The following is a 375,435-nucleotide window of genomic DNA, read 5'->3' on the forward strand; positions in this document are numbered from 1 at the left end:
GTCGTTGGTCTTGCCCAAAAACTGCGAGACGAAGGCCGATGCCGGCTTTTCGTAGGTCTCCTGCGGCGTGCCGATCTGCTCGATCTTGCCCTGGCTCATCACCACGATGCGGTCGGACAGCGACATCGCCTCGTTCTGGTCATGGGTGACCAGGATGGTGGTGGTGCCGATGGTGCGCTGGATCTGGCGCAGCTCGATCTGCATCTCCTCGCGCAGTTTTGCGTCGAGGTTGGACAGCGGCTCGTCGAGCAGCAGCACGCTCGGCTTGATCACCAGCGCGCGTGCCAGCGCCACGCGCTGCTGCTGGCCGCCGGACATGCGGCGGGGATGGCGGTCCTCGTAACCGGCGAGGCCCACCATCGCGAGCGCGGCACGGACGCGCTCGGCCCGATCATTGCGCGGCACATTGCGCATCTCGAGGCCGAAGGCGACGTTCTCCGCCGCGGTCATGTGCGGAAACAGCGCATAACTCTGGAACACGATGCCGAGGCCACGCTTGGCCGGGTGGATCGCGGTGAGGTCCTTGTCCTCCAGGCGGATCGCGCCGCGCGTGGGATCGAGGAAGCCCGCGATCATCTGCAAGGTCGTGGTCTTGCCGCAACCGGAGGGACCAAGGAAGGAGATGAATTCCCCCTTGCCGACCGCGAGACTGAAGTCATCGACCACTGTCTGCGCACCGAATTGCTTGGCGACCCGATCGAGCTCGAGATAGGCCATACGCTGTCTCCGCCGCGGACGATCAGATCAGCGCTCGACCTCGCGATTCCAGCGCTTGGTCCACTCCTCGCGCTTGTCGTTGATGGCGGTCCAATCCGGATTATAGAGCTTGGCTGCACGCTCGCCGATCGGCGCCATCTTGCCGAGTTCCGGCGGCACCTTCAGCGACTTCAGCACCGGGCCGTAGCCGTAATCCTTCAGCATCACGAGCTGGATCTTTGGATCGAGCAGCATTTTCACGAAGCTGGATGCGAGCGGCGAGGCGTTGGGCTTGTTGATCGGACACGCAGTGGTCAGCAGCGTTGCCGCACCTTCCTTCGGATAGACGAAGTCGACGGGGAAGCCGGTATTGGCAAAGCTCTGCACGCGGCCGGTGCCCCACACCGCGATCACGGCCTGGCCGGACTGGAACAGCTCGGTCATCTTGCCCGGCGACGGCTCATAGGCGAGCACGTTCGGATTGATCTCGTCCTTGAAGATCTTGAAGCCGGAATCGACGTTGGACTCGCCGCCGCCGTTCATCTTTGACAGCATCACGAGCGCTTCGAGACCATAGGTGTTGTTGATCGGCGGGATCACGAGCTGCTTGGCGTATTTCGTGTCCTTCAGATCGTTCCACGAGGTCGGCGGCGCCCAGCCTTTGTCCGCGAATACTTTGGTGTTGTACATCAGACCAGTCGCGACGATGCCGATCGCGACCGCGCGGTCATCCTTGAAGCGTGCGGTGTCGTAGAGATCGGCGGTCGGCAGGCCGTCGAGCTTGCCGCAGAAGCCGAGCTGGATCGCCTGATACATCGGGCCGTCGTCAACGATGGCGACGTCGATCTGCTGGTTGCTCTTCTGCGCCTGGAGTTTTGCCAGCGTGTCGGTCGAGTTGCCGGCGACGTACTCGACCTTGACGTTGTTCTCCTTCTCGAAGGTCGGGATCACCTCGTCGCGGATGGTCTTCTCGAACGAGCCGCCATAGCCGGCGACATAGAGCGTTTTCTGCTGGGCCGAGACGGCCGTTGGGATGGCAATGAGCGCTGCGATGCTGACCGCGGTCAGAAGGCTAGAAGTCTTCATGAGGACCGATCTCCAATACCGGAATGAGGTGACGTGCCGACAAACCCTGCGAGAAGCGACTTGCCGCATTTCCTTCCGCGCCGATCCCCTTTGAAGCAGGGCTCCGGCCCCTGCTCGACGGGTTCTGGCGCGATCTGGGACGTTTTGAGCCCCAATCTGCCGAAAAAGCGGTCTGTCTCCAGCTCTGATGAAAAAGATCGCAAACCCCAGCTTCCATCGTCCAATGAATAATGGCACCATCTACATGCCTAAATGTTATGAATTGGATTTGCGATGGCGCGGATCAACTCGCGGCAGGTGGAGGCCTTCCGGGCGATGATGCTGACCGGCAGCGTCACCGAAGCTGCGGCGCTGATGACAGTCACGCAGCCGGCGGTCAGCCGGTTGCTGCGCGACCTCCAGGCGCTGTTGAAGATGGAGCTGTTCGAGCGGCGCGGTACGGGCCTGGTGCCGACCGCCGCTGCGATGGCGCTCTACACCGAAGTGGAGCGCTCCTTCGTCGGCCTCGAGCGTATCGCCGCCGCAGCGGAGGAAATCCGGGGACGCCGCACCGGCTCGCTGCGGATCGCGGCACTGCCGGCGCTGTCAAACGGATACTTGCCGCGGCTCACGGGTCACTTTCTGAAAGAGCGGCCGAACCTCAACCTCGCCTTCTTCGGCGTGATCTCGCCGATCGTGGTCGACTGGGTGCTGAACAATCAGTGCGACGTCGGTTTTGCCGAGGTGCCGATCGCGCATTCCGGCCTGCCAAGCCAGAAGCTGCCGGCGCCTGCGCGCGTCGCGGTACTACCGACCGGTCATCGCCTCGCGGAAAAGCCAGTGCTGGAGCCGCAGGACTTCGAGGGCGAGACCTTCATCTCGCTCTCGGCGGGATCGTCGAGCCGGCACCTCATCGACCAGATCTTTCATCGCCACGATGTCCGCCGCGTGCTGCGGGTGGAGACCGCGCTGTCCGAGATCATGTGCGGCTTGGTGTCATCAGGGCTGGGCGTTGCGATCTGCGATCCCTTCACCGCACAGGAATTCTCCACCCGCGGCGTCGTCGTGCGCCGCTTCCTGCCGCGCATCGACTTCGAGTTCTCCGCGGTGTTTCCGGCGCAGCGCAGCCCCTCGCCGGTCGCGCTCGATCTGGTCGAGACCATGCGGAAATCGCTGGCGGAGTTTGAGAGCTAGCCGTTGAACGCAGCCTGCGCCTCCGGCAGGTCCCAGATCTTGCCGATCGCAGCAGTACCTGCCGCAACCATGGCAGCCTCATCCGCGCCGAGATAGCGGCCCTCATCGATCAGCATACGGCCATCGACCATGACCTGATCGATATTGGCGCGGTTGGCGAGCGCGATCAGCGCGCGGCGCGGGTCGAACAACGGCTGAAGATGCGGATGGGTAAGGTCGACCACGGTGAGGTCGGCGGTGGTGCCCGGCTCGATGCGGCCGAGATCCGGACGGTTGATCACGTCGGCGGCCACCGCCGTGTTCGCCTCGATCAGCTCGGGCGAATTGGCGACGTCGGCGCGGGCCGAGGTGATCTTGGAGATCAGCGAGGCCGCATTGAGCTCGCCGAGCAGGTCCATGTTGTAGCCGTCGGTGCCGACCACGGTGCGGACGCCGTGCTCGGCGAAGCGGCTGAACGCTGCGGTGATGCCGGCGCGCGCGAACACGCGCGGGCAGTTCAGCACGGTCATGCCGCGCGCGGCCATCAGCTTGAGATCATCGTCGCTGCTGAACATGCAATGCGCCGCCATCAGATCGGGCGCAAGCAGGCCGAGCCAGTCGAGATATTCCGCCGGCGTGCGGCCGCCGTAACGCTTGCCGATGGTCGCGACCTCGGCGCGGCTCTGCGCCATGTGCGTCGTGATGGGCACGCCGAGCTCGCGCGCCCGGGTGGCGCAGGCCTTGAGCAAATCGGGGCCGCAGGTGTCGGTGGCGTGCGGGCTCATCGCGAGGTTGATGCGACCGTCGCCGCGATTGTTCCAGCGCTGATAGAGTGCGTCCCACGTTGCCATGTCGGCGGCGCCGTCGTCGCCGGAATAGCGAACCACGCCATCCGGGCCGGCTTTGGCGTCGGAGGTCGAGAACAGATAGGGCGCGCCGTAGAAGCGGATGCCCATCTCCTCCGCCGCGTCGAACATCTCGGGGATCGAGTTGCGGAACGGTTCCATCACCGTGGTGGCGCCGCCCTTGAGCAGCTGAAGGATGCCGAGCCGCGCCACCGCGAGGCGCTCTTCCGCCGACAGGATCTCCGCGCCGCGCTTGGTCAGCGGCAGCAGCACCGTATAGACGATGCTCTGGTTGTTTTTGCGGCCATTGCCATCCTCGCTGTGGCTGCGCGCCACGGCTTCAGAGAAGCAGTGATTATGCAGGTTCAACAGGCCCGGCAGCACGAAGCGGCCAGGACGATCGTAGACCTGATCTGCGCGCGGCCTGTCGCGCGTGACGGCCGCGATCTTCTTGCCTTCGACCAGAACCCAATGGTCGCGCAGCACGTCCTGCGCGCCCTCCTTGCGTGACAGCACATAGCTGCCGAAAATTGCTGTGGTGCTCATGCGGGGCGTACGTTCCAGAACACGGCGGTGCCGTCGAGAATGCCGGTGATATCTTTGCGATAGGCAGTCGGCTGCTTGTACAGGCCGATTGGAATATAGGGGATTTCCTCGAACGCGACGGCCTGGATCTCGCGGCAGATGCGCTGCTGTTCGGCAAGCTCGGAGGCCGCCAGCCACTGGCTGCGCAATGGCCCCATCTTCTCGCTCGCATACCAGCCGGCCACCTTGCCTTCGCCGCGAATGTTGGTATTGCCGGCCGGATTGAGCCAATCGATGCCCTGCCAGTTGCCGACCGCCGCGCTCCAGCCGCCCTGCCCGATCGGATCCTTCTTGAGCTGGCGCTGCAACACCACGGCGAAATCGAGGCCCGCATATTCGACGTTCATGCCGGCCTTGCGCAAGCTATCCACCGCGATCTCGCCGAGCGGCTTCTGCGCCAGCGAGTTGGTGGGGACGAGCAGCACGATCCTCTCGCCATTGTAGCCGGCGGCCTTCAGCTCAGCTTTGACCTTCTCGTAGTCGCGCGGACCGCGGAACACGTCGAGGCCGACTTCGTTCGCCATGGGCGTGCCCGGCGCGAAGAAGCCGATCGGCGAGACCTGAAACGCCGGATTGGTGCCGGCCACCGCCGTCATGAAGGCGGATTGGTCGATCGCGCCTAACAGCGCGCGGCGGATGGCAGGATTGTCGAAGGGCGGCTGAAGATGATTGAGCCGCAGCATGCAGGCGTAACCTCTGGGATCGAGGATGCGCGTCTCGATATCGCCGGCGGCCTTGATGATCGGCAGCAGATCGTGCGGCGTGGTCTCCTGCCAGTCCTGCTCGCCGGTCTGGAGCGCGGCAACACCGGTGCCGGCATCGGGCGTGGTGGTCCAGACCACGCGGTCGTAATGCACGATCTTCGGGCCCGCGGTCCAATCCGGCTTGCCGTCGGTGCGCGGCTGATAGCGCTCAAACTTTGCGTAGGCGTTGCGCGCGCCCTGCACGCGCTCATCAGTGAGATAACGGAACGGGCCGCTGCCGATCACCTCGGTCAGCGGCTTGAACGGATCCTGGCTCGCCAGCCGTTCCGGCATCATGAAGCAGGCGTTGATCGCGGCCTTACCCAGCGCTTGCGGCAGCAACGGAAACGGACGCTTGAGACGGAAGCGGATGGTGCGGTCGTCGGCGGCTGACAATTCGTTGGTCGCCTCCATCAGCTCGCCGCCAAAACCGTCGCGCGCCGCCCAGCGGCGGATGCTGGCGACGCAATCGCGTGCGAGCACGCGCTCACCATCGTGCCAGAACAGGCCGTCGCGAAGCGTCAGGTCCCACTGCAGCTGGTCGCCCGAGATGACGTGGCCCGACAGCATCTGCGGCGAGACCTGGAGCGAGGCGCTCATGCCATAGAGCGTGTCGTAGACCATGAAGCCATGGTTTCGCGACACCTGCGCGGTCGAATAGATGGGATCGACGAAGGCGAGGTCGATGACGGGGATGAAGCGCAGGGTCGACTGCGATTCAGCGCGGACGATGCCCGGCAATGAGAGCGCCGGCATCGCTGCGGCGGCCTTGAGGAGCGAACGACGGGAGATCAGCATTCCTAGAGGCTCCTAAACGTACCTTACGTATTCAACAAGACCGCACCGATCGCGACGGCCACCGCCTGTTGCGCCGGCTCAACCACGGGCGCACCGATCGCATCGGCAATCGCCCCTCGGTGCGAGGCCATTCCCGCACAGCCCATCACCACGACATCGGCGCGATATTGCGTGACCAGCGCGCGGCCAGCCTCGATCAACCGGCCGCGGATGTCCGCGCCTGCCGTCTCGGCCGCGCTGGCGCCGACCGACCAGCTGCCGGCATAACGGCCGTCGACGCCCATCACCCGCGCCATGCGCTGCTGACGGCGGATGCTCGACGGCGACAGAGCGATGATGCCGAAACGTTCGCCGAGCATCAGCGCGCGAAAGATGCCGCATTCGGCGATACCCATGACGGGGCGTCCGCCAGCGGCCTCGCGCACCGCGTGCAGGCCGGGATCGCTGAAGCAGGCGAGCACGAAGGCATCCGCGTTGTCGCGCGATACACGGTTCACCAGCGGCATCACCACGCTGTCGGCATCGCGCTGCGAGCTGATGCTTGGCGGCCCCTCGGCAAGACCGACCACCTCGATCTCGGGCCCGCCCGCGATGCGCAGCGGCGCCACCGCGTCGTCAATCGCCGCCGTCACCGACGCCGAGGAGTTGGGGTTGATGACGAGGATGCGGCGACGGGTCATGGCGAGGCTCATTGGCAAGGCTCACTGCAAGGCTCACTGGCAAGGCTCACTGGCAAGGCTCACTGGCACTTCTCAACGCTTGGCGGCCTCGTGGCGCAGGAAGTTTTCCGCGATCTTCTCACCGGTGGTGATCCAGACGTCAGGGCATGATTTTGCGTAGGTGAGGAACTCGCGCAGCAGCCGCAGCCGCATCGGACGACCGCTGCATTGCGGATGCAGCACGGTCGTCACCATCGCGCCCCAGTCGCGCACTTCATCCAGCTCGTCCTTCCAGATCGAGAGCACATGCTCCTTGGGAAAGATCGAGCGCGGGCTGAAGCGGGCGGAGAGACCATGCATCCAGTCGTCATAGCTCGCCGTCACCGGCAGCTCGATCGTGCCGGGCTTGCCGTCGGCGAGGCGATGCCGATAGGGCCTGACGTCGTCGCGGAACGAGGAAGTGTAGACGATGCCATGGCGGACCAGCGCCACGCGCAGCTCCTCGGTGAACTCGCCATAGGGTGCGCGGTATCCGGTCGGCTTGACGCCGAGCCGGCGCTTCAACGCCTCGAAACCGCGCTCCAGCTCCTCCTCGATCCAGGGATCGCCGGGATCGGGCAAGAGATGGTGATAGCCGTGATGGCCGATCTCGTGGCCGGCCTTGAGGATCGATTCCGCCATGGCTGGATGCGCATCGACCGACCAGCCCGTGACGAAGAAGGTCGCCTTGAGATCGAGCTGATCGAGCAGTTCCAGAAGCTTGGGCGTGCCGACGCGCGCTTCATAGCCGCCATAGCTCATGGTGATGAGCCGCTGCGCGTGCAGCGCGTCCTTGCTGGTCCACGCGGTCTCGGCATCGACGTCGAACGACAGGAACATCGCCGATGTGTACGGCTTCGGCCACGGATAGTCCGGCGCGGGATCCGCGGTGTTGGCTGGGGTGAGCGGAATGCTCTGGAGTGCCTTACTGTCCAGCATTGATGGTCGCCTTCTCTATTCCGTTGTCGTTCAGTTTCCATTTCGCCAACAGCGTACGATAGGTGCCGTCGGCGATCAGCGCATCGATGGCCTCGACGATCGCTTGCTGCAACGCCTTTTCCTTGACCGGCAGCGCAATGCCCGTGAATTGCGTCGCGAAGGGATCGCCGACCGGCGCATAGGTGCCCGGCTCGAGGTCCATCACATAAGGCAGAGTCTCGTTGCCCTGCACGGCGGCGTCGATTCGGCCCTGTTTGAGCTGCGTGCGCGCATCGGCCGAGCCGTCGGTGCCGACGAACTGGATCGGATTGCCCGCGCAGTTCTGCTGGCTCCATTTGTCGATCTCGGCCGGAAACATGGTGCGGCGGCTGGCGCCGACCTTCTTGCCGCACAAGGCGGCCATATTCTTGAACTCCGCCGCACGGGACTGCTGCACGAAGAACTTTGGACCGCTGCGCAGATAGTCGACGAAGGAGGCAATCTCGTGCCGGCTCGCATAATCGGTGAAGCCGGACAGGATGGCATCCACCCGCCCCGTCGAGATCGACGGCATGAACTCGGCAAAGCTGGTCTCGGTCCATTCGATCTTGACCCCGAGCTTGCGGCCGATCGCCTCGCCGAGATCGACGTCGAATCCGGACAGAGCATTGGTGGCGGGATCGCGGAACTCCATCGGCGGATAGTTCGGCACCAGCGCGACCTTTAGGCTGCCGCGTTTGGCGATATCAGGTGGCAGCTCGATCGCCACCACCGATGCGCTCATGGCGCCCAGGAACGCCGCCGTAAGCAAAAGTCTTTTCATCATCACATCCCCAACTTCAGATTACAGCCGAAAGAAATGCCCTGGTACGCTCTTCGCGCGGCGTGCCCAAGACGTCCGAGGCGCGGCCCTGCTCGACGATCGCGCCCTGGTCCATGTAGACGACGCGGTCGGCGACCTCGCGCGCAAAGCCGAGCTCGTGCGTCACCACCATCATGGTCATGCCGCTCTTGGCCAGCTCTTTCATCACGGCAAGCACCTCGCCGACCAGCTCCGGATCGAGCGCGCTGGTCGGCTCGTCGAACAGCATCAGCATCGGTTTCATCGCAAGCGCCCGGGCGATCGCCACGCGCTGCTGCTGGCCGCCGGAGAGCTGCGCGGGATAGGAGTTGGCTTTGGCTGCAAGCCCGACGCGACGAAGTAGCTCGAGCGCTTCAGTGCGCACTTCGTCAGCCTTGCGGCCCTGCACCTGGAGCGGGCCTTCGGTGATGTTTTCCAGCGCGGTCTTGTGCGGGAACAGGTTGAAGCGCTGGAACACCATACCGGTCTTCAGCCGCTGCCGTCCGATCTCACGCTCGCTGAGGCGGTAGAGCTTACCACCCTGCTCGCGCACACCCAGGAGCTCGCCGTCGAGCCAGATGCCGCCGGCGTCGATCGCGGTGAGTTGGTTGATGCAACGAAGCAGTGTAGTCTTGCCTGAGCCCGAGGCACCGATCAGGCACATCACCTCGCCGGGCCAGACGTCGAGCGAGACGCTTTTGAGAGCCTGGAACTCTCCAAAGCTCTTAGCTACGGAGCGGATCGCGACGAGGGGCTTTGTCATCGCGCGAGCCGCATTGTGCCGCGTGCAAAACGGCGTTCGAGCAGCATCTGGAGCGGGGTGAGGATCGAGACGACGAGCAGATACCAGAGGCCCGCGACGATCAGGAGCTCGATCACGCGGGAATTGGCGTAATAGATGTTCTCGGCGTTGTGCAGCACCTCGGGATATTGGATGACGCTCGCGAGCGAGGTCGCCTTGACCATGCCGATGAACTCGTTGCCGAGCGGCGGGATCACCACGCGCATCGCCTGCGGCAGGATGATCCGGCGCAGCGCGCGCAGCCGCCCCATGCCGATCGCCTGCGCCGCCTCATATTGCCCGATGTCGACCGACAGCATGCCGGCGCGCATCACTTCGGACGTATAGGCGCCCTGGTTGATACCGAGCCCGAGCAGCGCGGCGAGGAATGGCGTCATGACGTCGACGGCGCGCGCGCTCCACAGGCCGGGAATGCCGATGGTCGGAAACACCAGCGCCAGGTTGAACCACAGCAGCAATTGCAGGATCAGCGGCGTGCCGCGAAATAACCAGGTGTAGCCGGCCGCGACCGTCTTCAGCACCGGATTGGGCGATAGCCGCATGATCGCCACGATGATGCCGAGGACAATGCCGAGCGCCATCGCCAGCACCGCCATCACCATGGTGTTGACAATGCCTTCGAGGATCACTTTTGCGGTGATGAAACGGCTGACATAGGACCATTCGATCTGGCCATTGGCGAAAGCACGCGCAATTGCCGCCAGCACCAGGACGATCAGGGCGGCGCTGAACCAGCGAAACCAGTGCGGCTCGCGCGCGATCCGCATTCCCGACAGGTCGGGGAAGCCTTCCGCGAGTGCCGGCGCCGGCTTCATTGCGGCGCCGCGTTCAGCATGGGCTGGGCGACCGCATTGGCGCCCAGGCCCCATTTGTCGAGCACCGCCTTGTAGGAGCCATCAGCGATCATCGCCGCGAGCTTCTCCGTCACGGCCTCGCGGAGCGCCGCATCGTCCTTGCGGAACATGATGCCTTGATAACCTCTGGCAAAGGCCTCGCCGACGACGCGGTATTTTCCAGGTTCTTGCGTCTGCGCATAAGGCAGCGTCTCGCTGCCCTGCACCGCGGCGTCGATGCGGCCCTGCCTGAGCTGGTTGCGCACGTCGATCGAGTTCTCGCCAGGCACGTACTGGATCGCCGGCTTGCCGGCGGCTTCGCAATTCTGCTTGCTCCATTTCTCGATCTCGACCGGGAAGCTGGTGCTGCGGGTGGTGCCGACCTTCTTGCCGCAGAGATCGGCCGCAGCCTTCGCGTCGCTGTCGGCCATCACGAAGAACTGCGGTCCTGTGGTCAGATAGTCGACGAAATCGGCGGTCTCGCGCCGCGAGGCGCGGTCGGAGATGCCCGAGATGATGAAATCGGCCCGCTTGGTCTGGAGCGAGGGGATCAGCTCGGCGAACGGCGTCTCGCTCCAGACAATCTTGAGGCCGCCGAGCCGCTTGGCAAGCTCGTTCGCAAGATCAATGTCGAGCCCAACCAGCTCGTTACTGGCAGGGTCGCGATATTCCATCGGCGCATAGGTCGAGTTGACCGTGAGCTTGAGCGCGCCCGCCTGCTTGATCTCAGCCGGAAGCTCGGCTGCCTGTACTGAGGTCACCGCAGCCAGCGCCGTGAAGGCGAGGAAATGCGAGAGGCGTGTCATATCAGCTCCTTCAACCTTTTCCTTTGCCGGGCTTTTTTCGTTGCTGATCCAAGCCAGCGCTGTGCCATTTTGCTCAGTCCGCGTCGAGCACGGCCGGCTCGATGACGCCGGCGCGCTCGGTGATCACCCTGTACTGCTCAGGCCGCCGGTGGGCGGCGAAATTGAACATCTTGTCCTTGCCCTGGCGGCAGAGGTCGAGATCGATGTCGGCGACGATCACCTCGTCGGTCAACGTCGCCGCCTGCGCGACGATGCGGCCGTTGGGATCGACGATGCAGGAGCCGCCGATCAGGCCGGAGCCGTCCTCCTCGCCCGCCTTGGCCACCGAGATCGCCCAGGTCGCGTTCATATAGGCGTTTGCTTGCGTCACCAGCGTCGAATGGAAAGTGCGCAAGGAGGCATCTTCAGTGCTGCCGCCATTGGGATCATAGGCCGCCGAATTGTAGCCGATGCAGACCAGCTCGACGCCCTGCAGGCCAAGCACGCGCCAGGATTCCGGCCACCGGCGGTCGTTGCAGATCATCATGCCCATGATCGCGTGCGCCCAGGCAGATCCCGCGCGGAACGCTGGAAAGCCGAGATCGCCATATTCGAAATAGCGCTTCTCGAGCTGCTGGTAGCGCGCACCCTCGCGAGGCTCGACCGACCCCGGCAGATGCACCTTGCGGTAACGGCCGAGGATCTCGCCGTCGCGATCGACCAGGATGGCGCAATTGTAACGGCGGCCTTCGGGCGTCAACTCGGCATAGCCGACATAGAAGCCGACGCGCAGCGCACGCGCGCGCTCGAACAGTTTTGCCACGGCCGGGTTCGGCATGCCGCGCTCGAAATATTGGTCAAGCGCGTCGCCTTCCAAAAACCAGCGCGGAAAGAAGGTGGTGAAGGCGAGTTCGGGAAACACCACGAGGCTGGCGCCGCGGCCCGCCGCTTCCTCCAGCATGGCCAGCATCCGCGACAGCGTCTGCTCACGCGCATCGGCTTTCTGCGTCGGCCCCATCTGGGCGGCGGCGGCGCGAAGGACACGAACCAAGTTTGCCTCCAATCTGTGCGCAATGCTGCCTCAATGGGCTAGTGAACCCTTTGATCCAGCGTGCAAATCCGAGGTATTAGGCGTAAGCCGGGCTGCAAAAGCAATTCATCGTGCTATGATCTTTTGGCCCAGAGTATAACAGCCAGTGATATGAACCTGCGCCAGCTCGAGATCCTGCATGCCGTTATCCGCCATCGCACCACGGTGGCGGCGGCCGACGAACTGGCGCTGTCGCAGCCGGCGGTCAGCAACGCGCTGAAGACGATGGAGGCGCAGGCGGGCTTTGCGCTGTTCGAGCGCATCAACAACCGGCTGTTTCCAACAGCGGAGGCGATGGCGCTCTACAAGGAGAGCGAGGCGATCTTCGCGCTTCACGCCAAGCTCGAAAATCGCGTGCGCGATCTGCGCGAGAACCGCGCCGGGCATCTCGCCATCGTGGCAACGCCGCCGCTCGCGTACAGCATCATTCCCACAGCGCTGTCCGTCTTCCTGCGCCGCCGCCCGGAGACGCGCGTGTTCTTCGACGTCCGGCGTTATGAGGGCATCATCGAAGGCGTGCTCAGCCATGTCGCCGAGCTCGGCTTCGCGCTCGGGCTGACGCATCACCCGGGTATCGCGCATGAGGTGGTGCACACCGGCGAAATGGTTTGCGTGGTGCCCCCGCAGCATCCGCTCGCAAGCAAGGCCGTGATTTCGGCGTGTGACTTGTCCGGCCTGCCCTTCATCGGGCTCGAGCGCGGCACGCGGCTCGGCGAAGCCGTGCGCGACAGTTTTGCTCGCGCCGGCGCGCCGTTCCAGCCGACGGTCGAGGTGCGCTATTGCAACACCGCCTGCGTGCTCGCAGCCGCCGGCGTCGGTGCCGCCGTGGTCGACCCCTTCTCACCACGTCAGAATGGCGGGCACGGCCTCGTCGTACGGCCGTTCACACCGACAACCCGCGCGGTCGCTTACATGCTCTGGTCGGAAGCCGAACCGCTGTCGCGCCTGGCAAAGGCCTTTCTCGGCGAAATCCGCAAGGAGAGCGCGCTGCTGGCGCGCACAGCGCCACACCAGCAAGATGAGGCAGGAAGCGACTGAGCTTACCTTTGACCTGAGGGGTATATGGCACGCATCACCATCATCGAGACCGGGCAGGTCCCGCCGAAATATCGCGAGCAGCATGGCTCCTTTCCGGACATGTTCGAGCGCATGGTCCGCGCCGAGGATCCGACCGCCGAAGTCGACGTCGTCAGCATTCCGAATGGCGATGCGCTGCCCGATCCGAGCAAGCTCGAGGCCGTGCTGATCACGGGGGCAGCCGCCGGTGTCTATGACGGGCTCGACTGGATCGCGCCGCTGGAAGATTTCGTCCGCAGTGCCTACGCCAACAAGACGCCGATGGTCGGCGTCTGCTTCGGCCATCAGCTGATCGCGCAGGCGCTCGGCGGCACCGTGCGCAAGTCCGAAAAGGGCTGGGGCATCGGCCGGCACGTCTATCAGGTGCTGCCGGAGAACGGCGTCATTGGCGGCGAAGCGGTCGCCATCGCCTGCTCGCATCAGGACCAGGTGATCGAAGCGCCCGACGATGCGCTGACCATCCTTTCGTCGGAATTCACCCCGCATGCCGGCTTGCTTTACGCCAACGGCGCGACGCTGACGGTGCAGCCCCATCCTGAGTTCGAGGTCGAGTTCGCGCAAGTCTGCTGCGACCTGCGCGACGGCAAGGCGCCGGATGAGGTCGTGGCGACCGCGAGGCAGTCACTGGCGGAGCCGTTGGACAACGCGAAGCTCGGTGGAGCGATTACGCGCTTTTTGGCGCGCAAATCCATCTCCTCACCCTGAAGGCCTGCCAAAGGCGGGCGTCTCGAAGGGTCGAGGCCCCCGCTGTACCGGCCGGGCCTGCATGGTTCGAGACGGCGCTTCGCATGAGGATTGAGAGTTACTCAGAACGGATCCGTCCCCAGTCCCGGCACATCCGCCGGCCGCGGTCCCGGCGCGGGCCAGTGAAACCGCCGATCCATCTCCGCAATCATGATGTCGTTGATCGAGGCCTCGCGCCGCCGCATCAGACCGTGCTCGTCGAACTCCCACTGCTCGTTGCCGTAGGAGCGATACCACTGTCCACCGGCGTCGTGCCATTCATACTGGAAGCGCACCGCGATGCGGTTGCCATCGAAGGCCCAGAGATCCTTGATCAGGCGGTAGTCCTGCTCCTTCTCCCATTTACGGGTGAGGAAGGCGACGATGGCTTCTCGACCTTGAAATACTTCGGAGCGATTGCGCCAGCGGCTGTCCTCGGTATAGGCGAGCGAGACACGTACCGGGTCACGTGAATTCCAGGCGTCCTCGGCCATGCGGGCCTTTTGCGCGGCGGTCTCACGGGTGAAGGGCGGAAGCGGCGGGCGCGACATGAGGGCCTCATCAGTTTGCAAGGCCGCAATCTATCGCCACACGCGGCGGAGTCGAGAGGTGATCCCCTATCGACCGATCACGAAATCAGATCGGCCTTCATCAGCGTACGGATCGATTTCGGGATCGGCTGGGCGCGGCCGCCGCTGATGAAGGCGACGCGCACCTCGGCCTTGACCAGCACGTCCTCACCACGCCGCACCTCCTGCGCCAGCATGATGGACGCCCCCTTCACCGCGACCGGCCAGGTCACGACGTCAAGCACGTCGTCCATCCGCGCCGGCTTGAGGAAGTCCAGATGCATCGAGCGCACCACGAAGGCGAAGCCAGCACCTTCCGTCTCGACCTGATCGAACAGCGCCTGCTGCTCGGCGCCCATCAGACGCAGGTGATTGGTGCGCCCGCGCTCCATGTAGCGCAGATAGTTGGCGTGGTAGACGATGCCGGAGAAATCCGTGTCCTCGTAATAGACGCGGACCTGCATGTGATGGCGGCCGTCGCGGATCTCGCCGTCGAGATGAGCTGTCACGTCGCGAGCCTCTTCGCTTGTCGCTACAGGTCCGTTTTTGCGCAAAAACGGCCGGCAGCGCAAGCACGGCTAAGACACCGTTGCCACCGGCGGCCGCCCCAGCGTCACCTCGACAATCTCCGGCGGCACGCCGACGCGGACCGGGATGATGCTGCAACCGAGGCCGCCGGAGATGACGACGTCGCATTTCAGCCGGAGATGGCCATAGACGAGCGGAACGCCATGCTGCTGCCGAAGCGCCGGCGACCAGCCGAGCAAGCGGACCTGTCCGCCATGGGTGTGACCGGACAGTTGCAGCGCAACGCGCGCGGGCACGCGCGTCGCGATATAGGGCTCATGCGCGAGAAGAATGATCGGCGCGTCGTCGGTGATCTTTGCGAGCGTCGCATCGAGATCGTCGGCCCCAAAACTGCTCGCGTGACCATAGCGCGGCCCGGCAACATAAGCGAGCTGATCACCGAGGCCCGCAAGCCAGAATGAGCGGCCGTCCTTGCTCAGACGCACAACGTCGTTCTCGTAGACGGGAATGCCAGCCGTCTCCAGCGCACGATGGGCGACCGTCGGCCCGTGCCCGGCCAGTTGCACGACCTTGTCGTCCCAATAGTCATGATTGCCCATGACAGCATGAACACCAAGCGGCGCCTTCAGGCCAGCCAGCACCCTCGCCCACTCTCCGGCCGGGATAACGCGGGTGACGTGGTGATGGCCGGCGACATAGTCGCCGAGCAGGGCGATCAGATCGGGCTTGAGCGCGTTGGTCTGGTCGACGATGGCCTCGATCCGCTCCAGCGACATCCAGGGATCGCAGGCATGGATGTCGGCGATTGCGGCGATCTTCAGTGGCAAGTCCGCAGGCCATTGTCGCGGCATCGGATGATAGCGCGTGATGCGGGGCCGCAGCTCCGGCTCGACGCCGACGCCATAGGCGGCCGTCGAGATGCCAAGCGCCGAAAGGCCGCCGACAGAACGGATGAGATGACGCCGAGAGATCATGGAAGCCTGCTTGTGATGCGCTTCCGTAATGCAGCCCGATTGGAGCGGAATTGGGGTGCGCTTGTGCAGATCATCTGCACAGATGATTACCGGAAGTTCATGATAGCCAGAGCACAGCGCGTTACCGCAGATCACTCGTCGCTGTCATCGGTGCCGAACAAGCCGAACTGCGCCGTCGCATCGCGCGAAGGCTCGGCGATGCCGAGATGGCGGAAGGCGTGCGAGGTGAGCAGGCGACCGCGCGGGGTGCGCTGCAGATAGCCGCACTGGATCAGATAGGGTTCGATGATGTCTTCGATCGCATCGCGTGGCTCGGACAGCGCCGCGGCCATCGTCTCCACGCCGACCGGACCGCCACCGTAGTTCGTCGCGATGGTCGTGAGGTAGCGGCGATCCATGGCGTCGAGGCCGGCGGCATCGACCTCGAGCGCGCTCAATGCATGGTCGGCGATCTTGCGGTCGATCTTGTCGGCATCGGCGGCTGAGGCGAAATCACGCACGCGACGCAACAGGCGGCCTGCGATACGCGGCGTGCCGCGGGCGCGGCGCGCAATCTCGTTGGCGCCGTCAGCGCTCATGCCGACATTGAGCACGCGCGCACCGCGGGTGACGATGCTCTCCAGCTCCTCGATCGTATAGAAGTTGAGCCGGACCGGAATGCCGAAGCGATCGCGCAAGGGATTGGTGAGCAGGCCCGCACGCGTGGTGGCGCCGACGAGGGTGAACTTCGACAGCTCGATCTTCACCGAGCGCGCCGCCGGCCCCTCTCCGATGATGAGGTCGAGCTGAAAATCCTCCATCGCGGGATAGAGCACCTCCTCCACCGCCGGATTGAGACGATGAATCTCGTCGATGAACAGCACGTCGCGCTCTTCGAGATTGGTCAGCAGCGCGGCGAGATCGCCGGCCTTGGCAATCACGGGGCCCGACGTCGCACGAAAGCCGACGCCGAGTTCCTTCGCCACGATCTGCGCCAGCGTGGTCTTGCCGAGGCCGGGCGGGCCGACGAACAGCACGTGATCCAGCGCTTCGCCGCGCTTGCGCGCCGCCTCGATGAAGATCGAGAGATTCTTGCGCGCCTGCTGCTGGCCGACGAAGTCGGACAGCGATTGCGGACGCAGCGCGGTGTCGCCGACATCGTCGCTGCGGCGCTCGGGCGAGACCATGCGGTTGGCTTTGGGATCGCTCACTCAGCGAACTCCTCGTAGGGTGGGCAAAGGCGCCCTTCGCGCCGTGCCACCATGTCTCCGATCAATCCGAAGGTGGTGGGCACGCTCCGCTTTGCCCACCCTACGAGATTGAGCCTTGCAGCCCTCACTTCGAGAGCTCCTTCAGTCCAAGGCGAATGAGCTGTGCCGTTTCGGCGTTCTCACCTGCGCTGCGCGAGGCCGAGGCGATCGCCGCAGCCGCCTGCGGCTGGCCATAACCGAGATTGACCAACGCGGAGATCGCATCGGCAACGGGGCGCGGTGCACGCTGGTCGTCCATGGCCCCGGCAAGATGCACGACGGCGGGATCGACACTGGCGAAAGCCGGCGCCTTGTCCCTCAGCTCGGTGACGATGCGCTCGGCGACCTTCGGCCCGACGCCCGGCGTACGCGCCACCGCGGCCTTGTCGCGCAGAGCAATTGCGTTGGCGAGATCGGCCGGCACCAGCGTGCCGAGCACCGCGAGCGCGACCTTGGCGCCGACGCCCTGCACGGTCTGCAGCAGCCGAAACCATTCGCGCTCCTGGTCGGTGCGGAAGCCGAACAGCTTGATCTGGTCCTCGCGAACGTAGGTCTCGATCGACAAGACGGCCGCTTCGCCCGGTGACGGCAAATGCTGCAAGGTGCGAGACGAGCAATGCACCTGATAACCGACGCCGCCGACGTCGAGGATCACAAAATCCTCGCCATAGGAATCGATCAGGCCCTTGAGCTTACCGATCATAGTCCCGCCACCTTCAGCCGCAGCGCCGTGCTCTGGCGGTGATGGGCGTGGGTGATGGCGATGGCAAGCGCATCGGCGGCATCGGCTGACGGCGGCTCAGCCTTGGGCAACAGAATTTTCAGCATCATCGCGATTTGCTGCTTGTCGGCATGGCCGGCGCCGACCACCGTCTTCTTCACCTGGTTCGGCGCGTATTCGGCGACGGAGATGCCGAACATTGCGGGCGCCAGCATGGCGACGCCCCGGGCCTGGCCGAGTTTCAGCGTCGCGACGCCGTCCTTGTTCACAAAGGTCTGCTCGACGGCCGCTTCCATCGGCTGATGGCTGGAGAGAATGGCCGCGAGCCCCTCGTGGATCGCCAGTAGCCGGTTCGACAGCGGCAGATCGTCGGGCGGTTCCACCGAACCGCAGGCGACATAGATCAGGCGGTTGCCCTCAGCCTCGATCACGCCCCAGCCGGTGCGGCGCAGGCCGGGGTCGATGCCGATGATGCGAACGGGTTGGCGAATCGGGAGCGCGGTCATGGGCCAGTGATAGCGGTTGGCCCATGATAGCGAAACAGAAACAGAACAGAAGTCCCCGGAGAAAGGGACCCTCAGCCGCCCATCTTCGCCATCAGGGTGTCCGATACCTCGAAATTGGCGTAGACGTTCTGGACGTCGTCATGCTCGTTGAGCAGGTCCATCAGCTTGAGCAGCTTCTCGCCGGTCTCGTCGTCGACCGCGACCGTGTTCTGCGGCTTCCAGATCAGCGCGGCTTTGCGCGGCTCGCCGAACCTGGCTTCCAGTGCCTTGGCGACGTCGCGATAGCTTTCCGTTGAAGCGTAGATTTCGTGGCCGCCCTCGCCCGAGACCACGTCGTCGGCGCCGGCCTCGATCGCGGCATCCAGCACTGCGTCGTCATCGGCAACGCTGCGGTCATATTCGATGATGCCGGTGCGGTCGAACATGAAGGAGACCGAACCGGTTTCGCCGAGATTGCCGCCGGATTTGGTGAAGAAGGAGCGGATGTCGGAGGCGGCGCGGTTGCGGTTGTCGGTCAGGGCCTCGACGATGACGGCGACGCCGCCCGGGCCGTAGCCCTCGTAGCGGATCTCGTCATAATTTTCGCCATCGCTGCCGAGCGCTTTCTTGATGGCGCGCTCGATATTGTCCTTCGGCATGTTCTCCTGCCGCGCGGCGATCACGGCGGCGCGCAGGCGGGGGTTCATGGCGGGGTCGGGCGTGCCGAGCTTGGCTGCGACGGTGATTTCCCGCGCCAGCTTGCCGAACAGCTTCGACTTCTGGGCATCCTGCCGCCCCTTGCGGTGCATGATGTTCTTGAATTGGGAATGTCCGGCCATGCGTGATCTTCTCTAGGGAATCGTGCGTCAAAGGTAAGCCTGGGGATGCGCGGCCTTATAGGCCGCCAACCCACCGGAATGAAAGAGCCTCTCATACTTTAAGGTAAGATCGTAGAGGCCAGTGCCCAGAACTCAGGCACCGTTAACCCTGATTTCATCCCGGCCTGCAAAAATAGCGTCCGCCCATCTTCCGACAAGAGTAGTCCCAATGGCGTTCGCATTTTTCCGGAAGCGCCTGCCCGACATGGTGACGCCAGCAGCAAGCCCGCAGACCGCGGTGCCGGTCGCCCAGCCCGCGCCCGCTCCGGCCACGGAAGCCGATTCGGCCCGCGAGATCCTGGAACTGCTGGAACTCGAGCTCGGCGCCATGATTCGCCAGCTCGAGCGCGCCGCCAATTCGGTGGCGGGCGGCGCCGATGCGACCGCGGCGACGCTCGCCGATATCCGTAGGCGTACCGACGCGCTGACCGGGCGGACCAATGCCGCGCAGTCCAACGCCTCGAGCTTTGCGGATGCCGCCGACAAGTTCACCCAATCCGCGCGAGGCATCGGCACGCAGGTCCGCGAGGCCGGCAAGCTCGCCGATCAGGCCAGCGCCGCGGCGCAGGAAGCGCGCGAAAATGTCGACCGCCTGCGCGAATCCTCTGCGGCGATCGGCAACGTCGTCAACCTGATCGCCCAGATCGCGCGGCAGACCACACTGCTCGCCCTCAACTCGACCATCGAAGCCGCGCGCGCCGGCGCTGCCGGCAAGGGCTTTGCCGTCGTCGCGACCGAGGTGAAGGCGCTCGCGGTGCAGACCCAGAGCGCGACGGAGGAGATCTCCAAGAAGATCGACGCGCTGCAGCGCGACGCCGCCGGCTCCGTCGACGCGGTGCACCGGATCTCGCAGGCGATCGAGGCGATCCGCCCGGTGTTCGACACCGTCAACGGCGCGGTGGCCGAGCAGAATGCCACCACCAGCGAGGTGTCAGGCAACGCCAGCAGCGCCTCGCAATTCATCATCGCCGTCGGCGAGAGCGCGGCCGAGATCGACGCCGCGACCAAGGCGGCCGAGGCTCACGGCGAGAACGTCGCCAGCACCGGCAAGGCCGTGACGACCTTCGCGCAGAAGCTGAAATCGCGCTGCGCGGTGCTGCTCAAGCAGAGCGAGCACGACGACCGCCGCAAGACCGAGCGCCTGCCCTGCCATCTCAAATTCGACAGCGCGCGCGGCGTGCTGCCGGTCTATGAGATCGCGATGGACGGCGTCTTGATCGGCGGCACGGAAGCATCCAGGCTCGCAGCCCAGGCGATCATCGACGGCAGCCTCGAAGATATCGGCGCCTGCCGCCTGCGGGTGATCGAGCAATCCAAGGCCGGCGCCCGCACGCAGTTCGTCAGTCCCAATGCCGAACTGCGCGAAAAGATCGAAGACAAGCTCTGGTCGATCCACGAGGAGAACACCGAGTTCGTCACCCGCGCGATGGAGGCCGGCAACGCGCTGACAAAAATCTTCGAGCAGGCCGTCGCGCGCGGCGAGGTCAAGATGGACGACCTCTTCGACACCGACTATGCGGAGATCGCGGGCACCAATCCGCAGCAATACCGCACGAAATATCTCGACTGGGCCGACCGCGCGCTGCCGCCGTTCCAGGAGGCCTTCCTCGCCAAGGAGCCGCGCATGGCGTTCTGCGCCATGGTCGACCGCAACGGCTTCCTGCCTGTTCACAACAAGATCTATTCACATCCGCAGCGGCCGGGCGATGTCGCCTGGAACACGGCCAATTGCCGCAACCGCCGCATCTTCAACGATGCAGCGGGGCTCGCGGCTGCGCACAACCAGCGCTCCTATCTGATCCAGAGCTATGCGCGCGACATGGGCAACGGCAACACGGTGATGATGCGCGAGATCGACGTCCCGATCCGCGTGCAGGGCCGGCACTGGGGTGGCTTTCGCACGGCTTACAAGCTGTAGCGAGCAAAATATCGAAAACAACCCCATGCACAGTAGCCGGGGCGTGAGGAATCAACGGCTTGGCGCCGCATCCCGCGCCGGCGCCTGATGCCCGTTGACTCGTCGGGCAAAACACGTGGGGCGTGGGCACAGCAACATTCCGTGCGTCTCTCGCAGCCTCACAACTTTCCCAATCGCACGAATTTCGTCATCGCATGATTTTGCGTGTTCGCACGATTGTCTTGCTCCGATCGACGGCGTCAGGACGAAAATGCGTCAAAACATGACGATTATCATATCAATTAGCCCAAAAGCTTTGCAGCAATCGCCGCACAAATTCGTGAACGTCATGGCGTGACGCTTCGCCGGCGCAGATATGCATTGCTGCGAATTTGAAAGCTTCATCGTTGCGCATCGGTATGATTATGGTCGCGCGAAATTTCGCCGAGCAGGTCGCCGCAAGCGATCCGGTGCGAGCAAGGGGATGCATATGGCAACAGTTCTCACCATCAACGGCGAAACGAAATCGTTCGATGCACCACCTGACATGCCGCTGCTGTGGGTGCTGCGCGACATCCTGGGGATGACCGGCACCAAGTTCGGCTGCGGCATCGCGCAATGCGGCGCCTGCACGGTGCATGTCGACGGCAAGGCGGTGCGCTCCTGCGTGCTTCCGGTCAGCGCGGTCGGAAGCCGCGCCATCACCACTATCGAGCATGTCGGCACGACGCCCTCAGGTGCGAAGGTGCAGAAGGCCTGGCTGGAGGCCGAAGTGGTCCAGTGCGGCTACTGCCAGTCCGGCCAGATCATGGCGGCCGCCGCGCTGCTGGCGACAACGCCCAATCCTGACGATGCCGACATCGATGCCGCGATGGCCGGCAACATCTGCCGCTGCGGCACCTATGTGCGCATCCGCGAGGCGATCAAGCTCGCCGCCACCGGCAAGCAGGCGTGAGGTCCACCATGAATGCACACGACACTGTCTCCCGCCGTTCGCTCCTGACCGGCGGCCTCGCAGGCGGCTTCCTGCTCGCCTTCCATTTGCCGCTGCGTGCCGCCCCGAACGAGCCGGTGCAGACGGACGCGACCGACGGAAAGTTCGCGCCGAACGCCTTCATCCGCATCGACGAGACCGGCCGCACCGTGCTGATGATGCCCCAGGTCGAGATGGGTCAGGGCACGTATACCTCGATCTCGGCGGTGATCGCCGAAGAGCTCGACGCCGATTGGAGCAAGGTCGAGGTGCAGCACGCTCCGCCCAACGACAAGCTTTACGGCAACCCGACCTTCGGCCTGCAGGTTACCGGCAATTCCAATTCGATCCGCGCCTGGTGGCTGCCGCTGCGCAAGGCCGGCGCGACCGCGCGCGCGATGCTGGTGCAGGCAGCAAGCAGCCAATGGGGCGTCGACGCTGCAAGCTGCACGGCTTCGAAGGGCGAGGTCGCCCATGCCGCGAGCGGCCGCAAGCTTGGCTATGGCGAGCTGGCGCTTGCCGCGCAGAGCCAGACACCGCCCAAGGACATCGCGGTTAAGGACCCCAAGGATTTCGTTCTGATCGGCCAGCCGCTGAAGCGGCTCGACACGCCGGACAAGGTCAACGGCAAGGCGCTCTACGGCATCGACGCGATCCTGCCCGGCATGAAGATCGCCGCGATCGCCAATTGCCCTGTGTTCGGCGGCAAGCTCGGCAAGGTCGACGACAGCGCGGCGATCAAAGTCGCCGGCGTGCGCAAGGTCGTCGTGCTCGACGACGCGGTTGCCGTGATCGGCGACCACATGTGGGCAGCGCAGAAAGGCCTCGAAGCCCTCAAGATCGAGTGGAACGAGGGGCCTAATGCCAAGATCTCCAGCAAGGACGTCTGGGACGATTTGCGCAAGGCCAGCGAGAAGGACGGCGCGGTCGCCAAGTCGACCGGTGATATCGCCAAGGCGCTCGTCACTGGCGACAAGTTCGAGGCGGCGTACGAACTGCCGTTCCTGGCGCACGCCTCGATGGAGCCGATCAACGCCACCGTCCATGTCAGGCCAGATGCCTGCGAGATCTGGACCGGCACGCAGATCATGACGCGGGTGCAGTCGGAGGCGGCGAAGGCCGCCGGACTTCCCGTCGACAAGGTGATCGTCAATCAGCACCTGCTCGGCGGCGGCTTTGGCCGCAAGCTCGAGCCTGATATGGTGGTTGCGGCGGTGAAAATCGCAAAGCAGGTCGACTATCCCGTCAAGGTGATCTGGACGCGCGAGGAAGACATCCAGCACGATGTCTACCGTCCGGTTTATCGCGACCAGATCACGGCCTCGCTGGTCGACGGCAAGGTCGCGGCCTGGAAGTACAAGGTCGCGGGATCTGCGATCCTGGCGCGGTGGCTGCCGCCTGCGTTCCAGAAGGGTATCGACATCGACGCGATCGATGCCGCGGTCGATGCGCCCTACGACTTCGCCAACTTCCATGTCGAATTTGTCCACGCCGAGCCGCCGGCGGTGCCGACCGGCTTCTGGCGCGGCGTCGGTCCGAACAACAATGTGTTCGCGATCGAATCCGCCATGGACGAGTTGGCGCGCAAGGCCGGTAAGGACCCGGTCGAATTCCGCCGGGCCATGCTGACGAAGAATCCGCGCATGCTTGCGGTGCTCAATCAGGTGGCCGAAAAGTCCGGCTGGAGCCAGCCATTGCCGGCGCGCGTCGGCCGCGGCGTCTGCGTGCAGCCGTCCTTCGCGAGCTTCATCGCGACCGTGGTGGAGGCCGAGATCGACGACATCGGCGAGATCGTGCTCCGCCGTGTCACCTCGGTCGTGGACACCGGCATTGCGGTCAACCCTGATACGGTGAAGGCGCAGATCGAGGGCGGCCTGATCTTCGGTCTCACCGCCGCACTCTATGGCGAGATCACCATCGACAAGGGTCGCGTGCAGCAGTCGAACTTCCACGACTACCGCATGATGCGCATCAACGAGACCCCGAAGGTCGAGGTCATCGTGGTCAAAAGCGGCGAAGCGCCCGGCGGCATCGGCGAGGCCGGCGTCAACGCCGGACCACCGGCGCTACGCAACGCGATTTACGCGGCAACCGGTGTGGCGCTGCGGCGCCTGCCGATTGATCGGAAACTGCTGGCTGCGGGGAGGAAGGCATGAACAGGACAATGCGTATCCTCGCAAGCCTCGTCGTGATCGCCATCGTTGCGGTGGGGATCGGCGTCTTCATCATCCGAGGACCGGGGCCGCTCGATTTTGCCGGCGGCGCCAAGGTGGCGCTGGCGGATGACCGCGCCGGCAAGCCGACCGGTGCGCCCGCCAAGTTGGAGAAAGCGAGCCTGGTCGAGCGCGGCGAATATCTGGCGAAGGCAGCCGACTGCATGGTCTGCCACACCAAGCCCGGCGAGACGGACTATGCCGGCGGGCTGGCGTTCAAGCTGCCCTTCGGCACGCTCTATTCCACCAACATCACGCCGGACAAGGACACCGGCATCGGCAATTACAGCGACCAGGATTTTCTCAACGCGGTCCAGCGCGGCAAGCGCCATGACGGCGCACGGCTTTATCCGGCAATGCCCTACACGTCCTACACCTACATGAGCGACGAGGACGTGCTGGCGGTGAAGGCCTATCTGTTCAGCCTGCCGGCGGTGCACGCCAAGGCGCCCGACAACACGCTGTCGTTCCCGTTCAACCAGCGCTGGGCGATGATCTTCTGGTCGGCCGTGTTCAATCCCGACACGCGCTTTGCGCCTGATACCTCGAAGAGCCCGGAGTGGAACAGAGGCGCGTATCTCGTCGAAGCGCTGGCGCATTGCGGCGAGTGCCACACCCCGCGCAATCTCGGCTTCGCGCTCGACAACCGCAAGAAGTTTGCAGGCGCGATCACCGCCGGCTGGCACGCCTTCAATATCTCCTCGGACAAGGCGACGGGTCTCGGCAACTGGAGCGATCAGGACCTGATCTCGTATCTGTCGCTCGGCCACGCGCCGGGCCACGGCTCGGCCTCGGGTCCGATGGGCGAAGCCGTCGACCACAGCTTCCGCCAGTTCGCGCCGGAGGACATCCGTTCCATTGTTGTTTACTTGCGCAGCGTGCCGCCGGTTGCCTCGCCCGACCTGCCGGCCACGACGGCTCCGGTCGCGCCCGCCTCGCACAAGGACGGCGTGACAGCGGATGCCCGCGGCAAGAAAGTCTTCGCCAGCGCCTGCGCCAGCTGTCACGGCTGGAGCGGCGAGAGCCCGGTCTCGCCGATGGCAACGCTGACCGGCACCTGGGCCGTCAACGATCCCGCCGCCACCAACGTCGCGCAGATCGTGATCTCCGGCACCATCAGGCACACGCCTGAAGGCGCGCTGTCGATGCCGGCGTTCGGCAAGGCGTATAGCGACGACGAGATCGCGGCGGTGGTGAATTACGTCACGGCGCGTTTCGGGACGAAGGGCTCGAAGCTGACGGCGAAGGATGTGGCGGAGTTGAGGGAGCAGACGGCGGAGTAGCGCGATGATGGGATTGATGCGCGATCGCGCGTCGATCTCCGCTGTCGTCCCGGCCTAGTGCGCAATTGCGCACTAGGCCGGGACGACACCGCGTGTGTGGGCGCGACCGTTCAGCTCAACCAGTATCGTAGGGTGGGCAAAGCGAAGCGTGCCCACGCGCTTTGCGAACATGGAGAGAGATCGTGGCCACGGCGCAAGTGCGCCTTTGCCCACCCTACGATTTCGGAGAGTGTAGCTTCGTTCTTCAGCTCAACCAGAATTTCGGTGTTGCCGGCTCCAGCCTTCCACCGACGCGCACCGGTGCGATGCGTAGCGCGAGCCCCGTCGCGTCATCCGTCTCCACGGCCACACCGCTGAGCGTCGCCACGCCCGCAGCCGGCTCGAACCGGCCCGACGGAATCCCCGACGTGAATCGGCGCAGCGGCTCTTCCTTCTGCATGCCGATGATCGAATCGTAGTCGCCGGTCATGCCGGCATCGGTCATGTAGGCGGTGCCGCCCGAGAGGATCTGATGGTCGGCGGTCGGCACATGCGTGTGGGTGCCGACGACGAGGCTGGCGCGGCCGTCGCAGAAGAAGCCGATGCCCTGCTTCTCGCTGGAGGCCTCGCAATGGAAGTCGACGACGATGGCATCCGCGGCGACGCCGAGCGGACAGGCGCCCAGCTCGCGCTCGAGCGCGGCAAAGGGATCGTCGAACGGGGTCATGAAGACGCGGCCCAAAGCGTTGACGACGAGGGCATGCTTGCCGTTCTTGGTCTCGACCAAAGCGGCGCCGCGGCCGGGCGTGCCGCGCGGATAGTTCGCGGGCCGCACCAGGCGCTCGGCGCGCTCGATGAAGACAAGCGCTTCGCGCTGGTCCCAGGAGTGATTGCCCAGGGTCACCGCGTCGGCACCGGCGTCGAGAAACTCCTGATAGATCGCTTCCGTGATGCCGAAGCCGCCGGCCGAATTCTCGCCGTTGACCACGACGAAATCGAGCGACCAGTCCTTGACCATGCCGGGCAGATATTCGGCGACGGCGCTACGCCCGCTGCGGCCGACGACATCACCCACGAAGAGAATGCGCAACTTCAGAACTCCGGAAATCGAACACGTCGCTTTCCGTTAGCACATAATCCAGCGCCACGTCGTGCGATAGTGCCGGAACCGCCTTGATCTCCTGCGCAGCGAAAGCGAGCCCGATGCCGACGATGTGCTTCGCTTTCCGCAAATGCGCGAAGGTGAAATCGTAATGCCCCGCGCCATAGCCGATGCGATGGCCGAGGCGGTCGAACGCTGCGAGCGGCGTCAGCATGATATCGGGAATGACCTCGGCGGCCGCGGGCGACGGCTCGGGAATGCCGAGCGGGCCGAGCATCAGGCGGTCGCTCGGATGGAAGATGCGGAAGATCAGCGACTGGCCGCGCGCGGTGACGCAAGGCAGCGCCAGCCTGGCGCCGTCCTCAGCGAGCTTCTTCATCAGCGGCAGCGGATCGATCTCGCTGCGGATCGGCGAATAGCCGGAGACGATGCTGCCCGGCAGCAGCTCGAACGGCAGCCCACGCCTGGCGAGCTTTGCAGCGGCGGCGATGCGCTTCTTCTCGCTGAGCGCATCGCGCGCCGCGAGGGCTTTGGCGCGAAGTTCGGATTTGGTGGTCATACGTGCTTGCTCCGCTGTCATCACCCGCCCTGTGCGCAATTGCGCACTGGAGCGGGTGATCCAGTATTCCAGAGACGTCAGTGCTTGAACCTCGACGCCGCGGCGTACTGGATGCCCCGCCTGCGCGGGGCATGACACCGAGCTTCAATTGAACCGCAAGCGTGTCGGGGACGCAATTCGACAGGCACGAACCAGAAGGAAAAAGTGCGAAGCCGCGGACGCCGTTGAAGCACTCGATCCCGGAGTTCCCTACGAAAGTAGGTGGGCACCATATGTCCGGGCCCACGGGCCCGGCCAGGGACAGTTCCCTAAAGGATCGATAAGGCCCCGGGGATATATGGCTCCTGACGCACGTCGCAGCCTCGCTGGAGCAATGTAACAACGATACTGACGAATCGCCAGCCCGCTCGAGAACGCCGAGCTGCATGCCAGGCCGAAAAGTGCGCTCCCCGACAGTCATTCCGGGGCGCGCGAAGCGCGAACTATGGTGCGCAATTGCGCACCTGAGAATCCATCGGGCCGCAGGCGCTGCGGAAGAATGGATTCCGGGCTCGCGCCAAGAGGCGCGCCCCGGAATGACGGCGGAGTGCCGCCACTACCCGATCGCAATCCCGTTGCCGACGGTGCGGTTCAGCACCTGGGTCGATTTCTCGATGCGCTCGGCGGCGGCGTTCAGGGCGTTGACCACGGCGGTCTGGGTCATGCGGGCGCGCTCGACGGCGGCGTTGCGGAAATCCCGGAGCTCGACCAGCTCCTGCTCCATGGTGCGGATGCGGTTGCCAGCGTCGATCAGCTCGTCGCAGACGGTCAGGGCTGCCATCACGGTGAGGCGCGCATCGCCGATCTCGCCGAACTTTCCGCGCAACGACTGGATCCGCGTCTCCAGGCTCTCGGCAAGCTTGAGCAGCCGCACCTCCTGGCCCTCCTCGCAGGCCATGCGGTATTGCCTTGCGTTGATGGTGACGTTGATGTGGCTCATCCGTCCTCTCCGGTATCGAGCACCGAGCGTATCGTGACGATCGCGGAATCCAGCCGGTCGGAGATCTCGCGATTGACGCGCTCGAGCTTGCGCGCCTTCACCAGCGCGCCGTCGAGCTCGTCGGCAAGGCGTGAGCGGTCGGCGCCCAGCGCCTGGATCCGCGTCGCAAGCTCGTTCTCGTCGCGATCGGCATCACGCCTTCGCTCGACCGCGCTTTCGAGCGCGTCGAGCGCCGCCGTGAGTCTGCGGGTCGCGATCTCGATCTCGACGGCGGACGACTCCGTCATGGCAGAGCTTTTGGATACGCGATCGTTCATGCAGTCAGCGGCGGAACCCTGTGGGCTTTGCCCGTGGCCTTCATCTCGGGGCTTGCCGTCCGGCAAAAGACTCGGTTCGGCAAGCGGTTAGAAGCAGAAATTTACGTGGCAAGCTAGCCAAGCGCAACGCCGCCGCGAAACTATGCACCGATAAGCAGCTTTTCGCGCCGTGGCGCGTTCGATTGCCTTGGACTCCCGGAACCGAGGTGCTATCCCAGCCCCGACCTTCAGTGGCCGAAAGGCTCCTTTCCGCGCGGGCGAATCGCCGCCAAGCGCTTCATTTCAGACGGATTTCAGACATGACGCAGGTCGACCACAACCGCATGGCCAACGCGATCCGCGGCCTCTCGATGGACGCTGTCGAGAAAGCGAAATCGGGCCATCCCGGCCTGCCGATGGGCGCTGCCGACATCGCCACGGTGCTGTTCACGCAATTCCTGAAATTCGATGCCGCAGCGCCGGCCTGGCCGGATCGCGACCGCTTCGTGCTCTCGGCCGGCCACGGCTCGATGCTGCTCTACTCGCTGCTGTACTTGACCGGCAATTCCGAAATGACGCTGGACCAGATCAAGCAGTTTCGCCAGGTCGATTCGCTGACGCCGGGGCACCCGGAGAACTTCCGCACCAAGGGCATCGAGACCACCACCGGCCCGCTCGGCCAGGGCATCTCGACCGCGGTCGGCATGGCGCTGGCCGAGAAGATGCTCGCCGCCGAGTTCGGCAAGAAGATCGTCGACCACCATACCTATGTGCTCGCCTCCGACGGTGACCTGATGGAGGGCGTGTCGCAGGAAGCGATCGCGATGGCCGGCCACTGGAAGCTCGGCAAGCTGATCGTGCTCTACGACGACAACGGCATCTCGATCGACGGCCCGACCTCGATCTCCGATTCGGTCGACCAGGTGAAGCGCTTCAAGTCGGCGGGCTGGGCCGCCGAGAAGATCGACGGCCACGACCAGGCTGCGATCGCGGCTGCGATCACCCGCGCGCAAAAATCCAACAAGCCGACGCTGATCGCCTGCCGCACCACCATCGGCTTCGGCGCGCCGCACAAGGCCGGCACCGCCAAGGCGCATGGCGAAGCCCTCGGCGCCGACGAGCTGAAGGCCGCCAAGGAAAATCTCGGCATCTCGCTCGAGCCGTTCTCGGTGCCCGATGACGTGCTGAAAGCCTGGCGCGCAGCCGGAAGCCGCGGCGCGGCGGCGCGTCAGGAGTGGGAGGCTCGGCTCGGTGAGCTCGGCAGCCGCAAGCGCGCCGAGTTCGAACGCCGCCTGCGCCATGAGCGCCCGGCTTCGCTCGCCAAAGCCATGCGCGCCTACAAGAAGGAACTGCTGGAAAAGCCGCTTGTCGCGGCCACCCGCAAATCGTCCGAAGCGGTCATCGAAGTGATCGCCGGCGCGATGCCGATGGAATTCCTCGCAGGCTCCGCCGACCTCACCGGCTCCAACAACAACAAGGCGAAGTCGGCGACCGCGTTCTCGGCCAAGACGCCGAAGGGCCGCTTCATCCATTACGGCATCCGCGAGCACGGCATGGCGGCTGCGATGAACGGCATCTTCCTGCATGGCGGCTTCGCGCCGAACGGTGCAACCTTCCTGGTGTTCACCGACTATGCGCGGCCTGCCATGCGTCTCGCCGCATTGATGGGCGCCGGCGTCGTCTACGTGATGACGCACGATTCCATCGGCCTCGGCGAGGACGGCCCGACCCATCAGCCGGTCGAGCATCTCTCGGCGCTCAGAGCCATTCCCAACATGCGCGTGTTCCGTCCCTGCGATGCCATGGAAGTCGCCGAGTGCTGGGAGCTTGCGCTGAACCGCGTGGACGGCCCGACCGTGCTGGCGTTGACCCGCCAGAACCTGCCGCAGCTCCGCACCACCGCGCCGAACGACAACCCTTGCGCGGCGGGCGCCTACGAACTGGTTCCGGCACAGGGCGAAGCCAAGGTGTCTCTGTTCGCGTCCGGCTCCGAGGTCGAGATCGCGGTGGCCGCCCAGAAGCAGCTCGCCGAGCGCGGCATCGCGTCACGGGTGGTTTCGGTGCCCTCGCTCGAGCTGTTGTTAGCGCAACCAGAAGCCAAGCGCGCGGCGATCATCGGCAACGCGCCGGTGAAGGTCGCGATCGAGGCTGCGGTGCGCTGGGGCTGGGATGCCGTGATCGGCCAGGATGGCGAATTCGTGGGCATGCATTCCTTCGGCGAAAGCGGTCCGGCGAAGGAGCTTTTCAAGCATTTCGGCATTACCGCCGAGGCGACGGTTAACGCTGTGCTGAAGCGCGTTTCCTGAGAGTTGAGCTTGCCAAAAAAAAGGACTACGTAAGGTCCCATATGATCAAGCACCGCCCGGCCGAACCGGGCGTCCGCCTCTAAAAAACCCTCGCAGGCGCGCAAAGCGCGCGCTGTGCGGGATGATGGGGTCATTGAACAGCCGTCACTGAACGGTCATAAGGAGACGAAACATGGCAGTCCGCGTTGGAATTAACGGTTTTGGTCGCATCGGCCGCAACGTCCTGCGGGCTATCGCCGAGTCCGGCCGCAAGGACATCGAGGTCGTCGGCATCAACGATCTCGGCCCGGTCGAGACCAATGCCCATCTCCTCCGCTATGACAGCGTCCATGGCCGCTTCCCCGGCACCGTGACCGTCGAGGGTGACTCGATCAACCTCGGAGGCGGCAAGATCAAGGTCACCGCCGAACGCGATCCCTCAAAACTGCCCTGGAAGGATCTCGGCGTCGACATTGCGCTGGAATGCACCGGCATCTTCACCTCGAAGGACAAGGCCTCCGCGCATCTGACCGCCGGCGCCAAGCGCGTGCTGGTCTCCGCGCCCGCCGACGGCGCCGACGCCACCATCGTCTTCGGCGTCAACCACGAGACGCTGACGAGGGATCACCTGGTCGTCTCCAACGGTTCCTGCACCACCAACTGCCTCGCGCCGATCGCCAAGGTGCTGAACGACCTCGTCGGCATCGAGACCGGCTTCATGACCACGATCCACGCCTATACCGGCGACCAGCCGACGCTGGACACGCTGCACAAGGATCTCTATCGCGGCCGCGCGGCGGCGATGTCGATGATCCCGACCTCGACCGGCGCCGCCAAGGCCATCGGCCTGGTGCTGCCCGAGTTGAAGGGCAAGCTCGACGGCGTCGCGATCCGCGTGCCGACCCCGAACGTCTCGGTCGTCGACCTCAAGATCGTCGCCAAGCGCGCAACCGACGCTAAGGAAATCAACGCGGCGATGAAGCGCGCCAGCGAGCAGCAGCTCAAGGGCGTGCTCGGCTACACCAATGCGCCGAACGTCTCGATCGACTTCAACCACGACCCGCACTCCTCGACCTTCCATGAGGACCAGACCAAGGTGCAGAACGGCACGCTGGTGCGCGTGATGTCCTGGTACGACAACGAGTGGGGCTTCTCGAACCGCATGGCCGACACCGCCGTTGCGATGAGCAAGGTGATCTGAGGATCTGGCGCCTTCCAGTTGCTCCGTCATTCCGGGATGGTCCGAAGGACCAGACCCGGAATCTCGAGGTTCCGGGTTCGCCCTTCGGGCGCCCCGGAACGACTCCCTAGAGGCCCGGGACAAGAGAGCCCAGAGATGACCAACAAATTCCGCACCCTCGACGACGTCGACGTGAAGGGCAAGCGCGTGCTGCTGCGCGTCGATCTCAACGTGCCCATGGACAATGGCCGCGTCACCGACGCGACCCGGCTCGAGCGCGTCGCGCCGACCATCAACGAAATCGCGGACAAGGGCGGCAAGGTGATCCTGCTCGCGCATTTCGGCCGGCCGAAGGGACGCGACCCCAAGGAGTCGCTGAGGCCCGTCGCGGAAGCGCTGGCGAACGTCTTGAAGAGGCCCGTCGCCTTCGCTGACGACTGCATCGGCGAGCCTGCGGCCAAGGCCGTTGCAGCGTTGAAGGATGGCGACATCCTGTGTCTGGAAAACACCCGCTTCCACAAAGAGGAAGAAAAGAACGATCCGGCCTTCGTCGCGGAGCTGGCAAAGCTCGGCGACATCTGGGTCAACGACGCGTTCTCGGCGGCGCACCGCGCTCATGCCTCGACCGAAGGTCTCGGCCACAAGCTGCCGGCCTATGCCGGCCGCACCATGCAGGCCGAGCTCGACGCGCTGGAGAAGGCGCTGGGCTCGCCGACCAAGCCTGTTATCGCCATCATCGGCGGCGCCAAAGTCTCGACCAAGATCGACCTCCTGGAAAACCTCGTGACCAAGGTCGATGCGCTCGTCATCGGCGGCGGCATGGCCAACACCTTCCTGCATGCCCAGGGCGTCGCGATCGGCAAGTCGCTGGCCGAGAAGGAGCTTGCGCCCACGGCGCTGCGGATCATGGAGAAGGCGGAAGCCGCCAATTGCGCCATCATCCTGCCGGTCGACGCCACCGTCGCCTACCATTTCGCGGCGAATGCGCCCTCGCATGCCTACGGCCTCGATGCGATTCCGGCCGACGGCATGATCCTCGACGTCGGCCCGCAATCGATCGTGCGCGTCCAGGCCGCGATCGACGATGCCGCCACGCTGGTGTGGAACGGGCCGCTCGGGGCGTTCGAGATACAGCCGTTCGACCGCGCCACGGTCGCGGCCGCCAAGCACGCGGCCGAGCGCACCAAGGCCAAGAAGCTGATCTCGATCGCGGGCGGCGGCGACACCGTCGCGGCCCTCAACCAGGCCCATGTGGCAGGTCAATTCACCTATGTCTCGACCGCCGGCGGCGCATTTCTTGAATGGATGGAAGGCAAGCCGCTGCCCGGCGTCGAAGTGCTTCGCACCAAGTAACTTGGCAGCAAGTCATCAATAGGCCTTTCAAGTCAGCTTGCAGGCCCAAACGGGAGAAATAGACAGATGGCTCGGATCACGTTGCGTCAATTGCTCGACCATGCGGCTGAGAACGATTACGGCGTACCGGCCTTCAACATCAACAATATGGAGCAGGCGCTGGCGATCATGGACGCGGCCAACCAGGTCGACGCGCCCGTCATCATTCAGGCCTCGCGCGGCGCGCGCTCCTACGCCAACGACGTCATGCTCAAGCACATGATGGACGCGGTGACCGAGATCTATCCGCACATTCCGGTGTGCGTGCATCTCGATCACGGCAACGAGCCCGCGACCTGCATGACCGCGATCCAGGCCGGCTTCACCTCTGTCATGATGGACGGCTCGCTCAAGGCCGACGGCAAGACCCCCGGCGACTGGGCCTACAATGTCGGCGTCACCAAGACCGTGACCGACATGGCCCATCTCGGCGGCATCTCGGTCGAGGGCGAGCTCGGCGTGCTCGGCTCGCTCGAAACCGGCATGGGCGACAAGGAGGACGGCCACGGCGCCGAAGGCAAGCTGTCGCATGATCAGTTGCTGACCAATCCGGACGAGGCCGTGAAATTCGTGCAGGAGACCAGGGTCGACGCGCTCGCGATCGCGATGGGGACTTCTCACGGCGCCTACAAATTCACCCGCAAGCCTGACGGCGACATCCTCGCCATGAACGTGATCGAGGAGATCCACCGCAAGCTGCCGAACACCCATCTGGTCATGCACGGCTCGTCGTCGGTGCCGCAGGACCTGCAGGACATCATCAACGCCTATGGCGGCAAGATGAAGCCGACCTGGGGCGTGCCTGTTGCCGAGATCCAGCGCGGCATCAAGAACGGCGTGCGCAAGATCAACATCGACACCGACAACCGCATGGCCATGACCGGCCAGATCCGGAAGGTGCTGAAGGACAATCCGGAAGAGTTCGATCCGCGCAAATATTTGAAGCCGGCGATGGAAGCCATGACCAAGCTGTGCAAGCAGCGGCTGCAGGAGTTCAACACCGCAGGCCAGGCCTCGAAGATCAAGAAGGTGCTGACCACCGCCGAGATGGCCAAGCGCTACGCCAAGGGCGAGCTGGATCCCCGCGTCGCGTAAGCCCACTTTCCCGTCATTCCGGGACACGCCAACGGGTCCGCGCGAACGCGCGGCCCGATGACATACTCCGCGTGGGCCCGGAATCCATCGGGCTACCGTCGACGCAAATCGATGGATTCCGGGCTCGCGCCAACAGGCGCGCCCCGGAATGACCGGTCTCCCGCCCCTCCCCTGCGACCAACGTTGTCTCGGCAATTGCCCGAGAACGGTCTATTTTCACGGGCAAGGGCAGAATCGTTTTGGGAGGACCTCTCGATGAATCTGACTGAGCTCAACAGGATCGCGACCGCCATGGTCGCACCGGGCAAGGGCATCCTTGCCGCCGACGAATCCTCCGGCACCATCAAAAAGCGGTTCGACGCGATCGGCGTGGAATCGACGGAAACGAACCGCCGCGACTATCGCGAAATGCTGTTCCGCGCCAAGGAGGCCATGAGCCAGTACATCTCCGGGGTGATTCTCTATGACGAGACGATCTGGCAGGATGCCAAGGACGGCACGCCGCTGATCAAGCTGATCGAACAGAGCGGCGCCATCCCCGGCATCAAGGTCGACGAGGGCACGCAAGCCTTACCGATGTGCCCGGGCGAGCTCGTCACCGTCGGGCTCGACAAGCTGGCCGAGCGGCTGAAGAGATATTACGAGCGCGGGGCGCGCTTCGCCAAATGGCGCGCGGTGATCGATATCGGCAGCGGCACTGACGGCCGGGGCATTCCCTCGATGACCGCGATCAGCGTCAATGCGCATGCACTGGCGCGCTACGCCGCGCTGTGCCAGACCGCGCAGATCGTGCCGATCGTCGAGCCGGAGGTGCTGATGGACGGCGACCACGACATCGACCGCTGCTATGAGGTCACGAGCCGCGTGCTCAACAAGACGTTCCAGGAATTGCGGGTGCAGCGCGTCGCGCTGGAAGGCATGGTGCTGAAGCCGAACATGGCGATATCAGGAAAGAAGTGCCCGAAGCAGGCTTCCGTCGAGGAAGTCGCGGAGAAGACGATCCGGCTGCTCAGGGCCTGCGTGCCCGCGGCGGTCCCCGGCATCGCCTTCCTCTCCGGCGGCCAGTCGGACGAGGAGGCGACCGCGCATCTCAACGCCATGCACAAGCTCGGCCCGTTACCTTGGGGCCTGACCTTCTCCTACGGCCGCGCGCTGCAGGCCGCGCCGCAGAAGGCCTGGTCGGGAAGGCCCGAGAATGTTACGGCCGGACAGAACGCATTCAGTCATCGTGCCCGCATGAACGGCCTCGCCTCCAGGGGCGAATGGCAAAGCAGCCTGGAAAAGAAGGCAGCCTAGACCTTGTCGAACAAATCGCCTTCGCCGCGCCCGGCGCCGCGTCTCTATCTCGCGACGCCTGTGGTCGATGATCCCGCTGCGCTCCTTGCCGAGTTGCCCGATCTGCTCGCAGCCGTCGATGTCGCAGCCGTGCTGGTGCGGCTGAAGGAGACCGACCAGCGCACCATGATCTCGCGGATCAAGGCGCTGGCGCCGGTCGTGCAGAACGCCGGCGCGGCCCTGCTCATCAACGGCCACCCCGAGATCGTCGCGCGCGGCGGCGCCGATGGCGCGCATCTTTCAGATATCGCCGCGCTGGAAGAGGCGATGCCATCGCTCAAGCCCGATCGCATCGCCGGCGTCGGCGGGCTCGAGACGCGCCACGAATCCATGAATGCGGGCGAGATGGGCGCCGATTACGTGCTGTTCGGCGAGCCCGACAAGAAGGGCCAGCGGCCCTCGGCCCAGGCGATCGCCGAGCGGCTGGACTGGTGGGCCGAGCTGTTCGAGCCCCCCTGCGTCGGCTTCGCCGCCTCGATCGAAGAGGCTTACGACTTCGCCGCCAGCGGCGCCGATTTCGTGCTGGTCGGCGATTTCATCTGGGCCGATCCACGTGGGCCCAAGGCCGCGCTGATCGAGGCCGACGCCGCAATCAAGCAGGCCTTCGCGGCGGCTGCCGTGGGCCAGGGCTAGCAGGCGACATGACGCTCCCGCGCATCACCCTTGTAGCCACGCTGCTGCTGGCAACGCCCGCGCTCGCGCAGCTTCAGATCACGCCGCCGGCGACAATCCCGAGCCCCGCGCCCGACAAGCAAAAGGCCAAAGAGCCTGCGAAGGAAAAGCCAAGGGCCACCCCGCACACGATCACCAAGAAGAAGGAGCCGGCGCCGAAGCCGTCGGCCTCGCCGAGCCCGACGCTGCCGGCGACCGTGATCCCTGCGCCGCCAACCGACAATTCCAACGTCGATCTGGTGTTCGGCGCCTATCAGCGCGGCCAGTACAAGACCGCCTTCGACCTCGCCAGCGCGCGCGCCCAGACCGGCGATGCCAAGGCCATGACCATGCTGGGCGAGCTCTATTCCAACGCCATGGGCATCCGGCGCGACTACGCCAAGGCGGTCGAGTGGTACAAGCGCGCCGCCGATGCCGGCGATCGCGAGGCGATGTTCGCGCTGGCCATGCTGCGCATGGCCGGCCGCGGCGGCCCGGTCGACAAGGGCGAGGCGGTCAAGCTGATGGCCTCCGCCGCCAAGCTCGGCGAGCCCAAGGCGGCCTATAATCTCGCGCTGCTTTATCTCGACGGCCAGACCCTGCCGCAGGACGTCAAGCGCTCCGCCGAACTGCTGCGCCAGGCGGCCGATGCCGGCCTGCCCGAGGCGCAATACGCGCTCGCCACCTTCTACAAGGAAGGCACGGGGGTGCCGAAGGACCCCGAACGCGCGGTGCGGCTGCTCCAGGCGGCCTCGCTCGCCGACAATGTCGATGCCGAGGTCGAATACGCCATCGCCATGTTCAACGGCACCGGCACGCCGAAGAACCAGCCCGCGGCCGTGGCGCTGCTGCGCAAGGCCGCCCGCCAGGGCAGCGCGATCGCGCAGAACCGCCTGGCCTGGGTTCTGATCAACGGCATGGGCGCGCCCGTGGACAAGGTCGAGGGGTTCAAATGGCACCTGGTGGCCAAAACATCAGGCAAGGGCGATCCGGAGCTCGACAAGCAGCTGGCCGACCTGCCGGCCGACGACCGTGCCAAGGCGGAGGCCGCCGCCAAGAAATGGCTCGGGAACAAATGACCCGACACAAGTGATCTGCCAGGGACCCGAATGACTTGACCTTTGCCCCCTCGCGGGGCACCCAATCCCCTCAAATGGCGCCTTCCGCGCCCCTCCCCCGTCAAAGACTGATCTCATGCTGTATTCCGCCACTATCAACGTCATGGTCAAAGCCGCGCGCCGCGCCGGCCGCAGCCTCAAGCGCGATCTCGGCGAGATCGAGCATCTGCAGGTCTCGCTGAAGGGGCCGGCCAATTTCGTCTCGCTCGCCGACAAGCGCGCAGAGGAGATCCTCTACCAGGACCTCGCCAAGGCGCGGCCCGGCTACGGCTTCATCGGCGAAGAGGGCGGAATGCGCGAGGGCACCGACAAGAGCCACACCTGGGTCGTCGATCCCTTGGACGGCACCACCAACTTCCTGCACGGCATCCCGCAATTCGCGATCTCGATCGGCCTCGTGCGCGAGGGCACGATCATCGCCGGCGTGATCTACAACCCCGCCAATGACGAGCTCTATATCGCCGAGCGCGGCAAGGGCGCCTTCCTCAACGACCAGCGCCTGCGGGTGGCCGGCCGCCGCCAGCTCAGCGAATGCGTGGTGGCCTGCGGCCTGCCCCATATCGGCCGCGGCGACCACGAGGAATTCCGCCGCGAGATGACCGCGATCCAGGACCGCGTCGCCGGCCTGCGCCGCTTCGGCGCCGCCTCCCTCGACCTCGCCTTCGTCGCCGCCGGCCGCCTCGACGGCTATTGGGAACGCAATCTGCAATCCTGGGACATCGCCGCCGGTATGCTGATGGTGCGCGAAGCGGGTGGCACGGTCAGCGACATCAACACCCCGGGCGATGCGCTGGTCACGGGCGATGTCGTGTGCGGGAACGAGTACGTGCACGGGGAGCTGGTGAAGATTTTGAAGCGGCTCGGGCAGTAGGCACGTCGAGGCGATCCGCCGTGACCGCCCAGCGCGCCGCGTCAGGCGGCGCGCAGGCTGGGACGCGACAGATCCGGGCAAAGCACGAGCTTACCCTCAAGACCACCAGCCTCGAGGCGACGGTGAGCATCGACGACCTCCTCAAAAGAGATTCGCCCGGCGATGCGCGGCCGGATGGCGCCCGTTGCCAGAAGCCCGAACAGTTGCTCCAGGTCATCCTTGAACCAGTTGGGATGTCGCGCCCGCATGGCATTGACCGAGTAAAAGCGCGCTCGCTTGCCGCCGGGCAACAATCTCCACAGATAAAGGCGCGCGATCTCCAACAAGATAGGAATCATTCGACGCTGTGCCTGCACGCTCGCCGAGAAACCGATGGCACAGAGCAGGCCACCTGGCTTGAGCGCCGCGTATGAGCGGCGATAGCCGTCTTCGCCAACGCCGTCGATGATGACATCGAACCCGCCCGGCACGACCCGCGTGAAGTCCTGATGCTGGTAGTCGATCGGCGTCGCCCCCAGCTCTCGGACGAGCGCCATGTGCTCGCCGCGTACAGTGCCCCACAGCTCGAGGCCGGCCAATCTTCCGAGCACGAGCAGCGCCTGGCCGACTGCGCCGGCGGCCCCGTGCACGAGCACACGTTGACCTCGCTGGACCCTGGCCGCGCGGTGCAGAAGCTGATGCGCAGTCGTCCAGCTTAAGATCAGCGCGGCCGCTTCAGCCGCGTCCACGCCCGCCGGCACGCGGGCCACGTCCCTCGCCCGAAGCGTGCGATACTCGGCGTTTGACCCGACCACTGTCATGTCGGCCACGCGGTCGCCAATCTGAAAGTCATGCACGCCTTCGCCGAGTTGATCGATTGCCCCCACCACGTCGTAGCCCATCACGAAGGGCGGCCGGAGGCGCATCGTTTGCGGATAGAGGTGACGCCTGATCAACACCTCGGTGTAGTTGAGGCTCGAGGCGAGTACGCGAACACGCACCTCGCCCGGGCCGGCGATCGGCAGGTGAGCGTCGACGACCTCCAGTCTCTCGGGATCACCGAAGCGGCTGACCTGAACAACGCGATTGCGCTGCTCCATCATGGGCGATCTCCATGCAATGCCGCCATTCAGCGAGGGCGGGCAGACTGCCGCCAAGCCGGAGAAATAGAATTGATCCAGATCAATCTTGAGGCTGCACTCTTTGGAATTCTCCTCCAGCCAAAAATCCGTTTGGCGGCACCTTTTTTCATTGGAGGAGAAAATGCCTGCAGTTGCTATGCAGTTCGTTTCGCATCCAAGACCCGGTAGTGATCTTGCGACCATCTTACAGCTGGCAAAAGACGGCGCGGCACTTTGGAGGAAACACGGAGCCGATGTCAGCTATTGGTCAGTGATCGGCGGCGAGGTCGGGAACTACGCCTTCGTCGCTCGTTTCGACAGTGTCGAATCCTATGGCCGCGCCCTGGCCTCACTAGGTGCCGATCCAGCGTTCGCAGAATTTCAAGCCAAGCGGCTGAAGGCTGGACAGTCGGATTGGGTACGTTCGAACATTTCCATCCAGGTCGATCTTTGACGGAACGCCTTCCGTCCCGAATGCGAGACCGCCTTCGGGCGGTCTCTTGCTGCGCGATCAAAGCGGATATCGTGAACGATTGTGACTGCGTACCTAATTGTCGTCTTCCTCGTCCCGATACTCACCGCCGAGGGTCAGGCCCTCGATCATCGTGGCGCCTTTCGACTTGATCACGCGGCGAAGCGGGACTGAGCTCTCGCTTCGCAAGGCGTCCATCAACTGCTCCGAGTGGGTGACGATCCAGATGTCGGCACGGCCAGAGGCCTTGACGATCAGACGGGCCAATGGCGCCAGCAGCGACGGATGCAGGCTGGTCTCGGGTTCGTTCAGCGCGATGAACGGTGGAAGCCGATAGCCCATGAACACCGCGAGCAGGCAGATGTATTTCAGCGTCCCGTCGGATAGTTCATGCGCCCTGAACGGCCGCGGCATATCCTCCAATTGCAGATCGAATTCACATAGGCCGCCTTCTTCCCATGCGCGGAGCTCGGCGCCCGGGAAGGCATCCTGGATTGCGTCCTGCAGGTCGGCGGCATCTCCCCTGATGGAATAGAGCGTCGCCAGGGCCGCAGCCAGATCGCTGCCATCGGCACTGAGCGAGGGCGTCGTGATCGCGAGGCACGGCTTTCGGATCGGTGACGCCGGATCGGTGCGAAAGTCGTGATAGAAGCGCCAGCCCAGCATCGCATTCCTGATCAGATCGATTTCAAGGCATTCCTTGCCGTCGAAAAAGCCCGCAAGCGCGGGCTCGGACGGCAGCACCGCATCCTTGTGGCTGGTCCATGCGCCGCTGTCGCCGCGGATGGTGACGAGCGAATTCTTCCGCTCCATCAGTCGAACCGTTCGTTTGCCCTCCGTCGCCTCGATGCTTTCTTCCTTGATCATCGGCTCGCCGGCAAACGCCGCCGCGACCGGACTGGGGTATCCGATTTCGATGGAATATTTCAGGCGATCGAATCTGGCCGACAATCGCAGTCGCCCATCTTCGCCGCGTTTGCGGATGCCTGACCAGCAGACCGAATTCAGTCCGCCCTCCTCGGCGATCGTGCGCGTGATCCGCCCGGTCGCCGCGTCGCGCAACAGCGACAGGGACTTGTAGAGATTGGACTTGCCGACGCCGTTCTCGCCCACGAACACGGACAGGGGGTGGATTGGGAGGGAGAGCCGCCTGATGGAGCGATAGTTCGAAATCGCAATGTCGGTCGGACGCATCAGGTGCTCTCAACAGGCGGGTAGCATTCGCGACGCGAATTGCACGTGCTTTCAATCCAGAGATGCAGTCTGGATCGACCATCGCGCGAAGGCAAGCTCCGCTCGTCATTCCGAGGCGCGCCTCTTGGCGCGAGCCCGGAATCCATTGATCCGCATGAACGGTGGCACGATGGATTCCGGGCTCGTGCTGCGCACGCCCCGGAATGACAGTGTGCCCTATGGCTTCACCGGAGCAGGTGGCCCGTAAGCGTCACCTTCCCTCGCCGCCACCTTCTCCCTGTCCCCCGCCAGCACGCGCTGCACGGAGACGAAGAACACAGGCACCATCAGCAGCGCCAGGATCACGACTGCGATCATGCCGCCCATCACGACGCTGCCGAGCGCCTGCTGGCTGGCGCCGCCGGCGCCGTGGGCGATCGCCATCGGCAGCACGCCGCAGATGAAGGCAAGGCCCGTCATCAGGATCGGACGGAAGCGCAGGCGGCAGGCCTCGATCGTCGCTTCGACCAGTGGCTTGCCTTCTTTGCGCAGATCCTTGGCGAACTCGATGATCAGGATCGCGTCCTTGGCGGCAAGGCCAATGATGGTGATCAGGCCGACGGTGAAATAGACGTCGTTCGGCAGTCCGCGCAGCACCGCCGCGGCCACGGCGCCGACGATGCCGAGCGGCACGGTGAGCAGCACCGCGAGCGGGATGGTCCAGCTTTCATAGAGCGCGGCCAGACACAGGAACACCACGAAGACCGACAGCGCCAGCAGGAACGGCGCCTGCGAGCCCGACAGTTTTTCCTGCAGCGACTGGCCGGTCCATTCATAGCCGAAGCCACGCGGCAGCCTGCCGGCAAGCCGCTCCATCTCGGCGATGGCATCGCCCGAGGTGAAGCCGGATTTGGCTTCGCCCGAGATGCGCACCGCGGGATAGTAGTTGAAGCCGGCGATCTGGGTCGGTCCGCGCGACCATTCGACTGTCGCGAAGGAGGAGAACGGCACCAGCTGTCCGCCGCTGTTCTTGACGTTGTAATTGAGGATGTCCTCGGTCTTCATGCGGTCGCGGGCGTCGGCCTGCACCACGACGCGCTGCATGCGGCCGCGGTTTGGGAAGTCGTTGATGTAGTTCGAGCCGAGATTGGTCGAGATGGTGTTGTTGATGTCCTCGAAGGTGACCCCGAAGGCGCCGGCCTTCTCGCGGTCGATGACGAGATTGACCACGCCGGCCTCGGGCAGGCCTTCAATATAGACCTTCTGCAGCACGGGGCTGGCATTGGCCTCCGCGATCAACTGGTCGGCGGCGCGCATCAGGGCCGGATAGCCCTTCTGGCCGCGGTCCTGCAGGCGGAACGAGAAGCCGGAGGAGTTGCCGAGATTGTCGATCGGCGGTGGCTGCAGCGCCGAGATCTTTGCGTCGCGGATCGATGCTCCGAGATCGCGGTTGATGTCGTTGACGACAGCCGCCGCGGAATCCTTCGGCCCGCGCTCCGACCAATCCTTCAAGGTGATGAAGGCCTGCGCGGTGTTCATACCCTGGCCGGAGAAGCTGAAACCGGTGAGGAAGGTGACGTTGTCGACACCGGGCCGCTGCGCCAGATATTTTTCCACCTTCTCGATCACGGCCTCGGTGCGGCCATAGGACGAATCCGACGGCGTCTGCACGTCGGTGGTGACAAAGCCCTGGTCGTCGATGGGCAGGAAGCCGCCGGGCAGGCTGACGAAGGCCCAGGACAGGCCGGCCAGCAATGCAGCATAGACCAGCATCAGGCGGCCGGTGCGCTCGAGCGAGAAGCCGACCGTGCGGGAATAACCCTCCTTGCTGCCTTCGAGCATGCGATTGAACCAGCCGAACACGCCCTTTTTCGCGTGGCCGTGGCCGGCCGCAACGGGCTTGAGCAAGGTCGCGCACAGTGCCGGCGTCAGCGACAGCGCCAGGAAGGCCGAGAAGCCGATGGCTGCGACCATCGTCACCGAGAACTGGCGATAGATGATGCCAACCGAGCCGGGGAAGAACGCCATCGGCACGAACACCGCCATCAGCACCAGGGTGATGCCGATGATAGCGCCCGTGATCTGCGACATCGCCTTGCGTGTGGCCTCCTTCGGCGACAGGCCCTCCTCGGCCATGATACGCTCGACGTTCTCGACCACGACGATGGCATCGTCGACGAGGATGCCGACCGCGAGCACCATGCCGAACATGCTGAGCATGTTGATGGAATAGCCGGCGAGCAGCAGCGTGGTGCAAGCCCCCAACAGCGCCACCGGCACAACGATGGTCGGGATGATGGTATAGCGGATGTTCTGCAGAAATAAGAACATCACCACGAAGACCAGCACCACGGCCTCGAGCAGCGTCGTAAGCACCTTCTTGATCGAGGCCTCGACGACGGGCGTGATGTTGTAGGGGATTTCATAAGAGATGTTGGCCGGGAAGAAACGCGACAGCTCCTTCATCTTCGCTTCGACCGCACTCGCGGTCGCCAGCGCATTGCCGGTCGGCGACATCAACACGGAGAGACCGGCGGTCGGCTTGCCGTTGAGGCGGGTGTTGAACTGGTAGCTGAGGCCGCCGACCTCGATGCGCGCGACGTCGCGCAACCGCACGGTCGAGCCATCCGCATTGGCGCGCAGGATGATGGCGCCGAACTCGTCCGGCGAGGACAGCTGCCCCTTGACCAGCACCAGCGCTGAGGTGCGCTGGGTTGCGGTCGACGGCTCGGCGCCGATGCTGCCAGATGCGACCTGCGCGTTCTGCGCCGATATGGCCTTGTTGACGTCGTCGGCGGTCAGGCCATAGCCGACGAGCTTGGCGGGATCGACCCAGACGCGAAGACTGCGCTCGGTCGAATAGAGCGTGGCGCGGCCGACGCCAGGGATACGCCTGACTTCGCCGAGCACGTTGCGGATCATGAAGTCGCCGAGCCCGACTTCATCCAGGCTGCCGTCGGTCGAGTTCAGCGTGATGATCTGCAGCACCGCGCTGGAGGCTTCCTCGATCAGGATGCCCTGCTGGATCACTGCGCGCGGCAGGCGCGCCTCGACCCGCTTGATGCGGTTCTGCACCTCGACCGAGGCCGCGCTGGTATCGGTGCCCGGCTGGAAGTTGGCTGTGATCTCGACCTGGCCGAGCGAGTCGCTGGTGGACTCGAAATTGAGGATGCCGGAGGCGCCGTTGAGCTCCTCCTCGATCAGGCGCGTGACGCTGTTGTAGAGGTTTTCCGGCGACGCGCCCGGGTAGCTGGTCGAGATCGAAATCGAGGGCGGCGCGATAACAGGATATTGCGCGATCGGCAACAGCGGGATCGCGATCGCGCCGATCAGACAGATGAACAGCGCAACCACCCAGGCGAAGATCGGCCTGTCGATGAAGAAGCTCGGCATGGCGGGTTACCGGGCGAGCTTTTGCGCGTGCCTGACGTCGGCAGTCGAATCCGCTTCCGACCAGGATTGCGGCTTGACCTTGTCGCCGGCCGCGAATTTCTGGAAGCCTTCGACCACGACCTTGTCGCCGGCCTTGAGGCCCTCGGTGACGAACCAGACGCCGTCCTGCACCGAGCCGGTACGAACAGGCTGCACCGCGATGCGATTGTCGTCCTTGACGACGAATACCTCGCTGCCGCCGCCGCCATTGCGCTGGACCGCCTGCTGCGGCACCGCGATCGCATCGGAGTCCAGGCCCTGGTCGATGCGAACGCGGATATACATGCCCGGCAGCAGCTCGCGCTTGGGATTGGGGAATTCGCCGCGCAAGGTCACCTGCCCGGTATGGGCGTCGACCTTGGCGTCGGAGAACAGCAGCTTGCCGTCGAGCCCATAGAGGGAGATGTCGTCGAGCACGAGGCGCACCTTGGCCGCATCGGATTCGATGCGATCGAGGTCGCCGTTCTCGAAGGCGCGACGCAGCTGATTGAGCTCGGTCACCGACTGGGTGAAGTCGGCATAGACAGGATCGAGCTGCTGCACGGTGGCAAGATTGGTCTCGTTCTGCACGACGAGCGCCCCTTCGCTGACGAGGGCGGCGCCGACGACGCCGTCGATCGGTGCGCGCACGGTCGCATAATCGAGATTGAGTTTTGCCCGCGCGAGATCGGCCTTGCGGCCCTCGACTTCGGCCTGGGCCTGACGCTCGGCGGCGATGGTCTTTTCGTTCTCGGCTTCGGGCGCGGCGCGCTGGCTGGTCAGCGTCGCGATGCGGCGCGCCTGCTGCTGCGCCTGCATCAACGCGGCTTCGGCCTTGGCAAGCGCGGCCTCATTGGCCATGACCTCGACCTCGAACGGACGCGGATCGATGCGATATAGCGGATCGCCCGCCTTCACCTCGCTGCCCTGGCGGAACAGCCGCTCGACCACGATGCCCGACACGCGAGGACGCACTTCCGCGACGCGCGTCGGCGAAATCCGCCCCGGCAGCTCGCGCACCACGGCGCGCGGTTGTGGTTTTACCATGACAATGCTGACGTCGGGTTCGGTGGCTTGCGCAGCCGAAACGGCGGAGGAGGATTCATCGCAAGCAGCAAGCAGCGGCGCAAGGGCCGCGAGCATGATTGCAACGCATGCCGATCGCGCTCGAAGTCCTGACATGAAATGGGGTGCCCCAAGATTGTTGAAACTGGTCAAGCCTCGCGCAACGTCCGTTCTGGACAATTCTGCGCGGCTGACGCCGTCAAAATAGAATGCGCGTGCTGCGACGCAACGCATGACGCGGGCGGCTCAATGTCACATCCGCTATCGCGCTGAGTTCAGGTCGATTTCTGGGACTCACCGGATTGTGAGTCAGGTTTCGCCGCGTCGGCGCTGCGACAGAACATCGCAACTCGTCAGCGGTCCCTAGAGCTTTCGAGCCGTCATCCCCGCGCAATGGCTACGCCATTGTCGCTGGAGGTGCGAGCAATGCGGCGCAAAGCGTCGCATGGGGAGCCTCGAAGGATGAACGGCCGAGATGCAGCCGGGCCGTCGCCCTTCGAGGGCCGCTAACGGAGCGGCCGCCTCCAGCGACAACCGCTTCGCGGTTGCGCGGGGGCGACGGTGTTAAATTGGTGGGCATGTCGTCGAACCAGGCGGACAGCCGCGCAAATCAGCGAGGACGCGTGCCCGCAAAGCTGCGTAGATCTAGCTGTCCGCCGCCTTCATCCGGTAGTGGCTGACGCCCCACTCCGTGCCGTCGGCGTAGCCGAACAGGCCTGCGGTGGCGAGGAAGAACCAGCGCCAGCGCCGCATCCACAGATAGGTCTCGTCGCCATAGACGTTGCGCAAGACGGCTTCGACCGCGTCGCGATGCGCGTCGAAATTGGCGAGCCAGTCCATCGCCGTGCGCTGATAATGGGTGCCGCTCCAGCGCCATTCCTTCTCGACCTCAAAGATGTCGGCATATTGCCTGACGAGCTGATGGCTCGGCATCACGCCGCCGGTGAAGAAATGCTGCGCGATCCAGTCCTCGCGATTGGCGCGGTCGAATACATAGGAGCCGGCGCGATGGGTGAAGATGTGCATGAAGAAGCGCCCGTCGGGGGCGAGCCATGAGCGCACGCGCGTCATCAGCTTGCGCCAATTCATCATGTGCTCGAACATCTCGACCGAGACGATGCGGTCGAACTGCCCCTCCGGCGCGAACACGTTCATGTCTGCCGTGACCACGCGCAGGTTCGAAAGGCCGCGGCTCTGCGCGACGTCCTCGATATAGGCGCGCTGTCCTTGCGAGTTCGACACCGCGGTCACCTTGGCATGCGGAAACTGCCGCGCAATCCACAGCGACAGCGCGCCCCAGCCGCAGCCGAGCTCGAGGATGGTCTGGCCATCGGCGAGGCCGGCATGCGCGACGGTCTGGCGCAACGCCTCTTCCTCCGCCTCCTGAAGCGTGGTCGCATCCGTCTTGTAGAAGCAGGAGGAGTATTTGCGGTTCGGGCCCAGCAGCTGCGCGAAGAAACTTTGCGGCACTTCGTAATGCTGGATGTTGGCGGCGTCCGTATGCTCGGCGATCGGCCGCAGCATCATCTTTCCGGCGAAGGCGGCATCATCGGCGGCCGTGTGCGCGGCGAGGCGCGTTGCGGTGCGCGAACACAGGCGCTGGATGGCGGCGCGGACCACGAGATCCGGCAGCGGCACGCGTTCGGCAGTCCCGATGATTGTGGACACGACGCTCATGCGACCATTCCCTCTCGCGGTGGCAACGGAAAGAACATGCTGGTTTGGGATTGATAGGCGCGGTAGCGCTCGCCGCGCGATCGCAGCATCTGCGCTTCCAGAGGCGGGATGCCGGTGACGTGGACCAGGATCCAGTACATGAAGACAGGCGCGAGCAGGCTGGCCCAGCCCCAGGGGTAGCCGGCCGCAAGGCCGATCACGGGATAGGCGAGCCAGCCGAACCATTCGAAGAAATAGTTGGGGTGACGCGACCAGCGCCACAGCCCTGTCGCGCAGACCCTGCCCTTGTTGGCAGGGTCGTGCCGGAAGCGGCGCAGCTGCGCATCCGCCAGCGCCTCACCGGCGATGGCGATCAGCAGGATCGCAGCTCCCAGGACGTCCTGACCGCGCAGGGCTGGCGCGGGGACATGCGCGGCAACGAAAATCGAAAATACCAGGGGCACCGAGCCCAGCGCCTGGTTTTGCAGGAAGATGAACATCCGCCGGGGGGCGTTGAGGCCCCACTCCGCGGCAAAGGCGGCGTAGCGGGGATCGTCGGTGATCCCTAAGGTGCGGATCGCGATATGGGTGCCGAGCCGGAGCGACCAGATTGCGACGAGGCCGGCGACCAGCCATTGCCTGATATTGGACCCGTCGCCAGCGAGCGGCCACAGCGCGCTGACGGCGCCGACCAGCCCGACCGCAAAGGTCCAGATCGTGTCGACCCAGCCGGAATTGCCGCTGCGCTGCTGCACAACCCAGGCGAATGCCATCAGGACCGCGAGCGAGAGCGCGATGGAAGCGAATCCCCCAAGAAAAATCGCCATGCAAAAAATCCGACCTAAGCCTGTGGAATGCCGAAGTTTTGCAAAATACGTGGATAACAAAGCCCGGTTTCAGCGTTGGGTTCCGCGCGCCTTCCCGAAATCCGCACATCCGGCGCTTTTTTTGCACCCGGCCTGTGCCATAGTGCGGAGGCAAGCAAGCTTCGTAATGGATGATCCCGGCCATGCCGTCAGGCGCCTCGCCCCGCTCCGCCATCGACATCGAATACACAAAACTATCCTCGCCCAGCGTCTTCCTGGTGCGGATGCTGGTCTTCCTGGTGCTGTGCTCGCTGGTGGGCGTGGTGCTCTACAAGCAGATCATCCTGGCCTTCTTCGCCAATCCCGGGCTGAACGCGCTGATCGGGGCCGTGCTGTTCATCGGCATCGTGCTGGCCTTCCGCCAGGTGATCCGGCTCTATCCTGAAGTGTCCTGGGTCAATAATTTCCGCATCGCCGACCCCGGCCTGGCGCCGGCCCGGCACCCGAAACTGCTGGCGCCGATGGCGGCGATCCTCGGCGGCGAGCGCTCCGGGCGGATGTCGATCACGCAGACCACGATGCGGCATCTGCTCGATTCGATCGCAACGCGCCTCGATGAAGCCCGGGACATCTCCCGCTACATGACGGGCCTCTTGGTCTTCCTCGGCCTGCTCGGCACCTTCTGGGGCCTGATCGAGACGGTCGGCTCGGTCGGCAAGGTGATCGATGGGCTCAAGGTCGGCAGCGATGCCGGGGCGCTGTTCGACACGCTGAAGGAGGGCCTCGCCGCCCCGCTCGGCGGCATGGGCATCTCCTTTTCCTCATCGCTGTTCGGCCTCGCCGGCTCGCTGATCCTCGGCTTCCTCGATCTGCAATCGAGCCAGGCGCAGAACCGCTTCTACACCGACCTCGAAGACTGGCTCGCCACCACCGTGCGGGAATACGGCAACGGAGAGGTCGCCGCCGTCGCGAGCACTGGCGGCGGGGTGGCGAGCGGCGAGCTCCAGGCCGCCGTCGAACGCTTACGCTCCGTGCTCGAGGAAGGCAGCGCCAGTCGCGGCACCACCGCGGCGATGGCGAGCCTCGCCGAAGCGATCCAGGCGCTGGTCTCGCATATGCGGACCGAGCAGCAGATGATCCGCGAATGGGCCGACGGCCAGGGCGAGCAGAACCGCGAGATCCGCCGCCTGCTGGAGCGCATCGCGCGCCAGCCCGAGAAGAGTTAAGCAATCAGGATTTGAGAGGCGAGCATGGCTCTAGCCCGCGGCCGCCGCAGCGAAGGCGCCTTCAACTACTGGCCCGGATTCGTCGACGCGCTGTCGACGCTGGTGCTGTCGATCGTGTTCCTGCTGTCGGTGTTCCTGGTCGTGCAGTTCTTCCTTTCGCAGGAGGTCACCGGCAAGGACAAGGCGCTGGAGCAGCTCAACGCCAGGATCGCCCAGCTCACCGAGCTGCTCTCGCTGGAGAAGCTCGGCAAGCTCTCGCTCGATGATCAGGTCTCGCAGCTCAGGGCCGGCCTCGCCTCGGCCGAGAGCGAGCGCGACCGCATGAAGGGCCTCTATGAAGGCCTTGCCAATGCCGGCAACGATGCGCAAGGCAAGACCACCGAGCTCGGCAAGGCGCTCGAGTCGGAAAAGGCCGTCTCGGCGCGGGCGCTGGCGCAGATCGAGGTGCTGAACCAGCAGATCAGCGCGCTGCGCCGGCAATTGGCCGCCCTCGAAGAGGCGCTCGATGCATCCGAGAAGCGCGACAAGGAATCGCAGAACCGCATCGCCGATCTCGGCTCGCGCCTCAACGTCGCGCTGGCGCAGCGCGTGCAGGAATTGTCGCGCTACCGCTCCGAGTTCTTCGGGCGCCTGCGCGCCATTCTCGGCAACCGTCCCGATATCCGCGTGGTCGGCGACCGCTTCGTGTTCCAGTCCGAAGTGTTCTTCGACACCGGACAGGCGACGCTGCTGCCCGAGGGCAAGGCCGAGCTCGACACCGTGGCGAACGCGCTGATCGAGCTCGACAAGAAGATTCCGGCCGAGATCGCCTGGGTGCTGCGCGTCGACGGCCACACCGACGTGCGGCCGGTGAACGGTCCGAACTTCAAGTCGAACTGGGATCTGTCCGCGGCGCGTGCGATCTCGGTGGTGCAATATCTGATTTCGCTCGGCGTGCCGGCCCAGCGCCTGGTCGCCGCCGGCTTCGGCGAGTTCCAGCCCCTCGACACCGCCAACACCGAAGAGGCCTACAAGCGCAACCGCCGCATCGAGCTGAAGCTGACGGAGCGGTAGTGAGCGCGCTCCACCTTCGCCCCTACGCGGACGCCGACGAAGCGGCGGCGATCGACCTCTGGCATCGCACCTGGCAGCAGGCCTATCCGCAGATCGACTTCGCCGCACGGCTGGCGTGGTGGCGCGAACGCTGGCGCAAGGATCTGGTGCCGAAGGCCCGGATCATCGTCTCGGAACAAGATGGCACGCTGACCGGTTTCGTCACCATCGACGGCGATGGTTATCTCGACCAGCTCGTGGTCGACCCCGACCATTGGGGCTCGGATGCGGCAAGGCGGCTGGTGGACGAAGCAAAACGCCTGTCACCATCAGGCGTCACGCTGCTGGTGAACAAGGACAATGCCCGCGCCATCCGCTTCTACGAGCGCAACGGCTTCGCCCATGCCGGCGAGGACGTGAACCCGACATCGGGACGGCCGGTGCTGAAGATGGCGTGGCGGCCGTGACTGATGTCACGCTAAGGCGCAGCGTGGCTTGCTAGTGTCGCAATCAGCAACTGATGGAGAGGATCAATGCGGCTGAGCGATCTGGCCAAAGGGTCTTCGGTCTTTCTCGGCGTCATGGTCGCGGGCTATGTGTCGACTGTGTATGTCGACCAGCGCTTGGCTCCGCCGCCCAAGGCAGCAACCGAGACGACAGGTTCGCCAGCGCCAACGAACAGCGCTGCTCCGACCGACAACCCGACCCCGGCCAACGGCGGATCGGCCTGTATCGGCGAGGGCGGCAGCTGGAAGAACTGGCCGTGGCCGAACGTGCCGATGGGCTCGCCGAAGTGCGAGTGAGAATCGGGCGGTGCGAAGCTGCTTCAACACGCTCCACTGTCATTCCCCGCGAAGGCGGGGAATCCAGTACGCCGCGGCTTGTCGGCTGATCACTGCTGTCACGGACTACTGGATCACCCGCCCCAGTGCGCAAGTGCGCACAAGGCGGGTGATGACACTGTGGGTGACGAAAGAGCCCCGTCTCACGCGCCCTCGAACTGCAACCTCGCCAGCCGCGCATAGAGCCCGTTCGCGGCGACGAGCTCGGCATGCGTGCCCTGCTCGACGATCTTGCCCTGGTCCATCACCAGGATGCGGTCGCAGGACAGCACCGTGGCGAGGCGGTGCGCGATGACGAGCGTGGTGCGATGGGCCATCAGCTCTTCGAGCGCGGTCTGCACCAGCGTCTCGCTTTCGGCGTCGAGCGCGGAGGTGGCTTCATCGAGCAGCAACAGCGGCGCGTCGCGCAGGATGGCGCGGGCGATGGCGATGCGCTGGCGCTGACCGCCGGACAACGTCACGCCGCGTTCGCCGAGCGGGGTATCAAAACCTTCAGGCAGGCGGCGGATGAACTCGGAGGCATGCGCGAGATCGGCTGCACGCTCGACCTCGGCGTCATCAGCATCGGGCCGGCCGAAGCGGATGTTCTCGCGGGCGCTGGCGGCAAACACATTGGACTCCTGCGGCACCAAAGCGATGCGGGAGCGGAAGTCGCGCGGATCGGCTGATTTCACCGGCACGCCATCGAGCGAGATCGAACCGCCCTTGGGATCGTAGAAGCGCAGCAGCAGATGGAAGATCGTGCTCTTGCCGGCACCGGACGGGCCGACGATCGCAACCTTCTCGCCGGGCCGCACGGTAAATGAAACAGCATCGAGCACGTTGACGTCGGGCCGCGCCGGATAGGCGAAGCTGACACGATCGAAGCCGACCTCGCCGCGCCCCGGCACGGGCAGTGCGCGCGGCGATGCGGGCGCGGCGATCTCGGGCTTCACGTGCAGGATCTCGAACAGACGTTCGGCCGCGCCTGATGCCGCCGATACCTCGCCCCAGACCTCGCTGAGCTGGCCGAGCCCCGCGGCCGCGAAGGCCGCATAGAGCACGAACTGGCCGAGCCGGCCCGGGGTGATCGCGCCCGTCAGCACGTCATGCGAGCCGATCCAGAGGATGCCGACCACGCTTGCGAACACGATGAAGATGACGATGGCGGTGAGAACCGCACGGGCCTGCGTGGAGGTGCGCGCGGCCTCATAGGCCTGCTCCACCTCGCCGCCAAAACGTTTCGCCGCTAACCCCTCGCTCGTATAGGCCTGCACGGTGCGGATCGCGCCGACCAGCTCGCCGGCATAGGCGGAGGCTTCGGCCAGCGTATCCTGCGCGTTGCGTGACAGCCGCCGCACCCAGCGCCCGAACGCGACCAGCGGCAGCACGATCAAGGGGATCGCCAGCAGCACGAAGCCCGAGAGCCGCGGGCTGGTGATCACCATCATCGCGGCAGCGCCGAGGAACATCATGAGATTGCGCAGCGCGATCGACACGGAGGCGCCAACCGCGGATTTGATCTGCGTGGTGTCGGCGGTGAGCCGCGACACCAATTCGCCGCTGCGCGCGGAATCGAAGAAAGAGGGCGACAGCGAAAGCAGATGCGCAAACACGTCGCGCCGGAGATCGGCGACGATGCGCTCGCCGATCGTCATCACGAGGTAATAGCGCGATGCACTCGCCAGCGCGAGCACGGCGACGACGGCGATCATCACCGAGAAGTAGCTGTTGATCATCGCGATGCCTTCGGGCGTCAGCCCGAAATCGATCATCCGGCGCACCGCGACCGGCACCAGCAGCGTGGTCAGCGCCGCAATCGTCAACGCAACGAAGGCCAGCGCCGCCCGGCCGCGATAGCGGGCGACGTAGGGCGCAAGCGCCAGCAGCGGCCGCAGCTTGGCCCGGCCCTTGGCCGGCTGTTCGATCAGCTCGGCTTCGATCGACGGGGCCTCGGTATGCCCGGTTTCAAGCCGTTCAACTGCGCTCATTAGAATCCGACCAAAAGAGAGACGTAGGCTCCACATAGGCCCCGGCACGGGGCGAGGCAAATCCGGGATGTACCGTAAGGGACGGCCCGGTTCTCAAGTCCCCACAATGGCTTGTTTTAAGGGGGCTAGCTTGTCTTTAAGGGGTCTGTGGGGTATAGACCCCGCCAAATCCGTCATTCGATAGTCACTCAAGCCGGGCGCGGGCGCCCTAGGAATTGCCATGAAAGCCGAAATTCATCCGGATTATCATACGATTAAGGTCGTCATGACCGACGGAACCGAGTACCTGACCCGCTCCACCTGGGGCAAGGAAGGCGACACGCTGAACCTCGACATCGACCCGAAGTCGCATCCGGCCTGGACCGGTGGCTCTACTCAGATCATGGACCGCGGCGGCCGCGTCTCGCGCTTCCAGAAGAAGTTTTCGGGCTTCCTCAAAAAGGATTGATCCCGGCCGAAGAGGCTGGAGACGAAAGCGCCCCCGGAAAGCCGGGGGCGTTTTTGTTTGCGGGGGCAGTCGTCAGTCAAAACCGAGATTTCGTAGGGTGGGCAAAGCGAAGCGTGCCCACGAAACGGTTATCGTGATCCTCAATCAGAGACCGTGGGCACGGCGCTTTGCGCCTTTGCCCACCCTACAAGAGTGGGGCTTGCCTCTGAGACCTTACCGCTCGAACGCGGCCTTCAATGCGTTGAGGTGCGGCACCAGCGGGTTGCCGATCGCGATGTGGTCGGCCGGCGGGGTGTGAATCGAGGTGTCGAGCCGGCGCACGCGGGCCTGCAGGCTCATCGAGCGGTGGATCAGATCCTGCAGCTGCGTCGGCAGTTTCTCGATGGTGTCGGCGGGGCCGGGATCAGCGGCTGTGAGCTTGACCTTGGTCTTCTCGCGGTTGGCCTGGACCAGCGTCATCTCGCCTTCCTTCACGGCGCGATGCAGCAGCAGCCATGAGGCGAGTTGCATCAGGCGCGTGGTGAGACGCATGCTCTCGGTCGCGTAAGTGAGGCTGACGGCACGGTCGAGCGCCTTGGCCTCGGTACGGCCGGCACCGTCGAGATAGGCGGCCGTCTCTTCGACGAGATCCATGCCCTCGCGGAACAGGGCGCCGAACGCCGCAGAATTGGTGAACCGCTCGCTGAGTTGAACGAGAGCGCCGTCGGCCTGCAAACGTTCCATGGTTAACGCCCCTTACGCAACTGTTTACCTGTCCGGCTTTGGCGCCGGCTTATGATGAACAAATCATTGCGCGGGGGGATCGCGGAGTCCAGCGGCAAGCACGGATATGGTTTCCGCGCGTCATTCCGAGGAATTCAACCGGGAATGGAGGCAAAAAAAGAGCCGCCGGAGACCGGCGGCTTTGAAAGTTGATAACAGGGAGGCGTCAAACAGAGTGGACAGGAGCCACTCGGTGTCCAAACGAGGACGGTTCCAGTCATAAACTCGAAAGCTTAATTGGGAGTAAACGAACGAATTTTTTGAGGGTTCGTTAGGCATGTCGGTCAGTGGCCGAGTGGGATGTAGTCGCGCTCTCTCCGCCGTCATGCCCGGGCTTGTCCCGGCCATCCACGTTCTTCGTCGCTGTTGGAAAGAAAGACGTGGATGGCCGGGACAAGCCCGGCCATGACGCGTCGAAGCAGGCGCTCCCGACTACGTCTTGAAAAAACTGTTCGCCGCATCGCGCGAGGCGCGCTTCTTGGTGGCGGCTTCCTCCAGCCTTGCGATCTCGGTCTTGAGCAGGGCGACGCGCTCGGTCAGTTCCTCCACTGACAAGAGTGAGAGATCCTGTCCGATCTCGTGGGTGACCTTCTTGCGCGGGCGGTCGTCGTCTTCCATCGGCATCGTCGTTCCTCCTCTCGTCCGCGGGCCGGACCACACCGCTTGATACCGGCTTGGGCGGTTGCCAGCCAAGACCGCGCTGGCTAATCAAAGGCCTCGTTTCCCTCGCACCTTTGCTCAAGGACACATCATGGACAAGCTGCCCGCGCAAATGACCGTGGTCGCCATTTCCAAGCCAGGCGGACCGGAGGTGCTGGTGCCGGAACAACGTCCCGTTCCGCAGCCCGGTCCTGACGAGATCCTGGTCAAGGTACAGGCCGCCGGCGTCAACCGGCCCGACGTGGCGCAGCGCTCCGGCGCCTATCCGCCGCCGCCCGGCGCCAGCGACCTGCCCGGCCTCGAAATCGCAGGTGAAGTGGTCGCGGTCGGCAGCAACGCCAGGCGGCACAAGATCGGCGATATCGTGATGTCGCTCGTCGCCGGCGGCGGCTATGCGCAGTACTGCATCGCACAGGACGCCCAGGCCATGAGCGTGCCGCCGGCGCTCTCGATCCAGGAAGCCGGCGCGCTGCCGGAAACCCTGATGACGGTCTGGCACAACGTGTTCGAGCGCGGCGGCCTGAAGGCCGGCGAGACGCTGCTGATCCATGGCGGCTCCTCCGGCATCGGCACCATGGCGATCCAGCTCGCGAAGGCGTTCGGTGCAAAGGTGTTCGTCACCGTCGGCTCGCAGGACAAGATCGATGCCTGCCTCAAGCTCGGGGCGGATCGTGCGATCAATTACAAGACCGAAGATTTCGTCGCTGTCGTCAAGGAAGAGACCGACAAGGTCGGCGTCAACCTGATCCTCGACATGGTCGCCGGCGACTATGTCGACCGCAACTACGACGCCGCTGCCGTCGACGGCCGCATCGTCCAGATCGCGACCCTCAACGGCCCGAAGGTCAGCGTCAACATCGCCAAGGTGATGGTGAAGCGGCTGACCCATACCGGCTCGACCTTGCGTCCCCGTAGTAATGCGGACAAGGCGGCGATGGTGGCTGCCATTGAGGCGAAAGTGATGCCGCTGCTGCGCGAAGGACGGGTCAAACCACTGATGGACAGCGCCTTCCCGCTGGAAAAGGCCGCCGACGCCCACCGGCGCATGGAGACCTCAGCACATATTGGCAAAATTGTGTTGGAGGTCTAGGCCGCAGGCCCAGCAAGCCGGGCGGAAACCCTTTGATTTTCCTCGCTTTCGTGGCATCTATCGCGAATGCCGAACCACTTCCGTCCGGCCTGAAATCGTCCTTACGTACCAGCCTTGCGTGCCGTTCTTGCACTCAGAGTTTGCGTCCAACGCGGAGAACTGACCTTGCGTCTGATCAGGTGCCTCGCGCCCATCGCGCTGGGCTTCATGATTCTTGTCGCCGCGTATCCCGCGCGCGCGCTTGACGCCGTCAGCGTCCGCAGCGACGCGCCCGCGATCGATCTCACCGGCGTGCTCGAGCATCAGCGCAGCGACGCCGATCGCATCCAGGTCTCCACTGCGCCCGGCACCGACGGCATCGTCCGCCGCATCGAGGTGCGCGCGCGCGAGGGCGGCCAGAACTGGGTGGTGTTCGCGCTCGCCAACAACACCGACGACCAGCTCGACCGCCTGATCGTCGCCCCGCACTACCGCATTGTCTCATCGGGATTGCTCTGGCCAGACCTCGGCCTGTCGCGCATCGCAACCATCACGCCGTCGATCGGCGACCGGCCGGAACGGCAGGAAAGTGCGACGGCCGACGTATTCCGCATCACGCTCGATCCCGGCGCCGTCGTCACCTTCGTCGCGGAACTACGCACCGACAAGCTGCCGCAGCTCTATCTTTGGGAGCCGGAAGCCTACAAGGACAAGGTCAACTCCTTCACGCTGTACCAGGGCATCGTGATCGGCATCTCCGGCCTGCTGGCGCTGGTACTGACCATCCTCTTCGTGGTGAAGGGCAGCATCATGTTCCCGGCCGCGGCGGCGCTGGCCTGGGCGGTGCTGGTCTATATCGGCGTCGATTTCGGCTTCTGGGGCAAGGTGCTCGACATGTCGAACAACGCCGAGCGCATCTGGCGCGCGGCGGGTGAAGCGATCCTGGCGGCGACGCTGCTGGTGTTCCTGTTCGCCTACCTCAATCTCAGTCGATGGCATGTGCGCTATTCGCACATCACGGTGGGCTGGCTCGCCTTCCTCGGCTCGCTGGTCGCGCTGGCGCTGTTCGATCCGGCCGTCGCCTCCGGCATCGCGCGCATCTCGCTGGTGTTGATCGCCTTCGCCGGCTTCGCGCTGATCGTCTATCTCTCCACCCACGGCTTCGATCGCGCCGTGCTGCTGATCCCGACCTGGTTCCTGCTGGTGGTCTGGGTGGTCGCAGCCGGCATGACGGTGGCGGGCTCCGTCACCAATGACATCGTCGGCCCTGCCCTGCTCGGCGGCCTCGTGCTGATCGTGATGCTGATCGGCTTCACCGTCATGCAGCACGCCTTCGCCGGCGGCGGCGCCAGCACCGGCGTCGTCTCCGACATCGAACGGCGAGCGCTGGCGCTGGCCGGCTCCGGCGACCTGATCTGGGACTGGGACGTTTCCGCCGACAAAGTTTTTACCAGCCCCGAGACGGAAGCCCTGCTCGGACTGAAGCGCGGCACGCTGGAAGGCCCAGCGGCCTCCTGGCTCGAGGTGCTGCATCCGCTCGACCAGGACCGCTTCCGCGCCGCGCTCGACAGCGTGCTCGACCAGCGCCGCGGCCGTCTGGTGCAGGATTTCCGCCTGCGTACCCCCGACGGTCACTTCATGTGGTTCGCGCTGAAGGCGCGCCCGGTGGTCGGCTCGGACGGTGAGGTCTCGCGTGTGGTCGGCACGCTCACCGACGTCACCGAGCTGCGCAACGCCGAGGAACGCCTGCTGCACGATTCCGTGCATGACAACCTCACCGGCCTGCCGAACCGCAAGCTGTTCATGGACCGCTTGGGTGCCGTTGCGCATTTCGCCAAGTCGATGCCGACGCTGCGCCCGACGCTGATGGTGATCGACCTCGACCGCTTCAAGCAGGTCAACGATTCCGTCGGCATCGCGGTCGGCGATTCCATCCTGCTGACGCTGGCCCGCCGCCTCACCCGCATCCTGAAGCCGCAGGACACGCTGGCGCGGCTCGCCGGCGACCAGTTCGGCCTGATCCTTTTGTCGGAGCAGGACCCGGCCCGGATCACCAATTTCGCCGAGACCATCCGCAAGACCATCCGCGCGCCGATCGCCTTCAACGACCGCGAGATCTTCCTGACCGCCTCGATCGGCATGGCGCTGTCCGATCCGCAGACCCAGCTGACGGACGAGATCATCAAGGACGCCGAGCTTGCGATGTATCATTCCAAGCGCATCGGCGGCGACCGTATCGACGTCTACAAGCCCGCGATGCGCGCGCGGAAGACGGACCGCCTGACGCTGGAAAGCGAGCTGCGCCGCGCCATCGAGCGGCAGGAGCTCACGATCCTGTATCAGCCGATCGTGCGGCTGGAGGACCGTTCGGTCGCGGGTTTCGAGGCCTTGGCGCGCTGGGATCATCCCAAGCTCGGCCGCATGGCGCCGTCGGAATTCATCACCATCGCGGAAGAGACCGGCCTGATCGTCGATCTCGGCATGTTCGTGCTCGACCAGACCGCCAAGCAGCTCTCGGTCTGGCAGCGCGCGATGCGGTCGCGCGAGCCGATCTTCGCATCCGTCAACGTCTCCTCGCGGCAGCTGCTGCGCCACGATCTGATCCACGATATCCGCACCGTGCTGTCGCGCTCCTCGGTCGCACGCGGCACGCTGAAGCTGGAACTGACGGAATCGCTGGTGATGGAGAATCCGGAGCACGCAGCGCAAATGCTGACGCGCATCCGCGAGCTCGGCACCGGCCTGTCGCTCGACGATTTCGGCACCGGCCATTCCTCGCTCGCCTATCTGCAGCGTTTCCCGTTCGACACCATCAAGATCGACCAGTCCTTCGTCCGCACCACCAATCGTGGCACGCGGCCGGTGATCCTGAAGTCGATCATCGCGCTCGCGCATGATCTCGGCATGGACGTGGTGGCGGAAGGCGCCGAGACCGATTCGGACGCGGTCGAGCTGTATCAATTGGGCTGCGAATACGCGCAGGGCTTTGCCTTCGGCGAGCCGATGGACGCGGATGCCGCGATGCGCCTGCTGACGGAAGTGCGGCTGGAAGCGGCGAGCTGATCTTTTCGCGCGAGGTGCCGTAGGGTGGGCAAAGGCGCACTTGCGCCGTGCCCACCATCCAGAAGACGTGGCACGCTTCGCTTTGCCCACCCTACGATACTTAGGATACGCGGCCTCTCGCTTCCGGGGCGTGAACCCATTCCGAGAACATTGACCTGGATCAATGCAGCCTACGGTCCGGGTGCACCGAATGCCGCGCCACTTGGAGGAAGATCCAATGCGCGCATTGGCTTTGACGATTTTGACCACAGGCATGGTCTTAACATCAGGGCATTCCCGGGCTCAGACATATGATCCGGCTTTTCCCGTTTGTCTGTACGTCGTCTCCTTCGGCGCTACCCCCTACTATCGATGCAGCTACCATACGATGGACGAATGCAGGGCATCGGCCAACGGTCAGATGTGCGTCCTCAACCCGTACTACGCTGGTGCGACGGCGACGATGAAAGGAAGATCGGCCGCACACGCTAAGACCAGATCGTATGTGCCACCCAAGTCACCGATCCGCTCCCGGTCCGCACCGTACAATCAATCCAATGAACCGTATTACGGAGCTTCCCAGGGTTACGCGCCTGGCGAAAAGCAACAATTTCTCGAAAGCGTGAGACGAAGCCTGTAGAGCAGAAGTGCGCGGTGCCGTGGGGTGGGCAAAGGCGCACTTGCGCCGTGCCCACCGTCCAGAGGACGTGGGCACGCTTGCGCTTTTGCCACCCTACGAGACCGTTGGATGTGGAGAGACAGTCAGCCCCTCACCTCCGCCCGTCCTTCTTCCGCTTCGTGAACCGCACGCTGGCGCCATCCGGCATCCGTGTCGCGACAAATCCCGCGGCGAGGCAGGCTTCGCGTTGCGGCATCTTGATATCGGGGCTGCGCAGGCTGTCCCACCATGACGCACGGTTGGCCGCGCGCGGCAGGGCTGCGCCGATGATCTCCTCGATCTGCTCAAAGCTCAGCACGAGTTCCGTCTGCTTCTGCCGCAGAAGATAATCACGTAGCGCGTCGTAGTCGTTCACATCAGTCCTCTCGTCCGAAGCCGGGATCCAGTCGATCAGGCCTGCCGAAAATCGTCAGCCGGATAAACCAATCCTTAACTCATCGCGGCAGTGCCGTCGCGGCTTAAACACTACGCAAGATTTCAGGCGCATCCACTAGGATCGGGAGCAAAGGATGCTGTCTGGATGGCGCGAAGCCGCGGCCCGCCGGCCCTGGCGTATGTCGGCAAAGCTGTTGATCATCACGTCGGTCGTGACGGTGATCGGCTTTTCCGCCATTTGCGTCAACGTCATGCTGGACATGCGCCGCGGCGAAGAGGCGCTGGCCCGCCAGACGCTGGAAAACCTGGCCACCTCGATCGACGCCGACATCAGCCGCAATATCGATATCTACGACCTGTCCCTGAAGGCGGTCGTCAACAACATGCTGCTGCCGGAAATAGCCACGGTCTCGAGGCCGATCCGGCAGCTCATCCTGTTCGATCATGCGACCACGGCACGGCATTTCGGCGCCATCCAGGTGCTCGATGTCGACGGCAGACTGAGCATCGATGCCTCGACGCTGGATCCGCAACCAGAGAACCGCGCCGACGAAGAGTATTTCAGGGTTCATCGCGACAACCCGGGCGTCGGACTGTTCATCAGCCGTCCGATGCTGTTCCGCGGCGCCTTCTCGATCGTGCTGAGCCGGCGCATCAGCGATAGCGACGGCGGCTTCATGGGGGTCGTCGCCGGCTCGATCCGCTACACCTATTTCCACGAACTGTTCGAGCGGCTGAGCCTCGACTCCGACGACACCATCACCGTGCTCAAGCGCGACCGCACCATCATGATGCGGCGGCCGTTCGATCTCGACATCATCGGCAAGAATCTGGGAGCGCAACGGGACTGGAAACCTGAAAATCTCAAGGCCGGCGGATCCTACGCCGGAAAAGGGCCGGTGGATGTGACGCCGCGCCTCTACGCGCGCAGCAGCGGCTCCGGTCCGTTGTTTGTCGTGGCAGGCAAGCCGCTGAGCACCGTGTTCTCATTGTGGCAGCGGGAAGCGCTGCGCATCGGCGCCGTGGTGCTGATGCTTTCGCTGTTCGTGCTGGGCTCGGCCATCGTGCTCGCCCGCGAGATCGGCCGGCGCGCGGATGCCGAAAGCAAGCTCGAGGAGATGGCGACGACCGACGCGCTCACGGGCCTGCGCAACCGCCGCAAGTTCGACCAGGTCATCGACATGGAATGGCGGCGCGCCATGCGCCAGAAGACGCAAGTAGCGCTGCTGATGATCGATGCCGACCATTTCAAGGCCTACAACGACACGTTCGGTCACCAGGCCGGCGACCAGGTGCTGGTCGGCATCGCCATCTGCATTTCGGACTCGGTGCGTCGCGCCAGCGACTGCGCCGCGCGCTATGGCGGCGAGGAGTTCGCCGTGCTGCTGCCGAACACGTCGGCCGCCGACGCGTTCAGGATCGCCGAGACCATTCGCGCCAAGGTGCTGGGCTGGTCCGATGGCGGCGCGGGATCGACCGTCTCCTGCGGCGTCGCCAGCCTCGCGCCCACGGCCGGCCTGGACTGGGCCGTGCTGGTTGCGGCCGCCGACAAGGCGCTCTATGCCGCGAAAGCCGGCGGGCGGAATCAGTCGGTGGTGGCGAGCTTGCCGCAGCTGTCGCTGGTGGCGTGAAGACTGCTGTCATTCCGGGGCGATGTGAAGCATCGAACCCGGAATCTCGAGATCCCGGGTCTGGTCCTTCGGACCATGCCGGGATGACATCGAAGGCATTTCGCCTTCGATGTCACTGCCCCAGATACTTCTTCATCTCCGCGATCAGCCCCTCGCGCAGCTCGGGGCGCTTGAGCGCATAGGCGATGTTGGCGCGGAGGAAGCCGGGCTTGGAGCCGCAATCATGGCGCTCGCCCTCGAACTCGACGCCGTAGAACTTCTGCGATTTGGAAAGGCCGATCATCGCGTCGGTGAGCTGGATCTCGCCGCCGGCGCCGCGCTCCTGGGTCTCCAGAATCTTGAAGATCTCGGGCTGGAGGATGTAGCGGCCGGTGATGGAAAGGTTTGAGGGCGCGGTGCCTTTGGCCGGCTTCTCGACCATGCCGTCGACCTCGAACATCTTGCCGCTGCGTTTTCCGACGCCGCAGATGCCGTATTGATGGGTGAGATGGTCGGGCACCGCCTCGACCGCGATCAGGTTGGACTTCTCGCCGAGCGTCGCAGCCGTCTCGATCATCTGCTTCAGGCAACCCGGCGTGTTGAGCACGAGCTCGTCGGGCAGCACCACCGCGAACGGCTCGTTGCCGACGATGTCGCGCGCGCACCAGACCGCGTGGCCGAGACCGAGCGGCGCCTGCTGGCGGGTGAAGCTGACGGCGCCGGCTTCCGGCTGGTTCTGCGCCAGGATTTCCTGCTCGGTCTTCTTGCCGCGTGCGGCAAGCGTAGAGTCGAGCTCGAACATCCTGTCGAAATGATCCTCGATGACGTTCTTGTTGCGGCCGGTGACGAAGACGAAGTGCTCGATGCCGGCTTCCCGCGCCTCGTCATAGACGTACTGGATCAGGGGCTTGTCGACGATGGTGAGCATTTCTTTCGGCATCGCCTTGGTGGCGGGCAGGACGCGGGTGCCGAGGCCGGCGACGGGAAATACGGCTTTGCGGATTTTCATGTGATTGATCGAATACCTTGGAGCGCGCGTGAAAGAAGCAATGGCATCTTGCTAGCCGTTTTGCAGCCGGTAACAAAGGCGGATGTTGGGCTCCGTCTCCGAGAATTTGCGAAAAAGGTGACCAGCAAAAATTCACCTTTGTTAAGATATTGGCAACCGTAACGAGGCCTCCTGATGGCGGATTTTCGGCCGACGAGTGGGATATGAGACGATTGGTGACAGCGGTAACATCAACATTGGCCGGCGCAACAATGCTTGCGGCCGGCTTGCTGTTCCCCGCGCAGGCCCAAGCACAACAGGGGCAAAACGGCCTGTCCAACCTGTTCGGCGGTATTTTCTCCGGCTCGAACCCGCAGCCGTCGCAAGCCCCGCCCGGCCCTGGCGGTGCCCAACCATGGTCTGGCGAGGACGGCGCCTCCGGCCATCCGCTGATGACGGCGGCTGCGATCCGCGAGGCGGCCGGCAATTTCGACAATTGCGTTGCGGGGATGTGGCCGGATGCCGCACGACGCGGCATCACGCAGGAGAATTTTCAGCGCTTCACCGCCGGGCTTACGCCCGACCTGCGCATCATGGACCTGATGGATTCGCAGCCGGAATTCTCGAAGTCGATCTGGGACTATCTCGACATCCTCGTGAATGACAACCGCCTCGCCAAAGGCAGGGAGATCCTCGTCCAATACAAGGCGCAGTTCGACGCGACCGAAAAGGCCTATGGCGTCGATCGCTATATCATCGCCGCGATCTGGGGCATCGAGTCCAACTATTCGACGCAGATGGGCGACCGCAGCGTGCTGCAATCGACCGCGACGCTCGCCTGCATCGGCCGCCGCCAGGCCTATTTCAAGGACGAGTTCCTCTCGGCACTGGAAATCCTCAACCGCGGCGATCTCAGGCCGGAGCAGATGCGCGGCTCCTGGGCCGGCGCGTTCGGCCCGACCCAGTTCATGCCGACCGCGTTCAAGCGCTTTGCCGTGGACGGCGACGGCGACGGACGGCGCGACGTCGTCGACAACCCGACCGACCTGATCGCCTCGACCGCCAACAATCTGAAGAAGGACGGCTGGCAGAGCGGCCAGAGCTGGGGCTTTGAGGTCGTGGTGCCCCAAGGCTTCAACTACATGCTGGCCGACCGCGCCAAGATGATGACGCTGGCGCAATGGGAGAAGCTCGGGCTGAAACGGGCGACGGGCCAGCCCTTCCCGCATCCGGCGGAGAAAGCCTATCTGCTCGCGCCCGCAGGCGCGCAAGGGCCGGGCTTCCTGATGCTGCAGAACTTCCGGGTCATCATGAAATACAATCCCGCCGAGGCCTATGCGCTGGCGATCGGCCATTTCGCCGACCGCCTGCGCGGCGGGCAGCCCTTCGTGCAGCCCTGGCCACGACAGGAACGGGAGCTCTCGCGGACCGAGCGGCTGGAACTGCAGCAGTTGCTGGCCCAGCGCGGCTTCTACAAGGGCACCCCGGACGGTCAGTTCGGCGGCCAGACCCGGGATGCGCTGCGCAATTTCCAGGTCTCGATCGGGCTCCCTGCCGACGGATTTGCCACCTCCGACGTGCTGGACCGGCTGCGCGGGCGGTAAAAACGGCCCGAAAGTAACCCTGAGCGGCGATTTCGTCGATCGGCGGTGCATTCCCTAAGAATCTGCAAGAGAATTTGCCCGTTTGGCGCCCGATTCCGTTATTATAACGACCTGTCTCCAGACCCCGTTGCGCGCGCCCGAGATCGCATGTCGAAGCCAAAATCCTTTTTCAAGGCGCTGACCGAGACCGGCCCGCTGATCGCGCTGGGGACGGCGCTTGCGATCCTGGTCTCGGTCGCGGGACCGGCCTCGGCGCAGTTCTTCAGCTTCCCCGGCTTCGGCGGCCCGCCGCAGCGCCAGGCGCCGCCGCCGCAGCGTGGCGGCGGCTGGTTCGGCGGCGACTTCTTCGCGCCCTTCCAGCAACAGCAGCCGCAGGCTCCGCGCCAGGATTTTTCGCGCGCACCGGCGCCCGCCAAGCGCGACACCATTGCCGACAAGAACGTGCTGGTGATCGGCGATGCCATGGCCGACTGGCTCGCCTACGGCCTGGAAGACGCCTATACCGAGCAGCCCGACATGGGCGTGATCCGCAAGCACAAGACCACGTCCGGCCTGATCAAATACCAGCCGAAGGGCGAGCCCTCGGACTGGGCCGCGGCCGCAAAGGGCATTCTGGAGACCGAGAAGCCTGACGTCATCGTCGTCATGCTCGGCCTCAACGACCGCATTTCGATCCGCGAGCCCGTCACCGAGAAGCCGGCGGACAAGGACAAAGACAAAGACAAGAAGAACGACAAGGGCGCGCGCGCCAAGCCGCAAGGCAAGCAGGGGGATGCGAAGCCCGGCGACGCCAAGCCCGACTCCGCCTCGAAGCCGGACGACAAGCCTGTCGACACCGACCTGCCGCAGGACGACGCCGATAACGCTGATGCGCCGGCGAGCGCGCCCGAGAAGACCGCACGCAATCCAAATGGCGTCTATGAATTCCGTGACGACCATTGGGTCGAACTCTACAGCAAGAAGATCGAGGAGCTCGCGAACGTCCTGAAGGCCAAGGGCGTGCCGGTGCTCTGGGTCGGCTTGCCTGCGATCCGCGGCCCCAAGGGCACCGCAGACATGCTGTTCCTGGATTCGCTCTATCGCGAAGGCGCGGCCAAGGCCGGCATCACCTATGTCGACGTCTGGGACGGCTTCGTCGACGAGGCCGGCCGCTTCCTGCAGAAGGGCCCTGACTTCGAAGGTCAAATCCGTCAGCTGCGCAGCGGCGACGGCGTCTATTTCACCAAGCCCGGCGCGCGCAAGCTCGCGCACTATGTCGAGCGCGAGATCACGCGTCTCCTGGCGGGCCGCTCCGGTCCCATCGCCCTGCCGAGCGAACCGGCGACGCCCGACACCAATGCCGAGCCCGGTAAGCCGCCGCCGCGGCCGCTCGCCGGCCCGATCGTGCCGCTGGTTGCGGCCTCGATCGCGACCGATCAATTGCTGGGTGGACCAGGCACGCGTCCAGCCGCTGTCGATGCGCTCGCCGCCAAAACGCTGGTGAAGGGCGAGCCGCTGGCCGCGCCCGCGGGCCGCGCGGATGATTATTCCTGGCCGCGCCGCGAGGTCGGCCGCGAGCAGGCCAAGGGCGATACGCCGGTTGCGGCGACGACGCCCGACGGAGGTGCTGCGGCTCCCGGAGCGCCCGGCACGCCTGGTGCAGCTTCTGCGGTCGCGCCTCCCAAGCCGCCCGCACCGAAGAAGCCGCCGCAGCAACCGGCACAGGCAACCCCGTCACTGCGTGATTTCTTCGGCTTTGGCTCGCCGCAGCCCGCGCCGCGCCAGCTGGCGCCGCCGCCGCGCAACCCGAATCCGAATCCTGCGATCCCGCGTCCGCCCGGCAATGTCGGGCGTGCGGCGGAAGTTCGGTAGGCGCAGGTCATTCCGGGGCGTGCGAAGCACGAGCTATGGTGCGCAATTGCGCACCTGAGAATCCATCGTGCCACCGTCAATGTCGATGAATCGATTCCGGGCTCGCGCCAAGAGGCGCGCCCCGGAATGACGGACAGGCTCAGCCGTAATAGCGCCAGCGCGGCGGCGGGCGACGTGCCGGGCGCGACATCAGAAGCGCGAGCGCAAAGCCGATGCCGCCGGCAACCAGCAGCGCGCCGAGCGGATTGTCCTGCACCTTCTTCGACAGCGCCTGCGATCCGTCGCGAAGCGTCTCGCCACTGTTCTCATAGGCGTCCTTGGCATAGCTCGTGGCGGTGTCCGCAGCGTCGCGCACGGCGTCCTTGGCCTGGCCGTAGAGATTCTGCACGGTGCCGGCGGCTTCGCGCGCCTTGCCCGACGCCTGTGTCTGCGCATCGCCTGCGAGATCGCCGACGGCGCCTTCCGCGCGTCCAGCGAATTCCTTGGCCGATCCGACGATCCTGTCCTTGTCCATGATGCTCCTCCTCGGGGGTCTGCCCAAGTAACCGATCAGGAGCAGCGCAGTTCCACGGCTGCGTGGAGTTTGGACTAGAGAATAAGCCCGCCATCGACCACGAGCGTCTGTCCAATGATGTACGACGACAGCGGCGAGGCCAGGAACAGCGCGGCACCCGCCATGTCGGCCGGCGTGCCCAATCGCCGCAGCGGAATCCGTGCCAATGCGCCTTCGAGCCGCTTCGGATTGTCCGTCGTCACCTTCGTCATTTTGGTGTCGACGAGGCCGGGCGCGATGCCGTTGACGCGGATGCCGTCCTCGGCCCACGCCTCGCCCAAGGTCCGCGTCAAGCCGACCGCGCCGGTCTTCGAGGCGTTGTAGGCAGGATTGCCCATGGTGGAATGATAGGCCGCGGTCGAGGACACCATGATCAGTGCGCCCTTGGAATCCCGCAACATGGAATGAAATCGCATCGCGCACGCCATCAGGCTCATCAGGTTGACCTCGACCACCTTGCGGAAGCCCGCCATCTCGAACTCGCCACGGCGATAGATCACCGCGCCCTGCGCGAGCACGAGAATGTCGAGCCTATCGAACGATGGCTTGAACGCTTCGATGGCGCCGGCATTGCTGACGTCGAGCTGCGCGTAGGCAAGACCGGTGAGATCGGAGCCCTCCTCCGCCTGATATTCCGTTGCACGCGCGCGTGTGCCGCATACCGCTACGCCAGCACCCCTCGCGCGAAAGGCTTGGGCAATGCCATTGCCGATGCCGCTGGAACCACCGACCACCAGCACCTGCCTGCCTGAGAAATCGAGTTCGTTCGCCATCGCGGCCTCCCCTTTTGTCTTGCTTGTTTGACCTGTCTGCGGATCGATGCCAGCCTTGTCCATCTCATAACAAGAAACAAGAGACCGCGAGGAAACAGCATGTCCGAGTTCAAAGAGCTCAGCCGCTCCGTGAAGGGTCTGACCGTTCTCGTCACCGGCGCGGCCAGCGGCATGGGCCGCGCCACTGCGCGCGTGTTCGCCGGCGAGGGCGCCAACGTCGCGGTCACCGATTATGACGAGCAAGGCGCCCGCGCCGTCGCGAAAGATATTACGGCGAGCGGCGGAACGGCGAAGGCGTGGAAGCTCGACGTCGCTGACGGCGGCGAGATCAAGCGCGTGGTTGGCGATGTCGCCGCGCATTTCGGCGGGCTCGACATCGTCATCAACAATGCCGGCATCTCTGTGCGCGTCGCGATCGACGACGAGGCTTACGACGACGCCTGGGCAAAGGGCATCGCGGTGATGTTGACGGCCCATCCGCGCATCATCCGCGCGGCGCTGCCGCATTTGCGCAAATCGAAGTCGGCGCGCATCGTCAATATTGCTTCGACCGAAGCGCTGGGCGCCACAGCATTGCACAGCCCCTATTCGGCGGCGAAGGGCGGCGTCGCGAGCCTGACGCGATCGCTCGCAGTCGAGCTCGGCCGCGAGGGCATCACCGTCAATTGCATCTGCCCGGGCCCGATCCGCACCGCCATCACCGATCGCATCTCCGAGGAGCACAAGTCCATCTACGCCAAACGTCGCACCGCACTCGGCCGCTATGGCGATGCCGAGGAGGTCGCGCATATGACGTTGAGCCTGTGCCTGCCAGCGGCATCGTTCCTGACCGGTGCCGTGATCCCCGTCGACGGCGGCCTGATGGCGCGGAACGCGTGACGGTATGGCGTAGCCCGGATGAAGCGAAGCGTAATCCGGGGTTCTCATCTGGCGGAAAGCCCCCCGGATTGCGCTCCGCTCCATCCGGGCTACAAGGGAGCCATGCGTGCCGCGCGTTGACAACTGCGAGTGCCAGAGTAGCTTTTCACCGACAGAGCGGGACCAACCGCTCGCAGCCGCGGGAGAAACACCATGACGATCGCCATCCGGCAGCTTCAGAAGCATTTTGTCGGCGAGGTTTCGGGCCTCGATCTGCGAAAAGCTCTCACACCGGATGAGGCCCGCGAGATCGAGTCTGCCATGGACAAGTACGCGGTGCTCGTGTTCCACGACCAGGACATCAATGACGAGCAGCAGATGGCCTTCGCGCTGAATTTCGGCCCGCGCGAGGACGCCCGCGGCGGTACGGTGACCAAGGAGAAGGACTACCGCCTGCAGTCCGGCCTCAACGACGTCTCCAATCTCGGCAAGGACGGCAAGCCGCTGGCCAAGGACAGCCGCACGCATCTGTTCAATCTCGGCAATTGCCTGTGGCACTCCGACAGCTCGTTCCGCCCGATCCCGGCAAAGTTCTCGCTGCTGTCGGCCCGCGTGGTGAACCCGAAGGGCGGCAACACCGAATTCGCCGACATGCGCGCGGCCTATGATGCGCTGGATGACGAGACCAAGGCGGAGATCGAGGACCTCGTCTGCGAGCACTCGTTGATGTATTCGCGCGGATCGCTCGGCTTCACCGAGTATACCGACGAGGAAAAGGAGATGTTCAAGCCGGTGCTGCAGCGGCTGGTAAGGACCCATCCCGTGCATCGCCGCAAATCGCTGTATCTCTCATCGCATGCCGGCAAGATCGTCGGCATGAGTGTGCCGGAAGGACGGCTGTTGCTGCGCGACCTGAATGAGCACGCCACGCAGGCAGAGTTCGTCTACGTCCACAAATGGAAGCTGCATGACCTCGTGATGTGGGACAACCGCCAGACCATGCACCGCGTCCGCCGCTACGACCAGTCGCAGCCCCGCGACATGCGCCGCGCAACGGTGGCGGGGACCGAGCCGACGGTGCAACAGCAGGCGGCGGAGTAGGCGCAGCACAGTAACAGGTGTCATCGCCCGGCTTGACCGGGCGATCCAGTACCCCGAGACAGTTAATGCAGCCGACAAGCTGCGGTGTACTGGATGCCCAGGTCAAGCCGGGGCATGACGGCAGAGGGTGGGGCGAGCAGCGAGCCCGACGGCTGCGAGAGTAGGGCCGGTTACGCGTGCCCGGCCTCGTTCGACAGCATGCCGGGATCGATGCCGATCTTGCGCAGGGCGCGGCCGTATTTTTCGTCGACGTCGTCGCCGAAGATCAGGTCCGCATCCGCATCGCAGTGCAACCAGCCGTTGCTCTGGATCTCGGTCTCGAGCTGGCCCGGCCCCCAGCCGGCATAGCCGAGTGCGAGGATGGCGTGCTTGGGGCCGGAACCATTGGCGATCGCGCGCAGGATGTCGACCGTCGCGGTGAGGCAGACGCCGTCGTCGATCCGCAGCGTCGCGTTCTCGATATAGAAATCGCTGGAATGCAGCACGAAGCCGCGGCCGGTGTCGACCGGGCCGCCACGCAGCACCTTCATGCTTTCGGCATTTTCGGGCAGCTTGATGTGCTCGCCCTTCTTGACGATGCCGAGCTGCTCGAGCAGCTCCGGAAAGTCGATGCTGCCCGCGGGATGATTGACGATGATGCCCATCGCGCCCTCGGCAGAATGGGCGCAGAGATAGATCACCGAGCGCTCGAAGCGGGAGTCGCCCATCACTGGCATCGCGATCAGGAGCCGGCCGTCGAGGTAAACGGCGGAATTGGGGAGCCTGGAGCCTGTGCTGCGGGTGCTTTCGCCCGTCCTCTTGCCTGTGGGAGCCATCAGTGAAGCACTCCGGTTTGAATTCCTATCCTGATGTCGGGCCGGCCTGCTGTCAAATCAAGGCTTGCAGAGATATGATTCGGGCGCATCCATCACAAGCAATTCAATGGTTTGACCAGGGGCGACCCTGTAAAGACGTGCCATGCTGACCAGAGTTCCCCTGCAAGCGGCGATTGGCGTCGCAGCAACCTTGCTTGCGTCGTCACTGGCGATGGCTGGCCATGCCGACGATGCGTCGCCGTGGCAGCGAGACGGACATTCCGCGGTGCGCCTGCTCGCGGGATCGCGCAGCGGCACGGTGTTGCTCGGCGGTATCGCCATCCAGCTCGAGCCCGGCTGGAAGACCTACTGGCGCATGCCGGGCGATTCCGGCGTTCCACCGCGGTTCGACTTCTCCAAGTCGGACAATGTCGAAGCCGTGACCGTGATGTGGCCGGCGCCGCAAAAGTTTGACGACGGCGCGGGCGGCCATTCGATCGGCTATCACGATCAGATCGTGCTGCCCTTGCGCATCGTCGCCAAGGCGGCCGACAAGCCTGTGACGCTGCGCGCCGAGATCAACTACGCGGTCTGCGAAAAGCTCTGCATTCCCGTCGATGCCAATGTCGAGCTCGGCTTCAACAACGTCGCATCGACTGAAGACGGCAATTTGCGCGCAGCGCTCGACGCCGTGCCGAAGCCCGCCAATATCGGAGACCCCAATCCGCTGACCATCCGCGACGTCAAGCGCGACGGGCCCAAGAACGTGGTGGTCGATGTCGTCGCCCCCGAGGGCAGCAAGGTCAATCTGTTCGTGGAAGGGCCGACGCCGGAGTGGTCGCTGCCGATTCCCGATGTGGTCGAGCCCGGCCCGCCGGGCGTGAAGCGATTTTCCTTCGAGCTCGAAGGATTGCCGCCGGGCGTCAAGCCTGATGGCGCGGCGCTGAAATTCACGCTGGTGGGGCCGGACAAATCCTACGAGTTCAATACGAACTTGGAGTAGTTGTCGTCCCGGCGAAGGCCGGGACCCATACTCCGAGAAAGAAGTTGCTAGCCTAGCCGGCAACCACAAATCTTCGTCAAACCAAATCCTGTGGTTATGGGTCCCGGCCTTCGCCGGGACGACGGCAGCGGTGGACCAACTGCGTAACGCCCACCCAACCGAATCTTAACGAATGGTTGCTAAGTCCGGACCCTGCCGCAGCATGCGGACGTCTGGGGATCTCGACTTGGCCGTGATGGATGCAGAACCCGCAACGACCAGACCGGCCGGCCTGATCACGCGGCTGCGGGGAAAACTGACGGGCGGCTCGAGCGAAGCATCGCTGACGCGGCGGCTGGCCGGCACCATCTTCATCATCCGCGTCATCAGCGCGGGCCTCGCCTATCTTTCGCAGGTGCTGCTGGCGCGCTGGATGGGGACATCCGACTACGGCATCTACGTCTATGTCTGGACCTGGGTGCTGCTGCTCGGCAGCATGATGGATTTCGGCATCTCCGCCTCCGCGCAAAAGATCATTCCGGAATATCGCGCCAGCGGCGATCATGCACTGCTGCGGGGTTTTCTGTCCGGCAGCCGCTGGCTGGTCTTCGCTGTCTCGACACTGGTGTCGCTCGCGGTTGCCGGCATCGTCAAGCTTCTCTCGCCCTGGATCGATCCGGCCGAGGAGCTGCCGCTCTATATCGGCTGCATGACGTTGCCCGCCTTCGTCGTCGCCAACACCCAGGACGGCATCGCGCGCTCGCATGACTGGATGCAGCTCGGCCTGATGCCGCAATTCATCATCCGCCAGGCGCTGATCATCGGCATCACCGCCGGTGCCTTCCTGCTCGGCTATCATCTCGGCGCGGTCGCGGCGATGGTGGCGAGCCTGGGTGCCGTGTGGATCGCGATGGCCGGCCAGATGGTGGTGCTGAACCGCAGGCTCGCCGATCACATCGCGCCGGGCGCCAAGGCCTACGACATCAGCGGCTGGCTCGCGATCTCGCTGCCGATCCTTTTGGTCGAAGGTTTTTATTTGCTGCTCTCCTACACCGACGTGCTGGTGCTGCAGCAGTTCCGTCCCTCCGACGAGGTCGGCGTCTACTTTGCTGTGGTGAAGACGCTGGCACTGGTGTCGTTCATTCACTACGCGATGTCGGCAACGACGGCGCATCGCTTCGCCGAATACAACGCCAGCGGCGACAGAGCGCGCCTGTCAGCCTATGTCGCGCACGCCATCGCCTGGACATTCTGGCCGTCGCTGGCGGCAACCATCGCGCTGCTCGCGCTCGGCAAGCCGCTGCTCTGGCTGTTCGGACCGCAATTCGTTGTCGGCTACGACATCATGTTCGTCGCCGCTGTTGGCCTCGTGGTGCGCGCCGCGATCGGACCGGTGGAGCGGCTGCTCAACATGCTGGGCCAGCAGAAGATCTGCGCGCTGGCCTATGCGCTGGCGTTCGTCATGAACCTCGTGCTCTGCATCGCGTTGGTGCCGCGCTTCGGCGGCCATGGCGCCGCCGCCGCGACCTCGATCTCGCTCACCTTCGAGACCGTGCTGCTGTTCTGGATGGTGCGGCAGCGGCTGGGGCTGCACGTGTTGGCATTTGGTAAATAGGTCCGACGGAACCAGCCCCGGCGCACTCGTGGGGAACGACGACCTCGCAATACGTCCGGGAACAGAGAGAAACTTCTGCCTACCCCCAGCACGGAGCACAATTTTTCTTATTCGTCTGAGATAGTTGCGTCTCTGGGAAAGTTTATTCTACGTCATATTGCCCGACTGACGAGATAGACCTAGATTCCGCCAGCCATGATTGATCCGCCCTACCTCGCCCCGGGATTTAGTCTCGGCATGAGCTGCGTCGGCAGCGGCTCGCTGAGGACGACACGCGGCCCGCTGGGATGAAAGCCAAAGATGCCTCCGATTGACACCGCTTTGATCGTTCTTGCAGGGATCGCCCTGTTTGCGGCCTTCGTGAACGGTGCGCTTGGTTATGGATTTTCGTCCCTAACCGTGCCGGTCGCGCTCGTTTTCTATGCCAACCGCGTGCTCAATCCGGCTTTGGTCCTGATCGAAGTCTTCGTGAACGTGTACGTTCTCTTTATCAATCGAGCCGGCGTTCCAGCTGTCTGGAAGCGCGTGTTTCCCATCCTCATCGGCATGCTGCCTGGCATCGCGGTCGGAGCCTATGCTCTGTCCATGGTTCAGCCCGTCTGGATCAAACTCGCCACCTACTCGCTTATCCTGCCTCTTATTCTACTGCAGGCAGCCGGCTGGCGGAGGCCCATTCAATTACGCTGGCTGGTTGGCCTGCCCTTTGGAGCGACCCTGGGAATCCTGTACTCGTTAACGACCATTTCAGGCCCCCCTTTGGCGATGTTGTTCAACAATCAGGGTCTGGTCAAAGACGAGTTTCGAGCCGGCCTGGCGCTGGTTCGGGTAACCGAGTCCTGCCTGACTGCGCTCGCTTACTACTATCTCGGCCTCTTCATCGCAGAAAGCACCGCCATTTTGCCGGTGCTAGCCGTCTGTGCCACCGTTGGTATTCCGCTTGGCGCCTTTTTCATCCACCGGATGGATCCCGAGACATTTCGCCGGATATGCATGAGCTTTGATGCCTGGGTTGTGGGATTCGGTCTCTCGCGCGTGTTGATCGAGCTCAACCTGGCGGCAAGCCCATGGGCATACAGCGTGTTGGCGGGTACGATCCTGATAGACGTCTATTTGTTGTACGTCTTTTTCAGCTCCCCCAAAGCGGCCTCGCGCGGCTCAAGAATTCCTGCGGGTTTGGCAGCCCGTTCTTCAACCGCGCTGAGGCACTGAAGCGCTGTCGCTGGATACGACTGGCCCGCGCGGACCAGTTTGCATCGATGTCCAATTTCAGTCTGTAGGGTGGGCAAAGCGAAAGCGTGCCCACCACCTTTTTCAATCGGAGACAGATGGTGGGCACGGCACAAGGGCGCCTCTGCCCACCCTACGGCATCTCGGCCGTTATTCCGCCGTCCAGCCGCCGTCGATCGACAGATTCGTGCCGGTAATCTGCGCGGCATCGTCGCTGCACAGGAACAGCGCGAGCGCTGCGACCTGCTCTGACGTCACGAACTCCTTGGTCGGCTGCGCGTCGAGCAGCACGTCGTTGATGACCTGCTCGCGCGTGAGGTTGCGCGCCTTCATCGTATCCGGGATCTGCTTTTCCACCAGCGGCGTCCAGACATAACCGGGGCTGATGCAGTTGCAGGTGATCTTGTGGGTTGCGACCTCCAGCGCCACGGTCTTGGTCAGGCCGGCGATGCCGTGCTTGGCCGAGACGTAAGCCGACTTGAAGGGCGAGGCGACCAGCGAGTGCGCCGAGGCGGTATTGATGATGCGGCCCCAGCCCTTCTTCTTCATGCCGGGAACGGCGGCGCGGATGGCATGGAAGGCCGAGGACAGGTTGATCGCGATGATCTGGTCCCATTTCTCCGGCGGGAATTCCTCGATCGGCGAGACGAACTGGATGCCGGCATTGTTGACGAGAATGTCGACCGAGCCGAACGACTTTTCGCCGAGCGCGATCATCCCGGCGATCTCGGCCGGCTTGCTCATGTCGGCCGGCGAATAGACCGCCTTCACGCCGAAATCGGATTCGATCTTGGCGCGTTCCTTCTCGATGTCCTCGGGCGAACCGAAACCGTTGATGACGACATTGGCGCCGGCAGCCGCGAATGCGCGCGCATAAGCAAGGCCAATGCCGCTGGTCGAACCTGTTACGACGGCGTTCTTGCCTGAGAGAGTACCCATATTATTCGCTCCTTTTTGCCGGGGGCGCGGTGACGTCCCCCGTGAGATCGTAAGTCACCATGGTCTCGCCGGACTGCGGCTTCTCCAGCCAGTCCTTGTGGCGCATCGACAGATGCACGTCGCGCACGCCGCTTTCCCAGTGCTCGACCATGGCGACATGCGAGAAGTCGTAGTCCTTGGACGAGGATTCGTAGTTCTTGCTGCGATAGATCAGGTGCACCACCGTGACAGTGCTCTCACGAGAGACCTTCGCGAGGAACTCGACGGACGGGTCGTTCTTGAGATAATCGGGCAATTTGGCAATCAGCTCGCGCGCCGCCCTGCGGGCGTTGTGCAACTGCTTGTTCTTGTCGGTGTTCATTCGCGTGCGGCTGGAGAAGCGGATGTCCTTCTCGCGCTCGGTCGCCTCGAGCAGCGAATTCGGCAGATCGCCGCGGGCGCTGAACAGATCGACCTGGAAGATGAGCATGTCGCGATCAACCTCGGCATCGAGCACGAAGTCGAGCGGCGTGTTGGAGGCGATGCCGCCGTCCCAATAATGCTCGCCGTCGATCACGACCGACGGAAATCCCGGCGGCAGCGCGCCCGAGGCCATGATGTGCTCGGGGCCGATGAGCTTGCCGAGCTTCTTGAACTCGTAATTGTCGAAATATTTGAAGTTGCCGGAGGTGACGCCGACGGCGCCGACCGACAGCCGCGTCTTCAGATCGTTGATGCGATCGAAGTCGACGAGACGCTCCAGCGTCTTCTTCAGCGGCGCGGTGTCGTAATAGCTCTCGGCCTGGGGACTGCCCGGCGGCCAGAGCGGCGCGGGCGGGACGCGCGGCGTGAAGAAGCCGGGCACGCCGAAGGTCGCGATCAGCGCGGCACTGGTGGAATTGAACAGCTCGCGGCTGTGGTCGCTCTTGCCGATCGGCTTCCACGGCACCGGCGCGGAGACCATCTCCCAGAATTCCTTGAGCCGCTTGACGCGGGTGTGGCCCTCATTGCCGGCGATGATGGCGGCATTGACCGCGCCAATCGAGATGCCGGCGACCCATTCGGGCTCGAAGTCGAAATGGCACAGCGCCTGATAGGCGCCGGCTTGATAGGAGCCGAGCGCGCCGCCGCCCTGGAGGACCAGGACGCGCTGCGCCTTCGCGGGGACTGTTGCGACTTCCGGGCTATGATCGGTCATAGGGGGATATTAGCAAATAATCGCAAAACGCGAGCCACCGTGGCGACAGTCTAGCGCGACGTCAATGCACCCGGGATCAAGTCTGGCTTATCGGGGATCGGTCGACGCCAGGATCATGGTCCAGAACACCTTGTACTTGGTGCCCGGAGCATAGCTCGCCGCGATGCCTAATTTTGTGACACCGCTCTTGAGCATGTTGGCGCGATGCGGAGGCGAGTCGCGCCAGCCGGAAAACGCTTCCGCCAACGTATGATAGCCGGCCGAGATGTTCTCGACCGCAACGGTGGCCGGATAGCCGCCGGCATTGAGCCGCTTACCCAGGGGCGCGCGGACGTCATGGTCCATCTTGTTGGCGGCGGCCATGGAGGCCGACTGGGATTCGGCGAGCCGCATCAGTTCGGGGTCGATCTCGACGCTGCCGAGGCCGTTGTTCTGGCGATATTGCGAGATCATGATCGCCGCGGCCGGCGCGTCGAGCTTGGCGCCCGGGACCGACATGTCGGTATACATCGACGGCTGCTGGATCGGCGCTTCATTGCCGGCGCAGCCGGCGAGAAGCAAAATGAGAAGGATCGCGGCCGCAGCGCGCATGTTCAGGGGCCCCCAAATGAGGGGGCGTTGTTGCATACCAACAATGGCTGAAAGGTGAATTTTGAGGAAAATTCGACCCTATCGGGCATCCGCAAAGATGCGGTAGCGGCGGGGCTCGAGGCCAACGGTGTCGCCGGCGCGCAGTCCCCGGTCGCGGGGGGCGTCGATCTCGATGGTCTCACCGCCTGAGAGCGTGACCTCGGCCCGCTGCACCGGGCCGAAATTGCGGACGTGCTGGACCGCGCCTTCGAAGGCGCCCGAGCCGGCCGGGCCGACCACCATGTCATGTCGCCGCACGAACAGCCTTGACGCGCCAGGCGCCAGCCCCTCCGCGGCGAGCTGCAGCGGGCTGTCGCCCAGCCTGACCACGCCCCCATCGACTTGAACCGGCAACTCGATGGACTCGCCGATGAAGCTGTGCACGAAGGCGGTCGCCGGCGTCTCGTAGACATCGTCGGGCGAGCCGACCTGCTCGATCCTGCCCTTGTCCATGACGACGACACGGTTGGCGACTTCGAGTGCCTCCTCCTGGTCGTGGGTGACGAAGATCGAGGTCACATGGATCTCATTGTGGAGCGAGCGCAGCCATTTGCGCAGCTCTTTGCGCACCTTCGCATCGAGCGCACCAAAGGGCTCGTCGAGCAAGAGAATGCGCGGCTCGATCGCGAGCGCGCGGGCGAGCGCGATGCGCTGGCGCTGGCCGCCGGAGAGCTGGCTCGGATAGCGGTCGGCGAGCCAGTCGAGCTGCACGAGATCGAGCAACTCTTTCACGCGCCTGCGGATGGTCGCCTCGTCTTTCCGGACCGCCCGCGGCTGGACGCGCAGGCCAAAGGCGACGTTCTCGAACACGCTCATGTGGCGGAACAGCGCGTAGTGCTGGAACACGAAGCCGACATGGCGCTCGCGCGCGCCCTGTGCCAGCGCGTCCTCGCCGTTGAAGGAGACCTCGCCGGCATCAGGCCAGTCCAGGCCGGCGATGATCCGCAGCAATGTGGTCTTGCCGGAGCCGGATGGGCCGAGCAGGGCGAGCAGCTCGCCGTCATTGACCTTGAGGTCGACGCCGTCGAGCGCAGCAAAGCTGCCGAACTTCTTGACGAGATTTTTGACTTCAATGGTCATGGACGTCGTGTCCTTCGTCGAGGTGACGTTCGAGGATGGTCTTTGCGACCAGCGTGACCAGCGCCAGCATCGCCAGCAGCGAGGCGATCGCAAACGCAGCGACGAACTGGTACTCGTTGTAGAGGATCTCGACCAGCAGCGGCATGGTGTTGGTCTCGCCGCGAATATGGCCGGAGACGACCGAGACGGCGCCGAACTCGCCCATCGCGCGGGCATTGCAGAGCAGAACGCCGTAGAGCACGCCCCATTTGATGTTGGGCAGCGTGACGCGGAAGAAGGTCTGCAGGCCCGAGGCACCCAGCGAGATCGCGGCTTCCTCTTCCTGCGTGCCCTGCTCCTGCATCAAGGGGATCAGCGCGCGCGCCACGAAGGGAAAGGTCACGAAGGTGGTGGCGAGCGCGATGCCGGGCACCGCGAACAGGATCTGGATGTCGTGATCCCTGAGCCAGCCGCCGAAATAGCCCTGCGCGCCGAACAGCAGCACGAAGACGAGGCCGGAAATGACGGGGCTCACCGAGAACGGCAGGTCGATCAACGTGATCAGGAACGTCTTGCCGGGAAATTCGAACTTTGCCACCGCCCAGGCGGCGACCAGGCCGAAGACGAGATTGAGGCTGACCGAGATTGCGGCGACCACCAGCGTCAGCTTGATCGCCGCCAGCGCCTCCGGCTCGGCAAGCGCCGCGAGATAGGCGAGAATTCCTTTCGCGAAGGCCTGCGCGAACACCACGACCAGCGGCAGCACGACGAAGACGGACAGGAACGCGATCGCCAGCGTAATGATGACGAGGCGCACCGCCTTGGGCTCGGTGCGGAGATTGTTGCGCGCGGCGGCCGCATTGGCGCGCGACTTCGCGTCGGGCGAGGACAGCGAAACGTTATCGGCGATCTGCATCGTCATCGCATTTCGCCCTAGTGCACCGGAATCCGGTCCTGCGCCCAGCGCTGCAACCGGTTCACCGCGAAGATGATGACGAAGGAGACGACGAGCATGACCACCGCGATGGCGGTCGCATCGGCGTAGCGGAATTCGGAGAGACGGATCACGATCAAGAGCGGTGCGATCTCGGAGACATTGGGCAGATTGCCGGCGATGAAGATCACCGAGCCGTATTCGCCGACCGCGCGGGCAAAGGCGAGCGCGAGGCCTGTGAGCAGCGCCGGCGCGAGCGAGGGCAGGATCACGCGGATGATGGTCTGCCAGCGGCTGGCGCCAAGGCTGCCCGCGGCTTCCTCGATCTCGGGATCGAGATCCTGCAGCACCGGCTGGACCGTGCGCACCACGAAGGGAATGCCGATGAAGATCATGGCGACGAAGATGCCGAGCGGCGTGAATGCCACCTTGATGCCGAGCGCAGCAAGCGGCGCGCCGAGCCAGCCCTTCTCGGCAAACAGCGAGGTCAGCGCAACGCCGGCAACGGCCGTCGGCAGTGCAAACGGCACGTCAACGATGGCATCGAAGAGTCGCCGGCCGGGAAACCGATAACGCACCAGCGCCCAGACGATGATGCTGCCCATGACGAGATTGACGCAGGCCGCAGCAAACGCAAGCCCGAAGGAGACGCGCAGTGCGTTCAACGTGCGGCGGCTGGAGAGGATGGCCCAGAACTGATCGAAACTGAGCTCGGTGGACCTCAGAAACAGCCCGGCGAGCGGAATCAGGATGATGACGGACAGCCAGGAAAGCGTCAGTCCCATCGTGAGACCGAAGCCCGGCAAAGTCCGGCGTCGTAAAGCGATTGCGCTCACAAGGCCCCCTGTCAAAACCCCTCCGACGGCGCCCGATCAGTTCTTGTAGATCTGATCGAAGACGCCGCCATCGGCAAAATGGTCTTTCTGCGCCTTGGTCCAACCACCAAAAACGTCGCCGATGGTGAATAGTTCGACCTTGGCGAAGGAATTTTCGTATTTCTTGGCAATTTCGGCATCGCGCGGCCGGTAGAAATTGCGCGCGGCGATCTCCTGACCTTCCTTTGTATACCAGAACTGGAGATAGGCCTCGGCAACGCTGCGGGTGCCCTTCTTGTCGACGACCTTGTCGACCACCGCGACCGGCGGCTCCGCCAGGATGGATTGGCGCGGCGCGACGATCTCGAACTTCTCCGGGCCAAATTCCTTCAAGGCGAGGTAGGCTTCGTTCTCCCATGCGAGCAGTACGTCGCCGACACCACGCTCGACGAAAGTCACGGTCGAACCACGTGCGCCGGTGTCGAGCACCGGCACCTGCTGGTAGAGCTTGGCGATGAAATCCTTGGCCTTGTCGGCCGAGCCGAACTTCTTCTCGGCATAGCCCCACGCCGCGAGATAATTCCATCGCGCGCCGCCCGACGTCTTCGGGTTCGGCGTGATCACGGCGACGCCCGGCTTGATCAGGTCGTCCCAGTCCTTGATGGCTTTCGGATTGCCCTTGCGCACCAGGAACACGATGGTCGAGGTGTAGGGTGATGAATTCTGCGGCAGGCGCTTCTGCCAGTCGGCGGCAGTCAATCCCCTGGCCGCAATCGCGTCGATGTCGTAGGCGAGCGCGAGCGTCACCACGTCTGCCGGCAGGCCATCGATGACGCTCCGCGAGGACGCGCCCGAGCCATTATGCGACTGCTTGATCTCGACGCTCTTGCCGGTCTCCTTCTGATAGGCGGTCGCGAACGCCTTGTTGAAGTCGACATAAAGCTCGCGCGTCGGATCGTACGACACGTTCAGCAGATTAATGTCGGCGGCGAGAGCCGAGCTTGCCAAGAATCCCGTAACGAGCAGTCCTGCTGCGAGCGGAACGATACGGCGCATCATGTCCATCTCCATTCACATCGACGACAGCGGCGGCGTCGATGGCAGGCATAACTCGGGGCGAAACGCGCTTAAGTCAACGAAACCGGATTTTCTTATTTTTAGAAAGGCAGCGTGCCTGTGCTACGAAGTCTTCATCGTATGGATGCCGCATTCTGTCTTGGCGCGGCCACGCCAGCGACCGGCGCGCTCGTCCTCGCCTTCGGCCGTTCTGCTCGTGCAAGGCATACACCCAACCGAGCGAAAACCCGACGCCGCAAGCGGGTGACGCGGCAATTTGGCGCGGACGAAGATCGCTTCCAGTTCCTCGCGCGAGACATTGGCGAACGGGTTGAACTTCAAGCGCGCACCATCGTCCTCGACGACAGGAATATCGGCGCGCGCATTGCCCTGAAATCGCTTGCGGCCGTTGAGCCAGGCCGAGAACGGCTTGAGCGCACGCGCGAGCGGCTCGACTTTGCGGATACGACAGCAGGCATCGGGATCGGAGAACCAGAGATCGCGGTCCGGATCTTCGCGCGTCAGCGTCTCCTCGGCAGGCCTGATCGAGCGGACGTCTTTCAGGCCAAGCGTTTCGATCAGCGTGTCGCGATAGGCCAGCGTCTCCTCGAACAGCCAGCCGGTGTCGAGAAAGATCACGGGGATCGCCGGATCGACCTCCGCCATCACCTTCAGCAGCGTCGCCGATTCCGTGCCGAAGGACGACACCAGCGCGAGCTTGTCGCGCCCGACCGCCTTCAGCGCAGCCGCGATGACCTCCGCGGGCGAGGCATCGCGCAACGCACGATCGAGCTCCTCCGCCGAAGGCAGCGTGGACACGGACGAGACCTGAGGCGCGATGGCGTTCACGTGCCGACACCCTCGGAGTGACGCAGCTGCATGCGCCGGTGCAACGCCGTGATACGGCCGTCGCCGGTCGGCTGGTAGAACACCGAGTAGCGCTTTGCGGTCTGCATGAAGGCTTCGGCGTCGGCCTGCTTCTTGACCTCGAAGGAATCGAAGCCGGCGCGCAGCATGAACACGAACTGGTCGCGCAGGATCTGGCCGGTCGCGCGCAGCTCGCCACGATAATTGTAGCGCTCGCGCAGCAGCCGGGCCTGGCTGTAGGCGCGGCCGTCACGGAAGGTCGGGAACACCAGCGCAACGGCGGCGACCTTGCCGAGATACGGCACGAGCTCGTCAATATCGCGGTTGTTCGGCCAGATCACACCGACCTTGCCGGCGCGCTTGAGCAACGCATCCGCCTCCGCAATGAAGCGCTCGGCCGGCACCAGGATGTCGCCGCCCTCGGGCAGCGGCGTGTCGACGGCCAGCTTGACGAAACTGTCGTCGACGATTTTTCCGCCATTAACGAGTGGCATAGACGCGCTCCTTGAAGGGTTCGACGCCGAGGCGCTTCACGGTGTCCATGAACAGTTCTTCGGGCCGCTCGCGCAGCGCGAGATAGGCCTCCACGACGTCCTCGATGACATCGGCGACTTCGTCGAACTTGACGCCCGGACCGATCAAGGTGCCGAGCGCAGCGTTCTCGTCGGCGCGGCCTCCGATGGTGATCTGGTAGACCTCCTCGCCGTTCTTCTCGACGCCGAGAATGCCGATATGGCCGACATGATGGTGGCCGCAGGCATTGATGCAGCCGGAGATGTTGATGTGCAGACGGCCGATCAGGTTGGCGAGCTCGTGGTTGGCGAACCGCCGCGTCAGCTCCTGCGCGATCGGGATCGAGCGCGCATTGGCCAGCGAGCAATAGTCCAGGCCCGGACAGGCGATGATGTCGGTGATCAGATTGACGTTGGGCGTGGCGAGGCCAAGCTTGTCGAGTGCCTTCCACAGTGCCGGCAGATCGCGCTTGGCGACGTGCGGCAGCGCCAAATTCTGCTCGTGGCCGACGCGGATCTCGCCGAACGAATATTTGTCGGCGAGATCGGCCAGCGCATCCATCTGCTCCGCGGTAGCATCGCCCGGGGGCTTGCCGATCGGCTTCAGCGAGATGGTCACGATGGAATAGCCCTGCACCTTGTGCGGGGCCACCGAATTCTTGCGCCATGCCTCGAAGTCGGCGTCGGCCGCGGCCTGACGCAGTTCGTCCGGCATGTGCGGCAGCTTCTCGTAATTCGGGTAGGAGAAGCGGGAGCGGATGTCCTCGATCACCTCGTCGTCGATCTGGAGCGAGGAATTGCGGATGTGCTGCCACTCCTCCTCGACCTCGCGCGAGAATTTCTCGATGCCGAGCTCGTGCACCAGGATCTTGATGCGCGCCTTGTAGATGTTGTCGCGGCGGCCGTACTGATTGTAGACGCGCAGGATAGCCTCGATATAGCTGAGGATATCGCGGCCATGCACGAAATGCTTGATGGTCTTGCCGATGAACGGCGTGCGGCCGAGACCGCCGCCGACCAGAACCTCGAAGCCGGTCTCGCCCTTCTCGTTCTTGATCAGCTTCAGACCGATGTCGTGGATCTTGATCGCGGCGCGGTCATGATCCGACGCGGTGATCGCGATCTTGAACTTGCGCGGCAGGAACGAGAATTCCGGATGCAGCGTGGTGTGCTGGCGGATCAGCTCCGACCAGATGCGGGGATCCTCGATCTCGCCGGGTGCGACACCGGCCCACTGGTCCGAGGTGACGTTGCGCATGTTGTTGCCGGAGGTCTGCATCGCATGGATGCCGACCTTGGCGAGATCTTCCAGCGCGTCCGGCAGCTCGGCGAGCTTGATCCAGTTGAACTGGATGTTCTGCCGCGTGGTGAAATGGCCGTAGCCGCGGTCATATTTGCGCGCAACATGGGCGAGCGCGCGCAGCTGGTTCGTCGCCAGCGTCCCGTAGGGAATCGCCACGCGGAACATGTAGGCGTGCAGTTGCAGATAGACGCCGTTCTGGAGGCGCAGGATCTTGAACTCGTCCTCGGTGAGTTCGCCCGAGAGGCGGCGCTTCACCTGGTCGCGGAACTCCGAGACGCGCTCGTTGACGAGCGTGCGGTCGATTTCGTCGTAAGCGTACATCAGCTAATGCCTTAAGCCTGGGCCGACTGACCGATGGTCACGCCGGTGCGGCGGATCTGTTCGCGCAGATTGCCGGGTTCGATCTTGCCGTCTGCGCCGACCTGCACCGGGGCGATATAGGCTCCCACGGCCCCGACGTCATCAGCCACGGATTCAGCAAGCAACGTTTTCGCCTCGTCGGAGTTGCGCACGATCGCGGCTTCCGAGAGGTCTGCGGACCAGCTCTTGGCGGCAGTGCGGTAGACCACGATGCCGTCCCAGGTCCGGTTGGCGGTCACAACCGAGGGGCCGGCGATTTTGATCTTCTTCTGTTCAAGCGGGGAGGTCATTCGGCTGCATCCAATAGGTCAGAGATGATTTGCTTTGGGGTTTGACGACGAAGCGACCCGGCATGCCGGACCACGTCGCCGATGATGAGGATGGCGGGACCGCCATGGGTCTGCCGCACCAGCTCAGGCAGGTCGCGCAGCATGCCGATCGCGCCTTGCGCGTCCGGGCGCGTGACACGGGCGAACACGCCAACCGGCGTCTCCGGCGAGCGGCCGGCGGCGAACAGGCCGGCGCGCACGGCAGGTGCCGCGGTCATGCCCATGTAAACAACGACGGTCATTTTGGCGTCGGTCAGCGTCGACCAGTCGACGGTCTCTGCATCGCGCGCCTTGTGCGCCGTGAGGAAGGTGATGCGAGTGGCTTCATGACGGTAAGTGAGCGGCACCTCGAAATCGGCAGCGCCGCCGAGGCCGGCGGTAATGCCGGGGATGATCGAATAGGCAACACCCGCCGCGCGCAGCGCCTCCACCTCTTCGCCGCCGCGGCCGAATACGAAGGGATCACCGCCCTTCAGTCGCACCACGCGCTGGCCGGCTTGCGCGGCCTCGATCATGCGCTTGTTGATGGCGTCCTGGCCGATGCCGGGCTTGCCGACGCGACGGCCGACCGCAACGCGCGTGGTATCACGACGAATGCGATCGAGAATCTCCCCCGAGACCAGCTCGTCGTGGAAGACGATGTCGGCATCCTGCAATGCGCGCAGCGCCTTGATGGTGAGAAGGTCGGGATCGCCGGGGCCGGCGCCGACCAGCGCAACCGAGCCTTCCGGCTTGTCGTCACGCGCAAAATCGGACGGATCAGAAATAGCCTTCACCGCCGCGCCGGCCTCGCTCTTGCGGCCAGCCAGCACGGCTGCGCCGATCGGACCATCGATCACGCGCTCCCAGAAGCGGCGGCGCAGCGGAAACTCGGCGATGCGCTCGTTGATGGATTTGCGGAAGCCGCCGATGAACTCGGCGAGCTCGCCGATCCGCGCCGGCAGCAGCGCCTCGATCTTCTCGCGCACGCGCCGCGCCACCACCGGCGAGGTGCCGCCGGTGCCGATTGCGACCACGACATCGCCGCGATCGACGATGGCCGGGAAGATGAAGCTGGAATGTTCGAGGTCGTCCATGACGTTGACGGGCAGACCAAGCGATTTTGCCCGCGCCGACATCGCCACGCCAATATCGCCTGCGCCGGCGGCGACGATCGCAATGACACCGGCAAGATCAGATGCGAGCGGATCGCCGGTCGCGATCTCGATACGCGCGGTGTCGTCGGCGTGCAGACCCAGATCGTGATTGCCGTCGATCGCGTACACACGGATGCGCGCGCCGGCAGCGGCGAGCACGCGCAGTTTTGCGCGCAAAAGCTCACCCGCGCCGATGAGGACCACCGGGCCGGCCTTGAGATCGAGGAACACCGGCAAGAACCGCATGCGATACTCGCTTCCCCCACATCCGGGGTTGACTGGAATTATTTTCTATATATGTGTCATTTCGAGCGTGCAAAGAGAAATTTTTTTCTTCTCTTCCGCACCGCAACTATAGAAAATTCGCCTCCAAACGCAAAGTGGCAGAGATGCATCTTCTCAAGACCGATTCCGGCACAGATGGGCTGAGCTTCGCAGCTTCCGTTTCCGAGCAAATTCCGGTCGAGCAGACCGCCCCGAGCATGGACCATCTCGACCAGCTCGAAGCCCAGAGCATCTACATTTTCCGCGAGGCGTTTGCGCGTCTGAAAAAGATCGCCCTGCTGTGGTCGCTCGGCAAGGATTCCAACGTGATGATCTGGCTGGCGCGGAAGGCGTTCTTCGGCCGCGTGCCGTTCCCGGCGCTCCACGTCGACACCGGCAAGAAGTTTCCGGAGATGTATCGATTCCGCGATCACTACGGAAAGGAATGGGAACTCGATCTGCGCGTCGAGCCTTGCCCGCCCATCGATGCCGTCGACCCAACGCTGCCGCCCGCCGCCCGTTCCGCCGCGCGCAAGACCGAAGGTCTCAAGATGGCGCTGGCCAAATACGGCTTTGACGGCCTGATCGCCGGCATTCGCCGCGACGAGGAAGCCACCCGCGCCAAGGAGCGCGTGTTCTCGCCGCGCGGCCTCGAAGGCAATTGGGACGTCCGCGACCAGCCGCCGGAGTTCTGGGACCATTTCAACGCCTCGCCGCCGCAGGGCGCGCATTTGCGCATCCATCCGATCCTGCATTGGACCGAGGCCGACATCTGGGCCTACACCAAGCGCGAGAACATCCCGATCATCCCGCTCTATCTGGCCAAGGACGGCAAGCGCTATCGCTCGCTGGGCGATCAGGACATCACCAATCCGGTCGCATCGTCAGCGTCGAACATCGACGAGATCCTGGCCGAGCTCGAACAGACCAAGGTGCCGGAGCGTGCCGGCCGCGCGCTCGACCACGAGACCGAGGACGCTTTCGAGCGCCTGCGCGTCGCCGGCTATCTCTGACTTCAAGGACGCATCGCGGTCATGAACATGCTCGTCACCCCCACCTCGCCCGCCACGCCGAACGGGACCACGCGTCCGCAAGTGCGCATCGTCATCGTCGGCCATGTCGACCATGGCAAGTCGACGCTGGTCGGCCGCCTCCTGCATGAGACGGGCAGCCTGCCTGACGGCAAGCTTGAAATGCTCAAAGCCGTCAGCGCGCGGCGCGGCATGCCGTTCGAATGGTCGTTCCTGCTCGACGCGCTCCAGACCGAGCGCGACCAGGGCATCACCATCGACACCACGCAGATCCGCTTCCGCACCAATTCGCGCGACATCGTGCTGATCGACGCGCCCGGCCATGCCGAATTCCTGCGCAACATGATCACCGGCGCCTCGCAGGCCGACGGCGCGGTGCTGATCATCGATGCGCTCGAAGGCGTGCGCGACCAGACCCGCCGTCACGGCTATCTCCTGCACCTGCTCGGCGTGAAGCAGGTCGCAGTAGTCGTCAACAAGATGGACCGCGTCGACTTCTCCGCTGATCGCTTCAAGGAGATCAGCGACGAGATTTCCGCGCATCTCAACGGCCTCGGCGTGACGCCGACGGCGGTGATCCCGATCTCCGCGCGCGACGGCGACGGCGTTGCGGAGCGCACCGGCCGCATCGGCTGGTACAAGGGTCCGACCGTGGTCGAGGCGCTGGATCGGCTGGAGCCGGCGCGGCCGCTGGAAGCGTTGGCGCTGCGGCTGCCGGTGCAGGCGATCTACAAGTTCGACGATCGCCGCATCGTGGCAGGCCGCATCGAATCCGGCAGCCTCATCGCAGGCGACGAAATCGTGATCATGCCGGCCGGCAAGATCGCCAGGATCAAGTCGGTCGAGAGCTGGCCGGTGACGCCGGTCGGCAGCCGCCAGGGGGCGGGCCGCTCGGTCGGCATCACGCTCGACCGCGAATTGTTCGTCGAGCGCGGCGATATCATCGCGCATGCGAGCGCCGCCCCGCGCGAGACGCGGCGGCTTCGCGCGCGCATCTTCTGGCTGCACGACAAGCCGCTCGCCAAGGGCGATCAGCTCTTGGTGCGCTGCGGGCCGAAGGAAAGCCGCGCCACGGTCGTCGCCATCGAGAAGGCGGTCGATCCGGGCGAGCTCTCGAGCAGCGAGAACAAGGCGATCGGCCGCAACCATGTCGGCGAGATCGACATTTCTCTTTCGAATCCGATTGCAACCGATCCCTACACCGAGAATCCGCGCACCGGCCGTCTCGTGATCGAAGTCGCGGGGCGCATCGCCGGCGGTGGCCTGGTGCTGTCGGTCGATGCCGGCCAGCGCGCCGTGCCCGTCGATATCGTGCCGGTGGAATCGGCGCTGCGTCCCGACGAGCGCTCCGCGCGCTATCGCCACAACGGCGCCGTGGTCTGGCTTACGGGTCTGCCGGCCTCCGGCAAGTCGACGCTGGCAAAAGCACTGGAGCGGCGTTTGTTCACCAATGGCGGCTCGCCCATCCTGCTCGACGGCGACACGCTGCGCGCCGGGCTCAACGGCGATCTCGGCTTCTCCGCCGCTGATCGCAGTGAGAACATCCGCCGGCTTGCCGAGGTCGCGACGCATCTGGCGCGCAATGGCCATATCGCGATCGTCGCCGCCGTCTCCCCGTCGCGCGAGGACCGTGCCACCGCCCGCCGCATCGCCGACATCGCGTTCCGCGAAATCCACGTCGCGACACCGGCGCAAGTGTGCGAAGAGCGTGACCCCAAGGGCCACTACAAAAAGGCCCGCGCAGGTGCGCTGGCCTCCTTTACAGGCATCGGCAACGACTATGAGACGCCGCAAGCCGCTGAACTCGTGATCGACACGTCGAAGCGGACGGTTGCGGATGCCACGGATGAGATCGAGCAGATGCTGAAATCGTCAGGCGTGCTGTTCGACGAAGTCGTGGACCTCGCTGCGAATATTTGAGGCGGCCGATTGTCGCGCCACATCATCGGTGTCGTCCCGGCGAAAGCCGGGACCCATACCGCGTGACCTTTCGGTGGGGATGAGGTGCGAGTCCCGGACTCCTAATCTTCGCCAAATTTCTCCCTGTGGTTATGGGTCCCGGCCTTCGCCGGGACGACACCGGGGAGAGATCGCGCCCATCACTTTGGCATTTGCCCCCTAGGTGCCGCCCTCACGCGCCCACACTCCGTCTTGACATTTTGACAGACGCTCAGGGGTCTTCTCACCGCCCCGATTTTGAGGCTAATAGGTCTCGAAAGCTGCCCCCTGTGGGCGCATTTTGCTGCTGCCGGGTCAAAAGCAGCCAAAAACAGCCATTTCCAACAAGAAAGCCCATCATGAAACGCGTCGACGCCCACGGATTGAAGATCGCCCCCGTCCTTTTCGATTTCATCGCCAAGGAAGCCGCCCCGAAAACGGGGATCGCGCCGGATGCGTTCTGGGCCGGGGTGGCCGCGCTCATCAAGGAATTGGGGCCGAAGAACCGCTCGCTGCTGGCCTTTCGTGATCAGCTCCAGGCCAAGATCGACGACTGGCACCGCGCCCACAAAGGCAAGGCGTTCGACCTCGACGCCTACACCGCTTTCCTCAAGGAGATCGGCTATCTCGTCCCCGAGCCGGCGACGCAGAAGGTCGAGACCGCCAATGTCGACGAGGAGATCGGCAAGATCTGCGGCCCGCAGCTGGTGGTGCCGCTCACCAATGCGCGCTACGCGCTGAACGCGGCGAATGCGCGCTGGGGCTCGCTCTATGACGCCTTCTACGGCACCGACGCGATCCCGCACGATCCGTCCGAAACCGGCAAGGGTTACAACAAGGCGCGCGGCGACAAGGTGATCGCCAAGGCCAAGGCGTTCCTCGATACCGCCGTACCGCTCGCAACCGGCAGCCACACCGACGTCACCGCCTATAGCGTCGTCGCCGGCCAGCTCGCGGTGAAGCTCAAGAGCGGCAACGCCACCGCGTTGAAGAACGCCGCGCAATTCGCCGGCTTCCAGGGCGATGCAGCGGCGCCTTCCGCCGTCCTGCTCGTCAACAACGGCCTGCATGTCGAGGTGACGATCGACCGTGGCAGCGCGATCGGCAAGGACGATCCGGCCGGTGTTGCCGACATGATCATGGAGGCCGCAGTCTCCACCATTCTCGACATGGAAGACTCCGTCGCCGCGGTCGATGCCGAAGACAAGGTGCTGGTCTACCGCAACACGCTCGGCCTGATGAATGGCACACTGTCCGCCGATTTCGAGAAGGGCGGCAAGACGCTGACGCGTTCGCTCAACGCCGATCGCAGCTACAAGACACCTGATGGCAAGGGCGAGGTGAAGCTGCATGGCCGCAGCCTGCTCCTGATGCGCAATTGCGGTCACCACATGTTCACCGACGCGGTGCTGGACGAGAACGGCGAAGAAGTGCCGGAAGGCCTGCTCGATGCCGCCGTCTCCGGGCTTCTTGCCATTCATGACTTGAAAGGCAACTCCAAGGTCAAGAACAGCCGCACGGGCTCGGCCTATATCGTCAAGCCGAAGATGCACGGCCCGGACGAGGTCGCGTTCACTTGCGAGATATTCGACCGCGTCGAGAAGATGTTGTCGCTGCCCGAGAACACGCTCAAGGTCGGCATCATGGACGAGGAGCGGCGCACCACCGTCAACCTCAAGGCCTGCATCCAGCGCGCCTCCAAGCGTATCATGTTCATCAACACCGGCTTCCTCGACCGCACCGGCGACGAGATTCACACCTCGATGGAAGCGGGTCCGATGATCCGCAAGAACGAGATGAAGGCGCAGGCCTGGATCAAGGCCTATGAGGATTGGAACGTCGACATGGGCCTGACCTGTGGCCTGCCCGGCCATGCCCAGATCGGCAAGGGCATGTGGGCCGCGCCCGACAAGATGGCAGACATGCTGGCGCAGAAGCTTGGCCATCCGCAGGCCGGCGCCACCACGGCGTGGGTGCCCTCGCCGACCGCCGCGACCCTGCACGCGCTGCACTACCACCAGGTCAATGTCATCGCGCGCCAGCAGGAGCTGACCAAGGGCGGCCCGCGCGCAAAGCTCTCGGACATTCTCACCATTCCGGTCTCGAAGTCGAACTGGGCGCCCGATGACGTCAAGCAGGAGATCGACAACAACTGCCAGGGCATTCTGGGCTACGTCGTACGCTGGATCGACCAGGGCGTCGGCTGCTCCAAGGTGCCCGACATTCACGATGTCGGCCTGATGGAAGACCGCGCCACCTTGCGCATCTCCAGCCAGCATCTCGCCAACTGGTTGCACCAGGGCGTCATCACCGAGGCGCAGGTGATGGAATCGCTGAAGCGCATGGCCGTCGTCGTCGACAAGCAGAACGCGGGCGATCCGATCTACAAACCGATGGCGCCCGCCTTCGACGGCGTCGCCTTCAAGGCCGCCTGCGACCTCATCTTCAAGGGGCGCGAGCAGCCGAACGGCTATACGGAGTACATCCTCACCGCCCGCCGCCGCGAGGCCAAGGCGGCCGGTTAAATCGCCGCACCGCGCGGCCGGGAACGGCCGCGCGCCGATCGAGTTGTACGGCCATCAACCCATGGGAGATGGTCATGGACTGGAATCGCATCGAAGGAAACTGGAAGCAGTTCAAGGGTTCCGCCAAGGAGAAATGGGGAAAGCTCACTGACGACGACCTCAACGTGATAGAGGGACGTCGCGAACAGCTCGAGGGCCGACTCCAGCAGCGCTATGGCATCGCCAAGGACCAGGTCCGGCAAGATGTCGACGACTGGCTCAAGTCATTGCACTAAGCGGCGATCACACGCGAAGGAAGCCCCGGCTGCTGCCGGGGCTTTTCTTTTTAAAGGGTCGCAGCCGGCTAGAACACCGCGAGATATTTCAGCAGCGACACGATGCCGATGATGATGACGATGACACGCGCGATCTGTTTGGCGCGCCCGTCCATCGGCAGCATGTTGATGAGATAAAGCACGAGGATGACGACGAGGAATGTAACGAGGACGCCGACCAGCATTGCAAGCCCCCTTCAGGCCAGTTGTTAACGAGATCTAACGTCGAGGCTTCGCATCGGGTTCCATGCCGGAAACCCATGCATTCGACAGTGCTTTTCGGCTGAAAGGGGCGCGCCATACAGCAAAAATGACCTGCGAGCGGCCGTAATCCTGCGGTCGCGACCAAGTCTTTACGCTTTTATGGCCAAATGCCCGGAGACTGCCGCCGAGCGACGCGCAAATGCCCGCTCTGCGCCCCCGATTGAAGCCAGGGGCGCGGTGGAGTTCTTCACTGCCGGGGGGACGGGCGCCATGCTGAACCGCTTGACGGTATCTGCACTGCTGAGAAGCGTGATCCTGACCACGTCATGTTGCGTGGTCGTCGGGGCCTCGCTGATCGCCTGGGATTCCTGGCAGCGCCTCCAGATTGCCAACCGCATCGCCATCATCGCTGACGCATCCGCCGACATGTTCAAGGCGATGGACCGGATGCGGGCCGATCGCTCCACGTCGAACCGGGTGCTCCACAACGATCAATCGCTGGATCCGGCGATCGAAAAATATCTGCGTGACCTGCACGACGTGGAGATGCCGGCAATGGCCCGTGCACGCGGTCTGCTCGGCAGCATCGACTTTACCGAGAAGCCGGCGCTGCTCTCCGAGTTCGACCGGCTGTTCGGCGCGCTCGGAGCTATGCAAAAGGAATTTTGGCAGGAGATCGCGAAGCCCAAGGCGTCGCGCCGCGTCGCTCTCGGCAAGGAATACATGGATACGGAAACCGCACTGGTCGTATTGCTCGACAAGGTGTCCGGAATTCTCGCCGCCTCCATCAACCACCAGGACGCGGCCGTCGATCAGTTTCTGATCATCAAGCAGGCGGCCTGGCTGCTGCGAAACACGGCGGGCGACGCTTCGATTCTCGTTTCCAACGGTCTCGGCGCCGGAAAGGTCACTCCGGAGGCACGACTGTCCTACGTCAAGCTGGTCGGGGGTGTCGAGGCCGCCTGGAAGGGGCTCGAGGTCTCAATCGGCGGCATGCAATTGCCGCCGGCGCTCTCGGACGCGATCGCCAAGAACAAGAGCGCTTATTTCGATCCGCAATATGTGGAGCTGCGCGATCGCCTGATGAATGCGCTGGCAGCGGGCGAAAAGCCCGAGATGGTGGCCAATGAATGGAGCCCGCTCAGCGTCGCGCGGCTGGGTGCCGCAGTCGGCGTGGCCGAGGCTGCGCTGGACGGGGCCAGCGAGCACATTTCCGCTCAGCGCGCCTCCGCGCTGCAGGCACTGGCCCTGCAGCTGGTGCTGGTGCTCCTTGCGATCTGCCTCGCCGTCGGTCCGATGCTGGCTGTGAGCCGCCGTGTCATCAAGCCGCTGCATGACATGCGCGACGCCATGTTGAAGGTCGCGGGCGGCGATCTTTCGGTCGAGACGGGATACGAAGACAGGATGGATGAGATCGGCGCGCTGGCCGGTGCACTGGAGACATTCAAGCAGCAGGCCACCGACAAGCTGGAGATCGAAGCCAAGGAACGCGAGCGCAACGCTGCGGCAGCGACCCGTCAGCGTGCCATGGAGAGCCACATCGGCGAATTCGAAGGGCTCGTACGCAAGGCACTCGATGAGCTCAGTGAAGCCTCCGGCCAGATGCGAAAAACCTCATCCGATCTCTCCGCAGTGTCGCGGCAGACCAATGATCGCGTTCGTTTCGCCGAGAAGGCTTCGGGAGATGCCTCGCTGAGCGTCGACAGTGTCGCTGCCGCGTCGGAGGAGCTGAGCTGCTCCATCAACGACATCAGCCAACAGGCAGCGCATGCCGCAGGCATCGCCAGCCGAGCCGTGTCTCAGGCGCAGCAGACCGACGCCACGGTGCAGGGACTTGCCCGATCAGCGAGCCGCATCGGCGAGGTCGTCGGCCTGATCAACACCATCGCGGCGCAGACCAACCTGCTGGCGCTCAACGCCACCATCGAGGCCGCTCGCGCCGGCGAAGCCGGCCGCGGCTTTGCGGTCGTCGCCTCCGAGGTGAAATCGCTGGCGAGCCAGACCGCGAAGGCGACGGACGAGATCTCCGAGCAGATCGCCGACATCCAGAAGGTTGCGGGGGATGCCGTCAACGCGATCCAGGCGATCGGCGGCATCATCGGCGAGGTCAACGAGGTCGCCACCGCGATCGCGGCCGCCGTGCAGGAGCAGGGCGCGGCGACGCAGGAGATCACGCGCAGCACCCAATATGCCGCGCAGGGCACCAAGAACGTCTCCGACAACATCTCCGGCGTGAAGGCCGACGCCGACAGCGCGGCCGGTGCGGCTGACAACGTCAAGCAGGCCTCCGAATTGCTGGAGACCCAGAGCCGCCAGCTCGGCGATCAGGTCAGCGATTTCCTGGGCAAGATCCGGGCGGCGTAGGCTGTTCTACTCCTTCGCCACCACCGGCAGCTGGCGGAATTTTGCCCGTACGGACTCCGGCAGGGGCGAGAAATTCATCGCGACGCCGCGGCGGTCGTCGGCGTTGCGGTTGGCGATGACGAGGCCGTCGTTGCCCGCGACGATGTCGCCCTTGCGCAGGGTTGGGTCGTCCTCGATCTTGACCTGGGCAAGCCCGACAGGGTCCTTACCGTTGCAGGTACAGCCCGCGACGACCTCGTTGCGGTAGCGGAAAGCATTGGGCAGATCGGAATAGGATTTGCCCCTGTCTGTGGTGGCCTCGTCGATGCTGCTACCATAGACCAAGGACGTCTCTGAAGCCGGGCAAAAGCTCTTGCATGATTGCGTCTTGCTCTCCGCATCATTGCCTTGCGCCGGGAAATAGCGGCCATCGCAGCCACGCACGCAATAGGCCGTGCCGCCGCCATAGGACGCGCGCTGGCGCGGCGCGTCATAGCGCGGCATGTCGGCATTCGGGAACGGCACGCGAATCTCCGGCGGCGGCCGCATGCGGAAGCCCCCGAACAGCGCCGAGAAGAAGTCCTCCGCATGCGCCGCGGGCGCAAGCGCAAGGCCAAGCGAAGCGACCGTGACGAACGCCGCGGCGCCCCCAGCGAGCTTGCTGATCGAACGTCTCATCATGTAACCTCACCCAACTCGTCAATCCACCGACGGCGCCGAGACGTTCAGCGCCTGGCGCCCGGAGGGTAGTGTCGTCACCGCCGGCCGCTTGCGGACGGGATCACCGCCGCGCGCCATCAACGGCGCATTCTTCGGCAGCACAACGACCTTGGTGCCGACGTTGACGCGGTTGAACAGGTCGGTGACATCCGCGTTGGTGAGGCGGATGCAGCCGGACGAGACGAACTTGCCGATCGTGGTTGGATCGTTGGTGCCGTGGATGCGATATTCGCTGGAGCCGAGATACATCGCGCGCGCACCGAGCGGATTGCCCGGACCGCCGGCGACGAAGCGCGGCAGATAGGGCTGGCGCGCGATCATCTCCGCCGGCGGATGCCAATCCGGCCATTCGGCCTTGCGGCTGATGCTCTGCACGCCCGACCAGGTGAATCCCTCGCGGCCGACGCCGACGCCGTAGCGGATGGCGCGCCCGTTGCCGAGCACGTAATAGAGATAAGTGTCGGCGGTATCGATGACGATGGTGCCGACGGGCTCATTGCGGTCGAAGCTCACGATTTGCCGGCGCAGCCGGTCGGGCAGCACTGCTTCTTCGTCGGTGGCCTCGGGCGCCTCGCTGGCATAGCCCTGCGAATGCGTCTGGCCCTGGGGATAGGCCTGCGGCTGCATTGGCGCATAGCCTGAGGTCTGCGCCTGAGCCGCGAACGGCACGGTCAGCAAGGCTGTCGCGAAGGCACAAGCGGTAACGACGCGCGGCGCGAAGCTGCGGCGGACGACGGAGAACTTTGTCATGTGCTGCCCCGTTGGATGTGTGCATCTGGGTGATGCTGCTGGCCGATAAACGCGGGAGCGCCGACTCAAGTTCCGCCGCCCTTTGCGGCAGATGCGTCACAGTCAAGCGAGCTCAACTTCACGAAGCCGCGACGGAACCTCGGCACATGGCGCGCGTTCTCCTGTGAGCAATGGGCGCGCGGAGGCTTCCGTGCGGGGAGAGATATTGTGCGCGTCCTTCCCAGTGAACGTCTGATCTCCGGCAACGACGAGGGTTCTCCGCTTCCTGACAGCCATATCGAGCTGCCGCCGGTGATCCGCCGTACCGAGTTCGTCGCCTTTGCGCTCGCCGGCTTGCTTTTGATCGCCGTCGTCGCCGTGCTCTATATCGCCAAGGCGTTCTTCCTGCCTGTCGTGATGGCCATGGTCGCCGGCACCATGCTGTCGCCGGCCGCCACTTTCCTGGAAAGGCGGCGCGTGCCGCGCGCCATCGGCGCCGTCCTCATCGTCACTGCGGTCACCGCGGTGGTCGCGTTCGTGGTCGCACTGATCGCCGCACCCGCCATGGAATGGAGCTCGCGCTTGCCGGAGCTGGGAGCGCAGCTGAAAGACAAGCTGCATGTCTTCGACCGGCCGCTGGCGCTCTGGAGTGAGCTGCAGGCCATGGTCGGCGGCTCGGAGGGACTGCCAAGCTTCCAGATTCCCAAATTCGAATGGGTGCAGCCGACGCTGGAATTCCTGTCGCCGACTTTCGCCGAATTCCTGCTGTTCTTCGCCACCCTGATCCTGTTCATCGCGAGCTGGGGAGATTTGCGGCGCGCCTTGATCATGACATTCGGTGAGCGCGACGCGCGGCTGCGCACCTTGCGAATCCTCAACGAGATCGAGGTCCATCTCGGCAACTACCTGCTGACCGTGACCGTCATCAATATCGGCGTCGGGATCGCCACAGGCGTCGTGTGCGCGGTCACCAGAATGCCAAATCCGGCCGGGCTTGGTGCGCTTGCGGCTGCGCTCAACTTCATTCCCATCATTGGTCCGGTTGCAATGTTCGCCATATTGGCCATCGTCGGTGTCCTGGCGTTCCCGACCATCGGCGGCGGCCTGGCTGCGGCGATCGCCTTCGGCGGTATCACCTTCCTGGAAGGGCACTTCGTCACGCCGACCATCATCGGCCGCAGGCTGGCACTGAATGCGCTGGCGGTCTTCGTCGCCCTCGCCTTCTGGACCTGGCTGTGGGGACCGATGGGCGCCTTCCTGTCATCTCCGCTGCTGATTGTCGGGTTGATCCTGAAGGAGCATCTGTTGCCGGAGGACGCCCCCCAGCTCCCGCCGGAGTGACGGCCGCCGCAAACGGAACTTCCCCGAAGACGACGCGTTTTCCGGCTATCTCCGCCGACAGCTTTGGAGCCCTTTGATGTCAATGACCAATGGCGAAGCCGGGACGAGAGACTGGATCGACAAAGCCACCGCAGAACGCCTCGAGAAGGATGTAGCAGCCGTGAAAAGCGATATCGCCGCCCTCACCGATCAGATCACCGACGCCCTCAACACCTTCGCCAACGCCACGGGCAAGCAGGCCCGGCGCGGCTACAAGCAGGCGCGCGACAACATGGATTCGACGCTCGACGATGTCTCGGAGCGCGGCAGCGCGATGATGGACGCGGCGCAGGATGCCTATGGCTCGATCGAGGAGACGCTGGAAGAGGCGATTACGCAGCGGCCGCTCGCGACCGTCGGTGTCGCGCTCGGCATCGGCTTCCTGATCGGCTTTGCCTGGCGCCGCTGAGGCGCGATGAATAACGAGGTCACGACGGCCGTCGCTGCCGTGACCGGCAGGTCGTGAATTGGCTGGTGAGGATCCGAGGAGCAAGGCTGTGTTTCAGCGTATCATCGACGGCATCAGCGCATCGACGGGCACGACCGTACGATTGACCTCGCTTGCGGCAGGTGCGGCGCTCGCGCTGTTCATCACCACATGCTTCCTCTGCGCCGCGGCCTTCATCTCGGTCCTCGACAAATACGGCCCGGTTCAGGCCTGCCTTGCCGGCGCCGGCATCTTCTTCCTGCTGACGCTCGCTGCCGCCGGAAGCTATTGGGGCTACAAACGGGAAATCCAGACACGCGCCCGTATCGCGGCCGAGCGCGCCGCGAAGGCCGCTCCGAGCATGCTCGCCGATCCCATGCTGATCGCCACAGGCCTGCAGATCGTCCGCGCCATCGGGGTCAAGCGGCTGCTACCGATCCTGGCGATCGGGGGCGTTGCGCTTGGCATCATGGCAAGCCGCATTGGCGTCCCCGACGAGGCACCGGCCGAGCCCGCCGAATAGGACCGAGTCACGCTAAGAAAGTTGCGCCGCCAACCGAGCAGGAAGGGTCGCGGCGACTAGACGCGCCGCCTCTGCGCAATATTTCGCCAGTCGCGGAAAATCCTTGTGGCCTCACGTAATCGCTACTCGGATAGGCAGACGGTTGCCGTTAAAAGCATCGCCCTGATTCCAATTGAAATAATTAGCAATGAAGCCGTCCGTCAAGGCGAACCTCGCCGCATTCCAACACGACGCCAGGCTCTATTTGACGCTCGGCATTGCCAACTGGTCGGTGTTCGTCGACCACATTCCGAACAATGTCGTCAATCTGCTGACGCTGCGCAACTTCGGCTTCAGCGGCGCCGCCGACCTGTTCGTGTTCGTGGTCGGCTATGGCGTTGCCATCATCCACGGCAGGATGGCGCTGGAGCGCGGCTATGTCGTCGCCGCAACACGCATCTTTCGTCGCGTCTGGCGGCTCTATGCCGCCTATGTGGTGCTGTTCGTGATCTACATCGACGCCATCGCTTACGTCGCCTCGCAATCGATGGCGCCGGAGATCATCAGCGAGTACAACATCTCGGGGATTCTCGAGCACCCGTTGCGCATCCTGGTCCAGGGATTGGTGCTCCAGGAAGAGCCGCTCAATCTCGACCTTCTGCAGCTGATGATTCCGCTGATGGCATTCTTTCCGCTTGCCTTGTGGGGCCTGCTGCGACGTCCGAACGTGACGCTGGCGGCTTCTGTCGCGCTCTATCTGGCTGCACGCCGGTTTGGCTGGGCGTTTCACGCCTATCCTGACCTGGAATGGACATTCAACCCGCTGTGCTGGCAGATGCTGATGGTGCTGGGCGGCTGGTTCGCCGTCACCGGCGCGTCAGGACACAAGCTTCACAGGCTCTCGTGGCTTCGCGTGCTCGCCGGCGCCTATCTCGTGCTCGCGATGGCCATCACCTTGATGCGCCATTCGCCGACGCTCTCTACTTATTTGCCTGACATCGTGCTCAACGCCATCTCGCCGACCGACAAGGAAAATCTGGCGCCCTATCGCGTGCTCCATTTCCTCGCGCTCGCCTTCCTTGCGACCTATCTCATCCCGTCTGACCATCCGGGGCTGCAATGGAAGTCGCTCCAGATGGTAATCAAATGCGGCGAGGAATGGCTTGCCGTATTCTGCATCGGCGTCTTCCTGTCTTTCGCCGGCCATCTCATCCTGATCACGGGCGCCAATCTGGTCGTGATGCAGATCGGGGTGAGCCTGGCCGGTTTCGCCGTGATGACGGTGGTGGCCTATTATATTTCCTGGTCGAAGCGCCAGGACGAGCCGGCGGCCTTGCGGCAACGGGCCTGATTATCGTGCGATTTTGCTAGGCCAGGAACCTCCGCTGCGCTATGCGGAATGAGGTGGCCCTGTGGCAAGGGCGGCCTCTGCGCAAGGAGAGACCGGCTTGGTCATGGCGAAACACACGAGCGATGCGGCCGAGGGTGCACCCCGGCGCGGCCGGCCGCGATCCATCGAGACCACCAACGCCATCCTCGAAAGCGCCTATGCGCTGATGGCTGCGACCGGCCTTGCCGCGACCACGATCGACGCAGTGGCACGCCACTCCAACGTCTCAAAGATGACCATCTACAAATGGTGGCCGTCGCGGGAGGCGCTGCTGATCGACGCCTTTCTCCATCACGCCGCCCAAATGCTGCCGCTGCCGCCGGCGAGCGCGGGCACGCCCGCCGTGCGCGCCCGCCGCCATGCCGTGGCCTATGCCGAAGCCCTGCAGGGCGAATTCGGCAAGGTGCAGCTTGCCGTGATCTCCGAATGCATCTCCAAGACCGGCTCGGCCGAGCTGTTCTATGCCCGCTATCTGCAATTCCGCCGCGACGCGCTGGTGGAGATGATCGCGGCCGGCCAGCGCGACGGCAGCATTCTGGCGCAAGCGCCGGCGGAAGATCTCTACGACGCCATCTATGGCAGCCTGTTCTACCGCTACGTCTTCGGCATCGCGCCGATCACGCCGGCCTATGCGCGGTCCCTGGTCGACCTGGTCTTGCGGCCGAAGGGCTAAAGCCGGCGCACAAGATACGGCCCAATCTCACAACTTCCCAGAGGAGCATCGTTCCCATCATGGTCAAGCGCATCCTGCCCTACGAAGGACTGCTCCACGAAGTGGTCGAGCATGCAGGCGTTCTCTACATCGGCGGCATCGTCCCCGAGGACACGAGCCAGGACATGTCGGGTCAGGCCAATGATGTGCTCGGCCAGTTGTCGCGTCTGCTCGAGACTCTCGGATCCGACATGGCCAACGTCCTGCAGGTGACGATCTTCATGACTGATCTCAGCGAGAAGGCTGCATTCAACGCGGCCTGGAAAGCGCATTTTGCGGGAGCTCATTTGCCGGCGCGTGCCGCCGTCGGCGTGGCCGATCTCGGCCCCGACGTCAAGCTCGAGATGACCGCCATCGCGGCTCGCGTGAGCGCGGCCTGAAGCGCGGGCGACAAGCCTGCCTCGCGCCTACTTCGCCGGGCGCACCGGTGCGGAAATCTTGTCCGTGCGGTCGCGCTCGCTCATGTCGACGACCGTCTCCATCGGCGCCGTCAGCTCGTAGACATAAGAGACGTCGGTGAAGTAGCGCTTGGCGTTGCCGCCGAGCGCTTCGGGCGCGACGCGGTCGAGCAGGATCAGGCCGAAATCCGAATCCGGGCGACGCGTCGCCTCGCTGGTGTTGAACTCCTCCCAGCGGAAATGAAACACAGTCTCGGGCTCCTCACCCGTCACCGTCCAGTTCGCGGTGATGTGTGGATGCTTGCCGACCAGCGACAGGCCTTCATCCGAATGCGAGGCGAGCTCGAAGAACAGCAGCGACAGGCTTTGCGCGGCGCGCGCGCTGACGGCGATATCAGGGCCGCTGACGGCGATGCGGTCAGCGTGCGGAATCGCGCGCGCCTCGAACAGGCCCTTCAGCTTGACGCCCTGCCATTGGCTCTCGCTGAGCAGCGAGACCACGTTGGACATGGCGTGGATGCGGCCGATCAAGAGCTCGCGCGCAACGTCGATGTCGGAGCCATGGCGCAGCGTGCGCGTCACGATCGACTGGATCACCGCGAGGATGTTCTTCACGCGATGATTCAGCTCGTCGATAACGGCCGTCAGCCGCCGCTCGAAACCGATCCGCACCTGGATCTCGCGGCTAAGCCTTAAGTTGTTATAGGCGACGTAACCGAACAGGCCGCACACCATCGCGGTGATGGCAAAGCCGATCGCCGCCACGATGATCGCGGTCTGCTCGGCGCGCCGCGCCGAATTGGTCTTGGCGTAATAGCCGAGCTGCCAGTCGCGGCCGCCGAAACTGATGGTGCGCGTCGCCGACGGTGCCGGCCCGTCCGGTGACGTCATGCGGGTCGAGACGACGCCCTGGTCGCTGGCAACGAGCTCGCTGCCCTCCTTGCGCGGATCCTTCAGCGCGACCGAGAACAACGACAGGTCGTCATTGGTCAGCATCAGCGAGGCCAGCTCGTAGGAAAACGTGATGAAGCCGGCCGGCTCGGTCGCGCCTTCGGGAATGACGGGGGCCGCCACGATGACGCCGATCGGTCCGTTCTCACGCAATAACGGTATCGGATCGGAGGCAACCGATCGTTTCTCGACCCTGGCCCGGGTCAGCATCGCACTGCGAACCGGGTCGTCATCATAGCTGCGGCCTGGCAGCGTCTTGGTCTCGTCGCTGCGCGGCTCGAGGTCCATCAGCACATCTATCGGCTGCGTTACGCTTGCCGGATCGATTGGCTTGTCGTTGAAATCACGGATCTGCGGCTTCGGGAAGCCGGCGGCGGCAAGGGCGGCCTGCGCCGCGGCGAGCTCGCTCGGGCGAAGCCGGGCAACCCAGCCGGCCACCACGAAGTCGGTCTTGAAGGCGTAGATCGCCGAGCGCAGCGGCTCCAGCATGTTGGGCTTCAGCACCGATGGCGCCCGGAACAGGCCTGAGGCGACACGCGCCAGCAGCTCACGCTCGGTTGAGCGGTCCTGGACCAAGCTCGCATGAACGTCGATCGCGCGCGCCAGCGCGATCCGGTCCAGCGCCAGCTCCTGATCGTGGACACGATAAGCCGCAAGCCCCGAGAGCAAGGCTCCGAGCAGAGCGATGAAGCCGATGATGAAACCCAGCCGGACCACGCGACTACTCAGGCGAAGGAAGAAGGTCGGCAACAAACACGGAGCATATGAACGCCGCTCGAACGGCCCTGTGCCGAAACAGGGTGGACCCCAGTGGCAAGGATAATGACGGAGGAGGCATCTGTACGCAACTTGGGTCGCCCAAAAAGCTTAATCCGCCCGGCCGATCGTCCGACCATCTGCGGCTTTGCCCCGGGCACCGGAGGTAGATAATCGCCGTGTCCGAAATTTGTTCCGTTGGCTGCGTTTTGCCTTAGGCGTTAACGGCGGGAAAGGCCTGCGCCGCGTCGCCGCGGCCCGTTAGCCCGTCCGCTTCAATCCGCTCGTTTCAGACCACCTTTGGTCTCGATGAAGCTGACGATGCGATCGAGCCCGTCGCTCTTTTTGAGATTGGTCATGACAAAGGGGCGCTCGCCGCGCATGCGTTTGGCATCCGTGTTCATCTTCTCCAGGGACGCACCGACATGAGGCGCGAGGTCGATCTTGTTGATGACCAGGAGGTCGGAACGGGTGATACCCGGGCCACCCTTGGAGGGGATCTTGTCGCCGGCGGCAACGTCGATCACGTAGATGGTGAGGTCGGCAAGCTCCGGGGAAAAGGTGGCAGCGAGATTGTCGCCACCGGATTCGATCAGCACGAGATCGAGCCCGGGAAATTTCGCGCGCATGTCGGCGACCGCCGCAAGGTTCATCGAGGCGTCCTCACGGATCGCAGTGTGCGGACAGCCGCCGGTCTCGACGCCGGCGATCCGATCCGGCGTCAGCGAACCCGAGCGCACAAGGAATTCCGCATCCCATTTGGTGTAGATGTCATTTGTGATCGCTGCGATGTCGTAACGCTCGCGCATGGTCTTGCAGAGCAGGTCCATCAGCGCGGTCTTGCCCGATCCGACCGGGCCGCCGACGCCGACGCGCAAAGGGCCGTGAGAAGTTGCCATTTAGTTGCTCTCTATTAAATGTCGTCCCGGCGGAGGCCGGGACGACGCTGTGGCAAGATCGTGCCTCATGACCGAAACAGCCGCGTATATTGCGTCTCGTGGCGCAGGCTGGCGAGATCGGCGCGAAAGGTTGCACTGCCGAGATCGTCCAGTGTCGCGCTCAGCGCCCGGCTCGCGGTCGCAGCGACGGCAGTTTCCAGCCTCACCAGCACGCGCTGGCTGTCGGTCTGGCCGAGCGGAATCAGCCGGCTCGCCGCGGAAATCCAGTTCGAGACCAGCGCATGCAGGAAGGCGTGCAGCGTCGCTGCCAGGGGCACGCCGTGCAGCGCGGCGACAACGCCGACCGCAACGGGATAGACCAGTGGCGTGCGGCATGCCGCGACCATGGCATCCAGGCCGTCCGCATCCCACGCCGTGCGCGAGATGTCGATGAAGGCGCGGCCTTGCGAGGTGGTTTCGAGCTGCCGCTCGCGCGACGGCACGAAGGCGGCGGCGAGCTCGGCGACGTCGCTCAGAGCAGCATCTTCGCCCGCCTCGGCGGCACGGTAAGCATGAACGAGAAACGTCGCGTCACAAGCGCCGGAGCCGTCACTAAGCATGGCATCGAGCCAATTGGCGAGCGACGAGACGTCTGTGATATCGCCGGCCTCAACTGCCCATTCGATGCCGCTGGAATAGGAGAAGCCGCCGACGGGAAACGCCGGCGACAGCCACGTCATCAGCCGGTACAGCGCCGCCGCCTCGCGTTCGGCGAGGTCGCCGGGACCGTCAGGCTCATTTGTGGTCATGAGCATGCTTGTGGCCGTGATGATGGTCGGGATGGTCGCAATGTTCGTCATGATGATGGTCGTGATCATGCCCATGGTCGTGCGCGGCATGACCATGATGATGATCATGGCCGTGATGATGATCATGGTGACCGTGATCATGACGTGCATGATCGTGATGGCCGTGATCATCGTGGCCATGCGCATGGCCGGCATCGGCGTAGGCCCCGCCCTCAGGATCGAACGGCGCCTCGATCTCGACCACCCTCGCGCCAAGCCCCTTCACCATGGCTTCGATGACGTGATCGCGGCGAATGCGCAAGGCTTTGGTCACGAGCTGCGTCGGCAGATGGCGGTTGCCGAGATGCCAGGCGACGCGGATGAGGTGGTGCGGATCGCGGCCGCGGATCTCGAGCAGCGGCTCGGGCGCTGCCACCACTTCGACGAGCCTTCCGTCCTCCAGCACCAGCGCATCGCCGCCGCGCAACGCAACGGCGTTCTCCAGGTCGAGCAGGAATTCGAGGCCCCGCGTCCCCGTCATCGCCATGCGGCGGCGGTGCCGATCGTCGAAATCGAGCACGACCGTATCCGCCGGCGCTTCCGCGAAGCGGTGCTGTCCCTTAACCTGCGTCGCCCGGATCATTCGCTGTTACCTCGTCTCGACCTTCTCGGGCGTGATATATTCGATCTTCGGCGGCGCCGTGAAGCACTTTACCGCGACCCGGCCGAACGTCTTCATGTGCTCGGCGGCACGATGTGGCCCCAGCGCCTCCATGTTCTCCCACTGCTCGACGAACACCATCTTGGTGGGATCGGTCACGCTCTCGTGCAGATCGTAGGCGATATTGCCGGGCTCCTTCCGCGTCTCCTTGATGCAGGCGGTGGCGGCTGCGATGAACTCGGCGCGGGTTTCGGGCTTGATGGTCAAGGTGGCGACGACGTAGATCACGAGAAATCCTCCCGGCTTTTCTTCTCTGGTTAGATACCGGGCGAGACATTAGACCAGCCGGGATCGAACGCAAAACTGCAAAAAGCCGTCCCCGGATGTGCCGGGGACATGCGTTGAGGCGCTATTTCAGTACATGAAATATCGTTGTGCCATCGGCAGCACCTCGGCGGGCGGACAGGTCAGCAACTCGCCGTCGGCGCGCACCTCGTAGGTCTCCGGATCGACCTCGATAGTGGGCGTGGCGTCGTTGTGGATCATGCTCTTCTTGGAGATCTTGCTGCGGGTGTTCTGGACCGCATAGAGCTTCTTCTCGATGCCGAGCTTGCGGGCGAGCCCGCCGGTGACGGCGGCTTTCGAAGTGAAGACCACCGAGGACGCCGTACGGGCCTTGCCGAAGGCGCCGAACATCGGCTGATAGTGCACAGGCTGCGGCGTCGGGATCGAGGCGTTGGGATCACCCATCGGAGCTGCAACGATGGTGCCGCCCTTGACGATGCAATCAGGCTTGACGCCGAAGAAGGCCGGCGACCACAGCACGAGATCGGCGAGCTTGCCCTTCTCCACCGAGCCGATCAGCTTCGAGACGCCATGCGCGATCGCGGGGTTGATGGTGTATTTGGCGATGTAGCGCTTGACCCGGAAATTGTCGTTGTCCTTGCCCTTGTCCTGCGGCAGCGACCCGCGCTGCTTCTTCATCTTGTCGGCGGTCTGCCAGGTGCGGATGATGACCTCACCGAGACGACCCATCGCCTGGGAGTCCGAGGACATCATGGAGAGCGCGCCGAGGTCGTGCAGAATGTCTTCGGCCGCGATGGTCTCCTTGCGGATGCGGCTTTCGGCGAACGCGAGATCCTCCGCAATCGAGGGATCGAGGTGGTGACACACCATCAGCATGTCCAGATGCTCGTCGATGGTGTTGCGGGTGAAGGGCCGCGTCGGGTTGGTCGAGGACGGCAGCACGTTCTTGAGCCCTGCGACCTTGATGATGTCAGGCGCGTGGCCGCCGCCGGCACCTTCGGTGTGGAAGGCGTGAATGGTGCGGCCCTTGAAAGCCTTGATGGTATCCTCGACGAAGCCTGACTCGTTCAGCGTGTCGGAATGCAGCATGACCTGGATGTCGTAATCGTCGGCGACCGACAAGCAGTTGTCGATCGCGGCCGGCGTCGTGCCCCAATCCTCGTGCAGTTTCAGTGCGCAGGCGCCGGCCTTGACCATCTCGACCAGAGCAGCGGGCCGCGAGGCGTTGCCCTTGCCTGATATGCCGAGATTGACCGGAAAGGCGTCGAACGACTGGATCATCCGCGCGATATGCCAGGGGCCGGGTGTGCAGGTCGTGGCGAAGGTGCCGTGCGACGGGCCGGTACCACCGCCCAGCATCGAGGTGACGCCACTCATCAGCGCGTGCTCGATCTGCTGCGGGCAGATGAAATGGATGTGGCTGTCGAAGCCGCCTGCGGTGAGGATCTTTCCTTCGCCCGCAATCACGTCCGTGCCCGGGCCGATGATGATCGTGACGCCCGGCTGGATGTCGGGATTGCCGGCCTTGCCGATCGCCGAGATCATCCCGTCCTTGATGGCGACGTCGGCCTTCACGATGCCCCAGTGATCGACGATCAGCGCATTGGTGATGACAGTATCGGCCGCGCCCTGCTTGTTCGTCACCTGCGATTGGCCCATGCCGTCACGGATCACCTTGCCGCCGCCGAACTTCACCTCCTCGCCATAGGTCGTGAAATCCTTCTCGACCTCGATGATGAGATCGGTGTCGGCCAACCGCACCTTGTCACCGGTGGTCGGGCCGAACATGTCGGCGTAGACGGAACGCTTCATCTTGACGGACATCACAAGCCCCGTTTGCGTTTGAATTCTTGGTCAGTGCTCACAGCGAAGCCCTCGCCTTTCGCACCATGTCGTCGAATGTCGTGTCGAGCCAGACGCTACCGCAACGGCAACCGGCGACGACCTGCTCGGCCCAGCCGGTGTAATCGGCGAGGTCATCGCGTTCGTCGGAGCTGGGATCGGAATGAATACGCGCCCCGATATTGCTGATCTTGTCGGCGATCTTGATCAGCTTTGCGCCGGGAGATTTGTGCGGAGCGTCCTCGATCTGCTTCCGCCGCCGCTCGGCCTTCGACAGGTTCATGTCGTCGGTGCACTCGGCGACGAGCCCGGCGACACGCTCGGAGAATTTTTGCGCCAGCTCCTCGCGCGTGGTCTCGGTGTCCTCGATCGTATCGTGCAGCCAACCGGCCGCAACCAGTTCGGCATCGGCGCCATCAGTCGCCGTTGCCAGCAGGTTCGCGACCTCCGCGAGATGATTGATGTAGGGCTCGTTCCCCCGCCCCTTGCGCGACATGCCGTTGTGCCGGCGCGCGGCCAGTTCAGCAGCTTCGGAGACGAGGCGGACCGGGGGAATCACGACAACACTCCTGGTCAGTGCAGCGCCGGCAGCAAGCCGCGGGTCTTGAATAACTCGTCGAGCTTCACCCGTGCGAGCCGATAGCCGGCCTTGCGGCGTCGCTCGATACCCCCTGCGGAAAAATCGCGAAAGGCGCTGGAGTCCTCGACCTGCTCCGACAGGCCGGCCGCCTTGACCAGATCGGAATCGGCGAGATCGATGTTGGTGATCGCACCCAGCGTCTTGAAGCGCTGCGCCTGCGTCACCCGCCTGTCGAGGTCCGGCGTTCGCGCCGCTTCAGGAACGGCTGCGGAAAGGGCCTCGATGGTCTGAAGGAGCTCGTTGATGACAGCGGCATTTGCGCCGTCCTGGCGAAGCCGATTGCCATAGCGCAGCTCGCTTAGACGATCGTTCACCTCGATCACGTTCTTCGGCGCAGCCCGCTTGCCTCGGAAGAGGTTCATCACCACGAGAATGCGATCGACATCTGCCGACCCCGAAAACGCCTCGATCGCATCGCCGAGCGGCGTATTGTCGACGATACCGCCATCCCAGAACGTCTTGCCGGCGATCGGGGTCGCCGGAAATCCAGGTGGAAGGCTGCCACTGGCCAGGATGTGTCGCGGGCCGATCTGCTTCTGTGGATCATTGCGGAAGCGCATCAGCTCGCCGGAGACCATATCGACCGCGGTCACGACGAAGGCGGTCGGGCTGGCATTCAGCGCCGCAAAATCCACGTGCTTCCTCAGCGTCTCGAGCATGGGCGAGGTATCGTAGAAATTCGTCCAGCTGAGGACATCCCAGTAATCGTAGCGCGGCTTGTAGAAGCCGTGCACGCCGAACAGGGCGAAATCGTGCTCCGCGATGCCCCACCAATAGTTGCGCGGCTCCAGTGCAAGCCCGGACCAAAGGTCCTGCAAACGCCGCCTGGCGTCAGCCCGGTCGGCGGCGCCTACGACACAGGCGGCGTTGATCGCGCCGATGGACACACCGGTGACGGCTGCCAGCGTGATCGTCCGGCCCGCACGATCGATGTCGTCCATCAATTCCAGCAGCGCCTCGATCGCACCGAACTCATAGGCGCCGAGCGCGCCGCCGCCCTGGAGCACGAGTCCGATCTCGACCTTGTCCTTGGCGAGCGTATCCATGGCGGACCTTCCTGTCGTTTCCCTGCCTGTAGTTTCCCTGGCTATAGTTTTCCCATCACGTCGCCGCGAAAACCGTAGATCGTCTTCTTGCCCGCCAGCGCCACGAGCTGGACCTCGCGGGTCTGGCCGGGCTCGAAGCGGACGGCGGTGCCGGCGGCGATGTCGAGGCGCATGCCGCGGGACTTCTTGCGGTCGAATTTCAGCGCCGGGTTGGTCTCGAAGAAATGATAGTGCGAGCCGACCTGGATCGGGCGGTCGCCGGTATTGGCGACCGTCAATGTCACGGTCTTGCGGCCGGCATTGAGCTCAATCTCGCCGTCCTGGATGAAGAGTTCGCCGGGGATCATGTCGCTCTCCTATCGGATCGGTTCGTGCACGGTGACGAGCTTGGTGCCGTCGGGGAACGTCGCCTCGACCTGAATGTCGTGGATCATCTCGGGGATACCAGGCATCACCTGGTCGCGGGTGAGCACCTGCGCGCCCGACTGCATCAGCTCGGCGACGGTGCGGCCGTCGCGCGCGCCCTCGAGGATGAAATCGGAGATGATCGCGATCGCCTCGGGATGGTTGAGCTTGACGCCGCGATCCAGCCTGCGGCGCGCCACGATGGCGGCCATCGAGATCAGAAGCTTGTCCTTTTCGCGGGGAGACAGGTTCATGCGAAATCTCTTCGGTTCAACACTTCAATTCAGCCGGCCGTCAATTCAGCCAGAGTCGCGGCAGGGCCGCACCGGTGCGCGCCAGCACGGCCATCATGTCGGTACGCAAACGCGCCGCATCTTGGGCACAGAACCGCGCCATTGCAAAGCCATTCCAGGCTGAAATCCCGACCTCGCCGGCGAAAGAGTCCGACACTTCGCGGAGGCGTTCGACCAATGCCTCGTCGCCCGGCACGATCAGCGCCGTGCCGATCGCGGCAGCGCCCTTCGCGAACGCCGGTCGCGCGAGCTTCGCACCGATATCACCGTCGAGCCTGACGGTCTCGGCGAAGACCAGCCTGGCGCCACGGGAGAGCCGCCAGCGGTCGACAAATTCGCCCTGCTCCATGCGCTCGCCCATGGCGGTGCGGCCGAATACGACAATTTCACAAAGCAGCAGCGAGGCGGCCTCGTCGAGCTCGATGTCGAAACGGCGGTGGACCCGCGCGCGGTCGAACAGGATCGTCTCCTGAGGCAACCAGCCGAGATGCGCACCGGCGCCAACCTTCAGCGAAATGTTGAGCTGCGCTGCCGCCCCCGGCGCGCGGTAGACCTTTTCCGCAGCCGCCGTCGTCAGCGTCAAACGCGAACTATCTGCGGCCGAGATCTCGATGTCGAACTGGTCACCGCCGGCGACGCCGCCGGCCGTATTGACGAACACGCCGGACAGGCCATCATCCTCCGGCGAGGGAAAGCGCACCCGGAGCGAGCCGGATTCATGCAAGGCGCCCCGCCGCGTCACGCCGTCACGGGCATGCACGTCGAAGCGCACGGCACCGCGGGCGCGATTGGCTTCGAACACCGAAGATGTCGCCAAAGATGTGACCAAGGCGTCGCTGCGCATCCGTCTCCCCCAGCCGGCCGCGGCAGGATTTCTCTAGCCTACAATGCCCCGGCCTACAGCGCCATCTGGCGGCTGATCTCGCTTGGGTCGAGATTGGAGCGGTCGCAGGTGAATTTCACCGCACCACGATCCATCACCGCAAAGCTGTCGCCGAGTTCGCAGGCAAAGTCGAGATATTGTTCGACCAGCACGATGGCGATGTTGCCGAGGTTGCGCAAGTAAGAGATCGCCCTGCCGATGTCCTTGATGATCGAGGGCTGGATGCCCTCGGTCGGCTCGTCGAGCAGCAGCAATTTTGGCCGCATCACCAGCGCGCGGCCGATCGCGAGCTGCTGCTGCTGGCCGCCGGAGAGGTCGCCGCCGCGCCGGCCGAGCATGGATTGCAGCACCGGAAACAGCGAGAACACATCGTCGGGAATGTTCTTGTCCTGGCGCTTGAGCGGGCCGAAGCCGGTCTTGAGGTTCTCCTCGACCGTCAGCAGCGGAAAGATCTCGCGGCCCTGGGGCACGAAGCCGATGCCCTTGCGCGCCCGCTCATAGGGCTTGAGGCCGCTAATGTCGCCGCCGTCGAACAGGATCGCGCCCGAGGAGATCGGATATTGCCCGACCATGGCGCGCAGCAGCGAGGTCTTGCCGACGCCGTTGCGTCCGAGCACGCAGGTCACCTTGCCAGGCTCGGCGGCGATCGAGACGCCGCGCAGCGCTTGCGCCGCGCCGTAGAACAGGTTGATGTCCTTGACCTCAAGCATCGCTCAGCGTCCCAGATAGACTTCGATGACCCGGTCGTTGGACGAGACCTGGTCGATGGTTCCTTCGGCGAGCACGGTGCCTTCGTGCAGACAGGTGACCTTGACCCCGAGCTCGCGCACGAATGTCATGTCGTGCTCGACCACCATGACGGTGTGGGTCTTGTTGATCTCCTTCAGCAGCTCGGCAGTGAGGTGGGTCTCGACGTCGGTCATGCCGGCGACGGGCTCGTCGACGAGGAGCAGTTTCGGATCCTGCGCGAGCAGCATGCCGATCTCGAGCCACTGCTTCTGTCCGTGGCTGAGGCTGCCGGCGAGGCGGTTGCGGGCGTCGGTGAGGCGGATCGTCTCCAGCACCTTGTCGATGCGCTCCGACTCGGCCCTGCTGCCGCGCCAGAACAGCGTGCCCTTGACGCTGTGATCGACGTTGAGCGCCAGCAGCAGATTGTCCTGCACGGTCTGGCTCTCGAACACCGTCGGCTTCTGGAATTTGCGGCCGATGCCGAGCTCGGCGATGCGGGTCTCGTCGAGCCGCGTCAAATCGGTGACGCCGTCGAACAGCACGGTGCCCTCGTCCGGCTTGGTCTTGCCGGTGATGATGTCCATCATCGTGGTCTTGCCGGCGCCGTTCGGGCCGATGATGGCGCGCATCTCGCCGGGCGCAAGCGTCAGCGACAGATTGTTGATGGCGTGGAAACCATCGAACGAGACGTGCACACCGTCGAGATAGAGCATCGCGGAGGTCGCGCGGGTATCCATGACGTTCATGACCGCTACTCCGCCATGTTCGGTTCGGTGATGCCGTCTTCGGCCGCGGCGCTCGCGGTCATCGCGGCCGGACGCCTCTCTCTCGTCGACTCGCGCCAGGCGCTGAAGGTGCCGACGATGCCCTTGGGCAGCAGCAACGTCACCAGGATGAACAACGCACCCAGCATGAACAGCCAGTACGGCGCCAGCACACCCGAGGTGAAGAAGGTCTTGGCGTAGTTGACGACGATGGCGCCGAGCGCGGCGCCGACCAGCGTGCCGCGGCCGCCGACCGCGACCCAGATCACCGCCTCGATCGAATTGCCCGGCGCGAATTCGGATGGGTTGATGATGCCGACCTGCGGCACATAGAGCGCGCCGGCAACGCCGGCCATGCAGGCCGACAGCGTGAACACGAACAGCTTGTAGGATTCGACGCGGTAGCCGAGGAAGCGGCTGCGCGATTCGGCGTCGCGGATCGCGATCAGCACCTTGCCGAGCTTGGAGGACACGACCGAGCGGCAGATCAGGAAGCTGAAGATCAGCGCCAGACAGCTCAGCGCGAACAGCGCGGCACGGGTGCCCTCGGCCTGGACGTTGAAGCCCAGGATGTCCTTGAAGTCGGTCAGGCCGTTATTGCCGCCGAAGCCGAAATCATTGCGGAAGAAGGCGAGCAGCAGCGCATAGGTCATCGCCTGCGTGATGATCGACAGATAGACGCCGGTGACGCGGGAGCGGAAGGCGAGCCAGCCGAAGCAAAAGGCGAGCAGGCCCGGCACGACCAGCACCATCAACGCCGCGAACCAGAACATGTCGAAGCCGTACCAGTACCAGGGCAGCTTCTGCCAGTTCAGGAACACCATGAAGTCGGGCAGGATGGGATTGCCGTAGACGCCGCGGGTGCCGATCTGCCGCATCAGATACATGCCCATCGCGTAGCCGCCAAGCGCGAAGAAGGCGCCGTGGCCGAGCGAGAGGATGCCGCAATAGCCCCAGATCAGGTCGATGGAGAGCGCCAGGATGGCGTAGCAGACATATTTGCCCCAGAGCGCGACCAGATAGGTCGGCACCTGCAGGAACGAGCCCGTCGGCAGCAGCAGGTTGGAGAGCGGGATGAGGATGCCGCAGGCGGCGACGACCATCAGGAAGATCGCCGCGCCGCGGTCCAGCGATCGCGTCAGCATGTGAGGGGTCATGCTTCCACCGCACGGCCCTTGAGCGCGAACAGGCCGCGCGGCCGCTTTTGAATGAACAGGATGATCAGGACCAGAATCGCGATCTTGCCGAGCACGGCGCCGGCGACCGGCTCCAGGAACTTGTTGGCGATGCCGAGCGTGAAGGCGCCGACCAGCGTGCCCCAGAGGTTGCCGACGCCGCCGAACACCACGACCATGAAACTGTCGATGATGTAGCTCTGGCCGAGATTGGGGCTGACATTGTCGATCTGCGACAGCGCCACGCCGGCGATGCCGGCAATGCCCGACCCGAGCCCGAAGGTCAGCGCGTCGACGCGCGAGGTGGCAATGCCCATCGAGGCCGCCATGCGCCGGTTTTGCGTCACGGCGCGCATCTCGAGGCCCAGCGCCGTGTAGCGCAGCATGGCGAGCAGGATCACGAACACCGCCAGCGTGAAGCAGAGGATCCAGAGCCGGTTATAGGTGATGGTGATCTGGCCGAGCTCGAACGCACCGCTCATCCAGGAGGGGTTGCCGACCTCGCGGTTGGTCGGGCCGAACATGGTGCGCACCGCCTGCTGCAACACCAGCGACAGGCCCCAGGTCGCGAGCAGCGTCTCCAGCGGCCGGCCATAGAGAAAGCGGATGATGCTGCGCTCGATCAGCACGCCGATGGCGCCGGCAACGAGGAAGGCGAGCGGCACCGCGATCAGCAGCGAATAGTCGAACAGAGTGGGATAACGGGTGCGGATCACCTCCTGCACCACGAAGGTGGTGTAGGCCCCTAACATCACCATCTCGCCATGGGCCATGTTGATGACGCCCATCACGCCGAAGGTGATGGCAAGCCCGATCGCGGCGAGCAGCAACACCGAGCCGAGCGAAAGGCCGTACCAGGCATTCTGCACCGTGGACCAGACCGCCAGCGTATTCTGGATCGAGCCGATCGCGCTCGTCGCGGCCTTCGCGACGGAGGCCGGCTGGTCGGTGCCGATGTCGGAGAGCAGCGCCAGCGCGTCCTGATCGCCGCGCGCCTTGATGGTGGCGACGGCCTCGAGCTTCTGGACTTCGGTGGCGTCGGACTTGAACAGCAGGATCGCCGCACGTGCCTCGCCGAGCGCGGTCTTGGCCGATTTATTGCTCTCCTTGGCGAGCGCGCTTTCGACCGCCTCGAGCGCGGTCTCTTCATGCGACTTGAAGACGGATTGAGCGGCCTGGAGCCGCGCGCCGAGATCGGGCGACTGCAGCGTCAGGCTGCCGAGCGCAGCATCGACGCTGCGACGCAGGCGGTTGTTGAGACGGACGGCGCTGGCGCTGTCAGGCACACTGGCGACGGGCTCACCGGTCGCGGCGTCGATCGACTTGCCGTCGGTGCCGGTGACGTAAACTTTCTTGGTGTCAGGATCGGCCATGAGGCGGCCGTCCTGCAGTGCGCTGATGATCGGAAAGGCGAGCTTGTTGCCGCTGCTTGCGACCGCGCCGATTGCTTCGTCCGTATCGGAATAATCGTCGTTGGCGAATTTGGCGACTGCATCCTCGAACGGACCGGCAAAGGCCGGCAATGCGAACGCGATCAGGAACAGCGACAGGACAAGGCTGCAGAAACGAGCGGACAATTTGGTTGGCACTGTGGATCACCCCGGCAGAAGTGGGGAGAAGACGGCGGAATAGCCGTCTTCTCCCGTCGTGCAGTCGAATGTCAGGTCCGGATCAGGAGCCGGAGCCGAGGCACTTGTTGGTCTTGGTGTTGAAGTTGCCGCACTTCTTGCCGACCCAGTCGCCGATCAGGTCCTTGGAGCCCTCGAGCTCCTTCGACCAGGCGTCGCCCGCCACCAGACCCGGGGTCTTCCAGACCACGTCGAACTGGCCGTTGCCCTTGATCTCGCCGATGAACACCGGCTTGGTGATGTGGTGGTTCGGCAGCATCTTCGAGGTGCCACCGGTCAGGTTCGGCGCCTCGATGCCGGGAAGCGCATCGATCACCTTGTCCGGATCGGTCGACTTCACCTTCTCGACGGCCTTGATCCACATGTTGAAGCCGATCACGTGGGCTTCCATCGGATCGTTGGTCGTGCGCTTCGGGTTCTTGGTGTAGGCCTGCCAGTCCTTGATGAACTTCTCGTTCGCCGGGGTCTTGATCGACTGGAAATAGTTCCAGGCGGCGAGATGGCCGACCAGCGGCTTGGTGTCGATGCCGGCGAGCTCTTCCTCACCCACCGAGAACGCGACCACCGGGATGTCCTTCGCCTTGATGCCCTGGTTGCCGAGCTCCTTGTAGAAGGGGACGTTGGCGTCGCCGTTGATGGTGGAGACCACCGCCGTCTTCTTGCCGGCCGAGCCGAACTTCTTGATGTCGGCCACGATCGTCTGCCAGTCGGAGTGACCGAACGGCGTGTAGTTGATCATGATGTCTTCCTGGGCGACACCCTTCGACTTCAAATAGGCTTCCAGGATCTTGTTGGTGGTGCGCGGATAGACGTAGTCGGTGCCCGCGAGCACCCAGCGCTTCACCTTCTCGTCCTTCATCAGGTAGTCGACGGCAGGGATCGCCTGCTGGTTCGGCGCAGCACCGGTGTAGAACACGTTGCGCTCGGACTCCTCACCCTCGTACTGCACGGGGTAGAACAGGATGTTGTTGAGCTCCTTGAACACCGGCAGCACCGACTTGCGCGACACCGAGGTCCAGCAGCCGAATACGACCGAGACCTTGTCCTTGGTGATCAGCTCGCGCGCCTTTTCGGCGAACAGCGGCCAGTTCGAGGCGGGGTCGACGACGACGGCCTCGAGCTTCTTGCCGAGCACGCCGCCCTTTTTGTTCTGCTCGTCGATCAGGAAGAGAATGGTGTCCTTCAGCGTGGTTTCGCTGATGGCCATGGTGCCGGAGAGGGAGTGCAGGACGCCGACCTTGATGGTGTCGTCCGCGGCCTTCGCGCCGGAAATGGACGCCAAACCGAGCAACAGTCCGGTGGTCGCGGCGAGCACGCCGCGGCGGCTAAATGACGCCGCTATATCGTGAATGGATTTGGTAGGCATGGATGTATCATCTCCCTGACGCAGACGTGAAAACGCTGCGAAACGGCCCCACGGCCGCTTGCGATTAACGGAATCGCAAGAACCATGCCATGGGCTTGGCACCCACCAAGTGATTGGTCAATCTAGACAATTCCGCCGCAATCAAACTTTAGCCGCAGTCTGGCGGCTCAAAATTTAGGCAGACAAATTGTATGCGCATGCGGCAGCCAGGTCATTTTTTGAGCAAAATAGGCCCGCTGGCTAAAATTCCGGCATAACTATTTTTGCACTGCAATCGATACCGGTCGACGTCCCGCCTTGAAAGCGCCCCGTCAATGTTCCATATGAGGATGGAGATCGCGAATCGAGCGATCGTTGCGAGCCGCGTGTTCTTAAGCCCCCACGGGCCTCTGGCTTGCCCCATATCTCCCAAGCCATCCGACACCCCAAACACGCAGGTGTCTTCTCGACACCCTTATGCACGCGCCCCGCTGATTGCGTCGGGCGCCGGCATTTGACATGGAAAGAACCCATCTTTTGACTTCGTTTCAGGACTTCGGCCTCGCCGAACCCATCGCACGTGCTCTCGCCGAAGAGAATTACGTCACCCCGACCCCCATCCAGGCTCAAACCATTCCGCTGGCGCTGACCGGCCGCGACGTCGTCGGCATCGCCCAAACCGGCACCGGCAAGACCGCGTCCTTCGCGCTGCCGATCCTGCATCGCCTGCTCGAGAACCGGATCAAGCCACAGCCCAAGACGGCCCGCGTGCTGGTGCTCTCGCCGACCCGCGAACTGTCCGGCCAGATCCTCGACAGCTTTAACGCTTATGGCCGCCACATTCGCCTGTCCTCGACGCTCGCCATCGGCGGCGTGCCGATGGGTCGCCAGGTCCGCGCCCTGATGCAGGGCGTCGACGTGCTGGTTGCCACCCCCGGCCGCCTGCTCGACCTCGTGCAGAGCAACGGGCTGAAGCTTGGCAGCGTCGAGTTCCTCGTGCTCGACGAGGCTGATCGCATGCTCGACATGGGCTTCATCAACGACATCCGCAAAATCGTCGCGAAACTCCCGATCAAGCGACAGACGCTGTTCTTCTCCGCCACCATGCCGAAGGACATTGCCGAGCTCGCCGATTCCATGCTGCGTGATCCGGCGCGCGTCGCGGTGACCCCGGTCTCCTCGACCGCCGAGCGCATCAACCAGCGCATCATCCAGGTGGATTTCTCGGCCAAGGCCGCCTTCCTGACCAAGCTGCTGAAGGACGAGCCGATCAACCGGGCGCTGGTTTTCACCCGCACCAAGCACGGCGCCGACAAGGTGGTGAAGACGCTGGAGCGGGCCGGCATCCCCGCCAGCGCGATCCACGGTAACAAATCGCAGAACCATCGCGAGCGCACGCTCGCGCAGTTCCGCTCCGGCGAAATCCGCACCCTGGTCGCCACCGATATCGCCGCCCGTGGCATCGACGTCGACGGCATCAGCCACGTCATCAACTACGACCTGCCGAACGTGCCGGAGACCTATGTGCACCGGATCGGCCGGACCGCGCGCGCCGGCGCCGAGGGCACCGCGATCTCGCTGGTCGCCGGCGGCGAGGAACTCAGCTATCTCCGCGACATCGAGCGGCTGATCAAGGTGGCGCTGCCGCGCGAGGACCTCCGCACGGATGCCGGCCGCCGCGATGCCGGCGCTCCCCCGCCCCAGCAACAACGGCAGGGCCGGCCGGGCGGCCGCCCGGGCCAGCGCCCGCAAAGCGCACGGCATGGCGACGGACGGCGTAGCGACGACAGGCATGCCGACGGACGCCATCACAGCTCCGGCAAGCCGAGCGACGGGCGGCCCGGTGAGGGCCGTCATGGCGAGGCGCGGCATGTGGACGGAAGGTCCGGAAACGGCTCGAAGGGCTCTCGCCGCCGCCGCTCCGGTGGTAAGATGCATTCACCAAACGAACGCCCGGAACAGCGTTCCGCGCATAGCGCAGGAGCGCCTGATGGGATACAAGGCGTGGCCTTTTTGCGCCGTGAGAGTCGGCCGAACGGCCACCCGAACCGCAAACCCCATTCGCACTAGCCGTCCACGACCTGGAGAAATTCATGGCTAAGGAAGAGCTGATCCAGTTCGAAGGACTGGTCACCGAAATCCTCCCCGACGCGCGGTACCGCGTCCAGCTCGACGCCGGGCACGAGATCGTCGCCTACACCGCCGGCAAGATGAAGAAGAACCGCATCAAGACGCTGGCGGGAGACCGCGTGACGGTGGAAATGTCGCCCTACGACCTCGAAAAGGGTCGGCTGATTTTCCGTCACAAGGACGAACGGCCCGCGACCGCCGGTGGACCGCCGCGCGGTGGCCCCCAACGCGGCGGCCAGTTCCGCCGCCGCTGATCGGCCCTCGCCCCGCCTGGGCGCGGAATTAAAATGCTGACCTGTATGCTGATCCGCCGCGGGCATCACGGCGGATCAAAAAATCGTGCGCGTCAGGATTGTTTTGAGGCCTTAATTCCAATAAAATGAATTAATCGATTTTCGGCCGGACGACATTAGCATCCACCGGTACAGCCGGTTCAGACACGCTGACGACCCTTCCAAAAATTCGATCTAACCTGCCTGCGCGAGCGGGCTCTACCATTGTGTATCTGAGAAGGGACTACCCCCGTGAGCATGGGAACCGTGAAGTGGTTTAACGCGACCAAGGGCTATGGCTTCATCCAGCCCGACGACGGCGGCAAGGACGTGTTCGTTCACATCAGCGCCGTCGAGCGCGCCGGCCTCGGCTCGCTGCGCGAAGGCCAGAAGGTCTCCTACGAGATCGTCGCCGATCGCCGGTCCGGCAAGTCGGCTGCCGACAATCTCCGCGACGCTGGCTGAGATCGAAAGCGCACGCCTTTGCGGGGCGCGCACCTGGATCGGCCTGAACGCACCCAACGACAGAAAAGGCCGTGCGGAATGCACGGCCTTTTTTCATGTCCGAAGAGCAGATGGGCTCAATATGTCGTGCAGCTGGTGCCCGGGCTGTAATAGACGCAGGTCGACAGGCGCGGGCGGGTGTAGGCGACGTCGCTCAGCGTGATCAAATTCTTGAGCACGTAGCCGACTGACGGCGTGTAGATGTAGCTGACCTCGCTGAAGATCAGGTAGGTGTTGGCGACAGCGAGCGTCGTGGGAATCGAGACAGTGGATCTCTGCGCCCGCGGGGCCGTCCCCTTGCTCCACTGCACATGCGCCGTCTGCGTCGAATCCACGTAAAGTTCGGTGATCGTCGCCGACACGGGCGTCGCGTCATAAGGCGTCATGATTGCGGTCGAGGCCGCGAAGAAATTGGTCATGTCGGTATCGGCGACAGTGGTCGACTGCGAAGTGAGGTCCGCCAGCGTCCGCGCCATCAGCGTCACTTTGCGATCGATCGCGATGGCTGACGAGAATTCGACGGTGCCGAACATCATCACCAGCATCAGCGGAACGATCACCGCGAATTCGGTCGCGGCAAGACCTCTGCCGTCGGCAAGGAATTCGGACGCCGAAAAACCGGCCGCCCGCCATAATCTTGCAATCGCCTGCATCGCCGTACCCGATCCGTTGTCCTAAAGCGCGATGAGATTGGGTTGAATCGTCATCGCGCTTTAGCTCTTGGTTTGAGCATGATCTCCGCGCAAACGCGTTCCGCTGATGTCGCGAGGGAAAACCGCTTCACACTTCTCCGGATCATGCTTTAGTAGGGCTCGTTCTTGAACGCGGCAGTTGCCACCAGCAGCCGCTTGTTCGTGCTGCCGCAGCCGATGTTGTAGCCGAGCCCGGTCACGAACAGCGGCCACTGATAGAACAGCCGGACCACCACGATGTCGCCGGCATTGCCGGCGTTGTAGTTCATGTTGGTGTCGAAATTGCACGCCCCATCGAGATGCGTCGGCAGCGTTACCGCCGAGAAGGACGAGTAGCTCGTGACGTCGACATACAGGCTGTTGCAGTTGAACAGCGCCGGAATCTGGCTACAGACGTAAGTCTTGAACGTCGCCTGCGTGCAAGGCGAAGCGACGCCGCTCACCGCGCAGGCCGCCACCGACCCCGACTGCGCCTGACCGGTCAGCACCACGCGGGCGGAATTCTGCGTGATGGTCTCGAGCACCTGGCCTGAGAAGAACACCAGCGCCGTCTCGATGATGGCAAACAGCAGCGCGAAGAAGATCGGCGCAACCAGCGCGAACTCGACCGCCGCCGATCCACCGCGATTCCCGCGAAACCGTCGCAGCGCGGACCGGAACGTCAGTCTCGAAGCTACAGGCGATGGCATCGCGTTGAATTCCCCGGCGGCAGCGATCATGTGCCTCGATCAATATCGGAAACTGATTGTCCAAATGTTTCCGACACTCGATTCGGGCCGGGCGGGGTTGTTAGCAATGGGTTAACCACGCCGGCAGTGCGAAGGCCGGAGAACAGAAACTACGTCGCCCGCGACCGCGTGCGGGACCGGATGGTCCCGCCTGGCCTGCCGGCCGATCGTGCCGGTTCGTCTTGTCAGTCGGTCTTTGTCAGTTCGTCTTTATCAGTTGGTCTTGGCAGCCGCGGCCGCAGAGGCGTTGCCGCTGGCATTGCTGCTCAGCGAGCCGGCCTGGCTCATCGTGGTGTTGAAGTATTGGTCGCTGTCGCCGAGCGTGACGCGGCGCTGGCAGAGCGGCATGCAGCTGTAGGATTCCCGCTCGATCCCGCGATAGACGGTGACGAGCCGATCGCTTGGGCCTTCGACCTGGATCTGCCGATCGACCAGGATCTCACCGCCGCGATCGAGCGCGATGAAGTTGGTGGCGCCGTAACCCTTGCCGGTCACGACAATCATCCCGCCGGGCTGGAGCGTCACGTCGGCGATCAGGGGATTGCCGACCACGATGGTGGCGACCTTGCCGGGCAAGCGCACCAGCTTGGCCTGGTCGACATTGACGGCAATGGTATCAACGGTAGGCTCGGCAAGGCCGATCGCCGGCGATGCCAGCATCGCAGCCGCAGCCAGGAGACAGACGCGCGCATGGCGGCGCAGAAACTCTTTACGCATACTCTTACCCCGGGACGTCACAGACCGGCAGAATCGATCGGAAGCGGAGCCGGCGCCCGACCCGGTTAACCTGCCTGTAATTCGTGAACGTTCCGCAAATTCGCCGACTATTGTTCTAACGGACTTGCGTTTTATCGCCCGGCCTGGTGGCGGAACGGATAGGCGAGCTGGCCGGCAATCTCCTTCGGCATGGTCGCTTCGTCCTTGCCATAGTCCTGCGGCAGCTCGCCCTTCGGCATGCGGAAGGTGCCGAACAGCACATCCCAGATCGGGAAAGTGCCGGCAAAATTGGTGTCACCGCCCTCTTCGAGCGCCGTGTGGTGCCAGCGGTGGAACACCGGCGTCGCCAGCACATACCGGAACGGCCCGAAGGTCCAGTTCAGATTGGCGTGCACGAACGCCGAATGGAAGGTCGTGAACGGGCCAACCCAGATCATCACGTTCGGCGATATGCCGGCCATCAGCAGCACGACGTCGACGCCGATCGTTCCGAGCACCAGATTCACCGGATGAAAGCGCGCCGCTGAAATCCAGCTGATCTCCTCTGAGGAGTGATGGATCGCATGGTATTTCCAGAACCCGCCGCCGTGAAACAGCCGGTGCAGCCAGTACAGCATGAAGTCGGACGCTACCAGGAACAGCACGCCCTGCAGCCAGAGCGGCAATTGCGACAGCGGGCCGTGGCCATTGTCGTAGAAGGCGATCAGCTCGTCCGCGTCGTGGATGTTGAAGACGATGCCGGCGGTGACGATCAGCAGTCCGATCCGCATGGTGCGGGCAAACACCGGAACGAAGAACCAGTAGCAGATGTCGGTCACGATCTCGCGCTTGCGCCACCACGCCGGACCTGGATTGCAAGCCCAGAAATGCTCGAGCACCGTGAAGACCACCGCGAGCATGAAGGTAACGGGGATCACCTTCGCGATGGTCTCGCCGAGCATCAGGGCGACTTGCATGGGCAGGCTCGACATCATCGCGTCTCTTCCAGGCTGCTGATCCACTCACGCCTACGCCGCGAAATTTAAGGTTGGGTGAAGTTGACGCAGAGTTCAGAACCGGAACGAATCACGACGGGCGCCTTAAGGCGAAATTCACTCTGGCCAAAAGCACCGCGCACGCGGCGGGTTTGAGCGATTGAATTAACCCCGCCGAAAGAGCTCGGCTCACATGGTCGGCGCGTCAAGACAGCGCCGAACGAGGCGACCTCACCCAGACGGAGTTTAGTTCATGAAGAACCTGATTGCGCGTTTCGTGAAGGATGAATCCGGCGCCACCGCCATCGAATACGGTCTGATCGCCGCCGGCATCGCGCTGGCCATCATCACTGTCGTTAACAACCTCGGCAGCACGCTGAACACCAAGTTCGGCTCGATCAGCACCTCGCTGAAGTAAGCCGAGCGACGAAAACGGCAAAAGCCCCGGACCTCCGGGGCCTTTGTTTTCATGACACGGCGAGTTCCAGTGGCGTTGCGTAAGCACAGAACCGATGTCGCAATGGCGGCGACCGAGGCGGACACGGCGCGCGGCGACGCATCGGCCTATTGGGTTTGCCTTGCGCTGCTGCTCGCAATGATCACGCTGGCGATGCGCATCGCCAGCATGTGGTGAGACCGCCGGCGACGTCGTTCCTAAGCTGCGGCGGCCGTTGTCGGTTTGTTTAACACTGCCTTCTAGCATGCGCCGGCGCCCCGTTTCCGCGACAGACCCAGGCCTCCAGACGCAGCCCATGACACTCGACCTCGCGCGCCTTCTGCTGTTCCCGGCCCTGATGGCGTTCGCGGCCGCCAGCGATCTTTTCACGATGACGATCTCCAACCGCGTGTCGCTGACGCTGGTCGCGGGTTTCTTCGTGCTCGCCTTGGCCGGTGGTATGGCACCTTACGAGATGCTGAGCCATGTCGGTGCCGGCGCGCTACTGCTCGTCGTGGCCTTCACCTGCTTTGCGATGGGCTGGATGGGCGGGGGCGATGCCAAGGTTGCCGCGTCCGTGGCGCTCTGGTTCGGCTTCGCCCAATTGATGGACTTCCTGCTCTACGCCTCGCTGTTCGGCGGAGCGCTGACGCTGCTGCTGCTGCAGTTCCGACAATGGCCGCTCCCTTACGGACTTGCCGGCCAGGCCTGGCTCGCACGGCTTCACGACAAGCAGACCGGCATTCCCTACGGCATCGCACTCGCGCTTGGCGCACTGTTGGTCTACCCCGAAACCGAATGGGTGAAGGCGATCGACCTCGCTCACCTCGCACTGCGCTGAACGCCGCGATAACCCGGCGTTAAGGCGATTTAGATACGCCTCATTAACCATGCTTTGACGAATAGCTGGTCAACTGCCGATTACGGCGGCGGCAGCGTCGCGGCGTTTTGTGGAAAGTGAAGCGTATGAATAGGGCACGCATAGTCGTCCTGACGGTCGCCATCTGCGCCGGCGGCATCGCTGCGTACCTGGCGAGCGGCTCGGACTCTGGGCCGCCTCCAGCGGCTCCGGTCGCGCAGCTTCCCACCACCGACGTCCTGGTCGCCAAGAACGACATCGGCCTCGGACAGACCCTGAAGCCGGACGACGTGCAGTGGCAGACCTGGCCGACGGCGACCGCCAGCGCCACTTTCATTCGCCGCAACGAGCGCCCGGACGGCGCGACCCAGGTTACGGGCTCGATCGCCCGTGCCCCTTTCATCCAGGGTGAACCGATCCGCGACCAGAAGCTGGTCAAGGCCGATGGTTCCGGCTTCATGGCCGCGATCCTGCCGAGCGGCAAGCGGGCCATCTCGACCGAAATCACGCCGGAGACGGGTGCCGGCGGCTTTATCCTGCCCAACGATCGCGTTGACGTTCTGCTCACGCGCCGCCTCAAGAATCCGGACCCGAGCGGACAGGATATCGTCACATCCGAGATCCTCCTGACCAATGTCCGCGTGCTGGCCATCGACCAGGCGCCGAAGGAGAAAGAGGGCCAGAACGCTGTGGTCGGCAAGACCGTCACCCTGGAGCTCGATTCCGCGCAGACCAAAGTGCTGTCTTCAGCCCGCCAGGCCGGAACGCTGTCGTTGGCGCTGCGCAGCATTGCCGACGTCAAGACGACCGAGATCACGCTCGATGAATCCGCGCAGCAGCGCGACGGCGTTTCGATCATTCGCTACGGCATTCAAAGTCAGGGTGCGAGAGCACGATGAGGACAGTCGATATGAGATGCAGGGCAGATCTGGCGACGATGCGGACCTCCGTGGTCCGCGCCCTGTCGTTCTCGGCCGCCCTCGCGCTGACGCTTAACCCCGCGCTGACGCCGGTGATTGCGGCCGACTATCGTCCGGCGGCGCCGGTCGCGGCCGATGGTCAGATGAACGCGCGCTTCCTTTCGCTCGGCGTCGGCAAGTCGATCGTGATCGACCTGCCACGCGACATCAAGGACGTGCTCGTCGCCGATCCCAAGATTGCCAATGCGGTGGTCCGCTCGTCCCAGCGCGCCTACATCATCGGCGCCTCGGTCGGCCAGACCAACATCGTGTTCTTCGATTCCGCCGGCCAGCAGATCGCCGCCTATGACATCGCAGTCAAGCGCGACCTCAATGGCGTGCGCGCGGCGCTGAAGCAGATCTTGCCCAATTCCGACATCCAGATCGACGGCCTCGGGGAGGGCGTCGTCCTGAGCGGCACCGCGGCCAACCCGGTCGAAGCGCAGCAGGCCAACGATCTCGCCGCACGTCTCGCTGGCGGCACCGAGAAGGTGCTGAACTCGATCGTGGTCCGCGGCCGCGACCAGGTCATGCTGAAGGTGACCGTCGCGGAAGTCGCGCGAAACATCGTCAAGCAGCTCGGCATCGATCTCACCGCGAACCTCAACTACGGCACCTCGGTGGTGAGCTTCACCAACTCGAACCCGTTCACCGCGCTTGGCCACAATCTCGTGGACGGCAACAGCCTGAGCGCGAAGTTCGGCGGAGGCCCCTCTGTGCAGGCCACCCTGCGCGCCATGGAAACCGCAGGCGTGATCCGCACGCTGGCCGAGCCGAATCTGACCGCGATCTCCGGTGAATCGGCGACGTTTATCGCCGGCGGCGAATTCCCGGTGCCGGCGGGCTATGCTTGCGATCCTACCACGCATGTCTGTACCACCCAGATCAGCTTCAAGAAGTTCGGCATCTCGCTCAATTTCACCCCCGTGGTGCTGACCGAGGGCAAGATCAGCCTGCGGGTGATGACCGAGGTGTCTGAACTCTCCAACGACAACGCGATCACGCTGTCGCAGGCCGTCACCACGAGCTCGGTGAACTCGGTGACCGTCCCCTCGATCAGGACCCGCCGCGCCGAGACCTCGCTCGAGATTCCCTCCGGCGGCGCAATGGCAATGGCCGGTCTGATTCAGCAGCAGACCAAGCAGGCGGTCAGCGGATTGCCGGGCCTGATGCAGCTGCCTATTCTCGGCACGCTGTTCCGCAGCCGCGACTTCGTCAACAGCGCGACCGAACTGGTCGTGATCGTGACGCCCTACATCGTGCGCGCAACGTCGCCAAAGGACCTCTCGCGTCCGGACGACGGCTTCTCGGCGCCGGCTGATCCGCAGGCCGAACTGATCGGCAACATCAACCGCCTTTATGGCGTTCCGGGGCGGACCGAATCGGCCAAGAACTACCGCGGCACTTACGGCTTCATCACCGACTGAGGCGGAACGGGGACTTAAGTCATGATTACAGCACGACCCCAGATCCGCCACCGCGCCGCCGGCCTCGGCGGCGTGCTCGTGGGTATCGCGCTCGCACTCGGCGGCTGCCAGCACGACGAGGTGGCGACGGCTTCCATTCCCGACGACTACAAGCAACGTCACCCGATCGCGATCGAGGAGCAGAACCGCTCGATCGTGGTGTTCGTCGGTCACGCCCGCGGCGGCTTGACCGCAGCCCAGCGCGCCGACGTGATGGGACTGGCGTCGACCTGGACGCATGAGGGTACCGGCGCGATTCACATCGACGTGCCCACGGGAACGCCCAATGCACGTCCGGTTGCGGAATCCATGCGAGAGATTCAGGCGATGCTGGCGGCCGGGGGCGTCCCCCCGCGCGGCATCGTCGCCCGCCCCTACCGGCCGGAAGACAAGCGCTTCCTGCCGCCGATCCGACTGACCTATTCGAAGATCGCAGCGGTCGCGGGCCCATGCGGCCTGTGGCCGGAGGACATCGGCCCCTCGATGAAGAACAAGGGCTGGTTCGAGAACAAGGACTATTACAATTTCGGCTGCGCCTATCAGCGCAACATGGCGGCCATGGTCGACAATCCGTCGGACCTCGAGCAGCCGCGGCCTGAAACTCCTGTTTACACCATACGACGCACCGCCGCCTTCGAGAAATACCGCAAGGGGTTGCCGACAGCGACCACCTATCCCGAGGCCGAAAAGGCCAAACTCAGCGACACCGGCAAATGATCAACTACGCGCGCCAGACTCAGGAAGAGCAGCCGGAGATCCCGCCGCCGGTCGAAGAGCATATTGCGCCCGCGCCGCGCGTCTCCGTCCAGGCCTTCTGCGACACCGTGGAGACCGCTGCAGCCGTGCAATCGGCCGGCGAGGATCGCCGCCTCGGCAAGGCCCATCTGAAGATCCAGATGGGCGGCATGATGGCTGCAATCGAAGCTTACCGCTCGGCGCCCACGCCGAACGTGATCGTGCTCGAGAGCGACGCCCGCACCGATCTGTTGGCCGGGCTGGACCAGCTCGCCACCGTCTGCGACGCCGGTACCCGCGTCGTCGTGATCGGCCGTATTAACGACGTCATGCTCTATCGCGAGCTGGTGCGCCGCGGCGTCAGTGACTACGTGCTCGCGCCGGTCGGTGCGATCGACGTCGTGCGCTCGATCTGCAATCTGTTCTCGGCACCGGAAGCCAAGGCGGTCGGCCGCATCATCGCCGTGGTCGGCGCCAAAGGCGGCGTCGGCGCCTCCACCATTTCCCACAACGTCGCCTGGGCCATCGCACGGGACCTTGCGATGGACGCCGTGGTCGCCGATCTCGACCTCGCTTTCGGCACGGCCGGGCTCGACTATAACCAGGATCCGCCCCAGGGCATCGCGGACGCCGTGTTCTCGCCCGATCGCGTCGATACCGCCTTCATCGATCGCCTGCTGTCGAAATGCACGGACCATCTCAGCCTGCTGGCGGCGCCGGCGACGCTCGACCGGGTCTATGATTTCGGCACCGACGCTTTCGACGCCGTGTTCGACACGCTGCGCTCGACCATGCCCTGCATCGTGCTGGACATCCCGCATCAATGGTCGGGTTGGACCAAGCGCGCCCTCATCGGCGCCGATGACATCCTGATCGTGGCGGCGCCGGATCTCGCCAATCTGCGCAATACCAAGAACCTGTTCGATCTCCTGAAGGCCGCCCGTCCCAACGACCGCCCGCCGCTGTACTGCCTCAACCAGGTCGGCGTCCCCAAGCGGCCGGAGATCGCCGCGACCGAATTCGCCAAGGCGATCGAGAGCCAGCCGGTGGTCTCGATTCCGTTCGAGCCGCAGATCTTCGGCGCGGCGGCCAACAACGGCCAGATGATCGCGGAGATCTCCGCGAACCATAAGTCTATCGAGATGTTCCTCCAGATCGCCCAGCGCCTGACCGGCCGGAGCGAGACGAAGAAACAAAAGTCGTCCTTGCTTTCACCGCTGATTGACAAGTTGCGGGGAAAATAAGCCGCCGCATGGAGTTGTTAAGTGTTCGGTAAGCGTAGCGGAACAGACACCGACTTTCGGGCTCCAAAGCCCGGCGCTGTGTCGCCAGAGCCTGTCTCGGCTCCGGCGCCGACGGTGTCGCGCGCGCCGCCCCCGCCGGTGGTCGCGTCCCCGCCGCTCGCGCCGTCCCGGCCCCCGCCGGTCATGGAAACCCGCCGCTCGGACAATTATTACGAGGTCAAGGCGACCATCTTCGGCGCGCTGATCGAGGCCATCGACCTCGCCCAGCTCGCCAAGCTCGATTCCGAATCGGCGCGCGAGGAAATCCGCGACATCGTCAACGAGATCATCGCGATCAAGAACATCGTGATGTCGATCGCCGAGCAGGAAGAGCTGCTCGACGACATCTGCAACGACGTGCTCGGCTACGGCCCGCTCGAGCCGCTGCTCGCCCGCGATGACATCGCCGATATCATGGTGAACGGCGCCGGCACGGTCTTCATCGAAGTCAGCGGCAAGATCCAGCGGACCGGTATCCGCTTTCGCGACAACCAGCAGCTCCTCAACATCTGCCAGCGCATCGTCAGCCAGGTCGGCCGGCGTGTCGACGAATCCTCGCCGATCTGCGACGCGCGTCTCGCCGACGGCTCGCGCGTCAACGCCATCGTCCCGCCGCTCGCGATCGACGGCCCCGCGCTCACCATTCGTAAGTTCAAGAAGGACAAGCTGACGCTGGATCAGCTGGTCAGATTCGGCGCGATCTCGCCTGAGGGCGCCGAGATTCTCCAGATCATCGGGCGCGTCCGCTGCAACGTGCTCATCTCGGGCGGTACCGGCTCGGGCAAGACCACCCTGCTCAACTGTCTCACCAACTACATCGAGCACGACGAGCGCGTCATCACCTGCGAGGACGCCGCCGAGCTTCAGCTCCAGCAGCCCCACGTGGTGCGGCTCGAAACCCGCCCGCCCAACATCGAGGGCGAAGGCCAGGTCACCATGCGCGAGCTGGTGCGAAACTGCCTGCGTATGCGCCCCGAACGCATCATCGTCGGCGAAGTCCGCGGCCCGGAGGCCTTCGACCTCCTCCAGGCCATGAACACCGGCCACGACGGCTCGATGGGGACGCTGCACGCCAACAATCCCCGTGAAGCGCTGTCACGCTGCGAATCCATGATCACGATGGGCGGCTTTTCGCTGCCCTCGCGAACGATCCGCGAGATGATCTGCGCCTCGATCGACGTCATCGTCCAGGCTGCGCGTCTGCGCGACGGCTCGCGCCGCATCACCCATATCACCGAGGTGATGGGCATGGAAGGCGACACCATCATCACCCAGGACATCTTCCTCTACGACCTGATCGGCGAGGATGCCAACGGCAAGATCATCGGCCAGCATCGCTCGACCGGCATTGGCCGCCCGAAATTCTGGGAACGCGCCCGCTATTACGGCGAAGAGAAACGCCTTGCCGCCGCGCTCGACGCCGCGGAAAAGAAACCGAACACGTGAGCAGGCCGGCGCAGCCATGAACACTCAGGTCCTCGCCCTCGCCTTCCTCGCCACCGCCGCTGTCGGCGGCATCGCCTGGGTCTTCGTCTATCCGATGCTGTCGGGCGAGCGGAAGGCCGAGAGCCGCCGTGCCTCGATCGCACGCGCCGAGGCGCCGACCGCCCGCCAGGCCGAGAAGACCCAGCGCTCGCGCCGCGAGCAGGTCGAGAGCTCGCTCAAGGATCTCGAGGCCAGGCGCACGCAGGAGAAGAGCGTCCCGCTCAACATCCGCCTGTCGCAGGCGGGGCTCGACTGGACCACGCAGAAATTCTGGATCGTGTCCGCGGTCGTGGCGGGCGTGTTTTTCGTCGGCACATTGTTTGGTGGCGGCGGCCTGCTCGGCGCGGCAGGTCTTGCCTTTGCCGGCGGCTTCGGCCTGCCGCGCTGGGCCCTGGGCTTCCTGAAGAAGCGTCGCGAGAACAAGTTCCTGGCAGCGCTGCCCGACGCCGTCGACGTCATCGTCCGCGGCATCAAGGCCGGCCTGCCGCTGTTCGAATCGATCAAGGTCGTCGCGGCCGACGCGCCGGAGCCGCTGCGCAGCGAATTCCTGGCCATCATCGAGACGCAGGCGATCGGCATGCCGCTCGGCGAGGCCTGCTCGCGCCTCTATGAGCGCATGCCGCTGCCCGAGGCCAACTTCTTCGGCATCGTGGTGTCGATCCAGCAGAAATCGGGCGGCAACCTCTCCGAGGCGCTGGGCAACCTCTCCAAGGTGCTGCGCGACCGCAAGAAGATGAAGGAGAAGATCCAGGCGATGTCGATGGAAGCCAAGGCCTCGGCCGGCATCATCGGCTCGCTGCCGCCGATCGTGATGTTCCTCGTCTATCTCACGACCCCCGGCTACATCTCCCTGCTGTGGACCCATCCCACCGGCCAGCTGATGCTGGTCGGCTGCGTCGTCTGGATGTCGATCGGCATCATGGTGATGAAGAAGATGATCAACTTCGATTTCTGATTGATGGTGCCGCATGGTCGAGTTCCTCGTTACGAAACTGCATGACGCCCACTTCATGACCATGCTGCTGGCAGCCATCGCTGCCAGCGCCACCGTGTACACGCTGGTGATGCCGATGTTCGCCGGCGAGGGCCTCTCCAAGCGCATGAAGGCGGTGGCGAGCGAACGCGAGCGCATCCGGCAGCGCGAGCGCGAGCGCCTCAACAAGAGCGAAAAGGTCTCGCTCCGCCAGACCCCCAAGCAGCTCGTCTCGAAGGTGGTCGAGGACTTCAATCTCACCAAATGGCTGGCGCAGGAGGCTGCGCGGGACAAGCTGATCATGGCCGGCTATCGCGGCCATGCGCCTTACATCACGTTCCTGTTCGCCCGCCTGGTCGCCCCGATCGTGCTGTTCATCGGCTCGGTCGTCTACGTCTTCCTGATCGCCCATATGGACCGTCCGATGCCGATCAAGATCGGCATCTGCGTCGGCGCGGCCTATCTCGGTCTGCAGGCGCCGATGCTGTTCCTGAAGAACGCGATCTCCAAGCGCCAGCTCTCGATCAAGCGCGCCTTTCCCGATGCGCTCGACCTGCTGCTTATCTGCATCGAATCCGGCATGTCGGTGGAAATGGCGTTCCGCAAGGTCGCAACGGAGATCGTCGGCCAGTCGATCGCGCTGTCGGAGGAATTCACCCTGACCACCGCCGAGCTGTCCTATTTGCAGGACCGCAAGGTCGCTTACGAAAACCTGGCGAAGCGCACCGGGCTCGAAGGCGTCAAGTCGGTCTGTCTGGCGCTTCAGCAGGCGGAACGCTACGGCACCCCGCTCGGGCAATCCCTGCGCGTCATGGCGCAGGAAAACCGCGACATGCGCATGAACGAGGCCGAGAAGAAGGCCGCCGCGCTGCCGCCGAAGCTGACGGTGCCGATGATCCTGTTCTTCCTGCCGGTGCTGTTCGTCGTCATTCTCGGACCGACCGGCATCAAGATCTCCGAGCTGCACTGACGCGCGATCCAAAGCCGCGAAAACAACCCCATGCACAGTAGCCGGCCGGCGCCGGCTCGGCGTGATGTGGATCGCGGCAAACGTCCGAATGATCGGATGAAATTCACGCCATCGCGCCAAAGGCGGCGGATCAGTCGGGCTGGCTGAGGGAAGCGACCGGGGTGCGCTTCGGCGCGCCGCGCGGACCGTCGTTGCGGCTCAGCATCTCCTTCAGATAGGCGACATTGGCCGCCGCTTGGTCGGGCGCCAGGTCCGCCTTCACGATGGTCTCGGCTTCCGCGAAGCGGCCCTGGAGGCCGACCACCAGGCCGAGATTCTGCCGCACCCGCGGGCCCGCGCGCGGCGACGCATAGGCCTGCCGCAGCGCCTCTTCCGCCTTGGGCAGGTCCCTCGTCAGCATGTAGGACAGGCCGAGATTGGAGAGCACGCCGGGATCATCAGGCGCGATCTTCAGCGCGCTGGCATAATAGCCGCGCGCCTCGTTGTGGCGGCCCATCTGGTCGAGGCAGGTGCCCTGCACCGACAGCAGGCGCCAGTCCGGATTGTCGGGCGAATGCGCCTTCGACAGCACGTCGAAGGCCTGCTGGAAATTGCCGGTGTCGGAGAGCGCGCGACCGTATTGGGCCAGCAGCGCCTTGTTGCCGGGATTGGCGATGGTCGCCTGTTCGAGCACGGCCGCGGCCTGGGCGCGCTGGCCGTTGGCGCGCAGGGCCTGGCCATAGGCCAGCGCCGTATCGGCATCCTTGGGATTGGCCCGATAGCGCTCGCCATAGACCTCGACGGCGCGCGCCGGATCGGCCGGCGCAGCCGCCTCCGCCTTCGGCCCGATCGAGCCGGTGACGTCCGAGAGCTTGGACATTGCCGTGCAGCCGCCGAGGCTCGCGGCCACCAGCGCGATCAGCGAGGCGGACGCAAGAAGCCGGCCAGGACGGAACCGTTGACTCATGACGCTTTGACTCTCGAGCGGATTGATCGAGCCGAACGCGCCAGCAATAGACGGTTAACCCTAATGGCCGGTTAACGCGGGCCCATGCTGCCCTGCAGCGGCGCAGATCTGTCGAGGAACGAGCTCGGCCAGGGCGTGGGACGTCGCGAGGTGCCCTGCGGCAGCGCACGCATCAACGACAGTTCTCGACGAAGACACGCGCGCCGCCCGCGGATCGTTTCGAGGGGCTCGATCAATATTCGATGGCGAGACGCTTGCGGATTTCATCAATGCGTCTGTCGAGCGCGTCGAACCGCGCGTGGATCGAACGATCATGGAGATAGAAGACATAACCGCCGGCGAGGAATGCGAAGACCCAATGGTGATGCTCGACATAGCCAAAGATGGCCTCGATGGCCTGGCCAATGAACGTGATCCCGCTCCACACGAATTCCATTGCAATTCCTCCCGGCACGCATTGTCGCCGGTCACGGGCGTTCTCTGCACCCCTGATGACCTGCTTGGCGACCACTGCCGGAACCTAGCATGGGTCTTGCTCTGCGAGTAGCGCCTCGCCGACCGGTGAGCGCAATGCCGATTGCGGCCACCGCAAAACTCTGCGAAATCTGCTTCCCACCCGAACGACCTCCGAGCCCGCCAATGCCTTCCATCTTCGCGACGTCCTCGACCGCCACCCCGATCATGTTCGTCACCAAGTCGAGCTGGGACGCCGTGCGCGAGACGCTGCCGCCGGCGCAGCGCCAGTTCGCCGCTGCGAGCGCCTTCGCCGCCAAGCCGGGCAAATATCTCGCGCTGCCCGCGCCTGACGGCGCGATCGCGCAGGTGCTGTTCGGCCTTGAGGACGACGGCGCCAAGTCGCGCGATCTGTTCCGGCCCGGCGCCCTGCCCGGCCTGCTGCCGGCCGGCACCTATCGCTTTGCCAATGCACCGCACGATGCACGATTGGCGGCGCTGGCCTTCGCGCTGGGGTGTTATCGCTTCGCTCGCTACCGCAGCGACGAGAGACCCGACGTCCGCCTGGTGCCGCCCGATGGCGTCGACGCCGCCGAGATCGATCGTATGGCTGATGCCGCGATGCTGGCGCGCGACCTCATCAATACGCCGTCCAACGACATGGGGCCGGAGCAACTGGCCGCCGCCGCGCAAGCCCTCGCGACCGAATACGGCGCGAGCTACGCCTGCACCATCGGCGAGGAACTGGAGAGCAACTTTCCGCTGATCCATGCGGTCGGCATGGCCTCCAGCCGCGCACCACGGCTGATCGATATCGGCTGGGGCGACCCTGATCATCCCAAGGTGACGCTGGTCGGCAAGGGCGTCTGCTTCGACACCGGCGGGCTCGATTTGAAGCCGTCGAGCGGCATGTTGATCATGAAGAAGGACATGGGCGGCGCCGCCAACGTGCTGGCGCTGGCGCGCATGGTGATGGACGCCAAACTGAAGGTGCGCCTGCGCGTGCTGATCCCGGCCGTGGAGAATGCGGTTTCCGGCAATGCCTTCCGCCCGCTCGACATCTTCACCTCGCGCAAGGGCATCACGGTCGAGATCGGCAACACCGACGCGGAAGGACGGCTGGTGCTGGCCGACGCGCTGGCGCTGGCCGACGAGGAAAAGCCCGAGCTGCTGATTGATCTGGGCACGCTGACGGGCGCTGCGCGCGTTGCGCTGGGGCCGGATTTACCGCCCTTTTACACCAATGATGAGACGCTGGCCGCCGACGTCGCGCGCTGCGCGGCGCAGGAGAACGATCCCTTGTGGCGCATGCCGCTGTGGCCACCTTACGATGCCTGGCTGGACTCCAAGACCGCTACCATCACCAACGCGCCGTCAGGCGGCTTTGCCGGCTCGATCACCTGCGCGCTGTTTTTGCAGCGCTTCGTCGAGCATGCCGGAAGCTGGTTGCATGTGGATATTTTCGGCTGGACGCCGTCGGCCAAGCCGGCGCGGCCCGAAGGCGGTGAATGCCAGGCCGCCCGCGCCATCTACAAGATGCTGAGCGAGCGCTATGCATGATATCAGGCTGACACCGGCGCGCGGCGACCTCGCCGCGAAATATCTCGAGGGCAAGGTGCAGGCCGATCGCTTCGTCACGGGCGAGGAGTTCGAGGTCATCGCGCCGATCGCGCCGGTTCGCGAGCAACCGTCCTCGAACGCGATGCTGATGACGGAAGCGCTGCGCGGCGAGCGCGTCACGGTCTACGATCGCAACGGCGAGGGCTGGGCCTGGGGCCAGCTCGGCAGCGATGGCTATGTCGGCTGGCTGCCGGATGCGGCACTGGCGAAGCCGGCGGCGGCGCCGACGCACAAGGTGACCGCGCTGCGCACGCTCGCCTTCCCCGGCCCCTCGATCAAATTGCCGCCGGCAGATTCGCTGGTGCAGGGGTCGCAGCTCACGGTCACGCGCGAGGACGGCCCTTTCGCCGTTACACGCGAGGGCACGTTCGTGCCGAAGACCCATCTTTCGCCGCTCGACCATCGCGAGGGCGATTTCGTCGCGGTCGCCGAACGCTTCGTCGGCACGCCCTATCTCTGGGGCGGCAAAAGCAGTTTTGGTATCGATTGCTCGGGGCTGGTGCAAGTGTCACTGACGGCCGCAGGCATCGGCTGCCCGCGCGACAGCGACATGCAGCAGACGGGCCTCGGCCGCGCGCTGGAGCCGCATGAGCAGAGCAGCTTGCTGCGCGGCGATCTGATCTTCTGGAAAGGCCACGTCGCCATCGTGCGCGACGGCAGCACCATGCTTCACGCCAACGCGCATCACATGGCGACGGTGATCGAGCCAATCGCACCGGCGATTGAGCGGATCAAGGCGGCCGGCAGCGAGGTCGTGGCGATCAAGCGGCTGTAACGTCACCTCGTAGGGTGGGTTAGGCAAGCAGATGCGCGGAAGCGCATCTGCTTGGCGTAACCCACCTCTTCAGCTTCGGCAGATAAAGGAGTGGCGGGTTACGGCTTCGCCTAACCCACCCTACACACTAAATTCACTGATCAGGAAGTGCCCAGCGAGTTGATGTCGGTAACCACATCGGCGCCAGGCACAAACCTGACCAGGCCGGATTTGATCGCATATCCGCCCACCATGACTTTCGGACGAGCGCCGGCCGGTAAATCTCCGACAAGGGCGGAGATGGCCGCCACACCGTCGAGTTGTTGGGGCAAAGCCATCGAAATCAGCAATGCTTTGGGCGCAGCTTTGAGAATGTGCTGCGGCAGGTCTTGCAAATCGAGATGGTTGACGACGGCTGGTGTGCAGATGCCGCGACTTTCCAACCAAAGGGCAAGAATGCGGATCGCCAGCGTATGAGTATTGCCCGGCGCGTTCATGAGAAAATACCGTGGCACGCCTGCTCGACGTCGTGTCCGACCCCGCTGCATGCTGGCTTCGATCAACTCGATCACGCGCTCGCTAAAGACCGTGAACTCGTGTTCGTCCGCAACGGTGACGGTGCCGGAACGCCACTGTTCGCCGATCTTGTAGAGCAGCGGGGTCAGAATTCCGAGGAGGATATCAACGGGCCTAAAGTTGGCGGCCATCGCTTCTTTAACAAGCTGCCGAGCCGAAGGAATATCATTCCGTCGCCCTGCATCGTAGAGTGAATCGTAAACACGGCGGAGAAACTCGGAGTGCCTGACGACTTCGCTTGCGAATATATCGGGGTGGTCGGACTCGCACCTTCGGCAGAGGCCGTAAGTGACGGAACAATCCTCATATGGCGAGGTTTCGCCTTGAAATTGCTGACAGTATGAGCACCACTTCAGCATTGGCGTGAGCACCTCATCTGAACATGCGAACCGACACGTGCTGGTGAAACTCACATGCGCCGCGACGCGTCAGGGATCGACGATTGCGGCGGACTCGCGCCGGCCCCCATCATGCGTTGAGCAATGATGGCGTAAACCTTGCGCCAGGCTTGTTCCAGCTCATCGGTCCAATGCGACCCAAGACCACGCGCAAGGCACCATAGCAGTGCTTCGCCGACGACCGGATAGTGCTCAGGTTTTACGCCATAGCGCAGATGATTGCGGCCAAGCAAGTCGGCGCCTGACAACAGCCCGGTCGCCTGATCGAGACTGCCAACCAGCACCGCCAGCTTCGAGATAAAATCTTGCTTCAGGATGCTGATGTCCTCCGGAAACATTGGCCGGAATTCCGGGGCAAGCTCAAATATGCGATCGTAGAACGCGGTCGTCATGTCGGTGGCGTTCGCGAACACCATGTCGAACGAGGACTTGACGCTGACGATCTCCTCTGCGGTCAACATCGTGATTCCAACTATAACCAATCTACGGACTGCGCATATGCCGAAATTCGACGGAGTGCGGACTCATAAATCCCTGGACTCGGAATCCTAGGACTCGGGTCGCCCGACACCGGCCAGCATACTTGCCACCATTAGTGTCGGCAAATGCTAGCAGATCGCATTCAGCACCGTCTTGATTTCGGCACCGAACAACTTCATTTCGGGATAAGAACTGCAACGAATGTGCCAGACCGGAAGATACCCCAACGAAGCCGCCAGCTCCCTGGTCACCATCGAGGCTCATGCGATGGCTCGCTCACTGCGGTAGAAACGCTGCGATTGATCCGGTCGGCTCGGCACCGGCTGCCGGCCGAGAGGATCGAGCGAAAATGAAACGAGAGGTCACGGATATGTCTGCTTCGGCCCGACCATCCTGGGCGATGAGTATCAATCCGGCGCCGCCATTTGCCACATTCAGAACAATCGGCTCGCCGCTCCATGTCTTGATCGGCTCCATTCCGATGATGAGAAATTCGCCGATAGGCTGGTCGAAATATTGGAGACGCAGTTGCGGGCCGACTTCGGCCACAGCGAGTTCAAGACCGAGTTGCTGGGCGCGTGCGTAGACGCTGGCCAAGGTCACGGTGTCGGACGTAAACCCGAGCTGCGCGGGCGACAGATCGACAAGCTCTACATGTGTCTTCCGGGAGCTAACGATGAACGTCGGCCGGGCAAGGATTTCAGCGGCCTGACCACCGACATGGCAGCCCTTGCTATCGAGCTCGTTGCGCAACGCAAGAGAGTCAGCGAAGGTACCTATTGTGATCGTCTTCCATGTCGCAACGTCGCGCCCGGCCTTGATAGGCTGTTGGGACGCTGGGGCCGAGCGCGTCTTGAGCTTCAGCTGGTTCTGCAATACATCGCGGGCCGCGCATTGAGCGGACGCGGCGCTCGCAAAGGCAATGACGCAGACCGCCGAGAATATGGAAGCCAAAACGTAGGAACAAACTCGCCTTGAATGGTCAATACGTGCCGCGCGCCGGGCTCGGCTTCCGAACGTGAACATGGGAGATGGCTTTTCTAAAAGGTTGGACAGAAAAAGCCCGCCTCCGAGTCAATGGGAAGAACGGAGGGAAATGACGTCCAATGAACATTTCCGCAGCCGACTTGGGAATAAGTCCGGAGGCGGGGCCTGTGGCCAAAGTATTCCAATTTGCAAATGGCGGGCGGCAGTCCGTAAGCCTGATAACCCGTCCGCCCCATCAGTCCTGACGGGAATGATGGCGCTCGAGGATAGCACCCGGAGCCAATCGGCTCAACGCCAAATTCGGCTGTGAGCCACAAGCTGGCGAAATCGGCGCACCGACGACTGCTTGGCTCCGGCCGTCAGGCGATGGGTTTCGCAACAGCTCAACCCATCCTACCTGCCATGTGCTGCATGATCCGGAAAAGTGCGAAGCGGTTTTCCCTCGCGACATCAACGGAACGCGTTGGCGCGGAGATCATGCTCAAACAATGACCTAAAGCGCGATAACGATTCATCCTAATCTCATCGCGCTTTAGACAACCAAATCATGCGTGAAATGGTGCTCAATGCCTCTTGCGTGATCAAGGGCGCCTGGCTCGGCGTGTGAAGCGCCAGTCGGGCCTGCATGATGCATCTGCGCCAGAGCGTCAATTTCCGCATCGTGCGGAGCATATCCAATCGTATCGGGTCCGTGGCCAGACTTAAGATGGTCGGACGCTTTGGCCTCTGCCATATCGTTCTTGAAGTGAAAGGAATCCCCTCGCTGGGGCGCAGCTGTCGCTTGCGCCGGACCGGAGGCATCGGTCGCATCGCCGTTGCTGCCAGTGTCCTGGCCCGGCGCTGCGTGCGGATTTTTGCAAGCATTCGCGTGCGGCTCGTGGACATCGTGCTGCGACTGGGCGGACTTGAGATGACTTCCGGGTCCATCGTCCGCGACGTGCTTCCCGGCAGCTGCCGAACCATGCTCCGAAGCGTGCAAATCGCGATGCGATGGCCCGGGACCGGATGTGTGCCCGGCCTGGTCGTGTTTGCCATGCTGCTTTTCGGCTGCGGCGCCGTCCTCCGACGCCTGCACATCGGCTTGCGATTTTCCATGATTTACATTGTGCCCTCGCGACTCCTGCTCGGCATGCGGCTTGCCGGCTGCGGCGCCTTGGTCCGAAACATGCAAATCGCGCTGCGCTGGTTCACGATCGGGCCCCTCTCCTGCGATCGCCCGCATGGTGTCGTGTTCGGCACGCATCGATGGGTTCGCGGCAGCCGCCTGCGCGAGGCCGCTCTGTTCGATCAGAGCATCGACGGCACCGGCTCCGATGTGAGGGGTCGCGTTGCCGTCAGCGCCATCCTCGCGCCAGGTTGCGTCGACGGTCTGAATTTCGTCATGTCTGCTGCTGCCATCGCTCTGGGCAGCAGCGAAGACGAATGTGTCACGATGTGTTTCAGGATCGAGCCAGGCCAGGGTGTCGAAGCCGCTGAGCGCCGGATCGACGGTCCCGGGACCATTGAGGGCGGCCATTTCGCTGCTGCCGCTTGCGGCAGCCGACGCATGGAGATCGTTCGGGCCATCGCCAACCTTGAACGCCTGCGCGGGACTATGAAGGAACTCGTAGATCAAGACTCCGACCGCCGTCATCAAGAATGCGCCAGCGCTGCTCAAGCCCGGCCTTGAAGATGTGAGTGTCGGCAACGTGATCGCGCCGGCGACACTATCGGAACGGGATTCGATCGGCCTGCCGGCCGTCGTCGGCGTGCCAGCTACGGAATGATCAATGCGGCCGACCTTGCCCACGGCTTTGACCGCTTTGCCCGGCGTAGTAGCCGTTTTTTGCGTGGCGATTTTAATGGTCACGACGGCGCTTGTGCCGTCTGCGGCCGTGACCGTGACGCTGTCGGTATCCGCATGATCAATTGCGGCCGCGCTCGCGTCCCTGACATCGTCGAGCGCCGCCCAGATCAGCGCTGCGAGCGCGCCGATTCCGCCGAAAAGGCGCGACAGGGCGAAGGTCGCAAGCTCGCTCCGGCTTTTGATGTCGAGCTGGGCCGATATGCGATCGAGGCGTGCCTTGATGGCGCCTGGGGCGACCTTGAGGCGGCGCGCAATCTCCTTGTTCGGCATGCCGGAGGCGACCAGGCGCATGATCTTGCGGTCCTGGTCCGTCAGCGCGGCGAGCCCATTCTCACCCAACGCGCCCTTGCGTGGCTTGCTGGCAGCCGCCCGCCCCGGGGTCGGCGCCACCAGCCTCAGGGATTGAATCAAGGTTTCGGGCTCCTCGCGCATCGGAATCGCACTGCAGGCCCCCGCTTCGATGGCAGCGGCGAGATCGCCGCGCGCAACCGACGCGGTGTAGAAGACCAGGCGCGTGGCAAGGTTTTCGGCATTGGCGACGGCGAGCATTTCAGCAGCCGTCACGTCGGAAAATCCGTCCTCGACAAGCACGACATCCGGCGTCAGCCTCCGAAGTGCGTCCAGGCAATCGGCTCCATTGATGCACGAGGCGACGATTTCGAAGTCACGCTCCGCCGCAAATAGCGAGGCAAACCCCTGCAGAACGATCGGACGGCGATCAGCTATGACGAGTCGGATAGGGAGCATCTGCGGCATCTCGTCCGGCGTTCCTAACTCGCCCGGCAACGCGACCTAGGTGCAACGACGGCACTTCAAAGAGCAGCGCGGCAACGCACGACGCTCCCGTTGGTTCCGACAGCGAGAGGTGAGGAGACTAGGTCGCGACCGAGCCGTTCCCCGCCGTCTCCAGCCGGAATGCCGCCGCGAACAGGGCGCGCGTGTAGTCCGTCTTCGGGTTCTTGAACAGCTCGGCGGCCTGGCCTTCCTCGACCACCTTGCCGCCGCGCATCACGATGAGGTGGCTGGCGAGCGAGGCGACGACGCGTAGATCGTGCGAGATGAACATGTAGGTGAGATCGCGCTTGCGCTGAAGCTCACGCAAGAGATCGACCATCTGGGCCTGGAACAACATGTCGAGCGCGCTGGTCGGCTCGTCCAGCACGACGAAGTCAGGCTCCAGCACCACCGCGCGCGCGATCGAGATGCGCTGGCGCTGGCCGCCGGAGAATTCGTGCGGGTAGCGATAGCGGGTATCGGGCTTCAGCCCGACATCCTCGAGCGCCTTGACGACGCGCGCCTCGCGCTCCTCACGCGACAGTTTTGGCTGATGCACCAAGAGGCCTTCGGCGATGATGTCGGCGACCGACATGCGCGGTGAGAGCGAGCCGAACGGATCCTGGAACACGATCTGCATGTCGCGCCTGAAGGGACGCATCTCCTTGAAGCGCAGGCCCTGGATGTCTTTGCCCAGGAAGACGATGCGCCCGTTCGAGGAGATCAGCCGCAGCAGCGCTAAGCCCAGCGTGGTCTTGCCCGAACCGGACTCGCCGACGACGCCGAGCGTCTCGCCCTTGCGCACGGCGACGCTGACGCCGTCGACCGCCTTGATGTACCCCACCGTCTGGCGCATCAGGCCGCGCTTGATCGGAAACCACACCTTGAGATCGTCGGTCGACATCACCACCGGCGCGTTCGGCTGCGGCGGCGCCGGATCCGGCTTCGGCTCGGCCGCGAGCAGATCGCGCGTATAGGGATGCTTCGGGGCCTTGAAGACCTGCTCGACCGGCCCCTGCTCCACGATCACGCCGCCCTTCATGACGCAGACGGTTTCGGCGATGCGACGGACGATGCCGAGGTCGTGGGTGATGAAGAGCAGGCTCATGCCGAGCCGCGAGCGAATTTCGGCGAGCAGCGCCAGGATCTGCGCCTGCACGGTGACGTCAAGCGCCGTGGTCGGCTCGTCCGCGATCAAGAGGTCCGGCTCGTTGGCGAGCGCCATCGCGATCATCACGCGCTGGCGCTGGCCACCGGAGAGCTGGTGCGGATAGCTCTTCAGCCGCGTCTCCGGCTCGGGAATGCCGACCTGCGTCAGCAATTCCAGCGTCCGCCTCCGCGCCTCTGCATTACTGGTCGGATTGTGCAGCTGGATGATCTCGCCGATCTGCGCCTCGATGGTGTGCAGCGGGTTGAGCGAGGTCATCGGCTCCTGGAAGATGATGGAGATGTCGCTGCCGCGAATCTGGCGCATCTGCTGCTCGCTCCGGTCGATCAGCTCCTGGCCCTTGAAGCGGATGCTGCCCGAGGGATGCGAGGCACTGGGATAGGGCAGCAGCTTCAGGATCGACAGCGCGCTGACCGACTTGCCGGAGCCGGACTCGCCGACCAGCGCGACGCATTCGCCGCGCTTGATCTGGAACGAGACCTTGTCGACTGCAAGCGTCGTGTTGCCGCCCTGGTGGAAGGCCACCGAGAGGTCGCGGACGGCAAGCAGGGGCTGGTTGATCGCGTCCATCACGCCCTCACTTGAACGTCTTGCGCGGATCGAAGGCGTCGCGCACGGCTTCGCCGATGAAGATCAGGAGCGACAGCATGATCGCGACCGAGAAGAAGCCGGTAAAACCGAGCCACGGCGCCTGCACGTTGGATTTGCCTTGCGACAGCAACTCGCCGAGCGAGGGCGAGCCGGGCGGCAGGCCGAAGCCGAGGAAGTCCAGCGCCGTCAACGTCATCACCGAAGAGGAAACGATGAAGGGCAGGAAGGTCATGGTCGCGACCATCGCGTTCGGCAAGAGATGCCGGAACATGATCACGGCGTTCGACACGCCGAGCGCACGCGCCGCCTGGATGTATTCGAAATTGCGTCCGCGCAGGAACTCGGCGCGCACGAGGCCGACCAGCGACACCCATGAGAACAGCAGGAGAATGCCGAGCAGCACGAAGAAGCCGGGCACCAGCACCGACGACAGGATCAAGAGCAGATAGAGCGAGGGAATCGCGGTCCAGATCTCGATGAAACGCTGGAAGGTCAGGTCGATCCAGCCGCCGAAATAGCCCTGGATACCGCCGGCGGCGACGCCGACGATCGAGGAGACGATGGTGAGGCAGAGGCCGAACAGGACCGAGATGCGGAAGCCATAGATCAGCCGCGCCACCACGTCGCGGCCCTGATCGTCGGTGCCGAGCCAGTTGTATTCGAGATCACGGCAGCTCTTCAGGCCCTTCTTCTCGACCACCGACTTGCATTGGGCTTCCGTCAGCATCCAGGTCGGCGGCGACGGCGCCGGGGTCGGCAGATCGAGATTGTGGGTGTCGTAGGAATAACGGATCAAGGGCCAGACGATGCTGCCGCCCTTGTCCTTGATCAGCTTCTGCAAGTACGGATCGCGGTAGTCCGCCGCGGTCTCGAAGTCGCCGCCGAACGTCGTCTCCGAATAGGTGACGAAAGCCGGCCAGTAGAGGTGGCCGTCATATTTGATCAGGAACGGGCGGTCGTTGGCGATCAGCTCGGCGAACAGCGACACCACGAACAGAACCATGAAGATCCAGAACGACCAGTAGCCGCGCCGGTTCGCCTTGAAGTTCTCCCAGCGCCGCCTGTTGAGCGGCGACGGCACGAACGGCTTGCGCGTGATCGGCACGGCTGCGCCGAGCGGCGTCTTGGCCGACGTCTCGATCGGGGTCGGGGGGGTCGGGGCGGTCAGGGCCATCAGACCTCCCTCGCCTCAAAGTCGATCCGCGGATCGATCCACATATAGGTCAGATCGGAGATCAAATTGACCACGAGGCCGACCAGCGAAAAGATGTAGAGGGTGCCGAACACGACGGGATAATCGCGGTTGAGCACGCTCTCGAAACTGAGCAGCCCGAGCCCGTCCAGCGAGAAGATCGTCTCGATCAGCAGCGAGCCGGAGAAGAAGGCGTGGATGAAGGCGCCCGGGAAGCCCGCGATCACGATCAGCATCGCGTTGCGGAAAATGTGGCCGTAGAGCACCTGGTTCTCGCTGCAGCCCTTGGCCCGCGCGGTCATGACATATTGCTTGCGGATCTCGTCCAGGAACGAGTTCTTGGTGAGCAGCGTCATGGTCGCGAATGCGCTGAGCCCCATCGAGATCAGCGGCAAGGTGAGGTGCCAGAAATAGTCGATGATCTTCCAGTACCAGGGAAATTGCGACCAGCCATCCGAGGTGAGCCCCCGCAGCGGGAACAGGTTGAAGAAGGAGCCGCCGGCGAACAGGATGATCAGGAGGATCGCGAACAGGAAGCCCGGGATCGCGAAGCCGATGATGATCACCGCGGACGTCCAGGTGTCGAAGCGGGAGCCGTCCTTGACCGCCTTGCGGATGCCGAGCGGGATCGAGATCAGATAGGTGATCAGCGTCAGCCAGATGCCGAGCGAGATCGAGACCGGCAGCTTCTCCTTGATCAGCTGGATCACGCTGACATCGCGGAAATAGCTCTTGCCGAAATCGAAGCGGGCGAAGTTCCAGACCATCAGCGCGAAACGCTCCGGCGCCGGCTTGTCGAAGCCGAACTGCACTTCGAGCTTCTTGATGAAGTCAGGATCGAGCCCCTGCGCGCCGCGATATTTGGAGTTGATGGCATCGGCACCGGCACCAAGCTGCCCCGGCGCGCGCTGGGCAAAATCGCCGCCGCCCGAGATACGCGAGGTGCCGCCGGTGTCGGCGCCCGACAGCTGCGCGATCACGCGCTCGACCGGCCCGCCCGGCGCGAACTGCACGACGACAAAGGACACGAAGAGGATTCCGAGCAAGGTCGGAATCATCAGGAGAACGCGGCGGGCGATATAGGCGCTCATGATTATTTCGCCTGCTCGAGCTTGGCGGCCTTGGCGGGGTCGTACCACCACAGGGTCCGCTCCCCTACGCCACTCGTATAGTCGTTGAGCGCGTAACGCGGCAGGTTCGCGGGATGGCTGAACTCGTCCCAATACGCCAGCCGGTGGCTGGTATTGTACCATTGCGGCACCCAGTAGCGGCCAGCACGGAAGACACGATCGATCGCGCGGCAGGCAACCGTCAGATCTTGGCGCGTCTCGGCGGCCATCGCCTTCTCGACCAGCGCGTCGAGCGCGGGGCTGGATGCGCCGGCCAGATTGTAGGACCCCTTCGTCGCTGCTGCTTGCGAGGTGAAGTAGGTGCGCAGGCTGTCGCCGGGCGTGGCCGACATGGTGATGCGGTTGATGGCCACGTCGAAATCGAAGGATTCGACGCGGGCGCGATACTGGACGGCATCGATGAGACGCAAATTCGCATCGATGCCAAGCATGTTCAGGTTCTTCAGGAACGAGGCGTGATGCGGCTGGAACGAGGCCTCGTCGGTCAGGAACTCGATGCTGAAGACCTCGCCGTTCGGCAACAGCCGCCTGCCGTCCTTGACCGGAAGCTGCGCCTCCTGGAGCAATTGCTGCGCCTTGCGCAGCAGCGCGCGATCCTGGCCCGAACCGTCAGACATTGGCGGCACGAACGGCTCGCCGAACACTTCATCGGGCACCTGGCCGCGGAAGGGCTCGAGCAGCTTCAGCTCCTCCGGCGACGGCATCCCTTCGGCGACGAGATCGGAATTCTGGAACGGCGAGCGGGCGCGCGCATAGGCGCCGTACATGATGGTCTTGTTGGTCCACTCGAAATCGAACGCATAGTTCAGCGCTTCGCGCACTTTGGGATTCTTGAACTTGTCCCGCCGCGTGTTGAGGAACCAGCCCTGACCGCCCGAAGGTGTCTGATCGGGCACCTCCTCGCGCTTGACGCGGCCGTCCTTGATCGCCGGGAAGTCGTAGCGCGTCGCCCAGATGCGCGAGGTGAACTCCTCGCGGTAGAGATAGTTCTTGCCGGTGAAGCCCTCGAAGGCGACGTCGCGGTCGCGGTAGAACTCGTAGCGGATCACATCGAAATTGTTGCTGCCGCGGCAGACCGGCAACTCGGCGGCCCACCAATCCCTCACGCGCTCGAATTCGATGAAGCGATTGATCTCGAACTTGCCGACCTTGTAAGGGCCCGAGCCAAGCGGCGTGTCGGTCGTGGTCTCGTCGAACGTCCGGCTCGCGTAATAGGCCTTGGAGAAGATCGGAAGGCTCGCCACGTAAAGCGGCACGTCGCGCGCGCGCTTCTCGGCGAAGGTCACGATGACGGTGGCATCGTCGATGGCCTCGGCGCCCTTGACGTCGCGCATCTGGATCTGGATCAGCGGATGACCCTTGTCCTTCAGGACATTGATCGAGAAGGCAACGTCGTGTGCGGTCAGCTTCGTACCGTCGTGAAACTTCGCCCCAGGCCGCATCGTGTAGCGATAGGCGAGCTTGTCGGGAGAGATCTGCACCGACTTCGCGGCATAGCCGTACATGGCATCGGGCTCGTCACCGGCATGCGCCATCAGCGTGGCGAAGGTCAGATCCATGCCTTGTGCGCCCTCGCCCTTCAGCACAAAGGCGTTGAGCGAGTTGAAGGTGAAGAAGGACTGGTTGTAGCCCTTTGTCGACGGAATCAGCGAGAACACGCCGCCCTTCGGTGCGTCGACGTTGACGTAATCGAAATGGTGGAAATCGGCGGGATATTTGAGATCGCCGAAGGCCGAGATGCCGTGGGCCTCGGTGGGCCCCTCGGACGCCGCTGCGTTACGGAGTGCGGCGGCGCTGAGCGCGCCGCCGACACCGAGGACCAGCACATGCCGGCGTGAAAGCTGCACCATGCGGGACATGTCCTTCACGACTTCTTTGCGATCCGTGCCGCCTTGTCTGCGTCGTACCACCAGATAAACGGGAAGCCGGACTGCCCATATTTGGGCAATTCCGCCGGCCGACCGAAGCGATCCCAGCGCGCAGTGCGCACCTTCGGATAGTTCCATTGCGGCACGACGTAGTGATTCCACAGCAGCACACGGTCGAGCGCCTTGGTCGCCGCAACGAGATCATCGCGATCGGTCGCATAGATCAAGCGCTCGATCAACTTGTCGATGGCCGGATTCTTGATGCCGGCAAGATTGCGCGAACCGGCGATATCGGCGGTCTTGGACGACCAGAACTCGCGCTGCTCGTTGCCCGGCGATTGCGACTCGCCCCAGGAGTTGGTGACGACGTCGAAATCCCACTCGCGCGTCCTGTTCTCGTATTGGGTCGGATCGACCGTCCGCACGCTGACGGCGATGCCGAGCCGTTCCAGCGACGGCTTGTAGAACAGCGTGACTCGCTCGAAGCTCGGATCCGAGTTCAGCAGCTCAAGGGAAAACTGGGTGCCGGTCTTGACGTCGATCAGCTTGCGGTCGCGCACCTCGTAGCCGGCCTCCTTGAACAGGCGCAGCGCCTCGCGCAGATTATCGCGGACGGCTTCCGGGCTGCCGCCGACCGGATTGGTGTAGGGAGTCGTGAAAACCTCGGGCGGGACTTGGGCGCGCACCGTCTCGAGGATTTCGAGCTCTTTTCCCTGCGGCAGTCCGGTCGCCATCAACTCGTCGATGCCGTCGAAATAGCTGCTGATGCGCTTGTACTGACCGTAGAAGATCTGCTTGTTCATCTCCTCGAAGTCGAACGCATAGTTGAGCGCACGGCGCACGCGCGGATCGCTGAACTTGGCGCGGCGCAGGTTCGGCACGAAGGCCTGCATCACGCCCGAGCTGCGATTGGGAAATTCCTCGAGGATCACCCGTTTTTCGGTCACAGCCGGGAAATCGTAGGCGGTCGCCCAGTTCTTGGCGCTGTTCTCGGTGCGCCAATCGACCTGATCGGCCTTGAAGGCCTCGATCGCGACGGTGGCGTCGCGGAAATATTCGTAGCGTAGCTCGTCGAAATTGTTGCGCCCCACATTGGCGGCGAAATCGCCTCCCCAATAGTCCTTGACGCGTTCCAGCGCGATCGACCGTCCTGCAACGAACTCCTTGACCTTGTAGGGGCCGGAGCCCAGCGGCACTTCGAGCGTGGTCGCCGAGACATCGCGCTTCTTGCCCTGCGCGTCCGTTCCTTCCCACCAATGCTTCGGCAGGACCGTGAGCTGCCCGACGATCTGCGGCAGCTCGCGGTTGCCTGGTGCATCGAAAACGAATTTCACCTCGCGCTCGCCGACCTTCTCGGCCCGGACCACATGGCTGTAATAGGCCGAGTACATTGGGTGATGCTTCTTGAAGGCATCGAGCGAGAAGATCACGTCCTCGACAGTAACAGGCTTGCCATCATGCCATTTGGCCTCGGGCCGGAGACGATAGGTGACAAAGGAGAAATCGTCTGGGTGGCTGGCGGCTTCGGCCAGCGCGCCGTATTCGGTCGAGACCTCGTCGAGAGCGGGCGTCATGAGGGATTCGTAGATGAATGCGACGGCACCGGAGACCTGCCCCTTCACGCCGGACACGACGATATTGAAATTATCGAAGGTGCCGATGGCGATCTGGCGGGCGACGCCGCCCTTGGGTGCGTCCGGATTGACGTAGTCGAAGCGCTTGAAGTCGGCCGGATACTTGACCTTGCCAAAAAGCGAGAGCGCATGGCGCCAGGGAAGCTCGCCCGCGGATTGTGCCTCTGCCGTGCCGACGACGGGAACACCCGCTGCAGAGCCGAGGGCGGGAAGCGCAGCGACGGCCGCGCCGGTGAGCAAGAGATCGCGTCGGGTAATGGCCAAATCAACATCCCTGTCTTGAAGGAGGCTACTCCTTTAAGTTCCCAATATAGGCGAGGTTTCGACGGAACACGTTGCTTTTTCCTCATCTTGGAAGGCCGGACGGCATGTCGGATGCGGCCAAACGCCCCGATAACAACGCCGCGAGGCCCGGATACGGAAACGGCCAGGCTTTTGAAGCCTGGCCGCTTGTCCAAGATGACGTGCCGATAGGCCTTATTTCGCCGCGGTCGGGAGCGGCTTCGGGCTGTCGGAGAGGCTGTTGAGGTAGGCGATGACGTCGGCGCGCTCCGAGTCCTTCGGGATACCGGCAAAACCCATCGCGGTGCCGGGAACGGCGGCCTTGGGATTGGCAATGAACTTGTTGAGCGCGTCAAAGTCCCAGGTGCCGCCCTTGCTCTTCATCGCGGCCGAGAAGTTGAAGCCGCCGCGGCCTTCGCCGACGTGATCGCCCACAATGCCATAGAGGTTCGGTCCGACGCGGTTCGGGCCGCCCTTTTCGAAGGTGTGGCAAGCGCCGCACTTCTTGGCGGCGGAGGCGCCCTTTTCGACGGATGCGGTCTGGAGCAGCTTTTCGATCGGTTCGGACGCGGTCGGGGCAGCGCCTGCTCCGCCCTTGTCACCGGCCTCTTCCTTCACGGCGATCTCGAAGCCCGGCTTTTCCGGCATCTTGGGCGAGAACAGCGCCTGGGCGGTGAAGCTCGTCACCAGCAGAATGAGACAGGTGCCGAGTACCGCACCGAGAATCTTGTTGAGTTCGAAAGAGTCCATTTCCGGCCAGGCCCCACACCGCAATAAGGAATAAGCGGCCGGGCGGCCGCCAGGACGAGCCTCGGGAGAATCAGACGTTCCTTATTGTTTCCCCGAGTTTTGCCATTCAGATATCGGTTTGCCCGTGCTCTGGCAACCCGTATAAGCGAGCCGGCTCATCGCCCATCCCCATCCGATTTCTTGAGGCGGAAAACGCCTCGTTCCCAGGCCCTTAAACCGATGATCGATCCTCGCATCCTGGTGCTGATCCCGGCCCGCATGGCCGCCACCCGCCTGCCCGGCAAGCCGCTCGCCGATATCGCGGGCCTGCCGATGATCGTGCATGTGATGCGGCGCGCCGAAGCCGCCGGTATCGGCCGGGTGGCGGTGGCAACCGACACGGACGAGATCGCGTCCGTCGTGAGAGCCCATGGCGGCGAGGCCGTGATGACCAGCCCCGCGCACCCCTCCGGCTCCGACCGCATCCATGAGGCCATGCAGAAGCTCGACCCGGACGCGAAGGCCGAGATCGTGATCAATCTCCAGGGCGACTTCCCGACCATCACACCGCAGACCATCCGCGAGGTGCTGCCGCCCTTCGACGATCCCGGGGTCGACATCGTGACGCTGGCCTCACAGATCCACACCGAGGAGGAAGACCGAGCCCCGAGCGTCGTGAAGGCGATCGGCTCGCCGATCGGGCCGCGGCGGATGCGGGCGCTCTATTTTACCCGCGCGACCGCTCCCTACGGCGACGGACCGCGTTACCACCATATCGGTCTCTATGCATACCGCCGCGCGGCGCTGGAGCGCTACGTCACGCTGCCGCGCTCTCCCCTGGAGGTTCAGGAAAACCTGGAGCAACTCCGGGCGGTGGAAGCCGGCATGCGCATCGACATCATCATCGTCGACAGCGTGCCGCGCGGCGTCGACACGCCGCCGGATCTCGAAACCGCCCGCGGCATCCTTTCCAAATCCTGAGCCGCTGCTACAAGGCCGTCATGAGCAAGATGAAGATCGCATTCCAGGGCGAACCTGGCGCCAATTCCCATATCGCCATCGTCGAGGCCTATCCCGACGCGGAACCGATGCCCTGCGCCACCTTCGAGGATGCACTGTCGGCGATCTCCTCGGGCGAGGCCGATCTCGGCATGATCCCGATCGAGAATTCGGTGGCCGGCCGCGTCGCCGACATCCATCATCTGCTGCCGGCCTCCGGCCTCTTCATCATCGGCGAATGGTTCCTGCCGGTCCGCCATCAGCTGATGGCGATCAAGGGCACCAAGCTCGAGGACATCAAGAGCGTCGAGAGCCATGTGCATGCGCTCGGCCAATGCCGCCGCATCATCCGCAAGCTCGGGATCAAGCCAATCGTGCACGCCGACACCGCCGGCAGCGCCCGTGACATCTCCGAGCGCAAGGACAAGACCGTCGCCGCGATCGCCTCGCGCCTCGCAGCAAAAATCTACGGCCTCGACATCCTCGCCGAGGACATCGAGGACGAAGCCCACAACACCACGCGCTTCGTGGTGCTGGCGCGGGAGCCGAAATGGGCCGCGCCAGGGTCGGGCCCGCTGGTCACCACTTTTGTTTTTCGGGTGCGCAACTTGCCCGCCGCGCTCTACAAGGCGCTCGGCGGCTTTGCCACCAACGGCGTCAACATGACCAAGCTTGAGAGCTACATGGTCGACGGCAATTTCTTCGCCACGCAGTTTTACGCTGACGTCGACGGCCACCCCGAAGACAAGGGCCTGGCGTTTGCAATCGAGGAGCTGAAATTCTTCTCGCGCGAATTCCGCATCGTCGGCGTGTATCCGGGCCACCCCTTCCGCGCGACGTTCAGCGAGAAGCAGGACTGATTGCTGTGTCGTTCCGGGGCACGCGCAGCGTGAACTATGGTGCGCACTTGCGCACCTGAGAACCTCGAGATTCCGGGTTCGATGCTTCGCATCGCCCCGGAATGACAGCAGTTGTTATGCCGCCCGCTTCGGCCCCAACGCCTCGGCCAGCAGCGTATATGACTTCTTGCGCGCTTCGTGATCGTACACGGCGGTGATCACCATCAGCTCGTCGGGTTTGCTCGCATCCAGCAGCGGCTGCAGCTTCCTCTGCACGGTGGCCGGATTGCCAACGAACAGGCGCGAGCGGTTGCGCGCGATCGAGATGCGCTCGGAATCCGTATAGGGATAGGCCAGCGCCTCCTCGACACTCGGCAGCGGCAGATATTGACCGCGATCGCGGCGCAGGCGATTGAGATCGAAGGACGTGGCGAGCCTTTCGGCCTCCTCATCGGTGTCCGCCGTGATGACGGCAACCGCGAGGATCGCATGCGGGGTCGCGCGCCAGGCCGAGGGCTGGAAGCGATTGCGATAATGCACCATCGCGTCGATCGCATCATGGGACGCAAAGTGATGCGCAAAAGCGAAGCCCATGCCGACTTGTGCTGCCAGCTCCGAGGAATAATCGCTGGAGCCGAGCAGCCAGATCGGCGGCAGCTTGGTGTCGTCGGGCATCGCGACGACGTTGTGATAGGGATGGCCTGCCGGAAATTCGCGGGTCTCCCACAGGATCAACTCGTGCAGCCGCTCCAGGAAATCGTCGCCCTCACGGCGGTCGAGCCGGCTGCGCAGCGCATAGGCCGTGGCGCCATCGGTGCCGGGGGCGCGGCCGAGGCCGAGGTCGATGCGGCCGGGAAACAGCGCCTCCAGCATCTTGAAGCGCTCGGCTACGACCAGCGGGGCGTGGTTGGGCAGCATCACGCCGCCAGAGCCGACACGGATGTGCTTGGTCACCGCCGCGATCTGCCCGATCATCACGTCGGGCGCGGGGCTGGCGACCGAAGCGAGGTTGTGATGCTCGGCGAGCCAGTAGCGGACATAGCCAAGGCGATCGACATGGCGCGCCAGGTCGATGCTGTTGCGCAGCGCGACGGCCGGCTTTGTGCCCGTGGTGACGACGGAGAGGTCGAGGACTGAAAGCGGGATCATGGCGCCGTAACGTAATAGAGGACCGCGCGGCGACAATGGGCAGCGGGCGCAGATCTGGCGTGTGTCGTCCGCGAGCCCGGGCGTATGGCGAAGCCAGGAGTTGGGACAGCTCAACCGCCTGCAACATAGAATTCACCCTGCCCACCCTCAAAACGAGAGGTCCGTCAGGCCTAGAGAATGGATTATCTAATTGTTATATTTGTAAAATATTCCATTTTAGCATGCTTCCCACTCGAAGCCTATAAACTGCAGTATTGATAGCAATACTGCACGAAGTGGGCGACTTCCCATCACCGATGGGCTGTCGAGTAATCCGCCTTTGTCCTATCTTAGACCCTCCCAAGATAGACCCCGGCCGCCAGACCTTGGCGAGCCCCTGAAGTGAGTGGTGCCATGACCGAGACGACGACGCCTGCCCATACCGAAGGGCAAGACGGGCACCTGAAGCGGCCGGCGATCTCCTTCGAGTTCTTTCCGCCCAAGACGGAAGATATGGAGCGGAATCTCTGGGAGACCATCAACCGGCTGGCGCCGCTGGACCCGAAATTCGTGTCAGTGACGTATGGCGCCGGCGGCTCGACCCGCGAGCGCACCCATTCGACCATTTCCCGCATCCTCAAGGAGACCGCGCTGCTGCCGGCCGCGCATCTGACCTGCGTCGGCGCCTCGCGCGGCGAGATCGACGAGATCGTCGACCGCTACCATGAGGTCGGCGTCCGCCACATCGTAGCCTTGCGCGGCGATCCCGCCGGCGGCATCGGCACGCCCTATGCGAGCCATCCCGACGGCTATCAGAGCTCGGCCGACCTCGTTGCGGGCATCAAGAAGCGGCACGCCGATATCGAGGTGTCGGTCTCGGCCTATCCCGAGAAGCATCCTGAGTCGCGCGATTTCGACGCGGACATCGATACGCTGAAGGCAAAAGTCGACGCCGGTGCGACGCGGGCAATCACGCAAGTCTTCTTCGATAACGACTTTTACTTCCGCTACCTCGATCGCGTCCGTGCGCGCGGGATCAACATTCCGGTCGTGCCGGGCATCATGCCCATGCACAATTTCAAGCAGGCGCGCAATTTCGTCACTCGGAACGGCACCACCGTTCCCGAGTGGCTTGCCGCGAAGTTCGAGGGGCTCGACAACGATGCCGAGACCCGCAAGCTGGTGGCCGCAACCGTCGCCGCCGGCCAGGTGCAGAAACTGGCAAAACACGGCGTCGACACCTTCCATTTCTACACCATGAACCGCGCCGATCTCGTGTTCGCGATCAGCCATTTGCTCGGCATTCGCGCCAAGAGCGCGCAGAAGGCGGCTTAAGACACCATGACCGTATCCCCCTCACCCAAGCGAACCGCTCTGATCAATGCCGCGCGCGAGCGCATCCTCGTGCTCGACGGCGCCATGGGCACGATGATCCAGAACCTGCAGTTCGACGAGGCCGCCTTCCGCGGCGAGCGCTTCAAGAACTTCCATCGCGACTTGCGCGGCAACAATGACCTGCTGATCCTGACCCAGCCGCAGGCGATCGAAGACATCCACGCGGCCTATTTGCGCGCCGGCGCCGACATCGTCGCGACCAACACGTTCTCGACCACCTCGATCGCGCAGGCCGATTACGATCTCACCGACATCGTCTACGAGATGGCGCGCGAAGGTGCCCGCCTCGCTGGCAATGCCGCCCGCCGGGTTGCCGCCGAGGACGGCAAGCCGCGCTTCGTCGCCGGTGCCATCGGCCCGACCAACCGCACCGCCTCGATCTCGCCTGACGTGGCCAATCCAGGCTATCGCGCCGTCACCTTCGATGACTTGCGCAAATCCTATGGCGAGCAGATCCGCGGCCTGATCGACGGCGGGGTCGATCTGCTGCTGGTCGAGACCATCTTCGATACGCTGAACGCCAAGGCGGCGCTCTACGCCATCGCCGAGATCGCCGAGGAGCTCGGCATCGACATGCCGGTGATGGTGTCGGGCACCATCACCGACAAGTCCGGCCGCCTGCTCTCCGGCCAGATGCCGGAAGCGTTCTGGAATTCGGTGCGGCACGCCAGGCCCGTCACCATCGGTTTCAACTGCGCGCTTGGCGCCGAAGATCTGCGCGCGCATATCGCCGATATCGGCCGGGTCGCTGACACGCTCGTTTGCGCCTATCCGAATGCCGGCCTGCCCAACGAATTCGGCCAGTATGACGAGACGCCGGAATACATGGCGCGCCTGGTCGGCGAATTCGCGCGCGATGGTCTTGTCAACATCGTCGGCGGCTGCTGCGGCACCACGCCGGAGCATATCGCGGCGATTGCTGCCGCCGTCGCCCCGCACAAGCCGCGCATCGTGCCGGAGATCGCGCCAAGGCTGCGCCTCTCCGGCCTCGAGCCGTTCGTGCTGACCGATGCGATTCCGTTCGTGAACGTCGGCGAGCGCACCAACGTCACCGGCTCCGCCCGCTTCCGCAAGCTCATCACATCAGGCGACTACACCGCGGCGCTGCAGGTCGCGCGCGACCAGGTCGAAAACGGTGCGCAGATCATCGACGTCAACATGGACGAAGGGCTTCTGGATTCGGAAGCCGCGATGGTCACCTTCCTCAACCTCGTCGCCGCCGAGCCCGACATCGCCCGCGTGCCTGTCATGGTCGACTCGTCGAAATTCTCGGTGATCGAGGCCGGCCTGAAATGCGTGCAGGGCAAGCCGGTCGTGAATTCGATCTCGATGAAGGAAGGCGAGGAGAAATTCATTCACGAGGCCAAGATCGCGCGGCGCCATGGCGCGGCCGTCGTGGTGATGGCATTCGACGAAGTCGGTCAGGCCGACACCTTCGCGCGCAAGACCGAGATCTGCAAGCGCGCCTACGACATCCTCGTCAATCGCGTCGGCTTTCCGCCCGAGGACATCATCTTCGATCCGAATATCTTTGCGATCGCGACCGGGATCGAGGAGCACAACAATTACGGCGTCGACTTCATCGAGGCGACGCGATGGATCCGGCAGAACCTGCCGGGCGCGCATATCTCGGGCGGCGTGTCGAACCTGTCGTTCTCGTTCCGCGGCAACGAGCCGGTGCGGGAGGCCATGCATTCGGTGTTCCTGTATCACGCCATCAAGGCCGGCATGGACATGGGCATCGTCAATGCCGGACAGATGATCGTCTATGACGATATCGATCCCGAGCTGCGCCAGACCTGCGAGGACGTCGTCCTCAACCGCGATCCCGGCGCCTCCGAGCGCCTGCTGGCGCTCGCGGAAAAATTCCGCGGCAAGAAGACGGAAGCCAAGGAAGCTGATCTCGCCTGGCGCGAATGGCCGGTGGAGAAGCGGCTGTCGCATTCGCTGGTGCATGGCATCACCGAGTTCATCGAGCAGGACACCGAGGAAGCCCGCAAGAATTCCTCGCGACCGCTCGACGTGATCGAGGGCCCGCTGATGGCCGGCATGAACGTGGTCGGCGACCTCTTCGGCGACGGCAAGATGTTCCTGCCGCAGGTGGTGAAGTCCGCCCGCGTCATGAAGCAGGCCGTTGCGTATCTGATGCCGTTCATGGAGGAAGAGAAGGCGCGCAACCTCGCCAGCGGCATCGGTGGCGCGGCGAGTTCGTCGGCCGGCAAGATCGTGCTGGCGACCGTGAAGGGCGACGTCCACGACATCGGCAAGAACATCGTCGGCATCGTGCTCCAGTGCAACAACTATGAAGTCATCGACCTCGGCGTGATGGTGCCGGCGGCGAAGATCGTCGAGACCGTGAAGGCGGAGAAGGCCGACATCGTCGGTCTCTCCGGCCTGATCACGCCCTCGCTCGACGAGATGGCGTTCTTCGCCGGCGAGCTGCAGCGCGAAGGCCTCAAGCTGCCGCTGCTGATCGGCGGCGCCACGACGAGCCGCGTGCATACGGCCGTGAAGATCGACCCGAGCTATCGCGCCGGACCCGTGGTGCATGTCAACGACGCCAGCCGCGCCGTCGGCGTCGCCTCCTCGCTGCTCTCGCCGGAGAAGCGTGAGGCTTATGCGGCCGAAGTGCGCGCCGAATACGCCAAGATCTCCGAGGCGCATCTGCGGGCGCAGGCCGACAAGAAGCGGCTGAAGCTCACTGATGCGCGCGCCAACCGCGTGCCGGTCGATTTTGCCAAGAGCAAGCCGGTGAGGCCGACCTTCCTCGGCACCAAGAGCTTCGACGACTACGACCTCGCCGAGCTCGTCCCCTATATCGACTGGACGCCGTTCTTCCAGACCTGGGAGCTCGCCGGCCGCTTCCCCGCCATCCTCAAGGACGACAAGGTCGGCGAGGTCGCGCGCTCGCTCTATGACGATGCGCGCAAGATGCTCGACACCATCGTCAAGGAAAAATGGTTCCGCGCGCGTGCCACGATCGGCTTCTGGCCGGCAAATGCGCAAGGCGACGACATCGTGCTCTATGCCGATGATAACAGGACCAAGAGCATCGCGACGCTGCACACGCTGCGCCAGCAGCTCGAGAAGCGCGAGGGCCGGTTCAACGCGGCGCTGTCCGACTTCGTCGCGCCCGCGGGCGTGCCCGACTATGTCGGCGGCTTCGTCGTCACCGCCGGGATCGGCGAGGACGCGGTCGCCGACCGCTTCAAAATGGCCAATGACGACTACTCCTCGATCCTGTGCAAGGCGCTGGCCGATCGGCTCGCCGAAGCGTTCGCGGAAGCCATGCATGCCCGGGTGCGCCGCGAGTTCTGGGCCTATGCGCCTGACGAGGCGCTCTCCAACGAGGATCTGATCCTGGAAAAATATCAGGGCATCCGCCCCGCGCCCGGCTATCCCGCCCAGCCCGATCACACCGAGAAGGCGACGCTGTTCGAGCTGCTCGATGCCGAAGCCACCGCCGGGGTGAAGCTGACCGAGAGCTTTGCGATGTGGCCGGGCAGCAGCGTATCGGGGCTCTATTTCGCCAGCCCCGAGAGCTATTATTTCGGCGTCGGCAAGATCGAGCGCGACCAAGTCGAGGACTACGCCGCGCGCAAGGGCATGAGCGTCGCGGAGGCCGAGCGCTGGCTCGCGCCGGTGCTGAACTACATCCCGTCGCAGCCGGCGAGCGATAAGGCCTTTGCCGCAACGCCCGCCAACGACGAGATGTCGAAGGATCTCGCCTCGCATCCGCCGGGCTGCACCTGCGCGGTGCATCTGGTCTGGCAGAAGAAGCGCGCGGGGGCGGGGTAGGCGCCAGGATCGCAAAACGCGAAACAACCCCATGCACAGTAGGGATGGGGTTGATCGGGTTATACGATTTCGTTTTTACGGAAAATCGCTTGCTCCGTCGGGCAAAACAGCTGTATGAGGGCAGGATCGGGTATGGCGCGTGATGCCCACCGCCGTCATTCCGGGGCGCGCCCCTTGGCGCGAGCCCGGAATCCATTTGTCCTCATCACCCGCCGCACAATGGATTCCGGGTTCGCGCTACGCGCGCCCCGGAATGACAGCGTGACCCTTACCCCTTCGGCGGCGCCAGCGGCTGCACGATCTCCTTGAACGGGGCCAGCGCTTCGCAGCGATCGGCATGGGCTGCGAGGGCCGGATAGCGCGCTGCGTCGAACAGGTCGGGATGCGCCTCGCGGGTGAAGCGGACGACGCAGGCGACCGCAATATCGGCATGACCGATGCGCGCCTCCAGCCAGTACGGCGTCGTCACCTTGGCGCGCTCGGCTTCCAACACCCCAAGCACGTCGCCGATCTGCGCCCGGCAACGCTCGACCCATAGCGCCAGCTGCTCCTTCCGCAGCACGCGCTCATAGAGCAGGCTGACCGCCTTGTCGCCGAGGCCGGTCGCCAGCGCGCAGATGCGCAAATGCTTGCGCCGCTCGACGCCGCTCCGCGGCAGCATCGCCTTGTCAGGCCCGACGAGCTCGTCGAGATAATCCAGGATGATCGTGCTTTCGATCAGCGCCTCGCCATCGTCGAGCACCAGCGTCGGCACCCGGCGCAAGGGATTGTACGGCGCGATTTTGTCGGCATCGCCGAAGGTCGACCACGGCTTGTGCTCGAAGCCAAGCCCGTAGAGCCGCAGCGCAATCGCGACGCGGCGGACGAAGGGGGAATCATATTGGCCGATCAGGAACATGGTTCTCGCTCTTCTCTGTCGTTGGACAAGGCAGGGCCGATCAGTCTCCACGACAAGATCGCAGCAGCGCAAGGAAAATCCTCGACATGCAGCATTGCATCTGACGCAACGGCGCCGGGACAATTTCTCCCGAATGCGCTATCAAGGACGGCATCATGACAGCACCATCAGACATCAATCGCGAGCGGATCGCTGCGACCGAGGCCGTCATCCGTCCGCATATCCGCCGCACGCCGCTGGTCCAGGCCGATCTCGCCGAATTCGGCCTTCCGGCCGCGCCCGTCACCTTCAAGCTCGAAATGCTGCAGCATTCCGGATCGTTCAAGGCGCGCGGCGCCTTTGCCAATCTGCTGCTACGGCAGGTGCCGCAAGCCGGTGTCGTCGCCGCCTCCGGCGGCAATCACGGCGCGGCCGTCGCCTATGCGGCGCAACAGCTGGGGATTCCCGCAACGATTTTCGTTCCTGACATCACCTCGCCCGCCAAGGCCGAACGGATCAGATTCTATGGCGCCGAGCTCGTGATCGCAGGCAACCGCTATGCCGATGCGCTCGCGGCCAGCGAGGCGCATGTCGCGCGGACCGGCGCGCTTGCCGTTCACGCCTACGACCAGGCTGAAACGTTGCTCGGCCAGGGCAGCGTTGGCCTCGAGCTGGAGCAGGACGCCCCCGAGATCGACACGCTGCTGGTGGCCGTCGGCGGTGGCGGCCTGATCGGCGGCATCGCGGCGTGGAGCGCGGGCAGGACGCGCATCATTGCCGTTGAGCCCGAGCTGTCGCCGACCTTGCATGACGCGTTCGCAGCAGGCGCCCCGGTCGACGCGCCGGCCAGCGGCCTCGCCGCCGACAGCCTGGCGCCGCGGCGCGTCGGCGAATTGATGTTCCCGATCGCGCGCGCTCATGTCGAGGGCGTCGTCCTCGTCAGTGACGATGCAATCCGGCAGGCGCAGGCCGCGCTGTGGTCGACCTTGCGTCTCGTCACCGAACCCGGCGGCGCGGCCGCGTTCGCCGCGCTGCTCTCCGGCCGCTATCGTCCGGAGCCGGGCGAGCGCATCGCGGTGCTGGTTTGCGGGGCGAATACGACGGCGGTGAATTTCGAGGGCTAGCGATGGGCGACGACGCTGACCTTCGTCATTGCGAGCGCAGCGAAGCAATCCAGACTGTCTCCACGGAAAGGCTCTGGATTGCTTCGCCGCGCTCGCAATGACGGTGGAGGCAGCGCGTAGCCCGGATGCAACGAAGTGCAATCCGGGATCTCACAACCCGATCGAGAGTCCCGGATTTCGCTTCGCTCCATCCGGGCTACGAAGCCACGCTGTGTGACATCGACTGTGAGCGATACCCAACGGCAACAGCCGGGCGTTTTGGCAGTCCCCTCGCCTGAACTCTGCCTTGCCGAACAAGATGTCGCATGGTTCAGTCCGGGGAACCCCGGGGGGAGGTCGATGAATCGGCAGTTGGCGACAGCTTTTGGCGTTGCGCTCACGGCGATATCGCTGACCGGCGGCACATTCGCCGCCGACCTGCCGCTCAAGGCGCCGGCGAAGCCCGTCGCTTTCAACCCGTTCTGGGCGGAGGTCGACTATCTCGCCTGGAGCGTGACCGGAGACAAGCTGCCGGCGCTGGTGACGACGACGCCGGTCGGCACGCCGCTGGGCATCGCCGGCGCGCTCGGGCAGCCGACCACGACCGTGCTGTTCGGCAATTCCAGCGTCAACACCGACTGGCGTTCGGGCGGACGCGTCACCGCCGGCTATTGGTTCGAACCGCAGAGGAGAAGCGGCGTCGAGGCATCGTTCTTCGGGCTGGAAAATATCGGGACTGGCTTTGCCGCCGACACCGGCACCAATCCGATCCTGACGCGGCCTTTCAGCAACGCGCTGACGGGACTTCCCGACACGCTGATCGCAAGCTTTCCGGGCGTCGCCACCGGCAGCGTCAACGCCAACGAGACATCGCGCCTGCTCGGCGCCGGCGCGCTTTATCGCCAGGAGTTCGCCCTGTGGAGCGGACAGCGCGTCAGCGCGCTGGTCGGCTATCGGTACTTGCGCGCCTCCGACACGCTGTGGATCACCGACACCGCGAGCAGCCTTGTCTTCGGCACATTCACGCCGACGGACTATTTCAAGGCGGCGAGCAATTTCCACGGCCTCGATCTCGGCCTTGCCGGTGACTGGCGCAACGGTCCGTGGTCGCTGGAGTGGCGCGGCAAGGTCGCGCTCGGCGCGGTCATCGACACCGCCGACGTGTCGGGCTCGGCGGTTTCGACCATCGCCGGCGTCACCACGACGGCGCCGGGCGGCTTCCTCGCACTCGCCAGCAACAGCGGCCATTTTTCACAGACCAGATTCGCCGCGGTGCCGGAGCTCTCGCTCAAGGCGGGCTATGAGATCGCGCCCGCCTGGCGCCTGACCGTCGGCTACGACGTGCTGTACTGGGCCGGCGTGCAGCGCGCCGGCGGGCTGATCGACACCACCGTCAATCCAAGCCTGATACCGCCAGGCCCGCCCGCGGGCCCGACCCGGCCACTGCCGGTGATGAACACGACGAACCTGCTCGCGCAGGGATTTAGCTTCGGCGTGCGGTATAATTATTGAGGGCGCGGTAGCTGCGCTCGCAATGACGGTGTGGATACAGTTGCGATCTATTCGATAACAGGCACGTGCTTCGCCGCATCGCGCGGCACCGTGCCATCGATCCGCGGATCGTCCGCCACCTCGATCTGGCGCCGAAACGGAATGAATCCGGAGCGCTGATAGAACGCGACGGCCGAGGGATGATCGAAGGTGCAAGTGTGCACCCAGACGCGCTGCACGTCGCCGGACCAGGCCCGCTCCAGCGCGCGGTTCATCAGGAAGCGGGCGGCGCCGGTGCCGATCAAATTTGCCGTGACACCAAAATAGACCAGCTCGCATTGTCCGGGCTGACGGAAATCCAGCTCCAGCAGGCCTTCGTCGCGACCGTCGGCGACGAGAGCATAGACCTCGATGCTTGCGGCGTGGATGACCGCGGCGAGCTCGGTGTCGCTCATCAACGCTCGCGAGCACCACAGCCAGTCCTCGCCGACGCGGCGGTAAAGATCGCGGTACCAGGCAAGCGCTGGCGCATCGACCTTGCGCAGGGTCCACGCGCCGGGCGGATCATCACGGCGGGAGGGCGGCGTGGTCATCTCGAGATGGGTGACAACGGCGGCGATCTTGCCGGCGGGGACGTCGGAATAGCCGTCGGGGAGGATCATAGGGGATTCCTGTGGGCCGAGCGCTAGCCAAGCATTCTATGTCGTCCCGGCGAAGGCCGGGACCCATACGCCGCAGCAGATGTTGTAAGCGCAACTCGTCGTTCCAACCGCGCAAAACAATCTGTATTCGTGGCTATGGGTCCTGCCTTTCGCCAGGACGACGGCGGAGTTTGTGGATGCGCGCCCGCCAAGAATCCGCCTACCCTTCCCCCTCGTCGCTTGCCAGCACGCCCTTCACTGCGCGCGCCCAGCCGGCGAGCTTTCGTTCGCGCGTAGCATCGCTCATGTTCGGCTTGAAGCGGTGCTCGAGGCGCCAATTGTCGGCGAACTTGGTCGGCTCGGGATAGACGCCGGCATTGAGACCGGCGAGATAGGCGGCGCCGAGCGCGGTGGTTTCCTGGATGACAGGGCGATCGACCGGCGCATCGAGCAGATCGGCAAGGCGCTGCATGGTCCAGTCGGACGCGGTCATGCCGCCGTCGACGCGGAGCACCACGCTCGCCACTTCCGAGCTCGGCCAGTCCGCGCGCATCGCGGCCCAGAGGTCGAAGGTCTGGTAGCAGACGCTCTCGAGCGCGGCGTGCGCCAGCTCGGCAGGTCCGGTGTTGCGGGTGAGGCCGAACAGGGCGCCGCGGACGCGCGGATTCCAGTAGGGCGCGCCCATGCCGACGAAGGCCGGCACCAGATAGACGCTCTGCATGGAGTCGGACTGATCGGCGAGCGGTCCGGTCTCGGCCGCGTGCTTGATGATGCCGAGGCCGTCGCGCAGCCATTGCACTGCGCTGCCGGCGACGAAGATCGAGCCTTCCAGCGCGTAAGTGCGTTTTCCCTCGAGCTGATAGGCGATGGTGGTGAGCAGCTTGTTCTTGGAGGCGACGGGCGTCGCGCCGGTGTTGAGCAGCGCAAAGCAGCCGGTGCCGTAGGTCGACTTCATCATGCCCGGACGGAAGCAGGCCTGGCCGATGGTGGCGGCCTGCTGGTCGCCGGCGATGCCGGAGATCGCAATCGCGCCGCCGAACAGATCCGGCGTGCTCTCGCCGAAGCGCGCGGAGGAATCCTTCACTTCCGGCAGCATCGAGCGCGGCACGCCGATGATCTCCAGGAGCTCGTCATCCCACTGGCCGGTGTGGATGTTGAACAGCAGCGTGCGCGAGGCGTTGGTGGCGTCGGTGGCGTGCACCTTGCCGCCGGTGAGGCGCCAGAGCAAATAGCAATCGACGGTGCCGAACATCAGCTCGCCGCGCGCGGCCCGCGCGCGGGCGCCGGGGACATGGTCGAGGATCCAGGCGACCTTGGTGCCGGAGAAATAAGGGTCGATGATCAGACCTGTTTTCTGCGAGATCAGCGGCTCGCGGCCTTCGTGCTTGAGCCTGGCGCAGATATCGGCGGTGCGGCGGTCCTGCCAGACGATGGCGCGGTGCACGGCCTGGCCCGTGGCGCGGTCCCACACCACGGTGGTCTCGCGCTGGTTGGTGATGCCGATCGCGGCGATGTCCTTTGCCGTGATGCCGGCCTGCTCGATCGCCTCACGGCAGACCATCACGGTCGAGGTCCAGATGTCCTCGGGCTCGTGCTCGACCCAGCCGGAGGCCGGAAAATGCTGCGGAAACTCGGCTTGCGCCTTCGCCGCAATGGAAATATCGCCGCGAAACACGATCGCGCGCGAGGAGGTGGTGCCCTGGTCGATGGCGAGGACGAAAGACATGGAAGCTTACCTTGGCGTTTTATTTGGCGTTTTCCCTGAGGGGATATTGTGTCGCGCCAAAGAAACGGGATTGCCGCCAAGAGGTCAAGCTGGGATGAGCGGCTGCAGCTGGACAAAAGCTACACCGCCGCCGCGGCAATACCGCCGTCGATAACGATGGTCTGGCCGGTCAAACGGGGATCTTTTTCATTGTTATTGGCTCCCCGCGTCCACTTGCTCGGTGTCATCGCCCGACTTGATCGGGCGATCCAGTATTCCAGAGACGGCGCGGCTGGAACCGAGGGGCCGCGGCGTACTGGATCCCCCGCCTTCGCGGGGGATGACAGTGGTCGTGCGACTCAGATCAACCCGCCCGCATCCGCGACGCGGCGCTGGTGGTAGTCGGTGTCGCCGAAGGTGTTCTCGATCATGGTGAGGCGCTTGAAGTAGTGGCCGATCTTCGCTTCCATGGTCATGCCGATGCCGCCGTGGAGCTGGATCGACTGCTGGCCGACGAATTTCAGCGACTTGCCGATCTGCGCCTTGGCGGCGGCGATGGCGTTGGAGCGCTCCCTGGCGTTCTCGAAATCGTTCGCCATGGTCGCGAACATCGACATCGAGCGCGCCTGTTCAGTGGCGACGAACATGTCGGAGGCGCGGTGCTGCAGCGACTGGAACGAGCCGATCGCGACGCCGAATTGCTTGCGCGTCTTGATGTACTCGACGGTGGTCTTGAGCGACTCATCCATCAGCCCGACCGCTTCGGCGCAGAGCGCGACACGGGCTTCGTCCACCACGCGCTCGATCAGGGCGAGCGAGTCGTCGGGGTTGCCGATCGCCGCATCCGCGCCGACCTCGACACCGGTGAAGGTGATGTCGGCGGCGTGCAGACCGTCCTGGGTCGGGTAGGACTTCTTGGTGATGCCCTTGGCGCTGGCAGGCACCAGGAACACGCCAATGCCGGTCGTGTCACGACGATCGCCCCTGGTGCGCGCGGTGACGACAAGCGTATCGGCGTTCTCGCCGTTGAGCACGACGAACTTCTCGCCGTCGATCACCCAGCCGTCGCCCTTCTTCTTCGCTGACGTGGCGACGTCGAACAGATCGTAGCGCGAATTCTTCTCGAGCTGGGCAAAGGCCAGCGTCTTGCTGCCGTCGACGATCCCGGGCACATGCGCCGCCTTCTGCGCCTCGGTGCCGGCATGACGCAGGAAGCCGCCGCCGATCACGACAGTCGCCAGATACGGCTCCAGCACCAGCGCCTTGCCGAGCGCTTCCATCACGATCATGGTCTCGACGCCGCCACCGCCAAAGCCGCCATCGGCCTCGCTGAAAGGCAGGCCCAGCAGGCCCTGCTCGGCGAGCTTGAGCCAGACGGCTTTGCTCCAGCCACCCTTCTCCTTCATGTATTTCTTGCGGCTCTCGAAATCGTAGGAATCGGTCAGCAGGCCGTCGATGCTGTCCTTCAGGAGCCGCTGCTCCTCGGTCAGGTCAAAATCCATTTCTTTGGTTCCTCGTACCCGGATCATCAGACTTCGTCATTCCGGGATGGCCCGAAGGGCCAGACCCGGAATCCATTTCGCCTCAGCGTATGCGGCCCGATGGATTCCGGGTTCGCGACTTCGTCGCGCCCCGGAATGACGGTGGAAACATTGTGCTCCCCGCCGCGGCGGAGAGGAAGCAGATCAAAGCCCCAGCACCGCCTTGGCGATGATGTTGCGCTGGATCTCGTTGGAGCCGCCGTAGATCGAGACCTTGCGGTTGTTGAAGTAGCTCGGCGCGATCTGGGCGGTCCAGTCCATGGCCTCGTTGGAGCCGTCGTCGCCGTGCACGTCGTAGGGAGCCGCGAACGGGCCGATCACTTCCATCAACAGTTCGGTGGTGGTCTGCTGGATCTCGGAGCCCTTGATCTTCAGCACCGAGGAGGCCGGATTGGGCTTGCCCTTGCCGTGCTTGCCTTCATCGGCGACGACGCGCAGCTGCGTCAGCTCGAGCGCCTTCAGCTCGATCTCGCAGGCGGCGAGCTTCTCGCGGAAAGCCGAATCCTGGATGATCGGCTTGCCGCCCGATTCGACCTTGCCGGCGAGATCGCGGATGCGGCGCAGCCGCTCCTTGGAAACGCCGACGCGCGCGATGCCGGTGCGCTCGTTGCCGAGCAGGAATTTTGCGTAATCCCAGCCCTTGTTCTCCTCGCCGATCAGGTTCTCGTAGGGCACCTCGACGTCGTCGAAGAACACCTCGTTGACCTCATGGCCGCCATCGATGGTCTGGATCGGGCGCACGGTGACGCCCTTCGACTTCATCGAGAACACGATGAAGGAGATGCCCATCTGCTTCTTGGCGGACGCATCCGTGCGGCAGAGGCAGAAGATCATGTCGGCATGCTGGGCCAGCGTGGTCCAGGTCTTCTGGCCGTTGATGATCCATTTGTCGCCACGGCGCTCGGCTTTTGTCTTGAGCGAAGCGAGATCGGAGCCGGAGCCCGGCTCCGAGAAGCCCTGGCACCACCAATCGTCGACATTGGCGATGCGCGGCAGGTACTTCTTCTTCTGCTCTTCATTGCCGAAGGTGTAGATGACGGGGCCGACCATGCTGACGCCGAACGCGAGCGGCTGCGGCGCCGGATAGGACTGCAGCTCCTCATTGAAGATGTAGTGCTGCACGGAGGTCCACCCCGTGCCGCCATATTGCTTCGGCCAGTGGCTGACGCCCCAGCCCTTCTTGTTGAGGATGCGCCACCACGTCACCATCTCGTCCTTGGTGAGATGGCGGCCTTCCACCAGCTTGCGCCGCGTATCCGGCGGCACGTTGTCGCGGAAGAATGCCCGCACTTCCTCGCGAAATGCCTGCTCTTCCTTCGTGAATGCGAGATCCATCGGATCCTCCTGTGAGCGAAACCAAGCTTTTATTCTTCGTCATCCTGGCGAAAGCCGGGTGTCGGGGTGGATTGTGCTGATTTCTGCTGCTGGCGCAATTCGTGGCGCGACAGTTTTCCGACCGGCGTGCGCGGCAGATCGTCGACGAACTCGACCGCAGCGGGCATCTCGTGCTTGCCGACCTTGCCGGCGAGCTGCGCGCGCAGCTCGTCGAGCGAGAACGGCTTTGCGTCCGGCCTGAGCTTGATGAAGGCCTTGGCGGCTTCGCCCCTGTATTCATCGGGAATGCCGAGCACGATCACCTCGTGCACGCCCGGGACGGTGTAGATCGCCTGCTCGATCATCTGCGGATAGACGTTGAAGCCGCCCGAGATGATCATGTCCTTCTTGCGGTCGACCAGGAAGAAATAGCCGTCGGTGTCGACATAACCGATGTCGCCGGTGAGGAAGCGGCCGTCGATGAACGCCTCCGCGGACCCCGCCGGCTTGTTCCAATAACCCTTGGTGACGTTCGGGCCCTTGATGCGGATCTCGCCGACTTCGCCCGGCGGCAGCACTTTTGTCGGATCGTCCAGCGAGACGACGTCGAGCTCGATGCCGGGCAGCATCAGGCCGATCGAGCCGGGCTTGTCGGGACCTGCAGGCGGATGGCCGGTGCCGGGCGAGCAGGTCTCCGTCATGCCCCAGCCGCTCCTCAGCTTCTTGCCGACCTTGCGCTCGAAGAAGCTTGCGACCTCGACCGGCAGCGGCGCGCCGCCGGAGCCGATGGCGGCGAGCGACGAAAAGTCGCGCTTGTCCAGATTGGGGAGCCCGGCGATCGCGATCCACATGGTCGGCACGCCAGGGAAATAGGTGGCGCGCTTGACCTCGATGTCGCGCATCACGGCTTCGACGTCGAAGCGCTGGTGCAGCGAGATCAGATTGCCGCGCCTGATCGAGGACAGCAGCACGACGGTCAGCGCAAAGATGTGGAACAGCGGCAGCACGCAGATCACGCGCTCGATCGTCTCGCCGCGGGCCGCGCGGGCCGGCCTGCCCCAGACGTCGTAGATCGACACCGCCGAGGTGAGATTGCCGTGCGTGAGCATGGCGCCTTTCGGCAGGCCGGTGGTACCGCCGGTATACTGCAACAGCGCAACGTCATCGGCCGCAACCGCCGGCCACTGTGCCGGCGCGGTGGCGCCTTCGACGAAGGCCTTGAAGGTGACGATGCGGGGATCATCGGGAATCGCCGCCTGCGGCGTGCCGATCTTGCCCCAATGATCGTCCTCGCAGACGACGAGGCGGTCGATCAGCCCCTTCTGCAGAAATTTCAGTGCCGTCGGCAGCAGGGCCTGGAGGTTCGAGGTGACGAGCAGGCGCGAGCCGGAATCGGAAATCTTGTGCGTGAGCGCGATCTCGCCGTCCAGCGGCGACAGATGCGCAACGCGGGCGCCTGCCTTCAGCGCGCCGAAGAAATTGACGGGATGATCCGGCGTGTTGCCGAGGAACAGCGCGACCGACGTGCCCTTGCCGCAACCGGCGCGGAGGAACGCAGCCGCTGCGCGCTCCGCCATGGCTGCGAGCTCGGTATAGGTGATCGGACGGTCGCGAAATTCCAGCGCGGTGCGTGGGCCGTAATTTGCAGCGGCCGTCGCGAGCAGGTCAGGCAACGTGCCCTGGACGATGGTGTCGTCCCAATGCACGCCCTCGGGGTAAAACTGTTCGCCGGGATGGGTCATGGATACCTTAAACCACACTAGCCGTCATTCCGGGGCGATGCGAAGCATCGAACCCGGAATCCATCAGGCCGCACGTTCGGAGGAGAAATGGATTCCGGGCCTGGCCCTGCGGGCCATCTACGTTGCGCAATTGCGCAACGGAGAATGACGTGAGGAGAGACTGCGTCCATCAAGCCGCCTTCGACTCGGCCGCCAGCGACGCGAAGGTCTTGCCCTCCGCGGCGAGCTTCTTCAGCAGCGGGGAGGGTTCGAGGCTCGGGTCGTTGGTCTCCTTGGCGTAGTAGGAGAGACGATCGGCGATGTGCTTGAGGCCGACGCTGTCGGCCCAGTACATCGGGCCGCCGCGGTAGATCGGCCAGCCATAGCCATAGAGCCAGACCACGTCGATGTCGGAGGGACGCGCCGCGATGCCCTCTTCGAGGATCTTCGCGCCCTCGTTGATCATCGGGTACATCATGCGCTCGAGGATCTCGTCGTCGCTGACCACGCGCTTCTTGCGGCCGAGACGCAGCAGCGTCTCGTCGATCAGCTTCTCGACCTCAGGATCGGGCAGCGGCGCGCGCGAGCCGGCTTCATATTTGTAGTAGCCTTTGCCGGTCTTCTGGCCGAAGCGGCCGGCTTCGCAGAGCGCGTCCGCGATCTCCGACTTGATGCCGCGATCCTTCCGCGAGCGCCAGCCGATGTCGAGGCCGGCGAGGTCGCCCATCGCGAACGGGCCCATCGGCATGCCGAACTTGGTCACGACGGCGTCGACCTGCTGCGGCAAGGCGCCTTCGAACAACAGCTTCTCGGACTGCTTGCCGCGCTGGGCCAGCATGCGGTTGCCGACGAAGCCGTCGCAGACGCCGACCACGACCGGCACTTTTGCAATCTTGCGCGCGATCGAGACGGCCGTCACCAGCGCATCCGGCGCGGTCTTGTCGGCACGCACGATCTCGCACAGCTTCATGACGTTCGCGGGCGAGAAGAAGTGCATGCCGAGCACGTCCTGCGGACGCTTGGTCGCCTTGGCGATCTCGTCGATGTTCAGGTACGAGGTGTTGGAGGCGAGCACGGCGCCGGGCTTGGCGTACTGGTCGAGCTTGCCGAACACCTCCTTCTTCACCGCCATGGTCTCGAACACGGCTTCGATGACGAGGTCGGCATCGCCGACATTCTCGATCCCGACAACGCCGTTGATCAGCGCCATGCGCTTGGCCGGTGCATCCGCCGGAATGCCGCCGCGCGCGGCGGTCGCTTCCCAGTTCTTCTGCATGATGCCCATGCCGCGCTTGAGCTGCTCCTCGCCGGTCTCGATCAGCGTGACGGGAACGCCGGCATTGGCAAAGGACATCGCGATGCCGCCGCCCATGGTGCCGGCGCCCAAAATCGCAACACGGTTAACGGGACGCGACTTGGTGCCTTCGGGAACGCCTGCAATCTTGTTGGCCTCGCGCTCGGCGAAGAAGGCGTAACGCTGCGCCTTGGACTGGTCGCTGGCGACGAGCTTGAGGAAGCCCTCGCGCTCCTTCTTCAGGCCTTCGTCGAACGGCAGGTCGATGGCATAGCCGACGGCGTCGGCTGCCGCGAACGGCGCTTCCAGGCCACGCGACTTCTTGGTCATCGCCGCGACGGCGTTGGTGAAGATCGAGCGGTCGGCCTTCGCGGCCGCGATCTTGGAATCGTCGTCGCGCAGGCGGCGCAGCGGGCGCTTCTCGGCCAGCAGTTTGCGCACGAAGGCTTCGCCGCCGGAGGCCGGGCCCTCGATGATCTCCTCGATCAGGCCGGCCTTGAGCGCTTCGGCCGCGCCAATGGGGTCGCCGCCGACGATCATCTTGACCGCGAGTTCCGGCCCGACCGCGCGCGGCAGCCGCTGGGTGCCGCCTGCGCCGGGCAGCAGGCCGAGCTTGACCTCGGGCAGGCCGAGCTTGGCTTCCTTGACCGCGACGCGGAAATGACAGGCGAGCGCGACTTCGAGGCCGCCGCCGAGCGCGGTGCCGTGGATCGCGGCAACGACGGGCTTTGGCGAATTCTCGATCGTGGACAGCACGTCATTGAGGGCCGGCGGCTTCGGCGGCTTGCCGAATTCGGTGATGTCGGCGCCGGCGATGAAGGTGCGCCCGGCGCAGGTCAGCACGATGCCCTTGATGGCGGGATCGGCGACCGCGGCCTTGATGCAGTCCAGGATACCGCCGCGGACTGCGGCACTCAGCGCATTGACCGGAGGGCTGTTGACCGTGACGATCCCGACCTCGTCATGACGCTCAAGCTTGACCACTTCGCTCACGGTTTCCCTCCTTGGTGGGATTTACTTTTGTTCGATTTCGCGGTGCGGAATTTAATTCCGCATCTTGACGGCAGGGTTATTTTGAAGCACGGACGTTGTCAACGACTCCGCGCAAGAGCAGATCAGGGATGAAGCGTACAGGAAAGAAGACCGCGACCGATCGGAATTTCGTCGTCGCGCTTTCCCGCGGGCTTGATGTCTTGCGCGCATTCCAACCCAGCGACGGACTTCTCGGCAATCAGGAGATTGCCGCCCGCACCAATCTGCCGAAGCCGACCGTTTCGCGGCTGACCTACACGTTGACGAAGCTCGGCTATCTGACGCCGGTTCCCCGCTTCGAGAAATATCAGCTCGCACCCGCCGCAATGGCGCTGGGTTACGCGGCGCTCGCCAATCTCGGTGTTCGGCATTTGTCCGAGCCGTTCCGCGAGGAAGTGATGCGCGCGACGGGTGGCGCGGTCGCGATCGGCGGCCGCGACCGTCACAGCATGATCTATTTCGGACAGAGCCGGGGCAGCGAGACTGTCGGCGTTCAACTTGACGTCGGCTCGCGCGTCCCGATTGCAACCACTGCGATGGGCCGCGCCTATTTCTGGGCGCTGGGCGAGGACGAGCGCGCCGAGCTGTCGCGCGTGCTGCGCGAGCATTACGGCAGCCGCTGGCCGAAGATGCGCGACGGGCTGGAGCGTTCCGGCGAGATGGTCGCCAAGCATGGCTTCGCGATCTCGGTCGGCGACTGGCACGACGACATCGGCGCCGCCGGTGTTGCGCTCAAGCTCAACGACGGAACCGGGCCCTACGCATTCAATTGCGGCGCACCGGCATTCCGCTTCACGGAAGAACGATTGATCAACGACATTGGACCGCGTCTGCTTGCGATGGTAAGGAACATCGAAGCGGCACTTGGCGGTCTGATGTCGCTATCCAAAAAAGACGACAGCAAAAAGCTGAAATCAGGAGGAAAAGTTGCGCGTGTGGCCGAGGGGATCAGATAGCCTTTGTCATGTCAGGGAGCGGTTTGCATCGCCCCTTCGCCCACTGCTCAGCGTGGGCGAGACGAGATGACGCAGGCACAGCTCGCGCAGGGGACATCGCCTCTGCTCGCCGTTCGCGACGTCAGCGTCGTGTTCGGCGGCATCGTCGCGCTCAACGGTGTGTCCTTTGACATGCACAAGGGCCAGATCCTCGGACTGATCGGCCCCAACGGAGCCGGCAAGACCACGCTGTTCAACTGCCTGTCCCGCCTCTACCAGCCGTCGTCAGGCGACATCCTGATGGAAGGCGCGAGCATTTTGAAACGCCCGCCGCACCGGATCGCCGAGATCGGCATCGGCCGCACTTTCCAGAACGTGGCGCTGTTTCCGAACCTGTCGGTGATGGACAATGTCCGCGTCGGCACCCATGCCCGCACCTCCTCCGACATCATCAGCGACTCGCTGCGCCTCGCCTGGATCCGCCGCGGCGAGAGCAGCGTGAACAGGAAGGTGCACGAGATCCTCAGCTATCTCGACCTCGAGGAGGTCGCTCACACCACCGTCTCCGGCCTGCCCTTCGGCACGCAGAAGCGCGTCGAACTGGCGCGGGCGCTGGCGGCAGACCCGAAGATCCTGCTGCTCGACGAGCCCGCCGGCGGCCTCAACCACGAAGAGGTCTACATCCTCGGCGACCTCATCCGCAAAATCCGCGACGAGCGCCACATGACGGTGCTGCTGGTCGAGCATCACATGGGCCTCGTGATGTCGATCGCCGACCACGTCGTCGCGCTGAATTTCGGCAAGAAGCTCGCGGAAGGCACGCCTGCGCAGGTGCAGGCGGACCCCGACGTCATCAAGGCCTATCTCGGGAGCAAGGACCAATGACTGTTCTGCTCAACGTCAAGGACCTGCGCGCCTATTACGGCCAGGTCCAGGCGCTCCATGGCCTCACCTTTTCGCTCAACGAGGGCTCGCTGACGACGCTGCTCGGGGCCAACGGCGCCGGCAAGACCACGACGCTGCGCGCGATCTGCAACATGGTGCGCTCCACCGGCGGCATCGAGTTCGACGGCAAGCCGCTGAACAACCGCTCGACCGAAAGCATCGTGCGCCACGGCATCGCCCACGTGCCGCAGGGCCGCGGCACCTTCACCACCATGACGGTGGAGGAGAATCTCCAGTTAGGGGCCATCACCCGCAAGGACAATGCCGGCATCGTCTCCGACATCGAGCGCATGTACGCGCATTTCCCGGTCTTGAAGCAGCGCCATACCCAGCAGGCCGGCACGCTCTCCGGCGGCGAGCAGCAGATGCTCGCGGTCGCGCGCGCGCTGATGCTGCGGCCGCGGCTGATGCTGCTGGACGAGCCGTCCTTCGGACTTGCGCCGCTCGTCGTGCGCGACCTGTTCGGCATCCTCGGCAAGATCAACCGCGAGGACAAGGTGTCGATCCTGGTGGTCGAGCAGAACGCCCAGCTCGCGCTCGAGCTCGCCGACCAGGCCTACGTGATCGAGACCGGCCGCATCGTGATGTCCGGCAACGCCAAGGACATCGCCAACAACGAAGAAATCCGCAAATCCTATCTGGGCTACTGAGGAGCCGGCACCATGGAACTGTTTACCAACCAGGTCCTGGCCGGGATTGCCACGGGCGCCATCTACGCCTGTATGGCGCTCGCGGTGGTCATGATCTACCAGGCCATCGACCATCTCAACTTCGCGCAGGGCGAGATGGCGATGTTCTCGACCTTCATCTCCTGGCAGCTGATGCAGTGGGGATTGTCGTACTGGGTCGCCTTCCTGATCACGCTGGTGCTCTCCTTCGTCGCCGGCATCGCGATCGAGCGCATCCTGTTCAAGCCGCTGGCGAAGGCGCCGGTTCTGACCAACGTCGCCGGCTTCATCGCGCTGTTCGCGATCATCAACTCGTCGGCCGGCCTGATCTGGGACTTCACCATCAAGCAATATCCGACCCCGTTCGGCTCCGCGCCGTTCCTCGGCAGCCAGCTGATCTCGACCCACCAGGCCGGCATGATCGGCGTCACCGTGCTGCTGCTGCTCGGCCTGTATTTCTTCTTCCAGTACACCCGGATCGGCCTTGCCATGCGCGCGGCCGCCTCGGTGCCTGAATCGGCGCGCCTCGTCGGCATCAACACGAGCTGGATGATCGCGCTCGGCTGGGGCATGGCGACCGCGATCGGCTCGATCGCCGGCATGCTGATCGCGCCGGTCGTGTTCCTCGAGCCCAACATGATGGGCGGCGTGCTGATCTACGGCTTCGCCGCGGCCGTGCTCGGCGGCCTGACCTCACCGTTCGGCGCCGTGGTCGGCGGCTTCCTGGTCGGCATCTTCGAGAACCTCGCCGGCACCTACATCCCCGGCGTCGGCAACGAGCTGAAACTCCCGATCGCGCTCGCGCTGATCATCTCCGTCCTGGTCGTCAAACCCGCTGGTCTGTTCGGCCGGCACATCGTCAAGCGAGTTTGATTATGAGCGCTGTCGAAGACGTCGTCACGGAAGCCGCTGCTGTCGAGGCCGTGCCGAAGCGGGCCATGACGCTGGGCACCGGCACCTCGGTGGTGGTGCTGCTGCTGCTCCTCGTCGTGCCGGTGTTCGCGAAGAATTTCGTGATCTTCCAGCTGACCCAGCTGCTCTATCTGGGCCTCGCCGTGCTGGCGCTCAACATCCTGACCGGCGGCAGCGGCCAGTTCTCGCTCGGCCAGAGCGCGTTCTACGGCATCGGCGCCTACATCACCGCCGTGATGATGGAGCAGTTCGACATCCCCTACTTCCTCTGCCTGCCGGTCGCGGGCGTGCTTTGCTTCGGCGTCGGCTTCCTGTTCGGCCAGCCGGCGCTGCGGCTTTCCGGCGTCTATCTCGCGCTCGCGACCTTCGCGCTGGCCACCGCGATGCCGCAGCTGCTCAAGCTGAACTTCCTCGAGAAGTGGACCGGCGGCGTGCAGGGCCTCGTCGTCACCAAGCCGGATGCGCCGTTCGGGCTGAAGATGTCGCAGGACATGTGGCTGTATTACTTCACGCTGGTCGTCGTGCTCGCGATCTACATCTTCTCGGTCAACCTGCTCCGCTCGCGCTCGGGCCGCGCCTTCATGGCGATCCGCGACAACGAGATCGCGGCCTCCGCCATGGGCGTCAATGTCGCGCTCTACAAGACGCTCGCCTTCGGCGTCTCCGCCGGCATCACCGGCGTTGCCGGCGGCCTCAGCGCCATCGCGGTGCAGTTCGTAGCGCCCGACAGCTTCACCATCACGCTCGCGATCCAGCTGTTCCTCGGCATGGTGGTCGGCGGCGTCGGCTGGCTGCCGGGCTCGATCATCGGTGCCGCCTTCATCATCTTCGTGCCGAACATCGCGGAAGGCATCTCCAAGGGCCTCTCCGGCGCCGTGTTCGGCGTGCTGCTGTTCCTCGTCATCTATCTCGTGCCGCATGGCGCAAGGCAGGTCGCGATCCTGGGCCAGCAATTCGCAAGCAGGCTCAGAAAGAACTGACCCCGCAATCAAGACCGTCGTTTCAACCAAGGAGACCGAATTGCCTTTCGCAAGAACACTTCGAACCGCCGCACTCGTAACGGCGGTCGCCACGCTCGCCTCCACCGCCGCCTTCGCGCAGAAGAAATATGACACCGGCGCGACCGATACCGAGATCAAGATCGGCAACATCATGCCGTATAGCGGCCCGGCATCGGCCTACGGCATCATCGGCAAGACCGAAGAAGCCTATTTCAAGATGATCAACGACAAGGGCGGCATCAACGGCCGCAAGATCAACTTCGTCACTTATGACGACGGCTATTCGCCGCCGAAGGCCGTGGAGCAGGTTCGCAAGCTGGTCGAGAGCGACGAGGTGCTCGCCGTGTTCAACCCGCTCGGCACGCCCTCGAACAGCGCGATCCAGAAATATCTCAACGCCAAGAAGATCCCGCAGCTGTTCGTCGCCACCGGCGCCACCAAGTGGAACGACCCGAAGAACTTCCCCTGGACCATGGGCTGGCAGCCCTCCTACCAGAGCGAAGCCCATATTTATGCCCAATGGCTGCTGAAGGAGAAGCCCGACGCCAAGGTCGCGATCCTCTATCAGAACGACGATTTCGGCAAAGACTACCTCAAGGGCACCAAGGACGGTTTCGGCCCCAAGGCTTCGAACATCATCCTGGAAGAGAGCTATGAGGTCTCCGAGCCGTCGATCGACGGCCACATCGTCAAGATCAAGGCCGCCAATCCCGACGTCCTCATGATCTACACGACGCCGAAGTTCGGCGCCCAGACCATCAAGAAGACCGCCGAGCTCGGCTGGAAGCCGCTGCAGATCATCACCAACGTGTCGGCCTCGGTCGGCAGCGTGATGAAGCCGGCGGGTTTCGAGGCCTCGCAAGGCGTGCTGTCGGCGGCCTATGCCAAGGACGGCGCCGATCCGCGCTGGAACGACGATCCCGGCATGAAGAAGTGGTCCGAGTTCCTCGACAAGTACATGCCCGGCGCCGACAAGACCGATGCCAGCATCGTCTACGGCTACGGCGCCGCTCAGACGCTGGCCAAGGCGCTGGAACAGTGCGGTGACGATCTCACCCGGGCCAATTTGATGAAGCAGGCGGCCAGCCTCAAGGACTTTGCGCCTGATACGCTGCTGCCCGGCGTCAAGATCAACACCGGCCCCAACGACTTCGCACCGATCAGCCAGTTGCAGATGCAGCGGTTCAAGGGCGAGAAATGGGAACAGTTCGGCGAGATCCTGAACGGCGACGTCGCTCCGGAGTGACGCGCTGACGCTTTAGGCCAAGGCTGAAAAGCCCCCGCGAACGATCGCGGGGGCTTTTTGTTGACGTCAGATATCAATCTTGTTCAATGCGGCGCCGATCCAGGTGAGGTAGGAGTGCGATGATCGTCGTTCGATTTCAGGTTGCGGTGCTTTTCGCCGCATTCGCGTTGTGCACTGCGGCAAGCAATCCCGTGCAGGCGCAGAAATCCTACGACAGCGGCGCCTCCGATACCGAGATCAAGATCGGCAACATCATGCCCTATAGCGGCCCGGCCTCGGCCTATGCCGTGATCGGCAAGACCGAAGAGGCCTATTTCAGCAAGGTCAATGCCGAGGGCGGCATCAACGGCCGCAAGATCAAATTCATCTCGTATGACGACGCCTATTCGCCGCCGAAGACGGTGGAGCAGGCGCGCAAGCTGGTCGAAAGCGACAACGTGCTGCTGATCTTCGGCTCGCTCGGCACCTCCACCAACGGCGCCATCCGCAAATACATGAACGAGAAGAAGGTGCCGCAATTGTTCGTGGCGAGCGGCGCGTCCAAGTGGAACGATCCGAAGCAATATCCCTGGACCATGGGCTGGCAGCCGAGCTACGCGGGCGAGGCGAAGATCTACGCCAAATACATCATGAAGGAAAAGCCGGACGCGAAGATCGGCGTGCTCTATCAGAACGACGATTTCGGCAAGGATTATCTGAACGGACTGAAGGAAGGGCTCGGCGCCAAAGGCTCGATGATCGTGCTGGAGGAGCCCTACGACACCTCCGAGCCCGCGGTCGACGAGCACGTCGTGAGGCTGAAGACAGCAGGCGCCGATGCCCTCGTCAGCATCACCACGCCGAAATTCGCAGCGCAGGCGATCAAGAAGGCGGCCGAGATCAACTGGCACCCGATCCACATCATCTCCAACGTCTCGGCCTCCGTCGGCGGCGTGATCGAGCCCGCGGGCTTCGAGATCTCGCAAGGCATCCTGTCGGCGACCTACATCAAGGACGGCTCCGACCCGCAATGGAACGCCGACGACGGCATGAAGAAGTTCTACAACTTCCTCGCGGCATACGACCCGAAGGCCAACAAGCTCGATGCCGGCATCGTGTTCGGCTACGCCGCGGCGCAGACCATGGTGAGGGTGCTGCAGATGTGCGGCGACAATCTCACCCGCGACAACGTCATGACGCAGGCAGCTTCCCTGAAGGACTTCGCGCCCGACACGCTGCTGCCCGGCATCAAGATCAACACCGCACCCGACGATTTCGCGCCGATCAAGCAGCTTCGGATGATGCGGTTCAAGGGCAAGGCCTGGGAATTGTTCGGCGACGTCATCTCGAGCGAGCTGGGCCATTAGCGCGCGGCTCGCGCACGGCGCAATCTTCAGTCATTGACGACGATCAGGCGCAACTGAAGGTTTAAGCGCAAGAGCCTGAACACTGCAGTCCTGCGGAGCGGAATATTCCGCGCCGCATCGATCAAATCGCGCCCGCGGCAGTTTCGGCCCGGCGTTCTTCTTGCTGGCGCCGCAGGAAGGGTATTCAATATGACTCGGAGCGTCGCAACATCTGCGCTCCCAATCAAGAACAAACGACACATCGAAACGACCAAGGGAGATCAAGATGCCTGCAATGCATGTGCGTTTGGGGGCCCTTGCGGCTGCCCTCGCGCTCTCTGCGTCCCTGTCGACCGGGGCGTCAGCACAGAAGAAATACGACACCGGCGCATCCGACACCGAAATCAAGATCGGCAACATCATGGCTTATAGCGGTCCCGCATCCGCCTACGGCGTGATCGGCAAGACCGAAGAGGCCTATTTCCGCAAGATCAACGCGGAAGGCGGCATCAACGGCCGCAAGATCAATTTCATCTCCTATGACGACGCCTACTCGCCGCCGAAGACGGTGGAGCAGGCGCGCAAGCTGGTCGAGAGCGACGAGGTGCTGTTCATCTTCAACTCGCTCGGCACGCCGCCGAACTCGGCGATCCAGAAATACATGAACAGCAAGAAGGTGCCGCAGCTGTTCGTCGCCACCGGCGCCACGAAGTGGAACGATCCGCAGAACTTCCCGTGGACGATGGGCTGGCAGCCGAACTACCAGAGCGAGACGCAGATCTACGCGAAATACATCCTGAAGGAGATGCCGAACGCCAAGATCGCCGTGCTGTTCCAGAACGACGATTACGGCAAGGACTATCTGAAGGGGCTGAAGGATGGCCTCGGCGCCAAGGCAGCTTCGATGATCGTCCAGGAGGAGAGCTACGAAGTTTCGGAGCCCACGATCGACTCGCACATCGTCAAGCTGAAATCGACGGGCGCCGACGTCTTCGTCAACATCACGACGCCGAAATTCGCGGCACAGGCGATCAAGAAGAACGCGGAGATCGGCTGGAAGCCGGTGCATTTCCTCAATAACGTCTCGATTTCAATCGGCAGCGTCATGAAGCCGGCAGGAGTCGAGAACGGACAGGGCGTCATTTCGTCGGCGTATCTGAAGGATCCGACGGACCCGCAATGGAAGGACGATGCCGGAATGAAGGCCTGGAACGAGTTCCTCGACAAGTACTACCCCGATGCAAACCGGACAGATAACTCCGTCGTCTATGGCTATACCGTCGCGCAGACACTGGCCCACGTACTGAAGCAGTGTGGGGACGACCTGACCCGAGAGAATGTCATGAAACAGGCGGCGAGCATCAAGGATCTTGAACTCGGAATGATGCTGCCGGGGATCAAGGTCAACACGTCCCCGACCGATTTCGCGCCGCTCTCGCAGCTCCAATTGATGCGCTTCAAGGGCGAGACCTGGGAACGATTTGGCGACGTCATCAGCGGCGACGTCGGCGGCTGACGGCATCGTAGGCGCCAACAGCGACTAAAGAAGCAGCCCCTGCGGCCTCCGCGCAGGGGCTTTTCCTTGAAGCTTCCGGCCAAATCGGGTTGAATTGCACCGCGCCGCCAACAACCATGGCGACAAGAAAAGGAGCGCGCGCACACCAAGAAATTGAAAAAAGGGAGATTGGAATGCCCGCTGTCACCGGCAAGCTTGCGGCCGCGTCACTGGCACTCGCGCTCATTGCGGCCTCGACCTCCATCGCATCGGCCCAGAAGAAATACGATACCGGCGCGACCGACACCGAGATCAAGGTCGGCAACATCATGCCCTACAGCGGACCGGCCTCCGCCTACGGCATCATCGGGCGGACAGAAGCCGCCTATTTCAAGAAGATCAACGAGGAAGGCGGCATCAACGGCCGCAAGATCAACTTCGTCTCCTACGACGACGCCTATTCGCCGCCGAAGGCCGTCGAGCAGGCCCGCAAGCTGGTCGAGAGCGACGAGGTGCTGTTCATCTTCAACTCGCTCGGCACGCCGTCGAACTCGGCGATCCAGAAATACATGAACTCGAAGAAGGTGCCGCAGCTGTTCGTCGCCACCGGCGCCACCAAGTGGAACGATCCGCAGAACTTCCCATGGACCATGGGCTGGCAGCCCAACTATCAGAGCGAAACGCAGATCTATGCGAAGTGGCTGCTCAAGAACAAGCCGGACGCCAAGATCGCCGTGCTGTTCCAGAACGACGACTACGGCAAGGACTATCTCAAGGGGCTGAAGGACGGCCTGGGTGCCAAGGCGGCGAACATGATCGTCGCCGAGGAGAGCTATGAGACCTCAGAGCCGACCATCGACAACCACATCGTGAAGCTGAAGTCGACCGGTGCCGACGTGTTCATGAACATCACGACGCCGAAATTCGCCGCACAGGCCATCAAGAAGAACGCCGAGATCGGCTGGAAGCCGCTGCACTTTCTCAACAACGTCTCGGCCTCCGTCGGCAGCGTGATGAAGCCCGCCGGCTTTGAGAACGGCCAGGACATCATCTCCGCGGACTATCTGAAGGACGTGGCGGACCCGCAGTGGAAGAATGACCCGGGCATGATGGACTTCCTCGCTTTCATGGATAAATACTTCCCTGAAGGCGACAAGCTCGACCACGGCACCATCGTCGGCTACGGCGTGGCGCAGACCCTGGTCCAGGTCCTGAAGCAGTGCGGAGACGATCTCACCCGCGCGAACGTCATGAAGCAGGCCGCGAGCCTGAAGGACTTCCGCACCGAGGTGCTGCTGCCGGGCATCCAGATCAACACCTCCCCGACCGACTTTGCCCCGATCAGCCAGCTGCAGCTGGAGCGGTTCAAGGGCGAGAAGTGGGACCTGTTCGGCGACGTGATCAGCGCCGACGTCGGCGGCTAGACGCCACAAGCGCGACAATAGCAAGGCCCCTGCGAGGCCATCGCAGGGGCCTTTTGTTATGTGCCGTTTGTGATTACGCGATTGCACAATCGAATGATGGTAAAGGCTGCTTACCCTTTCGCGGCCGATGCGCTAGGCAGGGGCATGGCGACGTCCTCGCCACAGCTTTAGTCTGCTCAAGAGTTAGCCGAAAGCCATCGTCATGACCGACCGACGTCCCCTGCTCCGCGCGCTCTATGATGCCGCGGTGGCCGCCGCCCATCCGAACACGATCCTGGCGCCTCACTTGCGTCCCGCACCGAAGGGGCGCGTGATCTGCCTCGCCGCCGGCAAAGGCGCCGCCGCGATGGCTGCGGCCGCGGAGCGGCACTATCTCGACACGCTGGGGCTCGCGCCGGAACGCCTCGTCGGCATCGCCACCACGCGCCACGGCTACGGCGTGCCAACGCGCCGGATCCGCGTGGTCGAGGCCGGCCATCCCGTGCCCGACGAGGCCGGCCTGAAAGGCGCCGCCGACACGCTCGCGCTGGCGAGCGAAGCCGGCCCCGACGATCTGCTGCTGGTGCTGCTCACCGGCGGCGGATCGGCGAACTGGATCGCGCCGGTGGACGGGATCAGCTTTGCGCAGAAGCAGGCGGTCAACAAGGCGCTGCTGCGCTCGGGCGCGCCGATCGGCGAGATGAATGTCGTGCGCAAGCATCTGTCGCGCATCAAGGGCGGACGTCTCGCACGCGCCGGCCAGAACGCCGCGGCAATCGTGACTCTCGCGATCTCCGACGTGCCGCATGACGACCCTTCCGCGATCGCCTCCGGTCCGACCGTGCCTGACACGACCACGCTGGCCGACGCGCGTGCGATCGTCGCGAAGTACAAGCTCGCCATCGACGATGCCGTCGCGCGCGCGCTCGACAATCCCGCCAACGAAAGCGCCAAGCCCGGTGATGCGGCCTTCGCACGCGCCTCGTTCGAGCTGATCGCACGTCCCAGGCAATCGCTGGACGCCGCGGTGAAACTTGCGAAGGAGGCCGGCTACGAGACCATCGATCTCGGCGCCGATCTCGAAGGCGAGGCCCGCGAGGTCGCGGCCGATCACGCCCGGCTTGCGCTCCAGGCCCGCGCGCAAGGCAAGCGTGTCGCCATCCTCTCCGGCGGCGAGCTCACGGTGACCGTGCGCGGCCAGGGGCGCGGCGGCCCCAACCAGGAGTACGCGCTGGCGCTGGCCTCGCTGTTGAAGGACACGCCTGACATCGCGGCGCTTGCCGGCGACACCGACGGCGCCGACGGCGGCGCCGGCCATCCCACCGATCCCGCCGGCGCGCTGATCGATGCGGCGACGTTCGCCAAGATGAAGGCGCAAGGGCTTCAGCCGCAGGCCTATCTGGACAACAACGACGCCACGACCTTCTTCGAAGCGACGGGCGACCTGCTGCAGCCGGGACCGACGTTGACCAATGTGAACGACATCAGGGTGATCCTGGTCGACTGACACCGCGACGGCCGAAACCATCTGATCCCGCGGATCGCCATGGTTAAGGATCTCTGACTCCGCGCCGTACTGCGCCACGCCGGTCACCGCAATCGCTGTCCTTAACCTCGCGTTCGCCGCAGTTTGAGGAACCTGCTGCTTATTTGGGCAAATCGTTGGGCTCGTTCACCACCGCCTGCTCTAATGCGCGCTCGGGGGCAACGCGCATGACTGAGAGTGACAGGCAGCTGGAAGGCATCGATCCGCTCGTGCTCGGCGAGCTGCTGGCGTGCGCCACCAGCAATCTGTGGCTTGGAATCATCCTCTTCAGCAGCGACCGCAAGGTGATTTTCTGCAATCCGCGCTACCGCGAGATGTACGCCCTGTCACCCGAACAGGTTCGTCCGGGCACGCCGATCAAGGACCTGATCGAGCATCGGCTCAAGCTGGGCCTCAACATTCGCGGCGAAGCCGGCGCCTATGTCCGCGCCCGCACCGAAGGTTCGATCGCCAGCGAGCGGACCGTCCAGCAATTCGACGACGGCCGGATCATCGCCTACACCATCCACCCCCTGCCCGGCGGCGGCGGCATGGCGACCCACGAGGACATCACCGAGCGCGAGGAGCTCAGCGCGCGGCTGCAGGAACGCAATTTCCAGTTCGACATCGCCATCAACAACATGTCGCACGGGCTCTGCTTCTTCGACGCCGACCATCGGCTGCGGGTCTGCAATGCACGCTATATCGACATGTACGGCCTGCCGCCCGATCGCGTCGGCCCCGGCACACCGCTGGCGGAGATCCTCGACATGCGTTTCGAGGCCGGCAGCGTGCCGGCGATGACGCGCGTGGAATATGCCAGCTGGCGGACCGATGTCGCCACGTCGGCCGAGCCCACCGACAGCATCGTCGAGCTGCGGAACGGACGCACCTTCAAGATCAGGCACCGTCCGATGCCGGATCTCGGCTGGGTCGCAACCCACGAAGACATCACCGAGCAAAGGAAGGCGGAGCTGCAGATCGCGCATATGGCGCATCATGACGCGCTGACGGACCTCGCCAACCGTGCGCTGCTCGGCCAGCGGCTCAGGCAGACGATCGAACAGGGCGGCCTGTTCGCGGTGCATCACATCGATCTCGACAAGTTCAAGGCGGTCAACGACACGCTCGGTCATCAGGCCGGCGACATCCTGCTCCAGGAGGTCAGCCGCCGCCTGCGGCGGCTCGCACGGGACAGCGACACGATCGCGCGCATGGGCGGCGATGAATTCGTGATCCTGCAGACGCCGATTTCAGGCCAAGGCGACGCAGAGGTGCTGGCGCGCGAGGTGGTCGGCGCGTTGAGCGCACCGTTCGAGCTCGACGAACATCAGGCCATTGCTGGCGCGAGCGTCGGCATCGCCGTTGCGCCGCGCGACGGCACGACGCCCGAGCAACTCCTGCACAATGCCGACGTCGCGCTGTACCGGGCTAAAAGCAACGGTCGCGGCATCCACCGCTTCTTCGAGCCGGCCATGGACGAAGAGGCGCAGAACCGTCGTGCGCTGGAGCTCGATCTGCGCAAGGGCCTTGCGGCCGGCGAGTTCGAGCTGCACTACCAGCCGATCGTGAAAGCCAGCGGCCACGAGATCAGCGGGTTCGAAGCCCTGATCCGCTGGCACCATCCGCGGCGCGGACTGGTCGCACCCGGCGACTTCATCCCGCTCGCGGAGGAGATCGGCTTGATCATGCCGATCGGGGAGTGGGTGATCCGGCAGGCCTGCGCCACCGCGAGCCGGTGGCCGAACCATCTGCACGTCGCCGTCAACATCTCGGCCGTGCAATTCCGCCAGCCGGGCCTGACCGAGGTGATCGTCAGCGCGCTGGCGGCCACCGGGCTTGATCCGGGACGACTCGAGATCGAGATCACGGAAAGCGTGCTGATCCAGGACCGCGATGGCGCGCTCGCGACGCTGCGCCAGCTCCGCGCGCTGGGTGTCAGGATCGCCATGGACGATTTCGGCACCGGCTATTCGTCGCTGACCTATTTGCAATGCTTCCCGTTCGACAAGATCAAGATCGACAGGTCCTTCGTCCGCGGCGTCGGCAACGATGCGGGGTCGCTCAGCATCGTGCGCGCGGTGGCGGCACTGGCGCAGGGCATGGGCATGACCACCACGGCAGAGGGCGTGGAGACCGACGAACAGCGCGAGCGGATTTCGGCGGAGGGCTGCAACGAGATGCAGGGCTATCTGTTCAGCCCGCCTTTGCCCGCCGCGGAGATCGAGCGCCGTTTCCTCGCCGCTGACAGGCCCGCCCTGCCGGACCGGATCGCCGCGGCGTAGTGGGCGCTCGCCCCGCCGTGGGGCTTACCGCTTGGCGCTGACGTGCTCGAGCAGCGCGAGCAGGCCCTTCAACAGGTCCGTCGGCGACGGCGGGCAGCCCTTGATGTGCAGATCCACCGGAACGGTCTCGGATACGCCGCCGACGCAGGCGTAGCTGCCTCTGAAAATGCCGCCGTCGATCGCGCAGCCGCCGACCGCGACGACCCACTTCGGATCGGGCGTCGCGTTGTAGGTCCGCTCCAGTGCCTGTCGCATGTTCTTGGTCACGGGACCCGTGACCAGCAGCACGTCGGCATGGCGTGGCGAGGCGACGAAGCGCAGGCCGAAACGCTCGACGTCGTAGAAGGCGTTGGACAGCGCGTGGATCTCCAATTCGCAGCCGTTGCAGGACCCGGCATCGACCTCGCGAATGGCAAGAGAACGCCCAAGCCTGGCCTGGGCGGCGCGATCGACTTTCGCGGCGAGCTCGGCCAACGCCGAAGCGTCCGGCGCCGGCGCGGGCTCCGTCAGCGAACCATGGGTGAGGCTTTCGAGCAGGGTCTTGCGCATGGCTTAGAGGTCCGCGCCCGAGTAGGAACAGTTGAACGACTTGTTGCAGAGCGGGAAGTCGGCGATGATGTTGCCCTCGATCGCGGTTTCCAGCAGCGGCCACTGGAACCAGGACGCATCGCGCAGATGGCAGCGTTCGACGCGTAACTCGCCATCGAGCCGCAGCCACGCCAGGACGTCGCCGCGGAATGCTTCCGTCAGCGCCAGACCTTCGCATCCGCCGCGCCCCGCCGGCGGTGCGGTCCTGATCTCGCCCGGCTCCATCAAGTCCAGGATCTGCGCGATCAATTCGACGCTCTGCTCGACCTCGCGGATTCGGATCCAGACCCGCGCGTTGACGTCGCCCGTATCCAGCACCGGCACCTCGAACGACAGATGATCGTAGGGCGCGTAGGCAAGTGTGCGGCGTGCATCGAAATCGCGGCCCGAGGCCCGGCCGACATAGCCCCCGGCGCCGAACTGCCGCACATAGTCCGCCTTCACGATGCCCGTGGTGACGGTGCGGTCCTGCAAGGACGCGGTGTTGTCGTAAAGCTCGATCAGGCGCGGGAAGACCTTGTTGATTTCCGCAAGCAGCATTCGCAGCGCCGGGAGACCGTCCGGCGCGATATCGCGCGCCACGCCACCGGGCACGACGACGTCCATCATCAGGCGATGGCCGAACGCAATATCCGCAGCGCGCAGGGTCCGCTCCCGCAGGATACCGGTCTGCGCATGCATCAGCGCGAACGACGCATCGTTGCAGATCGCGCCAATGTCGCCGAAATGATTGGCGAGACGCTCCAGTTCCGCCATCAGCGCCCGCAAATAATTCGCCCGCCGCGGCACCTGGATATCGAGCGCCGCTTCCGCTGCGCGTGCAAAAGCGAAGGCGTAGGCTACCGCGCTGTCGCCGGAGGTACGGTTGGCGAGCTTTGCAGCGGCCTCGAGGTCAGCGCCCTGCATCAAGGACTCGATGCCCTTGTGGGTGTAGCCGAGCCACTGCTCCAGCCGCACCACGTGCTCGCCATTGGCGGTGAAGCGGAAATGGCCGGGCTCGATGATCCCGGCATGGACGGGGCCGACCGCGACCTGGTGCAGCGCCTCGCCCTCGGCCGGAAGGAACTGGTATGGCTGCGCGTCGCGCGATGCGTTGCGGCCGGAGAGCGGATAAGACCGGCCCCAGGCATCGTGATCGAGCCATGGCCGCAAATCCGGTCGCAGATCGTCAGCGGCGTCTGGAACAAGCCCGAACAGATCATGGATGGTCCGTTCCAGCCGAAGCGCAGGCGGATGACGGCTGGCGACGCTTGGAAACGTGCCGGCCGGACACGCGTAGGTGACGACCACGATCTCGGCCGAGCTGCCATCGAGCATTGCCATATGCACTGCGGTCGGCTCGCCCCAGAAGCCGAGCAGTGTGAGGCCTCCCTCGACCAGCCGATCGATCGCCGCCTGCCAGCCCGCCTCCGTCACGACCGCACGTGGCCAGGGCCGGTGCGACGGCACCGCATGAACATGGGGGATGCTGTCGAGGATGCCCATCGCTACCCCAGGAGCTTTGCGACGTTCTGGAAGCCGGCGACCAGCCCCGGCGGCAGATAGATGCCGGCCATCAGCACCAGCGCAAGATGCGTGAACATTGGTACATAGGACGCCTCCGCCGGCGCGGTAGGTCCCTTGGGTTCGCCGAACATCACGGCGCCGATGCGCAGCAACAGGCCGCCGAGCGCGATGATGATGCCGAGCACCAGGATGACCGTCAGCCAGGGCGCGTGCGAGAAGGCCGAGCTGACCACCAGGAACTCGCTCATGAAGATCCCGAGCGGCGGCAACCCGACGATGGCGACGACGCCGAGCATCAAGCCCCAGCCGAGCACGGGATTGGTCACCGTAAGTCCGCCGATGTCGGCGATCTTCTGCGTGCCCTTGACCTGCGCGATATGGCCGACGGCGAAGAAGATCGCCGACTTGGTCAGCGAATGCATGGTCATGTGGAGCAGGCCGGCAAAATTCGCCAGCGGCCCGCCCATGCCGAAGGCGAAGACGATGATGCCCATATGCTCGATCGAGGAGTAGGCGAACATGCGCTTGATGTCACGGCGGCGGTAGAGCATCAGCGACGCGAAGATCACCGAGATCAGGCCCATCGTCACCATCAGCGGCCCCGGCGCGATGGCGGCGAGATTGACCGCGAGCATCATCTTGAAGCGCAGCAGGGCGTAGAGCGCGACGTTAAGCAGGAGGCCGGAGAGCACCGCCGAGATCGGCGTCGGGCCTTCCGCATGGGCGTCGGGCAGCCAGGCGTGCAGCGGCGCGAGGCCGACCTTGGTGCCGTAGCCGAGCAGCAGGAAGACGAAGGCGACGTTGAGCAGCGCCGGATCGAACTGTGCGGCGTGCTTCACCAGCACTGACCACACCATGCCGTCGAGCCCCTCGCCGACCACCGGGCGCGCCGCCATATAGACCAGGATGGTCCCGAACAGCGCCAGCGCGATGCCGACGCTGCCGAGGATGAAATATTTCCAGGCCGCTTCCAGCGCCTCGTGGGTGCGGTAGATGCCGACCATCAGCACGGTCGTCAGCGTCGCCACTTCAACCGCGACCCACATCAGGCCGATATTGTTGGCGATGAGCGCGAGGTTCATCGCGAACATCAGCGTCTGATACATCGCGTGATAGAAGCGCAGGAACGCCGGCGTCAGGCGCCCGGTCTCGATCTCGTGCTGGATATAGCTCGCGCTGAATACCGACGTGGTGAAGCTGACGAAGGTGGTCAACACGATGAAGACCTTGTTGAGATCGTCCACCAGCAGATACTGCCCCGACACCGGCTCGACCACGAACAGCGAAAGCGAAGTCAGGAAGGTCGCGAGTGCCGCCACCACGTTCAGCTTCGCCGTTTGCCGATAGCCCGGCAAGATCGCCAGCAGCGCCGCCGAGACGGCCGGGATCACGAGGATGGCGCTGAGGACGTCAATGCTCATCGCCGCTCCCCGCGAAAACGATCGAGTGCCTGCACGTCCACGCTGTCAAAGCGCTCGCGGATGCGGAACAGGAAGATACCGATCACGATGAAGGCGATCAGCACCGAGAAGGCGACGCTGATCTCGACCACCAGCGGCATGCCCTTTGCGCCGGTCGCCGCCAGCACCAGCCCGTTCTCCAGCGACATGAAGCCGACGACCTGGCTGACGGCGTTGCGCCGCGTCACCATGACCAGGAGCCCCAGCAGCACCACCGACAGCGCGAAGGCAAGGTCCTCGCGCGCGAGCGCGTCGGCGCCCGGCGTCACCCGCAGCATCACCACCATCGACAGCGCGACGAGGCCGATGCCGGCCATCATGGTGAGCCCGATCCCGATCACGTTCTCGATCTCGCGGTGGATGCCGAGCCGCTTGATGATCCGGTGCAGCGCCACCGGAATGATGATGGCCTTGAACACCAGCGCGATCAGCGCCGTGAGATAAAGATGCGGCGCTTGCTGCACATAGGCCTGCCACGCCACCGACAGCGCCAGCACGCCGGCATGCAGCGCGTAGACGTTGAGCAACGCATAGAGCCGGTCCTGGTAGAGCATCATGAAGCTCGCCAGCACGAGGGAGCCGGCGAGCAGGTGGGCGATGTCGAATTGCAGGCTGCTCATCTGTCAGAGGCTCCCCGACACGAAGCGCAACAGGGTGGCGAGCAATGCCAGCATCAGCGCCGCGCCCAGAAACTCGGGAATCCGGAACACGCGCATCTTGGCGATTGCGGTTTCGAACAATGCGAGCAGGAAACCAAGGACCGTCAGCTTGCCGAGATAGAGCAGCGCACCGAAGACGAACCTGCCAACGCTCGCGTCCGCAGTCGCCATTCCCCATGGCAGGAACACGCAGGCGATCAGCGATACGTAGAGAAGGAGCTTGAGCTGCGACGACAGATCGACCAGCGCGAGATGTCGCCCCGAATATTCCAGCACCATGGCCTCGTGCACCATGGTGAGCTCGAGATGAGTGGCGGGGTTGTCGACGGGGATCCGGGCATTTTCCGCCAGCGCCACGATGGTCAATGCCACGAATGCCATGCCCAGCGACACGCGCAGGCCGACAGCGTCCGAGCCCATGAACTCGGCCACGTTGGCGAGCTGAGTGGAGCCGGCGATCATCGCAACCGAAAACACCGTGATCAGCATCGCGGGCTCGGCGAGGGAGGCGATCATGACCTCGCGGCTGGAGCCGATGCCGCCGAAGGCGGTGCCGACATCCATGCCGGCGAGCGCCTGGAAGAAACGGGCGCTGCCGAGCAGCGCGATGATGGCGATGAGGTCGGCGGTCCAGGAGAACAGCAGCCCGTTGCCGAAGGTCGGCACCAGCGAGGCCGCGACCCAGGTTTCCGCGAACATCAGATAGGGAATGACGCGGAACAGCCAGGATGCATTGTCCGCGAGCACGACGTCCTTGCGCATCAGGCGAATGAGATCGCGATAGGGCTGCAGCAGTGGCGGCCCGCGCCGGCGCAGCAGCCGCGCCTTCACCTTGCGCACGAACCCGGTCAGCAGCGGCGCCAGTCCCAGCACCAGCAACATCTGGGCGCCCTGGGAGAGGATGTCGCGCAGCGCATTCATAGCGCCACCACCAACAGCAGCACGATCAGCGCCACGAAGACCAGCGTCAGGTAGCGGCGGATGGTGAGAAACTGCAGGATATTGATGCGGTCCGTCGCGAAGCCGACGACCTTCGCGATCGGCGCATACAGCGCTTCCCAGATCAGATCGCGCAGTTCGACCTGGAGCCGCGCGGGGCGCGGCGAGGACGGCGGCGGCATCTCGCCGATCTCGCGCGCGGCGAAGATGACGCTGCCGAACACGCGGCGGATCGGCTGCGAGAAGCTGGAGGCCGAGTACTGGATCGCCGGGTTCGGATCGGGATAGCCGCAATCCCAGGCCGGTGCGCGGCGCAAGCGGTCGGAGGCGAGACGGTGAATGGCCGTCGCCGCCGCCGTGCCGCAGAGTGCCGCGAACACGAACACCAGAAGGCCGTTATAGGAGCTGCGGCTTTCCGCGATCGGCACGATGGTGAGCCACTGCAATCCGACCTGATGCGGCATGACGTTGCCGACCATGGCCTTGCTCACCGGCGCCAGCGCATCGATGAGCAGCCCGGGCAGGATGCCGGCAATGAGGCAGAGGGCGGCGAGCAGGAGCATCGCGGTCAGCGAGAAGCGGTCGGTCTCATGCGCCGACGCCGCGACATCCGAACGCGGCCGGCCGAGAAAGCTGATGCCATAAAGCTTGACGAAGCAGGCCGCGGCAAAGGCGGCCGCGAGCGCCAGCAGACCGCCGACCGCCGGAATCGCCAGCTTGAGGCCCCAGGAGGGCAGTTGCGGCGAGAGCAAAATCGCCTGGAAGGTCAACCATTCCGAAACGAAGCCGTTGAACGGCGGCAGCGCCGAGATGGCGACGCAGCCGATCAGCACCGCGAACGCCGTCTTCGGCATGCGATGGATCAGCCCGCCGAGCTTCTCCATGTCGCGCTCGCCGGTTGCTCCCAGCACCGCGCCGGCGCCGAAGAACAACAGGCTCTTGAACAGTGCATGGTTGAAGACGTGCAGCATCGCCGCCGTGAAGGCGAGCGCCGCCACCCAGTCGAGCCCTTGCGCCTTGAAAGCCAGTGCCAGCCCGAGGCCGGTGAAGATGATGCCGATATTCTCGATCGTCGAATAGGCGAGCACGCGCTTGATATCGCGCTGCATCAACGCATAGAGCACGCCCAGCGTCGCCGTCGGACCGCCGACCAGCAGCACCACCATGCTCCACCACCACACCGGTTCGGGCAGAAGGTCGAACACGATGCGCACGAAGCCGTAGACGGCGACCTTGGTCATGACGCCGCTCATGAGGCCGGAGACATGGCTGGGTGCAGCGGGATGGGCGAGCGGGAGCCAGGCGTGCAGCGGCACCAGGCCGGCCTTGGAGCCGGCGCCAAGCAGCACGAGGATCACCACCATGCCGGTCAACGCAGCGGAAGGATGCGAAGCCCGGATCGCATCGAAATCGTAGCCGGCGCCGCTCGCGAGCAGGCCGAAGGCGAGCAGCAACGCCAGCGTGCCGAAACTCGCCATCAGAAGATAGACGTAGCCGGCGCGGACATTCTCGGCTTCCCGATGATGCGACACCACCAGCGCCCAGGAGGTCAGCGACATGAATTCCCAGGCGACCAGGAAACTGAAGGCATCGTTCGCCAGCACGACGACGTTCATCGCTGCGAGATAGGCAGGATAGAACGGCAGCACGCGGCCGGGGGAATCCTCGTGCTTGGAGTAACCGAGTGCGAACAGGCTCGCAGCGGCGCCGCCCAGATTGACGACGACGAGGAAGAAGGCAGACAACGCGTCGAGCCGGACATGGGCACCGAGCCAGGGCAGTCCGATCGGCAGCGTCGCGCTCAACACCGGATGGCCGGGATCGAGCAAATGGAGGAGCGCGGTGGCGCAGAGCGTCGCCGTGATGACGAGGCAGGCGCCATAGAGCACGACCGAGCCGCGCGGACGCATCGACAGCCCGATTGCAGCCGGCGTCAGCGCCAGCAGAACCGCCACTGACCATAGCGCCACCGCGATCATGGCCGCTCCCGGATCATGATCTGCGCGCGCGTCGTCATCGCTATTGGCTGCCCGCGCTCGGAGGTGGGGATTTCAGCCGCACGCCGCGCCCTCCGGCGCTCGACGCCGCACCATCGGCGATCAGCTCGATGCCCGCCACCGACAGGGCCTCGACCAGCTTCATCAGGGAATCGACATTGCCGCGGATCACCCCTTCGGAGGCCTCCATGCGCTGGATCGTCGGCAGCGACAGCGAGCTGCGCTGCGCAAGTTCGCGCTGGTCGATCCCGAGCAAGGCTCGGGCGGCTCGAAGCTGCGCGGCGGTGATCACGGGCAGGATCTCCGTGGCAATGAGGGTGATTGATTTGCCAAGCTTAAGGTATACAAAGTGATGCTTCAAGCATCATTTTGTATTTGCAGCGCATCAATCCAACGACGTCCTCGGAGCTCACGCCCTGCGGGCGCCTGTTGCACACTGATCGATGCTGCGACCTTCGCGACTATGAAGGCGATCTGCTGCAGCCCGACCCGACGCTGACGAGCGTGGATGATAATCAGGGTAATTTTGGTGGATTGGGGTCGCACCTCTCCCGTCATTCCGGGGCACGCGCAAGCGTGAACCCGGAATCTCGAGATTCCGGGTTCGATGCTTCGCATCGCCCCGGAATGACGAAATCGCTCAAAACTCGTTCGCGATCTTCGAGAGCATCCCGAGCAGGGCTTCGCGGTTGGCTTGCCCGAGCAGCTCGTTCAGCCGCGACTCGTGCTTGGTGGCGACGAGCTTCTTGGCGCGGGTCAGCACGGCCTTGCCCTTGTCGGTCAAGACCAGGATGTGCGAGCGGCGGTCGTTGGTGGAGCGGATCCGGGCGCAGAGGTCGCGGCTCTCGAGATTGTCGAGCAGCGCGACGAAGTTCGGCCGGAGGATGCCGAGGGTGGAGGCAATCTCGGTCTGGTTACGGCCCGGATTCTTCTCGACCAGCAGCAGCACCGAGAACTGCGCCGGCGTCAGCTGGAGCGAGGCCATGCAGCGAAGGAAGTTCTCGAATACCTTGAGCTGCGCCCGCTTCAGCACGTAGCCGAGCTGCTCGGAGAGCTCGCCGAGCTGGAGGGCTTCGGCAAGACCTTGGCTTTGCCCTTCCGGCGCCTCCTTGCGGCCCTTGGTCGCCTCCGACGCCTTTTCGGCGGACTTTTCAGCGGTTTTGGAAACGGTCATCGCCTCGTGCTCGTAATCCCGTTAAATTCGGGACGGGTCGTCCCCCACCCTTGAAGTTATATTCGATAATTGTTATGGATCATATCAAATATCGTCAGCGTATTTCAATGGCTGTGTGAGGACCATCCACCGCAATTGCGGAGATCGGTCCTCGATCTTGAGGGGGAGCGTCCGGTCTTGAACACCACTATCATGCTGTTCCTGCTGCAGGACGGCATCACCAATGGCGCGATCTATGCGCTGCTCGGCCTGGCGCTGGTGCTGGTGTTCGCCGTCACCCGCGTCATTCTCATTCCCCAGGGCGAGTTCGTCACCTATGGCGCGCTGACCTATGCCTCGCTGGCCTCGGGCCAGATGCCGGGCACTGCCAAGCTGGCGCTGGCGATGGGCATCACCGCCTGCGCCTTCGACCTGTTCGTGGCCCGCAAGACGCTGCATGGCCGGCTGATCCTGCGCAGTGTCCTCGCCAATGTGGTGCTGCCGGCCATCGTGCTGGCACTGACGATCAGCCTGGCGGCGCAGAGGCCGCCGGTCGCGGTCTGCATCGCGCTGTCGCTGGTGATCGTCGCGATGATCGGCCTCTATCTCTACCGCATCGCCTTCCAGCCGCTGGCACACACCTCGGTGCTGGTGCTGCTGATCGCATCCGTGGGCGTCCACCTCGCGCTCCAGGGATTGGGCCTGCTGTTCTTCGGCGCCGAGGGCCAGCGCGGACCGGCGGTGCTGTCAGGCGCCTTCACCGCGGGCGCGCTGCGCTTCACCGGCCAGAGCCTCACGGTCTACGGCATCACCATCGCCTTCATCGTCGGTCTCTGGCTGTTCTTCGGGCTCACGCTCTACGGCAAGGCGCTGCGCGCCACCGCCGTCAACCGCCTGGGCGCGCGGCTCGCCGGCATCCGCACCACGCTGTCGGGGCAGATCGCTTTCCTGCTGGCCTCCGTCATCGGTGCGCTCTCGGGCATCATGATCGTGCCGATCACGACGCTCTATTATGACAGCGGCTTCCTGATCGGCCTGAAGGGCTTTGTCGCCGCGATCATCGGCGGCCTCGTCAGCTATCCGCTGACGGCGGTCGCGGCCCTGTTCGTCGGCATCGTCGAGGCGTTCTCGTCCTTCTATGCCTCCAACTACAAGGAGGTGATCGTGTTCATGCTCCTGATCCCGGTGCTGCTGCTGCGCTCGCTCGCCGCGCCCGCGGTCGAGGAAGAGAAGGACTGAGGCCAAGATGCAGAGCCGGCTTCCCATCCTCGTTTTCGCCATTGTCATGGCGGCGATTCCGTTCATCCCGGGCATGCCACCGTTCTGGATCGTGCTGCTCGACAATATCGGCCTTGCCGCGCTGGTCGCGATGGGCCTCGTGCTGCTCACCGGCGTCGGCGGCCTGACCTCTTTTGGTCAAGCAGCATTTGTCGGCTTCGGCGCCTACACCACGGCACTACTGACGACGGCGTACGGCCTCTCGCCCTGGCTCACCTTGCCGCTGTCGCTGCTGGTCAGCGGCCTGCTGGCGGTGCTGCTCGGCCTCGTCACGGTCCGCCTCTCCGGCCATTATCTGCCGCTCGGCACGCTGGCCTGGGGCCTCGGCCTGTTCTACCTGTTCAGCAAGCTGGAATTCCTCGGGCGCAACGACGGCATCTCGGCGATCCCGCCGCTGTCGATCGGCTCATTCAAGATGCTCTCGCCGGGCTCGATCTATTTTGCGATCTGGGTCGCGGTGATCCTCTCGGCGCTGCTGACGATGAACCTCCTGGACTCGCGCACCGGCCGCGCCATCCGCGCGCTTCGTCGCGGCCATGTCGCAGCCGAAGCTTTCGGCGTGCACACGCCGCGGGCCAAGCTCCTGGTCTTCATCCACGCCGCCGTGCTCGCGGGCCTGTCCGGCTGGCTCTACGCGCATCTGCAGCGCGCGGTGAACCCGACGCCGTTCGGGGCGCAGGCCGGCATCGAATATCTCTTCATCGCGGTGGTCGGCGGCGCCGGCTATGTCTGGGGCGGCGTGCTGGGCGCGGCGATCGTCGTGATCCTGAAAGAGGTGCTGCAGAGCTATCTGCCGCTGATCCTGCCCGGCTCCGGCCAGGTCGAGACCATCGTGTTCGGCATCATGCTGGTGGCGCTGCTCCAGCTTGCCCCCGGCGGCGTCTGGCCCTGGCTGATGTCGTTCCTGCCCGAACGCGCCGGCGGCAAGAGGCCCGATACCTCGCTGAAGCTGGAGCAGCGCAGCCGCGCGTCAGGCGAAGCGGGCGTCCTGCTCCAGGTCGAAAAAGCGCGAAAACAGTTCGGCGGCGTGGTCGCGGTCAACAACGTTTCCTTCGACGTCCAGGCCCGCGAGATCGTCGCGCTGATCGGACCCAACGGCGCGGGCAAGAGCACCACATTCAACCTGATCACCGGCGTGCTGTCGGCGACATCGGGCTCGATCTCGGTGCTCGGCAGGAAGGTCGATCGCGCGCCGCCGCAGGAGATCGTCAAGCTCGGCATCAGCAGGACGTTTCAGCACGTCAAGCTGGTGCCCGATATGACCGTGCTGGAGAACGTTGCCATCGGCGCGCATCTGCGCGGCCATTCGGGCCCGCTCGCCTCGATGCTGCGGCTCGACCGCGCCGATGAAGCAAAGCTGCTGGCGGAAGCCGCCCGCCAGATCGAGCGGGTTGGGCTTGCCGAGCAGATGCACCAGCTCGCAGGCTCGCTGTCGCTGGGACAGCAGCGTATCGTCGAGATCGCCCGTGCGCTGTGCGTCGACCCGATGCTGCTGCTGCTCGACGAGCCGGCCGCGGGCCTTCGCCACATGGAGAAGCAGCAGCTCGCCAAGCTGCTGCGCGAGTTGCGCGACGGCGGCATGTCCGTCCTCTTGGTCGAGCACGACATGGGTTTTGTGATGAACCTGGCCGACCGCATCGTGGTGCTCGACTTCGGCACCAAGATCGCCGAAGGCACGCCCGCCACGATCAAGACCAATCCCGAAGTGATCAAGGCCTATCTCGGAGTGGCGGCATGAGCGCGCTGTTGTCAGTCACCGACGCGCATGTCGCCTACGGCAAGGTCGAAGCCGTGCGCTCGGTCTCGCTTCAAGTCGGCACGAACGAGATCGTCACCATCGTCGGCGCCAACGGCGCCGGCAAGACCACGCTGCTGTCGGCGATCATGGGCATCCTGCCGCTGAAGGGCCGCGTCGCGTTTGCAGGGCAGGACCTCGCCCGGCTCGACATCGAGGATCGCGTCGCGATGGGCCTCGGCCTCGTGCCTGAACATCGCGAATTGTTCGTCACCATGAATGTCGAGGACAATCTCGAGCTTGGCGCCTTCCGCATCGAGAAGAGCCGGGCCAAGGCCTCGATCGAGCGGATCTACACGCTGTTTCCACGCCTGAAGGAGCGCCGCAAGCAGCTCGCCGGCACCTTGTCCGGCGGCGAGCAGCAGATGCTGGCGATGGGGCGCGCGCTGATGGGCGAGCCGAAACTGCTGATGCTGGATGAGCCGAGCCTTGGCCTTGCGCCGATCATCGTCGCCGACATTTTCCGCATCGTCACCGAGCTCAGGGCCAGCGGCGTCTCCGTGCTGCTGGTCGAGCAGAACGCGCAGGCCGCGCTCAAGATCGCCGACCATGCCTATGTGATGGAGCTCGGCGAGTTCGTGCTGAGCGGCAAAGCCAGCGACATTGCGGCAAACGAGCGGGTGGCGGCGAGCTATCTCGGCTTCCAGCACGAAGGCGCGAGCGTGCTGTAGTTACGCGCGCGATGCCGTCCGTACGAATCCCCAGGCGGCGATCGCGGCCATCAGCAGCGAGATCAGCACGTTGTAGCCGGCGAGCGAGAGGCCGAGGAAACGCCACTGCACCTCGTCGCAGCGCACCACCTTGACGGTGTCGAGCCGAGACAACAGATCGCCGGCACTGCCGAGATTGACGACCGGGCCGGAGCAATCGGTCGGGCCCTTCCAGAACCCCCATTCGACGCCGGAATGGTAGGTGCCGAGGCCGGCATTGGCGAGCGTTGCCAGCACGAGAATCGCGAGCCCCGCCAGCAGCAGCGGCCGCGGCGCCCCGCTCCGTGCCGCAAGCGCCGTGAGCGCCCCGAGCGGGATCGCGAGATAATAGGCATAGCGCTGCTCGAGGCAGAGCGGACAGGGCAGGATTTCCAGAACCAGCTGGAAGAACCAGGCCCCCGCGATCGTCGCGGCCGCGATCAGGGTGACGGCCAGCGAGGCGGTCAGCGCGGGGCCGCCGACTGCGGGGCGAAACGCTGATATTGCTTCACTCTGGGTCGTCACGGCGGCCTCTCCAGCTGGGGGCTTGGCTTAGAGCTTGACGCGTTTTCTTGACGCGAACCGGCATCCACTTCGCGCGAAAACGCACTTAGGCTCTAACCCCGGCCCATCCCCCTGTCGAGAACGGCTGACATCACTTTGGCGCGGGTTGACCCCGCCCTTCCCATGGCTATAGTCCGCCGGCTTCGCGACGCCCTCCTCCGGAGGGGCCGACCGAGGGCCCCTGTGGCGGAACTGGTAGACGCGCTCGACTCAAAATCGAGTTCCGCAAGGAGTGCTGGTTCGATTCCGGCCAGGGGCACCAAGTAAAAAGTAGTGATAACAATAGCTTATATCGCCGCCGACTTGACTTTGCTTTAGTTCACCGGCGTCGTGGCCATACTGCTCGGATCGATCAGAATCTTGGCGTGCTTCTCCGGGTCGCGAAGCGCCGCGAAGGCGTTGTCGACTCCAGCGAGGCCAACCCGTCCGGTCACGATCGGAGAGCAGTCGATCCTTCCTTCGGCAATCATGTGGAGCGCGTCGCGGAATTCCAACGGCGAATAAGCGAACACAAAACGAAGCTCGATCTCCTTGTTGCTTGCCATCGCAGGTTCGATCTTGTCGGTCTGCATGCAAACGCCGGCAACCACGACTCGGGAGAAAAATGGGGCACCGTCAAGGATGCTCGCGAGCACGCCGGGCGCACCCACACACTCGAAAATCACAGGTCGCTTGGGCGCAAGACCCGCCTTCTCGGCGATACGCCACGCATGGTGCCACGGTAGCGGGAGCTTGCCGAGCTTTTGCCGCGTTCCGACTGAGACATCAAGGAGCTCGGGAATCGTGCCAATAAATTCATGATCTTTCCAGTTGCGGTACGGCGACTCCTTGGCCGGGTCGACGATGACATTTGCCCCGCAGCGCCGTGCGAGTTCCCGACGCCCAGCCGAGTAGTCGCTCGCGATGATGGTTTGTACATCCAGCGCCTTCAGGACACAGATCACGGCGAGACCGACCGGCCCGCAACCGATGACAACAGCAACATCTCGCTTGGTCACCTCACCGCGTCTCACCGCGTGCCAGGCAACAGCGATCGGCTCGGTGAGTGCCGCGAGGTCATCCGGCAATCCATTCGGAATCGGCATCATCATCAATTCATCAACCAGCACCCTTTCAGCAAAGGCGCCGGGTGCGCCGCGAGAAAGCCCGATCCCATCGATTTCTGCCCCACGGCGAATAACCGGCACAACGGAAACGCGCGTTCCTGGTCTAATGGGCTTCTTCGACCCCGGACCATAATCGAGCACCTCACCGCAGAATTCGTGCCCGAATACCAGCTCCTCCTCGGCGCGCGGGAAGCCTGTGTAGCCAAGCTGAGCGTACAGCTTGCCGAGATGGTCGCAGTGATCGCGAATGTGCAAATCGGAGCCGCAGATCCCACACCGGGAGACCTTGAGCACGCATTGCCCCTCGGACGGGACGATTTCAGGCCGATCAACGACCCTCAGTTCGGCATTGGAGCAGACGACGGCTTTCATCTTGATTCCTCGATTGGGGAGCGGCGGTGAGCCGTGACTCCGCCGCCGAATTCAGATCTTGGTGGTCGACGATCGGGAGGTGTTCGACTAGTTGGTGCGGCTCGAGATGACACCCGCCCCGAACATTGCTCCGAGCAGCAGGCCTCCTTGCACGATGTACTGCCAGTACGTCTCAACCCCGAGGACCGAAAGCCCGTTGCTGATCACACCGATGATCAAGACGCCGACCAGGGTTCCCAGGACGTGAAATTGCCCGGGCCTCAGCGTCGAGGCCCCGATGAACGAAGCAGCAAAAGCATTGAGCAGATAGGCGTCGCCCACACCAGTCGGCCGTCCTGCGGCGAGATTTGCGGCAGCAATCATGCCTCCAATGCCCGCACATACACCGGAGATGCCGAGGGCGAGAAGTGCGTAGCGCTTTGTGGCGATCCCTGAGAGCTTTGCGGCTTCCGCACTTCCTCCGATCGCATAGAGATTGCGGCCGATCTGCGTGTGCTCCAGCAGCACCCAGAGGAACGCAACGATGACCACCATGATCAGGACCGGGTTCGGAACGCCGAAGGTGCTTTGCTGGCCCAACGCCAGGAAACTGTCCGGGATGCCTCCAACGATCGTCCTGGTCTGAGAATATCCAAGAATGACGCCGGTCAGGATAGATCCCATCGCCAATGTCGCAATAAACGCCGATACGCCGAGATAACTTACGATTGCACCGTTGACGATCCCAACCAGCCCGCAGAGACCAATCACGATCATGATCGTCAGCCAGACATAGGGTTGGTCCGCCTGCATCACGAGCAGCGAGCAGATCATATAGTTGCCGAGCGTCGCCACGGCCGAGATCGACAAATCGTACAATCCCATGATGAGGCAAACCGTGAGCCCAACGGAAACAATCAGCAGGATTGAGGCCTGACTTAGGATGCTCAAGAGGTTGAATTCGGTCGCGAAGACGTCAGGGCGGGCGAAACTGAACACGGCAAACAGCACGACGAGCGCGATAATCGTTCCATACCGAGAAGCCTCTGCCTTCCAGTCACGGACTCGCTTCGTCCTTCGGGAAGTTTCGGCCCTATCAAGCTGCTCTATTCCAAGCTGCGTTGCTTCATCACTCATCCGATTCTTCCTTCCCGATCGGTGATGCTCTGTCGATGAATGGGGCCGGCGCCGTCGTCGCCCAACGCCAAATGCAGGATATTGGTCTCGGAGATCGATGATCCCGCGAGTTCTCCGGCTATCCGCCCTCTGTAGAAGACCAGGACCCGATCGCAAACACGCGCGAACTCATCGAATTCCGTCGAGGTGAAGAGAACCGTGGCGCCCGTATCGGCCATTTTTCGCAGCAGCTTGTAGATTTCGGCCTTCGCGCCGATATCGACTGCCGCCGTGGGAGAATTGAGCAAATACAGCTTGGCATCGGTTGCGATCCAGCGTGCGATGATACACTTCTGCTGGTTGCCTCCGCTCAATGAGCGGATCGATGCATCGAGCCCCGGCATCTTCACTTGCAGACGCGATGCGAGGTTTGCCGCGAGGTGTCGCTCGCGACGCCTGCTGATCAGCCGCGAGAGCGGATCCGTAACAAGGCGATCGAGCGACGCCAACGAAATGTTGGCCTGTACGTTGAAATTCGGGATCAATGCCTCATTGTGCCGATCCTTTGGCACGAAGGCCAGGCCGGAGCGCACGGCCTCGCGCGGCGAGGATAGAGGCATGCGCGCGCCATCCACCATCACAGCGTCGGCCGAACCTTTCGTCCTCCCATACAGCACGTCCAAGGTTTCTTCGGCGCCGCTATCGGGCAGCCCTGCCAATCCAAGAATCTCACCGGACGCCGCGGTGAAGCTGCACTCCGCGATATTGTGGGTTTTCAGATTGCGCACGTCGAGCCGCGCCGCTGCATGAGCACGGCGGCGCCCTGGAACAACGTGCGGAGGAACAACCTCTTCATTCTTGCCGAGAATAGCTGCGATCACCGCCGGTTTGCTCAGCTCGCTTCGTTGGACGCACGACCAGGCAACCCTGCCGTCACGCAATACGGTTGCCGCATCGGCGACCTCGAATACTTCGCTCATGCGGTGGCTGACGAAAATGAATGAATGCCCCTCATTGGCCAGTCTGCGCATCTGGACGAACAGAACTTCGACCTCCGTCGGAGTGAGTGCCGCTGTCGGCTCGTCGAGGATGACGACCTGCGCGTTGGTCGATAATGCTTTCGCTATGGAAACCATGGCGGCTTCGTCGGCTCTGAGGTTGCAAACCGGCGCCGACGCGTCGATATGAACTCCGACCCGCGCCAGCAGCGCTTCGGCACTTCGGCGGACGGATTTCCAGTCGACCAGCACCCTCCCCCTTCGCGGTAGCGCTTGGCCGAGGAACAGATTTTCCTGAACTGACAATGACGGAATGAGGTTTCCTTGCTGGTGCACGACCTCAATCCCGGCCAACCTCGCGTGCTGGGGAGAGATAATGTTGGCTGGCTTCCCACCAAGCAAGATATCGCCAGCTGTCGCTGGATATACGCCCGTGAGAATCTTGATGAGCGTGGACTTGCCAGCGCCGTTTTGACCAACGAGCGCGTGAATTTCTCCCGCGCGCAGGGACAGCGAGACACCATCGAGGGCCCGTTGGCCGTCGAAATCCTTGGTGATCCGGTGGGCCCGCAGCACTTCAGCGGGCTCGCTATGTTCTCTCCAAGTTGAGACGTGCATATTCACGGCCGCTCCCTGGGTGTCATTTGCTCCTCCGGATCTCGGTGGTAAACGGAGTGCATGACTTGTAGTCAGGCTCGCCCCCGGCTGGAGGAACATTCTCTTTCGTGACGAGGCAGGAGCGCATCATCAATGACCGGTAAGACGGCGGGCTTCCGTCGACGGTGTCGGCAATCGCCTGCATCGAGGACTCAACAGTCTCCTTGGTGCCGACCCCAACGAGCATGCCGAGGGAGGAGCCCTTGCGGAGGAGATCTAATCCGTCCGGTGTCGCATCATAGCTATAGACCTTGACCTGGTCCTTCATGCCGGTCTGCTCGATGGCGCGAAGGGCGCCAGGTACCAGCTCCATCCATCCCATGACGACCGCCTTCACGTCCTTGTTTGCCCGCAGGGCGGCAAGAAGCTTGTTGTAGGAGTCCTCCAGATAGCCCTGGCCCTGAAGCTCGAGCTCGGTAATCGCGATGTTCTTGTCATCCGCCATCGTCGCCCTCAGGCCGCGTTCGCGCTCTCGCAGGATGGGGAGTACATTCCAGTTGACGAGCACCACACGTCCCTTGAGGTCGATTGCACTTCTCACCTCGTTGCCGATCAGCGCTCCTTGAACGACCCCGCTGGGGCCAATGTCAGCCGTTATGCCTGGCACGTCGCCCGAGGCTATCGAAATGAAGGGGATGTGCGCGGTGTTGGCCGCCTTGATGACGGCGCCGAGCTGGTTGTTGTCCGACACCACATTCAGGATGGCATCGAATCCACGATTGACGAAGTTCAGGCCTGCATTGCTGGTGGCGATCGGATCGCCTTTTCCGTCAATCAGCTCGCACGTCCATCCCCGGACCTTGCAATCATCCAAGGCGATGTTCGCCAGAACATGCGGAACGGCCGAGACGTGGTTATACGAGATCAGGCCGACCTTGAGGTTGTCCTTCGAAGATTTGGCTTGCGCCGCCGTCACGACAATGCAGGCCATCACGGCGATGGAAAGAGAAAGGCCGAGCACGGAATATCGAGCGCGCATGGGTCAGTTTCCTCTGGCGTGTTATTTTCAGGTTCCTGCCGGTACTGTCCCGGGAATTGGCTTCGATGAATATTGCGCCAAACGACAAGTTCTTGTTTCTTGGCGCCACTCGTCCTGGGCGCGGAGCGCCTCCTGGGCGAGGCGGTCCGTCGTTGTCGATCGCGATAGCGGTCGCGCGCCGCTATTCAGCAGCCGCGGCTGCTCTGTGCGGGACAAAGGCATCTCGTCCTGCGCTCATGGAAACTCCAGCGAAGCGGCGGAGCGCTTCCGCCATCTGCACTCGGCCACTGACCCCCGTAACCACCACGTCGACCATGGTGAACGAGCCGTGGAAATGGCCTCGCGCCTGAATTTGCTCGACCGGAACGAAAGCGGCAGCGAGCGCTTCCGCATAAGCGATGCCTTCGTCCCGCAGCGGATCGAACTCGCAGGTCACGACACAGGCTGGCGGCAGACCTGCGAGCTCGCCGCGCAGCGGCGAAGCGCGAGGATCTTTACGATCCGCAGGCGAGCAATAGATGTCCCAGAACCAGTGCATCAGTGAACGGGTCAGGAAGTAGCCTGTCGCATTGTCGACGTAGGATGGGCGGTCGAAGATGCAATCGACTGCAGGACACAGCAGCAGCTGGCCGGCGATCTGCGGGCCGCCACGATCGCGCGCCAGCTGGCAGGTAACAGCCGCGATGTTGCCGCCGGCACTCCAACCGGCGACGAGAACCGCCCCGGCATTGCCACCGAGTTCGGTGGCGTGCTCGGCGATCCAACGGGTCGCCGCATATCCGTCCTCCACCGCCACCGGGAAGCGATGCTCAGGTGCATGCCGGTAGCCGACGCTGATGAAGATCATGTCGGAACGGCGGCACATGTCGCGGCAGAACGGATCGTCCGATTTCTCGTCGCCCAGCACCCAACCGCCACCATGGAAATAGACGACGATCGAATGAGGTCCCGGGCTTGCCGGCCGGTAGAGCCGGTATCGCAGCGGGCCGTCGGTACCAGGCAATGTGCCGTCGATCACCTCACCGACCGGCCGTCCCGGGGGACGGCCCTTGTTAAATTCGGTCAGAAAGCCGCGCGCGCCCTCGGCACCCATCGACTCGAGCGGCGGCAGGTTCATATCCGCCAAGGCGTTCAACACCAGCCGCACATCCGGCTGCAGACGCACGATTTCGCCGTCGTTGCACTGCACCGCGCCATTGGAGCCTGTGAGCCTGAAGCCCAGCATGCCGCGGTTGACGACCTCGTCGCAGATCCCGCGATAGGCACCTACGCCGCCGGCATACATCATGATGCCCTGCGGCTTACCGGGAACGTTGGCGCCCGTGTACCAGGTGTTGGCGAGCCGATGCAGGGTGAGCATCGAGCAGTCGGCTACGTGGCGGCCCCAAGCCTGCTGCGCGGTTTCGGTCGCCTCGATGGTGCTGAAGCCGGCTTCGCGTGCGGCTACCATCCGATCGATCACCCAGTCGACGTGCTGCTCGATCGACACGACCACATTCGAGAGTGCCGCCGGACTGCAGGGGCCGGTGATCATGAAGAAATTGGGAAATCCTGCCACCGCCAATCCGAGATAGGTCTGCGGACCGCGGGCCCAGACCTCTGAGAGGGATTTGCCGCCGCGACCCGCAATCGGGTGCACCGACAGGAGGGCGCCCGTGATGGCGTCGAAGCCGGTGGCAAACACGATGACGTCGAGGTCGAACGTGCGCTTATCGGTAACAAGTCCGGAAGCGGTGATCGACGTGAGCGGCTCCTGCCGCAGGTCGACCAGGGTGACGTTGGGCCTGTTAAAGGTGGCGTAGTAGTTGGTCTCGAGACACGGGCGCTTGGCGCCGAAAGGATGGTCGTGGGGCATAAGCGCCGCGGCCGTCTCGGGATCGTTCACAATGCCGGCGATCTTCTCCCGGATGAGCTCGCACACCAGCTCATTGCCATCGACGTCCCCGACTTGATCCGACCAGAGCTGCGTCCCCCAATAGATCAGGTCGCCGAGTTCCCACGCCTTCTCGAATCGTGCGCGGCGCTCGGCATCCGTCAGCTGCCAGCTGACCAACGTTTGCTGTGGGTAAGGCACGCCGGCAAGCGACCAGCGCGCCTGTTCCCGGTAACCGGCACGATCGCCTTCCAGCATGGCGAGACGTTCAGCCGGCACGGGACCGTTGCGGGCTGGTAGTGCGAAGTTCGGCGTGCGCTGAAAAACAGTCAGATGTGCAGCCTGTTCGGCGATCTTCGGAATCACCTGGATACCCGACGATCCGGTGCCGATCACCCCCACGCGCTTGCCGGCGAACCTGACTTCGTGATGCGGCCAGCGGCCGGTGAAACAGATCTCTCCCTTGAAGTCCTCAACGCCATCGATTTCAGGTGGCTTTGGCGTGGAGAGGTTTCCAGCAGCCATGATGTAGTACCGGCAGGACACCGTGGAGCCCTTGTCGGTGGTCAGCAGCCAGCGTTCCTCGCTCTCGTCCCACTTCGCTGCCACGACCTTGCTGGCAAAGCGAATGTCGCGCCGCAAATCGTAGCGATCGGCTACAAATCCAAGATAGCGGAGGATTTCGGGCTGGGTGGCATATTTTTCCGACCACTTCCACGCCTTCTCAAGCTCCGGATCGAACGTGTAGCTGTAATCGATGCTCTGGATATCGCAGCGCGCGCCCGGATATCGATTCCAGTACCAGGTCCCGCCGACATCCTCGGCTTCCTCGAGAACTGCGCTGGAGAAGCCGGCGTTGCGCAGCCGGTACAGGAGATAGAGACCGGAAAACCCCGCGCCGACCACAACGACGTCAAAGATTTCCGTCGATAAGGGTGCTTTTTTCGAGGTTGATTTCAACTCAGGCATTTCAACCTTCCTCCCAACGGCCTGCGCGCGTGACTTCACGAGCCGGCGCGTTCAAGACCATGATTGCCTGACAGTGATGAAGGCCGGTTCAGAGGACGCCATATGTCAGGGCGATCCGTGTTCTCGAGCGCTCCACAGTCGGTCGACGAGTTCAGTCCACTCGACGGCCCGGCCAGCCATGCAAGGGATTATTGGTCAGCCCCAGGACTCTGTCCTTGTTGCCAGACGCCATATTCTTGACCGTTGGCGACAAACGACACCGCTTCGGATTCTCACATTGCAACGATCATCCCGAAGGCATTCGAGCTGGCGATTCCTGCGTTGCCGGACGACAGCCCACACCGTATCATAATACCTGCGCGAAAGCGGCGACCACGCTGGTAAACCAAGCCACAGGAAGGTTAGACTCTACCAGCCACCATAAAAAACTGATCGTGCCAGACGACGGAGGAAACGCTGTGGCTTTTGAACATCCCCCGCTGCGCGCAGCGGCTATCCGAGGATTCAATCAGGTCAGCCGGATTGGGTCGAGCCGGGCCGCCCGCTGGCTGAGGTCCATCAACATAGATACGAGCGAAAGTCGGTGGGAAGAAAATCTCGTTTCGTATCGATCGGCTATAGAGCTTGTCGAGGGAGTGTCATCGCTCGAGGGCATTCCTGATCTCGGCCTCTCGATCGCCGAAGCGCAGGATATCAGTGTTCTAGGCGCCCTTGGCGTGGCGATGCAGAACGGACGTACCTTGCGGGAAAGCATCCAGCTCTGCGAGAAATATATTCACTATCATAGTCCAGCCTGTGAGGTACGCCTGGAAACCGCATCAGATGGCGGCGGCTTCGTTTCGTTTGATATTGCGATGACGAAAATGCCGCGCGCAAACCAAACTTATGAGCTCAGCCTGGGACTCGGATACGGATTTGCAAAATCGATGTCGGGCTGCAGCGGGAACGTGTGCAAAGAGGTGTGGTTCAAGCATCTGCCGACCGCAAGCCTTGCGGCCTATCGTCAAGTATTCGGGGTAACGCCAAAGTTCGGGATGCCGCGAGTCGGATTCGTGTTCTCCGCACGCGACCTCGATAGGCCAAATCAGGCGAGAAGCGATCTCTTGAGCGACATTTCGCTGCACTTCCTGCAAACCCAGCAAGGTTCTCGGGCGGCCAGCACCACATTCGAGGTACGGCGAATTATTTCTCGCATGATCGGCACCGAAACGGTCAACCAAGCGGAAGTCGCAGCTGAACTTTGCATAACGGTGAGAACTCTACAGCGGCGTCTGCGGGCCGAAAACACCTGCTTCGATGCCATAGTGGACGATATTCGCCGCGGCCTGACGTCGGATTACTTACGTCAAACCACCCTCTCTCTGTCGCAAGTCGCCGAACGCCTTCAGTTCAACGACACGTCAGCGTTTACCAGGGCATGTCACCGTTGGTTTGGATCCTCTCCAAAATCTGTTCGCCAGGTATTTTTGGCCGAAGACACGCAGCGACGACGGGAAGTCCATGGGTCCCTGGTCGGCGCGCTCGCTGACAACCTTAACCCGGTCGTTTCCTGACGTTGCAGTCCGTCCGTAGAGGAGCGTGGGCTAGCGCATCAAACCGTGTCGGTTGGTAGCGCAGCCTCAAAATTATTGCCGCACTGCGGGGGGACTTACCGTTTGACGGAGGATCGGCGAAAATGAGACTAACTGGGAAGCGCCACCTCGGGCGGGACTTGCTTTTCCGCCAGTCTTTCGTGTGCAGTCTCTCGTCTTCGAGAATATCAAACAATGACTTGGGAGAGAAACCATGAAGCCTGCTATCCTAATCGTGGCCATGTCAGCTATCGGCAGCGCGATCCTCGCCGGATCGGCCCTGGCCGATACCAGTGGCAAGAAGATCGCGTTCTCCAACAACTACGCCGGCAATTCCTGGCGCCAGGCGATGCTCAAGAGCTACGACATCGTCACGAAGAAGGCAGTCGCGGACAAGGTCGTCGCCGCGGCGGACGTGTTCACCACCGCCGACAAGGAAGTGCCGACCCAGGCCGCGCAGATCCAGAACCTGATCCTGCAGGGCTATGACGCGATCGTCATCAACGCGTCTTCGCCGGACGCCCTCAACGGCGCCATCAAGCAGGCCTGCGACGCCGGCATCGTCGTCGTGTCCTTCGATGGTATCGTCAGCGAGCCCTGCGCTTATCGTGTCGTTGTGGATTTCAAGGACATGGGCAAGCAGGAAGTGGCGCAGATGGCCAAATTCCAGCCCAAGGGCGGAAACCTCCTGGAAATCCGTGGCCTCGCCGGCACCTCCATCGACGAAGCCATCCACAACGGCATCCTGGAGGGGGTCAAGGATCATCCGGAGTTCAAGATCGTCGGATCGGTGACTGGCGATTGGGACCAGACCACGGCGCAAAAGGCGGTAGCTACCGTGCTGCCTTCACTGCCCGAGGTCGTCGGCGTGGTCGACCAGGGCGGCGACGGCTACGGAGCCGCGCAAGCTTTCGCGGCGGCTGGCAAGCCGCGGCCGACCATCATCATGGGCAACCGGCAGGACGAACTGGAATGGTGGAAGGAGCAGAAGGCCAAGGACGGTTACACGACATGGTCCGCCTCGATCGCACCGGGCGTATCGACATTGGCATTCTGGGTCGCCCAGCAGGTGCTCGATGGCAAGAAGGTTCCACACGATCTTCTGGTGCCCTATCTCGCCTTCACTCAGGCCGACTTCGAAGCCGAACTGCCGAAAATCCCGAAGGGCAGTGTCGCGAGTCACGAATACACCCAACAGGATGCCATCGACGCGATCAAAGCCAACATGAAGTGATGGGGCCATGGCTGACGGCCGCTCGGCGCAGGCAGTGAATGACCATCGGAGCATCTGATATCGTCAGACTGGACGGCGTCGAAAAGCGTTTCGGCGCCGTCCGTGCGCTGGACGGCGTCGATCTGACAGTCCAGAGTGGCGAGTGCCTCAGCCTGGTCGGACACAATGGCGCCGGCAAATCCACGCTGATGCATATACTGGCGGGGACCGTCGCGGCGGATCGCGGGCGCGTGGTCATTGGCGGCGCCGAGCAGAAGGCCTACGCACCGGCGCGGGCCAAGCATCTCGGCATCCGCTGCGTGTTTCAGGAGCTGTCGCTCTGCCCCAACCTGACGGTGGCCGAGAACACACGGGTGTTTCATCCGGTGCTCACCGGCCTGAACTGGCGTCGCAAGGCCGGCGCGCTGATCACAAGCAAGCTCGACGAGATCTTCCCGGGTCACGGCGTCGGCGCCTCCGACCTGATTCAGGATCTTCCAATTGCGCGCCGCCAGATGGTCGAGGTGGCGCGGGCCTTCACTGCGACCGATGAGCCGGTGCGTCTGGTCATTCTGGACGAGCCGACCTCCTCGCTCGATAGTCACACTGCCGGGCAGCTGCTCGCCTTCATGCGGCGGGCCGTCGCCAATGGCATCAGCTGCATTTTCATCTCGCACCTGCTCGGCGAGGTCCTGCAAAACAGCGACCGTATCGTGGTGATGCGTGACGGGCGGACCATCGCTGCCGATCGCGCCGAGGCCTTCGACCGCAACCGGCTGGTCACCACCATGGGCGGCACGGAAGCGCCGACGACCGAGGCGAACGCCGGCGACCGTTTGGCGCGAGGGAAAACGCCCCTGCATGTTCGCGCGCGCCCGCGACAGCAGGGCGGATCCACAGATCTGGTCGCCCACGAGGGAGAGATCATCGGCCTCGCCGGGCTTGCCGGCCACGGGCAGACCGATCTGCTGCTGGCGATTTTCGCGGCTGCGACGAGCCCGCGCCCGGACGTCGCGGTCAAGGCGACGGTTGCCTTGGTGGCCGGCGATCGCCAAGCCGACGGCATTTTCCCGTTATGGTCGATCGCGGAAAATATCGGCATATGCTCATTGCGCAAGCTGCGCCAGGGAGTTTTGATTTCGCGCCGGCGGGAGGACACGCTGGCCAATTTCTGGCGCGACAGGATCAAGATCCGCACGCCCGACATCCACAACAACATTCTGTCACTGTCAGGCGGCAACCAGCAGAAGGCGCTGTTTGCGCGCGCGCTTGGGTCGGAGGCGCGCATTGTATTGATGGACGACCCGATGCGCGGCGTCGATGTCGGCACCAAGCTCGAAGTTTATGATCTCATCCGCGAGGAGGCGCGCGGCGGGCGGACCTTCATCTGGTACACGACGGAGACCGACGAATTGAAGAAGTGCGACCATGTCTACGTGTTCCGCAACGGCGCTATCGTCGCCGACCTCGCCCGCGGTGAGCTGACCGAGGAAAAGGTGATCCAGTCCTCCTTCATCGGGACCGACCCGAGATGACGGCCAAGTCGAGTGTCGCGGCGCGGCCAGCATTCATGCCGTTCGGCAAGACGGATTCACCGCGGCTGCTGCGCGCGTTGCTGCCGGCCCTGTCGCTGGCGCTGGTGCTGTTTGCCATCGCCTGGCTGAACCAGCGCGCGATCAGCTATTTCGGCTTCACTCTCATGCTAAATCTGGCGATCCCGATCGCGCTGGCGACGGTCGCGCAGATGTTCATCATTACCGGCAACGACCTCGACCTCTCAATCGGCGCTTTCGTGGGTTTCGTCGGCTGCGTCACGGCGACCTGGCTGCGCGACACCCCTATCTTGGGAATCCTCACGCTGCTCGGCTGCGTCGGCGTATATGCGGCGCTCGGTGCGCTGATTCATTGGCGCAACCTGCCTTCGATCGTGGTGACTCTCGGCATGAACTTCGTCTGGCAGGGCCTCGCCGTGCTTCTGCTGCCTAAACCCGGCGGTCGGGCGCCGGACTGGCTATTGGCGTCGATGAGTGTCAAGCCGCCCTTGGTTCCGTTTCCGGTGCTGGCCGCGCTGATCATCGCTGCGGTCAGCTATTTCGGCCTGATGCGAACATCCTATGGAGCTATCCTGCGCGGCTCTGGTGGCAACGCCTCCGCGATCGGTCGCGCCGGCTGGTCACTGCTGAAGGCCAAGATCGTGCTATACGCGTGCGCCGGCCTGTTCGGCGTGCTGTCGGGGCTCTCATTGATCGGCATCACGACGTCCGGCGACGCCAACATCGGCAACGGCTACACCCTGCTCTCGATCGCGGGCGTCATCCTGGGCGGCGGCGAATTCGTCGGCGGACGTGTCTCCCCGATCGGTGCCGTGATCGGCGCGCTGACGCTGGCGCTGGCGGCTTCCCCGCTTCTCACCTTCATGCATCTTCCGCCGGACTGGCAGGTCGCCGCCAACGGGGCCATTCTGATCGTGGTGCTCGCCGCGCGCGCGTTGATCAGCCGCAGGGAGGTCGAACAATGATGGCGGCGCGGCGTTGGCTGTTCACCAGTCCCTGGATGTGGTCCTATCTCGGCGCGGCCCTGGTGTGGATCGCGGCGATTATCTTCACTCGCGGTTATGGCGCCGGCGGCATGCTCATCGCCGCGCTGTCGCTTGCGGTGTTCACCGTGGTGGTCGGCATCGGGCAGATGTTCGTCATCACGCTCGGCCCCGGCAACGTCGATCTGTCGTTGCCTGCCAATATCGGACTTTCCAGCGCGGTGGCGATGACCGTGATGGCCGGCGATGACCGTCTGGTCGCCATCGGCCTCGCCGCCGCACTCGGCTGCGGGCTCGCCATTGGCGTCGTCAACTATCTCCTGATCCGCGCTCTAAGCATCCCGCCAATCATCGCGACGCTTTCGGCGAGCTTCATTATCCAATCGATAGACATCAGCTACGGGCGCGGTCTGCAAATCAAGCCACCGCCGGGCTTTGCCGATTTCACCAACATCCAGATCCTCGGCATTCCCCTGCTCGCCATTCTCACGGCGGTCTTCACCGTCGCCGCCGGCATTGCTTTGCAGCGCACCGTTTATGGACGATCGGTGCTGGCGATCGGCCAGAACATTCGGGCGGCAAGGCTTGCGGGAATCCGGGTCGGATGGGTGCGCTTTGCCACCTACGCGCTGTCGGGCACGCTCGGCGGTCTCGACGGGGCATTGCTGGCCGGTTATTTCCGCGGCGCCAACGTCGATATCGGCAATGAATATCTGCTCGCCTCTGTCGCGGTGGTCGTGATCGGAGGCACCTCGGTTGCCGGCGGCAAAGCCAATGTCGCGGGGCTTTGGGGCGCGGCGCTCTTCCTCGTCCTGCTCCTGACCATGTTGAACACTTTTGGAGTCAGCGCCGGCGTCCGGCTCCTGGTGACCGGCTTCGTCATCGTCGCTGTCATCTCGGCCGCCGGTGGAGAGAAAAAGCGGGACTAGGGTCAGGCACGATCGGAAAGGTCCCGACCTCGACCTGCGAAGCTGCGTTGGCCCCTTGATTCACGACCGATTGTTACGAGCCAGGCAGCAAACGACCTTCACTCGGCGGCGGCTGCGCGACGATGCGCTTGACTTGAAGCATCCCTCATTTGCTTCGTCGGTCGGAGGCTCCGCGGCCGACCAATGAGATATCCCTGCATCTCGTCGCAGCCTTCCTGGACCAGGAGATCCATCTGAGCGTTCGTCTCGATTCCTTCCGCGAGAACCGGAACTCCGAGCCCATGGGCAAGACCGATCACAGCCCGCACGATCGCGAGCGAACGCTCGCTCTGGCCGAGCGAGGCGACGAAGGACCTGTCGATCTTGATCCGGTCCAGCGGAAACGCTTCGAGATAGGACAGCGAAGAATATCCTGTGCCGAAATCGTCCAGGGCTATCAGGACACCGAGTGCCTTGAGCGCCTCCATCGTTCGCTTGGCTCGAGGAACATCTTCGATCAGGACGCCTTCGGTGATTTCCAGCTCCAGGCGAGCCGCCGAAAGGCCGCTCTGCCGCAGCGCCTGGCGGACCTGCCGATCGAGGTTTTCGCGGCGGAACTGGGCGGCCGAGACGTTGACCGCGACCCGTAGCGGCTGATCCCAGGAAGCCGCTTCCAGGCAAGCCTCCGTCAGGACCCAGTCGTCAATTTGCGCGATCGCGCCGCTCTGTTCGGCGATCGGAATGAAGTCTCCAGGCGGAATGACGCCGCGCACCGGATGCCGCCAGCGAACCAGCGCCTCGTAGCCCATCAGCGCGCCGTTGCGGTCCTGCTGCGGCTGATACTGCAGGTACAGCTCTCCCCGCTCGACGGCGCCTCGCAGATCGTGCTCCAGCGCGCGGCGGTTGCGCAGCTGCTGGTCCATGGCGCTGGTGAACAGCCGAATGGCACCCCTGCCCTCGTGCTTGGCCCGATAAAGCGCTGCATCCGCGTTTGCCAACAGCGCGACGGCATTGTCCGCATCTCTCGGATACAGGGCGACGCCGACACAAAGGTCGATTTTCAGGGCACGGTCCTCGACCTCGATCGGTTGCTCGAACTGTTCCCGCATGCGCGTGGCGAGCAGCTCGGCGGTCGCAGGTAGCGGCAACTGATCGGCAATCCCGATGAATTCGTCACCGCCGACGCGCGCCACGTAGGCCCCTTGCGCGGCCTCCTGCAGCCGTCTCGAAGCTTCGCGCAGGACGGCGTCGCCGACGGCATGACCGAAACGGTCGTTGATCTCCTTGAAATGATCGAGGTCGATGCAAAGCACGGCGAAGGCGCCGTCGGTGATCTCCGCGCGCTCGATAGCGGTGCCGAGCTGCTCATCCAGGGCAGCCCTGTTGGGGAGCTCGGTGAGGGCATCATGACATGCGAGATAGCTCACCCGCTGCTGCGCTCGATTTCGTTCGGTCACGTCGAAGGCCACGCTGACACGAGCCGGCTGCCCGTCATACAGCAGCGGCCTGGAATCGATCACGACCTGAATCGCTTCTCCGTCGGCCGTCTTGTGCAGCTCGCAATCCCGCTTGCCATGCTCTTGATCATGAGATTGCAAGTCATGCTCGTACATCACCAGCAGGTCCTGGCGGGAATAGCCGTAGTGCCGGCACATCGCGCCGTTCACAGCCAGCAGGCGCCCCGTGGTCGCCTCAGCCACCCACATCGGAAGAGGATTTTCCTCGAAAAGGAGGCGGAAGGAGGCCTCCCGGCGCTTCAGGTCAGTGATGTCGATCCGCACTCCAATGCTGCCTCCGTCACTGGTTCGCCTTTCCTCGACCCGGACCCAGCGGTCACCGACCAGATGCTGCTCATGCGAGTAGTGCGGCAATGCGTGGCGGGCCAGGCGGTCGGCAAGCCACTGCTCTTCCCGCCCCACGGCCTCCGGGTACTGTCCCGCCGCCAGGCCGGTGCGAAGAATGGCCTCGAAAGGAGACCCGACGGCAAGTGCTTCGCGGCTCGCGGCGTAGAGGTCGGCATATCGACGATTCCAGAGAACCAGACGATCGTCCTTATCGAAAACAGCAAGCCCTTCGGGGACCACATCGAGGGCTTCGGTCAGGTGGGTGTGAGCCGCGCGGGCAGCTGCTTCGGCCTGCTCGGCCGCGGCCTTGGCTTCCGTAAGAGCCCTCTCGGTGCGATGACGCTCGGTGATGTCCTCGTGGGTCGCGACCCAGCCCTTTCCCTCCATCGGGCGATGCCGGATCCGCACCATCCGGCCGTTGCTCAATTCGACGGTCGTATCCGAACTCTCGGCGATGATCGGAGCGCTGTTGCGCCAGACGAGATAGTCCTCTTTCGTCATCTTCGGCGCGCTGCCGACCGAATAGCGGAGATCGACGATGTCGTTCAGCTTCATGCCGGGCCGGACCAGCTTCGGATCCAGATCGTAGACCTCGAGATACTGCCTGTTGCAGACGATCAGGCGCTGATCATCGTCAAAGAAGCAGAGGCCTTGGGACATGTTGTTGAGCGCCCTGTCGAAGCGCTCCGCGAACGCGGTTGCCGTCTGCTCTGCGGCCCGCGCGCGATCTCCCTCCGCAGACAGTCGTCCGTGGGTTTCGACCAGCTTAACGAAGGAGCGGAAATTGGTGTTGATCATCCTGGCGAGCAAGGTGAGCAGCGCCAGCAGATTGATCCCGACCGAGACCAGGACAGCATCGCCGGAGAGCAGCAGAAGCGTCGCGATCGGTGCGCCGGCAATCAACATCACCAGACGAGACGCCGGCGGGAAACTGCCAAGACAGTAGGCGATCCCGACGCAACCCATGAAGAGGAGCAGAGCAACCGACGCGCGCAGGCCGGGCTCGACCGTCATGAACAGCGCCAGGATCCAGGTCACAAAGCCAGCGCTGAGCACCACCGCGGCGAGGCGAACTCTTGCGAGTTCTCGGTACGATTCGGCGGCGGTCAGGTCGGCGTTCCTCAACCGGAACCACTGGGCCACCCGAACCAGGCAGGCTGCCAGGAGAACGGCCGGCAAGGCAAATCGCAGCCAGATGGACACGGTGTTCGGAAGGACCAGGCCCACACTGACACTGTTGACCAAGAGCACGGCATAAAGCACCGGCACCTGCTCGCGGAGCACGCGGAACTGCTCGACAAGCACGGAACTGCCGAGAGGATGTGTCGTGTCGCCTATAGCGAAAGAAGCACGTAAGCGCGCGAAGAAGCCCATCAAAGATCGTCCTGCCCGGCCCGAGGCTAGGGGAGAGAGACGAAGGACCCGTAAATGCAGGTGGTGTTTCAGGCCTTAACGGATCGCCGCTTGCGCATCAAAGGACAGCTCAAGACTAACATATGTTAATGGCAGGGAGCTCCGCAGCACACTGGTACGTCTTCCCTGCCGACAAAATCACGAATCTCGCACGCCGAGCCTATTCAAATCGAAGCTCCGCCATCGTTTGTCATTGTCGCGACGCGCACGAAACCCAGCCAGTGTGCCGTGGGTCCAGCCGGGCTTGATGCCGGAGAGCCCGCGCGTCGCGCCGGATGCGCTTTCTCGGTGGTGGGGGGAGTGAGGCTTCCGCTACGTCGTCGTCGAATGCGCCTGCCGCTCCGTCCGACCGAAATTCGACAAGGGCGAGCGTCGCCTTTCATCCTTGGCAGCGATCCATACCTGCACGTCCTTTGGCTTGGCCAGATACGGCGCTGACGTCACCAGGACATCGCTGCCGGCCTCTGCATAGGCTGCAGCATTGGCTGCATTGACGCCGCCGGCAGCAGCGATGATGGGGCGTTCGCGTGTATAGGCCATCGACGCCATGCGTTTGACCAACGCAGCGACCTCGGCTGGCGAAAACCTCTCCGCCTGGATCACGTCGAAACCGGCGACCGCGGCGGCAAGGGCCGCATCGGCCGTCTTCACCTCGATCACGAGTTTCTTTTCTGGCGCGGCCCGGCGTAATCGTTCGACCGCCTGAAACAGCGGCAGCTCGCCGAGAAACGCGCGGTGCTCGGGAAACACCAGCACGGTCTCGGACAGGCCGAGCCGATGCATCACGGCGCCGCCGGCCTTCACCGCCGCGACGGCAAAGCGCTTGGTACCCGGCACGTTCTTGCGGGTGCAGGCGACCGGAATCTGCGGCGCCACCGCCCTCGCCGCGTTGACGATGGCGCGGGTCTCGCTGGCGACACCCGACCAGATTTCGATCAGGGTCTGCGCGACCTTCCAGCTCCGCAGCAGGCCGGCGGCCGGCCCGCGTGCCTCGAGGATCGGCGCGCCCTGCTCCAGCGTCGCGCCGGATGAAGCGAACAGCTCAACCTCGCAGCCGGCGAGCGCGATGATCGCGGCGGCATCCTCGACGAGCGCCAGGACCATCGATGCGCGCGCGACAAACCGCATGACGCCATCGATCGCACCGATGCCAAGCGCCTCGGTGGTGAGGTCGCCGTAAGGCACATCATCTTCCAGCAGACGCTCGAGCTCGGCACGCGATGCAACGGTTGCCATGGCCCGCTTCCTTTCATTGGTGTCGGCTTGCCGACGACTTTGTCGCAAACCCGACACGGATCGTCGGCGCTTCCGCCGCAAGGGACAGGAAGTTGCGCTTTTGACGATCAATTCTGCAAGGCGCGCACCAAGCACCGCCTGCCCTATCCGGCACGCCGATTGCTGAGCCCGTAACGGCCGGCGCCTCGCGGCAATCGGGCTCGCGCGGGGGCGGCCACCGTCCGCTGGAGTTCATCATGAGACTGTTTCGCAAGATCGCCGTCGCCACAGGCTTGCTACTCGCATGCGCCGAGGCGCAGGCTGCACAGACCAACGTCGCCGTGGCCGCCAACTTTGTCGATGCCGCGAAGGAGATCGCCGCCATCTTCAAGCAGAAGACCGGACACGAGTCGCGCTCAACTTGTCAGCATTGCTGCAAAAAGATTCCGTCGCACTTGCCCGCTTTCTCAGCCGTTTCGCGGATTTTACCATCGCAATGCGCGGCAGGCACAAAAACGAGATTTCCGCCTTGATCCAGCGCAAATCGAACAAGCTTCTTTTTGCGACCGATCCGAATGGCGCTCACACGTGCTGCCCGCCGTTGATCGGTACTTCCGCACCTGTGACATAGCTCGCCGCATCCGAGCATAGGAAGAAGATCACTTTCGCGACCTCATCCGGCGTACCGACACGATGCAGCGGTATGATTGGCGCCAGCCTGGCTTCGGTCTCCGGCGACAGGATGTCCGTCTTGATCTCTCCGGGGGCGATCGCGTTGACGCGAATACCGAACGGCGCATAGTCGTGCGCCATTTCGCGGGTGAGGCAGGCGAGCGCTGCCTTCGAGGTCGCATAGGCGGTGCCGGCGAACGGATGCACCCGGGAGCCCACGATCGAGGTGACGTTGACGATCGCGCCGCTGGCGCACTTCAGCTCGTCGACCAGGCCCTGCGCGAACAGCACCGGCGCAAGCAGGTTGACGTGGAACACGCTCATCCAGGTTTCGACCGGCGTCGTCAGCGAATTCAATCGCGTACCATCGGCGGCCTTGGGCGAGATGCCGGCATTGTTGATCAATGCATGTAACGGGGCACCGTTGAGCCGCTCCTTGATCTCGGCCACCGCGCGCGGCAGCGCGCGATGGTCGCTCAACTCGACCTGCACATGGTTGTCCGCCCCCGAATCCCATGGACACAGAGCACCGTCGAAGGGCTGGCGGGAACAGGTGACGATCCGCCAGCCGGCCTCGGAGAACAGCTTTCCCGTCGCGTGGCCGATGCCCCGGGACGCACCGGTCAGCACCAGCGTCTTCCGCTCGCCAGCTTGCGCGCGCGACTTGTCACCGTGGAACGGGCACAGCGCGACGTCGGATGCCGGCGGGCCAGCCGGCGCAGCATTGCGATCCAGCAGATCAAGCGTCACGGAAGCTCCTCACAGCGCCCGACGGGACGCAAGTACAATAACGACGCGGGGAAGTTTGCAGGAATTGGGCCACCGGCGGCCACCCAATCGCTGAGGTTTTCGCTGATTTGTGTCGGCTTCGCGACACGCTGCAGGATTTGCAACATGCGCGCGTGCGCTTTCGGACCAAGCGGCGCGGTCGCTGCGTTCTTCTCCTTTGTCAATGTTGGCCGGCAGTTGAGGGGCGGTTTTCAAGCGTTCTAAATGGCCCGGCTCTTGCTCCTTCCGTTGCAAGCTCGATGTGCCTCGCTGCACCTTCCCTGCAAACGCGGTTTCAGATGCTCCAGCCGAATGACTACCAGCTCTTCGCCGTTATCCTCGGCACCAACGAGATCGCATCTGCAGTCGCCATCCGACTCGTGCGCGCCGGATATTGCGTTGTGCTGTCCCACGATCCCGACCCGCCGGTGATCCGACGCAAGATGGCGTTTCATGATGCCCTCTTCATCGATACCATGCAGGTCGAGGACGTCGTCGCCGAGCGCGTCGACGGCGGCGTACAGGTCTATCAGGCGCTACGCCGGCCGGCGCAGGTCATGGTCACCTGGCTCGGGCTGCTCGATCTGCTGCCGGTTCGTCACATCGACCTGCTGATCGACGCGCGCCTGCAGAAGCGCCGGATCACGCCCGACCTCAGGCGGCTCGCCCGCCTGACGATCGGGCTCGGCCCCGGCTTCTCGACCAACTTCAATTGCGACGTCGCGGTGGAGACGAGGCCCGGCAAGATCGGGCTCGTGACCGACACGCGCTGGACCGATGCGGCCGATGGCGTAGCAAGTTCGCTGGGCGACGTCGGCGCGGAACGCTTCGTCTATTCGCAATTCGCGGGACGCTGGCACACGCCGATCGAGATCGGCACCCGCGTCTACCGCGGTCTCGTGCTCGGCCATCTCTCCGGTGCTCCGCTGCTCGCGCCGCGCGACGGTATCTTGCGCGGCATCGCCCGCGACGGCAGCGATGTGCCGGCCGGCGTCAAGTTGCTCGAGATCGATCCGCGCGGCCGCGATGCCCAGTGGACCGGAACGGACGACCGCGGACGCGCCATCGCCAACGCCACCATCGCCGCCGTCAGGCTCCACGCCACACGACGCGTCACGCAGCGGAATCCGGCATGATCGTCTGTTCCTGCAACATCATCAGCGATCACGACATCAGGGACGCGGTCGTCGCGACGGACGACGCACTGTTTTCGCCCGCTCAGGTCTACGACTGCCTGGGATGCACCGTCAGGTGCGGACGATGCTCGCAATCGGTAAGACGTATCATCGATGAGTTGCCGCCTCGCGACATGCGATGCACGAAACACCCGAACTCTCTACCGGCGTCGTCCTCACCCGGCGCGATCTTCACCTAACCGACGAACTTCGCTTGCTGCCAGGTCGAGCAGTTCGTTCAATTTGGACAATTCGGGCGCTCCGAGTGCCCTTTCGACGTCTTTGCGCGCCTTACGCCAAAGAGGAAAAGCCTTTTGCAGGACCGCCTGTCCCTTCTTTGTGATGCTCACGACGCGGACCCGGCTGTCCGCTGCATCAGGTGCGTCCGCAACCAATCCTTCCCCTTTGAGCGGCTTTAGATTTCGATTGAGCGTCGTCGGATCAACGCCTGCTTGCTCCGCGAGACTGCCGATCGACAAGCCGCCACGATCCGAGGCCGCGGCTCCAAAAAGATAGGCGAGCAATCCAAATTGATTTGCCGTCAGGCCAGCCTCGGCCAGGACATGATCATAGAGTTGCGTGATGTGGCGGGACGCGCGCCTGATCCGAAGGCAAGGACAAGCCATGACTTCGCGCAGGTCCTTCAGAGCGTCCATTCTGCTCCTGCTCTGGCAAGGTTCGGCCGGCGGCCACTTCTATCACTGTATATACATACAATGTAAACGGATCAAGGACGCGAGCTCGTCGCGCCTCTGAGATCACGCAGCGAAAACCACCCGGACCGTCATCGCAGCTTAGAGATGGAGCAGTGAGTTGGCGACCTCGGCCGGTTTGTCGATTTGCGGCCAGTGTCCCGCCATCAATGGAGCAATCTCCGCATTCGAGAAAAGCCCCTTCAAGTGTTGCGCGACGCCTATGTTAAGATACCGATCTCCGGCGCCCCAAATTAGCCGGACAGGAAACTCAACACCCGCCAACTCGCCCTTGCGTCGTTCATTTTCCGCGACCGAGCGACGGAGATCACCAGTCAGCGCAAGGAAGGCGGGCCCCGCTCCGGGCGTCGCCGCAAACTGTTCGCGCATGATCGACAGCAGCTTTGGACCTGCAAGCCCGCGCAATTCTTCCGGCGCATCGCGCGTGAATTGCCTGCCCTGGAATCCAGCAAGCCACAGCAGCTGCGCCGGCTCATCGATGAGCGCCCGACCTATTTCTCGATGCTCCGGATCAGCGAACAGCCGGATCATCTCAGGAAAGCGCAGCGTCGGCGCGGAGTCATAGTAGACATTCATCAAGGCGATACCGGCAACCTTCTCCCGGTTATCGAGAGCCCAGTTGATCGCTGTGGGGCCGGACGCATCGTGGGCGACGAGCACCACCTTGGACAGACCTAGACCTTCGACGACGGCATCCAGATCACCCACCATGCTGTAGGCCGAATGCAGGTACTCACTCGGCTTGTCGGATTTGCCATAGCCTAAGAAATCGAATGTGACCACGCGGCGGCCGGCTGCCGCAAGTTTGGGAGCCACCTCATCATAGATCTGCGAATTGTCAGGGAAACCGTGCATGAGCACAAACGCAGGCGACTCGCCGGCATGGTCGCGGACGTACAGCTCGTGCCCGCTGCGCGAGACGCGGCGCTCGGTGTATTCCATTCCCAGAATCGACGATGCGCCCATCACGACTCCCTTTTTCATATTACCTGTATATACAGTTAAACTCTTCGATCTTGATGTCAAGCGGCCGGGCGCGGTGGTTCAATGAACCGGGGTCAGGCCTCCAGCACCACCGGCAGTCGGAACGCGGTGAAGAGCTTCTGGGCGAGCGGCTGCATGAACATCGTCATCGCCACGATCCCGCTCTTGTCCAGCGCTAGGAGCTGGATGGAGTGGGCGTTCCAGCGCCCTTCAGCGCCGAGCGAATAGAGGGCGAACGCCGGCTGCAGATTTGCGCCGACCGGCACGAGCCTGAAGCCGCGATAGGCGGGCCAGACGGCTCCGAAAAAATCCGCGATCGAGCCGCGGCCCCGATACCACTCCCGCCAGGGAGGCATCGAATAGACGGCGTCTTCCCTCAGGAGCGAAACGAACCGCTCCAAATCGGCGCTTTCCCAAGCCCGCACGTAGCGCTCGAGCAGGCTCCGCTGTTGTTCATCGGCGATCGGCGTCCGTCGGGCCTCCCGGTCGAGCGTGGCCAGCTTGGCCCGCGCCCGCTGCAGGGCGCTGTTCACCGAGGCCACCGAGGCGTCGAGCACCGCGGCGGCCTCGATTGCCGACCAGCCCAGGACGTCGGCCAGCAGAAGTGCAGCGCGCTGGCGCGGCGGCAATTGCTGGATCGCTGTGATGAAAGCGAGCCTGACCGACGCGCGCAGTTCGTAGCGGACATCGGGCCCCGCGGCGGGGTCCGGCAGGCTCTCCAGCTCGGCGTCGGGATAGGGCTCGATCCACAGCGTCTCGGCATCAGGCCGTCCCTGCGGCCTCCGGGTCGACGGACCATCCAGTTGGTCGGGCATCGTCCGGCCACGCTTCGAACGGCTCGCCATGTTGAGAGCCACGTTCGTCGCGATCCGGTAGAGCCAGTTCTTGATCGAAGCGCGCGCCTCGAAATCGTCGAAGCCCCGCCAGGCCCGCAGCATGGTCTCCTGGACCGCGTCCTCGGCCTCATGAAGGGATCCCAGCATGCGATAGCAATGCAGCTTGAGCGCGCGGCGATGCGCTTCGGCCACGCGGGCGAGGTCCGCTCGGCTCGGCGGCGCAGCGTTTGGAGAATTGACCGGCGTGTTGTCTCTCATGACGATACCATTGAATTGGTAGCGGGCGTAGCCGTTCAGGGCGGCTTGCCCGAGCTCCGTCTCCGGCATGACACGGGAGGGGGCGAGTGCGACGAAACGGATGCCGAGCTCGCGGCGATCGGATTCGGCCTGGCAATATTTGGCAATGAACATCTGCATGCGCTTGGCGCCGGCGTAGCCACCCGAGATCGGCGATCCGCCGAGGCCGGCCCCGCTGGAGATGATCACCACGACCGCGCCGGGCGCAAGCGGCGACGTGAGTGCCTCACGGCAGAACAGGAAGGCCATCTTGGTGTCGACGTCCCAATTCACGCCGAATTCGGCCCAGCTGAGTTCGTGTATCGGGCGGACCGGCGGGATGGCCCCGCCGCAGATCACCAGCAGATCGGGCACCGTCTTGGCGAAGACCTGCTGCGGCGCGGCGTCCGAAGCAGCGTCCAGCGCCAGCATGTCGACCCCGGGCGTTTCCCTTGCGAGCTCGCACAGACCGCGCGCTTGCCTCGCGACCGCCAGGACCTGCGCACCTTCGCCCGCAGCCCGCCGCACGATCTCGCGGCCAACGCCGCGGCTGGCGCCGAGCACGACCACCTGCTTGCCTTGCAACAATCCGCTTTCCGACGACATGGCTGAAATCTCCCAAGCGTGCCAAACCTCAGTGCAGATAGGCGTCGATGTGGATCTTGCCGGTGGCCAGGTTCGCGTAGCCTGCGCCCCAGGCCGGTCGTGCGTTGACCCAGGCATAGGCGGGGGCGGCCGTGGTGAGATCGATCTTCACAGCCAGGTCGACGATCGGCTCACGCTCGCGCGGCGTTCCGACGCCATCGGCGGAAAACGCAATGCGGCTGCCATCCTCGGTCTCGATCGTCGCGCGGAGATCGAGCTCCCTGCGGCCGTCCGCACGGACACGTAGATAGTCGATGCCGCGGATCGTGCCCGTCACGCGACCTTTGATCAATCCTGTGAGCGTGACGTCGAATTGAGCGCCGTGCAGCGGCACACTCTCTTGTCCGGCTAACACGGCCTGCATGTTCGCGCCGTATTCAATCACACTCATGATGTCGAGGTCGTATTCGAAGATCTTTTCGGAGCTCATGGCTTTTCTCTTTCTTCGGGTTCGCCCTTCAGTCGACGATCAACCCGCCGGTCAGGTTTGCGACTGTTCCGGTCATGCCGCTGCCGCGGTCGGAGGCCAGGAAGGCCGCCATTTCTGCCACCTCGGAAACCTTGCTCGAGCGCTTGCGATGCGTGAGGCTTTCGATGAAGCCCAGGAACTGCTCGCGGGGGATGCCCATCGCGTTGGCATGCAGCCCGAACACGACGCCAATCGTCTCCGTCTCCGGCATGCCGGTCGAGCGCAGGCATATCGCGCGGATACCTCTCGCGCCGAACTCGGCGGACAGGTTGCGGTTAAAGGCTTCCATCGCGGCCCAGGCAGGACCCATTCCTCCGACCAGCGCCGCGCCGAGCTTCGCCGGTTCAGGGGTGTGCATCAGCAGCACACCGGAGCCTTGCTCGGCCATCCGCCGTGCCGCCGCCCGCGCCGTCAGGAAGTGCGATCGCATGTAGGCGGTGATCGGCGCGGTGAAGCTGTCGACCGACAGCCGGGCAATCGGGATCCCCTGCGTTCCCGGCTGCGGAATCGGCGTGATGGCGTTGAAAGACACATCTAGCCGCCCGGTGGCCTTAAGGACTGCGGCCACGTGGCTTTCCACGGCCTCTTCGTCCAGAGCGTCAACCCGAAAGGCCGTTGCTGTTCCGCCTGCGGCGACGATCTCCCCCGCCACCTGCTCGACCTTGCCGAGCGTGCGGCCGGAGAGGAAGACCCTGGCCCCTTCGCGGGCAAAGGTCCGCGCCACGGCGCCCCCGATGGCCCCGCCGGCGCCGTAGATGACCGCTGTCTTGTTTTCGAGAAGCATGAGGAGTCCTTTCCATCTCGAGTTCGGTGCGGCGGGCCGGTTCGGCCACCGTCATCGCTCGTAGAGACCCTCGGCACCCCCAGGACTCATCGGGGTCAGCGAAAAATGTTCGGGCCTGCGGTGTTCGCGCGATGGTCGTCGCGCCGGCATTCGCTTGCGCAACAATGTCGCGAAGCGACAGCGGGCCTCACGCCGCTCGCGTATAGGTCGTGATGATCATGTAGTCCTTGCGCGGACCCGACACGACGTGGCGAATGGCGAAGCTGCCTTCGGGGCGAAAGGTGTAGGTCGACTGATAACGATCGAAATGACACAGATGGTCGGCGCTTCCGGTCCATACGCCGTCATCCGACCCAGCGAGTTCGATCGCATGGAAGAGCCGTGATGGGGTCTCCTTGAAGAAGACGTCGAATCCGCGGCCGTGCTCGCGGAAGACGTATTCGCGCTCGGCCTCGAGTTCTGTGCCGGTCAGGAGCTTCAACCGTCCCTGTTCGCGATAGGCGAGACCGTCCGGGTCCAATGGCGTGAAGGTCGCAAGACCCTGCATGCTCCCCTGCCCCGCGATGAGCCTGGTGAACGACCAGGCGCCGATCAGCCGCTTCATCACCTCGGAGGCATCACCCCAACCGTCGGTCACAGTTCCGTTCCTATCCCTCGGACCCTAGCCTACCGGCGACGCGTTCGACTCTCCCGGCCAGTACCTATATCTTAAGGCAAACGCGTGTCGATGCAGCGAGCAAGGGATGGCCAGGAGAGCCCCGACCGAAGCGGATGCCGACGACCTGCCCCGCTATTTCGTCTGGGTGCGCGGGCTCGAAGGGCCGGAGCCGCAGAAATGGGTGGCCATGGATTTTGGCGTGGGTGACTGGAAGCGGGAGCAAGTGCTGGCCTGGCTGGAGCTGCCGATGGACGAGCGGCGCCTGCCGCTGTCGATGCTGGCACGGCGCTATCCGCCGCCGAAGGTAGAGACGTTGTAGAGGCGTTCGCCGAAATGCACGCCGGCATCGCTTTCTCAGCCGCCCACTGACCCGACGAGATCCAGGAGCTTGCCCGGGCATTTCTTTCGCCGACTGTGGCCTGGTTCATAGACGGCCCGAGCGAAACAGCGCCATCCTTATTGCTACCTCAGCGCGTTAACAGGCAAATTACATCCAGTATTTGATAGTGCGTCTATCGATTGAATTCAGAGGATGCCACCCTGTCAGGGCTTGAAGCATCCCCGAACGGAATTTCGGAGCGGCCCATGACCCACCATGATGGAATGCCGCACGGCAGTCCTGCGGCACCGGACCATCCGCAGGCTGATCGGAGTACGACTGCACCCGGCGCGCGGGCGCCGCGCAAGCTGGTGCTTTTCGCCGATGGCACCGGCAACGCCTTCACGACCCAGGAGTCCAGCGTCTGGCGGCTTTATGAAGCGCTCGACCACACCCAGCCCGACCAGATCGCCTATTACATCAAGGGTGTCGGCACCGCCGGCTGGGCACCTCTCGCCGCGCTCGATGGCGCCACCGGCATCGGCGTTCCGGCCAATGTTCGCAAGCTCTATCGCTTCCTGTGCTGGAACTGGCGGCCGGGCGACGAGATCTACATCTTCGGCTTCAGCCGCGGCGCCTTCACCGCGCGCACGCTGGCGGCCATGATCGCAAGCCAGGGTCTGGTGCCGGCGGTGATCGGCGACGAGCCCGTCTCGCATGCCGAGATGGAGCGTAACGCCATGTCCGCATGGCGCGAATACCGCCGCGAGACGGTGCCCTGGAAGCAAAGCCTGCCGACGATGTGGATCGCGCGCCTGATCCGGGACATCGTCCTGTACGTCTATCATTTGATCTGCGGACACCGCTCCTACACCAAAGTCCGCGCGGCGATGAACGGCCGCAAGGACGTCAATATCGACTTCCTTGGACTGTTCGACACGGTCGAGGCCTTCGGCGTCCCGATCGAGGAGCTGCGCGTTGCGATCGACTGGGCGATCTGGCCGATCTCGTTCCGTAACCACCGGCCTTCACACAAGGCAAAGCACATCTGTCACGCCCTTGCGCTCGACGACGAGCGCACCACCTTCCATCCGCTGCGGATCGACCAGTCTCATCTCGCGGCCGATCAGACGGTCAAGGAGGTATGGTTCGCCGGCGTCCATTCCGACATCGGCGGCGGCTATCCGGACTGCACATTGTCCTTCGTTCCGCTGGTCTGGATGGTCGACCAACTCGGCAACCAGCTTCGCTTCCAGAAGGGCACCGTCGAGCATTTCAGGGACTATCAATCGGCGATCGGGCCAATGCATGATTCCCGCAGCGGCGCGGCGGTGCTGTACCGCTATGGCCCGCGTCCGGTCCTGGCGGGCAAGGCCAACGGCGGCACGCCTGTGGTGCATTTCGCCGTGGTCGAGCGCATGCTGCACGGCTGCGACGACTATGCGCCGATCATGCTTCCCGCCGACGCGAGGGTGCTGATGCCCGATGGCACCAAGCTCGACCTCACCGACGAGGGGACGCGCGAGGCGATGAAAGGCGCCTATCTGGCGAAGGCCAGGGGATCGCGACGGCAGAAGGAAGCCGAGGCGTTCACCGCGATGAGCATGCCCGACGCCGAAATGGCCTCGCTCACGCGCGACACCGTATGGTGGCGGCGCGTCGCCTATTTCGCCCTGCTGTTCATGGTCGGCGTGATCGCCGCCTGGCCGTGGATCTCTTATCCGCTGGTGCAATGGTCCAAACAACCGGTGGGCCATGAGGGGATCTCCCTCATCGCGAACATCGACTGGGTGCTGGGAGCCGTGGTGGCTCCGTTCGCCAATCTCGTCAGGGCCGTGATGCCGTCCTATGCGGCACCCTGGCTCGACATTGCGATCTATTATCCGTTCATGACGTCGATCGTGGGCGCTCTGGCCTGGTGGATCTGGAACAAGAATTCGGAGCTGCGTGACACCATCCAGGAACGCGCGCGCCTCGCCTGGAATACGCCCCGCCGCAAGGCGAGCCTGAGCCATATCGATAAGCCGGGCCCGCTGTTGAGGTTCGGCCATTGGATGCGGACCAATGCCGGACCGGCAGGCCTCGTCATCACCAAGGGCCTCGTGCCGGCCATCTTCCTGCTCACGATTTTCGGCTCGACGGCTCTGATCCTGTCGAACAGCCTGTTTACCGGCCGCGTCGCGCTCGGAAAGGTCTGCACCGCAAGCCAGGATGCTGCCGGATCGCCTCAGATCGGCACGCCGGTGCGTGACGACCCGACCGATGCGATCGCGCTGTTCGATACCAGGACGTTCTGCTGGTGGAGCGGGCTCGCGGTCGAGAAAGGCCGCAAATATCGCGTCTTCATCGATGTCAAGGAGCCCTGGTTCGACCGCACCACCTTGAGCGGAGCGAATGGCTTCCGGACGCATGGGCTGCGTCATACCATCGCTTTGCCCGAGCTGCGTCTGTATGCGGCAAACTGGTTCCAGCCTGTGGTTCGCATCGGGACGAAAGGAGTGATTGAGCTTCCCTTGCAGGCAATCAACGTGATCCCGGCCGACGCATTGCCGCGGCGGACCAAGCCGACGCTTCCTGCGGAAGACGATGTTGAAGGACGGGATCAATATCCTGTCAGCCTCGACGATATCGACCGGTTCAAGGACGAGCTGAAAACGCTCGGCAATTTCGAGCCGATCCCGCAGGACATGCTCGCGGATGCAGGGCAGGTCTGGCGGAACGAAGGGCTGACCGACCGCATCGTCGCCGAGTTCATCGCCCCCGACTCCGGCGAGCTGTTCTTCTATGTCAACGATGCGGTGCAGGTCTTTCCGCAGCTCCTGCCGGCATCGATGGTGCCGCCGTGGCTCATGGCGATCCAGGGCCCACCGGACCTGTTTTATCGCAACAACACCGGCACGGCGAAAATCTCCGTGCAGCGTCTGCCCGCCCCTGCGCTGCCCGCTGCGAAGACCACCTCGCCGCTGGCGAGCAAGTAGCGGCGGGCGAGTTGGGCAAACGAAGCCGTTGGGCTCTCGACGCATTGCTCCGTCCCCATGATTATGGGTGTCGCGCCCATCCTGCCGCCGCTAGACTGGCCGCACACGCCGCGGGGGACACGCGGCCGGGACCTTGATCATGACGGACCAGGACGAGACCGGTGAGGCCATCACCATCCTCCTCGTCGAAGACGACGCACCGACCTGCTGGCGCCTTCAGGACGCCCTGACCAAGGCTGGCTACGAGGTGCGCACCGCCGGCACGCTCGGCGAAGCTCGCAGCGCGCTTGCCGCCGGCGCGCCCCGCGTGCTGCTGACCGATCTGCGGCTGCCCGACGGCCATGGCGTCGAGCTGATCCGCGAGACCAGGCAGCGCTTTCCCAACACCGAGATCATGGTGATCTCGGCGCTGGGCGACGAGGAAAGCGTGATCTCCGCCATCACCGTCGGCGCCACCGGCTATCTGCTCAAGGACGCCTTCCCGACCGACATCGCGACAACCGTGCGCGACCTGGTCGCCGGACATTCGCCGATCTCGGCCTCGATCGCGCGCTTCATCGTGCGACGAACGCAGAATTCGGCCGAGCCGGCGCCGGGGCCGGTGCTCAACACCACAAAGCTGACGCCGCGCGAGATCGACATCCTCTGGGGCATCGCCAAGGGATTCAGCTACGCCGAAATCGCAAGCCACCTCGGTCTGTCCAGGCAGACCGTCCCCGGCCACATCAAGAGCATCTATCGCAAGCTCGAGGTGCACACGCGCAGCGAAGCGGTGTTCGAGGCCGTGCAGCAGGGCCTGATCAAGCTGTGAGCGAGGTCGCTGCGAAGGCGGTGATCATCAGGCACGGGCTGCGGCCCGCGCGCATTGTGCCCTATCTGCTGCTCCAGATACTGATCGTGATCGCCACCCTCCTCGGGCTGCGGCTGCTGCAGCCGCGCGACCCCGATGCTTTTGCCGTGAGCGAATTCTCACTGCGCGAGGCTGGCACGACACGGCCCGTGACGCTGCCTGAATTCACCGCGTCGCGCTATTCGCTCGCCGAGCCGCCGCTTTATTCGGGCAGCTTCGTGTTCAAGGCCGATGGCACTGACACGACCTGGTCGGTCTTCCTGCCACGCTTCAGCAACGGCGTGGAGGTCGCGATCAACGGCGTCGCGATCCTGGACTCCCGGCGCGATCCCACGGCCAACCGGCCCGACCGCAATACGCCGGAGATCGCGGTGATCCCGGCTTCGCTGCTGCACGAAGGCAGCAATGAGATCACCGTGCGGCTGTTCGTGTGGGGACCGCTGCGCGGCTTCCTCGACACGGTCTATGTCGGCCCGGACGCCGCCTTGCGGCCGGCCTACGAGACCCGCACGCTGCTGTTCGTCACGCTGCCCGTGGTATTCTCCGCCTGGCAATCGATCCTCGCCGTCATCCTCGCCATCATGTGGCTGATGCGGCGTCACGAGCCTGTCTATGGCGTGCTCGCGGCGGCAATGGTGCTCGGCGTCGTGCAAGCCTTCATCACGCCGGCGGTGCCACCAGCCGCCTCGTCCAGACTTGTCGCAGTGCTGCTCTCCTCCGCGCCGATCGAGAGCGCACTGATCGTGGCGTCAGCCGTGCTGTTCCTCGGCTGGCACTGGCCGCGTCATGGCGTGCTGCTGTTCGTGCCCGGGCTCATCGTGATCGCGGGCGGCCTCATCGCTGGTCCGCCACTGCCGCGCATTCTCTTCATGCTTCTGGGTATCCCCACGGTTGGATTGTGTCTGGTCCTGATGGCCGGCATCGCGGCCTACGCCGTGCTGCGACGACAGGACGTCGTCAGCTTCGCGCTTGGCTGCGCGGCGACCATCGTGCTGACCTGCTGGGCCCACGACATGCTGTCGGTGTTCGAGATCTTGCCCAACGAACGCACCTTCGTCTCGCGACTGTCCTATTCGGCGCTGCTGATTGCCATCGGCGCCGGCCTGACCTGGCGCTTCGCCCGGGCGCTGAACCAGGTCGACAGCTTTGCCGGCCAGCTCGTCGCACGCGTGCGCGAGGCCGAGGAACGGCTGAAAGCGAGCTTTGCCCGCGAGGAGGCGCGCGCCCGGGCCGCCGCGCTGGCCAACGAGCGCACCCGGCTGATGCGCGACTTGCATGACGGCCTCGGCGGACAGCTCATCAGCATCGTCGCGCTCTCCGAGCGCGGGCAAGACGGGGCGACCATCACGGACGCTGCGCGCGCCGCGCTGAGGGATCTGCGCCTGGTCATCGATTCCGTGGACGACATCGGCGGGGACCTCATGCTCGCGCTCGGTTCCTGGCGCGAGCGCGCGGTCATGCAGCTGCGGCCGCATGAGATCGCGCTTCATTGGCGCGTGGCAACGCCGCAGGGCCTGCCGCTGCACCCCGAGCTGCGGCCCTGGCACGTCATCCAGGTCGTGCGCATCCTGGACGAGGCCGTGACAAACGCGGTCAAGCACGCGGCTGCGCGCCACATCACCGTGACGGTGGAGATGCGCAACGACGGCCAGGGACCATATGGCGTCATCAGCGTCGCGGACGATGGCCGCGGCTTTATGCTTGGCGACGACGGCCAAGCTGCGGGTGCGGGCCAGACCGCGCGTGGCGTGCACAACATGAGAAGCCGCGCGAGACGTTGCGGCGCGGTGCTCGAGCTGAGCTCGGATGGATCGGGCACACGTGTACGGCTGCAATTGCCGCAGATTTTTCCCGACAATGATGCGGCCGGCGGCTGAAAAGCCCCTCCCCGGGCGCAGGGGACGTGCGGGGAGAGGGACCGGGCCGGGATGTAGGATTGCGAAGGACGGGGTTCGCTCGCAGCCCTTGGCCCGAAAGCAATCAACTCAATCCAACGAAGTCATCACCGCACGCCGACGCGATTGACCGGGCCGCCACGATTCATCGGCGTGCCGGCGCGAACACCGACACCCGGCGCGCCCACGCCGGGCGTCACCACGGCTGCAGCCGCGATCGGCGCTCCCGGTGCAACCACCACCGCCGCATCCGGTCGCACCACGCAGCCCTTGGGCACGCCGACCGTCTTGCAATAGACCACCGCCTGCGCCGGGCTCGTGCCCAGCGAAACCGTCGCCGCACCCGCCAGCATCATCACCGTCAACCCGGCGCTCAGCGCTCCCACTCTTTTCGACATTGTTGCTCTCCTGCTTCCCGTTCGGCGCCCTGGTGCAATCACCTGATCTTGCGGCCGACGTGCAGCCTCAATGGCAAAAGACTGATCACCAAGACATGCCATGAAGATGGGGGTGCGGCAGGCAAGCCTGCGAGCCGATGCCATGAACATGGCATGGACCGGCCATGGATCTCCGCGAGATGGTCCGCCCCGCTCGATCCCCAGCGGGACCACCGCAATTGCAAAGAGGTGCTTTATGAAGACTTCAATTCTTGCCGCGCTGCTGCTCGCCGCCGCTGTCCTGCCAGCCGCAGCGCAATCCAGCCCCACGCCGCAGGAGCAGATGGCCTGCCACGGCGATGCCAGCAAGTTCTGCGCCGAGCACATTGGCAAGCCCCCGGAGATGAATGCCTGCCTGCGCGAGAACAAGACAAAGCTTTCAGACGGCTGCCGCAAGGTGGTGGAGTCGCACGGCGGCTGACATATGTTGCGCAGGCGGCGGCTTACAGCCGCCGTCTCAATGCTGAGGGGAAGCATCGCATGCCGCTCCCGTGCGCGGCATCACACCCTAGTCGTCATCGTCCCCGAACAGCCGGATCTGCGGGAAGCCGCTGCGCGGCCGACCGGCAAAATCACGCGCCTCGGAATCCTCGCGGACGCTGCGCGCGACATCATCCCAATTGGTCTGGTCGCGCATGCCACGCGCATCGCGTTGTTCATAGCGACGACGCTCGGCCCAGCGCTCGCGCCGTTCCGCCCGGCGACGCTCGGATGCGGCGCGCCTGACGTCGGAATCCCTGGCCTTGGCATAGGCATTCTCCGGCGAGGATGCCGGCTCCGTCGAGGCCTGCTGCTCGGCGGGCTTTGTGGCTTGCGGAGACGGTGAAGGCGCGGGCTTGGGCGGCTCGGCTGCTGCGGTCTGCGCACGCGGCGGCACCGGCGGTTCGGCTTTGGCCTCGTTGGCCGGCGCTTCGGGCTTCGCGTCCGGCTTGGCTTCGGCCTGCGCCGGTGGGGCGACCATCGTACCGAATACCTGCGAACCCGTGAGGTATTGCACGCGCTCCGAGGGCGCGTTCGTCGTGGCCGGCGCGTTGGCCTCAGTGCGCTGTGCCACCTTGCTGGTGTCGGGCCCGTGCTTGGGCGCGATTGGATTCATGATGTTGCCGGCAACGATGCCGCCGCCGAGGCCAATAGCAATGGCAGCAACGATCGATCCGGCACCGACGAAATAAGCTGTCGAGGCGCGCATTGGCCCACTCCCTGTTTGGAGCGAGCAACGCGTTGGGATTGCCGGATGTTCCTGACAGACGCAGTTCCCTGGGAGGGAACGAGGTTAGATCTGCTGCGCGACCTTCTCCAGCCCGATGATGCGGGCGAGCTTGCGCACTTCTTCCTTCTGATCATCACGCAGCTGGAACAGCAGCGGCATCGCGGCAGACTTCAGCTGCTGGACCTCATCGCAATTCGGATCGATCTGCACGTTGGGCCCGTTGGGATTGGAGAGCTTGTTCGCCGAGATCTTCTTGACGACGTTGCGCAACGCGGTCTCGACCGAGGGCCAGTAATATTCCTGCGACGAGGACAGTTTCAGGCGATCCCGGATGCCGGCGATCTGCACGTCGGAGAGCAGGGAGTAGGTCTTTTGCAGCTGCGGCTTCGCGATCGGCTTCGGCTTTGCCGGTGCTTCGAGCGCGGCGGTGGCTTCTGCGGGAGCCGGCGCCTCCAGGGACGCAACCCTCGTCTCGCCGGACTTGGTCTCAAGGGCCTTGGTTTCAACAGCCTTGGTCTCAACGGCTTTCGGCATCGGGAAATCGGACGGCGCGGCTGCGGCAAAGGCCTGACGCAGCGGCTCGGTCAGTACCGGCGCCTGCGACAGCTTGTCGGCAGGAACCTGGACCGGGTCGATGGCGGCCGAGGCCAGCGCCAGGGTTGGAACCAGCCGGTCCGCCTTGGCAGCACGGTTGGTAGCAAGCGACTTCGACGGAGCCTGGGTGATCATTTCGGCACTGACACTGGGCACGCTATCGCGGCCGAGGATGGCAGTGGTGGCGGCACCAAGGACAAGGATGCAGGTCAGCACGGTGATGGTGATGGCTCTGGACAAACGTCTCTCCGGAAGGACCGCTTCACGATGTTGTTAGAGATGCCCGGCAAAAAGGCACGAATTAAGGCTTGAGTGTGCCTTTGCGGCGACAATCGGCTCGCCTCAGGCGACAAAGCCAAAAAGCTTCACGAAATCAGGCCGCTATGGCCAGATCGTAGGCATCCTGAATGTCGGCGACGATCTCGGAGGCCTCCCACACTGCGCGCGGCTCGACCGATTGCAGCGTCACCGTCCAATTGCCGCCCCGGCGGGTGCGGGGGACGCGGACGATGTCGAAGCGGACATTGCGGCAGAGCGGGTGACGGGCCAGCGCACGGGCGACGCGGACGCGGATCTCGTCCAGCGTGGCTGATGTCTTGCTGTTGAGAATATCGAAATCCATCGCCTGTCCCTCTCGTCCTGATTGGCGGCCGTGAGGGGATTCTTGGCGGGCGATGGTTAATCTGCCGTTAAATGCGGACCTGCGGAGCCATGCGGGATTAACCGTGCTGGGCGGCGCGGGACGTTAGCGCTCCCTTGCGGCCCGGTACTCCGCGACCGTTCGCGCAACGAGGTCATCGACCGCCATCACGTCAGTGACTCCAGACGTCGAGTGACCGCCGCTCCAGATATCGCGCCAGCGCTTCGGCCTGATCTCGCGCGCGCCGACGTCGATGTCCTTGCCGATGTCGATGGCGCCACGCGCCGGCAGGTCATTGGGATCGAGCCCGGCCGCGATGATCGACGGCTTCAGCATGCTGGTCTGCAAGCCAGTGAACGCGGTGGTGAGCAGGATGTCGTCGGCGCTGCTCTCGACCAGCATCTGCTTGTAGCGGTCGTCCGCCATGCTCTCGCGCGTCGCGATGAATTTCGTGCCCATGTAGCCGAGATCGCAGCCGAGCACTTCGGCCGCATGCAGCGCGCGGCCATCGCTGATGCCGCCGGCGAGCACGACAATGCCGTCGTAGAACGCGCGCACCGCGCGGACGAAGGCGAACGGATTAAGCCAGCCGGTTTGTCCGCCGGCGCCCGCCGTCAGCAGCACCAACCCATCGGCGCCTGCGGCCGCTGCGCGCTCGGCGTGGCGGATCGAAGCAACGTCGGCCAGCACCAGGCTGCCTGCGTCATGCAGCGGCTTCAACACGGGTGCGGGCGAGCCGACCGAGGTGATGACGATCCCAGGCTTGTGCTTGAGCAGCACGGCGAGATCCTGCTCGAGCCGCGCGTTGGAGCGATGCACGATCAGGTTCGGACAGAGCGGCGCAGCCTTTCGGCCGGTCTGATCTTCGTGGTGCCGCAACCGCGTTGCGATCTCGGTGAGCCATTGATCGAGCTGTTCCGTGCTGCGGCAATTCACGGTGGGGAAGCTGCCGATGACGCCGCTCCGGCAAGCCGCGACCATCAACTCGACGCCCGACACCAGGAACATCGGCGCCGCGATCAGCGGAAGGCTGAGACGATCGCGAAAAATTTGCAGTCGATCGGACGTCACTCCCGCCTCCTCGTTCCATTCCGCATGCTCTGTGCTAGCGTCGCCGGCAACATTGGCACGCGAGAAGCCGATGACAAAGCAACGAGGAAACATATGTCCGATCCGCTCCACGCATCGTCCCCGACTTGTGCGCAGACGCTACGGGCGCTGGCGCGCTATCCCGGCCGCACCGCTTTCGCATGGCCCGGGGGATCGCTGAGTTATCAGGGCACGCTCGATCTGATCGGACGCATCCAGGGCGTGTTCATGCGGCTTGGTTTGCAGCCGGGTGCGCGCGTCGCGTTCCTCACCGCCAACCGTGCCGACACCTGGTGCGCCGGCGTTGCCGCGCAATTGTCGCGATGCTGCATCACCTGGCTGCATCCGCTCGGTTCTGAGACGGACCAGTTGCTTCAGCTCGAGGATTCCGAAGCCGAGGTCCTGGTGGTCGATGTGGCTGCCTTCCGCGATCGCGGCGGCGAGCTTGCCGCGAAGGCAAACCTGCTGAAGGCTGTCTTCACGATGGGACCGGCCGAGTACGGCGTCGATCTGCTGGCGGCGATCGAGAGCGCTGGACACGCCAGCGCGCGGTGCCTCGCAACTCTCGACGATCTCTCCACGCTGAACTACACCGGCGGCACCACAGGCAAGTCCAAGGGCGCGCTGCGCTATCACCGCGAGAACGCCGGCGCCGCCGGCGCGATCCTCGCCGATTTCGAGATCCCCGACGCCGCGCGCTACCTCACGGTGGCGCCGATCAGCCATGTCGCCGGCACCAAGGTGCTGCCGACGCTGATGCGCGGCGGCACCGTGCACATGCTGAAAGGTTTCGACCCCGAGGCCGTGCTGGCGACGATCGCGCGCGAGCGCATCAATTTCACGCTGTTCGTGCCGACCATGATCTATGTGCTGCTCGATCATCCCGCGCTTAATAAGACCGATCTGTCCTCGCTCGAGCTCGTGCTCTACGGCGCCTCGGCGATGTCGCCGAGCCGGCTCGTCGAAGGCATCGAGCGCATCGGCCCGGTGTTCTCGCAGCTCTACGGCCAAACGGAATGCTATCCGGTCTCGGTGCTGCGCAAGAAGGATCACGATCCCAGGACGCCGGAGCTGTTCCTGTCCTGCGGCTTCCCGATCGCGGCCTGCGAGGTCAAAATCCTCGACGACAACGACCAGGAGGTGAAGATTGGCGAAGCCGGCGAGATCTGCGTGCGTGCGCCGCACGTGATGGCGGAGTACTGGAAGCGGCCTGACATCACCGCCGAGACCTTGAAGAACGGCTGGGTTCATACCGGCGACATCGCGCGTCAGGACGAGCGCGGCTACCTGTTCATCCTCGATCGCAAGAAGGACATGATCGTCACCGGCGGCTTCAACATCTTTCCGCGCGAGGTGGAGGACGTGCTGTCGCAACATGCCGATGTCGCGATGGTCGCGGTCGTCGGCGTGCCCGACGAAAAATGGGGCGAGGCCGTCACCGCCATCGTCGTGCCGCGCGAGGGTACGAAGCCCGATCCGGACGAGCTGATCAACATGGTGCGGACGCGAAAGGGCTCGGCCCACGCGCCGAAGCAGATCCAGTTCGTCAAGCAACTGCCGATGACCGGCGTCGGCAAGGTCGACAAGAAGGTGCTGCGCGCCGGCTTCTGGAGCGGGCGGGACCGGATGGTGGGGTGATCTCCCTGATTGCAGCGACCGGTTCGGATGACACGCATTGCGCGAAATCCCGGGAGTCTTGAGCCCTTTCACCCGGGATTATACGGTGCTGTTGTGGCCTCGACACCACAATGCGCGGCCGAATGCGTGTCCGCGCGGCCTGCGCGATTGCCCGCGAATCGGGGAATCAACTAGACCGCTGATGGGGCTGGGAAGCGGAGTGGGACATGAGAGTCGCTTCCCTGGAAAGTGCAGTCGCCGCGGTCACGTTGATCACGGCTATCATCGTGGTGCTGTGGGAGATCAAGATCTTCTACGGATTGTGAACCGGCAGGATGCCACGTCGAAAATGACCAAGCATCCCTTCCGCGGCGGCGGAAGCCTGCCGTTCAATCGGCCCAGCAGCAACGGCAGTGCTTGCCGTGACGCTCACCGCTTCTCGATCACCGGACTTTACCACGCAACAGGTGTCATCGCCCGGCTTGACCGGTTGAATCCGCCCAGTACTCCGAGACGGTTGGGATGGAATCGATGGGCCGCGGCGTACTGGATGCGCCTTCGCGGGGCATGACAGAGAACAAAGCGCCCTCACCGCTTCTCGATCACCAGGCTCTGCACCGCGCGACCGAAATAGCCCCGCCGATCAGCCAAACGCGACATCGCAAGGCCGGCACCATCGGGGCCGATCCAGGAATCGCCATCGAGCAAGATCCAGTCGCCCACCGGCTGACGCGCCAGGCTCACCGTGAGGTCGGCATTGATGTAGGTCCAGGCGCGGAAGTCGAGCGTCGAGGCGGTGCCGTTGGAGAAATCGGCGGCGACCACGGCGCGCATCGCCTGCGAGACCGCTTCGCCTTCGACCAGCGGATGGTCGAGACGAAACCAGATCGCGCCGGCGCCGGCCTGGCCGAAACGGCCGCGCGCGGCCCGCATCGAGACCATGCCCGCGAACGGACTGATCGCGCCGTGGCCGTCCTCGACGAGCGAGTCCTCGGGCGACGGCAGGGTAACAGGCAGATCGCTGACGTCATCCGGCAACGGCTGTGACTGCTGCCTGATCTTGAGAACGGTGGCGCCGACGACCTGTACATCGTCGGCGAAGAGCTTGATCTCGCAAAGCTGGATCTTACGACCTTCGCGCAGCACCTCGGTCTCGATGGTGAGCGGCGCAACCGGCACCGGCCGCATCAAATCGATGGTAACGCGCGCGATGTTCATCGGCACAAGCGTCGGAATTCGTTCCGCCGCCCACGTCGCCAGCGCCGACGGCGCCGAGCCGTGCTGCATGCGCCGGTCCCAGGGGCCGGCGGCATCAGGGCTGGTGACGACGCTGTTGCCGTCGACGCGGTAGATGGCACTCATTGAGGGCGCCATCACAACGGCGGATCGATCGCCTCGTCGTATTCCTTCTTGAAGCGCGCGATCAGATCGGCAGCGGGGATGATGCCGTCGATGCTGCCGATGCCCTGGCCGGAGCCCCAGATCTCCTTCCAGGCCTTCGGCTTGGCACGCTCGCCGGAAGCGTCGGTGCCGAAATTCATCTTCGAGGGATCCGACGTCGGCAGGTTTTCCGGATCCATGCCGGCGGCGAGGATCGACGGCTTCAGGTAATTGCCGTGCACGCCGGTGAAGAGATTGGAATAGACGATGTCGTCGGCGCTCGAGCCCGCGATCATCTCCTTGTACTTGTCGACCGCGTTGGCTTCCTTGGTCGCGATGAAGGCCGAGCCGATATAGGCGAAGTCGGCGCCGAGAACGCGCGCGGCGCGGATCGCCCTGCCATTGCCGATGGCGCCCGACAGCGCGATCGGGCCGTCGAACCATTTGCGCGTCTCTGCAACGAACGCCAGCGGCGAGATGGTGCCGGCATGGCCGCCGGCGCCGGCCGCGACCAGGATGAGGCCATCGGCGCCCTTCTCGATCGCCTTGTGGGCAAACTTTTGATTGATCACGTCGTGGAAGACGATGCCACCCCAGCCGTGCACGGCCTGGTTCAGCTCCTCGCGCGCGCCGAGCGAGGAGATGATCATCGGCACCTTGTGCTTGGCGCAAAGTTGCATGTCGTGATCGAGCCGGTTGTTCGACTTGTGCACGATCTGGTTGACCGCGAACGGCGCCGACGGCTTGTCGGGATGGGCGCGGTCATAGGCCGCGAGCTCTTCGGTGATCCGCGCCAGCCATTCGTCGAGCAGCTCCGGCGGCCGCGCGTTCAACGCCGGAAACGAGCCCACCACGCCGGCCTTGCACTGCGCGATCACCAGGTCCGGCACCGAGATGATGAAGAGCGGCGAACCGATCACGGGGATCGACAGGCGTCCCTTGAACAGAGCAGGCATGGACATTGCGGCGCGATCCTTTGCTGGCAGAGGCATGAGAGGTTGGGACCATACCAACAAGGCAATCTTTCCACTGTCAAGTATTGCGTTGTGACGCCGTGCGCGACGCGGCACCCGCAATTCCAACGCACGGAATTCCTCTCCCGTCATTCCGGGGCGAGGCGAAGCGTCGCGCCCGGAATCCATCGGGCCTCGGCGCGAGTTGCAAAATGGATTCCGGGCTCGCGCCAAGAGGCGCGCCCCGGAATGACGTCAGGAAATCAAATCCGGATTGATCAGCCGCTCGAACGAGAACATCTCGTCCCATTTCTCCTGCGTCAGCAGCTTGCGCTCAGTCACCACGATCTGGTGCAGCGACTTGCCGCTCTTGTAACCTTCACGCGCGATCTCGGCGCATTGCTTGTAGCCGAGCAGCGGCTTCAGCACGGTGACGATGCCGAGCGAGTTCAGCACCATGTTGCGGGTGTGCTCCGCATTGGCGGTGATGCCGACGACGCAATTCTCGCGCAGGCTGTTGACCGCGCGCTCCATGGTGCGGATCGAGAAGAACAGCGCGAACGAGATCACCGGCTCCATCACGTTGAGCTGGAGCTGGCCGGCGGATGCCGCCAGCGTCACCGTGGTGTCGAGACCGATGACGAGGAAGCTGGTCTGGTTGACGACCTCGGGGATCACGGGATTGACCTTGCCCGGCATGATCGATGAGCCCGGCTGCAATTGCGGCAGGTTGATCTCGTTGAAGCCGGCACGCGGGCCCGAGGCCAGCAGGCGGATGTCGTTGCAGATCTTGGTCAGCTTGCTCGCGGTGCGCTTCAGCACGCCGGAGAGTTGCACATAGGCGCCGGTGTCCGAGGTCGCCTCGACGAGGTCGCCGGCGAGGATGAAATCGACGCCGGTCAGCGCGCTCAAATGCCTGACGGCGAGCTTGGGATAGCCGACCGCCGCCGTCACCGACGTGCCGATCGCGGTTGCGCCGAGATTGATCTCGCGCAGCAGCGCGCGCGCCTCCGAGATGCGGTCGACTTCCTCGCCGATCGTGGTGCCCCATCCGCGGAATTCGGCGCCGAGCGACATCGGCACCGCGTCCTGCAGATGGGTGCGGCCCATCTTCAGCACGCGGTCGAATTCGCGGCCCTTGGCGAAGAAGGCCTCCTGCAGCTGGCGCAGCGCCGTCATGTAGCTCTCGAGGCGCAGGATCAGCGCCAGCCGAAACGCGGTCGGATAGGTGTCGTTGGTCGACTGGCCGTAATTGACGTGGTCGTTCGGGCTGACATGCTGGTAGTCGCCCTTGTGGAAGCCGAGCGATTCCAGCGCGAGGTTGGCGATCACCTCGTTGGCGTTCATGTTGGTCGAGGTGCCGGCGCCGCCCTGAATGAAGTCGGTGACGAACTGATCCATCATGTCGCCGGCGATGACGCGGTCGCAGCCGAGGATGATGGCATCGGCGACCTTGGCGTCGATCGCGCCGAGGTCGCGATTGGCCATCGCCGCGGCCTTCTTGACGTAACCCAGCGCCTTCACGAAGTAAGGCTCTTGGCTCATCGGAATGCCGGTGATGTGGAAGTTCTCCTTCCCCCTGATAGTCTGGACGCCGTAGTAGATGTCGTCGGCGATCTCACGCGGTCCGAGGAAATCCTGCTCCGTACGGCTCATGGGCGCTCCTTGCTGCTCGCGCGACGTCCCTAGTTCTGGCACAGCGCGCTGGTGACGACGGTATCGGTGCGGCAATCATCCGGCTTGCGTTGCCTGCCCGGAATGAGAACCTTGGCCGAGCACTTCTCGGCGGAATCGGTGTTGAGGCTCTTGCCTTCCTTGTAGCCCTTGCTCTGGCAGAGCTGGTTGGCGGCGAGCTTGCAGTCGGGCGCACCGTTGGAGGAGATCGGGCAGGCCGCGCGCCCGGAGACCATGGTCGACGGCGTCGCCAGCCGCGACAGGTCGTTCATGGCCTCGCTTGGGCTTTTGATCGGCGGCAGGATCGAGGGCAGCTTGTCGAACAGCTTGCCCATTTCATTGATCAGCCCGGGGTTTTCCGCTGGCGCGGGCGGCGCTGAGGGGGCGGGCGGCGGCGCGGCCTGAGGCCCCTGCTCCTGCAGGCCGAGCGATTGCGGCACCGATTGCGCCCACCCGGTCCCGCCGGCACCGAGCAGGAGCAGCACTGCTGACATCAGCGTCCCGAGCCGCACGGCCGGATTGCCGGATCGAACCATCATGAGACCAACCGTAGCCGACGCCGGCGCGGCGGCAAAGTTCAGATCAGCTTGATCGCCACAACAAAGCCGAGCACCAGCACGGCAGCACCGAGCGCGACCCACAGACCGAGATGCCGCTCGATCCGCTCCCGGATCCAGTCGCCATAGCGGTTGAGCAGGATCGCCACGATGAAAAAGCGTCCGCCGCGCGCGACGATCGAGCACAGCACGAAAAGAGCGAGATTGTAGCCGGCAAAGCCCGAGGTGATGGTGACGAGCTTGTAGGGGATCGGCGTCAAGCCCTTGAGCAGGATGATGATGGCGCCCCACTGGGCATAGGAGGCGCGGAAAGCGTCGACCTTGTCGCCGAGGCCATAGACCTGGATCAGCCAGTGGCCGACCGAGTCGAACAGCAGCGCGCCGATGGCATAGCCGAGCAGGCCGCCAACCACCGAGGTGACCGTGCAGACCGCCGCATAGACCCAGGCGCGTTGCGGGCGCGCCAGTGACATCGGGATCAGCATCACATCCGGGGGGACGGGAAAGAAGGAGCTTTCGGCGAAAGCCACGGCACCCATGATCCAGAGTGCGTAAGGCTTGTGGGCGGCGTCGATGCACCAGTCGTAGATACGTTTCAGCATGGCGCCGCGATGAAGCACCCTGGGACGGATTTGTCCATCGCGAGTTTTGTGACGATTTAATGCCTTTTTCGCGCCGCGCGGCCTTCCAGCGCGACAATAGGCCGCCGCCTGGAGATGCTCGGTGAGGCGACTTTAGGCAGCTTCATCGGCGACTTCGGCAGCTTTTCGGCGATGCCGAGCATGTCCTCACGCCGCGACATCTCGCGCCAGACGTCTTCGGGGCGGACGCCTGCGGACGCCCAGAGCACGGTGAGATTGTAGAGCAGGTCGGCGCTTTCCCGGACCACGGCCTTGGCGTCGCCGTTGACCGCATCGATCACGACCTCGATCGCCTCTTCGGCCAGCTTCTTCGCCATTTTGGAGGGCCCACGCTGAAACAGCCGGGCGGTGCGCGATGTTGCCGGATCAAGATCCCTGGCCGCGAGCACAGCCAGATATAGCCGCTCAAGCGAATCACTCATTTACGCAAAACTACTCTAAACCAATGGAGAGCGCGTTAACGCGCGACAATCAAAAGCAAGAAACAGGCCGGCGCGACAAGCGCGCCGGCTTGTTTGTAGATGGGCTTGTGGCCGACCGATTAATAGCAAGCGTAGCCGGACCAGCCGTGGGAGCAGACCTTGGTGTAGCCCCCATATTGCTCTGCATAGCCCGGTCCATAATAATAATGATTGGGACCATAGCCGGGGCCGCTGTAGTAGGCCGGGGCACTGTCGTAGTAGTAGCCCGGACCCGGATCATAGGCGTAGGCATCACGGGTCGCGGCGATCGCGAGGCCCGTGCCGATGGCGCCGGCAATCGCTGCACCGGCAAAGGCCGCGCCGCCGCCGCCATGCCAGTGGCGGCCGCCGGCGAACGAGGCGGTGGGGGCGACACTGGTCAGTGCCAGCACCGCGGCAGTGGCGAGAACGGCCTTGCGGCCGGCAAATTTTGAAAATCGGTCAAACATGTCCTGGACCCTCCTTGGGACCTTCGTTGGTGCCTCGAGACAGGCTCATGGCTCTCAAACACCTGTTGCCCAAGTTAGGTTCCCCAATTCCAACACAAGCTGAACGGGCTTGCGTGATCGTGACGCAACCGCCGCTCATCTCCCGTTCAGGTTAGATGATGCAGGCAAACCCGGCATGCCGCTTCTCAGCGCCGCCGGCGACAGATCGGGCGGATAGAACAAGCTTCCGCTGTATCTCGCCGGCGATCCCAGTTTAGAATGTCATCTCAACATCATACCGGCTGCCTGGGTCAGCGCCTGCCTCATGTCCATTTTCCGTCTCTACACCCGCGTTCTCGAGCTGCTCGGCAAGGAGGCGCGGCTGGGCTGGCTGCTGGCATTCGCCAATCTGCTGCTGGCCGGCTCGCAATTCGCCGAACCGGTGCTGTTCGGGCGGATCGTCGACGTGCTCTCCGGCAAGACGGTCGCAGGCTCGAACTCGGCCTGGCCGTTCCTCGCCGCCTGGGTCGCCTTCGGACTGTTCACCATCGCCTGCAGCGCGCTCGTGGCCCTGCAAGCCGACCGGCTTTCCCATCGCCAGCGCCAGGCGGTGCTGACCAGCTATTTCGAGCACATCCTGCAGCTGCCGCTGACCTTCCATTCCGGCACCCATTCGGGACGGCTGATGAAGGTCATGCTCAACGGCACGGACGCGCTGTGGCGGCTCTGGCTCGGCTTCTTCCGTGAGCATTTTGCCGCGATCCTCTCGGTCGTGGTGCTGCTGCCGCTGTCGCTCTATCTGAACTGGCGGCTCGCGATCCTCCTGTTCGTGCTCTGCGTCGTCTTCACCGCCCTGACAACCTTCGTCGTGCGCAGGACATTCGGCATGCAAATGGCGGTCGAGGAGCATTACAGCGAGCTCTCCGCACGCGCCTCCGACGCGCTCGGCAATGTCGCGCTGGTGCAGAGCTTCGTGCGCGTCGAATCCGAGGTGAAGGGCTTGCGCTCGGTCGCCGACGAGCTGCTCGCGGCGCAAATGCCGGTGCTGTCGTGGTGGGCGTTGGTCACGGTGATCACACGCGCCTCCACCACCATCACCGTGCTCGCGATCTTCACGCTCGGCATCGCCCTGCACGATCAAGGCCTGACCTCGGTCGGCGAGATCGTGATGTTCGTCAGCTTCGCCACACTGCTGATCCAGAAGCTGGAGCAGGTGGTGAGCTTCATCAACAGCGTCTTCATGGAGGCACCGCGCCTGCGCGAGTTCTTCAATGTGCTCGATGCCGTGCCCGCGGTGCACGACCGACCGGACGCGATCGATGCAGGCCGGCTCTCCGGCCTCGTCGAATTCAACGACGTCACCTTCTCCTATGACGGCAAACGGCCTGCGGTCGAGGATCTCTCCTTCACCGCACTGCCTGGCCAGACCATCGCGCTGGTCGGCCCGACCGGCGCCGGGAAGTCGACCGCGATCGCGCTGCTGCACCGTGCCTTCGATCCGCAATCCGGCTTCATCAGGATCGACGGCATGGACGTGCGCGGCGTGACGCTGACATCGCTGCGGCGGAATATCGGCGTCGTGTTCCAGGAAGCGCTGCTGTTCAACCGCTCGATCGAGGAGAACTTACGCGTCGGCAAGCCGGATGCGACCGAAGCCGAGATGCGCAAGGCGGCGGAGCGCGCGCAGGCGCTCGACTTCATCGAGCGCAGCGGCGGCTTTGCGACCAATGCCGGCGAGCGCGGCCGCATGCTCTCCGGCGGCGAGCGGCAGCGACTGTCGATCGCACGAGCGCTGCTGAAGGACCCGCCGATCCTGATTCTGGACGAGGCGACCAGCGCGCTCGATGCCGTGACCGAGACCAAGGTGAACGCCGCTCTCGATGAAGTGATGAAGGGCCGCACCACCTTCGTCATCGCCCACCGCCTCTCCACCATCCGCAATGCCACGCGGATCCTGGTGTTCGAGAACGGGCGGGTGATCGAAAGCGGAACTTTCGATGAACTCGTCGCCAAAGGCGGCCATTTTGCCGAGCTCGCCAGAGCCCAGTTCATGGTGCAGGAACAAGCCCAGGCCGCGCGGGGCAGCGCAAGTGCCGCGGAGGCAGCTTCCGCTGCCGTCAAGTCCCCGTAGCACTGTCGAAATTCGGCCTATTTCATTGCGGAATACCGCCTTGAAGCCCCTATTCTCGACGCACGAGCCGGTATAGGTTTGCGCTGCCGCGAGCGGCGGCGCTGGATTTCAAAACCGAACGTCAGATCACGAGAACCGCGTGGAACCAGCGGCTCTCCAAGGACCGGAATCGGATAGTGCACGCCTTTCGCCCGCTGCTTCGCAAATCCCTGTTCAACCTGTTCGCCGCGGCGCTCGCCGTCGGTGCGCTTGTCGTGCCGCGCGCCGTCAATGCCGAAGCGTTGCTGCTGATCGAAGCCGACAGCGGCAAGGTGCTGCAGGCCGAGAACGCCACCATTCCCTGGTATCCGGCCTCCGTCACCAAGATCATGACCGCCTATGTGACGCTGAAGGCCGTGAAGGACGGCAAGATCACACTCGACACGCTGCTGACGGTGTCGCCGACGGCCGCCTCGCAGTCGCCCTCGAAGATGGGCCTGCGTCCGGGAACACAGCTCACCGTCGACAACGCGCTGAAGATGATGATGGTCAAGTCGGCGAACGACATGGCCGTGGTGCTGGCCGAAGGCCTCGGCGGATCGATCGACGGCTTCTCGGTGATGATGAACGACACCGCAAAGAAGCTCGGCATGACGCAGACCAACTACGTCAATCCGAACGGGCTGCCCGCGGACGGACACGTCACCTCGGCGCGCGACCTCGGCATTCTCGCCCGCTCGTTCCTCCGCGACCTGCCCGAATACGAGTACTTCGTACACATCCCGGCGATCCGCTTCGGCAAGCGGATCACGCCGAACTTCAACAAGCTGATCGGCCGCTATCCCGGCGCCGATGGTTTCAAGACCGGCTTCATCTGTGCCTCCGGCTACAACCTCGTGGCCTCGGCCACGCGCAACGGCCGCCGCCTGATCGCGGTGGTGCTCGGCGCCAATTCCGGCACCGCGCGCGCGGTGAAGGCGGCGCAGCTGCTCGAGCGCGGCTTCAGCCAGGACAATCTGTCGTGGCTGCGCCCCTCGCTCGGCACTGTCGAAAACCTCGTGCCCGTCGATGCCTCGCCGCCGAACCTGCGTGAGGAGATGTGCGGTGGTCACCGCAAACATCCGGCCAGCGACGACGATGATGCGTTGATCGCGACCAATGGCAGCGGATCGACCTCTCTGACCGGCGGCGAAGCCAAGGTCACGTTCTTCACCGCCGGCCTCCAGCCGCCGCTGATGAAGGCGTCCGACCTGATGGCCTCGGCCGCGGAGGCTGTGGAGCCCGTGGTGGTCTATACCGGCCCGACCCGCACAGGCGCGGCCCTCGTCGCGGCCGTCGCAGCCGACGCCGACCAGCAGGCCACGCCGAAGGCGCGTGGCAAGAAATCGCGCGTGGCCAAGAGGCCCGACGCCGGCAGCGAAGCCAAGACGGCAGCCGCCAAGCCCGACGCCACGGCAAAAAGTGATGCAAAGAGCGCGGCAAAGCCGGCCGCGAGCAAGCATGCCGCGGCCAGACCTGCTGAGAACAAGCCTGCTGCCAACAAGCCCGCTGCGGACAAGGCGGCGGCGAGCGGCGATCCGGCTGCCAAACCTGCAAAACCCAAGGCCGCGACAAAGCCTGCGTCGAAGCCCGCGCCCAACAACAGCTAGGTTAACGCTCCAGGCCCGGCCGCACTTCGCACCTGCGGCAGCGACTTGCGACGATTCCAGTGGCCACCTCCCGGCCTTTGCCCTAAGCCTCGACCGCTTGCCAGCCGTTCCGGCAGGCTCGATACTGGCGGCAATGAGGCAGCCCGGGACACAACGGGCACTGACGTTAAGAGAGGGGAGTTTCCATGGAGCGCATCTGGCTCAAGCAATATCCGCCCGGCGTGCCCGCTGATATCGAGCCGACGCAATACGCATCGCTGGTCGATCTCTTGGAGGAGAGCTTTGCGAAGTTCGCCGACCGCAAGGCGTTCATCTGCATGGACAAGGCGATCACCTATCGCGACCTCGACCAGATGTCGCTGGCGCTCGCCGCCTATTTGCAGGGCCGCGGCCTGCAGCGCGGCGCCCGCGTCGCCGTCATGATGCCGAACGTGCTGCAATACCCCGTGGCCACCGCAGCCGTGCTGCGTGCCGGCTTTGCCGTGGTCAACGTCAACCCGCTCTACACCCCGCGCGAGCTCGAGCATCAGCTCAAGGATTCCGGCGCCGAAGCCATCATCGTGCTGGAGAACTTTGCCCACACCGTCGAGCAGGTGATTGCGAAGACCCCGGTCAAGCACGTCATCGTCGCCAGCATGGGCGATCTGCTCGGCTTCAAGGGTGTGATCGTCAATCTCGTCGTCCGCCGCGTCAAGAAGATGGTGCCGGCCTTCGCGCTGCCGGGCGCAGTGTCCTTCAACGATGCGCTCGCGGCGGGCCGCGGCCAGACCTTCAACAAGCCCAAACTGTCGCCTGGCGACGTCGCTTTCCTGCAATATACCGGCGGCACGACCGGCGTCTCCAAGGGCGCCACGCTGCTCCATCGCAACATCGTCGCCAACGTGTTGCAGAACGACGCCTGGCTGCAGCCGGCGCTGGCTCAGCCGCCGCATGTCGAGCAGCTGATGATCGTGTGCGCGCTGCCGCTCTATCACATCTTCGCGCTGACGGCCTGCTACCTGCTCGCGGTGCGTGCCGGCGGCTGCAATCTCCTGATCCCGAACCCGCGCGACATCGCGGGCTTCATCAAGGAGCTGGCAAAATACCAGGTCAATAGCTTCCCGGCCGTCAACACGCTCTACAACGGCCTGATGCATCACCCTGACTTCAAGAAGCTCGATTTCTCCAAGCTGAAGATCTCGAACGGCGGCGGCATGGCCGTGCAGCGTCCGGTGGCCGAGCAGTGGAAGGCGATCACGGGCTGCTCGATCGCCGAGGGCTACGGTCTGTCGGAGACCTCGCCGACGCTGACCTGCAACACCGCGACGAATGCCGAGTTCAATGGCACCATCGGCATTCCCGTGCCGTCGACTTACATCTCGATCCGCGACGACGAGGGCAACGAGGTGCCGCTCGGCCAACCGGGCGAGATCTGCGCCAAGGGCCCGCAGGTGATGGCCGGCTACTGGAACAGGCCGGAAGAGACCGCCAAGGTGATGACCGCGGACGGCTATTTCCGCACCGGCGACATCGGCATCATGGACGAGAAGGGCTATACCAAGATCGTCGACCGCAAGAAGGACATGATCCTGGTCTCCGGCTTCAATGTCTACCCGAACGAGATCGAGGAAGTGATCGCGAGCCATCCGGGCGTGCTGGAATGCGCGGTGATCGGTATCCCCGACGCCAAATCGGGCGAAGCGGTGAAGGCCTTTGTGGTGAAGAAGGATCCGAACCTCACGGCCGAGGACGTGATCAAGTTCTGTCACGAGCAGCTCACCGGCTACAAGGTGCCCAAGCACATCGAATTCCGCACCGACCTGCCCAAGACCAATGTCGGCAAGATCCTCCGCCGCGAGCTACGCGACCAGAAGAAGGCCCAGGCGGCATAGGACTGACGCTCTGCGCCGACGCATCGGGGATTCACGTCGTCCCGGCGAAGGCCGGGACCCATACCGCGAAATCTATCGGTTGCGTATGGTAGCTGTACCGGACGACGAGTCTTCGCCAAACCTGCCCCTGTGGTTATGGGTCCCGGCCTCCGCCGGGACGACACCGAAGATGTAGCCGCAGATGCGCATGATCACAGCGCAGTGAATCCGTTTCCTCCGGCGGTAAAATGCTCTAGAAACTCTGCCGGCCTCTTTCAATGGAGAAACGACCATGGCGATCCAAGTTGGCGACAAGCTGCCCGAGACGAAATTCCGCGTGATGACGGCGGAAGGTCCGCAGGTGAAGACCACCGACGATATCTTCAAGGGCAAGAAAGTGGCGCTGTTCGCCGTGCCCGGCGCCTACACCGGCACCTGCCACAAGATGCATCTGCCGAGCATTTTCCTCAACGCCTACGCCATGAAGGACAAGGGCGTCGACACCATCGCGATCGTCTCTGTCAACGACGCTTTCGTCATGAATGCCTGGAAGCGCGACACCGACCAGCGTGACGAGGCGATCTTCCTCGCCGACGGCAATGCCGACTTCACCAAGGCAATCGGCATGGAGCTCGATGCCTCCGCCAACGGCCTCGGCATCCGCTCCAAGCGCTATTCGATGCTGGTCGAGGACGGCGTGGTCAAGAAGCTGAACCTCGAGGCGATGCCCGGCAAGGTCGAGGTGTCGGGCGGCGATACGCTGCTGGGGCAGCTGTAAGTTTTTTGCGCGGCTAGCCACAAACGACACTGTCATGCCCCGGCTTGACCGGGGCATCCAGTACGCCGAGACCTCTCGGCTGAATCACTGGAATACTGGATCGCCCGCCTTCGCGGGCGATGACAGTTGGGGGTGGAGCAACGGCGCGCCCTACTCCGCCAGCCGCTGCTGCAGCCTCGCCTTTACGATCCCGTCCCGCGCCAATTGATCGGCGCGTTCGTTCTCCGGGTGGCCGGCGTGGCCCTTGACCCAGTGCCAGCGCACCTGGTGCGCTTTCAGCGCCGCATCGAGGCGCTGCCATAACTCGACGTTCTTCACCGGCTTCTTGTCGGCGGTGCGCCAGCCGTTGCGCTTCCAGCCGTGGATCCAGCCGGTGATGCCCTGCCGGACATACTGGCTGTCGGTGTAGAGATCGACGGTGCACGGCTTCTTCAGCGCTTCGAGCGCGGAGATCGCCGCCATCAGCTCCATCTGGTTGTTGGTGGTGTGCGGCTGGCCGCCGTTCAGCTCTTTTTCCTTGTCGCCGAACTTCAGGATCGCGCCCCAGCCGCCGGGCCCGGGATTGCCCGAGCAGGCGCCGTCGGTGAAGATCGTGACATTGGGGAGCTCGCTCACGCGACCAGTCCTGACGGCATCAGCCCATAATCCCGCGCGCTGGAGACGCTCTGATGGAAGCGCAGCTTGCGAAAATATTCCAGCGGATCCTTCGGCTTCACCAGCGCGCCGGGAGGCACGTTGAGCCAGTCGACCAGCCGCGTCAGCAGGAAGCGGATCGCGGCGCCGCGCGCCAGCAGCGGCAGCGCGGCCTCTTCGGCCTCGGAAAGCTTGCGCACCCGCCCGTAGGCGTTGAGGAAGGCGCGCGCTTTGGTGACGTTGAAGGAATGATCCGGCTCGAAGCACCAGGCGTTCAGGCAGATCGCGACGTCATAGGCCAGCATGTCGTTGCAGGCGAAGGTGAAGTCGATGATGCCCGACAGCTTGTCGCCGAGGAAGAAGACGTTGTCGTTGAAGAGATCGGCGTGGATCACGCCTTCGGGCAGATTGGTCGGCCAGACGCCGCCCGAGAGATAGTCGAGCTCGGCCGAAAGAAACGCGCGCAGGTCCGGCTGCACCTCGTCGGCGCGATCCGCCGCTGCATCGAACAGCGGCCGCCAACCCGCGACAGACAGCGCGTTGGCCCGCTTGATCGCGAAATCGGCGCCGGCCAGATGCATGCGGGCGAGGCCCTCGCCGACGCCGGCGCAATGCACAGCGTTCGGCTTGCGCGGCCAGATGCCTTCGAGAAAAGTGATGATGGCGGCGGGCCGTCCCTGCAACTCGTGCAGCGGCTCGCCATCCCTGGCCTTCACCGGCAACGGGCAGCTCACGCCGTGCTCGGCCAGATGCGTCATCAGCGCGAGGAAGAACGGCAGATCGTTCTTCGCCACGCGCTTTTCGTAGAGCGTGAGGATGAACGACCCTTTGGTCGTATGCAGCAGGAAATTGGTGTTCTCGACGCCCTCGGCGATGCCCTTGTAGGAGAGCAGTTCGCCGAGATCGTATTGCTTCAGGAAATCCGCAAGCTCGTCGGCGGCAACGTCGGTGTAGACCGCCATGCAAGACTACTCGGCGGCGGCTTCGGGGCGCACCTGGCGCGGCAGCGGGAAGAACTCGTTCTCTTCCGCGGCCGAGACCGTCTCCACATGCAGCGTGTAGCGCTCGGCGAAGGCGTCCATGATCTCCTCGACGATCACTTCCGGCGCCGACGCGCCCGCGGTGATGCCGAGGCTCGTGATGTTGCCGAACTTGGTCCAGTCGATGTCGGCGGCGCGCTGCGCCAGCACGGCGATCTTGCAGCCCTCGCGCTCGGCGACCTCGCGCAGGCGCTGTGAGTTCGACGAGTTCGGCGCGCCGACCACAATCAGGGCGTCCACCACCGGCGCCACCTTCTTCACCGCGAGCTGGCGGTTGGTGGTGGCGTAGCAGATGTCTTCCTTGTGCGGGCCGTTGATGTTCGGGAAGCGCTCCTTGAGCAGCGCCACGATCTCCGCGGTATCGTCGATCGACAGCGTGGTCTGGGTCACGAAGGCCAGATTGTTCGGGTCCTTCGGATTGATGGTCTTGGCGTCCTCGGCGGTCTCGATCAGGGTGACCGCGCCGACCGGCAGCTGGCCGAGCGTGCCGACCACTTCAGGATGATGCGAATGGCCGATCAGGAAGATCTCGCGGCCGCGCTTGAAGTGGATCGCGGCCTCGCGGTGGACCTTGGTCACCAGCGGGCAGGTCGCATCCAGCGAGAAAAGATTGCGGGACTGGGCGTCGGCGGGAACCGACTTCGGCACGCCATGGGCCGAGAACACCACCGGCGCGGTCGTGTTCTCCGGGATCTCCGCCAGCTCCTCGACGAAGATGGCGCCCTTCTTTTTCAACCCGTCGACGACATATTTGTTGTGCACAATCTCATGGCGAACATAGACGGGGGCGCCATACTTATCGAGCGCCCGTTCCACGGTGTCGATCGCCCGGACCACCCCGGCGCAGAAGCCGCGGGGAGAACAAAGCACGATCTTGAGGTCTGGTTTGGCTGACATTGAGCGATCTCGGGACCGAATCACCCGGCAATACGGGCGGAAGACGGTCGGTGGATGGAATAGGGGCTAAAGCTTAAGGGCCTACGGCGGCTTCAGAGGGAATTGGGCCCCCTTTCAGACGCTGTCAAGGCACTATCTATAGCAGAACCATTGCGTGGCTACCCCCTCCGGGCTTATATAGCGCGAATTCCCTGTCATCGCTGATGACCACCGGTTTCGCCTCCTGAGGGGGTGGGCGAAGCACAAAGGAGATTTGCCATGAGCAACGCACCTCTGATGCCCAAGGCGACCGCCGTCTGGCTGCTCGACAACACCGCGCTGACCTTCGACCAGGTCGCCGATTTCACCAAGATGCATCCCCTCGAGGTGCGCGCGATCGCCGACGGCGACGCCGCCCAGGGCATCAAGGGCATGGACCCGATTTCCAACGGCCAGCTGACCCGCGAGGAAATCGAGAAGGGCGAGAAGAACCAGGATTACCGGCTCCGTCTCCAGGAGAGCAAGGTCGTGCTGCCGCCCCAGCCCAAGCGCAAGGGCCCGCGCTACACCCCGGTATCGCGCCGTCACGAACGTCCCAGCGCCATCCTCTGGCTGCTGCGCAGCCATCCCGAGCTCAAGGACGCTCAGATCATGCGCCTGGTCGGCACCACCAAGAGCACGATCGCCAGCGTCCGCGACCGCACCCACTGGAACACCTCGCAGCTGACCCCGATCGACCCGGTGACCCTCGGCCTTTGCTCGCAGATCGAGCTCGATTTCGAAGTGGCGCGCGCCGCCAAGGAAAAGCCTGTTGACGCCAACTACGGCGGCGCCACCCTGCTGCCGGCGTCCGAGACCACCAAGAAGGACGAGTACGAGTCGTCGGAGAAGTCGAGCGACGACCTCAACGTCGACGCCGTGTTCGCCAAGCTCAAGACCCTCGGCGGCAAGAAGCACGAGGAAGAGGAGGAGTAGGCTCCCTCCCTCGCATCCGGTTCGAACGCGGCGGAGCGATCCGCCGCGTTTTATTTTGCGCAACCGAACCCTCGCAGGCTCGCGCAGGGAACGTTGCGGCTGACCTCGCATTGTGTTCAACGCGGAGGATCAGCAATGCGGGATGACGAAGACCATTTTGCGCTGATGCTGGGGCGCGCTGCTCTGGCTGTGTGGGGCGATATGCCCCGCGATGTCCAGGAAGCCCTTTTCGAAATTGCCGTCAAAGACCGCCCGGAGGATCGCGACGCATTGGCGAAGCTCTTGCACGAGCGGCATCCGCGAACCATGCATGCGAGATAGCCGCGCGCCCCTCGCCGCGGCGAACGACGACAAGGTCGCAGCGCCGGGGTTGTCCCGGCACCGCGAAACGTCATCAGAACTTGTAGGTAACGCCGCCTCCGACCAGCCATGGGTCGATATGTGCGGTGCCCGTCACGGGCAGGCCGCTGACGGTCGCCGAATAATCTGGACGCAGCCAGAGCTTCTTCACGTCGACGTTGAGGCCCCAGTGCCGGTCGAGCATGTAGTCGAAACCGAACTGCACGGCGCCGCCCCATTGGTTGCTGACATGCAGCGCAGTCGTGGTGGCGACGATGGCGGGCGGACCGACGATGGCGGCGGGGGTGTTGGCGGCCGAGTTGTTGAAGAACACCGTATAGTTCACACCGGCGCCGATATAGGGCTTGAACGCACCGAAATTGTCGAAGTGATATTGCAGCGTCAGCGTCGGCGGCAGCAGCGTGGTCTTGCCGATCGGCAGGTTGGCGAGCGAACCGGTGCCGCTGATGGAATGCCTGGTGACGCCGAGGATGAGCTCGGCCGCGATGTTCTTCGTGAAGAAGTAGCTGATGTCGAGCTCGGGCACAGCCTGGTTGCTGATCGACAGACCGGAATTCGGCGACGACAGCGTCGGGACGCCCGCGACATTGACGGTCGAGCCGCCGGCATCCGGCAGGACGCCGAGCACGCGCAGGCGTATCATCCAGGGATTGAAACTCTCTGCCGGCGGCGGGGCCTTCGTGTAGACGGGCAAGTCGGCCGCCTGCGCGACCTCAACAGCCGCCGCGAAGGCGGCGCCAAGCGCCGCCAGCCGCGCCAAGTTTCTTATCGTTCTCTGCATTTCAATCCCCTTCAACCATAAGCGCGCTTCGTTGCGCGACATCAGGGTCAGAGCAGAAAGGCGCTGGGGAAGGATTTGATGCCGATCAAATCAGGACAGGCGCGACACGATTTGGCCGTGGCGTTGCAGATGAGTCACGTCAAGGCCAGCCGTCGCGCGCAGGATAGTACCGCAGCCGATGTCAGGGCCGCTCCGGATGGTTCAGCATGTATTCGCCAAGATCGCGCTGGCGGCGGTCGGAGCGGGCGAGCGCCGCATTGCGCTGGACGTCGCGATCCTTGCGGCAGGCCACATATTCCGGCGAGCCGACCGCGAGGCCGCGGCCCTGGCACACCGCATCGTCGTCGTCGCCACCCATCGCGGTCGGCGTCTGGTAACGCCCCGCACAGGCGGAGAGAGCGAGGGCGAAGCCCACGGTAACGAGCAGCCGCGGCGCGGTGGCGAGTGACATAGCAGGTCCCCTGTTGGCCGGCCCTGTTTAGCTGGGAATGAGGAGATTGTAAGTCCGAGGACGCTGTTCCTCACTCCCTGTCATTCCCCGCGACCTGGCTACGCCAAGGCTGGCTACGTCAAGGCTGGCTACGCCAAGGCTTCGCCGAGGTTTCGGTCTTGGGCGCGCCGGAGCTTTTGCAGACGGCAGGCGGGGAATCCAGGACGCCGCGGCGGTCATGGCTCACACAACGGCCGTCGATTACTGGATCACTCGCCTTCGCGGGTGTTGACACCTGAGATCGGAGCCACAGCCCCGCCCCTCGCCGGCTCGCCGCTTTGCGTCACACCCTCCCCTTCAGCGCCTCGCCGATCTCGTCCAGCACCTTCGGGTCCTCGATCGTGGCCGGCATGGTCCAGTCCTCGCCGTCGGCGATCTTCTTGATGGTGCCGCGCAGGATCTTGCCCGAGCGCGTCTTGGGCAGGCGGCCGACGGTGATGGCCAGTTTGAAGGCGGCGACGGGGCCAAGCTTGTCGCGCACCAGCGCGACGATCTCCTTTTCGATCTCACCAGGAGAGCGTTTCACGCCGGCCTTCAGCACCAGGAAGCCGCAGGGCACCTCGCCCTTGATCGCATCCTTGACGCCGAGCACGGCACATTCGGCGACATCCGGGTGCGAAGCCAGGATCTCTTCCATGCCGCCGGTGGAGAGGCGGTGGCCGGCGACATTGATGATGTCGTCGGTGCGCCCCATGACGAAGACGTAGCCGTCCTCGTCCTTGTAACCGGCGTCCGAGGTCTTGTAGTAGCCGGGAAATTCGCTGAGATACGCCTCCTTGAAGCGTTCATCCTGATTCCACAGCGTCGGCAAACAGCCCGGCGGCATCGGCAGTTTGATCACGATCGAGCCCATGCTATTCGCCGGCACGGGCTTTGCGGCTTCATCCACTACGTCGACCTGATACCCCGGCATCGGCACCGTCGGCGAGCCATGCTTCACCGGCAATTGGCCGAGGCCGACCGGATTGCCGGCAATGCACCAGCCGGTCTCGGTCTGCCACCAATGGTCGATCACAGGCACCTTCAGTTGCTGCTCCGCCCATTCCACCGTCGGCGGATCGGCGCGCTCGCCGGCGAGGAACAGCGTGCGGAATTTCGACAGGTCATATCGCCGGATGAATTTTCCGTCCGGGTCCTCTTTGCGGATCGCGCGGAAGGCGGTTGGCGCGGTGAACAGCGCGACCGCCTTGTGCTCGGAGATCACGCGCCAGAACGCGCCGGCATCCGGCGTGCCGACCGGCTTGCCCTCATACATGACCGAGGTCGCGCCATGCAGCAGCGGGCCGTAGACGATGTAACTGTGGCCGACCACCCAGCCGATATCGGAGCCGCACCACCAGACCTCGCCCGGCTTGACGCCATAGAGGTTGAACATCGACCACTTCACCGCGACCATATGCCCGCCATTGTCGCGCACGACGCCTTTGGGGATGCCTGTCGTGCCCGAGGTGTAGAGGATGTAGAGCGGATCTGTCGCAGCGACCGGCACGCAAGGCGCCTTCTTGCCCTCGTTCATCGCCTTGCGGCGCAGGCTCGCCCAATCATAGTCGCGCTTCGGCGTGAGGTCGCACGTCAGCTGCGGACGCTGCAGCACGATGCAGGCCTTTGGCTTGGCGGACGCCAGCTTGATCGCCTCGTCCAGCAGCGGCTTGTACTGCACGATGCGGCCGGGCTCGATGCCGCAGCTCGCCGAGAGAATGAGCTTTGGCTGTGCGTCGTCGATGCGGGTCGCGAGTTCCTTGGCGGCAAAGCCGCCGAACACCACAGAGTGCACCGCGCCGATGCGCGCGCAGGCGAGCATCGCGACCACGGCCTCCGGCACCATCGGCATATAGAGGATGATGCGGTCGCCCTTGGCGACGCCAAAATCCTGCATGATCGCGGCGAGCACCTGCGCCTCAGTCAGCAGCTCGGCATAGGTGAATTTGGTGACCGAGCCGGTCAGCGGCGAATCGTGGATCAGTGCGACCTGGTCGGCGCGGCCGCGTTCGACGTGGCGGTCGAGCGCGTTGTAGCAGGTATTGACGACGCCGCCGGCGAACCAGCGGCCGTAGACGCCCTGCGTAGGGTCGAAGATCTTTTTCGGCGGCTCGATCCAGTCGATCTCCTTGGCCGCCTCAGCCCAAAAGCCTTCGGGATCGGACAGCGAGCGCGCATGGACCTCGTGATACCTGCTCTTTCCCTGGACATTCATTCCCGGCGCTCCCGTTCCCTTTGATGGCCTTGCCTTGACCTGACGGCGGAACGTCAGTTCCGCCATGACAGGGATCAAAAGCCGACCTTGTTTGAGGGGTATTTTCCCGGGAACGGGCCGCGGTTCAAGCTGAAACTACCCTTCCATCGTATTCAACCGTTGCAACCGGTCCTGCATGACCTTCTTCAGATCGTAGCCAGGGCGGCGGAAGCTGGCGTCGCGGGTGGCGAGGAAATCGTGCTGGGACTTGCGCAAGCCGGCGGCTTGACGCCGGCTCATCGATTTCAGCACGCGCTCATAGGCCTCGGCGAGCTGGCGGTCGAGCGCGCCCAATTGCGGATCGGCGCAGATCACCTTCTCCACCTCGCGCTTGGCTGAGGCGCAATCGAATGATGGGCCGCTGCCTGAATTCGCGGCCAGCGGGTGAGGCGCCTCGGCGCCGAACCTGGCGATCTCCGCCATCATGGTGCGGCGGCCGTCTGCGGCATTGGCGTTGCCGGGGTCGAGCCGCAGCGCGGTCTCGTAATCGGCCAGCGCCTTCTTGCGCTCGCCCATCTTCGAATAGAGCACCGCGCGGTTGTTGTAGGTCTTCGCGAAGTCAGGATCAAGCTTCAGCGCGGCCTCGTAGTCGCTGAGCGCCGCACCGAACTCGCCCTTGTACTGATAGGAATCGCCGCGGTTGGTGAAGAAGTTCGCCCGCGGCGCCAGCCGCAGCGCCTGGTCGTAATCGGCGATCGCCTTGTCGTAGTCTTTCATCGCAGCGTAGGTTAGCCCGCGATTGTCGTAATACTCAGGCACTTTCGGATCGAGCCTGATCGCCTCGCTGTCGTCGGCGACCGACTTGTCGAGCTGGCCGAGCTTCTTGTAGGCGGCACCGCGATTGGTATAGCTGCGCGCCCGGTTGGGATCGAGCCGCAGGGCCTCGCTGAGATCGGCAACCGCCTTCTCGTTGTCGCCATTGAGGTAGTAAGTCGCGCCGCGGTCGGACCAGGCCTGCGCATCATCCGGCTTCAGCTTGATGGCCTGGTCGTAATCGGCGATCGCGCGATCGTAACGGTGCTGGTTGGTGTAGGCGACGCCGCGCTGCTCGTAGGCTTCGGCATCTTTCGGATCGAGCTCGATCGCCTTGCTGAGATCGGACGTGGCACGGTTGAGATCGCCGCCCGCTTCGCGCAACAGGTTGCCGCGCAGCCGCCAGGCCCGCGCGTTCTTGCCGTCGAGCGCGATGGCGCGGTCGATGTCCCGCAGCGCCTGCGTGAGGCCGCCGGATATCCGCGCATTGGCATCGGCCCGCACCAGCAGCGCCGCGACGCGGTCGGAATTCGGATTCGAGGTCTGGTCGATGATGGCGCCGCACGCGGAGATGATGTCCGCTGGAGCGGCCTTGCTGTCCATCACGCAATCGGCGGCCGATGCCGGGGCGGCGAGGACAAGGCTGAGCGCGGCGCTGAGGAGGAAAGTGCGCAGCCGGCTATGTGTGCTCGAGGACATTTGCGCGGAAGAACGCGTGCCGCACATGGCGTAAAGCTCCGTGACATCAGGTTTTCCCGTTGTCGCGGCGGGGGGAGTGTGGGTTCAAAAATAAGGCAGATCGCGAGGGGCGAACGATGCCAGCGCCACCTCTCCCCGCACGCTGGGAGGGGAGGAGGGCCTCAATACCCGTCCACCCCATTCAGCCTTTGCAGCCGTTCCTGCATCGCCTTCTTCAGATCATATCCCGGGCGGCCGAATCCGGCATTCCGACGAGCAATAAAGTCATCCTGCTCGCGCTGGAATTTCTTGGCCTCACCTGGATCGCGCGCCTCGCGCAGCACGCGCGCATGGGCGGCATAGACCTCGCGATCGAGATCCGCGAGCTCGCGATTGGCGCAGATCGCCTTCTCGACCGGGCGGCGCGCGCCGGCGCAGTTGAAGCTCGGCTTGCCGGCCACTGCCATCTGGGCACCGATCCGCTCGAGCTCGCGCGCGATGGCCTTGTGATTGGCCCTGGCCTTTTCGTGGTTCGGATCGATCCGAAGCGCGGCGCCGAAGTCCTGCACCGCCTTGGGCTTGTCGCCCTTCTTCAGCCACAGCTCGCCACGCGCGTTGAAGACGTCGGCGAGCGTCGGATCGAGCAGCAGAACACGGCTGTCGTCGGCGACGGCGCGGTCGATCTGGTCATGCCGGGCATAAAGCGCGCCGCGCGCGACCAGCGCCTTGACCAGATCGGGCTTTGCCGTCTTGTCGTTGTCGATGACGGCGGCGCAGGCCGGGCCTGCCTTGTCCATGTCATCGGCAGCGGCAGCGGTGAGGCATGCCGCGACGTCGATCGGCGCGACGGCTGCCGGCTCGCCGCCGGTCGCGGCCCGGGCCGCACCTGGCGAGACCGCTGCAAGCACGACGGCTGCCGACATGTGAATGAGTTTGTGAAAACGCATGCTCGTTGCAGTTGGAAGGTCTTGCCTTGAGGCCGCACTATCCATCATACGGCCGGATTGGTGCTAGCTTGTGGCGCCGCTCACATCGGTTTCGGGGATCGTCGTGTCGACATTCGAATGGATCATCGCGCTTCTGCTCGGCGCCGTTGCCTTATCGGCGCTGGCGCGGCGGATCAAGGTCCCCTACCCGACCTTTCTCGCCATCGGCGGCGCGTTGATCGCCTTCGTGCCGAACAGCCCGTCCTGGTCTCTCGATCCAAGCCTCGCATTGGCCCTTTTTGTCGCACCAGTGCTGCTGGATGCGGCCTACGATACGTCGCTGCGCGACCTGCGCAAGAATTGGGTTCCGGTCTCGACCCTTGTCGTGGTCGCGGTCGGCCTGACGACGGCTGGCGTGGCCTATGTCGCGCACCGGCTGTTCCCCGACATGCCCTGGGCCTCCGCCGTGGCGCTCGGCGCCATCGTCGCGCCGCCGGATGCCGCGGCTGCCGTCGCGATCCTGAGCCAGGTGAAGCTGCCCTATCGCATGATCAAGGTGCTCGAGGGCGAGAGCCTGCTCAACGACGCGAGCGCGCTCTTGATCTATCGCATCGCTGTCGGCGCTGTCGTCATGGAGCACCTGAAATGGAGCGAGGTCGCGCCGACGATCGCGCTCGGACTGGTCGGCAGCGTGCTGGCCGGCCTTGTCGCGGGGCGCGTCATCCCGCCCATCATGGAGCGGGTGCGAGAGGTGCCGAGCGCGATCATCGTGCAGTTCGCGACAACCTTCCTGATCTGGATCGGTGCCGAGCATCTCGGCCTCTCCGGCATCCTGACCATCGTGGTCTATGCCATCACCCTCGCGCAGTCGGCGCCTGCGCGCGTCCCGGCGCGGTTGCGGGTGCCCTCCTATGCGGTGTGGGAAACGACGGTGTTCGTCCTCAACGTGCTCGCCTTCATGCTGATCGGCATGCAGATGCGGCCGATCTGGACCAAGCTGGATGCGGACGTGCGCTGGGAATATTGCGCGGCCGCGGGCTGGATTCTGCTCACGGTCATCCTGGTGCGGCTGCTCTGGGTGACGTTCTACCGTACCACGTTGCGTCTGTTGATCGCGCACGGGATCTATCGCCCCAAGGATCCGAACCAGGTCGCTTCGCCCGAGGGCGGTCTCATCATTTCCTGGTGCGGCATGCGGGGCCTCGTCACGCTCGCGACCGCCTTCGCGCTGCCGGAGACCTTCCCTTATCGCGACTTCATCGTCTTCATCGCCTTCGCGGTGGTGCTGGGCTCGCTGGTGATCCAGGGCCTGACGCTGCGACCGCTGATCCTGGCCTTCGGCCTCAGGGATGACGATCCCGTCGCCATCGAGGTCGCGCGCGCCCGCGCCATCGCCTATCGTGCCGCACTCGATGCGATCGAGGACGATCCGTCGGAAGAGGCTGAAATCCTCAGGCTCGAATACCGCGCCATCCTGATGCAGGCGGACGACGATCCGCACGGCGGCATCCCCAACGGCGAGCTGCCGGCCGATCCCCTGCGCCGCCGCGCCATCGAGGCCGCGCGCAAGTCAATCTTCGATCTCCGTGCCACCGAGGTGATCGGGGACGACGCGTTTCACCGGCTCGAGGAAGAGCTCGATCGGGCGGAATTGAGCGCGGGGGGATGAATTGCTCTCGCTGCAACTCTGGTGTCGTCCCGGACAAGCGCGCGCAGATCCGGGACGACATTGGAATTTGAACCAAACTCCGCGTCCCCAGACTCATTCCTGATGACAACCCTGATCGACGACCGTCGTGTACGCGCGCGAGATGCGTCGCCTGCACGATATTTTTATCTCCACATGGCGCTGGCCTGTGCGGCCACCGCCTTTCTCGGCTTTGCACCGACCTATTTTGTGCCGCTCGCCTACCGGACGTTTTCCGCAAGCCCGGTGATTCATTTTCACGGACTGTTGTTCTTCACCTGGTCCCTCTATTTCGTGATGCAGACCTGGCTCGCGGCCTCCGGCCGCGTGGTCAATCATCGTTCGCTCGGCATCGTCGGCGTCTCGCTCGCAACCGCGATGACGATCTTCGGCTTCCTCGCCTCCGTGCATGTGATGAGGCAGTCCGCCGCGCTTGGTCAAACCGAGGCCGGCATCAGCTTCTCGATCGTCCCGATGACCGGGATCGCGTTCTTTGCCGTGGTGTTCGTGCTCGCCATCATGAACACGCGCAGGCCGGAGATTCACAAGCGCCTGATGCTGCTCGCGGCAGTCTCGATCCTCGATGCCGCGATCGCCCGCTGGTTCATCACCTTCCTCGCGCCTCCCGGACCGCCCGGCCCTCCGCCGGTGCCAGTGACGATCGCGCCGGCTGTGATCGCCTCGCTTCTCCTCGTCGTCGCCATGGTGCGCGACTGGCGCGCAGAGGGGCGCGTTCATCCGGTCTACATCACCGGCACGCTCGCGCTGCTGGCGCTGAAGGTTCTGAACTGGCCGATCAGCGATAGCGGTGCGTGGCACGCGTTTGCCGGCGGGATCCTGGCGCTGGCGCAGTAGGCCTAGCGAAAACGCCAATGCCGATCCGTCACCCCGGCGCAACGGCGAGGCCGTTGTCGCCGGAGGGTGGCCGCTTCTTCAGCGGCCCTCGAAGGGCGACGGCCCGGCTGCATCGTGGCCGTTCATCCTTGAGGCTCCCGGCGCGATGCTTTGCATCGCGCCACTCGCACCTCAGGATGACAGAGCTAGGCTAAGCCCCGGCCTTGCACGTGATCCCGCCGTCGACCACGAGCTCTATCCCCGTCACATATTTCGACTCGTCCGACGCCAGAAACAATGCGGCATTGGCGACGTCGAAGGCGTCACCCATGTGGCCCATCGGCACCTGGGCATCGCGGGCGCGCCACATCGCTTCGACGTCGCCCTTGGCGTAGCTGTTGGCGAGACCGGCCGAATGCTCCACCATCGGCGTCTTCATCAGGCCGGGCAGGATCGCGTTCACCCGCACATGATGTTTCGCGAACTCGATCGCGGTGGTGCGCGTCATCTGGTTCATCGCCGCTTTCGACGTGCCGTAGGTGACGTAGGAGATGCCCATGTGGCGGATCGAGGCGATCGAGGAGATGTTGATGATCGAGCCGCCGCCCTGCTTCACCATGACAGGAATGACATGCTTCATGGCGAAATAAGCGCTCTTGAGATTGACGCTGAAGACGCGGTCCCAGCTTTCTTCGGTGACCTCGACCACGCTACCCATCTCGGCAATGCCGACATTGTTGTCGAGCACGTCGACGCGGCCATAGGCCTTCAGGCATGCGGCAACCATCGCCTCGATCTCGGCAGGCCGCGAGACGTCGGCCGTGAACGCGGTCGCCTTGCCGCCTTCGCCGGTGATGATATTGGCAGTCTCCTCGGCGGCCGCGCCGTTGCGATCGACGCAAAACACCTGCGCACCCTCACGCGCAAAGGTCACCGCGGTGGCCTTGCCGTTGCCCCAGCCCGGCCCGATCGAGCCGGCGCCCACCACCATCGCAACCTTGCCCTTGAGCCGGTCCATCGCGCGTTCTCCCGTGGTTGTTGTTCTTGTAGCCCGGATGGAGCGCAGCGCAATCCGGGATCACAGTCCCCGGATTTCGCTTCGCTCCATCCGGGCTACGCGTCACTGGCAAGCCGTCACTGGAACGTCATGTCCAGGCACTTGGAGATGTCGGAGCCGAGGCCCGAGGAGATGGTGATGCAGCCGCGGATCTTCTGCGCCGTCATGTCGGCGGCCCAGATCGAATAGCCGCCGGGACCGAAGAACGAGTTGGTGTTCGGCGGCTCGGTCTCGGTCGCGTCGAAATCGTAGTGGCCGTCGGACTCGAAGATGCGCGGCCTCTTGGTGCAGCCGCCGTCGGTCTGGACGTTGATGACCTCCTTGTTGTCGCGGGTCAGCGCCAGCGAGACCTGGCAGCGGAAATATTCCGAGGTCCTGGTGTTGAAGAGATAGGTGTAGGACTTGCAGGTCGCGGTGTTGAGCTTGCCCGGGGCAAGGCCACGGCTGCACGAAATCCGCTGGTTGTGGCTGAGCTGGTAGTCATCGGCCCGTGCCGCCGGCGCCAGCGCCGTCAGTGACATCAAGGCAATCCAGCAAACTTTTACGACGTGACCCATTCGAATCATCCCCACCAATATCTTTGTCGTGTTGCGTTCTAGACTGAAAGCGGAACATAGTCGCGAGGGGACGAACGGAAAATCACAAACTGCTGGTCTAGACGTGATGCGCTGCGACGTCTTCGCAGATTGACCCAGAGACATCGTTCGTGATTTGTTCAAAAGGGCACCCCGACAATGGGGAGGATGGATGATGGCATTTTCAATCAAGACATTTGCAATCGCAGCCGTGCTGGGCGCGTTCGCCGCGTCCGCTCTCGCGCAAAACGCGGCGACGCCGTGGGAGCTCAAGCCGGACACCGGCTATGCTTATGACAAGGACGGCAAGACGTTTTCCTACAAGATGGGCACCAGCAATGCCGGCGAGCTGCTGAAGGGCGCCAAGAAAGTGCCGAGGGGCACGCTGTTCTTCATCGGCCAGAACGGCCAGCTCTACATGCGCAGCGGCCAATATCTGGAAGGCGACGGCAGGTTCAAGTTCGGGCCGGACCAGTAGGTCTAAATTTGTAGGGTGGGTTAGCCGAAGGCGTAACCCACCACTGGCTCTATCAGCTGAGACAGAAGAGGTGGGTTACGCCGAGCAGATGCGCTTCGCGCATCTGCAGGGCTGACCCACCCTACGGCAGCTCGCCACCGTCCTAAAACGCCGCCGCCAATTCCCTTGCGCCGGGCTTGCTGCTGTTCGAGTCCATCCGGTCATCCGTCACCGCGAGCAGCTTCGCCACCGTGTTGTGGCGGATCGCGACGGGATTGCGCTCGTAGCCGCTGCGCTGGAAGAAGTTCGAGGTCGGCACCTGCTCGCGCATCGCCTGCGGCATCGTCACCATGTCGAGGCCGGTGCCGTCGCCGGTGAGGTTCATCATCTCGAGCTCGACAGCCGTCAGCGGACGGGTGTAGCCCTTGGCGCGGGCGAACAGCACCGAGGTCAAGAGCTTGTGGGTTTGCAGCATCGGCCCGACGTCGATGTCCAGCACCATCGCATGCATGGCCCAGCCCTGCGCGGTGTCGCCGATCTTCTCGTGCTCGGACCAGGTATCCGGCACCGACTTCGCATGCGCCACCATCTTCTTCAGAACGGCGAGCTTGTGCTCGAGCGCCTGGCGGGCCGGTCCGGAGGTGCGCGCCACCTTGTCGGCGAGCGCGCGGACGAACTCGTGGCCCTGCTCGGCCAGGAGCTCGACGCTGTTGGTGGTGAGCAGCTGGTTGTAGCCCATCGCGGTCGAGATCGCGCGCTTGCCGCCATTCTCGATCCCCGCCTGTACGTCGTAATTGCCGGTGCCGCCGGTCTCGAAGGAATAGACCCGCACCGCCTGCTCCCGCGTCAGCCCCGAGGCGAGTGCGTAGCGCGCATAGGCGCGCTTGAACTCGACCTCGCTCGTCGGCCGCTGCGGCGTGAATTGATAAAGATCCTGCGCGGCGCGCAGAAGATCGGAGGCCACCGGCAACGGCTTGCGGGGCGGTCGCTCCGGCGTTTCCTCCGGCTCCGGGTTCACCGGCCGCTTCGGCCCGGTATAGACTGGCGGCTGTTCCAGCACGTAATCGTCGAGCGTGATCTGCTGCCCGCTTCGCCGCTTGGCATTGCGGCCCTTGCGCTTCTCCGAGACCTGGCTCCAATAGGCAGCGGCCTCCTGGTCAAAGGCGCCCCTGATAGCCTGATATTCGGCGAGCTTGCGGCGATATTCGAGCACGGCCGGCGAGGCGCCGCCTTGCGCGAAAAACTGCGAGAGCAGCTGGGCGTTGGCATTGCTGACGGCAGGCGGCAGCGCGCCGAACTCCCCGCCACGCGCGGCGGGGACGAGCAGGACGAGCGCCAGTGGAACCAGCGCCAGATGTGTTCGAATCGAATGATGCATGCTGCCCTCTTAGCAGGCATCCGGTAACCGTCACGTTAACACGCCGTTTACCATCTCACTTCCAGGCAAAAACCGGCTGTTCCAGGTCGGTAACGCGGGTCTGCCGCCCCGCCAGCACTTCGCGGAACTGGTAGATCAGCGCCGCGGTCGGCGCGTGGATCAGGCTCATCTGGTGATGGAAGCGAATCACGCGCCCGCTGCTTTCGGGAATCGCCGTGAAGTCGAAGGCATCGTCGCGCTCGATCGTGTCGAGCGCGATGCGATGGACGGAGGCGACCTCGTCCGGGTTCGGGGTCATCGCAGCGCTGTTCGCGGCCCAGACCACAACCGGCGTGATCAGATAGCCGGAGCGCGTCGGGTAATCGTCGAGCAGGCCGAGCACGGCATCGGCTGGAAGCTTGAGCGCGAGTTCCTCGTCGAGCTCGCGCAGCGCCGCCTCGACCGGCGTCTCGCCGGTATCGCAGCGACCACCCGGCAGCGCCCATTGACCGCGGTGCGAGCGCAAACTCGATGCACGCCTCGTCAGTAGAAACGCCGTGTCGTCGCCGTCGTTGGATGCCGTCAGCGCCAGCACCACCGCGGCGCGCTTCAGCGCCGACGGTTCAGTCGCATCGGGCAGCCGCGCAAATGAAGCGCAGGCGGCTTCGATATTCCGTCTGGTGGCATCGTCGAAAGTTCTCATGATGCTTGACTACACCAGGACCGCATCTGATGAAACGAGGAGAGATCAAGCGTTGCGAGGATGGATGAAGCGATGACCAGCAAGGCCGCAGCAAAGCTCAAATCAGACGGCTGGACCATCCTGGAAACCACGGGCTTCATGCACCTCGTCGGCCCCTTGTGGGAGCGCAAGGTCGACGGCCGATACGAATTCGCGCTCGCCACCGAAGACAAGCATCACAACCGTCGCGGCATGGTCCAGGGCGGCGTGATGATGACCTTCGCCGACCGCACCTGTGGCATGACCGCCCGCTACGTCTCCGGCAAGGAGTACATGGCGACGGTTCAGCTCGACACCCATTTCGTCGAGGCCGGCCAGATCGGCGACATCCTGATCTCCCGCCCCCGCGTGGTGCGCTCGACGCGCAGCCTGATCTTCATGAGCACCGAGGTCACGGTCGACGGCCGCTGCATCGTGATGGCCAATGGCGTGTTCAAGATCTTGAAGGGGCCGGCGTAGGCCGCGATCAGGGCCAGCGCTGCAATCGGCGCCCTCCGCTGTCGTCGCCCGGCTTGACCGGGCGACCCAGTACGCCGCGGCGGCTCGACTCTGTTTCGACTGCCTCTGGAATACTGGATCGCCCGATCAAGTCGGGCGATGACACCTGATGTGTGGCATGGGTGTGCTGATCTCGTCATTGCGAGCGCAGCGAAGCAATCCAGCATCCCTCCGCGGACGCATCTCTGGATTGCTTCGCTACGCTCGCAATGACGAGCGCGGCTGGCTATGGTGCCTGACGACAGGACCGTTGAGGAAACAGCCCATGCAGTACCGCCAGCTCGGCCGCTCTGGCCTGAAGGTTTCGCCGATTTGCCTCGGCACCATGATGTTCGGTGGGCCGACGGATGAGGCGACCTCGACGCGCATCATCGCCAAGGCGCATGACGCCGGCATCAACTTCATCGACACGGCGGACGCCTATTCGAAAGGCGGCTCGGAGCAGGTCGTAGGACGCGCGATCGGCAGCAACCGTCACGATTGGGTGCTCGCGACGAAGCTCGCCAACCCCATGGGGGACGATCCCAATCGCGCCGGGCTGTCGCGCCGCTGGGTGTTGCAGGCGGCCGAGGAGAGCTTGACGCGGCTCGGCACCGACCACATCGACATCTACTATCTGCACAAGGAAGACCATGCGACGCCGCTGGAGGAGACGGTGCGCGCGATGGGCGATCTGATCCGCGCAGGCAAGATCCGCTATTTCGGCGTTTCCAACTACCGCGCCTGGCGCGTTGCCGAGATCTGCAACATCTGCGACCGGCTCGGCATCGACCGTCCCGTGGTCAGCCAGCCCTATTACAACGCGATGAACCGCATGCCCGAGGTCGAGCATTTTCCGGCCTGCGCTTATTATGGCCTCGGCATCGTGCCCTATAGCCCGCTGGCGCGCGGCGTGCTCACCGGCAAGTACAAGCCCGACGCTGCCCCCGAGAAGGACACGCGCGCCGGCCGCAACGATGCCCGCATGATGCAGACCGAGTGGCGCCCGGAGTCCCTGCAGCTTGCGCAGGAGATCAAGGCGCACGCCGAGAAGAAGGGCATCACTGCGGGCCAGTTCGCAGTGGCCTGGGTGCTGAACTCCGCCTTCGTCTCGTCGATCATCGCGGGGCCGCGCACTGAAGAGCAGTGGGACGGCTATATCGGCGCGCTCGACTATCGCTTCACTGCCGAGGACGAGGCGCTGATCGACCGGCTGGTGGTGCCGGGCCATCCCTCGACACCGGGCTACAACGACCCCGCCTATCCGATCGAGGGACGTCGCGCGCGGACGGCGTGAACTTGCGGAGGCAGCCCGGAGGTCGAGCCCGAGACGAAGCGGCCGGATGTCGCCACGCTGGCGCTGCTGCGGGGGCGGGATTTTCGACGAGCTGGCCGAGACTTACCCGGCTTTTGCGCTGACCATGATGCAGGCCACCTGACGCCTCTCCCCTCCCTGCCACGAAAAAAACATCGGCCTGACGACAAGTGTCCGCCAGAACGGTTGGAGCGATCGGGGGCGAAACGCCGATGGGTGGCGCGGTGGTATTCCAGACGGGCTTTGTCGATCGGCTGGCCGAGCAAACGGGATCGCAACCAATTTGCGATTCGATGGTTAGTGGGCGGAACTCTCGCCCGTCCGTGGCCCCCTGGCACATGAGCCTGACGATGCGCCTGCCCCGACCGGTTCTGGCTGCAATCCTCGTCTCTCTCGCAAGCCCTTGTTTTGCCGAGCCTTCCACCGCGATCGCGGTGAACAATCCGCCGGCCCAGCAGAATTCTCTTGTCGACATGCTGGCGCTGATGTCGGGCCACTGCAAGACGCTGAAGGTCGACGGGCGTCCCTTTGCCTGCAAGACCGTGGCCTTCGCCCATGACGACAAGGGCCGGGTTAATTTCGCCGTTGCCGTCGACGACCCCAGCGACGAGAACCACGTCGTGTCGTTCTCCGGCGAGAACGGCAAGCGCGCCGACGACAACTCCTACGAGCTGCCGGTCGATCGCATGCTGCTCAATTCCAAGAACCGGCCGAAGGTCGACGGCCTGCCGGTGCCGGCCGCGCAGGCCTCGATCGGCACCTGCCGCCAGACCGGCAATTTCGCGGCCAGGAAGGTGAACGACGTCACCTGCTCGGCGACCGACAGCGAAGGCCGGACATATGAACTGCTGTTCGTCTCCGACGGTAAGCCGGTGAGTGTGCGCCGCATCAGGAAGTCGTCGCATTCGATCCAGGATCCGTTCAAGTAACGACCCCTCCTCGCACCGCCTGTTCATCGGGGCGCGACGCGCATGCTTCCGTTGAAACTCCGCTTCAGCTGGTTATGCTCTTTCGCGCGTCCTCAAGAGGAGGCCGATTGCAAATCGAGGCGGGGCCGAACGTCCAGCAATGCGTATCATCACCGGGCTCGCGCGTATCCTGATCGTCCTTCTGTCCGCCTGCCTGTCGTGTGAATGCGCCGCCGACGGCCCGCGACAGCGCGCCATCCTGGTGCTGGAAGAGGCCGATTTCCGCTCGCCGTTCTATTCCGAAATCTTTGACGGCATCCGTGCCGTCGCAAAACAGAACGGCAATATCGACACGGTGATCTACGGCGAAAGCCTCGATCTCCCACGCTTCCCGGGATCGGACTACGAAGACAGTCTCGTCGATCACCTCAAGACCAAATATGCGCGCCGGCCGATCGACGTCATCGTGTCGATCGGCGTCGCATCAGCCAAGTTTCTTCAGAGGCGGAAGCAGGACATCTGGCCGGCCGCGCCCGTCGTGTACGGCCTCGTGCCTGATCTGCCCGAGGTTCGCGCGGTGTTCCTGCCCAACACCACCGCCATTTTTTCAAGAGTGCGGCCGATTGATATCCTGACCGCAGCGCGCGCCGTCGTTCCGGATTTGACCCGTGTGGTCCTTGTCGGCGGCGCCTGGACCAATCCGCTGGTCTATAGACGCTGGAAGCAGGATTTCGCGGCGGCGATGCCCGGTCTCGAGGTCACCGATCTCTCAGGCACGGTGCTGCGCGATGTGCTCAAGCAGGTCGCCAACCTGCCTGACGGCTCTGCGATCCTGACCTCGGCAATGTATTCCGACGGCGAGGGCACTTATTATTCCCCGATCGCCGCGCTCACGCGCGTTGCCGAAAGCACGAACCGCCCGGTCATCATCACATCCGATACGCTGCTCGGAAAGGCGGGCGTGGGAGGTTTCGTCCTGCTGCCCGACATCATCGGACGGGAGGCCGGCGATGTCGCGATGCGAATTCTCGGTGGCGAGGCACCGTCGAGCATCCCGCCCTTCAACGGAAACAACGTCAAGCCCATCTTCGACTGGCGACAGCTCAAACGCTGGAACGTCGACGAAGCCAATCTGCCTGAAGGCAGCGAGGTGCGTTTCCGTGTGCCGAGCTTCTGGGAGCAGTATTACTGGCACACCATGATCGTCGCGGGCGTGGTGCTGACGCAGGCGCTGATGATCACCATTCTGCTGCGCGAGCGTCACTTGCGCTCCTTTGCGGAAGTCGAGGCACGTCAGCGCATGTCGGAGCTCGCCCACATGAATCGCCGTGCCACCGCGGGCGAGATGTCGGCCTCGATTGCACACGAGCTGAGCCAGCCGCTGGCCGCGATCCTGCTCAATGCCGAGACGGCCAGGCAGGTGCTCAAGAGCCCGGCGCCTGACCTTGGCGAAGTCAGCGACATGCTGGAGCATATTCGCCGTGACGATCAACGGGCGAGCGACGTCATCGCCCGGCTGCGGACGTTTCTGAAGCGGGACCCGACCGAACGGCGCGAGATCGACCTCAACGCAACCGTCGAGGAGGTATTTCGCTTCCTCTCGGTGCAGGCGCTGACCAAGGATGTCGGACTCAGCACGGAGCCATCGTCCGCCAGCATCCGCGTCGAGGCCGACCGGGTCCAGCTCCAGCAGGTCATCCTGAACCTGGTCATGAACGGCATGGATGCGGTGGCGCATCTTCCAGCGGACCGGCGCCGCGTCGTCGGCCGGACCGGCCTCGCCAAGGGCAATCATGCCATCGTCTCCATCGCCGATACGGGCGAGGGCATTCTTGCCGAAAAGCTGACCGAGATCTTCAAGCCGTTCTTCACGACCAAGGCGCAAGGCATGGGGATCGGCCTGTCGATCGCGCGCACCATCGTCGAGGCGCATGGCGGCCGCATCTGGGCCGAGAATGCGCCGTCGGGCGGCGCGGTCTTTCACATCAGCCTGCCGCTGGTCGCGTCGGGATAGTCCGCTCAGGCGAACGCCTTCTCCAGCGTCGCGAAGATCACGGCGAGCGACTTGTCGTGGCGGGTCACGGCGGGGACCCGCCGATCGATCTTCATCAGTTGATAGACCGCCATCTGCGCTGCGCGCACGGAATATTCGACGGTGAAGACGACGTCGTCGGGAATCTCGACGAACTGGCTGACGAAAGCCAGGTTCACCGAATTTTTCGGCACTGGCAGCGGCCGGTCGGTCAGATGCCGCGGCATGAACATGCTGGTGATGTAGGGCATGCGGCAGGGAATGCAGATCGCGTCCTCGAATATGGCGCGGTCGAAATTCAGATGACCGCAGAGCTCTCTCAGGATGTCGGCGCCGCCGCAATCCGACATCGGCTTGGCGACGAAATTGCCGATGCGGTCAGGATGCAGCGCATAGCCCCAGAACACCTGGACGTTGTCAGGTTGGCCTGCGAAATGCGGTTGGTGATAGAGCACAACCGACATCAGCCAGTTGGAATCCTTGAATGTCACCAGCCCGCCGGTGCCGGCCCTGTTGCCGGAGAAGGCTTCCATCTGGTCGAAGAAGCGCGGGTCGCGGCATGTGCCGGTGAAGGACAGCCAGTAGGATTCGGGGATCGAGCTGTTGAACACCGCCGGATTGCCGAATTCGGGACGCCCCCTGGCAATCGACTCCCAGAGCGCCCAGCCCTGGCTGTCGTCCTTGGTCAGGGAAGGCGCGGGCTCGCTCATGGTGCCCAGGCTCGAAGCATCCGTCATCGAGCCGTTCTGGAAGAACACGAGATCGCCGTCCTCGATAAGGACATTGCCGGTGCGGCCGTCGCGGTCCAGCACGAGCTGGCTTACCCGCAGCTTCTCGCCCGCTTGCTCGAAGGTCATGTCGGTGACGCGCGTCCCTCGCACGAATTGCACGCCCTGCCGCTTCAGCCAATCCTCGAGCGGCCGCACGATCGCGTCATACTGATTGTAGACCGTACGCTTGACGCCGCCGAGCGTCTCGATGCGCGGGAATTCGTTCATGAAGCGGTGCAGATAGCGCTTCAGCTCGACCGCACTGTGCCAGGGCTGGAAGGCAAAGGTGGTCTGCCACATGTACCAGAAATTCGATTCGAAGAATCCCGGCGACAGCCAGTCGGTGATACGACTGTTCCCGAGCGTCTCTTCCGACGCCTCTGTGAGCCGCAACAGCTCGAGCCGGTCGCGGGCGGTGAAGCCCATATGCGAGACGTCGATCTTGAAGCGGTTCCGGTCGACCAGGCGTGCACGCGAATGCGCCGGGTTCTCCTCGTTGAACGCCACGGTTTCGTCGCGCACGCTGTGGCCCGGACGTTCGAGCGAGGGAATGTCCGACAGCAGGTCCCAGCTGCATTCGTAATGGTCGGTGGTGAGCATGCGACCGCCACGCAGCGAATAGGCGCCGTTCGGGAGTAGCGCACCGTCGAGACTGCCGCCGAGCAGCGGCTGCGCCTCATAGATCATGATGTCGCGCCCCGACACTTTCGCGTCGCGAATCAGGAACGCCGCGCCTGCGAGCGATCCGACGCCACCGCCGATGAAATACGCCTTCATGCCTTGCCTCGATTGCAGCCCGATTGATCGGCGCGACATTGCATCTGATAGCGACGCGGAAAGTTGCGCTGGATCAAGTGCCGCGGATGGTGCGTTTCAAATCGAAGTGAAGGCTCACGCCTTGCCGTTGGCTGGGTGGCCATGGCATGGAGTTCTCTCGCGACGGCCTCGATTCTCTGTTGGAGCGCCCCATGACGCGTGACCGCCTTTTTTTGCTGCGCCAGGGTTTCGAAGACCCTGCCCTTCCCGGCCGCCATTTCTTTTGCTGGCACTGTGCGCTGATCGAGGGCCTGCTCACCTCCTTTCCAACGCTTGCACAAGAACTGGACGTCGAGCGCATCGCGTGGCCGAAGCCTCGGCAGGACGTGATCGCACTGGTCGGCGAGGAGAATCAGTGGCTGCCACTGCTGGTCCTCGCCGACGGGACAACCTCGCCTCATCAGACCGGCAGCCGTCATGGGCGCGCCTTCATCAACGACAAGGATGCCATCATTGCCGCGCTGTCGGAGCGCCACGGCTTTCCCGAGCCGCATCCGTGAGACCGTCCCGAAACGAGGGATAATCGGCATTGCCTGAACCGGCGAGCGCCCGGCATAGTCTGCAAAATTGCGGAATCCGTCGCCATGCCCGATCCCCTTCCCGCCCTCATCGTCGTCGACGTCCAACGCGCGTTCGACGAATGGGAGGCGGCGGGCAAGCGGCGCAACAATCCGGATGCGATGGCGCGCATCGTTGACCTGCTCGCCGCGTTCAGGGCGAGCGGCGCGCCGATCTTTCATGTCCGCCACGAAGGCACCAAGCCGAACTCGACATTCCTGCCCTCGCGCTCCGGCTACGCCGTCAAGGACGAGGCGCGCGAGCAGGGCGGCGAGCCCGTGATCGTCAAGCGCGTCAACAGCGCGTTCATCGGCACGGATCTGGAGACGCGCCTGCGCGCAAGCGACATCGCCACGCTCGTGATCTGCGGCGCCACCACCAATCATTGCGTGGAGACGACGACACGGATGGCCGGCAATCTCGGTTTCAACGCGCAGCTGGTGCGCGATGCGACCTGGACGTTCGACCGCATCGGCGCCGATGGCGAAACGCACGCGGCCGAATCGATCCATGCGATGACGCTGTCGAATCTCAACGGCGAATTTGCCCGCATCGTGACCACGAACGAGGTGATCGCCTCGCTCAAAACGGTGCGACAATAAATCTCAGCGCAATTTCGCGACGATCGCATGCGTCGTTTCGACGCCCACTCTCGCCGGAACGCGGGTAGCGCCCATCTGTTGTCACGCGATATCTCAACTGGAGTGATGACATGAAATATCTCTTTGTCGCGATGGCCATCGGCGCTGCTGCACTCACCGCGTCGGCGGCCAACGCGGCGAGCGGTGGAAAGGCCAGGCCGAACGTGCAACCCGGCCAATCAACCGACATCAGCGCGCAGCACAGACACGGTCATCGCCATCAGCACTGGCGTCCGCATCATTACGGCTATGATCGCCGGCACCATCGCAGTTATGGCTATTACCCGCGGCACCACGGCTATTACGGAGGCGGCCCCTACGGCTATTACGGCGGCCGCGGTCCCGGCGTGACATTCAGCTACGGCGGCAGCCGCTGGTGAGACGCCAGGCCCGCAGAGATGCGGGCCTGCTTTCTCAACCTTGCAAAATGATCCCGGCCGTTTCCAGACCGCTCGCAAGTGCGGCCTCGACCGTTCCCATGTCCCGCCCGCGGTAGAGCGCCTCGCCGGAAAACAAGATCGAGCCATCGGCGCGCGCGAGAATCTCTTGCGCCGCCCGCGTCCGGGGCGTCGCCCAGGAATAGGCGCCGCGGGCAAAGGGATCATTCGCCCAGTTGGCGGCGGCCGCCGCCACGAGGTCCCGCGCGATATGTTCGCGCGGCAGGCCGAAGATAGCGGCGAGCGAGGCGATGCCGGCATCGATCAGTCCTTGCTGATCGAGATGCGCCAGCCCCGCCGTTCGCGGACCGCCTAACCATCCCGTCAGCACGGGATGCTGATCCGGATGGCGCGTCCACCACACCGGAATGGTCTCGTCCGACAGCAGGAAGAGCATGTCGGCAAGCTCTTCGCGCTGCTCGCGCCACCACGCTTGTTTGAACCGCAGCAGGATCTTGATGACGCCGCCGAAGCCGATGTCGTCTGCGGCTGCCGCTTTCGCACGCGCGGCCGCGGGCAGCGCGATCTCGCGCAACAGCGGCAGCGGCACGGTGACGATCACGCGATCGCAGTGTTGCAACTCACCGCCGGCACAACGGACGATGACCTTGCCTGCCTCCTCCTCGATGGCGGTGACCACGGCCCCGAGGTGAAGGACAACGCCGGACTTGCGGCACTCGGTGAGGAGAAAATCGATCAGGCCGCCATAGCCGCCGTCGAGGCGCGCCTGCATCGCGTGTCCGTCGTTCATCCATTCGTCGCGCAGCGCCAGCGTCGAGGCGCGCGCGGGATCGGCCGCATCGTAGCCCTCGACCATGCGTTCGACCGCATGCCGTAGTCGCGCGTACTCCGGCCCGGCAAAATACCGGCGCAGGAACTCGGCGACGGTGAGATCGTCCTTCAAGTCCTTCACTGCCGCATGGAGCTGTTCGTCGTAGGGCTCGCGCGGGTTCTCGCGCGAGAATGTCGTGCCGTCGAAGCTCCATTGCGCTCCGCCGATCGTGCGCACAGTGAGCCCCGCCTCGCGCGCGAGGCTGCGCGTCACCGGCGCCTCACCATGGACGAACTCGGCACCGCCATCGGCAGCATAACCGAACTCCGACGCCGGCAGCGGATGGATGCGCCCGCCGCAGCGCTCGCGCGCCTCCAGGATCGTGACCCGTCTTCCCCCGCGTGCGAGCTCGCGCGCCGCCATCAGGCCGGCCGCGCCCGCGCCGACGATGACGATGTGCTCGGACGTGTCAGGCATGCTGCAGATGGCGCGCGGGATCGTTCTGGATCAGATAGCGCAGCAATAGGACGCCGCCGCCGAGATCCTGCGTGCTCGCCAGCGTCATCGCGCGGAGCGGCGCGCGCTTGTCGCCGTCGGCCTCGGTCGAATCAAACACGAAGGGCGCGCCCCTGGCGCCGTCGATCGCGGGGCTGAGGATCAAATTGAACTCGTCGATCAGGCCGGCGCGCAGGAACGCGCCATTGGCAACGCCGCCGCCCTCGACCAGCAGACGCTTGACGCCAAGCTCGCGATTGAGGATCTCGACCATCAATGCCAGGTCGATCTCGGACTTGCCGGCAAAAATGTAGGACACGCCCTCGCCGCGCAGGCCGGCGAGATGCGAATCCGGTACGCTCTCGGTCAGCACCACGACGATCGGATCGCCGCCGATATCGGAGCGGCCCCAGCCGATCTTGCCATGCGCGTCGAGCACGACGCCGTAGGTGTCGGCATCGCGCCGCGCGAACCAATTCTCGCGCGGGAACTTTTCGTCCGACGTTTCCGGATAGGGCTTGCCTTTGGCGAACTCCGAGCCGGTGACACGGCCGATCACCCAGGCATCGCCGCCGAGCCGGTCATGGATCTTCTCGAACCAGTCGGTGCCGGCGCCCTTCGGACGCCAGCGGCTGGGATGGGTGCGGCCATCGAGGCTCGCATGCATCAGGCAGATGACGTAAGGCTTCATGCACATTCTCCGCGACAGCTTCTCAAGCCGGCTGGTTGCCCTTCTCGCGATCGTTCACGATCACCGCGAGCGGATTGAGTTTTGGCGGCGCGACCAGCTTGAGCGTATTGCTGTCGTGATGATTGAACGGTGCGCCGCGGACGAACAACGCGGTCTGGATCTGATAGCTCCAGCTGCCGTCGTCGTTGAAGGTGATATCGCAGCGGTAAGAGTCGGTGCGGAAGGCTTGTTCCAGGAAGTCGGTCGAGCAGATTCCGTAGGTCGTGTCGCCGCGCTTCGCTGCAACCGAGATGGTCCTGTCCTCCGGCTTGGCATGGCCCGAGGCGAGCAGCACTTGCCCGCGCGGGATCGCCAGTGTCTGCATGATCAAGCCGGTCGCGGGCTCCCAGAGCCAATAGCCGACCTGGTCGTGGAAGGTGATGTCTTCCTCAGGTGTATTGATGTGGATGTGATAGCGCAGGCCGTAAAACAGCTGCGGCCCGTTGGCCTGCGGATCGATCGGGTCCATCCTGACGTGCTCGATGAAGGTCCGCCGCTCCGGTCCCCCCGCCTTCGGATTGATATCAATGCCCTTGTCGGCCTGCCAGGTGCCGGCGAGCCGGCGCAGCGGCCCGAGATTGGCGAGGCTGTCAGGGGAAACGTCCTCGGGCTCGGTGAAGATGTCGGCGGGAAGGGGGAGCATGGCGACCTCGCATCGTTGCGCCGAGCGGTCATAGCACACGAGTGGTGCGAAACACCTGTCATGGAACCGGAAGGCTGCCCCGCGCGCTATGGGGTCTTGAGTGCAGGCCGGCCAAGGAGCGGATCTTGGCTTGGCGCTGCGCAACCTCTACCCCGAGCGCCAGGTCCTTGTCATATCAGGCCATGCCGATAACGAGGGCTCACGCTCGATTGGTCACGGCTGACAAAGCCGGTCCGAAGCGATGAGCTGGCGGCGACCTGACGAAGGCAGGGCGGGAAGGGCAGCGAGGCCGGCTCTCAGGCGGCCTCGTGTGCCGACGCCGCGCGCTGCTCGAGCATGCCGATCGTCGCGACCAGATTGTCGCGTCGCGCGCGAAGGCTGGCCGCGAGCGGCGGATAGGTCGGCTGTTGCGGGTCAAACACCCCGGCCTTGGCCTCTTCCTCCAGAATGTCGGTGTTGAGCAGCCGAACGCGCCACCACAAATCGGCGATCAACGCGTCGAGCTTGAGCTCTCCAACTGCACCAGAACGGGACATTTCCTGCATCACTTGCCTCAACCTGAAACGGCCTCTCCGATGAGGCCTGGCTTTGGTGCGGACTGAGCAAGGGGAGTGCCAGAAACGGGCTGCGGGAGCGCTGACGACAGCCGCCGGCGCACACCACGTCAAATCAGCGGCGCGCCCTGCCGCAGATTCATGTGCCTGTTAACGTCCTTGTAGAGCAGATAGCGGAAGCGGCCGGGGCCGCCGGCGTAGCAGGCCTGCGGGCAGAACGCGCGCAGCCACATGTAATCGCCGGCCTCCACCTCCACCCAATCGCGATTGAGGCGATAGACCGCCTTGCCTTCGAGGACGTACAGCCCGTGCTCCATCACATGCGTCTCGGTGAAGGGGATCGTTGCTCCCGGTTCGAACGTCACGATGTTGATGTGCATGTCATAGCGCATGTCCGAGGGATCGATGAAGCGTGTGGTGGCCCACCGCCCGTCCGTATCGGGCATCGGCACCAGTGTCATCGAATCTTCATTGGTCACGATCGGCTCTGGGTCGGCCAGACCAGGCACGCGCTGGTACAGCTTGCGGATCCAGTGCAGCTGCGCCGGTGCCGTCCCGCGATTGCGCAGGCTCCAGGCGTATCCCGGGGGCAGATAAGCGAAACCGCCAGCCTTCAGCTCTCGTTCCTTGCCGGCCAGCTTGAGCGTGATTTGCCCGCCCGCGACGAAGAGCGCACCCTCGGCGTCCTTCTCGGGCTCGGGAATTTCGCTACCTCCATTCGGCCTGATGTCCATGAGGTAATGGGAGAACGTCTCGGCGAAGCCGGAGAGCGGCCGCGCCAGCACCCAGACACGGCTGTTGTCCCAATGCGGCAGATGGCTGACGACGATATCGCGTTGCACGCAGTTCGGTATGACGGCGTAGGCGGTGGTGAAGACGGCGCGGCCGCTGAGGAGATCCGTCTGCGGCGGCAGGCCGCCCTGCGGGACGTGATAGGTGCGCGATGACATCGTCAGGCCTCGTGGCGGTCAGGCATGAGGTCGAGCTGCATGGTCTCGTCCAGCCAATATTCTTCGAGATTGTTGCCGTCGCCCTTGCGGTCGACGACGAGGAACGGGCTTGCGGCCTTGAGCACCAGAAGCGGATGGTGCCAGCAATTGCGTGCATAGTTCACGCCCTGTTGGCCCGTCGCCGCGAACGCCCGATAGCTCTCAGGCTTGCGCGGGTCCGTGCAAACGACGACCAGCCAGTCCGCGCCATTGAGCGGCATGAACAGCTGGCTTCCCAGCGGATGGCGCTCCATCAGGCGGATGGCGATGGGCGCCGGACGCATAGAGGCGACAAACCAGCTGATATTGGTCTGTCCGCCTTCAGCAGTGACATCGATCTCGGCGAGATCGTTGAATCGCTCAGCAAAACCCTGGTTGATCGACAGGGGGATCGCCCCGTCCGTCTCGATGACCTCGCCGAACGGCGCGAACGCCTGCTTCGTCAGGGGTTCAATCGAAAGCCTTACCATCGCTGACCTCAACACTTTCTACGCTCAGAGCGTCTGCAGACCCGCGACGGGCGCAGGCGCACCATCAGGTTCGGCCAGCAACATCTCGCCCTGAGGATCGATCTCGCCGTCCAGGATGCGATGCGCCCTGGCGCGATCAAGGTCGCCTTCCCATGCGGCGACAACGACCGTCGCGACGCAGTTGCCGACATAGTTGCCGAGCGCGCGAGCAATACCGATGAACCAGTCCACCGACAGGATCAGCACGAGGCCGATCGCCGGGATGGCCGGGATAGCCGACAGCGTCGCGGCGAGAACGACGATCGCCGAGCCGGGGACGCCATGGGCCCCCTTGGAGGTGAGCAGCGCGACGCCGAGGATTGCCAGAAGATCACCCAGAGCCAGCGGCGTGTTGGTCGCCTGTGCAATGAACACCGCCGCCAGGGTCAGATAGATCGAGAACGCATCGAGGTTGAACGAGTACCCGGTCGGGATGACGAGGCCGACGGTCGATCGCTTGATCCCGAGCAGCTCGAGCTTGCGCATGGTCTGCGGCAGCACGCTGTCACCGGCGGCCGTGCCGAGCACGATCATCAGCTCCTCACGCAAGTACGCCAGCAGCTTAAACAGGCTGAAGCCGGACAGCCGCATGATCGATCCGAGCACGGCCACCACGAACAGCACCACCGCCAGGTAGAACAGCCCGACGAGGCCGCCGAGCTGCTTCAGCGAACCGATGCCGTACTTCCCCACGGTGAACGCGATCGCGCCGAACACGCCGATCGGAGCGAGGCGGACGACGAAATTCATCATCTTGAAGATGATCTCGTTGACGCGCTCGATGAAATCGACCACCGGCCTTGCGCGCTCGCCGCACAACGACACCGCGCAGCCGAACATGATCGAGACGATCAGCACCTGCAGCACATCGCCAGAGCTGAACGCGCCGACGATCGTTCCCGGAATCAGCTTCATCAGGAACTCGGAGACGCCGCCGCCGGCGACCTGGGCCGCGGTCTGGCTGAAGCCGCTGAGCGCCTTGGCATCGAGCGTCGCGGGATCGATGTTCATTCCGGCGCCGGGCTGGAAGTAATAGGCGAGCGCGATGCCGAACACCAAGGCGACAGTGGTGACGATCTCGAAATAGAGCAGCGCGCGGATGCCGACCCTGCCGACCTTCGAAAGGTCTCCCGCCGCCGAAATTCCGTGCACCACGACGCAGAACACGATGACGGGCACCAGCATCTTGATCAGCTTGATGAAGCCGTCGCCGAGCGGCTTCATCTGCAAGGCCGTATCAGGATAGGCCATGCCGAGCCCAATGCCGAGCGCGAGTGCGACGACGACCTGGAAGAAGAGTGACTTGAAGATCCTGGGCATGGCTTTCCTCGGCTGGCGGGATTGGTGTCGGTCTGGCTTGGTCGGCGACTTGAGCCTTTCGCCATTATTGTCGTTGGCGCTGCGACGCGCTGCGTGCAGGGCTACTGGCCGCTTTCAGGGCGGACGACGGCTGCATCGGTCATTCGTTGACCAGGCACGACATCAAGTCCAATATATAGAACGACACGATTGATAGGTTTTCGCTATGGATCTTCGCCAGGTCAGGTACTTCATCGCGGTGGCCGAAGAGCGCAGCTTCACCCTCGCCGCGCGGCGGCTGAACCTGTCGCAGCCGCCGCTGAGCCAGCATATCCAGGCCCTCGAGGCCGAGCTTGGCACGCCGCTGCTCTACCGGACCAGCCGCAAGGTGGAGCTGACGCAGGCTGGCGAAGCGATGCTGCTGCGCGGCCGCGCCATCCTGCAACAGGTCAAGTCAGCGGAAGACGAGGTGCGCTCGATCGGCGCCGGCCTGGTGGGAACGCTGGATCTCGGCGCGACCGGGTCCATCCTGCGCGGTCCTCTCGCCGAGCTGCTTGCGGCCTACCGGCAGGTCGCGCCGTTGGTGAAGATGACCGTGCACGAACAGGCACCGGCTCTGCAGATCGCGGCCCTGCTCAACCGGACCACCAACATCTCGCTCATCCGCGGCGTGCCCACCGAGCGCGACCTCACCAGCAGACTGGCATGGCGGGAAGAGGTCGTTCTCGCCGTCCCCCGCACTCACCCCTTGGCAAGGCGCAAGCGCGTCGCGCTTTCCGAGCTGGCGTCGGAGGATCACGTCGTGCTCGACCCCGACAGCTCCGATTTCGCGCGCTATGTGCAGAGCTGCTGTGTCGATGCCGGCTTCCTGCCAAAGGTGTCCCAGCAGGTCGTCGACGCGCAGTCGATCCCGAGCCTGATTGCAGCCGGCTTCGGCGTCGCGCTCGTGCCGCAGTCGATCGCGCGCTTCACGACGTCAGACATCGCCTTTCGCCCCATCCGCCCCTCCCCGCCCGCCGCCGACGTGTTCCTGGTATTTCGGGAAGACGAGACCTCGATGGTGGTGCACAATTTCATCAAGCTGGCGCTGCGATATTTGGGGCAGCGGAAGAAGGTGGGGCAGGTCGCGAGTCAGCCATAGAGCCCGGCGACAATCGGCATGCGGGCGGCGCGGACGGCGGGAAACAATCCGCCGAACAAGCCGACGGCGAGCGCGAGCAACAGGCCCTGGCCGATCAGGCGCGGGCTGAGCTCGAAGTTGAACACCACCTGGCTGAAGCTTGCGCCCATGGTCGAGGCGGTGAAGCCGTCGAAGACCAGATAGGTGGCTGCGGCGCCGATCATTCCGCCGATCGCAGCCAGGATCAGCGACTCCACCAGCGTGCCGACGAACGCCGAAAAGCCGCCGAACCCGATGGCGCGCAGGGTCGCGATCTCGGTCGCCCGCGCCGCGACCGAGGAGTACATCGTGTTGAGCGCGCCGGCGAGCGAGCCGAACGCCATCGCGATCGCCAGCGGCCAGCCGAGCCTCTGGATCAGGTCCGACGTGTTCGACGCCTGCTGGGCGAAATAGGCGGCCTCGGACATCACGTCGAGCTTGAGACGTGGATCGTTGTCGCTGTAGGCGCGCAGCGTCTCGATCGCCGCCGGACTGGTCAACCGCGCCCGCACGGTCTGGACGGCGCCGGCGCGGTTGAACAGGCTCTGCAGCACCGGGAGATCTGCCCAGATTTCCGATTCGAACACGCTGCCGTCGGCGCCGAAGATTCCGACCACCGACCACCTGACATTGTTGAACGTCACCGTCTGGCCGAGCTCGAAGCCCTCGAATTCCTTGCCCAGCGCCCTGCCGACGATGATCTCGTTGCTGCCCGGATTGAACATGCGGCCCGCGATCATGACGGCGCCGCGGCGCAAGCCCGGGCCCTGCGGGCCGAGGCCGCGCAGCGGCAGGCTGGCCTTGGTCCCGGTGCTGCGCTTGATTCCATTGACGGTCAGATAGAGCTCGCCCGAGGTCTGCGGCTTGCCGTCGGATCCCCTCGCAATGCCGGGGCCGTCCTCGATCAGCCGGGCCTGGTCGCGCAACACCACGCTGTTGATCTCCGAAACCGCGCCGCTGCGCAGCACGACCGCGATATCCTCCGCGCCGGAATCCGCGATGGTGCGCCTGAAGCCGTTGGCCATGGAGAGGAACGCCAGAAGGACCGTGACGACGAGGCCGACTGCGATCACCGTCGCCAGCGACAGCCACAGCCGCTGCGGCAGGCTCTTGAGATTGATGGCGGTGACCGCCAGGATCTGCAGGATCATCGAGCGCATCGGGTCAACTCCGTCCGAGCGCAGTGACGATATTGAGGCGCATCGCGTTGAGCGCCGGCACCAGGCCCGTGATGATGCCGAACACAACCATTAATCCCACGGCCGCCGCTGCGATATCGGGGTATAACGATAGCGTTGGAACGAAGCTCATCAGGCTATCGCGCACCCGCGTGATCAGAAGCAGCGCGACGCCGAGGCCGGGCAGGCCGCCGAGCAACGCCAGCAGGATCGATTCGCCCAGCACCATGCGCAGGATGCGGCCGCCGGAAAAGCCGAGCGTCTTCAGCACGCCGATCTCGCTGGTGCGCTCGCGCACCGTCATCACCATGGTGTTGCCCACGATCATCAGGATGGTCACGAAGGCCGCCCCGACCACCAGCTCGACGATCAGGGCGACGTTGCCGAGCTGGGCGGCGAACGCTTTGTTGAAGGCCTTCTCGCTGTCGGTCGTGGTCTCGTAGGGCGAATTGGCGAACATCCCGTCGATGGCGTCGATCACGCGCTCGTTCGCGGCCACCGATGTGGTGCGCAGCGCCAGCCAGTTGATCAGGTCCTTGCCGAACGAGCGGGTCTCGTTGAAGTAGTCGTAGCCCATCACCATGACGTTGGTGTCGGCCTGCGGAATGCGGGCGGTGAAGCTGCCGACGATGATGAAGTCCCAGGCGTGCGAGCCGCTCCTTTGCGACCAGATGCTGCTCGAGATCGGAATATGATCGCCGACCTTCCAGCCCCACTTCTCCATCAGGCGCGCTCCGACCAGAACGCCGGTTCGCTCGCGGATGAAGGCGGCGCGCGCCTCGGGCGAGAACACGAAGTCGCTGTCGCGAAGCTTCATCCAGTTCTCGGGATCGACCGCGAAGGCAGCGATGAAGTTCCTCGGCTCCTGGTAGTAGCCGCCGAACCAGCTGAAATGGGTGATCTGGGCGACGCCGTCGATGGCGGCGACGCGATTGTAGTAGGAGATCGGCAAGGGCTGGGTGAAGTTGATCTTGTTGAGGACCACCAGGCGGTCGGGCGTGGCGCGGTCTTGCCCCGCGTTGAAGGCGCGCTCGAAGCTCGCCAGCACGCCGAAGATCGCAAACGCGATCAGGATCGAGACCATCATCAGGATGGCCCGCAATTTCCGGCGGAACAGATTCTTGCGGATCAGGACCAGATCGTTCACGCCGCGAGCTCCTTCTCGATGAAGTGGCCCTTGTCGAGATGCAGCGATCGCCTGGCGTATTGCGCCGCCGCCGGATCGTGGGTCACCATCACGATGGTCTTGCCGAGATCGCGGTTGAGCACTTGCAGGATCGACAGCACCTCGTCGGCGGTGGTGCGATCGAGATCTCCGGTCGGCTCGTCGCAGAGCAGCAGCGCCGGATCGGAGACGATGGCGCGCGCGATGGCGACGCGCTGCTGCTGCCCGCCCGACATTTCCTTGGGATAGTGCTTGACCCGTTCGGCGAGCCCGACCACGCCGAGCGCGGTCTCGACCCGCTGGCGCCGCTCCTTGCGGCCGAGCCGCGTCAGCAGCAGCGGCAATTCGACATTCTGCGCCGCGGTCAGCATGGGCATCAGATTGTAGAACTGGAAGATGAAGCCGATATGCGATGCGCGCCAGCGCGAAAGCTCGCTCTCGGACAGGCGATCAAGACGCTCACCTGCGACCTCGATCTCGCCGGCGTCGGACCGGTCGATGCCACCGAGCAGGTTGAGCAGGGTGGTCTTGCCGGATCCCGAGGGTCCCATCACCGCGACGAAATCGCCGCGTGGAATGGCGAGGTTGAGACCATCGAAGATGGTGATCGTCTCCTTCCCCTTGGTGAACCGCTTGCACAGGTCGACGATGTCGATCATCGGGTCGATTGGATCGGTCGGCGATAACATGGATCTTGCTCCCGCGTGCCTTAAGGGGAATCGGATCGCGCCGCGTTGGGCGCGCCGTCGTCCAGGAATGTGACCTTGATCGCCATATCAGGCAGGATGCGCGCATCTTTCACGTCCATGCCGACGCGGACCTTGACGGTTGCCTTCTCGCGATTGGCGGTGGGCACGATGGCGATGACGGCGCCCGGGATGCGCCAGTCCGGATAAGCGTCGAGCGCGGCCTCGACGCGGGTGCCGGCATGCAGGCGGCCGATCGAGGCTTCGTTGACGTCAACCTCGACCTCGATCGAGTCCATGTCGACGATGGTGCAGATGCCGGTGCGGGTGAAGCCGCCGCCGGCCGACAGCGGCGAGATCATCTCGCCGGGTTGCGCGCTGCGGTCGACCACGACGCCGGCGAACGGCGCGCGGATCCGGTGCTTGCCGAGCACCTCGCCGTAGCGCTGGGCCTCGAGCCGGGCCGCCGCCAGCTGCGCCTCCGCCTGGTGGAGCTGGGCCCGCAGCACGCCGGCTCTCGCCTGCGCCTTGGTCAGATCGGCCTCGGTGGCATAGTTCTTCCCCGACAGCGTCTGGGTACGCGTGAGGATTCGCTCGGCGTCGGCGAGGTCGGCGGCAATGGCGGCCGCGGCCGCTTCCGAAGCCTCGGCGCGCGCCTGCGCCAGCGCGTAATCCTTGTCGGCGAGGACATCGTCGAGCCTGGCGAGAACCTGGCCTGCCTGCACCACCATGCCCTCATCGACCAGGAGCTCGACCACCTTGCCGGTGACCTCGGCCGCGATGGTGGCCTTGCGGCGGGCCACGACATAGCCGGACGCGATCAGGCTGCCCGTGCTGCCAGGCGCAAGCGCCACGCTCCTCTGAACCGTATTGTCGGACCGGACGAGCTGAGGAGACGGTCCCTCGACGGCTGGTGCCTGCGCCGGCTGTATCGGGCTGCCGAGCCAAAGCACCACGCCGCTTCCCAGCCCGATCAGGACGATCAAACTCCCGATGGCCGGAAGCAGCCATCGTCGCGGCCGCGACGAAGGCCCGGCCGGCGGGGGCCGGTCGATCATGAGCGAGCGGAGCGAGCGCGTCCTGTCATCCATCTCGAGAGCTTGCCCGGTCCGGCAAGCGCTCTCTCGCCCGATACAGAATTCGGCTAGCCGATTTTCAACGGGATTGGCCGATTCTGAAGTTTTCGTCGTTTTCCAAGGCCATCTTTTCCGAGGCCATCTTTTCCGAGGCCATCTTTTCCAACGCCATGGCCGCCGACCGGGCCAGCGCATCGCGACGGAATTCGGTCGGCGTCAGGCCGACTTCCGCCTTGAACGCACGGTTGAACGGTCCGATCGACTGGAAACCGGCGTCCATGGCGATCGTCAGCACCGCAACGTCCCGTTGATCCGGATCGGACAACGCCGCCTTGGCCTCGTCGATGCGATAACGGTTGAGAAAGGCATTGAAGTTGCGATAGCCGAGGCCCTCATTGATGGCCTGGCGGAGCCGGTATTCCGGCAGGTCGAGCTTGGCCGCGAGGGCGCCGATGGTGAGGCCTTCCTGCCGATAGATCCGTTCGACCGTCATCAAGATGTCGAGCCGGCGCAACAGCAGCGACGCTGTGGCATCGCGACGGCCGCCGGCCGCTTTGATCGGAAGCATCCGATCCGCAGTTTCGGAGGTAGTCGTCGCCGCCATCACGGGGACAGCCGGCGGCGGATGGAACAGGGCCCATCCGGCGAGTGCCGCGATGGCCAGCAGACCGGCCGATGTGACCAGGCTGGCTGATATGCCGACGCTCCTGGCCGAGATCGACGTCAGGTCCGGGACGGACAGCAAGACGACAATGAGCAGCGCGAGAATCAGGACTGCGAGCCGCAGCCGGCGCCGGCCGGGGACAAGGTCGGTCTTCCACGTCCTGACCGTCTGCACGGCTGCGGAGAGCGACAGGATAATCGCCAGCATCGACATCGATCGAACGCCTGCCTTGGCGAATATCGGCCACGTCGTCCAGGTGAAGATCACCGAGAACCAGACGGCGACGACGGCCAGCCACAGGGCGCCGTGCCAGCGCCGAACCACGAAATCGTCGTCGAAACTCGCACGCGCCCACAACCATACGAGCACCGGATTGGCGCCGAGGACCGGCATGATCCACCAGACCGCTGCCTTCGGCACGAACGGTGCCGTCACGATTGCGTAGAGCGCGCCCGAAGCGGCCATGGCGACGCTGAGCCATTTGATCGTATCCAGCGGGCGAACACGCCCCAGGGTTACGACCACCATCATCAGGAAAAGACCGGCAACTGCGCCGCGCAGGCCGAGGTCAAGTGCGGTGGCTTCCATGCTGTCCGTGATTCCCACCGGCGAAACCCAAGATGTTGCAGGTGCCAGCGGATTGTTGCCGTCGAAGCGCCGCTCGGCAATTCATGTGCAGACGCTACAACCTGGAGGATAGTCGGACGCGCGTCCTGTGGCAAACCATGAACGTTCGCGTGTCAGCCGAACTTGTAGGGTAGCAGGCGTTCGCCGAAAGCTTCGCCGCGCCAGATCAATTGCAGGCCCGCGACGATCTCCGCCCCGTAGATGGCGTAGGGGATTTCGATCGACTTCAGCCAGGGTGCAACCCATTGGTTGAGAGGCGTGCCGTCGATGCTGACCAGTTCGCAATCGCCGGGGATTTTCAGGCCGCGTTCAAGCGCGCGCCGGTTCACGCCATAGGCGATCTGGTCGCTCACGCAGAGGATGGCGTCCGGCCTGTCGCGGCCGCCGAAAATTCGCGCACCGGCATCGTAGCCTATCTGCAGATGCGATCGCCCGTCTCCATCGGCCCGGATGATCGCGTCGTCGGACCATCCACGCTCCCGCAGTCTGGCCAGGAAGCCCGACACACGGTCGCGCGATGCGGACGAGCCCAGCCGCGGAAAAACGACGGCCGGGGCGCGCCGTCCGAGATCGGCGAAGTGGTCGGCGACGGCCGCGCCGGCTGCGGAATCGTCGATACCGACGAACGGACCGTTGCCGCTTGGATTGCGGCGGGTCACGAAGACCGTCGGGGCGCCGGACGCGGACAACTCGCTCAACCCGGGGCTGGCGACGGCCGCAACGAGGACATAGCCGCGCACCATCTGGGCCCGCATCGCGTAGAGATATTCGTCCTGAAGTTCGGGTCGGTCGTGCGTATCGCACAGGACCATGACATAGCCGGCCTCGCGCAGTGCGGCCTCGGTCGAGCTCGCGATGGTCGCCATGGCCGGATTGTCGAGATTGGCCGCGATCATCGCCACAAGCTGGCTTTGTCCGCTCTTGAGCGCCCGTCCGACCGGGTTTGGCCGGTAGCCGACCGCCTCGATCGCATCGAGCACCCGCGCCACCGTCGCCGGGGAGGCGCGGCGCATCTCACCGTTGACGATCCGCGATACGGTCGAAACGGAGACGCCGGCCCGGGCCGCAACGGTGGCAAGTGAGACGTCTTCCGGCATCGGCCTCCATGGGGACTGGTCCGAATGCAACCTATAGCGACAGTTGAGCCTGCTTCCGAGGCCCGCCATGACGATTTAAACCACGATTGACAGCTTGGCAAACGTTTGCCAAGATCGTTTTGCCGTTAGGAGCGCCACTGGGTCTGCCCCTGGTGTCCGCGTCAGCGGAAGCGGGCGCCCAAGCGCGTGACAAAACGGCATCCGCCGCCCCGGGGGCGGACGCCAATGTGGAAGGAAACGTCTGGTGCTGAAGGATCCGTCGGAGAACGGACCCGTTGCGCCTGTCTCACGCGGCCCCAGCAGGGCCGGCGAGTGTGGAGGAAGGAACGATCATGCGTGCCATCACCCCCGTCATCGCGTCTCTTGCGCTGTCCCTTCTGTCCGCCAGCGTACTCGGCGGGCCTGCCGCGGCCGAAACGACGACTCTCCGAATGGCCTGGTACTCGGACGGCAACGAAGGCGAGGTGATGGCCGACCTGCTCAAGCGCTTCCACGAGCAGAACCAGGACATCGACGTCGTTCTCGATCAGGTGCCCTACAAGGCGGTCAACGAGAATCTGCCGGTGCAGCTGGCCTCGGGCCAGGGCCCCGACATCGCGCGTGTCGTCGATATGGGCGGCTTGTCGCGCTTCGCGCTCGATATGCGTCCCTTCCTCAAGGACCCCGGCTATTGGGAGGCGAATTTCGGCCCCTTCCTCGAATGGATGCGCCCGGCGGGCGACACGCAGGCCATTCCGGGCTTCATGACCCAGCTCACCGTCACCGGCCCCTTCGTCAACAAGACCCTGTTCGAGCAGGCCGGGGTCGCGATGCCGGGCGAGAAGGCGACCTGGGAGGACTGGGCGAAGGCGGTGAAGGAGGTTGCGGGCAAGGTCCAGGCGCCGTTCCCGCTCGCGCTCGACCGCTCGGGCCATCGCTTCTATGCGCTTGCCGTGTCGCAAGGCACGAAGGTTTTCGCCGCGAACGGCGAGCCTGATGTCGTCGACGAGGGCTTCAAGCGCGCCGCGCAGCTGGTCTACGACTGGCACAAGTCCGGCGTCATGTCGAAGGAGCTGTGGGGCTCGGTCTCCGGCACGGCCTATCGCGGCGCCAACGACGAATTCAAGAACGCGCAGGTCGTCATGTACCTGTCCGGATCGTGGCAGATCGCCCAGTTCGCCAAGACCGTGGACAACGCCTTCGACTGGGTGGCGGTCCCCAACCCTTGCGGGCCGGGGGGATGCAGCAGCATGCCGGGCGGCGGCGCTCTCATGGCCTTCAAGTCGACCCAGCATCCCAAGGAAGTGGCGCGGCTGATGGATTATCTCGCAAGCGAACCGGTGCTGGCGGAGTTCTGTGCGCGCTCGCTGTTCGTGCCCGGCCATCTCGGGCTCGCCAAGAAAGGCCTCGATTATCCGACGGCGAGCCCCGAAGCCGCCGCGGCGCTGAAGATCTTCACCGCAAGCGCCGCCCAGGTTTCGCCGCTCGCTTACCGGACCCAGGGCTACATCAACAGCCGGATCATCTTCAACGCCGTCATCAGCCGGCTCGGGCAGGCGGTGTCAGGCGAAACGAGCCTCGAAGACGCCGAGAAGCGCATCACCGCTGATGTCGCGCAGCAGATCGCCGAGCGCAACAAGAAGTGACGGCGACGGGTTCACAGGATCGAAGGATCACCGCGATGTCGGACACTCCGTCCGCTGCCCGCCCGCAGCCCGGCATGGCCGCAGGCGCGCTCGCGCGCGTCGCGGTCCTGCCCGTGGACCTCGCGCTGCGCCTGTTCGATCCGCCGATGCGTTGGCTGCAGCGCGTGATCGGCGTGCGGCGCATGGCCTATGTGTTCCTGCTGCCCAACTTCGCATTCTTCGGCCTGTTCGTGTTCCTGCCGATCGGCATCAACATCGTGTTCTCGGTGACCGGCGGCTCGGCGCTGTTTCCCTCCGAGCGTCCCTATGTCGGCAGCAACCAGTTCGCCTATCTGTTCGACTGCGGCTCCTTTCTCGATCCGGCCAGCTGCCGCGAGGATCACTTCTGGCGTGGCGTCGCCAATACGGCAAAGTTCGTCGTATTTCAGGTGACCGCGATGGTGCTGTTCTCGCTGATCACCGCGCTGGTCCTCAACATGAAGATCCGCGGGCGCGGCTTTTTCCGCGCGGTATTTTTCTTCCCGGTCCTGCTGTCGCCCGTCGTCGTTGCGCTGATCTGGAAATGGATTCTGCAGCGCGACGGGCTCCTCAACGCGGCCATCACCACGCTCGGCGGCCAGAAGATCCTGTTCTTCGTCGATCCCAGCTGGGCGATGTTCTGGGCGGTGTTCGTATCGGTGTGGGCGCATATGGGGTTCTACACCTTGATCCTGCTCGCCGGCCTGCAGGCGATCCCCGCGGACCTCTACGAGGCTGCGGAGATGGACGCAACGCCGCGCTGGCGCGTGCTGACACGCATCACGCTGCCGCTGCTGTGGCCGAACATGATCGTCGTGATCGTGCTCGCGCTCATCAAGGGCGCGCAGACCTTCGACGAGGTCTTCGTGCTGACCGGCGGCGGTCCGGGCACCGCGACACTGATGGTCGTCCAGTACATCTACGAGACCGGCTTCGCCAGCCAGGTGCAGAATTTCGGTCTTGCCGCCGCCGCGTCGGTCGTGCTCGGTCTGGTGCTTTTCATCCTGACGCTCCTGCAATTCGCCGCCGCGCGGCGCAAAGAGATCTGAGGTAGCCGCCATGCGCCTTGGGATTTTGCTTGGTCAACGTCGCAACGGCCCCGGACGGCCGCTGCATTGGACCGACATCGCAGCCTATGCCTATCTCGCGCTCGGCGTCGTGCTGATGTTCGGGCCAGTGCTGTGGCTGGTGCTGTCATCGTTCAAGACCCAGAGTGCGCTCCTGGAGTTCCCGCCGTCGCTGCTGCCCTTCGCACAGGTCGAAGTGACGGTATCAGGCCAACCCCAGAAGCTGCCGCTGTTCCGCACGACGCTTCCCGATGGCTCGGTGCGCGAACTGGCGCAGGTTCGGCGCATCGGGCTTGTCGCCCAGATGGTCGATCCCGCCGATCCCTCAAAACAGTTTCGCGTGGCGATCGACAAGCGCGAACCGGTGCGCCGCGTCGCACTCGCGACCGAGAACTACACCGAGCCGCTGCAGCGCTTCGCCTTCATCCGCTTCCTGTTCAATTCGGTCTTCGTCACGGTGGTCGCCACGCTGATCACGCTGCTGATCAATTCCATGGCGGCCTATGCGCTCGCGATCTACGCGTTTCCCGGCAAGCAGGCGGCGACGCTTGCGGTGATCGGAACGCTGATGATCCCGATGACCATCATCCTGGTGCCGGTCTATCTGGTGGTGACCGAGCTCGGCCTTTCCAATTCGCTCTGGGCGGTGATCCTGCCGGGTGCGGCGACGCCGACGGGCGTGTTCCTGCTGCGGCAATACATGCTGACGCTGCCGAAGGATCTGATCGAGGCGGCGCGCATGGACAAGGCTTCCGAGTGGCAGATCTATTGGCGCATCGTCGTGCCGCTGACCCTGCCGGCCCTGGCGGTTCTTTCGATCTTCTCGATCATGTGGCGCTGGAACGAATTCCTGTGGCCGCTCGCGGTCCTGACCAAGACCGAGGTCTACACGCTCCAGATCGGCCTCAATGCCTTTCAGGGCGAGCTCCAGACCCAGTGGCACTACCTCCTCGCGATGACGGTGGTGACGCTCGCCCCCGTCGCCCTCGTCTTCGTGTTCCTGCAGCGCTTCATCACGACGGGCATCGGCTCGACGGGAATGAAATGACCAATCGGGCAATCGATCATGGCTGACCTGAAACTCACCGCCGCGCGAAAATCCTTCGGCAGCATCGACGTGCTGCACGGCATCGACCTCGCCGTGAAGGATGGCGAATTCGTCGTCTTCGTCGGCCCGTCGGGCTGCGGAAAGTCGACGCTGCTGCGCGTCATCGCCGGCCTCGAAAACGTGACGAGCGGCGAGATCCATATCGACGGCGAACGCGTCACCCACCTGCCCGCCTCCGAGCGGGGGCTGGCCATGGTGTTCCAGTCTTACGCGCTCTACCCACATATGAGCGTCCGCAAGAATATGGGCTTTGCGCTCGAGAACATGGGACTGAAGCCGTCCGAGATCGCGGCGCGGGTCGACCGCGCCGCCGTCATGCTGCGTCTGGCGGACTATCTCGACCGCAAGCCCAAGGCGCTCTCCGGCGGGCAGCGGCAGCGCGTCGCCATCGGCCGGGCCATCGTGCGCGATCCGAAGATTTTTCTGTTCGACGAGCCATTGTCGAACCTCGACGCCGAACTCCGCGTCGCGACGCGCAAGGAGCTTGCCGCTCTGCATGCCAATATCGGCGGCACGATGATCTATGTCACGCACGACCAGGTCGAAGCCATGACGCTGGCGGATCGCATCGTGGTGCTCAAAGCCGGCCGCATCGAGCAGGTCGGCACGCCGCTCGAACTCTATAACCACCCCTCGAACGCCTTCGTCGCAGGTTTCATCGGCTCTCCCCGCATGAACTTCCTGCCCGCGACCGTGCTGTCCGACGACGGCACGCTGCGCCTCAGCGTTGGCGAACGCGACATCGCGTTGCCTCGCACCGCGTCCGGCCTTGCCACTGGGGCGCGCGTGACGCTCGGCATCCGGCCCGAACATATCGACGTCGTCCCCGATGCGGGCATGCTCGCCGCGACAGTCGATCTGGTCGAGCAGCTTGGCGGCGAGACCTTCATCTATGCCACGCCTCCCGGCCTGCCGCAGATCACGCTGCGCCAGAATGGCCAGTCGCGCTTTGACCGCGGCGATGCCGTCGCGATCCGCTTCGCACCCGACCATTCGCATATCTTCGACGCAACCGGCGCGGCTCTCGCCCGGCCGTGATCGTCTCCGGAGCCTGATCAAATGAAAGCCTTGACCCACGGCCGCTTCCGCGGCCTCGACGGCCACGCCGCGCTGTTCGACCTCGCGACCGCGCCGGCGGCGGCCCCACTCGCCACCTTGCGTATCGCGATTCTCGAGCGCGACATCGGTCGCGTCACCCTGCGCCGGCCGGAGGGCTATCGGCTCGATCGCGGCTGGGCGATCGCGCCCGATCGAATGGAGCCGCCATTCGAGGGCCGGCCGCGCGACGACATCTCCGGCTTTGCCAATCCGGCCACGACCGCGTCGGAGGACGGCGGCATCGTCACGCTGGCCGCCGCGGGTCTTCGCGCACGCGTGCGGCTCGATCCGTTCGGCATCGCCTGGTACCGCGACGGCGAGGACCAGCCATTCCTGCAGGACCGCCCGACCCAGGCTTATCTCCTGTCGCGCAAGACCAATGCGTTGCTGCACGCGATGGAACGGCATGAAGACGAGCGCCATTACGGCCTCGGCGACAAGGCCGGTCCGCTCGATCGCACCGGCCGGCGCTTTTCGATCGATGCCGTCGATCCCTGCGGCTTCGACGCCGAGCTGTCCGATCCGCTCTACAAGATGCTGCCGTTCTTCATCGTGGACGGCGCAAGCGGCGCGCACGGCATCTTCTACGACAACCTCGCGCTTGGCTCGGTCGACCTCGGCTGCACCATCGACAATTACCACGGCCTCTTCCGCTTCTATCGCGCCGAGGATGGCGACCTCGACTATTACGTGCTCGCCGGACCGACCGTATCAGAGGTCACGCGCCGGTTTTCCTGGCTGACCGGCGGACAGGCCTTCGCGCCCCGCTGGACGCTCGGCTTCGCGATGACGACGATGACCATCGCCGACGCACCGGACGCGGACGCGCGCATCACCGGCTTCATCGAGGATTGCAGGCGCCACGGCATCCGTTGCGACAGCTTTCACTTCGGCTCCGGCTACACCTCGATCGGCAACCGTCGCTATGTCTTCAACTGGAATCGCGACAAATTCCCCGATCCGGCCGCGACGATGGCGCGGCTCAAGGCATCGGGCATGCAGCCGGTCACCAACATCAAGCCCTGCCTGCTCGATGATCATCCCCGACTCAGCGAAGCCAAGGCGCGCGGCATCCTCGTCGCGGACGGCGGGACCGGCGAGCCGGCGGTCGCGCAATTCTGGGATGGTCTCGGCTTCCATGTCGACTTTACCAACCCGAAAGGCCGGCAGTTTTGGGCGGACGGCATCCGCGACGCGCTGCTCGCCTATGGCGTGACGGCGGTCTGGAGCGACAACAACGAGTACGAGATCTGGGATGAGGACGCGGTCTGCAACGGCGACGGCCGTCCGTTCCCGCAGACACTCGCCCGCCCCGCACAGGCGCTATTGATGCACAAGCTCGCCTACGAGACGCAGGCCGCGCAGGCGCCCGGCAAACGCCCTTATACGATCACGCGCGCCGGCGGCGCCGGCATCGCCCGCTACGGCCAGACCTGGAGCGGCGACAACGAGACCGCCTGGAAGACGCTGCGCTACAATCTCACCCAAGGCCTGAACATGAGCCTATCAGGGTTTTACAACATCGGCCACGACGTTGGCGGCTTCCATGGTCCTTCGCCGGGACCGGAACTGCTCTGCCGTTTCGTCGAGTTCTGCGCGCTGTGGCCGCGCATGGTGATGAATTCCTGGAAGTCGAGCGGCATCGTCAACACTCCGTGGATGCATGCGAGCGTGCTCCCGCAAGTCCGATCCGTCATGGAGCTTCGCCACAGCTTGATCCCCTATCTCTACACGCAGATGTGGCGTGCGGCAGTGGAAGACGTGCCGCCGGTGCGGCCGCTGTTGTGGGATTTCGGTTTCGACGCGATTGCTGCGACCGTCGAAGACGCGTTCATGCTTGGCCCCGATCTCCTTGTCGCCCCGGTTCTCGGTGAGGGGGCGACAACGCGCGAAGTCTATCTGCCCGCTCATCCCGGCGGCTGGTACGACTGGCATGACGGGACGCCATTCGAAGGCGGGCGAACCATCACCGTGGCAGCGCCTCTGGGCCGGCTACCGCTGTTCGCGCGCGCGGGCTCGATCGTTCCGATTGAAGACGACAGGGGGCTGACCGCCATCGTGTTCGGCGCGCCCGATCGCGGTGGTTCCGGTCTTGTCTATGTCGACGATGGCGAGACGTCGGATTGGCGCAAGACAGGCAGGACGATCGAATTCCACCTGCGCCGCGACGATAATGGCCTCGTGCTCGACGTCAGCGGAGCGGAGCTCTCGGCACCAATCCGCGTCCGCGGCGTCGGCGTGCCGAATCTGCGGCTTGCCGGCACAGTCGAGTGAGCCGCGTCTGGCGCACTTGTCGCGAGATCCGAGGGACGTGGTGCCCCGGGGGGTAGAGAATCACAGAGATGGTGCGCCATTCAGAACAAAACTACGAACTCGTCTCATTGGAATGACTTTATGATTTTTGACGCAAGAGTATCACGGACATAGGCTCAGATCCGGCCGGTGTCCGTCTTGCCCTTCGTCCGTCTTGCCCCTCACCAGGATCGGGATCTTGGTGTCATCGCAATGGGCTTTCCGATTGGAATCTAACAATTACCTGAGCGGCCCGCTCACACCGGGCCAGCGAAATCATAACGCTGCGGCCACAGTCGTATTGAGGGAAACGGAGAGCGTACGACAACCGCTACGGCACCCGACGAAAAACGTCGCTTCCTCGCAGAGTTTTCATAAGGCCGGTATTCCTGTCCACATAAGCAAGCTCCCAACCGGTCCTCAGAATATCATTGCCAATCAAGCTTCCGACCCATGCGGTGATAGAGTTGCAGGATTTCATGGCGTTCTTCCACACAACCACGAATCTAACCGCATTCGCGCTGGTCTCGCCAACCAAGTCAAACGGAATACCTTGGCAATCAAATCCAGCCGCATTGTTGGTATATACGCCTCGGAAGGAGCCGGCCGCCGCACCGGGCCATATCCTCATCTCCGAACCACGCGCATTCTTCCAAACCGAAGGAAGCGGTAGCGTTTGCGCAGAAGCACTTGAAAGGCTCAAGCCGACAACAAGCAAAAAGGCTGATATAAATCGAAGCATAGAACAAGACCTCGGTTGGCATAACCTCAAAGCACAACCTTCAATATACAATCTCTTTTGTTGCGTCAAACGGATGCATAACGACACTAGCACGTGACGAGGATTTTGCCTTGACGACCTTCACGAGCATTGTGCGCGAGCGCTTGGCCGATCTTGGCAAGAGGGTAGCAAGCTTCGACAGGGGTGGCCGCTACGCCACATTGAATGAGATTCGCAACAGCACTCATTTCCCGCGCAAGCTCGCCGCGCTCCACGAAATGTACCCAGTCGCGAAGGCGAAAAAAGCGAAGGTCGATATCGGGACGCGTCGTGGTCAATGACACGGGCAGCGGGGTCCCCGACAGCAGTCCATAATGCAAGTGCACGCCATTTACGCGCAGCCCCGACGCCAGTCGCGCCCCCTCCTCGCCCCCTACCGCGTCGAACACGATATCCAATCCGGCGCCGCTTGTGACTTCAGCAATGAGAGCCGATAGCCTGTCGCCCGGTTCCACAAGGGTACCACGCAAGTTGAGGTCGGAAAGAAGCTGAAGTGATCTTGGATTTCTCACGATGGCAATCGGACGTATCCCGACCCGATTTGCCAACTTGATCAGAATCCGCCCAATTGCGGATCCGGCTGCGTTTACCGCCACGTGCAAAGCAGGCGACGACATAAGCGACCTACTCAGCAACAGGGCTGTCAGCGGGTTCACATAGGCGAAGGCGGCCTGTTCATCCGATAGGCCTGCGGGAACGCGAAAACACCACCGGCTGTCCGTCACCTTGAATTTTTGCCAAGCGCCAGCACTACCCAGAGGCCAAACCCGGTCGCCAACATTGAGGAAGGAATCGCCGCCGGTCGCCTCGACGACACCTACGCCTTCGTAGCCAGGCACAAAAGGCAGTTCAGTCCGGTGGGCATACGCGCCAGAGATTGTAATAATGTCAGAGGGATTGATTGCGCAATGCGTCATCCTCACCAGAACGTGGTCAGTTGCAAGAGGTGGAGGACGATATGTCTCGATTTTGACTACGCGCTCGGCCGGCCCGAAATTTCGAACAATTGCGCGCTGATAATACTCGTCTTCCGAACGCATCGCAGTGTATGGTATCCATCGAGTTCTAAACGCACGTCCGAAGATTGACATGCAGAGTGGCTCTTCGTCCAATCCAATAAGTTCTCGATTTCGTATCCCGTTCCGGGACGTGGATATGCATGGCCATGTCCACAATGGCGCTTATCTTTCTTACATCGAGACCGCCATAAACGATTTTCTTCGCCATTCTGGATTGGAGGGCCACTTCGTGCCGGGGGCCGAGGGCCGTAGCTACCATGTCAAGAAGACTGAGCTGACCTACGAAAGCCCGCTTGGATTCGACGAGGCCGTCGTGGCGCGGGTGCGCGTTGGGCGCATCGGCAATTCCAGTCTCACCTTTGAGGGCTCTATAGAGCGCGAGTCGGACAACGCCGTGTCCGTGCTAGGGACCGTCGTTTGGGTATGCGTCGACACCAAGACCCGGACGGCGACCTCAATTCCCAGCGGCACGCGCCAGGCAATATCAGCCGCTCTAAATATGAGCTCCTGATTCTTGAGCCCCGAACGCTTTTCATCCAGCGGTCTAGCTGCTAGGCCGTCGACACTACGAAGCCCTGGGACGCCCGAGGAAGATCGGACGCCGCGTCCTTTTGGTCGTGTTGGCGAGCGTGGCGTGCTCGAATAGTTCCTACACCTACGCTGAACGGTTCACGTCGTCTTCATCACCAAGACGATGTCGTCACCCTTAACACTCGTGCCGGGTGAACGGAGAATCCGCTCGACTTTTCCATCGTACGGCGCGCGAACGAACAGTTCCGATTTGACTGATTCCACGACGTACAATTCGTCACGCGCTTTGACGACCTGCCCTTCCTTGACCGAAACTTTCAAAAGAACACCATCAAGGCGCGCAAGAATTTCCTTGGTCATAGGGAGCACCTCCGATCAGAGATAAGACTTGGTAAGGTAGCAGAACGGCCATGATAAATCCAGTGGTAGAGTCGACATGACACTATTCGGTGCCAACGGAGGGAAAGCACACGCGTCCGGTCTCACATGAACCAATGCAGGACAGAGCCCATGTTCCGCAAATCATGCCCCCTCACCATCGACCCCGGCCAGAATATCCTCAAGTTGATGCATCGCTAGCTCGAAGAGGATACCTCACCGACTCGCGCCGTAACGTGACCGCCGGAGCCAAACTCCAGAATCTCATGACCGCGAGAAGTGGCAAAGGGACAAACGAGCCAATGTTCGAATTGCCCTAATGCCGCCGCGACATTTGCCATTTCCGTTTGATTTTGCGGTCAGTCCACCAGCTCGGCAACATATTGGACAACCACGTGCTGCCGGCCATACCTCGCGGGAAACTGATCCGCGCCAAATTTCGTTCAATTCCGGACTTGACCGCTTCTGCCGCGTCTTCGGCAGACATGCCGTCTTTGCCAGCGGCGGAGGTCATTGGGGTTAAAACAAACCCGGGGCAGATAACGCTGACCGCGATTCCCTTGCTGGCCAATCGTCCGCGCAGCGCCTCTCCGTAGAGACGCGCCCACGCTTTGCTTGCTGTGTATCCCGGCGGACCTCCAAACGCCCGGAAAGCGGCAAGCGAACTCATGATCGCGATATGCCCATGCCGTCTGGAGAGCATCGCATCTACTGCCGGCTCGACAGTGTTCAGAACACCCAAGATATTCGTGCTCACCAACTGCCTGGCAAATGCTGAATCTTCCTGGCTTTTGGCAATACCAGCGTTCGCGATCACCAGATCCAAGGGATATTTGTGGTCAACTGCTGTGATGGCACTCGCCATCGCGGCCTGGTCTGCGACATTCAGAACAAGCGCCGAAGCATCAGCTCCGCGGGCTTGGCAACGAGCGGCGGCATCGGAAAGCCGCCGATCGTCGCGACCAACAAGGGCGAGGTGCACACCTGGACTTGCATAGGCCACCGACAGGGCTGCGCCTATCCCGCTAGAGGCCCCCGTAATAAAGATGCTCTTTGGAGTTGTCTGCATTAGAGTTCTCCGACCCATTGAAACAGCGTGGTGAGCCCAAGCCCGCCACCAATCCCGAGCATCGCCATTCCAAGAGCGCCATCTGCTCGCCGGCGCAAGAATTGGGAGAACAGCCGCGTCACGAGTATCGCACCAGATGCGCCGAAGGGATGTCCCAGAGCGAGAGCGCCTCCTTCGTGATTGACCTTATCGGCAGCAATACCGAGACGATCCAGCGAGCCGAGAACTTGCGCAGCAAATGCCTCGTTGAACTCGATCAGTTCAACTTTGTCGAGCGTGAGAGATGGCAATCGTCGCAACAGCCGATTTGTCGAGTCGACGGGCCCGAGACCGAGCAGATTTGGATCGACTCCAGCCGAGGCCGCGTCGATGAACATCAACCCCTGCTTCAGGCGAAGCTCACGGGCCAGGCGCCTGCTCAAGATCATCGTCACGGAGGCGCCATCGTTGAGCGGGCACGAATTTCCCGCTGTGACGGTTCCGTTCTCGACAAAGACGGGCTTTAGCGACGAGAGAGCATCCAACGACGTGTTGCGGCGCGGGCATTCATCACGATCTATCACCGCGCGTCGAGTCTCGATGGGAACAATTTCCTCCTCGAAAGACCCCGCATCGATCGACGCGATGGCCTTCTGATGGCTAGCAAGAGCGAAGATGTCCTGGCGCTCGCGCGTAATGTTGCATTCACGGGCTACATTTTCTGCCGCGACACCCATTTCCGGATCGCCGATGTCGTCGGGGGAAAAGCGCGCCCTGTTGTAGAAACGAGGTAGACCGCCTTTGGTGCGCGGCTTTTCAATCCGCCAAGGAGCCCTGCTAGTCGACTCGACGCCTCCCGCAACGTACCACTCGCCAGCGCCCGATTGCACCAGCCTGCATGCAAGAATGATCGCCTCCAATCCTGAGCCACACTGCCGGTCTACGGTTAGCCCGGGGACACTGACGGGCAGGCCAGACGCCAACGCCGCAAGTCGGGCTATGTTGCCGCCAGCCGCCATCGCATTGCCAAGAATGACGTCGTCGATCAGGCCGGGCCGAGCGTCAATTCTGCTGAGCATATGGCGGATGATTGGTGCGACGAGTTCGTGTGGCTCGACGTCCTCGAATGCTCCGAAGGCACGACCAATCGGTGTACGAAAAGCCGAAACAACGATAGGCTGACGATCAGGTTGTAAGTTCGATGGAGTCATACTGGCCATCTTGAAGCAGTTCTGCGATCTTTCCCCTGGCGATTTTGCCGCTGGTTGTCATCGGCCATGACGATGTCCTGTAGAGGTCTCGGGGTATCTTGTACCGTGGAAGCGATTTGCCCGCTTCTTCGAGGATACCTTTGCCACCCTCAAAGCTCCCACACAGTATCGCGACCAGACGCGTCCCCAGATACGCATCATCGACGCCAAGAACAACGGCTTCATCCACTTCGGCAATATTCTTCAGCACGGCTTCCACTTCCGAGACGTATACGTTGAAGCCGCCAGTAATCAGCATGCCTCCCTCTCGCCCCATCACAGTCAGGGCACCGTTTGGCTTGAGCTCGCCAATGTCGCCCACGGTTGCCCCGCTCGAATCGACTCTAAAGGCTTTGCCATCATCGCCCCAAAGATACCCGTCGCAAATCAGGTCACTCTTGACGTAGATGGTTCCTACGGCCCCATCGCCAAGCATCTGCTCGGAGCGCCGTACACTAATCTCGACCCCTGGGTACGCCTTCCCCACTGTGCCGATCGGCGTTTCGGGGTCGGAGGGATGTACGGTCGAAACGGAAACAAAACCCAGTTCTGATGCTCCGTAGTACTCCATGATGCGAGCTTGGGGGAACATGCTGCGCATCAGCGCAACGTGCTTGCTGCTGAGCTTGGCGCCTGCAGTCAGCACGTCCCGAATCGACGGAAAGATAGGGGATGGGGGTGAGACCCGCTCCGCGAGCGCGCTGACCATCGTTGGGACCGCGACTAATCTGTCGATGTCGCCACGGCTCAGCGCGTTCGCCACGAGATCGGCATTCCATTGCTTCACAGTGTGGAACGTGCCGCCGCTGTGAAGGGTCTCAGCCAGAGAGTACAACGCCAGACCGTGGGCGAGAGCGCCCGGGCACATAGTAGCAGGAGCATCCTGCAGGCCGAACAGGGGCACTCCACGAGCCAGACTTGCGCGCCACGCCGCGCGCGACCGACTATAGGCTTTCGGTTGAGAGGTCGTGCCGGAGGTGAAATTCACCAAGAAGGTGCCGTCTTCTGTCTCTGGCGGCTGTTTAGGGTCGGCCGGCGGATTGCCTTGACGTGGCTTCACGAACGCATCGGCAGTCTCGACGTTAAATCCCATGCGCCTTGCAATATCTGCAACGCTGGTGCTCGTCGTCTCTGTGACGATCAGATCCGGCCTCAGTCTTGTCAGTATATCCTGAAGCTGGCTGGGCAGCATCTTGGGATCAAGAACCGCGCACACGTTATTTCCGTGAGTGGCGCCAACAAACAATTCAGGGAAGAGCAGGTGGTTTCCGAGATCGAGCGCAACGACCTTTTCAACCCGATTCAAGATGGGAAGCTCCTTCCGGCTCCCTGGCAACGACGCGACATAAGCCCAGAATAATTGCGATCGATTTTCCAGTTCGGCAAAACTGCGCACCTTGCCATCAATTATGAAGGCGGGCTTATCTGGGGTGGCCGCGGCGTGGTGATGAAGCTGTTGATGAAACGGCATGTAAAACCCGACTCGTCGCTAGCGATCTACTCCGGCGTCAAGCGCAGGTCGGTGCACGTCGCACCGGCACGCACAGTGCCTCGGACGCGGGCGTGATGCCTGATTTCGTCGCTCATCCAAGACCCTGGATATCCAACTTATCAAAACAAACAGGAACTACCAGAGGTTTAGTTTGCACTGGGAGACAATTATCCGCAAATTTCGAGAAGCGGGCGATGTCATGCGATGCGTCCGAATGGAGTTTTCGCACGGCCTATTGTCGCGCTAGCCGCTTCCGTCTGATCTGCTCTGGCCGACTGAGCGGGATTTTGATTTCTTAGTGTTTCACCTGCCGGTGATCCGACTTGCCCCCCCGAGACGCTGCCTGCCGGGCCTAAGAGAAGACCATCCAACGGCTGCTTCTTCGCAGGGGTCGCGAGAGGTCCCAACCAGTCAGGGTCTCCGTGCGAATTACTTGGCCGCGGCTACCGCAACTTTACGCGCCAACATCACCGGTCGAGAACGCCCGCACTTCACCTCCGGGCAATTCGAGAAGCAAGAACCCTGCGTTGCTCACGCCACGACAGAGCCCTTCGACGCGGACTGTCCGAGCCTCGTTAAGCGCAATCGATATGGACTGTCCATATCGCCAGATATTTCTACTATAGGCGTCTGCGATCGGCACGAAACCGGCTTGGGTCCAGCTTTCAAAGCGCGCCAACCAGCTACTTGCGATCCGTTCAACGAGAGCTAATCGTTCGATGTCGCAGAAGCGACCGAGGGAAGTCGTAGGGTAGATTACCCCCTCCGGTTCCGATGCAAGATTGACCCCGATCCCGACATAGATCCTGTTGGCGTCGCTCTCGATGAGAGTTCCAGAGATCTTTGCATCATCAACAACTATGTCATTCGGCCATTTGATCTTCACCGCAGCCCGATCATTGATCAGATCTCGCAAGACGTCGTGTATCGCGAGGCCAGTCGTCAATGGCAAAGTCGTGAAATCTTCATGCTCCGCATTATGGGGCAGCGTAATTGTCATTGCGACATTGTTCTTTGGGGCGTGCCAGACGCGACCAAAACGGCCTCTTCCGGCCGTTTGCTTGGCCGCAGACACCACAAATGCACCGTCGCTTCCAAGCTCGACCAAGCGTTTGGCCTCAGCATTGGTGCTATCCAACTCATCATAGTCGTGAATAGGAATAGCGCACTTAGATCGACCGATCATGTTCCTTCCTGCGACCTTGCATCCAGCTGTCCGTCTACCGGCAACTCTGCTCGCGGTTAATGATCGGGTATGAACGTCGTACGGACATGGCTATAACCGAGGCGAGAACGGCTTTAGCCAAGTCGCCAGGCACAAAAGGTAGCGAGCCAAGCATCGCCTGGTTCGGGCTCAGGTGTAGCAAGGCGGCCATCCAGGGAATTCCCATCAGATAGCTAATTCCGAGCCCGCCTATGACGCAGAACGCGATCGTCTTGGGTAGCGTCAGATTTCTCCAACAGCTCTCGACCGCGTAGCCAACAAACAAGGCAATCACGGGCCAGGCGAGAAGGAAACCTCCGGTCGGCCCCAAAAACACCGCGAAGCCACCGCGGCCACCCGCGAGCAGCGGTAGACCGACCGCCACCAAGATAATGAACAGAACCTGCGAGAGCAGGCCGCGCTTCGCGCCGAGAATTGTCCCTGCCAGGAGCGGGCCAATGTTTTGCACTGTGATTGGAACGCCAGTGACTGGCAATGGAAATGGCGGAAACAACCCGACGGCGGCCGTCACCGCTGCAAACAGAGCGATGTAAACGATATCTTTGGTCGCCATGGCTCCCCCACAACCAGAGCATTCTACGGGTCGTAGGCTCGCGCATCAATAGCATTGGCGACATCGTCCGCCATTTTCAGAGTCCTTATGATGACCGGCAGCGCTACCGCGATCACACTCCGCTCCAAACCGCGAGCCCTCTGAGCCTCTCTGACCTCGGCCGTGATCTTTGCAACCACTGGAATAAAACGAAGCGCCAGCGACAGTCCGAGACTGACCTTAGCTGGGTTGATGCCAATACGCCGCAACCCCCCGATACTCCCCTCAACGGCTTCGATCATGGACGAAGCCGGCGTGCTCAACGTCACCAATGATGCCAACAGGAGAAGAGCAACGAATCGCGAGACCACTAGCCCCGCGAATACCGCGTCTCTGGTGAACAGCTGGAACAGGAAAATGACCAAGAATATCCAGGAGGCGGGACGAATTTGCGCTATGAGGATTCTGCCGGGGATCTCAGCGAGAACGTACAGCCATACGATTCCGCTCAAGACAGCACCGATGATCCAAATGTCGTGAATTAGAAAGAGTGCTGTACCGCCGACCAGCAATAGAAGGACTTTGATCCCGGCAGGCAGTTGGTGGATAATCGAGTCCCGATGAAGGTACGTGCCTAGGCTCATGAGAGACGCTCTACGTACCGCGCTAACGCCGAAGACGGACTGTCGTCGATCACAACTCCTCCGTCCTCGAACGCGATGACTCGATCGAAGCTGCGAAGGAAGTCAAGATCGTGGGACACTACGATCGCGGTCTGTTCGAGCGAGTCGATGACCTCAGCAATGCGTCTCTTGTTCCGCAAATCAAGGAGCGTTGTCGGCTCATCCATCACGACATAGGTTGGCTCCATCGCCAGCACTCCGGAAATCGCTATGAGTTGCTTCTGGCCGCCGCTCAGATGATGAGAGGCATGCTTGCGAAATGGGAGCAGGTCATATCGGCTCAGTGCCTCGGTGACCTTCTGATCGACGAGCTCCTTTGGAAGCTTTAGGTTCTTTAGCCCAAAGGCAAGATCTTCGTCCACAACCGGAAAAACGATCTGGTTGTCCGGATTCTGGAAGACAAAGCCGACCTTCTTGCGAACCTGCTTGCCGTCCCTTTTTGTGTCGAATCCGTCGACGACGACCTTGCCTTCAGTCGGCAGCTGAAGGCCGTTGAGCAAGCGCGCAAAGCTACTTTTTCCCGACCCGTTCGATCCGACAATCGCGATCCGCTGTTCGGAGAGCGTTAGATTGATATTCCTGAGTACTGAGAATCCATCATAGCTCAAGGAAACGTCGTTGATTTCGATCATTGGCTGTCACTATCTGCTGGACGCACACCAGTTTGCAACTTTCGCCCTGTCAGGCAATCGAAAGCGCCTTTGTTCGCCTAGCAGGTCAGGCCCTTCCTTTGAAGTCTTGACGGCGGTAGGCCTATGGAAGGAGCTGATCAATCTCCCCTGTTTGGATGTCCTCAACACTTCTCTCACCTTGATTGCCGCGTGGGCAGCCGGCAGCTGCAACGATCCTATACGGAACCGCAGGCGCGGCATGACCAGGCACCCCGCCTCAACTCTTGTGAGCGTCGGAATCTCGCGATGGCGCCGGCACAATTGCTGGCGGCGTGAATGCCTTCTCCGCCCGCCGGTGAACTCTTCCTCAACACCGAGACGCGCGGCAAAGCCCGACGAAAATCGCGAAATCGTCACACGCTTCACCCGCCTCCTGAGACAAGGGGGATATCAATCGCTATCGCTGCCGTTCGACTGCCGCACGCCCGGAGAGTTGAACCAGATCACAGCCGTATCGATCTGCAGCGCCTTTCTCAAGGCAGCGTCACGGAGCAAGCCCTCGGGCAGGAGCTTCGCCTCCGCTCGTAGAGTTTGCGCCTCTCTTATGAGACGCTCCTCAAGTGCCGCTGCCTGTTGAACATGGCCCTGGGACAGCATGGCAAGCTCCTTTTCCTAGAGGAAGGCGGGAGCGCACCGGGCGTTCTCATCACAGGCAAAAGCCACGATCCGCACTGTGACACCCAATCCTTATCCGAAAGCAGCCGGAATGCGAGTCATTTAAATCGCTTGATTTGCTTTGGACGAGGTCGCTTACGGCGTGCTAACGTTTGATATCACCGCACGGTCCGCGGCATCTATCGGTGACCGAGAGCCGAATGCTCCCGCTTCGTACAGACTGGAGATGGTGATGCAAAACGGCGCTGGACCTTTCTCAGAGACTGAGCTGACGATCGTGGAGCGCTATACGCGCGCCGCGGTCGAGGACTTGGATAGTCCCGAGATCCTGGACTTGCTTGAGAAAATCGAGGACGAGATCAGAAGACGGACCGCCATAGCAACCGATCGAGAATAGATCAGACTCGTCTCTCGGCCTGTGCTATCGTAGCCAATGCGAGAAATTTCAGTCACATGTTTGGTCCTGATCTGGGCCACCTCGGCAGCGGCCCAAACGGCCGCGCGGCAGCAGCTTCAGCACGGCTTGGTCTCACGACAGGCCAGTGCAGGAATGACAATGAGCTTCTCCTTTCTCACCTCAAGGCCCTGCGTTAGCCTGTTCGAAAATCCAGAAATCCGACTTAAGGACGTTCCGCAAGGAGCGGCTTCAATCCTCGTGCAGCTTACCCAAGCTGATCACGAATACGGCGGCCAGGAAGTTCTCCTGCCAAAGAACGGCATCCTTCCGGCTGGCGCTCTTCGGACGTTCGGACCTTGCAACCCCGGTGTCTACCAATATGAGGTGACCGTTAAGTCGGCCGCTGGCGAAGTCCTGGGGCGGGCGCGGCAATCGCGTTCGTTTCCCGATGATATCGAGTTCAAACCGCCGTCGAACGAGCTACCCTGAAGGGAGCGAGCGGGAGCAACGGAAGGGGGCCTGACAGCAGGCGGCAACTAGAATGCGGTATGCACCGTGAGGTCAAAGAGTGCTGGTTGGCTCGACAGCCATAGTGCTGTTTGGCGCCGCGCTCATCCGGTGGTCAGCGTTCGGACTGTTCGTTGATCGGGACTTATTTTCATACCCCAGGGCGGCCCGCCTTCTCCCATTCAACCTGAGGGCAGTAAGGGCCAGTGAACGTCGGCTGTTGACCCCGACCGGACCTTCCAAGTTGGGACCGCTTTTGATATAAGCGCGTGTAACGTAGCCTACGGTTTGTAGGGGATCTACGAAATGGATCCAGTCAGCGACCCAGCCAAGCTGAAGGCAGAGGCGACGTATAACGCGGCAGCGGACCACTTTGATGATGGCCCGCTTGCGTTCTGGGATCGCTATGGTCGGCTCACCGTGCAAAGGCTCTCGCTCGCACCGGGATCGGCGGTGCTTGATGTCGGTTGCGGGAGCGGCGCTTCCGCCATACCAGCCGCGATCGATGTCGGACCGCAGGGGCGAGTTATTGGGATCGACCTTGCAGAACGGCTGCTGACGATCGCGCGCTCGAAAAGCCTCGCGCAACATCTGCACAACGTCGAGTTCCGTCGTGCTGACATGACGGCACTGAGCTACCCAGATGCATCATTCGACGCCGTGATCTCGGTGTTTTCGCTGTTCTTCGTGGCCGATATGGTCGCTGAGATTCGCGAACTGTGGCGCGTGCTGCGGCCCGGCGGAAAGCTCGCCATCACCACCTGGGGGCCAAGAATGTTCGAGCCTGGCTCTGAAGCATTCTGGTCGGCGGTGAAGGAGTTCCGTCCCGATCTCGTCGCAACCGTCAGCCCTTGGGAGCGCATCACCAGGCCGGACGCGCTGCGCCAGCTTCTGTCGGAGAGTGGGATCCGCGGCGCTGAGGTCACCTCCGAAGACGGCAAGCAACGGCTTCAGTCTGTGGAGGATTGGTGGACCATAGTGCTCGGTTCAGGTTACCGCTGGACGGTCGAGCAGATGAGCGAGGGCGAAAGAGCCGGGGTCAAAGCCGCGAACCTGAAGAAGCTGCGGGAGAGCGGTACAACGTCAGTCGAGACAAACGTGATCTGCGCCATCGCGCCGAAGATTTAGCATCGATCCGGCACCGCAACGCGAACCTGGGGTGCCCGCAAGTGACACGCGATTCGCTCACCCAAACGGCTTTTGCGACTGCCAGCAGCGGGCCATGCGCTCCCGACGTAGGATGCGACTATGTGCTGCCGATGACGTAGTTAGATCGATCAAATTCGGTACAATGTGCCTCCGATGGATGATCTGATGCTGGCTCATCGATGAAACGACGGGTGTTTCTTGCGGGCTTGTGGGCCGCGGCTTACGGAGATCTGTCGGCGGCTCTCGCGCAGCGAAGTTTGCGCACGATCGGCATATGGTGGAGCCCGCTCCAAGTGCGCGAGATACTGGCGCCTTATAAGGCCCGCCTTGAGGCACTCGGTTGGGTCGAAGGCCGAAACGTCCAATTCCTGGTTCGCGCTTGGGACGGCGATGCCGGCAGCATGCGCCTGCAAGCAGGCGAGTTGGTCGCTGCGCATCCTGATGTTATCGTGGCGCTAAGTAACCCGGCAGTTGCCATCCTGAAGCCGCTCGGCGGCAACGTACCCATCGTGTTCGGGATGGTTGCCGATCCGGCCGGAAGCGGCTTCATCCAAAATCTGGCTCGGCCCGGCGGCACCATAACCGGCTTCACCAATTTTGAGGCTTCGATGGGTGGCAAGTGGCTTGAGGTGCTCAGGGAAGCTGCACCGGACACCACTCGGGTGTTGGTCTTCATGCATCCCGAAACGGCCGCACACAAGGAATTCTTCGGGGCGATAGAGAGCTTGGCTGGACCACTCAAGATTCAGGTAACTGCTGCCGGTATCCACAACAGCGCCGAAGTAGAGCGCGCATTCGCCGAGTTCATTGCGAGCGGAAGTCGAGGGGGCGTCATTGCGTTGCCTCACGCCATCACCGAGGTCAATCGCGATCTCATAATCCAGCGGGCGACCGCCAATTTCATGCCAACAATATTTGCATTCGAGGCCCACGCATACGCGGGAGCGCTTGTGACTTATGGTATTGATCGCAGCGATACCATCATGCAGACAGCAGACTACGTCGATCGCATTCTTCGTGGTACCCGGCCGGCAGACCTGCCGGTTCAGGCAGCCCAAAAATTCGAATTGGTTGTCAATCTCAAGACGGCGAAGGCGTTAGGCCTCACCATATCTCCAACATTGCTGGGCCGTGCTGATAAGGTCATCGAGTAGCCAAAACAATCGTAGTCTGTTGCCGGGTGGCGCTCGGTCTATCCGGTCCGGAACGCGGAAGCTGAGGTTGCGAAGCTTCAGGGAGCGTGGGCCAGCCATCGTACTCGTCGATTGCGAGCATAAGACCGCCAAGCTCCACCTCATCTGTGATAGCCGGGCGGTTGGTCACTTCGACCTTTAGGAGAGCGCCTCTTGGCGCTGCGGTAGGATCGAGGGGCCCACGGAGAGTTCTAACGGCGTATCGAAAAACGGTACCGAGCGTTCCACGAAGGCGATGAGCGGTCTCCCGCCGTCCGCTCTTTTCGATCCGCTGGAGGACGCGCTGGTGCGCAGGGGCGGACCATATTTGGGCGCCAAAACCACTCATATAACTTCACAATTCTGCCGACTAGAAATCCCCTACCCATACTCCTACCCGTCAGCTCCGTCGCCTTAGAATTATGTCCCCCGGTCAATTCGACAAACTGATAAGTGATGGGTGATCCGCAAACGACTGGCGAAGTGGATGGCGAATTTGTGCTTCCGCGAGAACACAGAACTCGACGGTTTCCACGACCGCATCAGCGAGGAGGAAATCAAAGAGCTCATGATGGGCGTCGTCGACAATTGCTATCTATGGCAAGTCGCACGATCGGTCCGTGACGAGTGCTACGGATGCGCGAACAAGCAAAGTCTTGCCGAGCTGATTGCGAAGCACATTCCAGCGTTCGAGCAAGACGCGATCAATTCAAAGAGCGTCGCCGCACCGCAAACAACGTGTCTGCGATGATGGACGCGCCTTCGTTTGCTGGAACGATATTATGACCTGCCGGGACGCCATCATGCGAGCGGTTGCCGACGTGGACCGCAATCCCAGCTGCGAGCTCAAGCGCGGAAAGGTCTCGTTTTCTTCCAACCCATCTTTGTATGAGTAACACTACGTGATTTGCTCGTTGGCTTGTTCTTCCCAGTATCATCGGGACTGGGCGATCAATTTGCCTGCCGCTTTTGAGCCGCAGCCTGGTCGATTAGGAAATCGTCCAATTTCCGGCCGCTCCGAAGTTGCGGCCGCAGCCACCTGGGCAGCCTGCCGCGTCCCGACCAGGTCTCCGCCGGGTTCTTCGGATTGCGATATTTGGGTCGGACGGGTGGATACGGTCGGCGCTTGCGGTCGAACCGTGTGACCGCATCAGCCAAGCCAATCTTGTGCAGCCGTTCATCCAACCGCGCTTTTTGCAGCAAGAGTTTCTCAGCGAGGCTGGCGACAACTTGTTGATGCAGACTCCAGAGCTCCTCAAGGGAGAGCGAATTGAAATGCTCAGTGTCCATGGCTCAATCCGAATTCTTTGGAGAGAAAGCCCGCGCAGACAATTTGGGAATTAACGAGCAGACAAATCTCCATTCCTCTTGGTCGCACAGCCACAGTTAACTCCGGGAGGTAATCGGAGAAAGGCAGGACGGGGGTAATATCATGGCGGCGCATTTATTTGGTGCGGGGCGACTACAGGCGAGCTGTGATGCAGCGTGTAGCAGCCTAGCGCTAGGGCGAGCGTATTAAATCGAAGATCGAGAGCACAATTAATTCATTGCGCGGCCAGATTTAAGCCGCATGATGGCCCAGGTTGGCGCGAACGGTGACGCTGGCCGGGGGCGCAACACCGGGAGTTTTCGATGACCGGTTATTTGCGATTGTGCTTCGTCAGCTTGGTTCTTGTTGAAATTCTTTCGACGGCGCCTGCGTCCTCCAATCCTCTTGCGGACATCTTCAATACCGCTGCACCACAACCTGCTGTGCCCTCTCCGCCGCAAGCGGAATGCGTGGCACGCCCCGGCAGCTCGAGCCCCGCCGGCCAGCATTGGGTCTATCGAATGGACGGGCACCGCAAATGCTGGTTCCTGACCGAGAGTACCGCGAAGGTGAAGACCGTTCCTCGGCGCGTGGCCAAAGATAGCACCGCCAGTTTGGACCGGAGCGGGACCGTGCGGCCCCGGCAGATCGGGGTCGTTGGTGCGCGCGCGGAGTTGCTGAGCTCGGCACCGGCCGAGCCGTCTCAGCCGCCTCACCCTGAAGTCAAGGTAGCTGATGCTGACTCCGATCTCGATAGAGACATCGCTCTGATGTCGGCGGACCTCATCTCTGCGCATGGCCGCCGGCCGACGCCCCTCGTGCCCGGCCAAATCGATGTCGAGCAACTTCTCGCGACCGCGCCGGCAACCGATGTGGTGACTTCGTCCGAACCTCCGATTATGCCGATCGGCGTACGCCTCGCGGAGGCTGGTAACGAGGCGGCGAGCCGGACGGCAACTTGGCTCGGCGTACTGCTGATGATGCTGGGGATGCTCTCCATCTTAAGCACGAGCCGCTCGCTTCGGCATGCGGTGAGATTGCGCTACTGAAGCCAGTACACTTGGGCAGAGTACCTGACGCGCTGCCGTGCGACGGAAGAGTTCCAGGCGCCCGTATAGCCAAATGGCCACAGGTACAAAGGTTCCGCGCGCATTCGTTGAGTTTGGTGCTGCCTCAGGCGGACATTGACTACGGATGACGACCCCGTTGGGATGGAATTGTCGTCATGCGGTACAAAGTGTTCGTGGTGGACAGCAGCCGGCGAGTGATCTGCGCCGCGAAGTTCGATTGCATCGATGAGCAGGCTGCGAGATGTCGAGCCGAGCAAATGTATGGCGAGCACGACGTTGAGCTTTGGGAAAGCAATCGGCTCGTCGCTAACCAAATTTGTCGTTTAGCGGCGGTCAGTTAGCTTCCCTCGACGCAGCTTGCCGGAACCATTTTCGGTTCGAGCTTCACATCACTTTCGGATGCTACTTGCTGGGGCCTTCCTGCGCGTCAAAGCGCACCTGCCGGCAATCGCGAGACGGGAGTCGGGCGGCGCGCGGAGTAACAACAAGCTATGCGAAGCTCGTGGGCAAGCATTGTAATGTCGGAATCCGAACCGACTGGACGCGACCGAGTCTTGTCTAGTTGGTCCGTTGCTCAGAACCGAACCATATTAGCGATCGGCCCGGCGCAAATGCCGGGCTTATTCGTTGCGCCCGTCTTCGCGGCTCAGCTCCAAGGAGCGAGCACGTGCGCCGAAGGAGCCGGTCATATGGCTTTGGGATCACACGAGCAATCTCGCTTCGTAGCTCAGTCCTCGAGCGCGCTATCATTTCCCCTGAGCTCTGGGGTGGCCTCACGCTCTGGGACCTGGTGCGAGCGATAGCGCGACTCGCGCTCACGGGGTGCCGGCCGTTCAGACGGATTGCGACCAATCTTGGCTTGGAGTTCGAGAAGGTCGGTGAAGACGTCGGCCTGGCGGCGCAACTCGTCGGCGATCATCGGCGGCTGGCTGGCGATGGTGGAGATCACCGTGACCCGCACGCCCCGGCGCTGGACGGCCTCGACCAGGGGGCGGAAGTCGCCGTCACCCGAGAATAGCACCATCTGATCGATGTGCTCGGCGAGCTCCATGGCGTCTACGGCGAGTTCGATGTCCATGTTGCCTTTGACTTTGCGGCGCCCGGCGGGGTCGACGAACTCCTTGGTGGCCTTGGTGACGACGGTGTAGCCATTGTAGTTTAGCCAGTCGACCAGCGGACGGATCGAGGAATATTCCTGATCCTCGATAATGGCAGTGTAGTAGAATGCCCGCAGCAGCGTCCCGCGACTTTGAAATTCACTGAGTAGGCGCTTGTAATCTATGTCGAAGTTGAGTGTCTTCGCCGTGGCATAGAGATTGGCTCCGTCGATGAAAAGCGCAATCTTGCTGGGACCTGACATGATGGACGATCTCTGGCCGCAAGTGCCATGCTGCGGGCCCAGCGCGGGTGAACCCGCCAAATGAAACGGCACTTCTAAAGCTTTCATCGAAGCTTGACCTCGCAAAGCTATACATAGGTATGTCCGCCCAGGAGTTGGCGTCAGCACTATCGATTGTTCTCCGTGCACATGGACCTGGACGGAAAGATCGCGCGAGTGAAGGAACTCATCGCGAAGCGTGAGGAGTTGGATACCGAGCTCAATGAGCTTCTTGGTGGCGCGGCTCGCGAGCGCCGCGGTCCCAAATGCTCGATCTGCAATGAGACGGGACATCGGGCAACCACGTGCCCAACAACGTCGTCCGCGGCACTAACAGCTTAGACTACAAAGGCCCGCTCCGGCGGGCTCTTTTCTGTCGGATCCAGTGCCTTGCGATGCGATGAGGATCTCCTGTCCCAAAAGGCGAACTGGAAACAGGGCGTTTGGTTCAAGCGCGTGTTTGCGCGCGCTGCTTCACGATGGCTGAGGTGACGAGCCCGAAAGCGAACAAGGTAAACATAATCCCTATCGTGATCTGCCCGATCGCGGCGATCCGCGCTGTCGGCGATAGTGGCGCGATGTCGCCAAAACCCGTCGTCGTGAGCGTCGTCAGACTGAAGTAGCTTGCACTCCCGAAATCGAGTCGATGCTCGGTGCTTCGTGCAAAGGCGAAGGCATTCGCGCCAGGTCGATCAATGAGAAGGTAGAGGTAAGCGAAGCCTTCGACAAAAAGCACGTAGGCCAAGACGACAAGTTGGATCGCGTGTGTGAGCGATATCGATCGCGTGTCATGCCCGCCGAGCATCCGGTTGGTGGCCACGATCAGCGCGCCGAACGCAATGCCGATGAGCATCACAGCGCTGATCCCAGCGTATATCTGCACTATCTCGCCGTCCGCCGTGTTTCCCGCAGCCAGAAGGTTGTATGTCAGCGGCTCAGCCGAGGCGATGATAGCCATACCGACGACGATGGTCAGGGTGGCAAGGGGTATGTCGGTGTCGCCATCGGCAGATTTGATGCTTTCAAACCTCCGCTGGGCGAGATCGATCACCAGGTTGACAAGGGCAGGAAGCCCGATGAAACCGATCATCACGACATTCGAAAGTTCCACCACGACCGCCCATCGCGATCCGCTCGTGCACGCGTAGATATCTCCGTAGCCGACCGTGGCAAACGAGATGACGGTGAAATAGAACGATTCGGGGAGACCAAACTGTTTCGGATCAATCGGGTCAGCGCCGGAGCAGAACGGAAAGTCCTCTGCCGTCCGCGCGAGAAAAACGTAGAAGTAAGACCACATGGCGATCAGAAGGAAGAAATAGATAACGAGAGTGATCGCCGGCACAGCGAAATTGCCTGGCGGATGTTGTTTTATGCTTTCGAACCACCGCAAAAAAATCCGGATGGCCAGCCGAAGCAGCAGACCCGAGCCAATCGCTGCGATGAGTGAAACGATGGCGGTCGCGGGCGAGGGCGTCACGAGCCAATAGCAGAGCCCGCTCGAAAGCAGCCACGCCGCATTCATTCCGGTCGACTTCAGCAGTGCTCGCGTTGGGCCGTCCATCTCGCTTTCCCCTCTAGCTTTTGGGAGCGTCCAGACGGCCTAGATGGGTCGTCTGGAAATCGAGACCGTCATTCGCCTACACGTTCTATCTTCGACATTTGCGAATCAGGACGAGCCCTCGGCTTGTGGCATTCAGCCAAGCTTCACCTCATCTGTGATAGACGGGCGGTGGGTCACTTCGACCTTTAGGAGAGCGCCTCTTCGCGCTGAGGCAGGATCGAGGGGCGCACGGAAAGTTCTAACGGCGTATCGGAAAACGGTAGCGAGCGTTCCACGAAGGCGATGAGCGGTCTCCTGCCGTCCGCTCTTTTCGATCCGCTGGAGGAGGTGCTGGTGCCCAGGGGCGGAATCGAACCACCGACACTGCGATTTTCAGTCGCATGCTCTACCAACTGAGCTACCTGGGCGTGCTCCAAGAGAGGGGCCAAAGCCCATCGAGCGGGCGGTTTATAGTGGGCTCGGAGCGGCCTGTCCACCCACGCTTCGCCTTCGGCTTCGCGGGGCGCGGCCCGGCTGTGTACAAGCTCGGGCGGGCTTGCCGCCGCATGCCGGCCGCCACCATAAGATATTGATATTACTTGCTATTCTACGTCATCCACCTCGTCATCCCTGCCAGGGATGACGTAGGAGCCTTTCAGCCAGCGGTTCAGATCGACGTCGCGGCAGCGCGAGGAGCAGAACGGGCGGGTGGCTTGCGCCTGCGGCTTGCCGCAGATCGGGCAGGTTTTGAGGGGCGAGGTGGGCTTTTTGATTTGGTCGTCCATGGTCGGGATAGCTGTACACGAGGTCGGGGCGTTCAAGGGCCCGGCAGCAAACGGGTTTCTCGGGCCGCTGCGCAGAATCCGCGCCGGCCGATCCTACTGTGCATGGGGTTGTTTTCGAGATTCCAGTCAGACCGCGGTGGCGTTGAGCCAGCCGAAGCGGATCGGGAAGCCCTCGCCGCCGAGCAGCGTCGTGGTCTCGTAGAGCGGCAGGCCGACCACGTTGGTGTAGGAGCCGACCATCTTCACCACGAACGAGCCGGCGATACCCTGCACGGCATAGCCGCCGGCTTTGCCGCGCCATTCGCCGGAGCCGATATAGGCCTGGATGTCGTCCTCCGAGAGCCGCTTGAAGCGGACGCGGGTCTCGACCAGGCGCTGGCGGAAGGCCTCGCGCGGCGTCACCAGGCAGATCGCGGTGTAGACGCGGTGGTTGCGGCCCGACAGCAGCCGCAGGCACTGCGCGGCTTCGTCCACCAGGTTCGCCTTGGGCAGGATGCGGCGGCCGACCGCCACCACAGTGTCGGCAGAGAGGATGAAGGCGCCGCGCAGCTCGTCGTCGAGCTGCACGGATTTGAGCGCGGCATCGGCCTTGGCCCGCGCGAGGCGGTTGGCGCAGGCGCGCGGCAGCTCGCCCCGCCGCGGCGTCTCGTCGACGTCGGCCGGCCGGAGCGCATCGGGGTCGATGCCGGCCTGGTTGAGCAGCGACAGGCGCCGCGGCGAACCGGAGGCAAGTACGAATTTGGGGCGGCCGAGCATCAGGTGATTTGGGGGATCAGGCAGGGGTGAATTGCGCGCGGAACCTATCGGAAGGGGGCTGATTTCACAACCCGGAACCCGGACTTTGCTGATTCGAGGTTTCCGACGTGCGTGTGCCCTCGGTCTGTGACGCAGGTGTTACGGCCTCTATCCGCTCGCGGCGCCCACTTTCGCGAAACGCCGGCGGATCCGCATCAGGAGCTGGTCACAGACCTCGCGATAGGCGGCGAGCTTCTGGTCGCGGCTGCCCTCCATCGTGGTCGGATCGTGCGTCGGCCAGTATTCGACGTCGGCGGCGAGCGTGCGGGTCAGCTCCAGCGCCTTGTGATGCGCCTCCGGAGACAGCGTGATGATGAGGTCGAAATTCAGCCCCTCCCAGTCCTCCAGCTCCTCGAAGGTCTGCGGCTTGTGGCTGGAGATGTCCTGGCCGAGTTCGGCCATGACAGCGACCGCGAACGGATCGAGCTCGCCTTTCCTGGCTCCGGCGGACTTCACGTAGAGGCCTTGCGGGAACATATGCTGGAGCAGGCTCGCGGCCATCGGCGAGCGCACGCTGTTCATCGCGCAGGCGAACAGCACCGATTGCGGATCGCGTGCGCGTGGCGGACCCGCCATCGCACCTAACCCTTCCAGTGCAGGACAGTGATGAGCGTGAACAGCCGGCGCGAGGTCTCGAAATCGACCCGCACCTTGCCCTTCAGCCGCTCCTGCAACGTGCGCGATCCCTCGTCATGGATGCCGCGGCGGCCCATGTCGATGGCCTCGATCTTGTCGGGGGTCGCGGTGCGGATCGCCTGGTAGTAGCTGTCGCAGATCATGAAATAGTCCTTCACGATCCGCCGGAACGGCGTCAACGACAAGAGATGCGCGACCACGGGCGTGCCGTCCTCGCGGCGGATATCGAACATCAGCCGGTTGCCGCTGATGCCGATATGCAGCGTGAACGGGCCCTTCCCTTCGGCGCCGTCGGGCGCGAACAGGTTCTGCTCGATCAGATCATAGATCGCGATCGCACGCTCATGCTCGATGTCGGGCCCGGAACGGCCGATCGAGTCCTCGTCGAGGGTGACCGCAACGATGCGATTGGTCGAGTCGTCCTGTTCGGGCGGCTTTGTCATGACAGATTGAGGCGCAATCCAATCGAGCGCGAATGGGCGTCCAGCCCCTCCGCTTGTCCGAGCGTCATCGCAGCCGGCCCCAGCGCACGCAGCTGGTCCGGGCCGCATTTCAGGATCGAGGTGCGCTTCATGAAATCGGCGACCCCAAGGCCCGAAGAGAATCGTGCCGAGCGCGCCGTCGGCAGCACGTGGTTGGAGCCGCCGACATAATCGCCGATCGCCTCCGGCGTATGTGCACCGAGAAACACTGCGCCGGCGTTGCGGATTTTTGCGGCGAGCGCGTCGGGATCGCGGGTCATGATCTCGAGATGCTCGGCGGCGATCGTGTCCGCAAGCGGGATGGCGTCGGTGAGGTTCCTCACCATGATGACGGCGCCGAAATCGGCCCAGGACTTGCCGGCAATCGCGGCGCGCGGCAGCGTCTTCAGCTGCGCTTCAACGGCTTTCTCGACATCGGCGGCCAGGCGCGCGCAATCCGTGATCAGGATCGACTGCGCGCTGGCATCGTGCTCAGCCTGCGCCAGCAGGTCAGCGGCGATCCAGTCGGCATTGCCGGTGTCGTCGGCAATGACAAGCACTTCGGAGGGGCCGGCGATCATGTCGATGCCGACCTTGCCGAACACCAGCCGCTTGGCGGCGGCGACATAGGCATTGCCGGGGCCGACGATCTTGGCGACCGGCGCGATCGTCGCGGTGCCGTAAGCGAGCGCGGCGACAGCCTGCGCGCCGCCGACGCGGTAGATCTCGGTGACACCGCCGAGCGAGGCCGCTGCCAGCACCAGCGGATTGAGCTTGCCGTCCGGCGACGGCACCACCATCACGAGGCGCGACACGCCCGCAACCCTGGCCGGCACCGCATTCATCAGCACCGAGGACGGATAGGCGGCAGTGCCGCCCGGCACGTAGAGGCCGGCGGATTCGATCGCGGTGTAACGCCAGCCGAGCTCGACGCCGAGCGGATCGGTGAAGCGCTCATCCTTCGGCAGCTGGCGGCGGTGATAGGTCTCGATACGGTCGCGCGCGAGCTTGAGCGCATCCAGCGTCGCCGCATCGCAGGCCTTTGTCGCGGCGTCGATCTCGGCGGCCGAGACGCGAAGGCCGGATGCATCCAGCGTCAGCCGGTCGAACTTGGCCGTGGCCTCGAGCAGGGCGGCGTCGCCGCGCCTTGCCACATCGTCGACGATGGCGCGCACGGCGGCCTCGACGTCGGCCGAGACCTCGCGCTTGGTGGCGAGAAAGGCTGCGAATCGCTGGTCAAAATCGGCACTGCTGCGGTCGAGACGAACGGGCATTTTGGCTTGGCTTCTGCTGGTTCAGGGGGCGCAGTCCGGCTCACCGGCCCCCTGCTCAATGGCGCGGCGGGGAAGCTGCGTCAACCCTTTGCAACCCTTGGCAGGCTCGGCGGCAACCTGAGCTGCTTGCACTGGTATACCGGCCGCCTCACCCCTCCCCCTCGATCCCTACCCCCGTTCCCAGTTCGTCCGCCCCGAGATCGGTCAGCTCGCACTCCAGGCATTCGACGTCGAGGCGGATGGCGCCGCCCTGGGCGAACAGCAGCAATGCACTACCACCAGGCTCCTCGTTGCGGCCGTCCTGGGGATGAAACTCGATGCCGACGAGGTCCAGGATCTTGTCCGGCGCGGCCAGGTCGATGTTGCGCGACTTGCAGGCCAGCACCCGGTCGAAACGAAGCGCCGACACCAGCCGGCGCGGCTCGGTCTCGCCCGCCAGCGTCTGCTCCCAGTCCAGCCGGCTCATGCCGACCACCAGGCGCTTCTCGCCCTGCCGCCAGATGATGTCGGACGGCTGGACGCGGGCGTCCTGCACATGGGTCGAGATCACGGCAAGATCGTCGGCATCGAGCGCGATCAGTTTGAGCGGGGGAGACATCACCGGCACTTCTCCTCGAGGGGCGAACAGGCCTCAACGCGCGCCGGCGCCGAAATATCCAAAAGCTCGCAGCCGGCGCGGCGGCTGCGAGCTCGAAGGATACACTGGTCAGCGTCGCTGAGACATCCCACCCCCGCCCGCAAGCAGAGCGATCCGCTCAGCTCTTGAAGAACGCCAGCAGATCCGCGTTGATGGTCTCGGCTTCCGTGGTCGGCATGCCGTGTGGAAAACCCTTGTAGGTCTTCAGCGTGCCGTTCTTGAGCAGCCTGGCCGACAGCGGCGCCGAATCCGCATAAGGCACGATCTGGTCGTCGTCACCATGCATCACCAGCACCGGCACGTTGATCTTCTTCAGATCCTCGGTGAAATCGGTCTGCGAGAACGCGACGATGCCGTCGTAATGCGCCTTCGCCCCGCCCATCATGCCCTGGCGCCACCAGTTCTGGATCACCGCTTCCGACGGTTTTGCGCCGGGACGGTTGTAGCCATAGAAGGGACCGGCCGCGATGTCGCGATAGAACGCCGAGCGGCCGGCGGCGAGCGCGGCCTGGAAGCCGTCGAACACGCTCTTGGGCAGGCCGCCGGGATTGGCCTCGGTCTTCAGCATCAGCGGCGGCACCGCAGAAAGAATCGCGGCCTTCGCCACGCGAGACTCGCCATGACGGGCGATGTAATGCACGACCTCGCCACCGCCGGTGGAATGGCCGACATGGAGGGCGTTCCTGAGGTCGAGATGCGCGGTCAGCGCCGCGAGATCGTCGGCGTAGTGATCCATGTCGTGGCCGTCGGCGACCTGTGCCGAGCGGCCATGGCCGCGGCGGTCATGGGCGATGACGCGATAGCCGCGCGTGACGAAGAACATCATCTGCGCGTCCCAGTCGTCCGACGACAGCGGCCAGCCATGGCTGAACACGATCGGCTGGCCCGAGCCCCAATCCTTGTAGAAAATCTCGACGCCGTCTTTGGTGGTGATGGTGGGCATTGGGGGTTCCTTTAGTAAGTTTAGTCATTCCGGGGCACGTGAAGCGTGAACCTCAGGTGCGCAATTGCGCACCGGGGAATCTCGAGATTCCGGGTTCGTCGCTGCGCGACGCCCCGGAATGACGACGAGCTGGCGATCAGGCGAACGCCATCGGCTTGTAGCGGCGCCAGGCGCCGATGGTCAGCACCACGAAGAACACCAGCACGAGGCCCTGCACCACGGCGAACACGGGGCCCGACGGCGGCGCCGGTGGCACGGCGGGTGCGAGCGCGGCCAAAGCCGGGATCTTCAGGAACGACTGGATGATCAGCACGAAGACGTTGAAGTAGAGCGAGATCATCGCGGTCACGATGTAGATCGGCCGCCAGACGCCCTTGAGGTTCATGCCGTAGAGCGCGATGCAGGCGATCGCGAGCAGCACCAGCGAGATGCCGGCGATGATGTAGGAGGGCAAGAGCTGCTTGAACGGGAACAAAAAGCCCGTGGCATTGGTCAGGATGGTGAAGAGCAGGAAGATCGCGGTGAGGCCCGGCATCGGCTTCGAGCCGAGCAGGCCGAACATCACGACGAGGCCGGCCGCGATAGCGATCAGGCTGATGACGACATGGACCAGTGTGAAGGCTTGCAGGCTCATCCCGAGAACCATGGCATCTCTCCTATCTCTGCGTTGAGATCAAAGGATTGATATTACGCTCCTCATCGAATTGCCACATGCGGCACGATCACACATGCGCGTCCAGCCATGCGTGATCGTGCGAATCGACAAACGCATGGCTGAATTTTTTGCAGCGCTGTCACGAACGGCAGCAGTTTGTAGCTCGGATGGAGCGCTCACACTTCCTTAGTGTCGAAGATCAAGAGGTCGGCGCCGCCGCTGGCGAATTTCGGCACGTCGCTGGCTGCCGCCTTGCCCTGTTCGCTGCCGAACGCTTTCTGGATGTCGCCCACGGTGTCGAAGGTGAGGATGGCAACGAGGTGAATGCCCGAGGCGCCTGCGGGCGAGCCGACTGGCCCGGTGCTGACGGCGTATTTCTTCAGGCCGGGAAGCTTCTTGGCGAGCGGAATGTGGGTTTCGGCATAATGCTTGTCGAAGGCGGCAGCGTCTTTGGGCGTCTTGTAGAGCACGACGAGTTCGGCCATTGAGTCCTCCCGTTGGCGTTTTGTTTTTAGCTCCTCATGGTGAGGAGATAGTCTGCAGTTGACGACAAAACTGCAAGCCTCATTCGACTTGCCGTCTGCTTGTCTTCTGCTTGACTAAAGCGCCGGTTTTGCGGCGTCGCCGAGATAGGCGTGCAGCGAGGCCACCACCTGTGCGCCCTCGCCGATGGCGCCGCCGACGCGCTTGACCGAGCCGGAGCGGACATCGCCGACGGCGTAGACGCCGGGCACCGAGGTCTCGAGCGGCGCCACCGGCCTGCCCTGGTTCAGCTCGGACTGCGCGCCCGTGACAACGAAGCCGCCGCGATCGAGCGTCACGCCGCAGCCATCGAGCCAGCCGGTGGCGGGATCGGCGCCGACGAACAGAAACAGGTTCTTGATATCGGCGGAATCCTCGTCATCGGACAGCCGGCTCTTCCAGCGGATCCGCCGCAGCAGCGAGGCCTCGTCGCCTTCGAGCGCCGTGATCTCGGTGTTGAACAGCAATTCGATGTTCGGCGTCGCCTCGATGCGCTCGATGAGATAGCGCGACATGCTGGCGCCAAGGCCGCCGCCGCGGATGATCATCAAGACCTTCCGGGCGTGGCCCGAGAGAAACACCGCCGCCTGTCCCGCCGAATTGCCGGCGCCGACCAGCGCCACCTCCTCGCCGGCGCACAGTTTTGCTTCGACCGGAGAGGCCCAGTACCAGACACCGCGGCCCTCGAACTTGTCGAGATTGGCGATATCAGGCCGGCGATAACGCGCGCCGCTGGCAACCACGATCGAGCGCGAGCGCAGGGGATCGCTGCCGTCGAGCGTCACTGCAAACGCGCCGTCCTTGCGCGAGCAGTCGAGCGACTTCGCGGTGACAGGGATCATGATGTCGGCGCCGAATTTTTGCGCCTGGTTGAAGGCGCGCGCCGTGAGAGCCAGGCCGGAAATCCCGGTCGGAAAGCCCAGATAGTTTTCGATGCGGGCGCTGGCGCCGGCCTGGCCGCCGAAGGCTCTGATATCGAGCACGGCGACCGATAGTCCTTCGGACGCCGCATACACGGCGGTCGCAAGCCCCGCCGGGCCGCAGCCGACGATCGCGACGTCGTAGATGCGGTCATTGCGCGGGCCGCCGATCATGCCGATCGCGCGCGCAAGCTCGGTCTCGCCGGGGTTGCGCAGCACCGCGCCGTCGGGGGTGACGACCAGCGGCCAATCCTCCGGCTTGGGCGAATAGCGCGCGATCACCTCGGCAGCGTCGCGATCCCCGTCGGGATCGAGCAGATGATGCGGCTGGCCGTTGCGGGTGAGAAAGCCCTGCAAACGCACCACGCCGGCCGAATGCGACGGGCCGATCAGCACGATGCCGCCGACGCCGGCCTGCAGCAGATTGACCCGGCGCAGGATCAGCGCGCGCATGATGCGCTCGCCGAGCTCGGCTTCGGCAACCAGCAGTGCGCGCAGGCGCTCCGGCGGCAACAGCAGCGTCTCGACCTCGCCTTCGGCGCGGCCATCGACCAACGCCGGGCGGCCGGAGAGCTGGCCGAGCTCGGCCAGAAACTGGCCGGGCCCCTGGTCGATCACCGGGGACACATTGCCGAGTCCATCGCGCTGGCTGATGGCGACATCGCCCTTCAGCACGACGAACATGCCCGGCCCCGGCTTGCCGGTCTCGAACAGCAGTTCGCCGTCTTTGTAGGTGCGAAGCTCGCCGAAATTCCTGAGACGTTCGATCTCGGCAGGCGTCAGCGTCGGAAACGTCTGCTCGGGGCGGGTGAAACGCGCCATCTGCGCGTCGCGATCGGTTCGGTGTGATTCGTCTTGCCCCGTGGTCACTGTATGCACTCCAAGAATTTTCAGCCGCCCGCTTTCCGTCTCAGGTCTTGCCGGCGGTGCCCTCATCTAGGGACCCATCGCCATCTTGCGAGGGGTCGGCGCTTGCGGCGCGCTCGCGCGCCTGCGCCTTGCGCCGCTTCAGGTTCTCCCGCAGCGCCGACTTCAGGCGATCGTCCCGCGATGTGCGGTCCGGTCTCGTCGTCTTGTCGGTCTGGTCAGCCATCGCGGGTCCATACAGCGGGTCCGCAGTAACATGCCCAGTGATTGCGGCAGCTCAAGAGGCCCTGATGGTCCCAATCGTGCGAAATCCAAAATGGGGCGAATCCGTCGCACCGGCCAACTGGCCAGTTGGCGGGGCCGGAACCGAAATCGGCCGAAAAGTCGGTCGTTTCGAGCCGAAACAGCCGTAATAACCCCGATATCGGCCCGATTTTCTCGTTTGGACGGGTCATGCAAGCTTGCACAGCGGGGAGGCCTGTGGCAGATATCGGCCCGCTTGGTAGGCCCCCCCCGTAGCGGCCGATTCTGATCCCAGCACATGCTGCCGTAGCTCAGTGGTAGAGCACTCCATTGGTAATGGAGAGGTCGACAGTTCAATCCTGTCTGGCAGCACCATTTTTCATCTTCGAAAATGAGCGTGAGCAGGCATTCTCGCGGCACGAAACGCCCGAGTTTGCGCGTCTCCATTGCCCTCCTTCCTTGAAGAGGGCGCAGGGAAGACCGGGTGCCGACGGGCACCCGCGGTCCGCTGCGCGAAAGTGTAGCGCAAGGAGACCGCACAGCAGCATACAGGTGACGCCGAACACGCGGCCTTCCCTGCGCGATGGTTGGACGGCTTATGCCGTGCTCTCCCCGGAGACGAATTCCCTTTGCCTCCGTCACCTCACGAAATTCACCGTCACCGCGCCGGTTGACGCCAGTGCCGCATTCGCGAGGCTTGACCGTAGCGACGACGGCCGAGACCACACGGTTTTGCCGTACGCAGCCCGTCTTCGCCCAAGAGGGCCTCGCCGGACAAGCCGGCCTGGGCCGAGAGCGTCGTCGGATACAGGCGCCGTTCGTACGACACGGCTTGTGCCGGGCTCACGGGGTTCGGCTCAATCCTCCGCCCGCCCTGCCCACACATCCGCGCCGGCGCTTGCCGCGTCCACCGCTTGCCCGACCCACGTTCGTGACGACGTACGATCGCCCCTCTCCATCGGGCCGGGATGGCGAGAGAATGCCGCAAAACCGAATTTCGGTAAAGCGGAATATTTTTGCGGGAGGGGATTGACGGGGTTTGGCGGAGGCGGGTGTTTTGCCCGACGGGTTAGATTGGTGGCTATAATATGCGAGATAGGCGGAGTGCACGCGCATCAGTGAAACAGCTGACCAAATAGAATGCAAGAATTGCACTCCAAGGTGTAGCAGCGCACCTCGGAAAAGCTACGTCTGTTCTCCAGTGGCCGTTGGGGCCGCCTGCACCTCAGCAGCCGCCTTGAGAAGATCCGTCTGGGTCGGGGCCTTGGTCGTCTCGATCAAGGCTTTTGCTACCGCCATTACCGGCACACTGAGGAACGCTCCGGCTACCCATGCATTATACTGTACAGCAATGATCGCTCCGATCATCGCCAACCCGGTCGTAGCAAAGCCAAGCCAATGCCCGCGGCGAACATCGCTTTGAGCATGTTGTAGGCTGAGCCTCGACTGCTCGATTTGAGCCTCCTGCAGTTTCTCGGCCATCGTAATTAGCCGATTGAGCGTCCCCGGAAGAACCGCTTCATATCGCTCAACTGCTTCAGGAGGAGGATATGGTCCTTGCCACATCTGAGACTGTTGCTGAACAATCCCAGGTAGCATTAGCTGAATACCGCCCTGAACCGGCATTCCTCCCTGGTGCGCTGCCATGAGTTGAGCCAGCAGCTGAGGGGGCAAAGGCCCCCCTTGGATATGGACGGTCGGCCGCGGGGCGGGTTGCTGTGGCCCGTCAGGCTGCGGTGCTCTCGGCGGCTCGTTTGTCATCAGGCGCCATCACAGAGAATCGATTGAGTGAGGCACCAACGCTAGCAAAGGCCGAACCGATTGTGAAATTCATGACAGCCGGGATATAGACCGGAGTCGCCGAGAATAGGGCTGCAGGGCTGGCGAGACCGGTCCAAAAGGCCGTGAAAAAAGCCGAACGCTGGTTCATCGCATTAACTCCCAAGGACATACAGATGTAAGCATGGTTCTGGACTGCGCCGCAAGTCCATCATCGACTGATCAACCCGAGATTGGGACGCTCGTTCAAATATTCCAGATCGGCGCGACAATTTGATTAACTCCACGGTCCTGCAATCCAGGCGGCCACCAGGACTGCCCGCACGCTATACGACACGGCTTGTGCCGGGCTCACGGGATTCGGCTCAATCCTCCGCCCGCCCTGCACTCACATCCGCGCCGGCGCTTGCTGCGTCCAACGCCTCCCCGACCCACGTTCGTGACAACGTACGATCGCCCCTCTCTATCGGGCCGGGATGGCCGGAGAATGCCGCAAAACCGAATTTCGGTAAAGTGGAATATTTTTGCGGGAGGAGGTTGACGGGGGTTTGGCGGGAGGGGCTGTTTTGCCCGACGGGTCAGCGCGGACGAACTGCAACAGCACGCAGCAACCTCGATCGTAAATGACGCGATCTTCCTACGTCCGATTGCTACCCTCTTCGGCATCCAAACCTTGCGCCGCCGGAAGATCGGATGAGGTCGCCACATCGCCGAGTTTGAAAGTTCCGATTGGTATTCCTGCGTCGCTAAACTTTTTGAGGTGGCTTTGAAAAAGATCGATCCATTTGGCCTCCTCTTTCGACCAAGGATGGCGGGCGATCCACTGTTCGCCGAGAGCCGCCAATATCATTTGTTCAAAACGATAGAGCTGGCCCTGTTTTGAATCGTGCAGCGCCTTACAGACCCTATGACCGTCGCCATAAGGAGATATCGCAGCATCCACTTCCTTCAAATCTCGAAACCCTAACGTCTTCAGCAGTCCGGCCGTATAGTCGTAGGACCAGTCTGACATTCGTCCGTCGGGGCCCAGCCTCCTATCCAAAAACAGCTTAAGCGCTTTGGGCGTGATCTCGGCACCGGTCAAATCACCAGCCCGGACTTTGGCATTCGCCGCATCTTCCAAAGTACGATTGGCGTCGTCGATAGCCTGAAACTCTCTATCGGCAATCTCCAGCATCCCTGCTAGCGCAACAAAGCGCCGACGGATTATTGTTGGAATCGCGCGCAGCGACTTGTACTGGATGTCATGTTCGATTTCAGCCCAAGCATGTTGAAGTATTGTTCGAACCTGCACTTCGACAATGTGCCCAGAAAAACGCCGATACTCAGGTAACCCTGCTCGTTCGCCCCTAATACGCACTAGGTAATGGATGCTTTGATAGCCAAAGCGATCTGATTCGATCAAAGCTATCCCCTTGTTCGACTTCTCAACGACGTCGAATTCAGCGACCAGCATCTGGTCCACATCGCCTAAAGTATCCAAGAAATGAGTTATAATACGAACACCAGCCAGATCAGTAATCTGCTTAAGTGGCTCTAGATATTTCGGCGTTGAAGGAGCCTCTTCTAGTGGGGTAGAGGCTTTACGACCAAAGCTTGATGGATCCTTTGCCCGCGATTGCACGGAATGAATCTTGATGCCCCGACTATCCAAGCTTTGCTTGGCAATCCGGGCCACGACCTCCGCCAAATCCAAATAGAATGGCTGAACTCTCAGGTATTCAACCAAGGCGCGATCGGCGTGATTTTTGAGCGGATCGTCACCCTCGCCCCCAATATCCATACGGCCTCACAAAATATGGCAATGAGAATCGCTCTTAAAATCTGACATTTTCAAACATACGTCCTGCGGTTGCATATGACCATCATCCTAACGGATACTTTGATCACGCCACACGAATAGCGAATGCAAACCCTTGCGGTTCTATCCGCTACCCACTCGACCACGCAGGTAAGGTTAATTGTTCCTTTCGATTGTCGGTAAAATTTTATCCATTATCGTCCCGGCCATTCAAGACGAACCAGGGGCTTCCGACAGTGTTTGCGTTTTGCCTGATCGTGACTGGGACTGCACTGCTTCTCTCCGGCCTGGTGGCCTTCGGCCTTCATAGAAATTCGCTGCACTCGTTGGCGCTGCTGTAGGCGGATCAGCGAGCTGCTTCGTAGCTTCGTCGGATGGGTAGAGCGAAGCGAAACCCATCAGCCTCTCGTTCGGCAACAAAGCATGATGGGTTTCGCTAGAGCTCAATCCATCCTACGCACTACGCTCTCTCTCCAGGGACCTGCCAGCAACGCCGGCAAATCGCCCATGCGGTGAAAGACGTCGTCGCAGATCGCGGCCAACTCCTGCGCGGCGTCCGGATGACCGCCGGCAAAACCCAGGACTTTCATTCCCGCGGCCTTTGCTGCGCGGGCTCCGGCCAACGAATCCTCGACAACAACGCAGGCCGAGGGATGAGCACCCATCGTTTGCGCGGCATGCAGGAACAGGCCGGGATCCGGCTTCCACGAGCCGACCTCGTACGCACTGAAAATGCGGCCCTGGAAGTGCGCAAGAAGCTGCGTCAATCCGAGCGCATGCGTGAGCTTCGACATCGGCCCGTTGGACGCCACGCAGACCGGAACTTTAATCTCAGCCAGCGCGCCATGAATTCCTTCGACGGGCTTCAGTTCGGCATCAAACGCCAGCGCCGTTGCCTGTCGAACGTCGGCAACGAACGTCTCCCTGACGCCGCGGCCGAGACGACGCTCGATCTCGCTCACGCAATCGGCCATCTTCACCCCTCGGAATGACCGGATGGCGTCCTCAAGGCTGATCGCGACGCCCTCCTCGGCTGCGACGCGGGCGAAGACCGTGAGGGCGATGATCTCGCTATCGACCAGAACGCCGTCTGAATCGAAAATAACGAGCTCGGGAGTTACGCGTATATTCATCTCGCGGAGGTGTCCTCGCCGCCCAATTGACGCCTCGTGATGCGATTGTCGGCGCGCCTTAGCCGCCGGCACAGCTCGCGATTGATGTTTTGCAGGACGATGACATAGGCGTGGATGTCGGCCTTGTAGCAGGCGTAGAGCTTTTGCGCTGAAAGCTCGTACAGCACGGTCTCGCTCTCCGCAACCACCGTGGCGGAACGGTTCTGCATTTCGATCAGCGTCATCTCGCCGAAGAAATCACCACGCTCCAGGACGGAGATCGGGATGGCGCTTCCCGAATCCGCCCGTTTGCTGACCGCCAGCCGGCCCGACTTGACGATGAACATCGAGCGGCCCTGCTCCCCCTCCGCCACCACGGTCGCGCCGGCATCGAAGCGGCACTCGACCAGCATCGAGATCAGCAGGTCGAGGCTCGCGTCGGTGAGGCCGCCGAAGAACGGCGTCGCGAGCAGGAACGCTTTCAGATCGGGGGAGCTGGCCGTCATGTCGCGAGGATAAGTCTCCTCATCAGATGCGGCAAGATGGTAGCGGCTACGAACTCAATTCACCGCCGCGCAGCGTCCGTCTTCGCCACAGGTCGACCATCACCTTGCCGGTTGCCGCGAGCACAAGCGCACACAGTGCCGCCTTCGAGATGGTCTCCATCGTTCCTTCGATCAGCAGGCAATGGACCACGCCACACACGACGATGACGAGCGCGAGCGGGATATGAACGAACCGCCAGGTGCGCAGGCGCAGGCCCAGCCGCCGCCGCAGGGGTGCCAGCAGCGCGACGGCGAAGATCGCCCACATGGCGATCACGCCAAAGGGAGAGAACGGGGTCGGCGATGAGAAAGTCAGCGCGTCGATCATGTCGGGCGGGCTGGTGAACCAGAGGCCGGCGACGTGGATCACCACGGCCAGGGCCAGCGCGCCGCCGATCCAGTGATGGGCGCGCCTGTTGCGATAGGCCGATAGTCCCGGCAGAACTCCCCCGATCAACAGCGGCTGAACCAGCACCAAAGCGAGGGCGACGATCCCGGCGAAACCTGCGAGGATGTAGACCGGGCCGCGCCATGCGAGCTGCTCGCTCGTCGCGGCGAGTGCGATCGGCACGCCGACGGCCACAGCGAGGGCGGGCCAGATCAGAAATCTTCCGCCCTTCACCTGCAACCCGGTCAGGCCGGCTGAAGCACGAAGTGCGCCTCGAGGCTGGTGTCCTTGGCGCTGCGCATGATCGGCCGCAGGAAGACGGTCTTGAACTCGCCGCTGTCATAGGCGAGGTGACCATGCGGCTGGCCGAAGATCGGAATGATCTGCGGCATTTCGAGCCGGAAGGCTCCGTCCTTGTCGGTGAGCGTGGCGCCGTGGCTCTGCGGCTCGTGCTCCTGGCCTTCGACCGTGTGCGCCCAGATCTGGATGCGCTGCCCGGCGAGCGGTGCTCCATCGCCGGCGCGGCGCACGGTGCCGCTCATCCAGAAACCGCCCTTGCCGATGCGCTCCACGATCGGCGCGCCCTTGCGGTAGTTGTTGGCGCCGCCGGTCATCGACTCCGTCGGCGCGAGACCTTCCGCGCGGGCAGGCAGCAGCCCGGATGCGCCGGCGGCCAGGACGCCCGACGCCAGCACGGAGCCGCCGCCGATGAGCAGGTTGCGGCGGTTGAGTACGACAAGGGTCATGTCTGTCCTCCTGGCAACGGTGGCGCGGCACAGAGGCTACACCAACAGGCACGAAACGCCCAGCTGAGACGACGGGCGTCATGGGCCGCCATAACAGGGTTGTGAAGGAGGCTCTACCCATCCCGCGCCGCGACACTACATGTCGCTCTCTCAGACGCGCGGTTCCCACACTTCGGTAGTCCCCCATGATGCCCTTCTCCGTGCTCGACCTCGCGCCCATCAAACAGGGTTCCGACGCCGCGCAGGCGTTTCGCAATTCGCTCGATCTGGCGCAGCACGCCGAACAATGGGGCTTCAAGCGGTTCTGGCTCGCCGAGCATCACAACATGACGGGGATTGCGAGCGCGGCGACCTCTGTGGTGATCGCTCACGTCGCGGGTGGCACGAAAACGATCCGCGTCGGCTCCGGCGGGGTGATGCTGCCGAACCATTCGCCGCTGGTCATCGCCGAGCAGTTCGGCACGCTGGAATCGCTCTATCCCGGCCGGATCGATCTTGGCCTCGGCCGCGCGCCGGGCACCGACCAGCTCACCGCGCGGGCGATGCGGCGCGACCTTGCGACGGCGGCCGAAAACTTTCCGCATGACGTGCTGGAATTGCAGGCGCTGCTCGGCGACCCCAAGCCGAACCAGGCGATCCGCGCGGTGCCTGGCATGGGCACGAAGGTGCCGCTGTGGATCCTCGGCTCCAGCATGTTCGGCGCCCAGCTCGCGGCCATGCTCGGGCTGCCGTTCGCGTTCGCCTCGCATTTCGCGCCGCAGATGCTGATGCCGGCGCTGCGCGAATATCGCGCGCGGTTCGAGCCGTCGGCGCAGCTCGAAAAACCCTATGCCATGGTCGCCGTGAACGTGTTCGCTGCCGACAGCGATGCCGCGGCGCAGCGGATGTTCACCTCGCTGCAGCAGCAGTTCATCAATTTGCGCCGCGGCACGCCCGGACCTTTGCCCCCGCCGGTGGACGACATGGATGCGCTGTGGTCGCCGGCCGAGAAGGCCGGCGTCGCGCAGGCGCTGGCGATTTCCGCCGTCGGCTCGCCCGCGGTGGTCGAGGAGAAGCTGAAGGCGCTGATCGCCGACACCGCTGCGGACGAGTTGATCACCACCGGGCAGATCTACGATCACGCCGCACGGCTGCGCTCGTTCGAGATCGCGGCCGAAGTGCGGGACCGGATTGCGAAGCAGCCGGCAGTGTGAGGGGCACTTCGCCTCTCCCCGCTCGCGGGGTGAGGGAGCGCACCGCCGGTGCAGCGCTGTCAACGGGCTAACGCGCGCCGCGTTTTTGTGGCACAACGGCCGCTATCACCGATCGACCTTTGAGGCCACGCATGCCCGCGCCAAAACCGCCTGCCTTCGAGACCCTGAGCCTGCATGCGGGCCAGCATCCGGATCCAGCCACCGGCGCCCGCGCGGTGCCGATCTACCAGACCACGTCCTACGTGTTCCAGGACTCCGACCATGCGGCGGCGCTGTTCAACCTGGAGCGCGCCGGCCACATCTATACGCGCATCTCCAACCCGACCACCGGCGTGTTGGAGGAACGGCTTGCGGCGCTGGAAGGTGGTGTCGGCGCGATCTGTACCGCGAGCGGCATGGCGGCGATGCATCTCGCCATCGCGACGCTGCTGAACGCGGGCGACCACATCGTGGCGTCGAGCTCGCTCTATGGCGGCACCATCAACCTTTTGGCGCATACGCTGCCGCGCTTCGGCATCACCACGAGTTTCGTGAAGCCGCGCGATCTCGACGCGTTCCGCGCCGCGATCAAACCGAACACCAGGCTGGTGATCGGCGAGACCATCGGCAATCCAGGGCTGGAGGTGCTCGACATACCCAAGGTCGCGGCAATCGCGCATGAGGCCAAAATCCCGCTGCTGATCGACAACACCTTTGCCACGCCCTATCTCAGCCGCCCGATCGAGCTGGGGGCCGACATCGTCATGCATTCGGCCACCAAATGGATCGGCGGCCATGGCATTGCGATCGGCGGCGCCATCGTCGACGGCGGCCGCTTCGACTGGCGCGACTCCGGAAAATTCGGCGTGCTGACCGAGCCCTATGGCGGCTATCACGGCATCGTCTTCGACGAGCAGTTCGGCACCGCGGCCTTCATCATGCGCGCACGCACGGAAGGATTGCGCGATTTCGGCGCGTGTCTATCGCCGACCAACGCGTTCCAGCTGCTGCAGGGCGTCGAGACGCTGGGCGTGCGCATGGACCGGCACATGCAGAATACGCTATCCGTGCTGGAGGCGCTGAAGTCCAACAAGGCGGTCGACTGGGTGCTGCATCCCGCGCTGGAGAATCACCCGGACTATCAGCTCGCCAAGACGCTGCTGCCGCGCGGCGCCGGCTCGATCATCTCCTTCGGCATCAAGGGCGGCCGGGCTGCGGGCCGCAAGTTCATCGAAAGCTTGCGCATGATCAGCCATCTCGCCAATGTCGGCGACGCCAAGACGCTGGTGATCCACCCGGCCTCGACCACACATCAGCAGATGGATGCCGAGCAGCTCAAGGCTGCCGGCATCGGCGAGGAGCTGGTGCGGCTCTCGGTCGGCATCGAGAGTGCCTCCGACATCATCGACGATCTTGCGCAGGCGCTGCGCATCTCGCAGAAGGTTTGACACCATGAAGCTTTCCGTCAACGGCGCCGAAATATTTGCCGCGACCGGCGGCCGCGAATTCGACAAATCCCTGCCAACGGTGATCTTCCTCCATGGCGCCGGCTTCGACCATTCGAGCTGGGCGCTGCATACGCGCTGGTTCGCCCATCATGGTTTTGGCGTGATCGCGCCCGACCTGCCCGGCCACGGCCGCTCGGCGGGACCCTCGCTCGGAAGCATCGCGGACATGGCCGACTGGACGGTCGCGCTGCTCGATGCGGCGGGAGCTGCGAAAGCGCATCTGATCGGCCATTCCATGGGATCGCTGATCTCGCTGGAGACGGCCGCGCGTCATCCTGACAAGGTCTCGGCGCTGAGCCTGATCGGCACGGCGGCGACCATGACGGTTGGCCCGGACCTGCTCAAGGCCGCCGAGGCCAATTCGCAGGATGCCAACGACATGGTCTCGATCTGGGGCCTTGGCTTCAAGGCCGAGCTCGGCGGCAGCCTCGCGCCGGGCCTGTGGATGCATGGCGGCGCGCAGGCTGTGCTGCAAGCTTGCGAGCCGGGCGTGCTGTTCAGGGATTTGTCGGCCTGCAATGCCTATGCGAATGCGCTTGCTGCGGCCGCGACCGTCAAGGTTCCGACCACGCTGATTCTTGGCGAGCGGGACATGATGACCCCCGCGAAGGCAGGCAAGGCGCTTGCGGCGGCGATCCCGCATGCGAAGACCGTCGTCGTGCCGGGCGCGGGCCATATGATCATGGCGGAGCGTCCGGATGAGCTGCTCGCGGCACTGAAAGGCTGATCGGATCAATTGTCGCGTCGGCGCGTTGCTGTCGAACATCCCTGCGACTGCAAAAGGGAACTCGACGCATGCCAAGACAGGAAATCATTCGCAAAGCCAAGCAGGACAAGCGCGCCGGCAAATCGGCCAGCACGCAGGCCGGCGAATTCGTCAAGGACGAGATCGACAAGATCAGGAAAGGCAAGCACGGCGCACGCTCGACGAAGCAAGCCATTGCCATCGGCCTGTCCGAGGCGCGCCGCGCCGGGGTCGATCTGCCGCCGCCGCGCAAAGGCGCAAAGAAGTCGACGCGCAGAAGCGCAAAATATGCCTATGAGGTCGGTCAGGGCAAACGCACGCCGAAGCGCCGGCCGAAAGTGTCGCGCGCCGTCGAGAGGGTCCTGAAGAAGGAGCCACGCTCGACCGCATCGCGGAGCGCTCTGTCGAAGCAGGGCAAGAGCGCAGCAAACCGGCGGTCCGCTGCGTCCCGCTCGGCGGCTGCGCGCAAAGCGAGCCGAACCAAGGGCGCCAAGGTCCGCTCCGCCGCCGCAAAGAAGGCGGCGCGCACCAGGGCGCGCCGCCGCAGTTGATCCGGCTCAGGAGCCCGGCGTCCATTTCCAGACGATGTCGGAGACGTTGACCGGCTTCGGGATCAGACCGAGCTTTGTGAACCGGTCTGCGACCGCCTGCTGGGTTGCGATCACCTCGGCATCCAGCGGCACGACGCGGAAGTTGGAGCGATCCACGAAGCGCCTGATGGCCTCGATATCGACGCCGGTCGCATCCGCCTGGGCCCTGGCGACCTCCTCGTGGTGCTGGTTGGCCCAGGCGCCTTCGGCGGCAAAGGTGGTGTTGAGCTTCGCGACGAGCGACGGATACTTTTCCACGAAATCGGTATTCGCGATGTAGAAGGCGTTCGGCTTGTGCACGTCCTTGTCGAAAGCGATGACGCGCGCGTTCTCCTTCAATTCGGCGAGCGCCAGATACGGATCCCAGATCGACCAGGCATCGACCGAGCCCTTGACGAAGGCCGCCGTCGCATCGGCCGGCGCGAGCGGCGCGGGCGTGATGTCGGACCAGGACAGGCCGGCCTTTTCGAGCGCGGCGACCAGCAGATTATGCGCGCTCGATCCCTTGCCGAAGGCGACGCGCTTGCCCCTGAGATCGGCCAGCGTCTTGATGGCCGAGTCTTTCGGCACGATGATCGCCTGGGTGTTGCCTTCCGATTTCACCGCAGCGACGTAGCGGATCCTGGCGCCGCCGGCCTGCGCGAAGATCGGCGGCGCATCGCCGACATAACCGAAATCGACGCTGCCGACATTGATGGCTTCCAGCAGCGGTGGACCGAACTGGAAGTCGATCCACTTGATCTCGATGCCGAGCGGCTTGAAGGCGTTCTCCAGCGTCTGGCGCTGGCGTACGGCGGGGAAGAAACCGCCCTTCTGCGTGCCGATGCGGATTTCGGCCGGCTTGTCCTCGGCGCGCACGGGCGAACCCGCCGCACCTGCCAGCAACAGAGCGCCGGCGATGATGTGTCGTCGCGTGATCATTTGCAAAGTCCTTTCGGTCTGCTGGTGCTCAGATTGTGACAAGGTGCCGACGCTCCGCGAACACGGCGCGTGCGGCGCGTTCGGCGTCCCGGGCCGACCGGAACTGGCGGCCCTCGAGGCTGTCGAACAGGCGTTCTGAGGAGAAGAAGCGGAAACCGCGCTCGTCGCTGGCGATGATGCCGGCGGTGCGGTCGTGAACTTCGATGATATAGGCTTTGGGCATGGCTGCTCGTTCGCCGAACGGATCGGCGTTCCTGTCAGGAGATTGCGATCGGGATTTTGGCTCGGCGATCAGCAGCAACAACAGGCGCCGGTCGCGGCCGAGACGCAGCGACGCATCATGCGCTTGCGCATGTCGCTTCTCACTCGCTGGTCATTCGATGTCATCCGGCAACCTTCGGCTCGACGATGCAGTTTAGATGTTTCGAATATCGAGGGATTGACCCGATCGGTCAATGAAATGGCTATCCATATTTGCCGCGGTCGCGTGCGCGCGCTTCTCTGCGCACAAGCCGCCGCAGCCGAAATCATCTCGCGATGATGTCAACACGCAGGGGGTCCATAGCGTGGTACCGTTGCCCAGAGGGGCCGCAGAGAAACGCGGGAGGACGACACGGCGGGGCGGCCACGCCATCGTGGTCAATCTGAAGGCACCCTCTTGCAAGCTCGGAGATTGCCGTAGGGTGGGCAAAGCGAAGCGTGCCCACCTTCTATTGCGATGTCGAACGGGTGGTGGGCACGGCGCAAGTGCGCCTTTGCCCACCCTACGATTCCGAATTCGTGGAGAGAGCTCACCACATCGTCGCGGCGGCGCGCTCCGGCCAGAGGCGGTCATACTCCGCGCCGCCGACCTTGTTCTCGCTCATCTCGGCAAGGATCTGCCCAGGCGTCGGCAAGGTCTTCGGGTCGACGCGCTTGTCGGGATTCCAGAGGTCGGCGCGGACGATGGCGCGGGCGCATTGGAAATAGATCTCGTCCACATGCATCACCATGACGCTGCGCGGCGCCTTGCCTTCAACCTTGAACGAAGAGAGCAGCTCCGGATCAACAGAGAGATGCGCGCGGCCGTTGGCACGGACCGCGTTGCCGGAGCCGGGGATCAGGAACATCAGCGACACGCGGGGGTCACGCACGATGTTGCGCAAGGAATCGATCCGGTTGTTGCCGCGGCGATCCGGCAGCATCAGCGTCTTGGGATCGTGGATACGAACGAAGCCGGGAAGATCGCCGCGCGGTGAGCAGTCGATGCCTTCGGGGCCGATGGTGGCGAGCGCCGCGAACGGCGCCTTCTCAATGAAGAGGCGGTAGAGCGGGGTGACGTGGTCGGCGACTTTCACGGTCGAGGCGTCGTTGGTGGCGCCGTAGATGGCCTCTAACTCCTCGACCGTCTTGATCACCGTCATTCCATTTTCTCCCGTTCTGCCCGCTATTCGCGCCAGCCTTCATCCCTGATCACGCGCACGAGCTGGCGGCTGTGATCATCGGCACTGCCGGCGTTGAAGATTGTAACATCAGCCTGCGCCGCCGTGTCATCGACGTTGCGCGCGAGCCGGTCGGCGATGTTGCCGTCGCTGTTCCGCGCCCGCGCGGCAAGTCGCTGCGCCAGCAGGTCCGGCGGCGCCGTGATCGCGACCACGATGACATTGGCATAGGCCTGGCGCAAGGCTGATATCACGGTGCGCGAGACATTGACGACGACAGCACGCCCGGCGCGGATGTCGTCGTTGATCTCCAGCGGCAGTGCATAGGAATGCCCGTGCGCGTCCCAATGCACGGCGAAATCGCCGTGCTCGCGCGCGCGGGCGAATTCGTCCGGGCTCATTGCGATATTGTCCTCGTCGGCCGAGGCGGCACGCGTCACGACACGCCGCGGGAAGACGATATCGTGATCATCGGCGCAGGCTGCCTGCGCCAGCCGCAACAGCGTGTCCTTGCCGGCGCCGCTTGGCCCGACCACGAGCACGAGGCGGCCGGGGCCAATCGCCGCCGCCTTGCCCTGCGCCGTGGCCGTGGTCTCGCTCATGCGACGCGGCCCCCTTCGCGCCAGACGCTGCGCACCACGGGAACGCTGCCGGCGACATGGACGCGGATCAGATCGGCCCGCTTGCCGATTGCGATCTCGCCGCGGTCGGTGAGGCCGACCGCATCAGCCGGCGCCTTGGTCACGGTGCGCACCGCCGCCGGCAGGCTGATCGACGGCGCATGCTCGGGCAATTGCAGCGCGCCCATCAAGAGGCTGGACGGGATGTAGTCGGACGACAGGATATCGAGCAGGCCTTCGCGGGCAAGGTCGATCGCGGCGATGTTGCCGGAATGCGAGCCGCCGCGCACCACGTTGGGCGCGCCCATCAGGATGTCGATGCCGGCCTGGTGCAGGCCGCGCGCGGCCTCGATCGTGGTCGGGAATTCCGCAACCGCGACGCCGTCACGCACGGCGTCGGCGACGTTTTCCTCGGTGGTGTCGTCATGGCTCGCCAGCGGAATCCTGTACCGATGCGCCAGCGCCACGATCTCGCGCATGTTGGCCGCGGCGTATTTCTTCTGATAATCGAAGCGCCTTGCGAACAGCTCGTCGAGCTCGGCGTCGGTCATGCCGCCGCCCTTGCCGCGATAATAGTCGCGCAGCTTCACTTCATCGCGGAACTGGCGCTGGCCGGGGGTATGGTCCATCAGCGACATCAGCTTGACGTCGGGCCGGTCGATCAGCTCCTTGGCTTCCTCGACCACGCTCGGCATCGGGATTTCGCAGCGCAGATGCAGGAAGTGGTCGGCGCGCAACAGATGCGAATCGCGCGCGGTCGTGATGGCCGCAGCGAGCACGCCGGCGCGGCCATCGACCTCCTCGGCGCCGTCCTCGCGCCAGACACGGAGCGAGTCGAACACGGTGGTGATGCCTGAGGTCGCAAGCTGGCCGTCATAGGAGATCACGGCCGCGACGGGATTCCAGAATACCTTTGGGCGCGGCACGTAATGCGCTTCGAGATGATCGGTGTGCAGCTCGATCAGGCCGGGCATGATCAGATCGCCGCCGGCATCCTCCGCACCCGCGGGCGCCCTGCCCTCACCGATCCCGGAGATGCGTCCGTCGGCAAGCGCAAGCCAGCCCTGTTCGATCACCCGGTCCGCCAGCACGATCCTGGCGTTGGCAATCACTGTGTCCTTCGGCTTCATTTCCATGTCCTTCAGGCCGCGGCGGCAAAGCTGGTGACGTCGACGATGCGGTCGGCAATCAAATGCCTGACTTCGTCGTCATGGACAATGGCGACCATGGCGACGCCCTGGCGCTTCTTCTCGGCCACCAGCGCGACCACCACAGTGCGGTTGGCAGCGTCGAGCGAAGCTGTCGGCTCGTCCAGCAGCAGGATCGGCAGGTCCGAGATGAAGCCGCGCGCGATGTTGACGCGCTGCTGCTCGCCGCCGGAGAAAGTCGCGGGCGGCAGCTGCCAGAGCCTTTCAGGAATGTTGAGGCGATGCAGCAGCTCACCGGCGCGCGCTTGCGCATCGGCGCGAGTCACGCCGCCTGCGATCAGCGGCTCGGCGACGACATCGATAGTGGCCACACGCGGCACCGCGCGCAGGAACTGGCTGACATAGCCGATGGTGGCGCGGCGGACGTTGAGCACTTGCCGTGGCTCAGCGGTGGCGAGATCGATCACCTCGCCGCGATGGCGGATGCCGATGCGGCCGGAATCGCAGCGGTAATTGCCGAAGATCATCTTCAGGATCGAGGATTTTCCGGCGCCTGACGGGCCGGACAGCACGACACACTCGCCCGGCTGGACCTGAAAGGTCACGCCGCGCACGACAGGCAGCTCGATGCCGCCTTGCAGGTGCATCGTAAAGGTCTTGCCGGCATCGGCGATGTCGATCATGGCGGTCATTGCAGAGCTCATGGCGGCAGAATCGAGGAGACAAGGAGCTGGGTATAGGGCTCACGCGGATCGTCGAGCACCTGGTCGGTGAGACCTGTCTCGATGACGCGGCCGCCCTTCATCACCATCACGCGATGCGAGAGGAGACGCGCCACCGCGAGATCGTGGGTGACGATGACGACCGCGAGATGCAACTCGGCGACGAGATTGCGCAGGAGATCGAGCAGGCGCGCTTGCACGGAGACATCGAGGCCGCCGGTCGGCTCATCCATGAACACCAGCCGCGGCCCGGTGACGAGATTGCGCGCGATCTGGAGGCGCTGGCGCATGCCGCCGGAATAGGTCCGCGGCGCATCGTCGATGCGGGCGACGTCGATCTCGACACGGGTGAGCCAGTCGGAGGCACTCTCGCGAATCCGGCCGTAGTGATTCCAGCCCACGGCCATCAAGCGCTCGCCGACATTGGCGCCGGCCGAGACCGCCATGCGCAGGCCCTGCGCGGGGTCCTGATGCACAAAGCCCCAATCGGTGCGAAACAAGAGGCGACGCTCGGCCTCGCCGAGCGAGGCGAGATCGCGGGTGACGCCGTCGCGCATCCGATAGAATACCTGCCCGTCGCTCGCTGCGAGCTGGCCCGACAGCATTTGCAGCAATGTCGACTTGCCGGAGCCGGATTCGCCGACGATCGCCAACACCTCGCCCGGATAGAGCGCGAACGACACGTCACGGCAGGCGGCGATGCGGCCGTAGGACTTGCTGAGGGAGTTTGCGATCAGCAACGGCTGATCGGCTTCCTGAATATCCTGATCAGCCATTGGATGCCTCCGGCGCCTTGTCCTTGTAGGGCGCAGCGCTCAGGGCACCGTGATGGCCGGCGGCCTGACGGCCCTCGCAATAGTCGGTGTCGGAGCAGACGAACATGCGGCTGCCCTTGTCATCGGTGACGATCTCGTCGAGATAAGAGTCTTCGGCGCCGCACAGCGCGCAGGGCGCGTTGAAACGATACGGCTCGAACGGGTGATCCTCGAAATCGAGCGACACCACCTGAGTGTAAGGCGGGATCGCGTAGATGCGCTTCTCGCGGCCGGCGCCGAACAATTGCAAGGCCGGGCAATTGTCCATCTTCGGATTGTCGAATTTCGGCGTCGGCGACGGGTCCATCACGTAGCGCGCGTTCACCTTGACCGGATAGGCGTAGGCAGTCGCGATGTGACCGAAGCGGGCGATGTCCTCATAAAGCTTCACATGCATCAGGCCATATTCGGCGAGTGCGTGCATGCGGCGGGTCTCGGTCTCGCGCGGCTCGAGGAAGCGCAGCGGCTCAGGAATCGGCACCTGATAGACCAGCACCTGCTTTTCGTGCAGCGCGGTCTCCGGGATGCGGTGACGGGTCTGGATCACGGTGGCATCAAGGGTCGACGTCGTGATGGCGACGCCCGCGGTCCTGGCGAAGAATTTGCGGATCGAGATCGCGTTGGTGGTGTCGTCCGAGCCCTGGTCGATCACCTTCAGCACGTCCTCCGGCCCCAGGATCGCGGCGGTCACCTGCACGCCGCCGGTGCCCCAGCCATAGGGCATCGGCATCTCGCGGCTGGCGAACGGCACCTGATAACCGGGAATCGCGATCGCCTTCAGGATGGCGCGGCGAATCATCCGCTTGGTTTGCTCGTCCAGATAAGCGAAGTTGTAGGCGGGCGCGTTCATTCCGCGGCCTCCTTCATGGCATCGGCCGTATTGGCCTCGGCGGAAGCTGCGGCAAATTCCTTGCGCAGCTTGCGCAAGAGGCCAAGCTCGGACTGGAAGTCGACGTAATGCGGCAGCTTCAGATGCTCGACGAATCCGGTCGCCTGCACGTTGTCCGAATGCGACAACACGAATTCTTCATCTTGCGCCGGGGCGAGGGCCTCTTCTCCGAGCTCGCGGGCACGCAGCGCCCGATCGACAAGCGCCATCGACATCGTCTTGCGCTCGCTCTGGCCGAAGGCGAGGCCATAGCCGCGGGTGAAACACGGCGCTTCGGCTGCCGAGCCCTTGAACTGGTTGACCATCTGACATTCGGTCAGTTCGATCGAACCAAGCGGCACGGCGAAGCCGACGTCTTCGGCTGTGAATTCGACCTCGACCTCGCCGAAGCGGATCTCGCCGGCGAAGGGGTGGTTGCGGCCGTAACCGCGTTGGGTGGAGTAGCCCATCGCCAGCAAGAAGCCTTCGTCGCCGCGCGCGAGATTCTGCAGGCGCAGGTCGCGGTCCGCCGGAAAGTTCAGCGGCTCCCGCGTGAGATCGCCGACGCTGGCGCCATCTTCGGCCTGTGGCGAGGATTCGATCAGCCCGTCGCGGCCGAGAATGTCGGTCACGCGCGGCGTCGGCGCCGTTGAGGCTTCGGCCACGGCCGGCGCTTCCGGCACAAAACCCTGGGCGAGCGAGGGATCGAGCAGGCGATGCGTGTAGTCGAAGGTCGGCCCGAGGATCTGGCCGCCGGGAATGTCCTTGAAGGTCGAGGACACCCGCCGCTGCACCCGCATCGCGCCAGTGTCGACCGGCTCGCTGGCGCCGAAGCGCGGCAGGGTGGCGCGGAAGGCCCGGACCAGGAAGATCGCCTCGATCAGATCGCCGCGCGCCTGCTTGATCGCGAGAGCCGCGAGTTCGCGGTCATAGAGCGAGCCCTCGCTCATGACGCGATCGACGGCGAGGCCAAGCTGCTCGGAGATCTGGTCGAGCGAGATTTCCGCGACGTTTTGATCGCCGCGCCTGGCATTGGCGAGCAGGCGATGGGCGTTCTCGATGGCGCGTTCGCCGCCTTTGACTGCGACATACATGCCCCTAGCCTCCCTTGCTCGCGACGCGCGTGGTGCGCGGGATCGCGACCACGGCATCATCGGCGACCAGCACCAAATCGATGCCGCGCGGAAACAGCGTCTCGTTGAAGCGCAGCTGCTCGAACAGGTCGAAGGGCTTGAACGACGCCTCAAGCGTCGCGACGCAGTCGATGCCGGGACCGCGGAGCTCGAAGTTTTGTCCTGCGTCCAGGCTCTCGACCTGAATGATCACGGTGGTCGAACGATCCGGGTATTCGTTGGTGCCGAGCGCGAACCGCGCAAGATTGGGCAGCAACACGCCGTCGCTGATCAGCGCGAAGGCTGCGATCGACGAATCCTGCACCACCGGCGCACCGGTGTGAAACTTGAGCCATTTCAGGACGTCGGTGCTCTCGGCCATGCGCGCATCGAGCCATAGCGGCGTGTCGTGATCGAACAGCGTCAGCGCAATCGCGGCGGTGCCGCGCATCATCGTATCGGGCGTTCCCGCAATCGGCACGATGCGCTGGACCGTGCCGGGCCGTGCCATTGCGTCCATGACCGAGCGAAAGGTCGATTGCGCCGACAACACCTTGTCGGCGAATCCCGGCGGCAGTTCCGCAATCGTTGTCATGGCCTCACCCTTCACCGCGCACCATGGTATAGAAATCAACCTTGGTCGCAGCGGTCTCTTCGGCCTGCTGCTTGCGTCTGACCATAAGCTGCTCACGCAACGGAGCGATTACGTCGCGCTCGACGGCGGCGCCGAAATCGCGCGACTGCACCAGCGCGTCGCACAGCGCGATCAACCGCGCCTTCTCACTGTTGCGCCCGAGTGTGTAGCCGAAGCCGACCTCGCCGCTGGCAAGCCGCACCGCAGCGCGCGACACGGTCGCCTCACCGAGATTGAACGGCGCGCCATCGCCGCCGACTCGGCCGCGCAGCATCACCAGGCCGTTCTCCGGTTCGCGCAAATCCTGATGGCCGGGCAATGGAATCGTGCGGAGGCAAGCGGCGATCTCGCCCGCCTCCGCGTGCGCCAGCACGGCCATGGCGGCCTTGCGCTGGGCTTGCTGGGTATTGTGCTGGGTCACCGAATCCACCGGCCTTCCACCAAACTTGCCGAATTGAAGTTGTCTATGATAATAGACAACTTCATACGGAAACGCCATGACTGTTTCGTGACAAGCGTGTGATTTTAGGGCTAGGCTGATCGCCGAGATGAGCATGCAGGACACCGCTTCCTCGGGCGTCGCGCTGTGGCGCCTCGTTGCCGACGGCATCGAGCGCGGCATCGCCGACGGCCGCTTTGCCGCCGGCGACAAATTGCCGGGCGAGATGGAGATCGCCGAAACCTATCGCGTCAACCGCCACACCGTGCGGCGCGCGCTCGCAGCCCTTGCCGAACGCGGCATCGTGCGCGCCGAGCGCGGCAGCGGAACCTATGTCGAGGCGCAGAAGCTGGCTTATCCCTTGCGCTCGCGCACGCGCTTCTCGGAGATCGTCGGCGCCGAGGGCCGCGAGCCGCATGGCCGGCTGATCGAGGCGTCAGAGGATGCCGCAACGCGCGAGCTTGCACGGGAATTGGGCGTGAAGACCGGCGCGCCGCTGGTGCGGATCGAAGCCATCCGCCTCGCCGACCGCACGCCGATCTGCGTCTCCACCACCTGGCTGTCGGCGGAGCGATTTCCGGGCGCCGGCACGGTGTTCTCAGCCACGCGCTCGATGACGAAGATGCTCGAGCACTACGGGATCCGCGACTACCGCCGCGGCGCCACCAGGATCACCGCCGGCATCGTCGATGCGACCGATGCCGCGCGGCTCGATCTGCCGCTGGGACGGCCGATCCTGGTGGTCGACGCGACCGACCTCGATCTCGAGGGCAAGCCGCTGGTGACGAAGCATTCGCGCTTTGCCGCAGAGCGGGTGGAGTTTTTGGTGGAGCCGTAGGGGGAGCTCGCTCTCTCCAGGAAAACGGAGCGTAGGGTGGGCAAAGGCGCTCTTGCGCCGTGCCCACGTCTTTCTCGATCGCTAGAGATGGTGGGCACGCTTTGCTTTGCCCACCCTAAAGCAGCGGTGCTCAGGCCACCGCCCGCTTACCAATGATCGCAAAGCGCAGCTTGCCCGAGATGAAATCGATTCCCGCGACGGCGACCAGGATCATCAGGATCAGGAACGACACCTTCTGCCATTCCAGCACGCGGATCTGCTCGGCGAGCTGGAGGCCGATGCCGCCGGCGCCGACGATGCCGATGATGGTGGCCGAGCGCGTGTTCGATTCGATGAAATACAGCACCTGGCCGGCGATGACGGGCAGCACCTGCGGCATCAGGCCGAAGCGGATCTCGTGCAGCGCGCCGCCGCCGGAGGCGCGGATGCCCTCGACCTGCTTCTGATCGGCGCCTTCGATCGCCTCCGAGAACAGCTTTCCGAACGCACCGAAATCCGCCACGGCAATCGCGAGAACGCCGGCGAACGGGCCGAGCCCGACCACGTTGATCCACACCAGCGCCCAGATCAGCGTATCGACGCCGCGGATCGAATCCAGGAACCGCCGCACCGGGAAACGGACGATGTTAGGGACGATATTGCGGGCCGCAAGCAGGCTGACGGGCAGCGCCAGCAAGGCGGCCAGCGTGGTGCCGAGCAGCGCGATCGACAGCGTCTCGCCCAGCGCTTTGAGATAGAGCGGGAGCGACGATCCGGGATCGGGCGGCATCATCATCATGCTGATCCAGCCGAGCTGGCTTAGGCCCGAGATGAAACGCGCCGGCGAGAAATCGAGATCGACCAGGCCGAACACGAAGATCGCAAGAGCCGCGATGAGCATCGCCGGCGTCGCCAGGCGTGCCGATACCGGACGGTCGAAGACGTCAGGGTAGCGCGCGCGGAGCTTCTCGGTGTTGACGTCCTGCGGCTTATTCAATTCCGCGCCTCCTTGCCAAACAGGCGGCCGCGCACCCAGCCGGTGGTGATGTCGATCAGGAACACCGTGACGATGATGGTCACGAGGATGGCGCTGACGTCGGAGTAGTAGAATTTTCGGATCGCGACGATCAGCTCCTGCCCGATGCCGCCGGCGCCGACAAAGCCCATCACCGAGGCCTCGCGCACATTGATCTCGAAACGCAGCAGCGCGTAGCTGGCGTAACCCGCCGAGACCTGCGGCAGGATCGCAAAGCGCATGCACGACACCCAGCTCGCGCCGGTGGAGCGGATGCCCTCGACCGGCTTCATGTCGGCGTTCTCGACCATCTCGGAAAACTGCTTGCCGAGCGCGCCGGTGGAATGAATCGCGATCGCGAGCACGCCCGCGACCGGACCGAGGCCGAAGGCCATGACGAAGATCAGCGCGAACACGATGCCTGGCACCGTGCGCGCGAACTCAAGCAGGCGCCGGACGGTGAAGCGCAGCCAGGGCGCGGGCGAGGTGTTCTCGGCGGAGAAGAAATTGAGCAGGAAGGCAAGAACGGCGCCGATCAGCGTGCCGACATAGGAGATCAGCAGCGTCTCGCCGAGCAGCTTCAGCCATTTGTGCAGGCCCCAGAACCACTCGCCGAGATCGGTCCAGACCCGCTGGCCGCTGTCGAGAGTGAGGATGCGATTGAAGTAGCTGACGAAGTTGCCGAAATAAGTGAAGAAGGTGCGCAAATTCACCTCGGCGCCGATCGAGGCCACGATCAGCGCGGCGACGAACAACGTGAAGCCCGCCAGCAGGCGCAGGCGCTTGCGTGCGACTGCCTCGCGATAGGCGGCGTTGAGGGCGGCGAGCTGCTGCTCGGGAAGGATCGAAACCGCAACCGTCATCGAAGGCACAGATCCATCACAAACAGATCCATCAAGAAAAGAGCCGGGTCCATCGACCCGGCTCGAGTAGCCTCGTCCCGACGAGCTCAGGACGCCTTCTTACGCAGATTATCGACAAACCTGATCAGATCGATGGTCTTGTTGTAATCGTCGTTGGCGATCGGCTCCCACGGCTTGTTCTTGCCGTCGGAGAGCTTCTTGAACGCCTCGGGATCCTTCTGTGCCGCGTCGAGGAAGGCCTTCTTGATGGCGGCCTTCATGTCCTCAGGCAGGTCGCTCAGATAGGCGTAGGGCGAGTTGATGATGAGGTCGGACTTCACGACGATGCGGAAGTCCTCCTTCTTCATCGGCGTGCCGTCGGCCGACTTCACCATGCCCTTGTTGAGCATGCGGGTCAGGTTGGAATCGTCGTCCGCGTTCCACCAGTTGGCAGCGACGTCGACGGTTCCTTGCGCGAGAGCGAGAACGGCATTCTCGTGGCTGCCGGTGAAGACGACCTTGGAGAAGTAGGCGTCGGGATCGATGCCGAGCGCGTTCAGCTTGAAGCGCGGCATGTTGTTGCCGGAAGTTGAATTCGGATCAACAAGCCCGAGATTCTTGCCCTTGAGGTCCTCGATCTTCTGGTACGGCGATTTCGCCAGCACGTAGAACACCGAGTAATAACCCTTCGAGCCGTCGGAGTTGACGTCGATGACGAACGCGTCGGTCTTGACGCCGGTAAGCCGGGCACGCGCGAACGAGGCCGGGCCGTAATAGCCGATGTGGATGTTGCCGGCGCGCTGGCCCTCGATGAGGGCGGCGTAGTCGTTGGCGACGCGCAGCGTCACCTTGACGCCGAGCTCCTTGGACAGATAGCTGATGAAGGGAGCGTAACGCTCGGTCACGCCCGAACCGTTCTCGGCCGGAATCGCGGCGAAGGTGATCTCCGGATATTTCGCCCTCCAGTCTTCGGCGGAAGCGGATCCGGCAAAGGCCAGCGCGGCGGCGCCGGCAAGAACTAATCTGCGAGTGATCATGATGCCCTCTTCATCTGATAGGAGCGGTTGACGCAAAAACTGGTCATGACGGATGCGACGCGGCTCAGGCCGCCGCAGCCGTTCCGAGTGCCGGGACCCCCTCGGGCACCGGCGCAGGCGTGCCGCCCATGACATCGGCGGCTTCGAGATCGTAGAGCTCACGCGCGACAAGGTCGGTCAGCGCGGACGGCGCGCCGTCGAACACCACTCGGCCCGCCGCCATGCCGATCAGGCGATCGCAATAGCTGCGCGCCAGATCGAGCGAATGCAGGTTGCAGAGCACGGTGATGCCGAAATGCTTGTTGATGCGCAGCAGCGCATCCATGACGATCTTGGTGTTGCGCGGATCGAGCGAGGCGATCGGCTCGTCGGCGAGGATGATGTCGGGCTGCTGCACCAGCGCCCGTGCGATCGCCACGCGCTGCTGCTGGCCGCCGGAGAGCTGATCGGCGCGCTGCGCCGCGAGCGCGGCGATGTCGAACTGTTCCAGTGCCGACATCGCCAGCGCCTTGTCCTGCTCGGGCCATACTTGCGACAGCGAGCGCCAGGCCGGCATGGTGGCAAGACGGCCCATCAGTACGTTGGTCAGCACGTCGAGCCGGCCGACCAGGTTGAACTGCTGGAAGATCATCGCCGACCGCGCCCGCCACTGCCGCAGCTCCTTGCCGCGCAGCGCGGTGACGTCGAGGCCGTCGAACAGGATGCGGCCCTGCGTCGGCGTCACCAGACGATTGATGGCGCGCAGCAGGGTCGACTTGCCGGCGCCGGAGCGTCCGATCACGCCGACGAAGCCGCCGGGGGAGATTTGAAACGAAGCCTCGTCCACCGCGGCTTTTGCGCCAAAGCGGCACGTCAGACCTTCAACCACCAGCATGCAGGGCTCCAGAGTAGCTGGAGCCCACCGCTATCCCCGGCGGTTGACACTTGTATGACACGTGCGATGCGGCGTGGCGATCCTACACACTTCATCCCCTGTCATCATATCGTCATGACACCGTCATTGTGCCGCTCGAAGAGACGCGACATTGGCCAGGCTGGCATGGTGGGACCGGGATCACGACAAATTGCGTGCGGCGCTGCCCGATTTCCGCACGCTCGCGATTGAAGATTTCCTGTCGGCATACGAAGCAGGGACAAGTCTTCCTTCCAGCAAACGAAGTGCGGTCGCGTGACAGACATTTTCATCGAGGGCGGCCGGACCCTGATTGGCTCCGAGCTCGCCGAAACTTCCCTCTCCGTATCCGGAACCGACATTGCGCAGATCGATGCGGCACGCGGTCGCGCGCGGCTGGCGATCGATGCGCGTAATTTGCTGGTGCTGCCCGGCATCGTCGACCTGCATGGCGATGCCTTCGAGCGGCAGATGATGCCGCGCGCCGGCGTCGATCTTCCGATAGACGTCGCGCTTGATGACACCGACCGCCAGGTCATCAGCAACGGCATCACCACGGTGTTCCACGCCACCACCTGGTCATGGGAGCCGGGCCTGCGCAGCGGCGACAATGCCAGGCGCCTGCTCGAGGCGATCGAGCGGCAGCGTCCGCACTTTGCTGCCGACACCCGTTTTCACCTGCGCCACGAGACCTATAATCTCGATGCCGAGGACGAGATCGGCCAGTGGCTGGCCGAGGGCCGCGTCGACCTGTTCGCCTTCAACGACCATATGGACGGGGTCGTTGCCGACATCTCGAATCCGCGCAAGCGCAACCGCATGGTGGAGCGCACCGGCCTTTCAGCTGAGGATTTCGACAAGCTCGTCGCGCATATCGTCTCGCGCGCGGCCGATGTTCCGGCCTCGATCGCCCGGATCGCAGCAGCGGCGCGCATGGCCGAGGTGCGGATGCTGTCGCATGACGATGCGACGCCGGCGATGCGCCGGAATTTTCGCGCCATGGGCGTGAGGCTCGCCGAATTTCCGATCAATGAGGAGACGGCGCGCGAGGCAGCCGATCATGGCGATGCCATCGTCTACGGCGCACCGAACGTCGTGCGCGGCGGCAGCCACACCGGCTGGACCAAAGCCTCCGACATGATCGCGAAGGGGCTCTGCACGGTGCTGGCTTCCGACTATTACTATCCGGCGCCGCTGCTCGCCGCATTCCGCCTCGCCGCCGACGGCGTGCTGCCGCTGACCGAGGCCTGGAAGCTGATCTCGTCGGCGCCCGCAGACGCCGCTGGCCTCACTGATCGCGGCACGCTGGCGGCGGGCCGTCGCGCCGACATCCTGCTCGTCGACGACAGCATGCCGCTGCGGCCGCGGCTGGTCGCGGTGATCGCCGCCGGCAAGCTCGTCCATCTCACCGATGCGACGCGTCTGGCTGGCATCGCGGCGACACCGCGCGAGACTATCGTTGCAGCATAAATTAGTTATGCTTGGGCAATGACAGGTTTTCCCCGCTACGCGATCTATTTTGCCTCCGGCGACGACCACGCACTCTCCCGCTTCGGCGCCGAGCTGCTCGGCTATGACGCCTACACCGGCGACGAACCGCCCTTTCCCGGCGACGCCCTGCGTATCGCACCCGACTGGCACGACGTCACCGCCGATCCCCGCAAATACGGTTTTCACGGCACGCTGAAGGCGCCGATGGTGCTGGCAGCGGGCAAGACCGAGGCCGAACTCGCCGCGGCCTGCGCGACATTCGCCGGCAAGGCGCGCCCGATCCCGGTGATCCACCCGATCGTGGATTCCATCAGCGGCTTCATCGCCGTCATTCCGGCCGAGCCGGTTGACGCGCTGCAAGAGCTCGCCGCCGATTGCGTCCGCGATTTCGATTGCTTCCGCCAGCCCCTGACCGCGGAAGACCGCGCGCGGCGCAAGCCCAAAAAGCTCAGCGAGCGACAGCGCGAGTATCTCGATCGCTGGGGCTATCCTTACGTGATGGAAGAATTCCGCTTCCACATGACGCTGACCGGGCGGCTCGACGCGGATCGGCGCGGCCCGATCCTGGAGATGTTGCGGGCAAGGTTTGCGGCGCTGAAGCTGGAAAAGCTGGCGATCGATCGCATCACGCTGTTCAAGCAGGACGATGCGAAGGCACGCTTTTGTATCGTGGGCGAATGGACGTTGGCACCGGCCCCGTAGGGTGGGCAAAGGCGCCCTTGCGCCGTGCCCACGTTCTTTTCTCAGCAATTCACAGGTGGTGGGCACGCTTCCGCTTTGCCCACCCTACGATTGCGGTGCGTGGGGCCTACTTCCCCCAGCGCAGCGCCAGCGCGTCGCGCTCCTTGGCGAGCTCCAGCAATCCTGCGCGCGTTGCCGGATGCAGCGGTTGCAGCGGATGGCGCACCGCGTCGGACTTGATCACGCCGCCGGCCTGCATCATCGCCTTGCAGGCGATCAGGCCGCATTGGCGGTTCTCGTAATTGATCAGCGGCAGCCAGCGTTCATAGGCGGCCTTCGCCTTCTCCCGGTCGCCCGCGAAATAGGGATCGATGATCTGGCGGATACCGTCGGGATAGCCGCCGCCGGTCATCGCGCCGGTCGCGCCGGCATCGAGATCGGCCATCAGCGTGATGGCTTCCTCGCCATCCCAGGGGCCCTCGATGTCCTTGCCGCCGGCCTCGATCAGGCTGCGGAGCTTTGACGCCGCGCCCGGCACCTCGATCTTGAAATAGCGGATGTTGGAGAGCTCGCGCGCCAGCCGCGCCAGCAGCTCGACCGACAGCGGCGTGCCCGCAACCGGCGCATCCTGGATCATGATGGGGATGGTGATCGCGCCCGAGAGCACCTTGAAGAATTCGACGATGCCCTTCTCCGGCACGCGGAAGGTGGCGCCGTGATAGGGCGGCATCACCATCACCATGGCGGCCCCGGCGGCCTCGGCCTGCTTGCTGCGCGCCGCGCACACCGCCGAGCTGAAATGGGTGGTGGTGACGATCACGGGCACGCGGCCGGCGACATGCTCCAGCACCACATGCATCACGGCCTCACGCTCGGCATCGGTCAGCACGAACTGCTCGGAGAAATTGGCGAGGATGCAGATGCCGTTCGAGCCGGCGTCGATCATGAAATCGATGCAGCGGCGCTGGCCCTCGAGATCGAGCTCGCCGCGCTCATCGAAGATGGTGGGTGCGACCGGAAACACGCCGCGATAGGGGCGCTGGGCCTTATGTGGGGTGACCGGCATCGAAGACATCTCCCTGTCGTCCTGTCGTTGGAGCTTGGTACCGCTACCATTTACAGGCCGCGAGCAGGCCCGGCAATGCCGATCCACGTTTCATCACACTGGGAAAGAAGCCCTAGGCGGACTTCACGGCGCCGAGGAAGCCCTCCACCGCGGTGCGGAGGCGGTCGGCGTCGGCCGACATCTTGGTCACGGACTGGAACAGCACCGTGCCGGCATTGCCGGTCTCCTGGTTGAGCTGGGCGACGCTGCCGATGGTGTCGGTGACCTCGCGGGTGCCCTGGGCGGCATGCTGGAAGTTGCGCGAGATCTCGGTGGTGGCTGCGCGCTGCTGTTCGACGGCGGCGGCAATGGCCGTCATCTTCTCGTCGATGCCGCTGATGGCGCCCCCGATCGAACGGATGGCGGCGACGGCCTGGCCGGTTGCGCTCTGGATCTCCTCGACCTGGCGCGAGATCTCTTCCGTGGCGGTCGCGGTCTGCGACGCCAGGCTCTTGACCTCGCCGGCAACCACCGCAAAGCCGCGGCCGGCCTCGCCGGCGCGCGCCGCCTCGATGGTGGCGTTTAGGGCGAGCAGATTGGTCTGGCCGGCGATGGCGTGGATCATTTTCACGACTTCGCTGATGCGGCCTGCGGTCTGGTCGAGGATCTCGACGGTGGCGTTGGTCTGCTCGACCTGCGCCACCGCCTCGCGCGCATCGCGTGCGCTGGACTGCACCTGCGCGGAGATCTCGCCGACCGAAGCCGAGAGCTCCTCGGTCGCGGCCGCGATGCTTTCGAGATTGTTGGTCGCCTGCTCGGCGGCGGACGACACCGCGGCCGTCTGGCTGCTCGATTCCGACGTCAGCGTGCGCACGTCGGTCGCAGTGGCATCGAGCTCCTTGGCCGATGCCGCGACGCTCTGGATCACCGCCTGCACGGTGTCGTCGAAGCTACGGCATGCCTCGTCGACGGCGCCGGAGCGGGCGAGCTGCAGCGCCTGCTGCGATTCGCGTTCCTGGCCGAGCCGTTCCGCAATGGCCGCGCTCTCGCGCAGGCTTTCGAGCGCGGCGGCCATGGTGCCGAACTCGTCGGGATAGCGGGATTGCGGAACCGGCGTCGCGTAATCGCGCGCGCTGATCCGGGCGATCGCCTCCAGAATGGCGCGCACCGGACGCATCAGGCGATTGCGCACGACATAGACACCGGCCAGCGTCACTGACAGCGCCAGCAGGAACGCGAGCGACTGCACGATGAGATTGGTCAGCGCCTTGGCCTGAACGGTCTCGGCTCGCACGATCGACTGGTCGAGCGCCGTGGTCGCGATACCGACAATGAGCGGGAACGGCGACTGGCACAGCGCATTCCAATCCGCCGCCCCCATCGCCGGCTTGCCGCTGCCATCAAAATTCCTGGTGAGATCGCCGATCTGCTTGAGAACACCGTCGGTCTTGGCCTGCGCGTCCCTTGCTGCGCTAACCAATTCTGAAGGAACATCGGGGGCTGCCAGCAACTCGGCCATGCCGGCAAAGCTGGAGGCAATGGTGCCGTCCCACTGTGCCACTGATCGCTTTTGAGTGTCGTCGAGCGGCTTGCTGCTGTTGACGTTCGAGCGCAGCGACGAGCAATGGATGCCATAGCGGTCGCGCACCTGCCAGGCGAGGCGGCGGACCTGGACCATGCGGGCAATGAAGGGATCGTTCATCCAGGCCTGGTTCGACACCGCGGTCGAGGCGAGGTTCGCCGTGTCGATGACCTTGGTGACGGCATCGTACCAGGGGTTGCCGCGCTCGATCTTGCGCTCGGCGCGCGGACGTTTGGCTTCATCATAGAACAGCTGGAATTGCGGGGCGGCCTCGCTCCAGCCCTGCTTCAGCTTGGTCGCCAGCTCGTCCCGGCGGGCAAAATCGACGCTGGCCATCGCGGCGATGACGCCTTCATAGCCGCCCTGCTCCGCCTTCTCCGCCTCGGCGAGCTTTGCGCGCGGATCGTCCTCGCCGAGGATCGCGCTCTGGGCGTCGCCGCGATTCTGGCGGAGCGCTACCACGCCGTGGAAGATCGCCTTGTCGGCGGCGGCAAGCCGCGCCGTCTCGAGACTGTCGTTGTAGCGGCCGAAGGCCCCCACCATCTGGATCGCCGTCGAAGCCAGCGCGCCGGCCGCCAACAGGGCCATCAAGGTCAGGAGCAGCGAGCTTACCGATTTCTTAAAGAGTGCCATGGGTCACAAGGGGCCTTCGTCCAGGAGAGGGCACCTTGCATCGCGACATGCCAATGTTCGGTTAAGGTTTTTGTCAAATGCGGGTAGTTCCCGATTTGCCAGACCCCCTTTAGGTAGGCCCAGACGTCACGAAACCTTCGTGAAATCAGGCGGGCGCCGCTCGGCAAAGGCCGTGAATGCCTCACGCGCCTCGGCGGTGCGCAGACGCCTGGCGAACTGCTCGCCCTCGGCCTTCATCTGCGCGACCAGCGCCTCGCCATCGCGCATCAGCTTCTTGGTCGCGATGAGCGCACCGGCCGGCTGTTTGGCCAGACGCTGGGCGAGCGCAAGCGCCTCGGCATCGAGCCGGTCCAGCGGCACGACCCGGTTGGCGAGGCCCCATTCCAGCGCGGACTTGGCCGGCACGGTCTCGCCGAGGGCGAACATCTCATAGGCGCGGGCATAACCGATGCGCGCCGGCATCAAGAGGCTGGAGGCAGCTTCCGGCACCAGCGCGAGGCTGACGAAGGGCGTCGACAACTGCGTATTCTCGGCCAGCACGACCAGATCGCAATGCAGCAGCATGGTGGTGCCGACGCCGACGGCACGGCCCTGCACGGCCGCAACAAGAGGCCGCGTGCAACGCGCCAGCGATTGGATGAAGCGTCCGACATTGCGGCTGCCTTCGGATTTGCCTGATGCGACGGCCGCAAACTCGCCGACGTCATTGCCGGCGGTGAACATGTCGCCCTCGCCACGGATCAGCAGCACGCGCACGGAGGGATCGGACTCGGCGGCTTCGATGGTGTCGGCGAGCCTGCCGTACATCGCGTCCGTCAACGCATTCTTCTTGTCGGGGCGCGCCAGGGTAAGGGTGAGAATTCCGTTGTTGTTTTCAACTCGCACATGCTCGGTCATGAGTGTCTCCTCTTATTGCTCTGGATCTCTTGCGCTGTCTCTTATGGAGTCTCTTGGAAACTTGTCCTGAATGCTGGTCAGCCAGCGCGCGACGATGTCGATCTCGGCGCTGGTAAATCCTTCCGTCAGGGCGGCATTGATCGCAGCCGCGTCAGCCTTCGCCTGCGCCAGCACAGTGCGGCCCTTCGGCGTCAGCCACACGCGAAAGGCGCGGCCGTCCTCGCGGTCAGCTCGCCGCTCGACCAGTTTTGCCGCTGCGCTGCGATCGACCAGACCAGAAATGCCGGCCGGTCCCATGTCTAGGGCGGCGCCCGCCTCACCCATCAGAACGCCATCCTGCTTGCCGAGGATAAACAGTAGCCCCGCCTGCGCCGGCGTCACTTCGCTCGAGCGCTGCGCCGCTATCCAGCGCTGCACGCGCCGCTGCGCAACGTTCAATAAATAAATCAGCCGATGATGCTTCGCCTCAAGCGATTTATTTCGCATGCGAAATAGATAATCCAGCTTCGCCGGATTGTCAAAGCCTGCCGCCGCTAGCGCGACAGCCGTCGAGCAGAATTGCGGCGCATGCCTTTGCCCGCCGCTCGATCTCCTTGCGGGAGGGCAGCGTCACGCTTGCGTAGATCGCGGCGCGCTGCGGTGCAGACACCATCATGCCGATCATCATGCCGGCCGCTTCATCGACATTGCCGAGCGCGAGTCGCTTCTTCCTGACCTGATCGCGGAGCCAGCCGGCGAGCGCTGCCGCGGTGCGGGCGATGCCGTCCCGGTAGAAATTCGCGGCAAGGTCGGGGAACGTCGCCGATTGCTGCAGCACCATGCGCTGCAGCGCCACGACCTCAGGATCGAGTGCGAGATCGGCACAGGCGACCAGCACCGCAGCAAGATTTGTTTCGATGTCGGCCTGGTTGTTGGCCTGAAGATTGACGTCGGAGAGCAGCCGCTCGAGCCTGTCGGCGCACATCGCCTCGAACAGCGCCGCCTTGCCCGGAAACAACCGGTAGAGAGTCTTGGTGGAGATGCCGGCGCCGCGCGCCAGCTCCTCGGTGCTGGTTGCTGCGTAACCATCGACGGCAAACGCGTGTCGCGCGGCCTCGAGGACGATCCGCTTCGTCTCCTCGTCGCTGCGCACCGGCGGCCGTCCGCGCGGACGAACCTCTGATGACGATTTTGTCTGAGCCATGTCTTTAAATGATGCCTGTCATTCCATTGACAGTCTAAAAGCTATTCTTATTTTGGAAATCGTCAAGTTTCCTAATTCAGGGAGGCGGCCATGACCGTCCATACCAATCCAGCGAAATCCGAAGGCGCCGTGGTTCCAACTCCCGTGCCGGAGGGCGTGATGCCCACCACGCCGACCGCCGCCCCGAGCCGAAAGCTCAACCTTCGCAAGCTGTTGCTTGCGGGAGTGGCCCTCGCCGCCCTCGCCGGCGCGAGCTGGTACGGCTACGATTACTGGACCGTCGGCCGCTTCCTGGTCTCCACCGATGACGCCTATGTGAAGGCCGACAACACCACCATCGCGCCGAAGGTCAGCGGCTATCTCGACCGTGTCCTGGTCGGCGATAACGAGCATGTGAAAGCTGGCCAGGTGCTGGCGCGGATCGACGACCGCGACTTCCGCGTCGCGCTCGACCAGGCCAAGGCCGATGTCGCCGCCGCGAATGCGACGATCACCAGCAAGCAGGCGCAGCTCGAGGTTCAAGATGCGGTGATCGACGCAGCCCGGGCGACCATCGATGTCGACACCGCCGCAAAGATCTTCGCGCAACAGGAGAACAAGCGTTACACCGATCTCGCCGCGACCGGCTATGGCAGCGTGCAGAATGCGCAGCAGGCGCAGTCCCGCAACGCCGGCGCCGAGGCTGCGATCCAGCGCGATACCGCCAATCTCGCCTCAGCCCTCAAGCAGGTCGAGCTGCTGAAGGCCGAGATCGCGCAGGCCAATGCCGCCGCCGCCCGCGCCACCGCGCTTCAGCATCAGGCCGAGCTCAATCTCGGCTACACCACGGTCGTCGCGCCGATCGACGGCGTCATCGGCAACCGCACCTTGCGCGTCGGCCAGTTCGTGCAGGCCGGCACGCAGCTGATGTCGATCGTGCCCGTCGAGGGCGCCTATGTCGTCGCCAATTTCAAGGAAACGCAGCTCACCCACGTCCGCGCCGGACAAGAGGTTGAGATCGAGGTCGATACGTTCCCGGGCCAGGTGGTGCATGGCCACGTCGATTCCATCGCGCCGGCCAGCGGCCAGGAATTCGCTTTGCTGCCGCCTGACAACGCCACCGGCAATTTCACCAAGATCGTGCAGCGCATCCCCGTGAAGATCGCGCTGGATGCCGAAACGCAGCCAGCGATCGAGCTGCGGCCCGGCATGTCCGTGATCCCGACGATCGCAACCCGTTCAGCGCCGACCGCGCAAGCGGCAACGACGCCCTCAATCCAGCCCAAAGCCAAGCTTGTTTCCGGAGGGTCGTGCCATGTCCAACAGCCTCGCAATCTCGACGTCAGCGCCCACCATACCGGCCGCGACGCCTGATCGCGTCGCCGCCGATCCCAACAGGGCCAGTGCCACAGTCTGGATCGCCGTCTTCGCCGCGATGATCGGCGCCTTCATGGCGATCCTGAACATCCAGATCACCAATGCCTCGCTGCTCAATATCGAGGGCGGCATCGGCACCGGTGTTGACAACGGATCCTGGATCTCGACGTCGTACCTGATCGGCGAGATCATCGTGATCCCGCTGACCGACTACTTGTCGCGCGTGTTCTCGTTCCGCAACATCATGCTGAGCTTTGCCTCGCTGTTTGCGGCGTTCTCGGTCGCCTGTGCCTTCACCCACGATCTGCCGTCGATGATCGCGATGCGTGGCTTCCAGGGCTTCTTCGGCGGCGTGCTGATCCCGATGGCCTTCACGCTGGTTTTCACCAAGCTGCCAAAGGGCCAGCAGCCGATCGGGCTTGCGATGTTCTCGCTGGCCGTGACGTTCGCTCCGGCAATCGGCCCGACCATTGGTGGCTATCTTACCGAGAATTACGGCTGGCAGACCATCTTCTTCGTCAACGTGCTGCCGACAGCGGTCATGGTGACCATTCTGTTCCTCACCCTGGAACGTGCGCCCTTGAATCTCGCCTTGCTGCGTGAAGGCGACTGGTTCGGCATCGCCACCATGGCCGTCGGCCTGGCCTCGCTGCAGGCCGTGCTCGAGGAAGGCAACAAGAACGACTGGTTCGGCTCGCCCTTCATCATGCGGCTTGCGGTCATCGCCGCGATCAGCCTGTCGCTGTTCATCACCATCGAGCTCGTGGTCGAGAAGCCGTTGCTTCGCCTGCGCCTGCTGACGCAGTGGAATTTCGGCGTCGGCACCATCGCCGCAGTGTTCCTCGGCTTTGCACTGTTCGGCTCGGTCTATCTGCTGCCGGCCTATCTCGGCCAGGTGCAGGGTTACAATGCCGAGCAGATCGGCAATGTGCTGGCCTGGACCGGCCTGCCGCAGCTGCTGCTGATCCCGCTGGTTCCGAAGCTGATGCAACGTTTCGATGCGCGCTACATCGCGACGATCGGCCTCTTGCTGTTCGCGGTGAGCTCCTTCCTCAATATCGAGATGTCGCTCGACTATTCCGGCGATCAGTTCTTCATACCGAACGTCGTGCGTGCCGTCGGCCAGGCGCTGACGCTGGCGCCGCTGTCCGCGCTCAGCCTCGGCAGCGTCGCGCCGCAGGATGCGCCCGCGGCCTCCGGCATCTCCAACATGATGCGCAATCTCGGCGGCGCCATTGGAACGGCCGTGCTGGCGACCATCGTCACCAAGCGCGAGCAATTCCACTCCAACATCATCGGCCATTCCGTGACGCTCGGCCGCGAGGAAGTCCGCACCCGCATCGCGCAGATGACGGACTACTTCATCGCGCACGGAGTGCCCGACCCCAACGCCGCGCGCGAGCAGGCGATCATCGCACTCGGCAAGACCGTGAAGCGCCAGGCGCTGGTGATGGGCTTCTCCGACACCTTTGCCGTGATCGGCGTGGTGCTGGTGCTCGCCGCGATCGCGGTGCTGTTGACGCGGCGGGTGAAGGCGGCTGGCGGGGGCGGCGCGCACTAACAGAAAACAACCACGAAATTGTCGCGGCCGTCACGCTTGACGGCCGCCGAGGCCGCCCGCCATCGGCTGCGACAGTCGTCTCAGAACGATCCCAGCATACTGCCCAGGGCGATCACGGCCACCAGTGCCAGCAGCGACGTCACGATGCCGACCATCACGATGTCGAAATAGCTGTCGCGATGCGTCAGGCCGCAGATCGCGAGCAGGCTGACCACCGCGCCATTGTGCGGCAGGATGTCGAGCGTTCCCGAGCCGATCACAGCGACGCGATGCATCAGGGCAAGGTCGATGCCGGTGCGCCACGCCAGCTCCACATAGGTCTGGCCGAGCGCATCGAGGGCAATGGTCAGGCCGCCTGACGCCGAGCCGGTCAGCGCGGCCAGGATGTTGGTCGCGACCGCCAGCGAAACCAGCGGGCCACCTTCGATCGCCAGCACCCAGTCACGCACGGTCGTGAACGCCGGCAGCGCGGCAACGACCGCGCCGAACCCGACCAGGCTCGCGACGCTGAATGCCGGCAGCACCGAGGCGTTGGCGCCGGCGTCCATGGTCTGCCGCAACGCCGGCAGGCGGGACCAGTTCAGCACGATGGTCGTGACGATGGCGGCGGTTAGCGCCACGGCGACCGACCAGACGCCGGCAACCGCTGCGAGCGACGTCTCGCCAAAGCGTTGCTCGGCAAGGTAGCTGACATCGAGCCGCGGCAGCACCACGAGCGACATCAGGAGATTGACGGCGACGACGACGATCAACGGCAGGACGGCGTTCAGGATCGGCGACGCTCGGTCGCTGCGATGGCCATGTTGCAGCTCCGCCGGATCGAACTCGCGCGCCGTCGTCGCACGCTCGCGCACGAACTCGTCGGACGCGGCGCGCTCGGTCACATCCTCGACTTCGTCGCCATAGCCCTCGCCGGCGCGCCTGGCCTTGGCCTCCGCGCGATGCAGCCACCACAAACCGGTCATGAGCATGATCAGGGAGGCGACGATCCCGAGGCCCGGCGCGGCAAACGGCGTCGTGCCGAAGAACGGCATCGGGATCGCATTCTGGATCGACGGCGTGCCCGGCAAAGCCGACATGGTGAAAGTCGACGTCCCCAGCACGATTGCAGCGGGAATCAGACGGCGCGGAATTTCAGCCGCGCGAAACAGCGAGCGGGCCATCGGCACGATGACGAAGAACGCGACGAACAGGCTGACACCCCCGTAAGTCACTGCGGCGCCGGCCAGCACCACGGCCAGGATCACGCGGCGCTCACCGAGACGCTTGGCCATGAAGTCGGCCACCGATGTCACCGCGCCACTGTCATCCATCAGCTTGCCGAATACGGCGCCGAGCAGGAAGATCGGAAAAAACTGCGCAAGGAATGCTGCCGCATTCGTCATGAAGACCTGGGTGAGGTTCGCCAGCAGCGGCTCGCCGCCAAACAACGCCGCCACCAGCGCGGCGAAGGGCGCGAGCAGAAGCACGCTCCAGCCGCGAAAGGCGAACAGCACCAGCAGGCCGAGCCCGACGAGCAGGCCGAGAAGACCCATGCCTCAACACTCCGCCAGCAGAACATCGAGATCGGCAGTCGATTGCCGGCCGACATCGGCGCCGTGCTCGCGGAGAAACGCATCCGCGGCCAGGCGTCCCTCGGCGCGGAGCAACGAGACAAACTCCCATTCCGCGTTGAGCTTCGACGAAGCGCCAAACTTCGCCAGGATGTCGCTCTTGACCCGGTGCGTCCGCATCTTCGCCCAGCGCGCCCCCTCGCCGCTGCCGGGATCGGCGGCCTGGCGCAGCAGCGCGATCATGCGCAGCTCCTTCATCAGCGGCGAGTTGAAGGAGATTTCGTTGAGCCGGTTGAGGATCTCCGCCGCGGTGCGCGGCACTTCCGGCCGTTCGGTTGGATTGATCTGAACGAGTATCGTGTCATGCGCGTCGCTCTCGCGAACCAGCGGCGTGATGGTCGGGTTGCCGGCATAGCCGCCGTCCCAGTAAGGCTCGCCGTCGATCTCGATCGCGCGAAACATGGTCGGCAGGCAGGCCGATGCGAGCAGCACGTCGGCCGTGATCTCGGCGTTGCGGAAGATGCGGCCGCGACCCGTGCGCACGCGCGTCGCGGTGACGAAGAGCTGGATCGGCGAGCGCGCGAGCCGCTCGAAGTCGATGCTCTCCGCCAGCACCGCGCGCAGCGGATTGTAGCCGGTCGGATTGAGGTCGTAGGGCGACAGCACCCGCGACATCAGGTCGGTGAGGATGTAGAAGGGCGAGGTATCGAGCGTCCAGCGTCCCATCAGCCGGTCGAGCGGTGAGCGCTGCAATGGGCTGAAGGCGGCAGCCTTCGAGACACGGCGCCAATATCGTTCAAGCGCCTTGCGCGCGCCCTCGGCGCCGCCGGCGGTCCAGCCGTCCGCCAGCACCACCGCATTCATCGCGCCGGCCGACGTGCCGGAGATCGCGGCGATGGTGAGCCAGTTCTCCTCCAGCAGGCGGTCGAGCACGCCCCAGGAGAAAGCGCCGTGCGAACCGCCACCTTGAAGTGCGAGATCGATCAGGACGGCGTCGCGTTCCATGGCGGACACTCGCGCAACTGAAGCTCAAATTCGACGTGATTGGAACACGTCGAAGCCGGTACAGTTTAGAGAGTTTAGGCCGGATAATGCAACCGGAACGTGACGAGACCTAAAGCGCGATGAGATTGGGTTGAATCGTCATCGCGCTTTAGCTCTTTGTTTGAGCATGATCTTTTCGGAAAACCGCTTCACACTTTGCGCTAACCCGGTCCTTCGGGTCCGGATCATGCTCTAGTGCTCGAACACCAGCCGCGCGCCGACCGTGCCTTCGAGGGCGCGGATCTGCGCCAGCAGCGCGCCGGAGTCCTGGCCGCCGAGATCGGCATCGAGCACGACATAGCCGAGGTCGCCGGCAGTCTCCAGATATTGCGCGGCGATGTTGATGTCGCGCTGGAGGAACACCTCGTTCAGCCGGCGCAACATGCCCGGCACGTTGCGATGGACGTGGCTGAAGCGCGCGCCCGAGGGGCGCAGATGCAGCTGCACCTCCGGGAAATTCACCGCGCCCATGGTCGATCCCGTGATGAAATAGTCGACCAGCTTGCGCGCCACTTCGCCGCCGATGCGCTCCTGCGCCTCCTCGGTCGAGCCGCCGACATGCGGAGTGAGGATGACATTGTTGAGGCCCTGTACCGGGCTCTTGAAGCGCTCCGAATTCGACGACGGCTCGACCGGAAACACGTCGATGGCGGCACCGGCGATGTGGCCATCGCGCAAGGCGCCCGCGAGCGCATCGAGATCGACCACCGTGCCGCGGCTGTTGTTGATCAGGAACGCGCCAGGCTTCATCGCCCGCAGCTCCTTCTCGCCGATCATGCCCGCGGTCTCCGGCGTCTCCGGCACGTGCAGGCTGACGATGTCGCTCTGCGCCAGCAGCTCTTCCAGCTTCTCCACCGGCTCGGTGTTGCCGTGGCGGAGCTTGTCGGTGCGGTCGTAATAGATCACCCGCATGCCCATGGCTTCGGCCAGGGTCGAGAGCTGCGAGCCGATATTGCCATAGCCGATGATGCCAAGCGTGCGACCGCGCACCTCGCGGCTGCCGGCCGCGGATTTGTCCCAGCCGCCTCCATGGGCCGATACCGAGCGTGGAAAGATCTGCCGCAGCAGCATCACGATCTCGCCGATCACGAGCTCGGCGACGCTGCGGGTGTTGGAGAACGGCGCGTTGAACACGGGAATGCCGCGCTTGCGCGCCGCCAGCAGATCAACCTGGTTGGTGCCGACGCTGAAGCAGCCGACCGCGAGCAGCCCGTCAGCCGCTTCCAGCACCTCGTCGGTGATCTGGGTGCGGGAGCGGATGCCGAGCAGCGACACGCCCTTGAGCGCCTGGCGCAGCGCCTCGCCATCCAGCGCCTTGGTCAGACGCTCGACATTGGTGAAGCCTGCGCCCTTGAACAGATCCACGGCGCTATCGTTGACACCTTCAAGCAGCAGCGCCTTCGCGCTCCGCTCAGGGCTTTGGCCTGCGGCTGGCATGGAATCTCCTGAAATGACGGCTTTGCCGCAGCTCTTAGACCGTGGACGAGGCCGAGCACAATAGGGTTTGGATACGGGAATATCGTGGCCTGGTGGTAGTCAGATCACGTAAAACCCGTGCGTGCCGTCGCGGCGGAGCTGCTCGACGAGGCCATATTCCCAGTCGAGATAGGCCTGCATCGCCTGCTCCGCAACATCCGTGCCCTCATAGGGCCGGCGGTAGCGATGCGCCGGATCGGGCTTCGGCAGCACCAGCGGCGGGCTGGCCTCGAGCGGGCCATCATAGCCGCCTTCGAGGACATAAACCTCCCAGCCCATCTGCGCGAGCCAGGACGCCGTCATGTCGGCGCGCACGCCCTTATCGTCGGTCAGCACGATGCGCGCGCCCCGCACCGGAGCCGCCATGTCGGTCTCCTGCACCAGCTGGCCGCCGGGATAGTGGCGAAAGCCCGGCAGGTGACCGGCCGCATATTCCTCGGCGCCGCGCACGTCGAAGCGATAGAGCGTCCGGCTGGTATCGGCGACCAGCGCCGCCATCTCGTTCGCGCCGACATGGCGGACGCCGGCGCGATAGGCGACGTCGCGCGCATTGGCCGGGCCGCCCTCGAACGAGCCGATCGCGCCGCGCCTGTCCGCGCCGTGATCGAGCGTGTGCCGCGCCAGCGTCCAGCCGATCGTGCCGTTGCGCAGCGCCCGCACCTTGTTGGGCACGCCGGCATTGATCAGCGATTGGGTGCCGATGATCGAGCGGGTGCGGCCGGCACAATTGACGATGACGGTGGTGTCTGGATCGGGCGCAGCCTGCCCGGCCCTCAGCACCAGCTCGGCACCGGGCACGCTGATCGAGCCCGGGATGTTCATGGTCGCATATTCGTCGAAGCGGCGAACATCGAGGATGGCAATGTTGGCCTTGTCCGCGATCAGCTTTGCCACCTCGTCGGCGCCGAGCGAGGGCGTGTGACGGCGCGCCTCGACCAGCTCGCCGAACGCCTTTGAATAGGAATTGACGTCCTCGAACACCTCGTAGCCCGCCGCACGCCAGGACCTCAGTCCGCCATCGAGCGCGCGGACATTGCCGTAGCCGAGCGCGGCGAGGCGTTCGGCGCCTGCAGCGACCAGCCCCTCGCCATCGTCATAGAGCACCACCGGCACGTTCTTGCGCGGCAGCCGCACCGCGGCCTCGATCGCGATCCGGTCCACGGCCATGTTGGCGGCAAACAGCGGATGACCGGTGGCGAAGGCCGCCTCGAACCTGACATCGAGCAGCGCAATCTCCTCGCGCAACAAGAGCGCGCGGCGGACATCGGCGGGAGTGACGGTCGTAAGCTTCATGGCGTGAACCCTGGTAAGGACAGGCCATGGGCTTTTGAACGATTGCAGCGAGCTTGGCTAGAGCATGATCCGGAAAAGTGTGAAGCGGTTTTCCCTCGCGACATCAGCGGATCGCGTTTGCGCGGAGATCATGCTCAAACAAAGAGCTAAAGCGCGATGACGATTCAGCCCAATCTCATCGCGCTTTAGTCACTCGGCCGCATGGCGGCCGATCAGCCCGCCAACTGCTTCTCGATGATGCTGGCAACCCGCACCGGGGTCTCCAGCATGGAATAATGTCCGGCGTCGTCGATGGTCTCAAAGGTGACGCGGGGATAAGCGAGCGCAAAGGCATTCCGTAGCGGCTCGCCGCGATAGAACGGAATATCCAGCGCGCCGGTCACGACATGCAGGGGTGCGGCCAGCCCATGGGTTTCGCCTGATATGGCGGAGGACGTGAACATGGTGAGATAGCCGCGCTTGGCCTCGACCGTCGAGGCCTCGCGCGCGATGACGAGCTTGCGGCGCAACCAGCCGGCACCATAGCGGCTGGAGGTGCGGGCCGTGATCGCGCGCCCCGCCGCTTCGTCCTCATCGATGACGGCATTGAGCGCCTTCATCGCCGCCTCGTCGGCGCGGAAGCCTGTGGGTGGCACCGGCGAGAACAGCGTCACGGTCTGAAGCCTGCTCCCGGCCTGAAGCGCGATCTTCTGCGCCACCAGGCCGGACATCGAGTGACCGACAAGATGGAAACGGGTGATGGCGAGCGCATCGGCGGTGCGCAGCACGTCGGCCGCAGCCTCATCCAGCGTATAGCTGCCGCTCACGCCGCGCGACCAGCCATAACCCCTGAGATCCATGAACACGATGGTGCAGCGTGCCGGATCGAGATAAGGCAGCACCGGCTCCCAATTGACGTGATCGCCAAGCCATTCGTGCAGCACCACGCACACCGTGGGGCCGTTGCCGATGCGACAATGGCCGAGGCGGTTACCGGTCGCCAGTTGCGGTGAAGGCCAGGGCGACGGCGAAGTGCCGGCAGCGCTTGCCGCGCCTTGCGCGAATGCCGGAGTGTTCGTGATAGCGGCGGTAGCGGTCAGACCCAGACCCTTCAGGACGTTGCGGCGCTGCATGTGTTTCCCCCGCGCCCTGGTTGCGGCCGGCGCGCATGCCTGATAGCGCGCGCCTGCCTCATGGGAGAAATTGATTTCTGCAATGGCTTGATTGATAAATCTCATTCTGACCGCCCGCCGCGCCGGAGCTTTCCATGCCGACAACCCTCGATCTCGATACGCTCCGCGCACTGCTCGCCATCGTCGAGCTCAACAGCTTTTCGCGCGCGGCGGAGCGGTTGGGGCGATCTCAATCCGCGATCAGCCTGCAGATCGCCCGGCTCGAAGCCATGGTCGGCCGTCCCTTGCTGGAGCGGGCGCGCGGCCGGGTACTCGGGCCAACCGTGAAGGGCGCCGAGCTCGTCGCGCATGCGCGGGAGATGATCGCGCTCAACGAGCGTGCCGTTACAGCGATGCGCCGGCCAGCCTCGGACGCGCCGATCAGGCTCGGCATGCCCGCCGATTTTCTCGAGCGCGATTTCGCGTCTGCCGTCGGCGAGATCCGCTCGCGCTTTCCCAGGGCACAACTATCGGTGCGCACCGACCTGTCGGCTCGACTCGCCGAAGACGTCGAACATGGGCGGCTCGATCTCGCCTTCTACAAGCGCGCCCCCTCGAACGCCGCGGACGCCGCGATCGCGTTCGAACCAATGGCATGGTTCGGCAAGGTGCCGGCGCCAAACCGGTCCGACGATACCGTTCCGCTGGTGGCCTTTGCGGACGGCTGCGCCTATCGTGGCGAAGCCCTGCGCAGCCTGCGCCTGATGGGACGGGATTGCAGCATCGCCTGCGAGGCGCGCAGCCTTTCCGCGCTGGTCGGCGCCGTCAAAGCCGGCCTTGGTTATGCCGCGCTGCCGGTCAAGCTCGGGGCGCGCAAATCGCTGCAGCAGGCGAGTGATCTGGCGGGCCTGCCGCGACTCAACGCCGTCGAGCTAGCTCTTGGTATTGCCGAGGGCTGCAACCTGCCGTTCGCCCGCGCCATCGGCGGCATCATCGCCGAGCGCTGCGCGCTGGCGTGACGGCCGCAGCTTCCGGCGCGACAGGTACAGGAGCACGCCGGTGACCGCGAACAGTGGCATCAGCGCCGCGGCAATCATGAACGCAAGCTTGCCGGACCAGCCCAGGATCGCGCCGCGGTGGATGTCGAACACGCCTGCGATGGCTTTTTCGCCCAGCGTCTTGTCGGCGTAGCGTTCCGAGGAGATCACCTGGCCTGTCGCAGCGTCGATGCGGAATTCGTCGCGCTCGCTTTCGAGCGTGGCGCCCTTTGGCCACGACCGGATCCGCATCACCGTGCCCGGACCTGCCTGAAGGATGAGCTGAACCCTGGCGAAACCGCCACTCTCACGCTGGATGGTCGCCCACGCGCGATCGAACCCGACGGCCTCGGCCGTCTCGGCCCGGCCGGCTGGACGCGGCGGCTTCGGCTGCATCTTCGCCGCCGCCACGTGGGGGCGTGCCAGCAACCAGACGACGCCGTCCTTGTACCAGTCGAACGAGTACCAGAGGCCGGTGAGCGCCATCACCAGATAGACCGGCAGCACCCAGGTGCCGATGACGGCATGCAACGAACGGTGCAGGCCACGGCCGGTGAGCGCAAGATTCGGCTTCAGCCACATCTTCATGCTGCTCGCGCGACGCGGCCAGCGCAGAACGAGGCCCGAGACCAGCATCAGGATCAGACCCAGCGCCGCAACACCTGTGATCTGGCGTCCCCATCCCCTGCCATCGCCTGATATCAGCAACCAGCGATGCAGCCGGCGCACCGTCGCAAAAAATTCCTCGCCACGCGGGACACCCAGGACGTGGCCGTCATAGGGATCGACATAGAGCGACGACGGCCGCCCGCCGGGCTCGTCGCGCGCGAAGCGAATGTGCACGGCGGCCGCAGGATCGCTCGAGAGCGTCATGCCGGCGACCCTGCCAACATCTGGCACGACCTTCAGGCGCGACGCCAGCTCGTCCGGTGACAGCGCCGGCATCGCGCGCGGCGCGACCTGCATGATGCCGGCGTTCAGATGGTCGACGATCTCGTCCTCGAAGCTTATGACCGCGCCGGTGAGCGCGATCAAGGAGAGCAGCAGCGCGAGGACGAGGCCCGCGATGGAATGGACCTGGAGCAGCGCGGCGCTGATCTTGCGTCCGGCCTGATGTCGTATCGCCATGGCTAGAAATTCACCGTCGCCGACAGCGAGATTCGGCGGCCATCGCCCATCGCGACGTTCAGGGCGTTTCCGGTGGTGGAGGTGTAGTAGACCTTGTCGAACAGGTTCTTGACGTTGAACTGATAGGTCACGGGCACCTTGTCGACCCTGGTGTCGTAGGTCGCGAAGATGTCCGCGACGGTATAAGCGGGAAGGAAGAACGTGTTGGCGGAGTCGCCCGGCCTGTCACCGGCATAATGTGCGCCGCCGCCGAGTCGCAGGCGACCGGGGAGCCGGTCGCCGAAATCGTAGACCAGATAGAGCGAGGCCGTGTTCATCGCGGCGTTCAGCAATTTTGCGTTGCCGACGACGGGATCGTTGATCAGGCGTGCGTCGGTATAGCCGTAGCTGCCGATCATGCTCCATTCGTCGGTCAGCCGGCCGGTGACGTCCAGCTCGACACCGCGCGACCGCGCCTTCGCGGATGTTCGTACCAAGACCGTACCGCTGCTAAAGGGATCGGCGACCAGCACGTTCTTCTTCTCGATGTCGTAGACCGCAAGCGTGCCGGACAGCCGTTTGTTGACGTCGAACTTGACGCCGGTCTCCCATTGCGTGCCTTCTTCAGGCGCAATGGTGGAGTCGACGACGAAGCCGATAGGTGCACCGGTGAAGAGCGCAATGGTCGAGGTCGGCTTCAGCGACTGCGTGTAGCTCAGATAGTAAGAGAGCTCGTCGTTCAGCTTGACGATGACACCGCCGAGCGGCAGCACCTTGTCGCCGGAAAGGTTGGTGTTGGTGACGAAGACAGGCCGGCCCTTTCCGGCGAGCTGCTCGTATTGCATCCAGCGCACGCCGCCGACGACGGACAGCCAGTTGGTGAGATGGAACGTGTCCTGCGCGAACAAGCCGCGGGTGCCGAGCTTGTCGGTCTGCTCGCTGTCGGTCGCCGAGATGGTCGTGCCGGGTATGACGCGCCCGTAGACCGGGTTGTAGAAATTGAAACTCGGCGTCGCCTGGCGGATCAAATCGTGGCGATCGATCGTGCGATACATTGCCTCGCCGCCGAACAGGACCTCGTTGCGGAAGCCGCCAACCCAGACGTCCCCCTGCATGTAGGAGGTGCCGTAGCTGACGTTGCTCAGCGAGTTCTGGGTGCCGTCATTGCTGCGGGTCTCAATACCGGTCGCAGCATTGATGCCGGTGATCCGGAGCTGATTGGCGCTGTAGGTCTCGGTGTTGTAGCTGTAGGCCGTCGTGACCTTCCAATGATCATCGAGCTTCTGCTCGACCGAGCCCTGCACCAGATCGGACGAGCCCCACATATTGTTGAAGGGCTCATCCAGCCGGCGCGTCGCCGGGATCGCCAGCGGCGCGCCCTTGACGAAAGCGGTGCCGCGATCGAACGGGGTGATGAACTCCCGATGCTCATAAGTGAGCTGGACCGTCGTGGTCTCGCCGTACCAGGCGAGCGACGGGTTCACCAGCATGTCCCGGTGACGGCCGAAATTGCGCCAATAGTCTTCGCTGACGCCGTAGCCGATGAAGCGATAAGCGAGCCCGCCATCGCCGATCGGGCCGGTGACGTCGAGCGTGCCGTCGGCGCCGTTGCGGTTGTTGGCGTAGGTCGAGCCGAGCAGCGTGACCGAACCGTGCTGGTAAAGCTCGGGACGCTTGCTGATTGTGTTGACGATGCCGCCGGGATCCATGATGCCATAGAGTAGCGAGGCCGGTCCCTTCAGCACCTCGACACTGTCGACGGCTGCGTTCAGGCTGCGCCCCTGCACCAGCGGCATGCCGTTGCGCATGATCGAGCCGTCCCGATTGTCGCCGAAGCCGCGGCGGATCACCGCGTCCTGGGTGCCGGCGAGCGTATTGGTCTGGGTGATGCCGCTGATGTTGACCAGCGCATCGTCGATATTGCGGGGCAGCTGGTCCTTCAGGACCTGCGCAGGCACGACGTTGACGGATTGTGAGGTGTCGAGCGGCGATGCGCCCGAGCGCAACGTGCTCGCGCTCGGCATGGCGCGATAGCCGAGCTTTGCGGCCTGTTGTGCGGCAGCTTCCGCCGCGGCGCGTTCCGACAATGTCGGGAGCGCGGGCGGAATCACTATTGGGGTGCGGCGCGCAAGCGCCTGCGTCCGTTGTCGGGACTGCTGCGACGCGCGCGACGGTTTCGGCCGCGGCGCCGGTGCATCCACATTCACCGGCGGGAGCGCTGTTTGCGCCTGCGCGATCGCGCGGTTGAGAGGAATTTCAGCGAGCAGCAAGGCTGCGCCGACGAGCAGGCTGGCGCGGCTCCTGCCGCAACGATTTCGATGACCTCTGACGCGAGAGCCATCCACAAGGGCACGCACTTTCGATTCACTTCCAAGTCACAGCATTGGCGCTCGCGCATCTAGCAGCGGCTGCGAATGAAGAGAACCGTCGGCGGACTTGAATAGCTCTAGTGTTGAATGGTTCTAACAACGGGCACGATCGCATGATGACGCGCTGACCGTAGTCGCGACGCGCGGGCGCGAATTGCAGCATCCGCAAATGAGACACGCATGAACCAAGCGCATCTGCTCATTGTCGAGGCTAACGTTACGTCAATGACGCGAGACGGTGCCGCATTCTGCTCCGCAAGCCCCGCGCGCTCGCGCAAGCGCTACCCGGCGCCTCCGCGCCGGCGGGCGCCCGCCTCACGTCTTTTTGTTCAGAATAACTGCTCAGCTAAGCTTTACAGATTATCTTCACATATGCCATGCATTCGACGATGATCGGCTCATCGGACCAACGCCCGTCCGCGCGCGCGGGCGCACTTGCAGAAGACCTCCGTTCCCTGGTCGGAAAGCTGAAGCGCCGGCTCCGCGAGCAGGCAGGCCCAGAAGAATTGACGCCATCCCAGGTGTCGATCCTGCTGCGCCTGGAAAAGGATGGCCCCGCCACGGTGTCGAGCCTGGCGCGATCGGAGAAGATGCGCCCGCAATCGATGAGCACCGCGGTCGCCGCACTTCTGGCCGCGGGCCTCGTCGGTGGCGCGCCCGATCCGAGCGACGGCCGTCAAACCATCCTGTCATTGACCAAGGCATGCCGCGAGTGGATCCGGATTGGTCGCGCCGCCCGTCAGGATTGGCTCTCACGGACCATTTCGGCCCGGCTGTCACCGCGAGAGCAGGACGAACTCGCCGCCGCCGTCTCCCTGCTCAAGCGGCTCGTCGACGATTGAAGCTGCCTCATTGCAGCTACCGGAAGGACGCCACGATGGTACTAACAACGCTCGACCCGATCACCGCGCTCATCATCGTCGACCTGCAACGCGGCATCGTCGGTCTCCCGTCCGTCCATCCCATCGGAGATGTCATCGCGCGCGCCGGCACGCTTGCGGCCACGTTTCGGCGGCATCGCCTGCCGGTCGTGCTGGTGAATGTCGCCGGCGGCGCGCCGGGCCGCACCGAGCGGCCGCGTCCCGGAGGTCCATTCCCCGGCGGATGGACCGATCTCATTCCCGAACTCGATCAACAGCCAAGCGATATCATCGTGACCAAGCGGACTTGGGGCGCATTCGTCAACACCGACCTTGAGGACCAGCTGCGGCGGCGCGGCGTCACGCAGGTCGTCATCGCCGGTATCGCTACCGGCACCGGCGTCGAATCCACTGCTCGGCAGGCTTACGAAGCGGGCTTCAATGTTACCCTCGCCATCGACGCCATGACCGATCGGCGCGCCGAGGCGCACGACTACAGCATCGCAAATGTTTTTCCGCGGCTCGGCGAGAGCGGCCCGACACAGGCGATCATCGATTTTCTGGCAACACGGAGTGCGCAGGCATGAACTGGCTTCATCTCATTTCTTATTTTTGGGGCGGCGCATTTCTTGCGAACGCGGTTCCTCATCTCGTCAGCGGCCAGCGCGGGGAACCGTTCCAGACGCCATTCGCGAAGCCGCCGGGAGAAGGACTGTCTTCGTCGACGGTGAATGTGCTCTGGGGATCCTTCAACCTGATCGTGGGATATCTCCTCGTCTGCCGCGTCGGAGAGTTCGCCTTGCTGGACACCGGCGATGTCATCGCGCTCGGGCTCGGCGCGCTGCTTCTGAGCCTCTTTCTCGCGCGGCGGTTCGGCAGGTTCCATGGTGGCAACCTGCCCACGGGTTCGTGAGCCTGCCGGGCGCGGGCACATTCCGCTCACTGCGGAACTACAATTACCGTGTATGGGCTGCAGGGGCGCTGGTATCCAACACCGGAACTTGGATGCAACGCGCGGCTCAGGACTGGCTCGTTCTCACCGACCTGACACGACACAATGCGCAGGCCGTCGGCATCGTGATGGCGCTCCAGTTCGGACCGCAGCTCCTGCTGATGCCGTGGACCGGTTTTGCCGCCGACCACTTCAATCAGCGGCGGCTTCTGGTTGCTACGCAGGCGACGATGGGACTGCTGGCGCTGGTGCTCGGCCTTCTCACGGTCACCAGCCTTGTGCAGCTCTGGCACGTCTATGTGCTCGCCTTCCTGTTCGGCTGTGCCGCGGCCTTCGATGCCCCGGTGCGCCAGACTTTCGTGGCCGAGCTCGTCGGTGACGGGGAGCTCTCCAATGCGATCGCCTTGAACTCGACGTCCTTCAATGCTGCGCGCATGGTCGGGCCGGCGATCGCGGGGATCGTCATCTCTTCAATCGGCACTGGCTGGGCCTTCCTGCTCAACGCCGCATCCTTCGTGGCGGTGCCCTGCTCGCTCGCACTGCTGCGCAAATCGGAGCTTCGCCCGAATGCACGCGCGCACCGGATCAAGGGCGGCATGACGGAAGGGTTTCGCTACGTGTGGTCGCGCAGGGATCTCAGGGCGATCATGATCATGCTTTTCCTGATCGGCACGTTCGGGCTGAACTTCCCGATTTTCATCTCGACCATGGCGGTCAGCGTCTTTCACACCGACGCACGCGGCTTTGGGCTGTTGTCGTCGACGATGGCGGTCGGCACGATCTCCGGCGCGCTATTGGCCGCCGGGCGCGCCCAGCCGCGTTTCATCTCGTTGCTGATGGGCGCCGCAACGTTCGGGGCGGGGTGCACGCTGGCCGCGCTTGCGCCGAGCTACTGGCTGTTCGCAGGCACGCTGGTCCTGATCGGAGTCGCGGCGCTGACGGTCACCAATACCTCGAACGCCGTGATGCAGCTCTCCACCGAGCCGCACATGAGGGGGCGGGTGATGGCGCTGCGGCTCGGCGTCGCGCTGGGCGGCACGCCAATCGGCGCACCAATCGTTGGATGGGTCGCAGATCATCTCGGCCCGCGCTGGGCGCTCGGCGTGGGGGCTGTGGCCGGTTTTGCGGCGGCGCTGGTCGTGGCCCGCGCCATGTCGGCGAGCACTGCGGTTGATCAAAGCGATCAAGCGCGCGCTTAGACCAGCGCAGGCCGGGTCAGCTCGTCGAGCTTTGCCTTGAGCGCGGCTCCGTCAGACAAAGCGCGCAGCGGCGGACGCACGCGGAGCCAGCCGGCGTCCCCGGTCTGCGCGGCGAGGATGGCCTTCAGCGTCGTCAGGAAAGACGGCGACTTCACCACGATATCGACAGCGGCCTGCATGCGCGCCTCGACGTCCTTGCCGTCGATCATCGCCTTGACCAGCTCCGGTGCGATATTGGCCATGCCGCAGATGGTGCCGGCGCCGCCTCCAGCGATCGCGCGCGCGATGTCGGTTTCGTTGCCGACGGTGATGGCGAGCTCGGGCGCCGCTGCGCGGAAGGCCTGGAATTGTTTGAAGTCGCCGCTGGAGTCCTTCAGGCCCGCAACCACCTTGCCGTAACGCTTGCGCAGACTCGCGGCGACGCGTGTCGGGATCGCGACGCCTGATATCTGCGGGATGTGATAGAGATAGGCACGCAGGCGATCATCGGCTGCGCCGTCGATGACGGCGGCGAAGGCATCTTCGATACCTTCAGGCGTGGCGCTGCGATCGAAATACGGCGGCAGGATCAGAACGTGCCGCAGACCGAGACCGAGCACGGCGCGCGTCAGTGCGATGCTGTCGCTGATGGCAGGAAAGCCACCGCCGATGCCAATGCGTTCCGCCGGCACGCCGGCCTTGAGCACGGCTTCGATGGTGGCGACACGCTCGGTGACGTTGAAGGAGGTGCCCTCGCCGGTGGTTCCGAACAGCACGACGCCGTCCACGCCCTTGCCGAACAGCTGCTGGGCATGCGCGACAAGCTTGACGGAATCTACACTGCCGTCTGCCGCCAGCGGCGTTGCCGACGCCACCCAGAACCCGCGAATTGCCTCCGTCATAGCGCCACCCATTGTTGCAGCTCCCCGAATAAACTCGCGATCGTCGAGGGCTTATCGACCTTGTTTTTTCTTTACTTTTCGTCTTGTACCTTACATACAAGATGAACGCAAACCATTTCAGCCGTCACGGCGCGCATGAGGCGCAGCCAAATTTGGAGGAGGTCTCGCATGAATATGGTGAGCCCCGTCGGACATCCGGAGCCGTTGCTTGCCGCCTTGCGCGACAAGCTCGGCGCTGCGGCCGTGCTGACCGGCAGCGAAGTGCCCGCGCGCAATTGCAACGACTGGAGCGCGAGCCTGCCGCAAACGCCGCTTGCGGTGATCCGCCCGCTCGATGCGCAGGGCGTTGCCGATGCGATTGCGACCTGCCGGCAGGCGCGCCTGCCGTTCGTGCCGCAGGGCGGCCTGACCGGGCTCTGCCGCGGCGCTTCGCCTGAGGCGGGCTGGGTCGCGATCTCGCTGGAGCGGATGACCGGCATCGAGGAGATCGACCGCGCGTCGATGACGATGACGGTCAAATCAGGCACGCCGCTCGAGACGATCCAGAAAGCCGCTGACGAGGCCGGCTTCTTCTTTCCGCTCGACCTCGGCTCGCGCGGCTCCTGCGCCATTGGCGGCAACCTTTCCACCAATGCCGGCGGCAACCGCGTGATCCGCTACGGCATGACGCGCGAGCTGGTGCTCGGCCTCGAAGTCGTCTTGCCTGATGGCACCATCATCACCAGCCTCAACAAGCTGATGAAGAACAATGCCGGCTACGATTTGAAGCATCTCTTCATCGGCTCGGAAGGCACGCTCGGCATCATCACCCGCGTCGTGCTGAAACTGTTTCCGAAGCCGCGCTCGACCATGGCTGCGCTGTGCGCATTGAAGGACTATGCCGCCGTCATCGCGCTGCTCGATGCCGCCCGCAGCGGACTGGGCCCGCTGCTCTCTGCATTCGAAGTGATGTGGCCGGATTATTGGGACGCGATCACGACCCGCGCCGGCGTCAAGCCGCCGGTCGCCGCGGACCAGGGTCTCTACGTGCTGGTCGAGGCGCAGGGCACCGACGAGAGCGTCGATGCGCCGCGCTTCCAGGCCTGGCTCGAAGAGCTGATGGAGCGCGGGCTGCTGGTCGATGCGGCCGTGGCGCAATCGCTGGCGCAGACGCAGGCGTTCTGGCGCGTGCGCGATATCTGCGCCGAGTTCGGCCAGGTGCTGGGGCCGCACATCTCCTACGACATCGGTCTTGCGGTGGCGCGGATGGACGAGTTCGTCACGCGCTGCAAGGCAGCGCTCGCTGACGGCATCAAGGACTGCGAAAGCGTCTATTACGGCCATATCGGCGACGGCAATCTGCACCTCGTCTCCTGGGTCACGGGCCTTCCCGTCGAGCAGCAGCCGAAGGAGGAGATGGACGCGATCATCTATGGCCTCGTGCGCGAGCTGGGCGGCAGCGTCTCGGCCGAGCACGGCATCGGCACGCTGAAGAAGAAGTGGCTTGGCCACGCCCGCAGCGAGGCGGAGATCGCGCTGATGCGGACGCTGAAGGCCGCGCTCGATCCCGATCATCTTCTCAACCCCGGCAAGGTGATCTGAGAGCATCCATGCGATCGCTCAGGCTCGATACGCCGAAATCGCTGTCGCAGCGGGTGATGCTACGGCTGCGGCAGGCCATCATCGACGGCGAGTTCGCGCTCGGGGCTGCCATCTCCGAGGAGATGGTGGCGAACTCTTTCGGAGTCAGCCGCACGCCGGTGCGCGAGGCGATGGGCCAGTTGCAGGCACAGGGGTTGGTTGTGATCCGGCCCCAGGTGGGTAGCTTCGTGTTCACGCCGAGCGCGGAGGACATTACCGCGCTCTGCACTTTCAGGATCGCGCTCGAGCCCAAGGCCGCAGAGCTCGCGTTCCGCCACGATCGCGACGGCGCCATCGCGACGCTGAGCGATGCGATCGCGGCGATGGAGCCGGCGGTCGAGGCCAGGGACAACATCGCCTATGGCCGCGCCGACGCCGCCTTTCACGAAGGCCTGTTCGTGCATTGCGGCAACCGCTACCTCGCCGAATCCTACCAGCTCGTCTCGGGGCGCGTGGCGGCACTGCGTACCAACCTGACCTCACCGATCGACGTGCGCACCCGCTCGTCATTCGATGAGCACCGCAAGCTGCTCGATCTGTTCGCGCGCGGCGAATTTGCGGCGTTCGAAGCGACGATGACGACGCACATCACGAATTCCGGCGTGGTCTACGCCAAAGCGTTGAAGGTGGAGACGCCGGCGAATTGAGCGGCTTCTACTTCCCGCTCTCCGGCCCCGGCCTGTCGAGGAAATCCAGCGCTGTGTTGATCTGTTCGAGCTGGTGCTCAATTTTGTCGCGGTCCTCGACCGCCTGCGCCTTCTCGAGCTGTTCGACAAGCTTCTGCTTCCGCGACAGCAAGTTCTCTATGACTGTACTCACAGTTCCCCCATCGCCCGAGGCGAATATCGAGGCAGATCCCGGACACGGGCGCGCGCAAGCGGGGCTCGCCACGATCCCGTAAGTCAGAATGTGCGCGGAGCCGGATCGTTCCTGCAAATGAACCGCGGCAGGCGAGCCAGCCACGGCGCCCGAGCCCGGCCGGGGCAGGCGAAGGGTTAATGCGCCCGAATGAGGACGGAACCGGCATCTTTCACGCGAGCGTCGGTTGTATTCGCGCGGCCGGAGTCCTATGCCTTGGCGCCATGGACACCCAGATCATCACCGCCGAAAAGCCCCTGATGGCGAGCGCGCGCCCGCGCAAGCCCGCGCCGTTCCTCCCGATGAGCCGCGCCGAGATGGACGCGCTCGGCTGGGACGAATGCGACATCGTGCTGGTGACCGGGGACGCCTATGTCGACCATCCGAGCTTCGGCATGGCCATCATCGGGCGCCTGCTGGAGGCTCAGGGCTTCCGGGTCGGCATCATTGCGCAGCCGGACTGGCACTCGGCCGAGCCATTCAAGGCGCTCGGCAAGCCAAAGGTCTTCTTCGGCGTCACCGGCGGCAACATGGATTCCATGGTGAACCGCTACACCGCGGACCGGCGCATCCGCAGCGACGACGCCTACACCGCCGGCGGCGAAGGCGGCAAGCGGCCGGACCGCTGCACCATCGTCTACGCCCAACGCTGCCGCGAGGCGTTCAAGGATGTGCCTGTAGTGCTCGGCGGCATCGAGGCCTCGCTGCGCCGGATCGCGCATTACGATTACTGGTCGGACAAGGTGCGTCGCTCGGTGCTGGCCGACGCCAAGGCCGACCTCCTGCTCTACGGCAATGCCGAGCGCGCCGTCGTCGAGGTGGCGCATCGGCTCGCCGCCGGCGAGGCGCCGCGCGAGCTCGACGACATCAGGGGCGTCGCGCTGTTTCGCCGCGTGCCTGAAGACTACACCGAGCTGCACGCCGACGATCTCGATTCCGCCGACGAAGGCGCCACGCGCCAGAAGGGTCTGACCGTGATCCGCCTGCCGGCGCTGGAGCAGGTCGAGCAGGACAAGGAAGCCTATGCCCGCGCCTCACGCGTGCTGCATCGTGAGAGCAATCCCGGCAATGCGCGGCCGCTGGTGCAGCGTCACGGCGATCGCGACCTCTGGCTCAACCCGCCCCCGATCCCGCTGACATCTGAGGAGATGGACGCGGTCTACGACCTGCCTTACGCGCGCGCGCCGCATCCCTCCTATGGCGATGCCAAGATCCCCGCCTGGGACATGATCAAGTTCTCGGTCACGATCATGCGCGGCTGTTTCGGCGGCTGCACCTTCTGCTCGATCACCGAGCATGAGGGCCGCATCATCCAGAACCGCTCGGAAGGCTCGATCCTGCGCGAGATCGAGAAGATCCGCGACAAGACGCCGGGCTTCACCGGCGTGATCTCCGACATCGGCGGCCCGACCGCCAACATGTACCGGATGGCCTGCAAGGACCCGAAGGTCGAGGCCGCGTGCCGCCGGCCGTCCTGCGTCTTCCCAGAGATCTGCCCGAACCTCAACACCTCGCATGATGATCTCATCCGTCTCTATCGCAAGGTGCGCGAGACCAAAGGCATCAAGAAGGTGATGGTCGCCTCGGGCGTGCGCTACGACCTCGCGGTCGAGAGCCCCGAATACATCAAGGAGCTCGTTACCCATCACGTCGGCGGCTACCTGAAGATCGCGCCTGAACATACCGAGCGCGGCCCGCTCGACAAGATGATGAAGCCCGGCATCGGCGCCTATAACAAGTTCAAGCGGATGTTTGATGAAGCGGCTGAAAAGGCCGGCAAGAAATACTATCTCATTCCCTACTTCATCGCGGCGCATCCGGGCACGACCGACGAGGACATGATGAACCTCGCGCTGTGGCTGAAGAAGAACCGCTATCGCGCGGATCAAGTGCAGACCTTCCTGCCCTCGCCGATGGCGACCGCCACGGCGATGTACCACACCGGCGTCAATCCCTTGCGCGGCGTGCGCCATGGCGGCAGCGACAAGGTCGAGGCGATCAAGGGCCTGCGTCAGCGCCGCCTGCACAAGGCCTTCCTGCGCTATCACGACCCCGACAATTGGCCGGTGCTGCGCGAGGCCTTGATCGAGATGGGCCGCCGCGACCTGATCGGCTCGCAGCCGCACCAGTTGGTCCCGGCGCACCAGCCGCCCGGCACCGGCAAGGCCGCCGGCACCAGGCGCCCCGTTCGATCAGGCGGCAGGACGCAGAAGTTCACGACCAAGGGCATACGGCTGATGAAGTAGCAGGCTATCGCGCCTGCTAGAGATCGAGCACCACCGCGCCTGACACGGCATCGGTGACGCCACGCCCCTGGCCCTGGTCCTCGAGCACCGACCTGAAACTGTCGAGCGTCTTGATCATCGCCGGCCGTGCCGCGACCATCGCGTCCTGGCTGGACCATCGGCCGATCAGGCAGAAGGTCTGCTCGCCGGTCTTGATGATGACGCCATGTTCGAGGCCCGGCCATTTCGCCTTGCCGCCGCGGTGCGCATCGAGGAAGGCGGCCTCCTCGCCGGCCTTCACCTTGAACTTCACCACGTTGTAAACCTGCATGGTGCGTCTCCTGAAAATGGATTGATTGAAAAACGCGAGCGCCGGACCATTTCGGGCTCGGGCAGATATTTGCACCCTCGCGACGAAAAGTCGAAAACAACCCCATGCACAGTAACCGGCGACAGCGAAATCAAGGGCTTGAAGCGCAAAGAGGCCGAGTCGCGTCGTCATCGCGCCCGAGCGGGTCGGCTCGCACAAAATTTACGCAAAACCGAAAATCGCTTGAGGCGTCGGGCAAAACAGGTGTAGGATGGCATCATCGCGGCCTGCGGCAAGTCCCCGCTCCCGTGACGGCTGGACACCAATCTGCTCGCCGATCCAATCAGCAAATGCGTGATGAGCCGAGCCGCATTCCGCACGACACCATCTGAGAAACCTTCGACATGACGGCGAGCAGGATCAACCAGATCCGGTCAGAGCGACCCGGGGGCTATTCGGTTGTGGGGACAGTGCTCGGCGTTTTCCCTTCAAAATGGCTGCACAGCAATGATGTGTCTTTTGAGGAAACGGATTTCCGGAAGAACCGGCATTTGAACTGGCGATCACTTCCCGATCCACTTTCGGCCAGGAATATGCACTCGCTGCAAATGTCGGCGTGATGGCGGCCCCGCACAACGTCATGTCGAGACAGAACATGTCGGAGCATGTCACGCATTCGGGATCGATCGTCAACAGCGAGGGTCGCGATCTGATCTCGGAGGACATTTACCGGATCACGCTCAAGCAATTTCTTGCCTTGAGATGTAACGCTCAAAACTATTGACCGCTTGTCTTCCGGAGATGGCTCACGGGTCACCAATCCCTTACTCTCTAGAACTGCTGCGATTTGCGATGCTCCGCTACGGTTCGTCCCGAGAAACCCGGCGAGACCAGATGGTGTCCTGGAGAACCTGTTTGCACGGCCCAGGAAACGCAGCGCCATCCATTCGCGGTCGCTGAGACCCGAATGCTGACCTTCAAACAGCCAAGCGTTGGCCGTTTGCACCAGCAGCTCCACGACTTCGATTTCCAGTTTCATTGATGACAGGACTGCTTAGCCCGGAAGACCGCATTGGGCGCGGCGGCCTGGACATGGTGGCGGAAAGCTAGTGTCGGGACTTCGTTGCTTCCGGCATACCGTGCCGTGGAGGGCGTGCGTGGGCACATGTAACTCCATGCCTGCGAACGCGGCGATCTCCGCCCGAACTGCCGAATTTCGATAGCCTTACTGTTCCCAGCGAGGAACACCGTAGTAATACGGCTGTGAACCAACCAGGACCAATGCGGCACGGATCGAGAGCTCAGTCCCTGGCCCTTGGCGGTGCTGTCCTGATCAGGATTCCCGCCGGGTACCGCTAAGTTGAATTTGTGAGTGTTCTAAATTATTGGAGAGGTAAGGGGATAAGAAACGGGCGCGTTGCCGTGGTGGACAAGCTTAAACAGGCGTTGGAGCAATTGGAGCAGCCAATCTGCCCTGCCTGTCACATTGAAATGAGATGGACGAGGTCCGCGCTGGTCGCCTCGGATACCATCGCGCATCTATTCCATTGTCCGAATTGCTACCGGACGAGTGAAACAAATTCCAAGGTGCAAACGACCGTGATTCCGCCTGAGAAGTTGTCGGCGCCGTTCCGCAAAAGAGCCGCGTAACCGATCCATTTAATCCGGTGGGTCGCCCGCAATCCGTCCAAACATTCGGAAATCATGATACGCACCTTTGAACCAGGCCTTCTGTCGAAGGGTGCCCTCGTATCGAAATCCGGATTTTTCCAGGACCCGGTCTGACGCCGAGTTTCCGGGAAGCGTCCAGGCCTCAATGCGGTTGAGCCCAAAAATCTCGTGACCACATGCCACCGTGGCGGAGACCGCCTCGGACATCAGGCCCTTTCCCCAAAATTGCGGGTGCAGCTCGTACCCGATCTCGCCGGAACTCCATTTTCTATCAAAGCTATTGAAGCGGATCGCGCCAATGAGGGATTCCGACTTTCGGTCTTCGATGATCCACGCGCAGCCCTTGCCGGAGGCGTAAAGCTTCACCATCCACCTTGCATACCGTTCGCTTTGAATTTTGCTGGGTTTATCCGGCCAGTTTGAATGACGGGTTACTTCCGGTATCGACAGGAGTGCTCCGAAGGCGGTGGCATCTTTGGGTTTCATGGCGCGCAGCACCAGGCGCTTTGTGGACAGTGAGGGAAAATTCCGTCCTTTGGTTATCAACATCATGCTCTCGCTAGTCGCGCGTCCAATCAAATGCGGCGTCGGAATTCGATGGCCTAAGCGTCGTTCGATGGCTTGGGCGTAGCATAGTGGTCGAAACCCATCGTGAAAGTCGCACGCCCTCGGCTCAAAGAGCGCAGGCTATCGGCGTAGCCGAACATATCAGCGAGTGCCACCATCGCAGTGATAACGCTTGCGTTGCCGCGCACGTCCTGGCCCCGAATCCGGGCCTGCCGCGCATTCAGGTCGCTGATGACGGTGCCCGTGCAATCTTCCGGGGTCACCACTTCAATCTTCATGACCGGCTCAACGCTCAAAAATTCGCTCCGCGCTTGAACTGGGCAAGCTCGAGTTCAACCTAAGGTTAGCGGTGTTAACTCAAAAGGTCTAGCTTGGCCCGCTGCTGATCTCCACGCGAACCTGGCTGCGTCCGACAGCGCTCGAACAGAGTTGAAGACGCAGTTGAGCCAAAGGCGACCTTTCGCTTGAGCACCCATCAAGTCGATCGCTGGCCGGAGCCAATTTTGAACGCGATAGGCAGCGTCAGCCCATGGGCCGATTTGTAGACCTTGGCGCGGCGCTCGAACGCGGTTCGGATCAAGTCCTGAGTTGCCTGATCTTGGTGCCTGATGACAGCGCCAGTTAGAACGAGGCTGCCTAACCCACCTCGCCAAAGAGTTTCCGTGTCCG

356 protein-coding genes, 3 tRNA genes, 1 other RNA gene and 3 pseudogenes (1 of these 363 running past the window's edge) are annotated in these 375,435 nt (G+C 63.9%); 141 read left to right on the top strand and 222 right to left on the bottom strand.

Translation table 11 applies throughout. The features are described from left to right. On the bottom strand, positions 1-717 hold the 5' portion of the coding sequence (locus tag XH98_RS03370; RefSeq protein ID WP_271603848.1) for an ABC transporter ATP-binding protein. 324 nt of this gene lie to the left of the window's left edge; only the first 717 of its 1,041 coding nucleotides appear in the window; the start codon lies at positions 715-717; the stop codon falls past the left edge of the window. A gap of 27 nt (positions 718-744) precedes the next feature. Further along, entirely contained in the window at positions 745-1,782 is a 1,038-nt protein-coding gene (locus XH98_RS03375; protein ID WP_271603847.1) for an ABC transporter substrate-binding protein, read from the bottom strand. A 273-nt stretch (positions 1,783-2,055) separates the two neighbouring features. Here XH98_RS03375 and XH98_RS03380 point away from each other — a divergent pair, with 273 nt between their 5' ends. Then, positions 2,056-2,955: a LysR substrate-binding domain-containing protein gene (locus XH98_RS03380; protein ID WP_271617792.1), complete on the top strand. Its 900-nt coding sequence runs from the start codon at positions 2,056-2,058 to the stop codon at positions 2,953-2,955. Here XH98_RS03380 and XH98_RS03385 read toward each other — a convergent pair. The 9 genes from XH98_RS03385 to XH98_RS03425 all read right to left on the bottom strand — a co-directional run bounded on the left by XH98_RS03385 (position 2,952) and on the right by XH98_RS03425 (position 11,833). After that, positions 2,952-4,325, bottom strand: coding sequence for an amidohydrolase family protein (locus XH98_RS03385; protein WP_271617793.1), 1,374 nt, complete (start codon positions 4,323-4,325; stop codon positions 2,952-2,954). The genes XH98_RS03380 and XH98_RS03385 overlap by 4 nt on opposite strands. Continuing rightward, positions 4,322-5,905: an ABC transporter substrate-binding protein gene (locus XH98_RS03390; protein WP_271617794.1), complete on the bottom strand. Its 1,584-nt coding sequence runs from the start codon at positions 5,903-5,905 to the stop codon at positions 4,322-4,324. Before XH98_RS03390 ends, XH98_RS03385 begins: the two co-directional genes overlap by 4 nt. Before the next feature lie 23 nt (positions 5,906-5,928). Continuing rightward, positions 5,929-6,585 carry an aspartate/glutamate racemase family protein gene (locus XH98_RS03395; RefSeq protein ID WP_271617795.1) on the bottom strand — a complete coding sequence of 219 codons (657 nt, stop codon included), beginning with the start codon at positions 6,583-6,585 and terminating at the stop codon, positions 5,929-5,931. Positions 6,586-6,657: 72 nt separating this feature from the next. Then, positions 6,658-7,542 carry a polysaccharide deacetylase family protein gene (locus tag XH98_RS03400; protein WP_271617796.1) on the bottom strand — a complete coding sequence of 295 codons (885 nt, stop codon included), beginning with the start codon at positions 7,540-7,542 and terminating at the stop codon, positions 6,658-6,660. Next, complete coding sequence (locus XH98_RS03405) at positions 7,529-8,344, bottom strand: ABC transporter substrate-binding protein (RefSeq protein ID WP_271617797.1); 816 nt, start codon at positions 8,342-8,344, stop codon at positions 7,529-7,531. The genes XH98_RS03400 and XH98_RS03405 overlap by 14 nt, the downstream gene beginning before the upstream one ends. 16 nt (positions 8,345-8,360) lie before the next feature. Beyond that, positions 8,361-9,125: an amino acid ABC transporter ATP-binding protein gene (locus tag XH98_RS03410; protein ID WP_271617798.1), complete on the bottom strand. Its 765-nt coding sequence runs from the start codon at positions 9,123-9,125 to the stop codon at positions 8,361-8,363. Next, entirely contained in the window at positions 9,122-9,979 is an 858-nt protein-coding gene (locus XH98_RS03415) for an amino acid ABC transporter permease (protein ID WP_057759265.1), read from the bottom strand. The genes XH98_RS03410 and XH98_RS03415 overlap by 4 nt, the downstream gene beginning before the upstream one ends. Further along, entirely contained in the window at positions 9,976-10,803 is an 828-nt protein-coding gene (locus XH98_RS03420; RefSeq protein WP_271617799.1) for an ABC transporter substrate-binding protein, read from the bottom strand. The genes XH98_RS03415 and XH98_RS03420 overlap by 4 nt, the downstream gene beginning before the upstream one ends. Positions 10,804-10,876: 73 nt before the next feature. Beyond that, positions 10,877-11,833, bottom strand: coding sequence for an N-carbamoyl-D-amino-acid hydrolase (locus XH98_RS03425; protein ID WP_083514855.1), 957 nt, complete (start codon positions 11,831-11,833; stop codon positions 10,877-10,879). A gap of 150 nt (positions 11,834-11,983) precedes the next feature. On the opposite strand from XH98_RS03425, the gene XH98_RS03430 reads away from it, so the two are divergent. Together XH98_RS03430 and XH98_RS03435 are read left to right on the top strand one after the other, a co-directional pair. Next, a complete protein-coding gene (locus XH98_RS03430) occupies positions 11,984-12,910 on the top strand; it encodes a LysR family transcriptional regulator (RefSeq protein ID WP_271617800.1) in 927 nt (308 codons plus the stop codon). A 24-nt stretch (positions 12,911-12,934) separates the two neighbouring features. Further along, positions 12,935-13,654, top strand: a complete 720-nt coding sequence (locus XH98_RS03435) for a type 1 glutamine amidotransferase (protein WP_271617801.1) — start codon at positions 12,935-12,937, stop codon at positions 13,652-13,654. A gap of 101 nt (positions 13,655-13,755) precedes the next feature. On the opposite strand, the gene XH98_RS03440 is transcribed toward XH98_RS03435, so the two are convergent. The 7 genes from XH98_RS03440 to XH98_RS03470 form a co-directional block, all read right to left on the bottom strand. Further along, on the bottom strand, positions 13,756-14,223 hold the full coding sequence (locus XH98_RS03440; RefSeq protein ID WP_271617802.1) for a nuclear transport factor 2 family protein: 468 nt from the start codon (positions 14,221-14,223) through the stop codon (positions 13,756-13,758). A gap of 77 nt (positions 14,224-14,300) precedes the next feature. Further along, on the bottom strand, positions 14,301-14,750 hold the full coding sequence (gene ybgC / locus XH98_RS03445) for a tol-pal system-associated acyl-CoA thioesterase (RefSeq protein WP_082813630.1): 450 nt from the start codon (positions 14,748-14,750) through the stop codon (positions 14,301-14,303). A 69-nt stretch (positions 14,751-14,819) separates the two neighbouring features. After that, positions 14,820-15,743, bottom strand: coding sequence for a metallophosphoesterase (locus XH98_RS03450; RefSeq protein ID WP_271617803.1), 924 nt, complete (start codon positions 15,741-15,743; stop codon positions 14,820-14,822). 131 nt (positions 15,744-15,874) lie between these two features. Further along, positions 15,875-16,933: a Holliday junction branch migration DNA helicase RuvB gene (gene ruvB / locus XH98_RS03455; protein WP_057759275.1), complete on the bottom strand. Its 1,059-nt coding sequence runs from the start codon at positions 16,931-16,933 to the stop codon at positions 15,875-15,877. Between the two features lie 124 nt (positions 16,934-17,057). After that, positions 17,058-17,675 (bottom strand): Holliday junction branch migration protein RuvA, encoded by a 618-nt coding sequence (ruvA, locus tag XH98_RS03460; protein ID WP_057759278.1) that lies wholly within the window; start codon positions 17,673-17,675, stop codon positions 17,058-17,060. Continuing rightward, positions 17,672-18,199, bottom strand: a complete 528-nt coding sequence (ruvC, locus tag XH98_RS03465) for a crossover junction endodeoxyribonuclease RuvC (RefSeq protein WP_220002060.1) — start codon at positions 18,197-18,199, stop codon at positions 17,672-17,674. Before ruvC ends, ruvA begins: the two co-directional genes overlap by 4 nt. A gap of 71 nt (positions 18,200-18,270) precedes the next feature. Then, entirely contained in the window at positions 18,271-19,017 is a 747-nt protein-coding gene (locus tag XH98_RS03470) for a YebC/PmpR family DNA-binding transcriptional regulator (RefSeq protein WP_271617804.1), read from the bottom strand. A gap of 208 nt (positions 19,018-19,225) precedes the next feature. On the opposite strand from XH98_RS03470, the gene XH98_RS03475 reads away from it, so the two are divergent. The 4 genes from XH98_RS03475 to XH98_RS03490 all read left to right on the top strand — a co-directional run bounded on the left by XH98_RS03475 (position 19,226) and on the right by XH98_RS03490 (position 25,422). Next, the gene (locus XH98_RS03475; protein ID WP_271617805.1) at positions 19,226-20,974 is read left to right on the top strand and encodes a methyl-accepting chemotaxis protein; all 1,749 of its coding nucleotides are present in this window, start codon (positions 19,226-19,228) and stop codon (positions 20,972-20,974) included. Between the two features lie 469 nt (positions 20,975-21,443). Continuing rightward, positions 21,444-21,908 (top strand): (2Fe-2S)-binding protein, encoded by a 465-nt coding sequence (locus XH98_RS03480; RefSeq protein ID WP_271617806.1) that lies wholly within the window; start codon positions 21,444-21,446, stop codon positions 21,906-21,908. Positions 21,909-21,916: 8 nt separating this feature from the next. After that, positions 21,917-24,082 carry a xanthine dehydrogenase family protein molybdopterin-binding subunit gene (locus XH98_RS03485; protein WP_271617807.1) on the top strand — a complete coding sequence of 722 codons (2,166 nt, stop codon included), beginning with the start codon at positions 21,917-21,919 and terminating at the stop codon, positions 24,080-24,082. Next, positions 24,079-25,422, top strand: a complete 1,344-nt coding sequence (locus XH98_RS03490; RefSeq protein ID WP_271617808.1) for a c-type cytochrome — start codon at positions 24,079-24,081, stop codon at positions 25,420-25,422. Before XH98_RS03485 ends, XH98_RS03490 begins: the two co-directional genes overlap by 4 nt. A 244-nt stretch (positions 25,423-25,666) precedes the next feature. Here XH98_RS03490 and XH98_RS03495 read toward each other — a convergent pair whose 3' ends face one another. The 5 genes from XH98_RS03495 to XH98_RS03515 all read right to left on the bottom strand — a co-directional run bounded on the left by XH98_RS03495 (position 25,667) and on the right by XH98_RS03515 (position 28,328). Then, positions 25,667-26,491, bottom strand: coding sequence for a TIGR00282 family metallophosphoesterase (locus XH98_RS03495; RefSeq protein ID WP_057759294.1), 825 nt, complete (start codon positions 26,489-26,491; stop codon positions 25,667-25,669). Next, positions 26,469-27,062: a 5-formyltetrahydrofolate cyclo-ligase gene (locus XH98_RS03500; protein ID WP_271603829.1), complete on the bottom strand. Its 594-nt coding sequence runs from the start codon at positions 27,060-27,062 to the stop codon at positions 26,469-26,471. Before XH98_RS03500 ends, XH98_RS03495 begins: the two co-directional genes overlap by 23 nt. 205 nt (positions 27,063-27,267) lie before the next feature. Further along, a non-coding RNA gene (gene ssrS, locus XH98_RS03505) (6S RNA) lies at positions 27,268-27,428 on the bottom strand. Positions 27,429-27,657: 229 nt separating this feature from the next. After that, the gene (locus tag XH98_RS03510) at positions 27,658-28,041 is read right to left on the bottom strand and encodes a cell division protein ZapA (RefSeq protein ID WP_057759298.1); all 384 of its coding nucleotides are present in this window, start codon (positions 28,039-28,041) and stop codon (positions 27,658-27,660) included. Next, positions 28,038-28,328: a DUF4164 domain-containing protein gene (locus XH98_RS03515; protein WP_409363888.1), complete on the bottom strand. Its 291-nt coding sequence runs from the start codon at positions 28,326-28,328 to the stop codon at positions 28,038-28,040. Before XH98_RS03515 ends, XH98_RS03510 begins: the two co-directional genes overlap by 4 nt. Positions 28,329-28,657: 329 nt before the next feature. Here XH98_RS03515 and tkt point away from each other — a divergent pair, with 329 nt between their 5' ends. The 8 genes from tkt to XH98_RS03555 all read left to right on the top strand — a co-directional run bounded on the left by tkt (position 28,658) and on the right by XH98_RS03555 (position 38,264). Further along, positions 28,658-30,643: a transketolase gene (gene tkt / locus XH98_RS03520; RefSeq protein ID WP_057759302.1), complete on the top strand. Its 1,986-nt coding sequence runs from the start codon at positions 28,658-28,660 to the stop codon at positions 30,641-30,643. A 172-nt stretch (positions 30,644-30,815) separates the two neighbouring features. After that, complete coding sequence (gene gap / locus XH98_RS03525) at positions 30,816-31,823, top strand: type I glyceraldehyde-3-phosphate dehydrogenase (protein WP_271603827.1); 1,008 nt, start codon at positions 30,816-30,818, stop codon at positions 31,821-31,823. 135 nt (positions 31,824-31,958) lie between these two features. Next, the gene (locus XH98_RS03530) at positions 31,959-33,155 is read left to right on the top strand and encodes a phosphoglycerate kinase (RefSeq protein ID WP_271617809.1); all 1,197 of its coding nucleotides are present in this window, start codon (positions 31,959-31,961) and stop codon (positions 33,153-33,155) included. A gap of 66 nt (positions 33,156-33,221) precedes the next feature. Next, complete coding sequence (fba, locus tag XH98_RS03535; protein ID WP_271603825.1) at positions 33,222-34,289, top strand: class II fructose-bisphosphate aldolase; 1,068 nt, start codon at positions 33,222-33,224, stop codon at positions 34,287-34,289. Positions 34,290-34,544: 255 nt separating this feature from the next. Then, complete coding sequence (locus tag XH98_RS03540; RefSeq protein ID WP_271617810.1) at positions 34,545-35,585, top strand: class I fructose-bisphosphate aldolase; 1,041 nt, start codon at positions 34,545-34,547, stop codon at positions 35,583-35,585. Between the two features lie 3 nt (positions 35,586-35,588). Further along, on the top strand, positions 35,589-36,257 hold the full coding sequence (locus XH98_RS03545) for a thiamine phosphate synthase (RefSeq protein ID WP_271617811.1): 669 nt from the start codon (positions 35,589-35,591) through the stop codon (positions 36,255-36,257). Positions 36,258-36,265: 8 nt separating this feature from the next. After that, complete coding sequence (locus XH98_RS03550; RefSeq protein ID WP_271617812.1) at positions 36,266-37,354, top strand: HcpA family protein; 1,089 nt, start codon at positions 36,266-36,268, stop codon at positions 37,352-37,354. A 115-nt stretch (positions 37,355-37,469) separates the two neighbouring features. Next, complete coding sequence (locus tag XH98_RS03555) at positions 37,470-38,264, top strand: inositol monophosphatase family protein (protein WP_271603821.1); 795 nt, start codon at positions 37,470-37,472, stop codon at positions 38,262-38,264. A gap of 41 nt (positions 38,265-38,305) precedes the next feature. Here the strand turns inward: XH98_RS03555 and XH98_RS03560 are convergent, their stop codons facing one another. Then, positions 38,306-39,346 (bottom strand): medium chain dehydrogenase/reductase family protein, encoded by a 1,041-nt coding sequence (locus XH98_RS03560; protein WP_271603820.1) that lies wholly within the window; start codon positions 39,344-39,346, stop codon positions 38,306-38,308. A 160-nt stretch (positions 39,347-39,506) separates the two neighbouring features. Between XH98_RS03560 and XH98_RS03565 the strand changes: the two genes are divergently transcribed. After that, entirely contained in the window at positions 39,507-39,818 is a 312-nt protein-coding gene (locus tag XH98_RS03565) for a hypothetical protein (protein ID WP_083514861.1), read from the top strand. 93 nt (positions 39,819-39,911) lie between these two features. Here XH98_RS03565 and XH98_RS03570 read toward each other — a convergent pair whose 3' ends face one another. The 5 genes from XH98_RS03570 to XH98_RS03590 all read right to left on the bottom strand — a co-directional run bounded on the left by XH98_RS03570 (position 39,912) and on the right by XH98_RS03590 (position 47,968). Continuing rightward, a complete protein-coding gene (locus XH98_RS03570; protein WP_271617813.1) occupies positions 39,912-41,030 on the bottom strand; it encodes an AAA family ATPase in 1,119 nt (372 codons plus the stop codon). Positions 41,031-41,246: 216 nt separating this feature from the next. Then, on the bottom strand, positions 41,247-44,402 hold the full coding sequence (locus XH98_RS03575) for a multidrug efflux RND transporter permease subunit (protein WP_271617814.1): 3,156 nt from the start codon (positions 44,400-44,402) through the stop codon (positions 41,247-41,249). Positions 44,403-44,408: 6 nt separating this feature from the next. After that, on the bottom strand, positions 44,409-45,602 hold the full coding sequence (locus tag XH98_RS03580) for an efflux RND transporter periplasmic adaptor subunit (RefSeq protein WP_271617815.1): 1,194 nt from the start codon (positions 45,600-45,602) through the stop codon (positions 44,409-44,411). Between the two features lie 528 nt (positions 45,603-46,130). After that, positions 46,131-47,162 (bottom strand): SAM-dependent methyltransferase, encoded by a 1,032-nt coding sequence (locus XH98_RS03585; protein ID WP_271603816.1) that lies wholly within the window; start codon positions 47,160-47,162, stop codon positions 46,131-46,133. Next, entirely contained in the window at positions 47,159-47,968 is an 810-nt protein-coding gene (locus XH98_RS03590) for a DUF1295 domain-containing protein (RefSeq protein WP_271603815.1), read from the bottom strand. Before XH98_RS03590 ends, XH98_RS03585 begins: the two co-directional genes overlap by 4 nt. A gap of 182 nt (positions 47,969-48,150) precedes the next feature. Between XH98_RS03590 and XH98_RS03595 the strand changes: the two genes are divergently transcribed. The 4 genes from XH98_RS03595 to XH98_RS03610 all read left to right on the top strand — a co-directional run bounded on the left by XH98_RS03595 (position 48,151) and on the right by XH98_RS03610 (position 51,008). Beyond that, the gene (locus tag XH98_RS03595; RefSeq protein ID WP_271603814.1) at positions 48,151-49,173 is read left to right on the top strand and encodes a flagellar motor protein MotA; all 1,023 of its coding nucleotides are present in this window, start codon (positions 48,151-48,153) and stop codon (positions 49,171-49,173) included. A gap of 24 nt (positions 49,174-49,197) precedes the next feature. Beyond that, positions 49,198-50,226, top strand: a complete 1,029-nt coding sequence (locus tag XH98_RS03600) for a peptidoglycan -binding protein (RefSeq protein ID WP_057759328.1) — start codon at positions 49,198-49,200, stop codon at positions 50,224-50,226. Then, entirely contained in the window at positions 50,226-50,672 is a 447-nt protein-coding gene (locus XH98_RS03605) for a GNAT family N-acetyltransferase (RefSeq protein ID WP_271617816.1), read from the top strand. The genes XH98_RS03600 and XH98_RS03605 overlap by 1 nt, the downstream gene beginning before the upstream one ends. A 66-nt stretch (positions 50,673-50,738) precedes the next feature. Next, positions 50,739-51,008, top strand: a complete 270-nt coding sequence (locus XH98_RS03610) for a hypothetical protein (protein ID WP_271617817.1) — start codon at positions 50,739-50,741, stop codon at positions 51,006-51,008. A gap of 182 nt (positions 51,009-51,190) precedes the next feature. On the opposite strand, the gene XH98_RS03615 is transcribed toward XH98_RS03610, so the two are convergent. After that, on the bottom strand, positions 51,191-53,017 hold the full coding sequence (locus tag XH98_RS03615) for an ABC transporter ATP-binding protein/permease (protein ID WP_271617818.1): 1,827 nt from the start codon (positions 53,015-53,017) through the stop codon (positions 51,191-51,193). 220 nt (positions 53,018-53,237) lie between these two features. Here XH98_RS03615 and rpmE point away from each other — a divergent pair, with 220 nt between their 5' ends. Then, the gene (gene rpmE / locus XH98_RS03620) at positions 53,238-53,465 is read left to right on the top strand and encodes a 50S ribosomal protein L31 (RefSeq protein ID WP_028182497.1); all 228 of its coding nucleotides are present in this window, start codon (positions 53,238-53,240) and stop codon (positions 53,463-53,465) included. 213 nt (positions 53,466-53,678) lie between these two features. Here rpmE and rcdA read toward each other — a convergent pair whose 3' ends face one another. Both rcdA and XH98_RS03630 read right to left on the bottom strand, forming a co-directional pair. Continuing rightward, complete coding sequence (rcdA, locus tag XH98_RS03625; protein ID WP_220002086.1) at positions 53,679-54,188, bottom strand: protease adaptor protein RcdA; 510 nt, start codon at positions 54,186-54,188, stop codon at positions 53,679-53,681. 471 nt (positions 54,189-54,659) lie between these two features. Beyond that, complete coding sequence (locus XH98_RS03630) at positions 54,660-54,851, bottom strand: DUF1192 domain-containing protein (protein ID WP_220002087.1); 192 nt, start codon at positions 54,849-54,851, stop codon at positions 54,660-54,662. A 127-nt stretch (positions 54,852-54,978) separates the two neighbouring features. Here XH98_RS03630 and XH98_RS03635 point away from each other — a divergent pair, with 127 nt between their 5' ends. From XH98_RS03635 to XH98_RS03645, 3 genes are all read left to right on the top strand, one after another. Beyond that, on the top strand, positions 54,979-55,977 hold the full coding sequence (locus XH98_RS03635; protein WP_271603810.1) for an NAD(P)H-quinone oxidoreductase: 999 nt from the start codon (positions 54,979-54,981) through the stop codon (positions 55,975-55,977). A 165-nt stretch (positions 55,978-56,142) separates the two neighbouring features. Then, positions 56,143-59,019, top strand: a complete 2,877-nt coding sequence (locus XH98_RS03640; protein ID WP_271603809.1) for an EAL domain-containing protein — start codon at positions 56,143-56,145, stop codon at positions 59,017-59,019. Positions 59,020-59,236: 217 nt separating this feature from the next. Next, positions 59,237-59,638, top strand: a complete 402-nt coding sequence (locus XH98_RS03645; protein ID WP_271617819.1) for a DUF3551 domain-containing protein — start codon at positions 59,237-59,239, stop codon at positions 59,636-59,638. 130 nt (positions 59,639-59,768) lie between these two features. Here the strand turns inward: XH98_RS03645 and XH98_RS03650 are convergent, their stop codons facing one another. Beyond that, positions 59,769-60,032, bottom strand: coding sequence for a DUF7662 domain-containing protein (locus tag XH98_RS03650; RefSeq protein WP_271603807.1), 264 nt, complete (start codon positions 60,030-60,032; stop codon positions 59,769-59,771). Between the two features lie 154 nt (positions 60,033-60,186). Between XH98_RS03650 and XH98_RS03655 the strand changes: the two genes are divergently transcribed. Next, positions 60,187-61,683: a GGDEF domain-containing protein gene (locus tag XH98_RS03655; protein WP_271617820.1), complete on the top strand. Its 1,497-nt coding sequence runs from the start codon at positions 60,187-60,189 to the stop codon at positions 61,681-61,683. 112 nt (positions 61,684-61,795) lie between these two features. Here the strand turns inward: XH98_RS03655 and XH98_RS03660 are convergent, their stop codons facing one another. Further along, on the bottom strand, positions 61,796-62,671 hold the full coding sequence (locus XH98_RS03660; RefSeq protein WP_220002092.1) for a UTP--glucose-1-phosphate uridylyltransferase: 876 nt from the start codon (positions 62,669-62,671) through the stop codon (positions 61,796-61,798). Between the two features lie 251 nt (positions 62,672-62,922). Between XH98_RS03660 and XH98_RS03665 the strand changes: the two genes are divergently transcribed. Together XH98_RS03665 and XH98_RS03670 are read left to right on the top strand one after the other, a co-directional pair. Next, complete coding sequence (locus XH98_RS03665; protein ID WP_442868546.1) at positions 62,923-64,254, top strand: lytic murein transglycosylase; 1,332 nt, start codon at positions 62,923-62,925, stop codon at positions 64,252-64,254. Between the two features lie 147 nt (positions 64,255-64,401). Continuing rightward, on the top strand, positions 64,402-66,105 hold the full coding sequence (locus XH98_RS03670) for an SGNH/GDSL hydrolase family protein (protein ID WP_271617821.1): 1,704 nt from the start codon (positions 64,402-64,404) through the stop codon (positions 66,103-66,105). 139 nt (positions 66,106-66,244) lie between these two features. Here XH98_RS03670 and XH98_RS03675 read toward each other — a convergent pair whose 3' ends face one another. Together XH98_RS03675 and XH98_RS03680 are read right to left on the bottom strand one after the other, a co-directional pair. After that, on the bottom strand, positions 66,245-66,619 hold the full coding sequence (locus XH98_RS03675) for a CsbD family protein (protein WP_271603802.1): 375 nt from the start codon (positions 66,617-66,619) through the stop codon (positions 66,245-66,247). A gap of 74 nt (positions 66,620-66,693) precedes the next feature. Then, the gene (locus XH98_RS03680) at positions 66,694-67,431 is read right to left on the bottom strand and encodes an SDR family NAD(P)-dependent oxidoreductase (protein ID WP_271617822.1); all 738 of its coding nucleotides are present in this window, start codon (positions 67,429-67,431) and stop codon (positions 66,694-66,696) included. 99 nt (positions 67,432-67,530) lie between these two features. Here XH98_RS03680 and XH98_RS03685 point away from each other — a divergent pair, with 99 nt between their 5' ends. Beyond that, the gene (locus tag XH98_RS03685) at positions 67,531-68,310 is read left to right on the top strand and encodes an SDR family NAD(P)-dependent oxidoreductase (RefSeq protein WP_271617823.1); all 780 of its coding nucleotides are present in this window, start codon (positions 67,531-67,533) and stop codon (positions 68,308-68,310) included. Between the two features lie 192 nt (positions 68,311-68,502). Further along, positions 68,503-69,390 carry a TauD/TfdA dioxygenase family protein gene (locus tag XH98_RS03690; RefSeq protein WP_271617824.1) on the top strand — a complete coding sequence of 296 codons (888 nt, stop codon included), beginning with the start codon at positions 68,503-68,505 and terminating at the stop codon, positions 69,388-69,390. Positions 69,391-69,560: 170 nt separating this feature from the next. On the opposite strand, the gene XH98_RS03695 is transcribed toward XH98_RS03690, so the two are convergent. Then, positions 69,561-70,205, bottom strand: a complete 645-nt coding sequence (locus tag XH98_RS03695) for a YqgE/AlgH family protein (RefSeq protein ID WP_271603798.1) — start codon at positions 70,203-70,205, stop codon at positions 69,561-69,563. A gap of 142 nt (positions 70,206-70,347) precedes the next feature. On the opposite strand from XH98_RS03695, the gene XH98_RS03700 reads away from it, so the two are divergent. The 3 genes from XH98_RS03700 to XH98_RS03710 all read left to right on the top strand — a co-directional run bounded on the left by XH98_RS03700 (position 70,348) and on the right by XH98_RS03710 (position 73,990). Beyond that, on the top strand, positions 70,348-71,187 hold the full coding sequence (locus tag XH98_RS03700) for a protein-disulfide reductase DsbD domain-containing protein (protein ID WP_271603797.1): 840 nt from the start codon (positions 70,348-70,350) through the stop codon (positions 71,185-71,187). A 226-nt stretch (positions 71,188-71,413) separates the two neighbouring features. After that, on the top strand, positions 71,414-72,781 hold the full coding sequence (locus tag XH98_RS03705) for an oligosaccharide flippase family protein (protein WP_271617981.1): 1,368 nt from the start codon (positions 71,414-71,416) through the stop codon (positions 72,779-72,781). Positions 72,782-73,081: 300 nt separating this feature from the next. Next, positions 73,082-73,990 carry a sulfite exporter TauE/SafE family protein gene (locus XH98_RS03710; protein ID WP_271603795.1) on the top strand — a complete coding sequence of 303 codons (909 nt, stop codon included), beginning with the start codon at positions 73,082-73,084 and terminating at the stop codon, positions 73,988-73,990. A gap of 168 nt (positions 73,991-74,158) precedes the next feature. On the opposite strand, the gene XH98_RS03715 is transcribed toward XH98_RS03710, so the two are convergent. The 12 genes from XH98_RS03715 to cysG form a co-directional block, all read right to left on the bottom strand. Beyond that, positions 74,159-74,947, bottom strand: a complete 789-nt coding sequence (locus tag XH98_RS03715; RefSeq protein ID WP_057759367.1) for a 3-hydroxybutyrate dehydrogenase — start codon at positions 74,945-74,947, stop codon at positions 74,159-74,161. A gap of 1 nt (position 74,948) precedes the next feature. Further along, a complete protein-coding gene (locus XH98_RS03720; protein WP_220002102.1) occupies positions 74,949-76,124 on the bottom strand; it encodes a DUF3734 domain-containing protein in 1,176 nt (391 codons plus the stop codon). Positions 76,125-76,211: 87 nt separating this feature from the next. Beyond that, on the bottom strand, positions 76,212-76,715 hold the full coding sequence (locus XH98_RS03725; protein WP_271603793.1) for a CAP domain-containing protein: 504 nt from the start codon (positions 76,713-76,715) through the stop codon (positions 76,212-76,214). A gap of 78 nt (positions 76,716-76,793) precedes the next feature. Further along, the gene (locus XH98_RS03730) at positions 76,794-77,834 is read right to left on the bottom strand and encodes a sulfate/molybdate ABC transporter ATP-binding protein (protein ID WP_271603792.1); all 1,041 of its coding nucleotides are present in this window, start codon (positions 77,832-77,834) and stop codon (positions 76,794-76,796) included. Beyond that, positions 77,824-78,735, bottom strand: a complete 912-nt coding sequence (gene cysW, locus XH98_RS03735) for a sulfate ABC transporter permease subunit CysW (RefSeq protein ID WP_271617825.1) — start codon at positions 78,733-78,735, stop codon at positions 77,824-77,826. Before cysW ends, XH98_RS03730 begins: the two co-directional genes overlap by 11 nt. A gap of 11 nt (positions 78,736-78,746) precedes the next feature. Continuing rightward, entirely contained in the window at positions 78,747-79,583 is an 837-nt protein-coding gene (gene cysT, locus XH98_RS03740) for a sulfate ABC transporter permease subunit CysT (protein ID WP_271603790.1), read from the bottom strand. Positions 79,584-79,619: 36 nt separating this feature from the next. Further along, positions 79,620-80,621 (bottom strand): sulfate ABC transporter substrate-binding protein, encoded by a 1,002-nt coding sequence (locus XH98_RS03745; protein WP_271617826.1) that lies wholly within the window; start codon positions 80,619-80,621, stop codon positions 79,620-79,622. Between the two features lie 120 nt (positions 80,622-80,741). Next, entirely contained in the window at positions 80,742-81,467 is a 726-nt protein-coding gene (locus tag XH98_RS03750; protein WP_271617827.1) for a phosphoadenylyl-sulfate reductase, read from the bottom strand. Continuing rightward, the gene (locus XH98_RS03755; RefSeq protein WP_271617828.1) at positions 81,464-81,979 is read right to left on the bottom strand and encodes a DUF934 domain-containing protein; all 516 of its coding nucleotides are present in this window, start codon (positions 81,977-81,979) and stop codon (positions 81,464-81,466) included. The genes XH98_RS03750 and XH98_RS03755 overlap by 4 nt, the downstream gene beginning before the upstream one ends. Further along, positions 81,966-83,621, bottom strand: a complete 1,656-nt coding sequence (locus tag XH98_RS03760; protein WP_271617829.1) for a nitrite/sulfite reductase — start codon at positions 83,619-83,621, stop codon at positions 81,966-81,968. Before XH98_RS03760 ends, XH98_RS03755 begins: the two co-directional genes overlap by 14 nt. Before the next feature lie 11 nt (positions 83,622-83,632). Continuing rightward, positions 83,633-83,950, bottom strand: coding sequence for a DUF2849 domain-containing protein (locus tag XH98_RS03765; protein WP_057759385.1), 318 nt, complete (start codon positions 83,948-83,950; stop codon positions 83,633-83,635). Beyond that, positions 83,947-85,371, bottom strand: coding sequence for a siroheme synthase CysG (gene cysG, locus XH98_RS03770; protein WP_271617830.1), 1,425 nt, complete (start codon positions 85,369-85,371; stop codon positions 83,947-83,949). Before cysG ends, XH98_RS03765 begins: the two co-directional genes overlap by 4 nt. Before the next feature lie 236 nt (positions 85,372-85,607). Here cysG and cysD point away from each other — a divergent pair, with 236 nt between their 5' ends. From cysD to XH98_RS03790, 4 genes are all read left to right on the top strand, one after another. After that, positions 85,608-86,402 (top strand): sulfate adenylyltransferase subunit CysD, encoded by a 795-nt coding sequence (cysD, locus tag XH98_RS03775; protein ID WP_057759901.1) that lies wholly within the window; start codon positions 85,608-85,610, stop codon positions 86,400-86,402. 21 nt (positions 86,403-86,423) lie between these two features. Beyond that, positions 86,424-88,340 carry an adenylyl-sulfate kinase gene (gene cysC, locus XH98_RS03780; protein ID WP_271603784.1) on the top strand — a complete coding sequence of 639 codons (1,917 nt, stop codon included), beginning with the start codon at positions 86,424-86,426 and terminating at the stop codon, positions 88,338-88,340. A 377-nt stretch (positions 88,341-88,717) separates the two neighbouring features. Continuing rightward, a complete protein-coding gene (locus XH98_RS03785; RefSeq protein WP_271617831.1) occupies positions 88,718-90,883 on the top strand; it encodes a malate synthase G in 2,166 nt (721 codons plus the stop codon). Positions 90,884-90,957: 74 nt separating this feature from the next. Beyond that, positions 90,958-91,158 (top strand): CsbD family protein, encoded by a 201-nt coding sequence (locus XH98_RS03790; RefSeq protein WP_220002113.1) that lies wholly within the window; start codon positions 90,958-90,960, stop codon positions 91,156-91,158. Between the two features lie 68 nt (positions 91,159-91,226). Here the strand turns inward: XH98_RS03790 and XH98_RS03795 are convergent, their stop codons facing one another. Beyond that, positions 91,227-91,382, bottom strand: coding sequence for a Thivi_2564 family membrane protein (locus tag XH98_RS03795; protein WP_008546817.1), 156 nt, complete (start codon positions 91,380-91,382; stop codon positions 91,227-91,229). Positions 91,383-91,671: 289 nt separating this feature from the next. On the opposite strand from XH98_RS03795, the gene XH98_RS03800 reads away from it, so the two are divergent. Then, positions 91,672-93,765 (top strand): methyl-accepting chemotaxis protein, encoded by a 2,094-nt coding sequence (locus XH98_RS03800; RefSeq protein WP_271617832.1) that lies wholly within the window; start codon positions 91,672-91,674, stop codon positions 93,763-93,765. Positions 93,766-93,771: 6 nt separating this feature from the next. On the opposite strand, the gene XH98_RS03805 is transcribed toward XH98_RS03800, so the two are convergent. Next, the gene (locus XH98_RS03805; protein WP_271617833.1) at positions 93,772-94,425 is read right to left on the bottom strand and encodes a DUF2865 domain-containing protein; all 654 of its coding nucleotides are present in this window, start codon (positions 94,423-94,425) and stop codon (positions 93,772-93,774) included. 18 nt (positions 94,426-94,443) lie between these two features. Continuing rightward, complete coding sequence (locus tag XH98_RS03810) at positions 94,444-95,214, bottom strand: L,D-transpeptidase (protein WP_271617834.1); 771 nt, start codon at positions 95,212-95,214, stop codon at positions 94,444-94,446. Between the two features lie 207 nt (positions 95,215-95,421). Here XH98_RS03810 and XH98_RS03815 point away from each other — a divergent pair, with 207 nt between their 5' ends. The 6 genes from XH98_RS03815 (at position 95,422) to XH98_RS03840 (ending at position 99,984) form a co-directional block, all read left to right on the top strand. Then, positions 95,422-96,534, top strand: a complete 1,113-nt coding sequence (locus XH98_RS03815) for an AI-2E family transporter (RefSeq protein ID WP_271617835.1) — start codon at positions 95,422-95,424, stop codon at positions 96,532-96,534. A gap of 76 nt (positions 96,535-96,610) precedes the next feature. Further along, on the top strand, positions 96,611-96,982 hold the full coding sequence (locus XH98_RS03820) for a DUF883 family protein (protein WP_057759400.1): 372 nt from the start codon (positions 96,611-96,613) through the stop codon (positions 96,980-96,982). An 88-nt stretch (positions 96,983-97,070) separates the two neighbouring features. Continuing rightward, on the top strand, positions 97,071-97,523 hold the full coding sequence (locus XH98_RS03825; protein ID WP_271603778.1) for a hypothetical protein: 453 nt from the start codon (positions 97,071-97,073) through the stop codon (positions 97,521-97,523). 187 nt (positions 97,524-97,710) lie between these two features. After that, on the top strand, positions 97,711-98,853 hold the full coding sequence (locus XH98_RS03830; protein ID WP_271617836.1) for an OpgC domain-containing protein: 1,143 nt from the start codon (positions 97,711-97,713) through the stop codon (positions 98,851-98,853). A 103-nt stretch (positions 98,854-98,956) separates the two neighbouring features. After that, positions 98,957-99,565: a TetR/AcrR family transcriptional regulator gene (locus tag XH98_RS03835; protein ID WP_220002120.1), complete on the top strand. Its 609-nt coding sequence runs from the start codon at positions 98,957-98,959 to the stop codon at positions 99,563-99,565. Between the two features lie 59 nt (positions 99,566-99,624). Continuing rightward, positions 99,625-99,984, top strand: a complete 360-nt coding sequence (locus XH98_RS03840; protein ID WP_271603776.1) for a RidA family protein — start codon at positions 99,625-99,627, stop codon at positions 99,982-99,984. 27 nt (positions 99,985-100,011) lie between these two features. Here the strand turns inward: XH98_RS03840 and XH98_RS03845 are convergent, their stop codons facing one another. The 16 genes from XH98_RS03845 to urtA form a co-directional block, all read right to left on the bottom strand. Beyond that, positions 100,012-101,670: a CHASE domain-containing protein gene (locus tag XH98_RS03845; protein WP_271603775.1), complete on the bottom strand. Its 1,659-nt coding sequence runs from the start codon at positions 101,668-101,670 to the stop codon at positions 100,012-100,014. A 314-nt stretch (positions 101,671-101,984) separates the two neighbouring features. Further along, on the bottom strand, positions 101,985-102,608 hold the full coding sequence (ureG, locus tag XH98_RS03850) for an urease accessory protein UreG (protein ID WP_271603774.1): 624 nt from the start codon (positions 102,606-102,608) through the stop codon (positions 101,985-101,987). Positions 102,609-102,673: 65 nt separating this feature from the next. Further along, on the bottom strand, positions 102,674-103,402 hold the full coding sequence (locus XH98_RS03855; protein WP_333931555.1) for an urease accessory protein UreF: 729 nt from the start codon (positions 103,400-103,402) through the stop codon (positions 102,674-102,676). Next, entirely contained in the window at positions 103,383-104,018 is a 636-nt protein-coding gene (gene ureE / locus XH98_RS03860) for an urease accessory protein UreE (RefSeq protein ID WP_271617837.1), read from the bottom strand. Before ureE ends, XH98_RS03855 begins: the two co-directional genes overlap by 20 nt. Before the next feature lie 6 nt (positions 104,019-104,024). Then, positions 104,025-104,324 carry a putative quinol monooxygenase gene (locus tag XH98_RS03865; protein ID WP_057759418.1) on the bottom strand — a complete coding sequence of 100 codons (300 nt, stop codon included), beginning with the start codon at positions 104,322-104,324 and terminating at the stop codon, positions 104,025-104,027. A 126-nt stretch (positions 104,325-104,450) separates the two neighbouring features. Next, positions 104,451-106,166, bottom strand: a complete 1,716-nt coding sequence (ureC, locus tag XH98_RS03870) for an urease subunit alpha (protein ID WP_271617838.1) — start codon at positions 106,164-106,166, stop codon at positions 104,451-104,453. A gap of 37 nt (positions 106,167-106,203) precedes the next feature. Continuing rightward, on the bottom strand, positions 106,204-106,743 hold the full coding sequence (locus XH98_RS03875) for an HD domain-containing protein (protein WP_271617839.1): 540 nt from the start codon (positions 106,741-106,743) through the stop codon (positions 106,204-106,206). Between the two features lie 14 nt (positions 106,744-106,757). Further along, complete coding sequence (locus XH98_RS03880; RefSeq protein WP_271617840.1) at positions 106,758-107,870, bottom strand: patatin-like phospholipase family protein; 1,113 nt, start codon at positions 107,868-107,870, stop codon at positions 106,758-106,760. 41 nt (positions 107,871-107,911) lie between these two features. After that, positions 107,912-108,217: an urease subunit beta gene (locus XH98_RS03885; protein ID WP_220002126.1), complete on the bottom strand. Its 306-nt coding sequence runs from the start codon at positions 108,215-108,217 to the stop codon at positions 107,912-107,914. A gap of 9 nt (positions 108,218-108,226) precedes the next feature. Then, positions 108,227-108,529, bottom strand: a complete 303-nt coding sequence (locus XH98_RS03890) for an urease subunit gamma (RefSeq protein ID WP_007605424.1) — start codon at positions 108,527-108,529, stop codon at positions 108,227-108,229. 40 nt (positions 108,530-108,569) lie between these two features. Further along, positions 108,570-109,412, bottom strand: coding sequence for an urease accessory protein UreD (locus tag XH98_RS03895; RefSeq protein WP_271617841.1), 843 nt, complete (start codon positions 109,410-109,412; stop codon positions 108,570-108,572). Positions 109,413-109,465: 53 nt separating this feature from the next. Continuing rightward, a complete protein-coding gene (gene urtE / locus XH98_RS03900) occupies positions 109,466-110,161 on the bottom strand; it encodes an urea ABC transporter ATP-binding subunit UrtE (RefSeq protein WP_220002128.1) in 696 nt (231 codons plus the stop codon). A gap of 3 nt (positions 110,162-110,164) precedes the next feature. Next, positions 110,165-110,926 (bottom strand): urea ABC transporter ATP-binding protein UrtD, encoded by a 762-nt coding sequence (gene urtD, locus XH98_RS03905; protein WP_057759432.1) that lies wholly within the window; start codon positions 110,924-110,926, stop codon positions 110,165-110,167. Positions 110,927-110,931: 5 nt separating this feature from the next. Then, on the bottom strand, positions 110,932-112,101 hold the full coding sequence (gene urtC, locus XH98_RS03910; RefSeq protein ID WP_271617842.1) for an urea ABC transporter permease subunit UrtC: 1,170 nt from the start codon (positions 112,099-112,101) through the stop codon (positions 110,932-110,934). Beyond that, positions 112,098-113,708, bottom strand: coding sequence for an urea ABC transporter permease subunit UrtB (urtB, locus tag XH98_RS03915; RefSeq protein ID WP_271617843.1), 1,611 nt, complete (start codon positions 113,706-113,708; stop codon positions 112,098-112,100). The genes urtC and urtB overlap by 4 nt, the downstream gene beginning before the upstream one ends. Before the next feature lie 82 nt (positions 113,709-113,790). After that, positions 113,791-115,113, bottom strand: coding sequence for an urea ABC transporter substrate-binding protein (urtA, locus tag XH98_RS03920; protein WP_057759438.1), 1,323 nt, complete (start codon positions 115,111-115,113; stop codon positions 113,791-113,793). A 498-nt stretch (positions 115,114-115,611) separates the two neighbouring features. Between urtA and XH98_RS03925 the strand changes: the two genes are divergently transcribed. The 3 genes from XH98_RS03925 (at position 115,612) to XH98_RS03935 (ending at position 117,959) form a co-directional block, all read left to right on the top strand. Continuing rightward, positions 115,612-117,162, top strand: coding sequence for a DEAD/DEAH box helicase (locus XH98_RS03925; protein ID WP_271617844.1), 1,551 nt, complete (start codon positions 115,612-115,614; stop codon positions 117,160-117,162). 23 nt (positions 117,163-117,185) lie between these two features. Beyond that, positions 117,186-117,476 (top strand): translation initiation factor IF-1, encoded by a 291-nt coding sequence (gene infA, locus XH98_RS03930; RefSeq protein WP_008546913.1) that lies wholly within the window; start codon positions 117,186-117,188, stop codon positions 117,474-117,476. A 270-nt stretch (positions 117,477-117,746) separates the two neighbouring features. Beyond that, a complete protein-coding gene (locus tag XH98_RS03935; protein ID WP_057759442.1) occupies positions 117,747-117,959 on the top strand; it encodes a cold-shock protein in 213 nt (70 codons plus the stop codon). A 116-nt stretch (positions 117,960-118,075) separates the two neighbouring features. On the opposite strand, the gene XH98_RS03940 is transcribed toward XH98_RS03935, so the two are convergent. The 4 genes from XH98_RS03940 to XH98_RS03955 all read right to left on the bottom strand — a co-directional run bounded on the left by XH98_RS03940 (position 118,076) and on the right by XH98_RS03955 (position 121,106). Next, positions 118,076-118,651, bottom strand: a complete 576-nt coding sequence (locus XH98_RS03940; RefSeq protein WP_271603765.1) for a TadE/TadG family type IV pilus assembly protein — start codon at positions 118,649-118,651, stop codon at positions 118,076-118,078. Between the two features lie 149 nt (positions 118,652-118,800). Further along, positions 118,801-119,379, bottom strand: coding sequence for a TadE/TadG family type IV pilus assembly protein (locus XH98_RS03945; protein WP_220002264.1), 579 nt, complete (start codon positions 119,377-119,379; stop codon positions 118,801-118,803). Between the two features lie 252 nt (positions 119,380-119,631). Further along, the gene (locus tag XH98_RS03950) at positions 119,632-120,135 is read right to left on the bottom strand and encodes a pilus assembly protein N-terminal domain-containing protein (RefSeq protein WP_057759446.1); all 504 of its coding nucleotides are present in this window, start codon (positions 120,133-120,135) and stop codon (positions 119,632-119,634) included. 131 nt (positions 120,136-120,266) lie between these two features. Beyond that, the gene (locus XH98_RS03955) at positions 120,267-121,106 is read right to left on the bottom strand and encodes a sterol desaturase family protein (protein WP_271603764.1); all 840 of its coding nucleotides are present in this window, start codon (positions 121,104-121,106) and stop codon (positions 120,267-120,269) included. 256 nt (positions 121,107-121,362) lie between these two features. On the opposite strand from XH98_RS03955, the gene XH98_RS03960 reads away from it, so the two are divergent. From XH98_RS03960 to XH98_RS04005, 10 genes are all read left to right on the top strand, one after another. Continuing rightward, positions 121,363-121,527 carry a Flp family type IVb pilin gene (locus XH98_RS03960; RefSeq protein ID WP_057759447.1) on the top strand — a complete coding sequence of 55 codons (165 nt, stop codon included), beginning with the start codon at positions 121,363-121,365 and terminating at the stop codon, positions 121,525-121,527. A 75-nt stretch (positions 121,528-121,602) separates the two neighbouring features. After that, complete coding sequence (locus XH98_RS03965) at positions 121,603-121,743, top strand: hypothetical protein (protein ID WP_271617990.1); 141 nt, start codon at positions 121,603-121,605, stop codon at positions 121,741-121,743. Positions 121,744-121,861: 118 nt separating this feature from the next. Then, complete coding sequence (locus XH98_RS03970; protein ID WP_057759450.1) at positions 121,862-122,386, top strand: A24 family peptidase; 525 nt, start codon at positions 121,862-121,864, stop codon at positions 122,384-122,386. A gap of 125 nt (positions 122,387-122,511) precedes the next feature. Beyond that, complete coding sequence (gene cpaB, locus XH98_RS03975) at positions 122,512-123,303, top strand: Flp pilus assembly protein CpaB (protein WP_271617845.1); 792 nt, start codon at positions 122,512-122,514, stop codon at positions 123,301-123,303. 11 nt (positions 123,304-123,314) lie between these two features. Beyond that, positions 123,315-124,790, top strand: a complete 1,476-nt coding sequence (locus XH98_RS03980; protein ID WP_271617846.1) for a type II and III secretion system protein family protein — start codon at positions 123,315-123,317, stop codon at positions 124,788-124,790. A 21-nt stretch (positions 124,791-124,811) separates the two neighbouring features. Beyond that, positions 124,812-125,546 (top strand): CpaD family pilus assembly protein, encoded by a 735-nt coding sequence (locus XH98_RS03985; protein WP_271617847.1) that lies wholly within the window; start codon positions 124,812-124,814, stop codon positions 125,544-125,546. After that, complete coding sequence (locus tag XH98_RS03990) at positions 125,543-126,808, top strand: AAA family ATPase (protein WP_271617848.1); 1,266 nt, start codon at positions 125,543-125,545, stop codon at positions 126,806-126,808. The genes XH98_RS03985 and XH98_RS03990 overlap by 4 nt, the downstream gene beginning before the upstream one ends. A 21-nt stretch (positions 126,809-126,829) precedes the next feature. After that, positions 126,830-128,293: a CpaF family protein gene (locus XH98_RS03995; RefSeq protein ID WP_271617849.1), complete on the top strand. Its 1,464-nt coding sequence runs from the start codon at positions 126,830-126,832 to the stop codon at positions 128,291-128,293. Between the two features lie 16 nt (positions 128,294-128,309). Then, positions 128,310-129,287 (top strand): type II secretion system F family protein, encoded by a 978-nt coding sequence (locus XH98_RS04000; protein ID WP_271617850.1) that lies wholly within the window; start codon positions 128,310-128,312, stop codon positions 129,285-129,287. 13 nt (positions 129,288-129,300) lie between these two features. Next, positions 129,301-130,275, top strand: a complete 975-nt coding sequence (locus tag XH98_RS04005; RefSeq protein ID WP_271603758.1) for a type II secretion system F family protein — start codon at positions 129,301-129,303, stop codon at positions 130,273-130,275. 130 nt (positions 130,276-130,405) lie between these two features. On the opposite strand, the gene XH98_RS04010 is transcribed toward XH98_RS04005, so the two are convergent. Next, positions 130,406-131,221, bottom strand: coding sequence for a tetratricopeptide repeat protein (locus XH98_RS04010; RefSeq protein ID WP_271603757.1), 816 nt, complete (start codon positions 131,219-131,221; stop codon positions 130,406-130,408). Between the two features lie 232 nt (positions 131,222-131,453). Continuing rightward, entirely contained in the window at positions 131,454-131,657 is a 204-nt protein-coding gene (locus tag XH98_RS04015) for a hypothetical protein (protein WP_057759462.1), read from the bottom strand. 203 nt (positions 131,658-131,860) lie between these two features. Between XH98_RS04015 and XH98_RS04020 the strand changes: the two genes are divergently transcribed. Together XH98_RS04020 and XH98_RS04025 are read left to right on the top strand one after the other, a co-directional pair. Next, a complete protein-coding gene (locus XH98_RS04020) occupies positions 131,861-133,234 on the top strand; it encodes a leucyl aminopeptidase family protein (protein ID WP_271617851.1) in 1,374 nt (457 codons plus the stop codon). After that, positions 133,227-134,069 (top strand): C40 family peptidase, encoded by an 843-nt coding sequence (locus tag XH98_RS04025; RefSeq protein WP_271603755.1) that lies wholly within the window; start codon positions 133,227-133,229, stop codon positions 134,067-134,069. The genes XH98_RS04020 and XH98_RS04025 overlap by 8 nt, the downstream gene beginning before the upstream one ends. Before the next feature lie 140 nt (positions 134,070-134,209). On the opposite strand, the gene XH98_RS04030 is transcribed toward XH98_RS04025, so the two are convergent. From XH98_RS04030 to XH98_RS04075, 10 genes are all read right to left on the bottom strand, one after another. After that, on the bottom strand, positions 134,210-134,983 hold the full coding sequence (locus XH98_RS04030; protein WP_271603754.1) for a cobalamin B12-binding domain-containing protein: 774 nt from the start codon (positions 134,981-134,983) through the stop codon (positions 134,210-134,212). Between the two features lie 50 nt (positions 134,984-135,033). Beyond that, positions 135,034-135,438: a globin domain-containing protein gene (locus XH98_RS04035; protein ID WP_333931541.1), complete on the bottom strand. Its 405-nt coding sequence runs from the start codon at positions 135,436-135,438 to the stop codon at positions 135,034-135,036. Positions 135,439-135,778: 340 nt separating this feature from the next. Next, positions 135,779-136,528: a hypothetical protein gene (locus XH98_RS04040; protein ID WP_271617853.1), complete on the bottom strand. Its 750-nt coding sequence runs from the start codon at positions 136,526-136,528 to the stop codon at positions 135,779-135,781. Between the two features lie 493 nt (positions 136,529-137,021). Next, on the bottom strand, positions 137,022-138,884 hold the full coding sequence (locus XH98_RS04045) for a LuxR C-terminal-related transcriptional regulator (RefSeq protein WP_271617854.1): 1,863 nt from the start codon (positions 138,882-138,884) through the stop codon (positions 137,022-137,024). A 325-nt stretch (positions 138,885-139,209) separates the two neighbouring features. Beyond that, on the bottom strand, positions 139,210-140,847 hold the full coding sequence (locus XH98_RS04050; RefSeq protein WP_271617855.1) for an ABC transporter ATP-binding protein: 1,638 nt from the start codon (positions 140,845-140,847) through the stop codon (positions 139,210-139,212). Positions 140,848-140,854: 7 nt separating this feature from the next. Further along, complete coding sequence (locus XH98_RS04055; protein ID WP_271617856.1) at positions 140,855-142,042, bottom strand: ABC transporter permease; 1,188 nt, start codon at positions 142,040-142,042, stop codon at positions 140,855-140,857. Next, the gene (locus tag XH98_RS04060; RefSeq protein ID WP_057759478.1) at positions 142,042-143,151 is read right to left on the bottom strand and encodes a microcin C ABC transporter permease YejB; all 1,110 of its coding nucleotides are present in this window, start codon (positions 143,149-143,151) and stop codon (positions 142,042-142,044) included. Before XH98_RS04060 ends, XH98_RS04055 begins: the two co-directional genes overlap by 1 nt. A 2-nt stretch (positions 143,152-143,153) precedes the next feature. After that, complete coding sequence (locus XH98_RS04065; RefSeq protein WP_271603748.1) at positions 143,154-145,040, bottom strand: extracellular solute-binding protein; 1,887 nt, start codon at positions 145,038-145,040, stop codon at positions 143,154-143,156. 14 nt (positions 145,041-145,054) lie between these two features. Next, positions 145,055-146,956 carry an ABC transporter substrate-binding protein gene (locus tag XH98_RS04070; RefSeq protein ID WP_271603747.1) on the bottom strand — a complete coding sequence of 634 codons (1,902 nt, stop codon included), beginning with the start codon at positions 146,954-146,956 and terminating at the stop codon, positions 145,055-145,057. Positions 146,957-147,169: 213 nt separating this feature from the next. Then, positions 147,170-147,724: a c-type cytochrome gene (locus XH98_RS04075; RefSeq protein WP_271603746.1), complete on the bottom strand. Its 555-nt coding sequence runs from the start codon at positions 147,722-147,724 to the stop codon at positions 147,170-147,172. A 219-nt stretch (positions 147,725-147,943) separates the two neighbouring features. On the opposite strand from XH98_RS04075, the gene XH98_RS04080 reads away from it, so the two are divergent. After that, entirely contained in the window at positions 147,944-148,684 is a 741-nt protein-coding gene (locus XH98_RS04080) for a 3-deoxy-manno-octulosonate cytidylyltransferase (RefSeq protein ID WP_271603745.1), read from the top strand. A gap of 20 nt (positions 148,685-148,704) precedes the next feature. Then, positions 148,705-149,562: a prephenate dehydratase gene (locus XH98_RS04085; protein ID WP_057759485.1), complete on the top strand. Its 858-nt coding sequence runs from the start codon at positions 148,705-148,707 to the stop codon at positions 149,560-149,562. A 114-nt stretch (positions 149,563-149,676) separates the two neighbouring features. Here XH98_RS04085 and XH98_RS04090 read toward each other — a convergent pair whose 3' ends face one another. Continuing rightward, positions 149,677-150,690 carry an LLM class flavin-dependent oxidoreductase gene (locus XH98_RS04090; protein WP_271617857.1) on the bottom strand — a complete coding sequence of 338 codons (1,014 nt, stop codon included), beginning with the start codon at positions 150,688-150,690 and terminating at the stop codon, positions 149,677-149,679. Positions 150,691-151,083: 393 nt separating this feature from the next. On the opposite strand from XH98_RS04090, the gene metF reads away from it, so the two are divergent. Both metF and metH read left to right on the top strand, forming a co-directional pair. Continuing rightward, complete coding sequence (metF, locus tag XH98_RS04095; RefSeq protein WP_271617858.1) at positions 151,084-152,004, top strand: methylenetetrahydrofolate reductase [NAD(P)H]; 921 nt, start codon at positions 151,084-151,086, stop codon at positions 152,002-152,004. Between the two features lie 6 nt (positions 152,005-152,010). Beyond that, the gene (gene metH, locus XH98_RS04100; protein ID WP_271617859.1) at positions 152,011-155,862 is read left to right on the top strand and encodes a methionine synthase; all 3,852 of its coding nucleotides are present in this window, start codon (positions 152,011-152,013) and stop codon (positions 155,860-155,862) included. Between the two features lie 268 nt (positions 155,863-156,130). Here metH and XH98_RS04105 read toward each other — a convergent pair whose 3' ends face one another. After that, positions 156,131-156,760 carry a glutathione S-transferase family protein gene (locus tag XH98_RS04105; RefSeq protein WP_271617860.1) on the bottom strand — a complete coding sequence of 210 codons (630 nt, stop codon included), beginning with the start codon at positions 156,758-156,760 and terminating at the stop codon, positions 156,131-156,133. A 155-nt stretch (positions 156,761-156,915) separates the two neighbouring features. On the opposite strand from XH98_RS04105, the gene XH98_RS04110 reads away from it, so the two are divergent. Together XH98_RS04110 and XH98_RS04115 are read left to right on the top strand one after the other, a co-directional pair. Next, positions 156,916-157,863 carry a threonine/serine dehydratase gene (locus XH98_RS04110; RefSeq protein ID WP_271617861.1) on the top strand — a complete coding sequence of 316 codons (948 nt, stop codon included), beginning with the start codon at positions 156,916-156,918 and terminating at the stop codon, positions 157,861-157,863. Positions 157,864-158,202: 339 nt separating this feature from the next. Beyond that, positions 158,203-159,354, top strand: coding sequence for a BBP7 family outer membrane beta-barrel protein (locus XH98_RS04115; protein WP_271617862.1), 1,152 nt, complete (start codon positions 158,203-158,205; stop codon positions 159,352-159,354). 47 nt (positions 159,355-159,401) lie between these two features. Here XH98_RS04115 and XH98_RS04120 read toward each other — a convergent pair whose 3' ends face one another. The 6 genes from XH98_RS04120 to XH98_RS04145 form a co-directional block, all read right to left on the bottom strand. After that, positions 159,402-159,995: a GNAT family N-acetyltransferase gene (locus XH98_RS04120; protein ID WP_271617863.1), complete on the bottom strand. Its 594-nt coding sequence runs from the start codon at positions 159,993-159,995 to the stop codon at positions 159,402-159,404. Positions 159,996-160,194: 199 nt separating this feature from the next. Then, positions 160,195-161,700: a glycerol kinase GlpK gene (gene glpK, locus XH98_RS04125; RefSeq protein ID WP_271617864.1), complete on the bottom strand. Its 1,506-nt coding sequence runs from the start codon at positions 161,698-161,700 to the stop codon at positions 160,195-160,197. A 338-nt stretch (positions 161,701-162,038) separates the two neighbouring features. Continuing rightward, positions 162,039-163,181 (bottom strand): pimeloyl-CoA dehydrogenase small subunit, encoded by a 1,143-nt coding sequence (gene pimD / locus XH98_RS04130; protein WP_271603735.1) that lies wholly within the window; start codon positions 163,179-163,181, stop codon positions 162,039-162,041. Positions 163,182-163,364: 183 nt separating this feature from the next. Further along, positions 163,365-164,555: a pimeloyl-CoA dehydrogenase large subunit gene (gene pimC, locus XH98_RS04135; protein WP_057759499.1), complete on the bottom strand. Its 1,191-nt coding sequence runs from the start codon at positions 164,553-164,555 to the stop codon at positions 163,365-163,367. A gap of 29 nt (positions 164,556-164,584) precedes the next feature. Further along, entirely contained in the window at positions 164,585-166,276 is a 1,692-nt protein-coding gene (pimA, locus tag XH98_RS04140) for a dicarboxylate--CoA ligase PimA (RefSeq protein WP_271617865.1), read from the bottom strand. Positions 166,277-166,445: 169 nt separating this feature from the next. Continuing rightward, on the bottom strand, positions 166,446-168,542 hold the full coding sequence (locus tag XH98_RS04145; RefSeq protein WP_271617866.1) for a 3-hydroxyacyl-CoA dehydrogenase NAD-binding domain-containing protein: 2,097 nt from the start codon (positions 168,540-168,542) through the stop codon (positions 166,446-166,448). Between the two features lie 128 nt (positions 168,543-168,670). Here XH98_RS04145 and XH98_RS04150 point away from each other — a divergent pair, with 128 nt between their 5' ends. The 11 genes from XH98_RS04150 to XH98_RS04200 all read left to right on the top strand — a co-directional run bounded on the left by XH98_RS04150 (position 168,671) and on the right by XH98_RS04200 (position 182,321). After that, a complete protein-coding gene (locus XH98_RS04150) occupies positions 168,671-169,537 on the top strand; it encodes an IclR family transcriptional regulator (RefSeq protein ID WP_220002171.1) in 867 nt (288 codons plus the stop codon). A gap of 66 nt (positions 169,538-169,603) precedes the next feature. After that, positions 169,604-170,401, top strand: a complete 798-nt coding sequence (locus tag XH98_RS04155) for an ABC transporter ATP-binding protein (RefSeq protein ID WP_271603732.1) — start codon at positions 169,604-169,606, stop codon at positions 170,399-170,401. Further along, positions 170,398-171,111: an ABC transporter ATP-binding protein gene (locus XH98_RS04160; protein WP_271603731.1), complete on the top strand. Its 714-nt coding sequence runs from the start codon at positions 170,398-170,400 to the stop codon at positions 171,109-171,111. Before XH98_RS04155 ends, XH98_RS04160 begins: the two co-directional genes overlap by 4 nt. 12 nt (positions 171,112-171,123) lie before the next feature. Continuing rightward, complete coding sequence (locus tag XH98_RS04165) at positions 171,124-172,002, top strand: branched-chain amino acid ABC transporter permease (RefSeq protein ID WP_057759511.1); 879 nt, start codon at positions 171,124-171,126, stop codon at positions 172,000-172,002. 2 nt (positions 172,003-172,004) lie between these two features. Further along, positions 172,005-173,021 (top strand): branched-chain amino acid ABC transporter permease, encoded by a 1,017-nt coding sequence (locus tag XH98_RS04170; RefSeq protein ID WP_271603730.1) that lies wholly within the window; start codon positions 172,005-172,007, stop codon positions 173,019-173,021. A gap of 40 nt (positions 173,022-173,061) precedes the next feature. After that, positions 173,062-174,288, top strand: a complete 1,227-nt coding sequence (locus tag XH98_RS04175; RefSeq protein WP_271603729.1) for an ABC transporter substrate-binding protein — start codon at positions 173,062-173,064, stop codon at positions 174,286-174,288. 119 nt (positions 174,289-174,407) lie between these two features. Then, positions 174,408-175,634: an ABC transporter substrate-binding protein gene (locus XH98_RS04180; protein ID WP_271617867.1), complete on the top strand. Its 1,227-nt coding sequence runs from the start codon at positions 174,408-174,410 to the stop codon at positions 175,632-175,634. 265 nt (positions 175,635-175,899) lie between these two features. Further along, entirely contained in the window at positions 175,900-177,129 is a 1,230-nt protein-coding gene (locus XH98_RS04185) for an ABC transporter substrate-binding protein (protein WP_271603727.1), read from the top strand. Between the two features lie 173 nt (positions 177,130-177,302). After that, positions 177,303-178,532 (top strand): ABC transporter substrate-binding protein, encoded by a 1,230-nt coding sequence (locus XH98_RS04190; protein ID WP_271603726.1) that lies wholly within the window; start codon positions 177,303-177,305, stop codon positions 178,530-178,532. A 202-nt stretch (positions 178,533-178,734) separates the two neighbouring features. Further along, positions 178,735-180,018, top strand: coding sequence for a glycerate kinase type-2 family protein (locus tag XH98_RS04195; protein ID WP_271603725.1), 1,284 nt, complete (start codon positions 178,735-178,737; stop codon positions 180,016-180,018). A gap of 206 nt (positions 180,019-180,224) precedes the next feature. Next, complete coding sequence (locus tag XH98_RS04200) at positions 180,225-182,321, top strand: sensor domain-containing protein (RefSeq protein ID WP_271617868.1); 2,097 nt, start codon at positions 180,225-180,227, stop codon at positions 182,319-182,321. A gap of 24 nt (positions 182,322-182,345) precedes the next feature. Here the strand turns inward: XH98_RS04200 and XH98_RS04205 are convergent, their stop codons facing one another. From XH98_RS04205 to XH98_RS04240, 8 genes are all read right to left on the bottom strand, one after another. Continuing rightward, positions 182,346-182,870 (bottom strand): NADH-quinone oxidoreductase subunit B family protein, encoded by a 525-nt coding sequence (locus XH98_RS04205; RefSeq protein ID WP_271603723.1) that lies wholly within the window; start codon positions 182,868-182,870, stop codon positions 182,346-182,348. A 3-nt stretch (positions 182,871-182,873) separates the two neighbouring features. Next, positions 182,874-184,394, bottom strand: coding sequence for a hydrogenase large subunit (locus tag XH98_RS04210; protein ID WP_271617869.1), 1,521 nt, complete (start codon positions 184,392-184,394; stop codon positions 182,874-182,876). Between the two features lie 2 nt (positions 184,395-184,396). Beyond that, positions 184,397-185,836: a hydrogenase 4 subunit F gene (locus XH98_RS04215; protein WP_057759531.1), complete on the bottom strand. Its 1,440-nt coding sequence runs from the start codon at positions 185,834-185,836 to the stop codon at positions 184,397-184,399. Further along, positions 185,833-186,495: a hypothetical protein gene (locus XH98_RS04220; RefSeq protein ID WP_057759534.1), complete on the bottom strand. Its 663-nt coding sequence runs from the start codon at positions 186,493-186,495 to the stop codon at positions 185,833-185,835. The genes XH98_RS04215 and XH98_RS04220 overlap by 4 nt, the downstream gene beginning before the upstream one ends. Positions 186,496-186,498: 3 nt before the next feature. Next, positions 186,499-187,455: a respiratory chain complex I subunit 1 family protein gene (locus XH98_RS04225; protein ID WP_271617870.1), complete on the bottom strand. Its 957-nt coding sequence runs from the start codon at positions 187,453-187,455 to the stop codon at positions 186,499-186,501. After that, positions 187,452-189,452 (bottom strand): hydrogenase 4 subunit B, encoded by a 2,001-nt coding sequence (gene hyfB / locus XH98_RS04230; RefSeq protein WP_271617871.1) that lies wholly within the window; start codon positions 189,450-189,452, stop codon positions 187,452-187,454. The genes XH98_RS04225 and hyfB overlap by 4 nt, the downstream gene beginning before the upstream one ends. Before the next feature lie 40 nt (positions 189,453-189,492). Beyond that, a complete protein-coding gene (locus XH98_RS04235) occupies positions 189,493-189,762 on the bottom strand; it encodes a helix-turn-helix domain-containing protein (RefSeq protein WP_220002265.1) in 270 nt (89 codons plus the stop codon). Positions 189,763-190,110: 348 nt separating this feature from the next. Next, a complete protein-coding gene (locus XH98_RS04240; RefSeq protein ID WP_220002186.1) occupies positions 190,111-190,644 on the bottom strand; it encodes a MarR family winged helix-turn-helix transcriptional regulator in 534 nt (177 codons plus the stop codon). 177 nt (positions 190,645-190,821) lie between these two features. On the opposite strand from XH98_RS04240, the gene XH98_RS04245 reads away from it, so the two are divergent. From XH98_RS04245 to XH98_RS04255, 3 genes are read left to right on the top strand one after another with little or no spacing between them, the layout of a single operon-like run. Beyond that, positions 190,822-191,862, top strand: a complete 1,041-nt coding sequence (locus XH98_RS04245; RefSeq protein ID WP_271617872.1) for a branched-chain amino acid ABC transporter permease — start codon at positions 190,822-190,824, stop codon at positions 191,860-191,862. Between the two features lie 7 nt (positions 191,863-191,869). Further along, positions 191,870-193,639, top strand: coding sequence for a branched-chain amino acid ABC transporter ATP-binding protein/permease (locus XH98_RS04250; protein ID WP_271617873.1), 1,770 nt, complete (start codon positions 191,870-191,872; stop codon positions 193,637-193,639). After that, positions 193,636-194,367, top strand: a complete 732-nt coding sequence (locus tag XH98_RS04255) for an ABC transporter ATP-binding protein (RefSeq protein ID WP_271617874.1) — start codon at positions 193,636-193,638, stop codon at positions 194,365-194,367. Before XH98_RS04250 ends, XH98_RS04255 begins: the two co-directional genes overlap by 4 nt. On the opposite strand, the gene XH98_RS04260 is transcribed toward XH98_RS04255, so the two are convergent. After that, a complete protein-coding gene (locus XH98_RS04260) occupies positions 194,368-194,910 on the bottom strand; it encodes a disulfide bond formation protein B (RefSeq protein ID WP_271617875.1) in 543 nt (180 codons plus the stop codon). 216 nt (positions 194,911-195,126) lie between these two features. On the opposite strand from XH98_RS04260, the gene XH98_RS04265 reads away from it, so the two are divergent. Further along, positions 195,127-195,211, top strand: a tRNA-Leu gene (locus XH98_RS04265). A 52-nt stretch (positions 195,212-195,263) separates the two neighbouring features. Here XH98_RS04265 and XH98_RS04270 read toward each other — a convergent pair. The 5 genes from XH98_RS04270 to XH98_RS04290 form a co-directional block, all read right to left on the bottom strand. After that, a complete protein-coding gene (locus XH98_RS04270; protein ID WP_271603714.1) occupies positions 195,264-196,427 on the bottom strand; it encodes a zinc-binding dehydrogenase in 1,164 nt (387 codons plus the stop codon). An 87-nt stretch (positions 196,428-196,514) separates the two neighbouring features. Further along, entirely contained in the window at positions 196,515-197,543 is a 1,029-nt protein-coding gene (locus XH98_RS04275; protein ID WP_271617876.1) for an ABC transporter permease, read from the bottom strand. Then, positions 197,540-199,138, bottom strand: coding sequence for a sugar ABC transporter ATP-binding protein (locus XH98_RS04280; protein ID WP_271617983.1), 1,599 nt, complete (start codon positions 199,136-199,138; stop codon positions 197,540-197,542). Before XH98_RS04280 ends, XH98_RS04275 begins: the two co-directional genes overlap by 4 nt. 22 nt (positions 199,139-199,160) lie before the next feature. Then, positions 199,161-200,156 (bottom strand): sugar ABC transporter substrate-binding protein, encoded by a 996-nt coding sequence (locus XH98_RS04285; protein ID WP_271617877.1) that lies wholly within the window; start codon positions 200,154-200,156, stop codon positions 199,161-199,163. 181 nt (positions 200,157-200,337) lie between these two features. After that, positions 200,338-202,998 carry a flavin-containing monooxygenase gene (locus XH98_RS04290; RefSeq protein WP_271617878.1) on the bottom strand — a complete coding sequence of 887 codons (2,661 nt, stop codon included), beginning with the start codon at positions 202,996-202,998 and terminating at the stop codon, positions 200,338-200,340. A gap of 215 nt (positions 202,999-203,213) precedes the next feature. Between XH98_RS04290 and XH98_RS04295 the strand changes: the two genes are divergently transcribed. The 5 genes from XH98_RS04295 (at position 203,214) to XH98_RS04315 (ending at position 209,247) form a co-directional block, all read left to right on the top strand. Further along, positions 203,214-204,551, top strand: a complete 1,338-nt coding sequence (locus XH98_RS04295) for an AraC family transcriptional regulator (protein ID WP_271617879.1) — start codon at positions 203,214-203,216, stop codon at positions 204,549-204,551. 232 nt (positions 204,552-204,783) lie between these two features. Then, positions 204,784-205,803, top strand: coding sequence for a substrate-binding domain-containing protein (locus XH98_RS04300; RefSeq protein ID WP_271617880.1), 1,020 nt, complete (start codon positions 204,784-204,786; stop codon positions 205,801-205,803). Between the two features lie 38 nt (positions 205,804-205,841). Then, positions 205,842-207,317 carry a sugar ABC transporter ATP-binding protein gene (locus XH98_RS04305; protein WP_271617881.1) on the top strand — a complete coding sequence of 492 codons (1,476 nt, stop codon included), beginning with the start codon at positions 205,842-205,844 and terminating at the stop codon, positions 207,315-207,317. Between the two features lie 35 nt (positions 207,318-207,352). Continuing rightward, positions 207,353-208,300, top strand: a complete 948-nt coding sequence (locus XH98_RS04310) for an ABC transporter permease (protein ID WP_271617984.1) — start codon at positions 207,353-207,355, stop codon at positions 208,298-208,300. Beyond that, the gene (locus XH98_RS04315) at positions 208,300-209,247 is read left to right on the top strand and encodes an ABC transporter permease (protein ID WP_271617882.1); all 948 of its coding nucleotides are present in this window, start codon (positions 208,300-208,302) and stop codon (positions 209,245-209,247) included. The genes XH98_RS04310 and XH98_RS04315 overlap by 1 nt, the downstream gene beginning before the upstream one ends. 98 nt (positions 209,248-209,345) lie before the next feature. Here the strand turns inward: XH98_RS04315 and XH98_RS04320 are convergent, their stop codons facing one another. Together XH98_RS04320 and modD are read right to left on the bottom strand one after the other, a co-directional pair. Beyond that, the gene (locus XH98_RS04320; RefSeq protein ID WP_271617883.1) at positions 209,346-212,444 is read right to left on the bottom strand and encodes an EAL domain-containing protein; all 3,099 of its coding nucleotides are present in this window, start codon (positions 212,442-212,444) and stop codon (positions 209,346-209,348) included. Positions 212,445-212,795: 351 nt separating this feature from the next. Beyond that, positions 212,796-213,719, bottom strand: a complete 924-nt coding sequence (modD, locus tag XH98_RS04325; protein WP_271617884.1) for a ModD protein — start codon at positions 213,717-213,719, stop codon at positions 212,796-212,798. 236 nt (positions 213,720-213,955) lie between these two features. On the opposite strand from modD, the gene XH98_RS40845 reads away from it, so the two are divergent. Beyond that, positions 213,956-214,231, top strand: coding sequence for a hypothetical protein (locus XH98_RS40845; protein ID WP_333931547.1), 276 nt, complete (start codon positions 213,956-213,958; stop codon positions 214,229-214,231). 49 nt (positions 214,232-214,280) lie between these two features. On the opposite strand, the gene XH98_RS04335 is transcribed toward XH98_RS40845, so the two are convergent. Continuing rightward, on the bottom strand, positions 214,281-215,120 hold the full coding sequence (locus tag XH98_RS04335; RefSeq protein ID WP_271603706.1) for an SDR family NAD(P)-dependent oxidoreductase: 840 nt from the start codon (positions 215,118-215,120) through the stop codon (positions 214,281-214,283). Positions 215,121-215,437: 317 nt separating this feature from the next. Here XH98_RS04335 and XH98_RS04340 point away from each other — a divergent pair, with 317 nt between their 5' ends. Continuing rightward, positions 215,438-216,274 (top strand): xanthine dehydrogenase, encoded by an 837-nt coding sequence (locus XH98_RS04340; RefSeq protein WP_271617885.1) that lies wholly within the window; start codon positions 215,438-215,440, stop codon positions 216,272-216,274. Next, a pseudogene (locus tag XH98_RS04345) lies at positions 216,271-216,432 on the top strand ((2Fe-2S)-binding protein); the annotation flags it as partial. The gene XH98_RS04340 and the pseudogene XH98_RS04345, both read left to right, overlap by 4 nt. A 57-nt stretch (positions 216,433-216,489) precedes the next feature. Here the strand turns inward: XH98_RS04345 and XH98_RS04350 are convergent. The 6 genes from XH98_RS04350 to XH98_RS04375 form a co-directional block, all read right to left on the bottom strand. Continuing rightward, entirely contained in the window at positions 216,490-216,969 is a 480-nt protein-coding gene (locus tag XH98_RS04350) for a MarR family winged helix-turn-helix transcriptional regulator (protein WP_271617886.1), read from the bottom strand. A 138-nt stretch (positions 216,970-217,107) separates the two neighbouring features. Then, positions 217,108-217,992 carry an alpha/beta fold hydrolase gene (locus XH98_RS04355; RefSeq protein WP_271617887.1) on the bottom strand — a complete coding sequence of 295 codons (885 nt, stop codon included), beginning with the start codon at positions 217,990-217,992 and terminating at the stop codon, positions 217,108-217,110. A gap of 92 nt (positions 217,993-218,084) precedes the next feature. Further along, positions 218,085-219,692 carry an RNA polymerase subunit sigma-70 gene (locus tag XH98_RS04360; RefSeq protein ID WP_271617888.1) on the bottom strand — a complete coding sequence of 536 codons (1,608 nt, stop codon included), beginning with the start codon at positions 219,690-219,692 and terminating at the stop codon, positions 218,085-218,087. A 64-nt stretch (positions 219,693-219,756) separates the two neighbouring features. Next, positions 219,757-220,197, bottom strand: a complete 441-nt coding sequence (locus tag XH98_RS04365; RefSeq protein WP_271617889.1) for a DUF3237 family protein — start codon at positions 220,195-220,197, stop codon at positions 219,757-219,759. 28 nt (positions 220,198-220,225) lie between these two features. After that, entirely contained in the window at positions 220,226-221,020 is a 795-nt protein-coding gene (locus XH98_RS04370) for an SDR family NAD(P)-dependent oxidoreductase (RefSeq protein ID WP_271617890.1), read from the bottom strand. Positions 221,021-221,207: 187 nt separating this feature from the next. Further along, entirely contained in the window at positions 221,208-221,657 is a 450-nt protein-coding gene (locus XH98_RS04375; RefSeq protein WP_271617891.1) for a DUF6314 family protein, read from the bottom strand. A 106-nt stretch (positions 221,658-221,763) separates the two neighbouring features. Between XH98_RS04375 and XH98_RS04380 the strand changes: the two genes are divergently transcribed. The 4 genes from XH98_RS04380 to XH98_RS04395 all read left to right on the top strand — a co-directional run bounded on the left by XH98_RS04380 (position 221,764) and on the right by XH98_RS04395 (position 227,702). Continuing rightward, a complete protein-coding gene (locus XH98_RS04380) occupies positions 221,764-221,997 on the top strand; it encodes a hypothetical protein (protein WP_271603703.1) in 234 nt (77 codons plus the stop codon). 266 nt (positions 221,998-222,263) lie between these two features. Further along, positions 222,264-224,975 (top strand): DUF2235 domain-containing protein, encoded by a 2,712-nt coding sequence (locus tag XH98_RS04385; protein ID WP_271617892.1) that lies wholly within the window; start codon positions 222,264-222,266, stop codon positions 224,973-224,975. A gap of 139 nt (positions 224,976-225,114) precedes the next feature. After that, on the top strand, positions 225,115-225,786 hold the full coding sequence (locus tag XH98_RS04390) for a response regulator transcription factor (protein ID WP_271617893.1): 672 nt from the start codon (positions 225,115-225,117) through the stop codon (positions 225,784-225,786). After that, positions 225,783-227,702 carry a sensor histidine kinase gene (locus XH98_RS04395; RefSeq protein ID WP_271617894.1) on the top strand — a complete coding sequence of 640 codons (1,920 nt, stop codon included), beginning with the start codon at positions 225,783-225,785 and terminating at the stop codon, positions 227,700-227,702. Before XH98_RS04390 ends, XH98_RS04395 begins: the two co-directional genes overlap by 4 nt. A 125-nt stretch (positions 227,703-227,827) precedes the next feature. On the opposite strand, the gene XH98_RS04400 is transcribed toward XH98_RS04395, so the two are convergent. Next, a complete protein-coding gene (locus XH98_RS04400; RefSeq protein WP_271617895.1) occupies positions 227,828-228,118 on the bottom strand; it encodes a hypothetical protein in 291 nt (96 codons plus the stop codon). 235 nt (positions 228,119-228,353) lie between these two features. Here XH98_RS04400 and XH98_RS04405 point away from each other — a divergent pair, with 235 nt between their 5' ends. Next, on the top strand, positions 228,354-228,578 hold the full coding sequence (locus XH98_RS04405) for a hypothetical protein (RefSeq protein WP_271617896.1): 225 nt from the start codon (positions 228,354-228,356) through the stop codon (positions 228,576-228,578). 87 nt (positions 228,579-228,665) lie between these two features. Here the strand turns inward: XH98_RS04405 and XH98_RS04410 are convergent, their stop codons facing one another. The 4 genes from XH98_RS04410 to XH98_RS04425 all read right to left on the bottom strand — a co-directional run bounded on the left by XH98_RS04410 (position 228,666) and on the right by XH98_RS04425 (position 231,672). Then, positions 228,666-229,346: a hypothetical protein gene (locus tag XH98_RS04410; protein WP_271617897.1), complete on the bottom strand. Its 681-nt coding sequence runs from the start codon at positions 229,344-229,346 to the stop codon at positions 228,666-228,668. 84 nt (positions 229,347-229,430) lie between these two features. Then, entirely contained in the window at positions 229,431-230,201 is a 771-nt protein-coding gene (locus XH98_RS04415; protein WP_271617898.1) for a hypothetical protein, read from the bottom strand. 133 nt (positions 230,202-230,334) lie between these two features. Beyond that, positions 230,335-230,583, bottom strand: a complete 249-nt coding sequence (locus XH98_RS04420) for a hypothetical protein (RefSeq protein ID WP_057759616.1) — start codon at positions 230,581-230,583, stop codon at positions 230,335-230,337. A 123-nt stretch (positions 230,584-230,706) separates the two neighbouring features. Next, positions 230,707-231,672: an NAD(P)H-dependent flavin oxidoreductase gene (locus XH98_RS04425; RefSeq protein WP_271617899.1), complete on the bottom strand. Its 966-nt coding sequence runs from the start codon at positions 231,670-231,672 to the stop codon at positions 230,707-230,709. Between the two features lie 93 nt (positions 231,673-231,765). On the opposite strand from XH98_RS04425, the gene XH98_RS04430 reads away from it, so the two are divergent. Beyond that, a complete protein-coding gene (locus XH98_RS04430) occupies positions 231,766-233,328 on the top strand; it encodes an AMP-binding protein (protein WP_271617900.1) in 1,563 nt (520 codons plus the stop codon). A gap of 567 nt (positions 233,329-233,895) precedes the next feature. Here the strand turns inward: XH98_RS04430 and XH98_RS04435 are convergent. The 7 genes from XH98_RS04435 to XH98_RS04465 form a co-directional block, all read right to left on the bottom strand. Continuing rightward, positions 233,896-234,669 carry a thioesterase family protein gene (locus tag XH98_RS04435; RefSeq protein ID WP_271617901.1) on the bottom strand — a complete coding sequence of 258 codons (774 nt, stop codon included), beginning with the start codon at positions 234,667-234,669 and terminating at the stop codon, positions 233,896-233,898. 11 nt (positions 234,670-234,680) lie between these two features. Continuing rightward, a complete protein-coding gene (locus tag XH98_RS04440; RefSeq protein WP_271617902.1) occupies positions 234,681-235,649 on the bottom strand; it encodes an NAD(P)H-dependent flavin oxidoreductase in 969 nt (322 codons plus the stop codon). Between the two features lie 246 nt (positions 235,650-235,895). Beyond that, positions 235,896-237,296: an aspartate ammonia-lyase gene (locus tag XH98_RS04445; RefSeq protein ID WP_057759621.1), complete on the bottom strand. Its 1,401-nt coding sequence runs from the start codon at positions 237,294-237,296 to the stop codon at positions 235,896-235,898. Between the two features lie 29 nt (positions 237,297-237,325). Further along, positions 237,326-237,853, bottom strand: coding sequence for a hypothetical protein (locus XH98_RS04450; RefSeq protein ID WP_271603692.1), 528 nt, complete (start codon positions 237,851-237,853; stop codon positions 237,326-237,328). 38 nt (positions 237,854-237,891) lie between these two features. Further along, positions 237,892-238,473 (bottom strand): YqaA family protein, encoded by a 582-nt coding sequence (locus XH98_RS04455; protein ID WP_271603691.1) that lies wholly within the window; start codon positions 238,471-238,473, stop codon positions 237,892-237,894. 56 nt (positions 238,474-238,529) lie between these two features. Next, on the bottom strand, positions 238,530-238,934 hold the full coding sequence (gene hisE, locus XH98_RS04460) for a phosphoribosyl-ATP diphosphatase (RefSeq protein ID WP_057759627.1): 405 nt from the start codon (positions 238,932-238,934) through the stop codon (positions 238,530-238,532). Positions 238,935-239,053: 119 nt separating this feature from the next. Then, complete coding sequence (locus XH98_RS04465; protein ID WP_271603690.1) at positions 239,054-239,422, bottom strand: hypothetical protein; 369 nt, start codon at positions 239,420-239,422, stop codon at positions 239,054-239,056. Positions 239,423-239,726: 304 nt separating this feature from the next. On the opposite strand from XH98_RS04465, the gene XH98_RS04470 reads away from it, so the two are divergent. The 4 genes from XH98_RS04470 (at position 239,727) to XH98_RS04485 (ending at position 245,788) form a co-directional block, all read left to right on the top strand. Beyond that, positions 239,727-241,532 (top strand): glucan ABC transporter ATP-binding protein/ permease, encoded by a 1,806-nt coding sequence (locus XH98_RS04470; protein ID WP_220005066.1) that lies wholly within the window; start codon positions 239,727-239,729, stop codon positions 241,530-241,532. A 176-nt stretch (positions 241,533-241,708) separates the two neighbouring features. Further along, positions 241,709-243,160: a D-alanyl-D-alanine carboxypeptidase family protein gene (locus tag XH98_RS04475; protein WP_271603688.1), complete on the top strand. Its 1,452-nt coding sequence runs from the start codon at positions 241,709-241,711 to the stop codon at positions 243,158-243,160. Positions 243,161-243,345: 185 nt separating this feature from the next. Then, on the top strand, positions 243,346-245,031 hold the full coding sequence (locus XH98_RS04480; RefSeq protein ID WP_057759641.1) for a long-chain fatty acid--CoA ligase: 1,686 nt from the start codon (positions 243,346-243,348) through the stop codon (positions 245,029-245,031). A 271-nt stretch (positions 245,032-245,302) separates the two neighbouring features. Beyond that, positions 245,303-245,788, top strand: a complete 486-nt coding sequence (locus tag XH98_RS04485; protein WP_057759644.1) for a peroxiredoxin — start codon at positions 245,303-245,305, stop codon at positions 245,786-245,788. Between the two features lie 150 nt (positions 245,789-245,938). Here XH98_RS04485 and rnhA read toward each other — a convergent pair whose 3' ends face one another. From rnhA to ispH, 3 genes are read right to left on the bottom strand one after another with little or no spacing between them, the layout of a single operon-like run. Beyond that, positions 245,939-246,403: a ribonuclease HI gene (gene rnhA / locus XH98_RS04490; RefSeq protein ID WP_057759646.1), complete on the bottom strand. Its 465-nt coding sequence runs from the start codon at positions 246,401-246,403 to the stop codon at positions 245,939-245,941. Next, on the bottom strand, positions 246,400-247,383 hold the full coding sequence (locus XH98_RS04495) for a homoserine kinase (protein WP_271603687.1): 984 nt from the start codon (positions 247,381-247,383) through the stop codon (positions 246,400-246,402). The genes rnhA and XH98_RS04495 overlap by 4 nt, the downstream gene beginning before the upstream one ends. Before the next feature lie 6 nt (positions 247,384-247,389). Next, entirely contained in the window at positions 247,390-248,358 is a 969-nt protein-coding gene (gene ispH, locus XH98_RS04500) for a 4-hydroxy-3-methylbut-2-enyl diphosphate reductase (protein WP_271603686.1), read from the bottom strand. Between the two features lie 258 nt (positions 248,359-248,616). Between ispH and XH98_RS04505 the strand changes: the two genes are divergently transcribed. Next, entirely contained in the window at positions 248,617-249,312 is a 696-nt protein-coding gene (locus XH98_RS04505) for a DUF1013 domain-containing protein (protein WP_057759654.1), read from the top strand. A 135-nt stretch (positions 249,313-249,447) separates the two neighbouring features. Then, on the top strand, positions 249,448-249,633 hold the full coding sequence (locus tag XH98_RS04510; protein WP_083514886.1) for a hypothetical protein: 186 nt from the start codon (positions 249,448-249,450) through the stop codon (positions 249,631-249,633). A 73-nt stretch (positions 249,634-249,706) separates the two neighbouring features. Here XH98_RS04510 and XH98_RS04515 read toward each other — a convergent pair whose 3' ends face one another. The 5 genes from XH98_RS04515 to XH98_RS04535 all read right to left on the bottom strand — a co-directional run bounded on the left by XH98_RS04515 (position 249,707) and on the right by XH98_RS04535 (position 255,554). After that, a complete protein-coding gene (locus XH98_RS04515) occupies positions 249,707-250,453 on the bottom strand; it encodes an OmpW/AlkL family protein (protein ID WP_271617903.1) in 747 nt (248 codons plus the stop codon). Between the two features lie 181 nt (positions 250,454-250,634). Then, the gene (locus tag XH98_RS04520; protein WP_271617904.1) at positions 250,635-250,904 is read right to left on the bottom strand and encodes a hypothetical protein; all 270 of its coding nucleotides are present in this window, start codon (positions 250,902-250,904) and stop codon (positions 250,635-250,637) included. A 322-nt stretch (positions 250,905-251,226) separates the two neighbouring features. Continuing rightward, on the bottom strand, positions 251,227-253,137 hold the full coding sequence (locus XH98_RS04525) for a propionyl-CoA synthetase (protein ID WP_271617905.1): 1,911 nt from the start codon (positions 253,135-253,137) through the stop codon (positions 251,227-251,229). A gap of 135 nt (positions 253,138-253,272) precedes the next feature. Beyond that, entirely contained in the window at positions 253,273-254,655 is a 1,383-nt protein-coding gene (locus XH98_RS04530) for a tetratricopeptide repeat protein (protein WP_271617906.1), read from the bottom strand. A gap of 134 nt (positions 254,656-254,789) precedes the next feature. After that, positions 254,790-255,554, bottom strand: coding sequence for a tetratricopeptide repeat protein (locus XH98_RS04535; RefSeq protein ID WP_271617907.1), 765 nt, complete (start codon positions 255,552-255,554; stop codon positions 254,790-254,792). A gap of 70 nt (positions 255,555-255,624) precedes the next feature. On the opposite strand from XH98_RS04535, the gene XH98_RS04540 reads away from it, so the two are divergent. Together XH98_RS04540 and XH98_RS04545 are read left to right on the top strand one after the other, a co-directional pair. Then, positions 255,625-257,202: a cation:proton antiporter gene (locus tag XH98_RS04540; RefSeq protein ID WP_271617908.1), complete on the top strand. Its 1,578-nt coding sequence runs from the start codon at positions 255,625-255,627 to the stop codon at positions 257,200-257,202. A gap of 102 nt (positions 257,203-257,304) precedes the next feature. After that, positions 257,305-258,075, top strand: coding sequence for a hypothetical protein (locus XH98_RS04545; RefSeq protein ID WP_271603680.1), 771 nt, complete (start codon positions 257,305-257,307; stop codon positions 258,073-258,075). A 190-nt stretch (positions 258,076-258,265) separates the two neighbouring features. Here the strand turns inward: XH98_RS04545 and XH98_RS04550 are convergent, their stop codons facing one another. Together XH98_RS04550 and XH98_RS04555 are read right to left on the bottom strand one after the other, a co-directional pair. After that, positions 258,266-259,072, bottom strand: coding sequence for an SDR family NAD(P)-dependent oxidoreductase (locus tag XH98_RS04550; RefSeq protein ID WP_271603679.1), 807 nt, complete (start codon positions 259,070-259,072; stop codon positions 258,266-258,268). A gap of 116 nt (positions 259,073-259,188) precedes the next feature. Then, the gene (locus XH98_RS04555) at positions 259,189-259,668 is read right to left on the bottom strand and encodes a hypothetical protein (RefSeq protein WP_271603678.1); all 480 of its coding nucleotides are present in this window, start codon (positions 259,666-259,668) and stop codon (positions 259,189-259,191) included. A gap of 193 nt (positions 259,669-259,861) precedes the next feature. Here XH98_RS04555 and XH98_RS04560 point away from each other — a divergent pair, with 193 nt between their 5' ends. Beyond that, positions 259,862-260,164: a hypothetical protein gene (locus XH98_RS04560; RefSeq protein ID WP_271617909.1), complete on the top strand. Its 303-nt coding sequence runs from the start codon at positions 259,862-259,864 to the stop codon at positions 260,162-260,164. Between the two features lie 142 nt (positions 260,165-260,306). Here the strand turns inward: XH98_RS04560 and XH98_RS04565 are convergent, their stop codons facing one another. Further along, complete coding sequence (locus XH98_RS04565) at positions 260,307-261,521, bottom strand: hypothetical protein (RefSeq protein ID WP_271617910.1); 1,215 nt, start codon at positions 261,519-261,521, stop codon at positions 260,307-260,309. A 55-nt stretch (positions 261,522-261,576) separates the two neighbouring features. Then, on the bottom strand, positions 261,577-262,203 hold the full coding sequence (locus tag XH98_RS04570; protein WP_271617911.1) for an NUDIX hydrolase: 627 nt from the start codon (positions 262,201-262,203) through the stop codon (positions 261,577-261,579). Between the two features lie 72 nt (positions 262,204-262,275). Between XH98_RS04570 and XH98_RS04575 the strand changes: the two genes are divergently transcribed. The 4 genes from XH98_RS04575 (at position 262,276) to XH98_RS04590 (ending at position 266,956) form a co-directional block, all read left to right on the top strand. After that, positions 262,276-262,701 carry a PaaI family thioesterase gene (locus XH98_RS04575; RefSeq protein WP_271603675.1) on the top strand — a complete coding sequence of 142 codons (426 nt, stop codon included), beginning with the start codon at positions 262,276-262,278 and terminating at the stop codon, positions 262,699-262,701. Positions 262,702-263,005: 304 nt separating this feature from the next. After that, on the top strand, positions 263,006-264,016 hold the full coding sequence (locus tag XH98_RS04580; RefSeq protein ID WP_271617912.1) for an aldo/keto reductase: 1,011 nt from the start codon (positions 263,006-263,008) through the stop codon (positions 264,014-264,016). Between the two features lie 368 nt (positions 264,017-264,384). After that, the gene (locus tag XH98_RS04585; protein WP_057759954.1) at positions 264,385-264,963 is read left to right on the top strand and encodes a hypothetical protein; all 579 of its coding nucleotides are present in this window, start codon (positions 264,385-264,387) and stop codon (positions 264,961-264,963) included. A 139-nt stretch (positions 264,964-265,102) separates the two neighbouring features. After that, complete coding sequence (locus XH98_RS04590; RefSeq protein WP_271603673.1) at positions 265,103-266,956, top strand: sensor histidine kinase; 1,854 nt, start codon at positions 265,103-265,105, stop codon at positions 266,954-266,956. Positions 266,957-266,961: 5 nt separating this feature from the next. On the opposite strand, the gene XH98_RS04595 is transcribed toward XH98_RS04590, so the two are convergent. Beyond that, positions 266,962-268,560 (bottom strand): oleate hydratase, encoded by a 1,599-nt coding sequence (locus XH98_RS04595; protein ID WP_271617913.1) that lies wholly within the window; start codon positions 268,558-268,560, stop codon positions 266,962-266,964. A gap of 152 nt (positions 268,561-268,712) precedes the next feature. Between XH98_RS04595 and XH98_RS04600 the strand changes: the two genes are divergently transcribed. The 3 genes from XH98_RS04600 (at position 268,713) to XH98_RS04610 (ending at position 270,139) form a co-directional block, all read left to right on the top strand. Further along, on the top strand, positions 268,713-269,060 hold the full coding sequence (locus XH98_RS04600) for a DUF3088 domain-containing protein (protein WP_271603671.1): 348 nt from the start codon (positions 268,713-268,715) through the stop codon (positions 269,058-269,060). Positions 269,061-269,144: 84 nt separating this feature from the next. Continuing rightward, positions 269,145-269,720 carry a cysteine hydrolase family protein gene (locus XH98_RS04605; protein WP_271617914.1) on the top strand — a complete coding sequence of 192 codons (576 nt, stop codon included), beginning with the start codon at positions 269,145-269,147 and terminating at the stop codon, positions 269,718-269,720. Positions 269,721-269,830: 110 nt separating this feature from the next. Further along, a complete protein-coding gene (locus XH98_RS04610) occupies positions 269,831-270,139 on the top strand; it encodes a hypothetical protein (RefSeq protein WP_271617915.1) in 309 nt (102 codons plus the stop codon). Positions 270,140-270,173: 34 nt separating this feature from the next. On the opposite strand, the gene XH98_RS04615 is transcribed toward XH98_RS04610, so the two are convergent. The 7 genes from XH98_RS04615 to XH98_RS04645 form a co-directional block, all read right to left on the bottom strand. Then, the gene (locus XH98_RS04615; RefSeq protein WP_271617916.1) at positions 270,174-271,445 is read right to left on the bottom strand and encodes a flavin monoamine oxidase family protein; all 1,272 of its coding nucleotides are present in this window, start codon (positions 271,443-271,445) and stop codon (positions 270,174-270,176) included. Continuing rightward, a complete protein-coding gene (locus XH98_RS04620) occupies positions 271,438-272,154 on the bottom strand; it encodes a RibD family protein (RefSeq protein ID WP_271617917.1) in 717 nt (238 codons plus the stop codon). The genes XH98_RS04615 and XH98_RS04620 overlap by 8 nt, the downstream gene beginning before the upstream one ends. 22 nt (positions 272,155-272,176) lie before the next feature. Next, on the bottom strand, positions 272,177-272,836 hold the full coding sequence (locus XH98_RS04625) for an FABP family protein (RefSeq protein WP_271603666.1): 660 nt from the start codon (positions 272,834-272,836) through the stop codon (positions 272,177-272,179). 296 nt (positions 272,837-273,132) lie between these two features. Beyond that, positions 273,133-273,381 carry a hypothetical protein gene (locus tag XH98_RS04630; protein ID WP_271617985.1) on the bottom strand — a complete coding sequence of 83 codons (249 nt, stop codon included), beginning with the start codon at positions 273,379-273,381 and terminating at the stop codon, positions 273,133-273,135. Positions 273,382-273,500: 119 nt separating this feature from the next. Beyond that, entirely contained in the window at positions 273,501-274,340 is an 840-nt protein-coding gene (locus XH98_RS04635; RefSeq protein WP_271617918.1) for a bifunctional allantoicase/(S)-ureidoglycine aminohydrolase, read from the bottom strand. Between the two features lie 2 nt (positions 274,341-274,342). Then, positions 274,343-274,849, bottom strand: a complete 507-nt coding sequence (locus XH98_RS04640; protein WP_271617919.1) for an ureidoglycolate lyase — start codon at positions 274,847-274,849, stop codon at positions 274,343-274,345. Positions 274,850-274,873: 24 nt separating this feature from the next. Beyond that, positions 274,874-276,208, bottom strand: coding sequence for a C4-dicarboxylate transporter DctA (locus XH98_RS04645; protein ID WP_271617920.1), 1,335 nt, complete (start codon positions 276,206-276,208; stop codon positions 274,874-274,876). Positions 276,209-276,413: 205 nt separating this feature from the next. On the opposite strand from XH98_RS04645, the gene XH98_RS04650 reads away from it, so the two are divergent. Then, on the top strand, positions 276,414-277,328 hold the full coding sequence (locus tag XH98_RS04650; protein WP_271603662.1) for a LysR substrate-binding domain-containing protein: 915 nt from the start codon (positions 276,414-276,416) through the stop codon (positions 277,326-277,328). Here the strand turns inward: XH98_RS04650 and XH98_RS04655 are convergent. From XH98_RS04655 to XH98_RS04680, 6 genes are all read right to left on the bottom strand, one after another. Next, a complete protein-coding gene (locus XH98_RS04655; RefSeq protein ID WP_271617921.1) occupies positions 277,319-278,506 on the bottom strand; it encodes an ABC transporter permease in 1,188 nt (395 codons plus the stop codon). The genes XH98_RS04650 and XH98_RS04655 overlap by 10 nt on opposite strands. A gap of 4 nt (positions 278,507-278,510) precedes the next feature. Further along, complete coding sequence (locus XH98_RS04660) at positions 278,511-279,671, bottom strand: ABC transporter permease (protein WP_271617922.1); 1,161 nt, start codon at positions 279,669-279,671, stop codon at positions 278,511-278,513. Beyond that, positions 279,668-280,378 (bottom strand): ABC transporter ATP-binding protein, encoded by a 711-nt coding sequence (locus XH98_RS04665; RefSeq protein ID WP_442868541.1) that lies wholly within the window; start codon positions 280,376-280,378, stop codon positions 279,668-279,670. The genes XH98_RS04660 and XH98_RS04665 overlap by 4 nt, the downstream gene beginning before the upstream one ends. Positions 280,379-280,398: 20 nt before the next feature. After that, positions 280,399-281,466, bottom strand: coding sequence for an efflux RND transporter periplasmic adaptor subunit (locus XH98_RS04670; RefSeq protein ID WP_271617923.1), 1,068 nt, complete (start codon positions 281,464-281,466; stop codon positions 280,399-280,401). A 64-nt stretch (positions 281,467-281,530) separates the two neighbouring features. Continuing rightward, positions 281,531-282,703 carry a helix-turn-helix domain-containing protein gene (locus XH98_RS04675; RefSeq protein ID WP_271617924.1) on the bottom strand — a complete coding sequence of 391 codons (1,173 nt, stop codon included), beginning with the start codon at positions 282,701-282,703 and terminating at the stop codon, positions 281,531-281,533. Between the two features lie 152 nt (positions 282,704-282,855). Continuing rightward, positions 282,856-283,839 (bottom strand): LacI family DNA-binding transcriptional regulator, encoded by a 984-nt coding sequence (locus XH98_RS04680; protein ID WP_271603657.1) that lies wholly within the window; start codon positions 283,837-283,839, stop codon positions 282,856-282,858. A gap of 332 nt (positions 283,840-284,171) precedes the next feature. Between XH98_RS04680 and XH98_RS04685 the strand changes: the two genes are divergently transcribed. Genes XH98_RS04685 through XH98_RS04705 form a run of 5 tightly spaced genes read left to right on the top strand, consistent with a single transcriptional unit; the run spans position 284,172 to position 291,029 of the window. Beyond that, positions 284,172-285,464 (top strand): ABC transporter substrate-binding protein, encoded by a 1,293-nt coding sequence (locus tag XH98_RS04685; protein ID WP_271617925.1) that lies wholly within the window; start codon positions 284,172-284,174, stop codon positions 285,462-285,464. Positions 285,465-285,499: 35 nt separating this feature from the next. Then, positions 285,500-286,531, top strand: a complete 1,032-nt coding sequence (locus XH98_RS04690) for a carbohydrate ABC transporter permease (RefSeq protein ID WP_442868542.1) — start codon at positions 285,500-285,502, stop codon at positions 286,529-286,531. A 10-nt stretch (positions 286,532-286,541) separates the two neighbouring features. Then, on the top strand, positions 286,542-287,597 hold the full coding sequence (locus tag XH98_RS04695) for a carbohydrate ABC transporter permease (protein ID WP_271603655.1): 1,056 nt from the start codon (positions 286,542-286,544) through the stop codon (positions 287,595-287,597). 15 nt (positions 287,598-287,612) lie between these two features. Further along, positions 287,613-288,695, top strand: a complete 1,083-nt coding sequence (locus XH98_RS04700) for an ABC transporter ATP-binding protein (protein ID WP_442868547.1) — start codon at positions 287,613-287,615, stop codon at positions 288,693-288,695. Between the two features lie 21 nt (positions 288,696-288,716). Beyond that, the gene (locus XH98_RS04705) at positions 288,717-291,029 is read left to right on the top strand and encodes a glycoside hydrolase family 31 protein (RefSeq protein ID WP_271617926.1); all 2,313 of its coding nucleotides are present in this window, start codon (positions 288,717-288,719) and stop codon (positions 291,027-291,029) included. Between the two features lie 349 nt (positions 291,030-291,378). Here XH98_RS04705 and XH98_RS04710 read toward each other — a convergent pair whose 3' ends face one another. After that, a complete protein-coding gene (locus tag XH98_RS04710; protein ID WP_271603652.1) occupies positions 291,379-291,789 on the bottom strand; it encodes an avidin/streptavidin family protein in 411 nt (136 codons plus the stop codon). Between the two features lie 86 nt (positions 291,790-291,875). Then, entirely contained in the window at positions 291,876-292,868 is a 993-nt protein-coding gene (locus XH98_RS04715) for a zinc-dependent alcohol dehydrogenase family protein (RefSeq protein WP_271617927.1), read from the bottom strand. Between the two features lie 49 nt (positions 292,869-292,917). Here XH98_RS04715 and XH98_RS04720 point away from each other — a divergent pair, with 49 nt between their 5' ends. Next, the gene (locus tag XH98_RS04720; RefSeq protein ID WP_271603650.1) at positions 292,918-293,358 is read left to right on the top strand and encodes an acyl-CoA thioesterase; all 441 of its coding nucleotides are present in this window, start codon (positions 292,918-292,920) and stop codon (positions 293,356-293,358) included. Between the two features lie 158 nt (positions 293,359-293,516). Here XH98_RS04720 and XH98_RS04725 read toward each other — a convergent pair whose 3' ends face one another. The 9 genes from XH98_RS04725 to XH98_RS04765 form a co-directional block, all read right to left on the bottom strand. Then, the gene (locus XH98_RS04725; protein ID WP_271603649.1) at positions 293,517-293,738 is read right to left on the bottom strand and encodes a biotin/lipoyl-containing protein; all 222 of its coding nucleotides are present in this window, start codon (positions 293,736-293,738) and stop codon (positions 293,517-293,519) included. Positions 293,739-294,072: 334 nt separating this feature from the next. Continuing rightward, complete coding sequence (locus XH98_RS04730; RefSeq protein ID WP_271617928.1) at positions 294,073-294,825, bottom strand: SDR family NAD(P)-dependent oxidoreductase; 753 nt, start codon at positions 294,823-294,825, stop codon at positions 294,073-294,075. Then, on the bottom strand, positions 294,825-296,015 hold the full coding sequence (locus XH98_RS04735; RefSeq protein ID WP_271617929.1) for a thiolase family protein: 1,191 nt from the start codon (positions 296,013-296,015) through the stop codon (positions 294,825-294,827). Before XH98_RS04735 ends, XH98_RS04730 begins: the two co-directional genes overlap by 1 nt. Continuing rightward, entirely contained in the window at positions 295,990-297,525 is a 1,536-nt protein-coding gene (locus tag XH98_RS04740; RefSeq protein ID WP_271617930.1) for an AMP-binding protein, read from the bottom strand. The genes XH98_RS04735 and XH98_RS04740 overlap by 26 nt, the downstream gene beginning before the upstream one ends. A 475-nt stretch (positions 297,526-298,000) precedes the next feature. Next, positions 298,001-298,732, bottom strand: a complete 732-nt coding sequence (locus tag XH98_RS04745; RefSeq protein WP_271617931.1) for a biotin--[acetyl-CoA-carboxylase] ligase — start codon at positions 298,730-298,732, stop codon at positions 298,001-298,003. Between the two features lie 34 nt (positions 298,733-298,766). Further along, positions 298,767-299,324, bottom strand: coding sequence for a biotin transporter BioY (locus XH98_RS04750; protein WP_271617932.1), 558 nt, complete (start codon positions 299,322-299,324; stop codon positions 298,767-298,769). A 23-nt stretch (positions 299,325-299,347) separates the two neighbouring features. Beyond that, complete coding sequence (locus XH98_RS04755; protein ID WP_271603643.1) at positions 299,348-299,947, bottom strand: energy-coupling factor transporter transmembrane component T family protein; 600 nt, start codon at positions 299,945-299,947, stop codon at positions 299,348-299,350. Then, a complete protein-coding gene (locus XH98_RS04760) occupies positions 299,944-300,618 on the bottom strand; it encodes an energy-coupling factor ABC transporter ATP-binding protein (protein ID WP_271603642.1) in 675 nt (224 codons plus the stop codon). The genes XH98_RS04755 and XH98_RS04760 overlap by 4 nt, the downstream gene beginning before the upstream one ends. A 429-nt stretch (positions 300,619-301,047) precedes the next feature. Next, a complete protein-coding gene (locus XH98_RS04765) occupies positions 301,048-301,254 on the bottom strand; it encodes a hypothetical protein (RefSeq protein ID WP_271603640.1) in 207 nt (68 codons plus the stop codon). A 250-nt stretch (positions 301,255-301,504) separates the two neighbouring features. Between XH98_RS04765 and XH98_RS04770 the strand changes: the two genes are divergently transcribed. The 4 genes from XH98_RS04770 (at position 301,505) to XH98_RS04785 (ending at position 304,479) form a co-directional block, all read left to right on the top strand. Beyond that, complete coding sequence (locus tag XH98_RS04770; RefSeq protein WP_271603639.1) at positions 301,505-301,669, top strand: hypothetical protein; 165 nt, start codon at positions 301,505-301,507, stop codon at positions 301,667-301,669. A gap of 159 nt (positions 301,670-301,828) precedes the next feature. Continuing rightward, positions 301,829-302,158: a hypothetical protein gene (locus XH98_RS04775; RefSeq protein WP_271603638.1), complete on the top strand. Its 330-nt coding sequence runs from the start codon at positions 301,829-301,831 to the stop codon at positions 302,156-302,158. 324 nt (positions 302,159-302,482) lie between these two features. After that, entirely contained in the window at positions 302,483-303,304 is an 822-nt protein-coding gene (locus tag XH98_RS04780; protein WP_271617933.1) for a class I SAM-dependent methyltransferase, read from the top strand. 314 nt (positions 303,305-303,618) lie between these two features. Then, entirely contained in the window at positions 303,619-304,479 is an 861-nt protein-coding gene (locus XH98_RS04785) for an ABC transporter substrate-binding protein (protein WP_271617934.1), read from the top strand. On the opposite strand, the gene XH98_RS40995 is transcribed toward XH98_RS04785, so the two are convergent. Beyond that, entirely contained in the window at positions 304,469-304,846 is a 378-nt protein-coding gene (locus XH98_RS40995) for a phage integrase central domain-containing protein (protein ID WP_442868543.1), read from the bottom strand. The two genes, XH98_RS04785 and XH98_RS40995, sit on opposite strands and share 11 nt — an antisense overlap. A 111-nt stretch (positions 304,847-304,957) precedes the next feature. Here XH98_RS40995 and XH98_RS04790 point away from each other — a divergent pair, with 111 nt between their 5' ends. Beyond that, the gene (locus XH98_RS04790; RefSeq protein WP_271617935.1) at positions 304,958-305,248 is read left to right on the top strand and encodes a hypothetical protein; all 291 of its coding nucleotides are present in this window, start codon (positions 304,958-304,960) and stop codon (positions 305,246-305,248) included. Positions 305,249-305,448: 200 nt separating this feature from the next. Here XH98_RS04790 and XH98_RS04795 read toward each other — a convergent pair whose 3' ends face one another. After that, a complete protein-coding gene (locus XH98_RS04795; protein WP_057759758.1) occupies positions 305,449-305,787 on the bottom strand; it encodes an H-NS histone family protein in 339 nt (112 codons plus the stop codon). A 342-nt stretch (positions 305,788-306,129) separates the two neighbouring features. Between XH98_RS04795 and XH98_RS04800 the strand changes: the two genes are divergently transcribed. Next, a complete protein-coding gene (locus XH98_RS04800; protein ID WP_271603634.1) occupies positions 306,130-306,855 on the top strand; it encodes a hypothetical protein in 726 nt (241 codons plus the stop codon). A gap of 748 nt (positions 306,856-307,603) precedes the next feature. Here XH98_RS04800 and XH98_RS04805 read toward each other — a convergent pair. The 15 genes from XH98_RS04805 to XH98_RS04870 form a co-directional block, all read right to left on the bottom strand. Next, entirely contained in the window at positions 307,604-308,236 is a 633-nt protein-coding gene (locus XH98_RS04805) for a LabA-like NYN domain-containing protein (RefSeq protein ID WP_271617987.1), read from the bottom strand. A gap of 466 nt (positions 308,237-308,702) precedes the next feature. Beyond that, entirely contained in the window at positions 308,703-309,818 is a 1,116-nt protein-coding gene (locus XH98_RS04810) for an ion channel (protein ID WP_271617936.1), read from the bottom strand. 132 nt (positions 309,819-309,950) lie between these two features. Beyond that, a complete protein-coding gene (locus XH98_RS41000) occupies positions 309,951-310,133 on the bottom strand; it encodes a phage integrase central domain-containing protein (protein ID WP_442868548.1) in 183 nt (60 codons plus the stop codon). 16 nt (positions 310,134-310,149) lie between these two features. Next, positions 310,150-310,225, bottom strand: a tRNA-Phe gene (locus XH98_RS04815). A gap of 174 nt (positions 310,226-310,399) precedes the next feature. Then, positions 310,400-310,582: a DNA gyrase inhibitor YacG gene (gene yacG, locus XH98_RS04820; protein WP_271603632.1), complete on the bottom strand. Its 183-nt coding sequence runs from the start codon at positions 310,580-310,582 to the stop codon at positions 310,400-310,402. Positions 310,583-310,708: 126 nt separating this feature from the next. Further along, a complete protein-coding gene (locus XH98_RS04825; RefSeq protein WP_188098821.1) occupies positions 310,709-311,338 on the bottom strand; it encodes a Maf-like protein in 630 nt (209 codons plus the stop codon). 147 nt (positions 311,339-311,485) lie between these two features. Further along, positions 311,486-311,953, bottom strand: a complete 468-nt coding sequence (locus XH98_RS04830) for an arsenate-mycothiol transferase ArsC (RefSeq protein WP_057759778.1) — start codon at positions 311,951-311,953, stop codon at positions 311,486-311,488. A gap of 5 nt (positions 311,954-311,958) precedes the next feature. Then, positions 311,959-312,456, bottom strand: a complete 498-nt coding sequence (locus XH98_RS04835; protein WP_057759780.1) for a UPF0262 family protein — start codon at positions 312,454-312,456, stop codon at positions 311,959-311,961. Continuing rightward, positions 312,453-313,748 carry a histidinol dehydrogenase gene (gene hisD / locus XH98_RS04840; protein ID WP_271617937.1) on the bottom strand — a complete coding sequence of 432 codons (1,296 nt, stop codon included), beginning with the start codon at positions 313,746-313,748 and terminating at the stop codon, positions 312,453-312,455. The genes XH98_RS04835 and hisD overlap by 4 nt, the downstream gene beginning before the upstream one ends. Positions 313,749-313,896: 148 nt before the next feature. Next, positions 313,897-314,346: a DUF2948 family protein gene (locus XH98_RS04845; RefSeq protein WP_271603628.1), complete on the bottom strand. Its 450-nt coding sequence runs from the start codon at positions 314,344-314,346 to the stop codon at positions 313,897-313,899. Positions 314,347-314,503: 157 nt separating this feature from the next. Beyond that, positions 314,504-315,328, bottom strand: a complete 825-nt coding sequence (locus tag XH98_RS04850) for an alpha/beta fold hydrolase (protein WP_271617938.1) — start codon at positions 315,326-315,328, stop codon at positions 314,504-314,506. A gap of 136 nt (positions 315,329-315,464) precedes the next feature. Next, on the bottom strand, positions 315,465-315,974 hold the full coding sequence (locus XH98_RS04855; RefSeq protein WP_271603626.1) for a hypothetical protein: 510 nt from the start codon (positions 315,972-315,974) through the stop codon (positions 315,465-315,467). Positions 315,975-316,159: 185 nt separating this feature from the next. After that, the gene (locus tag XH98_RS04860) at positions 316,160-316,468 is read right to left on the bottom strand and encodes an EthD family reductase (protein ID WP_271603625.1); all 309 of its coding nucleotides are present in this window, start codon (positions 316,466-316,468) and stop codon (positions 316,160-316,162) included. 114 nt (positions 316,469-316,582) lie between these two features. Continuing rightward, on the bottom strand, positions 316,583-318,247 hold the full coding sequence (locus XH98_RS04865) for an FAD-dependent oxidoreductase (RefSeq protein WP_271617939.1): 1,665 nt from the start codon (positions 318,245-318,247) through the stop codon (positions 316,583-316,585). A gap of 88 nt (positions 318,248-318,335) precedes the next feature. Further along, positions 318,336-318,518: a hypothetical protein gene (locus XH98_RS04870; protein WP_271617940.1), complete on the bottom strand. Its 183-nt coding sequence runs from the start codon at positions 318,516-318,518 to the stop codon at positions 318,336-318,338. A 317-nt stretch (positions 318,519-318,835) separates the two neighbouring features. Here XH98_RS04870 and XH98_RS04875 point away from each other — a divergent pair. Further along, positions 318,836-318,910, top strand: a tRNA-Thr gene (locus XH98_RS04875). 810 nt (positions 318,911-319,720) lie between these two features. On the opposite strand, the gene XH98_RS04880 is transcribed toward XH98_RS04875, so the two are convergent. The 7 genes from XH98_RS04880 to XH98_RS04910 form a co-directional block, all read right to left on the bottom strand. Further along, positions 319,721-320,161: a DUF2335 domain-containing protein gene (locus tag XH98_RS04880; protein WP_271617941.1), complete on the bottom strand. Its 441-nt coding sequence runs from the start codon at positions 320,159-320,161 to the stop codon at positions 319,721-319,723. Positions 320,162-320,261: 100 nt separating this feature from the next. Then, the gene (locus tag XH98_RS04885) at positions 320,262-320,465 is read right to left on the bottom strand and encodes a hypothetical protein (RefSeq protein WP_271617942.1); all 204 of its coding nucleotides are present in this window, start codon (positions 320,463-320,465) and stop codon (positions 320,262-320,264) included. A 486-nt stretch (positions 320,466-320,951) separates the two neighbouring features. Next, positions 320,952-322,097, bottom strand: coding sequence for a GTP pyrophosphokinase (locus XH98_RS04890; protein ID WP_271617943.1), 1,146 nt, complete (start codon positions 322,095-322,097; stop codon positions 320,952-320,954). 461 nt (positions 322,098-322,558) lie between these two features. Continuing rightward, positions 322,559-323,248: an HAD-IA family hydrolase gene (locus XH98_RS04895; RefSeq protein ID WP_271617944.1), complete on the bottom strand. Its 690-nt coding sequence runs from the start codon at positions 323,246-323,248 to the stop codon at positions 322,559-322,561. After that, complete coding sequence (locus XH98_RS04900; protein WP_271617945.1) at positions 323,245-323,733, bottom strand: Crp/Fnr family transcriptional regulator; 489 nt, start codon at positions 323,731-323,733, stop codon at positions 323,245-323,247. The genes XH98_RS04895 and XH98_RS04900 overlap by 4 nt, the downstream gene beginning before the upstream one ends. A 46-nt stretch (positions 323,734-323,779) precedes the next feature. After that, entirely contained in the window at positions 323,780-324,394 is a 615-nt protein-coding gene (locus tag XH98_RS04905) for a ferric reductase-like transmembrane domain-containing protein (RefSeq protein WP_271617946.1), read from the bottom strand. 11 nt (positions 324,395-324,405) lie between these two features. After that, entirely contained in the window at positions 324,406-324,906 is a 501-nt protein-coding gene (locus tag XH98_RS04910; protein WP_057759808.1) for a hypothetical protein, read from the bottom strand. Between the two features lie 185 nt (positions 324,907-325,091). Between XH98_RS04910 and XH98_RS04915 the strand changes: the two genes are divergently transcribed. From XH98_RS04915 to XH98_RS04930, 4 genes are all read left to right on the top strand, one after another. Continuing rightward, positions 325,092-326,099, top strand: a complete 1,008-nt coding sequence (locus tag XH98_RS04915) for an LLM class flavin-dependent oxidoreductase (protein ID WP_271617947.1) — start codon at positions 325,092-325,094, stop codon at positions 326,097-326,099. Between the two features lie 131 nt (positions 326,100-326,230). Next, on the top strand, positions 326,231-327,526 hold the full coding sequence (locus XH98_RS04920; protein WP_271617948.1) for an O-acetylhomoserine aminocarboxypropyltransferase: 1,296 nt from the start codon (positions 326,231-326,233) through the stop codon (positions 327,524-327,526). A 4-nt stretch (positions 327,527-327,530) separates the two neighbouring features. Continuing rightward, positions 327,531-328,313, top strand: a complete 783-nt coding sequence (locus XH98_RS04925; protein ID WP_271617949.1) for an alpha/beta fold hydrolase — start codon at positions 327,531-327,533, stop codon at positions 328,311-328,313. A 68-nt stretch (positions 328,314-328,381) separates the two neighbouring features. Then, positions 328,382-328,882 carry a DUF6496 domain-containing protein gene (locus XH98_RS04930; protein ID WP_271617950.1) on the top strand — a complete coding sequence of 167 codons (501 nt, stop codon included), beginning with the start codon at positions 328,382-328,384 and terminating at the stop codon, positions 328,880-328,882. 6 nt (positions 328,883-328,888) lie between these two features. On the opposite strand, the gene XH98_RS04935 is transcribed toward XH98_RS04930, so the two are convergent. The 11 genes from XH98_RS04935 to phnG form a co-directional block, all read right to left on the bottom strand. After that, positions 328,889-329,842 carry an aliphatic sulfonate ABC transporter substrate-binding protein gene (locus XH98_RS04935; RefSeq protein ID WP_271617951.1) on the bottom strand — a complete coding sequence of 318 codons (954 nt, stop codon included), beginning with the start codon at positions 329,840-329,842 and terminating at the stop codon, positions 328,889-328,891. Between the two features lie 28 nt (positions 329,843-329,870). Continuing rightward, positions 329,871-330,065 (bottom strand): hypothetical protein, encoded by a 195-nt coding sequence (locus tag XH98_RS04940; RefSeq protein WP_271603957.1) that lies wholly within the window; start codon positions 330,063-330,065, stop codon positions 329,871-329,873. A 568-nt stretch (positions 330,066-330,633) separates the two neighbouring features. Continuing rightward, positions 330,634-331,245, bottom strand: a complete 612-nt coding sequence (locus XH98_RS04945) for a pyridoxamine 5'-phosphate oxidase family protein (RefSeq protein WP_271617952.1) — start codon at positions 331,243-331,245, stop codon at positions 330,634-330,636. Positions 331,246-331,268: 23 nt separating this feature from the next. Further along, positions 331,269-331,865 carry a phosphonate metabolism protein/1,5-bisphosphokinase (PRPP-forming) PhnN gene (phnN, locus tag XH98_RS04950; protein WP_271603613.1) on the bottom strand — a complete coding sequence of 199 codons (597 nt, stop codon included), beginning with the start codon at positions 331,863-331,865 and terminating at the stop codon, positions 331,269-331,271. Then, positions 331,862-333,019: an alpha-D-ribose 1-methylphosphonate 5-triphosphate diphosphatase gene (locus XH98_RS04955; protein WP_271617953.1), complete on the bottom strand. Its 1,158-nt coding sequence runs from the start codon at positions 333,017-333,019 to the stop codon at positions 331,862-331,864. The genes phnN and XH98_RS04955 overlap by 4 nt, the downstream gene beginning before the upstream one ends. Before the next feature lie 5 nt (positions 333,020-333,024). Next, complete coding sequence (gene phnL / locus XH98_RS04960) at positions 333,025-333,723, bottom strand: phosphonate C-P lyase system protein PhnL (RefSeq protein WP_271617954.1); 699 nt, start codon at positions 333,721-333,723, stop codon at positions 333,025-333,027. Between the two features lie 8 nt (positions 333,724-333,731). Then, the gene (gene phnK, locus XH98_RS04965; RefSeq protein WP_271603610.1) at positions 333,732-334,529 is read right to left on the bottom strand and encodes a phosphonate C-P lyase system protein PhnK; all 798 of its coding nucleotides are present in this window, start codon (positions 334,527-334,529) and stop codon (positions 333,732-333,734) included. Beyond that, positions 334,522-335,418: an alpha-D-ribose 1-methylphosphonate 5-phosphate C-P-lyase PhnJ gene (locus XH98_RS04970; protein WP_271617955.1), complete on the bottom strand. Its 897-nt coding sequence runs from the start codon at positions 335,416-335,418 to the stop codon at positions 334,522-334,524. Before XH98_RS04970 ends, phnK begins: the two co-directional genes overlap by 8 nt. Then, positions 335,415-336,530 (bottom strand): carbon-phosphorus lyase complex subunit PhnI, encoded by a 1,116-nt coding sequence (locus XH98_RS04975; RefSeq protein WP_271617956.1) that lies wholly within the window; start codon positions 336,528-336,530, stop codon positions 335,415-335,417. Before XH98_RS04975 ends, XH98_RS04970 begins: the two co-directional genes overlap by 4 nt. A 4-nt stretch (positions 336,531-336,534) precedes the next feature. Next, complete coding sequence (gene phnH, locus XH98_RS04980; protein ID WP_271617957.1) at positions 336,535-337,143, bottom strand: phosphonate C-P lyase system protein PhnH; 609 nt, start codon at positions 337,141-337,143, stop codon at positions 336,535-336,537. A 4-nt stretch (positions 337,144-337,147) separates the two neighbouring features. Continuing rightward, entirely contained in the window at positions 337,148-337,612 is a 465-nt protein-coding gene (gene phnG / locus XH98_RS04985) for a phosphonate C-P lyase system protein PhnG (protein WP_271617988.1), read from the bottom strand. A 118-nt stretch (positions 337,613-337,730) separates the two neighbouring features. On the opposite strand from phnG, the gene phnF reads away from it, so the two are divergent. Then, positions 337,731-338,459: a phosphonate metabolism transcriptional regulator PhnF gene (gene phnF, locus XH98_RS04990; protein WP_271603605.1), complete on the top strand. Its 729-nt coding sequence runs from the start codon at positions 337,731-337,733 to the stop codon at positions 338,457-338,459. 130 nt (positions 338,460-338,589) lie between these two features. Here phnF and phnE (XH98_RS04995) read toward each other — a convergent pair whose 3' ends face one another. From phnE (XH98_RS04995) to phnC, 4 genes are all read right to left on the bottom strand, one after another. Further along, complete coding sequence (gene phnE, locus XH98_RS04995) at positions 338,590-339,435, bottom strand: phosphonate ABC transporter, permease protein PhnE (RefSeq protein ID WP_271617958.1); 846 nt, start codon at positions 339,433-339,435, stop codon at positions 338,590-338,592. Further along, positions 339,432-340,316, bottom strand: a complete 885-nt coding sequence (phnE, locus tag XH98_RS05000; protein ID WP_271617959.1) for a phosphonate ABC transporter, permease protein PhnE — start codon at positions 340,314-340,316, stop codon at positions 339,432-339,434. Before phnE (XH98_RS05000) ends, phnE (XH98_RS04995) begins: the two co-directional genes overlap by 4 nt. 86 nt (positions 340,317-340,402) lie before the next feature. Continuing rightward, on the bottom strand, positions 340,403-341,332 hold the full coding sequence (gene phnD, locus XH98_RS05005) for a phosphonate ABC transporter substrate-binding protein (protein WP_271617960.1): 930 nt from the start codon (positions 341,330-341,332) through the stop codon (positions 340,403-340,405). 64 nt (positions 341,333-341,396) lie between these two features. Further along, complete coding sequence (phnC, locus tag XH98_RS05010) at positions 341,397-342,206, bottom strand: phosphonate ABC transporter ATP-binding protein (RefSeq protein WP_271617961.1); 810 nt, start codon at positions 342,204-342,206, stop codon at positions 341,397-341,399. 151 nt (positions 342,207-342,357) lie between these two features. Here phnC and XH98_RS05015 point away from each other — a divergent pair. The 3 genes and pseudogenes from XH98_RS05015 to XH98_RS05025 all read left to right on the top strand — a co-directional run. Further along, positions 342,358-342,504: pseudogene (locus tag XH98_RS05015) on the top strand (chloramphenicol acetyltransferase); the annotation flags it as partial. After that, positions 342,501-343,694, top strand: coding sequence for an alpha-D-ribose 1-methylphosphonate 5-triphosphate diphosphatase (locus tag XH98_RS05020; RefSeq protein ID WP_271617962.1), 1,194 nt, complete (start codon positions 342,501-342,503; stop codon positions 343,692-343,694). The pseudogene XH98_RS05015 and the gene XH98_RS05020, both read left to right, overlap by 4 nt. Before the next feature lie 18 nt (positions 343,695-343,712). Next, on the top strand, positions 343,713-344,417 hold the full coding sequence (locus XH98_RS05025; protein WP_271617963.1) for a DUF1045 domain-containing protein: 705 nt from the start codon (positions 343,713-343,715) through the stop codon (positions 344,415-344,417). Positions 344,418-344,523: 106 nt separating this feature from the next. On the opposite strand, the gene XH98_RS05030 is transcribed toward XH98_RS05025, so the two are convergent. The 5 genes from XH98_RS05030 to XH98_RS05050 form a co-directional block, all read right to left on the bottom strand. Further along, complete coding sequence (locus tag XH98_RS05030) at positions 344,524-345,462, bottom strand: dihydrodipicolinate synthase family protein (RefSeq protein ID WP_220001487.1); 939 nt, start codon at positions 345,460-345,462, stop codon at positions 344,524-344,526. Positions 345,463-345,574: 112 nt separating this feature from the next. Beyond that, positions 345,575-347,656 carry a methyl-accepting chemotaxis protein gene (locus tag XH98_RS05035; protein ID WP_271617964.1) on the bottom strand — a complete coding sequence of 694 codons (2,082 nt, stop codon included), beginning with the start codon at positions 347,654-347,656 and terminating at the stop codon, positions 345,575-345,577. A gap of 126 nt (positions 347,657-347,782) precedes the next feature. Further along, positions 347,783-348,553 carry an enoyl-CoA hydratase gene (locus XH98_RS05040; protein WP_271617965.1) on the bottom strand — a complete coding sequence of 257 codons (771 nt, stop codon included), beginning with the start codon at positions 348,551-348,553 and terminating at the stop codon, positions 347,783-347,785. Between the two features lie 12 nt (positions 348,554-348,565). After that, positions 348,566-349,039, bottom strand: coding sequence for a MarR family winged helix-turn-helix transcriptional regulator (locus XH98_RS05045; protein ID WP_271617966.1), 474 nt, complete (start codon positions 349,037-349,039; stop codon positions 348,566-348,568). A gap of 31 nt (positions 349,040-349,070) precedes the next feature. After that, on the bottom strand, positions 349,071-349,736 hold the full coding sequence (locus XH98_RS05050; RefSeq protein WP_271617967.1) for a TetR/AcrR family transcriptional regulator: 666 nt from the start codon (positions 349,734-349,736) through the stop codon (positions 349,071-349,073). Between the two features lie 90 nt (positions 349,737-349,826). Between XH98_RS05050 and XH98_RS05055 the strand changes: the two genes are divergently transcribed. Continuing rightward, complete coding sequence (locus XH98_RS05055; protein ID WP_442868544.1) at positions 349,827-351,089, top strand: HlyD family secretion protein; 1,263 nt, start codon at positions 349,827-349,829, stop codon at positions 351,087-351,089. After that, entirely contained in the window at positions 351,031-352,653 is a 1,623-nt protein-coding gene (locus XH98_RS05060; RefSeq protein ID WP_271617968.1) for an MDR family MFS transporter, read from the top strand. Before XH98_RS05055 ends, XH98_RS05060 begins: the two co-directional genes overlap by 59 nt. Before the next feature lie 80 nt (positions 352,654-352,733). On the opposite strand, the gene XH98_RS05065 is transcribed toward XH98_RS05060, so the two are convergent. From XH98_RS05065 to XH98_RS05085, 5 genes are all read right to left on the bottom strand, one after another. Beyond that, a complete protein-coding gene (locus tag XH98_RS05065; protein ID WP_271603593.1) occupies positions 352,734-354,188 on the bottom strand; it encodes a GntP family permease in 1,455 nt (484 codons plus the stop codon). A 3-nt stretch (positions 354,189-354,191) separates the two neighbouring features. Next, positions 354,192-355,211 carry a patatin-like phospholipase family protein gene (locus tag XH98_RS05070; protein ID WP_271617969.1) on the bottom strand — a complete coding sequence of 340 codons (1,020 nt, stop codon included), beginning with the start codon at positions 355,209-355,211 and terminating at the stop codon, positions 354,192-354,194. A 231-nt stretch (positions 355,212-355,442) separates the two neighbouring features. Next, positions 355,443-356,687 carry a phosphoglycerate dehydrogenase gene (serA, locus tag XH98_RS05075; protein WP_271617970.1) on the bottom strand — a complete coding sequence of 415 codons (1,245 nt, stop codon included), beginning with the start codon at positions 356,685-356,687 and terminating at the stop codon, positions 355,443-355,445. A 99-nt stretch (positions 356,688-356,786) separates the two neighbouring features. Further along, the gene (locus tag XH98_RS05080) at positions 356,787-358,019 is read right to left on the bottom strand and encodes a rhodanese-like domain-containing protein (protein ID WP_271617971.1); all 1,233 of its coding nucleotides are present in this window, start codon (positions 358,017-358,019) and stop codon (positions 356,787-356,789) included. A 212-nt stretch (positions 358,020-358,231) separates the two neighbouring features. Next, the gene (locus XH98_RS05085; protein WP_271617972.1) at positions 358,232-359,131 is read right to left on the bottom strand and encodes an alpha/beta fold hydrolase; all 900 of its coding nucleotides are present in this window, start codon (positions 359,129-359,131) and stop codon (positions 358,232-358,234) included. 134 nt (positions 359,132-359,265) lie between these two features. On the opposite strand from XH98_RS05085, the gene XH98_RS05090 reads away from it, so the two are divergent. Further along, the gene (locus tag XH98_RS05090; protein ID WP_271617973.1) at positions 359,266-360,129 is read left to right on the top strand and encodes a LysR family transcriptional regulator; all 864 of its coding nucleotides are present in this window, start codon (positions 359,266-359,268) and stop codon (positions 360,127-360,129) included. On the opposite strand, the gene XH98_RS05095 is transcribed toward XH98_RS05090, so the two are convergent. Then, positions 360,043-361,275, bottom strand: a complete 1,233-nt coding sequence (locus XH98_RS05095; protein WP_271617974.1) for a PepSY-associated TM helix domain-containing protein — start codon at positions 361,273-361,275, stop codon at positions 360,043-360,045. The two genes, XH98_RS05090 and XH98_RS05095, sit on opposite strands and share 87 nt — an antisense overlap. Positions 361,276-361,277: 2 nt before the next feature. Beyond that, complete coding sequence (locus XH98_RS05100) at positions 361,278-363,611, bottom strand: TonB-dependent siderophore receptor (RefSeq protein ID WP_271617975.1); 2,334 nt, start codon at positions 363,609-363,611, stop codon at positions 361,278-361,280. A 389-nt stretch (positions 363,612-364,000) separates the two neighbouring features. Here XH98_RS05100 and XH98_RS05105 point away from each other — a divergent pair, with 389 nt between their 5' ends. The 4 genes from XH98_RS05105 to XH98_RS05120 are packed head-to-tail and all read left to right on the top strand — an operon-like array spanning position 364,001 to position 366,634. Further along, positions 364,001-364,465 carry a MarR family winged helix-turn-helix transcriptional regulator gene (locus XH98_RS05105; RefSeq protein WP_271603585.1) on the top strand — a complete coding sequence of 155 codons (465 nt, stop codon included), beginning with the start codon at positions 364,001-364,003 and terminating at the stop codon, positions 364,463-364,465. A 35-nt stretch (positions 364,466-364,500) separates the two neighbouring features. After that, entirely contained in the window at positions 364,501-365,070 is a 570-nt protein-coding gene (locus XH98_RS05110) for an isochorismatase family protein (RefSeq protein WP_271603584.1), read from the top strand. Continuing rightward, on the top strand, positions 365,067-365,396 hold the full coding sequence (locus XH98_RS05115; protein WP_271603583.1) for a hypothetical protein: 330 nt from the start codon (positions 365,067-365,069) through the stop codon (positions 365,394-365,396). Before XH98_RS05110 ends, XH98_RS05115 begins: the two co-directional genes overlap by 4 nt. Further along, positions 365,393-366,634 (top strand): MFS transporter, encoded by a 1,242-nt coding sequence (locus XH98_RS05120; protein WP_271617976.1) that lies wholly within the window; start codon positions 365,393-365,395, stop codon positions 366,632-366,634. Before XH98_RS05115 ends, XH98_RS05120 begins: the two co-directional genes overlap by 4 nt. Here XH98_RS05120 and XH98_RS05125 read toward each other — a convergent pair. Then, a complete protein-coding gene (locus XH98_RS05125; protein WP_271617977.1) occupies positions 366,631-367,515 on the bottom strand; it encodes a dihydrodipicolinate synthase family protein in 885 nt (294 codons plus the stop codon). The two genes, XH98_RS05120 and XH98_RS05125, sit on opposite strands and share 4 nt — an antisense overlap. Positions 367,516-367,683: 168 nt before the next feature. Here XH98_RS05125 and XH98_RS05130 point away from each other — a divergent pair, with 168 nt between their 5' ends. After that, positions 367,684-369,096, top strand: a complete 1,413-nt coding sequence (locus XH98_RS05130; protein ID WP_271603580.1) for an FAD-binding oxidoreductase — start codon at positions 367,684-367,686, stop codon at positions 369,094-369,096. An 8-nt stretch (positions 369,097-369,104) separates the two neighbouring features. Then, positions 369,105-369,782, top strand: a complete 678-nt coding sequence (locus XH98_RS05135) for a GntR family transcriptional regulator (RefSeq protein WP_271603579.1) — start codon at positions 369,105-369,107, stop codon at positions 369,780-369,782. A gap of 7 nt (positions 369,783-369,789) precedes the next feature. Here XH98_RS05135 and XH98_RS05140 read toward each other — a convergent pair whose 3' ends face one another. Next, positions 369,790-369,954 (bottom strand): hypothetical protein, encoded by a 165-nt coding sequence (locus XH98_RS05140; RefSeq protein WP_271603578.1) that lies wholly within the window; start codon positions 369,952-369,954, stop codon positions 369,790-369,792. 263 nt (positions 369,955-370,217) lie between these two features. Here XH98_RS05140 and XH98_RS05145 point away from each other — a divergent pair, with 263 nt between their 5' ends. Then, complete coding sequence (locus XH98_RS05145) at positions 370,218-372,239, top strand: YgiQ family radical SAM protein (RefSeq protein WP_271603577.1); 2,022 nt, start codon at positions 370,218-370,220, stop codon at positions 372,237-372,239. A gap of 16 nt (positions 372,240-372,255) precedes the next feature. Here XH98_RS05145 and XH98_RS05150 read toward each other — a convergent pair whose 3' ends face one another. The 5 genes and pseudogenes from XH98_RS05150 to XH98_RS05170 all read right to left on the bottom strand — a co-directional run. After that, positions 372,256-372,549, bottom strand: coding sequence for a hypothetical protein (locus tag XH98_RS05150; protein ID WP_057751877.1), 294 nt, complete (start codon positions 372,547-372,549; stop codon positions 372,256-372,258). 430 nt (positions 372,550-372,979) lie between these two features. Next, positions 372,980-373,567 (bottom strand): MarR family winged helix-turn-helix transcriptional regulator, encoded by a 588-nt coding sequence (locus XH98_RS05155; protein WP_271617978.1) that lies wholly within the window; start codon positions 373,565-373,567, stop codon positions 372,980-372,982. Positions 373,568-374,187: 620 nt separating this feature from the next. Continuing rightward, a complete protein-coding gene (locus XH98_RS05160; RefSeq protein WP_271603575.1) occupies positions 374,188-374,748 on the bottom strand; it encodes a GNAT family N-acetyltransferase in 561 nt (186 codons plus the stop codon). 53 nt (positions 374,749-374,801) lie between these two features. Next, positions 374,802-375,056: pseudogene (gene fusA / locus XH98_RS05165) on the bottom strand (elongation factor G); the annotation flags it as partial. A 185-nt stretch (positions 375,057-375,241) separates the two neighbouring features. Further along, a partial coding sequence (locus XH98_RS05170) for a hypothetical protein (RefSeq protein WP_271617979.1) occupies positions 375,242-375,435 on the bottom strand: 194 nt, incomplete at its 5' end.

This window comes from Bradyrhizobium sp. CCBAU 51745 (assembly GCF_028128715.1).
In the GTDB taxonomy this organism is placed as follows: Bacteria; Pseudomonadota; Alphaproteobacteria; order Rhizobiales; family Xanthobacteraceae; genus Bradyrhizobium; species Bradyrhizobium manausense.

Coding starts and splice junctions, on each gene's coding strand:
- XH98_RS03375 (WP_271603847.1), bottom strand. CDS start 1,782: ATGAAGACTTCTAGCCTTCTGACCGCGGTCAGCATCGCAGCGCTCATT.
- XH98_RS03380 (WP_271617792.1), top strand. CDS start 2,056: ATGGCGCGGATCAACTCGCGGCAGGTGGAGGCCTTCCGGGCGATGATG.
- XH98_RS03385 (WP_271617793.1), bottom strand. CDS start 4,325: ATGAGCACCACAGCAATTTTCGGCAGCTATGTGCTGTCACGCAAGGAG.
- XH98_RS03390 (WP_271617794.1), bottom strand. CDS start 5,905: ATGCTGATCTCCCGTCGTTCGCTCCTCAAGGCCGCCGCAGCGATGCCG.
- XH98_RS03395 (WP_271617795.1), bottom strand. CDS start 6,585: ATGACCCGTCGCCGCATCCTCGTCATCAACCCCAACTCCTCGGCGTCG.
- XH98_RS03400 (WP_271617796.1), bottom strand. CDS start 7,542: ATGCTGGACAGTAAGGCACTCCAGAGCATTCCGCTCACCCCAGCCAAC.
- XH98_RS03405 (WP_271617797.1), bottom strand. CDS start 8,344: ATGAAAAGACTTTTGCTTACGGCGGCGTTCCTGGGCGCCATGAGCGCA.
- XH98_RS03410 (WP_271617798.1), bottom strand. CDS start 9,125: ATGACAAAGCCCCTCGTCGCGATCCGCTCCGTAGCTAAGAGCTTTGGA.
- XH98_RS03415 (WP_057759265.1), bottom strand. CDS start 9,979: ATGAAGCCGGCGCCGGCACTCGCGGAAGGCTTCCCCGACCTGTCGGGA.
- XH98_RS03420 (WP_271617799.1), bottom strand. CDS start 10,803: ATGACACGCCTCTCGCATTTCCTCGCCTTCACGGCGCTGGCTGCGGTG.
- XH98_RS03430 (WP_271617800.1), top strand. CDS start 11,984: ATGAACCTGCGCCAGCTCGAGATCCTGCATGCCGTTATCCGCCATCGC.
- XH98_RS03435 (WP_271617801.1), top strand. CDS start 12,935: ATGGCACGCATCACCATCATCGAGACCGGGCAGGTCCCGCCGAAATAT.
- XH98_RS03440 (WP_271617802.1), bottom strand. CDS start 14,223: ATGTCGCGCCCGCCGCTTCCGCCCTTCACCCGTGAGACCGCCGCGCAA.
- XH98_RS03450 (WP_271617803.1), bottom strand. CDS start 15,743: ATGATCTCTCGGCGTCATCTCATCCGTTCTGTCGGCGGCCTTTCGGCG.
- ruvA (WP_057759278.1), bottom strand. CDS start 17,675: ATGATCGGTAAGCTCAAGGGCCTGATCGATTCCTATGGCGAGGATTTT.
- ruvC (WP_220002060.1), bottom strand. CDS start 18,199: ATGACCGCGCTCCCGATTCGCCAACCCGTTCGCATCATCGGCATCGAC.
- XH98_RS03470 (WP_271617804.1), bottom strand. CDS start 19,017: ATGGCCGGACATTCCCAATTCAAGAACATCATGCACCGCAAGGGGCGG.
- XH98_RS03475 (WP_271617805.1), top strand. CDS start 19,226: ATGGCGTTCGCATTTTTCCGGAAGCGCCTGCCCGACATGGTGACGCCA.
- XH98_RS03480 (WP_271617806.1), top strand. CDS start 21,444: ATGGCAACAGTTCTCACCATCAACGGCGAAACGAAATCGTTCGATGCA.
- XH98_RS03485 (WP_271617807.1), top strand. CDS start 21,917: ATGAATGCACACGACACTGTCTCCCGCCGTTCGCTCCTGACCGGCGGC.
- XH98_RS03490 (WP_271617808.1), top strand. CDS start 24,079: ATGAACAGGACAATGCGTATCCTCGCAAGCCTCGTCGTGATCGCCATC.
- XH98_RS03500 (WP_271603829.1), bottom strand. CDS start 27,062: ATGACCACCAAATCCGAACTTCGCGCCAAAGCCCTCGCGGCGCGCGAT.
- XH98_RS03510 (WP_057759298.1), bottom strand. CDS start 28,041: ATGAGCCACATCAACGTCACCATCAACGCAAGGCAATACCGCATGGCC.
- XH98_RS03515 (WP_409363888.1), bottom strand. CDS start 28,328: ATGACGGAGTCGTCCGCCGTCGAGATCGAGATCGCGACCCGCAGACTC.
- tkt (WP_057759302.1), top strand. CDS start 28,658: ATGACGCAGGTCGACCACAACCGCATGGCCAACGCGATCCGCGGCCTC.
- gap (WP_271603827.1), top strand. CDS start 30,816: ATGGCAGTCCGCGTTGGAATTAACGGTTTTGGTCGCATCGGCCGCAAC.
- XH98_RS03530 (WP_271617809.1), top strand. CDS start 31,959: ATGACCAACAAATTCCGCACCCTCGACGACGTCGACGTGAAGGGCAAG.
- fba (WP_271603825.1), top strand. CDS start 33,222: ATGGCTCGGATCACGTTGCGTCAATTGCTCGACCATGCGGCTGAGAAC.
- XH98_RS03540 (WP_271617810.1), top strand. CDS start 34,545: ATGAATCTGACTGAGCTCAACAGGATCGCGACCGCCATGGTCGCACCG.
- XH98_RS03550 (WP_271617812.1), top strand. CDS start 36,266: ATGACGCTCCCGCGCATCACCCTTGTAGCCACGCTGCTGCTGGCAACG.
- XH98_RS03555 (WP_271603821.1), top strand. CDS start 37,470: ATGCTGTATTCCGCCACTATCAACGTCATGGTCAAAGCCGCGCGCCGC.
- XH98_RS03560 (WP_271603820.1), bottom strand. CDS start 39,346: ATGATGGAGCAGCGCAATCGCGTTGTTCAGGTCAGCCGCTTCGGTGAT.
- XH98_RS03565 (WP_083514861.1), top strand. CDS start 39,507: ATGCCTGCAGTTGCTATGCAGTTCGTTTCGCATCCAAGACCCGGTAGT.
- XH98_RS03570 (WP_271617813.1), bottom strand. CDS start 41,030: ATGCGTCCGACCGACATTGCGATTTCGAACTATCGCTCCATCAGGCGG.
- XH98_RS03575 (WP_271617814.1), bottom strand. CDS start 44,402: ATGCCGAGCTTCTTCATCGACAGGCCGATCTTCGCCTGGGTGGTTGCG.
- XH98_RS03580 (WP_271617815.1), bottom strand. CDS start 45,602: ATGTCAGGACTTCGAGCGCGATCGGCATGCGTTGCAATCATGCTCGCG.
- XH98_RS03585 (WP_271603816.1), bottom strand. CDS start 47,162: ATGAGCGTCGTGTCCACAATCATCGGGACTGCCGAACGCGTGCCGCTG.
- XH98_RS03590 (WP_271603815.1), bottom strand. CDS start 47,968: ATGGCGATTTTTCTTGGGGGATTCGCTTCCATCGCGCTCTCGCTCGCG.
- XH98_RS03595 (WP_271603814.1), top strand. CDS start 48,151: ATGCCGTCAGGCGCCTCGCCCCGCTCCGCCATCGACATCGAATACACA.
- XH98_RS03600 (WP_057759328.1), top strand. CDS start 49,198: ATGGCTCTAGCCCGCGGCCGCCGCAGCGAAGGCGCCTTCAACTACTGG.
- XH98_RS03610 (WP_271617817.1), top strand. CDS start 50,739: ATGCGGCTGAGCGATCTGGCCAAAGGGTCTTCGGTCTTTCTCGGCGTC.
- XH98_RS03615 (WP_271617818.1), bottom strand. CDS start 53,017: ATGAGCGCAGTTGAACGGCTTGAAACCGGGCATACCGAGGCCCCGTCG.
- rpmE (WP_028182497.1), top strand. CDS start 53,238: ATGAAAGCCGAAATTCATCCGGATTATCATACGATTAAGGTCGTCATG.
- rcdA (WP_220002086.1), bottom strand. CDS start 54,188: ATGGAACGTTTGCAGGCCGACGGCGCTCTCGTTCAACTCAGCGAGCGG.
- XH98_RS03630 (WP_220002087.1), bottom strand. CDS start 54,851: ATGCCGATGGAAGACGACGACCGCCCGCGCAAGAAGGTCACCCACGAG.
- XH98_RS03635 (WP_271603810.1), top strand. CDS start 54,979: ATGGACAAGCTGCCCGCGCAAATGACCGTGGTCGCCATTTCCAAGCCA.
- XH98_RS03645 (WP_271617819.1), top strand. CDS start 59,237: ATGCGCGCATTGGCTTTGACGATTTTGACCACAGGCATGGTCTTAACA.
- XH98_RS03655 (WP_271617820.1), top strand. CDS start 60,187: ATGCTGTCTGGATGGCGCGAAGCCGCGGCCCGCCGGCCCTGGCGTATG.
- XH98_RS03660 (WP_220002092.1), bottom strand. CDS start 62,671: ATGAAAATCCGCAAAGCCGTATTTCCCGTCGCCGGCCTCGGCACCCGC.
- XH98_RS03665 (WP_442868546.1), top strand. CDS start 62,923: ATGCTTGCGGCCGGCTTGCTGTTCCCCGCGCAGGCCCAAGCACAACAG.
- XH98_RS03670 (WP_271617821.1), top strand. CDS start 64,402: ATGTCGAAGCCAAAATCCTTTTTCAAGGCGCTGACCGAGACCGGCCCG.
- XH98_RS03675 (WP_271603802.1), bottom strand. CDS start 66,619: ATGGACAAGGACAGGATCGTCGGATCGGCCAAGGAATTCGCTGGACGC.
- XH98_RS03680 (WP_271617822.1), bottom strand. CDS start 67,431: ATGGCGAACGAACTCGATTTCTCAGGCAGGCAGGTGCTGGTGGTCGGT.
- XH98_RS03685 (WP_271617823.1), top strand. CDS start 67,531: ATGTCCGAGTTCAAAGAGCTCAGCCGCTCCGTGAAGGGTCTGACCGTT.
- XH98_RS03690 (WP_271617824.1), top strand. CDS start 68,503: ATGACGATCGCCATCCGGCAGCTTCAGAAGCATTTTGTCGGCGAGGTT.
- XH98_RS03695 (WP_271603798.1), bottom strand. CDS start 70,205: ATGGCTCCCACAGGCAAGAGGACGGGCGAAAGCACCCGCAGCACAGGC.
- XH98_RS03700 (WP_271603797.1), top strand. CDS start 70,348: ATGCTGACCAGAGTTCCCCTGCAAGCGGCGATTGGCGTCGCAGCAACC.
- XH98_RS03710 (WP_271603795.1), top strand. CDS start 73,082: ATGCCTCCGATTGACACCGCTTTGATCGTTCTTGCAGGGATCGCCCTG.
- XH98_RS03715 (WP_057759367.1), bottom strand. CDS start 74,947: ATGGGTACTCTCTCAGGCAAGAACGCCGTCGTAACAGGTTCGACCAGC.
- XH98_RS03720 (WP_220002102.1), bottom strand. CDS start 76,124: ATGACCGATCATAGCCCGGAAGTCGCAACAGTCCCCGCGAAGGCGCAG.
- XH98_RS03725 (WP_271603793.1), bottom strand. CDS start 76,715: ATGCGCGCTGCGGCCGCGATCCTTCTCATTTTGCTTCTCGCCGGCTGC.
- XH98_RS03730 (WP_271603792.1), bottom strand. CDS start 77,834: ATGACCATTGAAGTCAAAAATCTCGTCAAGAAGTTCGGCAGCTTTGCT.
- cysW (WP_271617825.1), bottom strand. CDS start 78,735: ATGACGATGCAGATCGCCGATAACGTTTCGCTGTCCTCGCCCGACGCG.
- XH98_RS03745 (WP_271617826.1), bottom strand. CDS start 80,621: ATGATGCGCCGTATCGTTCCGCTCGCAGCAGGACTGCTCGTTACGGGA.
- XH98_RS03755 (WP_271617828.1), bottom strand. CDS start 81,979: ATGCCACTCGTTAATGGCGGAAAAATCGTCGACGACAGTTTCGTCAAG.
- XH98_RS03760 (WP_271617829.1), bottom strand. CDS start 83,621: ATGTACGCTTACGACGAAATCGACCGCACGCTCGTCAACGAGCGCGTC.
- XH98_RS03765 (WP_057759385.1), bottom strand. CDS start 83,950: ATGACCTCCCCGCTTGAACAGAAGAAGATCAAAATCGCCGGCCCCTCG.
- cysG (WP_271617830.1), bottom strand. CDS start 85,371: ATGCGGTTCTTGCCGGTGTTCCTCGATCTCAAGGCCGGCCCGGTGGTC.
- cysD (WP_057759901.1), top strand. CDS start 85,608: ATGGACCATCTCGACCAGCTCGAAGCCCAGAGCATCTACATTTTCCGC.
- cysC (WP_271603784.1), top strand. CDS start 86,424: ATGAACATGCTCGTCACCCCCACCTCGCCCGCCACGCCGAACGGGACC.
- XH98_RS03785 (WP_271617831.1), top strand. CDS start 88,718: ATGAAACGCGTCGACGCCCACGGATTGAAGATCGCCCCCGTCCTTTTC.
- XH98_RS03790 (WP_220002113.1), top strand. CDS start 90,958: ATGGACTGGAATCGCATCGAAGGAAACTGGAAGCAGTTCAAGGGTTCC.
- XH98_RS03795 (WP_008546817.1), bottom strand. CDS start 91,382: ATGCTGGTCGGCGTCCTCGTTACATTCCTCGTCGTCATCCTCGTGCTT.
- XH98_RS03800 (WP_271617832.1), top strand. CDS start 91,672: ATGCTGAACCGCTTGACGGTATCTGCACTGCTGAGAAGCGTGATCCTG.
- XH98_RS03805 (WP_271617833.1), bottom strand. CDS start 94,425: ATGATGAGACGTTCGATCAGCAAGCTCGCTGGGGGCGCCGCGGCGTTC.
- XH98_RS03810 (WP_271617834.1), bottom strand. CDS start 95,214: ATGACAAAGTTCTCCGTCGTCCGCCGCAGCTTCGCGCCGCGCGTCGTT.
- XH98_RS03820 (WP_057759400.1), top strand. CDS start 96,611: ATGTCAATGACCAATGGCGAAGCCGGGACGAGAGACTGGATCGACAAA.
- XH98_RS03830 (WP_271617836.1), top strand. CDS start 97,711: ATGAAGCCGTCCGTCAAGGCGAACCTCGCCGCATTCCAACACGACGCC.
- XH98_RS03835 (WP_220002120.1), top strand. CDS start 98,957: ATGGCGAAACACACGAGCGATGCGGCCGAGGGTGCACCCCGGCGCGGC.
- XH98_RS03840 (WP_271603776.1), top strand. CDS start 99,625: ATGGTCAAGCGCATCCTGCCCTACGAAGGACTGCTCCACGAAGTGGTC.
- ureG (WP_271603774.1), bottom strand. CDS start 102,608: ATGGCAACTTCTCACGGCCCTTTGCGCGTCGGCGTCGGCGGCCCGGTC.
- XH98_RS03855 (WP_333931555.1), bottom strand. CDS start 103,402: ATGCTCATGACCACAAATGAGCCTGACGGTCCCGGCGACCTCGCCGAA.
- ureE (WP_271617837.1), bottom strand. CDS start 104,018: ATGATCCGGGCGACGCAGGTTAAGGGACAGCACCGCTTCGCGGAAGCG.
- ureC (WP_271617838.1), bottom strand. CDS start 106,166: ATGTCCGTCAAGATGAAGCGTTCCGTCTACGCCGACATGTTCGGCCCG.
- XH98_RS03880 (WP_271617840.1), bottom strand. CDS start 107,870: ATGGATACGCTCGCCAAGGACAAGGTCGAGATCGGACTCGTGCTCCAG.
- XH98_RS03885 (WP_220002126.1), bottom strand. CDS start 108,217: ATGATCCCCGGCGAACTCTTCATCCAGGACGGCGAGATTGAGCTCAAT.
- XH98_RS03890 (WP_007605424.1), bottom strand. CDS start 108,529: ATGAACCTGTCTCCCCGCGAAAAGGACAAGCTTCTGATCTCGATGGCC.
- XH98_RS03895 (WP_271617841.1), bottom strand. CDS start 109,412: ATGCGCAGCGACGCCTTGGTCACATCTTTGGCGACATCTTCGGTGTTC.
- urtE (WP_220002128.1), bottom strand. CDS start 110,161: ATGCTTGAGGTCAAGGACATCAACCTGTTCTACGGCGCGGCGCAAGCG.
- urtD (WP_057759432.1), bottom strand. CDS start 110,926: ATGAACGTCATGGATACCCGCGCGACCTCCGCGATGCTCTATCTCGAC.
- urtC (WP_271617842.1), bottom strand. CDS start 112,101: ATGACCCCTCACATGCTGACGCGATCGCTGGACCGCGGCGCGGCGATC.
- urtA (WP_057759438.1), bottom strand. CDS start 115,113: ATGCCTACCAAATCCATTCACGATATAGCGGCGTCATTTAGCCGCCGC.
- XH98_RS03925 (WP_271617844.1), top strand. CDS start 115,612: ATGGAAAGAACCCATCTTTTGACTTCGTTTCAGGACTTCGGCCTCGCC.
- infA (WP_008546913.1), top strand. CDS start 117,186: ATGGCTAAGGAAGAGCTGATCCAGTTCGAAGGACTGGTCACCGAAATC.
- XH98_RS03940 (WP_271603765.1), bottom strand. CDS start 118,651: ATGCAGGCGATTGCAAGATTATGGCGGGCGGCCGGTTTTTCGGCGTCC.
- XH98_RS03945 (WP_220002264.1), bottom strand. CDS start 119,379: ATGCCATCGCCTGTAGCTTCGAGACTGACGTTCCGGTCCGCGCTGCGA.
- XH98_RS03950 (WP_057759446.1), bottom strand. CDS start 120,135: ATGCGTAAAGAGTTTCTGCGCCGCCATGCGCGCGTCTGTCTCCTGGCT.
- XH98_RS03955 (WP_271603764.1), bottom strand. CDS start 121,106: ATGTCGAGCCTGCCCATGCAAGTCGCCCTGATGCTCGGCGAGACCATC.
- XH98_RS03960 (WP_057759447.1), top strand. CDS start 121,363: ATGAAGAACCTGATTGCGCGTTTCGTGAAGGATGAATCCGGCGCCACC.
- XH98_RS03970 (WP_057759450.1), top strand. CDS start 121,862: ATGACACTCGACCTCGCGCGCCTTCTGCTGTTCCCGGCCCTGATGGCG.
- cpaB (WP_271617845.1), top strand. CDS start 122,512: ATGAATAGGGCACGCATAGTCGTCCTGACGGTCGCCATCTGCGCCGGC.
- XH98_RS03980 (WP_271617846.1), top strand. CDS start 123,315: ATGAGATGCAGGGCAGATCTGGCGACGATGCGGACCTCCGTGGTCCGC.
- XH98_RS03985 (WP_271617847.1), top strand. CDS start 124,812: ATGATTACAGCACGACCCCAGATCCGCCACCGCGCCGCCGGCCTCGGC.
- XH98_RS03990 (WP_271617848.1), top strand. CDS start 125,543: ATGATCAACTACGCGCGCCAGACTCAGGAAGAGCAGCCGGAGATCCCG.
- XH98_RS04000 (WP_271617850.1), top strand. CDS start 128,310: ATGAACACTCAGGTCCTCGCCCTCGCCTTCCTCGCCACCGCCGCTGTC.
- XH98_RS04005 (WP_271603758.1), top strand. CDS start 129,301: ATGGTCGAGTTCCTCGTTACGAAACTGCATGACGCCCACTTCATGACC.
- XH98_RS04010 (WP_271603757.1), bottom strand. CDS start 131,221: ATGAGTCAACGGTTCCGTCCTGGCCGGCTTCTTGCGTCCGCCTCGCTG.
- XH98_RS04015 (WP_057759462.1), bottom strand. CDS start 131,657: ATGGAATTCGTGTGGAGCGGGATCACGTTCATTGGCCAGGCCATCGAG.
- XH98_RS04020 (WP_271617851.1), top strand. CDS start 131,861: ATGCCTTCCATCTTCGCGACGTCCTCGACCGCCACCCCGATCATGTTC.
- XH98_RS04025 (WP_271603755.1), top strand. CDS start 133,227: ATGCATGATATCAGGCTGACACCGGCGCGCGGCGACCTCGCCGCGAAA.
- XH98_RS04030 (WP_271603754.1), bottom strand. CDS start 134,983: ATGCTGAAGTGGTGCTCATACTGTCAGCAATTTCAAGGCGAAACCTCG.
- XH98_RS04035 (WP_333931541.1), bottom strand. CDS start 135,438: ATGGTGTTCGCGAACGCCACCGACATGACGACCGCGTTCTACGATCGC.
- XH98_RS04040 (WP_271617853.1), bottom strand. CDS start 136,528: ATGTTCACGTTCGGAAGCCGAGCCCGGCGCGCGGCACGTATTGACCAT.
- XH98_RS04045 (WP_271617854.1), bottom strand. CDS start 138,884: ATGCTCGCCGTCGCCAATGCCGAAAACCTTGCCACGCGCCTGGTCTTC.
- XH98_RS04050 (WP_271617855.1), bottom strand. CDS start 140,847: ATGGACGCGATCAACCAGCCCCTGCTTGCCGTCCGCGACCTCTCGGTG.
- XH98_RS04055 (WP_271617856.1), bottom strand. CDS start 142,042: ATGGCCCTGACCGCCCCGACCCCCCCGACCCCGATCGAGACGTCGGCC.
- XH98_RS04060 (WP_057759478.1), bottom strand. CDS start 143,151: ATGAGCGCCTATATCGCCCGCCGCGTTCTCCTGATGATTCCGACCTTG.
- XH98_RS04065 (WP_271603748.1), bottom strand. CDS start 145,040: ATGGTGCAGCTTTCACGCCGGCATGTGCTGGTCCTCGGTGTCGGCGGC.
- XH98_RS04075 (WP_271603746.1), bottom strand. CDS start 147,724: ATGGACTCTTTCGAACTCAACAAGATTCTCGGTGCGGTACTCGGCACC.
- XH98_RS04080 (WP_271603745.1), top strand. CDS start 147,944: ATGATCGATCCTCGCATCCTGGTGCTGATCCCGGCCCGCATGGCCGCC.
- XH98_RS04085 (WP_057759485.1), top strand. CDS start 148,705: ATGAGCAAGATGAAGATCGCATTCCAGGGCGAACCTGGCGCCAATTCC.
- XH98_RS04090 (WP_271617857.1), bottom strand. CDS start 150,690: ATGATCCCGCTTTCAGTCCTCGACCTCTCCGTCGTCACCACGGGCACA.
- metF (WP_271617858.1), top strand. CDS start 151,084: ATGACCGAGACGACGACGCCTGCCCATACCGAAGGGCAAGACGGGCAC.
- metH (WP_271617859.1), top strand. CDS start 152,011: ATGACCGTATCCCCCTCACCCAAGCGAACCGCTCTGATCAATGCCGCG.
- XH98_RS04105 (WP_271617860.1), bottom strand. CDS start 156,760: ATGTTCCTGATCGGCCAATATGATTCCCCCTTCGTCCGCCGCGTCGCG.
- XH98_RS04110 (WP_271617861.1), top strand. CDS start 156,916: ATGACAGCACCATCAGACATCAATCGCGAGCGGATCGCTGCGACCGAG.
- XH98_RS04115 (WP_271617862.1), top strand. CDS start 158,203: ATGAATCGGCAGTTGGCGACAGCTTTTGGCGTTGCGCTCACGGCGATA.
- XH98_RS04120 (WP_271617863.1), bottom strand. CDS start 159,995: ATGATCCTCCCCGACGGCTATTCCGACGTCCCCGCCGGCAAGATCGCC.
- glpK (WP_271617864.1), bottom strand. CDS start 161,700: ATGTCTTTCGTCCTCGCCATCGACCAGGGCACCACCTCCTCGCGCGCG.
- pimD (WP_271603735.1), bottom strand. CDS start 163,181: ATGGATTTTGACCTGACCGAGGAGCAGCGGCTCCTGAAGGACAGCATC.
- pimC (WP_057759499.1), bottom strand. CDS start 164,555: ATGGATCTCGCATTCACGAAGGAAGAGCAGGCATTTCGCGAGGAAGTG.
- pimA (WP_271617865.1), bottom strand. CDS start 166,276: ATGACCCATCCCGGCGAACAGTTTTACCCCGAGGGCGTGCATTGGGAC.
- XH98_RS04150 (WP_220002171.1), top strand. CDS start 168,671: ATGAAGCGTACAGGAAAGAAGACCGCGACCGATCGGAATTTCGTCGTC.
- XH98_RS04155 (WP_271603732.1), top strand. CDS start 169,604: ATGACGCAGGCACAGCTCGCGCAGGGGACATCGCCTCTGCTCGCCGTT.
- XH98_RS04160 (WP_271603731.1), top strand. CDS start 170,398: ATGACTGTTCTGCTCAACGTCAAGGACCTGCGCGCCTATTACGGCCAG.
- XH98_RS04165 (WP_057759511.1), top strand. CDS start 171,124: ATGGAACTGTTTACCAACCAGGTCCTGGCCGGGATTGCCACGGGCGCC.
- XH98_RS04170 (WP_271603730.1), top strand. CDS start 172,005: ATGAGCGCTGTCGAAGACGTCGTCACGGAAGCCGCTGCTGTCGAGGCC.
- XH98_RS04180 (WP_271617867.1), top strand. CDS start 174,408: ATGATCGTCGTTCGATTTCAGGTTGCGGTGCTTTTCGCCGCATTCGCG.
- XH98_RS04185 (WP_271603727.1), top strand. CDS start 175,900: ATGCCTGCAATGCATGTGCGTTTGGGGGCCCTTGCGGCTGCCCTCGCG.
- XH98_RS04190 (WP_271603726.1), top strand. CDS start 177,303: ATGCCCGCTGTCACCGGCAAGCTTGCGGCCGCGTCACTGGCACTCGCG.
- XH98_RS04195 (WP_271603725.1), top strand. CDS start 178,735: ATGACCGACCGACGTCCCCTGCTCCGCGCGCTCTATGATGCCGCGGTG.
- XH98_RS04200 (WP_271617868.1), top strand. CDS start 180,225: ATGACTGAGAGTGACAGGCAGCTGGAAGGCATCGATCCGCTCGTGCTC.
- XH98_RS04205 (WP_271603723.1), bottom strand. CDS start 182,870: ATGCGCAAGACCCTGCTCGAAAGCCTCACCCATGGTTCGCTGACGGAG.
- XH98_RS04210 (WP_271617869.1), bottom strand. CDS start 184,394: ATGGGCATCCTCGACAGCATCCCCCATGTTCATGCGGTGCCGTCGCAC.
- XH98_RS04215 (WP_057759531.1), bottom strand. CDS start 185,836: ATGAGCATTGACGTCCTCAGCGCCATCCTCGTGATCCCGGCCGTCTCG.
- XH98_RS04220 (WP_057759534.1), bottom strand. CDS start 186,495: ATGAGCAGCCTGCAATTCGACATCGCCCACCTGCTCGCCGGCTCCCTC.
- XH98_RS04225 (WP_271617870.1), bottom strand. CDS start 187,455: ATGAATGCGCTGCGCGACATCCTCTCCCAGGGCGCCCAGATGTTGCTG.
- hyfB (WP_271617871.1), bottom strand. CDS start 189,452: ATGATCGCGGTGGCGCTATGGTCAGTGGCGGTTCTGCTGGCGCTGACG.
- XH98_RS04240 (WP_220002186.1), bottom strand. CDS start 190,644: ATGACCGTTTCCAAAACCGCTGAAAAGTCCGCCGAAAAGGCGTCGGAG.
- XH98_RS04250 (WP_271617873.1), top strand. CDS start 191,870: ATGCAGAGCCGGCTTCCCATCCTCGTTTTCGCCATTGTCATGGCGGCG.
- XH98_RS04255 (WP_271617874.1), top strand. CDS start 193,636: ATGAGCGCGCTGTTGTCAGTCACCGACGCGCATGTCGCCTACGGCAAG.
- XH98_RS04270 (WP_271603714.1), bottom strand. CDS start 196,427: ATGAAAGCCGTCGTCTGCTCCAATGCCGAACTGAGGGTCGTTGATCGG.
- XH98_RS04275 (WP_271617876.1), bottom strand. CDS start 197,543: ATGAGTGATGAAGCAACGCAGCTTGGAATAGAGCAGCTTGATAGGGCC.
- XH98_RS04280 (WP_271617983.1), bottom strand. CDS start 199,138: ATGCACGTCTCAACTTGGAGAGAACATAGCGAGCCCGCTGAAGTGCTG.
- XH98_RS04285 (WP_271617877.1), bottom strand. CDS start 200,156: ATGCGCGCTCGATATTCCGTGCTCGGCCTTTCTCTTTCCATCGCCGTG.
- XH98_RS04290 (WP_271617878.1), bottom strand. CDS start 202,998: ATGCCTGAGTTGAAATCAACCTCGAAAAAAGCACCCTTATCGACGGAA.
- XH98_RS04300 (WP_271617880.1), top strand. CDS start 204,784: ATGAAGCCTGCTATCCTAATCGTGGCCATGTCAGCTATCGGCAGCGCG.
- XH98_RS04305 (WP_271617881.1), top strand. CDS start 205,842: ATGACCATCGGAGCATCTGATATCGTCAGACTGGACGGCGTCGAAAAG.
- XH98_RS04310 (WP_271617984.1), top strand. CDS start 207,353: ATGCCGTTCGGCAAGACGGATTCACCGCGGCTGCTGCGCGCGTTGCTG.
- XH98_RS04315 (WP_271617882.1), top strand. CDS start 208,300: ATGGCGGCGCGGCGTTGGCTGTTCACCAGTCCCTGGATGTGGTCCTAT.
- XH98_RS04320 (WP_271617883.1), bottom strand. CDS start 212,444: ATGGGCTTCTTCGCGCGCTTACGTGCTTCTTTCGCTATAGGCGACACG.
- modD (WP_271617884.1), bottom strand. CDS start 213,719: ATGGCAACCGTTGCATCGCGTGCCGAGCTCGAGCGTCTGCTGGAAGAT.
- XH98_RS40845 (WP_333931547.1), top strand. CDS start 213,956: ATGAGACTGTTTCGCAAGATCGCCGTCGCCACAGGCTTGCTACTCGCA.
- XH98_RS04340 (WP_271617885.1), top strand. CDS start 215,438: ATGCTCCAGCCGAATGACTACCAGCTCTTCGCCGTTATCCTCGGCACC.
- XH98_RS04350 (WP_271617886.1), bottom strand. CDS start 216,969: ATGGACGCTCTGAAGGACCTGCGCGAAGTCATGGCTTGTCCTTGCCTT.
- XH98_RS04355 (WP_271617887.1), bottom strand. CDS start 217,992: ATGGGCGCATCGTCGATTCTGGGAATGGAATACACCGAGCGCCGCGTC.
- XH98_RS04365 (WP_271617889.1), bottom strand. CDS start 220,197: ATGAGCTCCGAAAAGATCTTCGAATACGACCTCGACATCATGAGTGTG.
- XH98_RS04370 (WP_271617890.1), bottom strand. CDS start 221,020: ATGCTTCTCGAAAACAAGACAGCGGTCATCTACGGCGCCGGCGGGGCC.
- XH98_RS04380 (WP_271603703.1), top strand. CDS start 221,764: ATGGCCAGGAGAGCCCCGACCGAAGCGGATGCCGACGACCTGCCCCGC.
- XH98_RS04385 (WP_271617892.1), top strand. CDS start 222,264: ATGACCCACCATGATGGAATGCCGCACGGCAGTCCTGCGGCACCGGAC.
- XH98_RS04390 (WP_271617893.1), top strand. CDS start 225,115: ATGACGGACCAGGACGAGACCGGTGAGGCCATCACCATCCTCCTCGTC.
- XH98_RS04400 (WP_271617895.1), bottom strand. CDS start 228,118: ATGTCGAAAAGAGTGGGAGCGCTGAGCGCCGGGTTGACGGTGATGATG.
- XH98_RS04405 (WP_271617896.1), top strand. CDS start 228,354: ATGAAGACTTCAATTCTTGCCGCGCTGCTGCTCGCCGCCGCTGTCCTG.
- XH98_RS04410 (WP_271617897.1), bottom strand. CDS start 229,346: ATGCGCGCCTCGACAGCTTATTTCGTCGGTGCCGGATCGATCGTTGCT.
- XH98_RS04420 (WP_057759616.1), bottom strand. CDS start 230,583: ATGGATTTCGATATTCTCAACAGCAAGACATCAGCCACGCTGGACGAG.
- XH98_RS04430 (WP_271617900.1), top strand. CDS start 231,766: ATGTCCGATCCGCTCCACGCATCGTCCCCGACTTGTGCGCAGACGCTA.
- XH98_RS04435 (WP_271617901.1), bottom strand. CDS start 234,669: ATGAGTGCCATCTACCGCGTCGACGGCAACAGCGTCGTCACCAGCCCT.
- XH98_RS04440 (WP_271617902.1), bottom strand. CDS start 235,649: ATGTCCATGCCTGCTCTGTTCAAGGGACGCCTGTCGATCCCCGTGATC.
- XH98_RS04445 (WP_057759621.1), bottom strand. CDS start 237,296: ATGAGCCGTACGGAGCAGGATTTCCTCGGACCGCGTGAGATCGCCGAC.
- XH98_RS04450 (WP_271603692.1), bottom strand. CDS start 237,853: ATGATGGTTCGATCCGGCAATCCGGCCGTGCGGCTCGGGACGCTGATG.
- XH98_RS04455 (WP_271603691.1), bottom strand. CDS start 238,473: ATGCTGAAACGTATCTACGACTGGTGCATCGACGCCGCCCACAAGCCT.
- hisE (WP_057759627.1), bottom strand. CDS start 238,934: ATGAGTGATTCGCTTGAGCGGCTATATCTGGCTGTGCTCGCGGCCAGG.
- XH98_RS04465 (WP_271603690.1), bottom strand. CDS start 239,422: ATGTTTGACCGATTTTCAAAATTTGCCGGCCGCAAGGCCGTTCTCGCC.
- XH98_RS04470 (WP_220005066.1), top strand. CDS start 239,727: ATGTCCATTTTCCGTCTCTACACCCGCGTTCTCGAGCTGCTCGGCAAG.
- XH98_RS04480 (WP_057759641.1), top strand. CDS start 243,346: ATGGAGCGCATCTGGCTCAAGCAATATCCGCCCGGCGTGCCCGCTGAT.
- XH98_RS04485 (WP_057759644.1), top strand. CDS start 245,303: ATGGCGATCCAAGTTGGCGACAAGCTGCCCGAGACGAAATTCCGCGTG.
- XH98_RS04495 (WP_271603687.1), bottom strand. CDS start 247,383: ATGGCGGTCTACACCGACGTTGCCGCCGACGAGCTTGCGGATTTCCTG.
- ispH (WP_271603686.1), bottom strand. CDS start 248,358: ATGTCAGCCAAACCAGACCTCAAGATCGTGCTTTGTTCTCCCCGCGGC.
- XH98_RS04505 (WP_057759654.1), top strand. CDS start 248,617: ATGAGCAACGCACCTCTGATGCCCAAGGCGACCGCCGTCTGGCTGCTC.
- XH98_RS04510 (WP_083514886.1), top strand. CDS start 249,448: ATGCGGGATGACGAAGACCATTTTGCGCTGATGCTGGGGCGCGCTGCT.
- XH98_RS04515 (WP_271617903.1), bottom strand. CDS start 250,453: ATGCAGAGAACGATAAGAAACTTGGCGCGGCTGGCGGCGCTTGGCGCC.
- XH98_RS04520 (WP_271617904.1), bottom strand. CDS start 250,904: ATGTCACTCGCCACCGCGCCGCGGCTGCTCGTTACCGTGGGCTTCGCC.
- XH98_RS04525 (WP_271617905.1), bottom strand. CDS start 253,137: ATGAATGTCCAGGGAAAGAGCAGGTATCACGAGGTCCATGCGCGCTCG.
- XH98_RS04530 (WP_271617906.1), bottom strand. CDS start 254,655: ATGTGCGGCACGCGTTCTTCCGCGCAAATGTCCTCGAGCACACATAGC.
- XH98_RS04535 (WP_271617907.1), bottom strand. CDS start 255,554: ATGCGTTTTCACAAACTCATTCACATGTCGGCAGCCGTCGTGCTTGCA.
- XH98_RS04545 (WP_271603680.1), top strand. CDS start 257,305: ATGACAACCCTGATCGACGACCGTCGTGTACGCGCGCGAGATGCGTCG.
- XH98_RS04550 (WP_271603679.1), bottom strand. CDS start 259,072: ATGGACCGGCTCAAGGGCAAGGTTGCGATGGTGGTGGGCGCCGGCTCG.
- XH98_RS04555 (WP_271603678.1), bottom strand. CDS start 259,668: ATGGGTCACGTCGTAAAAGTTTGCTGGATTGCCTTGATGTCACTGACG.
- XH98_RS04560 (WP_271617909.1), top strand. CDS start 259,862: ATGGCATTTTCAATCAAGACATTTGCAATCGCAGCCGTGCTGGGCGCG.
- XH98_RS04565 (WP_271617910.1), bottom strand. CDS start 261,521: ATGCATCATTCGATTCGAACACATCTGGCGCTGGTTCCACTGGCGCTC.
- XH98_RS04570 (WP_271617911.1), bottom strand. CDS start 262,203: ATGAGAACTTTCGACGATGCCACCAGACGGAATATCGAAGCCGCCTGC.
- XH98_RS04575 (WP_271603675.1), top strand. CDS start 262,276: ATGACCAGCAAGGCCGCAGCAAAGCTCAAATCAGACGGCTGGACCATC.
- XH98_RS04580 (WP_271617912.1), top strand. CDS start 263,006: ATGCAGTACCGCCAGCTCGGCCGCTCTGGCCTGAAGGTTTCGCCGATT.
- XH98_RS04585 (WP_057759954.1), top strand. CDS start 264,385: ATGCGCCTGCCCCGACCGGTTCTGGCTGCAATCCTCGTCTCTCTCGCA.
- XH98_RS04590 (WP_271603673.1), top strand. CDS start 265,103: ATGCGTATCATCACCGGGCTCGCGCGTATCCTGATCGTCCTTCTGTCC.
- XH98_RS04595 (WP_271617913.1), bottom strand. CDS start 268,560: ATGTCGCGCCGATCAATCGGGCTGCAATCGAGGCAAGGCATGAAGGCG.
- XH98_RS04600 (WP_271603671.1), top strand. CDS start 268,713: ATGACGCGTGACCGCCTTTTTTTGCTGCGCCAGGGTTTCGAAGACCCT.
- XH98_RS04605 (WP_271617914.1), top strand. CDS start 269,145: ATGCCCGATCCCCTTCCCGCCCTCATCGTCGTCGACGTCCAACGCGCG.
- XH98_RS04610 (WP_271617915.1), top strand. CDS start 269,831: ATGAAATATCTCTTTGTCGCGATGGCCATCGGCGCTGCTGCACTCACC.
- XH98_RS04615 (WP_271617916.1), bottom strand. CDS start 271,445: ATGCCTGACACGTCCGAGCACATCGTCATCGTCGGCGCGGGCGCGGCC.
- XH98_RS04620 (WP_271617917.1), bottom strand. CDS start 272,154: ATGAAGCCTTACGTCATCTGCCTGATGCATGCGAGCCTCGATGGCCGC.
- XH98_RS04625 (WP_271603666.1), bottom strand. CDS start 272,836: ATGCTCCCCCTTCCCGCCGACATCTTCACCGAGCCCGAGGACGTTTCC.
- XH98_RS04630 (WP_271617985.1), bottom strand. CDS start 273,381: ATGCAGGAAATGTCCCGTTCTGGTGCAGTTGGAGAGCTCAAGCTCGAC.
- XH98_RS04635 (WP_271617918.1), bottom strand. CDS start 274,340: ATGTCATCGCGCACCTATCACGTCCCGCAGGGCGGCCTGCCGCCGCAG.
- XH98_RS04640 (WP_271617919.1), bottom strand. CDS start 274,849: ATGGTAAGGCTTTCGATTGAACCCCTGACGAAGCAGGCGTTCGCGCCG.
- XH98_RS04645 (WP_271617920.1), bottom strand. CDS start 276,208: ATGCCCAGGATCTTCAAGTCACTCTTCTTCCAGGTCGTCGTCGCACTC.
- XH98_RS04650 (WP_271603662.1), top strand. CDS start 276,414: ATGGATCTTCGCCAGGTCAGGTACTTCATCGCGGTGGCCGAAGAGCGC.
- XH98_RS04655 (WP_271617921.1), bottom strand. CDS start 278,506: ATGCGCTCGATGATCCTGCAGATCCTGGCGGTCACCGCCATCAATCTC.
- XH98_RS04665 (WP_442868541.1), bottom strand. CDS start 280,378: ATGTTATCGCCGACCGATCCAATCGACCCGATGATCGACATCGTCGAC.
- XH98_RS04670 (WP_271617923.1), bottom strand. CDS start 281,466: ATGGATGACAGGACGCGCTCGCTCCGCTCGCTCATGATCGACCGGCCC.
- XH98_RS04675 (WP_271617924.1), bottom strand. CDS start 282,703: ATGGAAGCCACCGCACTTGACCTCGGCCTGCGCGGCGCAGTTGCCGGT.
- XH98_RS04680 (WP_271603657.1), bottom strand. CDS start 283,839: ATGCCGGAAGACGTCTCACTTGCCACCGTTGCGGCCCGGGCCGGCGTC.
- XH98_RS04685 (WP_271617925.1), top strand. CDS start 284,172: ATGCGTGCCATCACCCCCGTCATCGCGTCTCTTGCGCTGTCCCTTCTG.
- XH98_RS04690 (WP_442868542.1), top strand. CDS start 285,500: ATGTCGGACACTCCGTCCGCTGCCCGCCCGCAGCCCGGCATGGCCGCA.
- XH98_RS04695 (WP_271603655.1), top strand. CDS start 286,542: ATGCGCCTTGGGATTTTGCTTGGTCAACGTCGCAACGGCCCCGGACGG.
- XH98_RS04705 (WP_271617926.1), top strand. CDS start 288,717: ATGAAAGCCTTGACCCACGGCCGCTTCCGCGGCCTCGACGGCCACGCC.
- XH98_RS04710 (WP_271603652.1), bottom strand. CDS start 291,789: ATGCTTCGATTTATATCAGCCTTTTTGCTTGTTGTCGGCTTGAGCCTT.
- XH98_RS04715 (WP_271617927.1), bottom strand. CDS start 292,868: ATGCGTTCGGAAGACGAGTATTATCAGCGCGCAATTGTTCGAAATTTC.
- XH98_RS04720 (WP_271603650.1), top strand. CDS start 292,918: ATGCAGAGTGGCTCTTCGTCCAATCCAATAAGTTCTCGATTTCGTATC.
- XH98_RS04725 (WP_271603649.1), bottom strand. CDS start 293,738: ATGACCAAGGAAATTCTTGCGCGCCTTGATGGTGTTCTTTTGAAAGTT.
- XH98_RS04730 (WP_271617928.1), bottom strand. CDS start 294,825: ATGCAGACAACTCCAAAGAGCATCTTTATTACGGGGGCCTCTAGCGGG.
- XH98_RS04735 (WP_271617929.1), bottom strand. CDS start 296,015: ATGACTCCATCGAACTTACAACCTGATCGTCAGCCTATCGTTGTTTCG.
- XH98_RS04740 (WP_271617930.1), bottom strand. CDS start 297,525: ATGCCGTTTCATCAACAGCTTCATCACCACGCCGCGGCCACCCCAGAT.
- XH98_RS04745 (WP_271617931.1), bottom strand. CDS start 298,732: ATGATCGGTCGATCTAAGTGCGCTATTCCTATTCACGACTATGATGAG.
- XH98_RS04750 (WP_271617932.1), bottom strand. CDS start 299,324: ATGGCGACCAAAGATATCGTTTACATCGCTCTGTTTGCAGCGGTGACG.
- XH98_RS04755 (WP_271603643.1), bottom strand. CDS start 299,947: ATGAGCCTAGGCACGTACCTTCATCGGGACTCGATTATCCACCAACTG.
- XH98_RS04760 (WP_271603642.1), bottom strand. CDS start 300,618: ATGATCGAAATCAACGACGTTTCCTTGAGCTATGATGGATTCTCAGTA.
- XH98_RS04765 (WP_271603640.1), bottom strand. CDS start 301,254: ATGCTGTCCCAGGGCCATGTTCAACAGGCAGCGGCACTTGAGGAGCGT.
- XH98_RS04770 (WP_271603639.1), top strand. CDS start 301,505: ATGCAAAACGGCGCTGGACCTTTCTCAGAGACTGAGCTGACGATCGTG.
- XH98_RS04775 (WP_271603638.1), top strand. CDS start 301,829: ATGAGCTTCTCCTTTCTCACCTCAAGGCCCTGCGTTAGCCTGTTCGAA.
- XH98_RS04780 (WP_271617933.1), top strand. CDS start 302,483: ATGGATCCAGTCAGCGACCCAGCCAAGCTGAAGGCAGAGGCGACGTAT.
- XH98_RS40995 (WP_442868543.1), bottom strand. CDS start 304,846: ATGAGTGGTTTTGGCGCCCAAATATGGTCCGCCCCTGCGCACCAGCGC.
- XH98_RS04795 (WP_057759758.1), bottom strand. CDS start 305,787: ATGGACACTGAGCATTTCAATTCGCTCTCCCTTGAGGAGCTCTGGAGT.
- XH98_RS04800 (WP_271603634.1), top strand. CDS start 306,130: ATGACCGGTTATTTGCGATTGTGCTTCGTCAGCTTGGTTCTTGTTGAA.
- XH98_RS04805 (WP_271617987.1), bottom strand. CDS start 308,236: ATGTCAGGTCCCAGCAAGATTGCGCTTTTCATCGACGGAGCCAATCTC.
- XH98_RS04810 (WP_271617936.1), bottom strand. CDS start 309,818: ATGGACGGCCCAACGCGAGCACTGCTGAAGTCGACCGGAATGAATGCG.
- yacG (WP_271603632.1), bottom strand. CDS start 310,582: ATGGACGACCAAATCAAAAAGCCCACCTCGCCCCTCAAAACCTGCCCG.
- XH98_RS04825 (WP_188098821.1), bottom strand. CDS start 311,338: ATGCTCGGCCGCCCCAAATTCGTACTTGCCTCCGGTTCGCCGCGGCGC.
- XH98_RS04830 (WP_057759778.1), bottom strand. CDS start 311,953: ATGGCGGGTCCGCCACGCGCACGCGATCCGCAATCGGTGCTGTTCGCC.
- XH98_RS04835 (WP_057759780.1), bottom strand. CDS start 312,456: ATGACAAAGCCGCCCGAACAGGACGACTCGACCAATCGCATCGTTGCG.
- hisD (WP_271617937.1), bottom strand. CDS start 313,748: ATGCCCGTTCGTCTCGACCGCAGCAGTGCCGATTTTGACCAGCGATTC.
- XH98_RS04845 (WP_271603628.1), bottom strand. CDS start 314,346: ATGTCTCCCCCGCTCAAACTGATCGCGCTCGATGCCGACGATCTTGCC.
- XH98_RS04850 (WP_271617938.1), bottom strand. CDS start 315,328: ATGCCCACCATCACCACCAAAGACGGCGTCGAGATTTTCTACAAGGAT.
- XH98_RS04855 (WP_271603626.1), bottom strand. CDS start 315,974: ATGGTTCTCGGGATGAGCCTGCAAGCCTTCACACTGGTCCATGTCGTC.
- XH98_RS04860 (WP_271603625.1), bottom strand. CDS start 316,468: ATGGCCGAACTCGTCGTGCTCTACAAGACGCCCAAAGACGCTGCCGCC.
- XH98_RS04865 (WP_271617939.1), bottom strand. CDS start 318,247: ATGGCGCGTTTCACCCGCCCCGAGCAGACGTTTCCGACGCTGACGCCT.
- XH98_RS04870 (WP_271617940.1), bottom strand. CDS start 318,518: ATGGCTGACCAGACCGACAAGACGACGAGACCGGACCGCACATCGCGG.
- XH98_RS04880 (WP_271617941.1), bottom strand. CDS start 320,161: ATGCCGGTTCAGGGCGGTATTCAGCTAATGCTACCTGGGATTGTTCAG.
- XH98_RS04885 (WP_271617942.1), bottom strand. CDS start 320,465: ATGAACCAGCGTTCGGCTTTTTTCACGGCCTTTTGGACCGGTCTCGCC.
- XH98_RS04890 (WP_271617943.1), bottom strand. CDS start 322,097: ATGGATATTGGGGGCGAGGGTGACGATCCGCTCAAAAATCACGCCGAT.
- XH98_RS04895 (WP_271617944.1), bottom strand. CDS start 323,248: ATGAATATACGCGTAACTCCCGAGCTCGTTATTTTCGATTCAGACGGC.
- XH98_RS04900 (WP_271617945.1), bottom strand. CDS start 323,733: ATGACGGCCAGCTCCCCCGATCTGAAAGCGTTCCTGCTCGCGACGCCG.
- XH98_RS04910 (WP_057759808.1), bottom strand. CDS start 324,906: ATGACCCTTGTCGTACTCAACCGCCGCAACCTGCTCATCGGCGGCGGC.
- XH98_RS04915 (WP_271617947.1), top strand. CDS start 325,092: ATGATGCCCTTCTCCGTGCTCGACCTCGCGCCCATCAAACAGGGTTCC.
- XH98_RS04920 (WP_271617948.1), top strand. CDS start 326,231: ATGCCCGCGCCAAAACCGCCTGCCTTCGAGACCCTGAGCCTGCATGCG.
- XH98_RS04925 (WP_271617949.1), top strand. CDS start 327,531: ATGAAGCTTTCCGTCAACGGCGCCGAAATATTTGCCGCGACCGGCGGC.
- XH98_RS04930 (WP_271617950.1), top strand. CDS start 328,382: ATGCCAAGACAGGAAATCATTCGCAAAGCCAAGCAGGACAAGCGCGCC.
- XH98_RS04935 (WP_271617951.1), bottom strand. CDS start 329,842: ATGATCACGCGACGACACATCATCGCCGGCGCTCTGTTGCTGGCAGGT.
- XH98_RS04940 (WP_271603957.1), bottom strand. CDS start 330,065: ATGCCCAAAGCCTATATCATCGAAGTTCACGACCGCACCGCCGGCATC.
- XH98_RS04945 (WP_271617952.1), bottom strand. CDS start 331,245: ATGACGGTGATCAAGACGGTCGAGGAGTTAGAGGCCATCTACGGCGCC.
- phnN (WP_271603613.1), bottom strand. CDS start 331,865: ATGAGCGAGACCACGGCCACGGCGCAGGGCAAGGCGGCGGCGATTGGC.
- XH98_RS04955 (WP_271617953.1), bottom strand. CDS start 333,019: ATGGAAATGAAGCCGAAGGACACAGTGATTGCCAACGCCAGGATCGTG.
- phnL (WP_271617954.1), bottom strand. CDS start 333,723: ATGACCGCCATGATCGACATCGCCGATGCCGGCAAGACCTTTACGATG.
- phnK (WP_271603610.1), bottom strand. CDS start 334,529: ATGGCTGATCAGGATATTCAGGAAGCCGATCAGCCGTTGCTGATCGCA.
- XH98_RS04970 (WP_271617955.1), bottom strand. CDS start 335,418: ATGAACGCGCCCGCCTACAACTTCGCTTATCTGGACGAGCAAACCAAG.
- XH98_RS04975 (WP_271617956.1), bottom strand. CDS start 336,530: ATGTATGTCGCAGTCAAAGGCGGCGAACGCGCCATCGAGAACGCCCAT.
- phnH (WP_271617957.1), bottom strand. CDS start 337,143: ATGACAACGATTGCGGAACTGCCGCCGGGATTCGCCGACAAGGTGTTG.
- phnF (WP_271603605.1), top strand. CDS start 337,731: ATGAGCATGCAGGACACCGCTTCCTCGGGCGTCGCGCTGTGGCGCCTC.
- phnE (WP_271617959.1), bottom strand. CDS start 340,316: ATGACGGTTGCGGTTTCGATCCTTCCCGAGCAGCAGCTCGCCGCCCTC.
- phnD (WP_271617960.1), bottom strand. CDS start 341,332: ATGATCACTCGCAGATTAGTTCTTGCCGGCGCCGCCGCGCTGGCCTTT.
- phnC (WP_271617961.1), bottom strand. CDS start 342,206: ATGCTGGTGGTTGAAGGTCTGACGTGCCGCTTTGGCGCAAAAGCCGCG.
- XH98_RS05025 (WP_271617963.1), top strand. CDS start 343,713: ATGACAGGTTTTCCCCGCTACGCGATCTATTTTGCCTCCGGCGACGAC.
- XH98_RS05030 (WP_220001487.1), bottom strand. CDS start 345,462: ATGCCGGTCACCCCACATAAGGCCCAGCGCCCCTATCGCGGCGTGTTT.
- XH98_RS05035 (WP_271617964.1), bottom strand. CDS start 347,656: ATGGCACTCTTTAAGAAATCGGTAAGCTCGCTGCTCCTGACCTTGATG.
- XH98_RS05040 (WP_271617965.1), bottom strand. CDS start 348,553: ATGACCGAGCATGTGCGAGTTGAAAACAACAACGGAATTCTCACCCTT.
- XH98_RS05045 (WP_271617966.1), bottom strand. CDS start 349,039: ATGCGAAATAAATCGCTTGAGGCGAAGCATCATCGGCTGATTTATTTA.
- XH98_RS05050 (WP_271617967.1), bottom strand. CDS start 349,736: ATGGCTCAGACAAAATCGTCATCAGAGGTTCGTCCGCGCGGACGGCCG.
- XH98_RS05055 (WP_442868544.1), top strand. CDS start 349,827: ATGACCGTCCATACCAATCCAGCGAAATCCGAAGGCGCCGTGGTTCCA.
- XH98_RS05060 (WP_271617968.1), top strand. CDS start 351,031: ATGTCCAACAGCCTCGCAATCTCGACGTCAGCGCCCACCATACCGGCC.
- XH98_RS05065 (WP_271603593.1), bottom strand. CDS start 354,188: ATGGGTCTTCTCGGCCTGCTCGTCGGGCTCGGCCTGCTGGTGCTGTTC.
- XH98_RS05070 (WP_271617969.1), bottom strand. CDS start 355,211: ATGGAACGCGACGCCGTCCTGATCGATCTCGCACTTCAAGGTGGCGGT.
- serA (WP_271617970.1), bottom strand. CDS start 356,687: ATGCCAGCCGCAGGCCAAAGCCCTGAGCGGAGCGCGAAGGCGCTGCTG.
- XH98_RS05080 (WP_271617971.1), bottom strand. CDS start 358,019: ATGAAGCTTACGACCGTCACTCCCGCCGATGTCCGCCGCGCGCTCTTG.
- XH98_RS05085 (WP_271617972.1), bottom strand. CDS start 359,131: ATGCAGCGCCGCAACGTCCTGAAGGGTCTGGGTCTGACCGCTACCGCC.
- XH98_RS05090 (WP_271617973.1), top strand. CDS start 359,266: ATGCCGACAACCCTCGATCTCGATACGCTCCGCGCACTGCTCGCCATC.
- XH98_RS05095 (WP_271617974.1), bottom strand. CDS start 361,275: ATGGCGATACGACATCAGGCCGGACGCAAGATCAGCGCCGCGCTGCTC.
- XH98_RS05105 (WP_271603585.1), top strand. CDS start 364,001: ATGCATTCGACGATGATCGGCTCATCGGACCAACGCCCGTCCGCGCGC.
- XH98_RS05110 (WP_271603584.1), top strand. CDS start 364,501: ATGGTACTAACAACGCTCGACCCGATCACCGCGCTCATCATCGTCGAC.
- XH98_RS05115 (WP_271603583.1), top strand. CDS start 365,067: ATGAACTGGCTTCATCTCATTTCTTATTTTTGGGGCGGCGCATTTCTT.
- XH98_RS05125 (WP_271617977.1), bottom strand. CDS start 367,515: ATGACGGAGGCAATTCGCGGGTTCTGGGTGGCGTCGGCAACGCCGCTG.
- XH98_RS05130 (WP_271603580.1), top strand. CDS start 367,684: ATGAATATGGTGAGCCCCGTCGGACATCCGGAGCCGTTGCTTGCCGCC.
- XH98_RS05135 (WP_271603579.1), top strand. CDS start 369,105: ATGCGATCGCTCAGGCTCGATACGCCGAAATCGCTGTCGCAGCGGGTG.
- XH98_RS05145 (WP_271603577.1), top strand. CDS start 370,218: ATGGACACCCAGATCATCACCGCCGAAAAGCCCCTGATGGCGAGCGCG.
- XH98_RS05150 (WP_057751877.1), bottom strand. CDS start 372,549: ATGCAGGTTTACAACGTGGTGAAGTTCAAGGTGAAGGCCGGCGAGGAG.
- XH98_RS05155 (WP_271617978.1), bottom strand. CDS start 373,567: ATGAAACTGGAAATCGAAGTCGTGGAGCTGCTGGTGCAAACGGCCAAC.
- XH98_RS05160 (WP_271603575.1), bottom strand. CDS start 374,748: ATGTTGATAACCAAAGGACGGAATTTTCCCTCACTGTCCACAAAGCGC.